At 30.5% G+C, this 461,373-nt stretch carries 334 protein-coding genes, 3 pseudogenes, 1 riboswitch and 1 other annotated feature (2 of these 339 cut by a window edge); of the genes and pseudogenes, 291 read left to right on the top strand and 46 right to left on the bottom strand.

All coding sequences use genetic code 11. The features are described from left to right. Nucleotides 1–637 carry the 3' portion of a tRNA1(Val) (adenine(37)-N6)-methyltransferase gene (locus D2A34_RS05110; RefSeq protein ID WP_079437935.1) on the top strand. The gene continues 113 nt to the left of window position 1, outside the view, so only the last 637 of its 750 coding nucleotides appear in the window; its start codon lies beyond the left edge, outside the window; its stop codon occupies nt 635–637. Nucleotide 638: 1 nt separating this feature from the next. After that, a complete protein-coding gene (gene rsmI, locus D2A34_RS05105; RefSeq protein WP_079437936.1) occupies nt 639–1,484 on the top strand; it encodes a 16S rRNA (cytidine(1402)-2'-O)-methyltransferase in 846 nt (281 codons plus the stop codon). A 183-nt stretch (nt 1,485–1,667) separates the two neighbouring features. Here the strand turns inward: rsmI and D2A34_RS05100 are convergent, their stop codons facing one another. Next, entirely contained in the window at nt 1,668–1,913 is a 246-nt protein-coding gene (locus D2A34_RS05100) for an AbrB/MazE/SpoVT family DNA-binding domain-containing protein (RefSeq protein ID WP_012061035.1), read from the bottom strand. 558 nt (nt 1,914–2,471) lie between these two features. Here D2A34_RS05100 and D2A34_RS05095 point away from each other — a divergent pair. The 40 genes from D2A34_RS05095 (at nt 2,472) to D2A34_RS04900 (ending at nt 53,476) form a co-directional block, all read left to right on the top strand. Then, complete coding sequence (locus D2A34_RS05095) at nt 2,472–3,062, top strand: DUF1836 domain-containing protein (RefSeq protein ID WP_079437937.1); 591 nt, start codon at nt 2,472–2,474, stop codon at nt 3,060–3,062. A gap of 155 nt (nt 3,063–3,217) precedes the next feature. Beyond that, a complete protein-coding gene (locus D2A34_RS05090; protein ID WP_079437938.1) occupies nt 3,218–5,500 on the top strand; it encodes an ATP-dependent DNA helicase in 2,283 nt (760 codons plus the stop codon). Nucleotides 5,501–5,918: 418 nt separating this feature from the next. Further along, nucleotides 5,919–7,100 carry a DegT/DnrJ/EryC1/StrS family aminotransferase gene (locus D2A34_RS05085; protein WP_079437939.1) on the top strand — a complete coding sequence of 394 codons (1,182 nt, stop codon included), beginning with the start codon at nt 5,919–5,921 and terminating at the stop codon, nt 7,098–7,100. A 28-nt stretch (nt 7,101–7,128) separates the two neighbouring features. Continuing rightward, nucleotides 7,129–7,701 (top strand): acyltransferase, encoded by a 573-nt coding sequence (locus D2A34_RS05080; protein ID WP_079437940.1) that lies wholly within the window; start codon nt 7,129–7,131, stop codon nt 7,699–7,701. Nucleotides 7,702–7,811: 110 nt separating this feature from the next. Beyond that, the gene (locus tag D2A34_RS05075) at nt 7,812–9,122 is read left to right on the top strand and encodes a nucleotide sugar dehydrogenase (protein ID WP_079437941.1); all 1,311 of its coding nucleotides are present in this window, start codon (nt 7,812–7,814) and stop codon (nt 9,120–9,122) included. 400 nt (nt 9,123–9,522) lie between these two features. Further along, a complete protein-coding gene (gene dltD, locus D2A34_RS05070; RefSeq protein ID WP_119365922.1) occupies nt 9,523–10,710 on the top strand; it encodes a D-alanyl-lipoteichoic acid biosynthesis protein DltD in 1,188 nt (395 codons plus the stop codon). 126 nt (nt 10,711–10,836) lie between these two features. After that, the gene (gene dltA / locus D2A34_RS05065; protein ID WP_119365921.1) at nt 10,837–12,351 is read left to right on the top strand and encodes a D-alanine--poly(phosphoribitol) ligase subunit DltA; all 1,515 of its coding nucleotides are present in this window, start codon (nt 10,837–10,839) and stop codon (nt 12,349–12,351) included. Further along, complete coding sequence (gene dltB / locus D2A34_RS05060) at nt 12,348–13,493, top strand: D-alanyl-lipoteichoic acid biosynthesis protein DltB (protein WP_079437944.1); 1,146 nt, start codon at nt 12,348–12,350, stop codon at nt 13,491–13,493. The genes dltA and dltB overlap by 4 nt, the downstream gene beginning before the upstream one ends. A 130-nt stretch (nt 13,494–13,623) precedes the next feature. Next, nucleotides 13,624–13,857, top strand: a complete 234-nt coding sequence (gene dltC / locus D2A34_RS05055) for a D-alanine--poly(phosphoribitol) ligase subunit 2 (RefSeq protein WP_079437945.1) — start codon at nt 13,624–13,626, stop codon at nt 13,855–13,857. A 437-nt stretch (nt 13,858–14,294) separates the two neighbouring features. After that, the gene (locus D2A34_RS05050) at nt 14,295–15,134 is read left to right on the top strand and encodes a YihY/virulence factor BrkB family protein (RefSeq protein ID WP_079437946.1); all 840 of its coding nucleotides are present in this window, start codon (nt 14,295–14,297) and stop codon (nt 15,132–15,134) included. Nucleotides 15,135–15,218: 84 nt separating this feature from the next. Beyond that, on the top strand, nt 15,219–15,566 hold the full coding sequence (locus D2A34_RS05045; protein WP_079437947.1) for a single-stranded DNA-binding protein: 348 nt from the start codon (nt 15,219–15,221) through the stop codon (nt 15,564–15,566). A gap of 557 nt (nt 15,567–16,123) precedes the next feature. Next, nucleotides 16,124–16,453 carry a DUF6514 family protein gene (locus D2A34_RS05040; RefSeq protein ID WP_119365920.1) on the top strand — a complete coding sequence of 110 codons (330 nt, stop codon included), beginning with the start codon at nt 16,124–16,126 and terminating at the stop codon, nt 16,451–16,453. A 73-nt stretch (nt 16,454–16,526) separates the two neighbouring features. Further along, complete coding sequence (gene acpS / locus D2A34_RS05035) at nt 16,527–16,901, top strand: holo-ACP synthase (RefSeq protein WP_079437949.1); 375 nt, start codon at nt 16,527–16,529, stop codon at nt 16,899–16,901. Further along, entirely contained in the window at nt 16,901–18,406 is a 1,506-nt protein-coding gene (locus tag D2A34_RS05030; protein ID WP_119365919.1) for an NAD(P)H-hydrate dehydratase, read from the top strand. Before acpS ends, D2A34_RS05030 begins: the two co-directional genes overlap by 1 nt. A gap of 65 nt (nt 18,407–18,471) precedes the next feature. Further along, a complete protein-coding gene (locus tag D2A34_RS05025) occupies nt 18,472–19,101 on the top strand; it encodes a germination lipoprotein GerS-related protein (RefSeq protein ID WP_079437953.1) in 630 nt (209 codons plus the stop codon). A 243-nt stretch (nt 19,102–19,344) separates the two neighbouring features. After that, nucleotides 19,345–19,593 carry a hypothetical protein gene (locus tag D2A34_RS05020; protein WP_079437954.1) on the top strand — a complete coding sequence of 83 codons (249 nt, stop codon included), beginning with the start codon at nt 19,345–19,347 and terminating at the stop codon, nt 19,591–19,593. Nucleotides 19,594–19,603: 10 nt separating this feature from the next. Next, nucleotides 19,604–19,957 carry a type II toxin-antitoxin system PemK/MazF family toxin gene (locus D2A34_RS05015; RefSeq protein ID WP_009172938.1) on the top strand — a complete coding sequence of 118 codons (354 nt, stop codon included), beginning with the start codon at nt 19,604–19,606 and terminating at the stop codon, nt 19,955–19,957. 276 nt (nt 19,958–20,233) lie between these two features. Continuing rightward, entirely contained in the window at nt 20,234–21,055 is an 822-nt protein-coding gene (locus D2A34_RS05010) for a transketolase (protein WP_079437955.1), read from the top strand. Further along, the gene (locus tag D2A34_RS05005; protein ID WP_079437957.1) at nt 21,055–21,999 is read left to right on the top strand and encodes a transketolase family protein; all 945 of its coding nucleotides are present in this window, start codon (nt 21,055–21,057) and stop codon (nt 21,997–21,999) included. The genes D2A34_RS05010 and D2A34_RS05005 overlap by 1 nt, the downstream gene beginning before the upstream one ends. Before the next feature lie 195 nt (nt 22,000–22,194). After that, complete coding sequence (locus D2A34_RS05000; RefSeq protein ID WP_079437959.1) at nt 22,195–23,043, top strand: YitT family protein; 849 nt, start codon at nt 22,195–22,197, stop codon at nt 23,041–23,043. Between the two features lie 131 nt (nt 23,044–23,174). Continuing rightward, complete coding sequence (ftsE, locus tag D2A34_RS04995) at nt 23,175–23,861, top strand: cell division ATP-binding protein FtsE (RefSeq protein WP_079437961.1); 687 nt, start codon at nt 23,175–23,177, stop codon at nt 23,859–23,861. Continuing rightward, the gene (gene ftsX / locus D2A34_RS04990) at nt 23,851–24,741 is read left to right on the top strand and encodes a permease-like cell division protein FtsX (RefSeq protein ID WP_079437962.1); all 891 of its coding nucleotides are present in this window, start codon (nt 23,851–23,853) and stop codon (nt 24,739–24,741) included. Before ftsE ends, ftsX begins: the two co-directional genes overlap by 11 nt. A 155-nt stretch (nt 24,742–24,896) precedes the next feature. Further along, on the top strand, nt 24,897–26,162 hold the full coding sequence (locus D2A34_RS04985) for a S41 family peptidase (RefSeq protein ID WP_079437963.1): 1,266 nt from the start codon (nt 24,897–24,899) through the stop codon (nt 26,160–26,162). A 10-nt stretch (nt 26,163–26,172) separates the two neighbouring features. Continuing rightward, nucleotides 26,173–27,498 carry a signal protein PDZ gene (locus D2A34_RS04980; protein ID WP_079437964.1) on the top strand — a complete coding sequence of 442 codons (1,326 nt, stop codon included), beginning with the start codon at nt 26,173–26,175 and terminating at the stop codon, nt 27,496–27,498. A gap of 205 nt (nt 27,499–27,703) precedes the next feature. Continuing rightward, nucleotides 27,704–29,677, top strand: coding sequence for an excinuclease ABC subunit UvrB (gene uvrB, locus D2A34_RS04975; protein ID WP_079437966.1), 1,974 nt, complete (start codon nt 27,704–27,706; stop codon nt 29,675–29,677). Between the two features lie 76 nt (nt 29,678–29,753). Next, nucleotides 29,754–32,579 carry an excinuclease ABC subunit UvrA gene (uvrA, locus tag D2A34_RS04970; RefSeq protein ID WP_119365918.1) on the top strand — a complete coding sequence of 942 codons (2,826 nt, stop codon included), beginning with the start codon at nt 29,754–29,756 and terminating at the stop codon, nt 32,577–32,579. A 318-nt stretch (nt 32,580–32,897) separates the two neighbouring features. After that, a complete protein-coding gene (locus D2A34_RS04965; RefSeq protein ID WP_079437968.1) occupies nt 32,898–33,341 on the top strand; it encodes an FHA domain-containing protein in 444 nt (147 codons plus the stop codon). Nucleotides 33,342–33,605: 264 nt separating this feature from the next. Further along, complete coding sequence (locus tag D2A34_RS04960) at nt 33,606–34,826, top strand: FtsW/RodA/SpoVE family cell cycle protein (RefSeq protein WP_119365917.1); 1,221 nt, start codon at nt 33,606–33,608, stop codon at nt 34,824–34,826. A gap of 3 nt (nt 34,827–34,829) precedes the next feature. Beyond that, nucleotides 34,830–36,308, top strand: coding sequence for a peptidoglycan D,D-transpeptidase FtsI family protein (locus D2A34_RS04955; RefSeq protein ID WP_079437970.1), 1,479 nt, complete (start codon nt 34,830–34,832; stop codon nt 36,306–36,308). A gap of 123 nt (nt 36,309–36,431) precedes the next feature. Then, complete coding sequence (gene uvrC / locus D2A34_RS04950; RefSeq protein ID WP_079437972.1) at nt 36,432–38,309, top strand: excinuclease ABC subunit UvrC; 1,878 nt, start codon at nt 36,432–36,434, stop codon at nt 38,307–38,309. A 598-nt stretch (nt 38,310–38,907) separates the two neighbouring features. Next, nucleotides 38,908–39,822, top strand: coding sequence for a UDP-N-acetylmuramate dehydrogenase (gene murB / locus D2A34_RS04945; protein ID WP_079437975.1), 915 nt, complete (start codon nt 38,908–38,910; stop codon nt 39,820–39,822). 155 nt (nt 39,823–39,977) lie between these two features. Then, nucleotides 39,978–40,862 carry an RNase adapter RapZ gene (gene rapZ / locus D2A34_RS04940; RefSeq protein ID WP_079437977.1) on the top strand — a complete coding sequence of 295 codons (885 nt, stop codon included), beginning with the start codon at nt 39,978–39,980 and terminating at the stop codon, nt 40,860–40,862. Beyond that, a complete protein-coding gene (locus D2A34_RS04935; RefSeq protein ID WP_079437978.1) occupies nt 40,859–42,211 on the top strand; it encodes a gluconeogenesis factor YvcK family protein in 1,353 nt (450 codons plus the stop codon). Before rapZ ends, D2A34_RS04935 begins: the two co-directional genes overlap by 4 nt. A gap of 41 nt (nt 42,212–42,252) precedes the next feature. Then, nucleotides 42,253–43,200 (top strand): DNA-binding protein WhiA, encoded by a 948-nt coding sequence (gene whiA, locus D2A34_RS04930; RefSeq protein ID WP_079437980.1) that lies wholly within the window; start codon nt 42,253–42,255, stop codon nt 43,198–43,200. 24 nt (nt 43,201–43,224) lie between these two features. Next, nucleotides 43,225–43,509, top strand: a complete 285-nt coding sequence (locus D2A34_RS04925) for a Dabb family protein (RefSeq protein ID WP_079437982.1) — start codon at nt 43,225–43,227, stop codon at nt 43,507–43,509. A 170-nt stretch (nt 43,510–43,679) separates the two neighbouring features. Next, the gene (locus tag D2A34_RS04920; protein WP_182629317.1) at nt 43,680–47,255 is read left to right on the top strand and encodes a DNA polymerase III subunit alpha; all 3,576 of its coding nucleotides are present in this window, start codon (nt 43,680–43,682) and stop codon (nt 47,253–47,255) included. A gap of 540 nt (nt 47,256–47,795) precedes the next feature. Then, nucleotides 47,796–48,752 carry a 6-phosphofructokinase gene (gene pfkA, locus D2A34_RS04915; RefSeq protein ID WP_079437985.1) on the top strand — a complete coding sequence of 319 codons (957 nt, stop codon included), beginning with the start codon at nt 47,796–47,798 and terminating at the stop codon, nt 48,750–48,752. Nucleotides 48,753–48,978: 226 nt separating this feature from the next. Continuing rightward, the gene (pyk, locus tag D2A34_RS04910; protein ID WP_079437986.1) at nt 48,979–50,400 is read left to right on the top strand and encodes a pyruvate kinase; all 1,422 of its coding nucleotides are present in this window, start codon (nt 48,979–48,981) and stop codon (nt 50,398–50,400) included. A 531-nt stretch (nt 50,401–50,931) separates the two neighbouring features. Further along, nucleotides 50,932–52,299, top strand: coding sequence for a 23S rRNA (uracil(1939)-C(5))-methyltransferase RlmD (gene rlmD, locus D2A34_RS04905; protein WP_079437987.1), 1,368 nt, complete (start codon nt 50,932–50,934; stop codon nt 52,297–52,299). Nucleotides 52,300–52,909: 610 nt separating this feature from the next. Continuing rightward, the gene (locus D2A34_RS04900) at nt 52,910–53,476 is read left to right on the top strand and encodes a hypothetical protein (RefSeq protein WP_079437988.1); all 567 of its coding nucleotides are present in this window, start codon (nt 52,910–52,912) and stop codon (nt 53,474–53,476) included. Between the two features lie 247 nt (nt 53,477–53,723). On the opposite strand, the pseudogene D2A34_RS04895 reads toward D2A34_RS04900, so the two are convergent. Next, nucleotides 53,724–54,398: pseudogene (locus D2A34_RS04895) on the bottom strand (transposase); the annotation flags it as partial. Nucleotides 54,399–54,502: 104 nt separating this feature from the next. On the opposite strand from D2A34_RS04895, the gene D2A34_RS04890 reads away from it, so the two are divergent. The 9 genes from D2A34_RS04890 (at nt 54,503) to D2A34_RS04845 (ending at nt 66,341) form a co-directional block, all read left to right on the top strand. Continuing rightward, nucleotides 54,503–55,021 carry a hypothetical protein gene (locus tag D2A34_RS04890; protein WP_243128230.1) on the top strand — a complete coding sequence of 173 codons (519 nt, stop codon included), beginning with the start codon at nt 54,503–54,505 and terminating at the stop codon, nt 55,019–55,021. A 696-nt stretch (nt 55,022–55,717) separates the two neighbouring features. After that, nucleotides 55,718–56,413, top strand: a complete 696-nt coding sequence (locus D2A34_RS04880) for a manganese catalase family protein (protein WP_079437992.1) — start codon at nt 55,718–55,720, stop codon at nt 56,411–56,413. Between the two features lie 298 nt (nt 56,414–56,711). Then, entirely contained in the window at nt 56,712–58,154 is a 1,443-nt protein-coding gene (locus tag D2A34_RS04875) for a glycoside hydrolase family 1 protein (protein ID WP_079437993.1), read from the top strand. A 504-nt stretch (nt 58,155–58,658) separates the two neighbouring features. Next, the gene (motA, locus tag D2A34_RS04870; protein ID WP_079437994.1) at nt 58,659–59,444 is read left to right on the top strand and encodes a flagellar motor stator protein MotA; all 786 of its coding nucleotides are present in this window, start codon (nt 58,659–58,661) and stop codon (nt 59,442–59,444) included. A gap of 17 nt (nt 59,445–59,461) precedes the next feature. Further along, nucleotides 59,462–60,205 carry a flagellar motor protein MotB gene (locus D2A34_RS04865; RefSeq protein WP_119365915.1) on the top strand — a complete coding sequence of 248 codons (744 nt, stop codon included), beginning with the start codon at nt 59,462–59,464 and terminating at the stop codon, nt 60,203–60,205. Nucleotides 60,206–60,594: 389 nt separating this feature from the next. Continuing rightward, nucleotides 60,595–62,661 carry a chemotaxis protein CheA gene (locus tag D2A34_RS04860; protein WP_119365914.1) on the top strand — a complete coding sequence of 689 codons (2,067 nt, stop codon included), beginning with the start codon at nt 60,595–60,597 and terminating at the stop codon, nt 62,659–62,661. Nucleotides 62,662–62,717: 56 nt separating this feature from the next. Next, nucleotides 62,718–64,451, top strand: a complete 1,734-nt coding sequence (locus tag D2A34_RS04855; protein WP_119365913.1) for a methyl-accepting chemotaxis protein — start codon at nt 62,718–62,720, stop codon at nt 64,449–64,451. Between the two features lie 15 nt (nt 64,452–64,466). Further along, nucleotides 64,467–65,282, top strand: coding sequence for a CheR family methyltransferase (locus tag D2A34_RS04850; RefSeq protein ID WP_119365912.1), 816 nt, complete (start codon nt 64,467–64,469; stop codon nt 65,280–65,282). Between the two features lie 27 nt (nt 65,283–65,309). Next, nucleotides 65,310–66,341: a protein-glutamate methylesterase/protein-glutamine glutaminase gene (locus tag D2A34_RS04845; protein ID WP_119365911.1), complete on the top strand. Its 1,032-nt coding sequence runs from the start codon at nt 65,310–65,312 to the stop codon at nt 66,339–66,341. 14 nt (nt 66,342–66,355) lie between these two features. Here the strand turns inward: D2A34_RS04845 and D2A34_RS04840 are convergent, their stop codons facing one another. Further along, a complete protein-coding gene (locus tag D2A34_RS04840) occupies nt 66,356–67,012 on the bottom strand; it encodes a response regulator (protein WP_119365910.1) in 657 nt (218 codons plus the stop codon). A 365-nt stretch (nt 67,013–67,377) separates the two neighbouring features. On the opposite strand from D2A34_RS04840, the gene D2A34_RS04835 reads away from it, so the two are divergent. From D2A34_RS04835 to D2A34_RS04815, 5 genes are all read left to right on the top strand, one after another. Beyond that, nucleotides 67,378–67,746, top strand: a complete 369-nt coding sequence (locus tag D2A34_RS04835) for a response regulator (protein ID WP_079438005.1) — start codon at nt 67,378–67,380, stop codon at nt 67,744–67,746. A gap of 150 nt (nt 67,747–67,896) precedes the next feature. Then, complete coding sequence (locus tag D2A34_RS04830; protein WP_079438007.1) at nt 67,897–68,391, top strand: chemotaxis protein CheW; 495 nt, start codon at nt 67,897–67,899, stop codon at nt 68,389–68,391. 24 nt (nt 68,392–68,415) lie between these two features. Further along, nucleotides 68,416–70,032: a methyl-accepting chemotaxis protein gene (locus tag D2A34_RS04825; RefSeq protein WP_119365909.1), complete on the top strand. Its 1,617-nt coding sequence runs from the start codon at nt 68,416–68,418 to the stop codon at nt 70,030–70,032. Nucleotides 70,033–70,092: 60 nt separating this feature from the next. Beyond that, nucleotides 70,093–71,559 carry an ATP-binding response regulator gene (locus D2A34_RS04820; RefSeq protein ID WP_119365908.1) on the top strand — a complete coding sequence of 489 codons (1,467 nt, stop codon included), beginning with the start codon at nt 70,093–70,095 and terminating at the stop codon, nt 71,557–71,559. A 34-nt stretch (nt 71,560–71,593) separates the two neighbouring features. Beyond that, the gene (locus tag D2A34_RS04815) at nt 71,594–71,992 is read left to right on the top strand and encodes a response regulator (protein WP_119365907.1); all 399 of its coding nucleotides are present in this window, start codon (nt 71,594–71,596) and stop codon (nt 71,990–71,992) included. Nucleotides 71,993–72,210: 218 nt separating this feature from the next. On the opposite strand, the gene D2A34_RS04810 is transcribed toward D2A34_RS04815, so the two are convergent. The 3 genes from D2A34_RS04810 to D2A34_RS04800 form a co-directional block, all read right to left on the bottom strand. After that, the gene (locus D2A34_RS04810; RefSeq protein ID WP_119365906.1) at nt 72,211–72,585 is read right to left on the bottom strand and encodes an Hpt domain-containing protein; all 375 of its coding nucleotides are present in this window, start codon (nt 72,583–72,585) and stop codon (nt 72,211–72,213) included. An 86-nt stretch (nt 72,586–72,671) separates the two neighbouring features. Then, the gene (locus D2A34_RS04805) at nt 72,672–75,614 is read right to left on the bottom strand and encodes a response regulator (protein WP_119365905.1); all 2,943 of its coding nucleotides are present in this window, start codon (nt 75,612–75,614) and stop codon (nt 72,672–72,674) included. A gap of 40 nt (nt 75,615–75,654) precedes the next feature. Beyond that, entirely contained in the window at nt 75,655–76,035 is a 381-nt protein-coding gene (locus tag D2A34_RS04800; protein ID WP_119365904.1) for a response regulator, read from the bottom strand. A gap of 377 nt (nt 76,036–76,412) precedes the next feature. Between D2A34_RS04800 and D2A34_RS04795 the strand changes: the two genes are divergently transcribed. The 12 genes from D2A34_RS04795 (at nt 76,413) to D2A34_RS04735 (ending at nt 89,474) form a co-directional block, all read left to right on the top strand. Beyond that, complete coding sequence (locus D2A34_RS04795) at nt 76,413–77,297, top strand: SPL family radical SAM protein (protein ID WP_119365903.1); 885 nt, start codon at nt 76,413–76,415, stop codon at nt 77,295–77,297. A 611-nt stretch (nt 77,298–77,908) separates the two neighbouring features. Then, nucleotides 77,909–78,814 (top strand): helix-turn-helix transcriptional regulator, encoded by a 906-nt coding sequence (locus D2A34_RS04785; protein WP_119365901.1) that lies wholly within the window; start codon nt 77,909–77,911, stop codon nt 78,812–78,814. Next, entirely contained in the window at nt 78,805–78,978 is a 174-nt protein-coding gene (locus D2A34_RS27630; protein WP_119365969.1) for a diguanylate cyclase domain-containing protein, read from the top strand. The genes D2A34_RS04785 and D2A34_RS27630 overlap by 10 nt, the downstream gene beginning before the upstream one ends. 28 nt (nt 78,979–79,006) lie before the next feature. Then, nucleotides 79,007–79,351 carry a phenylpyruvate tautomerase MIF-related protein gene (locus D2A34_RS04775; protein WP_119365900.1) on the top strand — a complete coding sequence of 115 codons (345 nt, stop codon included), beginning with the start codon at nt 79,007–79,009 and terminating at the stop codon, nt 79,349–79,351. Nucleotides 79,352–79,396: 45 nt separating this feature from the next. Further along, nucleotides 79,397–80,176 carry a nitrilase-related carbon-nitrogen hydrolase gene (locus D2A34_RS04770; RefSeq protein ID WP_119365899.1) on the top strand — a complete coding sequence of 260 codons (780 nt, stop codon included), beginning with the start codon at nt 79,397–79,399 and terminating at the stop codon, nt 80,174–80,176. Between the two features lie 131 nt (nt 80,177–80,307). Then, the gene (locus tag D2A34_RS04765) at nt 80,308–81,363 is read left to right on the top strand and encodes a CPBP family intramembrane glutamic endopeptidase (RefSeq protein ID WP_243128228.1); all 1,056 of its coding nucleotides are present in this window, start codon (nt 80,308–80,310) and stop codon (nt 81,361–81,363) included. A 244-nt stretch (nt 81,364–81,607) separates the two neighbouring features. Beyond that, nucleotides 81,608–82,789: an amidohydrolase gene (locus D2A34_RS04760; RefSeq protein ID WP_119365898.1), complete on the top strand. Its 1,182-nt coding sequence runs from the start codon at nt 81,608–81,610 to the stop codon at nt 82,787–82,789. A 110-nt stretch (nt 82,790–82,899) separates the two neighbouring features. Then, the gene (locus tag D2A34_RS04755; RefSeq protein ID WP_243128226.1) at nt 82,900–84,075 is read left to right on the top strand and encodes a metallophosphoesterase; all 1,176 of its coding nucleotides are present in this window, start codon (nt 82,900–82,902) and stop codon (nt 84,073–84,075) included. 186 nt (nt 84,076–84,261) lie between these two features. Then, nucleotides 84,262–86,025: a sensor domain-containing diguanylate cyclase/phosphohydrolase gene (locus D2A34_RS04750; RefSeq protein ID WP_119365966.1), complete on the top strand. Its 1,764-nt coding sequence runs from the start codon at nt 84,262–84,264 to the stop codon at nt 86,023–86,025. A gap of 344 nt (nt 86,026–86,369) precedes the next feature. Next, nucleotides 86,370–86,636: a metal-sensing transcriptional repressor gene (locus D2A34_RS04745; protein ID WP_079438021.1), complete on the top strand. Its 267-nt coding sequence runs from the start codon at nt 86,370–86,372 to the stop codon at nt 86,634–86,636. 77 nt (nt 86,637–86,713) lie between these two features. Next, the gene (locus D2A34_RS04740; protein ID WP_119365897.1) at nt 86,714–89,149 is read left to right on the top strand and encodes a heavy metal translocating P-type ATPase; all 2,436 of its coding nucleotides are present in this window, start codon (nt 86,714–86,716) and stop codon (nt 89,147–89,149) included. Between the two features lie 118 nt (nt 89,150–89,267). Further along, a complete protein-coding gene (locus tag D2A34_RS04735; RefSeq protein ID WP_119365896.1) occupies nt 89,268–89,474 on the top strand; it encodes a heavy-metal-associated domain-containing protein in 207 nt (68 codons plus the stop codon). A 673-nt stretch (nt 89,475–90,147) separates the two neighbouring features. Here the strand turns inward: D2A34_RS04735 and D2A34_RS04730 are convergent. Next, nucleotides 90,148–91,350: an alanyl-tRNA editing protein gene (locus D2A34_RS04730; RefSeq protein ID WP_079438026.1), complete on the bottom strand. Its 1,203-nt coding sequence runs from the start codon at nt 91,348–91,350 to the stop codon at nt 90,148–90,150. Between the two features lie 194 nt (nt 91,351–91,544). On the opposite strand from D2A34_RS04730, the gene D2A34_RS04725 reads away from it, so the two are divergent. After that, nucleotides 91,545–92,066 carry a putative ABC transporter permease gene (locus D2A34_RS04725; RefSeq protein WP_079438027.1) on the top strand — a complete coding sequence of 174 codons (522 nt, stop codon included), beginning with the start codon at nt 91,545–91,547 and terminating at the stop codon, nt 92,064–92,066. A gap of 183 nt (nt 92,067–92,249) precedes the next feature. On the opposite strand, the gene D2A34_RS04720 is transcribed toward D2A34_RS04725, so the two are convergent. Then, nucleotides 92,250–93,440, bottom strand: a complete 1,191-nt coding sequence (locus tag D2A34_RS04720; RefSeq protein ID WP_079438028.1) for a pyridoxal phosphate-dependent aminotransferase — start codon at nt 93,438–93,440, stop codon at nt 92,250–92,252. A gap of 556 nt (nt 93,441–93,996) precedes the next feature. On the opposite strand from D2A34_RS04720, the gene D2A34_RS04715 reads away from it, so the two are divergent. After that, on the top strand, nt 93,997–95,259 hold the full coding sequence (locus D2A34_RS04715) for a methyl-accepting chemotaxis protein (protein WP_079438029.1): 1,263 nt from the start codon (nt 93,997–93,999) through the stop codon (nt 95,257–95,259). A 238-nt stretch (nt 95,260–95,497) separates the two neighbouring features. On the opposite strand, the gene D2A34_RS04710 is transcribed toward D2A34_RS04715, so the two are convergent. Next, a complete protein-coding gene (locus tag D2A34_RS04710) occupies nt 95,498–96,424 on the bottom strand; it encodes a DUF4097 family beta strand repeat-containing protein (protein ID WP_119365895.1) in 927 nt (308 codons plus the stop codon). After that, nucleotides 96,424–97,389 carry a DUF1700 domain-containing protein gene (locus D2A34_RS04705; RefSeq protein ID WP_119365894.1) on the bottom strand — a complete coding sequence of 322 codons (966 nt, stop codon included), beginning with the start codon at nt 97,387–97,389 and terminating at the stop codon, nt 96,424–96,426. Before D2A34_RS04705 ends, D2A34_RS04710 begins: the two co-directional genes overlap by 1 nt. 975 nt (nt 97,390–98,364) lie before the next feature. Here D2A34_RS04705 and D2A34_RS04700 point away from each other — a divergent pair. The 10 genes from D2A34_RS04700 (at nt 98,365) to D2A34_RS04655 (ending at nt 111,014) form a co-directional block, all read left to right on the top strand. Beyond that, the gene (locus tag D2A34_RS04700) at nt 98,365–99,039 is read left to right on the top strand and encodes a beta/alpha barrel domain-containing protein (RefSeq protein WP_079438033.1); all 675 of its coding nucleotides are present in this window, start codon (nt 98,365–98,367) and stop codon (nt 99,037–99,039) included. A 174-nt stretch (nt 99,040–99,213) separates the two neighbouring features. Continuing rightward, nucleotides 99,214–99,382, top strand: a riboswitch (Lysine riboswitch). Between the two features lie 393 nt (nt 99,383–99,775). Continuing rightward, entirely contained in the window at nt 99,776–101,071 is a 1,296-nt protein-coding gene (lysA, locus tag D2A34_RS04695; RefSeq protein WP_079438034.1) for a diaminopimelate decarboxylase, read from the top strand. Nucleotides 101,072–101,501: 430 nt separating this feature from the next. Beyond that, a complete protein-coding gene (gene lepB, locus D2A34_RS04690) occupies nt 101,502–102,056 on the top strand; it encodes a signal peptidase I (RefSeq protein ID WP_119365893.1) in 555 nt (184 codons plus the stop codon). Between the two features lie 94 nt (nt 102,057–102,150). Then, nucleotides 102,151–102,807 (top strand): signal peptidase I, encoded by a 657-nt coding sequence (gene lepB / locus D2A34_RS04685; RefSeq protein ID WP_119365892.1) that lies wholly within the window; start codon nt 102,151–102,153, stop codon nt 102,805–102,807. A 110-nt stretch (nt 102,808–102,917) separates the two neighbouring features. Beyond that, a complete protein-coding gene (locus tag D2A34_RS04680; protein ID WP_079438040.1) occupies nt 102,918–103,139 on the top strand; it encodes a DUF3006 domain-containing protein in 222 nt (73 codons plus the stop codon). A gap of 63 nt (nt 103,140–103,202) precedes the next feature. Further along, complete coding sequence (gene ftsH, locus D2A34_RS04675) at nt 103,203–105,368, top strand: ATP-dependent zinc metalloprotease FtsH (protein WP_079438041.1); 2,166 nt, start codon at nt 103,203–103,205, stop codon at nt 105,366–105,368. A gap of 392 nt (nt 105,369–105,760) precedes the next feature. After that, the gene (gene helD / locus D2A34_RS04670) at nt 105,761–107,932 is read left to right on the top strand and encodes an RNA polymerase recycling motor HelD (RefSeq protein ID WP_079438042.1); all 2,172 of its coding nucleotides are present in this window, start codon (nt 105,761–105,763) and stop codon (nt 107,930–107,932) included. 590 nt (nt 107,933–108,522) lie between these two features. After that, complete coding sequence (locus tag D2A34_RS04665) at nt 108,523–109,341, top strand: ABC transporter substrate-binding protein (protein WP_079438043.1); 819 nt, start codon at nt 108,523–108,525, stop codon at nt 109,339–109,341. Nucleotides 109,342–109,645: 304 nt separating this feature from the next. After that, a complete protein-coding gene (locus D2A34_RS04660; protein ID WP_079438044.1) occupies nt 109,646–110,305 on the top strand; it encodes an amino acid ABC transporter permease in 660 nt (219 codons plus the stop codon). Beyond that, nucleotides 110,292–111,014, top strand: coding sequence for an amino acid ABC transporter ATP-binding protein (locus D2A34_RS04655; RefSeq protein WP_079438045.1), 723 nt, complete (start codon nt 110,292–110,294; stop codon nt 111,012–111,014). The genes D2A34_RS04660 and D2A34_RS04655 overlap by 14 nt, the downstream gene beginning before the upstream one ends. Nucleotides 111,015–111,233: 219 nt before the next feature. On the opposite strand, the gene D2A34_RS04650 is transcribed toward D2A34_RS04655, so the two are convergent. Continuing rightward, on the bottom strand, nt 111,234–112,409 hold the full coding sequence (locus D2A34_RS04650; RefSeq protein WP_119365891.1) for a cation diffusion facilitator family transporter: 1,176 nt from the start codon (nt 112,407–112,409) through the stop codon (nt 111,234–111,236). A gap of 374 nt (nt 112,410–112,783) precedes the next feature. Between D2A34_RS04650 and dapA the strand changes: the two genes are divergently transcribed. The 6 genes from dapA (at nt 112,784) to D2A34_RS04620 (ending at nt 129,477) form a co-directional block, all read left to right on the top strand. Then, nucleotides 112,784–113,656 carry a 4-hydroxy-tetrahydrodipicolinate synthase gene (dapA, locus tag D2A34_RS04645; protein ID WP_207669011.1) on the top strand — a complete coding sequence of 291 codons (873 nt, stop codon included), beginning with the start codon at nt 112,784–112,786 and terminating at the stop codon, nt 113,654–113,656. A 285-nt stretch (nt 113,657–113,941) separates the two neighbouring features. Beyond that, the gene (locus tag D2A34_RS04640) at nt 113,942–114,859 is read left to right on the top strand and encodes a phage replisome organizer N-terminal domain-containing protein (RefSeq protein ID WP_119365889.1); all 918 of its coding nucleotides are present in this window, start codon (nt 113,942–113,944) and stop codon (nt 114,857–114,859) included. 158 nt (nt 114,860–115,017) lie between these two features. After that, nucleotides 115,018–116,304, top strand: a complete 1,287-nt coding sequence (locus D2A34_RS04635; protein ID WP_079438049.1) for a M18 family aminopeptidase — start codon at nt 115,018–115,020, stop codon at nt 116,302–116,304. Between the two features lie 675 nt (nt 116,305–116,979). Continuing rightward, nucleotides 116,980–126,213, top strand: coding sequence for a glycoside hydrolase family 94 protein (locus D2A34_RS04630; protein WP_119365888.1), 9,234 nt, complete (start codon nt 116,980–116,982; stop codon nt 126,211–126,213). 429 nt (nt 126,214–126,642) lie between these two features. Next, nucleotides 126,643–127,506 carry a YitT family protein gene (locus tag D2A34_RS04625; RefSeq protein ID WP_119365887.1) on the top strand — a complete coding sequence of 288 codons (864 nt, stop codon included), beginning with the start codon at nt 126,643–126,645 and terminating at the stop codon, nt 127,504–127,506. 204 nt (nt 127,507–127,710) lie between these two features. Next, on the top strand, nt 127,711–129,477 hold the full coding sequence (locus D2A34_RS04620) for an MBL fold metallo-hydrolase (RefSeq protein WP_119365886.1): 1,767 nt from the start codon (nt 127,711–127,713) through the stop codon (nt 129,475–129,477). Nucleotides 129,478–129,825: 348 nt separating this feature from the next. Here the strand turns inward: D2A34_RS04620 and D2A34_RS04615 are convergent, their stop codons facing one another. The 4 genes from D2A34_RS04615 to D2A34_RS04600 all read right to left on the bottom strand — a co-directional run bounded on the left by D2A34_RS04615 (nt 129,826) and on the right by D2A34_RS04600 (nt 131,074). Next, nucleotides 129,826–130,086, bottom strand: a complete 261-nt coding sequence (locus D2A34_RS04615) for a hypothetical protein (RefSeq protein WP_119365885.1) — start codon at nt 130,084–130,086, stop codon at nt 129,826–129,828. Between the two features lie 169 nt (nt 130,087–130,255). Beyond that, nucleotides 130,256–130,498, bottom strand: a complete 243-nt coding sequence (locus tag D2A34_RS04610) for a hypothetical protein (RefSeq protein ID WP_119365884.1) — start codon at nt 130,496–130,498, stop codon at nt 130,256–130,258. 36 nt (nt 130,499–130,534) lie between these two features. Continuing rightward, entirely contained in the window at nt 130,535–130,747 is a 213-nt protein-coding gene (locus tag D2A34_RS04605; RefSeq protein WP_079441031.1) for a hypothetical protein, read from the bottom strand. 48 nt (nt 130,748–130,795) lie between these two features. After that, nucleotides 130,796–131,074: a hypothetical protein gene (locus D2A34_RS04600; protein ID WP_119365883.1), complete on the bottom strand. Its 279-nt coding sequence runs from the start codon at nt 131,072–131,074 to the stop codon at nt 130,796–130,798. Between the two features lie 212 nt (nt 131,075–131,286). Here D2A34_RS04600 and D2A34_RS04595 point away from each other — a divergent pair, with 212 nt between their 5' ends. The 7 genes from D2A34_RS04595 to D2A34_RS04565 all read left to right on the top strand — a co-directional run bounded on the left by D2A34_RS04595 (nt 131,287) and on the right by D2A34_RS04565 (nt 142,303). Beyond that, complete coding sequence (locus D2A34_RS04595; RefSeq protein WP_119365882.1) at nt 131,287–133,032, top strand: N-acetylmuramoyl-L-alanine amidase family protein; 1,746 nt, start codon at nt 131,287–131,289, stop codon at nt 133,030–133,032. 239 nt (nt 133,033–133,271) lie between these two features. Next, nucleotides 133,272–134,558, top strand: a complete 1,287-nt coding sequence (locus D2A34_RS04590) for an N-acetylmuramoyl-L-alanine amidase family protein (protein WP_119365881.1) — start codon at nt 133,272–133,274, stop codon at nt 134,556–134,558. A gap of 167 nt (nt 134,559–134,725) precedes the next feature. Continuing rightward, the gene (locus D2A34_RS04585) at nt 134,726–135,928 is read left to right on the top strand and encodes a cadherin-like beta sandwich domain-containing protein (protein WP_119365880.1); all 1,203 of its coding nucleotides are present in this window, start codon (nt 134,726–134,728) and stop codon (nt 135,926–135,928) included. 146 nt (nt 135,929–136,074) lie between these two features. Continuing rightward, a complete protein-coding gene (locus tag D2A34_RS04580) occupies nt 136,075–137,142 on the top strand; it encodes a cadherin-like beta sandwich domain-containing protein (RefSeq protein WP_119365879.1) in 1,068 nt (355 codons plus the stop codon). A 21-nt stretch (nt 137,143–137,163) separates the two neighbouring features. Further along, nucleotides 137,164–138,411 carry an N-acetylmuramoyl-L-alanine amidase family protein gene (locus D2A34_RS04575; RefSeq protein ID WP_119365878.1) on the top strand — a complete coding sequence of 416 codons (1,248 nt, stop codon included), beginning with the start codon at nt 137,164–137,166 and terminating at the stop codon, nt 138,409–138,411. A 698-nt stretch (nt 138,412–139,109) separates the two neighbouring features. Beyond that, the gene (locus D2A34_RS04570; protein ID WP_119365877.1) at nt 139,110–140,801 is read left to right on the top strand and encodes an N-acetylmuramoyl-L-alanine amidase family protein; all 1,692 of its coding nucleotides are present in this window, start codon (nt 139,110–139,112) and stop codon (nt 140,799–140,801) included. A gap of 131 nt (nt 140,802–140,932) precedes the next feature. Continuing rightward, entirely contained in the window at nt 140,933–142,303 is a 1,371-nt protein-coding gene (locus tag D2A34_RS04565; protein ID WP_119365876.1) for a cadherin-like beta sandwich domain-containing protein, read from the top strand. 191 nt (nt 142,304–142,494) lie between these two features. Here the strand turns inward: D2A34_RS04565 and D2A34_RS04560 are convergent, their stop codons facing one another. The 3 genes from D2A34_RS04560 to D2A34_RS04550 form a co-directional block, all read right to left on the bottom strand. Beyond that, nucleotides 142,495–144,309 carry an O-antigen ligase family protein gene (locus tag D2A34_RS04560; protein WP_119365875.1) on the bottom strand — a complete coding sequence of 605 codons (1,815 nt, stop codon included), beginning with the start codon at nt 144,307–144,309 and terminating at the stop codon, nt 142,495–142,497. 104 nt (nt 144,310–144,413) lie between these two features. After that, on the bottom strand, nt 144,414–145,550 hold the full coding sequence (locus D2A34_RS04555; protein ID WP_119365874.1) for a glycosyltransferase: 1,137 nt from the start codon (nt 145,548–145,550) through the stop codon (nt 144,414–144,416). Then, nucleotides 145,547–146,968, bottom strand: a complete 1,422-nt coding sequence (locus tag D2A34_RS04550; RefSeq protein WP_119365873.1) for an undecaprenyl-phosphate glucose phosphotransferase — start codon at nt 146,966–146,968, stop codon at nt 145,547–145,549. The genes D2A34_RS04555 and D2A34_RS04550 overlap by 4 nt, the downstream gene beginning before the upstream one ends. Nucleotides 146,969–147,364: 396 nt before the next feature. Here D2A34_RS04550 and rfbA point away from each other — a divergent pair, with 396 nt between their 5' ends. From rfbA to D2A34_RS04425, 25 genes are all read left to right on the top strand, one after another. Then, complete coding sequence (rfbA, locus tag D2A34_RS04545; protein WP_182629308.1) at nt 147,365–148,252, top strand: glucose-1-phosphate thymidylyltransferase RfbA; 888 nt, start codon at nt 147,365–147,367, stop codon at nt 148,250–148,252. 39 nt (nt 148,253–148,291) lie between these two features. Continuing rightward, a complete protein-coding gene (rfbC, locus tag D2A34_RS04540) occupies nt 148,292–148,843 on the top strand; it encodes a dTDP-4-dehydrorhamnose 3,5-epimerase (protein ID WP_119365871.1) in 552 nt (183 codons plus the stop codon). A gap of 77 nt (nt 148,844–148,920) precedes the next feature. Continuing rightward, nucleotides 148,921–149,940, top strand: coding sequence for a dTDP-glucose 4,6-dehydratase (rfbB, locus tag D2A34_RS04535; protein WP_119365870.1), 1,020 nt, complete (start codon nt 148,921–148,923; stop codon nt 149,938–149,940). Continuing rightward, the gene (locus D2A34_RS04530; protein ID WP_243128224.1) at nt 149,915–150,895 is read left to right on the top strand and encodes a glycosyltransferase; all 981 of its coding nucleotides are present in this window, start codon (nt 149,915–149,917) and stop codon (nt 150,893–150,895) included. The genes rfbB and D2A34_RS04530 overlap by 26 nt, the downstream gene beginning before the upstream one ends. Nucleotides 150,896–150,909: 14 nt before the next feature. Further along, entirely contained in the window at nt 150,910–151,773 is an 864-nt protein-coding gene (gene rfbD, locus D2A34_RS04525; protein ID WP_119365869.1) for a dTDP-4-dehydrorhamnose reductase, read from the top strand. Between the two features lies 1 nt (nt 151,774). Then, nucleotides 151,775–152,554 carry an ABC transporter permease gene (locus D2A34_RS04520; RefSeq protein WP_119365868.1) on the top strand — a complete coding sequence of 260 codons (780 nt, stop codon included), beginning with the start codon at nt 151,775–151,777 and terminating at the stop codon, nt 152,552–152,554. An 11-nt stretch (nt 152,555–152,565) separates the two neighbouring features. Beyond that, nucleotides 152,566–153,291, top strand: coding sequence for an ABC transporter ATP-binding protein (locus tag D2A34_RS04515; RefSeq protein WP_119365867.1), 726 nt, complete (start codon nt 152,566–152,568; stop codon nt 153,289–153,291). Nucleotides 153,292–153,304: 13 nt separating this feature from the next. Further along, nucleotides 153,305–154,135: an NAD-dependent epimerase/dehydratase family protein gene (locus tag D2A34_RS04510; protein WP_119365866.1), complete on the top strand. Its 831-nt coding sequence runs from the start codon at nt 153,305–153,307 to the stop codon at nt 154,133–154,135. Between the two features lie 12 nt (nt 154,136–154,147). After that, complete coding sequence (locus D2A34_RS04505; protein WP_182629307.1) at nt 154,148–155,473, top strand: class I SAM-dependent methyltransferase; 1,326 nt, start codon at nt 154,148–154,150, stop codon at nt 155,471–155,473. Between the two features lie 13 nt (nt 155,474–155,486). After that, complete coding sequence (locus D2A34_RS04500; protein WP_119365864.1) at nt 155,487–157,382, top strand: rhamnan synthesis F family protein; 1,896 nt, start codon at nt 155,487–155,489, stop codon at nt 157,380–157,382. A gap of 10 nt (nt 157,383–157,392) precedes the next feature. Beyond that, on the top strand, nt 157,393–158,808 hold the full coding sequence (locus D2A34_RS04495; RefSeq protein ID WP_119365863.1) for an MBOAT family O-acyltransferase: 1,416 nt from the start codon (nt 157,393–157,395) through the stop codon (nt 158,806–158,808). A 17-nt stretch (nt 158,809–158,825) separates the two neighbouring features. Beyond that, nucleotides 158,826–160,328: an alginate O-acetyltransferase AlgX-related protein gene (locus D2A34_RS04490; protein WP_119365862.1), complete on the top strand. Its 1,503-nt coding sequence runs from the start codon at nt 158,826–158,828 to the stop codon at nt 160,326–160,328. 297 nt (nt 160,329–160,625) lie between these two features. After that, the gene (locus D2A34_RS04485) at nt 160,626–162,152 is read left to right on the top strand and encodes an MBOAT family O-acyltransferase (protein ID WP_119365861.1); all 1,527 of its coding nucleotides are present in this window, start codon (nt 160,626–160,628) and stop codon (nt 162,150–162,152) included. 11 nt (nt 162,153–162,163) lie between these two features. Continuing rightward, the gene (locus tag D2A34_RS04480) at nt 162,164–163,099 is read left to right on the top strand and encodes a hypothetical protein (RefSeq protein WP_119365860.1); all 936 of its coding nucleotides are present in this window, start codon (nt 162,164–162,166) and stop codon (nt 163,097–163,099) included. 716 nt (nt 163,100–163,815) lie between these two features. Next, nucleotides 163,816–168,702, top strand: coding sequence for a starch-binding protein (locus D2A34_RS04475; RefSeq protein WP_119365859.1), 4,887 nt, complete (start codon nt 163,816–163,818; stop codon nt 168,700–168,702). 247 nt (nt 168,703–168,949) lie between these two features. Next, on the top strand, nt 168,950–169,621 hold the full coding sequence (locus tag D2A34_RS04470) for a DnaD domain protein (RefSeq protein WP_147357734.1): 672 nt from the start codon (nt 168,950–168,952) through the stop codon (nt 169,619–169,621). Nucleotides 169,622–170,600: 979 nt separating this feature from the next. Continuing rightward, a complete protein-coding gene (locus D2A34_RS04465) occupies nt 170,601–172,268 on the top strand; it encodes an N-acetylmuramoyl-L-alanine amidase family protein (RefSeq protein WP_119365857.1) in 1,668 nt (555 codons plus the stop codon). 345 nt (nt 172,269–172,613) lie between these two features. Further along, nucleotides 172,614–174,284: an N-acetylmuramoyl-L-alanine amidase family protein gene (locus D2A34_RS04460; protein WP_119365856.1), complete on the top strand. Its 1,671-nt coding sequence runs from the start codon at nt 172,614–172,616 to the stop codon at nt 174,282–174,284. Between the two features lie 599 nt (nt 174,285–174,883). Then, nucleotides 174,884–176,308, top strand: a complete 1,425-nt coding sequence (locus tag D2A34_RS04455; protein ID WP_119365855.1) for a cadherin-like beta sandwich domain-containing protein — start codon at nt 174,884–174,886, stop codon at nt 176,306–176,308. A 499-nt stretch (nt 176,309–176,807) separates the two neighbouring features. Next, nucleotides 176,808–179,045, top strand: a complete 2,238-nt coding sequence (locus tag D2A34_RS04450) for a cadherin-like beta sandwich domain-containing protein (protein WP_119365854.1) — start codon at nt 176,808–176,810, stop codon at nt 179,043–179,045. A 450-nt stretch (nt 179,046–179,495) separates the two neighbouring features. Further along, the gene (locus D2A34_RS04445; RefSeq protein WP_079441448.1) at nt 179,496–180,803 is read left to right on the top strand and encodes a methyl-accepting chemotaxis protein; all 1,308 of its coding nucleotides are present in this window, start codon (nt 179,496–179,498) and stop codon (nt 180,801–180,803) included. 295 nt (nt 180,804–181,098) lie between these two features. Beyond that, nucleotides 181,099–183,234 carry an N-acetylmuramoyl-L-alanine amidase family protein gene (locus D2A34_RS04440; RefSeq protein ID WP_119365853.1) on the top strand — a complete coding sequence of 712 codons (2,136 nt, stop codon included), beginning with the start codon at nt 181,099–181,101 and terminating at the stop codon, nt 183,232–183,234. A 660-nt stretch (nt 183,235–183,894) separates the two neighbouring features. Further along, nucleotides 183,895–186,807: an Ig-like domain-containing protein gene (locus tag D2A34_RS04435; protein WP_119365852.1), complete on the top strand. Its 2,913-nt coding sequence runs from the start codon at nt 183,895–183,897 to the stop codon at nt 186,805–186,807. A gap of 134 nt (nt 186,808–186,941) precedes the next feature. Continuing rightward, nucleotides 186,942–187,706, top strand: a complete 765-nt coding sequence (locus tag D2A34_RS04430; protein WP_119365851.1) for an InlB B-repeat-containing protein — start codon at nt 186,942–186,944, stop codon at nt 187,704–187,706. A gap of 593 nt (nt 187,707–188,299) precedes the next feature. Next, nucleotides 188,300–189,181, top strand: a complete 882-nt coding sequence (locus D2A34_RS04425; protein WP_119365850.1) for a glycerophosphodiester phosphodiesterase — start codon at nt 188,300–188,302, stop codon at nt 189,179–189,181. Between the two features lie 150 nt (nt 189,182–189,331). Here D2A34_RS04425 and D2A34_RS04420 read toward each other — a convergent pair whose 3' ends face one another. Continuing rightward, nucleotides 189,332–191,233 (bottom strand): PspC-like choline-binding domain-containing protein, encoded by a 1,902-nt coding sequence (locus D2A34_RS04420; protein ID WP_119365849.1) that lies wholly within the window; start codon nt 191,231–191,233, stop codon nt 189,332–189,334. A gap of 533 nt (nt 191,234–191,766) precedes the next feature. On the opposite strand from D2A34_RS04420, the gene D2A34_RS04415 reads away from it, so the two are divergent. Then, on the top strand, nt 191,767–193,362 hold the full coding sequence (locus tag D2A34_RS04415; protein WP_079442448.1) for a peptide chain release factor 3: 1,596 nt from the start codon (nt 191,767–191,769) through the stop codon (nt 193,360–193,362). A gap of 680 nt (nt 193,363–194,042) precedes the next feature. On the opposite strand, the gene D2A34_RS04410 is transcribed toward D2A34_RS04415, so the two are convergent. Further along, nucleotides 194,043–195,113 carry a GGDEF domain-containing protein gene (locus D2A34_RS04410; RefSeq protein WP_119365848.1) on the bottom strand — a complete coding sequence of 357 codons (1,071 nt, stop codon included), beginning with the start codon at nt 195,111–195,113 and terminating at the stop codon, nt 194,043–194,045. A 275-nt stretch (nt 195,114–195,388) separates the two neighbouring features. Between D2A34_RS04410 and D2A34_RS04405 the strand changes: the two genes are divergently transcribed. From D2A34_RS04405 to D2A34_RS04380, 6 genes are all read left to right on the top strand, one after another. Further along, complete coding sequence (locus tag D2A34_RS04405) at nt 195,389–195,694, top strand: hypothetical protein (RefSeq protein WP_079437735.1); 306 nt, start codon at nt 195,389–195,391, stop codon at nt 195,692–195,694. A 323-nt stretch (nt 195,695–196,017) separates the two neighbouring features. Next, the gene (locus tag D2A34_RS04400) at nt 196,018–196,293 is read left to right on the top strand and encodes an ATP cone domain-containing protein (RefSeq protein ID WP_119365847.1); all 276 of its coding nucleotides are present in this window, start codon (nt 196,018–196,020) and stop codon (nt 196,291–196,293) included. Nucleotides 196,294–196,609: 316 nt separating this feature from the next. Next, the gene (locus D2A34_RS04395; RefSeq protein ID WP_119365846.1) at nt 196,610–198,880 is read left to right on the top strand and encodes an N-acetylmuramoyl-L-alanine amidase; all 2,271 of its coding nucleotides are present in this window, start codon (nt 196,610–196,612) and stop codon (nt 198,878–198,880) included. Nucleotides 198,881–199,403: 523 nt separating this feature from the next. Then, entirely contained in the window at nt 199,404–201,404 is a 2,001-nt protein-coding gene (locus D2A34_RS04390; protein WP_119365845.1) for an N-acetylmuramoyl-L-alanine amidase, read from the top strand. A gap of 815 nt (nt 201,405–202,219) precedes the next feature. Continuing rightward, a complete protein-coding gene (locus tag D2A34_RS04385) occupies nt 202,220–202,618 on the top strand; it encodes a zinc ribbon domain-containing protein (RefSeq protein ID WP_079437739.1) in 399 nt (132 codons plus the stop codon). A 519-nt stretch (nt 202,619–203,137) separates the two neighbouring features. Continuing rightward, nucleotides 203,138–206,197: an N-acetylmuramoyl-L-alanine amidase family protein gene (locus D2A34_RS04380; RefSeq protein WP_119365844.1), complete on the top strand. Its 3,060-nt coding sequence runs from the start codon at nt 203,138–203,140 to the stop codon at nt 206,195–206,197. 170 nt (nt 206,198–206,367) lie between these two features. On the opposite strand, the gene D2A34_RS04375 is transcribed toward D2A34_RS04380, so the two are convergent. Beyond that, on the bottom strand, nt 206,368–207,564 hold the full coding sequence (locus D2A34_RS04375) for an IS110 family RNA-guided transposase (RefSeq protein WP_119365626.1): 1,197 nt from the start codon (nt 207,562–207,564) through the stop codon (nt 206,368–206,370). Between the two features lie 687 nt (nt 207,565–208,251). On the opposite strand from D2A34_RS04375, the gene D2A34_RS04370 reads away from it, so the two are divergent. Together D2A34_RS04370 and D2A34_RS04365 are read left to right on the top strand one after the other, a co-directional pair. Further along, a complete protein-coding gene (locus D2A34_RS04370) occupies nt 208,252–210,102 on the top strand; it encodes an NTP transferase domain-containing protein (protein ID WP_119365843.1) in 1,851 nt (616 codons plus the stop codon). A 451-nt stretch (nt 210,103–210,553) separates the two neighbouring features. Continuing rightward, nucleotides 210,554–211,249, top strand: a complete 696-nt coding sequence (locus tag D2A34_RS04365; protein WP_119365842.1) for a sugar phosphate nucleotidyltransferase — start codon at nt 210,554–210,556, stop codon at nt 211,247–211,249. A 523-nt stretch (nt 211,250–211,772) separates the two neighbouring features. Here D2A34_RS04365 and D2A34_RS04360 read toward each other — a convergent pair. Continuing rightward, nucleotides 211,773–212,474, bottom strand: coding sequence for an NAD(P)H-dependent oxidoreductase (locus D2A34_RS04360; protein WP_119365841.1), 702 nt, complete (start codon nt 212,472–212,474; stop codon nt 211,773–211,775). Between the two features lie 6 nt (nt 212,475–212,480). After that, nucleotides 212,481–213,086, bottom strand: coding sequence for a TetR/AcrR family transcriptional regulator (locus D2A34_RS04355; RefSeq protein ID WP_079437744.1), 606 nt, complete (start codon nt 213,084–213,086; stop codon nt 212,481–212,483). Between the two features lie 469 nt (nt 213,087–213,555). On the opposite strand from D2A34_RS04355, the gene D2A34_RS04350 reads away from it, so the two are divergent. The 3 genes from D2A34_RS04350 (at nt 213,556) to D2A34_RS04340 (ending at nt 216,758) form a co-directional block, all read left to right on the top strand. Beyond that, nucleotides 213,556–215,016 (top strand): oligosaccharide flippase family protein, encoded by a 1,461-nt coding sequence (locus D2A34_RS04350; protein WP_119365840.1) that lies wholly within the window; start codon nt 213,556–213,558, stop codon nt 215,014–215,016. Nucleotides 215,017–215,404: 388 nt separating this feature from the next. Then, nucleotides 215,405–216,490 (top strand): hypothetical protein, encoded by a 1,086-nt coding sequence (locus D2A34_RS04345; RefSeq protein WP_119365839.1) that lies wholly within the window; start codon nt 215,405–215,407, stop codon nt 216,488–216,490. A gap of 1 nt (nt 216,491) precedes the next feature. Beyond that, nucleotides 216,492–216,758: a hypothetical protein gene (locus D2A34_RS04340; protein WP_119365838.1), complete on the top strand. Its 267-nt coding sequence runs from the start codon at nt 216,492–216,494 to the stop codon at nt 216,756–216,758. A 634-nt stretch (nt 216,759–217,392) separates the two neighbouring features. On the opposite strand, the gene D2A34_RS04335 is transcribed toward D2A34_RS04340, so the two are convergent. Then, complete coding sequence (locus D2A34_RS04335; protein ID WP_079437748.1) at nt 217,393–218,325, bottom strand: 2-dehydropantoate 2-reductase; 933 nt, start codon at nt 218,323–218,325, stop codon at nt 217,393–217,395. A 211-nt stretch (nt 218,326–218,536) separates the two neighbouring features. Here D2A34_RS04335 and D2A34_RS04330 point away from each other — a divergent pair, with 211 nt between their 5' ends. The 37 genes from D2A34_RS04330 (at nt 218,537) to D2A34_RS04150 (ending at nt 284,481) form a co-directional block, all read left to right on the top strand. Further along, nucleotides 218,537–219,415, top strand: coding sequence for a LysR family transcriptional regulator (locus D2A34_RS04330; protein WP_119365837.1), 879 nt, complete (start codon nt 218,537–218,539; stop codon nt 219,413–219,415). A 328-nt stretch (nt 219,416–219,743) separates the two neighbouring features. Further along, nucleotides 219,744–222,143 carry a sensor domain-containing diguanylate cyclase gene (locus D2A34_RS04325; protein WP_119365836.1) on the top strand — a complete coding sequence of 800 codons (2,400 nt, stop codon included), beginning with the start codon at nt 219,744–219,746 and terminating at the stop codon, nt 222,141–222,143. Nucleotides 222,144–222,664: 521 nt separating this feature from the next. Next, nucleotides 222,665–224,425: a methyl-accepting chemotaxis protein gene (locus D2A34_RS04320; RefSeq protein WP_182629305.1), complete on the top strand. Its 1,761-nt coding sequence runs from the start codon at nt 222,665–222,667 to the stop codon at nt 224,423–224,425. A 116-nt stretch (nt 224,426–224,541) separates the two neighbouring features. Then, the gene (locus D2A34_RS04315; RefSeq protein ID WP_119365834.1) at nt 224,542–226,641 is read left to right on the top strand and encodes an alpha-glucuronidase family glycosyl hydrolase; all 2,100 of its coding nucleotides are present in this window, start codon (nt 224,542–224,544) and stop codon (nt 226,639–226,641) included. Nucleotides 226,642–226,798: 157 nt separating this feature from the next. Further along, entirely contained in the window at nt 226,799–228,313 is a 1,515-nt protein-coding gene (locus tag D2A34_RS04310) for a GH39 family glycosyl hydrolase (RefSeq protein WP_079437753.1), read from the top strand. A gap of 39 nt (nt 228,314–228,352) precedes the next feature. Then, the gene (locus tag D2A34_RS04305) at nt 228,353–229,435 is read left to right on the top strand and encodes an alpha/beta hydrolase (protein WP_079437754.1); all 1,083 of its coding nucleotides are present in this window, start codon (nt 228,353–228,355) and stop codon (nt 229,433–229,435) included. A gap of 53 nt (nt 229,436–229,488) precedes the next feature. Beyond that, the gene (locus tag D2A34_RS04300) at nt 229,489–231,021 is read left to right on the top strand and encodes a carboxylesterase/lipase family protein (RefSeq protein WP_119365833.1); all 1,533 of its coding nucleotides are present in this window, start codon (nt 229,489–229,491) and stop codon (nt 231,019–231,021) included. A gap of 155 nt (nt 231,022–231,176) precedes the next feature. After that, nucleotides 231,177–232,859: a type 2 periplasmic-binding domain-containing protein gene (locus D2A34_RS04295; RefSeq protein ID WP_119365832.1), complete on the top strand. Its 1,683-nt coding sequence runs from the start codon at nt 231,177–231,179 to the stop codon at nt 232,857–232,859. Between the two features lie 74 nt (nt 232,860–232,933). Further along, nucleotides 232,934–233,893: an ABC transporter permease gene (locus D2A34_RS04290; protein WP_079437757.1), complete on the top strand. Its 960-nt coding sequence runs from the start codon at nt 232,934–232,936 to the stop codon at nt 233,891–233,893. Nucleotides 233,894–233,906: 13 nt separating this feature from the next. Further along, nucleotides 233,907–234,806, top strand: a complete 900-nt coding sequence (locus tag D2A34_RS04285) for a carbohydrate ABC transporter permease (protein ID WP_119365831.1) — start codon at nt 233,907–233,909, stop codon at nt 234,804–234,806. A gap of 14 nt (nt 234,807–234,820) precedes the next feature. Continuing rightward, complete coding sequence (locus D2A34_RS04280; protein WP_119365830.1) at nt 234,821–235,957, top strand: family 8 glycosyl hydrolase; 1,137 nt, start codon at nt 234,821–234,823, stop codon at nt 235,955–235,957. A 13-nt stretch (nt 235,958–235,970) separates the two neighbouring features. Next, nucleotides 235,971–237,527, top strand: coding sequence for a glycoside hydrolase family 43 protein (locus tag D2A34_RS04275; RefSeq protein ID WP_119365829.1), 1,557 nt, complete (start codon nt 235,971–235,973; stop codon nt 237,525–237,527). 411 nt (nt 237,528–237,938) lie between these two features. Next, on the top strand, nt 237,939–241,679 hold the full coding sequence (locus D2A34_RS04270; protein WP_119365828.1) for an endo-1,4-beta-xylanase: 3,741 nt from the start codon (nt 237,939–237,941) through the stop codon (nt 241,677–241,679). A gap of 295 nt (nt 241,680–241,974) precedes the next feature. Beyond that, nucleotides 241,975–243,513, top strand: coding sequence for a glycoside hydrolase family 43 protein (locus tag D2A34_RS04265; protein WP_119365827.1), 1,539 nt, complete (start codon nt 241,975–241,977; stop codon nt 243,511–243,513). A 284-nt stretch (nt 243,514–243,797) separates the two neighbouring features. Then, the gene (locus D2A34_RS04260) at nt 243,798–245,612 is read left to right on the top strand and encodes a sensor histidine kinase (RefSeq protein ID WP_119365826.1); all 1,815 of its coding nucleotides are present in this window, start codon (nt 243,798–243,800) and stop codon (nt 245,610–245,612) included. A gap of 16 nt (nt 245,613–245,628) precedes the next feature. After that, nucleotides 245,629–247,224: a response regulator transcription factor gene (locus D2A34_RS04255; protein WP_119365825.1), complete on the top strand. Its 1,596-nt coding sequence runs from the start codon at nt 245,629–245,631 to the stop codon at nt 247,222–247,224. Between the two features lie 14 nt (nt 247,225–247,238). Beyond that, complete coding sequence (locus D2A34_RS04250; RefSeq protein WP_119365824.1) at nt 247,239–248,075, top strand: polysaccharide deacetylase family protein; 837 nt, start codon at nt 247,239–247,241, stop codon at nt 248,073–248,075. Nucleotides 248,076–248,331: 256 nt separating this feature from the next. Further along, on the top strand, nt 248,332–250,140 hold the full coding sequence (locus tag D2A34_RS04245; RefSeq protein ID WP_119365823.1) for a cache domain-containing sensor histidine kinase: 1,809 nt from the start codon (nt 248,332–248,334) through the stop codon (nt 250,138–250,140). A gap of 3 nt (nt 250,141–250,143) precedes the next feature. Continuing rightward, nucleotides 250,144–250,980 (top strand): response regulator transcription factor, encoded by an 837-nt coding sequence (locus tag D2A34_RS04240; protein WP_119365822.1) that lies wholly within the window; start codon nt 250,144–250,146, stop codon nt 250,978–250,980. A 105-nt stretch (nt 250,981–251,085) separates the two neighbouring features. Continuing rightward, the gene (locus D2A34_RS04235) at nt 251,086–252,387 is read left to right on the top strand and encodes an extracellular solute-binding protein (protein WP_119365821.1); all 1,302 of its coding nucleotides are present in this window, start codon (nt 251,086–251,088) and stop codon (nt 252,385–252,387) included. A 77-nt stretch (nt 252,388–252,464) separates the two neighbouring features. Beyond that, entirely contained in the window at nt 252,465–253,334 is an 870-nt protein-coding gene (locus D2A34_RS04230) for a carbohydrate ABC transporter permease (RefSeq protein WP_079437817.1), read from the top strand. A gap of 26 nt (nt 253,335–253,360) precedes the next feature. Continuing rightward, entirely contained in the window at nt 253,361–254,215 is an 855-nt protein-coding gene (locus tag D2A34_RS04225) for a carbohydrate ABC transporter permease (RefSeq protein ID WP_079437769.1), read from the top strand. A gap of 249 nt (nt 254,216–254,464) precedes the next feature. Further along, nucleotides 254,465–255,262 (top strand): polysaccharide deacetylase family protein, encoded by a 798-nt coding sequence (locus tag D2A34_RS04220; protein ID WP_079437770.1) that lies wholly within the window; start codon nt 254,465–254,467, stop codon nt 255,260–255,262. 408 nt (nt 255,263–255,670) lie between these two features. Continuing rightward, nucleotides 255,671–257,305, top strand: a complete 1,635-nt coding sequence (locus D2A34_RS04215) for an extracellular solute-binding protein (RefSeq protein WP_119365820.1) — start codon at nt 255,671–255,673, stop codon at nt 257,303–257,305. Between the two features lie 21 nt (nt 257,306–257,326). Further along, entirely contained in the window at nt 257,327–259,207 is a 1,881-nt protein-coding gene (locus D2A34_RS04210) for a sensor histidine kinase (RefSeq protein WP_119365819.1), read from the top strand. A gap of 27 nt (nt 259,208–259,234) precedes the next feature. Further along, nucleotides 259,235–260,842 carry a response regulator gene (locus D2A34_RS04205; protein ID WP_079437773.1) on the top strand — a complete coding sequence of 536 codons (1,608 nt, stop codon included), beginning with the start codon at nt 259,235–259,237 and terminating at the stop codon, nt 260,840–260,842. A gap of 279 nt (nt 260,843–261,121) precedes the next feature. Next, nucleotides 261,122–261,865 carry a beta-glucanase gene (gene bglS / locus D2A34_RS04200; protein WP_079437774.1) on the top strand — a complete coding sequence of 248 codons (744 nt, stop codon included), beginning with the start codon at nt 261,122–261,124 and terminating at the stop codon, nt 261,863–261,865. A gap of 241 nt (nt 261,866–262,106) precedes the next feature. Beyond that, complete coding sequence (locus D2A34_RS04195; protein WP_079437775.1) at nt 262,107–263,450, top strand: sugar ABC transporter substrate-binding protein; 1,344 nt, start codon at nt 262,107–262,109, stop codon at nt 263,448–263,450. 85 nt (nt 263,451–263,535) lie between these two features. Beyond that, nucleotides 263,536–264,510 (top strand): carbohydrate ABC transporter permease, encoded by a 975-nt coding sequence (locus tag D2A34_RS04190; protein ID WP_079437776.1) that lies wholly within the window; start codon nt 263,536–263,538, stop codon nt 264,508–264,510. Further along, nucleotides 264,510–265,376, top strand: coding sequence for a carbohydrate ABC transporter permease (locus tag D2A34_RS04185; RefSeq protein ID WP_079437777.1), 867 nt, complete (start codon nt 264,510–264,512; stop codon nt 265,374–265,376). The genes D2A34_RS04190 and D2A34_RS04185 overlap by 1 nt, the downstream gene beginning before the upstream one ends. A gap of 98 nt (nt 265,377–265,474) precedes the next feature. After that, on the top strand, nt 265,475–267,574 hold the full coding sequence (locus D2A34_RS04180) for a methyl-accepting chemotaxis protein (RefSeq protein WP_119365818.1): 2,100 nt from the start codon (nt 265,475–265,477) through the stop codon (nt 267,572–267,574). Between the two features lie 107 nt (nt 267,575–267,681). Beyond that, nucleotides 267,682–270,651, top strand: coding sequence for a GH36-type glycosyl hydrolase domain-containing protein (locus D2A34_RS04175; protein WP_119365964.1), 2,970 nt, complete (start codon nt 267,682–267,684; stop codon nt 270,649–270,651). Nucleotides 270,652–270,793: 142 nt separating this feature from the next. Then, the gene (locus D2A34_RS04170) at nt 270,794–273,952 is read left to right on the top strand and encodes a hypothetical protein (RefSeq protein ID WP_119365817.1); all 3,159 of its coding nucleotides are present in this window, start codon (nt 270,794–270,796) and stop codon (nt 273,950–273,952) included. 45 nt (nt 273,953–273,997) lie between these two features. Next, entirely contained in the window at nt 273,998–276,700 is a 2,703-nt protein-coding gene (locus tag D2A34_RS04165; protein WP_119365816.1) for a GH36-type glycosyl hydrolase domain-containing protein, read from the top strand. A gap of 244 nt (nt 276,701–276,944) precedes the next feature. Beyond that, nucleotides 276,945–280,331, top strand: a complete 3,387-nt coding sequence (locus tag D2A34_RS04160; RefSeq protein ID WP_079437782.1) for a carbohydrate binding domain-containing protein — start codon at nt 276,945–276,947, stop codon at nt 280,329–280,331. A 518-nt stretch (nt 280,332–280,849) separates the two neighbouring features. After that, a complete protein-coding gene (locus D2A34_RS04155; protein ID WP_243128222.1) occupies nt 280,850–282,679 on the top strand; it encodes an ABC transporter ATP-binding protein in 1,830 nt (609 codons plus the stop codon). After that, nucleotides 282,676–284,481, top strand: a complete 1,806-nt coding sequence (locus D2A34_RS04150) for an ABC transporter ATP-binding protein (protein WP_119365815.1) — start codon at nt 282,676–282,678, stop codon at nt 284,479–284,481. The genes D2A34_RS04155 and D2A34_RS04150 overlap by 4 nt, the downstream gene beginning before the upstream one ends. Before the next feature lie 289 nt (nt 284,482–284,770). Here the strand turns inward: D2A34_RS04150 and D2A34_RS04145 are convergent, their stop codons facing one another. Beyond that, entirely contained in the window at nt 284,771–286,066 is a 1,296-nt protein-coding gene (locus D2A34_RS04145; protein ID WP_119365814.1) for a glycoside hydrolase family 27 protein, read from the bottom strand. Nucleotides 286,067–286,261: 195 nt separating this feature from the next. Between D2A34_RS04145 and D2A34_RS04140 the strand changes: the two genes are divergently transcribed. The 12 genes and pseudogenes from D2A34_RS04140 to D2A34_RS04085 all read left to right on the top strand — a co-directional run bounded on the left by D2A34_RS04140 (nt 286,262) and on the right by D2A34_RS04085 (nt 303,109). Next, nucleotides 286,262–287,104 (top strand): AraC family transcriptional regulator, encoded by an 843-nt coding sequence (locus D2A34_RS04140; RefSeq protein WP_119365813.1) that lies wholly within the window; start codon nt 286,262–286,264, stop codon nt 287,102–287,104. Between the two features lie 292 nt (nt 287,105–287,396). After that, nucleotides 287,397–289,112, top strand: a complete 1,716-nt coding sequence (locus D2A34_RS04135) for an SGNH/GDSL hydrolase family protein (RefSeq protein WP_119365812.1) — start codon at nt 287,397–287,399, stop codon at nt 289,110–289,112. A gap of 359 nt (nt 289,113–289,471) precedes the next feature. Beyond that, nucleotides 289,472–289,981, top strand: a complete 510-nt coding sequence (locus D2A34_RS04130; protein WP_119365962.1) for a GNAT family N-acetyltransferase — start codon at nt 289,472–289,474, stop codon at nt 289,979–289,981. Between the two features lie 93 nt (nt 289,982–290,074). Beyond that, a complete protein-coding gene (locus D2A34_RS04125; RefSeq protein ID WP_119365811.1) occupies nt 290,075–291,901 on the top strand; it encodes an ABC transporter ATP-binding protein in 1,827 nt (608 codons plus the stop codon). 1 nt (nt 291,902) lies between these two features. Beyond that, nucleotides 291,903–293,666, top strand: a complete 1,764-nt coding sequence (locus D2A34_RS04120; protein WP_119365810.1) for an ABC transporter ATP-binding protein — start codon at nt 291,903–291,905, stop codon at nt 293,664–293,666. Between the two features lie 126 nt (nt 293,667–293,792). After that, the gene (locus D2A34_RS04115; protein ID WP_119365809.1) at nt 293,793–296,642 is read left to right on the top strand and encodes a glycosyl hydrolase 115 family protein; all 2,850 of its coding nucleotides are present in this window, start codon (nt 293,793–293,795) and stop codon (nt 296,640–296,642) included. A gap of 62 nt (nt 296,643–296,704) precedes the next feature. Continuing rightward, nucleotides 296,705–297,397, top strand: a complete 693-nt coding sequence (locus D2A34_RS04110) for a DUF624 domain-containing protein (protein WP_119365808.1) — start codon at nt 296,705–296,707, stop codon at nt 297,395–297,397. A gap of 315 nt (nt 297,398–297,712) precedes the next feature. Further along, nucleotides 297,713–299,071, top strand: coding sequence for a 6-phospho-beta-glucosidase (locus D2A34_RS04105; protein WP_119365807.1), 1,359 nt, complete (start codon nt 297,713–297,715; stop codon nt 299,069–299,071). A gap of 265 nt (nt 299,072–299,336) precedes the next feature. Continuing rightward, entirely contained in the window at nt 299,337–300,797 is a 1,461-nt protein-coding gene (locus tag D2A34_RS04100) for a glycoside hydrolase family 1 protein (protein ID WP_119365806.1), read from the top strand. A gap of 63 nt (nt 300,798–300,860) precedes the next feature. Next, nucleotides 300,861–301,088: pseudogene (locus D2A34_RS04095) on the top strand (HAD hydrolase family protein); the annotation flags it as partial. Between the two features lie 291 nt (nt 301,089–301,379). Continuing rightward, a complete protein-coding gene (locus tag D2A34_RS04090) occupies nt 301,380–302,246 on the top strand; it encodes a Cof-type HAD-IIB family hydrolase (RefSeq protein ID WP_119365805.1) in 867 nt (288 codons plus the stop codon). Nucleotides 302,247–302,383: 137 nt separating this feature from the next. Next, nucleotides 302,384–303,109, top strand: a complete 726-nt coding sequence (locus D2A34_RS04085) for a MurR/RpiR family transcriptional regulator (protein ID WP_079437794.1) — start codon at nt 302,384–302,386, stop codon at nt 303,107–303,109. 287 nt (nt 303,110–303,396) lie between these two features. On the opposite strand, the gene D2A34_RS04080 is transcribed toward D2A34_RS04085, so the two are convergent. Beyond that, complete coding sequence (locus D2A34_RS04080) at nt 303,397–306,084, bottom strand: sigma-54-dependent transcriptional regulator (RefSeq protein ID WP_079437795.1); 2,688 nt, start codon at nt 306,082–306,084, stop codon at nt 303,397–303,399. 442 nt (nt 306,085–306,526) lie between these two features. Here D2A34_RS04080 and D2A34_RS04075 point away from each other — a divergent pair, with 442 nt between their 5' ends. The 14 genes from D2A34_RS04075 (at nt 306,527) to D2A34_RS04010 (ending at nt 322,392) form a co-directional block, all read left to right on the top strand. Then, nucleotides 306,527–306,847, top strand: coding sequence for a PTS lactose/cellobiose transporter subunit IIA (locus D2A34_RS04075; RefSeq protein WP_079437796.1), 321 nt, complete (start codon nt 306,527–306,529; stop codon nt 306,845–306,847). A gap of 150 nt (nt 306,848–306,997) precedes the next feature. After that, nucleotides 306,998–307,306 carry a PTS sugar transporter subunit IIB gene (locus D2A34_RS04070; RefSeq protein WP_119365804.1) on the top strand — a complete coding sequence of 103 codons (309 nt, stop codon included), beginning with the start codon at nt 306,998–307,000 and terminating at the stop codon, nt 307,304–307,306. Nucleotides 307,307–307,574: 268 nt separating this feature from the next. Next, nucleotides 307,575–308,912, top strand: a complete 1,338-nt coding sequence (locus tag D2A34_RS04065) for a PTS sugar transporter subunit IIC (protein WP_079437798.1) — start codon at nt 307,575–307,577, stop codon at nt 308,910–308,912. A 336-nt stretch (nt 308,913–309,248) separates the two neighbouring features. Beyond that, complete coding sequence (locus D2A34_RS04060) at nt 309,249–310,568, top strand: ABC transporter substrate-binding protein (RefSeq protein WP_119365803.1); 1,320 nt, start codon at nt 309,249–309,251, stop codon at nt 310,566–310,568. A 190-nt stretch (nt 310,569–310,758) separates the two neighbouring features. Next, nucleotides 310,759–311,598 (top strand): carbohydrate ABC transporter permease, encoded by an 840-nt coding sequence (locus D2A34_RS04055; RefSeq protein ID WP_119365961.1) that lies wholly within the window; start codon nt 310,759–310,761, stop codon nt 311,596–311,598. A gap of 109 nt (nt 311,599–311,707) precedes the next feature. Then, the gene (locus tag D2A34_RS04050; protein ID WP_182629316.1) at nt 311,708–312,568 is read left to right on the top strand and encodes a carbohydrate ABC transporter permease; all 861 of its coding nucleotides are present in this window, start codon (nt 311,708–311,710) and stop codon (nt 312,566–312,568) included. 199 nt (nt 312,569–312,767) lie between these two features. Next, nucleotides 312,768–313,754: a glycosyltransferase family 2 protein gene (locus D2A34_RS04045; protein WP_079437800.1), complete on the top strand. Its 987-nt coding sequence runs from the start codon at nt 312,768–312,770 to the stop codon at nt 313,752–313,754. A 40-nt stretch (nt 313,755–313,794) separates the two neighbouring features. Beyond that, nucleotides 313,795–314,658: a LicD family protein gene (locus D2A34_RS04040; protein WP_119365802.1), complete on the top strand. Its 864-nt coding sequence runs from the start codon at nt 313,795–313,797 to the stop codon at nt 314,656–314,658. A gap of 274 nt (nt 314,659–314,932) precedes the next feature. Further along, nucleotides 314,933–315,916 (top strand): glycosyltransferase family 2 protein, encoded by a 984-nt coding sequence (locus D2A34_RS04035; protein ID WP_119365801.1) that lies wholly within the window; start codon nt 314,933–314,935, stop codon nt 315,914–315,916. 76 nt (nt 315,917–315,992) lie between these two features. Next, on the top strand, nt 315,993–317,855 hold the full coding sequence (locus tag D2A34_RS04030) for a polysaccharide biosynthesis protein (protein ID WP_119365800.1): 1,863 nt from the start codon (nt 315,993–315,995) through the stop codon (nt 317,853–317,855). A 2-nt stretch (nt 317,856–317,857) separates the two neighbouring features. Further along, nucleotides 317,858–319,357 (top strand): O-antigen ligase family protein, encoded by a 1,500-nt coding sequence (locus D2A34_RS04025; RefSeq protein WP_119365799.1) that lies wholly within the window; start codon nt 317,858–317,860, stop codon nt 319,355–319,357. A 239-nt stretch (nt 319,358–319,596) separates the two neighbouring features. Beyond that, nucleotides 319,597–320,880: an acyltransferase family protein gene (locus D2A34_RS04020; protein ID WP_207669010.1), complete on the top strand. Its 1,284-nt coding sequence runs from the start codon at nt 319,597–319,599 to the stop codon at nt 320,878–320,880. A 257-nt stretch (nt 320,881–321,137) separates the two neighbouring features. Further along, nucleotides 321,138–321,620 carry an RNA polymerase sigma factor gene (locus D2A34_RS04015; protein ID WP_119365798.1) on the top strand — a complete coding sequence of 161 codons (483 nt, stop codon included), beginning with the start codon at nt 321,138–321,140 and terminating at the stop codon, nt 321,618–321,620. Further along, nucleotides 321,613–322,392: a hypothetical protein gene (locus D2A34_RS04010; protein WP_119365797.1), complete on the top strand. Its 780-nt coding sequence runs from the start codon at nt 321,613–321,615 to the stop codon at nt 322,390–322,392. Before D2A34_RS04015 ends, D2A34_RS04010 begins: the two co-directional genes overlap by 8 nt. A 437-nt stretch (nt 322,393–322,829) precedes the next feature. Here D2A34_RS04010 and wecB read toward each other — a convergent pair whose 3' ends face one another. Continuing rightward, nucleotides 322,830–323,894 (bottom strand): non-hydrolyzing UDP-N-acetylglucosamine 2-epimerase, encoded by a 1,065-nt coding sequence (wecB, locus tag D2A34_RS04005; RefSeq protein ID WP_079437807.1) that lies wholly within the window; start codon nt 323,892–323,894, stop codon nt 322,830–322,832. Nucleotides 323,895–324,509: 615 nt separating this feature from the next. Here wecB and D2A34_RS04000 point away from each other — a divergent pair. The 10 genes from D2A34_RS04000 (at nt 324,510) to D2A34_RS03955 (ending at nt 336,752) form a co-directional block, all read left to right on the top strand. Continuing rightward, nucleotides 324,510–325,727 carry a glycosyltransferase family 4 protein gene (locus D2A34_RS04000; protein ID WP_119365796.1) on the top strand — a complete coding sequence of 406 codons (1,218 nt, stop codon included), beginning with the start codon at nt 324,510–324,512 and terminating at the stop codon, nt 325,725–325,727. 99 nt (nt 325,728–325,826) lie between these two features. Beyond that, nucleotides 325,827–326,432 (top strand): sugar transferase, encoded by a 606-nt coding sequence (locus D2A34_RS03995; protein WP_119365795.1) that lies wholly within the window; start codon nt 325,827–325,829, stop codon nt 326,430–326,432. A 79-nt stretch (nt 326,433–326,511) separates the two neighbouring features. Further along, nucleotides 326,512–327,615, top strand: a complete 1,104-nt coding sequence (locus tag D2A34_RS03990; RefSeq protein ID WP_079437810.1) for a Gfo/Idh/MocA family protein — start codon at nt 326,512–326,514, stop codon at nt 327,613–327,615. Nucleotides 327,616–327,808: 193 nt separating this feature from the next. After that, nucleotides 327,809–328,681, top strand: coding sequence for a UTP--glucose-1-phosphate uridylyltransferase GalU (gene galU, locus D2A34_RS03985; protein WP_079437811.1), 873 nt, complete (start codon nt 327,809–327,811; stop codon nt 328,679–328,681). A 58-nt stretch (nt 328,682–328,739) separates the two neighbouring features. Continuing rightward, the gene (locus D2A34_RS03980; protein WP_079437812.1) at nt 328,740–329,825 is read left to right on the top strand and encodes a glycosyltransferase family 4 protein; all 1,086 of its coding nucleotides are present in this window, start codon (nt 328,740–328,742) and stop codon (nt 329,823–329,825) included. A gap of 549 nt (nt 329,826–330,374) precedes the next feature. Further along, a complete protein-coding gene (locus D2A34_RS03975; protein ID WP_079437813.1) occupies nt 330,375–331,457 on the top strand; it encodes a sensor domain-containing diguanylate cyclase in 1,083 nt (360 codons plus the stop codon). A 76-nt stretch (nt 331,458–331,533) separates the two neighbouring features. Further along, a complete protein-coding gene (locus D2A34_RS03970) occupies nt 331,534–332,715 on the top strand; it encodes an AlbA family DNA-binding domain-containing protein (RefSeq protein WP_119365794.1) in 1,182 nt (393 codons plus the stop codon). Nucleotides 332,716–332,935: 220 nt separating this feature from the next. Further along, nucleotides 332,936–334,156 carry a tyrosine--tRNA ligase gene (tyrS, locus tag D2A34_RS03965; protein ID WP_119365793.1) on the top strand — a complete coding sequence of 407 codons (1,221 nt, stop codon included), beginning with the start codon at nt 332,936–332,938 and terminating at the stop codon, nt 334,154–334,156. A gap of 402 nt (nt 334,157–334,558) precedes the next feature. Beyond that, the gene (locus tag D2A34_RS03960) at nt 334,559–335,896 is read left to right on the top strand and encodes a glycoside hydrolase family 30 protein (RefSeq protein WP_119365792.1); all 1,338 of its coding nucleotides are present in this window, start codon (nt 334,559–334,561) and stop codon (nt 335,894–335,896) included. Between the two features lie 319 nt (nt 335,897–336,215). Further along, nucleotides 336,216–336,752, top strand: a complete 537-nt coding sequence (locus D2A34_RS03955; protein WP_119365791.1) for a glutathione peroxidase — start codon at nt 336,216–336,218, stop codon at nt 336,750–336,752. Nucleotides 336,753–337,021: 269 nt separating this feature from the next. On the opposite strand, the gene D2A34_RS03950 is transcribed toward D2A34_RS03955, so the two are convergent. Continuing rightward, a complete protein-coding gene (locus D2A34_RS03950; protein ID WP_119365790.1) occupies nt 337,022–337,876 on the bottom strand; it encodes an AraC family transcriptional regulator in 855 nt (284 codons plus the stop codon). Nucleotides 337,877–338,228: 352 nt separating this feature from the next. On the opposite strand from D2A34_RS03950, the gene D2A34_RS03945 reads away from it, so the two are divergent. The 22 genes from D2A34_RS03945 (at nt 338,229) to D2A34_RS03840 (ending at nt 359,101) form a co-directional block, all read left to right on the top strand. Continuing rightward, nucleotides 338,229–338,996 (top strand): IclR family transcriptional regulator, encoded by a 768-nt coding sequence (locus D2A34_RS03945; protein WP_119365789.1) that lies wholly within the window; start codon nt 338,229–338,231, stop codon nt 338,994–338,996. A gap of 89 nt (nt 338,997–339,085) precedes the next feature. After that, nucleotides 339,086–339,970 carry a dihydrodipicolinate synthase family protein gene (locus D2A34_RS03940; protein ID WP_079440443.1) on the top strand — a complete coding sequence of 295 codons (885 nt, stop codon included), beginning with the start codon at nt 339,086–339,088 and terminating at the stop codon, nt 339,968–339,970. 60 nt (nt 339,971–340,030) lie between these two features. Continuing rightward, nucleotides 340,031–341,767: a dihydroxy-acid dehydratase gene (gene ilvD, locus D2A34_RS03935; RefSeq protein ID WP_119365788.1), complete on the top strand. Its 1,737-nt coding sequence runs from the start codon at nt 340,031–340,033 to the stop codon at nt 341,765–341,767. 209 nt (nt 341,768–341,976) lie between these two features. Then, nucleotides 341,977–343,629, top strand: a complete 1,653-nt coding sequence (locus D2A34_RS03930; RefSeq protein WP_079440445.1) for a glycoside hydrolase family 43 protein — start codon at nt 341,977–341,979, stop codon at nt 343,627–343,629. Nucleotides 343,630–343,908: 279 nt separating this feature from the next. After that, nucleotides 343,909–345,282, top strand: coding sequence for a glycoside-pentoside-hexuronide (GPH):cation symporter (locus tag D2A34_RS03925; RefSeq protein ID WP_079440446.1), 1,374 nt, complete (start codon nt 343,909–343,911; stop codon nt 345,280–345,282). A gap of 348 nt (nt 345,283–345,630) precedes the next feature. Further along, complete coding sequence (locus tag D2A34_RS03920) at nt 345,631–345,849, top strand: hypothetical protein (RefSeq protein WP_119365787.1); 219 nt, start codon at nt 345,631–345,633, stop codon at nt 345,847–345,849. A 3-nt stretch (nt 345,850–345,852) separates the two neighbouring features. Further along, entirely contained in the window at nt 345,853–346,527 is a 675-nt protein-coding gene (gene hypB / locus D2A34_RS03915; RefSeq protein WP_119365786.1) for a hydrogenase nickel incorporation protein HypB, read from the top strand. Between the two features lie 5 nt (nt 346,528–346,532). Further along, the gene (gene tatA, locus D2A34_RS03910) at nt 346,533–346,724 is read left to right on the top strand and encodes a twin-arginine translocase TatA/TatE family subunit (protein WP_079440449.1); all 192 of its coding nucleotides are present in this window, start codon (nt 346,533–346,535) and stop codon (nt 346,722–346,724) included. A gap of 17 nt (nt 346,725–346,741) precedes the next feature. Continuing rightward, complete coding sequence (gene tatC, locus D2A34_RS03905) at nt 346,742–347,482, top strand: twin-arginine translocase subunit TatC (RefSeq protein WP_079440450.1); 741 nt, start codon at nt 346,742–346,744, stop codon at nt 347,480–347,482. A 16-nt stretch (nt 347,483–347,498) separates the two neighbouring features. Beyond that, nucleotides 347,499–348,233 carry a twin-arginine translocase subunit TatC gene (gene tatC / locus D2A34_RS03900; protein ID WP_182629304.1) on the top strand — a complete coding sequence of 245 codons (735 nt, stop codon included), beginning with the start codon at nt 347,499–347,501 and terminating at the stop codon, nt 348,231–348,233. Nucleotides 348,234–348,244: 11 nt separating this feature from the next. Then, nucleotides 348,245–348,469, top strand: a complete 225-nt coding sequence (locus D2A34_RS03895) for a HypC/HybG/HupF family hydrogenase formation chaperone (protein ID WP_079440452.1) — start codon at nt 348,245–348,247, stop codon at nt 348,467–348,469. Beyond that, the gene (gene hypD / locus D2A34_RS03890) at nt 348,456–349,541 is read left to right on the top strand and encodes a hydrogenase formation protein HypD (RefSeq protein ID WP_119365784.1); all 1,086 of its coding nucleotides are present in this window, start codon (nt 348,456–348,458) and stop codon (nt 349,539–349,541) included. The genes D2A34_RS03895 and hypD overlap by 14 nt, the downstream gene beginning before the upstream one ends. A gap of 46 nt (nt 349,542–349,587) precedes the next feature. Continuing rightward, nucleotides 349,588–350,598, top strand: a complete 1,011-nt coding sequence (gene hypE / locus D2A34_RS03885) for a hydrogenase expression/formation protein HypE (protein WP_079440454.1) — start codon at nt 349,588–349,590, stop codon at nt 350,596–350,598. Nucleotides 350,599–350,642: 44 nt separating this feature from the next. Next, nucleotides 350,643–351,698: an energy-coupling factor ABC transporter permease gene (locus D2A34_RS03880; RefSeq protein ID WP_119365783.1), complete on the top strand. Its 1,056-nt coding sequence runs from the start codon at nt 350,643–350,645 to the stop codon at nt 351,696–351,698. Between the two features lie 45 nt (nt 351,699–351,743). Further along, entirely contained in the window at nt 351,744–352,556 is an 813-nt protein-coding gene (gene cbiQ / locus D2A34_RS03875; protein ID WP_079440456.1) for a cobalt ECF transporter T component CbiQ, read from the top strand. After that, nucleotides 352,553–353,284 carry an energy-coupling factor ABC transporter ATP-binding protein gene (locus tag D2A34_RS03870; protein WP_119365782.1) on the top strand — a complete coding sequence of 244 codons (732 nt, stop codon included), beginning with the start codon at nt 352,553–352,555 and terminating at the stop codon, nt 353,282–353,284. Before cbiQ ends, D2A34_RS03870 begins: the two co-directional genes overlap by 4 nt. 88 nt (nt 353,285–353,372) lie before the next feature. Next, nucleotides 353,373–353,726, top strand: coding sequence for a hydrogenase maturation nickel metallochaperone HypA/HybF (locus tag D2A34_RS03865; protein WP_119365781.1), 354 nt, complete (start codon nt 353,373–353,375; stop codon nt 353,724–353,726). 139 nt (nt 353,727–353,865) lie between these two features. Next, on the top strand, nt 353,866–354,042 hold the full coding sequence (gene tatA, locus D2A34_RS03860) for a twin-arginine translocase TatA/TatE family subunit (protein WP_119365780.1): 177 nt from the start codon (nt 353,866–353,868) through the stop codon (nt 354,040–354,042). Between the two features lie 192 nt (nt 354,043–354,234). Further along, nucleotides 354,235–355,782, top strand: coding sequence for an immunoglobulin-like domain-containing protein (locus D2A34_RS27390; RefSeq protein WP_279221603.1), 1,548 nt, complete (start codon nt 354,235–354,237; stop codon nt 355,780–355,782). Nucleotides 355,783–356,051: 269 nt separating this feature from the next. Continuing rightward, complete coding sequence (locus D2A34_RS03850) at nt 356,052–357,059, top strand: NADH-quinone oxidoreductase subunit B family protein (RefSeq protein WP_119365779.1); 1,008 nt, start codon at nt 356,052–356,054, stop codon at nt 357,057–357,059. A gap of 51 nt (nt 357,060–357,110) precedes the next feature. Continuing rightward, nucleotides 357,111–358,649, top strand: a complete 1,539-nt coding sequence (locus D2A34_RS03845) for a nickel-dependent hydrogenase large subunit (RefSeq protein WP_119365778.1) — start codon at nt 357,111–357,113, stop codon at nt 358,647–358,649. Then, nucleotides 358,649–359,101, top strand: a complete 453-nt coding sequence (locus tag D2A34_RS03840; RefSeq protein WP_119365777.1) for a hydrogenase maturation protease — start codon at nt 358,649–358,651, stop codon at nt 359,099–359,101. Before D2A34_RS03845 ends, D2A34_RS03840 begins: the two co-directional genes overlap by 1 nt. 575 nt (nt 359,102–359,676) lie before the next feature. On the opposite strand, the gene hypF is transcribed toward D2A34_RS03840, so the two are convergent. After that, nucleotides 359,677–362,022, bottom strand: a complete 2,346-nt coding sequence (hypF, locus tag D2A34_RS03835; protein ID WP_119365776.1) for a carbamoyltransferase HypF — start codon at nt 362,020–362,022, stop codon at nt 359,677–359,679. A gap of 198 nt (nt 362,023–362,220) precedes the next feature. Further along, nucleotides 362,221–363,117: an AraC family transcriptional regulator gene (locus tag D2A34_RS03830; protein WP_119365775.1), complete on the bottom strand. Its 897-nt coding sequence runs from the start codon at nt 363,115–363,117 to the stop codon at nt 362,221–362,223. 128 nt (nt 363,118–363,245) lie between these two features. Between D2A34_RS03830 and D2A34_RS03825 the strand changes: the two genes are divergently transcribed. Then, entirely contained in the window at nt 363,246–365,534 is a 2,289-nt protein-coding gene (locus D2A34_RS03825) for a glycoside hydrolase family 127 protein (protein ID WP_207669009.1), read from the top strand. Nucleotides 365,535–365,707: 173 nt separating this feature from the next. Here the strand turns inward: D2A34_RS03825 and D2A34_RS03820 are convergent, their stop codons facing one another. Beyond that, a complete protein-coding gene (locus tag D2A34_RS03820) occupies nt 365,708–367,057 on the bottom strand; it encodes an aminotransferase-like domain-containing protein (RefSeq protein ID WP_119365773.1) in 1,350 nt (449 codons plus the stop codon). A gap of 111 nt (nt 367,058–367,168) precedes the next feature. On the opposite strand from D2A34_RS03820, the gene D2A34_RS03815 reads away from it, so the two are divergent. Then, on the top strand, nt 367,169–367,456 hold the full coding sequence (locus tag D2A34_RS03815) for a YciI family protein (protein WP_119365772.1): 288 nt from the start codon (nt 367,169–367,171) through the stop codon (nt 367,454–367,456). Between the two features lie 33 nt (nt 367,457–367,489). Continuing rightward, nucleotides 367,490–368,428 carry a GNAT family N-acetyltransferase gene (locus D2A34_RS03810; protein ID WP_119365771.1) on the top strand — a complete coding sequence of 313 codons (939 nt, stop codon included), beginning with the start codon at nt 367,490–367,492 and terminating at the stop codon, nt 368,426–368,428. A gap of 114 nt (nt 368,429–368,542) precedes the next feature. Here D2A34_RS03810 and D2A34_RS03805 read toward each other — a convergent pair whose 3' ends face one another. The 4 genes from D2A34_RS03805 to D2A34_RS03790 are packed head-to-tail and all read right to left on the bottom strand — an operon-like array spanning nt 368,543 to nt 369,647. Further along, nucleotides 368,543–368,836: a spore coat protein gene (locus tag D2A34_RS03805; protein ID WP_119365770.1), complete on the bottom strand. Its 294-nt coding sequence runs from the start codon at nt 368,834–368,836 to the stop codon at nt 368,543–368,545. An 18-nt stretch (nt 368,837–368,854) separates the two neighbouring features. Then, nucleotides 368,855–369,079 (bottom strand): hypothetical protein, encoded by a 225-nt coding sequence (locus D2A34_RS03800; protein ID WP_079440470.1) that lies wholly within the window; start codon nt 369,077–369,079, stop codon nt 368,855–368,857. A gap of 51 nt (nt 369,080–369,130) precedes the next feature. Beyond that, entirely contained in the window at nt 369,131–369,427 is a 297-nt protein-coding gene (locus D2A34_RS03795) for a spore coat protein (RefSeq protein ID WP_119365769.1), read from the bottom strand. A gap of 31 nt (nt 369,428–369,458) precedes the next feature. Further along, entirely contained in the window at nt 369,459–369,647 is a 189-nt protein-coding gene (locus D2A34_RS03790; RefSeq protein ID WP_119365768.1) for a hypothetical protein, read from the bottom strand. A gap of 303 nt (nt 369,648–369,950) precedes the next feature. Here D2A34_RS03790 and tlp point away from each other — a divergent pair, with 303 nt between their 5' ends. The 6 genes from tlp (at nt 369,951) to D2A34_RS03760 (ending at nt 376,123) form a co-directional block, all read left to right on the top strand. Further along, on the top strand, nt 369,951–370,178 hold the full coding sequence (gene tlp / locus D2A34_RS03785; RefSeq protein ID WP_119365767.1) for a small acid-soluble spore protein Tlp: 228 nt from the start codon (nt 369,951–369,953) through the stop codon (nt 370,176–370,178). Nucleotides 370,179–370,632: 454 nt separating this feature from the next. Beyond that, nucleotides 370,633–371,703 (top strand): butyrate kinase, encoded by a 1,071-nt coding sequence (buk, locus tag D2A34_RS03780; RefSeq protein ID WP_119365766.1) that lies wholly within the window; start codon nt 370,633–370,635, stop codon nt 371,701–371,703. A gap of 489 nt (nt 371,704–372,192) precedes the next feature. Further along, on the top strand, nt 372,193–374,067 hold the full coding sequence (locus D2A34_RS03775) for a flagellar hook-length control protein FliK (protein ID WP_079440475.1): 1,875 nt from the start codon (nt 372,193–372,195) through the stop codon (nt 374,065–374,067). Between the two features lie 155 nt (nt 374,068–374,222). Beyond that, nucleotides 374,223–374,480, top strand: coding sequence for an EscU/YscU/HrcU family type III secretion system export apparatus switch protein (locus D2A34_RS03770; protein ID WP_079440476.1), 258 nt, complete (start codon nt 374,223–374,225; stop codon nt 374,478–374,480). A 33-nt stretch (nt 374,481–374,513) separates the two neighbouring features. After that, nucleotides 374,514–375,203, top strand: a complete 690-nt coding sequence (locus D2A34_RS03765) for a metallophosphoesterase (RefSeq protein ID WP_079440477.1) — start codon at nt 374,514–374,516, stop codon at nt 375,201–375,203. A 41-nt stretch (nt 375,204–375,244) separates the two neighbouring features. Beyond that, nucleotides 375,245–376,123, top strand: coding sequence for an aldose 1-epimerase family protein (locus tag D2A34_RS03760; RefSeq protein WP_079440478.1), 879 nt, complete (start codon nt 375,245–375,247; stop codon nt 376,121–376,123). A 123-nt stretch (nt 376,124–376,246) separates the two neighbouring features. Here the strand turns inward: D2A34_RS03760 and D2A34_RS03755 are convergent, their stop codons facing one another. Next, nucleotides 376,247–377,191, bottom strand: coding sequence for a methyl-accepting chemotaxis protein (locus D2A34_RS03755; RefSeq protein ID WP_079440479.1), 945 nt, complete (start codon nt 377,189–377,191; stop codon nt 376,247–376,249). Nucleotides 377,192–377,226: 35 nt separating this feature from the next. Next, nucleotides 377,227–377,907: a DUF2225 domain-containing protein gene (locus D2A34_RS03750; protein WP_119365765.1), complete on the bottom strand. Its 681-nt coding sequence runs from the start codon at nt 377,905–377,907 to the stop codon at nt 377,227–377,229. A 204-nt stretch (nt 377,908–378,111) separates the two neighbouring features. Here D2A34_RS03750 and yjbM point away from each other — a divergent pair, with 204 nt between their 5' ends. The 5 genes from yjbM (at nt 378,112) to D2A34_RS03725 (ending at nt 383,333) form a co-directional block, all read left to right on the top strand. Further along, entirely contained in the window at nt 378,112–378,903 is a 792-nt protein-coding gene (yjbM, locus tag D2A34_RS03745) for a GTP diphosphokinase (protein WP_079440481.1), read from the top strand. A 172-nt stretch (nt 378,904–379,075) separates the two neighbouring features. Beyond that, nucleotides 379,076–379,855, top strand: a complete 780-nt coding sequence (locus D2A34_RS03740) for a hypothetical protein (RefSeq protein WP_119365764.1) — start codon at nt 379,076–379,078, stop codon at nt 379,853–379,855. Nucleotides 379,856–379,872: 17 nt separating this feature from the next. Continuing rightward, nucleotides 379,873–380,961, top strand: coding sequence for an AAA family ATPase (locus D2A34_RS03735; protein ID WP_119365763.1), 1,089 nt, complete (start codon nt 379,873–379,875; stop codon nt 380,959–380,961). Between the two features lie 198 nt (nt 380,962–381,159). Continuing rightward, complete coding sequence (locus D2A34_RS03730; protein ID WP_119365762.1) at nt 381,160–382,488, top strand: vWA domain-containing protein; 1,329 nt, start codon at nt 381,160–381,162, stop codon at nt 382,486–382,488. A gap of 173 nt (nt 382,489–382,661) precedes the next feature. Beyond that, complete coding sequence (locus tag D2A34_RS03725) at nt 382,662–383,333, top strand: hypothetical protein (RefSeq protein ID WP_079440485.1); 672 nt, start codon at nt 382,662–382,664, stop codon at nt 383,331–383,333. Nucleotides 383,334–383,445: 112 nt separating this feature from the next. Here D2A34_RS03725 and D2A34_RS03720 read toward each other — a convergent pair whose 3' ends face one another. After that, nucleotides 383,446–383,775 carry a HesB-like protein gene (locus D2A34_RS03720; RefSeq protein WP_079440486.1) on the bottom strand — a complete coding sequence of 110 codons (330 nt, stop codon included), beginning with the start codon at nt 383,773–383,775 and terminating at the stop codon, nt 383,446–383,448. A gap of 260 nt (nt 383,776–384,035) precedes the next feature. On the opposite strand from D2A34_RS03720, the gene D2A34_RS03715 reads away from it, so the two are divergent. Then, the gene (locus D2A34_RS03715; RefSeq protein ID WP_079440487.1) at nt 384,036–384,779 is read left to right on the top strand and encodes a polyamine aminopropyltransferase; all 744 of its coding nucleotides are present in this window, start codon (nt 384,036–384,038) and stop codon (nt 384,777–384,779) included. A gap of 125 nt (nt 384,780–384,904) precedes the next feature. After that, nucleotides 384,905–385,426, top strand: coding sequence for a dCTP deaminase (gene dcd / locus D2A34_RS03710; RefSeq protein WP_119365761.1), 522 nt, complete (start codon nt 384,905–384,907; stop codon nt 385,424–385,426). Nucleotides 385,427–386,111: 685 nt separating this feature from the next. Here dcd and D2A34_RS03705 read toward each other — a convergent pair. Together D2A34_RS03705 and D2A34_RS03700 are read right to left on the bottom strand one after the other, a co-directional pair. Then, the gene (locus tag D2A34_RS03705) at nt 386,112–387,590 is read right to left on the bottom strand and encodes a sensor histidine kinase (RefSeq protein WP_119365760.1); all 1,479 of its coding nucleotides are present in this window, start codon (nt 387,588–387,590) and stop codon (nt 386,112–386,114) included. Nucleotides 387,591–387,655: 65 nt separating this feature from the next. Further along, nucleotides 387,656–388,348 carry a response regulator transcription factor gene (locus tag D2A34_RS03700; RefSeq protein WP_079440490.1) on the bottom strand — a complete coding sequence of 231 codons (693 nt, stop codon included), beginning with the start codon at nt 388,346–388,348 and terminating at the stop codon, nt 387,656–387,658. Between the two features lie 198 nt (nt 388,349–388,546). Here D2A34_RS03700 and D2A34_RS03695 point away from each other — a divergent pair, with 198 nt between their 5' ends. From D2A34_RS03695 to D2A34_RS03655, 9 genes and pseudogenes are all read left to right on the top strand, one after another. Next, on the top strand, nt 388,547–389,476 hold the full coding sequence (locus D2A34_RS03695) for a hypothetical protein (RefSeq protein WP_182629302.1): 930 nt from the start codon (nt 388,547–388,549) through the stop codon (nt 389,474–389,476). 148 nt (nt 389,477–389,624) lie between these two features. Then, entirely contained in the window at nt 389,625–390,071 is a 447-nt protein-coding gene (locus tag D2A34_RS03690) for a FlxA-like family protein (RefSeq protein WP_119365759.1), read from the top strand. A 707-nt stretch (nt 390,072–390,778) separates the two neighbouring features. Then, nucleotides 390,779–391,720 carry a 2-hydroxyacid dehydrogenase gene (locus D2A34_RS03685; RefSeq protein ID WP_119365758.1) on the top strand — a complete coding sequence of 314 codons (942 nt, stop codon included), beginning with the start codon at nt 390,779–390,781 and terminating at the stop codon, nt 391,718–391,720. A gap of 298 nt (nt 391,721–392,018) precedes the next feature. Next, nucleotides 392,019–392,491, top strand: a pseudogene (gene tnpA / locus D2A34_RS03680) (IS200/IS605 family transposase). Between the two features lie 268 nt (nt 392,492–392,759). Further along, nucleotides 392,760–393,443 (top strand): hypothetical protein, encoded by a 684-nt coding sequence (locus D2A34_RS03675; RefSeq protein ID WP_119365757.1) that lies wholly within the window; start codon nt 392,760–392,762, stop codon nt 393,441–393,443. A 23-nt stretch (nt 393,444–393,466) separates the two neighbouring features. Beyond that, nucleotides 393,467–393,670, top strand: a complete 204-nt coding sequence (locus tag D2A34_RS03670; RefSeq protein ID WP_119365756.1) for a hypothetical protein — start codon at nt 393,467–393,469, stop codon at nt 393,668–393,670. A gap of 165 nt (nt 393,671–393,835) precedes the next feature. Beyond that, nucleotides 393,836–395,119, top strand: a complete 1,284-nt coding sequence (locus tag D2A34_RS03665; RefSeq protein ID WP_119365957.1) for a sensor histidine kinase — start codon at nt 393,836–393,838, stop codon at nt 395,117–395,119. Beyond that, nucleotides 395,097–395,783, top strand: coding sequence for a response regulator transcription factor (locus tag D2A34_RS03660; RefSeq protein WP_119365755.1), 687 nt, complete (start codon nt 395,097–395,099; stop codon nt 395,781–395,783). The genes D2A34_RS03665 and D2A34_RS03660 overlap by 23 nt, the downstream gene beginning before the upstream one ends. A gap of 242 nt (nt 395,784–396,025) precedes the next feature. After that, the gene (locus D2A34_RS03655; protein WP_119365754.1) at nt 396,026–397,534 is read left to right on the top strand and encodes a DEAD/DEAH box helicase family protein; all 1,509 of its coding nucleotides are present in this window, start codon (nt 396,026–396,028) and stop codon (nt 397,532–397,534) included. 72 nt (nt 397,535–397,606) lie between these two features. Here D2A34_RS03655 and leuS read toward each other — a convergent pair whose 3' ends face one another. Continuing rightward, the gene (gene leuS / locus D2A34_RS03650) at nt 397,607–400,057 is read right to left on the bottom strand and encodes a leucine--tRNA ligase (RefSeq protein ID WP_119365753.1); all 2,451 of its coding nucleotides are present in this window, start codon (nt 400,055–400,057) and stop codon (nt 397,607–397,609) included. 80 nt (nt 400,058–400,137) lie between these two features. Further along, nucleotides 400,138–400,352, bottom strand: a binding site (T-box leader). A 340-nt stretch (nt 400,353–400,692) separates the two neighbouring features. Between leuS and cls the strand changes: the two genes are divergently transcribed. The 12 genes from cls (at nt 400,693) to D2A34_RS03590 (ending at nt 414,226) form a co-directional block, all read left to right on the top strand. Next, the gene (gene cls / locus D2A34_RS03645; protein ID WP_119365752.1) at nt 400,693–402,126 is read left to right on the top strand and encodes a cardiolipin synthase; all 1,434 of its coding nucleotides are present in this window, start codon (nt 400,693–400,695) and stop codon (nt 402,124–402,126) included. A 28-nt stretch (nt 402,127–402,154) separates the two neighbouring features. After that, on the top strand, nt 402,155–403,321 hold the full coding sequence (locus D2A34_RS03640) for an MFS transporter (protein ID WP_119365751.1): 1,167 nt from the start codon (nt 402,155–402,157) through the stop codon (nt 403,319–403,321). A 741-nt stretch (nt 403,322–404,062) separates the two neighbouring features. Next, entirely contained in the window at nt 404,063–405,076 is a 1,014-nt protein-coding gene (aroF, locus tag D2A34_RS03635; protein WP_119365750.1) for a 3-deoxy-7-phosphoheptulonate synthase, read from the top strand. Nucleotides 405,077–405,193: 117 nt separating this feature from the next. After that, entirely contained in the window at nt 405,194–406,246 is a 1,053-nt protein-coding gene (aroB, locus tag D2A34_RS03630) for a 3-dehydroquinate synthase (RefSeq protein WP_079442178.1), read from the top strand. A gap of 90 nt (nt 406,247–406,336) precedes the next feature. Further along, nucleotides 406,337–407,644: a 3-phosphoshikimate 1-carboxyvinyltransferase gene (gene aroA / locus D2A34_RS03625; protein ID WP_079442177.1), complete on the top strand. Its 1,308-nt coding sequence runs from the start codon at nt 406,337–406,339 to the stop codon at nt 407,642–407,644. Then, on the top strand, nt 407,622–408,695 hold the full coding sequence (gene aroC / locus D2A34_RS03620) for a chorismate synthase (protein WP_119365749.1): 1,074 nt from the start codon (nt 407,622–407,624) through the stop codon (nt 408,693–408,695). The genes aroA and aroC overlap by 23 nt, the downstream gene beginning before the upstream one ends. A gap of 128 nt (nt 408,696–408,823) precedes the next feature. Further along, complete coding sequence (pheA, locus tag D2A34_RS03615) at nt 408,824–409,966, top strand: prephenate dehydratase (protein ID WP_119365748.1); 1,143 nt, start codon at nt 408,824–408,826, stop codon at nt 409,964–409,966. A gap of 272 nt (nt 409,967–410,238) precedes the next feature. After that, the gene (gene aroE / locus D2A34_RS03610; RefSeq protein ID WP_119365747.1) at nt 410,239–411,051 is read left to right on the top strand and encodes a shikimate dehydrogenase; all 813 of its coding nucleotides are present in this window, start codon (nt 410,239–410,241) and stop codon (nt 411,049–411,051) included. 9 nt (nt 411,052–411,060) lie between these two features. Further along, a complete protein-coding gene (locus tag D2A34_RS03605) occupies nt 411,061–411,570 on the top strand; it encodes a shikimate kinase (protein WP_119365746.1) in 510 nt (169 codons plus the stop codon). 127 nt (nt 411,571–411,697) lie between these two features. Continuing rightward, nucleotides 411,698–412,138 (top strand): type II 3-dehydroquinate dehydratase, encoded by a 441-nt coding sequence (aroQ, locus tag D2A34_RS03600; protein ID WP_079442172.1) that lies wholly within the window; start codon nt 411,698–411,700, stop codon nt 412,136–412,138. A gap of 216 nt (nt 412,139–412,354) precedes the next feature. Beyond that, nucleotides 412,355–413,368: a 3-deoxy-7-phosphoheptulonate synthase gene (aroF, locus tag D2A34_RS03595; protein WP_079442171.1), complete on the top strand. Its 1,014-nt coding sequence runs from the start codon at nt 412,355–412,357 to the stop codon at nt 413,366–413,368. Between the two features lie 24 nt (nt 413,369–413,392). Further along, on the top strand, nt 413,393–414,226 hold the full coding sequence (locus D2A34_RS03590; RefSeq protein ID WP_119365745.1) for a prephenate dehydrogenase: 834 nt from the start codon (nt 413,393–413,395) through the stop codon (nt 414,224–414,226). A gap of 124 nt (nt 414,227–414,350) precedes the next feature. On the opposite strand, the gene D2A34_RS03585 is transcribed toward D2A34_RS03590, so the two are convergent. Further along, nucleotides 414,351–415,241 (bottom strand): cellulase family glycosylhydrolase, encoded by an 891-nt coding sequence (locus D2A34_RS03585; protein ID WP_119365744.1) that lies wholly within the window; start codon nt 415,239–415,241, stop codon nt 414,351–414,353. Nucleotides 415,242–415,769: 528 nt separating this feature from the next. Here D2A34_RS03585 and D2A34_RS03580 point away from each other — a divergent pair. The 7 genes from D2A34_RS03580 (at nt 415,770) to D2A34_RS03550 (ending at nt 423,767) form a co-directional block, all read left to right on the top strand. Beyond that, the gene (locus D2A34_RS03580; protein ID WP_119365743.1) at nt 415,770–416,882 is read left to right on the top strand and encodes an ABC transporter ATP-binding protein; all 1,113 of its coding nucleotides are present in this window, start codon (nt 415,770–415,772) and stop codon (nt 416,880–416,882) included. 211 nt (nt 416,883–417,093) lie between these two features. After that, entirely contained in the window at nt 417,094–417,774 is a 681-nt protein-coding gene (locus tag D2A34_RS03575) for a DUF624 domain-containing protein (RefSeq protein WP_119365742.1), read from the top strand. Between the two features lie 169 nt (nt 417,775–417,943). Further along, entirely contained in the window at nt 417,944–419,230 is a 1,287-nt protein-coding gene (locus D2A34_RS03570; RefSeq protein ID WP_119365741.1) for an ABC transporter substrate-binding protein, read from the top strand. Nucleotides 419,231–419,320: 90 nt separating this feature from the next. Beyond that, nucleotides 419,321–420,274: a carbohydrate ABC transporter permease gene (locus tag D2A34_RS03565; RefSeq protein ID WP_119365740.1), complete on the top strand. Its 954-nt coding sequence runs from the start codon at nt 419,321–419,323 to the stop codon at nt 420,272–420,274. A gap of 7 nt (nt 420,275–420,281) precedes the next feature. Further along, a complete protein-coding gene (locus D2A34_RS03560; protein WP_119365739.1) occupies nt 420,282–421,130 on the top strand; it encodes a carbohydrate ABC transporter permease in 849 nt (282 codons plus the stop codon). 142 nt (nt 421,131–421,272) lie between these two features. Further along, the gene (locus D2A34_RS03555) at nt 421,273–422,289 is read left to right on the top strand and encodes a glycoside hydrolase family 130 protein (protein WP_119365738.1); all 1,017 of its coding nucleotides are present in this window, start codon (nt 421,273–421,275) and stop codon (nt 422,287–422,289) included. A gap of 317 nt (nt 422,290–422,606) precedes the next feature. Further along, the gene (locus tag D2A34_RS03550; protein WP_341467231.1) at nt 422,607–423,767 is read left to right on the top strand and encodes a LacI family DNA-binding transcriptional regulator; all 1,161 of its coding nucleotides are present in this window, start codon (nt 422,607–422,609) and stop codon (nt 423,765–423,767) included. Between the two features lie 128 nt (nt 423,768–423,895). On the opposite strand, the gene D2A34_RS03545 is transcribed toward D2A34_RS03550, so the two are convergent. Beyond that, nucleotides 423,896–425,674 carry a methyl-accepting chemotaxis protein gene (locus tag D2A34_RS03545; protein WP_119365736.1) on the bottom strand — a complete coding sequence of 593 codons (1,779 nt, stop codon included), beginning with the start codon at nt 425,672–425,674 and terminating at the stop codon, nt 423,896–423,898. Nucleotides 425,675–425,861: 187 nt separating this feature from the next. Continuing rightward, complete coding sequence (locus tag D2A34_RS03540) at nt 425,862–426,749, bottom strand: helix-turn-helix domain-containing protein (protein ID WP_119365735.1); 888 nt, start codon at nt 426,747–426,749, stop codon at nt 425,862–425,864. Between the two features lie 177 nt (nt 426,750–426,926). On the opposite strand from D2A34_RS03540, the gene D2A34_RS03535 reads away from it, so the two are divergent. Continuing rightward, on the top strand, nt 426,927–428,048 hold the full coding sequence (locus D2A34_RS03535) for an SGNH/GDSL hydrolase family protein (protein ID WP_119365734.1): 1,122 nt from the start codon (nt 426,927–426,929) through the stop codon (nt 428,046–428,048). 473 nt (nt 428,049–428,521) lie between these two features. Further along, nucleotides 428,522–430,687 (top strand): alpha-galactosidase, encoded by a 2,166-nt coding sequence (locus D2A34_RS03530; protein ID WP_119365733.1) that lies wholly within the window; start codon nt 428,522–428,524, stop codon nt 430,685–430,687. 204 nt (nt 430,688–430,891) lie between these two features. On the opposite strand, the gene D2A34_RS03525 is transcribed toward D2A34_RS03530, so the two are convergent. Next, the gene (locus D2A34_RS03525) at nt 430,892–431,770 is read right to left on the bottom strand and encodes an AraC family transcriptional regulator (RefSeq protein ID WP_119365732.1); all 879 of its coding nucleotides are present in this window, start codon (nt 431,768–431,770) and stop codon (nt 430,892–430,894) included. A gap of 350 nt (nt 431,771–432,120) precedes the next feature. Between D2A34_RS03525 and D2A34_RS03520 the strand changes: the two genes are divergently transcribed. The 14 genes from D2A34_RS03520 to D2A34_RS03460 all read left to right on the top strand — a co-directional run bounded on the left by D2A34_RS03520 (nt 432,121) and on the right by D2A34_RS03460 (nt 452,533). After that, nucleotides 432,121–433,059, top strand: a complete 939-nt coding sequence (locus D2A34_RS03520; RefSeq protein ID WP_119365731.1) for a glycoside hydrolase family 113 — start codon at nt 432,121–432,123, stop codon at nt 433,057–433,059. Beyond that, on the top strand, nt 433,056–434,858 hold the full coding sequence (locus tag D2A34_RS03515; protein ID WP_119365730.1) for an ABC transporter ATP-binding protein: 1,803 nt from the start codon (nt 433,056–433,058) through the stop codon (nt 434,856–434,858). The genes D2A34_RS03520 and D2A34_RS03515 overlap by 4 nt, the downstream gene beginning before the upstream one ends. Before the next feature lie 144 nt (nt 434,859–435,002). Beyond that, complete coding sequence (locus D2A34_RS03510; RefSeq protein WP_119365729.1) at nt 435,003–436,124, top strand: SGNH/GDSL hydrolase family protein; 1,122 nt, start codon at nt 435,003–435,005, stop codon at nt 436,122–436,124. Nucleotides 436,125–436,330: 206 nt separating this feature from the next. Next, entirely contained in the window at nt 436,331–436,498 is a 168-nt protein-coding gene (locus tag D2A34_RS26565; RefSeq protein ID WP_182629301.1) for a hypothetical protein, read from the top strand. Between the two features lie 233 nt (nt 436,499–436,731). Next, nucleotides 436,732–437,775, top strand: coding sequence for a sugar ABC transporter substrate-binding protein (locus tag D2A34_RS03505; RefSeq protein ID WP_243128220.1), 1,044 nt, complete (start codon nt 436,732–436,734; stop codon nt 437,773–437,775). Between the two features lie 747 nt (nt 437,776–438,522). Then, the gene (locus D2A34_RS03500) at nt 438,523–442,527 is read left to right on the top strand and encodes a glycosyl hydrolase (RefSeq protein ID WP_119365727.1); all 4,005 of its coding nucleotides are present in this window, start codon (nt 438,523–438,525) and stop codon (nt 442,525–442,527) included. 473 nt (nt 442,528–443,000) lie between these two features. Then, the gene (locus D2A34_RS03495; RefSeq protein WP_119365726.1) at nt 443,001–443,825 is read left to right on the top strand and encodes an MBL fold metallo-hydrolase; all 825 of its coding nucleotides are present in this window, start codon (nt 443,001–443,003) and stop codon (nt 443,823–443,825) included. Between the two features lie 664 nt (nt 443,826–444,489). Continuing rightward, nucleotides 444,490–444,810, top strand: a complete 321-nt coding sequence (locus D2A34_RS03490) for a PTS lactose/cellobiose transporter subunit IIA (protein ID WP_119365725.1) — start codon at nt 444,490–444,492, stop codon at nt 444,808–444,810. A gap of 124 nt (nt 444,811–444,934) precedes the next feature. After that, nucleotides 444,935–445,243 (top strand): PTS sugar transporter subunit IIB, encoded by a 309-nt coding sequence (locus D2A34_RS03485; protein ID WP_119365724.1) that lies wholly within the window; start codon nt 444,935–444,937, stop codon nt 445,241–445,243. Between the two features lie 204 nt (nt 445,244–445,447). Next, entirely contained in the window at nt 445,448–446,773 is a 1,326-nt protein-coding gene (locus tag D2A34_RS03480) for a PTS sugar transporter subunit IIC (RefSeq protein ID WP_119365723.1), read from the top strand. 491 nt (nt 446,774–447,264) lie between these two features. Beyond that, nucleotides 447,265–447,975, top strand: coding sequence for a GntR family transcriptional regulator (locus tag D2A34_RS03475; protein ID WP_119365956.1), 711 nt, complete (start codon nt 447,265–447,267; stop codon nt 447,973–447,975). A 221-nt stretch (nt 447,976–448,196) separates the two neighbouring features. Beyond that, complete coding sequence (locus D2A34_RS03470) at nt 448,197–449,132, top strand: type I phosphomannose isomerase catalytic subunit (RefSeq protein WP_119365722.1); 936 nt, start codon at nt 448,197–448,199, stop codon at nt 449,130–449,132. A 177-nt stretch (nt 449,133–449,309) separates the two neighbouring features. Further along, nucleotides 449,310–450,200: an alpha/beta fold hydrolase gene (locus tag D2A34_RS03465; protein WP_119365721.1), complete on the top strand. Its 891-nt coding sequence runs from the start codon at nt 449,310–449,312 to the stop codon at nt 450,198–450,200. 104 nt (nt 450,201–450,304) lie between these two features. After that, a complete protein-coding gene (locus tag D2A34_RS03460; protein ID WP_119365720.1) occupies nt 450,305–452,533 on the top strand; it encodes an alpha-galactosidase in 2,229 nt (742 codons plus the stop codon). A 198-nt stretch (nt 452,534–452,731) separates the two neighbouring features. Here D2A34_RS03460 and D2A34_RS03455 read toward each other — a convergent pair whose 3' ends face one another. Continuing rightward, nucleotides 452,732–454,501, bottom strand: a complete 1,770-nt coding sequence (locus D2A34_RS03455; RefSeq protein WP_119365719.1) for a sensor histidine kinase — start codon at nt 454,499–454,501, stop codon at nt 452,732–452,734. 233 nt (nt 454,502–454,734) lie between these two features. Between D2A34_RS03455 and D2A34_RS03450 the strand changes: the two genes are divergently transcribed. From D2A34_RS03450 to D2A34_RS03425, 6 genes are all read left to right on the top strand, one after another. Then, a complete protein-coding gene (locus D2A34_RS03450) occupies nt 454,735–455,979 on the top strand; it encodes a response regulator transcription factor (RefSeq protein ID WP_119365718.1) in 1,245 nt (414 codons plus the stop codon). A 49-nt stretch (nt 455,980–456,028) separates the two neighbouring features. Further along, the gene (locus tag D2A34_RS03445) at nt 456,029–457,324 is read left to right on the top strand and encodes an ABC transporter substrate-binding protein (RefSeq protein ID WP_119365717.1); all 1,296 of its coding nucleotides are present in this window, start codon (nt 456,029–456,031) and stop codon (nt 457,322–457,324) included. Between the two features lie 301 nt (nt 457,325–457,625). Further along, the gene (locus tag D2A34_RS03440) at nt 457,626–458,504 is read left to right on the top strand and encodes an ROK family protein (protein WP_119365716.1); all 879 of its coding nucleotides are present in this window, start codon (nt 457,626–457,628) and stop codon (nt 458,502–458,504) included. Nucleotides 458,505–458,604: 100 nt separating this feature from the next. After that, nucleotides 458,605–460,002, top strand: coding sequence for a glycoside hydrolase family 1 protein (locus tag D2A34_RS03435; RefSeq protein ID WP_119365715.1), 1,398 nt, complete (start codon nt 458,605–458,607; stop codon nt 460,000–460,002). 86 nt (nt 460,003–460,088) lie between these two features. Beyond that, a complete protein-coding gene (locus tag D2A34_RS03430) occupies nt 460,089–460,988 on the top strand; it encodes an ROK family protein (protein WP_119365714.1) in 900 nt (299 codons plus the stop codon). A 40-nt stretch (nt 460,989–461,028) separates the two neighbouring features. After that, nucleotides 461,029–461,373, top strand: the start of a protein-coding gene (locus tag D2A34_RS03425) for an ROK family protein (RefSeq protein WP_119365713.1). 561 nt of this gene lie beyond the right edge of the window; only the first 345 of its 906 coding nucleotides appear in the window; the start codon lies at nt 461,029–461,031; its stop codon lies beyond the right edge, outside the window.

The following is a 461,373-nucleotide window of genomic DNA, read 5'->3' as shown; positions in this document are numbered from 1 at the left end:
TTTGCTATCAGATTTCGCTAATGTAAAAAGTAAGCATAAAGTAATGGATCTATGCACGGGAACAGGGATCGTTCCATTTTTGTTATATGGAAAGTATGGGCCACAAAGCGTATATGGATTAGAAATTCAAGAAGAAATGGTTGACATGGCAAAGAGAAGTGCAAAATTAAACTTACTAGGAGAACAAATTAAATTTTTTCAAGGAGATTTAAAAAATATAGGCAAATTAAAGCAATTTGAAAAGTTTGATGTAGTCACTGTAAATCCTCCTTATAAATTGAATAGCGCTGGAATTATAAATACTAATGATAAGTTAGCGATTGCTAGGCACGAAATATTATGTAATTTAGAAGATGTAATTATTGCATCTAGGATTTTATTAAAGGATAATGGGAGGCTTTTTATGATACATAGGCCTGAAAGATTAGCTGATATTTTCACTTTGATGAGAAAATATAAAATAGAGCCTAAGAGAGTAAAAATGATCCATCCTAAAATAGGTAAAGCTCCTAATATAGTATTAGTTGAAGGACAAAGGGATGGAGGAGCATACTTGAAGTGGGATGCACCATTATATGTTTATGATGATAATGGGAAGTATACTAAGGAAATAGACTCAATATATTGGAGGATATAGTATGGAAAATGGAAAATTATATTTAGTACCAACTCCTATTGGTAATCTGAAAGATATAACACTAAGAGCATTGGAAACTTTGCGGGACGTAGAGATAATAGCGGCTGAAGATACTAGGCAGACGTTAAAATTATTAAATCATTTTGAAATAAAAAAGCCTTTATTGAGTTATCATAAATTCAATGAGCAAATCAAGAGTGATAAGATTATAGAAATGCTTACTGAAGGGAAAAATATTGCATTGGTATCTGATGCTGGAACGCCTGGGATATCAGATCCAGGAAGTGTAATAGTAAAAAGGTGTATAGAAGAAGGACTTGATTTTGAGGTGCTTCCAGGAGCAACTGCTATAACTACAGCTTTAGTTTATTCAGGATTAGATACTACGAAATTTTTATTTAGAGGATTTTTGCCCAGAGAGAATAAGGAACGCAGAGCAATAACGGATCAACTTATGTTAAGTCAAGAAACGATTATATTTTATGAGGCGCCGCACAGATTAATAGATACATTAACATTTTTAAAAGAAACTTTTGGCCATAGAAATATTGCAGTATGTAGAGAATTGACGAAGATATATGAAGAAATTTATAGAGGAACTATAGGGGAAGCCATAGAATATTTTTTGAAAAGTAAACCAAGAGGAGAGTTTGTACTTGTATTAGAGGGAAAAAGGATTGAAGAAATAAAGGAAGAACAAAAGGAAACTTGGATCAATTTATCTATTGAGGAGCATATAATAAAATATATAAATGATGGCATTCCAAAGAAAGAAGCTATAAAGCTTGTTGCTAAAGAAAGAGAATTGCCAAAGAGTGAAGTATATAAATTCTCGACTAATATATAAGTACACCAAATTGTAATCTATATTTTGGTAAGATAAAAACTTCAATATTAATTCAAGAAAGCAAAAAAATACTTAGTTCTATTTTGTTGAATTCCATAATGAAAAAATAGACTATCTCGATAAAGGAGATAGTCTATTAAAAATCATAAATCTATATGATAATGGAAATTAAGTGTGTAAAATTTATCTATTAGTTTTAATTTCATCTAAACATTTAGTACAGATATTTTTACCTTTATAGTTAATTACATCTCTTGCATCTCCACAGAAAATACAAGCTGGTTCATATTTCTTTAAGATTATTTGTTCGCCGTCTACATAAATTTCTAATGCGTCCTTTTCAGCGATATCTAAAGTCCTTCTAAGTTCTATAGGAATAACTATTCTTCCTAACTCGTCTACTCTTCTAACTACACCTGTTGATTTCATAAAAAACTCCTCCTAATTCCATGATTCGACATTCTACTATGATATATTACCAAGTATGTAATATAAAGTCAATGGATATTTCACTTTAATTTATTAAAAAATTACAAATTTCAACGTTAAAAAACATCTTACATAAAATATACTACCATATTTTAGAAAAGTCAAGAGCATTTATTTGTAAAATTATAATATTTATTTTAAAAAAGCAGATTAAGGAAGTTTAGAAGAAAATCATCAAATCACCTAGAATACTGCATTGAGGATAAAATTAAACTTTTGGTACTAAGAATTGTTTTACATATAAAAGCATAAATTGAATTTATAGGGTAAAACATGAAAATGAGGATAATGTAAATAATTATGTCGATTGGTTACATAAATTAGATATTTTTTATGTTTTCTATTTAAAAAGATGTATATCTGCCGTATAATAATAATAGCTTAAGGAGAGTTTAGAATCATAAAGAATAAGTTTGTTAATGATGTTTGAGGTACCTTGTAATCAGTTGATGACTACTATATAATATATTTAAAATTGGAAAGTATAGGTGTATAGGGATGGAAAAAAATTTTGACTCTAATTATATAAAAGATTTGGCAGAAGAAATGTCTAAAAGTAGTTCGATTTCATATGAAGATCTTCCGAAGTATGATCTGTTTTTATCTCAAGTCATAGATTATCTAAACGATAAATTTGCAAATGAAAAGTTTACAAATAATATAGTTCAAAATTATACCAAAAGTGAGGTTATAACTAAACCAGAAGACGGTAAGAAAAGAGGATATACTAAAGTACACTTAATACAATTGGTTTTATTAAGTCACATGAGACCTCTTTTAACTACAGAAGAAATAAAAAAAGTTTTTAGACTAGCGTTTAATGAAGTCAACGATAGAACAGATGACATATTGTCTTGGGAAGAGACCTATAAAACTTTTGTGCAAATTCAAAAAGAGAGTTTTGATGATTATTTAGTTGCATCATTAAATAATGAAGATAGATTAGAAGAGTTAATAAAGAATTTTGATTTAAAAGAAAAAGACGAAGAAAGAATAAAAATTTTCTTATTAGTATTATCATTAATAGCAAAAGCAAGTGTTATTAAGAAATTAGTTCAAAGAATAGTTAACGAATATGAAACAGAATAGACTGTATAAGGATAGATAAATATAAAAGTTAAAACACTTACTTAATAAGCGGTTGTATTATTCAAGCTTATTAAGTAAGTGTTTTATAGATATAGTAGAATTAAAAGTACTCGTGATTTTAAGATATTAAAATTGATTACAGAGGGGAATAGATTATGGAAAAGATTGTTATAAGAGAATCTGTAAGAAATTTAGTTGAGTTTTGCTTAAAGAAAGGTGATATAGACAATAGATTTTCGGGAAGTGCAAGAGCTACAGAAGGTATAAAAGCACACCAAAAAATTCAAGAGGATAATGGGAAGGTCTATGAGGAATATCAAAAAGAGGTGTATCTATCTCATGAGTTTGAAATGGATAGAAGCATAATAAATATTGAAGGGCGAGCAGATGGAATAATTCAAGATGATAGAGTTATCATTGAGGAAATAAAATCTACATATAAGAGTTTTGCATATATTGATGATTCTAATGAGGTGCATTGGGCACAGGCAAAAGTATATGCTCTTATTTATGGAAAACAAAATGGAATTCAAGAGATTTATATTAGGTTATCATATATGCAGCTTGAGACAAATGAAGTGAAAAGCTTTGAAAAGAAATTCACAATAAATGAGCTAAACATATTTGTTTTTAATATATTAAAAGAATACGAGGAATTTAGTATTTTAGTTCTGGAGAAAAAAAATGCTAGAGATAATTCTATAAGAAGTATAAGATTCCCGTTTGAAAGATATAGAGAGGGTCAAAGAAAATTAATTAATATATCCTATCAAACAATAAAGGCTCAATCAATGCTATTTACTCAGGCGCCTACAGGGATAGGTAAGACCATATCAACTATTTTTCCATCTATTAAAGCATTAGGGGAAGGGCTAGGAAACAGGATAATATATCTAACTGCTAAAACTATAAACAAAGAAGTGGCTGAAGATACTTTCGAAAAATTAAGGCAAGGTGGTCTGAAATTTAAAAGTATTGTAATTACTGCAAAAGAAAAAGTCTGCATAAACACTACTTTTGATTGTAATCCTGAAAAATGTATATATGCTAAAAATTACTATGAAAAAGTGAAAGATGCAATATTTTACATTATTGAGAGAGAAGAAAGAATTTCCTCGGAAATATTGAAGAAATATGCTGAAAAACATGAAGTATGCCCGTTTGAACTTTCTCTAGATCTAAGTCTTTATTGTGATGGGATTATAGGCGATTATAATTATGTCTTTGATCCAAGGGTGTCGTTAGGAAGAATATTAGATAGTAAAGGGAATATAATTTTAGTTGATGAAGCACATAACTTAACAGACAGGGCAAGAAATATGTATTCAGCATCGCTTTCAAAAAGTCAAATACTAAAATGCAAAAAGCTAGCTAAAGGTAAGTTGAGTAAATTGCATTCTGTGTTGGGTAAAATTAACAATTGCTTTATTGATTTAAGAAATGAATGCGATCATAAAGAGGTTGAATGGTTTTATGAAGAGGATGCTCCTAAAGAATTGAGTAAGTACTTACAACTCTATTTAAAAGAAAGTGAAGAGATATTAGTAAGAGGAAATAAATTCGATGGTTATGAAGATATATTACAGTTATACTTTGATATAAATGCATTCACTTCCACAATGCAATTATATGATGAAAATTATAGGACTTGTATAGAAAAAGAATCTCAAGAACTTAAAGTGACATTGTTTTGCGTAGATCCATCTAAAAACTTAAAAGAATATTTAGGAAGATGCTATTCTGCGATTTTCTTCTCAGCGACTATATCACCAATTAAATATTATATAAGTATGCTTGGAGGGCATGATGAAACATATAGATTAAAACTTCCATCACCATTTAAAAAAGAAAATCTAAAGGTCTATATTAGTGCAATTAATATTAGATATGCCTATAGGCAAAAAACGTTGCAACTAGTGAAAAGTAAAATTTACAATTTTGTAAATGAGAAAATTGGAAATTACATTGTATTTTCACCTTCATACGCGTACATGGAGATGTTGTATAATGAAGTCAATAATTCAAATATAGAAAAGTTCGAGATTTTAAAACAAAAACCTAATATGAGTGAGGAAGAAAAAAGTGAGTTTTTACGAAGTTTCAAGAACTGCAATAACCTAATAATGTTTTGTGTGCTTGGAGGTATGTTTTCAGAGGGAATCGATTTGCCAGGAGAACAATTAATAGGGAGTATAATAATTGGGGTTGGATATCCAATGATAGATATGAAGAATGAAATAATAAAAGATTTCTATAAGGAAAATGGATATGACTATGCTTATGTATTTCCGGGTATAAATAAAGTCCAGCAGGCTGTAGGACGAGTAATACGAACAGAAAGTGATATGGGGAGAGTTTTGCTTATTGATGATAGGTATATAACTAGTAAATATAATATGCTGCTACCTAGTGAGTGGTATCCTATAAATAAATATTGACAATATTATGCATATTAAAGAAAATAAAAAAGTCTATTGTGCGATGAAATGTTATTATATGCAGCGTAGCTGCTCTCTTTCAATGTATATATGTTTCTCAAGCAGAGAAACATATTTGCCCAATAGGCTATTAGTAAATATACTGATAAAATTTGAGGCAAAATAGATTAGAATGTAGAATTGTTATTTTTTGAATATGCCTTAAACTTAGTAAAACAAAAAGTTTATTTATCTATTTAAGTATGTTAAAATATTCATGTTGGTTTTGTGGAATAAAATGTACTATTATTAAATATATGATATTTAATAAGTTTAATTTAGTTATTAACACAACCAAGAATTTTTCAAAATGTGGAGAATTCTAATTATTATGAGTAAATAAGAATAATATTTGAAGTAGAATTAAGGAGCGAGGAAAATGAACATTCCATTAATTGATTTAAAAGCTCAATATAAGTCTATTGCTGAAGATTTAGATAGAGTAACTAAAGAGGTACTCTCTTCTGCAAATTATATTATGGGTAAGAATGTAATAGAATTTGAAAAAGAATTTGCGGAATATATAGGAGTTAAGCATGCCATATCGGTAGGAAATGGAACTGATGCGTTGGTTATTGCATTAAAATCTTTAGGAATAGGAAATGGAGATGAAGTAATAACTTCAACATTTACTTATTTTGCTTCAGCAGAAGCTATTTCAGCAGTGGGTGCAACACCTGTTTTTGTTGATGTTGAAAAGGAAACATTTAATATAGATCCGACTAAGATAGAAGAAAAGATCACAAAAAAGACAAAAGCTATTATACCAGTCCATATTTTTGGGCAAAGTGCTAGAATGGACGAAATAAATGAAATAGCAAAAAAATATAAACTAAAAGTAATAGAAGATGCAGCTCAAGCGGTAGGTTCCAAATATAAAGGAAGAATGGTAGGAACTTTAGGTGATGTGGCTTGTTTTTCGTTTTTCCCAACTAAGAATCTTTCGTGTGCCGGTGATGGTGGAATGATAGTTACAAATGACGATAGTATTGCTACTATAGCAACGGCACTAAGAACACATGGAAGTGGAGAAAATGGGCAAAGAGCATACAATTTACTAAATAACATAACAGAAGAAGTAGAAACTTTCAAAGGCGGAGATGACACTGTATATAATCCATTAAAATATTATAATTATTTGATTGGATTTAATTCAAGACTTGATGCTATTCAAGCGGCAATTTTAAGAGTTAAGCTTCCGCACTTAAATGTTTGGAATGAAAGAAGAAGAGAAATCGCTAAGATATTTGATAGAGAATTAAAGGACTCAAATGTAGTAGTACCTACTATTGATAAGGAAAATGAAACTGTATATCATCAATATGTGCTTCAAAGTGATGATAGAGAGTCTATGTTAAGTAGGCTTAAAGAAAAAGGAGTAGCTACAGGAGTGTATTATCCAATTCCATTACATTTACAAAAGGTATATAAAGACCTTGGTTACAAGGAAGGTGATATGCCTGTTGCAGAATACTTATCAAATAGAACATTTGCAATACCAGTTTATCCAGAGTTAACAGAAAATGAGATAAATTATATAGTTGAAAGTATAAAAGCATAGTATTAAGATTGAATGTGAGGATTAATTTATGGATAAGAATTATTTTGTACATGAGTCAAGTTATGTAGATAATAATGTTAAAATAGGTGATGGAACAAAGATATGGCATTTCTCTCATGTGATGAGTAATTGTGAAATAGGTGAAAAATGCAATATTGGACAGAATGTCGTAATATCACCCGGAGTGAAAATTGGAAATGGAGTAAAAATACAAAATAATGTATCTGTTTATACAGGCGTAATTTGTGAAGATGATGTATTTTTAGGACCATCATGTGTATTTACTAATGTTGTAAATCCAAGAAGCTTTATTGAAAGAAAAAATGAATATAAGGATACCATAATTGGAAAAGGTGCATCTATCGGTGCCAATGTAACGATTGTATGTGGTCATAACATAGGAAAGTATGCTTTAATAGGAGCTGGAGCTGTAGTTACAAAACATATACCTGATTATGCGTTGGTGGTAGGTAATCCAGCGAGCTTGCTGGGATATGTGTGTCAATGTGGAGAAAAGCTAAGGTTTAAGGATAATCAGGCAATATGTAGTGTTTGCGGAAAGAAATATAGCAAAGATAAAGAAAAAGTTGACTGTATATAGTGATAAAGGATTATTGTAATTATTAGCAACATAATATAATTATGCATGGATTAACTTTATAAGTTGTGTTGTTAATAAATATTGTAGCTGTGAATTACAGGAGGTATAAAATGTTAAAACAACAATTATTAGATAAAATAAATAATAAAACTGCAAAAGTTGGCGTAGTTGGACTTGGCTATGTTGGATTACCATTAGCAGTAGAAAAAGCTAATGCAGGTTATCAAACTATAGGGTTTGATGTTCAAGAAGAAAAAGTAAATATGGTTAATGAAGGTAAGAATTATATTGGTGATGTTGTAGATGAAAATTTAAAAAAAATAGTTAAGGATAAGATTTTAAGAGCTACTACAGATTTTAGCTTCGTGAAAGATGTTGATACTATTTGTATATGTGTACCTACTCCATTAGATTTATATAAGCAACCAGATTTATCATATGTTGTAGATTCAACAAAAAGTGTAGCGCAATATTTACACAAGGGGATGCTTGTTATACTTGAAAGTACTACATATCCAGGGACGACTGAAGAGGTCCTTAAACCAATTCTAGAAGAGAGTGGACTAAAATGTGGAGAAGACTTTTTCTTAGCATTTTCACCAGAAAGAGTTGATCCAGGTAATAAGGAATTTAATACCAAAAATACTCCAAAGGTTGTTGGAGGATGCACAGCTGACTGTACGGAAGTTGCAGCTGCACTATATAAAAATATATTAGAAGGTGATATTCATACAGTATCATCACCAGCTGTAGCTGAAATGGAAAAAATCTTAGAAAATACCTTTAGAAATATAAACATTGGTTTAGCTAATGAAATGGCTATTCTTTGTAACAGAATGGGAATAGATGTATGGGAAGTTATAGATGCAGCAAAGACTAAGCCTTATGGATTTATGCCGTTTTATCCAGGTCCAGGTTTAGGAGGACATTGTATTCCGCTTGACCCATTTTATTTGGAATGGAAAGCTAAAGAGTATGATTATCATACAAGATTAATTGAAACTTCGGGAGAAATAAACGATTCGATGCCTGAGTTTGTATTAGATAATGTAATGAAAATATTAAATAAGAATAAGAAGGCACTAAATGGAGCTAAAGTTCTATTATTAGGTGTTGCATACAAAAATGATATTGATGATTATAGAGAATCACCAGCATTTAAAGTTATAGAATTATTAGAAAAGAATGGTGCTGACCTTATGGTAAATGATCCTTATTGCCCAATATCGAAGTATAAAGGTAAAGTTTATCATTCAGTAGACTGGACAGAGGTTATAGACGATGCGGACATAGTTATTATAACAACAAATCATGGCTGCTATGATTATGAATCAATCGTAACTAGAGCTAAGGTTGTATATGATACAAGGAATGCAACTAAGAATGTTACGAATAACAGAGAAAAGATTTATAAATTATAGTTTGTGAAATACTCAAAGTGAAGAAATGAACAAGCGAAATAGAATACATATATGTTCTGCAGTACTGTGAAAAATTTCACTGCCTGCTTCACATATATGTATTCTATTTGTGTTTTGTTGCTACTTTAAGCATTTCGCAGACACCTACCTAAATATTATATATTTGATTTATTATTAAAAGTATATATACACATTAGTAAAGATAGTAAATATTCTTTAATAAAGATATTGGTATTTAGTTTCTTTCAAATATCTTAATTTAATATTAAATTTTTTATATTAATGAATGCTTTGTTGACACCACTATAAATGAATAATATTATAAGTATAGAATAAATTAACTTTAAATATTAAATATTATAATTTTGCCATAGTTTAACGACAAAGAGGTTACTATAAAATGAAAAAAGTACTTAGTATATTGATACCTATGATAATAGCTGTTTTTATAACAACTTTAATAAATTCAGTATTGGATGAAAAGATAAATGTGTTAATAAAAGAAAAAGATATTAATTTAATGGGAAAAAAATTTTCAGATAACATAAAAGATAAAAGCTCGTTAGATAAGAAACTGCTATCGGATGCAGGAGATTTATTTATGCTTGGCTCCTCTGAAATGGGAGTTGATGTACCTCAAAACCCATTGAAGTTATTTCCTTTTAAGGGAGCAGAATATAATTTCAGTTGCTTTGGAAGAGCGTATTCTCAAAATTTGCAGCAAGCTGCCTATTTGGGTGGAGGAGATATAAAAGATAAACAAAAGGTTGTGTATATTCTTTCAATTCAATGGTTTGAGGATAAGAATGCTGTGGAACCTTATAATTTTGCGGTTAATTTTTCGGAAACACAATTTTATGCATTTTTAAATAATTCTAAAATAAGCAAGGAAAACAAGGAATACTATGCTAAGAGAGTATATGATTTTTTAACAAAAGCTAAAAAGTACCCGGCAGAGGCCTATTATGCAAAACTTTATCTAGATTCGGGCGTATTTGCAAATATTCAGAAGGCTGCATTTGAACCATACTATATAGCCAAAAAATATTTATTAAATATTCAAGATAAAGCATTAATTTATAATGAGCTCAAAGATTTACCAAATAAAAAAGATGGACAAACATTAAGAGAAATTGACTGGAATAAAGAATATGCAAAAATTGATGAGGAAAATAATAAAATAATATCTACCAATCAATTTAATTTAAATGATGAATATTATAATAAAAATTTAAAAGAAGAAATTGATAAGCATAGAGGTGAGAGTAAGTCAGAAAACCTTATGGAATCCAAAGAAATGGATGATTATAAATTCTTCTTAAGTGTTTGTAAAGATCTTAACATAGCACCATATATCGTGTTGCCACCAGTTAATGGATGGTATTATGATTATGTAGAGCTTACTAAAGATAAAAGGGATGAGTATTACAAAACCGTTAAAAATATAGCTGGAGAAAATGGATTTGATGTTCTTGATTTGCATGAATATGATTATAAAAAACAATTCTTAACAGATGCAAAACATCTAGGAAAAGAAGGGTGGCTTAAGGTAAGTGAAGAAATTTATAAGCATTTTAATAAGCAATAAGGATTTAAATAGGGGAGTAATATTTACTACTGTATTGATTTCAGCATTATTGGTATACTTTTTCTATTCGGCATCAGATTTGCCATTTGTATATAGTCAATTTTAATAGGGTAGAGGGATGAAATTATGAAAGTATTAGAAAGTATTGAAAGATTCGCACTAACTAATAGAATAGCAGTTGAATGTTTAGATAAATGCTTAAGTTATAAAGAATTAAAAGAATACTCAGATAAAATATCAATGTATTTATTAAAAGAATTTGGCGAGGATAGAACTCCAATTATTATATATGGTAATAAGGATAATTATATATTACCTGTAATGATGGGAGCTTTAAAGTCAGGTAGAGCATATATACCTCTAGACATTACATTTCCAGAAAACAGAGTGAGAGAAATTATAGAGGAGGTAAAGCCTAAAGTTATATTTAACTTTACTAATATTTCTTTGGAAGAAGATTCAGCATTAGAAGTAAAGGGAGATCAGATAGAAGATATTCTAAATATTTATTTTAGCGAATTGGCATCTAAGGAAACTTGGGTTAAGGATGAGGATAATTGTTATATATTGTTTACTTCTGGAAGTACAGGAAAACCAAAAGGAGTACAAATTACTAAAAGAAATATTGATACATTTGTAAAATGGTTTGAAGAGTTTTTAGAGTTTGATGACAGCGAAGAAAAAGTTTTAAATCAAGTGTCGTATTCTTTTGATGTTTCAGTAATTCCTATTTTTATTGGTTTAGGTAATGGTAAAACATTATTTTCTCTAAATAAAGATACATTAGAAGACTTAAAATCACTATTTACGCAGCTAGCAAGTTCGAATATAAATCATTGGGTATCAACTCCTGCACTAGCGGAAATTTGCGTTACATTTGATGATTTCAATAGTATGAGAATAAGTGGATTATCAAAATTTGTTTTTGCAGGGGAAGTATTAACTAAAAAATTAGTTAAAGAGTTAATGAATAAATTTCCTAACGTTAAAATTATAAATGGTTATGGACCGACAGAGGCTACAGTGCTAATTTCAGCCATAGAAATAGATAATAATATGATAGAGTCAGAAAAAGGAATACCAATAGGATATCCGATTGATAGTTGTGAGCTAGGTATAATAGATGAGTCAGGGAATAGATTAAAACCAAAGGAAAAAGGCGAGCTTGTTGTAATTGGGAACAGTGTTAGTAAGGGATATTTAAATAATATAGAAATGACAGATAAGGCATTTTTCAAGGATAAAGCAGGAAATCAGGGATATAAAACTGGAGACTTAGCATATTATGAAGATGGGATAATATATTATTGTGGAAGAAAAGACTTTCAAATAAAATTAAATGGATTCCGAATTGAAATTGAAGATATAGAGAATAATTTAAGAAAAGTAACAAATATAAAAAATACAGTAGTCTTTCCAGTTTTTAACGAGGAACATAAAATCTCGCATTTAACAGCGTTTGTGGTTCTAAATGAAGATAATGAGTTATCGAATTTAAAAAACTCGACTCTTATAAAAAGCGAGTTGAAAAAGTTTATACCATCATATATGATACCTAGAAATATAAAGATTGTAAAAGAATTCCCATTAAATACAAATGGTAAGATAGACAGAAAGAAACTTATGGAGGATTTAAAATGACATTAGTTCAATACGGTGATTATTTTTATCTGTATGTGCTCGTGCTTGCTCTGATTCCAGCGGTTATTTTGGGAGTATTAGAAAAAAATATTAAATATTATGGAGTATTCATATCGATTTTAATGATTATAGCAGTTATGGGTATGGGTAAAATATTTCCGCTGTTTTTAATTGGAGAGATTGTATTAATTAAAGGCTATTCTGTTTTAAGAAAAAAAACAGATAACAAGTATTTATATTATATAGTTTTATTTTTGTCAATGTCGCCAGTAATTATTTTCAAAGTATCTGCTATTACAATTGAAAGAAGTATTGGGTTTATAGGTCTCTCATATCTAAATTTCAAGGCTATACAAATGATTATTGAGATATATGATGAAGCCATTAAAGAAGTTAGTATTATTAAAACATTATATTTCTTTTTGTTTTTTCCAACATTGATTTCGGGTCCGATTGATAGGTCAAGAAGATTTGAAGATGATCTAGAAAGAAAGATAAGTAGAAACGAATATATTAATGAATATTTATATCATGGAATAAAGCGCATAATTAGAGGTATTGTATATAAATTTATTTTAGCAAATTTAATTAATGCATTATGGATGAGTAAGATTTCAGAACATATAACGTTCAGCAGTTCCTTAAACTATATGTATGCATACAGCCTGTATCTTTTCTTTGATTTTGCAGGTTATACAGCTTTTGCAGTGGGAACAAGTTATATTTTGGGAATAAGGATGCCTGAGAACTTTAACAAACCATTTTTGAGCAAGGATATGAAAGAATTCTGGACTAGATGGCATATATCTTTATCTAAATGGTTTGGAGACTATATATATTCTAGATTTGTGCTAAACAGTATGAGAAAAAAGAGATTTAAAAATAGATTTGTAGCATCTCACATAGGACAGTTGCTTACTATGTTGATTATGGGAGCCTGGCATGATTTAAAGTGGTTCTATATTATATATGGACTTTATCAGGGGGCGGCTTTAGTAGGAACAGATATATATCAGAGGAAATCAAAGTTTTATAAAGCGCATAAAAAAGAAAAATGGTTTCAGTATATTGAAATAGTAGCTACATTTCATATAGCTTGCTTTGGGCTATTATTATTTTCAGGATATTTATTTGGCTCCTAGTTGAAATAATATGTCTGGTAATTCAGAAATTACTAATTAATATAGAGTGAAAATGTTTATCTTTATTAGAGTGATTATGCACATCAAATAAAATTGTATTTATGTACTATAGTAGGAGGGATTTGTAGTTATGGAAGAAAAAGTGTTAAATATATTAATAGAAGTAAGTGGTAATGATGATATTAGGGATGAAAAGGATGAGGATTTATTTGAAGCTGGTTTGCTTGATTCATTAGGAATTATAGAAGTTTTATTAAAAATTGAAGAAGTTTTTGGTTTGAGATTACAGCCTACAGATTTGGAGAAAAAGGATATGGCAACAGTAAATAATTTAGTAGAATTTCTAAATAATAAACTGAATTAGTATACATAATCAGTATATAACTTGGGTTTATAAATATAGTTTGCCGAAAGAAAAGTTATTCTGTCGCTTCGGTTGCTAGAAAATGGATATGAATTTCTACCAGTAAAAGTTTTAACCATTCCTGCATGCTCCTGAGATACAGCTCGGGAGCATGCAGGAATGGAACAACTTTTACTGAAGAAATCTCATATCCATTTTTTCAACGCAACACTGAGCAACAGAATAACTTTTTATTCTAGTATATTATATATTTCAAAATATAGAGACTAAACTCTTTGATTGTATACCTATATCATTTTTAAATGAGGATATTTTGATTTTAAAGAGAATTATTTTATATTTATAAAACTACATATAAATATAAAAATAGAATAAAATAAGTATTATATCTTAAATAAATTTTTAGCTATAGACAATAATTAGGAATTGGTGATTTTATGATAACTACAAAACATAAGTTAGATTTATTGATACATCTTATAGTAAAAGTAAAGAAGGATGATGTTTTTGCGTTGGCATCTCAATTAGCATATTATTTAGTATTATCATTTTTTCCATTCATGTTATTTTTAATGACGTTAATTGGATTTAGCAATTTGAGTTCTGGCGATATATTAGGACAATTAAGTGTTATGTTACCTAAAAGTGTAATAGAGTTAACTCAATCAACAATCATGGAAGTGTTTGATAATCAGTATACAGGACTATTAGGGATATCTATTGTATTAATGATATGGACATCTTCATCTGCTTTTAAGGCTATAATTAAAAGCATAAATAAAGCTTATAATTTCAAAGAAAATAGATCATTTATTAGGCTTTCTTTTATTTCTATGATGGGAATATTAGCGTTAGCTTTAACAATTATGCTAGCATTAACAATGTTGGTATTTGGTAATGTAATAGGTGAATATATAAGAAATATCAGGCCATTTTATAGAATAATGCTGATTATATGGAATATTTTTAGATATGCTTTTATATTTGTAATAATGATATTTATATTTGTAAGCATTTATAGATTAGCGCCAGCTAAAAAGCTTAGGTGGAAGGAAGTTTTTCCGGGTTCTATATTTAGTACATTAGGTTGGGTTTTGGTATCTTTTATTTTTTCGTTTTATATTGATAACTTTAGTAATTACTCTAGATTTTACGGGAGCCTTGGTGCGGTATTTATACTTATGTCTTGGCTGTTTCTAATATCGGTCATTTTTATTTTAGGAGTAGAAATAAATTTTGTTATAGCTGAAATTAAAAATAGAAACCGTTACTTATAGATTTTAGAAGTATTTTTTATTTTATTGAATATAAATCCTTTAAATGGGTATAACTTTAGAGGAAAAATATTCAGGAGGTAAAAAATGAATAAGATAATATTATTAGGAAGAGTAGTTAAGGACCCTGAACTTAGGCACACTGAGAATGGAGATAAAATCTATACTAAATTTACAATTGCTGTGCAAAGGAATTTTAGATTACCTGATGGAGTTAGAGAAGCGGATTTTATACCAATTAAGGTTTGGGGTAAAAAAGCTGAAGTGATAGTTAAATATGTTAAAAAAGGAAGTCTTATAACTTTAAGTGGAAGACTTAGAACAGGTAGTTATGAAGATAAGGAGGGAAATAGGAAGTATATAGCAGAAGTTGTTGCAGAAGATTTTAAATTCTTAGAAAATAAGAAAAATCAAGATCAAGTATTAGAGAATTAATAAATAATTTATGTGGATAATGGAATTTATCTAAGGTAATGGAAATTATAAAAAAAGTCCTTAGATAAAGTCCTCTAAATAGAAATATTATTCTATGTTTAATGATATTAAATGTAGAATAATAAAATATTTGATTAAAAAGTGTTGTAATTATATATGAATGTGTTATAATAAATATGTAAACGATATCTAGGAATTATTTTTCAATTATGGTGAGACAAAAAAAGAGATTATGAGGTAAAAAAAGAGCTAAAAGCTCTTTTTTTATTTGTAAAATGATAATAAATGATTGTTGTTAAAAAATGTTATATTATATCAGAGAAATAATATCTAAATTAAGGATTCTATATTCAATAATTATCATGTTTCGACAAAACATATTTTAATAAAGAGAGTATGGGAGATCTAAATGTTGTAAAAGCAAAAGCAAGAAGTTTTATTGTCAATAAAAAAAATATAATTTTTAAAAACATGGACAGGCTTTGACAATTTATTAATATATTATGTGATAGTATAGGTATGTAAATAGGATTTATGATTGAGGGAGTTGAAGAGTTATGAATTTGGTGGAGGAGTATACATCTATAAATAGTGATTCGGATGTGGAATTTAGATATGCTTATAGACTCACAAAAAGGGAATTTAGGGGAATAACTGCATATGGTATTGAAATCGAGAGAAAAGACTATGTTGGGTTGAAAAGTGTTAATTTAGAAAGAGAAAGTATAGATATAATTTCAATTCATAGGCATAAAGTAAAGCAATTACTTATGAAATTATATAGTAATCAAGTATCTCCAGTACATCTAATTGATATTGTTGGTAGTTATGCAGATGAACATGCTTATGAGTTTGATCTTGGAGTGGACGAAAAAGTTATAAATTAGAATAAAAGTATAGAAATAATTGAATATTTACGCTAGTATCATAGTATAAAATTACTAAGAGAGGCGATAAATTATGATTATTGGAATTGGGACAGATATAATAGAAATTGGTCGAATAGAAAAAGTGATAAAGAGAACAAGTAGTTTTATTGAAAGATCATTTACAAGTAATGAAGTAGAGTACTTTAAATTAAAAGGGTTAAAAGGGAATGTAATAGCTGGAAACTTTGCGGCTAAAGAAGCTATTAGCAAGGCGATGGGAACAGGGATTAGAGGGTTTGGATTGAAAGATATTGAGGTATTGAGAGATGATTTAGGAAAGCCGATTGTAAATTTGAGTGACAGGGTTTATACACTATTAGGTATAAAAGAAGAACTCAAAATACACGTTAGTATTTCACATAACAAAGAAAATGCAATAGCATATGCAGTTATGGAGGTAATATAATGTTTGAAATTTTTTCGGCTAATCAGTGTAGAGAAATGGATAAACAGAGTATTGATAGCGTGGGAATTCCAGGGATTATACTTATGGAAAATGCTGCAATAGGTCTATTTAGAGGGTTAATGGATAAAGGTGAGTCGTTTCTAATATTATGTGGTAAAGGCAATAATGGGGGTGATGCCCTAGCATTATGTAGACACTTAATAGAAGCAGGAAAGCGAGTACGGATTCATATTGTAAGTAGGGATGAAAATTACACAGAAGATTTTAAGACTAATTTTAATATCTTAAAACACATAATTAATGCTAAAGATATTTTATTTATTAAGTCAGAGGATGACATAAATGAGTATATTATTGATGATTTGAAGAGCTATGATGTGGTAGTTGATGGGATTTTTGGAGTTGGTCTTAATAAAGACCTAACTGGAATGTTTAAGGAAATTATACAGTATGTAAACCTATACGCTAAGTTTGTGGTGTCAATAGATATTCCGTCAGGGTTAGATTGTGATTTAGGAATTGAAAGAGGAATAGCTGTTAAAGCGAATATTACTTATACATTTGAAGTCATCAAACAGGGATTTTTAAATTATAAAGCGGTCCATTTTATTGGGGAAGTTATCGTGCTAAAGATAGGTATTCCTGAATTTATAAAAAACAATAATTCTAAAAAAGTCTGGATTTTAGAAGATCAGGAGTATAAAAAATTACTTCTTAAAAGGCAAGTCTATGGCCATAAAGGGAATTATGGAAGAGCATTAGTAGTAGCAGGGAGAATGGGATTTACAGGGGCTGCTTTCATTACTACAGAATGCACTATTAGATCAGGTGCAGGCCTAACTACGTTGTTATGCAATAAAGAAGTCCAGATGGCATTATCAAGTAAGCTCATAGAGGCTATGACGTTAACTTGGGACAATAACAATGTGGTGGAGATCATTAAAAGTGCGAATTCTATCGCTTTTGGGCCAGGGATTGGAACGGGAGAAGAAGAAGCTAGGCTATTAAAGCAAGTAATTAACAATAGTAAATGTCCTATTGTAATTGATGCAGACGGAATAACCTTAATAGGGAATAATAAAGCATTATTAAGAAATTTAAGGGGAAGAGCAGTTATTACTCCACATCCAGGTGAGATGGCCCGCTTTTTAGGAAAGACTATTGAAGAGGTGGAGTCAGACAGAGTTAACATAACAAAAGAAGTTGCCGAAAAATACGGAATAATTGTTTTGTTAAAAGGATATAATACTGTAATCTCAAATGGAAGAGATACTTATATTAATCCAACAGGAAACAGTAAAATGGCATCAGGCGGCATGGGTGATGCATTGACAGGAATAATAAATGCATTTCTTTCACAAGGAATTGATTTAGAGAAAGCTACTCTTTTTAGTGCGTATGTTCATGGTAACATAGCTGATAAATTAGGAAAAGAAGTTTACATAGTAAATGCAAGAGATATTATAAAAGAATTACCTAAAGAAATTAACAGTATTATTATTTAATTAAGAATAAATTCTCCAAACTTTTCATAAATAGTATTAATGTACTAATAATATTTGGAGGAATTATGAATTTAAAAAACAATATATTAAATAAGATATTAATAATAGGTGCTGTTTTGTTGATTCCGGTGTTTATAATACTGGTGGTGATTTTAGGAAGACATGTAGTTACGCCGTCAAATGAAGACATAATAAATGGGTTGAAGAATACAAAATATTATAGCAGTAAAGTAGATTATGTATTTAAGAACTCAAAGGCACAATTTGAGGAAAGCACAATGCAATACCATAGCGCAGATAAAGGATCCAGAATAGAATTTCAGGAAGGGTCAGGGAGAGTTAAAGTTTACAATGGTGGAGAAATTAGAGTTGAAGGAAATGAGGATAATGAATATACCATTGAAAAAGATATAGATGTTATTTATCCACTAGCATTTATGGAGAATATACTATCAAATTCACAAATCGATGAAATTAAAGAGGTTAAGGCAGAATGGGGTGATGGGGTATATTTACAAGTTAACATTCAATATCAAAGTCAAAATAAGCATTTAAGCAAAGCGGAATTTTATATTGATAAAAATAAAGAAGCTCCAGTATTGTTGAAAGTTTTAGATGATAGTGGAAAGGAAAGAATAATAATTAACTATAAAGATTTTAAAAAAGAAAAAAGCTTAAGTGATGATTTATTTTAATTAAAAGGAATTGTAAAAATTGAGTCAAGCCAACATTAACATTATACAATGATAAACAAAGCTGAAAAAGGATATAATCAAGCGTACATATATAAATTGAGGAAAATAAAATTGTAATAGAAAGTAAAAGGATGTAATTAGCCATAACATGGTAATTGAGTAATACAAATCCTTTGACAAATTGACATAATTTGCAATATAATCATAGTAATAAGAACTTTTTACTGCTATGGAGGAGAAAATATGTCAATAAACAATCTAAATATTATGAAAAACAAAAATATAAAAAGTAATAAAATTAAAAAAAGTAGTGGAATTATGGAGAAATCGTTAATACAATATATTAACGAAGGATTTTCAGCTGATTTTGAGATGTTAATGAAAAACGGGTATCAAGAAATGGCTGAAATCAACTTAGAATATTCTAAATTAGGTTTTGAATATATGTTAGATGATGTTAATGAGTATGAGGCATGGATTTGCGGAGTGTGATTATTTAAAAATGGCAAACATTGTAGTAAAAAGAGGGGAAATTTTCTACGCGGATTTAAGTCCAGTTATAGGATCCGAACAGGGCGGTATAAGACCTGTTATTATAATACAAAATGATATTGGAAATAGATATAGTCCTACTGTTATTGTGGCAGCAATAACATCTCAAATAAATAAAGCTAAGCTTCCTATTCATGTTGAAATTTCATCAGAGGAGTATGGATTAAATAGAGATTCTGTTGTCTTACTAGAGCAAATAAGAACACTAGATAAGAGAAGGTTGAAAGAAAAGATTGGACATATGACTGAAGCAGATATGAAAAAGGTTGATAAGGCTTTAGCGGTTAGCTTGAATTTGAGCTAAAGAATAGGAATAATTATATAGGTATCAAATAAGAGTAAATATAATCAAGATAATAAATATATTGTTATCTATATGATATTTCGAAGAGTAGCGTAATTGAATAAATATGCTACTCTTTTTGCGTTTGATAACATAATATATTGATATTTATAACGATAAAAGTATAACACATTTATTATTGATGTATACAAATAATATTTTCTATGTTAGAATAAATATGTTAAAAATAGAACATACTATGAATGAGCAAATGAATTAATAACAGGGGGTTGTACAATGAGTAATGAATATAAACTTGAAGAAGTTGCAAAGCTAATGAGAAAAGATATTGTCTCTATGCTTACAGAATCAGCATCAGGACATCCAGGAGGATCTTTATCTATAGCTGATATAATGGCAGTATTATTCTTTAAGGAAATGAATATAGATACATCTAGGGTGAATGACCCTGATAGAGATAGATTTGTTTTGTCAAAAGGGCATGCAGCGCCAGCTCTATACAGTGCTTTAGCTAGAAAAGGATATTTTGAAGTTGAAGAATTGAATACTTTAAGACAAACTGGCTCTAGATTGCAAGGTCATCCTAACATGAATGATTTACCGGGAATTGATATGTCAACAGGATCTTTAGGTCAAGGAATTTCTGCAGCGGTAGGAATGTCGTTAGCCGGAAAACTTGATAAGAAAGATTATAGAGTTTATGTAATTCTAGGGGATGGAGAGCTTGAAGAAGGTCAAGTTTGGGAAGCATCAATGTCAGCAGCTCACTATAAGTTAGATAATTTAACTGCGTTTATAGATAATAATGGACTTCAAATAGATGGAAATATAGAAGATGTAATGAATCCAGGTCCTATAGATAAAAAGTTTGAAGCTTTTGGTTGGAATGTTTTGGCTATTAATGGACATAACTATGATGAAATTATAGATGCTATTGAAAAAGCAAAAGAATGCAAAGGAAAACCAACTGCGATTATATGTAACACAATAAAAGGTAAAGGTGTTTCGTTTATGGAAAACAATGCAGGGTGGCATGGAACAGCTCCCAATAAAGAGCAATGTGAGCAAGCGTTAAAGGAAATTGGAGGGGAAAACTAATGGGGAATAAAATTGCAACAAGAGAGGCTTATGGTAAAGCGTTAGTAAAACTTTCAAATATGAATAAAAATGTTGTTGTATTAGACGCAGATTTATCAAAATCTACTAAGACAGCAGATTTTAAAGCTGTTTCTCCAGAAAGATTTATTAACATGGGGATAGCAGAGTCAAATATGATGGGAGTTGCAGCTGGTCTTTCAACTTGTGGAAAAATTCCATTTGCAAGTACTTTCGCAATGTTTGCAGCAGGAAGAGCATTTGAGCAAATAAGAAACTCAATATGTTATCCAAAATTAAATGTTAAGGTCTGTGCAACTCATGCAGGAATAACAGTTGGAGAAGATGGCGCTACTCATCAATCAATAGAAGATATATCACTAATGAGAAGTATCCCTAATATGACTGTAATAAATCCAGCTGATGCAATAGAAACAGAAGCAGCAATACTAGCAATAGCAGAATATAATGGACCTTGTTATGTGAGATTAGGGAGATTAGCTGTGAGTACTATAAATGATTCTGCAAATTATAAATTTGAGATTGGAAAAGGTGTAACATTAGCGCAAGGTGATGATGTTACTATAGTTGCTACTGGTATGATGGTTGAGTTAGCGCTAGAAGCTAAAGAAGAATTAGCTAAAGAAGGAATTAATGCTAGAGTAGTAAATATACATACAATAAAGCCAATTGATAAAGAATTATTAGTAAGTGCTGCTAAAGAAACAAAAGCAATAGTTACTGCGGAAGAACATAGTGTAATTGGAGGCTTGGGTTCAGCAGTTGCTGAAGTTATAGCAGAAGAATATCCGGTTCCAGTAGTAAGAGTAGGAATAAAAGATACCTTTGGTGAAAGTGGTAAACCAAATGAACTTTTAAAAGTTTATGGTTTAACAGTGGAAGCAATTGTAGAGCATACTAGAAAAGCTATTTCATTAAAGAAATAATTGATGCTTAAATTTTTAATATAGTCAAAATAATTTTAGGTTAAATATAATAAAATATAATATAGTAAAATACAGGATATAAGGCTCATGAAATAGCTAAGTATCCTGTATTTTTTATTTTTGAATAACGAAAAATAAACAGAGAAAACTATAAAAGATAATTTAATATAAATAAAAATTGAAGGGGAAGATGAAATGAAAATATCAAAATTCAAAGAATACATTGTAATAACATTAGGAATAGCTCTAGTCGCATTTGCAATAGAATATTTTCAAGCACCAAACAATATAGCGGCAGGTGGAGTTACAGGAATAGCAATAATTTTAAATGCTGTTATACCAAGCTTATCAATAGGTATAGTGAGTCTAGTACTAAATGTATTGTTGTTTATTGTTGCTATTATATTTATTGATGGAAAATTTGGAGTGAAGACAATTTATGCAAGTGTGGGCCTATCATTAATAATATGGGTAATTGAAGAATTTTTAAAACCAGTTGCAATTACAAATGACTTAATGATGGCAACTATTTTTGGGGCACTGATTTCAGCTTTTGGGATGGCGATTGTATTTAACGAAAATGCGTCAACAGGGGGAACTGATATATTAGCAAAAATGTTAAATATATTTTTTCATATAGATATAGGAAAAGCTATATTAGCAGTTGATTTTTTAATAACACTTGTAAGTGCTTTAGTATTTGGTGTAGATGTTGCTTTATATTCCATGCTAAGTATCATATTACTTGGGATAATAATTGATAGAGTTATAGAGGGATTTAATGTGTGTAAAAGTATATTCATTGTTAGTAAAAAAAGTGAAGAGATAAGTAGATATATAATAGATACGTTGGATCGTGGATGTACTTTTTTAAAAGGAGTGGGTGCATATACAGGAAAAGAAAGCGATATACTTTATGCAGTTCTAAGTAGGAATCAGTTCATAAAATTGAAAAAATATATAAAAGAAGTGGATCCAGAAGCTTTCATAACAGTAGGTGAAGTGCATGAAGTGTTAGGAGAAGGATTTAATGATATAAAATAACAGTAATTGTAATAAAAGCTATAATATTTAATAAATTTGTATAACATTAAAAAGAATTCTTATGTTATAATTAATTTTGTAGGTTTTGCAATTAATTTGCAAAATATACAATAAAGAAGGAGTGTTTGAGTATGATTGAATTTAGAGGAATATCTAAAATTTATGATAATAATGTGAAAGCTTTGTCGGATGTTAATGTTGAGATAGAATCAGGAGAATTTGTATTTTTAGTAGGACCAAGTGGATCTGGTAAATCTACTTTTATAAAAATGCTTTTAAAAGAAGTTGATCCTACCAATGGAAAGGTAATTGTCGGGGATAAGGACTTATCAGCAATAACTAGAAAACAAATACCATACTATAGAAGAAAAATAGGAATGGTATTTCAAGATTTTAGATTAATTCAAACCCTTAACGTATACGAAAATGTTGCATTTGCAATGAGAGTTGTAGAGGCTTCGCCAAAGGATATTAGAAGAAGAGTCCCAATGGTGTTATCATTAGTTGGGTTATCTCATAAATACAAAATGTTTCCAAATGAGTTGTCAGGGGGAGAACAGCAAAGAGTTTCCTTAGCAAGAGCATTGGTTAATAATCCATCTGTTTTGATTGCGGACGAGCCTACAGGTAATTTAGACCCAGATACAGCAAGAGAAATAATGTCATTACTTGAGGATATAAACAAGGCAGGAACCACTATTTTAATGGCTACTCATGCTAAAGAAATTGTTGACTATATGAAGAAAAGAGTTATAGCTATAGAAAAAGGAGAAATAGTTAGAGACGAGAAAAGAGGTAAGTACGAAGATGAAAATTAATACTATTACACATTTTATTAAAGATGCTTTTACAAGTTTAAAAAGAAATAAAACTATTAGTATTGCTTCAATAATTACTGTTCTTATAACCTTCTTTGTTTTGGGGATATTTATGTTAATCGCAAATAACATAAATAAAGGAATAAATAATGTTCAAAATAAGGTTGAACTTAAGGTTTTCCTTAAAGATGATATAAAATTAATTGATCAAAGGGAAATCGAAATTAAATTGAGGGAAATTGATGGAGTAAAAGACGTGATTTATCTATCAAAAGAAGACGAATATAAAAACTTCCAAAGTACTACCAATGATAACGAAGGTTTATTAAAAGGATACACGTTACAGAACAATCCATTTAATGCTTCATTCACAGTGAAATTGGAGTCTCCGGAATATGCATCTAAGGTGACAGAAGGATTAAAAGATTTAGAAGGAATAGAGACTGTAGGTGATCAACAGGAACTGGTTGATAGAATCATAGGAATTGTGAACGGTATTAAGGTCGTTGGTTTTGGATTGTTTGTAGTTCTTGTAGGGGTTTCAATTTTCTTAATAATGAATACAACAAAGTTAACGGTTTATTCAAGAAGAAGAGAAGTTGGAATTATGAAATTTGTAGGAGCTACTGATTGGTTTATTAGATGGCCATTCGTTATAGAGGGCATGGTAATAGGATTTGTCGGAGCAACTTTAGCTTGTGTCGCATTGTATTTTGCATATGACTTACTAGTTAAATGGATTGCTTCTCAATTAGTGTTTATTAGTCTTGTACCAACAACTTATGTTTTATCGACACTATCATGGGAATTTATGATTGGTGGAATTGTAGTTGGTGGAATTGCTAGTATAATTGCACTAAGAAAGTTTTTAGTGGTATAATTTTTGCAAATAAGTATAAATATAAATGCTATAGGGATAAAATAATAAGACACCATAAAATCTTGAAAATAAGCTACATAATAATCCGCCTTGCACTATAAAGATGTTAACTAAAGGATTATATGTATAACGCATATGAAAGGAAGTCTTTATAGGTGAAGGAATCAAGAAAATATATATTTGCAAATAAGAGAGAAAAAAGAAAAGTATTTTTAATATTGCCTATGTTTTGTCTTATGGTAGCTATTGCTTGTGCATGTTTTTTTGCAGGGAATTATATTGCTACAAAAGGTGTATTTTTAGTAAAAACATCGCCAGAAGTTGTAAGCACAGCAGGACAAATTAATGATCGGAGTAAATATTCTGCACTCTTTACAGTTAGAGATAAGTTAATAGAAAAGTTTGATGGAGATATAGATGATGATGTCCTCTTAGAAGGAGCTATCAAGGGAATGACAAAGTCATTAAATGATCAATATACTGTATTTATGAATAATAAGGAATTTGATGATTTGATGAAACAAAGTAGTGGTAATATTACTGGGATAGGTGTTACTGTGACGTTAAAGGATGATAAGGTTACAATTATAGAAACGACTAAAGGGGCACCTGCTGAAAGGGTTGGATTAAAAGAAAATGATATAATTGAAAAGATTAATGATACAGATGTATCTGGAAATGATCTTAGTAAAGCAACATCTATGATTGTTGGAGCTAATGGCTCTGAATTAAAACTAACTATTAAAAGAGCAGGTTCAGAAGATTTTGATGTTAGCGTGGTACCTGAAAAAGTGAAAATTGAGTCGGTGAAGAGCAATATGATTGATTCGTCCACAGGGTATATTCGCATAATGACTTTTATGAATGAAAATACTACGGAAGACTTTAAAACGGCTATTGAATCATTAAGGACTCAAGGAATGAAAGGTCTAATACTTGATTTAAGAGAAAACCCAGGAGGATTGCTAGTGGAAGCAGTAGGGGTAGCATCTCAATTCATTCCAAAGGATAAAATAATAACTTATACAATTGATAAATATAATAATAGAAATGATTCATTATCGGTTGGTGGTATTGCAGAAGGAATTCCATTAGTTATCTTAGTTAATGAGAATAGTGCAAGTGCTTCAGAAGTTGTTACGGGAGCTTTAAGAGACTATGGAGCAGCAACGATAGTAGGTAAAACCACATTCGGAAAAGGAATAGTTCAACAATCATTTAAGTTTAATGATGGAATTGGCGGTCTTAAAGTAACTGTTTCAAAGTATTATACCCCTAATGGTGAGAATATTCATAAGAAGGGAATAACTCCGGATGTAGAAGTCGCAACGCCTGTAGGAATAAATGAGAATGGATATGATAAGAATTCAGATGATCAACTGAAGGCGGCAATACTTAAAATACAGGAAAAGATGCAATAGGGGGGATGAAATGAGTTTATTTATATACACGTTAAGAAATATAGCAGGTGCTATAGTAACTCCCCCACTTGTATTTTTACTGGTTGCGCTAGGAACAACATTATATTTAAAAAATAAAAGAATAGTGACTATGCAGAAAATAATCTTAGGAGGTAGTGTGAATTCAACCATTGAACTTACACTATCTCAACTTGTTTTAGGGATTATAGGGGGATGCGTAGGAAGTTTGATATTAACTAGTTTAGGTGTAGTATTTAATGAAAGTTCGGGAATTGCCTATTTGTTGATATTGTCAATATTGTTAATGTTCATAAAACCGAGATTAATATGTTTTGCTTATTCTGGTGCTATAGTAGGGTTTATAAGTATAATCATAAAGGGCATGGGCCAATTTTATGAACAGTTTTGGAATAATGGTTTTTTAGTAGTTGATATACTTTATTTAGGTGTTTTTATAGGAGTTTTTCATATAGTTGAGGGAATATTGGTTATGTTTGATGGTGATAGAGGAGCAGTGCCGGTATTCACCAGCAAGAGTGGAAAAATTTTGGGGGGATATGCTTTAAAAAGATATTGGGTATTACCAATATCAATAATGATAGCGCTTGCATCTAATAATCCAGCTATTGATTATTCAACTTCACTTATACAAAATCCAGAATGGTGGCCGTTAATTAAAACAACATCAGGGTTGAGTTTAATAACAAGTGGTATTATTTCAATATTGCCTTTTTATACAGTTCTTGGTTATTCATCGATTACATTTACAAGAACTAAGAGAGAGAAGGCTATATCATCAGGATTATATGTATTATTTTATGGTATAGTTTTAATTATGGTAGCTCAGATTGCAAGATTTGGTATTATAGGTGAAATGTTAGTTATAATATTAATGCCTTTTGGACACGAGTTTATGCTAAGAATCCAAGCTGAGGATGAGGAAAAAAGAACACCAAAGTTTGTAAGTGATGAAGAGGGATTAATTATTTTAGAAATTTCATCTGATTCAAAAGTAAGAGAATTTAATGTATGTATAGAAGATAAGCTTGTATCCGTAAATGGTAAAGATGTTAATTCGGAAGCAGAAGTGTATTCGATTTTAAAAGAAAGCTTATATAATACTGTTTTAGAAATTAAGAATTTTGAAGGAAAGCTAAAAAAGGTTGAATTTAGACATAGCAACAATACTAGGCTAGGGGTATTAGTTGTGCCTAGAAATGTAAATGAAGAAGATGTAATACCAGTTGATGATAGCAACTTTAAAAGTGTCTTAAGTTCAATTATGGATTCGGATAACAATGAATGTGAAAAAAATAAAGTTGATAAGGATAGATAAAATTGAATATACTAATTTAAATATATTAAAGTGGCTTAGCCACTTTTTTCTTTAAACAGATTATAATACTTAGTGTTTTTGGATAATACTTAAAAAGTTATAGTTACTTAGAAAAATTTAATAGTATAATTTGTTGACTTAATACTTAATGAAAAGTAAAATATACATATATATACGAATGTCTGTTCGAAATGGAGGTAGTATAATGGGAGAATTTAAAATACATTCTAAATTTAAACCAACTGGGGATCAGCCTCAAGCTATAGATAAGCTGGTTAATTCAATAAACTGCAATAATAGAGGGCAAACATTGCTGGGAGTAACAGGTTCTGGAAAAACATTCACTATGGCAAATATTATTGAAAAATTACAAAGGCCTACTATAATCTTAGCCCACAATAAGACTCTAGCGGCTCAATTATGTTCAGAATTCAAGGAATTTTTTCCAAATAATATAGTTGAATATTTTGTATCATACTATGATTATTATCAACCTGAAGCATATGTACCTCAGACAGATACATTTATCGAAAAAGATGCTTCCATAAATGATGAAATTGATAAATTAAGGCATTCAGCTACTTCAGCTCTTTTTGAAAGAAGAGATGTAATAATTGTTGCATCTGTTTCATGTATATATGGACTTGGTAATCCTGATGAATATAAAAAGTTGACTATAAGTTTAAGAACTGGTATGGAAAAAGAACGAGATGAAATCATAAAGAAACTTATAGAAATTCAATATGAAAGAAATGATATAGATTTTTCAAGAGGAACCTTTAGAGTTAGGGGCGATTCTTTAGATATAATCCCAGCATCATATTCTAACAAAGGAATTAGAATTGAATTCTTTGGTGATGAAATAGACAGAATAAGAGAATTTGATGTATTAACAGGAACTATACTTGGGGAAAGAAATCATGTGGCAATCACTCCTGCATCCCACTTTGCAACTTCAAGAGAAACAGTTGATAAGGCAATTGGCATGATAGAAGGGGAATTAGAGGAAAGATTAAAAGAGCTTAATGCTCAAGATAAGCTTCTTGAAGCTCAGAGGTTAAGACAAAGAACTAATTTTGACATTGAGATGATAAAAGAGATGGGATATTGCAGTGGAATAGAAAATTATTCAAGGATATTAGATGGTAGAGATCCTGGAACACCACCTAAAACATTAATAGACTATTTTCCAGAAGATTTTCTTATGTTTATTGATGAAAGTCATGTAACACTACCACAAGTTAGAGCAATGTATGCTGGGGATAGGTCAAGAAAGAATACTTTAGTTGATTATGGCTTTAGATTACCATGCGCATACGATAATAGACCTTTAAAATTTGAAGAGTTTGAGAAAAAAATGAATCAAATAGTTTTTGTAAGTGCAACACCAGCTGCTTATGAAATAGATAATTCAGAGGAGATCGCGGAGCAGATTATAAGACCTACGGGATTACTAGATCCAGAGATTATTGTAAAGCCAATCAAAGGGCAAATAGATGATTTATATGGGGAAATTAATAAGACTATCGAACAAGGTTTTAGAACGCTGATAACAACTTTGACTAAGCGAATGGCAGAAGATTTAACTAAATATTTAACTGAGCTTGGTGTAAAAGTAACATATATGCATTCAGATATTGATACAATTGAAAGAATGAAGATTCTCAGAGATTTAAGACTTGGCGAGTATGATGTGTTAGTAGGAATAAACCTTTTGAGAGAGGGATTAGATATACCAGAAGTTGCTTTAGTTGCTATTCTTGATGCTGATAAAGAAGGCTTTTTAAGATCAGAAACATCATTAATACAGACGATTGGAAGAGCTGCTAGAAATTCAGAAAGTAAAGTTATAATGTATGCAGATAATATAACAAAATCAATGGATAAAGCAATGAAAGAAACAGAAAGAAGAAGGAAACTGCAAAAAGAGTATAATGAGAAAAATGGAATAACACCAACAACAATAATTAAGGATGTAAGGGATATTATAGAAGCGACAAGGGTTGCAGAAGAAGTAGAAGAATATAAGACAGTTGATAAGAAAAAACTTACGAAGAAGGAAAAGGATAAGTTAATTAAAGATCTTACAGAAGAAATGCTTTTAGCTGCAAAAAATCTACAATTTGAAAGAGCCGCAGAACTTAGAGATATTGTTAATGAAATTAAGAATGGGAAATAACAAGGGATATACAATTGCTAAAACATAATGCACAACTTAAGTTGTGCATTGTGTATTAAATTAGGAGGTTAATGTAATGAACGATAAAATAGTAATCAAAGGTGCGAAAGTTAATAATTTAAAAAATGTCAGTTTAGAAATACCAAGAGACAAATTAGTTATACTTACAGGTTTATCAGGCTCTGGTAAGTCATCTTTGGCCTTTGATACATTATATGCAGAAGGGCAAAGAAGATATGTGGAATCTTTATCCTCTTATGCACGACAATTTTTAGGACAAATGGATAAACCAAACGTTGAGTATATAGAAGGTTTATCACCGGCTATATCCATTGACCAAAAAACAACAAGTAAGAATCCAAGGTCTACAGTCGGCACAATAACTGAAATATATGATTATTTAAGATTATTGTATGCAAGAGTTGGAATTCCACATTGCCCAAAGTGTGGTAAAGAAATTACTCAACAATCTGTTGATCAAATTGTTGATAAAATTATGAGCAATGGGGATAAAACTAAAATTCAAATATTATCTCCTGTAGTTAAAGGGAGAAAAGGTACCCATGAAAAGATATTAGAGAATATAAAGAAAAATGGATATGTTAGGGCTAGAATTGATGGAGAAATTTATGATTTAACAGAAGAAGAAGTGAAATTAGATAAGAACAAAAAACATAATATAGAAGCTGTTATAGATAGAATTGTTTTAAAAGAAGGAATTGAAGGTAGACTTACTGAGTCTATAGAAGCGTCATTAAAGATGGGAGAAGGGCTAGCCATAGCAAGTATAATTGGAGGAGAGGAAACTCTTTTTAGTGAGAATTTTGCTTGTGCTGATTGTGGTATAAGTATTGATGAGTTATCACCAAGATTATTCTCATTTAATGCTCCATATGGAAAGTGTGATCATTGTGACGGACTTGGAAGTCTAATGGAAATTGATGAAAAACTAGTTATACCCAATAAAGAATTGAGTGTCATGGAAGGTGCAATAGCAAGCTGGGGAAGTGGGAGGCTTAAGGAGGATTCTTGGACGTATGCAATCCTTCAAGCATTAACAAGAGAATATGGCTTAGATTTGAATATACCTATAAAAGACTTAGATAGAAAACACATTGATTTAATACTATATGGAACAGAGGGCAAAAAACTTAAAGTTGAATATGTTAAAGAGGGAATCAAGGCCATATATAATTACGCATTTGAAGGGGAAATTAATGCACTAGGCAGAAGGTATAGGGAAAGTAACTCGGATCTTATTAAAGGTGAAATAGAACAGTATATGAGTAATGATTTCTGTCCTAAATGTAAAGGCGCTAGGTTGAAAAAAGAAGTATTAGGAGTTACTATTGCTGGAAAAAATATATATGAATTCACGAGCATGTCAATAAAAGAAGAATTTGAATTTATAAATGGAATAGAATTTTCTGAAAAGAATAGAATTATTAGTGAGCAAATTGTAAAGGAAATTAAAAATAGATTACAATTTTTATTGAATGTTGGTTTGGATTATTTAAGTTTATCAAGAAATTCTGGAACACTATCAGGAGGAGAATCTCAAAGAATAAGACTTGCCACTCAAATTGGTTCTGCTTTAATGGGTGTATTATATATTCTAGATGAACCTAGTATTGGGCTACATCAAAGAGATAATGATAGATTAATACATACTCTAAAAAATTTAAGGGATGTTGGAAATACTGTAGTTGTTGTAGAGCATGATGAAGATACTATGAAGGAAGCAGACTATATTGTTGATATCGGTCCAGGCGCAGGTGAACATGGTGGAGAAGTAGTTGTTGCGGGGACTCTTGATGAAGTTAAAGCCTGTGAAAAATCCATAACAGGACAATATTTAACTGGGAAAAAATCAATTCCTGTTCCAAGTATAAGAAGAAAAGGAAATGGACAAAATATAAAGATTATAGGTGCTAAAGAAAATAATTTAAAGAATGTAAGTGTGTCAATACCTCTTGGTACCTTAACTATGGTAACTGGGGTCTCAGGATCAGGTAAGAGTACATTAGTAAATGAAATACTTTATAAGGGATTAAATAGATTAGTAAATAGGAGTAAAAACCCCGTAGGAAATCACAAAGAAATAGTTGGTTATGAAAATGTTGATAAAATAATAGATATAAATCAGAGTCCAATAGGAAGAACTCCACGATCTAATCCAGCGACTTACACAGGTACATTTGACATAATAAGAGAACTCTTCTCACAAACTACAGAAGCGAAAATGAGAGGTTACAAGCAAGGACGTTTTAGTTTTAATGTTAAAGGTGGAAGATGTGAAGCTTGTGCTGGGGATGGAATAATTAAAATTGAGATGCAATTTTTATCAGATGTGTATGTACCATGTGAAGTTTGTAAAGGAAAGAGATACAATAGAGAAACTCTAGAAGTTAAGTATAAAGGAAAAAATATAGATGATATATTAAATATGACAGTTGAAGAAGCGTTAAAATTCTTTGAAAACATACCAAGAATCGAAAATAAATTAAGAACATTAAATGATGTTGGACTTGGATATATAAGATTAGGTCAGCCGTCAACTCAATTATCAGGAGGAGAAGCTCAAAGAATTAAATTGGCATATGAATTATCTAAGAGAAGTACAGGAAAAACACTATATATATTAGATGAACCAACAACTGGGCTACATGTAGATGATGTTAACAGATTAATAGAAATACTTCAAAGCTTAGTTGATGCAGGAAATACTGTTGTTGTAATTGAACATAATTTAGATATGATAAAGTGTGCAGATCATCTAATTGATTTAGGGCCAGAAGGTGGAGACAAGGGAGGAACTATTATTAAAATAGGAACTCCAGAGGAACTGTGTAAAGTTGATGCTTCATATACAGGGAAATATTTAAAGAATATTCTTAAATAATAGTATGAAAATAAGAGTAATATTTAAAGATTATATTATTAATACTACTAGATTAATGTTTGCTACTACCCAATTGTCAATAATTGAAAATTGACAATTGGGCTCTTATATAACAAAATATTAAAAGTAGACATTATAAAAACAATTGATTAATTATGAAAATAATCTTAATAAGTAGTGCTTTTATATGTCATACCTGTTTTTTTGTTGTATAATCATAGATAAGGTATATTGAGTGATTAAGCAATTATAAATATATCTTTTATAAAATTATTTTCCATATGATTATGATACAGAAATAAATATTGAGGTGAAAATATGAGTTTTTCGAAAATGATTGCTGGGATTTTTGGAGTAGTGTTTATTATTATTTTATATGTAATAATATACTATGCACTTAAGATAATGTATAGAGATGTTAAAAATGGTGGAAAGAAAAGAAGACCACCTATTGCCAAGGGGAATTTTGGGCTAGAAATTATAAATTCTGGAGAAGGTAAGGACTTAAAGGATGGATCAATTATTCCTATAAGATCAGATTTAACAATAGGCAGAAAAGATGATAATTCAATTGTATTGGGAGATCCACATGTTTCTGGGAATCACGCAAAGATTATTGTTAGGAATGATTTACTATTTATAGAGGATTTGAATAGTACTAATGGTACTTTTCTAAATGGAAGTAAGCTAAATGGTAAAGCAAAGTTATCTAATAAAGATGAGATAATGATTGGAACTGCAGTTTTTAAGATTTTAAAATAAAGACTATTATAAAGGAATTATAGTATAGATTAATAATTATGTTTTTATGAATGAATTATTCGAAGTTTAAAAAACAGTGAGGCTCAGCTGGAGATTATTGACAAATCTTCAGCTGAGCCTTACAAGAAATTTTGTGAAGTTATATTTAATAAATTAGTTTAAGGAAGTTCAAAATTCAAAATGATCTGTTTAGAACAAGAATGCCATTCTATAATGTTTAAGAGAGTATTTATTAAAGAAATGGAAACAATGAGGTGATAAAAATTGAAGATAAAAATGGATGAGGTAAAGTTATTGATTTTAACCTATCTTTTATGCATGGCACTTTTTGTAGATATAGCTATATTAAAGGAGCCTATGGATGTAGGGGCAATATATATGGGAGTGGTAGTATGTGTATTTTTAACAATTACACAAATTCTAATTAGAAAGTTTTATCCGCAGGGAGATAAGTTTCTAATTACTTTTGCATGTCTATTGTCTGTTATAGGAATGGCAGTATTATATAGATTAGATTCCAGTATTGCAGTGAAACAATTAATTTGGTTTACTGTAGGGATTATTATATTTATTGCACTGGTAGCGGTAATACCAGATTTAAGGGATTTCGCAAAATATAAAAAAGTTTATTTAATAACTACTATAGTTTTTATGCCAATGGCATTAGTACTTGGAACAGAAGTCTATGGAGCAACTAACTGGGTATTTATTGGCGGAATGGGATTTCAACCATCTGAGTTTGGTAAAATCAGTTTTGTAGTCTATTTGGCATCTGCATTAAAAGATTATGAGGATAAAAACAACATTATAGAGGATTTTAATCAACTTTGGCAGCCAGCGCTTGTAGTGATGTTTTCTTTAGGCTGTTTGGTTATGCAAAAGGATTTAGGATCTGCCTTAATATTTTTTGGAATTGCAATAACAATGCTTTATGTTGCAACTGGAAAGAAAAAGTATGTGGCAATTACATTCACTTTATTTGTAGTAGGCTCATTCCTTGCATATAAGATATTTCCACATGTGAGACAAAGAATTATGATTTGGCAGAATCCTTGGGGTTATAAAGATACAGGTGGATATCAAATAGTCCAAGGATTATATTCAATATCTTCAGGTGGGATGTTTGGATCTGGCCTAGGTGAGGGTTATCCAGGTTTTGTACCTGTTAATACTTCAGATTTGATTTTTGCAGTAATTTGTGAAGAATTTGGTATGGTATTTGGTATGGGAATTATGATAATATATTTTTTGTTTTTCTACAGAGGAATGAGAGCTGCTTTCAGAGTTCAAGATAAGTTTTCACAGTTGGGAACTATAGGAATGAGTGCGATGATAGCTTGTCAGGTGCTGGTTATTATTGGAGGTGTTTTTGCGGTGATACCTCTTACAGGAATAACATTACCTCTCATAAGTTATGGTGGATCTTCTATGATAAGCATGTTTTTTGCGTTGGCTGTACTTCAAAAGATATCGGAGGAGGGATAAAAATTGAAAAATATTTCTGATAGTATAAAACAAGTAATGGTAGTATTTTTATTTTTATTCGTAGCTCTTATTTCATATATTGCATATTTTCAGGTTTTTTCAGCGCCTAATATAGCTGATCAGCAAGGAAATCAGAGACTTTGGGCAAGAAGAAATGAGGTATTAAGAGGAACTATATATGATAAGAATAAGAATCCACTAACAACAAGTGCAAGAGTAGATGCTCTTACACAAAAGAGGACTTATGTTAATGGAGATTTATATGTTCATGCTTTGGGATACGTTGATCCTAGATATGGATTAACAGGATTAGAAGCAAGCTATGATACTGAACTAACAAGTTACAATAAGATTACGAATAATTTTATGAATTTGACTAAAGATTTTAGTATTGCTAAATTAAAAGAGATGTTTGAGAGTAGAAAAGAAGATGAAGTTAAGATTGGTAATGGTGTTATAACTACATTAGATCCAAACCTTCAAAAGGCAGCATATGATGCGCTCGGTGATAACAGAGGTGCTGTAGTTGCATTGAATCCTAAGACTGGAGAAGTACTTGCAATGATTTCGAAACCAACATATAATCCAAATGATTTAGAAAAATCTATGAAAGCAGCTAATGAAGGAACAGCAGATAACAGCCCTCTTATTAATAGGGCAACATCTGGATTATATCCTCCAGGATCAACATTTAAAACTGTTACATTAACAAGTGCATTAGATAATATACAAGGTGTTACTAATAGGACATTTCAGGATGATGGAAAGATAGTATTTAATTCTAAGCAGTCATTAAGTAATGCAAACGGTGCTGTTTATGGAACTTTAGATTTGAGGGAAGCACTAAAGGTATCAAGTAATGTGGTATTTGGTACTTTAGCAATGGAGCTTGGTAATGAAAAATTGAAAACCACAGCGGAAAGTTATGGGTTTAATAACAGTATAGAAGCAGAAGGTTTTAATATTGCCAAAAGCCAATTTCCAACATTAAAGGCAGCTGAAGTTGGAAGTATAGCACAAACAGGAATAGGTCAAAGTAGTATCTTAGCTACACCAATGGAGATGGCATTGATATCAAGTACTATAGCTAACAATGGGAAAATGATGCAGCCAACGCTAGTTAGCAAAATAGTAGATAAGGATGGAAATGTTGTAAAATCTATTGATTCAAAGGTGTATAAGCAAGTTCTTAGTCCAACTAATGCAGCTATTATAAAAGATTACATGAAGTATTTAGTTGATTCTAAGGTTAACAGCAGTTGGACTTACTTTCAAGGAACAGAAGCAGCTGGTAAAACTGGTACAGCAGATTATATTCTTCCAAATGGACAAAATGCAACTCCTCATTCATGGTTTATAGGATTTGCACCAGCAAGTAATCCGAAGATTGCAGTTGCAGTAATTGTTGAGAATGGTGGATATGGATCTATAGCAGCAGCCCAAGTTGCAGGTAGAGTCATAAAGACCGCTATTCCCCAATAAATATATAATTTACAATGCACAATAAACAATAAATAATTGAATGGACTGATAAGTCATAATAGCGTTTATGGCATTTTTTGATTATGAGTTGTGAATTGTGCATTATTAATGGAGGTGAATATTATGTTTGATTTCAAGGCTCAGTTGAAGATTCTACCTGATAAACCTGGTGTTTACTTGATGAAAAATGCTCTTGGCGAAATAATTTATGTTGGTAAGGCAAAGGTATTGAAGAACAGAGTGCGACAGTACTTCCAAAATTCAAAAAACCATTCAGAAAAAGTGAAAGCAATGGTGAAAAATATTTCTGAATTTGAATATATAGTTACAGATTCTGAAATGGAAGCTTTAATATTAGAATGTAATTTAATTAAAAAATATAGCCCCAAGTATAATATTTCACTAAAAGATGATAAATTTTATCCATTTATAAAAGTAACAACTAATGAAGATTTTCCTAAAATATTTATAACAAGAAATCATGCTAGGGATGGAAATAAATATTTTGGACCTTATCCTAATGCAGGGGCTGTCCATGAAACGATAAACTTAATTAGAAAAATATTTCCTTTAAGAAATTGTAAAAAGTTAATCGTAGAAGGTGGAAAGCCGACAAGGGCATGCTTGAATTATCATATAAAGAAATGTAATGCACCTTGTGAAGGACGCATTACAAAGGCTGAGTATGGAAAAATGATTAATGAGATAATGGATGTTCTAAGTGGTAGAGATAAGACTCTATTAAATAAATTAAAAAAGGAAATGCAGGAATGTTCAATCAACTTAGAATTTGAAGAAGCTGCTTCATTAAGAGATAAGATTTTAGCTATTGAAAATATAGCAGAAAAACAAAAGGTGTTCAAATCTCAAGAAAGTGATGAAGACTTTATCAATATTTATAAGGATGAAAAAGACTGCTGTATTCAAGTATTCTTTCTAAGGGATGGAAAAATAACAGGAAGAGAACACTTCATGATTGAAGATAGTGCTCATGAGGAAAATAAGACAATTATTTCACAATTTATGATTTCATTCTACAGAGGAACTCCAAAAGTTCCTAAAAATATTTATATTCCTGAAAGTGATGAAATAGAGGCACTAGAAGAGTTTTTAAGTATTAAACGTGGGGCGAAGGCATATGTCAAGATTCCGCTAAAAGGTGAGAAAAAAGATATGTTGGAACTTGTCAAAAATAATGCGAAAATTACTCTTGATCAATTTAAAGACAAAATTTTGAGAGATAAAGAAGTAAATAGACTTTCTTTAGAACATATAAAAGAATTGTTAGGGCTTGATACTTTACCGTTTAGGATGGAAGCCTATGATATATCCAATATACAAGGAGTGGATTCAGTTGGATCAATGATTGTATTTGAAGATGGAAAAGCTAAAAATAGTGACTATAGAAGGTTTCGTATAAAAACTGTAAAAAGTGCTAATGATTATGATAGTATGAGAGAAATACTGGAAAGAAGGTTTTCTCATGGATTAAAGGAAATACATGAAATTCAAGAAAAGAAGATTAATTTTTCTAATGGAAAGTTCTCGAATTTTCCGGATTTGATTATGATGGATGGCGGAAAGGGCCAAGTGAATGTAGCACTTGAGGTTTTGGCGAAATTAGGTATAAATATACCTGTATGTGGGTTAGTAAAAGACGATCATCATGCAACCCGTGGAATAATCTATAATAACAATGAATTGATAATAAATAGGAATTCTGATTTAATGCAGCTTATAAGAAGAATTCAAGATGAAGTTCACAGATTCGCAATTACATATCATAGGAGTCTAAGGGATAAGAGGACTTTACATTCAATACTTGATGATATTCCTAATATCGGGCAAAAGAGAAGAATGGCGCTTCTTATGAAATTCGGAAGTATTGATAACATTAAGAAGGCTACGCTTGATGAACTACTTGAAACCGAGTCAATTGATAATAAAGCTGCTAATAGCATTTTTACATATTTTAGAGATACGAAAGCTAGTGAGACTTAATTTAAGTGAAAACTAGTATAAAGTTATAGCTTATTTGAATCTATCTGAGGATAAGATAACAAGTTAAAGATACTATGTATATTCTGCACTAGATAAGAAGTGAAGTTTTTGTTATGAAAGGACCAAGCTAACATATCAACGTAGTATAGTGCAGAATACATTAATATACTAATTGTTATTTTTTTGAATGTGACTAAAAACATGAACAAAATAAATAAATTATGCTATAATAGTACGGAATAAAAATTTACGTGGTTAAATTTAAAATGAATAAAAAATTTACTTGTGTTAGATTAATATATGCATTATTCTATATCATGTAAATTGAAGCACAATCAAGAAAATAATAGACCAGTATGCTTGCATATTTCGCGTCATAGCGGAAGCTTGACTCGCATATGTTTGCTGAGTGCGCACAAATAAGCGACCATAATCAAATCATAGATTTAGGTTCTTTGCTTATCAGCAAATTCTACCAATAGCTAGCTATGAGCAGAATTTACTTCCTTGTCTGACACGAAATATGCATTTCATCTTGGTTTATTATTTTCTTTTATGTGCCTAATGTGATTAATATAAATGTTTGAGGAGTTTTAGCATGAAACATTATCAAGAATACAAGAATTTGTTCAGTAACATATATAACGAGGCACAAATTCAATTGGATGCGAAAATGAGTGAACATATATACTTTAAGGTTGGGGGACCAGTGGATATACTCTTAACTCCAAACAATATACAACAAGTCAGAGAAGCTATCGAGATTTGTAAAGGAAATGAAATTCCATTTTATGTTATAGGAAATGGATCAAATCTTTTAATTAAAGATGGTGGTATTAGAGGTGTTGTGATAAAGTTATGCGAACTTAACAAGATAGAACGAGTAGGAAATAGAATTACTGCGGAATGTGGTGCATTACTTAAGGACGTTTCAGCAGCAGCGACGGAAGGGGCCCTAGCAGGTTTTCAATTTGCATGTGGCATCCCGGGTAGTGTAGGCGGAGCCGTGTTTATGAATGCGGGAGCTTATGATGGAGAAATTTCCTTTGTCATTGAAAGTGCACAAGTATTAGATGATAATCAGGAAATTAAAATTCTTTCTAAGGAAGAATTGAACTTAGGGTATAGACAATCTGTTGTTATGCAAAAGGGATATATAGTTTTAAGTGCAACATTTGCCTTAACGCCTGGTGATAAAGAGAAAATTCAGGCTAGAGTTGATGAATTAACTAAAAGAAGAGAAGAAAGACAGCCATTAGAATATCCATCAGCAGGAAGTACATTCAAAAGACCGGAAGGTCATTTTGCAGGGAAATTAATTGAAGATGCAGGATTAAAAGGATTTACAATTGGTGGAGCTTGTGTTTCTGAAAGGCATGCGGGGTTTGTTATCAATAAAGATAATGGAACAGCGAAGGACGTATTAGGAGTAATAAATCATGTTAAAGAGGAAGTTAAGAGACAATTTGGCGTAGATTTATATCCTGAAGTTAGAATATTAGGTGAGGATTAATGTAAATATAAGAGCATATTAAACTCAAGAGTTTTGAGACTTTTGGGTTTTTTATGATTTAATATTAATAGTGTGATATAATTTTAATATTAATGCACATTAGACAAGAGGTTTATGTGCTTTGAAAGTATCTTTGGCAAAAGGGAGTGTTTAATATGAGATTTGTTATAGTTACAGGATTATCGGGAGCAGGAAAAACACAAGCAACAAGAACTCTAGAAGATTTGGGGTATTTTTGTGTAGATAACCTTCCACCAAAGTTAATATCAAAGTTTGCAGAGGTATGCACACAAAGTAGTGGAAATATTGAAAAAGTTGCTTTAGTTATAGATATTAGAGGTGGAATATTCTTTGATGATTTTTTTGAAGCTTTGAATTATTTGAAGCAGAATGAATTTAAATATGAGATATTATTCCTAGAGGCAACAGATGAAGTTCTTATAAAAAGATTTAAAGAAGCAAGAAGAAGTCACCCGTTATCACCTGATGGAAGAGTACTGACAGGAATTACTCAAGAGCGTGAGAAGCTAAGAGAAGTCAAAAATGTAGCGGATTTTATAATTGATACATCTAAATATGAAATAAGGCATTTAAGGGAAAAAATAAATGAAACATATGGAAATAATACTCATCCAGAAAAGCAACTATCAATTACGGTATTAAGCTTTGGTTTTAAATATGGAATACCTGTAGATTCGGATTTAGTTTTTGATGTTAGATTTATACCAAATCCGTTTTACATACCAGAATTGAAGCAGTATTCAGGTAATGATGAACCAGTCAAGGAATATGTATTAAAGCAGCAAGAAACTATTACATTTGTAGAGAAATTGGTGGATATGCTAAAGTATTTAATTCCTAATTATAATAAAGAGGGAAAAAGACAATTAATAATATCGATTGGTTGTACAGGTGGAAGACATCGTTCTGTCGCAATCGCTAATGAGGTTTATGAAAGATTAAATAAAGAAAACTACAATTCTAAAATAGAGCATAGAGATGTAGCAGAAGATCTTCATAAAGGGGAAAAGAAACTATGAGGATACGCGATTGGCTTAAGGCAGGTATCAAAGTAAAACGGTGGCTGGCATTTGGTGTATTTGGAATATTATTAATAGCATTTGGTTTTACAGAATTAGTTACTCATAGAGTTTATGACTTGTACTATCGAGTTTTTTATGTATGTTTAAATATTACAGGAATATTTGTTTTATATATTTCAGTTACAGAAACCATGAAGTCTATGATTGCATTAGTTAATAGGGGGTATATCAAAGTTTCTCTTGATAGTAGAAAGATAGAAAGTTTAATATACGAGAAAAGGTTGCTGGTAAAAGGACCTAAAATTGTTGTAATTGGTGGAGGCACTGGTCTTTCAACAATGCTTAGGGGATTAAAGTATTATACATCAAATATTACAGCAATAGTAACTGTTGGAGATGATGGTGGCGGATCAGGGGATTTGAGAGAAGATTTAGGTATGTTACCACCAGGAGATATAAGAAACTGTATTTTAGCATTGGCAGATACTGAGCCTATAATGGAAGATTTACTTCAATATAGATTTCCAGATGGAAGGTTAAAAAATCAAAGTTTTGGAAATTTGTTCTTAGCAGCTATGGCTGGAATATCAGATAATTTTGAGGAAGCAGTACAAAAAATGAGCTCAGTACTTGCCGTAACAGGGAAAGTTATACCAGTTACTTTAGATAATATGCAGTTAGTAGCGAAGCTTCAAAATGGTAATATAGTAAAGGGTGAATCTCAGATTCCAGAAGAAGCTATTGAGCAGAAATCAAGAATAGAAGAATTAAAGATAGTACCAGAAAATGCAAAAGCGTTACCAGAGTCGTTGCAAGCAATTAGGGAAGCAGATGCAATAGTTATGGGTCCAGGAAGTTTATACACAAGCATAACATCTAATTTACTAGTTAAAGAAATTGCAAAAGAGGTTAGAAAAAGTGATGCAATCAAAATCTATATATCAAATATAATGACTCAGCCTGGAGAGACTACAGGGTTTAAAGTGTCAGATCACTTAAAAGTATTGTTCAAATATGGTGGTAAAGATATCGTAGATTATGTGATTGCAAATACAGGTGAAATAACAGACGAGTTAAAAGAAAAATATCAAAAAGATGGAGCAGAGCTTGTTAAGTTAGACAGGGAAGATATAAACAGCTTGGGTGTAAAAATAGTTGGTGAAGATTTAGTTAAAATTAAAAATGGTTTAGTAAAGCATGATTCAGGTAAGTTAGCGGAAATATTAGCTGATACAATAATGGAAAAGAAATTATTATATGATAAGAAGAAAATTATAGAGTACATGTATTTATCTCAACGTATTAAAGAGAGAGTAAGGGAAGAAAAAGGCCAAATAATTGATTAATTTAGTCAATTAGGAAATCTACAGGTAAGGAAGGAAACAAAATGTCATTTTCATCTAAAGTTAAAGGAGAAATATGCAGATATATAGATATTTCAAAGGAAGAGGCATTGGCAGAAATATCGGCAATAATGAAAGTTAGTGGAACATTAGCTTTTAGTGGAAGTGGACTTAGTTTTAAAATGACCACAGAAAATCCAGCTAGTGCTAGATTAATTTTTACACTTCTAAAAGATCACTTTGATATCCATTCAAAGTTAATGGTAAAGAAGAGTAATTCATTAAAAAAGAATAATATTTATATGGTGGTCATTTCGGAAGAAATGGGTGTTAGAGGACTATTAAGCGAAACAGGTATACTTAGGGAAATTAATGGGATAATGAGTTTAGATTATAGAATAGAGGATTATATATTTGAAGGGGATAATATAAAAAAAGCTTATATAAGAGGTGCCTTCATAGGGGGAGGAAGTATAAGCAACCCTGAAAAGACTTATCACTTAGAATTTGTGACTCATAGTGAAGAGTATGCTAAAGACTTATGTAATCTTGTAAATACATTTAATCTAAACTCTAAAGTGATACAAAGAAAGAATAGTTTCATTGTATATATTAAAGAAGGAGAGCAAATTGTAGATTTGCTCAATGTAATTGGTGCTCATGCGTCTTTATTAGAAATTGAAAACATTAGAATAATGAAAGAGATGAGAAATAATGTTAACAGATTGGTTAACTGTGAAACTGCAAATCTTTCGAAAACAGTAAATGCAGCAGTGAGACAGGTCGAAAGCATAAAATTAATACAGTCACAAATTGGTCTTCAAAGATTGCCAGATAATTTAAGAGAGATTGCTGAATTAAGATTAAATTACCCAGATGAATCTCTTAAAGAACTAGGCGAAATGCTAGAACCGCCTGTAGGTAAATCGGGAATAAATCATAGATTAAGAAAAATAGAGAAAATAGCAGAAGAGCTAAGAACAAGCAAGTAGTCTAATTAAAAGGAGAGAGTGATTATGTTTACACACATTGTATTATTTAAGTTGAAAGAACCAACAAATGAAAATATAAGTTTTGTAGAAAAAACTTTATTATCTATGAATGGAAATATAAAAGAATTAAAGCTGCTAGAAGTAGGCGTAGACGTAATAAAAAGTGATAGAAGTTATGATATCGGAATCATAACTAGGTTTGATAAAGAGGAAGATTATCTTGCATATGATATAAATGAATTTCATGTAGAAAAAGTAAAAAAGGTTATAGGACCGTATATGGAAGCAAGTAAAACATTAGACTTTTAAGCAGGGAACACAAATCTATGATTTGAGTACATGAACTTAGTTAACTCATTCAGTAAGTAAATCTGTTAAAAAATAAGGGTTTGTATAGATTAGTTACTTAGGGAGTAAAATCAATTAAGTTTTTTAGTAAAATAATAAATTGACTAGGCAAAGAGGAGGTGGGGAACATGATGGAAGAAAAACAATTTTGTCACTTACATCTACATACGGAATATAGTTTGTTAGATGGCTCTGGGAAAGTTGGAAAGCTCATGAAAAGGGCAAAAGAACTTGGGATGAAGAGTATAGCGATAACTGATCATGGAGTTTTATATGGTCTTGTGGATTTTTTCAAAGCAGCAAAAGATAATGATATAAAACCAATCTTAGGATGTGAAGTATATGTAGTGCCAAAGTCTAGACATATAAAGCAGCCGGATAAAGAAAATTCAACGTATCACTTAGTTTTATTAGTAAAAGATAAAGTAGGATACGAAAATTTGATGAAGATAGTATCTGTGGCATCAATAGAAGGATTTTATTATAAACCGAGAGTTGACTATGACTATTTGAGAAAGCATAGTGAGGGGCTGATTGCTCTAAGTGCGTGCTTAGGAGGAGAAGTACAATCCTGTCATCTAAAAGGAAACTATGAAAAGGCGAAGGAAACTGCTTTAATATACAAGGAAATCTTTAATGGTGATTTTTATCTTGAAATACAAAATCATGGGATGGAAGAACAAAAAAAGGTAAATGAAGAGAATATAAAATTATCTAAGGAAACTGGAATACCATTAGTAGCAACTAATGATGTTCATTATATAAGCAAAGAAGACTCCAAATCTCATGATATCTTAATGTGCATACAAACAGCTAAAACCATAGATGATCCTCATAGAAGAAGATATCCCTCAGATCAATTTTACTTAAAATCGGCAGAAGAAATGTGGGATATGTTTTCTTATGTTCCAGAAGCTATAGAAAATACTATCAAGATTACTGAACAGTGTAATTATGAATATAAATTTCATGAGTCAAAATTGCCTAAATTTCCGTTAGAAGAAGGGCAAGACCCATTTGAATATCTTAGGGATACCTGTTATAAAGGACTTATAGAAAGGTATGATGTATTCGAACAATTGAGAGATTCAGATCTGGATTATAATAAGATTAATGAAATAATATTAAAAAGAGAAGAAGCTAAGGAATACATAGATAGATTAGAATATGAACTTGAAGTAATAGGGCAAATGGGTTATGTTGATTATTTCTTAATAGTTTGGGATTTCATTAGATTTTCATATGAAAGTGGAATACCTACGGGTCCAGGTAGAGGATCTGCTGCAGGATCTATAGTGGCCTATACATTAGGAATTACAAAGATAGATCCTATTAAGTATAGCTTAATCTTTGAGCGTTTTTTGAATCCTGAAAGAGTGTCTATGCCTGATATTGATAGTGACTTTTGTTACGAAAGAAGGCAAGAAGTTATTGATTACGTTGTTGATAAGTATGGGGCAGACAATGTTTCACAAATAATAACTTTTGGTACTATGGCTGCGAGACTGTGTATAAGAGATGTTGGAAGAGCTATGAATTATAGCTATGCTGAGGTTGATAGAATTGCTAAGATGATACCAACAATGTTAGGTATTACTATTGAAAAGGCGTTAGACTTAAATCCTGAGCTTAAATTAGCTTATGATAGTGATGAAAGGGTAAAAGCTCTAATAGATGTTTCAAAGGACTTAGAAGGGCTGCCAAGGCATTCATCGACCCATGCAGCTGGCGTTGTTATAGCATCAAGGCCATTAGTTGAATATGTCCCATTGCAGAAAAATGATGAGATGATTGTAACTCAATTTGGAATGAACACATTAGAAGAACTTGGGTTACTTAAAATGGACTTTTTAGGCCTTAGAACATTAACTGTTATGAATGATGCAGTTAAAATGATTAAAGAAAATAGAGGAATAGATGTAGATTTAGACAAGATAGATTTTGAAGATGAAGAAGTTTATAAGATGATTGGAGACGGCAATACAGCAGGAGTATTCCAATTAGAATCACCAGGAATGACTTCATTTATGAAAGAACTAAAGCCTGATTCTTTTGAAGACATAATTGCTGGAATCTCGTTATATAGACCTGGTCCAATGGCCGAGATACCAAGATATATAGAGGGAAAGAGGAATCCAGAAAAGGCTACTTATCTAACAAAAGAGTTAGAACCAATATTAAAGGTAACTTATGGCTGTTTAGTATATCAGGAACAAGTAATGCAGGCAGTTAGAGATCTGGCAGGATATTCCATGGGACGAAGTGATATGGTTAGAAGAGCTATGTCAAAGAAAAAGCATAAGGTAATGGAAGAAGAAAGAAAGAATTTCATTCATGGTATTGTTGAAAATGGTGAAGTGGTAGTGCCTGGTTGTGTTAGAAATGGAATTTCTGAAGAGGTGGCCAATAAAATATTTGACTCTATGATGGACTTTGCGTCTTATGCATTTAATAAATCGCATGCAGCGGCATATGCAGTCGTGGGATATCAAACAGCATATCTCATGAAGTATTATCCAGTGGAGATGATTGCAGCTATGCTTAATTCAATTATGGGAATAAGTGAAAAGGTAGCCTACTATATTGGAATAGCTGAAGATCTAGGGATACAAGTTTTACCACCAAATATAAATGAAAGTTTTTCAAGGTTTACTGTTAAAGGGAATAAAATTAGATTTGGATTAGCAGCTATAAAAAATGTAGGAGCTAATGTTGTTGATAGCATTGCAAAGGCGAGAGAAGAAAAAGGAAAGTTTGAATCTTTGGTGGATTTTATAAATAAGATGGATCCATCATCTATAAATAAACGTGCTGTTGAGTGTTTGATTAAGGCTGGAGCTCTGGATGATTTTAAAGTATTTAGGTCAAAAATGTTGGCAGTTCATGAAAAGTTAATTGATAATATTTCTAGTGATAAGAAAAGAAATATAGATGGACAAATAAGTCTATTCGCAAGTGAAGAATTAAAGAATCCAGAAGTTAATTATCCTAATATTAAAGAATTTAATAAAAGAAATTTATTAGCTATGGAAAAGGAAATGACTGGACTTTATATTACAGGGCATCCGCTAGATGATTATGCTCAAAGTTTAAAAATGCAGACGACAAATGAGATTTCTAAAATATTTTTAGTCCAAGAAACTCTAGATGATGCACTTGAAAGTGATATTGGAGAGGTTAATATTTTTAATAGACAAGATACTCTTCAAGATAATGATAGGGTAATTCTTGGAGGAATATTAGCTAGTGTTAATCAAAAGGTAACTAGAAATAATTCCATAATGGCATTTTTAAAACTTGAAGATTTGACAGGGACAATTGAAGTTATAGTTTTCCCTAAGACTTTAGATAAAGTCAAAGAATTATGTGTAACAGATAGTTTAGTAATAGTAAAAGGTAGATTAAGCCTTAAAGAAGATGAACCTCCTAAACTTATATGCGAAAGCATAGAACCTTTGGAAAAGATAAATTCATCAAAAGTATATTTAAGAGTTGAAGATACAATAGCAGCAAAAGAACTTAACAAAAAACTTAAAGAGTTGCTAGTAAAGGAATATATTGGAGATACTCCTATCTATATATTTGCCAATAAAGAAAAGCAAAAATTTAGAGTACCAAGAGATCGATGGATATCATTGGAAAGTGATGCTATAAGTTTATTAAAAGACAATCTAGGTGAAGAAAATATAAAAATACAAGATGCATAATCAAATTAGAAATTAATCACACATATAGATATACAATATACATCTTAAATTTATGTGATAACTTGTCGAAATAATAAATATTTAATTTGGATACCTATAATGCCTGATAATTTGACATATGTGTAAATAATAAATATTGCAAAAATAAATATGACAAATTTTATATAATTTTATATAAATTAATCGATTATTGGGTATAATGAAAATGGTGAATTAAATTTCTCTAACAGTAGTTAAGTAATATTATATTTAGATAAGTTAATGCTAGAATAAACTATATATTGATACCGTGCAAAAAAATAATAATTATGTAAGGCATAGATAAAGAATTAACTATATTTTTGGAAATGTATGTATGGAATAAAAGTTTTCATAAAATTGAAACATTTATTTTAGAATAATATCAGAAATTAGTCAAATATGATTGATAATTGATAGAAATTTATGTACAATAATTCTTGATTAATAAATTATGGTTATATTATGTACATAAGGGTCTTTAAGGGTCCCTTAACGGTATTTAAGGAGGAAATATATATTATGAAAAAGATAGCTGTGTTAACAAGTGGTGGAGATGCACCAGGAATGAATGCTGCAATTAGAGCAGTTGTAAGAACTGCACTTCATAACGGAATTGAAGTTATGGGTGTACAAAGAGGATATAGCGGATTAATCAATGGAGAGTTGTTCAGCATGGACAGAAATTCAGTATCTGATATAATCCAAAGAGGTGGAACAATTTTAAGAACTGCTAGATGTCCAGAATTCAAAAATGAAGAAGTAAGAAAAAAAGCTGCTAAGATTTTACAAGCTTATGGCGTAGAAGCTCTAGTAGTTATAGGTGGAGATGGATCATTTACAGGAGCAAAATTATTATCGAAACTTGGAATAAAAACAATAGGTATTCCAGGAACAATAGATAATGATTTAGCATACACAGACTTTACTTTAGGGTTTGATACAGCCTTAAATACTGTTGTAGATGCAATAAACAAAATCAGAGATACTTCAACTTCTCATGAAAGAGTTTCAATAGTAGAAGTTATGGGTAGAGATTGTGGAGACTTATCTTTATATGCAGGTATATGTAGTGGTGCTGAAGCAATATTAATACCAGAAATTGACTTTGATAGAGATTCACTTTGCAGAACTATTTTAGAAGGTAAAAATAAAGGAAAAATGCATAATCTAATAATGCTTGCAGAAGGAATTGGAGGAGCATTTGAACTTGCAAAATATGTAGAAGAAGTAACAGGTATAGAAACAAGAGCAACAATCCTAGGCCATATTCAAAGAGGTGGAAGTCCTAGTGCAACAGATAGAGTTTTAGCTTCAAGAATGGGTGCTAAAGCAATAGAAGTGTTACTAGAAGGGAAAACTTCAAAAGTAATAGGAATTAAAGATAATAAGATCATTGATCAAGATATAGATGAAGCTTTAGATGTTGAAAGCACTTTTGATAAAGAGTTGTATGATATTGCTAACGTATTATCATAGGAATTAGCTTATAGTTTATTTATATAAATTCTATAAATAAGGCACAATCGAAGAAGTAATAGACTAGTATGTTTGTTTATTTTACGCCATTCTATGTCAGTGATTTCTATTAATATGTTTGTTATGAGCAGGAATTATTTTCTTGTTTGACGCGAAATATACGTCGCATCTCTGGTATGTTATTGTCTTTTATGTGTCTAATCCAAGAAAGAGGAGTGTTAGTTTAATGAGAAAAACTAAAATGATTTGTACTATTGGCCCAGCAAGTGAGGATATGGAAATATTAGAAAAGGTTATGCTTGCAGGCATGAATGCATCAAGACATAATTTTTCACATGGTGATCACGAAGAACATAAAGGAAGAATCTTAAAGGTTAGAGAAATAGCTAAGAAACTTAACAGAGAAATAGCTGTTATTCTTGATACTAAAGGACCAGAAATAAGAACTGGTAAATTTGAACCAAATAAAGTTGAATTAACTAAAGGTACAGAATTTACAGTATATGCTGGTGACATGTCAGTAATTGGTGACACTACTAAGTGTGCAGTTACTTACGAAGGATTAGCAAACGACGTTAAACCAGGAAATACTATCTTGATAGATGATGGTTTAGTAGGATTAACTGTTAAATCAGTTGAAGGAAATGCTGTAAAGTGTGAAGTTCAAAATACTGGATTAGTTGGAACTCATAAAGGTGTTAATGTACCTGGAGTATCAATTAAATTACCAGCACTTACTGAAAAAGATAAATCAGATTTAATCTTTGGTTGTGAAATGGGCGTAAATATGATTGCTGCTTCATTCATAAGAAAAGCATCTGACGTAGAAACTATCAGAAACATACTTAACGAAAATGGTGGAGAAAGAATACTAATCTGTTCAAAGATCGAAAATCAAGAAGGTGTTGATAATATCGATTCAATCTTAGAAGTTTCTGATCTTATAATGGTAGCTAGAGGAGACCTTGGTGTTGAAATTCCAATAGAACAAGTTCCTGCAGTTCAAAAAATGATTATTCAAAAATGTAACGCTGTTGGAAAGCCAGTTGTAACTGCAACTCAAATGTTAGATTCTATGATGAGAAATCCAAGACCAACAAGAGCAGAAGTTTCAGACGTTGCTAATGCTATCTTAGATGGTACAGATGCAATCATGTTATCTGGTGAAAGTGCTAATGGAGATTACCCAATAGAAGCAGTTGCTACTATGGCTAAGATTGCTGAAGAGACTGAAAAGCAATTAACTTACAAAGTTGCAGTTTCTCAAGCTAAATCACATGTACCAGCAATTTCAGGGGTTATTTCAAGAGCAGCTAGTAACGCGGCTAATGAATTAGGTGCAGCAGCTGTAATATCTTCAACTCAAACAGGAGCTACTGCAAAGAGAATATCTCAATGTAGACCAGAATGTCCAATTATAGCTATTACTTCTGATGTAATTGTTGCTAGACAATTAGCATTCTCATGGGGTGTATATCCAATAGTTGCAGATAAAATGGCGTCAACTGATGAAATGTTAGAAAAATCAGTTGAAATTGCAAAGGAATATAAATATGTTCAATCAGGAGATACAGTTATATTAGCAGCTGGAGTACCTGTAGACCAAGTTGGAGCAACTAACCTTTTAAAGGTAAGTGTTGTTAAATAGTATTTAAAACATTAAGTGAATCTTGATTCAGTTTAACTGGATCAATTGAACATATCTAGTGAATGATTTTTTATACATAGAGGCTTTAGTAATTTTTACTAAAGCCTCTTTTTATATATATTAATAGTTAAGTATGAAAGAATAATTTATAACTTTAAATATAATTAGCAGGGTTAGATAAAAAAGTTTACAAAAAATTAACATTTGGTCATATAGTATTTAATATATAATGTATATTATTGCTCATAAAGAGAAATAATAATTTATGATTATGGAATTAAATGGCAACTGATTCTGTATTAGCACCGAAAGGTGCTCTTTTTTTGTTAAAAATGGTTAATCATGATGCAAGTATCAGAACGAGCATATATCTTTAGATTTAATAGTGTATATATTAAAGTCCGATGTGTTATAATTTTGTTGGTATGAGATGATTTAATACAAATTATTAATATCATAAAGTTCATTTGTGTAAAGAGAATTGCAAGTTTATTTTTATAGAAAATAGAAGATTAGTTAGGGTGTGTTTAAGTGTTAGAAAAGAATAAAGAATATATTGTTAAGATTGATTCTCTCGGATATGAAGGAGAGGGGGTTGCCAAAATAGATAGATACCCAATTTTTATACCAGGAGCATTAAAGGATGAAACAGTAAAGATAGAAATAATAAAGAGTAAGAAAAATTATGCTTTCGGAAGGCTTCTAGAAATAATAGAAAAGTCTAATGAGAGAACATCTGCCGAGTGTACTAATTATGAAAAGTGCGGAGGCTGTACATTAATGCATTCAAATTATGATGGACAATTAGAGTTTAAATATAATAGAGTAAAAGACTGCATTGAAAGAATAGGAGGATTAAGTGGAGAAATAGTTAAATATCCTATAGGTATGAAGATTCCATTTAGATACAGAAATAAAGGAATATATTCCATTGGTTTAATAGATAATGAACTTTCAATAGGTTTTTTTAGTGAGAAGACTCATGAGATAATTAATATGAATAGTTGTTTAATTCAAGATGAAGATAGTGATAAGATTATAGAAATAATAAGGAAATGGATGAGAAAATACTCAATTATTCCAGCTAAAAAGGATGGTTCATTATATGAGCAGGGTCTAATTAGAAATGTAATGATTAGAAAAGGTTTTAAAACTAATGAGGTTATGATTGTATTAGTCACTTTAAATAAAGAAATTCCTTATAAAGAAGAATTGATAAATGACTTAAGAAATAACTTTGAAAATTTAAAGAGTATAGTTCAAAATATAAACCCTAAGGATACTAGCTTAGTACTTGGAGATAAAAGTATTACATTATGGGGGCAAGATTATATATCTGATTATATTGGACAATATAAATTTAATATTTCACCGCTATCTTTTTTTCAAGTAAATCCAATTCAAACAGAAATTCTTTATAGTAAAGCGCTAGAATATGCAAATTTAAGTGGCAATGAAATTGTTTTTGATGCTTATTGCGGTACAGGTACAATAACACTATTTTTATCTCAGAAAGCGAAAAAAGTATTTGGTGTGGAAATAGTAGAGCAAGCTATAGAAAATGCAGTGATTAATGCTAAGATCAATGAAATAACTAATTCAGAATTTTATGTAGGGAAATCTGAGGAGGTAATTCCTCAATTAATAAAAGAAGGAATAAAGCCGCAGGTAGTTGTTGTGGATCCACCACGAAAGGGCTGTGATACAAGGCTGTTAGATGCAATAGGAGAAGCAAAGCCAGAAAGAGTTGTATATGTATCTTGTGATCCAGGAACATTGGCGAGAGATTTGAAGTATTTAGAAGGTGTTGGATATAAAACGGTGGAAGTTCAGCCAGTAGATATGTTCCCAATGACAAAGCATGTGGAGACAGTAGTATTGTTAGTTAAGCAATTGTAGCCACCCCATAAACCTTGCCGACTATGATAAACCTTGACGAAAACATGATAGGGATAAGGGATGAAAGGAATTGAAGGGAGTAAGGATATAAGGGAAAAGTTAGTGATTTTTAAGAGAAAAACCTTAACCCTAACCTCGTGCAGAATGGCGGAATGAAAGGGATTTAAAAGGATTAAGGAATGATAATATTAATGTAAAACTTAATATCTATTGTTCCTTTTTTCTTTTAAATATAATCCTTAACCCTAATAAAGTCGTCAGACTTTCGTGTCTTTCCGATTAAATATTGACCATGAAAGAGGTATTAAATACGACCGTCCTTGACGCTATTATCTCGGCAAGGTTTAAGGAAATGAAAGAAGGAATGCTGGTTTGAAGGGGATTTTTATAATTATTTTATGTGATGTTTTCGGAAAAATTTATTTGAATTCTAATAAAGTATAATGAAAAAATGGAGTCAAATATAAATTGAAAACTAAGTATTGGAAGATAAAATTATGCATTCGTGTATATTAAGTACAAATAATTGTAAATTGTGTTAAAATTTTAATTAATTATTTCAGAGAAATAGACAGAGTTAAAATGAAGAATTTTAAAAAGAGGAGATATTGTGAGAAAAAGATATTTAGTTATATTAGTGATTGTTCTAATACTAAGTTTTGCCGGTTGTAGTAAGTCAAGCACAAATATTAAGACGTATCTTAATAGCGGGGCTAAGATTGATACGTATGCGAAAGACTGTATGCCTGCTATTGATGATTTACCTAAATATCGGGATATATCATACAAATACAATTATGTATCAACAATAATGTTTGAGACAGAAACAATTACTCTTAATATTAGCTATGATGAAGAAACATATGAGAATGAAAAGAAGAAATTAACAGAAAAATATAAATTTTTAAATCAAAAATTTGTTTCTAACTTTGATGAAAGTAAATATTATATTCCTGAATATGAATTTTCAATGAATAGTTATAATTTTAAAGTTGTAGATCAAAATGGAGATTATAAAGCGGAGTATCCAAAATCATTTTGTATTATTGGAACATCTGATGAGAAAAAGAGTGTAGCATATTTATATTTCTATGATTTTGATTTAGATTATATAGAGGAATATGGAGATAACCCTATGGCTAACTTTGTGCAGAAGTATTTTAAATATGATTTTTAGAAATATGGATATTAACGTGAGAGATAATTGGCTATCATATTTTATATGTGCAGTAGTAAGAAAAAGTGTAATGAATAGTTTTAGTAAAATATAAAGGAATTGAGGGTGACTATGAATTATTTTATATCTTTTTTGGTTTTAATAGTAGTTTGTAGGGTATTTATATGGTTAACTGAAAAAACTAATTTTGATCTATAATAGTGCATTTTTACTTGAATAATTTTACAGTTGAATAAAAAACAGATTCTTAGGCTATTTTTAATGACGCAAAAATTTCTTCTATCGGCCTACCGCTCGCGGTAGCTTTGTAAATATATATTACTTTGGATTTTTCTAAATCTTTCTTAGCAGCTTTATATCCAGTATTAAAGTGATGAGAATCATTGCAATATATTTTGCAATAAGTATAGTTTGCTAACATTATTATTAGATACCTACTGATACTTTTCTCACTTCTTGCTTGATATCCATCTAATCCTAAGTAAGTTTTGCAATCTCTAAAAAATGGTTCAATTGCCCAGCGGTCGGTATATTTAGTTAGAAAATCTAACGGTGCTAATGATTTCTCTAAGGAAATAAAAGTTTTTAATGCTCCATCTTTTTGAAAAGCATCTTTAGGATAGCTTAAAACTATAGAAACATTCTTTCTATCTTTTAAGTTGCCAACATAATTGTAAATATAGTATTGCTTACTTTTGACGGTGACAAGGTCGAAGTCTTCAATATTTAATAATGTAGCAAACTTATGAAGTTTTATTCCTAGTCTTTCATGGCCTTGTGGAAAAATAACTCTATTAGTTTTTAAAGCACCAATATAACTATAGCCAGCTTTTTCAGAAGCATTAAAAATATCCTTACAGCTATACCAACTATCAGCTAACACATAACCTTTATTTTCAGGCTTTGGAAGTGTTGCAATTAATCAAGCATTTTTGCACTATTATAGATAATAAGAATAATTTTGATAAATGTGCTATAATTGGATTTATGTGGATGAATTATATAAATGAAAGTGAGAGGTACGAAATGAAAAATGTAAAATTAAAAAAAGTAATCACAAGTTTATTACTAGTAGTTTCAGTATTAGCACTAAATCCAATACGATCAAGTGCTGAATGGAAGCAGGATTCTAATGGCTGGCAGAATACAGAAGGTAATTCAAAGTTAGTAGGATGGAAGAGCATTGATGGAAAGTGGTATTATTTTGATAACAATGGATACATGAAAATAGGATGGATACAGTACAATAGTAAGTGGTATTATCTAGATTTACATGGAATAATGCAAACTGGGTGGATACAAGTTGGAGGTGAGTGGTATTACTTTAATATAGATGGAGATATGAAGTCACGTGAGTGGCTTTACAGTAATGGAAACTGGTACTATTTAAATCATACAGGGGACATGAGACATGGATGGCTTTATGTAGAAAGGGATAATAAGTACTATTATTTTAATGAAGATGGGACAATGAGGACAACTTCTATAACACTTGATGGCGATACATATAATTTTAATGAGGATGGTTCAGCCAATTTGAAGTAAAGTATTAATACTATTATATGTAACGTATATATAAAATAATAATTTTAATCCCCCCATATTTAAGGGGATTTTTTATTGAATTGATTGACACCACAGTCCACTATTTTAGACACAAATTCTTCCCTAAATGAAAAAACACATTATTCTAAATGAATGATGTGTTTTTTTATGCCCCAAATTATTAGCTAAGCTTTAAGAAAGGAGTGGGGAGAATTTGGCACGACCAAGTAAAAGCGTTGCCGTTATGAGTAAGAATGTTATAAAAGTAATTTCTAAAAATTCATTTTAAAGTTTAAATTATACAGCCTAAAAAGGTTTTATAGAAACTAGAACTAAAAATATACCAACGCTAATCGATAATATAGCCGAATTTTTCTTATGTAATTTAAAATAATTGAAAGCCATCAATAAATTCTGAGCACCTAAGAAAATAAACATAATAGGACTATAAATCTTATAACTGTCAGTTGTAATGCTAACTATTACAGTTAAGAGAACAATAATTGTTAATGATATATTAATAATTTTGATTTTACTATTATAATACATAATTTCACTTTTGAAGTTAATTGGAGTTAAGTGAGTATTGTCTCAAGTTATGGTATTTTTTACTTAATAAATATTGAATAATAACATTCAAATTAATCAAAACTACTTTTGTGAATAATTCAATTTAATTAAAATGGAGGTAGTGAAATGTTTAAGCATGAAAAACCCTTACTTAGAGAAGTTAAGGTAGAAAAACCTAACGCTCAATATGCTATATTAATGCAGGAACAACTTGGTGGTGCAAATGGTGAACTTAAAGCTGCACTTCAATATCTTTCACAAAGTTTTAGAGTAAAAGATCCTGCAATCAAAGATTTGTTCCTTGACATTGCGGCTGAAGAATTAAGCCACATGGAAATGGTTGCTCATACAATCAATTTATTAAATGGACATAAGGTAGACTATACACAAGCTGAAGTTGGAGAAATAGAAACCCATGTATTAACAGGGCTTGCGCCAGGTCTCATAAATTCTTCAGGATATTCTTGGACAGCTGATTATGTTACAGTTACGGGTGATATTGCAGCAGATTTATTGTCTAACATAGCTTCAGAACAAAGAGCAAAAGTTGTATATGAATATTTATACCGTCAAATTAATGATAAGTATGTAAAAGAAACTATTGATTTTCTATTAAATAGAGAAGAAGCTCACAATGCACTTTTTAGAGAGGCATTAAACAAGGTGCAGGATAGAGCATCGAATAAAGATTTTGGAGTAACAAAGGATTCTAAACTTTACTTTGATTTATCAACTCCAGGAAGATATTTTGCTAATCCTGAGCCAACACCACCTAGCTTTGAGAATCCACGTCAAAAGAGTAAAGAGACCACAAAGATTTAATAATAAATATAATAATCCTATGCTAAATTAATTATATATTATTTTAGCATAGGATTATTTTTTATAGGCAGTATTTCAAAATGGAAAAAACTATATATTTTTATACTAAGATTAAGTAACTATATTTTAAAAGATAAGATATATCATATTACAACAAAAGTTATAAATTATGTAGACAAGTATAATGATTTTATGATAGGCTATAGTTATAAATAGTTGTTAATAATAAGGGTTATAATTTGCAAAATATATTTTAACAAAAACATAATAGAAAGAATTATTGTTAGGAGGATAAGTTATGTATTTTAAAGATAAGCATGGTTTTCCAGATGATTTTTTATGGGGAAGTGCATCAGCTGCATATCAAGTAGAAGGCGCTGCAGAAGAGGAAGGAAAAGGGAGAAGTAACTGGGATGAATTTGTTAGAATTCCTGGAAAAACATTTAAAGGTACTAATGGTGATGTAGCAGTTGACCATTATCACCGCTATAAAGAAGATATTGCTTTAATGGCAGAAATGGGATTAAAGACATACAGATTCTCTATCTCTTGGCCAAGAATCTATCCAAAAGGAAAAGGCGAAGTTAATGAAAAAGGCCTGCAGTTCTATGATAATGTAATTGATGAATGTTTAAAATATGGAATTGAGCCGATGGTTACAATTTATCATTGGGACTTACCTATTGCGTTGCAAGAGGAATATAGCGGTTGGGAAAGTAGACAAATCATTGATGATTTTGAAAATTATGCTGTAACTTTATTTAAGCGTTATAAAGATAAAGTTAAGTATTGGATAACATTGAATGAACAAAACATATTTACAGCACATGGCTGGATGATGGCAACACATCCACCGGGCAAAAAGAACGATTCAAAAACATTCTATCAAGTAAACCATCATGCTAATTTAGCTCATGCTAAAGCTGTGCTTGCTTTTAGAGAAATAGTACCAAATGGTAAAATAGGAGCAAGTTTTGCATTCGGACCGAGTTATGCAATTGACTGCAATCCAATAAATAATATAGCAAAAGCAGATTATGATGATTTACAAACTTTCTGGTGGATGGATGTTTATGCATTTGGAAGATATCCAAAACCTGCATTTAAGTATTTACAATCTCAAGGAGTTGCACCTACTTTTGAAGAAGGTGATGAAGAACTTATGAAAGCAGCAGCACAAGTAGATTTTATGGGTGTAAATTATTATCAAACTGCAGTTGTTGAATATAATCCTATAGATGGTGTTGGAATGGCTGAAATGAATACAACAGGTAAAAAAGGAACAGCACAGGTTAGTGGTACACCAGGATTATATAAAAATCCGCCAAACCCATACTTAAAAACTACAGACTGGGATTGGACTATAGATCCTATTGGTATAAGAATAGCTTGTAGAACTATTACAAGTAGATATGACTTACCAATAGTTATATCTGAAAATGGTTTAGGAGCATTTGATAAGAAGACTGAAGATAATAAGATTCATGATGATTATCGTATAGCATATTTAAAAGCTCATGCGGAAGAATTAAAGGAAGCTATTAATGAAGGCTGTGAAGTACTTGCATATTGTACGTGGTCAATAACAGACTTATTAAGTTGGTTAAATGGATATCAAAAGCGTTATGGCTTCATTTACGTAGATCGTGAAGAAGAAGAAGGGGCTTCAATGAACCGTTATAAAAAGGATAGCTATTATTGGTATCAAAATGTAATAAAGACAAATGGTGAAGAATTATAAAATAAATTTAAAGGAGTCATTATTTTAATGACTCCTTTAAATTTGAGTTCCAATATCAGAAATGATCTCGATACTTACGCTAAGTACATAGTCAAAGAACGTTAACTTAAACTTATATTAAGAATTTAGAGTTACTTTTTGGAAAACTAAAAATTAGTTTTTGTGCATTATTAAGGTATATAATTATACGAGAGCGAGTTGAATTTCGACAAAATGCAAGAAAACGTTATCAAGGTATAGAGATTAATTTTAGTGATTCTAAGAAATGAGATAAATAAAAACAATTAAATCCATTATTAGTCAAAATGAATAGAATTTATGTTATATAATATGTCAAAATATAGTTTTAGATTTGTCCCGATTATGGTATTATATTTGTATATGCGAGAGATTTTAAAGGATTACGCAGAGGGATAAAAATAGTGTGATTGAAAGTTGAAGTATTAATTAAAAACTTGATTTTAAATTATATTATATGGCTAGATAAATAAAAGGGGGACAAATATGGATATATTTTTAGTTTTAGGTCTTATTGGAGGTTTAGTAATTGTAGTCGCGGCCATGCTAGAAAAAGGAGCAAGTCTTCAAGTACTTATGAGTCTTGAAGCATTAATGGTAATTATTGGTGGTACTGTAATAGCGTTACTGAATTCTTTTCCAAAAGGTGAGTTTGTTAAGCTTCCTAAGATTTTTGGTGTTCTTTTTAGTGGTAAGGGTCAACAAGATCCAGCTGAAATTATAGCACAACTTGTGGAAATGTCTCAAACCACTAGAAGAGATGGATTATTATCTCTTGAAAGCACCATACAAGGTCTAGAAAACAAATTTATGAAAAAAGGATTAGAGATGGTGGTTGATGGTTTAGAGCCAGACCTTATAAAAGAAGTATTGGAAATAGAAATTGAGAGTATGGAAGAGAGACACCGTCTTGGTGCCACAGCTTTTACGACAGCAGGTGGTACAGCTCCAACTCTTGGAGTTTTAGGTGCCGTTATTGGACTAATTGGTGCTCTTGGAAATCTTAATGATATTGAAAAACTTGGAGAAAGTATAAAGTCAGCCTTTGTTGCAACTGTTTATGGTATTTTTACTGGATATTTAATCTGGCATCCATTTGCAAATAGATTAAAAAGAAAATCCCAAGAAGAAATAAAGAACATGAATATTATGCTTGAAGGAATATTAGCTATTCAAGCAGGAAATAATCCTAAGAGTATTGAAAGAAAACTTGTAGGAATGTTAGAACCAAAGCAAAGAGTCAGATTTGAAGAAAATAATAATGATAAGTAATTTGAAGGAGAATAGTGATGAGTAGAAAAAAACAACATCATGAAGAGCATGTTGATGAAGCATGGCTTCTTCCGTATTCAGACATGTTAACACTCCTATTAGCACTATTTATAGTTATGTTTGCAATGGGACAAACTGATAAAGCAAAGATGCAGGCTATGGCTAAAGAATTTAATATAATCTTCGCTGGTGGTTCTGGTATGATGGAGAAAGACGGTAATTCTATGATACCTATGGAAGACGCAGGAGAATCTGATTCAATCTCAACTAATGATAGTCAAATAGAAGAAGATAAAATGACTGAAATTAAGAAAAAGTTAGAGCAAGAAATTAAGCAAGAAGGTTATGCAGATAAAATAAAGGTTGATCTTAATGGTGAGGGACTTGATATTGCAATACAAGATGTCGTTCTTTTTAATTCAGGGGAAGCGGACGTATTAAAAGAAGTGTCACCAGTATTATTGAAAATCTCAAAAATGCTTAATGGATTAGATAACCAAATTAGAGTAGCTGGATATACTGATAATGTTCCGATAAGTAATGGGAAATTCCGTTCTAATTGGGATCTAAGTGCAATGCGTGCAATTAATGTGATGAACTTTATGGTCTCTTCGGGGGGAATCAAGCAAGATAATGTTTCAATCCAAGCATATGGTGAATATAAACCTAAGACATCAAATAGCACTGAAGAAGGAAAAGCGCAAAATAGAAGAGTGGAAATTTATGTAGTTCGTAATTTCCCGGTAGACAAATCTAACTAATAACAAGAATTAAAAGTTAATTTACTTAATATTTAAGAGTGTGGAAATTGAAATTGAATATACATATTATTCAGTAAAACATTAAAAGTTTTATTAGTAATTATAATAAATGGTAGGTTGCGTACATTGCTGTTACTCATAAAATAAATTAGAGTAGCGGTAACGTGTGTATCCTGCCATTTAATCGTTCTATTATATACATATGTGCAATTTGCATATACATCTACAATAGTAGTGCAATCGGCACCTAAATCAATGCCTCGTGGTACTTAAAAGATATTGATAAAACTTTTAATATAGATATATAGGGAGATTTATCTAAATGCTAAATTCTGAATGAAAGATTTCATTTGGAGCTTTAAAGGTAATGCATATGGGAGGTAATTGAAATGTCTGAAAATATCATAAATGAATCTATGCTAGATATGTATATTTTTGAAACAACTCAGCTTATAGAACAATTAGAACAGCTAGTAATTAATGGAGAGAAGGAAAATGGATTTACCGATTCCATAAACGAAATATTTAGAATAATGCATACAGTAAAAGGCTCATCAGCAATGATGCTTTTTAATAATATAGCAGAGATTTCACATTCTGTAGAAGATTTGTTCTACTATCTTAGAGAAAATAGGCCTACAGGGGTAGATAATAACATTTTAAGCGATATTGTATTAGATGCAATCGATTTTATTAAAAATGAAGTATCAAAAATTCAAGAGGGAAAGACATCAGATGGTGATGCTGCAAATAGAATTAATGAAATTAAAGAATTTTTAAATGAACTCAAAAAGGAAAATGAAATTTCCACAGTAGTAGAGATGAACAATGCAGAGCCGCAGAAGTTTTTCATAACCAGTGGTAAGGTTAGGGAAGAGAACCATAAAAATAAATATAAAGCAAATATATCGTTTGTTGATGGTTGTGGGATGGAGAATATAAGGTGCTTTGGGATTCTTCACAAGCTATCAGAAATAGCAGAAGTAATTAGTAACACACCTGAAAATATAATTGATGATGATGAAAAAGCTAGCGAAGAAATAAGACAAAATGGATTTGAAGTGAAATTTTCCTCAAATTTAGATGTTGATATGATCAAATCAATAATAAATGAAACAGTGTTTCTAAGTAGATTAGATATTTCTGTATTAGATGAAGAAAATGATTGCATTGAAAATAAGAATATCATAGAGAAAGTAGAGATAAATGAAGTATTCAAATCGAATGAAAAAGAAAAAGATACAATAGTTAAAGAAAATAAAGGTGAAAGAACAGCTTCTCATCAGGGACAAGGGTTTATAAGCTTGAGCGTATCTAAAGCAGATAGGCTTATGGATCTTATTGGTGAGTTAGTTATTGCAGAATCAATGGTTACACAAAATCCAGACCTGGCTGGATTAGAATTAGACAATTTTCAAAAATCAGCAAGGCAGCTACGTAAAATAATAACAGAGATGCAAGATACAGTAATGTCTGTAAGAATGGTGCCGCTTTCAGCTACTTTTCAAAAGATGAACAGAATTGTCAGAGATATGAGCAAGAAAATGAATAAGGAAGTTAAATTGACGATTATAGGGGAAGAGACTGAAGTTGATAAAAATATAATTGAGCATATATCAGATCCATTAATGCACCTAGTTAGAAATTCTATTGATCATGGGATAGAGACTTCGCTAGAGAGAGTAGATAAGGGAAAGCAGCCAATAGGGAATCTGATTTTAGAGGCAAAAAATGCAGGAAGTGATGTACTTGTTGTAGTAAAAGATGATGGGAAGGGACTTGACGAGAGAAAAATTTTGGAAAGGGCTAGAGAAAATGGTTTGCTTAATAAGCATGAAAATGAGATGACCAAGAGAGAAATTTTTAATTTGATATTTTCACCAGGCTTTTCAACAAAAGATGCTGTATCAGAATATAGTGGAAGAGGCGTTGGTATGGATGTAGTCATGAAAAACATTGAAAAAATAGGAGGAGCAATTAGTATTGACAGTGTCGAAGATTTTGGATCTACTATGACAATTAAAATACCATTAACTCTAGCTATTATAGATGGAATGAATGTAAGAGTAGGTGACTCGAGATACACGCTTCCCACAAGTTCTATAAAAGAATTTTTTAGACCAAAAGAAAGTGATATCATAAGGGACCCAGATAATAATGAAATAATTATGGTTCGAGGCCATTGTTACCCAATACTTAGACTTAATGAACATTTTGGTGTTCGCACGAGTGTAACTAATCTTTCAGATGGAATTTTAATAATGGTTGAACAAGATGAACGAAAGCTATGTATTTTAATTGATGAATTATTAGGCCAGCAACAGGTTGTTGTAAAGGCGCTTCCAAGTTTCATAAGGGATATTAGAAATTCAAAGGACTTAGCAGGATGTACACTTCTAGGAGATGGCAACATAAGTTTGATAATTGATATTACTGGATTAATAGCAAAACTTTAGAGGTCATTATGTAAGATTAAGTATTTTTTTAATAAAAGATAAATGAGGTAGTAAGTATGAACTGGATTAATAATATTAAAATCAGAATGAAGTTAATGGTGGGATTTGCTATAGTCGCTTTTATTGCAGGAATGGTAGGAACTATTGGTATAGTAAATATTAAAGAAATAGATAGGAATTATTCGGATTTATATGAGAATTATGGAATATCTATCAGTGATATTGCTGAAGTTTCTATTTCATACCAACGACTTAAAATAAATTTAAATAATATTATGTTATATAAAGATAATATTAAAACAAATGAGTATGTAAGTGAAATAAAAAATTATGATACTAAAATTCAAGAAGATATGCTCAAGTTCGAAAAGTCGATTCAGACAGAAGCTGGGAGAAATGAATTATCAAATCTTAGAATGCTACTAGAAAAATATGGTGCTATAAAGGATAAGATTATGGAATTGGCCCTTTCAGGAAAAGAAAATGAAGCTCTTACGTTGATGAATAGTAATGAGACTCAATCAATATCAGATCAAATAAATAATTCTGTTGATAATCTTTTTGAATTGAAAACGTCAGGAGGTCTTAGTAAATCGCAAGAATATTCGGCTAAAGTAAACTATTCAGTTATAACAATGATAACAGTAATAGTAATAGCTATGATTTCAGCCATAATTCTTGGAATAATAATTTCTAGAGTAATAAGTAAATCTATATCAGAACTTATGAATGTAACAAATGAGATAAGTAGAGGAAATTTAGATTTTGAAATTTCTAATGATTCAAAAGATGAAGTTGGAATTCTTTCAAAATCAATGAAAAGAATGCAACATAGGTTAAGTGAGGTCGTTGAAAATATTAGTTTTGCTGCTGAGCAGGTCACAGTTGGATCAAGACAAATATCAGATTCAACAGTAGCTTTATCTCAAGGAGCCACAGAACAAGCAAGTGCAGTTGAGGAACTGACAGCATCTATTGAACAAATATCTGCACAGGTAAAAATTAATGCAGAAAATGCAAAAGAAGCTAATGCTATAGCAGTAAAAGCGAAAACAAATGCAATAAAGAGAAATGGCGAAATGAAATTAATGCTTACTGCAATGGATGAAATAAATAGTTGTTCAAATAATATCTCAAAAATAATTAAGGTAATTGATGAAATTGCATTTCAAACTAATATACTTGCATTAAATGCTGCTGTAGAGGCAGCAAGAGCAGGGCAATATGGGAAGGGATTTACAGTTGTTGCAGATGAAGTAAGGAATTTAGCTGCAAGATCTGCAAATGCAGCAAAAGAAACTACAAAAATTATAGAAGAATCAATTTTAAAAATTGAAGACGGAACAAATATTGCAAACCAAACTGCTGAAGCCCTTGAAAGTATAGTGAGAGATATAGAAAATGTTTCAGGGAGAATCAATAATATATCAGAAGCATCAGATGAACAAGCTACAGGAATTTCACAGATATCTCAAGGAGTAATACAAATATCTCAAGTTGTTCAAGGTAATTCTGCTACAGCAGAAGAAAGTGCAGCTGCAAGTGAAGAATTAGCAGGACAAGCAGAAGTCTTGAAAGAACAAGTTCAAATGTTTAATTTAAAAAATAAAGCTTATAATGTAAGTTCAAATTATAACATAGAATCAAGTTACGAAAGCGATGATAACTATTTTGAAAAAAGAGATAAAAAGAAAGATAGAAAATTCTTAAATAATGAGTCTTCTGAAATTAAAAAGGAAGGTAATGTTAAAAGGATAATACTTAGCGATAGTGAGTTTGGAAAATATTAAAGATAAGGTGATATTATGATTACAATTACAGAAAAAGAATTTGGTAAGTTATCGAAGTATATTAAAGATAATTATGGTATTAATCTAAAAGAGGAAAAGAAGATGCTTGTTATCGGAAGACTGCACAATGTATTAGCAGAGTTAAAATTTGAAAGTTTTTCAGAGTACTATGACTATATAATTTTAGACAAAAGTGGTAAAGCAGTTAATACATTAATAAATAAAATTACGACTAATCATACGTACTTTATGCGTGAAAAAAATCACTTTATCTACCTAAAAGAAAAAGTACTTCCATACTTGATGAAATCTGTAAAGGATAGGGATTTGAGAATTTGGTCTGCAGGGTGCTCATCAGGAGAAGAAGCATATACTCTTGCTATTATATTAGATGAATTTTTTAAGGAAGAGAAGCTGTGGTGGGATAAGAAGATATTAGCTACGGATATTTCAGAAAAAGTCTTAAGTATTGCTAGAACTGGAATATATAATAAACAGCAAGTATCTCAACTGCCTGAAACTTGGAAGAGAGATTATTTGAGAAATTGTAATGAGGAAAAATATGAGTTTACTGATAAGATAAAAAATGAAATTATATATAGAAAATTTAATTTAATGGATAGTGTATTTCCGTTTAAGAAAAAGTTTCATGTTATTTTTTGTAGAAACGTAATGATTTATTTTGACAACAATACAAAAAATGAATTAGTTAGAAAATTTTATAATAGCATGGAGGATGGAGGATATCTATTTATAGGGCATTCAGAATCATTAAATGGAGGAACTATGGGATTCAATTACGTAATGCCATCTGTATATAGAAAAGGGTAAGTTTAATTAGTTGAGAAGGTGAAATTTATGAGAAAAATTAGAGTGTTAGTGGTCGACGATAGTTTAGTATTTAGAGAAGCAATATCTATAGGAATATCCAGAGATCCTAATATTGAAGTGGTAGGAAAAGCAGTGGATCCTTATGATGCTAGAGACAAACTTCTTGAGTTAAATCCAGATGTAATGACATGCGATGTACAAATGCCTAAGTTAAATGGAGTAGAATTTATTAAGAGACTTCTGCCACAATATAAGATTCCTATAGTTGTTGTAAGTTCTATAAGTGATATTGTATTTGATGCCATGGATGCAGGGGCAGTAGATTTCCTTAGCAAGCCTGATGCTAGAATTCCTAATGCATTTGAAATATTTACGAATGAGTTAATACAAAAGATTAAAGGAGCAGTAAGCGCAAATTTATCAGCAAGTTTAATTCAGCAGCAACGAACAAATGTGAAGAATGTACAAGAAAAGAATAGTATAAACGTTGTTAACAATAAAGTTATAGCAATAGGTGCTTCAACTGGTGGTACAGAAGCAATTCATACATTATTAAAAATGATGCCTCCAACAATGCCTGGAATAGTAATAGTTCAGCATATACCCCCGGTGTTTTCCAAAATGTTCGCCGATAGACTTAATCTACAAACACATTTTCATGTGAAGGAAGCGCAGAGTGGAGATATTATTGAACCAGGGAAGGTTTTGATAGCACCAGGTGATAAACATATGAAAGTTAAGAGGGCTATAGATAAATATATAGTAGATACTTCACCTGGAATTAAGGTTAATGGGCATTGCCCATCAGTCGATGTACTTTTTGAATCTGTGGCAAAGGTGGCTGGGAGAAATGCAGTAGGAGTAATACTTACTGGAATGGGGTATGATGGGGCAAAGGGACTTATGTCTATGAAAAGAGCAGGGGCAAGAACTGTTGGTCAGGATGAGCAATCTTCTGTTGTTTATGGAATGCCTAAAGTGGCCTTTGATATAGGAGCCGTTGAAAAACAAATTCATATATCAAAGATTCCAGGAATTTTGATTGATATGTTTAAATAGAAAAAAATGGACTACTATACTAGTCCATTTTTAACAGCGTATACGGCTAACTGAGTGCGGTCCTTTAACTGGAGCTTAGAAATGATTTCAGTAATTATATTTTTGACGGTTCCTTCAGCAATAAACAAAGAAGCTCCAATTTCTTTATTATCTTTTCCATCGACAATCATAGATACAATTTGTATTTCTCTTTCTGTTAAGGAAATATCTATACCATGAATATCAACAGTTTTCTTTTTAGATTTTTTGCTATCCTTACGCAGATTTAATAACATAGGGCTTAAAATATCTTTTGTAATTATTCCTAACCCTAAAGAAGCGCTCTTAATTGATAGTATCAGTTCTTCAGTACTTATATCTTTTAAAATATATCCATCTGCGCCGTTACGTATTGCATCTGTAACATCAGTTTTGTCATTAGATGCCGTAAGGATTAATACTTTAATTGAAGGAAAATCTGATTTTATTAATTTTGTGGCTTCAGTACCAGTGCATATGGGCATAGACAAATCCATTAATACTACATCAGGATTTTGTTCTTTACATAAGTCATAAGCTTCCTTTCCATTAGTAGCACATGCTATGACTTGTATATCACTATTATTCTCAATTATATTTTTAAAACTCTCTCTCAAAAGCCTTTGATCTTCGGCAATAATAACCCTTGTCATATAAAAACCTCTCTTTACTCAAATGGATTAATATATATTAAATTTTTGCGTAAAAATAGATGAATTTCAAAAAATAGAAAACGTATTTGGTGTGAAAACCAACTCACATAATATGAATTATACCATTTTGTATATATTTCAACAATGGATAAAGCGAAACTAAATTTATATAGAAAAGAGTCTTAAGTAAATACAAATCAATTATAAAATAGTGCTATTTGCATCTTGAATTAAATTTGTTGTGCAATTTGCATATTACTGCATGACTTGCGGTACTACAAATGTATTATAGAAACATTTAAAATATAATTATTAAGAGAAGAAAGTAGAAATTAAAACAATATATTTAGGAGGTAAGGGGTAATATGAAAAGAGTATTAGTTGTGGATGATGCAGCATTTATGAGAATGGCTTTAAGATCAATTCTAGAAAAGTGTGGATTTGAAGTTGTTGGTGATGCGGATACAGGAATAAAAGCTGTGCAGCAATATAAGTTATTACAACCAGACATAGTGACCATGGATCTAACTATGCCAGAACTTAATGGAATAGAAGCAATAAAATTGATAAGGGCAATTGATAAGAATGCGAGAATAATAGTCATATCGTCAATGGGGCATGAAATACAAGTTAGGGAAGCAATAGCTGCTGGCGCAGTATCATTTATAGTAAAACCTTTTAAAGAAGAGATTGTTAAACAACAATTATTAACTATTAGTCAAGCTAATAAATAAGTAATATCTTAGTATTGTATAAGCCAATAAAAAATTATTGAGTTTACTAAATATATAGCAAGTGGAGATTATTATAAAGAATGAAGACGAATTCAGTGGCGTTGTGAATGATTTAAATTGTATTCAAGATAAAAGAGAGGAAGCGTTCAAATGAATGAAAATGCAGCTAATGATATTGTTGATATGGAGGAGGATACTCAAAGAGGAAAGTATCTAACTTTTGTGCTTGATAATGAGTCCTATGGTATAGGCATAAATAATGTTACAGAAATCATTGGAATACAACCGATAACCTTAGTCCCAGAATTGCCGGATTATATAAGAGGAATTATAAATTTAAGAGGAAAGATAATTCCAGTGATGGATGTCAGGTTGAGGTTTAGAAAGATATTTAGAGAATATAATGATAGAACTTGTATAATTGTAATTGATATAAATGAGCTAGCAATTGGTCTTATTGTGGATAGTGTTTCAGAAGTTCTGATAATACCAGACCAAGACATTATACCACCACCAAATTTAAGTAAAGTTAACAATAAGTACATAAAGGGCATTGGGAAAACTGGGAGTGAAGTTAAGTTAATTTTAGATTGCGATAAATTAATCAGTGATGATGAAACTGACGTTCTAAGTAATATTGAATAAGAAGTGACAGAGAGGAGTATTTAAATGAGATGGTTTTATAATATGAAAATACGCGCAAGGATACTTTCAAGTTTTTTAATTGTAGCTTTTATTGCAGGGGTTATAGGAGTTCAAGGGGTTTTTAATATAAACAAAATTAGCAAATTAGATACCGAGTTATACGAAAAAATGACAGAACCTCTAGGTGAATTAATTAATGTTTCTAATGCATTTAGTACTATAAGAGTATATGTAAGGGATATATTGCTTGAAGATGATCCCCAGAATATACCTGAAATTGCGAATAAAATAAAGGATAAGAGTAACGAATTCGATTCAAGCATCGATAAAGTATCTAAAACAGTATTAACTACTGAGGGCCAGGAAGTTATTAAGGATATAAAAGCTTCAAAAGTTAAATGCATGGATGTTATAAATGAAGCGGTACAATTGAAACTTCAAAATGAAAGAGAAAAAGCTAAACAGCTCTTAAGTAGCGATGGGAAAATAGTCTTAAATGAATTAAATTCTAATATTGATAAGTTTACTAAGTTGAAACTTAATATTGCAAAGGAAACATCTGATAATAATAGCAAGATTGCAACAAATACAACAACAATGACGATAATTATTTTAATTATAGGTATAATTATGGCTGTGTTGATTGGATTATTCATTTCTTCATCAATAAGCAAACCTGTTCGAAAAATAATCGGAATAGCTGATAAAGTAGCAGATGGAGATTTTGATATCAATATTGACATTAATAGTAAGGATGAAATTGGACTATTAGCTACATCATTTAGAAAAATGACTGATAGGTTGAACAGTACTATGTGTACAATAAATGCTGCGTCTGAACAAGTTGCAGCGGGGTCAAAACAAGTATCTGATTCCAGTATAGCTTTATCTCAAGGTGCAATGGAACAAGCTAGTTCAATAGAGGAATTAACTGCATCTATTGAAGAAATATCGGCTCAAACAAAGATGAATGCAGAAAATGCTGCAAATGCAAATGAAATTGCGACAAGTGCTAAAGTGAATGCAGAAGATGGTTATGAACAAATGAAAGAAATGCAAAGAGCGGTGGATGAAATAAACAATGCATCAACAAGTATATATAAGATAATAAAAGTTATTGATGAAATTGCATTCCAAACTAATATTTTGGCATTAAATGCAGCTGTTGAAGCGGCTAGGGCAGGACAACAAGGCAAGGGGTTTGCAGTTGTAGCTGAAGAAGTTAGGAATCTAGCGGCAAGATCTGCAAAAGCGGCTAAAGAAACTGCTGATATGATTGAAGGTTCAATTAAGAAAGCAGAAGCAGGAACAAAAATGGCGAACAGAACTTCAGAGGCTTTAAATAGAATTGTTGAAGATACTATAAAAGTTGCTGACTTTATAAATCAAATAGCAATAGCATCAAATGAGCAAGCTGAAGGAATTGATCAAATTAATCAAGGCGTTATGCAAGTTTCAACTGTAGTGCAAACTAATTCAGCAACAGCAGAAGAAAGCGCAGCAGCTAGTGAAGAATTGGCATCTCAAGCAGAAATGCTAAAAGAACAAGTTATGCAATTTAACTTAAAGATTAATAATAATTCGTCAAAATATAATTCCATTAACAATATTGATTTAGATGCTATACATCAATACCTATAATATATGTAAATCATTAAGGAATTAAAAGGAAGATTAAATCTTTTCTACGGGGTGAAACTTATGACAAGGGATATAAAAGTTCTCATAATAGAGGATTCAAAAGCTTCTTTAAATTACGAAGTGGCTCAGCTTAAAGCGAGTGGATTTAATGTGGAATATGAACAAGTTGAGAGTGCAGAGTCATTAAGAAATGCACTAAGTAGTGGTAGGTGGGATATTATTTTATCCGATCATGTCATGCCAAGTTTTAGCTCGATTGAAGCACTGCAAATACTGAATGAAACAGGATTTGATATTCCTTTTATAATAGTATCAGGAGAGATAGGGGAAGAAGTTGCTGTAGAAGCCATGCGTGCTGGTTGTAAGGATTACATTATGAAAGACAAATTAGCACGGCTTGGCCCTGTCGTGAAACGTGAACTTAATGAATTCAGTGAAAGAATCAACAGAAAAAGAATTGAGGAAGAAATGAAAAATCTTCTTATAAAGGCTAAAGAGGAAGCAGAAGCAGCAAATGAGGCAAAAAGCAATTTTTTGGCAAATATGAGTCATGAAATACGCACGCCTCTTAATGGCATCATAGGAATGATTGAGTTGACTTTAATAGGTGAAACATTAAGTGATGAACAAAGAGAAAATTTAATCATTGCGAAGAACAGCGCATATTCTCTAATAAATATTGTTAATGCGATTTTAGATTTTTCTAAATCAGAAGCTGGTAAGATGGAGTTAAAGCAAAATAACTTTAGCCTTAGAGACCTTGTTAATAAAACAATAAAAATCCATAGCTATGATGCAAAAATAAAGGGAATTACTCTAGAGTGCAATGATTTTAAGGAAATTCCTGATCTGCTATATGGAGATTATGGAAAGCTTCAACAAATACTTAGTAATTTAATAAGCAATGCAATAAAATTTACTCAAGAGGGAAAAGTTACGCTTATAGTTGAAAAGAATTATGAATATAAAGAAGAAATTGGCATGAAGTTTTCTGTGCAAGATACAGGAATAGGTATTAATGAAAATGATACAACTTTACTTTTCAAGAGCTTTAGTCAACTAAATAATTCATATTCTCGTGAATATAGGGGGACAGGATTAGGACTTGCATTATCAAAGCAATTAGTTGAAATGTTAAATGGAGATATTTGGCTTGAGAGTGAAGAACGAGTTGGAAGTACTTTTAAATTTACTACAAAATTTAAGTTAGCCAAAGTGGAGGACGTAAATAAATATTATAGGGGTATTAAAAAAGTAAATGATATAGAAGAGGTTATTAACATAAAGAATAACATGGCTTTTAATAATGAACTGCATAAACTCTTAGAAAATATGAACGATGCAAAAGGTGATATGAGAAAAATTGAGAAGTTAGCAGATTTTATAAATAATTCCTTACTTCTTTCTAAATTTGATGATTTAGTAATGATGGGTTTTAAATTAAAAGTAAATGCAGGAAGAAGCAATATAGACAAGGTAAAAGATGCATTTGAACGATTAGAAAGTGATGTAATGAAGTTAATGTAAATTATGATAGTATAAATAAGGGAGGGATTAATTAATGAGGATCCTTATTGCGGAAGATGATTATGTTAATAGAAGATTCTTGTTTAAGTTTTTTTCACAATATGGTGATTGCGATATGGTGGTTAATGGTGAGGAGGCGGTTCAAGCGTTTATGTTTTCGCTTGAAGAAAGTGATCCATACGGTCTTATATGCCTAGATATAATGATGCCGAAGTTAGATGGGTTAAAAGCCTTGAAAGTGATTACTTCTATTGAAAAAGAGAAGGAAATTAGTGATAAGGAAATTTCTAAAAAATTTGTTATAACAGCTTTAGATAATGCAAAGGATGTTCAAAATGCTTTTGAAATGGGATGCGAAGTCTATGTAACTAAGCCAATAAACACAGAAAAACTTATTGAAGTAATGAAAAAATTAAACCTTAATACGGAGTAATAACATAGTGTTTAGATTTATGTGTAATTTACCGAAATTAGATACGTGTTTATTACATACTACTATGAAAATAAGCTTAAAGGTTCTAAATGGGTGGTTGCCCCATTTCTGCATACTCCTACTAAAAGTTGTGGCAAGCAGTAAATGGAGTAACCACCCATTTTTCAAATGCCTATTTCATAAACATGTATCCACTTTCTATGGGTTATCACATAAGTCTAAGTCATATGTTGTTTATTTACGGGCCTTTGGCTAAAGTAATTTTGTATTTCTTTCACAGCCAAATAACAAATATTAATTAAATTATTTAAGTCTGATTTAAGACTGTTATAGTTATTAGATTTTAATGCATCATTAATTTTAGTAGTTTCTTCATAAATATCAATCAGTCTATAGTTACCCGTAACTCCTTTAACGTTATGAATTATCTTGGAGATATTTGTTATATCATTTTTAGCTATAAATATTTTTAATTCTGCAAGGGCGAAATTAATTTCATTAATTAATTCATTGTATAGATTATGCACGTCTTCTAAATTAAGGCCCAAATCTTTAGTAAAACCAAGTATATCATACCTGCAACTATGATTCATAAAGTATATACCTCCATTCATCCTTTCGGTTGGTTATAGCGTAAGTCTAGTTTTAAAGCTATTTCTAAAAATAAAGCATAATAATTTTAATCCTTTGGTTCAATATTTATTAATATGTTTGATATTTTATCAATAAAGTTTCGAATATCGATTGGCTTAGTAATATAGTCTGTAAAGCCAAGTCGCATGCCTCTTTCTATATCGCTAGGCATAGCATGAGCGCTTATGGCAATAACAGGTATTTCACTAGTATCTTTACACATTTTAAGGTTTTTAAAGACCTCATAGCCATCTATGCCAGGTAGATTAATGTCCAACAAAATAAGATCAGGTTTATGAGCTATAGCTAAATCTATGCATAGTTCTCCAGAAGTTGCAGAAAGCATTTTTAATTTACAAATTTGGCTCAGAATACGTTCCACAAGTCTTAAATTTGCAGGATTATCTTCTACATATAGTATCTTATAAACTTTATCTTCAGAAAAAGAATTTTTGTTTTCTATTGATAAACCACTTTCAGAATTGTGCATAAAATCAGATTCTACATAAGGAAACTCAACCCAAAAGTGACTACCTACATTTTTTTCACTAACGACATGTATTTCGCCATTCATTAATCCAGCAAGTTGTTTTGCTACTGCGAGTCCAATTCCAGTACCTTCAATCGTATTATTTATCTTATTTAAACGCTGAAATGGTTTGAATATCAATTTTAAGTCAGAACTTGATAAGCCGATACCAGTATCAATTACGTGAAATCTACATTTATCATTAACACAATCTTGATAATAAACAACTTGGCCATGTTTTTTATTATATTTAATCGCATTAGAGAGTAAATTAATCAATATTTGTTTTAATCTTGTATGGTCTGCGGAAACAAATTCATTGGAGTTAGCTTCTGGATAAGTAATGATATCTATTTCATGTTGATCAGCAAAAGGTTTTATTATAGCAAGAGTTTCATCCATTACTGCTTTAATTGGTACTGATTCAATTGATATACTTAATTTTCCGGATTCGATTTTAGCTAAATCTAGTATTTCATTTATTAATTCAAGCAAATGTTTTCCTGCCTTTAGTATCTCGTCAACGCTTTGACTTTGAGAACTAGTCAAAGGTGATTCGGGATCTAATTGTAATATTTGGGAAAAACCTAAAATAGCATTAAGTGGTGTTCTAAGTTCGTGGCTCATGCTAGATAAAAATTCAGATTTTGCTCTACTTGCTTTTTCAGCTTCCTCTTTTGCGGAAATAATAGAACGCGCCATCTTTTTTTGATCTGTAATATCACGGGCTGATATTACCACTTTGCTTGAATCATTCAATTTTGGAGATATGCACGCTTGAAACCATCTTAACCCAGAATTAGATTCAATATTAATGTCAAGATAAGCAGTTTCGTTCAACCGAATTACATGCTGAATTTTCTCGAGGGCGGCTTTAGATGTCTTTTTGTCCAAAAGGTCATAAATAGAGCTAAAGTCTCCTTGTTCGTATAATTTATATAAATCTCGATATCTTTTAGACCAAAATGTTGTTATGTACCCATTAGAATTCACTTCTAAAATTAGATCATTAATGGAATTAACAAGGCATTTTAAGTCTATTTCCTTTTTTTTAAGTTTAGTTTGAGTTTCTAATAAGTTCTTATTTGCTTCATCTAAGTTTTGTCCCAGTTTAAGCAGTTGAACTGATATATCTGTTAATTCAGCTATATTTAATATAGGAGCTTTTGAAATATAATCACCATTATCAATTCTCTGAATTATATTTTTAATTTCTAATAATGAATTAGAAAAAGTATAACTCATCTTTCGGGCTTTTTTAGAAAGAATAATAAAGAATATAATATAAGATAAAATTAATGTTGCGATAATAATCATGCCTATTTGAGTTAAAGCATTATGTAATTTATTTGAATCAGAATAAATATTTTTCTCTGGAACAATTACAAGTAACTTCCAATTTGTTCCTGAAATCGTATTCCAAGATGCAACCATAGATTCATCTTTATGCATAAAACTTGTGAAACCGGATAAATCATTATTTATTTTATCTCTTAAAATAAATAAATCCTCAGACTTATATAAATTATAATTATCTTTAGACATAGGATTATCATTGTTGTAGGATAATTCTTCTAGATCCAAGTGATTTTTAAAATTATCAGTAAGTGTAATAATAGTACCGTTTTTTTCAATTAATAAACCATATCCATTCCAAGGAATATCCAAAGTTAAAATCTGATTTTTTATTGTATCCATAGATACATCAATACCGGCAAAACCTTCTAGAAAATCTTTGTTATAAACTGGACATATTGCAGAGCTTATTAAACCATTACCACTTGGATCATGGTAAACATTTGTCCACTTTACTTTTTTTTCAGGATTATGTTCATTATGAGCCCCATAATAAAAATTAGAGGAACGTACATCTGCTTGATGACCGTATTTTGAAATAATATTCGTGTAAGGATATGTAACATTCAAAGAATCAAATGAGTTAAAATATATAGAAGTAGAAAGTTGTTGAGTATTTTTTATGTCTATCATAAAATTTTTTAAGGTTAAAATTTTAGCAATTTTATCTTTTTTCAGTTTCATTTCTTTTGTAGACGATATGTTACTATAAAAAATTGATACATCGTCATCCTTAGAATTTTCTTTTGTATAATAAGTCCCATCTTCTGAGTAACTTAGGCTATCGTTATCCTCTTGACTTAATGAAGCTGATGTTGATAAAGCATGTTCAAGTTTATTACTAAAATATGATGTAGAATTTTCAATGCAAGACAGCTCATGGTTAATCAAATCGGTTTTTTGTTTTGCGATTTGTCCAAGTTCATTTTGTGCCTGTTCTTTGAAATAGCCTACTGTTTTTTTTTGTGACAAAAAATCTGAAGTTAAATATATAGATATAAAAATTAATTCAACAACTATTAATGGTATAAAGGCAGTACGAATATAAGATTGCCAAATCCATTTATAAAGTGAAATATTTTCATGATTTTTTATTTTATTCATGGAACCACCTCATGATTTTGCTTTTGTTTCAGAGAAACAATCAGAGTATACTTTTTACCTTTGAAATTATGTCATTGTAATTAAAGGGTTTAGTAATGAAATCCACAGCACCTTTAACTAATGCTTTTTTATGATATTCTTTTTCGTTTTCAGCAGAAAGCATAATTATAGGGGTATTTTTGTAACCATTTGATAAATTTAAGGAATCAATTATTTCAAGCCCATCCATAAAAGGCATTCTAAAGTCAAGTAGAATCAAGTCAGGTTCATATGCAGAGTATAAATCTAATACCTGCCTAGAATCTGTTAAAGTTTTTATATTGCTATAACCATATATTTTTAACATTTTTTCTAGAAGTAAAATGTTAGCGTTATTATCGTCAACAATCAGAATTTTTGACATTAATTTATTTTTATCCATAATAAAAAACCTCCCCTAAATTTCTGGAAAAATCATCATAATACCCTAATATTTATAAATAATCAAACCCATCTGATATTAATATAACATATTTCGGGTGGATTTTTAACTAAATATTAACTTTTTTTAAAAGGTATTTTAATAAATTATGTATATAAAATTATAATATGACATGCTGTTGTCTAATTATCATTGCTATAGTGAATTAAGTGATTAAAATTTAGATTAGTGAAAAGGGGAATTAAATGTGAAGTATGAAATTGTGCATTTAAAAAAAAATATAGTCTTGATTTCGAAGAATATAAAGGTGGCACCGAAATGAAAAAATCAGAAATAGATATCTATATTTCAATAAATTAGATTAAAGAGGGGATAGAATGGAATTTATAGATGCGAAAACTATTATATCAGGATATAGTGAGAGCAGCACTTGGTTTGGAAATAATTATAACATGAATATTTATAAAGGATGTTGTCATGGCTGTATTTATTGTGATAGTCGTAGTGAATGTTACAGAATAGATAATTTTGACATGGTTAGAGCTAAGAAAGATGCTCTTGCTTTGATAAACAAAGAACTTAGATCAAAGAAGAGAACTGGCGTAATAGGAACAGGGGCCATGAGTGATCCCTATAATCCCTTTGAAAAAGAGTATAAGTTGACAAGAGGTGCACTAGAACTTATAAATGCTCATGGCTTTGGGGTTTCTTTAATTACTAAAAGCGATTTAATTACAAGAGATATAGATATTTTAAAAGAGATATCAAGTCACTCACCAGTTCTTGTAAAGATAACGATAACTACATCTAGTGACGAGCTTTCCAAAAAAATAGAATCTAACGTTTCAGCTTCTTCTAAAAGATTTTCTGCAATAAAACAGCTTTCCGAAAGTGGAATTTTTTCGGGAATTTTACTTATGCCGGTTTTGCCGTTTTTGGAGGATAATGAAGAAAACATAGAAGGTATTGTTAAATTAGCCTATGAAAATGGCGCTAAATTTATATATCCAGCTTTTGGAGTTACTTTAAGACAAAACCAGAGAGATTGGTACTATAAAAAATTAGATGAAAGATTTCCGGGAATTAAACAGAAATATATTGAAGAATTCGGAAATAATTATGAGTGCAGGTCACCAAAGGCAAATGCTTTATGGAAACTATTTAAAATGGAATGTGATAGATTTGGAATATTATACAGGATGAATGATATTATTGAGGCATATAAAAAAGGATATGATAATGATCAACTTTCATTATTTTAGAAATATAGGGCTACGCAGTGATAATCGAACTTATGTGTATGCTCACCGAAATTGAATACATGTTTATTCCATAGGACTATGAAAATAAGATGAAAGGTTCTAAATGGCTGGTTGTACCATTACTGCATGCTCCCAACTTCATTGTGACAATCAGTAAATGGAACAACCAGCCATTAAAAACCTAACCGGCCTATTTTCAAATGTCTATTTCATAAACATGTATCCAATTTCTGGTTTGAGCATACTTTAAATTCTCATTATGGAACCCTATAAAGATAAACAAATCATAAACTAGATATATACTTTGAAATATAGCCCAACTAGAAATTAGTAATATACTTTTATGGAATGTTTCATTGGGAATTTTGATGGTTGTGAATCTTGGGCATATGTTGTTCCAAATGTGCTTGTTTAAAGCTTGTTCTTTGAGGCTAGCACTTTGGGCACAACTTATGGCCTTAGAGTCACCCATCAAAATTCCTAGAAACTGGAACAAAAGTATATTACTTATTTCGGTGGATTGTATGCATAAGTCTAAGTTATAGTTGGGTTATCTATAATAAAGTTTAAATCTTATGTATATGTAGTTATAATAAAGTTAGGTGATAGAAATGCAAATAAATAGATTATTTGAGATAGTATACATTTTATTAGATAAAAAAATAGTAACGGCAAAAGAACTTTCAAAGCACTTTGAAGTATCTGTCAGAACAATTTATAGAGATATTGATATTTTATCAGGCGCTGGAATACCAATATACACAAATAAGGGTAAAGGAGGAGGTATTAGCCTTATTGAAGATTTTGTTCTTAATAAATCAGTATTATCTGAGAAAGAGCAAAAAGAAATATTAATGAGCCTTCAAAGCCTAAATGCTATGAAATATCTAGAAGTGGAACCTATTTTGAAGAAACTTAGTACGGTTTTCAATAAGAAAAGCACTAACTGGATTGATGTAGATTTTTCGCATTGGGGTAGCAATGATACTGAAAAGGAGAAGTTTAAAATTATAAAAACAGCTATTCTTAATAGTGAGGTTTTAAGCTTTGATTACTTTAGTTCTTATGGAGAAAAAACTTCTCGCATTGCAGAACCACTTAAGTTAGTATTTAAGGGGCAAGGATGGTATTTATATGCTTATTGTCGTCTTAAGAATGAATTCAGGATATTCAAGCTTAGAAGAATACATACCTTAGTTTTATTGAATGAAAACTTTAAAAGAGAAGTTCCAGCCAATATTTGGGGAGAGGCTGGTAAATCTTATGACATTGAAATGGTAACTTTAGTGTTAAGAATAGATGAGAAAATGGCATACAGAATTTTTGATGAATTTGAACAAGAAAACATTATTAGAAATAAAGATGGAAGCTATACGACAACTATTACATTTCCATCAGGAGAATGGATTTTTGGATATATAATGTCATATGGGGAGTATGCTGAAGTAATAGAACCTAAGAATATCAGAAAAGAAATAAAAAGAAAATTTGAAGAGTCTGTAAAGAAATACTCTTAATATTTATAAAAAGAATAATTCACGTAACAGTAAGTATAGGCATTGTATGTGCTATAATTAAAGATGATACAATTGGTGTTGAAAAAATTATAAGCGAGGCTGATAAGCTTCTATATTGTGCAAAGAATCATGGGAGAAACAAAGTATTCTCCTGTGAATTATAAATTTAATTTTTGGAAGGAGATATGAAAAATGCCGTTTATAGGATCAAAAGTTAGCATGAAGATATCAGAAGAAAAGGAAGAAATTATAAAGAGAAAATTAGGTGAAGCAATACAATTAATTCCTGGAAAGAGTGAAACATTTTTGATGGTTGGGTTTGAAGATGAATATTCATTATATTTTGCTGGAGAAAAGCTTGAAAAGGGTGCATTCATAGAAGTAAAAATATTTGGAAAAGCAAGTAAAGAGTCATATGCTGACTTAACTGCTGCAATCTGTAACATATATGAAGAAGAATTAGAAATTCCTCAAAATAAAATATATATTAAATATGAAGAAATTCAAGACTGGGGTTGGAACGGAAGAAATTTTTAGTAATAAATAAGTAGTATTTATACTAAATAAAAGGGGGAGTTTAATTTGATTATAGGAATTGCTCAAGTAGATATGGCGTGGGAAGATATCATCAGTAATATGACTAAATTTGAAAAACTAATAAAAAAGGCCGCTGGAAATGGTGTAGAGTTAATTTTATTTCCTGAAATGGCTTTGACAGGTTTTACCATGGATATCAACAAGCTCTCATTATCGGAAAGTGATATAGTAAGTTGGATTAGAAAGTTATCTTTGGACAATAACATAAGTATTGGATTTGGATATGCAATAAAGGTAGATGAAAAAGGCAAGAATAAATATATTATTGTTTCAAATGAAGGAAATACTTTAGCTAGCTATACTAAAATACATCCATTTTCCCATGGTGGAGAAGATAAAAAATATTATAGTGGCAATAATATAAGCAGTTGTGTAATAAATGAATTTAAAATAACTCCTTTTATTTGTTATGATTTAAGATTTCCAGAAATATTTCAAATAGCATCTAAGGAATCTCATATAATAACCGTAGCAGCAAGTTGGCCCAAAGAAAGAGAAGAACATTGGCTGGCATTATTAAGAGCAAGGGCTATAGAAAATCAATGTTATATTATTGGAATAAATAGAGTGGGGATTGGCGGAGGCTTAGATTATAATGGAGCATCAATTTTTGTAAACCCTAATGGGGAGATATTAAATGAACTTAGCTCAGAAGAGATGTTAATCATAAGAGAAGTTAATATAAATGATATTATAAAGTCTAGACAGGAATTTGATATAAGGAAAGATAGAAGAGAAGCGATATACCAAATTATGAACAAATAAGCTCGATGGTCTTAATAGTTGTAAAAAATAATGAAATTAGAAAAGCAGTGTAGGATTATGATATAATGTGATAAAAAAATCTTTTATAAATATCATAAAAAGGTAGGTATTTTAATAGATAATTATTATGATTGAGTAATGAAATGGTAGGTAAAATGATGCTAGATGATTTTGAACAAGAAGTTGATGAGAAGAAAATAATATTAAAAAAGAATATAAAGAGCATGGGAAGTAATTGTGCAAAAATAATCTTGATATTAGCAATATCGACATATGGAATAGCTTTTACAATTACATTTTTTATGAAGATGTTAGATGTGCTTTTAAGCTCCATTGCAAACGGTGGAGTTAATAGCAGTTTTATTCCGAAATTTTCGCTAGATACATATAATTTCTTTGCGGGATATCTTCCATGCATATTAGGAGATATTATAGCAATTATTATAGCAGTGAGCACTACAGGAATAAGAATAAAACAACATATATTTACAAAGATAAAAGCAACTAAAAAGTTCATTTTTCTAGGAACTATATCTTGTATAGGAACAGGAATGGTTTCAAGTATATTGTACCTAATATATGCAACAATCCTTAAAGGTGCTGGAATAACTATTCCTCAGCCAGATTTTAGTTTTCCAAAGCAGAATATTTATCTTGTTTTATTTTTGATGTACGTTTGTTTAATAGGACCTATTTTAGAAGAAATTATATTTAGAGGATTTATTCTTAACAGTCTAAAGAGATATGGAAATTTGACGGCAATTATCGTATCTTCAATTCTATTTTCTATGTTTCATCTAAATTTAGTTCAATTTGTTAATCCAATATTAATGGGAATTGTCTTAGCATTTATTGCTATAAAATCGGAATCTATAATTCCGTCCATAATAGCGCATGTATTTAATAATACAATAACTTTTATAATGTCAGGGATAACAATTATGAATTCGCCGCTAGTAGAAGGTGCAATTGAAGGAATCTATCTTTTTGTTGGAGTAATTGCACTTATATTATTTATTTACAATTTTAGAGAAGACTTTATGGAAGTTATAAGAGAAGATACTGCAATACTTAGTACACAAGAGAAAGTAAGAGTTTCTTTTAGTGGAGGTTGGGCTGTAGCATATATTATTTTTTATGTTGCATTCATTGTTATTACTATGATAAGTAAGAATTTAATAAAATAATATTTATGTAAAGATTTGTAAGAAGGGGAGATAAGTTTAATATATTGACTTATATCCTCCTTTATTTATACACAACTTATGATAATTGGTTATTATATAAATATTCGAAGATTTTATTTGTGAAAAATTATATGTAACTAATTACATTAGAGGAATTATAGATTAATGTTAAATTATTTTAGATATATTGACATGATAAAATTGGATGCCTATAATTTAAGCATCGATTTAGAGGGGGATTAATATGGCGAATAAAGTATTATTATCAATAATAGAGAATTTAAATGAAGAACTTATTGGAGTGTTTCATAAATTACATGAAAATCCTGAATTACCTAATGAAGAATTTCAGACTACAAAACTAATAAAAGATTTATTGAAAAGAGTGGACATAGAAGTTCTTGATTTACCATTGGAAACAGGTATTGTGGCACAAATTAAAGGAAATCCAAAGGGTCCAGTTGTTGCTATTAGGTGTGACATAGATGCATTGCCAATTCATGAGGAGACAGACTTATGCTATAAATCTAAAATAGACGGGATGATGCATGCTTGTGGTCATGATTTCCACATGGCCACAATTTTGGGAGCTGCTTATTTAGTAAAAAGACATCAGTCCTCATTAATTGGAACAGTGAAATTTATATTCCAGCCAGGTGAAGAAAGTGCAGATGGAGCTAAGAAAATTATATCCACAGGGGTTTTAGATGATGTAGATGCAATTTTCGGTATACACAACGTTTCAGATGCAGACGTAGGTGTTATGGGGATAAAAACTGGAGCAATGACTGCTGCTGTTGATAGATTCGAAATCAAAATCACAGGAGTTGGAAGCCATGCAGCTAAGCCTGAGAAAAGTATAGATCCTATAATAATTGCAAGTAATATAGTTACATCATTACAAACAATCATAAGCCGCAATGTGGGACCTACAGAAAAAGCGCTTTTGAGTATAACTCATATTCAAGGCGGAAATACGTGGAATGTTATCCCTGAATCAGCTTATCTTGAAGGAACAGTTAGGACATTAGATGAAAATATACGTGAATTAATATCTAAAAGAATGAATGAAATGGTAACAGGAATAGCACAATCTTTTGGTGGTAGTGCAGAGCTTATATGGCACTTTGGCTCACCGGCAACTAATAATAGTGAAGAGTGGGTAGATTTTAGTACTAAACTTGGAAAGAGATTGGGATATAATGTTAAGCAGGCATCTATGGGACTAGAAGGCGAAGATTTTGCATATTATCAAAAGAAGATACCAGGTGCGTTTATTACGGTTGGAACAGGAAAATCTTATGCACATCATCATCCGCAATATAAGGTAGATGAAAATGCGATCTTGAATTGCTCGAAATATTTCGATCAGCTGGCTGAAGGTGCATTGAAAGAAATTATAGATAAAAATTATAAACATAAATAGGAGTTTAGGAAACTAATATTTTGTTTTAGTACTATCAGAAAAGGGATGTAAAAATTATAGCTTAAGAAGAAAGTTTTATATTTTAGAATTATTTCAAGGAAAGGAGTAATATGAATATAAGAATGATAGCACCAATTACTATAGCATTAGGATTATACATAATTCTTTGCTATTATATAGGAGCAAAAGGTAAAAAAGCGCTTGTGCATATGAATGTAAGATTCAGACAAAAAAAGTATTTCATAGGGTACTGGGTAATATATTGGGCCATGGGATTGTCATTTTTTATAAGTAATATATTGAGAGGGGCTATCACCACCGAAAATTGGATTACATCAACAATTACACTAGTTGGATTTATTTATATTGGAATTTTTTTATATTCAATATTGATATTCTTTATTATGGATATTTTGAGATTTATTTTAAGAAGAATCAACTTTAATCAACTAGTAAAAGAACGGTTGAAGAAAATATATTTTGGTGGAGTATCTGTATTCTTATCAATATTTATATTAGTTGCATTTGGATTTTTAAACGCTCAGCGTAAAGTCATAACAAACTATGAAGTTAATGTAAATAAAGATGCAAAAGGAATTACTTCGTTAAATGTAGTTATGGTTTCAGATGTTCATATGGGAGTTGCACTAAAAGAAAATGGTGTTACTAAAATGGTAAATTCAATAAATGAATTAAATCCAGACATAGTTTTATTTTGTGGAGATATATTTGATGAGAATACGCCTAGAAGTTTAAAGGAATATTCTAGAGAAGCTTTTAAGAATATAAAGTCAAAGTATGGAGTGTATGATATTACAGGAAATCACGAATATGGTGCAGGCGACTTATCAGAGACTATTTCATATTTTCAAGATGCGAATATTAAGTTTTTACAAGATGAAGCAATTAAGGTAGAAAATAGTTTTTATATAATTGGAAGAAATGATCCAGCGCAGACAAGATCTACGGGAGAAAAGGTAAAGCCATTAGATGAAATTTTGAAAGACGTTGATAAATCACTTCCGATAATAGTTTTGAATCATAGACCAGAAGACTTAGAAGAAGCTGAGATGGAGGGTGTGGATTTACAACTTTCAGGGCATACACATAGAGGACAAGTTTTTCCGGGTAATCTCATAACAAAACAAATATATGAGAAAGATTATGGATATTTAAATAAAGGTAATTTCAACTTAATTGTAAGTTCAGGATATGGAACATGGGGGCCACCAATAAGAGTTGGAACCCAAAGTGAAATAGTAAATATAAAAGTTAAGTTTAATTGATAGAATTTAGAAAGCAGTTGTAATTGTTAGAAGAAGAGAAATAACAAACTGATTAATTGTAAAAAAGAGGAGCAGTTAAATTTAAAAAATATATTCCCTAATAATCAGATAACATTATACAAAATTTATTCGTTACACATATGATAATGACATTAATTATAGAGGCAAGGAGGGGAAATGAGGATAATGGAGTACAGATTGTTTAAATTGCTAGCTGATTATATACCACAACCTATATGGGTAAAAGATATTGACTTAAGATTTATATATATTAATAAAGAATATAAATCCATATATAAAGATATACATAAAGAATTTATTGGATATAATGATGAAGAAATATTCGATGGAGTAGAGCATGAAGAATGTCATAAATATTGCAAAATTGTTTTAAACACGTTAGAACCTTTAACAGAAGAAGGATATCTTGGTGGTATACGTAGAAAAGTTACTATTGTTCCATTGATTGATAATGGAAATGTAATTGCTCTAGCTGGTATATATGCGAATCTTGATATTATAAGAGAAAAGGATAAGATTATTGAAGAACAGGAAAACTTATTAAAAGTAGTAATGGATACTTTACCAGGAATGGTTTTTTATAAGGATAAATACGGGAGATATGTTTACGTAAATAAAGAGTTTAATAGATTCTATAATAGAGATGGACTAGGTGAATTAATCGGAAAAACAAATAGCGACATACATCCGTCAGAAGAATTAGTGCTAAAGTACACAAGGGAAGATAATCACGTTATACAAAACAAAGAAAGTATACGTGCGCAGACAGTAATTAGAACAAATGAAGGAAGTGAGCTGCATACAGAAGCTATAAAGGTTCCTGTAATTGATAAGAATAATGAGGTTGTTGGAATAGTTGGATTAATTCTTGACACTACTGAAAAAAAAGAAGCAGAAGAAAAATTAAAGAGGTTAAGTTTCACAGATTCTTTAACGGGTTTGTATAATAGAGCCTATTTTGAAGAGAAAGCGCGAGAATTTTTGTCAGAGAAATATCTTCCAGTGGGAGTTATAATGGGAGATGCAAATGGATTAAAATTAGTAAATGATACTTTGGGGCATAGTCAAGGAGATGAATTATTAAAGCTTATAGCAAATGTTCTTAGAGATGTATGTGATGAAGAACAATTGATATTTAGAACCGGTGGAGATGAATTTGTAATTTTAGCACCAAATGCTACTGAATATGAATGTGAATCCATTATAAAGAGAATATTTAAGCAATGTAAAACTTATAAGCATGATTTAATAGATGTTAGCATAGCTTTAGGAGCATCTGTAACTAATAGCTTAAAGAAAAGTGTATATGATGCGCTAAAGGAAGCTGATGATAAGGTATATCGCCAAAAGTTATTGCAAAAGAATAGTCTTAGCAGTTCGATAATGTACTCCCTACAGGTGGGACTCCAAACTAAGAGTATAGAAACAGAAGAACATACAGAGAGAGTACTATGCAATTCTTTAATAATTGGACAAAGATTATCCCTCCCGATGTCTGTGATGGATGAATTGACCATAGTGGCTAAGCTCCATGATATAGGTAAAATAGCAATAAGTGAAGAGATATTACTTAAGTCTGGAAAGCTAAAAGAAGAGGAATTTGAAATAGTTAAAACTCATGCTGAGAAGGGATATAGGATAATAAAAGCGTCTAATCAATTAGATAATGTAGCAAAAGGGGTTTTGGCCCATCATGAAAGATGGGATGGAACTGGCTATCCGCTTAAACTAAGGGGAGAGGGAATACCACTGATAGCTAGAATCGTTAGTATAGCAGATTCCTACGATTCTATGAGAAATAATAGTGTTTACAAGAAAACATTGAGTAAAGAAGATGCAATCAACGAATTAAAAAAGTGCGCTGGAAAACAATTTGATCCGCATATAGTCAAAGTATTTATAGATTATCTTGAAGAATCCGAAATATAAAAAAACTTGTATTGTGACGACTTTAAAGTTACTACTAAGCAATCGAAAGGGAATATATGTGTTTGCTTCTTATGGACACTGTGCAAAAACATATATTCCCTTTCTTTGTTTAGTAGTAGATTTAAAATAAGAATTAATGCAAGTATTTTTTATTTCTTGAGCTAGCAACATCTTAAATTAAGTATATTTACGCTCTTTAATTCGGTTATTCATTGCTTTGCCTTAAGTTTTTTACAATATTGTTATATAAAGAAAATCTTTATTTAAAGTAGCCTTGACAAAATGAATTCGTGGTATATAATTATATCATAAACACACCCCCTGGGAGGGGGAGGAGGAAAAGTATGAGTGAAGAAAGAAAAAAAGCATTGCAATCATTAAAAACGGCAAAAGGTCAAATAGAAGGTATAATAAAAATGATTGAAGATGATAGATATTGTATAGATATTGCAAATCAGTTATTAGCGGTACAATCATTAATAAAGAAAGCAGATTTAATTATCTTGCAAGGCCACTTACGTCATTGTGTAAAAGAGGCTTGTCTTAACAATAATCCAGATGAAAAAATTGAAGAGTTAAATAAAGTCTTAGAAAAATTACTTTCTAAATAATAATTTTGAAAAGTTTAGCGGAAATAATAATCAGATTACATATTTTAGAAGAAACGTAAAGAGGTGAAGGCGAAAGTATGAAGAAAAAGGCAATCAGAATAGAAGGAATGACATGTTCTGCATGCTCAAATAGAGTTGAAAGATTTGTAAAAAAATTAGATGGAATAAATAGTGCTAATGTTAATTTTGCTACAGAGACTTTAAATGTAGAGTTTGATGAAAGTAAATTAAGTAATGAAACTATAGAAGCTACTGTTGTAAAAGCAGGATATGGGGTAAGGAAGAATATAAAGACTTACACTTTTAAGGTTGAAGGAATGACATGTTCGGCATGTTCGAGCAGGGTTGAGAGAGTTACTAAAAAGCTAAATGGAGTTCAAAGTTCAATTGTTAACTTAGCTACTGAAAAACTTACTATTAGTATAGATGAGGATCAAATTGGTTATGCCGAAATAAAAGCTGCTGTAGATAAAGCAGGATATAAGCTAGTAAAAGAGGAGGAAATTGTTGAAGAGATAAGAGTAGATGAGAGCCAATTACTATTAACAAGATTTATTGTATCTTTAGTTTTTTCGGTACCGCTTTTAGTAATAACTATGGGACATATGTTAGGTATGCCACTTCCACATATAATTGATTCAATGATGAATCCTTTGAATTTCGCGACGTTTCAATTAATTTTAACAGCTCCTGTAATGATAGTTGGGTATAAATTTTACTATATCGGAATAAAAAATCTACTTAAATTAAGTCCAAATATGGATTCATTAATTGCTATAGGAACTTCAGCTGCATTTATATATGGGATATTTGGTATTTATAAGATACAAATGGGCGAAACTAATTACGCAATGCACTTATATTTTGAATCTGCAGCTGTTATATTAACATTAATAACACTTGGAAAGTACTTGGAGGCAATTTCAAAGGGAAGAACTTCTCAGGCAATCAAAGCATTAATGGGATTAGCACCGAAGACAGCAACAATCATTAGAAATGATATCGAAATGACTATGCCTATAGAAGAAGTAATAGTTGGAGATATAATACTAGTTAAACCAGGAGAAAAGCTTCCTGTAGACGGAGAGATTATTGAAGGAAATACATCAGTTGATGAATCGATGCTTACAGGAGAAAGTATTCCAGTTGAGAAGACAATAGGAAGCAGTGTAATAGGAGCAAGTATTAATAAAACTGGTTTTATTAAATATAAAGCAACTAAGGTTGGAAAAGACACAGCGCTTGCTCAAATAGTTAAATTAGTAGAAGAAGCTCAGGGATCAAAAGCTCCAATAGCAAAACTTGCTGATGTTATATCAGCATACTTTGTTCCAACAGTAATTGGTTTAGCATTAATTTCTTCTATAGCTTGGATGATCGCAGGAGAAACAACTATATTTTCTTTAACAATATTCATTGCAGTACTTGTAATTGCCTGTCCTTGTGCATTAGGTCTTGCAACACCAACAGCCATAATGGTTGGAACAGGTAAGGGTGCTGAGAATGGAGTATTAATTAAAGGTGGAGAAGCTTTAGAGACAACTCATAGAATACAAACTATTGTATTTGATAAGACAGGCACAATAACAGAAGGAAAACCTGTAGTTACAGATATAATAACAAATGGGATGTCAGAAGATGAAATCTTGACTTTAGCTGCAAGTAGTGAAAAAGGATCAGAACATCCACTGGGAGAAGCAATAGTTAAGGGCGCACAAGACAAAGGGCTAGAGCTTAAGGAAATTGAAGAATTTAATGCAATTCCTGGACACGGAATAGAAGTTAAAATAGAAGGAAAGCATATTTTACTTGGAAATAAAAAGTTAATGTTAGATAAAGACATAAACCTTGATGTTCTAGCTCAATATAGTGATAAGTTGGCCAGTGAAGGAAAAACCCCTATGTATATAGCCATTGATGGAATTTTAAGGGGAATAGTTGCTGTTGCAGATACAGTTAAACCAAGTAGTAAAAAAGCAATAGAGGCTCTCCATAATATGGGGATAAAGGTAGCTATGATTACTGGGGATAATAAGAAAACAGCTGATGCTATAGCAGTTCAAGTTGGAATTGATATAGTTTTAGCAGAAGTATTGCCAGAAGATAAGGCTAATGAAGTTAAAAAACTTCAAGTAGAAAACAAAAAAGTTGCAATGGTTGGAGACGGGATAAACGATGCACCAGCATTAGCACAAGCAGATGTAGGAATAGCAATTGGATCAGGAACTGATGTTGCAATCGAATCTGCGGATATAGTTCTTATGAAAAGCGATTTAATGGATGTTATAACTGCAATTAAATTAAGTAAGGCAACTATTAAAAATATAAAACAAAACTTATTCTGGGCATTTGGATACAATGTACTGGGAATTCCGGTTGCTATGGGAATACTCCATATCTTTGGAGGACCATTATTAAATCCTATGATAGCAGCTGCAGCAATGAGTTTGAGTTCAGTATCAGTACTTACAAATGCATTAAGACTTAGAAAATTTAACGCAGCAAATAGTTAATAATTAGCAATGTTAATGAGGAAAATCTTTTGATTTATAAAAAGCAAGTAGAAAAACTCAGGGATTCTCAATTTGAATTGTTAATAGTTATCTTTAATAAAAAACAGGAGGTAGAATCATGAAAAAGAAAATATTAATTGAAGGAATGAGTTGTGAGCACTGTGTAGGTCACGTAAAGGAAGCATTAGAAAATTTAGATAAGGTAACTTCAGTAGAAGTTAGTTTAGAAAATAACTGGGCAATAGTTGAAACTGAAAATAGTAATGAAGAATTAAAAGAAGCAATCGAAGAAGAAGGCTACGACGTAACTAACATTGAAGAATAATTAAGGTATTGAGAATAACCCGAAATATAAAAATACTTGCAGTATGAGGAAAACTTAAGTTTACTGCCAAACAATCGAACGGGAATATATGTGTTTACTCCGGTTCCTAGAAGATTTTGCTGGGTTATTGTAAGATTATAAGTTGCACCCAAAGTGCTTGCTTCAAAGACTACGCTTTTGAACAAGCACATTTGGAACAACTTATAATCTAGAATAACAGCCAGCAAAATCTTCTTATGAACACTCCGTAAAAACATTTATTCCCGTTCTTTGTTTAGTAGTAAGTTTAAAATACAGCATACTTAAGCAAGTATTTTTATATTTTGACCGTTAGCAAGAGCGGTATCTTTTTTGAAAGGTATTTGCCATAGCATATATATCCTTTACAATACAAAAAAATATATAACATTTAGGTAAGCATATGTGAAATACTTAAAGTAACAGCAAAACAAAGAAAGAGAATACATATATGTGAAGCAGGCATTGAAAAATAAGCTGCTGGTATATCTTAATGGGAAGTTGTTCCACTTTTGCTTGTCATGCGCTTGCCGCAGGAACATGCAGAAGTGGGTACAACTTTCCGTTTAGATATACCCTGCGAAATTTTGCACAGCCCTGCGGAACATATATGTATTCTCTTTCGGTTGTTCATCGCTTCACTTTAAGTATATACCTATCTTAGTAAATGTTCTATTTTGTTAAAGGCGTAATCTAGTGTGCTTTCAAGGTTTGCGTTGTTTTTACCTGCACCTTGAGCTTGGAATGGACTTCCGCCACCTTTACCGTCAATTAGAGATATAGCATCTTTTAAAAGATCGTTCATTTTCACTTCTTTAATATCTTTAGAACAAGCAAATAATAGATTTACTTTATCATCAGATTTCACTGCCATTAGAGCTATTGTGTTTTCAGTTTCAATAAGCTTAGCAGTAAGGTTATTTACATACTTCAGGTTTTCGCCATCAAATATCTGTTTAATTACTTTAATATCATTTATTTTAGCAGCATTTTCGAGGATTTCTTTAACTTGATATTTAGCTAATAAAATATTAAGACTTTTATTTGCTTCGTTAGCTTCATAAAGACTTTGATTTAAGTTCTTTATTCCGTTAACAGCTTCATTTTCATTGCAGCTTAAATATCTGCATATTGAGTTTTGAAATTCATCTTTCTTAAAAGAATCGGAAATAGCACGTTCGCCAGCTAAAAATTCTATTCTTGTTCCTTCTTTGTGCTTTACGAATTTTTTAATTTTAATAAGTCTCAAATCCAAAGTTGATGAAGGATGAAGCCCACAACAAGCATTTACATCGAAATCACCAATTTTAACAACTCTAATGTCTTCATCAGTGTTTGGAAGAGCACGTCTAAGAGTTAATTTTTTTAATTCAGCTTTTGTTGGAACAAAAGATTGAACGGTTAGTGCCTCACCAATGGTTTTATTAGCAAGTCTTTCAGCTTCTCTTACTTGATCCTCAGTTAACACTCCATAGATATCAACTGTACTTATGTCAGAACCTAAGTGTATTGCAAAAGTATTAGCATTAAAAAGGTTGAAGAAAGCGCCAGATAAAACGTGTTGACCTAAATGTTGATGCATTCCATCACGTCTTCTATCCCAATCAATTGAGCATTTTACTTTATGTATCTTAATAGGTTTCTTTTCAACAACGTGATAAACAATTTCATCTTTTTCATAGATATCAATAATTTGTTGATCATCTAAAGTTCCAAGGTCGCAATTTTGTCCACCACCGCCTGGGAAAAAAGCAGTTTTGTCTAATATAACGTGAGATCTACCATCTATTTCTTTTATATCAACAATTTCAGCTGTGAATTCCTTAAGGTATTGATTATCGTAATAAATTTTTTCCATATGTGAATTAGCCTCCTAAAATATATTTGTATCTAAGGCTCAGTGAATATATAGCATTAATTGAAGTTCGCAGTATCTGAGTCTAAGAATAATTCAATACTAGTATTATAACAGATAGAACCTCGATGTGGATAAAAGATTATTATTCGACAAATACTAACATTGATTATTTTGTAGAATGAGGTGATTATACAATGAATTCAATATTTTATATTATATTCAACTTAATATTTTATTCTTTCATAGGTTGGATAATAGAAGAAGTATACTGTTATACAACTACAAAGGAATTTCAAAAAGATGGGTTTTTAATAGGTCCATTTAAACCTATGTATGGAATAGGTTTTACTCTTTTAATTCTATGTAAAGAAATATTAATAATTGATGGAATTCCATTAATACTGCTATGTTTTTTAATTCCAACAACAGTTGAATACATAAGTGGTTATGTACTTAAGTATACTTTCAATAAAGTTTATTGGGATTATTCGAATTTTAGATACAATATACATGGATTTGTTACTCTTAAATTCTCAACTTATTGGATGATTCTAAGCTTGGTAGGTCTACATTATTTACAACCTATCGTATATAGTCTATACATACAAGAACAGGATTTTTTTAATATATTAGTAATTGCAGGGGTTATTATTTTAATAATAGATTGCTATTTTACTATAAAAAGATTAGCGTATGAAAAATTTAAAGTAGTTTAGCATAATTGCCTTAGTGGTATAGCACATAAGGTAATGTGAGATTATAAATAATAATATTTAGAGAATATTTATATGTGCAAAAAATGCATATATTGAAATATATACATTCAATATAAAAATGCATATATTGAAATATATGCATATATTGAATGTATAATAATTTAAAGAAAACTATACACTATCTTATTTTAAATTATATAAAGCCGCTAACTTATCAAAAGCTTGTAATGATTTTTCGATCTTTTCGTATGAAGTACAGTAAGCCAATCGTACATGCCCTGGGCATCCAAAAGTGGAGCCAGGTACAAGTAATAAATTAAATTGCTTTGCATCTTCACAGAATTTTTTATCATCTTCAATAGGTGATTTAGGGAAAAGATAAAAAGCTCCTTGGGGTTTGAAACATGTGAAACCTAAGCTTACTAAATGGTTGTATAAAAGATCGCGGTTTTTCTTATATATATTAACATCAACTTCAGAACCTATAGTTTTTGCAATAACTCTTTGAAATAAAGAAGGTGCATTTACAAAGCCTAAAACACGATTTGAAATATTTAGTGCTGCCATCATTTCATCAAAATCATTCATTAATGAATTTGTAACTACATATCCAATACGTTCCCCAGGTAAAGATAATGATTTACTGTATGAGTAAGCTATAAAGCTATTATTATAGTATTTTAATATGCAAGGTACTTCAACATCATCATAAACTATTTCTCTATAAGGTTCATCAGATATTAAGTAAATACTTGTATTTAATTCTTTTTCCTTTACATTAAGTACATGAGTCAAGCCTCTAAGTACTTCCTTTGAGTAAATAGCTCCTGTAGGATTATTTGGAGTATTTATTAATATAGCCTTTGTCTTTGATGTGATAGCATTAGCTAAAGCCTCCAAATCAGGCTCAAAGTTTTCAGTATTAGTAGGAACAGTTGTAAGTATTCCGTGAAAAGTTTCAACATAATTTTTATATTCCCCAAAGTATGGTGAGAAGGTAATAATCTCATCACCAGGATTTAAAATTGACTCAAAAATTATATTTAATCCACCAGCAGCCCCGCAAGTCATAACAAGATTTTTTCCAGTAAGAGATAAATCATATTTTTTGTTTAAGAAAGTGCTTATGGTATCTCTGACATCTTCATAACCAGAGTTATGCATATAGCCATGAACAAAGTTTGGTGATTCTTCATTTAGAATATCGATTATAACTTCTTTAATATTTTCAGGAGGTTCAACATTCGGATTACCTATGCTGAAATCAAAAACATTTTCTTCTCCATGAATTTTTGATAATCTCTTACCTTCTTCAAACATGGCTCTTATGGTAGTACTATTTGAGATAAGAGATTTAAGTCTATTTGATATCATATTTAAGCCCCCAATACATAATTTTAATAGTATAATTTTATCATATTTTAAAAAGTAATGGGCAATTCTTGTAAAAAAATTATGATTAATTGAAAATCAAGTTATAATACCTATTTGAGATTTGATTTTTTATTTTGATGAATTATTGTAAGAAATAACAAACTTTTGCTGTAACAAGAGTATGATGACTAAATGGCGTATTTAACTGCATTTCATCAAAAGATTGTAAACTAGAATTTTCATTATTATGGTTGAAAAAGAAAAATATACATGATATTCTATTAAAGAATATATATAAATATATACTTTTTTGAATTTTATTGTAAATAAAAAGGGCTTTTTATGAATTATGCCATATGAGTATATTTATATTTCTATAAACAACATTTCTTAAAATCTTTTCTAGCTAAAATCCAGAGATTAAATAATTATAAATTAATAGTGAGATTATTGATTCATGATAAATCAACTGAATTGAAGTCTACTATGATGACCAATGATAAAATAGAAAAAAGCTTTAAATAAATTGAATTAAAGAAAAAGGAGAGCATAAATTATGAATAAAAATAATAAGATAAGTTTTTTACATTCTACTGCAACAAGAATTTTTTCGGTTTATATTGTAATGATATTAATGGGGATTGGTATTGGGATAGGATTAAAAACAAGCTTAATGCTAACGATTATATCTGTAGCTGTAGTCGTTGTAATAGGCGGAACATTAATTTTTACAACAATAGGATTCATAATAGCACCACTGCATAAAATAAGGCATTTGGCTGAGAGAATGAGTAAATTAGATATATCAACCAATATTACTATTTCTAGAAAAGACGAATTTGCATATATTGGACTAGCTTTAAATAAGGCTCAAGATAATTTAAGAGAAATGATTCAGTTATGTGCAGATAATGCGACTAACGTGTCTGCATTAAGTGAAGAGGCATCTGCTACAGTTCAAGAAATATCAGCAAGCCTTGAGCATATTAATTTAGAATTTGAAAGGATTGATTCTAGCACTCAGGAAAATAGTAGCAATGTTGAAGAAATATATGCATCAATTCAACAGGTGACTGCCAATATGGAAGTGTTAGCATCAAAGGCTGAAACGGGGAATGAAAATTCAAATAATATAAAAGAAAGAGCTAAGAATATAGAAGAAAATAGTCAGAAGGCAATTGAAAATACAAGGATCGTATATCACAATAAAGAAGAATACATAAAGAAAGCAATTGAAGAATCAAAAGTAGTTGAAGAAATAAAGGTGATGGCAGATTCAATAGCAAGTATTTCAGAACAGACAAATCTTCTAGCATTAAATGCAGCAATTGAGGCGGCAAGAGCAGGAGAATCAGGAAAAGGGTTCGCGGTAGTCGCAGAGGAAGTAAGAAAGCTTGCAGAAGAATCATCTTCATCAGTAGTTACAATTCAGAATACAATAGAAAGAGTAGAAAAGGCATTTAGAAATCTTTCTGAGAATAGCAAGGAAATGCTAACATTTATTAAAACGAATGTTAAAGATGATTTGGAAGGGTATGGAGGTGTTGCAGTCCAATATACTGAAGATGGGGAGTTTATAAGCCAAATGTCAAAGCAAATTGCCGAAATGTCTGAACATGTAAATGCATCAATCGAACAAGTAAGTGCGGCTATATCAAACACAGCTAAGAATTCAGAAACAGTTTCAAGCAGCACTCACAGCATACAACAAGGCATAGATGATACGTCTATAGCTATGAAACAAGTAGTAGAAACAATATCAAGAGAAGCTATAAAGGCTGAAGAATTAAGTAGCATCATTTCAAAATTCAAATTATAGTATAGAGATCCAATACATAACTTGCCGAAATAAGTAACATATTGTGTTGCATCGAATAAAGAACTGAAGGTATTTCTTCAATAAAAGTTGTTCCATTTGTGCTAGTCCTTAGCTTGCCTAAGGAACAAGCATAGATGGTGCAACTTTTATTGGTAGAAATACTCAGTTCTTTTTTCTAGCAACCGAGTAACAGAGTAACTTCTCTTTCGGCTGGTATACGTATATTTTAGAACAAGATTTAGTTTATATTTAAATCTCCACTTACGGTATTGACGTTAATAAGAGAGCTCTCGTCACCAGATGAAAGGCTATTGCTATGTGAATTTAGATCCCCAGAAACTGTTTCGTAATTAACTTTATAACCTGAAATCTTTGGGAGTAACAAATTTACGGAGCCTGATTGAGTACTTAGTGATACATTATTTAGAGAATTCACAAACCTTAAATCAATATCTCCAGAGGAAGTAGAACCATTTAAAATTCCAAGTGTACCTTCGCCGTGTATATCTCCGGAAGATGAAGTTAATTTTGTTTCTGCTAAAGCTGTCATACCATTAAAATTAATACTTCCACTAGAGTTATTTAGGCTTAAATAATTTAAGTTGGAATTTACAGTATTTATTTCACCACTAGCTGTAGTAAGATTCAAAGTATCTATAGATAAATTAGAAACATCTATATCTCCACTGCTTGTAATAATTTTTAAAGTTGATTTATCCTTAAGTTTGTTAGGAATGCTTACTGAAATACTAGCATTGCTTGGGGTATCGTATCTCGTGCCTAAGGTTATTTTATTTTCGATTTCTGTTTCAGATAAATCATTAGATATAGTGTTATAACTTTTTATTTGAACTTTTAAGCTGTCACCATCATAACTTATTACCTTGATATCTTGAGAATTTAAGTTGAAATTAATCTCGTTAATATTATCATTGATTGTGTAATCTTTTGAAACATAAGAAGCATTAAAATCAAAGTTAAAGCCTGATAAATTTATATCATATTTAAAAGAATTAGGATTTACATGAAGTTCATCAGCATAATCAGAAAGTTTATATCCACTTTGGACCAAAACAATGCATCCTGAGGTATAAAAAGTAATGGATAAAATAAATAATACAAGTATAAATATCTTCATATTAGTAGAAATAAACTTTTTTTTCATTAAAGTGCACCTCCTTTTCCTTTGATTACATTATAGATTTTAATAAATATTTGTATAAAAAATTTACCAAGATAATAAAATAAAAGTGCTAAAAGCATTGACAGACAAATTGAGCCTAACGAGAAGAGAACTATAACAGGATATGGAAAATTAGCAACAAAAGCAGGTATATTAGGCAACCCAATAAAGCTTGTAAAGGTACCACCTACCAATACCCCAATGCTGGCGATAAAAATACTTATAGCTGCTCCCAAAATTCCAATAACAAAACCAATGGCTCCAGTTATAACTGGGAAGAAAATTATTAAAGTTAGAATTGCAATACAAAACTTTAATAGTGCATTTACATTGGAGTGTGGTGATCTATTATTAAAAACATTATTAGTAAAATTATTGGAATTATTTTTGCTATTATAATCATAGTTTGAGTTATTGCAATTATTATAACTCAAATCATTGTCAACACTAAAATTCTTATCTGCCTTATATGAAGCAGCAGATTGAGAATTGAATTCTTTATTATCAGATGATATAGTAGAACTATGAAGTCTATAAAAATCGTCATCTAAATTAGCATTTTCATGAGAATCATTTATATTTAAGTCTTTTAGTTCAACATTATTTTTCAAATCATTTTCATTATTAGTAGCGTTATTATTGAAATTATCGCTTGTAATATTATTATTAACAGTTATAGAATTATAAGAAGTTTCAGTGGTTGCTTGATTAGTGTAATCATTAATAGAGCATTCTAAATTAGAATATATATTTAAATTATCATTTCTATATTTATTGACAATAGAATTAGGGTCACCTAATTCATGTACTATTTCTTCTTCAGTTTTTCTAGCAGCTAGTCCAAGCGTAAAATTATGATCATAATAGGATATAATTTCCTGTAATTTTATTTCAGGAATTTCTTTTAGTCCATCCATTAGTATGTTAAAAAATTCATTTTGCGTCATTAAATAAACCTCCTTTATTAAAATCTTTTTCTTGATTAAAAGTATATGATAGGAATGAATAGACTACAATACAGTACACCATTGTTTAATGTTTTATTAAGGTATTATATTAGAAGTTAACAAACTATTAAGGAATTATTAAGGTTTAATAAAAAGATTTACACAAAAGTTTAAAATTAGTTTCAATAATACTAAAATCTGTGAATAAGATTGTGGACAAACTGTATAAATATTAGAGAAAAATATGTGGTAAAGCCTGTAAAATAAAGGGTTTGTTTATAGTGTTGATAAGCCTATGTTATCTGTGGATAAGTCGAGTGGAAAAAAATAAGACAAATGGTAAGTTCTTTAAATAATTATTGAATTCCAATAGTATCATAAAGTAAATAATTATGTTATTTAAACTCATTTAATAGCAAAATTACACAAAATTTCTGTTGAGAATGTTGAAAAATAGGCTTATTTAGCTATATCGAGAGGATTTTGCAGAAAAGTTTTACTAGCATTTTTGCCTTAAAAGAATTTATAATATATTGTTATAAACAATATACACACATCTGTGGATAAAAAGTGTGGATAATGTGGACAAACAGTAAATATAAATTTAACTTTAAGGAAAATGATAAAATAGTATAATAATAGTATAGAATTAAAAGAATATAGTCTATAAGTAGAGAGACTTTAGGATACTATTCTTATTAGGATACACTAATACATTTTCATAGGATGCTTAAATGAAGGATAAGTTATCTGCCATGGCCTATAAAACGCTATTAAAAATAGGATTACTTTAAGGTTAATGAATATGGTGAATACATATAAGATTATGTTTTGCTGATAAAGAGATTTTATGAGAGAGATATGAGTTACTGTAAAAATATTAAATTTAAATTATATAAGAGTGTATGATTTAAAATTATTATAAGTTGAATTGTAATTATTAAGTTTAATGATTATGGGGAGGGGATAGGATCTATGACAAGTAAAGAAGCTAAGTTTGTTCCGCAAATAAAAGGTACACTTAGAAATCATGTGATTGAAGTTCCAACGGTTATAAGAAATTGTGGTGGAATTAAGATTTTTGGAAAGAGAATAAAATCATTGTTATTTAGTACTGATGTTGCATTAATAAGGAATAGTAACGCTGATGCTATTATTGCGGTTTATCCATTTACACCACAGCCAGTGATTACACAAGCACTTGTGATGGCAGCAGATGTTCCTGTATTTTGTGGCGTAGGAGGAGGAATAACTCAAGGGAAGAGAGTAGTAAATTTAGCAATGGATGCAGAATTTAAGGGGGCCATGGGGGTAGTTGTAAATGCTCCAACAAGTAATGAAGTAGTAAGAAAAATTAGGGCCACCATAGATATACCGGTAATAGTAACTGTTATTTCGGAAGATGAAGATATTTCTAAGAGAATTGAAGCCGGTGCGACTATATTGAATGTTTCTGGTGGTAAAAAAACAGCTGAAATAGTTCGAAACATCAGAAAAATTTTTCCAGAGTTTCCGATAATAGCGACTGGAGGACCAACTGATGAATCAATTATTGAGACTATTCAGGCTGGGGCTAATGCTATAACATTTACTCCACCATCTTCAGCAAGCATTATGTGCAATCTTATGGATAATTATAGAAAAGAATAGAAAATATAATCCTACACTTGATGTATGAATAATAAAAAAAATGTTGATTTAAGTAAAATTTATGGTATCATATTTGTAACAGTTTAATAATATGATATTATAGTCATTAGAAGTCTAAAGAACCTATGGGTAGATAAGAAGTCTACTATTTAGATAGAATATAAATATAATATGACCTGGGGTAGAGGTGCTTTAATAAAGAGTAGGTATAAGTAGTTGGCAAACGATGATTTATGCTGAAAGGTATTACGGCCGAAGGAATAACTTATTATGCGGTAATTTATTTCTGGGGATTCATAAAATATGTGAATAACTGTCACGAAAGTGTTGAGCTACAAGGTGCATTTTAATTAACAATTTAAAATAATAATTTTGATTGTTCTATATTTGGAAAAATATTTAATAATTTAATTTTATAAATTGATAATTAATGAAATTAATATGCATACAAATTTAGCGTAATCTACCACTCGTCACAGACATATTCTGTGGCGTTTGTTTTTTGGGCAAAAATCATAATAAAACCAAAGAAGTAGGTAATTTCTTTTCGTGGAAAACATAAAAACTATCGTATAGATTTTTTTTATAATATTATTAAAGGGAGCTTAATGGCTTTCGATAACTGTTGCTTTTTAATCGCAGGATGAATAGAGGATACATGCCTTTATTATCACGGCTAGATTATTTAAAGATAAATAACTTGATAATAAGTATAATTAATTTGGGGGTTAGGCAAATGAAATTGTTTGGAACAATGAAAGAACAGGACAATCAATTAGTAATTGGGGGAGTTAGTTCTAAAGATTTAGTAAAAGAATATGGAAGTCCTTTATATGTATTCGATGAAGATTTGATAAGAGAATATTGTAGAGATTATAGAAATCATTTTAAATGCGAAGAAAACAATAATAGAGTAGCGTTTGCCGGAAAGGCATTTTTGACACTGCAAATGTGCAAGTTGCTAAAAGAAGAAAAAATGCATTTAGATGTTGTTTCAGGAGGAGAGTTATACACAGCTCATAAAGCAGGATTTCCACTTGAAAAAGTAATGTTTCACGGAAATAATAAGACATTAGATGAAATTCAGTTAGGTGTTAAATTAGGTGTAGGTAATTTTGTAGTAGATAATTGCTATGAAATGGAAATGCTAAATAATATAGCTAAGGAATATAATAAAGTACAGGATATTTATTTGAGAATAACACCAGGAATTGAGGCTCATACTCATGAGTATATAAAAACTGGACAAATAGATTCCAAATTTGGATTTGCACCAGTAGGTACAGTTATAGAAGATGCTATTAAGAAGGCTATAAGTCTGGAAAGTATAAATCTTGCAGGAATACATTGTCATATAGGTTCACAAATCTTTGATTTAGAACCATATGCAGATGCTGTGGAAATAATGCTAGAGCTTGTAAGAAACACCAAAGACAACCTTGGTTACTTAATAAAAGAAGTAGATTTTGGAGGCGGTTTTGGTGTATACTATACTAAGGATGATGAACCTAAGACTACTGAGGAATATTGCAAAACGATAATTAATAAAGTTGATGAAGTTTGTGCTAGAACTGGTCAAGAAAGACCAATTCTTACAATAGAACCTGGAAGAAGTATCGTAGCTAATGCAGGACTTACATTATATACTGTGGGATCAATCAAAGAGATTCCAGGTATTAGAACGTATGTATCAGTAGATGGAGGAATGACAGATAATATACGACCAGCCCTATATAATGCAGAGTATGAATGTATTCTTGCTAATAAGGTTTCTGAGGTTTCAGAAGAAACTGTGACCATATCAGGGAAGTGCTGTGAATCAGGAGATATATTATTAGAAAATGTTAAACTTCCACAAGTTGAAAGCGGCGATATTTTAGCAATAATGACTACGGGTGCCTATGGATATTCAATGTCAAGCAATTACAATAAGATACCGAAGCCATCAGTAGTAATGGTTAAGGATAATGAAGCAAGGCTAATTTGCAAGAGAGAATCCTATGAAGATCTATTAAAAAATGATATAGAGTAAATAAGTCTTTTACAAACTTATTTTTAAAAGGTTCCACATTGAATTATTATTCAATGTTGGTTTAAGGCATACTTTTAATGAATGCGCTTTTATTGATATTCTTTCCCAAGATTATAAATAGATAGAAGAGATATGCACTAATTTTTTGGATTAGTGCATATTTTTATTACAAAGTTATTTAAGAAAACTGAGTCTTGACACTAAAGTGTTTTTTTAATAAGGCAAAGTAAGACAAAGTAAAAATAAATATTAATGATAGTAAATCGTATAAAAGTTAACAACTTATAAATATTTTATTGAGAAAATTATGGTATACTAAAATGGTGTTGAAAAATAAAGCATAAAAATTACTAATAACACAGATAAGGTGAAATATTAATCATAGGAAAGTATATAATTATTATTAATTATATGATATGGAGGCAATACTGTGGCAGAAAATAATGAAGATGAAGATTTGAAGCGCAAAAAACTTAGAAAAAAGTCAATAATAAAGGAATGGATAATCGATATAGCTGTTATTGCTTGTATAGGATTTTTAGTTTATCGTTTTGTAGGTTATGGTGTTTGGATTACAAGTGGATCCATGATACCAACATTGGAAGTTAAAGATAGGCTTATTGTAACTAGGGTTTATAGTCCAGAGAGTTTAAAAGAAGGAGATATAGTATTATTTAAAAATGATGAATTTAAAGGAGATATATTAATAAAAAGATTAATAGGACTTCCAGGTGATAAGATAGAAATCAAAGAAGGTGTTGTTTTTAGAAATGGCGAAAGGCTTCAAGAAGACTATGTAATAAATAATAATATATCTAATGGAGTTTTTGAGGTGCCAAAGAACAAGTACTTTTTTCTAGGTGATAATAGAGCACACTCTGATGATTCAAGATATTGGAATAATCCGTATGTAGATGAATCATATATAGTAGGAAAGGCTAGAATGAAATATTATCCAATAAAAGACTTTGAGATCTATAAATAATATATTAGTTATAAAATTTAAAATAAAATCGTAAATAATATTAACCTAATATGTAATTTTAGATAAAGCAATCTTGATAAAAGGGAGAGTATTGATGAAAGAAAATGATAATGCAATGGATTCAAATGATACTAGTAATAGTTATGATGATGTTGCTAGTACAACAGATGTTGATAAGTCTGAAGATAACAATAAGAATGATAGTCCATTAGAAAAAGGGTTCCTGGTATTTTTTACAGCAAAAGGCGGTTTCTTTAGAGAATGGGTAATTCCAATATTAGCAGCCATAGGAATAGCATTATTAATAAATAAGTTTTTAGTTTATAATGTTTATATACCTAGTGAATCAATGGTACCGACTCTAAATGTTGGTGATAAGTTAATGGTAACTAGAGTTTATGATACGAGTAAAATCCAAAGAGGAGATATCATTGTATTTTATTCGGAAGAGCTCGATGAGATACTTATAAAAAGAGCAATAGGACTTCCAGGAGATCATATTGTAATACATAATGGTATAGTTAATATAAATGGGGAGGATATTAAAGAAGATTATGTAAAAAATAATGAAAAGCTCAATAAGGTACTCGAATTTGACGTACCTGAAAATAAATTTTTCTTTTTAGGTGATAATAGGAGTCGTTCAAATGATGCTAGAAGATGGATTAATCCATATATAGATGCATCTAACATCCAAGGGAAAGCTAGAATTAAATTTTATCCATTTAAAGATTTTGGAAGGTTAACTTAATAGATATTTCTAGGAGTCTTAATATAATTTATTTAGGTGCTTAATTAAGGAAACTCGGTTCACATTCCCTAAGCTTGGAATTAATTTATAAAGTGAAAAGAGGATGTTAAATGGATGAAAAGTATATAATAGATAGAGTAGAGGGTAATTATGCAATAGTCGAAAAAGAAAATGGAGATATGCATAAAATATCTCTAAGCAGCATTAAAGGCGGCTTTAAAGAAGGAGATATTTTAATTAATAAAAATGAATATTTTGAAGTAGATGAAAATTTCACATTAACTCGAAAAAAGCAGATAGATGAAAGTATGAAAGATATGTGGGAAGAGTGATCTAATCTATGAATATTATTAATAACAAAGAATATTAAATGAAAATTAAGGGAAGGTGATTAGATGCAGAATAATAATAACGGAAATAACAAAAAGAATAATAAAAATAAGAATTCTATTACTGTAGCAATTACTTATTTTCTAATAGCTTTTGCATTTTTAATGGCATTCAATTATGCCAGGGATACAGCTACGACAAAGGAAATCAATTATAATGAATTCATAAAATTATTAGATGAAAAACAAATTTCAAAAGTCACCATAACTAGTGATAATTTATTAATAACACCAAGTGAAAATAACACTGAATATAAAGGAAAGACTTTATACACAGCAAATGTAAATGATGAGACGTTAATAACAAAGTTAAATGCGGCTGGAGTAGATTTTACAGGAAAAAATCCTAAAGAAACTCCTATCATGAATTTTGTGCTTACTTGGATACTGCCTATGGTACTTATTTTCTTCATGTGGAGATTCCTATTTTCTAAAATGGGAGGCGGCGGAGGCGGTGTCATGGGCATCGGTAAGAATAACGCCAAAGTTTATATGGAAAGTGAGATAAAAGTAACATTTGATGACGTTGCAGGTCAAGAAGAAGCTAAGGAATCTTTAAAAGAAGTAATAGATTTCTTAAATGGCCCTGGTAAATACACAGAGATTGGTGCTAAATTACCTAAAGGTGTTTTACTTGTAGGACCTCCAGGAACAGGAAAAACGTTAATCGCGAAGGCTGTAGCAGGAGAAGCTAAAGTGCCATTCTTCTCACTCTCGGGTTCAAGCTTTGTTGAAATGTTTGTTGGAGTTGGAGCTTCAAGGGTAAGAGAATTATTTAAAGATGCAGTTGCAAAGTCGCCATGTATTATATTTATAGATGAAATTGATGCAATTGGTAAAAGCAGAGATAATCAAATGCAAAGTAATGATGAAAGAGAACAAACTTTAAATCAATTACTTTCTGAAATGGATGGATTTGATTCATCTAAAGGTATAGTTATACTTGGAGCTACAAATAGACCAGAGATACTTGATAAAGCATTACTTAGACCAGGTAGATTTGACAGAAGAGTTATAGTTGATAGACCAGACTTTAAGGGAAGAGAAGCTATACTTCATGTCCATGCTAAAAACGTAATGTTAGGTCCTGATGTAGACTTATCTGAGATAGCTAAAAGCACTCCAGGTGCTGTTGGAGCTGACCTTGCAAATATTATTAATGAAGGTGCTTTAAGAGCCGTAAGAAGAAGAAGAAAAACTGTTCTTCAAGAAGATTTAAGAGAAGCAGTTGAGGTAATAATTGCTGGAAAAGAAAAGAAAGATAGAATCTTATCACCAAAGGAAAGAGAAGTTGTTGCTTTCCATGAAGTAGGTCATGCACTTGTGGCTGCTTTACTTAAAGGTGCAGATCCAGTACATAAAATAACAATAGTTCCTAGAACTATGGGAGCATTAGGTTATACTATGCAGCTGCCAGAGGAAGAAAAATACTTAACCTCTAGAGAGGATATGATAAATCAAATAACTGTAATGTTAGGTGGTAGATCAGCTGAAGAAGAAGTATTTGATTTAGTTTCCACAGGAGCTTCAAATGATATAGAGAGAGCTACTGGGCAAGCTAGAAGTATGGTTTCAGTCTACGGTATGAGTGAAAGATTTGACATGATGGCTTTAGAATCAATACAAAATAGATATTTAGATGGTAGAGCTGTTAGAAACTGTAGTGAAGAAACATCAACTCTTTTAGATGAGGAAACATTAAGAATCATAAAAACTGCTCATCAGAATGCAAGAAAAATCTTGAGAGAAAATAGAGACTTATTAGATAAGATTTCAGAAGTTCTTTTAGAAAAAGAAACAATCTTTGGAGAAGAATTCCTTGACATGATATATGAAAAATATCCAGAGATGAAAGAAGAAAGAGAAAAAGAAAAGTCAGAGAATGAAAAGAAAGTAAAAGAACTAGCGGAAAGAAGAGCTAAGAAAAATTCTTTAGATGTTGTTATAGATGATAAAGCTGGTACAAAGTCAGAAATTTCAGTTGATGTAGTAAATAAAAAAGATGAGACCGCATCTGAGAATAAAATTGCATCTGGTGGGCAAACTGAAGATATGAGTAAAATAGATGAGGATTCTAATAAAAAGAATGAGAATCAGGTTAAAGCTGAGGATAAAAGTGAAACTAAATACCAAAGCAATATGGCTGATACCGAATCTAATAATAATCTATAAACAAAGATTTATAAATAATAATATTCCATAAAATTGTATATTATTATAAGTTAAGATATATTATTAAAGAAATGCACAATGGGGATATAGGCTAAAGAAAGTTTTAGCTATACATTGTGCATTTTATAATTCTTAGGATATAATTAGTTAATACTTTGTCAAGGGAAGGGAGAACGCGTCTTGTACCTTTTTACTCAATCAATATTCCTTAAGATGGTGAATAGATGAAAAAGCTCTTATAAATAAATGAATTTATAAGAGGATTATAATAGACTATCTAGGAAAAATCATTAAGGTGAATAAGTTATATAAAACCAATAAATGAGTCTCTTGATTTGATGTTTTATTACTGGCAAGAGGACTCATGTTAACTATATTTGGAGGTCGTAATTATGGGTAATCAAATAGATTTTTTAAGAGAAGAAGAAAAACTAAAAGAAATCTTAGAAATATTAAATAATGAAATTTTAAAGTACTTAGAGAAAAGAAAGAATGTTACAAACTATATTCTTGATGCAAGAAAAAAGTATGTAGAAGAGTATAAAGATGATGAAGATCAAATCATCGACTACTTTGATCATGAAAATTACGTTAAAGAAGAAGCTTATAGAACGATTGATAAGAGACTTATGGAATTTACAAAGCTTAAAGAAATACCTTACTTTGGAAAGGTTACATTTAAAGAAGATGATAATATTCCAGAGGATATATATATAGGTAGATATGGACTAACTGTAGAGGACAGTTTTGAGCCTCTAATTGTAGATTGGAGAGCACCAATTGCATCACTTTTTTATAAAGGAACTCTTGGAAAAGCAAGCTTTAATCCACCATCAGGTGAAATAGAGGTTGATATATTATCAAGAAAGCAGCTTATCATAAAAAGAAGTCAGTTAAAAGGCATATTTGACTCAGCAATAGATGTTAAAGATGAAATACTGCAAATGGTTTTAACTGAAAATTCATCAGATAAGCTAAAAGACATAGTCATGACCATACAAAAAGAACAGGATGAGATAATAAGAGAAGATAGAAATAAAATAATTGTTGTAAATGGAGTTGCGGGATCAGGAAAAACTACGATTGCGCTTCATAGAATTTCTTATCTACTTTATAACTTCAGAAAACAATTTGGAGACAAAGTATTAATTTTTGGACCTAACGATATCTTTATGGATTATATAGCTCAAGTGCTTCCTTCACTTGGCGAAAGCAATATAAAACAAACTACTTTTGAAAATTTTGCAATCAAGCAAATAGGGTTAAGATACGAAAAATTTAAAAGTTTGGGAAGTTATATTGAAGATGCCATGAATGAAAATGAAGACGCTTTGGCAGAATATAAGTATAAGAGTTCTAGGGAATTTGTTGAACTATTAAATTCAAATATAGAAAAGCTAGACAGGGAATACTTTAAAATACAAGCAATTAAATTTAATAATGAGGAAATTGTTTCAGTCAAAGAGGTAGAAGAATTATTTAATAAATATTATAAAGATATGCCTCTATTTAGAAGAAGTGAAAAAATTAAGAGAGTATTGACCTCTAAAATTAAGGATAAAAGAGATGAAGAATTATATAAAATAAATGCTGAGTTTAAAGAAAAAATAAATAGTTTATCAGCAGAAGATTTAGAAATAGAAAAAACTCATTTAGAATATTTAAGAAAAATGGAAATAAGAAAAATTATAAGAGCTGTTATGAACTCTCGTGATGAATTAGATTCTTGGGTTAAAGTTAAACCAATTATAGATATTTATAAAAAGATTATTAATCCAAATGCGTTTTCAGAAAATGCTGAAAAAGTTAATGAGATTACTGAAGGAATTAATAAAAATTATGAAGATGATTTAGGATACATGGATTTAGCAGGAATTCTTTATTTGATGGTTAAATTAACAGGATTAAAATCAAAAGAAGAGATAAAGCATATTGTAATTGATGAAGCACAAGACTATAGCTTTATGCAATTTGAAATAATCAAAGAAATAACTGGATGCAATAGCTATACAATAGTTGGAGACTCAAATCAAAGATTAATTGAAACTAACGAAGAACCAGCAATGCTTCACTTAGATCAAGTATTCAAAGATTCTAACGTTGAAATTAAGAAGTATGAATTAAACAAGAGTTATAGATCAACTCAAGAGATAATGCAGTATTCAAATAAATTCTTAGACAAAGATAGAATAGTTCCTTTAGTCAGAAAAGGTGAGCCTGTTATTGAGGAAGAAGTTTCAAACAATGAAGAACTTATAGATACGCTTATTTCTATAATTGAGGATTATGAGGAAGATGGTTATGAAAATGTCGCTGTAATATTTAAAGGGAAGAAAGAGCTTAGTGAATTTGCGCCTCTTATTAAGGAAAAAATCAACATACAAAACTTAGATAATGACGATATACTTTATAAGGGCGGAAAAGTGCTTATGCCAGCATATTTAGCTAAGGGATTAGAGTTTGACGGAGTAATAATAGTTGAAAATGAGCGGATTCAGCCTTTAGTTAAATATATTATGTGCACTAGAGCATTACACCGATTATCTGTAGTAAAATGCTTATAGAAATCAATGAATATTAGGTTTAAGATATAACTTATCGAAAGTGAGTAGACTCTGTTATTTCGGTTGCTGTAGAATAATGCTGAATATTTTATCGGGATTTATGCAAAATGAAAAAATATTCAGCATAAATATAAGTATATCGCAATAAATTAATATATAAATAAAAAATATTGAGATATACTAATTTATACATAGAAATATAGCAATTAATACATTTATGATTATCATTGATCATAAATATTGTAAATAAGCCACAGTTTTTAATTTTATCATATAAAAACTTATCATGTAGGGTGTGAGTGTAATATAGGAAAATATACTTAGAGTACAAAAAATTTAATATTAATTCATAAAAGTTAAAAAAAATACTATATTTCTATTGAGTAAATATAAAATAATGTGTATAATTATGCTATCGACATTGAGGGAATCAAGTGAAACTTGATTCGGGTGGGGTTTGATCCCCATCTGAATCCTAGTTGAACTCATCCAGGAGCGTGCAGCCGTTATCTCCCACTTAAAGAAGTGGGAGTGTTACGGATGCTAGCTATCGGATAAATTTAAATGAAAAAAATTGGAGGTATATATAAATGAAAGCTGGAATAGTAAAAAAAATAATGGCATTTGCAGCAGCAACAACTATAGCAATAAGTATGGTTGGATGTGGAAGTGGTGCTGCTGATAAAAAACAAAATTCATTAGAAGCAATTAAAGCAAAAGGGAAACTTGTGATTGGAACAAGTGCTGATTATCCACCATATGAATTCCATAAAGAAATAGATGGAAAAGATCAAATAGTTGGATTTGATATTGAAATTGCAAAACAATTTGCAAAAGATTTAGGGGTAGAACTTGAAATAAAGGACATGGCTTTTGATGGGTTACTTGTAGCGCTTCAATCAGACAAGATAGACATGGTATTCTCAGGTATGACTCCAACAGATGAAAGAAAACAAAATGCAGATTTCTCAGATCTATACTATACTGCAACACATAGATTTGTACTTAGATCAGGAGACGAAGCTTCAATAACTAAAATGGAAGATTTAAAAGGAAAGAAAATTGGAGTTCAAAAGGGTTCAATTCAAGAACGTATAGCTCAAGAAAACTTTGATAAAGACAGCATTAAGTCATTAGATAAAGTTACTGATTTAATATTAGATCTAAAGAACAATAAAGTAGATGCTGTTTTAATTGAATTACCAGTAGCTGAAATAAATGTTCAAAAGAATGAAGGTATTGCAATCGCAAAGAATTTAGAAGTTAAAGATCCAGACGGCGGAACAGCAATAGCTATGAAAAAGAATTCACCAGAATTATTAGCAGAAGTTAATAAGACAATCAAGAAATTAAAGGATGAAGATAAAATTAAACAACTTGTAACGGATGCAAATAAGTTAGTAGATTAGTATTATTAAATATAAAGTAATATGATAAAAAATAACGAGTTAAAGATGTGACGTATATTTTGTGTTAGACAATGAGATATGTTTTATGTATGGTACTGCTGTGCGACATAAAGATAAGGTATGATGCAAAATATACTAACATAATAACTTGTTATTTTTTTGAGTAAACATTAAAGCAGTAAATACTTATAATTGGAAATTAACAACAGTTGATAAAAATTAGTTCATAACGTATAATTAAAAATTGGTATAATCGCTATTAGCAAAATTATTGATAAAGAATTTAGGATTAGGAGGGAAAATATTGAATTTTTCATTTTTGGGAAAATACTCTGAATATTATTTAAAGGGTGCAGAGATAACAATCGTATTAGCATTTTTTGCAGTGTTATTTGGGACAATTTTGGGGCTTGGATTAACACTTTTAAGACGTTCAAAAATTAAGCCAATTAGTTATATAGCAACAGCTTATGTAGAATTTGTAAGAGGTACTCCGCTTCTGGTTCAAATATATATAATATATATAGGTTTGCCTAAGTTAATTGGTATAGACATGCCTGACATGACTGTAGGTGCAGTGGCCTTATCATTAAATTCAGCAGCCTATATATCTGAGATAATAAGAGCCGGTATTGAAGCAGTTGATAAGGGTCAAATGGAAGCTGCTAGAAGTCTAGGAATGAATCAAAGTTTAGCAATGTTTCATGTTGTAATACCTCAAGCATTTAAGAATATCTTACCTGCCCTTGGTAATGAGTTTATTTCAGTTATAAAAGAATCTTCAATGGTTTCTGTAATTGGAGTTGCAGAGCTTATGTATAATGCCGGCATAGTAAGAGGAAATACAGCTTTAGGTTTAGAACCAGTAATAGTTGCGGCAGTAATTTACTTTATTTTAACTTTCACTTTGACAAGAGGATTGGGTTATGTTGAGAGGAGGCTTAAAGCAAGTGATATACGTTAAAGATTTACATAAAAGTTTCGGAAAGAATGAAGTTTTAAGAGGAATAGATGAGCATTTAAAGAAAGGTGAAGTTGTTGTTGTAATTGGACCATCTGGTTCAGGAAAGAGTACATTTCTAAGATGCCTTAATTTATTAGAAACTCCTACATCAGGACAAATTACTTTTGAAGGTAAAGATATAACATCAAAAGCAACTAATATAGATAAAATGAGAGAAAAAATGGGGATGGTATTCCAACATTTTAATTTATTTCCTCATAAAACTGTATGTGAAAATATATGCTTAGCTCCTATGAAAGTAAAAGGAATGTCAAAAGATGAAGCTAAGAAGATTACAGTATCTTTATTAGAAAAAGTAGGATTAGTAGATAAAATAGATGCTTATCCAGCTTCGTTATCAGGTGGGCAAAAGCAAAGAATTGCGATAGCTAGAGCATTAGCTATGCAGCCAGATGTTATGTTATTTGATGAGCCAACATCGGCATTAGACCCTGAAATGGTTGGAGAAGTTTTAACTGTTATGAAAGATCTTGCAAAAGAAGGAATGACGATGGTCGTTGTAACTCACGAAATGGGCTTTGCAAGAGAAGTTGGAGATAGAATACTATTTATGGATGGTGGAAAAATCGTAGAACAAGGAACACCAGACGAAGTATTCAAAAATCCAAAAAACCCACGTACAATAGACTTTTTATCTAAGGTTCTATAGATACTTTAGAATTATTCATATATCAACCGAAATTGGATACATGTTTATTCCATAGGACTAGTGAAAATTTCGATGGAAAACACTAAATGGCAGGATGCACCCGCTTCTGCTTGCTCCTGATTTTATCAGGACAAGCAAAAAACGGAACAACCTGCCATTAAGTGTTTTTTCAGCTTATTTTCACATGCCTATTCCATTTCGGTTGTTTATCACTTCACTTTAAGTGTAATGCTTATCTACAGTAATTACGCAGTTATAGGATGGATGATATTTTTTTACGCCATCAGATATTAACTTTGCAAGTTCATCATCGGATATAGGGGATACCTTTGATGGTTCTATAACCACATCAAAAATTAAATTTTTAACCTCACCTTCACCTACTACTCTAAAGTCATGTATTGAATCGATGTAATCATATTTCTTTATTATAGATAGAATTTCGTCGTATGCTGATTTAACTTCGCCTTCAATAACGCATATAGGGTCAATATGTATTACTAAATAGATTCTAAGGGCTTTTGAAATTTCTCTTTCAGCTTTATCTATAATTTCATGAATAGCTACAACGCTGATGTCACTTGGTATTTCAGCATGAATTGACGCCATGCATTTACCAGGGCCATAATTGTGAATAATTAGATCGTGCGTACCAAGTATGTTATCATAAGAGGTTACCATTTCTGTAATAGAATTAACGAGTTCATCATCTGGTGCCTCACCTAAAAGAGGGTTTATAGTATCTTTGACTAGATTAAAACCAGAGTAAACTATAAATAGTGCTACAATCATTCCGATATAAGCGTCAATTGGAAAGGTAGTGAACTTGGCTGCTAAAAATGATATTACAACACAAGTGGAAGTAAATACATCACCTAAGGCATCTGTAGATGATGCTTTTAATGCAGCAGAATTAATTTTTTCACCCATAAACTTATTAAACCTTGAAAGCCAAACTTTAAAAAAGATTGATACAAAAAGTAATAAAAAAGGAACTAGTTCAAAAGTAACAGGAGTTGGATTTACAATTCTTTCGAAGGATGATTTAATAAATTGAATTCCAACTAACATTACCATGAAAGCTACAATTAGAGCAGAAAGATACTCAATTCTTCCATGACCGAAGGGATGCTCTCTATCTGCTGGCTTATTTGAAAGTTTAAAACCTAAAATAGTAATTAAAGAAGAGGCGGCATCAGAAAGGTTATTAAAAGCATCAGCCATAATAGCTATACTTGAAACAATAATTCCAACAGAAAGTTTTATAATAAATAAAATTACATTCAGTAATATTCCAACTATTCCTCCAATTACACCATAGGCATTTCTAACTTTATCATCTTTAACGTTAGAATTATCCTTTATAAATCTGTGAACAATAAAATTAAAAAACATTTAAGACACTCCAATCTTCTATATCAATAATTACCAAAAAGGAATATAATCATTATATTAAGGCATATTAGAAAAAATAACAAGTTACGTGAATCTATTTTATGCTGTACTATATTTCTATATTCATTTAATATTTTAATTTTGATGAAGTATGTATATTTATTATATATAAATGCATATTTAATAATTTTGATATTGTAATTATATGTTGAAAAAACTTTAGAGTAGGAGCATTTTTTTATGTAATAGAGTATTTCTGGAGTTTATTAATATATATTTTATTCATTTTATGTATATTCTAAGTTTATAGTCTTAGCTGACTGTGTTATAATTATATAGAAAATATTCAAGGGGGCAGTTTTATGAAGGATATTATATTTACTGGTGCGGCAGTCGCAATTGTTACACCTTTTACAGAAGATGGAATTAATTTCTCTGAATTAAAAAAGTTAATTGACTTTAATATAGAGAATGGAAGCGATGCAATCGTAATTGCAGGAACTACAGGTGAATCTTCAACTATGACTGATGAAGAGCATAAGGAAGTTATTAAATTTACAGTTGAGTATGTAAATAAAAGAGTTCCTGTTATTGCAGGTACAGGTTCTAATGATACTATTTATGCAGTAGAATTATCAAAGTATGCTGAGAATGTTGGTGCTGATGCACTTTTACTAGTTACACCATACTATAACAAAGCTACTCAGAGTGGTTTAATCAAACACTATAATTATATTGCAGACAGAGTTAATATTCCGATTATTTTATATAATGTACCATCAAGAACAGGAGTTAATATATCACCTGAAACATATGCTGAATTGGCTAAGCATCCGCGCATAGTTGCTACCAAAGAAGCAAGTGGAGATCTTTCAGCTATTGCAAAAATAAAAGCTCTTTGCGGCGATGAACTTAATATTTATTCTGGAAATGATGACCAAATACTTCCTATCTTATCTCTTGGAGGAAAAGGTGTTATTTCAGTTTTATCAAATATTATGCCTAAGGAAGCTCATGATATTTGTAGCTTATATTTTGAAGGTAAAGTTGAAGAAAGCTGTGAACTTCAAACAAAATACTTAGATCTTATTAACACATTATTTATAGAAGTGAATCCAATTCCAGTAAAAACAGCGTTGGGGCTTATGGGATATAATGTTGGACCGCTTAGAATGCCATTATTCCCTATGGAAGGTAAGAATTTAGAAATATTAAAAGAACAACTTTCTAAAAATGAGCTTATATAGATTTATTGCATAGATAAATAAGTTGAAAATTATGTTTTAGAACAATAGAATTAATATTTATTAAAAAAGGACGCTTTGATGTTATAAAATTAAGCGTTCTTTTTTGAACTAAAATATTTTGTATATTGTATCTGAACTAAAATTTAGATGTATTCACACTTTAAAATAAGAACGAATAAAATATTTCTTTAAAAATATAAAAAGTTTTAGAAAAACTATGTAAATATTAAATTTAAATCATATATCCTATATAGAATATTAATTTATATGGGAGTGTGTTGAAAAATGAAAGAAAGAAAAATTGTTAAATTAAGAGTTGATATGTATGAAGATACTAAATCTAAAATAATAGATAGAATGAATGAAAGGGATCTTATTCACTATATTTGGATTAGGCTTATTGCTTTAGCTGGAAAGGTAAATTTAAAAGGGGAGTTATTTTTATCTAGAAATATTCCATATACACTAGAGACTTTAGCTATAGAATTTAATAGAGAGGCTATACAAGTAAAATTAGTTTTAGAAGTATTAATAGACTTAGAAATGCTTGAATTTACTGAAGATAATATTTATAAAGTAAAAAACTTTGCAAAACATCAAAATATTAAAGTAAATGAGAAAGTTAAAGAAAAAGATATTGTGGAAAAAGAAAAGGGCTCTGATGAGAATGAAGAGAATCTTAAAGAAAATCTAATGATCATTGATTCAAAGACTAGTAAGTATAAAAGTATTGATGAAATTATTAAGAATAAAACTTCTGAAATCGAAGAAAAGAATATAGTAATTTCTAGAGAAGCAATAAATAATGACGATGATGAGAATAATAGTAATAATTTTAATGAATATAGAGAAAATCCTGTTGGCATAAATTCTGAGTTTATAGTTACAAATAGTATGCTGAATGAAGCACACATAAATAATGATAATATGATAAGAACTGAGAAAATCAGTGATAATGAAATTATAAACATTAACATGAATACTCTAAATAATAAAAACATCAATGAAAATAATGTACATTCAAGCATTCCAACATCCTTACAAAAGAGAAAGAAGAAGAATAAAAGCAGAGGAAAATCTAAGGATAAAGGTAATGTCAATGAGATTAATTTCAATCAAGATGAGGAAGAAATAGTGGAATTTCATTCAGGAGATATACCTTTAGGTGAAGGCGAAAAGGTAGTTATGGCATTTAGTATGTAATCATTAGCTTAATTAAAATAATATAAAATTTTTTAGAGAAGCAAACATAGAAAGTATGCATTATTTTCTAAAAAGGTATATAATATTAAAAGTGAATTCAATATTGTTTAATATTTTATATGAAAAATTTAATTTATGTAGGGAGAGATAATAACTATATGAATAACGCGCAAGAATTATTAGATTTTATAAATAAGGGTAAGACTGCTTTTCAAAGTACTTATGAAATTAAAGATATCTTAGATAAGCAAGGTTATACAGAGATTAAAGAAGAAGATAAATGGGAGTTAAAGAAGGGTGGAAAACACTATATTATAAAAAACGACTCTGCATTAATTGCCTTTGAAATAGGAAATGGTGATATTGAAAAAGATGGATTCAGATTAATAGGAGCACATACTGACTCGCCTGGATTTAGAATAAAGCCAAATCCAGAAATGAAGGTTGAAGGACATTACGTTAAGTTAAATACTGAGGTCTATGGTGGTCCAATACTAAGTACTTGGTTTGACAGACCTTTAAGCATAGCGGGAAGAGTAACCTTAAAGGGGGAAAATCCATTCAATCCAAAGGTTGAATTATTAGATGTAAACAAGCCAATTTTAATTATTCCTAATTTAGCAATACATATGAATAGAAGCGTAAATGAGGGATATGAATATAATAAGCAAAAAGACACCTTACCAATGCTTGCATTAGTTGAAGATAAGTTAGAAAAGGATAATTATTTAATTAACTTAATAGCAGAAACTTTAAAGGTAGATTCTAGCGATATATTAGACTTTGATTTATTTTTGTACGAGTATGCAGAAGGTATGCTAATTGGTCTGAATGATGAATTTATATCATGCGGAAGACTGGATGACTTATGGATGGTATTTGCAGGATTAAAAGCTTTAATAAGCAGCAATCAAATTAAAGCAACTAAAGTGTTAGTAGCTTTAGATAACGAGGAAATAGGAAGTTTAACATCTCAAGGTGCCAATTCATCAATTTTAGAAAATATTTTAGAGAGAATAACTTTAGGCCTTGAAAAAGATAGAGAAGATTTTAAAAGAGCATTAAGTAATTCAATAATGATTTCAGCAGATTTAGCCCATGCAATACACCCAAATTATACAGAAAAATGTGATCCTACAAATAAACCGATGTTAGGAATGGGTCCTGTTCTTAAAATAGCAGCAGGAGGAAGTTATTCAACAGATAGTTATGCAAGTGCAGTCTTTAAAGGAATCTGTGAAAAAGCTGAAGTTCCATGTCAAGTGTTTGTAAATAGATCTGATTTAAGGGGAGGAACAACTATTGGTCCTATTACAGCATCAAAGTTGAATATACCAGTAATAGATATGGGTGCCCCATTATTAAGTATGCATTCAATAAGAGAATTAGCGACTGTAAAGGATAATGAATATACAATTAAAGCATTTACTGAATTCTTTAACTAAATTTATTCTTGAATTTGAATAATAACTTACCGAAAGAGAATATACTCTGTTACTCGATTGCCAGAAAATATAACTACGGATTTCTAACAGTACAAAAGTTGCACTATTCCTGCTTGTTCCTTAGGCAAGCTAATAACAAGCAGGAATGGAACAACTCTTACTGAAGAAATACTTGTAGTTTTATTTTAAATGCAACACTGCGTAAAAGAGTATATTCTCTTTCTGATTAAATATATATCAAAATATGAATATTATTTAAAACTAGTAATGATAGTTGAAATTTAGTAAGAAATGGATTTACCTTTTTATTTTAGGTTTTATAAAATTGTTAAGTTTCTTGAAATTGTCTGTATGGTATTCGAACAACTCAAATATAAAAATATTGCTAGAATATACATCACTTGAAGTTTACTGCTAATCTAGAAAGAGACTATATGTTTTTGAGCAGTGTTCATTAGAAGATTTTGCTGGCTGTGATTCTTAGAATCACCCAGCAAAATCTTCAAAGAACCGAAGCAAACACATATAGTCTCTTTCGGTTATCTATCAGTAAACTTAAAGTATTATAAGATAGCAAGTATTTTTATATTATATAGAATAGTTTTTAAAGTTTTGGTAAAAATATCTTCATTGAGCAATTGTTTTTTATGTTGTATGGAGAAGGGAGTTTTTTACTTGAAAGGAAATAATTCTTATGGAGTGAGAAAGAATGTTTTAAAAGAGCTTGCAGAGGGATTTTCTTGCATCCATGATAACTTTAAGTATTTTAGTAAGTTATCTAAAGATGGTTACAAAGTACTTGGAGCGTCTGAATGGCTTCTTGATAATATATATTTAATTGAAAAAGAGTATAAAGCAATAAAAGTTGAGATGCCTATAGATTATTTTAAAGGACTATCTTCTGTAGGTGAAAGTAATTATAATAGATCCGGTAATGAAAGAAATGATGATGAAGAGCAGGTTCCGCGTATATTTGCTATAGCTAAGGATTATATAAATGATAAGAATACAATAAATTGCGATAAGTTGATATCTTATATAAACGGGCTTCAGGGAGATGAGTTAAATTCAGATAATAAGGAAGCCGCGTTTACTATGGGCGAATTATGGGCATTTCCGTTAATGCTTAAAATATCAATCATAATAAATTTATCTAAATATACAGATGAACTCGTTAGTATTCAAAAAGAAATCATAAAAGGAAAAGATGTAGCTGAAAATATTATAGATGCTATTAATAATAATGAATATGACAATGTAATTGACGATATAGTTGCTGAATGTGGAAATGTTAGTGATTTGTTTTTGAGGGAGTTCTTTAGTGTTTTAAGAGACAATTCAATAGATGATGAAAGAGTAAATAATCTAATAGAGACAAAATGGAAAATAGATTTAGATAATAATAAAATCAAAAGTGATTTAAGGGAAGAAGTACTAGAACGGAATATAGGAGATTATATAACTTCAATAAGAAAAATTGAGGGAATAAGCTGGCGTAAATTTTTTGAAAGCACATCTTTAGTTGAACAGATATTAAAAAAGGATCCTGAGGATGTATATAATAGTATGGATTTTGCAACTAAGGATTATTATAGGCATAAACTTGAGGAGTTGGCTAAGACCAGTGGAATTAACGAAATTGGCCTAGCAAACAATATTCTGAGCATTGCACAAAACTGTAAAAATAATAAGGAAGAAAGATTTAAGTGTCATATAGGATATTACCTAATAGATAATGGTATAAATAAGTTAAAAGAATACGGTGTAAATATAAAATCTACAATCTCTGAAAATACATATGTAGCCTTAAATATATTTGGAACACTATTGTTAAGTTTTCTTATTTTGTTTGTTGGAAGTTTATTAGGCGTGCGATATACTAGAGCTCAATACATAATTTCATTCTTAGTTATGCTAATTCCTATAAACGAAATTATAATAGGTTTGACTAACTATACCGTAAGTAAAGTTGTGGATATTAAAGTGGTTCCTAAATTAAATTTTAGTCAGGGGCTTCCTAGTAAGCAAAAAACAGTAGTTGTAATTCCAGCCATAGTGAATTCTAAAGAAAAAGTAAAAGATCTTATGAAGAAACTAGAAGTGGCCTACTGTGGAAATAAAGATAGAAATTTATATTTTGCATTGCTAAGTGATTTTTGCGATAGTAAGTATGAAACCGAAAAAGGTGATGCTGAAATAATTCGATGTGGAATTGAATGTGCTAGGGCATTAAATGAAAAGTACTCAAAGGATTTTACAAATGAAGTCAATAGCAGCACAGATGGTGAAAGTTCTAATAGATTTTTCTTTTTCAGTAGAAAAAGACTTTATAATAAAAAGCAAAACATATTTATGGCTAAAGAGAGAAAACGTGGAAAGCTCATGGAATTCATGGCTCTTATTAGAAATAGTAATGATCATACATATAATGTATTCAGTTCAGATTTTAAAGTACTTAATGATGTTAAATATCTGGTAACTTTAGATGAAGATACCTTTATGCCTAAAGAAAGTGTATTTAAGCTTGTAGGTGCTATGAGTCATGTACTCAATACTCCTTATATTAAAGGAAGCAGAGTTACTAGAGGTTATGGAGTAATGCAGCCTAAAGTAAGCATAAGCCTGGAAGCTAAAAATCAAACCTTCTTTTCGAGAATTTTTGGCGGTGAAGGAGGAGTTGACGGTTATTCAGTAGCTTACTCAGATACTTATCAAGATTTATTTGGAGAAGGAACATTTACTGGTAAAGGAATAGTTAGCATAGATGAGTTTTATAAAGTTTTACATACTTCAATAGAAGATGATAAAATATTAAGCCATGACCTTCTTGAGGGTGGTCTTGCAAGGTGCGGTTTACTAACTGATGTGGAATTTATTGATGGATATCCAGGATTTTACGAGTCAAGCTGCAAAAGACTACATAGATGGGTTAGGGGAGATTGGCAGTTAATTGGGTGGCTATTTAGTAATAAATTAAGTTCGCTATACAAGTGGAAGATATTTGATAATTTAAGAAGAAGTTTATTAGCACCTAATATACTTTTAGCACTCATTTTATCATTGACCATTTTAACTGGAAGAAATCAAATTGCACTTCTTGCATTTTTAGCTCTAGTAATTCCATTAGTATTTACGGTTACAGATTTTGTTGTAACACCTAAAAATAGATTAATGGGAACATTTAAGAATTTTGAACAAATAGTATTGATAATAAGTTTTATACCTTATCAAGCTTTTTTAATGCTTGATGCTATAGCTATCACTTTATTTAGAGTAATTTTTTCTAAAAGAAATCTTTTGGAATGGCAATCAGCTGAATCAGTAGAAAAGAACTCTAAAAATGACTTTAGGGCTTATCTAAAAAGAATGTGGATTTCTCCAATAATGGGGATTCTAGTACTTTTTTTGTCTTTTTATAGCAATATTGGGGTTATCACTTATAATTTAGTAGTGGCCGCACTTTGGATAGTAAGTCCTTATATGGCTTACTGTATAAGTATAAAGCTTCCAGAAGGTAACCAGATTACTTTGAAAAATGAAGAAAAGAATTATTTAAGAAAGATATCTAGACGTATATATGCTTATTACGAAGATTTTGTTAATGAAGAAAATAATTATCTAGCTCCAGATAATTATCAAGAAAAGCCTTTTAAAGGAGTTGCATATAGAACTTCTCCAACTAATATAGGAATGGGGATAACTTCAAGTATTGTTGCATATGACTTGGGTTATATAACAATGACAGAATTTATAGATAGAAGTGAGCTTATATTAAATAATATGAAGACCTTAGAAAAAGTGAATGGTCATTTTTTAAATTGGTATGATACAAGAACCAAGGAACCTCTCTGGCCTAGATATGTATCAGCTGTCGATAGTGGAAATCTTTTGGGGAATTTATGGATATTGAAACAGGCTATGGAGGAACTTAAAACTAGCAAGGTAATAAGAACAAAAGAGGTCATATCGCTTAATGATATTTATAAAATAATTGAAGATGAAGATCCTGCGGTTAGACTTAAATACTCTTCGCATATTGGTATTGGAGAATATTTAAAAGTTTTAAATGAAGTATTATTTAAATTTGAGTCATTAAAAGATAATGAACAAATAGGTAAGTTGTTAGAATTATCTGAGTTGAAGGATAATAATTCAGTAAATAATAATTTAATAGACTTAAATAATCCAGAGACCAAATATTGGGTTGATAAGCTTGTAAATGAAATTAAGAAAAAGATTAATTATTATAATTTCGTTTTTGGTGGCATAGATAAGTTATATAGTGCGGAATTTTTTGAAGGGGTCCCTAATTTAAAAGAAATAATCCACAAGTGTGAAGATTACAAAAGAAAAAATGGGGATAATTTCGAAAATACTTTAGGACAAAAAATCAAAGAGTTTAAAACCTATCTAGGTAAAATAGATAATATAATTAATGAAATTAATTCAATTTCAGAAGAGATGGATTTTAATTTTCTTTATGATAAGAATAGAGGATTATTTTCAATCGGATATAATGTAGAAGAAAAATCCCTTGGGGAGTCTTACTATGATTTACTAGCATCAGAATCAAGGATAGCATCCTTTGTTTCAATTGCTAAAAATGATGTACCATCTTCTCACTGGTTTAAACTGGGAAGGGCAATGACTAATGCATTCCGTACTCATTCACTAGTATCTTGGAGTGGAACTATGTTTGAGTACTTTATGCCGGCGCTAATGATGAGAAATTATCCTAAAACCCTATTAAGTCAAACTTATAAGTCTGTTATAAAAGCACAAATGGCTTTTGCTAAGCAGAAGAAAACTCCTTGGGGAATATCAGAATCTGCTTTTTATGAATTTGATGCATCGGAAAATTATCAATATAAAGCATTTGGTGTACCAGGCCTTGGACTTAAAAGAGGACTTGAAAATGATCTTGTAATATCACCGTATTCAACGTTAATGACACTTCAATTTGCTAAGAATACAGGTATAAAGAATCTAAAAAGGCTTGAAGAATTAGGAGCAATAGGAAGGTATGGATTTATTGAATCTGTCGATTATACCAAGGCGAGACGTGACAGATATATAATGAAGCTGCCGAAAAATGGAACTACAGATGAAACAGAGATATATGAAAATGGATATAATGAAAGTGATTTTTCAACAACTGAGAAAACTTATACACAAAATGTGGATAATTACGATGATTTTGTGGATAACTCTAAAAAAAGCGTGGATAACACAAGGAATAAAAATAGATATTTCGCTAACAAGTATAATGTGGATGATGTTGAAATTGTGGATAACTCTGAGAATAATGAGGAAACGTACATAAATAGCGCTAATAATAGGAATTCTGCAAGTAAGAGTTATCCACAGAAGCCTAACATGGTAAGAAATTACATGGTTCACCACTTAGGAATGTCACTTATGGCTTTAGATAATGTGCTATTAAATAATATTTTAGTTAATAGATTTCATGAATTGCCTGAAGTTAAAGCAACAGAACTTTTGCTAAAGGAGAAAATACCACAGAATGTAGTCTTTGAAAGAAATGAAGATTTTTCTATAAAGAGCAGAACATTTGAAGGAGAAACATTAATTCCAAGAATCTTTGAAGATGTTAAACAAGATAATCCACAGCTGTTATTACTATCTAACGGCAGTTACTCATCTATGATTACAGTGAACGGAAGTGGATATTCTAAGATGAATGATACTACGCTCTATAGATGGAAGGGAAGTTCTACAAGTGATGATAGTGGAATGTTCTTTTATATAAAAAATCTTAATTCTAATGATTATTGGAGTTCAACTTTTGAGCCGTGTAAAAGTACAGGAGATAAGTATCAAGTAGAATTCAACTTAGATAAAGCTAAATTTACTAGAAGAGATGGTAATGTTGAAACTAAAATGGAAGTTGTAATTTCTTCTCAGGATAATTTTGAAGTTAGAAAGCTGACTCTAAAGAATTTAGGGGATAAAGGCAGAAGTGTTGAAGTAACAAGTTATATGGAAATAACTCTAGCTGCTTTTAGTGCTGATGCAGTTCACCCTACTTTTTCTAATTTGTTCGTTCAAACTGAATATGATGAAAAAGAAGATATATTAATAGGCAGCAGAAGAGGAAGAGTTAAAAATGCTAAAGTTCCTTATATATTCCATAAAGCTGTTGTTGATGGTGAATTAGAAGGAAATATTACTTATGAAACCTCTAGAATTAATTTTATAGGCAGAAATAGAGACTTAAAGAATCCATTAGCTATGGATAATGATAAGGCTCTAGACAATACAGTAGGAACTGTTCTAGATCCGATAATGAGTATAAGAACAAGGATAAGGCTAGAACCAGATTCAAAAAGAGAAATATACTACATAACAGGAATGTGTGATTCGAAAGAACAGGCTTTAGAAATATGTAGAGAAAATGATGATAACAGCAAGCTTGGCAGGATATTTAGAAATTATAGCATAAGTACACAGCTCGAACTTAAAAATGTAGGGATAAGAAGCGCTATTGCTAATACATTTCAAAGTGCTGCAAGTTCAATATTCTTCTTAAGCAGCAATAGAAGGAATAGAGAGGAATATATAAAGAATATTTCAAAGCATCAAAAAGATTTGTGGTCTTATGGAATTTCAGGGGATTTACCTATCATTATGCTTGTTATTGAAAATGAAAAAGAAATTAATTTGGCATATAATATGATTAAATTTCATCATTACTTAAAGCTTAAAGGCGTTAAATTAGATTTAATTATATATAATGATGAGGAAGTCTCTTATGATGAGCCACTACAAAAGAATATAATGGATGCTGTAAGAGCTTCTAATGAAAGCAACTCACTAAATAAGCCAGGTGGAATCTTTATTCACAATAAAGCGACCATGAATCTTGAAATTGTTAAATTATTAATAGGTATTTCAAGATTATATGTTGATAAAAATAATAGTTTGAGCTCATATGTTTATTCTGAGAAAAAATTAAATTCATATATTGATTTAGATGAAGAAGGATTAAATTCACATATAGCATTAAGAAATAGTTCAAGGTTTAAAGATATGTTCAAAGAGGATGAAGAACCAGGAGAAGAGGATCAATTTGTTAGCAAAGATCAATCCACAGATTCTATTGATGTACCTTATAAATTTTATGATCATGATGAAGAAGTAATAAATGATGATGATTTACTTAAAAATATAAGTCAATCTGAAGAACAAGCTGATAATAAAGATGCAGAGAAGAAATATAATCACAGTAAAAAAGAAAGAGAGTTAATTTATAATTCAGAAATTTCTAGCTTAGTTGACTTAGATTTAGATATATCTGAAAAATTTAATCCATCCAATAAAGAACAAGATAGCAATATGGATGAAAACTTTAATGTGGATAACTTAGATTTCTTCAATGGATATGGTGGTTTTAATAAGGTAGATAATAGTTACGTAATTAAGTTATCTAATTATAAAAATACTCCAGCACCGTGGATCAACGTTATTTCTAATGAAGACTTTGGATTTCATATATCAGAAGTAGGTTCAGGATATACTTGGTGTGGAAACTCTAGAGAAAATAAAATAACCCCTTGGAGCAATGATTACATAAGAGATCCTATGAGTGAGGCACTTTATATTAAAGATAACATCAGCAAAGATTATTTTTCAATAACACCAAAACCTGTTAGGGATAGTGGAGATTATTTAATAAAGCATAGCTTTGGTTATTCTGAATACAGGCATACTGCTTATAATATAAAAGGAAAACTTGAGATATTTGCACCTAAAGATGAAAAATTAAAAATTCAGAGAGTTACTTTAGAAAACTTAAGTGATGAAGATAGAGATATTTCATTATTCTATTATGCAAAACTTGTATTAGGTGTTTATGAATATGAGAGCTCAAGATATATATCCACATATATAAGCGGAGAAACATCTAAAGATAAGCTATCATTAAACAATAAGAGCATTAATTCGAAGATAAATTCATTTAGTGATAATAAGTTTATAGGAGCTCATAACCCCTATAGTGAGTATTTTGGTAGGTTGAATGCTTACTTAACTATCTTAGGTGGAGAAAATATAAGTTTTACCGGGGATAATAAAGAATTTATAGGTATTGGTGGGGAAGCTTCTAGCCCAGAGGCATTAAAACATAGTAGTTTAAGTAATAATAATGGAGGGGTTTATGATCCTTGCTTAGCAGCTGCTACTAAAATTAAATTAAAAAAAGGTGAGAAGAAAGAACTAATTATACTATTTGGACAGGAAGAAAGAGAAAAAATAGAGAATGTAGTAGATAAATACAGTAATTTTGAAAATGTTCAAAAAGAATTTGATAATGTAAAACAATATTGGAAACATTTCCTCGGAAATATACAAGTTAAGACACCGGATAAATCATTAGATTATCTATTAAATGGATGGTTGTTATATCAAACCTTAAGTTGTAGATATTTAAGCAGAAGTGCATTTTATCAGAGTGGAGGCGCTTATGGATTTAGAGATCAGCTTCAAGATTCAATGTCTCTTGGTGTAGCAGATCCTGAGATACCAAAAGCTCAAATATTGAGAAGTGCATCAAGACAATATGTAGAAGGGGATGTACAACATTGGTGGCATCCAGTTGTAAATTCAGGTATAAGAACTAGATTCAGTGATGATTTATTATGGTTACCTTATGTAACTGCTGAATATATTAATGCTACTGGAGATTATGAGATTCTAAATGCAACAGCTCCTTATCTTGAAGACGAACCATTAAGAGAAGGCGAAGATGAAAGATATACAATAGTAAATCAATCTTCAAAACAAGGAACTATATATGAACATTGTTTAAAAGCTATAGAAAGAGGCTTGAAATTTGGTATTCACAATATTCCTTTAATGGGTAGTGGAGATTGGAACGACGGTATGAGCACTGTCGGTAACGAAGGAAAAGGAGAAAGCGTATGGCTTGGATGGTTCTTATATTCAATTCTAGAAAGCTTTATTGAAATAGCAGAAAAGCAAAAGGACCAAACAACAAAAAATCATTATGAAGAAAGAAAAGAATTCATAAGAGAAAATCTAGAAAAGAATGCCTGGGACGGCGGCTGGTATAGAAGAGCATACTTTGATGATGGTACACCACTAGGTTCAAGAGAAAATCCAGAATGTCAAATAGACTCTTTATCTCAAAGCTGGGCTATAATCTCGGGAGCCGCCCAAAAAGAACGTGCAGTTGAAGCTATGGAGGCAGTAGACAGAAACCTTGTTAAAAAAGATAAGGGTATGATACTATTGCTTGCACCACCATTTGATAACTCTAAGCTAGAACCAGGATATATAAAAGGCTATGTACCTGGAGTAAGAGAAAATGGAGGACAGTATACTCATGCAGCAGTTTGGGTAATCTTAGCTTTAACTAAACTTAATCTTGGAGACAAAGCCCTAGAGTACTATAATATGATAAATCCAATTAATCATGCTAAGACGGAATTAGAATGTATGATGTATAAAGTAGAGCCGTATGTCATGGCGGCAGATGTTTATATAAAAGAACCTCATTCAGGAAGAGGAGGCTGGAGCTGGTATACAGGAGCTTCAGGATGGATGTATAGGGTTGGAATAGAAAATATCTTAGGACTTAAGAGGGTTAAAGATAAAGGATACAGCATAAATCCTTGTGTACCAAATGATTGGAATGAATTTGAAATAAGAATTGCAAATGAAAAAGAAGACTACACTATAAAGGTCTTGAGATTGAAAGAACAAAATAATCAAACTAATAACGAAGCACAAGCTGCACCAACCATACCGAATATGGCAAAGAATAATATCAATAATAACATAGAGGTTATTATTGATGGAAAAACAGTTAAGGATAATTTGATTCCAAGAGATAAAGGCAAATTAAATGTTCAAGTATATATTAAATAATAATATATATAAAGATAAATTAATATTTAAAAAATAATTTTTTAAATATTAAGATTGAATTTTAATACAATATATTGGTATTTCATTTGGAAATTAACCAGTATATTGTATTTTTTATTTTTCTAAAGAACTATAATTTTATTCCAGACACAACACTGCACAAAAGAATCCAATTCCTTTCGGGTATGAGATATATTTTGAAATGTAAATAAAGTTGATAATTTTAGTAAATATGAACAGAAATCCTTTAATAATTAATATTTATTTATACAAGTATTCAACGCTTTAATATATAGATAAAATTATTAATAATTGTTTGAGAAATCACAAACACTAATTGTAGAAAGAAAAGAAGTTTTGTTGAAAATACGGCTGATTGAATATAGAATTATATTTGGTAATTATATTCAAATTATAAGGAGTATTTAAATGGGAGCGTATTATTATAAGTACAGAGGTAACATAGTTGATGTATTTTTTATTTTTTTAGGATGTATGATAGCGTCCATGGGAGTAAATCTATTTTTGGCACATGCAAGACTTCTAAGTGGTGGTGCTACAGGCATAGCTTTGATTTTAGAGTATACACTTAAGGTTCCTGCTGGTATTGGTATACTAATAATTAATATACCATTAATTATATTGAGCTATAAAAAACTTGATAGGTGCTTTACTGTTTATACAACGATAGGTATGCTTTGTCTTTCGACATCACTTATAATAACAAAATCATTAGTATATTTGATTAATATTGAACGAGATTTACTAATTTTTTGTATATATGGTGGAGTTTTATGTGGTATTGGTTACGGAATGGTTTTTTTAAGGCATGGTTCTACAGGAGGTACTGATATTATAACTATGTTAATTAGGAAAAAGTATTCGAATTTTAACATAGGTACATTAGGATTTTCTCTTAACTTACTCATAGTTATTATAGGAGCAGTGATATTTGGACTACAACAAGCGTTGTATACAATTATTTCTCTGTTTATTCAGAGTATGGTTCTTGATAGAGTATTAAAAGGCTTCAATAGTAGAAAGTTGCTTCTTATTTTAACTAGAAAGGAAGAGGAGATTATTGAGTATGTGATAAGAGACTTAAATAGAGGAATTACTTCTCTATTTGCTGAAGGTGAGTATACTCATGATAAGAAAAAGATGCTTTATTGCATTGTGAGTTCACATCAAATGGTTGAGCTAAAATCAGCTGTGCATCATATTGATCCAAATGCATTTATAACAATAATAGATACTTCTGAGGTTAGAGGAAAGGGATTCCTAAATATTTAATTTAAATAGGTTAAAAAACTGACAAAACCTATAAATTACAATTAATTAGACCAACTTGATTAAGAAAGATAGAAAAAATGCTTAAAATAGATTCTAGACAACTTAAATGTAGAAAAGTGGAAGTATATAAATTGTGTAGAAATTGAAAGAGTATTCTTTATGAGGTACAATATTCCTTATGAGTATTAAGGAGGCAGCAGGGTTATGCGAAATAATTTTAAAAAGATATTAATCGTAGTTCCAATCATCTTGTTTTTATGTATGTCTTATATGGGAACTATAGTAAGAGCAGAGGATAAAGTAAATCAGACAAGTACGGATATAAGTAATAATGAAAATCAAACTAATACTAATATAGCTAATACACAAAATGATAATAAAACAAATACCACAAATAATAAAAGTGCAAACTCAACTTCAAATAATTCAGAGCAAAGTCAAAGCAGTGGGAATGTGAGTAAAACTGAAAATTCATCAGCAGTTAAAAAAGAAGAGAATCCATTAACAGAAAATATTTCAGGGTGGAAGAATATTAATGGAAAATTATATTATGTAACTAAAGATGGAATAGTAAAAGAAAAAGGCTGGTTTAAGGAAAAAGATGAAAATCCGAATGAAAAGAATGATAATGAGTACTATTTAGATGAAGATCATTCTGCAGTAACAGGCTGGAAAGAAATTCATAAATCATGGTATTACTTTGATGAAGCAGGAGTTAAACAAACAGGTTGGAAATACATAAAATACAGCTGGTATTATTTTGATAAAGACGGAATAATGCAAACTGGATGGATTAAAGGTGATGGAAATAGATATTACTTTAATGATGAGGGTGTAATGTCTATAGGAAAAAAATACATAGATGATAAATGGTACTTTTTTGGAGCTACGGGTATTCTCCAAACAGGTTTTTATATCAATCAAGGAAAGCTCTATTATTCAGAAAATGATGGAACAATGTCAGTAAATGAATGGGTAAAAACTAGAAGTAGTAAGTATTATATTAAAGCAGACAGTAGCGCTACAACTGGAAATGCAATCATAGATAATGTAGCAGAAAGATTTGATGATAATGGTAAATACATAGGACCTGGAGATGTCAAAGAACATTTATTTATAAAATACCTAAGTGTTGGAAATGCAGATTGTGCTTTTATCAAACTTCCAAGTGGAGAAACAGCATTAATCGATACTGGAACTCCGGAAAGTTCACAAGATGTAATTAATTTCTTAAAAGAGCAAAACTTAAAAAAAGATGATGGTAAAGGAGTAGTTGATTATATAATAATTACTCATGCACATTCAGATCATATTGGTGGACTAGCGTCAATTTTGGAAAACTTTAATGTAAAAAAAGTTTATATGCCTGAAATCGCAAAGATGAAAGATTGGTATTCAAATATAGAAGTTACAGAAGAAAATAGAGCCAATGTAGAGATGATGAAAATAGATTATAACGTTTATAATGATGCGGTAAAAGCGATGAAAGATAAAAATCTAGAATTCACTAATACAAAAAAAGGTGAATTTATTGATAAAGATAATGTTTTACAATTTGTGGAATCGGATAAGAATTTTGGTCCAATAGGAACTCCTCAAATTGTAGCAGATTATTGGGGAGTTAATGAAAATTCAGCAATAGTATTTTTAAATTATGGAGATTTGAAAGCATTATTTGCTGCTGATATGGAATGGAATTCAGAAAAGGACTTCTGGAAAAGTGATTTACTACAAGGAAAACAAATTGATGTACTAAAGGTATCTCACCATGGTTATGATACATCATCTACACCAGATTTCGTAAGATATTTAAAACCAATAATGGGAGTTATAAGCAGAGATAAAGATGGTAGCACAAAAGGTATTGCTTATAAGAACTTAGTTTCAAATGGAGTAACTATATACGAAACAAGTGCAAAAGATGGAGTTTCAATATATGCGACCCCAGAAAATTGGACTGTCGGAAAATAAATATCTAAATTCTAATGCAACATACAATAAAAACATGTCCTTATTTCTAGTTATATATAAATTAATTATGGAGTAGGATTACCTATTAATATGAAGTTAAAATAAAAGCATATTTTAAACAACTTCTATAAAAGAAATGGTTATAAATAAATTGAAAACAAAAGCTCCCAATAAACATCTTGCGTCTATTGGGAGCTTTCTTTGGAAATAAGCACTAAATTAAAATGATAAACTTTAGTGCTTGAGTATTATGGGGTACGAATATTATTCTAACCATTGTTAGAAGATATATTCATAATTTTAAAAAAGTTTCTATATTATTATAAATTTTTTACTAAGTATAGATAATTAATCTTTATCTATATCATTATTTTCATCAGAAAGCATATCCTGTGTATAATCAAATTCTTGGTTAGATATATTGTTAACAACGATTGAGTCAGTAGCTGGATTTGGCATATTTATTGGGAAATCTACACCTGTTCCGCTTTCTACATCTTTATCACTTGGGCTATAGTTAGTTCTCATCTTTGGTAGATAAGGGTTAACGAAAGCATCCTTCTTATCATCTCTTACATCAGAAGTAAGAGATACTTTTTCTTTATCCATTATAATCACTCCTAACTTAATAATAATGTATGTGTTAAATTTCTAAGAAGAAACTTGTGATTTATAGTATGAATCAACTATAAATCATATTAATAATTTGAAATATATATCCTATACCAGAAATAACAATGTTTCTCCTTTCGGTTGGTTATATATTTTTAAGATAGAGTTACATTATATCGTCATATTTAGATTCATCAGAATCTCCATCAGCGTTAAGGTCAATAAGCTCTGTATCTACATTTGTTCTTGATATATTTGCGTTGCTCTTACTCTTAGCATTTCTTTCATTTAAATTAGTAGTAAAATCTACGGTTGCATTTTCAGAAGATTCTAATCTAGCTGCTTTATAATCAGCTATGCTTTCATAATCCTTTATACCTCGTTCTGCGGGGATATTATCTTTACTCATAAGAATCACTCCAATCTCTATTAAGTATTTGGTTAATTATAGTAATGTATCTGGTTTGGAGGAATTTAAGTCGTTGGCTTTTTCGATGCTTTCTTCACTTGGACGATTATCAGCTTTTGAGCTTGGTAAATAAAGTTTCTTTAATTTCTCTATATCAGAATCACTAGGTTCCTTTGAGTGGACCTCTGGTATTTGTTCGTGAGGAGAAAGGTTTTGTGCTTGACCATATGGGTTTTTATCTTTACTCATTATAATCACTCCTTAATTAATTTTTAGCTTGAAAATGATTTTGTAATTTTAGTATTCTCCTTGATATTCATGTTCATCACTATCGTGGTTCACAACATTAGAATATTTTATTATTGTAGGAATTCTTTCAGTAATGTCTGATTTTTGTTCTTTTTTAATACTTCTATCGCTGGAATTATAACTGCTCTTTGAGCGCGGTCCATTAGCACCGCCTCCTATATTTCTAGCATAAGAAGAAGGTTCAGATTCTGATGAATGAATATCAGTTAACTTGTTAGTATCATAATCACCAGGTGTTGGAGCATAAGGCGCTTTATCTTTACTCATAGTAATCACTCCTAACATAATAGTTTAAATTTAGCTATTAATGGGCATTATTAAAAGCTTGAACATAATTCAAATAAAAAATAGCTACGTTTTATTATTTGAAAAAATAATAATATTAATTCATGGAATATTCAGATTTAATTAATGAAATATTTAGATTTTAGACAAAAATCATGGTAGAATTATATTATATTGGGACAAGGGGGAATTTTATGAATAAAAATATCAAACGTATAATTGCACTTACTCTTACTATTAATGGATTTTCAACAGTATCGTCTATGACATTAGGTGAGAATTTTGATATTATGACTAAACCTGTTTATGCAGCATCATATTCTCCAAGCACTGGAGAATTGAAAACATTAAAAATAAAATCATTAGATGGAGACACTCTTGATTTAAGAGAGAGCTATAACGGAGATACAGTAAAATTAAGTGAAGATAAAGAGTACTATACAAAGCTTACTGATGATAGTGATGGAATTAAAATAGATGCAGATGTAAAAGGTGGAGATTACATTGTTAAAATATTTACATCTGATAATGCTGATGCAACAGCGTATAAACCAGGAGATGAAATTTTACTTGGAAAAGGTAATTCAACTATTTATATAAGAACCTATGAATCTTTATCGGCATACAGGGATGCTAAAGATAAGAAAAAAGATGTAAGAATCTGTGAAGAGGAATATACAATAAACTTGAAGAAAACTACAGAAAGTTCTTATGAGGACAGCAATCAGGATTCTATTTATTTAAGCAGCCTTAATCTTAATAAAGGTGACATAAGTTTTATAAAGCAAAAAACTGCTTATGATGTTAAGGTAGATTCATCTATTGATGAAATAAAGATTACAGCTAAACCAGAAAACGAGGATGATAGAGTAAGAATAGATGGAGATCTAGTAGATGACAGTGATAACTACAGAAAAACTATATCTTTAGATAAAGGTAAAAACGAAATTAAAATAAAAATTACGGATAATAAAGATAATCAAAGAACATACACTTTAAATATAACAAGAGGCGATGTTTCAGATAATGAGGATGATATATACCTAGATGATCTTACTATAAGTGAAGGAGACCTCGATTTTTCAGAGGATGATAATACTTATGAAGTTAATCTTAATGAAGATGTAAGTAAGATAACAGTAACTGCGCCGCCAGAAGATGAAGAATATTTGGTTACAATTAATGGAGACGAAGTTAAGTCTAATGATGACTATGAAAAGAATGTGTCTTTAACTAAAGGTGAAAATATTATAAAGATAGTAGTTGAAGACGAAGTAAATGATAAGAAGAGGACTTATACATTAACAGTAAACAGGGGTAAAGCTGAGAACAACCAAGGTAATCAAAATACCGATACAGATACAACAGGTAAAAAATCACAATGGGTTCAAACCAGTGAAGGTTGGAAATATTACGATGAAAATGGAAGTATATTAAAGAATTCATGGTTGTTTGATAAGGAACAAAAAGTATATTGTTACTTAGATAAAAATGGACTTAGATTAAGTGGTTGGTTTAAAGATAATGAAAAGTGGTATCTAATGGATAATAAGGGAGCAATGCTTACGGGGTGGCAATATACAGACGGAAAGTGGTATATGCTAGGCACGGATGGAGCAATGAAGACAGGTTGGTATAAAGAAGAAGTTACAAATCAAAGTAGTGCCAATACTTCAACAGAAACAAATGCAAATCCACAAAATACCACAAAAATTGAAGAGGCATATTATCTAAATGCAGACGGATCAATGAAGACAGGTTGGTTATCTGATAATAGTAAGTGGTACTTCTTTAATGCAAACGGAACAATGCAAAAAGGATGGTTAATTGACTATAATTCAAAATATTATTTAAATGAAGATGGAACAATGGCAACAGGAACTAAAACAATTGGTGAAAAAACTTATAAATTCAACAATAATGGAGCTTTAATAATTTAAAATCTTCCAGGATGCAAAGATTTATAAAATGTTAATAATTATATAACAAAAAGTTTAGAAGTATATAGTATTATTAGATTTATATAGTAATATAGTTATATATTTATAATTAATTTAAATTGTGATATCATGATTATATAAATAATGAATATACAATTATATGAAAACTATCCATATATTAAAACTTGTATAAATAAAAGATGTTATATAATTTAGAACAATATGCTAGGAGGAAGATTATGCATAAAAAGATTAAACATATAATTGCTGTAAGTCTTGTGATTGGAGCAATTTCATGTGTTTTGCCAAGTAATAACTTTATATTTGGAAGTGTTGAAGCTCATGCATCAACCTATAAAGGCGCTGGTAATGGGGAGTTAAGTTCATTAACAATAACCAGAAGTACAGGAAGTGAGCTTGAATTACGTGATAGTTACTATGGTGATGAGAAATCATTAACAACACAAAAAGATTATTATGTAGAACTTACAGGTGCTGATGGTTTTGAAATATCAGCAGAGGTAAAGGGAAGTGGATACGTAGTTAAGCAATTTACCTCAGAAGGTAAAACTGAAAAAGGTGAAAATGTTGGTGAATACATTGATGTTGATTCTAGTTATGAAACTGTTTATTTAAGAACTTATAAAACTGAAGATGCATATAAAAAGGCATATGATAATGGTGATGTAACTAATTGTGAAAAAACTTATGTGATACATGTGAAAAAGCCAGTTGTAAATTCTGATGTAGAAGAAGATACTGATCATGCATATTTAGCTAATATTCATTTAAGTAATGGAAGTATTGGTTTTTCAAAGAAACAAACTGACTATAATTTAAGTGTAGATGAAGATGTTGATGAAGTAGTTGTTAAAGCAACTCCAGAAAATGATGATGATTTAGTTGAAATTAACGATAACTCCGTAGATGAAGATGATGACTATGAAAAAACAGTAAGCTTAGATAAGGGAAATAACATTATAAAAATATATATTGAAAATGATGATGATGATGCAACTTATACATTAAATATATATAGAGGAAAAAGTTCAACATCAGCTGCTGAAACAAGTACAAGTTCATCAAATGGCCAAAGTTTTACAATCCAAACTGACACTAACAAATTTAATGCATGGCAAAGAGTCAATGGAAAGTGGAAGTATATAGATGGAACCGGAGAAGCTTTAAAAAATAAGTGGTGGTTTGACAAAAATACAGGAAAAAACTATTACTTAAAAGAAGATGGATATATGGCTACAGGATGGCTATCTAACAATAATAATTGGTATTATTTCAATGAAAATGGAGAAATGCAAATAGGCTGGATAAGCTTAGATAAAAATTGGTATTACTTAAATAAAAGTGGAGTAATGCAAATGGGTTGGTTAGAAGATTCGTCTGGTAATTGGTATTACCTTGATAGCAGTGGAGCAATGAAAACTGGATGGATTGAAGGCGCAGATGGAAAGTCTTATTACTTAGATTCAACAGGAAAAATGGCTAATGGCACAGTAGTGAATAGATAAAAAATAGTATTTAAATTATTATGAAATAATTGAATATGATATATAAACAAAAAGATCTAATATTCGTTTATGGATTAAGAAAGAATTAATAAAGTTTAAGTGGACAAGTTGCATTAAAATGGTAAAATTAAGTATATTAAGACAATAGATAAAATGGAGGAATAAAAATGAATAAAAATATAAAAAGAGTTATTGCTATAGCATTAGCTATTGGAACTGTTTCAGCCTTTACACCAGTTTCAAAGGTTAATTTATTAACTACAAAGGCATATGCATCAGATGATGATGAAAATGATGACACAACTATAGATAGTCTGGAATTAAAAACATCAAGTGGAAGTATCATAAAGCTTTATGATAGTGATGATTATGAAGATAAAGTAGATGAAGATGAGATAGATGATGGTGAGACTTATTTTGCCAAAACTTCTTCTAAAACTATTCATATTTATATAGATGGTCCAAGTTCAAAATATGTTAAAGTATTTAAGGGAACATCAGATTCTGTTAAGGGAAAAAGCTTAACTAATGATATTGATTTATCATCAGGAACAACGACTCTTACTGTAAGAGTATATGACTCGAAGCCTGATTCTGATATAAAATTTGAAGAAGATGATGATGTAGAAAGTGAATATACCTTGAAAATCAAGTATACTGGAGACTCTTCAACTTCAGATGATGATAATGCAGACGATTATGATAATATTTATTTAGATAAACTTAGTATAAATAGTGAAAGTGTTTCTTTATCAGAATCAAAGGTTACATATACTTATAATGTTGCTAGTGATATAGATGAAGCAACGATAAAGGCTGTACCAGAAGATGAAGATTATACAGTTACTATTGATGGTGATGAAGTAGATGATGGTGATAAGTATAAAAAAACAGTTGACTTAGATAAAGGTGAAAATGAGATTGAAGTAAAAATTGAAGATGACGATAGTAATGAGAGAGTATATACATTAAAGATAAATAGAGGAGGTACTTCTACAACTACTTCAGGCAATACTGCAACTTCAACGCCCAATAATGCTTCTGATGTATCTACAGTTAAAGCTAGTCAATGGGTGCTTGTAAATGGAAGATGGCAATATAATGATGCAACAGGAAATCCAGTAAAAAATAATTGGTTCTATGATAGAAATTATAATCAAAACTATTTCCTACAAGCTGATGGAAGTATGGCTACGGGTTGGTTAAGTAATAATGGAAAATGGTATTACTTGGGTGCTGATGGAGGTATGAAAACAGGTTGGATAATAGATGGTAGTAAATATTATTACCTATATGCTGATGGATCAATGGCTTTTAATACTACAATTAATGGATACAAATTAGGTTCTAGTGGAGCTTGGATTGGATAAATTTATTATAGGAGAACACTTTATTAAGTGTTCTCCTTATTTAATTAAACAAGTTTATAATATTTAAAAATTTCTAAAATATAATAGTAACAAAGGTATGATACTATGGTAAAATATACATAAAAAGCAATAAATGGGGGAAAGAAATGAATAAAAAAGTTAAACGTATAACTGCAATCATTCTTACTATTAATGTATTTTCAGTAATAGAGCCTTCGAAATATATAGGCTTTATGTCGACCAAAGCCTATGCAAGAATTACAGGGGCGGACTTAGAAAAGATTTCATTAGGGATAGGAGATATAAAGTTTAAGGAAAAACAAACTGAATATACATTACAATTAGCTTCATCAGTAGATGAATTGAAAATCGGAGCAGTCCCGAAAGAAACAAGTAGCAAAGTTGAAATAAATGATGAAGAGGTATATGAAAGTAATAAATACAAAACAGTTGTAAAATTAGATAAAGGAAAGAACAAGATTACTATAAAAGTTGAAAATGGATCTAAAAAGAAAACGTACACAATAACTGTTATTAGGGGACAGGAAGAGGAGATTAAACCAATATATTTAAGCAATATAAGTTTAAGTGAAGGGGATATAACTTTTTCTAAAGATCAGATGTCATATGATATACGTGTTCCGTATAGTACTGATGAGGTAAGTGTCAAGGCAATACCAGAAGACGATAATTATGATTTGGATATAAACGGAGTACCTATAAATGAAGATAATAAGTATAGAAGAACATTATCTCTAGAAAAAGGAGACAATAAAATAGATATCAGGGTACAGAGTGATGATGATCGTCAAAAAATATATACATTACATATAAATAGAGAAGAAACAGAAATTAAGAATCAAAATTCATCTACAACACCTTTTAATGATAATAATAACAATACCGTCATTAAGAAAGGCTGGGTATTAAACAAGGGACAATGGTTCTATATAAATGAAAGAGGGAATAATGAAAAAGGGTGGCTGCAAGTCAATGGGTTGTGGTATTATTTGGATATTAATGGATCAATGAAGACTAATTGGCAAAATATAGGTGAAGAGTGGTATTATTTTAATTCTGATGGAACTATGAAAGTAGGATGGTTAAAAAATACAGATGGTAAATGGTACTATCTTTATACTTCTGGAATTATGGCAAAAAATACAATCATCAATGGCTATAAATTAGATTCAAATGGAGCCTGGATAAAATAAGATGCAAGGAGGAAAAATACGATGAATAAAAAAGCTAAATTTATAATATCAACTACAACATTGGTTATGTTTTTTTCTGTACTCCAATTACTTAATAATTCAATAATGCCAAACATGGTATATGGAGCAGTATCTACGTATTTACTTGCAGATAGAGGGGAATTAAAGTCGTTAGAAGTACAATCAACAGAAGGAAAAAGCCTCGATATTTGTGATGATTATGATGGATATAAGAAAGATTTAACGGATGAAAAAACATATTATGTAACTCTTGATTCAAATATTGATGGAGTAAGAATAGTGGCGCAATCGGCAGGTGATGGTTATGTAACAAAGATATTTGAATCTGATAATAAATATGCTACACCTCATAATATCGGAGAAAATATATCTGTTAGAGAAGGGTCGAGTACACTTTATATAAGGACATTTACAAGTGAAGAGGCCTTTAAGAGAGCAGTAAAGGATGAAGAGGTTACTGATTGTGAAAAAACTTATAAAATAAATATAAACAAAGCATCAACAAATGAAGAGGACAAGATTTATATAGATAAATTGACTGTAGACAGTGATTATAGTCAAATACCTATTGGTTATAACAAAGATATTCTTTTATATAACATTAATGTTGATAAAAATGTAGATGAAATTACAATTAAAGCAGAACCTGAAGATGAGGATTATACCGTGAAAATTGATAGTCTTAAAACAGGGGAAGATAGAAATTATGAACGTACGGTGCAATTAAAGCTGGGGCAAAATCAAATTAAGGTTAATATAACAGATGATGGAGATAAAACAAGAACATATACTTTAAATATAAATAGAGGAAGCACATTAAATAGTTCTAAAAATACATTAGATTCCAGCATAAAAAATGATGCTAATAGTATTAAAATAAATCAATGGGTAAAAGTGAATGATAGATGGCAGTATAATGATTCTGTAGGAATTCCACTAAAAAATGTGTGGTTTTATGATAAAAATAGCGGAAAAAATTATTATCTTCAAGCAGATAGTAATATGGCAACAGGTTGGCTCTTGAATAATGGAAATTGGTATTATTTAGATCAAAGTGGAGCAAGGCAAAGTGGATGGTACTTAATCAATAATCAATGGTATTACTTTGATACTCAAGGAGTAATGAAGACAGGTTGGATCAGAGATATGGATGGAAAATACTATTATCTTCAAGAAAATGGAGTAATGGCAAGAGATTCAATGATTAATGGATATAAATTAGGCGTGGATGGAGCTATGATTAAATAAGGTACTATATTTTGATGAAATATAAAAGTGCAAATATATAAAAGGAAAAGTTAAACTATTAGATATTCTCAATAGTTTAGCTTTTCCTTTTATAAATTTATTGAATAAAGGACTTAAAACATATTTAATTAATAAACATACGAGAAATTATGTAAGAGATACAAGTACAGTAGAATGAAATTAATTTAAGTTAGATAAATATAGTGAATATATTTAGAATATATCTTCAAATATAAAAATAAAATAGGAAAGCAAGTAAAATAAAAAATAAAATTAAATTTAGGTAATAAAAAAGTACCTAAAATAAACTGGATATTTGTATTATATAATGACAATAGAGGGTACTAAAGGTAATTTAGGAATATAAATAGTTAATTTCTAAAATATCTAAAAAATATAAAAAAATTTTTAAAAAGGTACCCAAAATAAAATTTAAACTTGTATTATTTAATGACAACTCAGGAAAGTTTAGACAATATAGTAAATTAAGAAATATAATAGCAGTTTGTGTACAACATGGATCTAATATGATATACTGTCATAACGAGTGTCATTTAATATAAATTACATATGAAACAAATTGTTTAATATGAATATTATAACAAAATATGCACTTTGAGGCATTATATAACTTTACACGGTTGTACAATAATGCTATAATTTATCTGAATTTAAAAATTTAGGAGGGAATAACAATTATGTTTAAAAGAGCAAACAAAATTACAGCTTTACTAGTAGCTGCTGCATCAATCATGTCAGTAGTACCAGCTATGGCTTCTGAAAGATTAGGAACTAAAGACGGAACTATCGAAAATGCTATCGCATTTAAAGATGGTAAATATATCTATGAAGGATATAAATCAGACGATGAGGATAAATCAATCTATTACAATAATGGATCGAAAGATAAGCAATTAGAAGATATCGAAGATTCAGATATCCAAGGTATTTATGGAGATAAGTATGCTTTCTTAAATGACAACGGAGATGAGTATTTAGTAGATTTATCTAGCGGATCAGTATCTGATGATGAAACTCCAACAGATAAACAAGAAAATCTTGAAACAAAATTAGAATCTAAATTAAAGAAAACAGACAGATATGATACTGGTACTACAATAGCAGCTAATACTATCGGTGGAGCTAAATTTGCTGGTCAATGGTATGAGTATGCAGCTACAGGAATGACTGGTGATGCAGTTGCTGATGGAGATCTTGTTGGCGGTAAATTATTTGGATACTCTGATGAAGCTGGAAACTACATTGATGCTACTAGAGTAGCTAATATATACACATACAGCTATGCAAAGAAAAAAGTTGTTAAAGTTGAAAACTTTAACGATAAAAATGATGATGCTGGATTAAAAGTTACTTTAAACAATCAACCAGAAGTTTTAACTCAAGATAAAGATTATATCTATTCACTTGTAGATGTAACAGTTACAACTGATGCTAGTGCTGCTGGTGTTGGTGGAACTCACACTGAAAAATATTTACAAAAAATTTCTAAAGCTCAAGGGGATAAGAAAGACGGCGCTTATATACCAAAGAGTGTAGATTCTTACATGCTTGATAACAAAACATTATATGATAATGGTGATGCAAGTGATGCATACAAAGCTATGTTAACTGCTGATGATGGTTATGCTGTAGCTGATAACATCTATAGAGTTGTAGATGGCGTGTTATATGTAACAAGAGTTAAAGGCGATAAAGTTAAAATCTTTAAAATAAAAATGACAAAGATTAAAGAAAATGCTGTAGATGCAGATATTAAAGCAGCAGCTGGTAAATTAGATGGTTATGTTCTTAAGAAAGATGGAGACACTGACCAAGATCTTCCAAACGCAAGTGCTGTTTCAATCGATGTAGATGGAAACACTTGGGCTATAAATGAAGGAAAAATCTACAAGTTTACAGGAACAGATAAGAAAGAAGTTTATACTTGTGACAGATCTCTTGATAGATTAAGCGTATACGATGAAAAGAGCTTAATCGCTTGGGAAGATGGAGAAGATGTTTACACAACTGTTGGTGAAGGAAAAGCTGTAACAGAAACAGAAGCTCCAGCTGCTACTCCTGCTAAAGTTGGCTGGGATAAATTAGCTGATGGAACTTGGAACTTCTACGATGCAACTGGTGCTAAAGTTGTTAACAACTGGGCAAACGTTGGTGGAGTTTGGTACTTCTTAAAAGCTGACGGAGCTATGGCTACTGGTTGGTTAAACCAAAACGGTACTTGGTACTACTTAAATGCATCAGGAGCTATGGCTACTGGTTGGTTAAATGACAATGGAACTTGGTACTACTTAAATGCATCAGGAGCTATGTTAGCTAACACAACTGTTGATGGATATGTATTAGGTGCATCAGGAGCTTGGGTTAAATAATTGAAATTTTTATAGTTTCGTATAAATCCATTACTCTATGAGTAACTGATTAAGTTGACAAGTTAAAATTGGACGAGGTTATACCTCGTCCTTTTTTTACAATGTTTAATATATGAAATAGGAGGAATGTTATGAATAAAAAATTAAAAAAAATACTTGCAATATCATTTATGACAACTGTTTTCTCAACAGTTGTGTCTGCAAATCATTTAAGTTTATTTACTATGACAGCTTATGCAGCAGATAGTGATATTTATTTAAGAAGCTTGACTGTGGATGGAGAAAGCATTGATTTATCTAAAAGCAAAACGAGCTATTCTGTAGATGTAACTAAATCAACAGATGAAGTATCAGTTAAAGTCGCAACTGAAGATCAAGATGATGTGGTTACAATAGACGGAGATAGTGTAGATGATTTTGATGAATATAGCAGCAAAAGATATAAGGCAACAGCTAATTTAGATGAAGGTAACAACACTTTTAAAATAAAGGTTACGGATAAAGATGGAGATAATGAAAGAACATATACATTAAAGATTGACAGAGGTGGGAAGAGCCCAGAAGATGATATATATCTAGAGAAAATCTCCTTAAGCGAAGGTAATATTTCTTTTTCGCCAGATAAAACTTCGTATGATATAAATGTTGTTAGTTCTGTTAGTAAATTAATAGTACAGGCCAAGCCGGAAGATGAAGATTATACAGTTGAAATTGATGGTGATGAGGTAGATGAAGACGATAATTATAAGAGAACCATTTCTCTAGCAAACGGAGAAAATGAAATTTCAATAATAGTTACAGATGACGAAGATAACGAAAGAGAATATACTTTAAAGATAAACAGGGGAGGTGCAACATCTTCAACTGTTACAGGAAAAATAGATGATAAACAAGATCCTATATATTTAGATGATATAAGTATAAATGATGAGTATATTAAAAATTTTAATGAGCAAGTAACATCATATGAATTAAATGTAAAAGAAGATGTTGACAATATAATTGTTAAAGCACCGCCTGAAGATGATGATAATGTTGTTAGAATTAATGGGGATAGAGGAGATTCTAAAAATAGAAAAAGAGTAAATTTAGATCAAGGAAAAAATATAATTGAGATTAGAGTTTCAAATGAAGATACCTATGATGATGACAATTACGAAGAAAGAACATATAAATTAATAGTATATAGAGGAACAAGTGAAGGTAGCGCTACCACGATACCAAGCTCCAATACGAATGTCACAGCTAAAACTAGCCAATGGATAATCAATAATGGAAAATGGCAATATAATGATGCTCTAGGAAATCCTTTAAAGAATATGTGGTTCCATGATAAGAGTACAGGGTATTGGTATTATCTAGATGCTAATGGTGATATGAAAACTGGATGGTTCCAAGATGGAAGTGGGAATTGGTATTATCTATATCAATCTGGTGCTATGGCTTATAACACTATGATTGATGGTTATAGATTAGGTGCTAATGGTGCTTGGGTTAGGTAAGAATTCTTATAATTGAATAATGATAAGAAAATAGAATTAACAAATTGCAGTAGATGGTTTATGTGATATAAGACTATCTGCTGTTTTTATATATGTTAGAATTTAATAAAAGAAAAAAATATTACTGGAAACGAAATTTCCAGTAATATTTAAATGATAAATATGATATTAACATAAGGCTATATAGGGAACTAGTACTTAGCAAGTTTATTTCTATTTATATAGTTAAGGGCAACGCCAACACCTAAAACTATCCAAAATATTGGAGCTACGCTTACAACCGAATCATTGAAGATTCCAGCAAATAAATATCCTATAACACCTAAGCAAGTCAAAGAACCCAATATTTGTGGTTTATTATAATCATTTTTCAAAGCATATAATTTTATACTATCAATGATATAGATTATCATAATACCTAAGAAGGCTATCAAAGCGATAATGCCTTCATTTAGTGCTATTTGTAAGTAAAGGTTATGTGGCTTGTCTACAATTGTATTAGGAGTTCCATAAGCATAATATAAACCTATTAAATCATTTTGAGGGAATCTAAAAACAAAAGTATCTGGACCGCTGCCTAATATTAAATTATTTTTAAGCATAGGAATTGATCTAGACCAAATATATCCTCTCATGGAACCAAGTTTTTCTTTACCTTTAAAACCAAAGGTTTCAGGATATACAATGTCAACATCCTTTTTACTGTTTGCATTTACTAAATGCAGAGTATCATCACTTTTTAAAAGAAACATAAATACTGGGGAACCGTCAATATTTAAAAGAAGTCCATCATTTCTAGTTGATCCAGGAGCAAATTTTCCGTATCTAAGCGTAATGTTTTTAAATAAATCATCAGTTGTTGCATATAGCTTATCTCCCTTAACGAAGTTAATAATTTCATCTTTGGAATTTCTAAATACATAATTACTATTTTCGTAAGATATTTTTAAGGTTTCATTTTGCAATATAACCTGTACATCTTTGTCTGTATATTTTAAATCTCTAACAGGAGTGTGATCTCTGTAATCAAAGTCACTTGTATCTTTAAAAACACTAAAAGTATCATTTATTAAACCTGGAATTCTTTCGAAAATAGCGCCTTTTGTTGCAAAATTAAGCCCTACGGAAATAACTAATATGGCGATAAAAAATATTAAAAGAGGTTTCCATTTTGTTAGAATTAATTTCCAGAAAATAATAACAGCAAAAAAGGTAGCTACAGAAATACCAATAATCCCAGCACGAGAAGTACTTCCGAATAATAGCCATACAGAAAGAAGAGAAGCAATTCCAAGCATCATTTTATACATAATATCTTCATCTTCAAATAATGTTAATCCGAAAAGTATAGGGAGTACAATGGCGGCAAAACTACCTACATAGTTGTAGTGGAATAATGTTCCATATAATTTGCCTTTTTCATATAATAGATTTAATTTATCAGCGCCTACAATTAAAGAACCAAATTCACTTTTAATAAGATCTTGTCCAATGTATTGAAAAAGTCCTAAAAATGCATTAATGCCTACTAATATAAACATAGGAATAACTATACACTTATAATCATTTGTGGTTCTAAATGTATAAATTGAGTAAATAAATAGAGCGAAATAGCAAGCAATAGTAATAAAACCTTCAGCTCTATCATATATACCCCAAAAAGCTACTTGTCTATGAGTTGAAAATACTGAGGATAGAAGAGTAAAGATCAAAAATATGCTTCCTAAAATTACAATTGAATTAACAATTTTATCTGTTTTCTTAAAGATTTTTTTAAAAAATACTATAGAAATAGCAATCAGTATAATAGAAAAAATCATTAATAAAAAAGCTTTCTTTTGTGAGAATAATTCAAATTTAGCAGCTTGACCAAATATAATTAAGGTGTCTTGATCAGCATTTGTAGGAGACATACGAACAATTAAGGGGACAATTCCTAGTATAAATGCAACTGGAAAGAAAAAATCGAAATTTTTTTTCTTAAAAAAGTTTTTAATATTTTCCAAATTTCACACATCCTAATATAGTTATTTTTGTAGTTTATCGTTATAAATATGTAATATTATAACACTCTAAATAATCTATTGCAATTAACAAAGAAAGCCACATTCTACAAATGTGACTTATACTCATTACAAATGATGTTAATAACATTAGGTAAAACAGCCTCTAAGGAATAATTTTTAGATATCTGTCTACTTTTATTACTCATGTTATGTTGCAGATTTTTATCGTTATAGATGATTTTTATGTAATTACAAAATTCATCTATATTATCATATTCAAATAAAAAACCATTTTCCTTTGGAACAATTAAGTCAGTATGACCTTTTACTTTTGACGCAACAATAGGAAGACCGATAGACATAGCTTCCATTATATTAAAAGGAAGCCCTTCACTTCTACTTGAAGACACACACACATCTGCTATATGGTAATAGTCTTTAGTATTCCGTGTGTAACCAGTAAAAATTACGTTCTCGCTAATATCTAAATTATCAGAATAAATTTTTAGTTCGTTTAAAAATTGTCCGTCGCCCAATAAAAGTAATTTGATATTTTTTAAGTCATCATTAACTAATTTGTTAATTGAATCTAATAAGAATTTTTGATTTTTTCTATTTGAGAATTCAGCTACATAAACCAAAATAAAATCACCTTCTGAAAAATTGAACTTTTTTCTAAGGTTAATTTTATTTTCGTAAGAAATTGAAGGGAAGCGAGATAAATCAATACCCATTCCGTTTATCAAATATAAATTATCTTTATATAACTTATGTTTTTTTGCAATATCATAATCTATAGAATTCATCACCATTATTACATCAGTAACACATTTAGTAAGCTTTTCAGCTAAAAGCATAATGGATCTCTTTAGAAAAGAGGTTTTATCATCAAATAAATAGCCATGAACTGTATTTACAACCAATTTAGGTTTTTTATAACACAACATTATTCCAAGCCTTGTAAAAAAAGCTGCAAGAGAAGTGTGAATACTTATAATATCATAGTTTTCTGATTTGATTGTTTTTGCTATTTTAAAGGCTATAGCAAAATTTTTAACTGAAAACATATTTTTTTCAAAGGCAATGGGTATTATTTTATCAGCATATAAAATTTCTGCTTTGTTATTTGGTTTGCCCATAACATGTACAGCATACTCTTGCTTATTAAATTCATTTAAGTATGGAGTATGAAAGTTTTCTATATGAGATAAGGTTGAGGCTACAAAAAGTATTTTTTTCATAATTGTACTCCATTATCGTTAATAGTTTCAGTGTTGCTTTTCATAATCTGCTCATTGTTCTTAAGTCCCTTGAAAACAGTTTTGAATAATATACTTACATCCATTAGTATATTCCAATTTTCAATATAATGTATATCAAATTCGATTCTCTTAGTAATTGATGTATCACCTCTATAACCATTAACTTGAGCAAGCCCGGTTATACCTGGCTTAACTTGGTGCTTTACCATGTAAAGCGGAATTTCGTTTTTAAAGTTCTCAACAAAATGAGGAAGTTCAGGTCTAGGACCTACTAAACTCATATCACCTTTTAGCACATTAAAAAATTGAGGCAATTCGTCGATGGAAAACTTACGAATAAATGAACCGAATTTAGTTTTTCTAGGGTCAGTATTTGTACTCCAGCCTGTATTTTCTTCACTGTTCACTTTCATTGATCTAAACTTATACATTGTAAATAATTGTTTGTTTAAGCCTACGCGGTTTTGTTTAAATATAACAGGTCCCTTAGAAGTTAATTTAATAGTTATAGCAGTAAGTATCATAATAGGACTTGTACATATTATTAAAATTAGAGAAGCAATAACATCTATAGATCTTTTTATAAAAGCATTTCCTAAATTATCTAAAGGTATCCTTCTGAGGTTAATAAGCGGAATGTTTCCAATCTGATCTATATATGGCTGACTTGGAATGTACTTATAACAAAAAGGAATTATAGAAATTTTTGTACCACTTTTCTCACAATCAGAAACTACATTTTCAATATATTTTGCATCGGATATATCAAGGGCACAAACAACTTCATCAGGTTTATATTTATCTAGAACCTCATATAAGTCATCATAATTACCAAGTTTTTCACCTATAAAATTTGCATTATTTGCAACATATCCAGAATAGCTATATCCAAAAGCTTTGTTACTTTTAATAACTTGCAAATACTCATTTGCAACTTCACCTGCACCAACAATAATTACATGCTTTAAGTTCAAACCTTTAGCTCTAATATTTGATAAAACTTTTCTTAATGCAAATCTTTTAAGAGTAATTAAAGTGATATTTACAAAGTAAAAATTAACAATAACCCATCTAGAGATATCTACTAATCTAAAAATAAAATACAAAGATAATAAAATCACTGTAAGGATTGTATTAGCTTTTATTATTTGGCTGCATTCCTTAATAAAAGCTGTTGTTCTAAAAGAGTGATATAAGTTGAAAAAATTAAAAACAATTAAATTTATTGGAATTATTAGAATAGAAAACTGAATATATGTAATTAACTTAATGTAATCTGTATCAGGTGAAAAAATATAAAAACGAATTAAATACGCAAAAGTCATTGATATAAACAAAATGATAATATCTGAAATGGCATTAATTCTATTTAATAGATTCTGATTTTCTTTAATCATCTATATCATCCTTTATATTTAAATTGTGAATTAGCAAGTTAAAATTAATTCGTATTAAAACATACTTTTAAAATGCTTGATTAATGGTCTTCAAAATAATGAATCATATCAGATGTATAATATCATTTTATATATGAATTTGCAATAAAGCATAGATTATCATGAGAAGATCAGCTGTATAAAAATTATACACTAACTGAAATAACTACCAGCATTTAATATTGTAAATTTATTTATTTATCTGCCATAATATGATAAAATTGAGGTTGGAATGTGAAAATAATGTATAGTTTTAATTTATAAGATAAATTGTGAAATGTTTTTTATAAGATATTTAGAGGTATTCTAGAGATTATTCTTATAGGTTTTAAAAATTAAAGTATATAGAAAGAAGTGATGAATTTGACAAAGGGTATAATACTAGCAGGTGGAAGCGGGACAAGACTCTATCCTTTAACTATGGTGACTTCAAAACAGCTTTTACCTGTATATGACAAGCCGATGATTTATTATCCATTATCAACATTAATGTTAGCTGGAATTAAGGATATATTAATAATTTCAACACCTAAGGATTTACCTAATTTTGAAAAGTTATTAGGTGACGGTTCAAGATATGGAATAAATTTATCATATAAGGAGCAGCCAGCTCCAGATGGATTAGCTCAAGCTTTTTTATTAGGTGAAGAATTTATAGGAAAAGATAATTGTGCGATGATACTTGGAGATAACATATTCCATGGAAATGGATTAACTAAACATTTAAAAAAGGCAGTAGAAAATGAAGGTCGAGGAACTGTTTTTGGTTATTATGTAGATGATCCAGAACGTTTTGGAGTAGTTGAATTTGATGAGAATGGAAAGGCTGTTTCTTTAGAAGAAAAGCCACTAGTTCCAAAATCCAATTATGCAGTTACAGGACTTTATTTTTATGATAATAAAGTATGTGAATATGCAAAATCATTAAAACCATCACCAAGAGGAGAACTAGAAATTACAGATTTAAATAAAATTTATCTTGAAAATGATAGGCTAGATGTAATAACCCTTGGACGTGGATACGGATGGCTTGATACAGGAACTGTAGATAGTTTAACTGAGGCTTCAGAGTATGTAAAAGTAATTGAAACTAGACAAGGTCTTAAAATAGCGTGCTTGGAAGAAATTTCTTACAAAAATGGTTGGATTGACAAAGATACTTTATTGGAAAGTGCAGAACAATATGGAAAAAGTCCATATGGACAACATTTAAAAAATGTTGCTATGGGTAAAATTGTATATTAACTGATTGTGATTCAGTTTGAGTAAAAGAGGAGAATAAATATGAAATTAATAGAAACAAAATTAGAAGGGGTATATATAATAGAGCCCCAAGTTTTTGGGGATGAAAGAGGATGGTTCATGGAAACTTATTCTAGAATTAAATCTCCAGAAATAGCTTGTGATTTTGTACAGGATAATCAATCATATTCGAAGGAAAAAGGAATACTTAGAGGAATTCATTTTCAAAATGGAGAACATGCTCAAGCAAAATTAGTGCGTTGTGTTAGAGGTGCAGTGCTTGATGTGGCAGTAGATTTGAGAAAAGGATCACCTACATATAAAGAATGGGTTGCAGTAGAACTTTCTGCAGAAAATAAAAAGCAATTATTCATTCCGAGGGGATTTGGACATGGTTTTTTAACTTTAACAAATGATGTGGAGTTTGTATATAAAACTGATAATTACTATAATTACGAAAGTGATAGAAGCATAAGCTATTGCGATCCGGAAATAGGCGTTGAATGGGGAATAGAAAATCCAATTCTTTCGGAAAAAGATAAAAAAGCACCATTACTTAAAGATTGTGATTGTACTTTTATATATACTGAATAATTTAGTGTTTGTTTTTGATTATGTAGGAGAATATAAATAATTTATTAATATGATATGAATATTAAGGAGAGTATACTATGAAGATAGTTGTAACAGGTGGTGCAGGGTTTATAGGCGGAAACTTTGTACACTATATGCTTAAGAAATATAATGATTATAAAATAATATGTGTAGATGCTTTAACTTATGCTGGAAATATGGAAACCTTAGCGTCGGTACAAAATAATCCTAATTTTAGTTTTTATAAAATTGATATTGCTGATAGAGATGCAGTATATGATATGTTTGAAAAAGAACATCCAGATATGGTAGTTAATTTTGCAGCAGAAAGCCACGTAGATCGTTCAATTGAAAATCCAGAAATATTTTTAAAGACAAACATTATAGGTACAGCTGTACTTATGGATGCATGTAGAAAATATGGGATAAAGAGATATCATCAAGTATCTACTGATGAGGTATATGGAGACTTGCCAATTGATAGACCAGATCTTTTCTTTACAGAAGAGACTCCTATTCATACGTCTAGTCCATATTCATCGAGTAAAGCATCAGCGGATCTTTTAGTTGGAGCATACCATAGAACATATGGATTATCAGTAACAATTTCAAGGTGCTCTAATAACTATGGACCATATCATTTTCCGGAAAAATTAATTCCATTAATGATATCAAATGCATTAAATGATAAAGATCTACCTGTCTATGGAACAGGAGAAAATGTACGTGATTGGTTATATGTTGAAGACCATTGTATAGCAATTGATTTAATTATTCATAATGGCAGAGTTGGGGAAGTTTATAATATTGGTGGGCATAATGAAAGAACAAATTTAGAAGTCGTAAAAACAATTATTCATGAACTAGGAAAATCAGAAGATTTAATTAAATATGTTGGGGATAGAAAAGGGCATGATATGAGATATGCTATAGATCCAACAAAGATTCACAATGAACTTGGGTGGCTTCCTACAACGACTTTTGATGAAGGCATTAAAAAGACTATTAAGTGGTATTTAGATAATAAGGTTTGGTGGGAAAATATAATTAGTGGAGAATATCAAAGTTATTATGAAACAATGTATGGAAACAGATAAGCCGCTAGTATCTATTTTATTAGCTGTCTATAAGCCAAATGAGACTTGGCTTATAGAGCAGCTGATTTCATTAAACAACCAAATTTATGAAAATCTAGAACTATTGATTTATGATGATTGTCCAGAGTGCCCAACTAGTGAAGAATATTTTCAAAAATATATTACTAATTTTTCATATAAGCTAATAAGAGGAAAAGAAAACGGAGGCTCTAATAAAGCTTTTGAAGAACTCACCCAAGTAGCTGAAGGGAATCTATTTGCATATTGTGATCAAGATGATATTTGGGAAGAGGAGAAAATAACATTAATGGCAGAAAAGTTTCTAGATAAAGATGTTACTCTTGTGTGTAGTGATCTTTCTATAATTAATGAAGATAGTGAGAAAATAGCTGACAGTATAACTCAAATAAGAAAAAGGCATAATTTTAAATCAGGCTATAACTTAGCAAAGGGATTACTTATGAGCAATTTCGTTACAGGTTGTGCTATGATGGTTAGAAAGGATATAGCAAAAAAAGCTATACCTTTTGAAAACACATTAGTTCACGATCAATGGATTTCTATTATAGCGGCTATTCATGGAAGTATAAGCTTTATAAATAGACCTTTAGTAAGGTATAGGCAACATAGTTTTAATCAAACTGGGATTCTAACTGGAATATATGATAAACAAACATATTTTAAGGTAAGAATACATGACATTCTTGAACGTTACATCACTTTAAAACAAAGATTAAGCTTCAATTATGAAATAAGTCAACATATTAATGAATGCCTCATATGGATAGAGGCAAGAGAAAATTACTTTTTTAGGCCTTCGATTACAGATTTAAAACTAATGATTAAATATAAAAAATTTCATAAGATTTCTATTTTAATAGAAATTTTTTTACCTTTTTTGTCTAATACTATATTTAAATATATTATTAATCTAACTAAAAAAGGTATATTATAAAGGAGTAGAATAATATGGTTTTAGTTACTGGAGTTAATGGACAGTTAGGCTATGATATTGTGAAGGAATTGGATAAAAGAGGAATAGATAGTAAAGGGATAGATATTCAAGACCTTGATTTAACAAACAAAACAGATGTGATAAATTTTATAACAGATTTAAAACCCACTTGTGTAATACATTGTGCGGGATATACTCAAGTTGATAAAGCTGAAATAGAAGATGGTGAAACAAAAAAGTGTTTTGATATTAATTATAGAGGAACAGAATATATAGCAATAGCTTGTAAAGATCTAGATATAAAGATGGTTTACATATCAACTGATTATGTTTTTGATGGAACAAAAACAGGGGAGTATGAGATTTCTGATAATGTAAACCCGTTATCAAAGTATGGAATGTCAAAGATGCAGGGAGAAAGAGCAATTTTAGAGCATTTAAATAAATATTTTATAATACGTACATCTTGGCTATTTGGATTAAATGGTAATAACTTTATTAATACAATGATTAATTTAGGAAAAGAAAAAGAAGTTATAGATGTTGTGTTTGACCAATTGGGTAGCCCTACATATACTGTTGATTTAGCATGCCTAATTTGTGATGTAGTTGAAACGAATAAGTATGGTATTTATCATGCAACAAATGAGGGATTTTGCTCGTGGGCAGATTTAGCAAAGAAAGTGTTAGAGATAAAAAATATAAGTTGCAAAATTAATCCTATATCATCTAAGGAATACAAAAGTGTGACTATAAGACCACTTAATTCTAGGCTATCAAAAAGAAGTCTTGAAAGTGGTGGATTTAGTCTATTACCTAATTGGGAAGACGCTGTAAAAAGGTATTTATTATCTAAAGATCAAAGAAAGGAAGTATAACGTGAATTTAGTAAAAAAAATCATATCACTTAGTAAATTTAAGTTTTTATTATCTCAGCTTGTAAAAAGAGATTTTAAGATAAAATATCGTGGAAGTATGTTAGGAGTTTTATGGAGCGTGTTAAACCCATTACTTAATATGATAGTATTAAGTATTGTATTTAGCCAAGTATTTAGATCAGTAGATAATTATAAGATGTATTTATTATCAGGATTAACAGTTTTTAATTTTTATTCTGAAGCATCAAATACTGCTATTAATTCCATAGTTGGGAACTTTGGATTAATTACGAAAGTTTATTTCCCTAAATTTATTCTACCATTTTCTAAAGTTATATCTGCCGGTATTAATTTAGGAATATCGGTAGTAGTATTCTTTATATTAGGGTCATTTATGGGGATTAAAATATGGTGGGGAATAATTCTGGTACCATTTATGCTAATATTCTTAATACTATTTTCTTCAGGGATGTCATTCATATTATCAGCATTGCAAGTATTTTTCAGAGATACTCAACATTTATATGGAGTATTCTTAACTATATGGATGTATGCTACACCAATATTATATCCTATTGATATTATTCCAACGGCAGTTCAGCCGATTTTTAAGGCAAACCCCTTATATATATTTATAGATTTTTTAAGGCAAATTACATTAAATGGTATTGTGCCTAGCATAAGTAGTTTTATTTATTGTGCATTATGGGGTATAGGAACATTTATAGTAGGTGCATTTGTATTTGTAAAGTCGCAAGATAAGTTTATTTATTATAGTTAAGGGAGGAAATTATGATTAAAGCTAGCAATATAACAATGAAATTTGACCTTAATCGTGGTAAAGTAAAAAGTTTAAAGGAAAGATTATTCGCAAAGATTGATGATGATGTTTTAGATAAAAAACCTTTTTTAGCGCTAAATAATGTATCTTTAGAAGTAAAAAAGGGTGAGATATTAGGTATTATTGGAGGAAATGGTGCGGGAAAATCAACTTTACTAAAAATTTTAGCGGGAATAATGAAACCTAGTAGTGGAAGTGTTGTAGTTAATGGTACAATTGCACCAATGATAGAACTTGGCACAGGATTTGATTTTGAATTATCAGCACTGGAGAATATCTATTTAAGTGGTGCTGTTTTAGGATACAGTAAAAACTTTATAACTTCAAAAGTAGTTGAGATATTTGATTTTGCAGAACTTTGGGATTTTAAAGACGTGCCAGTAAAATATTTTTCATCAGGTATGGTAGCTAGGCTTGCATTTTCAGTATCTACAATAGTTGTGCCAGATATTTTAATTGTAGATGAAATTTTATCAGTTGGAGATATGTCTTTTCAAAAGAAAAGTTATAAGCGCATGGTAGAACTTATGAATGGTGGTAGCACAGTTATTTATGTATCCCATGATGTTGAAAGTTTAGGTAAGATGTGTGATAGGGTAGTTTGGCTTGATAAGGGAAAAATTAAAATGATTGGAGAAGCAAGCAAGGTTTGTGAAGCTTTTATAGAAGTAGTATAGGAGGTTTGAGTTTATGAAAAAAATATTAGTTACAGGTGCGGGTGGATATATAGGCAAGCATATAGTAACATCACTTTTAGATATGGGTGCACATGTAATTGCAACAGATTTATATGTAAATAATATTGATAGTAGAGCAACTATTGTTGAAGCAGATATTTTTTCTGGAGCTACTGATATATATAAAGAATTAGATTGTCCAGATGTTCTTCTTCATATGGCATGGAAAGACGGTTTTATTCATAATTCTAATGCTCATATGGAATATCTATCCAAACACTTCGAGTTTATTAAAAATATGATAGATGGTGGGCTTAAGCATCTAGCAGTGATGGGAACTATGCATGAGATAGGATACCATGAAGGGGCAATAGATGAAAATACACCAACTAATCCAATTAGTATGTATGGAATAGCTAAAGATGCACTTAGAAAAAGTACTCAACTATTAATTAAGGATAAAAATGTAGTATTTCAATGGTTAAGGGCTTATTATATTTATGGTGATGATAAAAGAAATAATTCCATTTTTGCTAAAATAATACTTGCAGAAGAAGAAGATAAAGAATTTTTCCCATTTACAACTGGAAAAAATAAATATGATTTTATTAGAGTAGAAGATTTAGCAAAACAAATTTCAGCTTGTGTGATGCAAGATGAAATAGGTGGAATAATTAATTGTTGTAGTGGAGTTCCAATGAGTTTGGCAGAAAAAGTTGAAAGTTTTATCAAAGAAAATAACTTTAGAATTAAGTTAAAATATGGTGCTTTTCCTGATAGAGAATATGACTCACCAGCTGTATGGGGAGATAATTCTAAGATAAAAACTATTCTTGAGAAGTAAGGAGGAATTAACTTGGAGTTAGCAAATGGCAAGAAAAATAAATTTTTTACTTTAGAAACTGAAGGTGAAAATAGATATTATATAGAAGATTTTAATGCGGAAGAAACGAAAGGATTAAATAACGTATATTTATTGGCTAAAGAGGTCCCTGAAAATAGTGTTGTTTTAGATGTTGGATGTGCACAAGGTAATTTTGGAAAAACATTAAAACAGAAAAATTGTACTATTTATGGAATAGATTTAGATGAAAAAGCTATCCAATATGCAGAGAAAAGTGGAAAATATAATAAGGTTTTCCTTTTAGATGTAACTAATAAGACATCATCTACATATAAGGAATTTGAAAATACAGTTAAGGAAGTTGACGTTATTATTATATCAGATGTATTTGAACACATAGTTAACCCTACTAAAATACTATTAGAGTTCGCGGGTTTATTAAAGGAAAATGGAATATTTTTAATAAGTGTTCCGAATGTATCTCATATAGATATACTATTAAATCTTATGAATGACAAGTTTAATTATCAGGATATGGGAATATTAGATAATACACATCTTAAATTTTTTACTAAAACTTCATTTATTGATTGGATTGAACAAATTAATGAAACATTTGATGATATTAAATTTGATTGTGAGTATTTAGGGGCTACTTTTTATAATAATGATTTTTTAAATGTAATAAAAAATAATTACTATGAATTGTTTAAAATATTAGAAAATTCAACTAACTATAATGGTTTACAAATACTGTTTAAGCTTACTAAGTTGCCAAAAAGCTCGATACCGCAACAATTGAAAAGGTTACAAGATGAACCTAAAACAGATGTTGTTGAAATATTAGGAAATGCTCTAAAAGGTAAAGCAAATAATGTTCAAAATCATAATATTGTCGAAGGAGAACGTCTCTGGTATGAACAGCAACTAAAATGGCATAAGGAAAATCTTAAAAATGCCGAAGAATTAATAGGACAAAAGGATAAGTATATAAAGGAACTGGAAGATAGTGTTAATTGGCATGTTGAAAAAATACATGAACTTAACACGGCAGTAGAATGGTACCGTGAAAACGAAAAAAATGTTCAAACTAGTATAGGAGAAAAGGATAATTATATAAAAGAACTGGAAGATAGCGTTAATTGGCATGTTGAAAAAGTTGGGGAGCTTAATAGAGCTGTAGAATGGTATCGTGAGAATGAAATAAATATGAAAGAGTTAATTGAAGAAAAAGAAAATAAATTTAAACAAGAGATATTTGAATTAAGAAAAAAAATATTTAACATGGAAAATTCACGGTCATGGAGATGGACTAAATTTTTAAGAAAGAATAAATAATAGGAGAATAGAAATGATATTATCTGAAAAAAAAGAAATTAATAGATTAGCTATATATTTTTTTTACGATAAAGATGGAATAGTAGATGATTATATTCCATATATGCTTGAAGATTTAAATAAAAATATAACAGAGCTTTTGGTAGTATGTAATGGTAAACTGTTACCTGAAGGCGAGGAAAAAATAAAAAAATATACTTCTAATATATTGGTAAGAGAAAACATTGGATTTGATGTTTGGGCTTATAAAGAAGGGCTTGAAAGATATGGTTGGGAAAAGTTGTCTGAATTTGATGAAGTGATTTTAATGAATTATACTATGTATGGTCCACTTTATCCATTTAAAGATATGTTTCATGAGATGAACAAAAAGGAATTGGATTTTTGGGGGATAACTAAACATCATAGTGTAAGTTGGGATTCATTTGGTACTTGCAAATATGGATATATACCTGAACATATTCAATCTAGTTTTCTTGTTATAAGACAAAGTATGATTAAAAGCACTGAGTATCAAGTTTTCTGGGAAAATATGCCCCAGATAAACTCTTATGCTGATTCAGTAGGATATTATGAAGCTATTTTTACTAAAGATTTTAATGATCTAGGATTTAAATCAGAAGTATATATTAATACAGATGACCTACAAGGATATACAAGATATCCTTTGATGATGATGTCATATGAACTTATAAAAAATAGAAGATGTCCAGTAATGAAAAGAAAATCTTTTACACAAAATTATATGGATATTATAACGGACACTGTTGGAAATACAACGGTCGATACTTTTGAATATATAGAGAATAGTTTAGATTATGATGTTAATTTAATTTGGGATAATCTCTTAAGAACTGAGAATATGGGAAATATTAAAAGATTAATGCATTTGAACTATATTTTGCCTAAGAAACATTTGATTGCAAAAGAATCAACTGAAGAAAAAAAGATAGCTTTAATGATGCATATATATTATTCAGATTTGATTGATTATTGCTTAAATTATGCTAAGTCTATGCCTCAAACTTCTGATTTAATAATAACAACACCAGTAGATGAAACATATGAATTGCTAAAAAAGAAGATTACAGATCTTCCATTTAACGATGTTAAACTTATTAAAATTGAAAATAGAGGTAGAGATGTTTCATCACTATTAGTTGGATGTGCACCATATGTAAATGATTATGATTATATATGCTTTGTTCATGATAAAAAAACTACTCAAATGGAACCATACTGCAATGGCGAATCTTTTTCATATAAATGTTTTGAAAATAATTTAGCGAGTAAAGAATATGTGGAGAATATTATAGAAACGTTTGAGCGAAATCCTAGACTAGGGTTATTGACACCACCACCACCAAATCATGGTAATTTTTATCAAATAGTAGGTATGGAATGGGCTAATAATTATTTCAATACATTATCATTGGCTGAAAAGTTAGGATTAAAATGTAATGTTTATTGGGAGCAAGAGCCAATTGCGCCGCTAGGAACAATGTTTTGGTTTAGACCAAAGGCAATGAAAACACTATTTGATTATGGATGGAAATACGAAGATTTTCCTAAGGAGCCAAATGGTTTTGACGGGACTATATTACATGCGATAGAAAGAATATACGCTTTTATACCTCAACATGAAGGATACTATCCAGCTTGGGTTATGTCAGATGATTTTGCTAGAATTGAAATAACAAATCTAAATTATATGTTAAGAGAAATTAATGGAGAATTATTTCATAAATATCAAACTACTAGTTTACTTGATATGAGAGAGAAAATAAAAAATAATTTTCATTTTATATGGTCACGAGAAGTAGGCCTAAAAGGATTAATAAAGAAATATACACCAAAGCCTTTGTGGAATCTTATGAAAAAAGTATATTATTTATTTAAGAGAAAGTAGGAATGATTAAATGGTTTTTTCATCAACGATATTTCTATTTGTATTTTTACCAATAGTTTTACTTGGCTATTTCTTGTTGAAAGAAGAATATAGAAATGTTTTTTTAATTATTGCATCATTAGGATTTTATGCGGTAGATAAGCCGAAGTTTATTATTGTACTTATGGCGTCAATAATAATAAATTATTTAATGGGATTATGCATATATTATGCAAAAACAAATTTTGATAAGTTAGGAAACAAATTTATATTAATAATAACAGTGCTATTGAATTTAAGCTTGTTATTCTATTTTAAATATATGGATTTCTTTATTTCATCAGCCAATGGAATATTTGGGACTAGCATTTCATTAATGAATATAGCCTTACCACTGGGTATTTCATTTTTTACATTTCAAGGAATGTCATATACACTGGATTTATATATGGGAAAAGTTGAAGTTCAAAAGAGTCCTGTTAACTTTACATTATATATGACATTATTTCCTAAAATTATTCAAGGTCCTATTGCAAGATATAAAGATGTATATCAACAAATAGAAAATAGAGAATGTTCTGTAGAAAAGTTTTCTTATGGGGTAAGGAGATTTATTATTGGATTGGCAAAGAAAGTAATTATAGCTGATCAGTTAGGAATAATTGTAGATCAGATTTTTGCAAAAGCTCCTATTGAAAATAGTATAGCAATAGCTTGGGTAGGGGCAATTTGTTATACGATACAAATTTATTTTGATTTTAGTGGATATAGTGATATGGCAATAGGATTAGGTAAGATGTTCGGATTTGATTTCATGGAAAACTTTAATTATCCATATATATCTACAAGCATAACAGAATTTTGGCGTAGATGGCATATCTCTTTATCTACGTGGTTTAGAGATTATGTATATATACCATTAGGTGGAAATCGCAGAGGTAATGTATATTTTAATTCACTAGTAGTATTTTTTGTTACAGGTATGTGGCATGGCGCAGCATGGAACTTTATTATTTGGGGATTGTGGCATGGATTATTCTTAATCATAGAGAAATTTTTAAATCGAAACAATATTAACATAAAATTACCAAAAATTATAAAGTGGATATATGCGATGTTAATAGTAATGTTAGGCTGGGTATTATTTAGAGCTCCAGATATTAATTATGCATTAAATTATATTGGTGTTATGTTCGGTGTGGTAAGCACTAAAAATCTAGGATTTACAATATTTTGGTATTTAACACTTAAAATTATTACCATAATATCGATAGCTCTAGTTGCAAGTATTCCATTAAAGGAAACACTTGGTGGGATATTTAAAGTGATAGATGGTACATATTTAAAAGAAATAGTTATAAATAGTTATTTAATTATAATATTTTTAATTTCAATAATGGGTGTTATGACTTCAACTTATAATGCTTTTATATACTTTAAATTTTAGAAAGTGTGGTGTAGATTATGAAAAAAATTATGAAAATAAATGTTATATTTGTATTATGCTTTATAATAATGATTACGGCACCACTATTATGTATAAATAGAACAAAAAATAAACTGTCTGTTACGGAGAATAGGTATTTAGCAAGTTTTCCTAAAATATTAGATGAAGTAGGGAGAATTAGCAAGGATTTTCCAGCAAGTTTTAATGCGTGGATAAAGGATAATATTGGATTTAGAGAATTTTTTGTTAAAATGAATACCAGCATTAATTATGATATATTTAAAACTTCGCCCAATCCTTTGGTTAAAATAGGAAAAGATGATTGGTATTTCTATAATAATGATTACAATCTTGAGATAGCATATGGAAAATATCCACTGACTGAAGAAATGTTAGTTGCTATAAAAAATGAACAGGAATCTATACAAAAAGCCTTGGCTAAAAGAGGAATAGAATATGTATTGGTATTAACACCAAGTAAAGTAAGTATTTATCCTGAAGAAATTGCTGAAGCAAATTTTGAAATTAGAGAGACTCCAATGGATATTGTAGCAAGATATTTGAAAGAAAATACTACAATAAAAGTTATCAACACTAAAGGTGAAGTGTTGAAAGCTAAAGAAAATGGTCAACAAGTATTTTTTAAAACAGATACTCATTGGAATGATGAGGGAGCTTATATAGGATATAAGTATACTGTTAATGAACTAAATAGGTTTGGTATAATTAATTCTTTACCAGCTAGTATTGAACAGGTACAAGCAACATATAGAGGAGAGTTCTCTGCTATTATGGGAGATGCTACATTACTTCCAGAGGAAAATTATAATGCAACAAAAATAGTATCACCTAGTGCAAGTGAAATACAAAATAAGCAGTTATTAGATTTAATATATAGGGAACAGAAGAATGATAATTATCTTTCAAATGGTAACTATACATATATTAATCCATCACTAAAAGGACCGAAAATATTAATGTATGGAGATTCTTTTTTTGGGCGTTGGAAAATTCCTGAATTATTTGCTGAAAACAGTTCTGAGTTTACATATGTTTGGTCAGATAGAATTAAAAATTCAATAGTTGATGAAGTAAGACCAAATGTAGTAGTTTTCGAAAGAACAGAAAGATATATTACAACACTATTGAAACAAGCAGATCCTTTGTTGATATATGGCAAATTGAAGGATCCAAGTGCAGAGATAATTTCTCACAATACGCCGGTAGAAGTTAAGCATGGTGAAAAATATAATATTGATATTACAGTGAAAAATACAACTAACGAAGTATTGAGTAAAAAAAGAAATATAGGACTTTGTATTTGGCAAGATGGACAGGATCGTGGTTATAGAGTGAATTTTCCAGATGACTTTGAACTTAAGCCTAATGAAGAATATACATTTACATTGCATGATTTTCAAGCTCCATCAGGTAATGCTACATATCTTGAATATCAAATGGTAGAAGAAGGAATAACTTATTTTGGAGAAAAGGAACGCGTTGATATTAATGTTCAATAGTAAGGATATTTTGGACATTCTATGAATATTGTGTGATAGCATTAGTTATGATTGAATTTAAATAATAGTGAATAAAATATTTTAATTTAATTATAAAGCAGATGAGCTAGTTCTTGTCTGTTTTATTATTGTAAAGTACTTGTTAGCTATTTAATAATTAACTTCAATGTAATCACAAAACCGAAAAGTGTTTCTGTGATAAGGAGATATTGTTAAGTTAAAAATAAATTAGTGTTAAATGATTTTTGGTAGTAAAGTATTCCATAATTCTATTGTGCAATTAATTAGGAGGTATATATGATTTTTAATTCGATTAATTTTATAATTTTTTTCTTAATTATTTCATTCTTATATTATTTAGTCCCAAAAAAAATTCAATGGATATTTCTTTTGGTAGTAAGTTTAATTTTTTACATGTATGCAGGACCTAAATTTATTATATTCATAGTTATTACCACGATAACTACGTACTATTGTGCTATTTTTATAGAAAAAAAAAGTGAAAATCAGCAGATTTTGAATAGTAATGTTGATGAAACAGATAAAAATATCAATATTGTTAGAAGACATAAAAGTTTTATTTTAATTATCGCTCTGATTATAAATATAGGTATACTATTTTTCTTGAAGTACTATAATTATTTCATTAATTTGGGAAATTCAATATTTGAAATATGGGATATTTCAACAAGATTTCCAACTCTTACACTTATATTACCTCTAGGAATTTCATTTTATACTCTACAAGCGATCGGATATTGTATTGATGTATATAGAAATAAATATGAGCCGGAGAAAAATATTTTTAAATATGCCTTGTTTTTACTATTCTTTCCTCAAATTTTGCAAGGGCCAATTGGAAGGTACGATTCACTTGCAGCTCAGATTTATAAAGAGAAGAATTTCAATTATGATAATGTGAAATTTGGATTTCAATTAATGGTTTTTGGTTTTTTTAAGAAACTAGTAATAGCTGATAGAGCTAATATTTTAGTAAATCAAGTTTTTGACAATTATCAATCTTATAGTGGATATCACATTTTTCTAGCAAGTCTATTTTATACTTTGCAGATTTATGCAGATTTTTCGGGATGTACAGATATAGCGAGAGGTGCAGCTCAAGTACTAGATATAAATATTATGAAGAATTTTGATAGACCATATTTTGCTAAGTCAATTCAAGACTTTTGGAGAAGATGGCACATATCATTGAGTAGTTGGTTCAGAGATTATTTATACTTTCCTCTAGGTGGAAACAGAAAGGGTATTTGTGGAAAATGTGTAAATATTCTGATTGTGTTTTTTGTTAGTGGAGTATGGCATGGTGTTGGTTTACATTATATAGCTTGGGGACTTTTACATGGAATTTATCAAATAATAGGTATTATTTTAATGCCTTTTAGAAACTTAATTGTAAAAACATTCGGGATAAATCGCCAATCGTTTGGTCATAAGCTATACAAGATAATGGTGACATTCTCACTTGTTAATTTCGCGTGGATTTTTTTTAGGGCTGATGGTTTAAGGAATGCTTTACATATGATAAAATCAATAGTTTTATCTATTATTAACAGAGATCCTGTATACAATGTGTTTTATTCAATGGGGCTTGATGCAACTAATTTTAGAATAATAGTGATATCTATATTTGTTATGATTATAGTAAGTTCTTTACAAAGAAAAATTAATATACGAGAGACTATTGCTCAACAATCCTTTTCATTCCGTTGGACTCTTTATTTTATAAGCGTTTGTTCTATTATAATACTTGGGATATACGGTGAAACGGGAACATCAAGCGCATTTATATATTATAAATTTTAGAGGTGGAAAAGATGAAAAAATTTATTGTAAAAGCAGTGACTTTTGTATTACTCACAATTATATCATTATTTTTTATTATAACAGAGATTATTCCTCCACAATTTAATGATACATACCAATACGCTATTAATGGTAAATACAAACGTCTAGTTGAAACTCAATCGCCAAAGATAATTTTTTTATCTGGTTCAAGTGGCGCTTTTGGTATAAATGAAGAAGTCATTTCAAAAAAGACAAATATGCCTGTTGTAAATTTAGCTTTACATGCAGGCATGGGAATAGAATTTGAATGTGAACTGTCTAAGGCAAATATTCAAAAAAATGATATTGTAATCCTTGGTTGTGAATATGAACACTGGATTAAAGATCCAAGCACTCAAGCGGATTTGATAGTAACAGGTATTGATAATAATATTAAATTGTATAAATATATTCCACGTGATAATATGGTTGATGTTGTTAAATACTTTCCTAAGTTTGCTCTAACCAAGATAGAATACTTTTTATTTAATAAAAAATTAGAAAGTGGTGGAGTTTATCAAAGTTCATCGTTTAAAGATGGAAACATGATCTATGATCGCCCGCAAAGTAATTTTCCTAATCCTAGTACAGTTGGGAAATTGGTTCTGAAGAACAGTGATATTAGCCTAAAAACGGTTGGATATATAAATGAATTTAATACATATGTTAATAATAAAGGGGCTAAACTATTAATCACTTTTCCACCAATAGAGAATGAGGTTTTAGAACCGAATACAAGTTATACACAGGAATTTGAAAAAGGCATTATTGAGAATATAGAGGCACCTGTCATATCAAAAATAGATGATTACATTTTTTCGCGTGAATATATATATGATACCTATTATCATTGTACAAATCAAGGTGAAATTCGAAGATCAGAATTGCTAGCTAATGATATAGTCCAATATTTAAATAACAAGTAAGTTATTGTTCATTATGGGAGAGTTCGTATTAATTTACGAACTTTTTATCGTTCTATTAATTCAAAATTTTTAGTTACATGCTTAAATTAAATATGGAAAAATAAAAATATGTTAATATCAATTATTCTCTAACACGCAATTAATATATTCCAAAAGAATTGTTAAGAAAAATAATTTAATTATGAACTGACTTAGTAGTACTTGAATTTTTATAAATTATAATTAAAAGTTACATTCTAGTATGTAGCAATTAAACCAGATATTTTATAGGAAAATAAGAGTTAGTATAAAAAATATTAGCACACAGATTTGACTTTTAGAAAAATGTCTTTAATGGTACCATAAATAATAAAATAAATGAGGAAATTAAATAAATATGAATTTTCAATATGTATAAAATAACAATATTATAGGTAAATGCATAAATGCTAAAAATAAATTAAAGTTTTGGAATTTTATACAGTAATATAAAAATATATTGATAAAGTTATAGATAAATACTAGAATAGAATTAAAATGAAATTCTAATAAGTATTTCATTTAATGAAAACGTATTATAAAAATATATAATACTAATAATTTTTTTATAGGAGGTGTTCAAGAATAATTGGAATCGATACCAATATAAAGTGAGGGGATTTATATTATAGAGATTTTATTTTCACTTAACTTGGAAACGGTACCAAAAATAAATATACACTTATGGGGGGAAAAGAATGAAGAAAAAACATATGAGTTTGAAAAGTTTAATTGCATCAGTCTTAGCATTTAGTATGCTTATTTCTTTCGCACCAAGTACTATTATAGCTAAAGCAGCGACTTCGAGCTCTACAACAATTACTAAATTAACCAGCGAAGATGAGCAGGGGACGATACTTCATGCTTGGGATTGGTCCTTTAATAATGTTAAAGATAATGTTACAAAGATCAAGGAGGCAGGTTATTCAGCAGTGCAAGTATCACCTGTTGAGCCAAGTAAAGATGACTCGGCTAGAACTAATTCTAAATGGTATTTATTGTACCAGCCAATTGCTTTTAAGGTTGGGAACGTTCAGCTTGGAACTAAGGAAGAGTTTAAGGCAATGTGTGATGCAGCACATGATGAAGGATTAAAAATTATTGTTGATGTAGTTACAAATCATACCGGTAATAATGAAGGTGATGGCAGCACTACAATAGCTCCGCAGGTAACCTTTCAAGGTGCTGAATATGAAAATTATTGGCATTTGCCACTTCATGGTGTTAAAGATTGGAATGACAGATATGAAGTAACTCATGGAGGTCTAGGTCTCCCGGATTTAAACACATCAAATGCTGATGTGCAGGGCATGATAAGAACATTCTTGGAAGAATGCTTAACAGATGGAGCTGATGGCTTCAGATTTGACACGGCTAAGCATATAGAACTTCCAAGTCCTCTTGACGATGATAAGACAAGTAGTAATTACTGGCCTAATGTTTTAGGAGGATTAAAAACTTATAACGATAAAACTCCTTTTGTTTATGGAGAAGTACTTCAAGGTGGAGCAGATAATTTTGCAAATTATACAAAGCTTATAGATGTTACAGCAAGTAATTTTGGTGGAGCTATACGAAGCATCGTAGGGGTTGGCAGTAATGTAAGTCCAAACTTGAGTGATTCAAATTTTAGTAATTACAAAAGCTATAATATTCCAAGCGGTGTTGATCCATCGGACTTAGTAACTTGGGTAGAATCTCATGATACTTATGCAAATGATTCAGAAGAGTCGACAGCTCTGACTGCTGAGCAAATTAGAAATGGATGGGCACTTACTGCTTCTCGTTCAGCTTCAACACCACTATTCTTTAACAGAACAGCAGGTAGAACAAAGCTTCAAGGTAATATTGGAGATGAAGGTGATAGCAATTGGAAGAATCCAGATGTAGTTGCTATAAATAAATTTCATAATGCTATGATCGGAGAAAATGAAAACGTAGTTAAATTATCTAGTAAGATTATGATGATAGAACGTGGAGATAAAGGTGTTGTATTTGTAAACTTTGGAGATGAGATTGCGGATTTTAGCACAGCTACTAAATTGGTAGCTAAAACTTATGAAAACTGTGCAACCCCTGGAGGAACATTTACTTCTGATGGATCACAATTAACAGGAACTCTTCCAAAAGGAATTACTGTACTTTATGATGGTGGATTTAAGGAAACACCAATTAATTTACCAGAGGTGTCTATTGATAAGGAAAATTGCACATTTTCCAATACGTTAGAATTATCTCTGCATGCTAAAAATTCTGATAATGCTGTATATTCAATAAATGGAGGTACAGAAACAGCTTATACTGATGGACAGAAAATAACTATTGGAGATAATGAGGCTGCAGGAGCAAAAATAAAAGTTGTTGTAAAGGCAAGTAATTTAGATGGTGAAGCTAACGAAGAATATGATTATATTAAAAAAGATCCAAATTCTGTTGCTACAGTTTTCTTTAAAAAACCAGCAGACTGGACTGTACCTTATGTTTATATTAATAATGATTATAATGAAAATAATGCTTCTTTCCCAGGAGTGAAAATGACCAAAGTTGGAAACGGTTTTTATAAATATGAACTTAAAGGATGGGCTGACGCTAAAGTACAATTTAATGATAATTATGATGGTCATAAGTCAAGTACCTTAGACTTGGCAACAAACGGAAACATGGTATACGATGAGGGGCAATGGAAAGCCTATGACAGTTCTTATGATTCGCTAATTGATCCAAACGTAACACCAGATGAAGAAGTCCAAGGAACTTCCAAGGTTTACTTTAAAAATACTCAAGGGTGGTCAGATGTAAATGTATACTTCTATACAAATTCTGGCGGATTTAAGGAAGTCAATGGTGGATGGCCAGGGGTAGCAATGACTAATGAGGGTAACGGATTGTTTAGTTATACCTTACCTAAAGCCTTTGAAGGTGCCCAAATTTTATTTAATACTAGTAGCGGTAAGCAAATTCCAGCATCAGGAGGATTTTTAGCACCAGCTAATAGTACAATGATATGTGAACCAATTGGAGATGGGCAAGATGGAACTTGGAAGGAATATGTTGAAGCAGGAACTTCTAAAATATATTTCAGGAAACCAAGTGATTGGGTAGAACCAAATGTATATGCGTATAAAATAGATGGAAACAGTGATAGTAAAGTCACTACAGATCTAAGTACATGGCCTGGAACTAAAATGACAAAGGTAGATGGTACTGAGACCTTATATACTTACACTTTCTCAAGTAATTGCCAAAACATTAATGTAATATTTAATGATGGAAACAATAAATTTCCAAGCAGTGGCGGATATGAATTATTTGCAGGAGAATCAAAGATTTATGATGATGGAAGTTTAAGAGATTTCACTACAGATGATCTAGAAGAACCTGAAGCACCAGCAGTAGCAGGCCAAGGTGTAACTAAAGTTCTTTTTGAGAATACAGAAAACTGGAGCAATGTAAAAATCTATTATTGGCAAGATGGAAGTCCAAGTATTGAGTGGCCAGGCGTAAGTATGGTCAGCGAAGGGATTAACGTATATAGTTATAATCTTCCTAAGGGATATGAAAAAGCAAAGGTAATTTTCAATAATGGCAATGGTAAGCAAACAGTAGATTTATCTGCAAAAGTTGGAAGCACTATGGAATTTGTTTCAAGTGGAGAAAGCGATGGTAAGCTTACAGGCGAATTAGTAAGTAAATCAAAGGTATATTTCAAAAATACAAAAGGCTGGAAGAGTGTTAAAATTCATTACTGGCAAGATGGCGGATCAGGTACTGATTGGCCTGGAGTGAGCATGGTAGATGAAGGAGATAACTTATATAGCTATACAATGCCAGATGGTTTTGAAAATGCTAATGTTATATTTAATAGCGGTAAAGGGGAACAGGCAGAAACTTTTAAAGCTGAAGGTGGGAAAACTTTAATATTATCTGGAGATACTTGGAGAGAATTTACTGAAGATGATATACCAGGGGCTGATAGTGGAACCAATCCAGGGGGACCAACAAATCCAACTGATAATATAGAAGCTGGCTCAACTGTTTATGTTAAAGTTCCTGACACATGGACTGGCATTCCTAATATCCATTATTGGAATACAACTGGAGGTACAACAACATGGCCAGGAAAGCAAATGAAAGAAGAAGGTAATGAAATATATAGTATTATAATTCCAAAATCTTTTGGTGATGTATCAATAATTATTAATGATGGAAATAATAAACTTGCCGATAAAAATGGGAAAACAGAGTTTGAGGTTAAACTTGGAAGCTCTATAATGTTTGAAGATGGCACTTGGAAAGATTATGTGAAGGAAACTCCAAATCCTAATGAACCAGGTAACTCAGGAGGAACAGGTGGCACAGGTGGCACAGGTAATGGATCAAGTAACCAGGAAGTGTCAAAAACTCCAACGTTAGATAAGGACATTTATACAACAACTGATAAAGTGAGTGGAACATCTGGAGCTAAAGCTGATATAGTGTTAAGTGTAGAGGAAGAAGTTAAATATACTACTTCGGCAGGAGCACAAGTTGTAACTGAAACAAAAGTTGAAGAAAAGGAAATAGGTAAGACTAAAGCTGATGAAAATGGAAAATGGGTAGTGAATATTTCTACACAAAGTAGAGAAACTGTTATAAAGATTACTGCGAAAGAGGAAGGAAAATTAGAAGCATCAATCACTGAGACAGTTAGGAAGAAATCTTCTTCAAGTTCATCTAGTTCAAGCTCTAGCAGCAATCAGGAAACAGTTACTACAAGTGGTGATACTGTAACCATTAAATCTTCAGATGGAGCAATTATAAAAACTCAAATTATGAATTCAACTAGACCTATTATAAAAGTTAATTTATCAAGCCAATCAACAGTTGGAAAGGATATATTCGAAGTTTTAGCAGGAAATCAAAATAAGAAGCTAACATTAGTTGGAAACAATGCTTCGTGGACATTTGATGGAGAAGATGTGTCAGTAAATAATGCTTTAGATTTAGATACTGCAATAAGTTCAACTTCATCTAATGTATCAATGATAAACAATTTAATTGGTGGAATCAAGGTTGTAACTTTATCATTTGCTCATAAAGGTTTGCTCCCAGGTAAAGCAACAATTCAGGCTAGTATAGATTCTAAGTATAATAATAAGACCATGAATTTATATTCTTACAACTTGATTAACAATAGATTAAGTTTGGTATCTGTGAATGTACCTGTTGTAAATGGAATAGCAATCTTTGAGATTACCAAAGGATCTGACTACATCTTAAGTGAAACACCAATACAAGGAGCTGTTAGTGGAGGATGGAATAAAACTTCTAATGGCAACTGGATATTCGTTAAAGATGAAAATAATGTTACTGGATGGATTAAAGATGGAGCTAATTGGTATCTAACTGATAATTCAGGAGTAATGAAAACAGGATGGGCAAGTAGCAATGGAAAATGGTATTATTTAAATAGTGAAGGAGCTATGCAAACTGGTTGGATAAATGATAACGAAACATGGTATTACTTAAGTCTATCAGGGGATATGCTGTCTAACACAAGTATTGATGGGTATGCTTTAGGAGATAACGGAGCATTAGTTAAATAAATAAGAATGACTGCTTAGATATGGAAATCAGATTTCTAGTGATATTTAAAATGACTAGATTTATTAAAGGATTAGCTTCGTGATTATAAATATAAAAGCCACGCATATGTATTTTACACATGTGTGGCTTTTTAATTTATGAAGATCATATGAGTTTATAATTGTAGTACGTTATCATCAAAATTACCTTTTGTGACAACGTATATAAAAAGGGGATGAAGAGGTGAATTTATTGGCGGAAAATTATATGAAGAAATGGAAGACAGGAATTGATGGTTTAGATATATGTATCATAATGGGAGTTAATAAGAAGAAAAATTTAAAAGACCTATATCTAGAGAAAATTTCAGTGGAAGATTCCATAAAGAGAAAAAATGAAATGAGTGAAGCTGGTTATTGGGATTTAACTATTAATGATATGATTGCAAAGATAGTTGAAATAGAAAGTGAGTCAGAGTGTAAAAATAGCATGAAAATTAATCAGATAACTACGGAGGAGAATGATATAAAAGAGTATGAATCAGAAGAGAAAAGGTCCTTTATTAAACATGAAGGCATTATCGGTAAAGATGTGGTAGGTGAGGGAGAGATAATTGAGTATATTAAAAGTCTCAATGTGAAGATTAGGGGAAGTAACTTAGATTTGATTAAATTAGCTGTAAATGATCATGGAGGAGAAAATGTTAAGGCTGCCATTGATAAGGCACTGGAAGTCGATAGGCTTAGAATGAATTATATAAACGGTATATTAAACAATTGGAAAATAGAAGGGTATCCAGAAAGCAGCACAGATTCAAGGAAAAAAGGATCAATCCATAAGCAGGATAAATATAAGACATTGAGATTTAATAACTTTGAACCTCGAAACTATGATTATGAAAAACTAGAAAAAGAATTGCTAGGGTGGGAAAGAGCGTAGTAACATTTTTGCTGGTAGCTGGTGTGGTATCTTAAAACAAAAGTTATAATAGCTTGAAATAATATATAAACGCTTATAACTATAAATAAAGGTAATGCATGTGTATAAATGAGTTGTTAAGATTGTACAAATATATTACCTTTATTTTATTTGTTACATACGTACCTGTAAAATTAAAAATATTTTATAGAAAATATCTAATAAAGGAGTACTCAAGTTTCAGTAGTATTTAAAAATAATTTATCTAAAATTTGAATATGATACCCAAAATTAAAAGTAAGGGTGTATATATAAGTGTGATATATAAAAGCGAAAATTGTAAGTTAAGAAAGAAAATCATAATAAATTAGGTTTATTTAGACATAGAAATAGACTAGACCTATATTTAATATATTTCTATGTCGAAAAATCAAAATAAGTCGAAAGATTCAGCTAGCATTAAGGTTGAAATAATAAAATAATTGTGAGATTAAGAAAAAAGATACCAAAAATCGACTTGAAGTTTGTATATTATAGTGACAATAGAGAATTAAACTAAATTATAAAATACTTAGAAATGTATTTATTACAAGGAATTGCTTCCATTGCTTTTATATTTTTGTGCAAAAAGGCAGTATTTTTTCAATAATGTAGAATTATTGGTAATTTAAAAGTATCATTAAACCTTTTTAAACACAATTATAAGAAAGTAACATAGAATACAGGTTATTTTTACAATACGAAATGGATAAAAATTACATAAAAGTATTTCTGTTCAAATTAAAGAATGTTTTTGAGAAAATAACAATAGTTTAATTTAAAAAAAGATATAAAAAACACCAAATTAATACAAAAAACTCGAAAAAGGTATAGACAAAAAAATATTAAGTTGCTATAATAATACTCGTAAACCAAAATGATATTTAAAAACCAAAACTTATTAAACAAACTAAATTATTACTAATAAACCAAAAGATAAAACTTTAGGAGGAATATACAAATGATAAAAAGAATGACAAAAGCTACTTCAATGTTAGTAGCAGCAGCAGCAGTAGTTTCATTAATACCAGTAACTGGTGTTAGTGCAGCTGAAAAATTAGAAACAAAAGAAGGAACTATAAATCAAGCAATAGTATTTGATGGTGGAAAATATCTTTATGATGGATATAAAACATCAGATGATGAAACTGGTATTTATTACAACGCAGGTAGCGATAAAGCATTAACAGATATCGAAGATGCTGATAAAATCGAAGCATACGGAACAAAATATGCTAAAGTTACTGAAAATGATGGAGATGAGTATTTAGTTGACTTATCAACTGGAAAAATCGCAGAAGATTTAACTACAGATGAAATTCAAGATAACGTAAGAACTAAATTAAAAACAAGCTTAGGTAAAACTGATAGATATGGTAAGATTGCTAGTACAGATAATATCAAATTAGATGAAATTACATTAGGTCAATTTGGTGAAACTTGGTATGAATATACAGCAACTACAAGTGGAGCAGCAGATTTACACGGATATGTAAATGACGCTGGAAAATATATAGATACAGATGTTACTGCAAACATTTATGTATTAAATAGTAATAAAATAACTAAAATTGATGAATTCGGTAAAGTAGATTCTACAAGCAAGATAAAAGTAGATTTAGCTAGTGCTACTACAATTGCTGAAGACAGCGATTATATATACAGAGTAGCAAAAGTTAAAGTTACAGTAAACGGTGTTGAAGAAGGAACTCAAAGAGTATATCTTCAAAAAATAGCTAAAGCTCAAGGAGATACAAAAGACGGAGCTTACCTTCCAAAATCTGTAGCGTCATATGAAATAACAACTGCTTTTGATTCAGGAGACGCTGATGATGCTAGCGCATCTTTAGCTGACCTTAGCCAATATGACTTTAGAGTAATAAACGGAGTTGTTTATGCAACTAACAATAACGGAAGCAAAGTAACTGTAAAGACTTTCAAATTAAAGAAAGATAAAGTTGCAGTAGATGGACAAACTACTAAATTAGATGCTTACTTAGTAGAACAAGACGTTAATGAAGATCAAGATATAATGGGAACAAAATCTGTATCTATAGACGTTGATGGAAACACTTGGGCATTAAATAAAGGTGTAATTTACAAATTCAATGGAACTGACTTTGTAGCTACTTACAATGTTGATAGAGCATTTAATGTTTTAGATGTATACAACGCAACAAGCTTATTAGCTTATGAAGATGGAGAAGATGCTTACGCTACAGCTACTAAGGCTACTACAACTCCAGTTGATGAAACTCCAGTTGTAAATAAAGGATGGGTTAATACTGCTTCAGGTTGGACATTCTATACTTCAGCAGGAGCTCAAGTTAAAGGACAATGGGTTAACGATGGTGGAGTTTGGTACTACATCAAAGCTGACGGAGTAATGGCTACAGGTTGGGTTAAAGATGGAGCTAACTGGTACTTCTTAAATGCATCAGGAGCTATGAAAACAGGTTGGGTTAAAGATGGAGCTAACTGGTACTTCTTAAACGCATCAGGAGCAATGGCAACTGGTTGGGTTCAAGACGGTGGTAACTGGTACTTCTTAAATGCATCAGGAGCTATGTTATCTAACACAACTGTTAATGGATACAAATTAGGAGCATCAGGAGCTTGGGTTAAGTAAGACTCCAAATTCTATGATTTGGTAAGTCGAACTTACTCAGCGAGCGAATGCGAGTCGAGTTTCCTTAGAAAAAGAAACTTTATTTATACGAAGAAGTTTAAAATAAAGAATTCAAAATAAATCTGGTTCTAGAATTCAATATGGAATTCTAAAGCATAGATTCAATTAATTAAGTTATTAGTATTAATTTAGAGTAGTAGAGTGTGAGTCGATTGCGTGTTTACACTACATCGAACTCGCTCTATACTACTTCAAAGTTAATTTTAAATTATATTAAGTTAAAAATTACAAATGATGAATAAATTTTTATAACATTTTAGATAAAACTTTAGGAGGAATATACAAATGATAAAAAGAATGACAAAAGCGACTTCTATGTTAGTAGCTGCAGCAGCAGTAGTTTCATTAATACCAGCAACTGGTGCTAGTGCAGCAACAAAAACATTAGAAACAAAGGAAGGAACAATCGAACAAGCTATAGCTTTCGATGGTGGAAATTATATCTTCGACGGATATAAATCTTCAGATGATGAAACTGGTGTTTATTTTAACAATGGTGACAAAGATAAGTTAGTAGAAGATATCGATAATGCTGATTCAGTTGAAGCATATGGAACAAAATATGCTAAAGTTGTTGATGGAAATGATGAATACTTAGTTGATTTATCAACTGGAAAAATTGTAGAAGATGAAACTTCAGAGGATATAAAAGATACTTTAACAAGCAAGTTAAGATCTACTTTAAATAAAACAGACAGATATGGACAAATAGCAAGCACAAGTGATCTTGATTTGACTGAAATCACTGAAAAACAATTTGGACAGACTTGGTATGAATATGCAGCTACTACAAGTGGTGGAGCAGTATTAAACGGATATGTAAATGATGCTGGAAAATATATCGATACTGATTATGTAGCAAATGTATCTGTATTAAAAGACAATAAATTAGTTAAAATTGATAACTTTGGTGAAGTAGATTCTACAAGCAAAATAAAGGTAGATTTAGCTAGCGCTAAAACAATTGCTGAAGATGCTGATTACATCTACAGAGTAGCAACAGTTAATATTACATTTGACGGTGTTGCACAACCACAAAAAACTTATCTTCAAAAAATATCAAAAGCTCAAGGTGAAACAGAAGATGAAGCTTACCTTCCAAAATCTGTAGCATCATATGAAATAACAGCTGCTTTTGATTCAGAAGACGCTGATGATGCTGCTACATCTTTAGCTGATCTTAGCCAATATGACTTCAGAGTAATAAATGGAGTTGTTTATGCGACTAATAACGATGGAAGCAAAGTTACTGTAAAAACTTTCAAATTAAAGAAAGATAAAGTTGCAGTAGACGGTGGAACAACTGCTAAATTAGATGCTTATTTAGTAGAACAAGACGTTAACGAAGACCAAGACGTTATGGGAACAAATGCTGTATCTATAGATGTTGACGGTAATACTTGGGCGTTAAACAAAGGAACAATCTATAAATTTGATGGATCTGATTTCGTTGCAGTTTACAGTGTTGATAGAGCATTCGATACTTTAGAAGTATACAATGCAGATAGTTTATTAGCTTGGGAAGATGGAGAAGATGCTTATGCTACAGTTGCCAAAGCTACTACAACTCCAGTAGATCAAACTCCAGTAGTAAATAAAGGATGGGTTAATACAGCTTCAGGTTGGACATTCTATACTTCAGCAGGAGCTCAAGTTAAAGGACAATGGGTTAACGATGGTGGAGTTTGGTACTACATTAAAGCTGATGGCGTAATGGCTACAGGCTGGGTTAAAGATGGAGCTAACTGGTACTTCTTAAATGCATCAGGAGCTATGAAAACAGGTTGGGTTAAAGATGGAGCTAACTGGTACTTCTTAAACACATCAGGAGCAATGGCAACTGGTTGGGTTCAAGACGGTGGTAACTGGTACTTCTTAAATGCATCAGGAGCTATGTTATCTAACACAACTGTTAATGGATACAAATTAGGAGCATCAGGAGCTTGGGTTAAGTAAGACTCCAAATTCTATGATTTGGTAAGTCGAACTTACTCCGTGAGCAAGTAGAGAACCAAAATCTACGATTTTGTGTGAATCACTTACTCAGCGAGCGAATGCGAGTCGAGTTTCCTTAGAAAAAGAAATTTTAGTTATATAAAGAAGTTCAAAATAAGGAATTCAAAATAAATCTGGTTCTAGAATTCAGTATCGAATTCTAGAGAATAGATTCAATTATTTAAGTTATTAGTATTAATTTAGAGTGGTGAATTGTGAGTCGAGTCTGTTTGCTCTTTCTTGAACTCACCCCTCTACCACACTAAAGATAAAATTTGCTTTTGGCGCTATCAATGTAGCGCTCTAAGAGCAAATATAGATAACTAAAGATAAAAGTGTTAAGATTTTATATCTTAACACCAAAGAAAAAAATGAGAAACTGTTACTTATAGTGATTTCCTAAAATCATTAAAGTAACAGTTTTTTGTTTTTATAAGCATTTAATTAATAAAAAATTAATATAAAATTAAGATTTTTCCAGTAAAACCTAAGTTTACAGTAAAGTATTATAATGGTAACATTATTAATATGGATAAAAGTAGGGATGAAAGGGACGGAATATGAGTAAAACTCTTAGAAGCGTGGCCATAGCAATCATTATTAGTATATTTACTATTATAGGACCGGAATACTTTAACTTTATAGTTGTCTCACATGTGTATGCAGATGAGCTTCCTCATTTAAAGAATATATATTTTAGTGAAGGTAAGGATATTGAATTTTTAGAAGATGTATATTCATACATTGTGGATGTGGACAAAGATACCGATGAAGCATTTATAAAAGCCAAACCAGATGATTCATTGGATACAGTTAGAATTGACGGTAAAGTAGTAACTAAAGATGATAATTATAAGGAGAATATAGCACTAAAAAAAGGTAAGAATACCATTAAGATAGAAGTGGAAGATGAAAAAACTGGGATATCATCTGAATATAAAGTTTATGTATATAGAGGGGGGCAAGAGGCTGTATATTTACAGGACATAAATATTAATAGTACAACTATAGGGTTTGTTGAGGAAACTAATTTTTATAACATAGAGTTAGATGATGGAACTAATAGTGTAGAACTTGAGACAAGGCCAATTGAAGGAAAATATTCTATTGCTGTTAATGGTAAATTATTAGATAAGACAAATTCAATTACATTGAAATTTAAAGGAATAGGAAAATATACGTTGAATATAGGAGTTAAAGATGAAGATACTCAAAGATTAGGAGCATATACTCTCAATATATATTTAGGTATTCCAGTAACTCCGAATATCGCAGATTCAATTAATGCAGCTTTAAAACCTAACCAGTGGATAATAGTAAATGGCAGATGGAAGTATAATGATGTGCTCGGAAATTATTTGAAAAACACCTGGTTTTATGATGATAAATTAAAAGCATATTTCCACTTTAATAATAGAGGAAATATGCAAACTGATTGGATGGAAGATGGAGGCAACTGGTATTATCTTGGAACCAATGGTATGATGCAGACAGGCTGGGTATATTATGAAGGTGAGTGGTATTATTTAGATTCCCAAGGAGTCATGAGAACAGGATGGATTGAAGATAATAATAATTGGTACTATTTAAGAAGAGACGGAAGCATGGCAACTGGATGGATAGTTAATAAAGATAATTGGTACTATATAGATTCGCATGGAGTAATGCAGACTGGTTGGTTATATTATGGAAGGAAATGGTACCTGATAGATTCTTCTGGAGTAATGAATACTAGATGGATTAAAGTAGACAATGAATGGTACTATTTTAATGATGATGGTAGCATGAAATCTGGGGAATGGCTGTATGATAATGGTAACTGGTATTACATAAATTATGCAGGTACCATGAGACGTGGTTGGCTATATAAAGATGATAAATACTATTACCTTAATGAAGATGGTTCTATGAGAACAAGTTCAAGAACTATTGACGGGTATACCTATTATTTTAATGAAGATGGTTCAGTAAATTTTAATTATTAATATTAATTAAGTCGCAAATGCGGCTTAATTTTATTTAAAGAAGAAAAATATTTAAATATGACCTTTGTACTAATAAATATATATGGAATATAAGGTGAAAAAGAACCAATATTTCCAGGGAAATTTGTATATTATAGTAGAAACTGCTTTAGCTACAAGGTGTGAAATAAATTAATTTCTATATAATTGTATTATAATGGAAAAATTTCTGGGAATGTGAGGTATGCAGTAAAGAGTATTGGAAATATGACAATAATAATGGTATTATATACATATAAGTAATATTTATATAAATATATCATTTAAAATGTCGAAAGATATTATAAAATAAAGTGAAACTTTTCAGGTGGAGTTTTATACTCCAGCTGAATTTAGTTGAACTTATCCAGGAGAGTGCAGCCGTTATCTCCCACGTTAAGATAAGTGAGAGTATTACGGATGCTAGCTATCGAATAAATCATCATACATTCAAGAAGGACAAACAAGGGGGACATATTTAATGAGATTAAAAAACATTAATTGGAAAAGAATTATTTCTTATCTATTGATTTTTAGTGTACTTTTTACAACTGCACAGTTCGGATCTATAAAAAAAGCTAGTGCGGAAGCAACAAACCAAGTACCAGGATTAACATTGTATGTAGGAGATAAATCTGATAATACTACAAGAATTATTGATAGGAATTCCAGTGGGAATTACACATGTGAATATCTTCCAATAGGTAAATCTTTTTACTTGGCAGCGGCGACGGGGTATAGTATTACAGATGTTAAAACTAGTAATACTGGAAACATGACATTACAAAAAATAGGGAATCAATCTGGAGGATATGATTGGACAATTTCGTCAATAAAAGATTATAGCCCATTTACTCTTACAGTAACTATAAAGGAGACTAGTACTGGAACTACAACTACAACTTCTTATCCAATAAAGATGAGTTTTGAATCAGATTCGTCTCTTGAATTTAATGAAATGAGAGTTAACTTTGATAACGGAGATTCACAAACATTAAATTTTAGCAGCACCAATATAGATGGAAATTATGAACTTCCAGATGTAGATTCATCTATAAAAACTGCAACAATAGAATTATTTGATTCTACCAGTACACCAATGAGTTTTAATGTAAATGGATCAAGCAGTCATGTTGTAAATTTGACTGGTGGTGAAAATGATATAATTGTAACTGTAACTCACCTTAGCATTTCTAAAAAGTATAAGTTAATTATAACTAAAAAGGGTGAAGCAAAGTTAAAGACTCTAGTTCCATCTACTGGAGCTTTATCACCTGCATTTAACTCGAGTACTTACGATTACACAATTACAGTACCAACTACTCAAACGATAATTGCATTTACTCCAACGGCAGCCGATAATGCATCTACTATTAAGGTTGGTGGAGCTACTGTTAAGAGTGGGTATAAAAGTCAGAATATACAACTAAATGAAGGCGATAATGAAATTGATGTTGTTTTAACAACGAAGGATGGAGATACAAGTACATACACTGTTACTGTAACTCGTACTGAATTATTTAGAAGTGCACAATTGACAGGATTGACTTTAACATCAGGAGCGCTTTCTCCTACTTTCAATAAAGGTGTATTTGAATATACTGCAACTGTTGAAAATAATGTAACTTCAGTAGGTGTTAAACCAATTGCTGAAGATGTTAATGCAACTATAACAGTTAACAGCAAAAAGGTTCCAAGTGGTGCAACTTCGCCTAATATTAGTTTAGATGAAGGTGCCAATGTTATAAATGTTAAGGTCACTGATACTAAGGGAAATAGTAATACATATGTATTAATTGTTACTAGAAAATACTCTAAAGCTAATGTTAATTTAGCAAGTCTTTCTGTGACTGATGCAACTATGTCTCCAAAATTTGATCCAGAAACATATGTATATAGTGCTAAAGTAGAGAGAAACATAGAAAAAGTAAGAGTATTATATACTTCACAAAACGATAAGTCAAAAATTAAAATTAATGGAAAAGAATATACAAATGGACAATCTGATCTAATTAAACTTGATATAGGAGCAAATCTTGTGGTTGTAGAAGTCACTGCTGAAGATGGTAAGACCACTACTACTTATAAATTAAGTGTAATTAGAGGGGATATAGAAGGTATCAATCAATGGGTACTTGTATCTGGAAATTGGACATTTTATAATGCAGCTGGAGTTCAGGCAAAGAATCAATGGATAAAGTATGACAATCAGTGGTATTTCATGGATGTAAATGGATATATGCAAACTGGATGGATAAATGAAAGTGGTAACTGGTATTACTTGAATAAAGACGGAATTATGCAAACAGGGTGGTTCTACGATAAGGGATACTGGTATTATCTTCAAGGCGATGGTTCTATGAGAACAAATATGTGGGCTAGTTATGATGGAAAATGGTATTTCTTTAATAATTTTGGACAACTTCAAACAGGTTGGACATTATATTTGGGGAAATGGTATTTCATGGATGATCATGGTGTAATGCAAAAAGGTTGGGTTACTTATGATAAGAATAAGTATTACATAAATGATGATGGAACTATGAGAAATGGATGGCTATATAGTGGAACGGTTTGGTATTATTTAGACGAGACAGGAAAGATGGTTAGAGGATGGCAAAATATAAATGGTAAAAAATACTATTTTGATGCTGGTGGAGTCATGAAGACAGGTATGATGTTTCTTGATGGGCAATGGATTAATCTAAATAATGCTTAGTGGCGGCTAGATTTCTAGTTGTGGGAGAGTACTTCCTCAAAGAGTATGCTTATATTAAACTTAATTATAAAAGAGGTGTTGATTGTACTGAAATCAGCACTTCTTTTTGTTAAATAATAACTTATATATTTATCTATACTATGACTTATTAATTGCACTTCATTGGATATAAATGAATTAACTTGGGGAATTTTTGGATTTACATAGATGTAAATATTTGATTGAATATAGAAAAAAATAGTGATATTATTAATAATGTGTTTAGGTATTAAGTATATTGAATTTATGGTATATGGTGTAAAATATAAATATAGAAATAGATTTTTGATTCTAAAAGTTAGAATTTTGAATTATTGTGGTTTTATGTTAAAGTGTAGGATCTCATTACACAATGATATTTATATTAGCAATAATTACAGATATTAAAAGTACAATTGAGGGGGAAAAACAATGGATGATAACAAAAGAAATGTATCATTAAAGTCCAAGCTTATAGTTTCGTATGCTACTATGTGCATATTAACATTTGTATCAGGGATTATTAATTTCAAGCAGCTTTATGACATTAAAAATGGATTGAATGCTGCTGATAAAATAGGAAAAGATATTGTAACAACGTCAGTTATATGTGTAGTAAGTATGATAGTTGCAATAGTTGCAGCTATGTACATGCATAAAAATATAATTTCAAGGTTAAATAATCTTAAAAATTTTGCTATGAAATTAGCAAGATATGATTTTGCAGAAGATATCAAAATAGTGAGAAATGATGAAATTGGAGATACTGCCAGAGAACTAAATACTGCTCAAAAGAATATTAAAGAACTTATTTCTACAATACTTAATGAGGCATGTAATATAAGTGCATTAAGTGAAGAATTGTCTGCTAGTGTGGAACAAGTATCCGCTAAACTTGTTGAGGTTGATAATTCTTCAAAGGAAATTAATTCAACTATGACTGAAACAAGTGCTACTGCTGAAGAAATCGCGGCATCTATTCAAGAAGTAAATTCAAGTATGGAAAGTCTGGCGAATAAAGCAACAGATGGAAGTTCTAATGCAGAAAAGATTAAGAGAAGAGCAGAAAAAGTGAAAGAGGATAGTAAAATTGCAATGGCAAATACAGCTCAAGTACGTGAACAGAAAGAAAAGAACATTATAAAAGCGATAGAAGACGCAAAAGTTGTTGAGGAAGTGAAAGTTATGGCTGGTGCAATAGCTGATATAGCTGAGCAAACTAATTTACTTGCCTTAAATGCTGCAATAGAGGCTGCAAGAGCAGGAGAATCAGGAAAAGGTTTTGCAGTTGTTGCGGAAGAAATTAGAAAGCTCGCAGAGCAATCTTCAGAAACTGTAATAACTATTCAAAATACAATAGCTAAGATACAGGATGCAGTTAAGAATCTTTCTGAAAATAGTAATGATATACTTAATTTTATGTCTACTGAAGTTGATGAGCAATTACAAGCTTATGCTAAAATAGGTGAAAAATACAGTAATGATGGTGAGTTCATAAGCTCAATGTCAGAAGAATTAGTTTCAATGGCGCAAGAAGTTGAAGCTACAATTGAACAAATAAATCAAGCGCTTCAAGATACAGCAGCAGATGTTCAAAAATCTTCAGTAAGTAGTGAAAAAATACAAAGTGAAATTGAAGTGAGTTCGGCGTCTATAGATCAAGTAGCAAATGCTGCAACAGAACAAGCTCAGATAGCAATGAATTTGACTGAATTGGTACAAAGATTTAAGCTGCAATAAACATGATACATAGTATAAATGGGTATGAACTTTTATTAAGAGTTAATTACATATTGAAAATATTACATTTTATAGCCATCAATCTAATTTATATGTAAATTAGATTGGTGGCTATTGTAAACTATAAAACAATTTTAATATGTATTCTTTTCTTCAAGATAAAAAATAATATTATTACAAAAAAATTATTAATTTTAGATTTTTTATTCCATCGCTTAAAGTTTTCTCAATAATACATATTTGAACTGGTCAGTATAAATGTTATAATGTTAATAGATATTTTGGAGGCGATGGTATGATAAGAAAAATTAGAAAAATAATGTCATTAGTGTTGGTGGCAATGAGTGTTAGCGCTTTAGCGCCTAGAAATGTAGTTAGTTTGGATGCAATAGCAGCAGTTAATGATAATTTAAATAATGGTGGAAGTAAAATTACAATGGGGACACAAATGAATAGTGTAACTTTATCTGGAACAGATATATCATCAATGGTACCAGATGGAAGTACTCTTATTACAATGGCAGAGACCGCTACTATAAATCCTCAGTTAGAAGATGGAATAAAATCTATGTTTAATTACCAGGGGGCAAGCTCAATTTCAAGTGAAGAATGCGGAAATCTATCTTACACTCTTTCAGATACATTAGTTGAGCAGATATCAGAGGAAGTACTTGATGCTCTTGTAGAACCAGTTACAAATGCTGTTGTTTTAAAGGCAAAGTCAGCGACAGGTGGTGCAATTCCAGAAGCAACACTTAAGAGTTTGATTGAACCTGTGGTTAGAAAAAATCTAGAAGATGCATTACCAAATTCTATTAAGGGTAGATTTGAAAATATTACGTTATATCAGTATACGGGAAAGAATTCATCAGGAGATATTAAGGCTCAAGCTTTTGTGATTAAGGGTTTAGTTGGATCAATAGTTAATACTGCGGTTGGAAGTGGAGCATATTGTGTAAATACTTATAATGCAAAAGTTAGAAATGCAACTTATAATAGTCTTGCTCCAGTTCCTGCACTAGCTTTCAACCCAACAACAGGTGAAGATACATATGGAAAAGAAATTGATTTAAGTAGTGGTGCTAATGTTATTGGAGATGGAATGAGCATTAATATTATAGATACTTCGAGTAATAAAGTATATGTGATTAATAATCCAATTTATAATATGTTGAAAGCACAAAAGGGAGCATCAGGTTATATAAATAAAGATTTAAATATTATTGATTTTAATGGTATAAGCAATTTAAAAGGAAGCTTAAGTAACACTTTAGATGTAGATGGAACAAAATTTTCACTTTTGTCTTTATCTCTAACTAAAAGCAATGAGGCAGATAAGAACAAAAAAGTTTATCAGTATGATCTTATAGTTGGCCCATTTGAAAAACAGTTATTATTTGAACAAATTTCTGGGCTAAATTTACCAAGTGTTACAACTGATGCTGTAAACAGTATGATAAAAAATAGCACTTACTTAATGGTACCTGATGTAAAGGCTGAAGTTGGAGGTATAGTAGATAATGTTATAGATAAAAGCGGAGTTAAGGGCATAGTTGCTGGAATAACTGATGCAATAGATAACTTGAGTGATTCAGTAGATGATTTGACTGATTCATTAAAGAAAAAAAATGAAGATTTAGATGACGCTTGGGATAAGGTCTTTGACAGATTTGATAATGATCCTGGCTGGGTTAAAAAGGATGGATATAGATACTATTATGATAAAGATGGAGTAAGTCTAAAAGGGGTTCAAAAAATCAAGGGGAAAACCTACTATTTCAATAGAATAGATGGAGCTATGGAAACAGGATGGCAAATAGTTGATGGTAAGAGATGCTATTTTGATAAGAAAAAAGGTTATGAGTTATTCAACCAATGGGTGCAGGATGGAGAAGACTGGTATTTTGTTGGAGAAGATGGCTCTGCTAAAAAGATGGAATGGGTAAATGATGGTGGAAAATATTACTACTTAAAAGCTGATGGGAAGATGACAAAAGATTGGCTTAAAATAGAAGATTACTGGTATTATTTCAGTAAGAGTGGAGCGAAGGTGACTTCAGATTGGAAGTGGTCAGATGGAAAATGGTATTATTTAAAAGATGATGGACAAGCTGCCCATGATTGGCTTGAGATCGGAGATAAGTTGTATTGTTTTAAAGACCCAACGGGAGAAATGCAAACGGGTTGGTTTAGAAAAGATGGAAGCTGGTATTGTGCAAATGATGATGGATCAATGAAAACAGGATGGACATATTCTAAAGATGGCTGGTGTTATTTAGATGAAGAAACTGGCAAGATGAAGAAAAACGAATGGGTTACTGTTGAGGGAAAAACTTATTATTTCAATATAAATGGAGTTATGGTAACAGGCTCAAGATATATTGATGGAACCAAATATATCTTCAATTCAGATGGGACTTTAAGTTCATAGTTAAAGGTATTGTGTAGAACCCAAAATATAAAAATACTTGCATTGTGATGACTTTTAGTTACTGCTAAGCAACCGAAATGTAATAGATGTGTTTGCTTCGGTTCTCAGAAAGTTTTACTGGGTGATTCTAAGAATATAAGTTGCATCCAAAGTGCTTGCTTCAAAGACTACGCTTTTGAACAAGCACATTTGGAACAACTTATATTCTAAGAATCACGGCCAGTAAAATCTTCTTATGAACACTGCGCAAACACATTTATTACATTTCTTTGTTTAGTGTAGATTTAAAGTTAATCATATTTAAATAAGTATTTATATATTTCTCTAGTTATAAATACCCTAATGAATGATATTTATAGTCTTAAAAACAATTTATATCTTTCTAATGCAAGAAACATATGGAATCGGAAATGGGCACAACTTTCCGTTTAGATATACCAGCAAGATTTTTCACAGTCCTGAGGAACATATATGTATTCTATTTCGGTTGTTCATTGCTTCACAATACCTTTAATATTGGTGATGAATTTTGGATAATATGGTATTATAAATGTATAGTTATATAAAAATGTATCGATAATAAAGCATATTAGGTAAAGGAAGAAAAATTTTACACGGAATGTGTTAGAAATAGTAGTAATATAGGGGGGACCAGTTTTAATGAAACGTAAATTTATAAATAAGATAGTTGCCGGAGCAATTATTTCAACTACATTATGTACGTTAGTTCCAATTAAAGCTTCAGCCGAATGGGTAAAAGATTATCAAGGTAGCTGGTATTATATGCAGGATAATGAAAGAATGACAGGTTGGAAAAGAATTGATGGACAGTTGTATTACTTTGATGATAATGGGAAGATGCTAACTGGATGGATAAAAGCGGGAGACTATTGGTATTTTCTACAAAATAATGGAGCGTTAAGAATAGGTTGGATTAAATACAATAAAAACTGGTATTATGCAGATTCAAGTGGATCAATCCAAACAGGGATTATTAATATAGCAGGAAAAGTATATATTTTTGATGATAACGGTATTTTAAAGACTAATAATACAGTGATTAACGGAGAATTTTATACCATTGGGTCAGATGGAGAAGTTGTTGGGGCCAAAGTACCAACACCAAATAAGGAACTTGATGAATCAGGAAATTGTATCCAAGTATTAAAAAATACAGATAATAAATTAACTGGTTCACCAACAGATTCGAGATTTAATGAAGTTGTTTCTGATCAAAGTGAATCTGATAAGGATCCAAATGAAGGAAGAATCTTTAAGGTTATACTTAAAGATTCAAATGGAGCAGATCTAAAAACTAAAAGTTTTAAATATGGAAAAACAGTTGAGTTATATGAACCAACTAAGGTTAAATATAATTTTGTTGGCTGGAATACTAAGAGTGATGGTTCTGGAAAGAGTTATTCAGCAGATGATGATATAAAGGTAAAAGGAGACATAATTTTATATGCTCAATGGACAGCTGATACTTCTATATTTGTTGATGGAATTACAATAAAGGGAAGTTCATATGTTACTGTCAACAAGACTATTCAGATGACAGCAGAAGTATCTCCAAATGATGCGGCAAATAAAGGAATAAATTGGTCAGTTATAGATGGTACAGGTAAGGCGACTATTGATAGCAGTGGAGTATTAACGGGAGTTTCAAGTGGAACAGTCACAGTAAAAGCAACATCAAAGGATGGTTCAAATATAAGTTCTACAAAACAAGTAAATATAACTTCAGTAGATGCTGTAGTGTCAGTAGCAAAGATCACAGTAAATAGTAAAACAGGTTCTTATTTAATTAATACGAATCTTGGAACGCTTCAAATGACTACAAGCGTATTACCAAATGATGCAACTGATCCTAGTGTAGAATGGACAGTTGAAAATGGTACAGGAAGTGCAGATATAGATAGTACGGGACTTGTAAAAGCAAAATCAAATGGAACAGTTACAGTAAAAGCAACTGCAAAGGATGGTTCAAAAGTTGTTGGAAGTAGAACTATTACAATAACAGGACAATCTATGCAGGTACTACCAACAGGTATTACTGTAAGTGGAAGTAGCGGAAGCGCAATAAACGCTGATGGAGGAACGCTTCAAATGGTTGCAACTGTATCCCCAAGTAGTGCAACAAATAAATCGGTTAATTGGATCGTGGAAAGTAAAGATGGAAATGGAAAAGCTACAATCAGCAATAGTGGAGTTTTAACAGCAGTAGCAAATGGAAAAGTTATGGTAACAGCGATTTCGTTAGCTAATAGTTCAGTTGTTGGAAGTACAGTTATTGATATAAATAACCAAAGTAATAAAGTTACAAGTATAAGTGTATTAAGCGACTCAGATAAGATAGATATAGATGGTCAAAAAATGCAGATGAAAGCAGAAGTATCACCAATTGATAATACAGTCGATACAACAATAATATGGTCAGTTGATCAATATGGAGATGCGGGCACTAAGATGACTGGAAAAGCAAGTGTCGATTCAAATGGTCTTTTAACTCCACTTGCAGATGGAACTGTTAAAGTTAAGGCGACTTCTAAGAAGGTACCAACAATCTTTGGAAGTAAAGAGATAACAATTAAAAATCAAAGTATTAAAGCAACAGGTCTTGCAATAACGCCTGATGAGATTAAAGAATTAGACACAAAAGAAGGATCGTCACCAGAAATTCAATTAGGAGCTGTTATAACACCAAGCAACGCATCAAACACAACATCAGGTGCAGTTCAGTGGAAAGTTACAGATGTAACAGGGCATGCTGAATTTGTATCTGGAAAACCAGGACTTTTAAGAGTTTTAAAAAATGGTACAATTCTGGTAACAGCTTCAACAACAGACGGTTCTAATATTTCTGTAAGTAAAGCTATAATTATAAGTGGATTGATTACAAAGGCTTATAGTGCTTCAATAGTTGCTAAGGAGACAACAACAGGCGGTTCTGACCATGTTTCTACAATAACCCAAAAGGGTGGAAGTCTTCAAATGAGAGTAGTTTTAGATCCAGCTGATGCAGCTAGCAATAGAACAGTAGAGTGGTCAGTTGAACCACTATTAGATTCTTTTGGAAATGCTACAATAAAAGCGATGGCAACAATTTCCGAAACGGGAGTTTTAACGGCTTCGGATAATGGTACAGTTAAAGTAAAGGCAAAAATAACTTATAGAATTGTTGAGCTTAATGCCGATGGAAGTGTTCCACTAAATACTAATGGAACTGTTAAGTATACAATAGAAGAAATTCCTGCTGAAAAAATAATAACAATAACAGGACAACCAATTTATGTATCAGATATTAGCATAAATAATACTACTAACTTGTCAATTGTTGAAGGGTCAACTCTTCAGATGGCTGCAACTGTGAATCCAAGCGATGCAACTAACAAGCTGATAAATTGGTCAGTTACAAGTGCTGCTAATAGCAGTGGTTCTGCATCCATTGATCCGGATGGGTTGCTACGTGCAAAAACTGCAGGAGATATAGTTGTAAGAGCAACAGCAACTGATGGATCTGGGAAGTTTGGAGAAAGAACGATAACTATAACTCCAAAATCAACAACATAAACAAATTCTTAAAGATTATAGCAAGAAGCTATAGTATATATGATTTAAAAAATACTAAAGAAAAAAGGTCAAGTTATAAAATTGCATGATAATATAGCTTGACCAATAGATTAAAAAGTGGGGGGAGACTTAAAATGAAGCATAAATTTTTGAAGAGGTTAGCTATTTCAGGGGTTGCTACATTAATCTTAATTTCAATGGCGCCAGTAGGAGTTTCAGCTGCCTGGGTTAAAAATGAATACGGCGCTTGGAGCTATACAGAAGGATATGGTTATGCTACAGGTTGGAAAGAAATAAGTGGTACATGGTATTTTTTTGATTCACTTGGTCAAATGAGAACTGGATGGATTTATACTGGTGGTGAGTGGTATTATATAGATTTAAGCGGTGCAATGCAAACCGGTATAATTCAAATTGAGGGGAAAATATATTTATTTTCATCAAGTGGTGCAATGCAAAATGGAAGCGCCATGATAAATGCGAAACTCTATAATTTTGATGATAATGGAGTTTGTGTTGGACCTGACTATCCAACACCAAGTAAGGGGTTTGATTATTACGGAAATAATACAACGCCTTATGTTCCAAGCCAAATAATAAATGAAAATGAAAGTATGACAAGTGAAATACCATTTAATGGAACTGATCAAGTAAAAGAATATAAAATAAAATTCAAAGATCCTGATGTAGAAGATGACGATCAAGAAGTACTTAAGACTAGAACAGTGCCTGAAGATACAATGATGCCTTTGTATAAGCCAACAAAGAGCGGATATACTTTTGTTGAGTGGAATACTGATTCTAATGGAGATGGAACAGGCTACAATTATGATGACAAAATAAAAATAAATAAAAATATCACTTTATATGCACAATGGAAAGAAGTTAAAGAAAATTAAGATACAGATGGAATAAAATAGAGGTATTGTGAAGCACTTAAAGTGAAGCAATGAACAACCGAAATAGAATACATATATGTTCCGCAGGACTGTGAAAAATTTCACTGGGAATATCTAAATGGAAAGTTGCACCACTTCTGCGTGTTCCTGTGACAAGCACAGGACAAGCAAAAGTGGAACAACTTCCCATTAAGATATTTCAGCAGCTTATTTTTCAATGCCTGACCCCACATATATGTATTCTATTTCTTTGTTTTGCTATCACCTTAATTATTTCACATATACATACCAAAGAATATATGAGTATTGTATTATAAATATATAAACTGAATGAAAAGACTTGAATATTCATTGAAGGTATTGTAATCAGAAAAATATAAAAACACTTGTATAAATATATCGCTATTTAAGCTTACGGCAAGTATTTTTATATTTCGGTGATACACAATACCTTTATATTTCGTATAAAAGATAAAATATAAGGTGTAGTAATATTATTCAAGTAAGTGTAAAATATGTATATATAGAGTTTTTGTTATTAAACATAATTTGTAAACGGTTGAGTTGAATGAAAGAAATTAGGAGGTGCTAAATTGGGGATTTTAAATATAGCTCATAGAGGTTATAGTGGGAAATTTGATGAAAATACAATGTTAGCTTTTAAAAAAGCAATTGAATATAATGCAGATGGGATTGAAACAGATATTCAATTATCTAAGGATGGAATACCAATCATAATTCATGATGAAACCTTAGATAGGACAACCAACGGACATGGTTTTGTTAATGATTATACCATCGATGAACTTAAAATATTTAGAACTAAGAGTGTGCCTAAAATTCAAGCTATAAAAGACATTGCACTAGAAAAAAAGGAACTTTTAAAATCAATTAATTCAGGCGAAATTGCAAATATAGAAAATAGAAGAAATGGTGATTTTAAAATTGGAAAATACACGTTAAAAGAAGTTGAGTACTTTGAAAGCACAATAGGAGAAGAAATACCAACTTTAAGAGAACTGTTAGAACTTTTTTCAAATTCAAATTTAAAGATATTAAATTTAGAATTAAAGAACAGCATTATTGAATACAAAGGGTTGGAAGAAAAGGTGCTGAGGATGGTTGATGAATTTAACCTAAGAGATAGAGTTATAATTTCTAGCTTTAACCATCTAAGTTTATTAAAAATAAGAGAACTTGAGGGGAATAAAAAAACAGTACTAGGTGCTTTGACAGAAACTACTCTTGCTAATGTACCACAATATTTAAAATCTATATCTGTGGAATGTTACCATCCATATTTCCTAAGCATTTTAAATAAAGAATATATTAAGGAAATAAAAAACGCTGGAATAATTGTAAATCCTTATACAGTCAATAATATAGAAGATATGAAAAAAGTAATAAACGCTGGAGTGAATGGCATAATTACAAATGAAGTTGAGATATTAAATGCTTTAATAGGTAACTTATGAACAACATGCTTATAATAATATAAAGTATTACTGAAAATATTTCATTTCAGTAATACTTCTAAAAAAATTTAGGAAATATTTAAAAGAGCTAGTTTAAAAATTTGTTCTAAAATAATGATAATATATAAACCACTGTCTCGTATGTGGGTGTTAAGCTAAGGCACCGCTTGAAGATAATCTATATCCATTAATGATTGTATTAGCAGCCATAGCACCATTTGGATATAAGAAATACCAAGTACCACCATCATTAATCCAGCCAGTCTTCATAGCACCAGAAGAACTTAGGAAATACCAAGTACCCTTGTCATTTAACCAACCAGTCTTCATAGCGCCAGAGGAGCTTAGATAATACCAAGTGCCGTTGTCATTGATCCAGCCAGTTTTCATTGCGCCTTTATTTCCGTCGGAAAATGGATTCAAATAATACCAAGCACCATTAATTTGCTGCCAGCCAGTCGCCATAGCTCCACTAGAATTTAAGTAATACCAAATGCCACCGACATTAATCCAATTATTAACCACTTTAGTACCAGTTGAATCATAGAAATTCCAAGAACCGTCTGCTAATTGATCCCAACCAGTTTTTGATGGTTTAGGTATAACAACAGTTGAAGCATTATCTACGGCTTGTTTTTTTCCCTCTTGAACAGTTGTATATGCGCCTCCATCATCCTCCCAAGCAATTAAGTTATTTTCATCATATACATCTAATTTATCTAAAGACCTATCACAGGTATAAATTGTTTTAAAATCTCCTAATTTTGTTGATTTTTTAATTGAACCATTATATATGGCCCAAACATTTCCGTCGACATCTATTGACCAAGCTTTGGCATCAGTGTCTTCATCATCATCTTTTTTTGCAACATGTCCATCTATTTTTGTATCTAACTTTATATTATTGTTATACGTATTTAATTTTTCACTGGATTTTAAAACTATTTTCTCTGTTGTAACTTTATCACCACCATCAGAGTCATATGAGATGTAAATTGCTCCATCAACTATTGTAGCTACAGCGTTATCAGAGTTTGATATGATTTTTTGAATAACAATATAAGCATTTTTTACATCATCATTGCCTGTGGCTCCTGAAATCTCATAGGAATCTGTAGTTTTTGGCAAATAGGCGTCCTTCTCCTTGTCTCCTTGAGTTTTAGAGATTCTTTGAATATAGTATAAGGTATTTCCAGCTGGATTATAATCAAGTCCGTTATAAGTAGTACTGTCAGGTCCGCTTGTTTTTAATATTTTGTGAACAGCTCCGCTTATATTGGCTTTAACTACTCTATATATATATTTATCATCTTGCCCTAGAGTCGCCATAGGGATCACACTATTTAATGTTAATCCTTCTTCAGTATCACCAACATTCTTTAACTTTACCATTTTAGTGCCGTTATAGGCATAAATATTAGCATTATAGGAAGCATCAAGATAAGTTCCTGAATTATTTGTATATCCGTAATAAACAGCCTGTGGCGTAGTAACTTGGCTATTCATATAATTTTCTGCAACAGTTATTGCTTGTGATGTTGTTGCTGAGTATTCAAACCATACATCGCCAAACTTGTTACTATTGACTTTATTTCCGAGTTTAACCTCACCGAAAGAACCGCCTTTACCAAAATCTGAACGAGAATTTTGCGCATATCTATCAGTTTTCTTTAATTTTGTTATTAATTTAGTTTCAGCAGTATCTGTTAAATCTTTTACAGTATCTTCGTCTGATATTTTACCAGTTGATAAATCAACTATATATTCATCACTACCATCAAATGCTTGTACATATTTATCTCCATACTTAATCCCGAGAGTACTGGCATCATCTAAATGCTTATCCTTAGTTCCTGAATTATAATATAGACCGCTCTCATCATCATCGGTTCTATAGCCTTCATAAATGTATTTTCCATCTTTAAATGCTACGGCATTTTCAATTGTGCCCTCCTTTGTTCCTAACCTTTCTGCAGCCATTGCGGGTACTATCGACATGATAGAGGCCGTGGCTACTAGTAGGGAAATGACTTTGTTTGCTCTCTTTAACATAATAATCCTCCTTTTTCGAAGTATAGATTATTTTATTATATTTAATAATAAAATTAAGGAAAAGTTTAACTTTATAGTATAATATACAACTATATTTTAAAAATATTGGTACTTTTTCTCGAAAAATATATTTTAAGAATTATATGGGTTTAATGATGTTGTATTCCTATAATATAATATACACTTCTTAAAGAGGTACTTAGTACTTTTTATCTAAAATAAATCTTAAGATTGCATGAAGAGATGTTAAGATAATCTTAAGGATATATTTATAAATAAAAAGGGAACTCGTTAATTTTGAAAAGGCAGTCAATTGAAGCTGATAAATAAAAGATATAAAGTATACATAATATAATCCATATGATATAATAATTTAGTTAATTAAGAAAATATAATATAAATAATATGCAGTTTGTAAATAGTAATATATAAATAGGAGTAAGTTGTACTGAAAATTTACAATTTATTAATGATATGCCGATTTATATCTTAAATATAAATTTATAAGGATAGTTTAATAGGAGGGCTTAGATTTGGCTGATTATATAAAAGAAATTGAAAAAAGAAGAACATTTGCGATTATTTCTCACCCTGATGCAGGTAAAACCACACTTACAGAAAAGTTCTTATTATATGGTGGAGCTATTAGACTTGCAGGTTCTGTTAAGGCTAGAAAAGCATCTAAACATGCAGTTTCTGACTGGATGGAAATTGAAAAACAAAGAGGTATCTCAGTTACTTCTTCTGTTATGCAATTTAACTATAATAATCACTGTATTAACATATTAGATACGCCAGGTCACCAAGACTTCTCAGAAGATACATATAGAACTCTTATGGCGGCAGATTCAGCAGTTATGGTTGTGGATGCGGCTAAGGGTATAGAAGATCAAACAAGAAAGTTATTCCATGTTGCTTCTTTAAGGGAAATGCCTATTTTCACATTTATAAATAAAATGGATAGGGAAGCTAAGGATCCATTTCAATTACTTGAGGACATTGAAAGTGAACTTGGAATTAAAACTTACCCAATGAATTGGCCAATTGGTTCAGGTAAGGAATTTAAAGGTGTATATGAAAGAGATAATAATAGAATAATAGCTTTTAATGGTGGAAATCATGGTCAAAATGAAGTTGAATCCATAGAAGGTTCAGCAGATGATCCTAAATTTAGAGAAATATTAGGAGAAGTATTACACGACAAATTGATGGAAGACATTGAACTTTTAGATATTGCTGGTGATGATTTAGATTTAGAGGCTGTAAGAAAAGGAGAACTAACTCCAGTATTTTTTGGATCAGCGTTAACAAATTTTGGTGTAGAACCATTCTTAGAACATTTCTTGGAAATGACTACAGCACCACTTGCAAGAAACTCTACAGTTGGAACTATTGACCCATTTGAAGATAAATTTTCTGCTTTCGTATTTAAGATACAAGCAAATATGAATAAGGCTCATAGAGATAGAATTGCATTTATGAGAATTTGTTCAGGTAAGTTTAATAAAGGTGAAGATGTATATCATGTTCAAGGCGAAAAGAAGATTAAATTAGCTCAACCACAACAATTTATGGCTCAAGATAGAGAAATAGTTGAAGAGGCATATGCAGGAGATATAATTGGTGTATTTGATCCAGGTATATTCTCAATTGGTGATACTTTATGTACAGCATCAAAGAAATTTAAATTTGAAGGAATTCCGACTTTTGCGCCAGAACATTTCGCAAGAGTAAGACCAGTAGATACTATGAAGAGAAAACAATTCATAAAAGGTGTTACTCAAATAGCGCAAGAAGGAGCAATCCAAGTATTTAAAGAAACTCACATAGGTATGGAAGAAATAATAGTTGGAGTTGTTGGTGTACTTCAATTTGAAGTTCTAGAATATAGATTAAACAGTGAATATAATGTTGATATAAAAATGGATAGACTATCTTATAGATATGTAAGATGGATAGAAAATAAAGATATTGATATGGATTCATTAAACTTAACTTCAGATACTAAGAAAGTTAAAGACTTTAAAGATAGAAACTTACTTATATTCCAAAATGATTGGGGTATAAGCTGGGCACTAGATCATAATAAAGGATTAATTTTATCTGGTGTAGGAAAGAGTGAAGAATAATATAAATGTATTGTGTAGCGCTTAAAGTGAAGCAATGAACAACCGAAATAGAATACATATATGTTCCGCAGGACTGTGAAAAATTTCACTGGGAATATCTAACTGGAAAGTTGCACCACTTCTGCGTGTTCCTGTGACAAGCACAGGACAAGCAAAAGTGGAACAACTTCCCACTAAGATATTCCAACAGCTTATTTTTCAATGCCTGACTCCACATATATGTATTCTATTTCTTTGTTTTGCTATCATTATAAGAGTTTCACAGATCCTATTCCAACTTTATATGTTTCTTGTATATAGATGATATAAATTGTTTTGAAGACTATAAATCTTATTAATTAATGGTATTGATAACTATAGAAATATAAAAATACTTGCTTAAATATGATTCACTTTATGTTTACACTAAACTAGAAATGGAATAAATGTTTTTGCGCAGTGTTCATTAGAAGATTTTGCAGGCTGTGATTCTAGATTATAAGTTGTTCCAAAGGTGCTTGTTCAAGGCATAGTCCTTGAAGCAAGCACTTTGGGTACAACTTATAATATTAGAATCATCCAGCAAAATCTTCAAAGAACCGAAGCAAACACATCTATTCCATTTCGTTTTTTTATCAATAAACTTAAAGTAGCATCACACAGCAAGTATTTTTATATTTCGGTACTACGCAATACTTTTATTAACAAACTTTATTTCTTCCTGTTCGTTTAGCTGAATATAAAGAATTATCAGCCTGATTTAACAAGGTGTTTATATCCTTTGTTATATCAGGGTAAGAACTTACACCAATTGAAACAGTTATTTTAACAGTAACGTAGCCATTAATTAGAAAAATATTATTTTGTACATTTCGTCTTATTTTTTCGGCAATTTCCATAGCGTGACTATAATTGCAATCAAGAAGAATTGCAGTGAATTCTTCGCCGCCATTTCTTGAAACTATATCAAAGGTTCTACAGGAATCAACTAGAATTCTACTTAGTTGTTTCAAGACTAAATCTCCAGCCGGATGGCCATAAGTATCGTTAATATGTTTAAAATAATCAATGTCTATCATGAGCATTGACAAATTTTCTTTTCTTTCCAAGGCATTATCAATAACTCTATTTAGAATACTATCAAATTCCCTGGCATTATTAAGTCCTGTCAGAAAATCCTTTTTTGACTCAAACTTTAGCTTACGATATGTTTCATTAGTTTTGGTCATATGATCCAAGATGTAATAAACTATAACAGATAATACTACTATGGAAAATATAAAACTTCCAAGGACAGATAAAACAAGGTGGAAGTCTCTCAATACTAAGGAAATCCATATTATTGAAGATACTATGCTGAGGATAGTCATATAAGTATATTTTTTGAAAAAGGTCATATCATATTTCGACAAAAGGCTAAAGCATACTAATAGCACTATCATATTAATAGATGCGACTAAGGAAGAATAATTAATTCCTAAAATAGCAAGTCTAAATAATATTATAATAAAAACGCTTATGAAAGCTGATACAAAACCTCCATATAGGGAGGCGATCATCACAGATATAACTCTGAAATCTATTATAGTATTATTCGATAAGTTAATACCATAAAATATAAGAGCGCACCCAGATAAGCCAGTTAATAAACCAAGAGAGAGTTTGACTTTGATTTTAGTATTTGTATTAAGCTCTTCTTCTCTTAATAGTTGACTTACTAAATATATGAAAGATATAAGCATTGTAGCATTAACAAATAATGATCTAAGCATAAGTCTTCCTCCTAATTAAAGAATTTGAGCATTATATAGTTTAAAATTAAATATATATTTATTATTATATATTATCTAATTATTAATACTCGAATTTAAGCATAATCGAAAAATAGATTATTATTTCTAATTCTTATTGATATAGTTTAGCAGTAACAACAAACTATATATAGAATTTTGTATTATTTTCTTTCACGTTCTTTAGAAAGTAACAAAAAGAAAAGATTATTCATATTATTATATATATAATATTGTTGTACATGGAGAGGAAGAAAATGAGCAACGGTAACTGTTATGATACTGATTTCAATACTCTTGGAGCAAATAATGAACCTATTAGTGATTTGACGCTATCTACAATGGTTGTAGGAAATCAAGAGGCAGTATTAAACCGATTAGTAACTGTGCTATTATTCTTATATGCATTCACTAATCAAAATTTTATTTGTTATCTGATAAATATGAATGAAAAACTATTATGCAACCAATTGTGTCTTACAGATAAGTTAGTAGATAATCTAATGGATAGTCTTGCTAATTGTCAAAGTGACCTTGATAATTGTAGAAGAAAGCATCACTAAAAGAGAGCTATTAAATAGGCTCTCTTTTAGTGATTATAAACTGAAATTATTAAAGGAGTAGAATTAGTGTATGAAAGAGAGTATGTTTTGATTGAAGATTAAAAAACGCTTTTTAGGGCAAAATATCTACATCGTATAAATAATATATAATGATTGTGTATTTAAAATAATTTTATCTGATGTCTAGCCACTGTAACACTCCCATCCTATATAAAGGTGGGGGATAACAGTGGCACGACCCTAGATAAGTTCAAATAAGATTCAGATGGAGATCAAAACTCCACCTGAATAAAGTTTCACTTGATAGAAAGGTGGCAAAGCATATGAATATAATAAAAAAGGATGGCAGATTAGAAGAGTTCAGTATTTCAAAGATAAAGAGATCTATCTTAAATGCGTCACAAGAAGCTTTAGAGCCATTAACAGATTCAGATCTTAAAGTGATTGAAAGTGAAATAATGAACATATTAAAGATTATTAATAGAGAAAAAACTTCATCATATGAAATCTTTGCAATTATTTTAAATGTACTAAAAACATTGGAGTTTAATAACGTAGGAAAAGCATATTTAAATGCATCTATAAGTTTTTATATATAACCAACCGAAAGAGAAGTTACTTTGACTCGGCTGCTAGAAAAAAGTAACTTCTCTTTTTGCTGTAGTATATATTTTAAATCATAAATCAAATTTATGATTGTGTACCTATAAAAAAGGCACACCTATAAGTACAATTACAAATAAGCATACCTTTTATATAATTTATTCTATTCTAAATTCCAAATGTTGTGCTAATCATATCCATAAAAAACAATTTTATATGAATATATGATAAAAAAACTACATTTTTTTAAATTTACCTTTAATGCCATGACTTTTTTTGTTAAAATCAAATATAAGGAGGTGGCGGACTGTTTTGAATATTAAAAAGAAACTTATTACTTTTGTCTTAGCTTTTGCAATGGTACTAAGTTTTATTCCGACGTTAAGTGTACAAGCGGCAACTACTGATTTTAAAATAATATCAGACAGTAAGGTTACTGCGAAACAAGCTAAAAAATGGGCCAAATCAAAGGGAGCAACGGACACTTTTGCAGATTTAGCGGATCTTTATTTTGAGTATTCATCAGATCATGGTGATGTGAATCCAGCTATTGCGTATGTCCAAGCGGCAAAAGAAACTGGGTTTGGAAAATTTGGCGGAGTCTTAGATGAAAGTTATCACAATCCATGTGGACTTAAAAACCCATCGGGTGGTGGTGATACTGACCCAAATGCTCATCAAAAATTTGATAGCTGGGATGAAGGTGTACAAGCACATTTAGATCATTTAGCTTTATATGCAGGAGCTAGTGGATATCCAAGAGAGGATACTTATGATCCTAGACATTTTGTAACTATTAAAGGTAAGGCAACTACGGTAAACTCTTTAGGTGGAAAATGGGCTCCAAGTGCTACATACGGTGAAGAAGTAAATAAATTATACAAAAATTTATTAGATTATGCTGGAGTAGATTATCCAAAAGATAGTGTTGACAATTCTACAAGTAATGGAAACACTAATAACAACAATACTGGTAGCGGTGGATCATCTAATGCAGCTCCAAATCCAGGAAAGCCTGAAAGCAAACCGGGTCCAGTAAATGCATCTGATGTTATTGCAGAAAACAAGCCTCAAAATGAAAATAAGCCACAAGAGGATAAGCCTAATATAACATCTAATATTGGTTGGAAGAATGAAAATGGAGCTTGGTATTATTACAAATCAGACAATACAAAAGCAATTGGATGGATTAATCCTGATGGTAATTGGTATTACTTAAGAGATGATGGAAAAATGGCAACTGGATGGGTAAATTACAATAGTAAATGGTACTATTTTGATAAATCAGGGATCATGGTTAAAGGGTGGAAGCAATTAAATAATGATTGGTACTTTTTAACGTCTTCAGGTGCTATGGCAACTGGAATTCAATATGACGGTTCAAATTGGTATTACTTAAAAGATTCAGGAGTCATGGCTACTAATAGTGGATGGACTAAAATAAATAATAAATGGTATTACTTTGACAAAGGTGGAATATTAAAGACCGGTTGGATTAAGGATAACAAAAACTGGTATTACCTTCAAGGCGATGGTATTATGGTAACAGGTCTTTCTAAAATAAATAATAAAATCTATATGCTAAACAGCAGTGGTGCCATGGAAATAGGTTGGATTAAAATAAATAACAATTGGTATTATTTCAATACTGATGGTAGTATGGCAACAGGCTGGATTGTAGATAATGGAGTTTATTATTATTTATATGACACTGGAGCTATGGCTAAAGGATGGATTAATATTGATGGAGTATGGTACTATATAAAGGATAGTGGTGCTATGGCAACAGGCTGGGTTACATCAAATGGAGATTCATACTATCTAGATACAACAACAGGAAGAATGCTTACTAATACTACAGTAGGTGGTTATAAGATTGGTTCAGATGGAAAGAAACAAAATTCAACTAACCAAGATACAGGAAATTCGGGAATGCAGCCACCACCAGTAGGTAGTGGAACTAATACGCCTTCAACTGGTAAGAAAACAATAGTAATTGATCCAGGACATGATTATGGTAATGATTATGGAGCTGAAAGTACTATTGATGGAGTAACTTATAGTGAAACAGTATTAAATATGCAGGTTGCAGATAAATTAAAGACAGAGCTTCAAAATAGAGGGTATAATGTAATAATGACAAGAAATCTTGGAGAACGGCCTTCTTATGGTTCTTTAATTGACAGTCTCTCACATAGAGTTAATGTTGCTAATAATGCAAATGCAGATTTCTTTATAAGTATTCACCATAATTCAGCAGGTGAATCAGCTTATGGAGTGCTTAGTCTTTTCAGTACACAAGCTCAAGATGATACTTTTGGCGGAAGATTAGATAATGCTAGAATAGAAAAGAGTAAGAAAATGGCGACCCTTATAAATAATAACATAGCAAGCAAGCTTAATCTATATAATAGAGGTGGTCAGTCACAAAATCTATATGTATGTAGAAATACAAACATTCCGGCAGTATTAGTTGAAGTTGGATTTATAACTAACAAAGAAGAAGCAATAAGATGTGCAGATCCAGCAAGTCAGCAAAAAGTGGCAGAAGCAATAGCAGAAACTATTGCTGCAAATATATAATGAACTTAGATATACAGAATTGAAGATATGTACTTATAAAGTGCAAAATAAACTATAGAAAGAGAAGGTGCTCTATTACGCGGTTGCTGGAAATAACTACAGTTATTTCTTGAATGAAATACTGCGTAAAAGGGTACCTTCTCTTATTTTATTGAACTATTTCTTTCATATGATCTATTCCAATAATTATATCATTATCAGAAGTTGGCATAAAATTATCAGTATCCTGATGATTATAATCAAGGCCTACTACAAAATTACCCTGATTAGATGAGTATACGATATAAGTTTTAGTTGTAGAGTTGTCATATTTTTAAATGTAAGGCGTCCAAGAATTATAGTTATAGACATTAAAAATATTTATGGTAGAAATTGCATAAGAGAAAAAGCGATTTGTCTGTTTTATTAGCCCCCAAAACAATATGTTAAGTTGTATTATATATTGGACAATCATCGTTAAATTCCAAGGATTTGGATTATGAAATTTTGTCCTTAAACCAAAGATGAACGGAGGAACGCTGTTTTGAAAGCTATTAAGAAATTGACGACAATTTTCTTTGCATTTGTAATAGTTTTAGTACTAATTCCAATTACTAATGTAAAAGCAGCTGTTGCAGACAATAACATAATATCGAGTACAAAGGTAACAGTAAAACAAGCAGAAGAATGGGCTAAAGCTAATGGTGCAACTGATACATTTGTAGGATTAGCACAGTTATACTGGAAATATGCACCGACTCACGGCAATGTTAATCCAGCGATTGCATATGTTCAAGCGGCTAAAGAAACAGGGTATGGAAAATTTGGAGGAGTTCTGGATGAGAGTTATAAAAACCCATGTGGAATGAAGACGAGTGTAGGGGGATCTGATACTGATCCTATTGCTCACCAAAGATTTAATACTTGGGATGAAGGTGTACAAGCTCATGTAGATCACTTAGCACTTTATGCAGGGGCTTCTGGTTATCCAAGAAGCAATACATATGATCCAAGACATTTTGCAACTATTAAGGGTAAAGCTGTAACAGTAAATGCCTTGGGTGGAAAATGGGCTCCAAGTCTTACATATGGGGAAGAAGTTAATAAATTATATAATAATTTATTAATATCAGCAGGGCTAGTATCTCAGCCTACTAATGATGCCGATAGCACGAGTACTGGAACAAATTCAAGTACAGGGTCCACTTCGGGATCAAATACTACAACAAGTAAACCTCAAACAGCTTCGCCAGGGCCAACGGGAGCACAAGTGACTGAACCAATTAAAATTTCGACTGATAATAGTATAAATATTGCTTCTCCAATTGGATGGCAGCTAGAAGGTGGGAATTGGTATTTTTACAGATCAAATGGTAGTAAGGCGACTGGATGGATTAATCCTGATAATAACTGGTATTACTTATATAGTAACGGAGTTATGGCAAAAGGATGGATCTATTTAGGTGGGAAATGGTATTATCTTAAACCAAGTGGAGCAATGCAGCTTGGATGGGCGAAAGATAATAATAAGTGGTATTATCTCCAAGGTGATGGAAGTATGACTACCGGCTTAAAACTAATCGATGGTAGAAAATATTTCTTAGATTCCAATGGTGCTATGAGAACAAGCTGGGTTTCGATTAGCGGTTATTGGTATTATTTTAATTCTGGTGGAGACATGCTAACAGGTTGGATTAAACCAGATGGAAATTGGTATTACCTATATTCTACTGGAATAATGGCAACAGGATGGATACAGCAAAATGGAAATTGGTACTATTTAGGAAACGGTGGTGCAAGAGCATCAGGCTGGGCTGTAGATGGAGGTAGTTACTATTATCTAGATCCAGCTACAGGTATTATGCTTAAAGGTGTAATTATAAATGGCTGGCAAATAGGGCCGGATGGAAAAAGAGGAAACAGGGTGCCTGGAAGCACTTCGGGAAAAGTAATAGTATTGGATCCAGGACATAACTTTGGCGGAGATGATGGTGCATATGCTACTCATAATGGAGTAACATATGTTGAACGGGATCTAAATATGCAGGTTGCAGAAAAGTTGAAAGTAAAACTTGAGGCATTAGGTTATACAGTAATAATGACAAGAAATTCATCAGATAGAGAAACTATTGCAGTTACTCAAAGTCTTACCAACAGAGTTAATATTGCTAATAATTCTGGTGCAGATTTATTCATAAGTCTACATCATAACGCTGCAGCTACAGCATCAGTAAATGGTGTGGAAGTTTATTATAGTTCTAGGGCTCAAGATTCAAGTTTTGGTGGGGCTTATAGTGATTATAAGCTATCAACAAGTATGAATTTAGCATCATCAGTAGCATCAGCTATTTCAAGCAGTACTGGTGCAACAAACAGAGGTCCTAGAGATAGTGGCTTATTTGTATGTAGAAATACAGCTATGCCTTCAATATTAATTGAATTTGGATATTTAACAAATGCGAGTGAGGCTCAAAAAGTTTCAACTTGGTCTTATCAAGATAAAGAAGCAACGGCAGTTGCAAATGCAATTGCTGCAGCAATTTAGAGTCTATAATAAGGGTATTGTGAAGCAATGAACAACCGAAATAGAATACATATATGTTCCGCAGGGCTGTGAAAAATTTCACTGGGAATATCTAAATGGAAAGTTGCACCACATCTGCGTGTTCCTGTGACAAGCAAAAGTGGAACAACTTCCCATTAAGATATTCTAGCAGCTTATTTTTCAATGCCTGACTCCACATATATGTATTCTATTTCTTTGTTTTGCTACCACATTAATTATTTCACATATACAGACCAAAGAATATATGAGTATTGTATTATAAATATAAAAACTGTATGAAAAGACTTGAATATTCATTAAAGGTATTGTAATCAGAAAAATATAAAAATACTTGCATAAATATATCGCTATTTATGCTTACTATTAAACAAAGAAAGTGGATGTATGTTTTTACGCAGTGTTCATCAGAAGATTTTACTGGCTATGATTCTTAGAATATAAGTTGTCCCAAATGTGCTTGTTCAAGGCGTAGTCCTTGAAGCAAGCACATTTGGGACAACTTGTATTCTTAGAATCATCCAGCAAAATCTTCAAGGAACCGGAGTAAACACATATATCCACTTTCGGTTGTTCAGCAGTAAACTTAAATTAATCTCTTACTGCAAGTATTTTTATATTTCGGTGATACACAATACCTTTATAGGATACATGAACTTAATAAAAAATTAATAGATTATTTAGAGTATATGTATTGATAGTTTTCGCTTATTACACTATATTTGAAAGTAATAATATTTAGATAAATTAGATTTATCCTACAAGTTATAATAACTAAAATTTAAAGAGGTGAAAAAATGGAGTGGTTAAGAAGATTTATGTACGGGAGATACGGGGGTGACAATTTATCAAAAGCATTGCTTGTCTTATCTTTTATATTATTAATGATAACAAATCTATTACCAAGAGCTTTAATTGGGCTTGAACTGATAGCATACATTCCAACATTAGTGTGTGTTTATAGAATTTTTTCAAGGAATATATATAAGCGTCAGCAAGAGAATTATAAATATTTGAGAATAAGAAATTCTGCAATAGTTTGGTTTAGACGTAAGATGAATATAACAAAGGATTTAAAGACTCATAAATATTTTACATGTCCAAATTGTAGGCAAAAATTGCGTGTCCCAAGAAAGCAGGGGAAAATTTCTGTAACATGCCCTAAATGTAAAAATTCATTTAAAGGTAAATCATAATATGAGAATATTACTTTTTGGAAAGATAATACTGACTGGGGACTATAGGTAGAAAAAAGAAAAATATGATAGAAATATAATAAAAGGACCTTCCATGATATATGCGTATTGTATTATATTATGGAAGGTTATTGGTTTATGGTTCCGCGTAAAGGAAAAAGAGGTATTTTATCTAATAAGTGAGATAAACAAAGATTTTTATTGAGATATAATTAGTCCATTTATGTATTTATATGTCTAATGAGAAAAGTATATGGCTCTATAATTAAAATATGGTATAATTAAGTTAATTATTAATTTAGAGTAATTTATTACAGCATATTAATTTAAATGGTATGAATGCTCAGTTTAAAGATATTAATTTATATAAATTAATATCTAACTAATAAAGAAAGATATATTGCCTTGGATAATTTGCCAGTTTGGTAAATCCGTAAATTAATATGATAATATAAATAACAATATGATGACCGGTTTTTATTTAATTCTCAATTTTTACAATTTAGGAGGGCGACATTAATGGAAAAAATGAAAAAAAGGTTTATAGCATTGTTAGTGATATTTACAAGTATAATATCATTTTTGCCAGAAGGATTTATTGAACAAGCTGTTAGTGCGGCAACAATAGGTACGGATGCAACTGCTATAACAGTAACGGCTGATGGTGCAAAACTTACACCTAGAACAGATACAACAACTTCTGAAAAGATATACTCTACTACAAGTGTGACAGGGGCATTTACAATTTCACTTAGTGCTGATGATATAACGGACAGAGCCACTCTTGAGAGTCAGGCAAAATCAGGCAAAAAATCAACAAGTGGTATTGTTGCTAAACGAATTGATATAATGACTATAAATGGGACTAGTTGGCAGACCGTTGATGGAAATGCCATATTAGTTGATCAAGGAATAAGCATTGGAGATGCTGGAAATTCAAGTGGCTCAACATCTAAAATAGTTGGAAAGGTGATAAATGGGTTACCGTTAGGTGTTAATAGAATTGAATATAAAATAACTATAACTACACAAGACGTAATATATACGCCTGCAGATTCAGCTAACAACACAATCGAAAAGATAGAGACACAGAATCCTGTTCCAACAACCTATGCTAATGATAAAATAACAGTAGAGCATGGAACTCAATATGTTGTAGGTAAGATAAATCCTATGATGTTTAACGCTTATGTAGGTGAATCAACATATTTTGATACAAATACAGGGGAAGTTTTAGATACTAAGTTAAGCCAAAATAACACAGTACCATTTTTATATTCAACTGTAGCGACCCCAGACAAAAGTATGCCTCTTAGATATACTTTTGATGTACCCGATTCAACTTCAACATTAAAATATAACATGACTTTTGATTCTACTATGTCATTAACAGGTGCAAAGGTATATAAGAACGGAAAACCTGCAACAGAAGGCACTGAGTATAAGATTGATGGTCACATGCTAATTGGTAATTTAGAAAGATTAGGACAATCAGATTTGATTGTTGTTAGATTGAGTTCATCAAACAATTCAAATAATATTCAAAAGGTATATTCTATAGAAATTAAATACAACAATTTAAATGCAGATTCAGACTATAGCTTAAAAGAATCAGGAATAACAAAAGCAGATTATAATGATGATTCTAGCGTGTTAGCATATGTAGGAAAGAAATTTGACGTTACTACGAATACTAATGGTTTTAAAGAATATTCAGGTAAGATATATGTGGATCCAAGAGCTAGATTAATAAGCATTGATCCTACTTTAATAAAAAGTAAAGATACAGTGGCCTACGTTGTGACGAATAGGTATACAGATTCAACGGGAACGACCAAAGTCGCCAAATCTGAACTTAAGAATGGTGAACAGTATATTGATTTTATGGCTAGTTCAACATCTAATATAATTCAAATAGATGTGTATGCTGGAAAAGATGGAAGTGTAACTAATTCATCAAAAATATTAGCTAGATATCTTTTAACAGTATACAAATTAGCAGGAAGTTCGTTTAGTATGAATTTAGCTTTTGATAATAATGATAGTAATGATAATACTTATTTAACTCAACCGGGTGTTAAAGACAATATCATAGATAATTTTATTACGTCTAGACGTACTTATGATTTATATACAAAAAATTCAGACATGGTAAATGTATCTTTTACGGGAGCAAGAAGTAACAAAAATGAATACATTAGAGTTTGGCTTTCAGATAGTGTAGATGGAAATAATTTAGTGGAAGCAACTGCTTCTGTTAACAATGGATTAGATAGCAGTAATAAAAGAAGTGCTAGTCTTGACGTATCGCTAAATAAGGCTAAGAAGATTGTGATTCAGGCGTATTATGATAACTTCTATACCACACAATCAACAGCAGGAACGCCTAATTATGAGAGTAAGCCACTAGGAGATAAGTATGTATTTTATCTGCCTAATAACTATGATAATGGCAATCCAGGCTCAGGAGAAGATTCAAATGAAGCTTCGCTTAATTCTTTAAAGATTAATGGATATACTTTAACTAATAGTGATGGAAATCAAGGTTTTTCAAGTGATAAGTACAGCTATACCACAACAGTAGCTAAAGAAGATACTACTGAAAAGATAACGGTAGTACCTCAAGATACTAGTGTTAAATCTATTGTTGGAACTATTGATGGAAGTAATGAATCATATAATTTTGTTTCAGGTGAAGCTGAACAAATTGCTTTGAACAGCAGTGGAAAAACTACTCTTAGAATAGTAGTAACAGCACAGGATGGAACAACTAGTAAAACATATACAGTTGTAATTAAAAACAATACGAAAGGCAGTGATGCTACACTAAAGAATGTTATACTTAGCACTGGCGATTATAACTTTGATCCTACAGAGAATGTCACTAAAGTGCGTGTTGATCAAAATATAACAAGTGTTAAAGTAACGCCTGTTCCGCAAGACTCTAAATCAACAACTACTGTTAACGGAGAAGATTATACAGCTACTCCGATATCCGTAAGTATTAGAGGAGCACAAAAAACTGAAATTCAAATAGTAGTAACATCAGAGGATGGTACTGAAAGTAACACTTATACACTTGAAGTTTATAGAGTTGATAGCTCTAATTGGAATGACGATAGTGATGGTGGAGATCAATATGATGATGATCAATTCTATGATGAATATAATGATTGTTGGGTAGACTTAACAAAGTATGAAGAATGGGGTACTGTAAATGGCAAGCCAGCTTACTTTGATAAGAAAAATAGGCAAGTTAAAGATGCGTGGATATCTACAGGTGGAAAATATTATTACTTGAATAATTTGGGATATAGAGCATCAGGTTGGAAAGTTGATAATAAAACTGGACAAACTTATTACTTAGATCCAGCTACTGGGGAAATGAGAAAAGGATGGATGAATTTAAATAATAGCTGGTATTACTTGGGTCAAAATGGTTTGATGCAAAAAGGCTGGGTGTACTTAAATGGTAAATGGTACTACTTTACACCAAATGGACAAATGGCTGTGAATCAAACTATGTATGTAGATGGTAAAGTATATAATTTCGGACAAGATGGAGCTGTTAGAGCTTAAAATATGTAGAACCGAAAGAAATGGTGTTCTATTGCTCGGTTGCTAGAGAAACCTGCTAATGAAAGTCAATACTTTTTATAGCAGGTTTTTTAATTATTTTTTATATTTTATTGCATACTAATTAGACCAGCTATTTTTCTGGTCCAAGCTTCCGATTATTAAATTAGATTCTATTTATATACTTCTTTTATTCTAGCATAATATATTCTTAAAAATTTATTTAATCCAGCAATTTTTGCTACTTTTGAAGCTTTTCCTTCCGCCTCTTTTTTTAGTATAAATAAATATACTGAATTACTCTCAGGTTTATTAATTTTTAAATATTTCATTATTTCAAATCCAGTTTTTCTTAATGTAGCAGAACCTCTCTTAGATATTCTCCTTCGCGTTCCGTTAAATTGCCCTGATTGATATGGTGGCGCATCAATGCCTGCATATGCTATTAAAGCTTTTCCGCTATGAAATCTTCTGATATCGCCTATTTCTGCTATTAGTCTTGGTGCAATAATGTCACCTACTCCACCCATTTCACGAACAACAGCATACTCCTTTAGAGACTTTGCTAATTCTTGCATTTGTGATAAAATCAATGCAAGAGTTTTATCTACTTCACGAAGAACTCTAACAGCTTCCAATACTAACATTTTGGTCGATGGGGCATTGGAAGATAGAGTAGGGATTCCTTGTTGAGCCAAGTCATATATCTTTATGGCTTTCGCTTCGCTTTGTTGGTATCCCTTCTTTTTTGCCCAATTTTTATAACTATTAATAAACTGTTCCTTACTTTTTACTGCAATGTTATCATAGTGCCAGTATTCTTCAACGAAATCATTTAATTTATCTTTTTCGGGTTTATCAGATCGATTTTGTAGCATTTTTTTAATTCCTGGCATTGTATGGTCAAGCATTGAAGTTAATGATAATTTACTTTCTACCCTGAGTTTTATGTAGTGACTGTATTGTCTTCCAAGAAGACGTAGTTCATTATAAACATCTTCACTTGATTCATAGTTAACTAAATGAAACCAGTTATCTATTCCATAGCTAGCAATCTTTATAGCATCTAACTTATCTGTTTTTCCTTTTCTAAGAACTATACTTGCATATTTTTTCATTACTAGTGGATTAATAATAGTTACAAAAATACCATGCTCTTTAAGAAAACTAAGTACTGGCAAATGATAAGTTCCTGTCGCTTCCATTACGACTCTTACTTCTTCATTAAAACATTTTATCAATGATGTTAATTCCAATAGATGATTTTCTGTATGAGTAACCTCATATGGAGATTTAACAATCTCGCCGCATGGTTTCAATATACATACTGTACTTTTTTCTTTTGATACATCAATTCCTACACTTATCATAAGTGACCTCCAGATATATTTTTTTCGTAATTGTACCCATCTACACTTATTAGAATTCATTTTGGTTAGTTACACGAAAGCCTCTAAGGTTTCAACCTGCTTAATCGAATTTTTATAATAAAGGATGGCTGACAGTTTCTCAAACGGATGTTATTAATCCAAAATAGCTGTCGTCAGACCAATTACTCCCTTAATTATAAATAAAATAAGTGCAAATACTAACCTTATTTCTTGGGTAGTATTTACACTATATACAGTACCAAATGGCTGAGGATGTGTGAAACTCGACTCACTTGCGTTCGCTGAGTAAGTTCGATAACCAAATCAAAGATTTGGATTCTCACTTAACAGTAAAAGTTGCACCCATTTATGCTTGTTCCTGAGGTAAGACTCAGGACAAGCATAAATGGAACAACTTTTAATGAAGAAATATCTTCAGCCATTTTCTGAATGCAACGCTGCGCAAAAGAATACCATTTCTTTTTGGTTATACAGATATTTTAAGGTACTTTTGTTTAATTTCATGTGATTGTATCCATAAGTTAATAACTGTCTATAATTGAATATATTTAATTTCATGTGTCTTATTGTTATTGACATCCATAATTTTCAGGAATATAATTAATTATAGTTCAAAATTCGAACAATGAATAAATTATATAACTTAAAAGGGGAGTTAAGTGTAGTATGTTAGAGGATAGAATAGAAATTTTGAAAACTTTAAATGATAACTTTAATATTAACCAAAGGGAATTAGCTAAAAGAACAAATATATCTCTTGGAAAGGTTAATGCTGTTTTAAAAGAGTTTACGATAGATGGATTTATAGATAGAATAACAAATAATAGAGGGACTTTATATAAAGTGACTGAAAAAGGCATGAAGTTTTTAGAAGAAAATATAGCTTCAGCTAAAAATACGAGATTAAAGCTTCATGAAGGGGAAAGAAAGATAGTAAAACAAGCAGTAATACTTGCAGCTGGTAGAGCAGAAGAGTTTGGAAAACCTGTGGGTATGCTTGAAATTGAGGACTTAAAATTAATTGATAGAACTTTAAGTATATTAAAGGAAAATGGGATAACTAAAACTGTTATAGTAACAGGATATGAAAGTAAGTACTATGAAGAGTGTTTTGGAAATAGCAAAAATATTATTTTAGTAAAAAGTGATACATACAAATGGACAGGTACTATGCACTCATTATCTTTAGCTAAAGATTATATTGATGATGATTTCTTACTTATAGAAAATGATTTGATTTTTGAAAAGAGAGCTATAAAAGAATTAGTGGAAAGTCAAAATAGAGACTGTATACTATTTACCAATGAAAGTGGGTCAGGTGATGAGGCCTTTGTTGAAATAAGAGATAATCACTTATTTAAAATGTCTAAGGATATTCATCAATTTAACAGAATTGATGGAGAAATGATTGGACTTACTAAGATTTCTTATAAGTTATATACAATGATGCTTGAAGAATTCAAGGGGAATGTTAATCCTTATTTAAATTATGAATATGTATTATTAGATGTCGCTAGAAATTACAACATAGGTTTCGTTAAGATAGACGACCTTGCTTGGGGAGATGCAGATAGCGCGAAGGAATATGAAAAGATAAAAAATTATCTTTATCCAACAATAAGAAGAAGAGAACTTAGCTATGAAATTAATAGTATTAAGGCTATTGTCAAAGATTCATTAAAAGTAAATGATGAAGATATTACTGAAGTTGTTCCAGCAGGTGGTATGACGAATAAAAACTATAAAATATCTGTTAAAGAGAATAAATATATTTTAAGAGTTGCAGGGGTTGGAACAGAACAAATGATTAATAGAAGCACAGAAATGTTCAATTCTGCAATTGCTTCTGAGAAAGGTTATAATGTAGAAGTACCTTATTTTAATCTTGAAACTGGAGTTAAAATATCTAAGTTTATAGAAAATGCAGAAACTTTAACTCATAGAAGTATCAAGAAAGAAGAAAACTTAAAGCAAGTTACATCTATTTTGAGAGATCTACATGAATGTATAGATTTTCATATGGATAATGAATTTAACATGTTCAGAGAACTTGAAAAGTATGAAAATATATTAAGAAAAGATGATGGAAATTTCTTTGATGATTACGATGAAGTAAGAGAAAAGGTAATGGCTCTTGAAGAAGAATTAAAAGTTTGTAATAGGGTATTTGTACCATCGCATAATGACTTAGTTTCTGAGAATCTAGTTAAAGATACTGAAGGTAGAATTTATTTAATTGACTGGGAGTATAGTGGGATTAATGATGATATGTGGGATTTGGCAGCCCTTTCTCTAGAGAATGAATTTTCAGAAGATGACATTGAGTTAATGTTTAGATTATACTTTAAAGGAAAAGAAGCTGATAATGATTCGAGAAGAAGACTTCTAATTCATCAAATATGCCAAGACTTTTTGTGGGCAGTGTGGACTTTAATAAAGGAAGCTGAAGGCGATGATTTTGGTACTTACGGAATAGATAGATACAATAGAGCTAAGGAATATTTAAAGAAACTTTAAGTATAGATAGTCAAAGCATAACTTTGATTTATGCGTGTAACTTACCGAAAGAAAGGGTATTCTGTTGCTCGGTTGCGAGAGAAACCAGCTATGGATTTCTAACAGCAGAAGTTGTACCCATTCTTGCATGCTCCTGAGCTAAAGCTCATGACAAGCAAGAATGGAACAACTTTTACTTAAGAAATCCTATAGCTGGTTTCTCAATGCAACACTGCGCAAAAGAATACCCTTTCTTTCTGGTGAGAGATATATTTTAAAGTATAAATCAAGTTTATGTATGTTTATCTATATAGCATTCAGTAATGATAAGGGCAACTATACTTGGGATTTGTTGCAATATTCCATAAATTTAAATAATATGCTATAGTATCATTATGTAACCATATATAATAAGATTGAGATTGTTTATGTTTAATAAATAGTTTAAATTAGCTGTGAGGAGAAGGTAAATATGAGAGCGATTTTAATGGCGGCAGGAATGGGAACTAGGCTTAGACCGTTGACTGAAACTACGCCAAAGTCTTTAATAGAAGTTAATGGTATGTCCCTGCTTGAGAGACAAATTATAAACTTAAAAGAAGTTGGAATTAATGAAATTATAGTGTTAACAGGTTACTTACATGAGAAGTTTGATGAGATAGTTAATAAATATAATTTAATAAAAGTGATTAATGATAAATATGATGTTTATAATAACATTTACACTATGTACTTAGTTAGGCAATACCTTGAAGATGCATTTGTTATAGATGCAGATAATTATATTACAAGAAACTTTTTACCAAAAGATAAACCAGCCACATCAGTGTACTATTCAGCCTGCAAAGAAAATATAATAGGGGAATGGATATTAAAATATGATGATAGTGGAAGAATATTTGGTGTCGATATCGGAAAAGAAGGCGATGAACCAAGTTACATAATGTCAGGAGCATCTTTCTGGACATCAAAAGATGGTGCGTTTATATCGCAAAAAGTAGAAGAAGCAATAGACAAAGGGGATTTCAGGGATCTATACTGGGATAGTATCGCTGTAGATAATTTGGATAAAATGGATGTATATATTGAAAAAATAAATTCAAATGATATATTCGAAATAGATTCACTAGAGGATTTAGAATACTTAAAAAAGACACTTAAACTGTAGATTACAATATCACCAGCCGAAAGAGAAGGTACACTGTTACTCGGTTGCTAGAAAATAAAACTGTGGATTTCTATCAGTAAGAGTTGCACCAATCCTGCTTGTTCCCTAGGCAAGCTAGTGACAAGCAGGATTGGAACAACTTTTACAGAAGAAATACCTACAGCTTTATTTTCAATGCAACACTACGTAAAAGTGTACCTTCTCTTTCTGGTATAGATCATATTTTAAGAGCAGAATAATTAAACGAGTAACTCTCCGTTTAGTACTTTTAGCAGTCTATTTCTAGGTGTCTATTCTGTAAATATGCATGTAATTTCTTGGCTTGAATTATGTTTTGTTGAGTGTTTCATTAGGAATTTTAATGGTTATGATTCTTGATTAGAAGTTGTCCAACAGTGCTAGTTCGAAGCTTGTCTTTGAAGCCAGCGCAGTGGGACAAATTCTAATATTAGAATCACCTATTAAAATTCCTTAGAAACCGGAACAAAACATACTCCTTATTTCAGTAAGTTATATATTGTTTTTAAATATGCTTGCTGTGATAATAGGTTTCTTTCTTTCGGTAGTTGAGGTCTATCACTTTGTAGTCGTTATTTTTGCTTAGCATATTTACTTTTGGTGAAGTGAGTTTTTTGAAAAAAGATGCTTTGGGATTATGGGATTTATTGTATAGGGTTAAAATTTTATAAGAGAGTTTAAGAAATTTTTTATGTAGTTGTTTCTTAGTTCTAAGGCTTATGTTTTTCCAATTGACTTCATATAGCGTTTTAGAAAATGTAAATGTTTTATTTATACCTAAATAATTTAAGTTTTTCTTTAAGATTTTTGTGGTATAAGATAGACCAGCGCCAGGAGTGGTTGAAATAGCTAATCCGATTTTATTATGCATTGAAGAATCATGAGCATTTATCAAGTGATGAGAAGAGAGGCTTCTTAAGAGCAGTTTCATTTCGTCGCTAATATCACATGTAAATGAGGGAGAAGCAAAAATAATTAAATCTGAAGCATTAAGTGATTTTGCAATAGAATTAACAATAGTTGTATTAGAGTAGACATTAAGATAATTTTCAGGGTAAAGATAATAATCATGATCATAATAGTTTTGTGATAAAAAAAATTCGTTAACTTTTATATTGATATTGAGTTTAAGGTTATTTAGCAGCAATTGAACGCAGTTATATGTACTAGTTTTCCCCATGCTTCCATAAATTACAGTTACATTCACAAATAATCACCCTTTCATTATATAAATATCTTTGAATTCAGATATATGGTTTTCTAAAGAGGCACGTTCTTTATCAGTTATATTTTCAAATTTATAAAACAATAGAAAAACTGGGGAATAAAATTGAAGAGCCAAGGTGTAGGGATCTTTTTTTATAAAAATATTATCATTCATAAGGAGTTTGAAAGTTCTTACTTGAAAATCTAAAATATCATCAATAAATATCTTATTATATAAATGCGCAATTTTTGAATTATTGTATTGCTCAATAGTAAGTAGTCTCCTAAATTTAATCATATGCTCATCTTCTAAATAAAATTTAAATATAGATGTGCTTTTTCTAAAAAAGTTTTCTATAGATATTTGTTTTATTTTATCTGTTAAAATCTCATCATTTTCAGCAAACTGAACATTATTAAAAAAGTTTGATACACGTTCAGAATATTTCTTTATTATAGTATCCAAAATATCCTGTTTGTTTTTGAAATGATTATAAATAGAACTAGCCTTTATTCCAACAGCTTTTGCAATATCTCTAACAGAAATGGCATCAAACCCTTTGATAGAAAAAAGGTTAAGTGATTCATAAACTATTCTTTCCTTCGTATTCATAAAACTCCTTATAAAAAATGGTATTATCATGCATAATTTTAAGATTTTAAAATTATGCATGATAATATATTTCAAACACAATCAACTGAAAATACTTCATAGAGTTTGAAAACACCAATTTTATTGTCCATATTATTCTTTTATTCTCAAACTAACAATCGTTAGTTTAATTATATTCTATTTTAAGGAAAAAGTCCATTAAATTTCAATATTTTACATGAATTTTATATGTAAATTGACAATAAATTCTGTAGAATGTACAATTGAAAAAGTGCGAAGGACAATAAGGAATTAATTGAGTACAGTTGAGATTATTCCAATTACATGTTTACAAGCAACGAATTTAATAAGAAATAGGTTCTAATTGGAACTGTAGATTTTAATAAAAGAATTTTTAATTGCAAACATATTGCCTTAGGGGTTATGAAATATGCAGTGTTAATTAGAATATATTTATGGAGGCTAAATAATGGCTAAATCAATTTCAAAAAATGCAATTTTTAAAGCAATGCTCAATTTATTTAATATAATTTTACCTATACTAGTTATACCGTTGGTAACTAGATCTGTTGGAAAAGAATTATATGGATATATGGGATATGGAGATTCCTTAACAGCGTATTTTTTAATATTTGCGAGTTTTGGAATCTATCAATATGGGTTAAGAGAAGTGAGCAAAGTTCGTGATAACAAAGTTAAACTAAGGCAGACATTCACCAGTTTATTTATTTTTACAAGTATTACCAATATTGTAGCTTCAGCTGCTTACATGGCGTTTGTAGCAATTTATTATAAGGATGAACCTTATTTATACACATGTATAATTATGGGGTTTAATTTAGTGTTTAACCTTTTTTATGTTGAGTGGGTTAATGAAGCTCTTGAAAACTATGATTTTATTGCCATTAAAACTATGGTGGTTAGAATTGTATATTCAGCACTTATTTTGCTATTCGTAAGAGATCAGGAAGACTATTTATTCTATTTGTATTTAGTGATAGGATTTAATTTCATAAATAACATAATAAGCTTTGTGTATGTAAAGAAGAAATTGAGTTTTGATTTTTCTAATTTAGAATTTCTTAGACACATAAGACCTATGCTTTATGTTGTAATCCTTTCTAACACAGGTGTTTTATATACTCAGCTTGATAAGATAATGTTGAAGGATAGCATAGGAGGAACTACAGCAGTTGGATATTATTATATGGCTCAGAGAATAATGACCATAATAAATACACTTCTCCTTACGGTTATTCAAGTAACTATGCCGAGATTATCTAACTACCTAGGAAATGAATCAAAAGGAGAATACCTAATACTACTAAAGAGAGTAATAAAGATATATTTCCTATTTTTATTCCCAGCTTCAGTAGGGCTTCTATGTCTTTCTAAAGAAGCAATATACATATTTGGAGGAGCAGAATTCTTAGCGGCGGTTCCAGTAATGATAGTATTTTCTATATATATGTTAAGTATTGGTGTTGAAGGAGTAATAGCCAACCAGATGATATACTTACATGGAAAAGAAAAAGATGATGCAATATTGGTACTTATTGGTGGAGTAATTAACCTAATATTTAATATGATTTTATTCTATACGGGTACCTTCGACATGGTAACGGCAATAACAACAACACTTATAGCAAATTTAATAGTAATAGGATTAGAGTATAGATTGGTTAAGAAAGTAATTAAATTAGATATTCATTTATTTGCGTTCGAGAACATGAAGTATTTTTACTACTCACTTGTATTCATTCCAATAACTCTAGGAATAAAATATGTTATATCAAATATAATGATTGCATGCTTACTAGAAGTGACAGCATGTGGAATTGTATATTTAGGTATACTTATACTTACAAAAGATCAAGTATTTTTTGAATTAGCTGATAAGATATTTATAAAATTAAAGTTGAAAAGATAACTTAAGAATATTAATGAAAAATAAAAATGATGAACCTATATAATTGAGAAAGATATTAACACTACTAATATTTCTGGAAGATAAAAATATTAGTAGTGTTAATTTGTTATAAGGAAAAAGTAGTTTATTTATACAAAATATTATTTTTTTATATGAACGCATTGTAATGAACGCTGAACAATGATAATATAAATGTGTTCACAAAATGAACTTAGAAATTTGAACACAATTATGTTTAATCTACTGCATAGTAATTTTACTTATGAGTAATATAAAAACAATAGCTTATTTAATCAAAATAGTGATTCAGTTAAAGTGAATTAATAGAAGTTATTGAAATTATTGAAATTATAAAAATAAGGAATTATATTTAAGGGGGAATTTTTCAATGGTAAATACTATAGCTAATGAAGCCGCAGTTGTTGCGAAAAAGAAATTATCAGCACAATTTTATAAAAAAGGTATCACAATTGCTTTATTTTCAGGTCTTATGTATGGATTTTATTCAGCGTTCTTAACTTTGGGTATGACTAAAGGAGTTTGGAGTGATTGGTATGGAGTTAATTCAGCTGGCTTATCAGCTTTTGCTATTACATATTTACTAGGTGCACTAGGCAGCGCAGTAAATGATACTTGCAGTGCCGTTTGGGCAATTATTTATGCTAGCGTTAAAGGTAAGTTTGGAGATTTCTTAAGATGTATTAATACTACTCCAGGTCGTATGATGATTTTAGCAGCTCTTATAGGAGGACCTATTTCTAGTACAGCTTATGTTGTTGGTCTTCAGATGGCAGGTTCAATAGTTATTCCAATAACTGCTCTTTGTCCAGCTATTGGCGCTATTTTAGGTAGAATTCTATTCAAACAAGAATTAAATAAACGTATGATGCTAGGTATTGCCATCTGTGTTGGTGCTAGTTTTATGATAGGAAGTACAAGCGTTGGCGGTGATGCACCAAAAGGTATGTTATTAGGTATTATTATTGCTTTTATAGCCGCTCTTGGGTGGGGATTTGAAGGATGTGTAGCCGGTTATGGTACGTCTATGATTGACTCAGAGATTGGTATTACTATTCGTCAGGCGATAGCAGGTCTTTCAAACTTAATTATTTTACTTCCTGTTTTAGGAATGATGGCAGGTAACGTTAATCTTTCAACAAATCTTACTATTCAAGCATTTACAAGCGGTCCTGCCATGATTTGGTTAGCTATAAGTGGTCTTTGTGCATTCGTTTCATATATGATGTGGTATAAAGGAAATAGCATGTGTGGTGCCGCACTTGGTATGGCTTGCAACGGTACATACTCATTTTGGGGACCGTTCTGTTGCTGGATAGTACTTGGTGTGTTCTCCGGTATAGAAGGTTGGTCATTACCTCCAATAGCTTGGGGCGCTGCTGTATTAATGATAGTAGGTATATTAGTAATTGCAATGAATCCATTGGATTTATTCAGAAAAAAGGAGGAAAAATAGTATGAAACCACTTAATTATGCTATTTTGAAATATTTTACAAAAGTTGGAGAGGCTTGCGCAGAAGACGTTATTGAAGCTTTAAAAGGAGACTATAGTAAGTACAAAGCGCTTAAGAGGGATGCTGTAATTTCGGCGTTAATGACTGCCGAAGCCAATGGTCTTCTTGAAGAAACAAGATTCGAAATGGATGATATGGGTAATCTAAGAGTTTATTATCATGCAAATGAAGAAGGTGCAGCTACAATCAACAAATACATTAAAGACTAATTATTATATGCTCCTAATTCAAAGGTATTGCGAAACATCTGAAATATAAAAATACTTGCATTAAGAGGTTATTTAAAGTTTACTTCTAAGCAACCGAAATGGAATATATGTGTTTGCTTCGGTTCCTTGAAGATTTTACTGGGTGATTCTAAGAACATAAGTTGCATCCAAAGAGCTTGCTTCAAAGACTACGCTTTTGAACAACTTATATTCCATTTCTTTGTTTAGTGTAACTTAAAGTATAGCATATTTTAGCAAGTATTTTTATATTTCTATGTTGACAATACTTTTAAAGTGCATTATTTCTAACTTTTCATAAAACATATTACCTTTTTTATAGATTAGGAATTGCTGAAATAATTAAAGTGACAATAAAACAAAGAAATAGAATACATATATGTGGAGTCAGGCATTGAAAAATAAGCTGTTGGAATATCTTAGTGGGAAGTTGTTCCACTTTTGCTTGTCCTGTGCTTGTCACAGGAACACGCAGAAGTGGTGCAACTTTCCAGTTAGATATTCCTAGTGAAATTTTTCACAGTCCTGCGGAACATATATGTATTCTATTTCGGTTGTTCATTGCTTCACTTTAAGTGCCACACAATACTTTAGAAGGAGTATTATTAGAATGTGTTTAACATGCTCCGGTCCCATACATGCCTTCTATGGCATGTACTAAATGCACAATAAATTCGTTATATGGTGTTTGGATATTATATTCTTTAGCTGCTCTCACTACAGCACCGTTAATATGATCTATTTCGGTAAGTCTTTTATTTTTTACATCTTGATTCATTGAAGTTATTACTTCATGAAAATCTTCTTTAATATGTTTTTCTACTTTTTCTATTACTTCATCTTTATTGAAATAAGTCCCATCTGCAATGGCAACATCTACTGCTTCTGATAGAATATTTCTTACAATTTTGCTTGCATCGTTATTCTCGTGTAGATATCCAACTTTACACTGCAAGATTGCAGTAACAGAATTAAGAGACATATTAATAAATAGTTTATTCCAAATTATTTCTTGAATATTTTCATAAATTCGTGTATCTATATTACAGTTTATAAAAAGATTGCATATTTTTTGTAAGATTTCGATATTATAAGTTAACATACCGATATTGGTTACTCCGCTCGAGTTGTGGGAAATGCGTCCAGGCTCTAAATTTGCACAATTATGTTCTGTAGTGCCTATTAGAATATTATTTTTGTTAACAAATTGCTGCAAATCTCTATCATTACCAGCACCATTTTGTAAGGTTAGAACAAGTGTATTTTCGCCTATAATATTTTGGTTATTTTCCATAGCAGAGATAGTGTATATATTTTTTACAAAAACAATAACGAGATCCATTATTCCTAAACCTTCTGAATCAGTTACAGAAGAAACAGGAAATATAATATCTTTATTGGCTTCTTTCTCATAGATAACTATACCTTTTTGATTAATTGAATCTACAATTTTGTTATTTACATCAATCATATATACCTCATTGCAACGAGATAAATATGCACCATAAAGATTACCCATTGCCCCAGCACCTAGAATTGCAATCTTCATAAAATCCCCTCCATATATGTGCTTTATTGACTGTTTTAACCTATTATATTATCATTACTTACATAAGTAAAATTCATTATTTTCATGATTAAGTTGAAAATAATTCATCTAGATTTCTTTAAATATCATTAAAGTATTAAAGTTTCATACCATGTTTATAAAATAACTACTTAATAGTGAATTTATTAAAGTCGAAAGGATATGGTTAACTATGTCGATGTCATCATATCAAATATTTATGACTGTTGTAGAACAAAGTAATTTTCAGCGCGCAGCAGAAATTTTACATTTAACGCCATCTGCTATAAGTCACTCTGTTTCGGGTTTAGAAAAAGAATTAGGATTTCCTTTGTTTATAAGAAATAAAACAGGAGTTCAATTAACTGGATATGGTGAAAGTATTCTACCTCATATTCAAAAAGTTCTTAATAGTGAGGAACATCTAAAGCAAGAAATTTCACTTTTAAATGGATTAGAAAAAGGAACTATAAAACTTGGTACATTCAATAGCGTATGTACAAATTGGATACCCAATATTGTAAAGTCATTCTATAAATTATACCCTAACATTTCAATAGAGCTATATCAGGGAAATTACAATGACGTGGCAGAGTGGATAAAAAACGGACTAGTAGATATAGGATTTTTATCTACATCAAGTGCTGGAAATTTAGAGATTACACCAATGTATAAAGATCCTCTTGTATGTGTAGTTCCTAAAAAATTTACTCCTAACAATAGAGATTATATTACTATAGATGATATAAGAGGACAAAATTTTGTATATCAAAGGGAAGGTTGTGATGCTGATATCAATAATTTTTTTCATAAGTATGAATTAAATGCTATATCAACATGCCATGTAGTCGATGATCAATCAACCATTGCAATGGTTGAAAGTGGGTTTGGAATTTGTATTATGCCAGAACTTGTAATGTTGAATCAAAATAATCATGTCGATATATATAGAATAGAGCCCCTTGAATATAGAATTATTGGAATAACTGTTTTAAACCCAAGATTCATGGCTCCAGCTGTTAAGAAAATGTTCACTCATATTGTAAATACCTATAAAAATATTGATATCTAACATGTGTTCTTAATTTATTTATGCTCTTTGTATAAGTACATAAGTTTATATTTATAAAATATTCTAGTAGCTTATTCTTAAATGCCTGCTCCACATATATTTCCATTGGGTTGTTTGGATTAAATTTAAATTATCCACATATTGCAATGATGTTTCTATTTTGGTTGATTATCACTCAATTCAGAGTTGAAATTCAAGTATCTATATAGTTTAAAGTATTTATTGAAATTTCGCCATATACTGATATACTTATTTATGTAAATAAATATAAAATGACTATAATTACTTATAAAATCATAAATAATTTGTCTGTTAACGAGGTGAGGAAATGAATATAAGAAAAAAATTCATTATTTTCTCTATTTTATGGGGAATAATCCCTGTTATTATTTCGACAAGCATATGTATTTCAAACTTTAATGATAAAAGTATAGAAATGATTAAGCAAAATGTAGCGATACTTGCAAGTGATCAATCAACACATTTAAAATCCTTTTTTGATGAAAACATCAGTAATCTTAAAACGGATGCAAACATTCCGATGGTTATGGATTTGCTAGTTGATTCAAATAGTGGAGCGAGCAAAGAAAATCATAATGATAATGAAAAAGCATTAGGTGATATTTTTAGTCGTAGAAAAAAAGAACGATTTTATATAAGTGCAGAGTTACTTATTAATAAAAATGAGACAATAATTACATCATCAGATGGGGGCCATATTAATGAAAAGCTGATTTTTTCAGATGAAGAAATAAAAAAGTTGCGAAATGATGAAGCGGTTGTTACTGATATCATAGAAAGAAAAGAATTCAATAGTGGGGTTAAAAGTGCAATAATTGCAAGTCCTATATTTTTTAAAAATGAATATCAAGGAGCAATAGCTAGTGTAATAAACATGAATTATTTTGAGAAGCTTGTAAACGAAATACATTTTTTTAAGACTGGAAAAATGCTTGTTATGGATACAAAAGGCGTAATTGCAGCAAGTAATAGTGTATATATAGGAGGGAGTATAGATAAAATTGATGTATCTGGTAATTTATATGAGAAGTTTTCAAGTATAGATTTAGATAAAAACCCAGATGGAATTATCGAGTATAACATAGATAGAATTGAAAAAATAGGCTATTACTCTAGTATTAAGAGTAGTGGATGGGTAGTACTTAGTGGAGTTGAATGGAATGAATTTAAGACACCTATAAACAAAAGCATAGAGAGCATAACTGTAGCATTATTTTTTATCGTATTACTTATAATAACATCTTGTACATTCATAGTTAATTATTTTTCTAAACCTATATATAAATTATTAGGGGTAATAAGAAAGATAAAACAGGGTGATTTTACAGATAGGTTTGTATACAATGAAGATAATGAATTTGGAGAAATAGCTACTGCTTTTAATGATTTGATAGACACAATAGAGAAAAACAAAAAGAATATAGAAGAGAAAAATAGAGATTTACAGTCCTTAACTTCTAATATTCCAGGAGGAGTTTATCGTTTTAGAATAGAAAATGGAGAATATTTATTAGATTTTGCAAGCAGTGGTTGTTTGAGTCTTTTAGGATATAAGAAAAATGAATTTAAGGAAATCTCAAGTAGAAAACTCGTTGAATTTATTCATGAAGATGATATTGAAAGAATTAAAAAAGAGATGCAGAATCAATTAATGAAAAGTAGCAGATATAATATAGAATATAGAATAAAAAGAAGAGATGGAAGAGTTATATGGATACTTGATAATGGACAAATAGTAAGGGATAGAGAAGGAAAATTATTTAGTTACAGTGTTGTAATAAATATAACTGAATCTAAAGTTGTGCAAGAGAAACTTAGGTTAAGTGAAGAGCGTTATAGGATAATTATGTCTCAAACAGAGGATATAATTTTTGAATGGAACATTACTGAAGACACAGTATATTTTTCGGAAAACTGGAATGAAAAATTTGGATATAAGTCGGTTATCATTAACATAAGTAAAAATATATATAAAACTAATTTTATTCATAAAAATGATATAAGGAAATTAGGAAAAATGTTAAATGATATTATATATGGCGATTCTTATACAGAAACTGAGATTAGAGTTAGAAAAAATGAAAATGAATATATTTGGTGCAAAATGAGGATAACTGCAATGTTTGATGAAGACGGAAATATCTTTAAAGCCATAGGGATAATAATCGATATTGATAAAGAAAAAAAGGAAGCAGAAGAATTATTATATAAAGCTCAAAGAGATAGTTTGACAGGTTTATACAATAAAGGAACGTCACAAAGCATAGTAGAAGATTATTTAATGAATGAAGGTAAAGATATTAATGGAGCACTATTTGTTATGGACCTTGATAACTTTAAAGCTGTTAATGATAACTTGGGTCATTTAGCTGGAGATATTGTATTGACTGAAATTTCAACAATTATTTCAAACGTATTCCAAGAAAATTCTATTATAGGAAGAGTAGGTGGAGATGAATTTATTATATTCTTAAAAAATGTAAATTCAGAAGAAGATATTCGAAAAAAAGCAGAGGAATTAATTAGTGGTTTTAGAAATACTTCAAATACAGAGATATTAGATCATAATGTGTCGGGAAGCATAGGAATAGCCAAGTATCCAGAGCACGGTAAGTCATACAAAGAGCTTTTCATAAGTGCAGATAAAGCATCATATTCTGCTAAAAATAATGGAAAAGGAAGATACTGTATCTTCAATGAAAATTGAACAAATTTAGAGATTATAGAACAATAAGGGAGTATTTATATAATATTTTGGCTGTTTATTCACTCAATATCATATGTAAGACACATTAGACATTATAAGTTTTAGTTATTCAAGATTAAGAGAGACCATGCTAGATAGAATTATTTTATCTAACATGGTCTTTTATATATTATAAAAAGAATTAGCGTATTGCTAGTTTTTTCTCTCACTCGAAAGGATGAATTTTGTCTATAATCTCATAAGTAATTTCTTGTTAATTAAACACAGTATTGGATATTATTAAGTTCATGTGCATTATAATTAAGATTTGCTTAGCAAATCCTAATTTAATGTAAAATATAGAGAAAGATATAGTTTTTAACGGAAAGCTTCATATCTATTTGCCATAATTATTTGTATAAATACTATAATTATGTATGTTTCAATTTTTTTTGTAAAGCTTTAATATTGTAGTGAAAACGTTATGTATCAACATAGCCGATACTACAGACAAATTAAATTATTGAGGAATGGGTGATTTTATGAGGAAATTAAAAAGTACAATTATACTAATGAATGTACTAATTGTAGGAGTTGTTACATTATTAGTTGGTTTAATATCCATCAATCAGCTAAGGAAAAGTAATTTAGAAGCAGTTTATCAGTATGAAAGTACTCTCAGAGACGGATATGATAAGAATATTAAGAATCAGGTTGATAATGTGATTGGGCTATTAAATGGTATAAATAAAATGCAATTGGATGGTAAGCTAACAGATGATGAAGCAAAGAAACAAGCAAGAAATCTAGTGAAATCCTTGAGATACGATGAAACAGGCTACTTTTGGATAGACAATATAAGCACTTCAGCAACTGATAATTCAGCAGCAGATACAGCTTCAAAAAGCAGTAGTGATGGAGATGGGACTCAAACCAATTTTAAAGAGAAGATAATGAGTCTTGTGCTTAAAGATGGAAGTGGTTTTACAGATTTTGATTATACCAAGCCAAATGGAGATGTAGCGCCTAAAAGAGCATATTCAGCATTATTTAAGCCCTATAACTGGGTAATAAGCACTGGAAATTATGTAGATAATATAGATTCAGAAATTAAAGCAAAAACGTCTGAACTTAATGGAATGTTAATAAAGACAATTATCGTATTAGTGGCATCTCTTGCAATACTCATAGCATTATCAATATTTGCAGCAATTAAGATTTCATCTAATTTAACAAAACCACTAATTCAGATAAAAGAACTGGCAGAGAGACTAGCCAGATATGATTTTACTGAAAATGTTAATATACATAGTAAAAATGAATTTGGACAAACTGCTGTTGCCTTAAATAAGGCTCAAGATAATGTTAAGAAATTAATAAAGAGTATAAACGGACAAACTCTTGAGCTAACTGCTTCTGCGGAAGAATTATCAGCTGTAGCTCAAGAGGTAACTAACAAGGTATTAGATATAAGTAAGTCTACAGAAAATATTACTACTAATATGAGCGAATCTATGAAGTCTGCTAATCTGGTAAATCAGTCAATGAAAGAAATAAGTGAAAGTATTTCAGAGTTATCTAAAAAGTCATCAGATGGAAGCGAAATTTCTACTGGCTTTAAAGAGAAGTCTTCAAAGCTTAAAAGTCAGACAGATGAGGCGTTAACCAATACCAGAAATATATATGAAGACAGAGAGAAAATGATAATAAGTGCTATAAATGATGGGGCAGTGGTGAAAGAAGTTTCAAAGATGGTAGAAGCTATATCGTCTATAGCTGAAGAAACAAATCTGTTAGCATTAAATGCTGCGATAGAAGCAGCTAGAGCAGGTGAACATGGTAAAGGTTTTGCTGTAGTATCGGAGGAAGTCAGAAAGCTTGCTGAGCAGTCAGCGAGTTCGGCATCGTCTATTCAAAGCACTGTTACAAAAGTTCAAGGAGCTTTTAAGAAACTTTCTGATAACAGTAATGAGGTCCTAAATTTTATTAACAAAGATGTTACAAAACAATTTAATGAATTTATGGTATCTAGTGAGTTTTATTATGACAATGCTAAGGAAATTAGTAGAATATCAGAAGATATTGCAACAATGTCAGAGCAATTAAATGCATTATCCCAAGAGATAAATGCAATGGTTAATGTTATGGCATCTAATTCAGAAAAAGCAACAGAGGATTCTGCTACAATATTTGAGGGCATAACAGAGGCAACTGAAAGTATGTCAGAAATTGCTGTTACGGTTGATAAACAAGTACAACTTGCACAAAATCTTAATGAATTGCTTGAGGAATTTAAAATATAAATTTTAATGCTAGTAGCTAGTGATTTTAAGTGAAAAACTTGATGGGGTTATTGCTGATTCAATTTTCAGTTTAAATATAAGTCACAAAATAAACATATAAAAGGAGAAAATTTAACATGGTAAATAAGAAAAGTGAAATGTATTCTTGTTGGCTTAGCCACAGAGAGATTAAAAACAGCAATCACAAAGAGTATATTGAAAATATTGTGATTCCTTATAAAAGTCAGATTATAGACTCTGCACTATGGGAATTAAAGAAAGCGTTTGAACAAATTTATGATACAAAAGTAGAACAGAAGGTATACGAGAAAGAAGAAGAAATTAAGTATGGAAAATATATAAAATTAGAGAAATCAAATGATGAAAATTTAGCTAGTGAAGGATATAAAATAAAACATAAAATTTTCCTGGGAAAAAAACAAGTAATTACTATTTCAGCTAAAGATGATAGTGGAATTCTTTATGGAGTATTTACTCTATTGCGTTTGCTTGAGCAAAATAAACAGATTGATGGTATAGAAATTATTGATAATCCAAAGAAAAATATAAGGCTGGTAAATCATTGGGATAACATTGATGGAACTGTAGAGCGTGGTTTTGCGGGAAGTTCTATCTTATTCGAAAGCTGCCGAAATAAAGATATCATGAAAGAGGTTATGGATTCAATAGGAGGTATAGCGGCAACTAATAATGCGCTAAGAAAAGCCTTTAATGATGATTATGATGTAGCATCTGATTTAGATAGGATTAATGATTATGCAAGAATGCTCTCGTCTGTCGGAATTAATGGAGTAATTATAAATAACACTAATGTTCATGCAGCAGAAACATATTTAATAGATAACAAAATTAATATTCTAAAAACTATTAGTAAAATATTTGATAAATGGGGAATTAAAACTTATTTAAGTATCAATTTTGCAGCACCAATTACACTTGGAGATTTACAAACTTCTGATCCATTAGATGAAAATGTAATACAATGGTGGAAGAGAAAAACAGAGCATGTATATAGTGTAATTCCGAACCTAGGTGGTTTTATGGTAAAAGCTGACTCAGAGGGAAGACCAGGACCTTTCACTTATGGACGCAATCATGCAGAGGGTGCCAATATGCTTGCAAGTGCTTTATCACCGTATGGAGGAATATTAATATGGAGATGTTTTGTATATAACTGCAGACAGGATTGGAGAGATCATACAATTGATAGAGCCAAGGCAGCGTATGATTGCTTTACGCCATTAGATGGACAATTTTTAGATAATGTATATTTGCAAATTAAAAACGGCCCAATGGATTTCCAAGTCAAAGAACCGATATCACCACTATTTGGAGCATTGGATAACACTAATAAATTAATGGAGTTTCAGATTACTCAGGAATATACAGGTCAGCAAAAGCACGTTTGTTTTTTAATACCATGGTGGAAGGAAATCTTAAGTGCTCAAACATATGCTAATGACACAGATAGTTTAGTTGCGGAAAGAATTACAGGAATCGCAGCAATAGTTAATGTAGGAAATGATGAAAATTGGACAGGGCATTTTTTAGCACAAGCTAATCTTTATGGTTATGGACGCCTTGCTTGGAATTCAGATATTACTAGTGAACAAATAGTAGAAGAGTGGATCAACCTTACCTTTGGGGAAAATTCATTGGTTATTAAGAATGTACAAGAAATTTTAATGAATTCATGGAAAACTTATGAGAAGTATACCTCACCACTTGGAATAGGCTGGATGGTAGCACCTGGACATCATTATGGACCAGATGTAGATGGTTATGAATTTTCTCCTTGGGGAACATATCATAGGGCAGATTGTAAAGGTATTGGCATAGATAGAACTTTGGAAACTGGAACAGGTTATTCAGGACAATATAATGAGCCGTTAAAAAGTTTATATAATAATTTAGAAACTTGTCCGGATGAATTGTTGTTATTTTTCCACCATGCTTCCTATAAGCATGTGCTGAAATCCGGAAAAAGTGTAATTCAACATATTTATGATACTCATTTTGAAGGATATGAAGAGGTAAAAGAATTTATTTCAAAATGGGAAGAATTAGAGGGGAAAATAGATATATATATATATGAACAAACTCTTGAACGATTAAAAATACAGCTTGATAGTGCTGAAAATTGGAAGGATCAGATAAATACTTATTTTCATAGAATGTCAGGAATTGAAGATGAAAAGAAAAGACGGATATACTAAATTATCAATAATCTTACTTTCAATGCAAAGATTTTAAAAAATTCTTATATTTTTTATTTGGCAGACAGAGGATAAGGATTTGAATAAGGAGATAGCAGAGCTAACTATAGATATTATTATAAAGTAAACAGAATTCAATATTCAAGGAGGGTTTATTATGTCAAAAGAAATTAAAGAGATTAAGATACCTGTTTCAGGCAAGCCTTTTAAAAATAATGTTTCGTATTGTGTTGGTACAGGAAGAATGGGACTAGCGCTTCAAAAGGAATATATTGATCATTTGAAAATAGCTCAGCAATCAATACATTTCCAATATATCCGCGGTCATGGATTGTTTTGCGATGATGTAGGAATATATAGAGAATGTGAAATGGATGGAGAAACATATCCTTTTTATAATTTTACTTATTTAGATAGAATTATGGATACCTATCTTGAAAATGGAATTAAACCATTTCTTGAATTGGGATTTATGCCGGAAAAGCTTAAAACTGGCGATAATACAGTGTTTTATTGGAAAGGGAATGTAACCCCGCCTATATCCTACGAGAAATGGGCAGAGCTCATTACAGTTACTTTAAATCATTTAATAGATAGATATGGTAGAGAAGAAGTGATCACATGGCCAATTGAAGTGTGGAATGAACCTAATATAGCATTTTGGGCAGGTACTATGGAAGAATATTTCATGCTTTATGATTGTTCTGCAGAAGCTGTTAAGAAAGTTGATCCACGAATTCAAGTTGGTGGACCAGCAATTTGTGGTGTAGAAACAGAAAAGTGGCTGAGGTCGTTCTTTGAGCACTGCATTGAGAATGATTCACCTTTGGATTTTATAACTCGTCATTGTTATACTGCTGACCAGCAAACTAATCGAGGACATTATATATACCATACTTTGAACGATCCAAGTTATATGATTAAGGAACTTAAAGAGACTAGAATGATTATGGCGGATTATCCACGTGTAGCTAATATGCCGCTTCATATAACAGAATTTAATAGTTCTTATGTCCCAATCTGCCCAGTTCATGATATGGATTTCCATGCAGGATATATAGCTCGTATTCTTAGTGAGGCTGGAGAATATGCCGATTCTTATTCCTATTGGACATTTAGTGATGTATTTGAAGAAATGGATGTTCCTAAATCAGTATTCCATGGAGGATTTGGTCTAATTTCTTTAAACTCAATAAAAAAACCGACATTTTATGCTTTTGAGTTTTTCTCAAAGGCCGGTAAAGAGCTGCTTTACCGTGATGAACATTTGGTTGTTACTAAAAATGAGGATAGGTATGTGATTATCGGATGGAACTATCATGATATGAAGGATTGTAAACAATCTTCTGATGAAACATATGTATTATTAATACCAGCCATAGAGAAACAAGCAATTGCACTGAAAAAAGAAGTGGGAGGACAGCATGCAAATCCAATGCAGACTTGGAGCAATCTTGGAAAACCGCGCAGTCTAAATAAAGAGCAACTAGACATATTGAAGGCTTCAGCAGAGCCACTTCAAACTGATGCTAAATTGCTTGAACAAGATGGCATCTACAGAATAGAATTACAAATTCCATGCAATCACTTATGCATGTTGGAAATTTTGCCAGTAAGTGATAAGACAGATACTTATCTTGGATATAAGCAAGAAGAATTTTATGGAATGTAGTGGTATTTATTAATATTAAATTAATTGAGGGGATAAAGTATGAAGAATATTGATGTGACAGCTGTGCCTAACGAATATAAAAAAGCAGCCCATAAGGAAGTTCAGGGGACTATTACTGAAGTTTCATACAGTGTAAAAAATTATATCAATAAGTCACGGCAACTCGTAACAGATCAAAATATCAGTTTTCAGGAAGTAGGAAGAGAAACAGTTGATGGGCCAGATATTATAAAGAAATTTAACGTATATTTGCCAGCAGGGTACAACAAAGATGATAAGGATACTAAGTATAATGTATTGTATTTACTTCATGGGGTTGGCGGAAGTCGTTACGAATGGTTAGAGGGAAGCGGTAATTCTGAAGGGAATTTTGTTATATGCAATATACTTGATAATCTTATTGTAAATAATGATATTGATCCTTTGATTGTCGTATTTCCAGATGGCAGAAGTTCATATGACTGGACAGACGATTCATTTAATGTAGAAGGAACTAACATGCTCGGATTTTATTATTTCGATTATGAACTAAGATATGATCTGATTCCCTTCATCGAATCCAATTATAATGTATATGCAAATATGAAGGATACGTCATCTGAAGGAATTGAATATAATCGAATGCATAGAGCCATAGCTGGTTTATCCATGGGTGGAATGCAAACTTTAAACTTGATTGTTGGAGGTTATAGATGTGATTCAAAGATGTATACAGGGACGAATGGAGGCTGGAGCAACGGATTTGATAAGACTATTCTAGCACAAGGAATGGAAGATCTGTTCGCTTATGTAGGTGCTTTTTCCAATGCACCTACATCCAGCGATGGCAAGGTACTGGGTTCAAGTATAACATCATGTGGCTATAGGTTGGACTTACTTTATATTACCTGTGGTGATGCAGACGAAATAGCAAGTCAGGACGGCTATGCAAAAGCGATTAACGGAATAATAGAGGCTGTGGGAGATAATCTGGATAATTATTATGAAATAGTTATAGAAGGTGGTGTGCATGATTTTAATGTATGGAACAATGGTGCATATAATTTTATCCGTTTATCTTTTGGAAGAAATGAAGAACATTTAAAGTCAGGTGTTATTAGAATGGCACTTAATTCATATTGATAATTTATGTTTTCATAATATTAAATTTATATTAATTAAAGAGGTAATCAAGTATGTTAAGGACAGTAAAAGTTGAAAATGGTATTATACAGGGATTGCCAGCAGCTGATCCACGTATAACAAGTTTTAAAGGTATACCATTTGCCGCACCGCCACTAGGTGAAAACCGCTGGCGTGCTCCTAAGCCTGCAAAAAGTTGGAATGGTACTTTAAAAGCATTTGAATTTGCGCCAATATCAATGCAAGCAAAGACAGTTATAGATGAGAAGAATATATATACAAGAGAATGGAATGTGGATCCAGACATACCTATGGATGAGGATTGCCTATACCTAAATGTATGGACGCCAGCATGTAGTACTAATGAGAAATTACCTGTATTTGTATGGTACTTTGGTGGAGTACTTCAGTTTGGAAATACAGCTGAGATGGAATTTGACGGTGAGCGTATTGCTCGTAGAGGCATTATTGTTGTAACGGTTAACTACCGTTTAAATGTTTTTGGTTTCTTATGTCATCCTGAGATAACAGCAGAAGCGCCAGAAGCTCCTGCAAATTTCGGAAACCTCGACCAGCAAGCGGGTACACAATGGGTTAAACGTAATATTGAGGCTTTCGGCGGTGATCCTAATAATATTACAATTGGAGGACAGTCTGCCGGAGGGGGAAGTGTCTTGAGTCAACTAACTTCACCTCAAAATGAAGGTCTTTGTCAGAAGGCAATTATCCAGAGCGGTATCATTACAATGCTTTATAAAGGAAATCCGCTGCCTTTAGAAAAGTCTAATTTATCTCAAGCTGAACAGGAAGGAATAAAATTTTTTGAATTTTTAGGAGTTTCATCACTTGGTGAGGCACGTAAGCTTGATGCTGAATATATTCGTGATAAATCACTTGAATATAAGAAATTCTGGGGAACTGTTGAGGACAATGTATTCTGTGTAGGGGATCCATTTAATCTTTTTCTTCAAAATAAACGTTTAATGGTGCCAATGCTTTTGGGGCATACCTCTTCTGAATTTTTTAATATCCCAAATGTTAAAAATATTGATGAATTTAGAGAGTTGGCAATTGAAATGTTCGGAGATGATGCTGATGAGTATCTGAAACTTTGTGAGGTTCAGTTGGGAGACGTTGATGAGGTACGAAAAAAAGCTTCAGTTAGTAGTATTGAGTATGCTATTCGTATTATTGGGCAGGTAAATGCTGATACGAACGCGAACATACCTTTGTATTATTATAATTTTGATGCAGAAATACCAGGATGGGATAACCCAGGGACATTCCATTCTGTAGATCTTTGGTTCTTTTTTGAAACACTCGCTAAGTGTTGGAGGCCGTTTATTGGTAAACATTATGATCTTGCTCGTCAGATGTGCAATTATTGGGCTTATTTTATACGATCTGGAAATCCAAATGGCAAAGATTCCACTGGAAAGGATATGCCATATTGGGAAAGCTACACTCCTAAGGCACCGTATGGAATGGTATTCAGAGATAAAGTAGAGTTCGTGAAGGAACAGCCAAGTAATTTAATGAAGTTTTTAGTCAAGGAATATTTCAAAAAAGATAAAAATCCATATTAAATTCTAGAATCTATAATTTTTGGTATTTTTCATATAGTTTGTTAGGTTGTTGATATTACCCTAGGATGATAAACTGTATTTGTAAATGAAAAACGTTTACAAATAATAATATAACACAAAATATATAATGTAAAAGAAAGTAGGGGGAAATGTAAATGAGAAAAAGAAAAATAATAGTAAGTATCCTTTTATCAGGAACATTAGTATTAGGTCTTCTTGCAGGCTGTGGAAGTAAAACTGCTGAAACAGCAAGTACATCAAGTGATGGTAAAGTTAAAGAATTCACAGCATTTTTTGCAACAGCAGGAAAGGAACTTCCAGATAATAATAGACTTAAAGAGGTTATCGCTCAAAAATTTGGAGTAAAGATAAATGAGTCATGGCTTACAGGGCAAACTCCTAAAGAAAGAATCGGAGTAATGATTGCAGGTGGCGAATATCCAGATATGATAGATGGAACAGAAGGAACACAAGCATTAGTAGATGCAGGAGCATTTGTTCCATTAGAAGATAAAATTGATAAATACCCTAATATTAAAAATTTCTGGACGCCTGCTCAATGGGAAGCATTAAGAAAAGCAGATGGACATATTTACTATATACCACAGTTTGGAAATGTAAAGAATGAAGATACATCAACATTCTTTAATGATGAGGCTTTCTGGATTCAAAAAGAAGTTTTAGCATGGGCTAATTTCCCAAAGATCACAACAGTTGATGAATATTTTGATTTAATTGAAAAATATAAAGCTGCAAATCCACAAATAGATGGACAACCAACTATAGGGTTTGAAATCTTAAGCGATGACTGGAGATATTTCTGTTTAGAAAATCCGCCTCAATTCGTAGCAGGATATCCTAACGACGGTAGAGCAATTATAGATAAAGCTACATTAACAGCTAAAAACTATAATACAACTCCAGAAGCACAAAAATACTTCAAGAAAATAAATGAAGAATACAATAAAGGAATTGTAGATCCTGAAACATTTACAGCAAAATATGATCAATATATTGCAAAAATTTCTTCAGGTGCAGTACTTGGAATGGTTGATCAATATTGGGAGTTCAGAGATGCTGAATTAGCATTAAAGACAAGAAACTTAGACAACAGAACTTATATTCCACTACCTTTAACTCTTGACAAGAGCATAAAGCCAAATTATAGAATGAAACCAGCATTTAATTCAGCTGGTGGTCTAGGAATTTCAGTTAGTTGTAAAGATGTAGATGGTGCATTAAAAGCTATTAATGATTTATTATCTGACGATGCATTAAAATTAAGATACTGGGGAGAAAAAGATAAAGACTATTCAGTAGATGATAAAGGTTTAATGGTCAGAAATGAAGAGCAAAGAAATAATTCTAGAAACAAAGATTGGCAAAATGCTAATTTATGCATGTACACATATTTGCCTCAATATACTTCAGGCTACCTTGAAGATAAAATTAATACTATATTACCAGAGCAACAACTAAGTGAGTTTGAAGGAACATTAAAAGATATAGATAAAAAAGTTCTTAATGCATATGGCCATAAGAAATGGTCAGATTTCTTAGATGAAATGCCTGAAGAAAATGACCCTTGGTACCCAATTTATTCAGCAACAAATTCGTGGTCAGTAGATGAACCTGCGATGATGGCAATGACAAAAATGGATGATATTAAAAGACAATGGTTACCTAAAGTTATAATGAGTACTCCAGATAAATTTGATTCAACTTGGGCTGAATATCAAAATACACTTACAACTGGAGCTGACATAAAGGTATATGAAGATACACTTACTAAAGAAGTTAAGAAGAGAGTAGAAGTAGCTAATAAGGCAAAAAAATAGATATATAAGTAGGAATTAGGGATCTTTTCAGATCCCTATTCTTTAAAATTTGTATGATAAAAGGGAGGAAAAAAATGGAATTAGGAGTAAAGAATGCTGAAGGAAATGTAGAAATAAAAGCAAAAAAGAATATGCTCGAAAGAATGAAAAAACAAAAAGCCTTAATTATAATGTCTATTCCGTTTGTTATATATACATTAATATTTAGCTATGCACCTCTTTTAGGATGGGTCATGGCATTTCAAAAATATAAGCCAGGAAAAGCTCTATTTGATCAAACCTGGGTTGGTCTTACGCAATTTAAGACACTATTTGCTGATCCGGTCTTTTTAGGTGTTATAAGAAACACTCTATGTATGAGTATAATTAATTTAACATTGGGTACTATTTGTTCTATTGGTTTCGCTTTACTATTAAATGAAGTAAGGCGGTTGTTAGCTAAAAAATTTATACAAACAATCTCTTATTTACCTCATTTCCTTTCATGGATAATTGTAACAGGAATTGTTGTAGATGTGCTTGCAACAGATACAGGTGTTATTAATCAAGTGTTAGTTGCACTACATATAATAAGTGAACCTATAAATTTTTTTGCTGAAACTAAATATTTTTGGGGAATTGTTGGGCTTACAAATGTTTGGAAAGAAGTTGGTTGGGGTAGTATTATTTACCTTGCTGCCATTACTGGTATTAATCCAGATTTATATGAAGCGGCAGAAATTGATGGAGCAGGAAGAATAAAGAAAATTTTATATGTTACTTTACCTGGAATTAAATCAACAATATTTATATTGTTAATAATGAACATTGGAAATATTGTTAACGCAGGTTTTGAATTACAATACTTACTTGGAAATGGCCTTATTCAAAGTGTATCTCAAACAATAGATATTTTTGTATTAAGATATGGAATCAGTTTAAGTAATTATTCATTAGCTACAGCGGCAGGTATATTTAAGAGCGTAGTTAGTATAGCTTTGATATTTATTGCAAATGAATTTGCAAAAAGAGCTGGTGAAGAAAGGTTATTCTAAAGGAGGAGTATTAATGGCAGGATTAAAAAAGAGAAGTAAAAGTGATATTATTTTTGACAGTATTATAGGGATATTTATGGTGATATTTGTAATTGTTACATTATACCCTATTTTAAATACATTAGCTGTTTCGTTTAATGATGGTATTGATACAGTACGTGGTGGAATTTATCTATGGCCAAGAGTATTTTCCATGAAAAATTATCAAACAGTATTTAACAATCAGAACTTAATGCAGGGTGCATTTATATCAGTTTCAAGAACTGTAATTGCTACTGTGCTTAATGTATTCTTATCAGCAATGCTTGCATATATACTAAGCAGAAAAGAGTTTATATTCAGGAAACAAATGTCAATATTTTATGTAATAACAATGTATGTTAGTGGTGGAATGATTCCAATTTATGTTTTAATGAAAACCTTACATCTAACTAATAACTACCTAGTGTATATATTACCTGGCTTAGTTTATGTATTTAACATGATTGTAATCAGAACTTTTATAAATGGATTACCTGATAGTTTAGTTGAATCAGCTAAAATTGATGGTGCAGGAGAATTTAGAATTTTTGTTCAAATTATATTACCTTTGTGTAAACCTGTACTTGCAACTGTTGCATTATTTGTAGCAGTAGATCAATGGAATTCATGGTTTGATGCAATGATTTATAACTCGCAAAGTATAAAGTTGACAACATTGCAGTATGAACTTATGAAGTTATTATCATCTGCAATGCAGCAAGGAAGTGGAGCAGGAGCAATAGATGCAGCTAAAAATGCAGGAACTATGGTTACACCAAAATCAATTCGAGCAGCTGCTACAATCGTAACTGCGTTGCCAATAGTTTGTCTATATCCATTCTTACAAAGATATTTTGTAACAGGGCTTACTATTGGAGGCGTAAAAGAATAAAGGAGAATATACGTATGAGTGCTTATGAAACAAATTCTTATCATAATATCTTTAAAGAATATGGATATTCTGACGAAGAAATCGAAAAAAGATTAAATGGTATTTTTAGTACTATTTTTTATGGAAATGAATCAGAAAGGTTATATCATCCCGTTGGGGATGATATGGCTTACTTTGTCGATACAGGTAATAACGATGCTAGGACAGAAGGTATGTCTTATGCAATGATGATGTGTGTTCAAAGAAATATGAAAGAAGAATTCGATCGATTATGGAAATGGGCAAAAACATATATGTATATGGACGAAGGTCTAAATAAAGGATATTTTGCATGGTCCGTTAAGCTAAATGGAGAGAAAAATGCCTATGGGCCTGCACCTGATGGAGAAGAATATTTTGCAATGGCATTATTTTTCGCGGCAAATAGATGGGGTAATGGAGAAGGGATTTTTAATTATTCAAAAGAAGCAAGAGAACTTCTTCATGAATGTGTCCATAAAGGAGAAAAGGAACCAGGGGCTCCAATGTGGGAACCAAGTAATAAATTAATAAAGTTTGTTCCAAATCTTGATTTTACTGATCCTTCATATCATTTACCACATTTTTATGAATTATTTTCTCTTTGGTGTAAAGAAGAAGATCGTAAATTTTGGAAAGATGCAGCTAATTGCAGCAGAGAATATCTAAAAAAAGCTTGCCATCCTATTACAGGACTCGCACCAGAGTATTCGAAGTATGATGGAGTACCATGTAATTCACCTTGGGATAAAGGCCATCATGAAAGATACTATAGTGATGCATATAGAGTACCAGCTAATCTAGGTATATCTTATGAATGGTTTGAAAATTCAGAGTGGGAATGTGAGTGTACAGATAAGATTCAAACTTTTTTTTGTGAAACAGTTAAAGGTAAGGCGGATTTAGTTTATGAGATAGATGGCACAATTATTGAAGAAAAAGCCCTGCACCCGGTGGCAATTATAGCGACTAATGCAATGGCTTCTTTAGCTAGTAAAGGAAAATACAGAAAAGAATGTGTTGATTTATTTTGGAATACACCACTTAGAACAGGTGAAAGAAGATATTACGATAATTGTTTATATTTATTTGCATTCTTAGCACTAAGCGGAAATTATAGAATTTGGAAGTAGAGGGGGAGTAGAAATGAATAAAATAAAAAATCCAATTTTATCAGGATTCTATCCAGATCCATCAATATGTGCGGTAGGAGAAGACTTTTATTTAGTCACATCTACATTTGCTTATTTTCCAGGAGTCCCAATCTTTCATAGTAAGGATTTAGTTAACTGGGAGCAGATTGGGAATGTACTTACTAGAGAGTCACAATTAAATTTGGAGGGGGCAGGTCATTCGCAGGGAATATTTGCACCTACCTTGCGCTATAATAATGGAACATTTTATTTAATTACTACAAATGTTACTCATGGTGGGAACTTTATTGTAACAGCCGAAAAGCCAGAGGGACCATGGTCTGATCCGTATTGGTTAGAAGGAGCAATAGGTATTGATCCAAGCCTATTTTTTGATGATGATGGAAAAGCATATTATGTGGGTACAAGACCAAATCCAGAGGGAGTACGTTATAACGGAGATTGGGAAGATTGGGTTCAAGAATTAGATTTAAATACTATGAGCCTTGTAGGTGAGAGTCATAAAATCTGGAAAGGTGCACTCCGAGATGCAATATGGCCTGAAGGTCCTCATCTTTATAAGATAGATGGCTATTATTATTTGATGATTGCAGAAGGCGGAACAGGACCTGAACATGCTGTTACTATTGCAAGAAGTAAATCTATATTTGGCAAGTATGAAGGATGTCCACGTAACCCTATTATTACTCATAGACATTTAGGAAAAAGTTATCCAATAAAGCATGTTGGACATGGAGACTTAGTTAAAACTCATGATGATAAGTGGTTTATGGTAATGTTAGCTAGCAGAACCTGTGAAGGATATTGTAATACTGGAAGAGAAACCTTTTTAGCAAAAGTAATATGGGAAGAAGGATGGCCAGTAGTAAATCCAGGCATTGGAATTTTAGAATTAGAGCAAGATCATGAACTCCCAAAATATGAAGTAGAACCAAAGGAATCTTGTTATCATTTCCATGGAAAAGAGTTAGATAATACTTGGATGTTTTTAAGAAATCCAAGTGAAAATTTATATTCACTAACAGAAAAAGAAGGTTGTCTTCGCCTACACTTGAAAGAGCAGTCTATAAAAGATTTAGATAACCCGGCTTATGTAGGAATTAGGCAAAAAGAGTATCATTATATTGTATCTACTATGATGGAGTTTAAGCCGAATAATGAAAATGAAAGTGCAGGAATAGCTATAGTTCAGAGCAATGAATATCATATTAGATATGAATGCACGCAGAGAAATGGAAGAGAAGTATTACAAATTATAGAGTGTAATAATGGTAAAGATATTTTAATTAATGAAGTTGAAATAAATTCAAATAAACTTTGTTTGAAAATGGTAAGCAAGGGCCAGAAGTTAGATTTATATTATGGAATAGATGGTACTAGCTATAAATTATTACAAAAGGAGGTTAATACTAAAAATTTAAGTACAGAGATAGCTGGTGGATTCGTAGGATGCACAATTGGTATGTTCGGAACCAGTAACGGTCAACCTACCAATAATTATGCAGATTTCTACTGGTTTGAGTATAAAAGTACTACACAACATAACTAGAAATTACGGTATATTAGCAATTAAACATATCACTTATTTAGTAATATTATTTAGAAATATTCAGCAGAAATAGAAAGGATATATTATTTTAGTTTTATTTTTGACTGAGTATTTCTATTTTAGATGCTTTTGTAAATGATATCACTTGAAATAAAGGACATATTCGTAGCTACTTCTTAAAATATAAAGCCTAATACTATGTTAGTGAAAATAATAAAGATAATATCCAGGAGCATGCAGCCGTTATCTCCCACTTAAGCGGAGAACCTAAATCTATGATTTAGTATGAATCGCTTAATTACCAGACTTTAGGAGGAGTTTCATATAAATTGGGAGTGTTACGGATGCTAGCTATCGGATAAATGTTATTTTTATTTATATATATATTATAATTAAGGGGGAGATATTAAATTGTTTACTAAGAAAAAAAAGTTGAAATTAATGAGTTTAGTTATTACAGGTTCTTTGCTTGGTGGAATGTATACGTCTACTAATAGTATACCGGTGCAAGCTGCGACTGAAGATACATCATCGGTTGTAGTAGTTAACAGTACATTTGAAGCTGATGATACCACTATTTGGGATGGTTCAGGAGCAATTCTTGAAAGAGTAACTACTGGTGCTGGAGTTTGTTTGAAAGCAACTGGAAGAACTCAAGGTTATATGGGGCCTAAAATAGATTTAACGGGCAAAATACAAGGTGGAAAAACATATGAAACTTCTGTTTGGGTAAAATTTGATGGAGCAGGAACAAAAAAGTTTAAGGTTACTTTAGACAATATGATAGGTGGCACACAAGGTTATAATCAAATGACAAATCAAGTAGATGTACAAGCAAACACATGGACACAAATTACTGGTACATTTAATTGTCCAGCGGGAGAAGTAACTAAAGCCAAACCTTATGTTGAGTGTGATGATGCTACTACTGATTTTTATATTGATGATTTCAAAATTACAACAGAAGCAGGCAACGATGCACCTGAAGTTACAGATACAGTTTATACTCAAAGTTTTGAAGAAGGATTAGGTGGCTGGGCTGCTAGAGGTGGTGAAATTTCACAAGATCCATCACAAAAACAAGAAGGAAGTAATTCTTTAAAAATATCAGGAAGAACAAAAACTTGGGAAGGTCCTATAAAGGATTTAACAAGTGTACTTGAAAAAGGAGAATCTTATCATTTTTCTGCATATGTTATGTATAATGATGAAAATGGACTAGATAGCCAAGAATTCCATTTACAAACTCAAATCAAGAATGGTGATAGTTCAGATTATCAAACTATAGGAAAAGGTACAGCAAAAAAAGGTGAGTGGACAAAAATAGAAGGTGACTACACAGTTCCTTCAGGTGCAACTGGATTCTCAATATATATAGAATTACCTTATAAAGATGATGCGACCACTACAATACCTGCATCTGATAAAATTAACTTTTATTTAGATAATGTGGTTGTAACAAAAACTGTAGTAGTTAAAAAAGAGTACCAAAAGGATATTCCACAATTAAAAGATGTACTTAGTCAATATTTCCCATTTGGAACATCGGTTAATCCTAGTGAAATTGATGAGAATAATGTGCATTCAGATTTCATCAAATATCAATATGGAGCTATAGTGCCAGACAATTGCATGAAACCTGAATCAGTGCAACCAACTGAGGGGAATTTTACATTTGATGATGCAGATAAAATTGTAAATTTTGCTAATGATAATAACATGATATTAAGAGGACATACTTTAGTTTGGCATAGTCAAGTACCTGCGTGGTTTTTCCAAGATAAAGATGATTCAAGTAAGCCAGCTTCAAGGGAATTATTATTACAAAGAATGAAAACACATATACAAACTGTAATGGGAAGATATAAAGGAAGAGTAAATTACTGGGATGTTGTAAATGAAGTTATATCTGATAAGAGTGGCTTAAGAGGACAAGATGAAAATTCAAAATGGAAATCTATAATAGGAGACGTTGATGGTGATGGTTATGATGATGACTATATTAGATTAGCTTTTGAATATGCTCATGAAGCTGATCCAGATGCAAAGTTAATTATAAATGATTATGGAACAGAAGGTAGTTCTAGAAAAAGAGATGATTTGTATAATCTAGTTGATAGATTGCTTGCTAAAGGAACTCCAATAGACGGTATAGGTATTCAATCGCATATTTCCATGTATAGTCCTTCAGCAGAACAAATTAAAGAGACAATTGAAAAGTTTGCAAGCTTAAAGAAATATAATCCAGACTTTACTGTTCAAGTTACAGAATTAGATATGTCTATTTATAGTGGAGATAATGAAGGTACGAAAACACCAACAGAAGATATTTTAGCACAACAAGCAGCTCAGTATAAGAAAATATTTGATGTTTATAAAGAGCAAGCTGAAAAAGGAAACTTAAGTTTGGTTATGATGTGGGGTAATTCAGATGATAATACATGGTTAGATGATTTTCCTGTAAAAGGCAGAAAAGATGCTCCATTACTTTTTGATAGAAACTTAAAAGCTAAACCTGGTTATTGGGGAATTGTTGACCCTTCAAAGATTGCCGTGTTTAAACAAAAAGTAAATATAGCAAATGGAACGCCTGTAATTGGAAGTTCTGTGGATAAAAAGTGGATGACAGTTAAACCATTTGACGTTAATTCATTTGTAAAAGGATCAAGCGGAGCTACAGCTAAAGTAAAAACTATGTGGGATGAAAATAATTTATATGTTCTTGCAGATGTAAGCGATACAACAGTTGGAGATAAGGATACTGTAGATGTATTTGTAAATAATGGCGCAGGAGAATATGTAAAGTATTCAATTAATCGTAGCACTAATACTGATGCAATTAAAGTTACTTCCACATCTACTGGGTATCAAATACAAGCTAAAATACCATTAGGCGATATTAAAGCAGCAGTAGGAACTAAAATTGTATTTGATATGAAAATTAATGATAATGCTTCTAATGGTGAAATAACTTCATCAGTAGTTTGGAATGATTATGCAAGTGTAGATACATTAAGTCCAGAAAATGGCGGAATATTAGCATTTGCTAAAGAATCAAAATTATCAGAAACTAAAAAGGGAACTCCAAATATTGACGGTAAAATAGATGAGATATGGAATACTGCTAATGTTATAAACACAGATGTAAGTGTACAAGGAACAGATGCAGCTAAAGCTAAAGTTAGAACTTTATGGGACAAAGATTATATTTATGCATTATATGAAGTTGCAGATAGTAATTTAGATAAAAGTAGTGTTAATGCATATGAGCAAGACTCAGTTGAGACATTTATAGATGAAAATAACGCAAGAGCTTCATCTTATGATAATGATGATGCTCAATATAGAGTAAATTATGATAATGAACAAAGTGGCGGCGGAAACAGAATTACTGATAAATTCAAATCAGCAACTACAAAAACTGATAATGGATATATAGTAGAAATAGCTATTCCTTTAAAAAATGAAGCTGTGGCTAACCAAATTATAGGATTTGATGCTCAAGTAAATGATGCTGCCGACGGTGTAAGAAATGGAGTAAATATTTGGTGTGATGCAAGTGGACAAACTTGGTCTACTACGAGTAATATAGGCAATATAATGCTTGTTGATTCAACAGATGGCGGAAATACAGGTAATTCTGGTTCAAATTCAGGAAATACAGGCACTGGTAATTCAAGTACAGGATCTTCTAATCATCATTCAAGTAATTCAAGCTCAAGCAGTTCATCAAATGAAAGTGAAAGTCAAAACACAAGCACATCTAATAATAACGGAGTGGCGAAAGAAGGATGGAGTCTTGATGTAAATAATAATTGGACACTTATTGAAAATGGAAAACCAGTTACTGGATGGAAGCTTGTTGATAATAAGTGGTATTTAATGAATCAAGATGGAAAGATGCAAACAGGATGGGCACAGGATACAAATGGAAAATGGTATTTCTTAAAAAATAGCGGAGAAATGCAAATAGGATGGATTCAGGATACGAATGGAAAATGGTATTTACTGAAAAATAGCGGGGAAATGGCAATAGGATGGACACAGGACGCAGATGGAAAGTGGTATTTCTTAAATAGCAGTGGAGAAATGTTATACAATGCAACTGTTGATGGATATACTTTAGGTTCTGATGGAGTATGGATTCAATAATTAGATTTATATTACAACTTACTGAAATTATAAATATTTTTATACCAATAAAGGGTACAATGTAACCGTAAGGCTGCAATGTTCCAAAAGTTTTTAAAAATTGGCAGGAGGTTCTAAGTACTAGGTTGCATCAACTTTAGAGTGTTTTCACTTTCAGTGCGACAGGCTAAAGTTGAACAACTAACGACTAAGAACCTTTAACTGCTTATTTTCTCAAGAATTAAATTTTATAATAACTATTATATATAATACGGCTGTGATTGAAAAATTATTAAATAAGGAAGGAGACTGTATTATGAGAAATAATCCTATTATTTGGGCTGACTATCCAGATCCAGATATAATACGAGTAGATGATACTTATTATATGATTACTACAACAATGCATTTTATGCCAGGAGGCGTAATATTGCGTTCCTATGACCTTATAAATTGGGAAGTGGCAACCTATGTATATGAAGTTTTAGATGATACACCAGATCAAAAACTAGAAGGTGAAAAACACATCTATGGAAAGGGAATGTGGGCAGCCTCCCTTCGTTATCATAAGGGCAGATTTTATGTATGCTTTGTAGCAAATGATACGCAAAAAACATATCTGTTTACAGCTACGGATATAGATGGACCTTGGGAAAGACAAATAATAGAAGGGTTCTATCATGATTGTTCATTGCTATTTGATGATGATGATAGAATTTATATTATTTACGGTAACACTGAAATTCACCTCACAGAATTGAATGATGATCTTTCAGGTCCTAAACCAGGTGGAATAAATAGAATAATTGTGAGAGAGACTCGAGAGTTTTACCTTGGGTATGAAGGAGCTCATTTCTATAAAATTAATGGTAAGTATTACGCATTTTTTATTCATATATTAAAATCTGGAAATCATCGAAGAACTCAAGCGTGCTTCGTAGCAGATTCTCTAGAGGGAGAATTTGTTGGAGGAGAGGTTTTTGATGATGATATGGGATGTTTTAATTCAGGTATAGCACAAGGAGGAATCGTAGATACTCAAGATGGCAAATGGTATGCAATGTTATTTCAAGATCATGGAGCTGTTGGCCGTATACCTGTTCTTGTACCACTTCACTTTGAAAATGACTTTCCGGTATTCGATAAAAAGGCTCCTGAATATATTGAGATTCCGAGTACGCGACCAAATTATGAATATAAGCCTCTTGTTGGAGATGATGATTTTATTTATAAACCGAATGAAAACCATAAGGTTCATCTAAAAGATATCTGGCAGTGGAATCATATATCATCAAATGATTTATGGTCAGTAACAGAAAATTCAGGAACGTATCGCATCCATTCAGGAAAAATAAGTTCAAATTTAAATTATGCCGTAAACACACTTACACAACGTGCCATGGGACCTGCGTGTGAGGTGACTGTAAATTTAGATGGTAGCGAGCTTAAAAATGGTGATTATGCTGGTTTATGCTTCTTGATCAGTTCATACGGATTGATCGCACTTACCAAAGAAGAGGATAAATATTACCTGGTAATGTTAGCAAGAGAGAGCGACGACAAATCTATCTTCGGAAATTTAATAGACAATGAGTCTGGAGTTGAATATGCGAGGATTCCTATAAGGGGAAATAAAGTTATCTTGAAGGCATATGGCTGTTTCGTAGATAATAAAGACGAGTGTGAGTTTTATTATCAAGATGGAGAAGAATGGATTAAATTAGGTATCACACACAATATGGTATGGAAAATGGATCAGTTTGTAGGGTGTAGAGTTGGCCTATTCCTATTTTCCACAAAGGAGATTGGTGGAATTGCTGAGTTTTCTAAGTTTAAGTATAGAATTCTAAAGTAAAATATAATAAATAGACAATGCTATTTGTGAATTATAAATTAAGAAGATGAAATAAATAAGAATTCTATCACAAATATTACAAATTTAGAGGATACTTCAATGTTAGAAAAAGCAGAAACTTTTGTGATAGATACTAGAAGGAATAATACCACGTATAGGACTTTTAACTGCTGAAAAAGATGCAATATATGTTCTGGAAAGAAACCAAGTATTTGCTTATAGCAGTTTAATGTTATATCATAGAATGTAAGAGTGTGATAAATTTTTGAAGAAGAGGTAATAGAATGAAGAACTTTAAGATATTGAATAATTATAGTATTAGATCAAAATTATTACTAATATATCTTGTTTGTGTTTTAGTTCCTATGACTGTTACTAACTCTATATTCTATATTACTATAAGAAATAGTGAAGAAAAAGAACAGAGAATAAATATGGAGCATTCTATTGATAGAGTTAAGTATAATTTAGATGCAGTATTTGATGATTGTGTGTTAGTATCAGATCATTTGTATAAAGACATAACTTTAAATGATTTCATTAATAAAAGATATGATAATCTTCTTTCCTACTATGACAGATATATTTTTTTACTACAAAACAATGTAATAAAGTATTACTATGGACCGCAACATGTATATCAAGTTACAATTTTTACAGACAATAACACAATAAGTGATAGTGATAATTTTGTAAAGTTAACGCCCAAAATACGGGGAAGTGAGTGGTACAAGCGATTTAGAAATAATAAAGAGGCTATGACCATATCTGTCTTTTATGATGAGGATAAAAAGTTATCTATAAATAATATGGCTAGGACAATTAGCATTATTCGAAAATTGGATAACTTTGATAAAACCCATGAGAATATTTTAAGAATAGATGTTGATTACAACGTAATATTAAATAATATCCTAAATGAAAAAATGGAAGATAATATATATATATGTAACAACGAGTTTGTATTATTTTCCAATCGAAAATCCGGTGTAGGTCCAGATAAATTTGATTCTGTGGACTCCATACAAGGTGAGAATGTCAAATTAAACGATTTCTATAAGTTTAAGATGTCAAAGGAAAAGTGGAATATAATTATTACTGAAAAAGGAATGAGCCCATTTTTAAAAATAATTGAAAAAAAAGAATTATTTATTGAATTAATAATATTAAACCTAATACTGCCTACAATAATTATAGCTTTAATTTCCCATTCAATTGGTAATAGGATTGCTTTACTTAATATATATTTAAGAAAAGTGGAGAATGAAGAATTTTCTATAATAGAAGAATATAGTTATGAAAAAGATGAAATAGGTAAATTAATTCGAAGTTATAACATGATGGTTTTAAGAATTAAAGAATTAATAGAAGTAGTATTTAAGAGAGATGTAGAAAAACAGCGTCTTGAACTAGCAAAAAAACAGGCAGAATTAAAAGCACTCCAAAGCCAGGTGAATCCTCATTTTATGTTTAATACCCTTGAAAGTATTCGTATGAGAAGTTTAATTAAAGGGGAAGTTGAGACTGCTGAAATAATTGAAAATTTATCAGCATTGCTTAGAAAAACAATAAATTGGGGAGAAGATAATATCACCATTGAAGACGAAATGCGTTTTGTAGAAAATTATCTCCAAATTCAAAAATACCGTTTTGGTGATAAATTATCATATAGTTTTTATGTTATGGAAAAGTGTAAGAATATAAAGATTCCAAAGCTGTCTATTTTAAGTTTTGTTGAAAATGCTTGCGTTCATGGAATTGAAGAGGTTTCGCATGATGCAAGTATTAATGTAGCTATATTTAAATATGATAATAATTTAATTATTGAAATTTCAGATACAGGAATTGGAATAGATGAAGTGAAGCTAAATTCAATTAGGGAGAAACTTAATAATGCAAAAATAGAAACTCTAAACAATAGTAAAAGTACAGGAGTTCTTAACACTTATATGCGTTTACAAATGTACTGTAATAACGGTATGCAGTTTGAAATTGAAAGCAAAATAGGAGAAGGTACAGAAGTAACCATACAAATTTGTCTTGATGAAATAAAGTTAATCAATCATGCAGTTAAAGAAAATGAAAATATTAACTACTAATATTAGGGGGATATTTATGATTAAAGTTTTAATAGTAGATGATGAGCCATTTATTAGACAAGGCTTAAAGATTTTAATTGATTGGGAACAATATGGATACGAAGTTGTTGGAGAGGCCGCGAATGGTATTGAAGCAATTAAAGAGTTAGAAGTGAAAGATATTGATTTAATAATTGTAGATATAAAAATGCCTGAAATGAATGGGCTTGAATTAATTGAATATGTACGTGGTAATATGTTAAACGAAGTGAAATTTATTGTATTAAGCGGTTATTACGAATTTGAATATGCTAAAAAGGCAATAAAATGTAATGTAACTGATTATATCTTAAAACCAATTAATAAAGAAGAACTAATTAAGGTTTTAAGTGCATTTAAGGAAGAATATATTAAACAGGAACAACAGCATATAATGCAAAAAATAAACGATAAAGTCATATATGATAGATACTTAAATGAAATTATGCATGGTAAATGCAATGATTCTAACTTAGCATATATTAAAAGATACCAGAATTTTTCTTCTGAATTGCGATATATGATTATTGAAATTAATTATTCCAATGATAACGAAATAAATGTATCAGATGGTAAAAAAAGGGATAAGCAGTTAATTTTTTATCAGAACGTGATCGAATGGTTAGGGGAAGATTTTTACAATGTAATTATTGATATGGGACAATCTAAGGGTTGTTATGATATTGGTTTTATTTATGATAAAAGGTTAGCTAAGGAAAATGGAATGAGTGAAAATGAATATATATTGAGCTTTAAAACTCATATGAAGCAAATTCAGAAGTACGATTTCTTCATTTATATAGGCCAGAAGGTCAATAGTTTAGAAGAATTAGCATTATCATATAAATCCGCAACCGTAGCTAGATTATTTTCAGATTTTTCAATTGAAAATAATATCACATATTATGATGAAATGGCTAAGAAAAAAGAACTTAGCTGCAATGCTGGAAAGCGGTATATGGATTATTTAATTCATGAAATCGAGGATAACAATCAGGAAGAAATTATAAATTGTGTTGATAAAATTTATGCAAGTTTTAGAGAACATAAGATAAATTTAGATATCATAAAGATTAATATAAATTATTTGTTATGTAATTTAATTAATATTGCAAAGGAATTAGATTCAGAAGTTGATCAAGAGGAAGTAATGCAATATATTAGTTCTATTTCTTTTGAACAAATGATAAGCAGGGGAAGTGCAAATCATTTAAAGGATTTTTCTTTAGTGTTTGCAGAATATTTAAATCAATTAAGACAAAATTCATTTCAGGGTATTCTGAATCAAATTGATAAAGAAATTTCAGAGCATTATATGGAGAAGTTAAGTTTAAAATATTTGAGTGAAAAGTACTATATTAATAGTGCATACTTGGGGCAAATTTTTAAAAAGCAATATAATGTATCATTTAAAGACTATTTAAATGCATATAGAATTGAAAAAGCAGCAGAATTGCTTAAACGAAGTGATGATAAAATTTATAAAATTGCAGAAAAGGTTGGATATAATAATACCGATTACTTCATAAATAAATTTGTTCAAGTAAAAGAAAAGACACCACTGCAATACAGAAAGCAATTTTGCTGCAGATGATTAGGAGTGATATTATGGCAAGTATTTTTTTGAGATTTCCTGAGGGAAGGGCTAAGGCTCTTACTTTGAGTTATGATGATGGTGTGGAACAGGATGTTCGTTTAATTGAAATTATGAATAAATATGGATTAAAAGGGACTTTTAATTTGAATAGTGGAGTGTATGCAGAAGATGGGACAGTTTATCCTGAAGGGCAGATTCACCGCAGAATGACGGAGAAACAGGTTACGGAAATTTACAAAAGTTCTGGTCAGGAAGTGGCGGTTCACTCATTAACTCATCCATTTCTTGAACAATTACCATCTAACCTTGTTGTCAAAGAAATAATGGAGGATAGAGAGAATCTTGAAAAACAATTTAATACAATTGTGCGTGGAATGGCATACCCTTATGGTACTTTTGATGATAAAGTTATTGCAGCACTTGAAGCATGCGGAATAGTATATGCAAGAACTGTGATTTCAACAAATGATTTTAGAATTCCGAGGGATTGGATGAGATTAACAGCAACTTGCCACCATAGGTCACCAGAATTTGAAAACTTAACAAAAAAGTTTGTTGAAGATGAGGTAACTCATGCACCTTATTTATTTTATCTGTGGGGACACAGCTATGAATTTGAAGCAGACGATAATTGGAGCATTATTGAGGACTTTGGTAAATATGTAGGTGGAAGAGAAGATATTTGGTATGCAACAAACATAGAAATTTATGAGTATATTGATGCTTATAACAGATTAATATTCAGCGCTGATGGCAAAAAAGTAAAGAATCCATCAAGCATGAAAATATGGTTTGAATATAATGAAAAGATTATTGAAATAGATGCAGGAAAAATAATAGAAATCTAGTATAAAACATAATTATAATAAATTAAAAAAATGTTAATGGAATATATAAAAAACTTTTCTATTTTATTTATAGAAGTCACAATCCCCTTTAGGGGATTTTTTAATGTGGGGGAAAATATAAAATATTTGAACTTTGAAGTCAAGTGATATGAGTAATTTAAAAAGCACTAAATGGTAAATATATTACAATGAAGGAACATGGAGGCGCAAATTTTAAAATAAGTGTAGAATTTGAATTCATGGGAGGAATCTAATAATGTGGCTAAAAAGATTAAATAAAAAATTATCTAATAGCAAAATTGGGTTGATAATAGCTTTGTTTTATTTTGTTCTTATTGTAGCTTCGACTGTTGTAAGTAGTTTGTTCTATGAAAAAATATATTTGAATATTACACAGAGAAAGGTTAGTGAAGTGTCTGTTCAAACCTTAAATTCCATACAGACAAATATTAACTTGATGATTAATAATGCAGATAGTCTGTCTAAAATGGTTTTATCAAATAGTGATTTACAGAAGCTTTTAAGGCAAGGGAGCATGTATGAGGATTTAAATACACAGGCTAAAGTAAGTTCATATTTATACAAGTTTATTCAATCAGTACCTTATGCCAGTTCAGTTTATATTTTAGATAATTCAAATAATGTTTATTCAGTAGGGGCGGATATATTGCCAACCCTTCCATCTGATAAGATTGTTAATGCGAAATGGTACAAGCATGTAATAGAAAAAAAGGGAGCTTTTATACTGGAGTTAAATGGGGGTGGAGTGACCTTTGAAAAGGGTCAAGAGAATTATGTTTCTTTGATACGCTTAGTGAGAGATATGGATAACATGAATAAGTTAGGCATTCTAGTAATAAATATTCCACAAAAATCTTTTAAACAGGTTTTTGACAATATCTCTAATGATGCAGAGACCAACATAGTAATTTTAGATAAGGAAAATCAAAAAATTACATCACTAAAAAGTTTAAAAGATGAAAAGGAAAATGTAGAAGTAAATATAAACATAGATAATGAAATAGTACGAATTGGAGATGAATTTTCAGGCAATGATACTGGATATAAAATGAAGAAACTTGGTACAACAGAATATCTTATTTCTTATAGTTCTAAAAATAATTACAATTGGAAGTTTGTCAGCATCATACCTTTTGCTCAGCTGTCTAAAGAAAGCATGACTATGATTTTCATTGGTTTTATAATCATTTTATTCAATGGCATTATTTTGTTCATTTGTTCAATCAGTATATCTCGAATTATTACCCTACCTATTAAATCTCTCTTGACTTCAATGAAAGACATAGAAAAAGGTGTATTTAATGAGGTAAGAATTAAAACCTATGGCTATGAATTCAAAAAACTTTGCAGCGGTTACAATATAATGATAACAGAAATAAAAAAATTAATCGCTCGTGTTATAGAGGAGCAAAAGACAATCAGAAAAGCAGAATTGTATACCTTTCAAGCACAAATTAAACCTCATTTTTTATACAATACATTAGATTCAATTAATTCGCTGGCGCTTTCTGGATGTAATAAGGAAGTAAGTTATTTAGTAGAAGCTTTGGGGAATTATTATAGGACAAGTGTTAGCAAAGGTAAAGAAATTATAACAATTAGAGAAGAAGTAGAAATGGTTAAAAACTATCTTAAAATTCAAAAGGTAAGATATCCAGATTTATTTGAAATGGAATATACTATTGAATCAAACTGCTTTGAGTACAAAATTCCTAAGCTTATTTTGCAGCCCCTTGCTGAAAATGCGTTATATCATGGAATTAGAGCAAAAGGGAAAAATGGAACTATAAAAATTAGTGCTCATAAGGGGGAGGGAATTGTTATACTCTCAGTAGAAGATGACGGTGCTGGAATGAGTGAAGAACAAATAGAGGATATATTGATCAGTAAGGATAGGGGTATCGAGGAAAGTTTTGGATTAAGAGGAACCTTCGAAAGAATTAGGATTTTTTATGGAAATGATAACGCTTATAAAATTGAGAGCAAACTGGGAGAGGGAACAAAAATTGTATTATTCATAGAAGCGGAGGAAAAGGAGGAATAAAAAGTGGATGAAATATTAAAGGTTATTATTGTAGATGATGAATATTTGATTAGAAATCTTATCAAAATGAAGATTGATTGGAAAGAAGCAAGTATGGAAGCTGTAGGAGAAGCAGGAAATGCTGAACAAGCATTAGAACTGGTTGACAAACTGAATCCAGATATTATATTTACTGATATATGTATGCCTTCTATGGATGGGATTGAATTTAGTAAGCGTGTATTAGCAAAATATCCACACATTAAAATCATTATTGTTACAGGTTATGATGACTTTGAATATGCAAGAAGCAGCGTTAGGCTTGGAATAGCTGATTTTATTCTAAAACCAATAAATTCAGCTGAGCTCATGCAGACCTTAAGTAAGTTAAGAAGTATAATAAGTTCAGAAAGAAACCATGAAAAAGAATACAATCAATTGAAAAAGCAGGTTGAGGAAAATCTACCTAAAATCAAGGCATATGCAGAAAATATCAATGGTTTAATGGAAAAATCAAATGACGTAAAAGTTAATACATTCATTGAAGATGTAAAGAAATATTTAAATAATAATATTGCAAATCAAAATTTATCACTCTCTAGTGTTGCAAAAGAATTTTTTATAAGTCCAGGGCATTTAGGGCGTTTATTTAAGCAGCAGACTTCAAAAACTTTTGTTGAATATCTTACTTATATAAGGATTAGAAAGGTTCAAAAATTCTTATTAGAAACAGATTTAAATGGAACTCAGATTAGTGAAAGAGTAGGAATAAGTGATTCTCATTACTTGAGTATTTTGTTTAAAAAGCAGACGGGACTTTGCATTAATGAGTTTAAAAAATACAATAAGACTAAGATATAGCATGTTGTTTTTTTGAATGTTTATGTGCAGATATTGAATTGTAAACAATATCATATCCTTTTAAAATATAAGAGATATCAAAAAAATATATTAAGGGGGATATTTATGATAAAACGCGTTAAAAAAATAATGACTGCTGCGCTTGTTACAGCGATGACCTTTTCGTTAGCTGCATGTTCATCTAATAAAAGTGCAGACAATTCTTCAGGAGAGAGTGGACCAATTAAATTGACTATGTGGCATCAATCTGTTGGAGATACTGATCCAACTGCAAAATTGCTAGTAGAGGCTGTAGATCAGTGGAACAAAGATCATCCTAATATCATTGTAGAACAAGATGGAGTTACAGGTGAGCAGTATAAAACAAAGATTAAGACAGCACTAGCTGCAGATGAAGCTCCAGATATAGAATATATGTGGGGAGGAAGTTTTGTTGGCCCTTATATAGAAGCAGGAAATATGCTGCCAATTGATCAATATATTACTCCAGAAATTAAAGATAAATTAATTAAAGGTACGATAGATGGTTGTGTAGTTAAGGGGAAGACTTATAGTTTACCTATGTATACGTTCATAGCAAGCTTATATTGTAATAAAGAGCTATTTGATAAGGCTGGAGCTAAAATACCAACAACATATGATGAATTGCTTGATGCTGTAAAAAAATTACGTGCAGCAAATATCACTCCAATAGCTTTAGGAGAGAAGGATAGATGGCCAGGAATGTATTGGTTTGACATTATGGCTATGCGTCAAGCGGGAAATTCTGCAGTTATGGCGGCAATGAAAGATCCTTCAAAATTCAAATCCCCTGAGTTTGTTGCAGCTGCGAAAAAAATGCAAGAGCTCGCTGATGCTGGAGCTTTTAATGATAGTATGTTTAGCATGAGTTATGATGAAATGCTAGGAGCCTTTACTGGAGGTAATTCTGCAATGATGTTTCAAGCAAATTGGGTAACATCACCAATAGATGATCCTTCAGCAGCTACCAGTGGAAAAGTTGTTGCAGTACCTTTCCCTTTATTTAAAGATGGTGCTGGTAAAATAACAGAATTCTATGGAGGTGGTGTAGATGGCTTTTATGTTAATGCAAATACAAAACATCCTAAGGAAGCTGTTGAATTCTTAAGTTATCTAAGCGAAAAAATAGGTAAAGAAGGTTATTTAGCAAATGCAGGACTAGCATGTTGGGATACCAAAGATTTAGATACTTCTAAGCTTTCACCTCTAACAAAACAAGCAGCAGATTTAATGGCAACAGGTACATCATATGTTACTTGGTGGGATAATATCCTTCCTGCTACTTCTGCAGAGACTCATAAAAATGCTATTGCAGAACTTTTAGGAAAGAAGATTACTCCAGAGCAATTCTGTGATGAAATGTCTAAGGTAGAATCAGCAAAATAGCAAAAGTTTAGTATACTACAGAGCATGTGGTAAAACAAAAAGGTTTTACTGCATGCTTTATTGAAAGGGTGATAATCATAAATTCTATTTTATCAAATAAGAAAATAATATGTATATTTGTACTACCAACACTAATCATAATGTCTGCAATTATATTTGTTCCTATCATCTTATCAGTAAGATACAGTACATTTGACTGGAGTGGTATAGGAAAAGGTACATTTATTGGATTAGATAATTATAAACAAATGTTTTCAGATACAAGATTCTTGCATTCAGCCAAGAACTCACTATTATTTGCAGTGGTTTCCATTGTAATTCAATTGCCAATATCGTTACTCTTAGCACTAATTTTAGCCTCAGGGGTTAAATTTGAAAAATTCTATCGTACGGTATATTTTATACCTGTAATTATTTCTACTGTTGTAATTGGGCAATTGTGGATTAAAATATACAATGCTGATTATGGCTTACTTAATACATTGCTTAAAGCTATTGGACAAGGAAAATTAGTCCATGACTGGCTGGGAAAAGAGAATACAGCTCTTATAAGTACTTTCATCCCTATATTATGGCAATATGTAGGTTATCATATGTTGATTATGTATGCAGGAGCGAAGTCAATTTCTTCAGATATTTACGAAGCAGCTAAAATAGATGGTGCTTCTCCAGTAAAAACTGCGTTTCATATTACTATTCCTCTTTTAAAACCTATTTTAAAGGTTTGTATAACTTTCTCACTTATTGGTGCATTAAAAGTATTTGATTTAATTTATGTGTTAACTAATGGAGGCCCTTTTTTCTCAACAGAAGTACCAAGTACATTAATGTACACTACTATTTTTGATAATTATAAATACGGTTATGGCAGCGCAATATCAGTATTTATTATATTAGAATGTTTAGTACTAACAGTGCTTCTTGATAGGCTTATTAAAACAGAATAGAAGATAATGGAAGGAAGTGATTTAAGATGAACATAATCAAGAGTTCTTTAATAAGTAAGAAGGGTGTAAGAAAATTACCTATACAAATATTTCTTATTATTGTTGCTGTAATACAGTTATATCCACTTATATGGCTAATATTATTCTCTTTTAAGGACAATAATGAGATATTTGGTGGCAATGTCGCTGGTATTCCACAAGTGTGGCGTATTGAAAACTATGAAAGCGCAATTTCTCAAGCTCAAGTTATGAAATATTTCTTTAATAGTGTTATTGTTACAGTGGCCACTATAGCGTTAGTGCTTATCCTGTCCTCTATGACAGGATATGCAATTAGCCGTATGAAGTGGAAATTGAGCAAGGTTACTATGATAATAATATTAACAGGAATGATGGTTCCAATACACGCAGCATTATTGCCATTATTTATGGTACTTAAAGATTTGAAATTACTGAATTCATATTGGGCTTTAATTATACCTTATACTGCTTTTGGAATTCCTATGGGAGTATTAATACTAACAGGATTTTTAAAAGGTATTCCAAGGGAGCTTGAAGAAGCAGCAGTTATAGATGGATGCGGAATTTTTAGAATATTTTTTTCTATAATTCTTCCTATTATAAGACCAGCTATGGCTACTGTAGCCATATTCACATATCTTTCTTCCTGGAATGAGTTAATGTTTGCAGTAACATTTATAAATAAAGCTCAATATAAAACACTTACAGTAGGCATTATGTCTATGGTAGGTAATTACGTAACAAAATGGGGAGATATAGGTGCAGGACTTGTTATTGCAACAATACCAACAATATTAATATATATACTTTTAAGTGATCAGGTGCAGAAGAGCCTTACAGCAGGTGCGGTAAAGGAATAATGTAAAGTTCTTAATAAAAAAATAAATAGATTGGCTGGTAAGATAAATGAGAATATTTATGGTAATGCTTCCTATTATGTCGTTAGTTACATTGGAAGTAGAATAAGTAAATGTATATATAGATAATTGCAAGTGTGTCAACAAGTGTTAGGGTTGCGTCAGAGGACATGAAAATAATGATCATACACGTAACTTCTTTGATTTATTATTTTTTACTGTATTAAACATATAAAATTTGAGGTGAAAGTTATGAATGTTAATTTTGATTTATTTCCAGAAGGAAAAACAAAAGCACTAACCATGAGTTATGATGATGGACAAATTTTTGATAGAAGATTAATAAGCATATTTAATAAGTATGGAATAAAAGGTACATTTCATTTAAACTCAGGAATTCTAGACAAGGAGAATTTTATTACTAAAGCTGAAGTTGCAGAACTTTATAAAGGTCATGAGGTTTCTGTGCATGCAAAAACTCATCCATTTTTAGACTGCATACCTGTTGAAGCTATTATAGAAGAAATAGTTGAAGACAGAAAATGCTTAGAGTCTTTGGTTGGTTACCCTATAAAAGGAATGTCCTACCCATACGGAGCTTTTAATGGAGATTTAATAAAAACTCTTGAGAGCCTTGGAATTCAGTATTCAAGAACTGTAATTTCACATCATGATTTCTATATTCCAGAAAATTTTTTGGCATGGAATGCAACTTGTCATCATGATGATAATCTTATGAAGATTGGACAAAAATTCTCCGATTATGAGTTTAAAGGAAAGCTAAAGCTGATGTATGTTTGGGGACATAGCTTTGAGTTTGAAAGAAATAATAACTGGAACTTAATTGAGAATTTTTGTGAGCTAGTTTCTAAGAATAAAGAAATATGGTTTGCAACTAATATTGAAGTAATGAGATATATTAAGGCGTTAAAGAGACTTGAATTCTCGGCAAAAGGAGATATTGTATATAATCCGACTGCAATAACAGTATGGATTAGTGTAGATAACAAAGCCGTAAAAGTTATTGGTGGAGAAACAATAAGATTATAAGATATCTATAAATAAGCACTTTTAACAGCTCATTTTCATAGCTCTATGAAATAAATATGTATTTAATTTTGGTGAGTATGCACATAAGCTCGATTCTCATTGTGGACCCATTTTATAGATTTAAATATTTTCCTTGTTGCAATGTATTATTTTAAAGTATTTAGCTTAAATTAGTATAAATTTTATAAAGTCGTTTTTATTTCCATTAGATTGTGTTATAGTATTCGTATAAATAAACCCTCCTAATTTTTGATGTTTTTGTATTTGTTGTTATTTACATTATATCATTTTGGGAGGATTTTATTATAATAGGGGCACTTTAAATATGAACTTTTAACATGCATTACTATGTTAGGTATTCAAGATATAATATATATAATTAGATTTTAATTTTAAGGGGGACTAATTATGAGAAGGGGAAATGTAAAGTTTTGTGAAGGTATTATAATTTTAATTGTGGTTTCCGTATTATTCACCGCATGTAATTTATCTGATAAAAAAATAGATAATAAAATAAATAATAAGTATAGTAAAGAAGATTGGAAGGCGGATATAACACCAATAACATTTGATTGGTATATTGATTTTTCATGGTTTCAAACTAAGTGGGGTACTAATCCTGTTTCAAAATATGTTACAGATAAAACTGGTGTTAGTTTAAACTTAATAACTCCAAGCGGTGATGAAACAGAAAAATTAAATGCTATGATTGAAGCGGGTAAATTACCAGACTTTATTACGTTAAGTTCTCAGAGCGATGGATATAAGAGGGTTATACAAAATGGTTTAGCTCTGCCTCTTGATAAACTATCAGAACAATATGATACATATTTTATGAAAGTTGCAGATAAACAAAAATTGGAGTGGTATAGGGAAATTGATGGACATGTTTATTGCTATCCCAATTTTTCAAGCCCGGTGAGAGACTTTAACGATTACAAGGAAGAAAAACCATCTAATCAAGCATTTCTAGTGAGGAAAGATATTTATGAAGCTTTAGGAAAACCTGATATGAGAACGCCTGAGGGCTTTTTAATTGCACTTGAAAGGGCTAAAAAAGAATTCCCTATGGTTGATGGTCAAGAGCTGATACCTCTAGGATTCCATGAGTTTAATGACTCTGGAAATCTTTCTCTAGACAGCATTTTACCAAATTTTTTAGCAGTTCCTAGGGAAGAAAATGGTAGAGTATATGATAAAAATATAGATAACGAATACATTAGATGGTTAAAGACATTAAGAATGGCTAACGAGAAAGGATTGTTATCAAAGGATACTTTTATAGATAAAAGAGCTCAGATAGAAGAAAAGATAACTGAAGGAAGATATTTTGCAATGCTTTACCAAAGTTCTGATATGTCTACCCAACAGCTGGAATTATATTCTAGAGATAAAAATAAGGCATATATGGCTATTGCTGGGCCTTCAAATTCTAAGCTCGATCCACCTAAATTAGCAGGAGACAGTATCTCGGGGTGGACAGTTACACTAATTTCAAAATCATGCAAGGATCCAAAGAGAGCTATGAGGTTTTTAAGTTATTTAATTAGCGAAGAGGGAAATCGGGATCTGTATTTGGGGATAAAAGGTTCAACTTGGGATGTAATTGATGGAAAGGAACAGTTTAAACCAGAAGTTATTGATTTGTTAAATAAGGACAGAATAGCTTTTGACAATAAATATGGTGCAGCAAGCACTTATTGGATGCTAGAGGATGGAGATTTAATACAGAAATGGACACCTGATAGTGAGGAAGCAATAAGAATGATAAGTGATTGGGCAAAGGGAAAAACCTATAATTATTCTTTGTTTGATAACGTTTATACATATGATGATAGCGAAGAAGGAGTAGCTTTTTCTAGAATAAGCACAAAATGGGGGAGTACTTTGAAAAAATTACTTATAGCTAAGAATGAAGAGGAGTTTAATAGTATATTAAATGAATTTATTATATATAGAAAAGATCAAGGGTGGGATAAATTGCAAAAATATGCTCAGCAAAAATATGAAGAAAATAAGAAAAAACTTAATGTATTAAGATGAGTTAAAATAGGAGTTGCTTAAATGAAAAATAATATTGTAATTTTTTGGGGAAAAGTTAAGCAAATATTTATTAGTGGAAGTTTAATGAAAAAATTAATTACTATGTACATATTTATTATTGGTATACCAATAGTAATATTTTCTCTATATATATTTAGTTCTCTTTCAGCTAAAGCTAAACATGATGCAATTAGCAGGGGGGAATACGATCTTAGTACGGAATATGATAGTATTGAAAAGAATGTGTATATAATGCGGAATATAGTTAATTCTATAAAATCTGATAGTGGGGTAATAGGATATTTACAAGGTGATAATAATCAAGAAGCAAAAACATTAATTGATTTTAGAGAAACAACATATAAACAATTAATTAATCTGCAAAATAATAATCCAACAATTAAGCAAATAAATATATTTACTAGTAATTCACAAGTGAGTGAAATCTGGCCTACATTTTACAAAGAGAATAGAGTTGCTATAGATGGATGGTATGAAAAAACTATTGAAAAAAATGGCGCCGAATATTGGAATGTTAATCATTATGATAATGATATATTAGTTAATTCCACTCTTAATGAGGAATCGAAAGATTTGGTTGTTTCTATTAATAAGAAAATTAATTATCCCAATGATAAATATTTAGGAATCAGCAGAGTTACAATGCGATCTAAAGACTTTTTTCCCAAAATGTTTGAAAAAGATGAGTTAAAAAGTGGACAAATACTGTTAATTGATAATGAAAATATGAATATAAGAACAGATGAGAATAGCTCGCTACTTAGAAATTTTGACTTTGATAAAAGTAAGTTTCGAGAGTTTATTGATGGTAAATTAGAACATGAAAAAGGAGAACTGACTTATAATCAAGGAAATGAAGATTATATAATAATATACGAAGAGTCACCAATTCCAAATAATTATTTATTAAATATTATACCATTAAATAACATTTCGCAGGAAATAAAAAATTCTAAGTATGTAGTTATTTGGGGGTCTACTTTTTTATTACTCTTCCTATCTATATTGATATATTATGCAACTAAAACCATTCTCAAAAGATTGTATAAAATAATTTCTGCAGTCAAGCAGGTGAGGACTGGAGATCTAATGCCGAGCATAGATGTATACGGTAATGATGAAGTGGGAGTACTTGCTCATAACTTCAGACAAATGATGAAAACGATAGACGTACTGATTAAGGATAGCGTAAATAAAGAAATAATAACCAAGGAAGCAGAGTTAAAAGCATTGAAAACTCAAATAGATTCCCACTTTTTATATAATACTCTGGAGAATATTAGGATGATGGCACTAGTTGAAGAGAATTATATAGTATCTGATTGCTTGGCTTCTTTAGGTGATATGATGAGGTATAATATGAAGTGGAATAACGAGTTTGTACCATTAAGTGAAGAAGTAAGTCATATTAGAAATTATATAACATTAATGACTCTTAGATATGATTTTGAAATAATTTTAAAGGTTGATATTGATGAAGAATTTTTAAATAGGAAAATATTAAAATTATCAATTCAGCCGTTAGTAGAAAATGCGGTGAAACATGGTCTTTCAAAAAAATTAATGGATGAAAATGGATATATATATATATCCGTTAATATAGACAAAGAATATTTGTACCTAAATGTAAAGGACGATGGAAACGGAATGAACATAGGCAAAGTTCAGGAAATTCAGAATCATATAAACGGAAATGCAGACAAAAGATATGGTCTTGGACTTAAAAACGTAAGCGATAGAATAAAACTTTTTTACGGAAAAGAATATGGTGTTATGATTGATTCTAAAGAGGATCATTACACTAAAATAACGCTTAAGCTTCCTAATATAGATGGGGATGTACAATTTAAAAACGTTGACAAAACAGAGTGGAATAAATAAAAGAAAGGTTTTATGGGGGGAATAAATTTGTATTCAGTAATGATTGTAGATGATGAACCAATTATTAGAAAGGGATTAAAAAAGATAATCAATTGGGAGGAATATGGCTTTAAGATAGTTTGTGAAGCCCGTGATGGGGAAGAAGCGCTTGAACTGATTAAGGAGCATAGTATAGATTTCATTGTATCAGATATTAAGATGCACAAAATAACAGGAATTGAACTATTAAGGGAAATCAGAGAAAAGGGATTGGATACTTTAGTATTGTTGTTAAGTGGATATGATGAATTTTCATACGCACAGGAAGGTATAAGACTAGGTGCATTTGACTATATATTGAAGCCAATAGACTCTCAAAAACTAAAGAATATTTTAATTAATGCTAATAACAAATTAACAACTAAGGAAAAAAAGGATCGTGAATATAATGTGAATAAAGTTATATCTGGAGAAAAAATATTATATGACCTTTTAAGAGGAAAAAATTTGATGATGATGGATGAGCATATTTCTCAGTATAACCTTCCGCTTATAAAAGGCAAGGTTCAAGTTGCAATTGTTGAAATTAATGAAATTATCATTAGTAGTGAGGATTTAACTGAAAATGATGAATGGAACCATTTAAATAATATGGTTAATGATTTAATAGAAAAAGGATTTAAAAAAAGCGATATAAAACATTTTTCTTTATTAGATTCGGATTTTGGTAAAAAAATTATTATTGTACAAGCTGATAAAGAAGTTGAAATATCAGAATTAAATCAAAGCTTTATCAAGGTATTAAATAGTATACTTCAATTTGGAAGTGAAGAATTGCAAACAAAATTAAATATAGGAGTTGGAAATGCATATAATCAAATATATAGCATTTACAAAAGTTATTTAAATGCTAAGGAAGCGCTTAAATATAAATATGTATTAGGTACAAATAGGTTAATTCACGCAAGCGAATTAGCTGAATGTAGGCAGAAGAGTTTTGTTTATCCAATTGAGAAAGAAAAGGCGCTTATAAGTGCAATAATTGTTGGGAAAGATGATTCATTAAATATGCTTCGGGAGCTATTAAAAGAAATAGCAAACCTTTTGAATTTTGATATTTTCAAGATCAATATTACATTTACACAAATTGTATATAATATTTACAATAATGTGCTTAAAAAATATAGTTTTTTAGAAGATGTATATGACTTGAGTAAAATAGTTAAAATCGGCTTTTTAGGTGTTGAAACTCTAGAGGATATCGAAAATCAACTGATGGATAATATAGCTAAACTTATAGATATTATAAAGGAATATAGTCTAAATCAGAGTGATAATATAGTTCAAAGAGCTTGTGAATATGTGCTTAATCATATAGATGAGGATATAACGCTGACATCTATAGCTAGTAATTTAAATATAAGTAAGAATTATTTATGTTCAATATTTAAGCAGCAAACTGGAGAAAACTTCTTAGAATATGCAACAAAAGCAAAGATGGAAAGAGCAAAAATATTATTAAAGAGGCACGACTATAAGGTTTATGAGGTCAGTGATATGTTAGGTTATAAGGAGACAGCGTATTTTAGTAAACTCTTCAAAAAGCATACCGGTTATACTCCGGCCGAATATAAAAAATCCAATATATTAAAATAAAAGAGATTCTTTGATGAATCCCTTTTTATTTTTTTATGTAAATGTTTAAATTGAGTAATTTTTTAATACTTTATCGTAATTTTATACCATTTCAGCAACCTTTATTCTAATATATCATAAAGTTAAAAAAGTAAATGAATATGGGAAACAAATGTGAAAAAGAATACTATCCAAGCCTTCAAAATGAGCTTTATCACATATAAGTACAAGTGGAAATATTAGGTATATAAAATCAATTATGATTTTTATAAATTATTTGATTATTAGGAGGAAATAGGTATGAAAAAAAAATATTTAAAAATTGCAACATTAGGATTGTTAGTAGGTACTTTTTTAGTGGGAACTTTAATACCGACACCAGCTTCCGCATCATTAATTACAACGCACATGGGTGAGAGTTTTGATTCTGCTAATACATCATCTTGGTCAAAATCAGATGGATGGACAAATGACGGTATGTTTAATTGTACTTGGAGATCTAGTAACGTTAATTTTAGCAATGGAGCTATGGCTCTTACTATCAATAAAGATACTAAAGGAGGCACTAAGCCATATGCAGGTGGAGAATATCGTTCAAATAATACTTATAGTTATGGACTATATCAAGTAAATATGAAACCAGCAAAAAATACTGGAATAGTTTCTTCATTTTTCACTTATACAGGGCCATCAGATGGTACTCCTTGGGATGAAATCGATATCGAATTTTTAGGTAAAGATACTACAAAAGTACAATTCAATTATTATACAAATGGTGTAGGTAATCATGAGCACATTTATAATCTAGGATTTGATGCTTCGACAAGTTACCATACTTATGCTTTTAATTGGCAACCAACTTATATTGCATGGTTGGTAGATGGAAAGGAAGTTTATAGGGCAACTAATAATATTCCATCACATCCAGGCAAAATTATGATGAATTTATGGCCTGGAACAGGTGTAGACTCATGGTTAGGTTCTTATAATGGTGTAACTCCACTTAATGCATATTATGACTGGGTATCTTACGATCCAAAGTAAATAAATATAGGCATTGGATTATGTAAATAAGGATAAGGTATAAGTGATCAGACTAGAGCTAGAATACAAAAAATGTAGTATAAAAATAAAAGAGATTCTGTAAAGAGTCTCTTTTTCTTTTGCGTGTAAATGTTTAAAGTGAGTAATTTTTTAATACTTTATCGTAATTTTATACCATTTTAGCAACCTCTATTTTAATATATCATAAAGGTGTAAAAGGAAATTAAGAGGGGGAACAAAAGTGAAGAAGAGAATATTATCAGCAGTAATTGCAAGTATGTTAGCACTAGGTTTAATTGGATGTGGATCTAGTTCGAGCGATGCTTCGAAAACGAGTACAAAAAGTAATGAAATCAATTTAAAGGTTTGGATAATGCCTAATAGCGGAACTCCAGAAGATGATTTTATGGAGGTTATCAAGCCGTTCTTAGATCAAAATCCTAACATAAAGGTTACACCTACAGTACTTGACTGGGGATCAGCTTGGACTAAAATCACTGCAGCAGGAACAAGTGGGGAAGCACCTGATATTACACAGTTGGGTAATACATGGGTTCCAGCTGTAGGTGCAATGGGAGCGTTGGAGGATCTTTCTCAATATTATAAAGATTTTGGAGGAGATGACTCTTTCGTTAAAGCTACGTTATCAACAACTGGAATAGAAGGAAAGAGTGAAAGATATGGAGTTCCTTGGTTTATTGATACAAGAGCTTTATTTTACAGAAAGGATGCTTGCGAAAAAGCTGGGGTAGATCCAGCTAAGGATTTCAATACTTGGGATAGTTATAAAGCTGCCTTAAAGAAATTAAATGGTGTGGAAGTTGATGGTAAGAAATTAGCTGGTCTTGGAATGCCCGGAAAGAATGACTGGAATGTAGTTCATAATTTCTCATGGTGGATATGGGGAGCAGGTGGAGATTATATTAAAGATGGTAAGGCTGTAATAAATTCTCCTGAAGCGTTAGATGGAATTAATTATTATGCTAGTTTAGCAGATGAAGGTTTAATGCCAAAGGCTGCTCTAGAAAAGAATTCATCAGAAGTTGAAGCTTTATTTAATAATGGTGAATATGCAACAATTTTCTCAGGTGCATATTTTGCACAAACTATAAAAACTGAATATGCAAAAGATAGTTCAAAAGCTTTAGATCCTAAAAAAGTTGGAGTTGCTATAATTCCAGAAGGTCCAAAAGGCAGATATGCATTTTTTGGTGGAAGTGATTTAGCAATTTTTAAATCTTCAAAGAACAAACCTGAAGCGGTTAAACTACTATCGTACCTTTCATCTTCAGATGCACAAATTGCATATGCTAAGAAACATGGTAACCTACCAGCTAATGCTAAGTCATTCGATGACAAGTTTGTAACTGATGATTCTATGTTATCAGTATTCAAACAACAGCTTCAATATGGTAGATCATACCCTTCAATCCCTGGCTGGGCTCCTTCAGAATCATTATTCCAAAAAGGATTATCAAATGTATGGGATAATGTAATGGGTGTTAATGGAAAATATGATCCTAATAAAAATAAGACTGAATTAGATGGAGCAGTTAATGATGTTAATGCTGTTTTAAATCAGTAATAATAGCTCAATTTAGATTATACAGGGGAATATCCCCTGTATAATTCTTATAGGATACTTATAGAAGGTTATAGGAGGAGCATAAATGGAAACAGAGAAAAATATTATAACACAAGCAGAGCACAAATATAGTATTATTGACAATATTCGTAAAAATAAATTTGCATATGCGCTTATACTACCTGCAGTAATTGCTATGATAATTGTTCAACTTATACCAATGGCAGAAGGGTTATTTTTTTCAGTACTTAAACTTAACCAATTTACATTAAAACAATTTTTAGATGCACCATTTGCTGGATTTGAAAATTTTAATAAGGTTTTATTTGATCCAACAAGTAATATGCGTTCGGGATTTTTGGAGGCACTTAGAAACACAGGTATATATGGAATGATTTGTAGTGTACTAGTTATAGCTATAGGTCTAGCATCAGCAATGGTAGTTAACCGAGAATTTAAGTTTAGAGGAATTGCAAGAACTTTATTATTAACACCTTGGGTTGTACCATCATATGTAGTTGGAATGCTATGGGGATTTATGTTGCAACAAGATACGGGGATAATTAATAGGATTTTAGTAGATTGGCTACATATTTTGCCAAGTAAACCGTTTTGGCTCACAGGGAGCAATGTACTTGCGGCAATAATAATACCTACTATATGGAGAAATGTGCCACTTGTAATGATAATGCTTTTAGCTGGACTTCAGAATATATCTGATGATTATTATGAAGCAGCAGAAATAGATGGAGCTAGTGGAATTCAAAAGTTTTTCAATATAACATTACCATTGCTTAAACCAGTAATTGGTATCCAAATGCTTTTTGGAATGATTAATTATATATATTCTTATAATATCGTTTCAATGATGTTTGGACATGGATCAGGATATCCAGGTAAATGGGGAGATTTATTAATGACAAATATCCAAAGAAATTCTTTTCAAACTTGGAACTTTGGGACAGGTGCAGCAGCTACAATTATTGTAATGATATGTATGCTAATACTTGTTGGAATATGGTATAGAGTATTTAGAGATAGTTTGGTGGTGGATGAATAATGGCAAAGAGTTACACGGAAAGTATTAAAATAAAAAAGAGAAGAAAACGTATAGCGGCTAATATAATTTTAACAATAATGGTTATAAGTAGTATATTTCCAATAGCTTGGATGTTCTTAAGTTCATTAATGACTCAAGGAGATCTAGCAACTGGTACTTTAGGTAAGCCAATTAATTGGCAGAATTATATTGAAATGTGGAAGAATATAAATTTCTTTGCATATCTTAAAAATAGTTTAATTATTTGTGGAGTAACGACATTAGTTACATTAAGTCTAGCTGTTTTTGCTGGGTATGCAGTAGCAAAATATAAGTTTCCTGGGTCAGGTATATTTGGAAGCACAGTTCTAGCTACGCAAATGATTCCAGGAATGATGTTTTTGTTACCATTGTATATGATGTTTATAAATGTTCAAGAAAAATTTGGGATAAAGATAGTGAATACATATCCTGGATTAATAATCACTTACTCTGCATTCTTTATTCCATTCAGTATATGGATATTAAGAGGATTTTTTGCAACCATTCCTAAAGAATTAGAAGAAGCGGCTCGTATAGACGGGTGTTCAAAATTTGGAGCACTTATAAGAGTTATATTACCAATTTCAACAACTGGAATAATTGCTACTGGTATATATATATTCTTAATGGCTTGGGATGAACTGCTTTTTGCTTGGGTATTAACTACAGATATTTCTACTCAAACAATTCCGGTTGGAATAAGACTTTATGTTGGTAATTTTCAAAATAGATATGATTTAATGATGGCAGCAAGTGTTGTAACTACGATTCCGGTTCTAATAATGTTCTTTGCACTTCAAAAGAAGTTTATTAGCGGTATGACGGCAGGGGCTGTTAAAGGATAAGAATTACTTAGATACAAGAGATAGAGATTTACGTAGAATCTCTATTTTTTACCAATGAAGAGCTCTTTAATTATTTTGGACTATAGGATGTGATTAGAATGCTAAAGAAAAAAGTCTTAGTTAAGAAGTTACCAATAAGGGTTAATTCATATTATCAATTATTATCTATAAAAAATTTGAGAATACGGGTAAAACTGAATTTAGGATTCTTAATTTTAATTTCTTTGTCTCTTTTTATAGTTTCGCTTATTTCGTATAAACAGTTTTCTAACACAATCATTAGTCAAAATAAAGATAACCTGATTGAGCTTATGAAGCAAAAAGGAGAGAACATAGACAGATCCTTGCAAGATATTGATAAAACGTTTCAAGTCATAACCAATAATGACAGCCTAGGAGAGAAAGTTTCAAAATATAAGGATATGGATTCTCAGAAAAAGGCACAGGTATCAAATGAAATACGTAGTTACTTGGGCGATGCATTAAAGACAAGAATGGATGTTGCTGATGTCTTTGTTGTCTCAAATAATAAAGATATTTTTTATTATGGTGGAAGTGGATATGATTCAACTTATGATATTTTTACTGAGCCAAACTATTCAGAATTTGTTAGCAGCAATGAAAGTTCGAATAAGACTATACCATATATAAGTGGTCATAGCTTTACAAAACAGATATCAAATAAAGTTATAACTGCTTTTTATAAGATGAGAGTATCTACCAATTTAGCTAGCATTGGAAATTTAGTTGTTAATTTAAAGGAAGATTATATTTATAGTTTAATCAAAGATATGAAAGTTAACTATGATACGAAAATAATTATTATTGATAAAAATAATAATGTAGTAATGGATCCATTAGATAGAAATAGCGACGGAAAAAAATATGCCATAGATATTGCAGAGAATACCGAAGATAATGACAATAATTGGTTTGATAAAGAAATAAATAATGAAAATAATCTAGTGACTTTTTATAAATTCACTAATACAGATTGGATATTGGTAGGGATCACTCCAATTAACAATATGACAAGAGCCGCTTCAGCAATAAGATTGCAAATACTTGTAGTCGGAATAATTAGTATGGCATTGATTTTTTTCTTTTCAACATTTATCACCAGAGATATAACTAATGGAATAAATGAGCTAATAAGAGGTATGGATAAAGTAAAGGGTGGAATTTTAACTGGAGTATCAGTGCCAGGTAGAAAGGATGAAGTAGGTTTATTAGGCAATAGATTTCTGGAAATGCTTGAAAGCTTTAGGGATTCAATAAATGATATAAAAAGCATGTCTGGTATAACTTCTAAGGCGGCGGATGAAATTTCCTCAAATGCAATGAAAAATTATGAGGAATTTGAAAGTATGAGAGTAAAAATATCAGATATTTATACAAAAAGTAAAAATCAAAATAATGATATTTGCAGCATAAATGAATTAACAACTGAGCTATCAAATAAAATAGAAGCTATAATTAACTATTTTAGAAATATTGATAGTAGTATAAGTGATACAAAACAATTAACTTACCATGGGAAAAAAAATCTAGATTTATTAAAAGTAAAATCAGATAAAGTAGCCGATATTACTGTAAATGTTTTGTCTACTTCTGAAGCTTTAAAAAGTGAATTCAAAGAGATAAGAAAGATAACAGATGCAGTAAACGCTATAGCAAAGCAAACTGATTTACTAGCTCTAAATGCTGAAATAGAGGCGGCTCGATTAGGAGAACAGGGAAAAGGCTTTAGTGTAATTGCAAAGTCAGTAAAAGAATTATCAGGATCAACTAGTAGCTCAACTAAATACATAGATTCAATAATTAATAAATTAGATGATAAAATAAATGAACTCAACAATGAAGTGCATAAATCAGAAGAATATATGATGGAACAGATTGAGTCAGTGGTTGATAGTACGAATAGCTTTGATTCAATTTCAAGTGAAATGGAGTTTCTTGTAAGCCAAATCCTAAGTGTTAAGGATGAGGTAACAGCTATAGATATTACTAGAGAAAAGATAAATGAAACAATGAGTATGTTAAATATTAGCTCTAACGAGAACTTATTAATAAGTGACGAGATAGCAGCATCTGCAGAAGAAAAAATACACCTAAATGAGGAACTTGTTGAATTATCTAGTTCCCTTAAAGAATTGGCTATAAAAGTGGAAGGAAAGGTACAAAAATTTGAACTTTAAAATTCTGCTGTTGAAGATATTGAATAATATAAATTAATGTATACAAGCAAGAATGAAAGAAATATTTTTACTGCATTTTTTGCATAAGGAAAGGAATGGTTATAATAATGAAAGAAGTTGTAGCTAGAAAAGTTAAACAGTCTGCAGAGCAGAGCTTAAGAGAAATATTTAATGAAAGGATTGAAAAGCAAGCTGTTATAGATGGTATATTCTATGATAGTACATATAAGAAGGCAGTGGGCGTTGCTAATTTACCAATTAAAATTCCTGTTACCTTAGAAATGTTTAAGAGTCGAGAAATAGCTGTACTGTTAGATAGAATTTTAGAAGAAAATGAATTTGTAATCATTAGACTTACTAAAAATATAGATGATACTACTTTATTAGCATGTAACAAGGGATTAATTACTGAAATGACCTTAGACCTTGAGGTTAGCAATAAGATAAACAGTATATTACAAAAGATAACCTATGGTGTGGGAACTATAAATGAAGATGGAGAGCACGAAATAGATTTATTAGCTCCAGCTCCAGGACCACATTTTTACACAAATTTATTGTTAGGAAATAGAATTAAGTTTTCTCATCCATTACAAACTACTCCAAAGAGCGTAGTAGATAAGCTAGGAAGAGGAAGCTTTAGATCTCATGCCGCTACTCAAGTATTAGCTACAAGATGGGATATGCTTCAAGAGGAAAATGGTTTTCCTGCAAGCCGTCAGTTTTATTTGGTGGAAGATGGAAAGCAAATATTTTATTCAGCAAATGTCACTGATGAAAATATAGAATCTGGTAAATGTATTCATTCTCAAAATCACACTAAGATTATTTATAAGACTAAGTGCGGATTAGAGGTTGAAAGATTAATATTCTTACTTCCTCAAGAAGAGAACATGCCTATAGCTGTTGAGGCGCAACAAATTAAAATAAAGAATAATACAAATAGAATAAGGAATATTAAAATCGTTTATACAGGTATGTTTGGAAGTGCTGCTCCGGGTGCATTGATGGAAGATGTTTTATACAGTAATGTAATTATGCAGGCAAAGGTATTGGTTGATGATGAAGGATCTGTAATGGCTATATCTTCAGATTATTATCCAATGTATACAAGTGGCGACTACAGATTTCATACTATGATTACCCATACTGAAAAAGGATCTATACTTCCTAAGGAGTTTTGTACAAGTTATAGTGAATTCGTGGGAAGTGGTTCGTTGGAAAGACCGGAAGGGTTATACAAACTTAGCAGCAATTTAAATAGAAAAGGACCAGGTTTCTTTGCTGTTAGCAGTCAGATTACAATACAACCGTTAGCTGAAATTTCTATTGATAATTTAACTGGATTAGTTTCAACTAAGACAAATGATAATTTTGATGAAAATACCTTTAAAACTGAGGTACAAAATCTAATTATTAAGTATAGCAATGAAAAAGAGATTCAAAATGCGTTTAATAAAAGTATTAACCTTATTAATGAATACAGCAGTTATCTGCAAGTTATTTCAGGGGACAAGCAATTTGATACTTATGTTAACAAGAATCTACCTTTTCAAGTGCTGTATCAAACCTTTGTATCACGTTCTTTTGACCAAACACAAAAGGGTTACAGAGAAATTGGATTTAGAGAAATTCAAGACATTTATGCATCTATGTACTATTTTATAGGAATGGGTGAAAAAGAGCTTGCAAAAAATTTGATAAAGGAATGGGCTGAAAAGGTATTTGAATTTGGTTATGCTTACCATAACTTTTTCTGGGTTGGTAAAGAACCAGGAAAATGGTCTGATGATGGATTGTGGTTAATTCAGGCTGTATATAGATATATAAATATTACTGGTGATACTGCATTCCTAGATGAAGAGTTAAGTATAGGAGGAAGCAATCCAATAAAGAAAAGAAGCTTATATGATACCATTAAAGCTATTTTAAGATATTCAGGAGAGATTTCAATAGGAAAACATGGAATACCTCTACTTGATTTTGCAGATTGGAATGACTGTCTAAAGCTTGACACTGATTTTATTAATGGTGTTGAAAAAGAGAGAAGATACAAGGAACAGATAGCTAGAACCGGAAGAGATGGAGAGCCATTTGAAAGTGATTATTCTGAAAGTGTTATGAATGGATTCCTATTAAAGGTTGCTATGGACGAAATGATTGAAATTGGAAAGCAGAAAGAAGATACATTATATTTAAGTAACCTTGAGAAGGCTTCTAATAAACTTTATGATAATCTGCAACAATATGCTTGGAAGGATGATTTCTTTGCAAGGGTTTTATTTAATAGATACAAAAATGGAGAGTTCACTTATCTTGGTGCTAAAGGAGATAAACTTTCAGCAGATCCAAATAAAGATGGCACATATTTCTTAAATTCGTTTAGTTGGGCAATTTTATCTAATTCTGCGACAGAAGAACAAATTAAAATAATGCTTGAATCTATAGAGACTCATTTAAAAACTCCTTATGGATTAAAGCTTATTAGTCCAACAGATTTAGAGAAGGTTGCAACTGGAACTGCAACAGGAGAATATTTCCCAGGGGATAGAGAAAATGGGGGAATATTTAAGCATGCTACAATGATGGCTACTAGTGCTATGCTAAAAGCTGCTAAGATGGTTGAAAGTGATGAATTAGCAAGAAAGCTAACTAGTACAGCATATTGGATGATAAATCTAGTTTTACCTTACAACACAATGAAACATCCATATGAAACATGTGGAAATCCAAGATTCTGTACTCAATATAACAATAGTGATACAGGTGAAAATATAGGACCTACACTTAGTGGTACTTCTACTTGGCTTACACTATCATTATTTGATGCATTTGGTGTTGAATACACAGCAAGAGGTATTGAGATAAATCCAATACTTGCGGAAGAACAAGAATCACTAAACTTGATTCTTAAAACTGGTAAGGCTAGCTATAATATTATGATTTCAAAACCTGAAGGTTTTTATAGAATGAAAGATTCTTTATATTCTATAAAAGTTGATGGTGAAAAAATTGAAGGTAATATTCTAAAGAATTTTGAAGATGGTAAAGAGCATAATGTAGAGATAATCTTCTAAATATAAGCAGTGCTAAGGTGTGAAAAGTAAAAGTTTTTTGTGGACTTAAATACTACTAATTACCACCTTAGCAGTAACTATTGGAACTAAATTGATTATCAAAGAAAGATGGAAGTATGACCTGTAGATAAGAGGTGTTTTTATGAAGGAAAAAAATGAAATTAAGAAGGATTATATAGATGAACTAGGATTTTATGTTATAGAAGATTATGATAAAAAAGCTCCTTTTGCTAGTTTTTTATCAGGTATTGCGGGTGTAGAAGGAATACCTATGTGGTCATTTTACGTTAATAGAGGACAAGCGATAAGCAGCATTGGAATAAGGGATAAAAGTAATTGTATAATGGAGTTTTTTCCAGCTAATGAAGCTTATAAAATGGTGTACAGTAACGGATTTAGAACTTTTATAAAGCTTAGAAATAATGAAGAGGAATTTATTTTTGAACCATTTTCTATGACTATAAATGAGAATATAAAAAGAATAATAAAAATAAAGAATAATGAATTAAGATTAGTTGAAATAAATAGCGAATTAAATTTAAATATTGAAATAACCTACTTTACAATTCCGAACGAAGATTTTTCAGCACTCGGAAGAAAAGTAGAAGTTGTAAATACATCTAATGTGAAAATAGAAATAGAAATATTAGATGGATTATCTGCTATATTACCATATGGATCTGATAATGCAACATACAAAGGAATCGGAAATACGTTAAGAAGTTACATGCAGGGAGAAATTAAAGAAGATGGGACTGCTATGTATAAGTTAAGATCTTCTACTGAAGACACAGCTCAAATGGGCACAGTAGAAAATAGTTATTTTTATGTAGCCTTTGATGAAAATGAAGATATATTAAATCCAATAGTTGATTCGGAGAATATATTTGGATATGATACATCTTTAAAAGAACCATTAGAATTTAAAAATAATACTATTGGAGAATTACTGAAGGCTAATAATATTTCTTATAATAAAGTTCCTTGTGCATTTACAGGAAAAGCAATGCGCTTAGAAGGAAATAATACAACCTGCATATATAGTTATATAGGATATATGAATAATAGTGATGATGTTAAGAAATCATTGAAGAAAATATGCAATAAAAGTTATTTCGATATGAAAATAATTGAAAGTAATGGACTAATAGATAATATTAGGAACCATGTGGATACTAAAACTGCATATCCACTATTTGATGATTATATCAAACAATGTTATATAGATAATGTTTTAAGAGGCGGATATCCATTAGAGTTTGGGAATAGAGATAAAAAGATATATTATGTATATTCTAGAAAACATGGAGATTTAGAAAGAGACTATAACTTCTTTAGTATAGAACCTAATTTCTATTCTCAAGGAAATGGAAACTTTAGAGATGTAAATCAAAATAGAAGAATGGATGTATATATTCACTCATTTACAGGAGCAGAAAATATTAAATTATTTAGTGATTTGATACAGCTCGATGGTTATAATCCTTTAGTCATTAAAGGAAAGAAATTCTATGTAGAGGAAAACAAAAAAGAAAATATATCTAATTTAGTTAGTGTATATGAAAATGAAGAATTGGTAAAAACTTTAGTTAATAAATTCACTATAGGGGAATTGTATTCTTCATTAAGAAATATAAACGGAATCGAAAGTAAAAAAATCAATGAAATCATGAACGATATTATAGAAATGTGTAGTGAAACTGTAGAGATAGACTTTGGTGAAGGCTTCTGGAGTGACCACTGGACTTACAATCTTGATTTAATAGAAGAGTATTTAGACGTTTATCCGGACAAGATAAAAGAATTACTAATTAAGGATGAAAGTTATAAATTCTATAATTCGCCAGAGTACGTTTTACCTAGAAAAGATAAATATACCATTGAAAATGGAAAAGTTAGACAATATTTAGCTTTAGCAAAAAAGGAGAATATATGTCATAACTGGATCGTTGATAGCAATGGCAATTTATATAAAACAAATTTATTTGCAAAGTTATTAGTTCTTGCAGGAATAAAATTTATGACTTTAGATCCTATGGGATTTGGAATAGAGATGGAAGCTGGAAAACCAGGTTGGAATGATGCTATGAATGGACTTCCAGGATTGCTAGGATCAAATTTTTCAGAAACAGCAGAGTTAAAAAGATTATTGCTATTTATAAAGGAAAATTTAGATGTTGTAGAAGATTCAATAAAATTGCCAGAAGAATTTTATAAAGTCATATGTGAAGTAGAAGAAATTCTTTCGTTAAATTTAAATGAGGAATTAAGTCAATTAGAATATTGGGACAAAGTTTCAACAATAAGAGAAGAGTACAGGGAAAAAATACAATATTCAATAAGTGGAAATAATTCGGATTTAGAAGTAACAGTTATTGAAAGTACAATTAATAAAATGCTTTCTAAGATTGATTTAGGAATTGAGAAAGCAAAGAAAATGAATGACGGTAAGATTCCTACATTTATGTATTATGACGTAAGTAAATATGAAATAGACAATGACAAAGTAATAAAACTATTAGAGTTTAAAATTAATTTCTTACCATTATTTTTAGAAGGACCTACCAGATATTTTAAGACAAAATTAGATTATGTTGAAAAGCATGAATTATATAAATCTATTAAGGAAAGTAATGTTTATGATAAAAAATTAAACATGTACAAAACTTCAGAATCCTTAGAAGATATATCGTTTGAAATAGGAAGAGCAAGAAGTTTTACAGCTGGTTGGCTTGAAAGAGAATCAATATTTATGCACATGGAATTTAAATATATTTTAGAATTAATAAAAAATGGATTATATGAAGAATTCTTTGAGGATATAAAAACTGCAATGCCACCATTTATGGATCCAGAAGTATATGGCAGAAGTATACTAGAAAATTCATCATTTATTGCAAGTAGCAGTAATCCGGATGAAAGAACTCATGGAAGAGGTTTTGTAGCAAGATTAAGTGGGACGACTGTAGAAATGTTAAATATTTGGAAAATGATGATGGTCGGAGAAAAGCTATTTGTATATGAAGATGAAATTCTAAAATTTAGATTAAATCCTATTTTAACAAAAGATTTCTTTAAAGATAGTAAGTTGATTACTACAATTTTAGGTAATATAAAACTTGTCTATATAAATACAAATAACAAAAATACTTTTGGGCATGAAAAAGGAATAATAGGAGAAATTACTTTAGTTGATGCAAACAATAATATAAGTAAATTTGAAGGAAATGAAATATGTGGAGAATTTGCTGAAAAAATTAGAAATGGTGAAATAGCAGAAATTCAAGTTACTATTTTATAATCAAGTAGCAAAATAATTAATATAATATAAAGGCGGTTTTACAATATGGCAAATTGTGAATTTTTAAATAATAAGGGAACTTTTAAACTAAAAAATCCGGAGAATAATAGCTATATGTATTTTCCACTTGCAAATGAGGCAGGAGTTATGTCTAGTATAACTCCAACTTTAAATGGCGATTGCAAAATGAATCAAAACACATTTTTACTTGCTCCAGTAAGTAGTGAAGAGCTTCATAATAATAAATCTTCAAGAAATTTTTGGGTATATATAGATGGATTAGGAGCATGGTCAGCAACAGGAGTTTCAGCAGCTCAACAAGCAGAAGCTTTTAGTGAGGATAAAGAAGAAACTGAATTAGAAGCTGGAATCATGTGGCATAAAATAACTAGAGAATCAAAGAAATACAACATAAAAAGTGAGATAGTATCATTTGTACCTTCTACTGATGACAAAATAGAATTGATGAAAGTAACAATTACTAACACAAGTAATGAAGCTAAAAAAGTAACTGCAACTGCAGCGATACCATTATATTGTCGTTCAGCAGATAATATTAGGGATCATAGACATGTAACTTCTCTTTTAAATAGGATAGAAACTATAGATGATGGAATTATAGTGAATCCTACATTGACATTTGATGAAAGAGGACATAAGAAAAATACTGTTGTTTATGGAGTTGTTGCAGCAACAGGTGATGGAGAAAAGCCAGTAAGTTTCTGTCCAATAGTAGAAGAATATATTGGAGAAGGTGGATCTTTTGAAATTCCAAAGAGCATTTTATTAAATGAAGAATTTAAGATTAAGGCTAATGCTAAGCTAGAAGGCTATGAAGCAATTGGCGCTATACGTTTTGAAGATGCAATAATTGAAGCAAATGAATCTAAAACATTTATTGTAGCAATAGGATTTGGAGATTCTATATCTGATTTTAATAGTATTGCTGAAAGCCATTTAAAAGAAATCGCTTTTGATAAGCTTCTTGAGGAAACTAAAGCATATTGGGATAAAAAAATTAATATTTCATATGAAACAGAGGATAAACAATTTGATAATTGGATGTATTGGGTTAATTTCCAACCAATGCTTAGAAGGATTTATGGCTGTTCATTCTTACCACATCATGATTACGGTAAGGGCGGAAGAGGCTGGAGAGATTTATGGCAAGATTGCTTAGCCTTATTAGCAATGGATCCAAGCGGAGTTCGTGGCATGCTTTTAGATAATTTTGGTGGAGTTCGTTTTGATGGAACTAATGCTACAATTATTGGAACAAAACAGGGTGAGTTTATTGCAGATAGAAATAATATAACACGTGTTTGGATGGATCATGGAGCATGGCCATTCTTAACTACTAAACTTTATATAGAACAAACTGGAGATATAGAATTTCTTTTAGAGAAACAAAGTTATTTTAAAGATCTACAAGTTGAAAGAGGAACAGAAAAAGATACTTTATGGGACTTAAGCCAAGGAAATAAAATTCTTGCAGAAAATTTAGAAGAATACAAAGGAACAATTTTAGAACATCTTTTAGTGCAACATTTAACAGCATTTTATGATGTTGGTGAGCACAATAATTTAAAGTTACATGGTGCTGACTGGAATGATGCTCTTGATATGGCAGACGAAAAAGGTGAAAGTGTTGCATTTAGTTCACTTTACGGAGGAAATCTTGCAGATATTGCAGAGTTATTAAAGTATTTAAGAGATGTAAAAAATGTAAAAAATATAGATTTAGCTGAAGAATTACAAGTGCTTTTAACTGGTAATAATGAAGTTTATGATAACGTAGAAGAAAAACAAAATATATTAAAAGATTATTGCAATAAGTGTAGACATAATATCAAAGGAAAAGTTGTTAATGTAGATTGTGATAAGCTAATCGCAAATGTTGAAGGAAAAGCAAATTGGCTTAAAGAACACATTCAAAAGAATGAGTGGATTACGAACAAAGAAGGATACAGTTGGTATAATGGCTACTATGATAATAATGCAAGACGCGTTGAAGGAGATGGAGAGTCAGGAACTCGTATGATGCTTACCGGACAAGTATTTACTATTATGAGTAAAACTGCAACAGTAGAGCAAGTTGAAAGTATTATTAAAGCATCAGATAATTATCTTTATGATAACGCTGTTGGTGGTTATAGACTAAATACTAATTTTAATGAAATAAAAACCGATTTAGGAAGAATGTTTGGTTTTGCTTATGGACACAAAGAAAATGGAGCTGTATTTAGTCATATGGCTATTATGTATGCTAATGCACTTTATCAAAGAGGTTTTGCATTCGAAGGATTTAAAGTTATTGATACTCTTTATAATCACTGTAATAACTTTGATATTAGTAGAATATACCCAGGTGTGCCTGAGTATATAAATGAAAAAGGAAGAGGAATGTATAACTATTTAACTGGTTCAGCAAGCTGGTTAATACTTACTGTATTAACTGAGATGTTTGGTGTAAAAGGTGAAATGGGTAACTTAGCATTTGAACCTAAAATTTTATTAAAGCAATTTGATGTTGAAAATAAAGCTGCTATTGAAATGAACTTTGCAGAAAGAAAGCTTAAGATTGAATATATAAATGAAGGTAAAAAAGAATATGGTGATTATAGAGTAAAGGAAATTTATATAAATGGTGAAGAATATAAATTTAGCGAACAACCTGTTATTGATAGAAATGTAATAACTTCACTTGATGAAAATATTAAACATACAATAAAAGTTGTTCTTAAATAAGATAAAGATGGTGAAAAGTGAATAATTAATGATGAATGATTAAGGAAGAAAAGCCTGTGGCTTTTCAAAATAATAATCGATTTAAAGATATTCCGAAGGAATATCCTCCTTAATCATTCATTATTCATCATTAATTAAACGTGTCGCAGACATTTGTGTTCATTTAAAACTAGCACAACGCGTATGAATAATAGCTAAAAGTAAAAATTTGTAAACGGTTGATTAACAAGGAGGATGTTTATTAATGAAAAGTGTAAAATTAAAGAAAATTATAGCTGGAGCAATTGCAGCTAGTATGATACCAGTAATGCTTCAAAGTGGAGTAAATGCGGAATGGAAACAATCGTCAGATAATGGCAGTTGGAGTTATGTAGATGATAGTGGAGTAGCTACAAATTGGAAGTTAATAGATGGAATTTGGTATAATTTTGATTCGTCAGGAGCAATGAGAACTGGTTGGATAAATGATAATGGAACATGGTACTTTGCAGATACATCAGGAGCAATGAAAACAGGCTGGGTAAATGACAAAGGTACTTGGTATTTTACAGATGCATCAGGAGCAATGAAAACGGGTTGGGTAAATGATAAAGGTACTTGGTATTTTACAGATACATCAGGAGCAATGCAAACGGGAGTAGTTGAAGTTAATGGAAAAGTATATTCACTTGCATCGTCAGGAGCAATGCAAACTGGTAAAGTCATAATAGACAATAAGGAATATAACTTTAGTAATAGTGGAGAGGCTTTGGGAGAAATACCACAGGCTGTTAAAGCTTTTGATAACAAAGGTGTTGGTGTTACGAAACAAGCCGATAAGCCGGCAACGACTGAGACTTTGCCAAGTAGTACACCATCTAAAAATTCATCATCAAGTAACTCATCATCAGGAAATTCGTCGTCTGGAAATTCGGGGTCAAATTCCGGGAATTCTGGAAATAATGGAAATGAAAATCCAGAACAAAACAAATGGAAGCTTGCATGGCAAGAAGATTTTAATGGAAATGAATTAAATCAAAATAATTGGAGTTCCGAAAAACATGATCCAGGTTGGGTTAATAATGAATTACAAGAATATACTGACTCTAAGGAAAATATTTTTGTTAAGGATGGAAATTTAGTTCTTAAGGCTATAAAAACTCAAAAGGACGGTAAGGATTACTATACTTCTGGAAAGATAAATACCAAAGATAAAAAAACATTTAAATATGGAAAATTTGAAGTAAGAGCAAAAGCTCCAAAGGGACAAGGGTTATGGCCTGCATTATGGATGATGCCTAATGATGAAAGTTTATATGGGCAATGGCCAAAATGTGGTGAAATTGACATGATGGAAGTATTGGGAAATGAACCTAATAAAGTATATGGAACAATACATTATGGAGATCCACATGAACAAAAACAAGGTACGTATGTACTAGATAAGGGTACATTTGCAGATGATTATCACACATATGGAATTGAATGGGTCCCAGGAGAAATTAGATGGTATATTGATGGAAAATTATATTATACAGCTAATGACTGGTTTACAGCGGTTGAAGGTGGAGATGAAGTAACTTTTCCAGCACCATTTGATCAAGAATTTTATATGCAATTTAACTTAGCTGTAGGCGGAAGCTGGCCAGGAAATCCTGATGAAACTACAGATTTTGATAATGCAGAGTTTAAAGTTGATTATATAAAGGCATATCAATTAGATAGTTATGATGAAAATGTTAAAAAGCCTGAAGCAGAAAAAGTTATCCTAAGAGATCCTGATAAAAATGGGAACTATATAATAAATGGAGATTTTTCGAAAGATGATGGAAGCTGGAAATTTCTTACGGCTCTTAATGGTACAGGAAATAGTAATATTGCCAATAATAAAATGACAATTAGCACTGAAAATGCAGGAACAGCAGAATATTCAATACAATTAGTACAACCAGGAGTACCATTAAAAGAAGGCGGTAAATATAGAGTTACATTTGATGCTAAAGCAAATGAAGATAGAACTATGATTGCGGATGTTTCAGGACCAGATAGATCATATGTAAGATATTTTAACGATACTAAGGTGGATTTAACAACTAATGTTAAGACTTACTCATATGAATTTACTATGGAGAAAAAAGATGATGCCAATGGTAGATTAGAGTTTAACTTAGGTAATCAAGGATCTTTAGCAGATGTTGAATTAAGTAATGTTAAGATTGAAAAAATTGGACAAATTGAAAAAGATGAAAATGAATCAAAGAAAATTATGCCTGATGGAAACTATGTAAATAATGGTACTTTTGATGTTGGTGAAGATCGTATGAAGTACTGGGAAGTTAAATCAAAATCTACGAATACACAAATTAATGTAGCAAACATTAATAATTCAAGAGAATTAAAAGTAGATGTAAAAGATAATAATTCATTATTAGAAGATGTAGTAGTTAAACAAACTAATCTTGCATTAACAAAAAATGATAATTATGCACTTTATTTTGATGCATATGCAGATAAAGATAAGACTATAAAAGCTTATATTAATGGTGAAGAGTTTAGTGCTGATCTTACTAATAATAAGAAAACTTTCAAATTTGAATTTGCAACAGGAGAAGAATTAAGTAGCAAGGATTTAGAATTATTATTAGGTGGACAAGGCATAACATACATTGATAATGTAAGAATTGAAGAAAATTCACTTATAAGAAATGGTGCTTTTGATACTGGTTTAATGGGATGGGATGTATTTGTAGATGGAAATATGAAGAGTGCAGTTTCATATGGAGTTGATAGTTTAAAGGAAAAAAATGCAGTTCAATTAGAAATCGCTGATACTGGAGATGCTGATTGGAAGATTCAATTAAAACAAAATAATGTTAAATTAGAAGAAGGTCAAAAGTATAGATTAAGCTTTGATGCTAAGAGTACAATTGATAGAGATATTATGTATGCAATCCAAAGAGATGGAAGTAAAGATAATAATTGGGATCCTTATTCAGGATCAAAAGTTATAGAAGTAGGTAACGATCTTGAAACATATACTAATGAATTTGAAATGAAGAAGCCTACTGATGAAAATGCAATATTTACAATATCAATGGGAGCTGTAAATGGAACACAAATTAAAGATAAGCATACTGTTACAGTAGATAATGTTAAATTAGAAAAAATCAATGAATTCACTATTTCGCCAGAAAATAATGATAATCTTATTATCAATGGAGATTTTAGTTCAGAATTTAGCAATTGGGGATTTAATATTCCAGTTACAACTCCAGCTGCAGCAACATTTAGTATAACGAATGATGCAGATAAAGCAGCAGCTATCGATGTTAGAGACGTAGGATCAAACCCTTGGGATGTAATGTTGTTTGGTAATGATCTTGTAGATTTGTCGAAAGACGTTAATTATGTTTTAGAATTTGATGCTTGGGCAGAAGAAGCTAGAGATATAGAGGCTAAAATTGAAGAAAATGTAGCTTATCATGCATATGCATCAGAAACAGTAGCACTTGATGGTACTAAGAAACATGTAACTATAAGATTCACAATGCCTAAAGATGATGCTGCTCAACTAAAATTCTGTCTTGGTAACACAAGCAATCCTAAACCAACAAAAGTATATATTGATAATGTTTCACTTAAAGCAGAATAAGTTTTAATGTAAAGTAACATGAAAAGCATGCAGCTATTAATTTAGCTGCATCTTTTATTTTTGATGATAATTTAATAAATAAAACTAGACAAAGATAAAGTTACAAATTCTATTAGAAACGAATAAAATTTTATATATAGATTAGAACAAAAACTCACCATAATTTGAAATAATATGGTGAGTTTTTTTATACATTATTTTGTAATATATATAACTATAAAATTATTTAAAAAATTTAGCAGACACTTTTTCTAGAGCAATAATTCTAAAGGAAAACATCCATTATACAGTGGGTTTGTTATTTCATTTGGTATTTATTAGCAAACATATATAAAAATTTGTATAAAATCTATAATTCATACGTTTTTTATAATTACAGTTTTTAGTAGAATTATCTTGTGGTTTCTTTTACCTTTTATTATAGGTTATAAAAAATATTAACCGAATATGAGGGAAAATGGATAAAGCTTTAGAAGTTTATAATTAATTTTAATTTATAGAAGTTAGGGGGTAACAATTTGAAAAGAGAGATAGATACATTAAGAATGTCTACAATTAAAAACAATATTTTTGCAATGAAAATGGGATGGAAGTTAAGTAAAAGCACTATAATACATGCGTGTATATCATCTGCTCTTGATTATTTTGAATGGATATTCTTCAGCGCAGTTTTTATGAGGTACATAATTAATGGAATTGAAGAGAAGAAAAGTTTTCAATACATACTTAATTTCATAATAATTACGTGTATCTTATTTGTTAGTATAGCCTTATATAGGAGTTATATAAATAATGTCACAATGCAGCTAAATTCTACAACGATATATAAAGGGTTATATGAAAAGCTTTATAAAAAAGCAAGAAATGTTGAGCTTAGCTGCTTTGAAAACCCTGAATTCTATAATAAATATACTATGGCTATTGATGGGGCAGGAGATAAAATTACAAGTGTTATTAAGAATGTCTGGGGAGTGGTTACGGGTGCTATTGCGACCCTCATAGTTTTTTATACAATGTTTTCTATCGATAATATGGCTGTATTATTTGTTATCTTTCCTATCATAGGTAACTTTGTTTTTGGGGGAATAATGAATAAGCTTGAGTTAAAAAGGTACGAAGATAATATACCAAACGAGAGAGTATCACAATATGTAAACAGGGTTATGTACCTTGCTGAGTATGCAAAGGAAATAAGATTATCAAAGATTTATAAACTGATAATAAGAAAATATAATAAAGCTGTGGAAGGAACTGTATCTATCGCAGGGAATTATGCACCAAAGATTGTACCAGTAAATATTTTAAAGAATATCTTTACATTTACTATAATTTTTGAAGGCGTTTTATTATATGGAGCATACAAAGCAATGATAGTTAAAAGTATATCTCTTTCGCAAATGGCCGTTCTTTCAAGTATTATGGTTTCTTCTACTTGGATTTTAATTGGACTTTTCAATTCAATTTTGGAAACTATGAAAAATGGATTATTTGTTAAAAACCTTAGAGTTTTTATGGAGTATAAGGAAGCAATTCCAGAAGATTGGGAAGGAATTATACCTAAACCCTTTATTTCATCAATAGAATTTCGTAATGTGAGTTTTGCTTATAAAGATAATGAGTACATTGTGAAAAATCTAAATTTCAAAATAGAGGGTAACAGTATAGCTGCTTTAGTAGGGCATAATGGTGCCGGAAAATCTACTATTATTAAACTGTTATTTAGACTATATGATCCTACTAATGGAGATATTTTTGTAAATGGAAAAAATATTAAAGAGTATAATTTGAGAGCTTATCGAAAGTTATTTACAGCGGCATTTCAGGATTATAAGGTTCTTGCGCTTTCTATTAAAGAAAATGTTTTAATGGAACATGAATGTGAAAATGAAGATGAAGCAGTTATAGAAGCATTAAAAAAAGCTGGTATTTATGAAAAAGTAGATACTCTTCCAAAAGGAATTGATACCATTTTAACAAAGGAATTCGATGAAAGTGGTGCTGTACTTTCTGGCGGACAATACCAGAAGATTGCTGTTGCAAGGACCTTTGTCCAAGATGCACCAATTAAAGTTTATGATGAACCTTCTTCAGCATTAGATCCTATTGCAGAGTATGAACTATATAAGAGTATTATGAAAGAGAGTAAGAATAAAACAATGATATTTATATCCCATCGTCTTTCTTCTGTACGTAATGCAGATAAAGTATTCATGCTTGAAAATGGAGAAATTATAGAACAGGGTACTCATGAGGAATTAATGGAAATGAAGGGTTCTTATGCAGATATGTATACAAAACAAGCCATGAACTATCTGGCATTAAACAGCATAGAGGGGGTAGAGTTATGAAGCAGAAACAAACTTTTAAGCAGGTAATTGATAACAATTTATTCGTATTAAAAATATGCTTTTCTGCTGCACCTTTATATATTATCACCTATATTCTTGAGATGGTCAGAAATGAAGTTTTTATATTTATCGAACACATTTATGGAATAGGATTTGTACTAGAATCTATTGAATTTGGAAGGCCATTTCGAGATGTAGCTATATTTCTGATTGTTTTATTTATACTAATATGTTTAGGCATGGTTTTCAATGCCTGGATGTATCAGTCTATTGCCCAAAAAGGACTACCAAAGATGAAACAAAAATTCAAGAGTATGCTTTATGAAAAGGCACAGGAACTCGACTTGGAATGTTATGATAATCCGGAATATTATAATGAATTTGTTTTAGCGGTTTCGGAAGCAGATAAGCAGGTTGATAGAATGATGGATTTCTTAAGCAAGCTGTTTGGTGGAATTACTGTATTTGTTACTACAGGGGCTTTTTTCTTAATAAAAGATTCCGTTTCGGTAATTTTTGTAGTATTTTCTTTTATATGTTCTTTTGTATTCATTCAAATAATTAATAAAATCAACTATGGTATTCGATTAGAAAAAAATCCTTATGAAAGAAAAAGATCATATATTAATAGAGTCTTTTATCTAAATGATTATGCAAAGGAATTACGATTAAATCCTGATGTTTCTAATAAGCTTTTTGAACAGTTCAATGAGGCAAATGATGAAATTTATAAAATTGATAAGGCAAATGCAAAAAGAAAATTTATAATTACTTTTATTAAAGACTACCTATGCAATGATTTTATTAGTGATGTACTTTATATCATATATTTAGTATATAAAGCAGTAGTAATACGTGCTGTTTCTTACAGTAGTGTTGTAATTTTATTTAATTCCTTTGGAAATCTAAAAAGAAGCCTTCGCATTGTCACAGAAGTTTATCCATATGCTAGTGAGACTAGTCTATATGTTGATAAAATCCGCAATTTCTTAAATTACAAGCCAGAAATATTCAGTAAAAAGAAGCTTCAAGTACCAAAGGAACCAAAGAAAATAGAATTTAGAAATGTATGTTTTGCCTATAAAGAAGAAGAAGGAAATATTACTAATAACCTAAGTGTTATAATTAATCCTTGTGAAAAAATTGCATTAGTAGGTTACAATGGTGCAGGGAAAACAACATTAATAAAGCTTCTTATGCGTTTATATGATACAAAAAGTGGGACAATCTTATTAGATGGCATAGATATTAAAGAATATGATGTAGAGCAGTATCGTAATTATATAGGAACTGTTTTTCAAGATTATAATATGTATGCTGCTACAGTAAAAGAGAATGTATTAATGAATAATGCAGATGAAGCAGCAGAAGATAAAATAATGGAATCCTTAGTGAAAAGCGGATTTGGAGAGAGGTTATTAAGTTTGAAGAGTGGAATTAATACCCCTGTTACAGCAGAGTTTGAAGATAATGGGGTAAATTTATCTGGCGGAGAAGCTCAGAAAGTTGCCATTTCAAGAGCATTTTATAAAGATTCAGGTCTAATTATATTAGACGAACCATCTTCAGCTCTTGATCCAATCGCTGAGTACGAATTAAATCATTCAATGCTAGAAGCCACTGAAAATAAAACAGTTATTTTTATTTCTCACAGACTTTCTACTACACGTTTAGCTGACAAAATATTTATGCTAGAAGATGGAAATATAATTGAGGCAGGAAGCCATGATGAGCTTTTAAAGCTAAATGGAAAATATGCTGAAATGTGGCGTGTGCAGGCAGGACAATATTTGGCAGTATAATAGAAGCTAATAATTTAAGAAATTTTAAGTATAATTCACTTATGAATTTTAAAAATATAATGTAACTATGCTAAGGTTTCGAATATAAACATTAGGCACAATAAAAAATTAATAGACCATTAAGTTGCATATTTTACATCATCCTGTGTCGGTAAAGTACCATAATAGGCTTGCTATTATGATACTTTACCTTCTTATTTGATGGAGAATATTCAGGTTAGTTTTGGAATTGTTATTTTATATGCCTAAAGTTGAAATAATTGTAGTTTTTTTGGCTACAGTTGTTTTATTATAATTTATATAGTGATGCACCATGTGAGGGAATGTTAGCAATAAGTACATCTTCAACTGGAGGTAAATTTTCATGTTTCCATAGATCACGAGGAGAAACTTTAAAATTAATTCCAATATCTTTCAAAGAGATCTCTAAAATTTGACTTTCTTCTGATAAATTGAATAGAGCTAAATAACAACTATTATCATTAATATCTCTACTAAACCATATTGCATGTTTATTATCACGTTCTACTTGAATTGCTCCATGTGAATTTGATATTAAGTGAAGGACTTCATCATTTGTCAAAAGTTCTAAAGTTTGTGAATCTAATTTGGTCAATTCAGCTCCAATCATTAGAGGAGAACGGAATATGCACCAAAGGGTCATTAATGTAATCTGTTCATCGATTGTAAAATTAGTATAGCGTTCCTGACCAAAACCTTTACCTAACCACCCAACTGGAATCATATCGCAGTCGGGATAACAGCCAGTTGATACATGGTTTTGCCAAATCTCACAACGTTTAAACATATCTTTTAGTGAGTCCCAATTATCCCAAAAGTCATCAGTAATACGCCACATATTTGCATACTTTTCTAAATGCCAAGCTTTTTCTATGACAGCTGGTCCCGGTGAAAGACTTAAAACCATATCTCTTTCAGAATTTAAAATAGCCTTATGAATCATTTCGATTTCCTTTTCAGCTGAATATGGATTATCTATATAGAAATTAGTGTTACATATATCATCGACCTTTACGAAATCAACACCCCACTGCGCATATAGTTCAAAAATGGAATTATAGTATTTCTGAGCACCAGGCTTTTGATAATCAACTCCATACATATCAGGATTCCATTTAGAAATAGAATAAGGATTTGCAATTTTATCAGCAGTTATATCAGTACCTTTAATTTTCGCATGTGTATGAGCAGCATATCTAGGAATACCTCTCATAATATGAATACCGAATTTTAAACCTAAGCTATGAATATAATCTGCAAGAGGACGGAAACCAGCACCATTTTTAGAAGATGGAAATCGATTTTCAGCTGGAAGCTGTCTAGAATATTCATCTATATTAAAGTGGCTAAAATTTATATATTGGTAGTTTGTTCTGTCAGTGCCTGCGTAAGAATCAGACCATTGAATATCAACAACAACATATTCATAACCATGAGATTTTAAATGTTTTGCCATATATTCAGCATTAGATTTTACTTCAGCTTCATTTACTGTAGTATCATAATAATCATAACTATTCCAACCCAGTGGTGGAGTTTTAGCAAACGTGTTTTTTAATAGCATAATAAAAATCCTTTCTATAATAAATTTTTTATGAATTAACCTAAGTATCACATTAAACTGTTATATGAAATAAAGTATTTTTTTGATGTGATAATACTATACAAAATTATATTGATATGATACTTTATATTAAGTATATTACAGTACTTTTTAGAGAAACAAGAGTGATAAAATGATAAAAGAGGTGAATTTTTGATGTCATATAAATTTGGATCTTATGGTTTTATATTTTTTGACGAAATTCCAAATCCACCATTTGAATTGAAGGATATGGGAGTTGAAAAGAGGAATACTTCTGATTATTATTTTGATAATAATCTTAGAGATATAAAAGGATATCTGTTTCAATACACTTTAAAAGGTTATGGAGTTTTTGAATCAGGAAATCAAAAATATCGCATTGAGGCAGGGAAGGCATTTTTTGTTGAAATTCCAGATAATGAAAAATATTATTGCCCAGATGATTTAGATGAGGATGGATGGCAGATATTATATATTCATTTTGAAGGGACTGCTGTAAAGTCATATTATGATAAGATAGTGAACAAAACAGGAAAGATTATAACCCTTTCTGAAAATAGCAGTGTTATACAGTACTTATTAAAGTTTCATGAAAATTTAAGCAATGGAATGCATATTCAGCCTTTTGTAGGAAGTGAAACAGTTTTTCATTTTCTATGTCTGTTATGTAGTAAAATTGCTTATAATCAAGATGATTATTCCATGAGGACAAGAATAGCCATAGAAAGAATGGAAAATGAGTTTTCAAAGCTTGAAGGAATTAACGCATTAGCTGAGGTGTTTGGAATTTCTCTTAGTCATTTTACTAGAGAATTTACTAAGGAAACAGGAGTAAATCCATTGAAATATCTCACAAACATCAGGATGCAGTATGCAATGGAACTGCTTCATAACACAGAGCTTTCTGTAAATGAAATAGCTTTAAAATGTGGTTTTTCTTGTGGTAATTATTTTAGTAAGTGTTTTAAGAAAAATACGAAGCTTACACCATATCAATTCCGTAATGAAAGAAATTAATTTAGAAGTGATAAAAGGGTGAGGGTTAGCATGAAAAATCAATTATATATAAAAACTGGGATAAAATCTATAGTTTTATAGGTTTTAAATTAATAACAATTTTAGTAAGATGATTTTAGAATTAATTCAGTGAATATACCTATTCAGTGTGACCACATGATTTTAGCTTATTTTTAGTATTGTTGATGTGTTATGTACTTTCTATTGTAAACGTAAACTAGAACACAGTGACACACTACTGGGAAAATTGTCAGCCTATTTTCCATTATCTCAAGAGGAGGGATAGAAAGATATGATTAATAATTCACAATTAGGGCCTAAAGCACCTAAGGATCCGCAAAAAAAACGCAGCGGTTTCTATATAATGATAGATAAGATTATAGAGGCTACTGCACGATTAGGGGAAAAACCTGCACAGGAAATTTATTTAGATGAAGGGCGTTTGGCGACTAATGCTCAATTTGTAGGAGGTGTTAATGATGAAAAAATCATTGAACTTCTGAAGGACTGTGAAGGTGTTCATAAACTTGTTCATAGTATCGGAGTATCAGTAACGACATCAGATGATGTAGGAACTATTGATTTTGTATTTCAAAATTATGGGAAAGTAGACAGATATGGAGGAGGAACATGTATTAAGGTTCCATGTACCAGAAATGGAGAAGAGGTAATCCTTAAGCTGGAGGATTATGAGTGGCTAGCAGATGATGATGTTGTGGGCAAGATGGCATTTGAGTTTGAGAAGCCAGGTTTGACAGCAAAGGTAACGGTGAAGATTTATTTGAAGAATGGATATGAAGTGCCTGAAATTACTGTGGATCCGCCCGTGGAATTTGGAAGTGCCAAGTATAATTCTATGATTTCAAAATCTCTTTTAAATCTGGGTAATAACAGAAGGCTAAAAGCTGCAATAGATAAGGCAAGAGAAGGAGAAGATGTAACCATTGCTTATATTGGTGGTTCTATTACTCAGGGAGCTGGGGCAAAACCTATTCATACAGAATGTTATGCCTATAGATCTTTTGTTAAATTTAAAGAGATGTATGGAAAAAATAGTGGAGATAATGTCCGTTTTGTAAAGGCAGGAGTAGGTGGAACACCTTCTGAATTAGGTATGATACGATACGACAGAGATGTTCTCAGAGATGGAAAGGTAAAACCAGATATTGTAGTTGTTGAGTTTGCTGTGAATGATGAAGGGGACGAGACAAAAGGCATATGTTATGAAAGTTTAATCCTGAATATACTTTCGTGCGAAAATAAACCAGCAGTAGTTTTATTGTTCAGTGTATTCGCTAATGATTGGAACTTGCAGGAAAGACTTTCACAGGTAGGAAAGCTTTATGACTTGCCTATGGTAAGTATATCTGATGCTGTGGTTGAACAATTTAAGTTTACCAAAGAGGAAGGAAACATTATAACTAAGAGACAGTTTTTTTATGATATTTACCACCCTACCAATGACGGACATGCTATAATGACAGACTGTCTTGCATACTTATTTGAACAAACTGCAAATAGTTCTTTGGATGAGAAGGATGTTTCATTAGATAAAGAACCAGTTATAGGTAATTCATTTGTAGGCATACATCTTATCGATAAGAAGGACAATGAATGTGGTGCAGTAATAGAACAGGGAAGTTTTAAAGAAACAGATGAAGAACTTCAATTTGTAGAAATGGATGACAATCCTCTTGGTATACCACAATTTCCATATAATTGGATGCATACGCCGGGTTCCGGAGATGACAGTTTTCATTTGGCTATTAACAGTAGAAGCTTGCTGTTAGTCTTTAAGGATTCAGGAAGAATGGATTTTGGTAAGGCAGATGTTTATGTGGATGGTACTTTTGTGCTAACAGCAGATCCAAAAGCAGTAGGTTGGACACACTGTAATGCAGTTATTTTATATCAGGAGGAAAGTAGCAGGGAACATAATGTAGAAATAAAGATAGCAGAAGACAGCAAGGATAAGTATTTTACTATACTGGGATTCGGATATAATTAGAAGGTTTTAAATTCAAGATTAAATAATATTGATAGAAAAGAAGCTGTTACACTAAAAAATATTGGTGTTCAGCTCTTTTTGTATAAAAATTTATGATTTGGGAGTAAATTAAAGATTTAAAAATATAATTTTTAATATTTTTAATATAATTTTTTATGTTTTTAATATAATTTGTTAGTTTTTTTAATTTCTAATTAGTGTTAAATTTTAAAGGGACATGTTTTTAATAAAAATCATAATTTAACACGAATTAATAAAATTTATTGATATTGTATTAATTTTAGCAGGGCAGGTAGTTGCAAAGCCTGATGTTAGATTTTAGGAAGGAAGGTTACTTATTGTTAAGAGGTGAAAATAAAATGAATTTAAAAAATTTGCATACAAATAGACTAATATTAATACCTATGACATTGGAGATAACACAATCATTAATAAAGGGAAGTAGTATGGAAGTTGAGAAGCTTGGAATTAAATGTGATAAAAAATGGCCTACAGAAGATACAATGGATATTTTGCCTATTATAAATAGTTCATTAGAAAAGACTAAAATACCAACTGGATTTGAAACTTGGATGATAGTAGACAAAAATAATAAGAAAATAATTGGAGATATAGGTTTCCATGGAGAGCCAAATAAAAATGGTGAAGTTGAAGTTGGATTTGGATTAGTAGAACATGAAAGAGGAAAAGGTTTTGGTTCAGAAGCATTAGAGGCTATTATGAATTGGTTAAAGTTTCAAGAAGGAGCTAAAGTCATTAAGGCTGAATGTTTGATTAGCAACAAGTCTTCTGCTCGAATACTAGAAAGGGCTGGATTAAAAGAAGTTAATAGAGATGAGGAGTTAATTTACTGGGAACTTATTAAATAAATCTGAGATAAAGATGAATTTCATTTGGGATTTATCTTTAATTTAAGCATTACAGTAAAGCACGGGTATATTCATAAAGAAAGGAGTGATTTTATGGAAGTGCTACAGTTTGGTTTTAAGTATTGGAAAAGGAACTTGCCAGGGGCTGTTATTATACAGCTTGTTAGTTATATAGCTATAGTTGCAGATTTAATGATTCCTATATTTTCAGAAATGTTTATTGATTATGTTATATGTGATAATAAGCCTGCAAATAATGGGTTATTTTCATTTGTGTTTAATGGAAAATATGGTGAAGTTCATTCAATGAAGCTTTTTTTCAGTTTAGCAACTGTGTTTATAGTCTTTCTTATTGCAAGGATAATTCTTATTTATATTAAAAATACCACTAATCAACGCCTTGGTCTTAACTTAGAAAGGGACTTAAGAGCGATTACTTTTCGTAAACTCATGGAGCTGGACAGTGGAGCTATTTCGCAATACAACACTGGGGAATTATTAACAACTATGAATTTTGATACAATCATGTATAAGGAGCTTTTTTGCAGAATGATCCCTAATATATTAGATAGTATATTTGTACTGATTACTTGTACATTTTTATTATCAAGTATTAACATGAGTCTTATTGCCATTCCGCTAATTATGATGCCAATTTTTATTATCGCATTGCAGAATTTTAAAAAGGCGGCGAAGGCTAATTACAGCAATATAAGAAAGAGTAATAGTGAGATGAGTTTAAATGTTCAAGAGAATATTGAGGCAGTACGCCTGGTTCGTTCTTTTACTAATGAGGAGCTTGAAAAAAGAAAGTTTGATAAGTCCAATGAGAAAATGAAAAATTCCTATATCAGTCAAATCAATCTATCAGCTAAGTTTGAAGTTATATTTAGTTCAATTAAGCAGATATCCTATATCGGAACCATTACAGTTAGCACAATTCTTGTTATAAAAGGGTATATGATGGTAGGATACCTAGTTGCATGTTCTAACTATGTACTTAAAATAATGGATCATATATCGCAGATCAATAGCACTTTGTTCCAAATGCAACAACAGTTTGTTTCAGGACAAAAAATGATGAATTTCATTAACTGCGAATCTAAAATAACCGATGGCAAGGCAAATTTTAAAATAAGTAGCGTACCTAACATCCGCATTAAGAATGCATATCTTACAATGGAGGAGAATGAGGTACTTAAGGGTGTCAGCCTCGATATTCCATATGGGAAAAAGGTTGGTATTGTAGGAGGAACAGGAAGTGGTAAAAGTGTGCTTTTAGAGTCCTTAGTGCGTATCCATGACCTAACAAGTGGAACCATCGAGATAAATGGAAACGATATAAGAGATTATTCCCTTAAATCTATTAGAAATAATTTTTCGTATGTATTTCAAGAAGTATTTCTTTTCTCTAATACTATTGATTCTAATATAGCATATGCTGAACCTGAAATTGAAAAAGAACAGGTAATAAAAGCAGCAAAACACGCTCAAGCACACAGTTTTGTTAAAAAGCTTCCAGTAGGCTATGAAACAATTGTTGGAGAGAAGGGAATGGGTATATCAGGAGGACAAAAGCAGAGAGTTTCTATAGCTAGAGCACTTCTCAAAGATTCTCCTGTACTTATACTTGATGATTCAACAAGTGCATTGGATGTCGATACAGAGAAGAGACTTCTTGCAGATATTAAAAAGCATTATCCCAATAAAACTATTCTTATTTCTGCCCACAGGATGTCCTCAGTGATTGATTGTGATGAAATAATTTATATGCAGGACGGTATAATTTCAGAGAGAGGAACCTTTGATGAGCTTATGAAGCTTGGAGGTCATTTTGCAAAGGTATATAAAATTCAAGAAGCTCAGAGAAAATCAGTTATCGACTTTGATGCTCTAGCAACAGGTGAGGTGGGAAGATAAGATGGCACAGAGAAATACGTATTTTCAGGATGAAATCATAGAAAAGAAATTGGATATTAAGCAGTTCGGGAGAATTATACGTTATATCTTTCCGTATAAAAATACTTTTATACTAGTAGGTTTTTTAATGCTTATTTCAGCGGCAGTATCAATGATGGCGCCATTATTACTCAGATATATTATTAATCATACAGTTATAGATAAGGATTATGGAGAACTAGTACTCATAGTTTCCGGTTTTTTGGTACTCGCAGCTATTGAAATAGGAATTACGTTTGCTCATCAAAGACTTATGGGTAAGACGGGGCATAACATAATTGCGAAAATAAGGAAAGACATATTTTATAAACTTCAACAGCTGTCATTTGATTACTTTGATTCAAGACCTGATGGTAAGATAGTTGTACGTGTTACTGATTATATTAATGATCTAGCCAACTTTTTTACTAACAATTTGCTATTATTTCTTATTTATATAGTAAAAATAATAGTTGTTACTATATTTATGCTTGCAATAAGTCCTCAGCTTACAATTATAGTTTTTGGAGCAGTTATACCTATGATGATATGTGTCTTTGGACTCAGGTATTCAATAAGGAAGCTGTTTGCATATCACAGAGCAAGGCTTTCAAACAGAACAGCGTTTCTTGTGGAATCAATTATGGGTGAAAAAATAGTTAAGAACTATAATAGAATTGATATGAATGAAAAAATATATATGGAAGTTCACGATATTAGCGCTAGAACATGGATGCAGATAGTTATGAGAAACGAACTTAATACACCAACTGTTGAAATATTTTGGAATCTTGGTACTCTCTGTTTGTATGGAACAGCATTATATTTGATACTTCAAGGAAATAGCAATATTGATGCTGGTACAATAGTCGCTTTCATAAGCTATATGAGCCTTTTCAGTGGTCCTCTTACACAGGTTGCTATCATTATACAACAATTGGCTCAGGTAAGTTCTAACTTAGAGCAGGTATTTGATACAATTGATTATTCTGTTGAGATTGAAAGTAGGTATAGCGGAATTGAACTTAAAAATGTAAAAGGTCAGGTTGATTTTGATAATGTAACTTTTGCATATGAAGATGGAGTAGATGTCCTGAAGGACTTTAATCTCCATGTGAAACCAGGAGAAAGTATCGCGTTAGTAGGACCTACAGGTGCGGGTAAGACAACAGTAATTAATACTATTACAAGATTTTACGATGTAAATAAAGGTAGTGTTAAGATAGATGGCATTGATGTAAGAGAGGTTACGCTTGATTCACTTCGTAGAGAAGTTGGAGTATTGATGCAAGATCCTTTTATATTCAAAGGAACTGTAATAGATAATATACGATATGGAAGACCAGATGCAACAGATGTAGAATGTATTAAAGCTGCTAAAACTATCTTTGCAGACAGATGTATAGATAAAATGAAAGATGGTTTTTATCAAGAGCTTGAGGAACGTGGTTCAGGACTTTCAGCAGGAGAAAAGCAGCTAATAAGCTTTGCTCGTATTATTCTTAAAAATCCTTCAGTTATTATATTAGATGAAGCAACAAGTTCTATAGATACAGAGACAGAGAATTTAATTAAAGAGGCAATGGACGTAATTCTTAAAGACAAAACAGCGTTTATAGTAGCACATAGGTTATCCACCATAAGAAATGCTGATAGGATTCTATATATTGACAATAATACAATTGCTGAAGAAGGAACTCATGAGGAACTTATGAAGCTCAAAGGACTATACTATAGTTTAAATTAGGTCATATTAATAAAGGTTTATGGAAATTGCATAGTAAGAATGATATTAAGTCATATTGTTATTCATTTAGCGTGTAGGTCATAGAAGATAATTATATAGGAATCATGAAGGGGTAAGATAAGAAGTATGAAAAACGTAACAATTGTGGCATCAGGAAAAGCAGCTGCCATATATATAGATTCAAAAGGAAATGACTATAAAGGTTTAAAGCTTGTTGCTAATTCCTTTGCAGAAGATGTTAATTTAGTTACTGGGGTAACTCCAACGGTAGTAACAGATGTCAGAGAATTAAAGGAAACAGTAGTTATTGCGGGCTCAATAGGAAATAACAAAATAATTGATTCGTTAATTACTAAAGGAATACTAGATGTATCTTTAATAAAGGACAAGCGCGAATGCTATAATACACAGCTTGTTGAAAAGCCAATTGAAGGTGTGGACAAAGCTCTTGTTATTGTAGGAAGCGATAAGAGAGGGACAATTTACGGTATTTATCGTATTTCAGAACTAATTGGAGTAAGTCCATGGGTTTATTTTGCAGATGTTATGCCAGCAAAGAAATCTGAATTGATTTTTTCAGATAAAGAGTTAAACATCACTTCAAAAGAACCATCTGTAAAATATAGAGGCTTTTTCTTAAATGATGAATGGCCATCTTTAGGATCATGGGTAACTAATGCATTTGAAGATTTTAATGAAGAATTTTATGATAAGGTCTTCCAGTTGATTTTGAGATTAAAAGGAAATTTTATGTGGCCAGCTATGTGGAGTGCTGTATTTAGCGAAAATGGTAAAAGCTATCCTTTAGCTAATGCAGAGCTTGCTGATGCATATGGTATTGTAATGGGTACATCTCATCATGAACCAATGTTCAGAGCAGGTGAAGAATGGAAGAATATTAATGGCCAGTATGGTACAAACCCACTATGGGATTTTTCCAGCAATACAGCTGCTATAACAAAGTTTTGGGAAGATGGGCTCAAGCGTAACAAGGGTCTTGAAAGTCTAATTACCATAGGTATGAGAGGAGAGCAAGACTCTGCATTAAAAGGTTCTGAAGAAGAAAACATAGAACTTTTAAAGGATATTATTAGAACACAAAAGCGTTTATTAAAAGAACAAGGTCTTGAAGATGCACCTCAGGTTCTTACTATATATAAGGAAGTAGAAAAATATTGGTATGGAACAGATAAGGCAGAGGGATTAAGAACTTGGGATGTGCTAGATGATGTTACAATTATGCTTGCAGATGATAATTTTGCTAATGTACGTACCCTTCCAGAAGAAGCAGAACGAAATCGTAAGGCTGGCTGGGGAATGTACTACCATTTTGATTATCATGGAGGTCCACGTTCTTATGAATGGGTAAATACAACTCCCCTTGAAAAAGTATGGGAACAGATGACTATGGCTTATGATTACGGTGTACGTGATATATGGATTGTTAACACTGGAGATTTAAAACCAAACGAATTTCCTGTTTCCTACTTCTTAGATTTGGCCTATGACTTTGAAACTTGGGGTGTTAATGGAAGAAATAAGACCAAGGAATATACAAAGAAGTGGACGATGCAGCAATTTGGAAATGCTGTAGACGATGATGTATTAGATGGGATCGAGAGTATACTAATAGGCTACACTAAAATGAGCGGATGTAGAAAACCTGAGGTCACTTTTGCTCATACATATAGTTATATAAATTATAATGAGGCACAAAGAGTGATGGAAAAAGCAATTGATCTAGAGAATAAATCCAAGAAATATTACGATGAGATGCCAGAAGTTTATAAGGACGCATATTACCAGTTGGTTTATTATCCTGCAGCAGCATCTGCAAATATTGTTAAAATGCAGATATATGCAGGATTAAATAATCTGTATTATAAACGAAATAGTGCCCTTGCAAATTTATATGCTGAATTGGTAGAAGAATGTAAAGTAAAAGATATTGAAATGCAGGCTTATTATAATGACAATATGTCTAATGGCAAGTGGAAGGGAATGATGAGTTCTCCTCATATAGGATATATGGAATGGAGTCCTGATAGCTGGACGTATCCGGAAGTTTTCAAAATTTCGCTAAAAGATGGAAGTTCTATGATTGTAGATGTACAAGGAACTGAAGAAGCATACTGTTCTGGTACAGTGGTTCTGCCAGTCTTTACAAACTTGGGTAAAGAGAGTTATTCTATTGTTATAAGCAATGGAGGAAACACAGAATTTGATTATAAAATTGAAACAAGTGCAGATTGGATAAAGTTAAATAGTAAACGAGGAACTATATCTGATGGAATAAAAATTAATGTTTTAATAGATTGGAATAAAGTATCCAAAACATCAAGTGGTTTCATAATTATTTCGGGCGCAGGAGAAAAAGTAAGGGTAAACGTTACTGCTGAAGTCATTGATATCACTGGTTTACTAGATATGACCTTTGCTGAGGCACATGATGTGGTTTCTATTGAAGCAGAGCATGTAGTAGATAAAGTCCAAAAATCCAATGTGGAATGGAAAGTAATTGAAAATTACGGGCGTACTTTATCTTCAATGAAGATGTTCCCTACAACTGTGTCCTTTAAAAAAGTAGAAGATGCACCATATTTAGAATATAGATTAAGGGTGAATGAGGACGCAGAATATACGTTAGCAACCTACGTTGCACCAACCAATAATTTAACTAAAAAGAGCAGATTAAAATATGCAGTAGCCTTTGATGATGAGAAACCAACTATAGCAGATGCTCTGCCAAAGGATTTTATTGCGGGAGATTACGATAATGACATTTGGTGCAATGCAGTTTTGGAAAATATCCATATAACTACGACTATTCATAAATTAGATAAAGGAATCCATAGACTTAGATTCTATGGATTGGATGCAGGATTAGTATTGCAAAAGCTGGTATTATCAAAAGGAAAACTTCCAAATTCGTTTTTTGGACCAGAAGAGAGTTTTAGTATAGAAAAAACATATTGAAATCGATTTTGCAATCAAATCTTCATAGAATCAGAACGATTAATAGCACAGGAGGAAATATAATGAAAGAATTTTATGATAAACCAATTTATGCGATCACAAATTATATGATTGGGTTTTGTTTAAGTAGTATCTACGTAGCAATTTGCAATATACTTCTCATATTACTTTTAATTTTAACTGTAATATCTCCTGAGAATTTTAATTTCTTTCTTTTATTTATCTGTCTAATTCCTTTGGGCCCATCTTTAGGCGCGTTATATAGCACTATAGGGAAGATAATCCGTGAGAAAGATATTTATTTTTCTTCAGTCTTTTGGAATTCCTATAAGAAGAATTTTTTATCTAATCTTAAGCTTTGGCTTACTGAGCTTATCCTAATAACAATATTTTTTATTGATTTTAGATATTTCTATGTGAATATGCCTCAGACGGGTATACATATAATTATTGCTTTACTTATGATAATATTACTGGTTGCAGGGTTATATGCTTTCTCTATAAATTCTAGGTTTGAGATTAAATTAAAGGATTTATTAATGTTATCCTTATATTTTATGATTAAAAAGTTTCCTACAACTATTTTAAAGATTATTGTTTTGGCTTTGGCATATTATTTACTAAAATCTACTTCTATTGTATTTCTAATTTTCGTACCTAGCATAGTTTGTACTATCTTTACCTACTATGATAAAAATATCTTTTTAGAAATAGAAAATAAGTTTATATCATCTGCTCAAAATCCTTTAAGCTAAGGAAATATAATTCCAGATATTCTCTTGTGAACTGAGCACTGGAGAGTATCTGGAATATTTTTTATGAGCTTATATAAAACAACTTGTTTTATAAAAAAACAAATAACTAAAAAGTAGCATGTGTAACTAAAATCCCTAAACTCAGATATTTTACCTTGATTTATGATATCTTTAAGTAAAGGGTTACTTAAACCATATCCATGTGTGGATAGCTCCGAATTCCCCTCACTTAGAATTAATTTTAAGGTGTTTTCACTTTATTAAAATGTGATTGGAAAATAAAATTTATATATAAATCAAGGGAGGAAATATACTATGAGAAAAGAAAAAATCAAAATAGTTACTATTGGTGGAGGATCAAGTTATACTCCTGAGTTAATTGAAGGATTTATTAAAAGAAAAGCTGAACTTCCAATAAAAGAAATATGGCTTGTCGATATTGAAGATGGAAAAGAAAAATTAGAAATCGTTGGAGCTATGGCTCAAAGAATGGTTAAAGCAGCAGGTTTGGACTGGGAAGTAAATTTAACTTTAGATAGGAGAAAAGCACTTAAAGATGCAGACTTTGTATCAACTCAATTTAGAGTAGGTCTTTTAGATGCAAGAATAAAAGATGAAAGAATTCCTTTAAGTCATGGAATGATTGGACAAGAAACTAATGGTGCTGGTGGGATGTTTAAAGCCTTTAGAACAATTCCAGTAATCTTAGACATAATAGATGATATGAGAGAATTATGCCCAGATGCATGGCTTGTTAATTTCACTAATCCATCTGGTATGGTAACAGAAGCATCTATTAAATATGGTGGATGGGATAAAACGGTTGGATTATGCAATGTTCCAATTAATTGTATAGAAGACGATGCCAAAAAGCTTGGTGTTTCTTCAAGTGAGTTATTCTTTGAGTTTGCAGGGCTAAACCATTTTCACTGGCATAGGGTATGGGATAAAGAAGGAAATGAAAGAACAGCAGAAGTAATCGAAAAAATGTACAACCCAGAACTAGCAGAAGAAAATAAGGATGCGGGAGTTGCAAACATAAAAGATATTAAATTTAACTATGAACAAATTAAAGATCTAGGAATTTTACCTTGTCCATACCATAGATATTACTATGTTACAGATGATATGCTACAAGAGGAACTTGAAAGTTTCTCAAAAGGAGAAACTAGAGCAGAAGTTGTAAAAAGAACGGAAGCAGAATTATTTGAATTATATAAAGATCCAAAACTTGATTATAAACCAGAACAATTAACTAAGAGAGGCGGAACTCACTACAGTGATGCAGCATGCGAATTAATTGCTTCAATCTATAATGATAAGAGAACAACAATGGTAGTTTGCACAAAGAATAATGGGGCACTAGAAGATCTTCCATATGACTCTATAGTAGAAGTTTCAAGTATAATCACATCCCATGGACCAGAACCAATTAACTTTGGAAAATTTGATCCAGCTCCAAGAGGTATGGTTCAAATAATGAAGGGAATGGAAGAAACAACAATTTCAGCAGCGGTTACAGGTAATTATGATAAGGCACTTCACGCATTTACAATAAATCCACTAGTTCCAAGTGGAAAAGTTTCTAAAATTGTATTAGATGAATTGTTAGTAGCGCATAAAAAGCATTTACCTCAATTTAAAGATGTAATAGAAAAATTAGAAGATAGATAGGAAAGATTAATAATATAGGATATTCTGGGTATCTTATAAAGGAAATATAAATTATTCCTTTCAAGATATTCTATGATTAGATTTGATTTAAGTGGGGGCAATCCCCACTTGAATTTTAATAAAGTTTATGATAAAGATGTTTATAATTTTTAGGAATAGAAATAATATCATATATTTTGATATATGTTTCACTATTAGCAGTTGCAAACCAGATAAAAATAAAGACTAATAGTATAGAAGTAGTACAAGTTATAGGAGGAATAGAATGTTAAACAATAAATTTCAAGGTTTACCAAAGGATTTCTTATGGGGAGGAGCAACAGCTGCAAACCAATTTGAAGGTGGATATAGAGAAGGCGGAAAGGGTCTTAGTACCGCAGATGTTATGACTGGTGGTACCCATACTACTCCAAGAAGAATAACACCAGAATTAGAAGAAGGAACATATTATCCAAGTCATGAAGCGATAGATTTTTATCATCATTATAAAGAAGATATTAAATTATTTGGAGAAATGGGATTTAAGACTTTTAGATTATCAATAAATTGGAGCAGAATTTTCCCGAATGGTGATGATGCGACTCCAAATGAAGAAGGTTTAAAATTCTATGATGATGTTTTTGCAGAATTAAAAAAATACAATATTGAACCATTAGTTACAATCTCTCATTATGAAACTCCGTTTGGATTAACTAAAAAATACAACGGATGGGCTGGGAGAGAAGTTATTGAGTGCTATGTTAGATATTGCGAAACTATATTTAAAAGATATAAGGACGTTGTAAAATACTGGCTTACATTTAATGAAATTAACTGCTTAACAATGCCATTTGGTGCATTCATGGGTGGTGGAATATTATTAAATGATGGCGGTGAACTTGCCTTTGATAAAGAAACTGATGATAGCAAACAAATAAGATTCCAAGCACTTCATCATCAATTTATTGCTAGTGCAAAGGCTGTTAAATTAGGACATGAAATCAATAAAGATTTTAAAATAGGATGTATGATTGCATATATGACAACATATCCATATACATGTAATCCAGAAGATGTATTCTTAGCTCAAGAAAGAGATAATTTAAATAATTTTTTATGTTCCGATGTTCAAGTAAGAGGAGCATATCCAGGTTTTGCAAAGAGATTTTTTAGAGAGAATAATATTGAAATAAAAATGCAAGAAGAAGATGAGAAAATTCTAAAGGAAGGCTGTGTAGATTTTTATACATTTAGCTACTACATGTCAAACTGTTCAAGCACAGATTCAAATTTAGAAAAGACTTCTGGAAATATACTTGGAGGTGTAAAGAATCCTTATCTTAAAGCGAGTGATTGGGGATGGCAGATTGACCCTAAGGGATTAAGATGGACATTAAATAATATCCACAATAGATATCAAATTCCACTAATGGTTGTGGAAAATGGATTAGGTGCTGTGGATGAAGCTCTCGCAGACGGTTCAATTAACGATGATTATAGAATTGACTACTTAAGAGACCATATAAAAGAAATGAAAGAAGCAGTTAATGATGGAGTTGAGTTAATGGGATACACTCCATGGGGATGTATAGATTTAGTAAGTGCATCAACAGGTGAAATGAAAAAGAGATATGGCTTTATTTATGTAAATAAAGATAATGATGGAAATGGAGATTTGAGTAGATCAAGAAAGAAGAGCTTCTATTGGTATAAAAAAGTAATAGAAACTAATGGAGAAGAACTTTAATGTAAACTAGATCTAAATATGTAACTTGCCGAAATGAGTAGCATACTTTTATTACAGTTTCTTAAGGTAGTAGAAAATATGGGAATACAAAAAGAAGAAGTTGCTGTAATTGGAGATGGTTTAAATGATTATTCCATGTTTGCTGAATTTCCTATATCTTTTGCCATGGAAAATGCAGTACCTGAAATAAAAGAGACAGCAAAGCATATAACTGACACAAATTATAATTCAGGAGTTGCAAAAGCTATAAATAAAATATTACAGGAATATAAGGTTGATTATAAAGGCTAGAAATAATAAAATTCTAGCCTTATTTTATTTGTCTAACATATTTGCTGTGCTGAGAGGCTGAAAAATAATATCGTAATTGAGATAAATTAAAAGTAAAATTAAATAAAAGTGTTTATTTAATTTTGGATTTAGAATTTATAAACAACTAATATACTGGTTATAATATAAAATCTAAGAGTAAAATACTTTTGTGAAAAAATAATTGATTTTATTATATAATAAAATTACATATATTTTTATTAAGGAGATGTATTTTAAAACAAGTTAGCGTAAATATGGAGGAATTAATATATGATAAAGCTTATTGCATCAGATATGGATGGGACATTACTTAATAGTAATCATGAGATACCTAAGGAAAATTTGGAGGCTATAAAAAAAGCGCAAGAAATGGGGGTTAAATTCGCAATTTCAACTGGTAGAATGTATGACGATGTTAAACCACTACTTGATGAATGCAATTTAAGATGTCAATGTATAGTTCTAAATGGTGGAGAATATATAGATGAAGATGGAAATGTCTTAGAAGGTATTTACATAGGGAAAGAGGAAGCAAGAGAAATTATAAATATGATAATTAAAGAAAAAATTGTGGCTGAAATTTATACTGATAAAGGATTATACACAGTTAATGATAAAGAAGAAGCATTAACAGAAGTTGCATATAGAATAATAGCATTTGATCCCGGAACAAGCTATGATGAGGCATTAAAAATTGCTAGAAATCATCCGCATTTTGTTAACTTAAATTATATTGAGAATATAGAGGGATTTTTAAACAGCGATGTGAAAATTGGAAAGTTTGTAGCCTTTTATAATGATGAAGAAACAACTCTTAAAGTAAAAGAAAAGCTGGAATCAATTGAGGGACTTGCTATTTCCTCAACTTTTACTAAAAACATAGAAATAAATAATAAAGAGGCGCAAAAAGGGCTTATACTGGCAAAAGTTGCGGAAAAAATGGGGATAAAAAGAGAAGAAGTTATAGTTCTTGGGGATAGTTTTAATGATTATTCTATGTTTACGGAGTTTACGGAATCATTTGCGATGAAAAATGCAATTCCACAAATAAGAGAAGCAGCTAAATATATAACTGATACGAATGATAATGCTGGAGTGGCTAAAGCCATTTATAGAGCTTTAAATATAGATAAATAACTAACTTGAATTTATGAAGCATCTCAAAATAACATTAAATTTTATTTTGGAATGCTTTTTATATACTCTTAAAAACTATGTGTAAATAAGGTATACTTAAAATAAGCAGATGTGATGAAAGAAGAGGTTTATTATTTATGTTTAGTTATGAAATTATCCAAAGTTTTAATGATATAGAATTATCACTATATAGATACATAATGAAAAATATTGGAAAGGTATCTTACATGAGGATTAGAGAGTTAGCAGACGAGGCACACGTATCAACTACAACTATTTTAAGATTTTGCAAAAAAGTTAATTGTGAAGGATACTCAGAATTTAAGATAAAGCTAAAAATGCATGTTGAGAGAAATGAATTTGAAAAAGTAAATAATGATACTTCTGTGATAGTAGATTTTTTTAAAAAATTAGATAACAGTGAATTAGATAGGAAATTAAACATACTTTGTGACAATATAAAGCAAGCTAGTAACATCATATTTATAGGAGCTGGAACTTCTGGAATCTTATGTAAATATGCGGCAAGATACTTTTCATCAATAGGTAAATTTGCCATGTATATTGATGACCCTTATTTCCCAAGAAACTCTAAGTTTTATGAAGATTCAATTATTATAGCAATATCAGTTTCGGGAGAAACTCATTCAGTTATTGATCATATAAGCAACCTAAAAAGAGAGAATAGCACAGTTGTTAGTATAACTAATACTGAGAATTGTACTATAGCAAAAATATCTGATTTAAATATTTCATATTACATACAGCAAGAAAAACTAGGAATCAGCGATATAACTACTCAAATACCTGTGTTATATATAATAGAAAGTATTGGAAAAAGGCTACATAATAAATTTATATGATAAATAAGGTAAAGGTATTGCACAATTTTCATGTGGTTCCTACATTAAAACGATATAAATTGTTTTGAAGACCATAAATTTTCGTCATTAAGGGTATTGATAAACAGAGAAATATACAAATACTTGCCTAAATATGATTCACTTTAAATTTACACTAAACAAAGAAATGGAATAGATGTTTTTGTGCAGTCTTCAAAGAACCGAAGCAAAAACATCTATTCCATTTCGTTTTTTTGTGAGTAAACTTAAAGTATCATAACACAGAAAGTATTTTTATATTTCGATTGTTATTCACCTTCATTCAATGAAGGTTCAGTATTAAGTAATAGATTCATTAAATAGCAAACTTCATCATCGGATATATCTATTTTATATTTAGCACTTATAAAAGATAAATTCTCTCTAATTATATTATATAAATTGATGTTTTCAGCTATATAACTATCTTTTTCAGGATAATTCGCTTGATTATCTTCATTTCTTAATTTACCTACAACAAATGATAAGTGAAGTACAAAACCAACAGTGTTTTCATCTGGTAGCTTAATTGAAAGTGTATCTTGTAGTGTATTTAAGAAATAGGTTACATCACGATACAGTTCAACACTATCTATATTATATATATTCTCCTTTATGATTCTTGGAATATTAATCATAGTTGTTTTAGAATCTATTGCAGCTTGTAATTCTTTTAGTACATCCATATTAAACACTTCATACATTGTATATTGTTTTAATGGCGAGTCTACAGGGAAAGATGATACAATAAATAATATCTCATTTTGCTTCTGAAGATTAATTATCTTTTGCTTAAAATATTTTTTATCTAAACAATTTAAACACACAATTTCAAAGTAATCCTTATTAATCCTAAGGTTACTAAGTAAGAAGTTCTTAATTGCAATTGCAGCACCTTCACCAGTCAGGCAAGCTGTTACTATTAAAACCTTATCTGAGTCTTCAGAAGTAGTGTTTATATTTTTATGCATTTCCACATAAGAATTTACCATTAATACATCATTATAAATTTCATCTAAAGACGACCCAATAAGTGCTTTTCTAGCAGCCTCTAATACATGAAGGGTTGAAACAAGAGAAATTACTTTAATATCAACTTGGAATTCTTTTTTTATGACATCTGCAAATGTTGTTAAAGATCCCATATCAACTAGCAATAAATAGCCAGATGAAGTTGGATTTTCTTGAATACCAATTTTTAGTTTTTCTAATACTTTTGATGGAGCAACATCTATTGGAGCATTTATTGGGATTATATAATTCTCTCCAAGCAGTTTGTTAGAAACATCAGCCATGGAAGTTGCAGTAGATTCTCCATGAGCAATTAGAATAACTTTCACCTTATCTTGAGATGTATCATTAAAGGTATTGTCTGGTATTAGAAATAGTGTTAAATATCCAGCTTCATCTATTGGAATTGATTTATTAATAGTATTTTCTATAATTTCTTTAACTTCAAGTGCAACATTAAACTCTGCAGGATAAAGATCTTTTATTTTATTCAAATTAGTGTTTATTATTATTTTGTCATTGTTTATTCTGTTAATTAGTGTGTTAATATGCAAGGCAAAAGCGGTGTATAAATTACTGTCAAACTCTACAGGGAGTTTTCGAGTTAAATGACTTACTATGCTGTCAATGCACTTTAATATATCTTCGTCAATAATAGTTAACAAGTTTTGTTTGCTTGTTTCCTCGGATACTTCTGAATTATTTTTGTTAAAATGCTTTGCTATATCCTTTTCAAGAATATTTTCAATATCAATATCTGAGATTTCTAAAGATTTTAGCTTTTCAAGTTTACTTTCTATAAAGTTATAGATTGTATTATCTCCATTATTAAATATAGTGTTTGTGTCTTCAGTGGAGCCATTGAATCTAAAATATTCAATTTCTTCGCTCATAAGTTTATTCCATAAAACTCTATGTTCTTTCTCTTTATAAAGACCTTCTTTAATATAATGAGGTAGAGCCTTACTATGGATTCTTACATCACGTCTTATATTTGTTAGAAATTCCGAATATGCTTTTGCACAAAGCAACTGAACATCACTCTTCAATTGACCTATATTATTAGGACAATCATAAGAAAGTAGTGCTCTAAGAGAGTTCAATGATACATATATTTCTTTATTTAAACGAATACTCTCATATTTAAAGAAGCTTTTAATTAAGAATAACCTTTCATCCAAAGTTCTTTCTTTTAGAGAGGGAATATTAATAACAAGAGGAATTCTTCTGGTAAAAGTGTTCAACAAAGCAGAGTTTGGATCTTCAGTTGTAGCTGAGATTATTAATACATCGGATTTTCTGGTTTCGGAATCACCGATACGTCTGAAAGTACCTGTATCTAAAAATATAAAGAGAGCTTCCTGACCTTCAGGAGGCAATCTATGAATTTCGTCTAAAAATAAAATCCCACCATTAGCTTCTTCTATTAATCCAACCTTATCTGACTCGGCTCCAGTATAAGCACCTTTTTTTACTCCAAAAAGCTGAGAAGTCAAAAGCTGAGGATTATTAGTATAATCTGCACAGTTAAACACTATAAAAGGAGAATTTTCTGTTTTTACTTTCATTTCTAAAGCATAATTGTGCATAAGAGAAGCAAACATAGACTTACCTACACCTGTCCCACCTAATATCAAACAGTTCATGCCTTTAGGTGGATATAGTATAGCAGCTTTAGCTTGTTCAACAGAATCCTTAAGTGAAACATTATTTTTAGCTAATAAATCTAATTGAGACTCATTATTTTGTATTTTGTTTTCTGAAAGAAAAAACAGTACGGGCCTGCCAATTGATTTATATAATTTACCTTCTTTGCAGAGCTCGTTTAACTCATGACTTAAATTTGCTCTAGTCATATTAACTAGCGGCGCTAGTGTTTTAGTATCTATACCTTCTGAAGAATTTAATTGTAGAAGTTTTTGATAAACTAAATCTTTTTTAGTCATTATATATCCTCCTATATAAAATTTAATTTGTAGATAACATGATAGATTAAACATTTTCATACACTATAATGAAAATTATGGAATGGGTTCATAATTATAGTAAAAAAATATAATTATAAACAAACATTATTTCTATAGTGTTTTCATACAGTTTGAAAAATATTCAAACACTATATATAATTATAAAACACTAACTGGATTAAGTAAACACATATCTTAAAATAAACAAAATATATATTTTGAGATAAATAAAAGTTATGTCTTTTTAAAAGTATTATGGTATCTATTTCGCTTGCAAGTGTTGAAATACCTAGATTTATAGAAAATAGATAAGTTTTAAACAGTAAAAAAATAAAAAAAATAAAATAATTAATAGTGTTTGGCACGGGTATTGCTATATATAATAGCATAAGGCAATAAAGCATGAATTGGAGGAGTAGAAATGGATCAATTAGAAATGGCAATAATGAATATCATAATTAATGCGGGAGATTGCAAAAATCACGCTTACATGGCACTTGGCATGGTAAACGAAGGAAAATATGAAGAGGCTGAAGAGGAAATGCAATTAGCTAATGATGCATTAGCAAAAGCACATGATTCACAAACAGAAATGCTTCAAAAAGAAGCTGCGGGAGAAAAAGTAGAATTATCAATATTGTTTGTTCATGCACAAGATCATTTAATGACATCAATAACAGAAAAGAATTTAATCGAACAAATTATTGAGTTAAGAAAAGTTGTAAACACTTTAGTTAAATAATACTTAAAAAACTATAAGAATTATTCAAGACAAACTACACCAGTAAATGTTATGAAAACACTAATACGATAAATATATTTTTAAAATAAACACAAAATTATAAATATATATTCAAATTATGTAATTAAAATTAATAAGGAGGACAAAGATATGGTTACAATCAAATTATTCTGCGCATCAGGAATGTCAACAAGCGTTTTAGTTAATAAGATGAAGGAAGCAGCTAAAGCTAAGGGGGTAGATGCAGAAATTATAGCATTTCCAGAAGCTCAAATGGATAAACATTTAGATAGTATGGATGTTGCCTTACTTGGACCACAAGTTGGATATACTTTAGGAAAGGCAAAGAAACTTTGTGATCCAAAAGGAATTCCAGTAGAAGTAATTCCAATGGTTGATTATGGAATGATGAATGGAGCTAAGGTTTTAGATTTGGCATTAAACTTAATTAAAAAGTAGAAACACTTGTTGTTTTATATACTATAGAATCAACATGATAATCCTAAAGCTTTTATAATAACAGATGTTTAATAAAATTTTTTGATGATAAGAAAAACATTAAATTATAGTAATAGAACATGTGTTATATAAAAGTAGATCAGAAGAAAAGGATTACTTTATTAAAATTATAATTAATAACTAAACTTAAAGCGGTAATAATAGCAAATTTTTATTTGTAATTATTCATATTATAATCAGATTTTAATTTTTAAGGGGGAATTTTATTATGTCAATGAGTCAAACGTTGAACGAAAAAGTAATACCAGTAGTTATGAAATTCGTTAATCTTAAAGGGATTCAAGCATTAAAAGATGGTGTTTTATACACAATGCCATTACAAATAATAGGATCTTTGTTCCTATTAATAGCTTGCTTTCCAGTAAAAGCATTTACTGATTTTATGACTGCTACATTTGGAGCGGGATGGACTGATCCATTATTTAAAATTCAAGGTAATACAATGAATATTATGGCACTTGTTTCTGTTATTTCGATTGCTTATGTTTATGCAAAGAATGAGGGCTTTGAGCCTTTATCAGCTGGAGTAATGTCATTATCTGTATTCTTAATTACAACTTCTGATAGCGTTGCATTTACTCCAGAAGGAACAAAAGACGTATTCCAAGTTGGTGGCGTTATTCCAAAAGGTTGGACTGGCGGTCAAGGTATGGTTACTGCAATTATAATTGGTTTAGTTGTTGGTGCTACTTATTCATGGTTCATGAGTAAAGACATCAGAATTAAGATGCCTGAAGGTGTTCCAGCTGGTGTAGTTTCAGCATTCTCAGCCTTGATTCCAGCAGCAGTGATGTTTACAGCAGCAGGAATTATTTATGCGGCACTAAAATGGGGATTAAATACAACATTTGTTGAATTAATTTACAAAGTTATTCAAACACCACTACAAGGTGTATCAGATTCACTAGGCGGAGTTATAGTTATAGCATTCTGTATTCCATTCTTATGGTGGTTTGGTGTTCACGGTGCAACTATTATGTCTGGTATAGTTGGAAGCTTATTAGGAGCAAATATGTTAGCTAATGCAGAACTTCAAAAAGCAGGAACTTTAGATCTTGCACATGGAGCTCATATAGTAACTTCTCAATTCTATGATAACTTTATCAATATGGCAGGTTCTGGACATACTCTTGGTTTTGTTCTTTGTATGTTATTGTTTGCAAAATCAGCACAATTTAGACAATTAGGTAAATTAGCAGTAACACCAAACTTATTCAATATAAATGAACCAGTTTTATTTGGTACTCCAGTAGTAATGAATCCAATCATGGCTGTACCATTCATAGCTTGTCCAATAATAACAGCAGTATTAATGTATCTTGCAATTGCAAGTGGATTACTTGCACCAATGGGAGGAGTAACTCCACCTTGGACAGTTCCACCAATTATCTCAGGTCTATTAATAGGTGGTATTCCATATGCATTAGCACAATTGGTTATATTAGCAATAGATACAGCTATATATCTTCCATTCTTTAAGAAAGCAGATGCTATGGCTTATGCTGATGAATTAGCTGCTCAACAATCACATGGTGTTGAAGCTTAATAAAATTAATTAGCCCTTTTATTAACAATTTAAAAATATATAAACTGAATATTTCGATGAATTAGAAAAAGACTTGGCATTTATATAGATGCTAAGTCTTTTTCCTTTTTTGGGATTTTTATCATTATTTTTAATGAACATATTGAGTTGAACATAGAACAGTGTTAAACTAAAATTGTTCATAAAATGAACTTAATGAAATTCCAATGAAAGGAAAAGTAAAAATAAGTACATAAAGAATATTTTTAATTAAGTGTATAACTAATTTGATAAAGAGTTTGATTTTGCTACTTATAGTATATTTCAAATTGAATAATAAATTATGGGGGTAATTTAATGAATAATATTATTAAAAAGATTTTTTCCGTTGGTTTAGTTTTAATGATATCAGGAAGCCTAATATCTTGTGGAGGAGTGAGTAAAAGAGAAGTAAAGAAAACTGCTAATGGAAAGGTTGAAGTTGAATATTGGTATGGTCTTGGGGGGAAACTTGATGAAAATATGCAAAAAATAATTGCTGATTTTAATAAATCTCAAGATAAGTATGAAGTTAAGGGAGTAGCACAAGAAGATTACAAGACTACATTTAAGAATTTACAAGCTGGAATAGTAGCTAAGAAAAGTCCAGCACTTGCTTTATTAGAAGGCGATAAAGTTTATATGCTTGCTAATAAAGGGTTATTAACAAATATAAATGATTATACAAGTAAAGATACAGATTTTAAAGAAGAAAACTATTTAGAATCATTTTTAGAAACTGGGAAAAAAGACGGTAAGCTATATGCATTCCCTATATATGGTACAACACAACTTTTATACTATAATAAGCAGGCCTTTAAAGATGCAGGAATTACTGAAGAATCATTGAAAACATGGACAGGAGTCGCAGAAGCAGCTAAGAAACTTACTAAAAAAGATGGAACAGAAGTTTCATACTATGGATGGGAACCTATGTGGGGTGAAGATAATTTAATTGATGCTGCCTTAAGCAATGGTGGAAAAATATTAAGTGATGACGGAAAACAAGTACTAATTAATTCAGAGGAATGGGTTGAGTCTTGGGATAGCTTTAGAAAGTGGATTCATGAAGATAAAATTATGAGAATTCATTCAGGTGGACAAGGTTGGGAATATTGGTATGCAACAGTTGATGATGCTATGAAGGATAAGGCAGCTGGATATACTGGGTCATCAGGAGATCAAGGGGATCTTGATTTTAATAAATTAGGTGCATATGAGCAGCCAGCGTTTAAAGAAGGTAAGCAAGCAAAACCAATTGCAGAAGCAAGACTTTTAGCTATTCCAAGTGGAGTTAGTGATGAAGAAAAACAAGGTGCATATGAATTTATTAAATATTTTACATCAGTAAAGGTTAGTGCTGAATGGGCAATAGATTCTGGATATATTTCAGTAAATAAAGGTAGTGCATCTACACCAGAATTTATAGATTATGTAAAGAAAAATCCTCAAGCAGCAGTTCCAGCCACTCAAGCAACTCATGCTACAAAAGTATTTATAGATCCTACAGATGGAAAAATTATTGATGCACTTAAAAATGCAGCTGATAAAGTGGAAATAGAAAATGTACCTGCTAAAGAAGCTTTAGATGAAGCTCAAAAAATTGCACAAGAAGCACTTAACTCAGTTAACAAGTAACGCTTAGAAGTTAACAGTTAAGGAACAAAACCCAAAGGGATTTTGAAGAGAATTTTAGAATTCTTATTATGAAAAGCCTTTAAGGCTTTTCATACACAATTGTTAACTGTTAATTGAATAAGGGGGTGTGACATCGGTGGAGATTAAGAGTAGTATTAAGAGAAAAATTAATAAAAACTTATGTGTATTAATGTTTATTTTACCAGCTGTAATTCCACTTGGAGTATTTTGGATATGGCCAATGATAAAAGCTATTTTTATGAGTTTTACTGACTGGGATTATATGAGTTCAACTTATAATATGGTTGGTTCTAATAATTATATAGCTTTGTTTGCAGATAAAGCATTTTATAGTGCATTAAAAAATACATTTGTATTTACTATGGGAACCTTAGTGCCAACAATAGTTGGAGGGCTGGTTATTGCCATGGTATTGAAAAATAATATTAAAGGGTCTGCTTTATATAAAGCTATAATATTTTCTCCATGGATTACGCCAACAGTAGCTATATCTATAGTGTGGAGTTGGATTTTTGAACCTAAATATGGTTTTGCTAATTATATATTACAATTCTTAAATTTGCCGGAATTACAATGGTTGCAGAGTTCAGATACAGCAATGATATCTGTTATAATTGTTACGGTTTGGAAAGGCTTTGGCTGGGCTATGGTATTTTATTTAACAGCTTTAGAAAAGGTACCAAGCCATTTATATGAAGCGGCAGCGATTGATGGAGCTAATAATTGGAATAAGTTTGTAAGTATAACTCTACCACTTATATCACCAACTACATTTTTCTTAAGTATAATAACAACAATTAATTCACTTCAAGCCTATGATCAAATTCAGGTTTTGACGCAAGGGGGGCCAGCAGGAAGTACAAGAACTATACTATATATGTACTATCAAACTGCTTTTGAAAATTTTAATATGGGTCAGGCAACTGCTATGGCAACTGTGATATTAATTATAATAGCTATGCTTGCAGGAATTCAATTTATTGCTTCAAAGAAATGGGTTCATTATTAAATTTAATAGAATAATAAGTAGAAAATATTTATTTAGATTTAAAGAGAGGGAATATAAAGTAGTGGATATAAATGTTAAAAAGAATCTTGAAGAAATAGAAGATTTAGAGATGAATTTAGAAATTATAAATAAACCAAGTGCATCAGAGATTATAGCAAATGGTATAAGACATTGTATATTAATTGGTATAAGTATTATTACATTTTTCCCTTTTCTATGGATGATAAGCAGTGCACTAAAAACAAAGGATGAAGTATTTAATTTTCCTCCAGTATTAATTCCAGCAGTACCGCAATGGAATAATTTTATACAGGTATTTAAAGAAGCACCTTTTGCAGTATATCTTGGAAATAGCTTTTTTGTTGCATCTATAGAGGTTATATTTCAGATTATAAGTGCAGCTATGATTGCATATGCTTTAACTCAATTCAAATTTAAAGGCAAGAAAATTTTATTTGCAGTAGTAATGGGGACATATATGCTGCCTTCAGCAGTAACATATGTTCCATGTTACATGATACTTGCAGATATAAATTTAATTGATACATTAACTGGACTTATAATAAGCAATTTAGCAAATGTATTTGGAATATTCTTAATAAGACAGGCATTTATGCAAATAGATAGAAGTTTAGTAGAAGCAGCAAGAATGGATGGTGCCTCTCACTTGAAAATATTATTAAAGATTATGTTCCCATTAACGAAACCAACTTTTATAACATTTGGATTGATTAGTTTTGTAACATATTATAATGAATATATGTATCCATCTCTAATAACTAAAAGTCCAGAAAAGTTTTTAGTTTCAGCGGGGCTTAGGCAGTTTTTTATACAAGGAGGAGCCTATGGAATAAAGTGGCCAGAGATAATGGCTGCAAGCACACTTACTGTATTGCCTCTATTAATTTTATTTTTAATTGCCCAGAAGTGGTTTATGCAAGGTGTGAATGATAGTGGTGTAAAAGGATAGATAAATAGAAAATAATTTGAATAATATATAAACTGTCTTAAATTTAGATGAATTTCTAAGGAGAGACAGTTTTTTTGTGGTATAATTAAACAAGGATTTATTGTATTAATATGTATTATAAAATAATAAGCCAATATGTTTAATTATTTGGTATATTATTTTATTTGATGTGCGCATAATTTGAAAGGAATGACTAAATATGGATTTTAAGGTTAGTGTTATTGTTCCGGTTTATAAGGTTAGAGACAGAATTTTAAGAACATTAGATTGTTTAAAAGCACAAACCCTTAAAGAATTTGAAGTTTTATTTATTGATGATGGATCTCCAGATGATAGTAGTGAGTTCGCTAATAATTATTTGAAAGACTCACATGTTATCTATAAGATAATAAAAAAGGAAAATGGTGGGGTCAGTTCAGCTCGAAATTTAGGAATTGAGAAGGCAAAAGGTGAATATATTCAATTCTTAGATTCAGATGATTATATAGATAAAGATATGCTTAAGGATTTGTATAATGCAGCAGATAAGACAAATAGTGATGTCGTTTATTCTGGGTATGTGTTTGAAGAAAGTAACAGAAAAGAAATTTCTAATAATATAGATAGCTTAAAAAATGGTGAATTTACTGGAAAAGAATCTGCTCTTGGGCTCATATATGGGATTTCACATACTCATATAATGGCTAATTTATTTAAACGTTCACTTTTGATGGAGAAAAATATAAGGTTTGATGAAAATAGAAAATTTGCAGAAGATATAGCTTTTGAGATTAAAGCTTATGCTCATGCTAGAAAAGTATGCTGTGTAAAAAAAATATATTCACATTATGTTAAATGGGGAGAATCTGTTACAAATAATGTGTCTCTAAATTTTTTAGATATCTACTATTCTAACATTGAAACTTTAGATTACCTAAAGGTTCGGATTAAGGATAAAGATTTAGAAAAAGCAATGATTCAAAGCAGAATACCAGCGGCGATAGTTAATATAGTTGCTGCATTTGCAAGTAAAAAAGAATTACGTGAAGAAATGTATAGATTTATTAAAGATCAAAATGTGAGAAATGATTTGAGTAAATATAAAATGTATAGATTAGAAAAGGATAGATTAAAGTACTTTATTTTAAGTAAAATGATTTTATTTAAACCAAGTATGATTGAAAAGTATTATGGAAAGAGATCTTAACCTAATTTAAAGGTATTGATAAATGAAAGGAATTTAGGTAATGAATAAAGATAATTGTACATATAAAAGAGAAGATTATGAAGATTTATCTTTGAGAGATGCTCAAATGATTATGGTTGATATTTTAGAAGAAGTTCATAAATTATGTGAAAAGCATGAACTCAAATATTTCCTTGATGCGGGAACGTTGATAGGAGCCGTTAGGCATAAAGGATTTATTCCTTGGGATGATGATGTTGATATTGGTATGCTAAGGGAAGATTTTAATAAGTTTTTAGAAATAGCTAAAAAGGAACTTCCAAAACATTTATTTCTGCAGACTTTTGAAACTGATGAGTATTATGATGTTTATCCTGTGCCATGTAAGATTAGGTATAATGATACAATGTTTCTAGAAGAAGGCGCAAAAGAAAACTATGAAATGCATAATGGTGTTTACATAGATATATTTCCTTATGACAGCTTGCCTAAACATAATTTTATATACAAGATTCAGAGAGCACTTAGCTTTAATATCTTAAAGAGTTATAAAAGACTTAGAGATATACCAGAGAAACTAAGCTTTAAAAATAAGATAACTTTCTCTTTTTATAAATTAGTTGTTAAGATGTTTCCTAATAAAAGAAGGTTGAAATTTTTTGAGTTTTTAGTTAAGTGGAATGATTCAAAGTCAGAATACATGGGATATGGTGTGGATACTTACTGGAGCGAATATGTATATAAAAAGTCTGATTACTTTGATCTGGCTAAGTTAGAGTTTGAAGGAAAGTTTTTTTATGCGCCAAAAAATTATCATGCCATTTTAACTCAGTTATATGGTGATTATATGACAATGCCAAAAGAGGAAGAGAGAGTATGGCATGCAAAAGAAATTAAAAAGCTAAAGGTGAAAAAAGTTATATAATCAAATAATTATTTCCTGAAAATTATTTAAAGGACTTGTAAGAAAACATAAAGTAATTCAATCAATGGTTATAAATATGAATTTTTGCTTAAGAAAAATGACTAATTATTGCATATAGCAAGCAATGTTAGTATAATTCAAAGAGAATATATATTTTAATTATTAGCAAATGAAATAGTGTTTAGAATTTGTTTAGATATTATTTTTTTAAGTGTGTTATCATTAAGTGTAAATGGCTAGACATCAGATAAAATTAGTAAAGGTAGTGAAAGAATTGGTAAATGTATCTATAATTACTCCTGTTTATAATGTGGAAAGATGCATTGAGAAGACAATAAGTTCAATTATAAATCAGAGTTCTAAAGATTTTGAATTTTTACTTATAGACGATGGTTCTGAAGATCTAAGTATTCAAATAGCAGAAAACTTACTTATAAACTCAGATGTAAATTATAGAATTATAAAACAAATAAATGGTGGAGTCAGTGTTGCAAGAAATAAGGGAATAGATGAAGCAAGGGGAGAATATATTTGCTTTTTAGATTCTGATGATTATATTCATGAAGATTATATTAAGCTTATGTATGAGAAAGCATCATCTTGCAATTGTGATTTGGTTTTTTGCGATTATGTTCAAGTTGATTCTAAAGATAAGATACTGGTTGAAAGTACCACTAGATTTTTAGAAAGCTACGTAAGTGGAAAAGAAGGTGCATTAAAACAGTTAAATTGTGATATTACTATTGGAATGGGAAGTGCATTATATAGAACTTCCATAATAAAAGAAAATAAATTATATTTTGACAGCAGTAGAAAATATGCTGAAGATGTTGTGTTTACAGTTAAAGCATTACTTAAGATGAATAAAATTATGTCTCTTAATGAAGCTTTAATGTTTTATGTAAGATGGGATTCGTCAGTCACTAATTCAGTTTCTTTGAGACATCTTGATTGCTATTACTCATATGTCGATTTATTGAAGTATTTAGATTCACAGGGTGAAGTTAAAGAAATAAAGAAATTTTTAGTTGAATATAAAATTCCATATGCAATTTCTCATGTTTTTTCTGTTTTATCAAAAGATAAGAGTTTTCATGAGCAGCTTTTTAATTTTTTAGGTAAGAATGATGTTAAAAATTATTTGAGGGCTTATAAAATTCAAAAAATTAATAAAAATTACATTAGATATCTAGTTCAATGTAAGGGAATACTATATTTTCCAAATATTTTATTTAGGATTTTTAGTAACAGAGTTTAAGATTTTAGTAAGGCACATTAGACTTGTTATTTTCTTTCATGTGCCTAAAATCTTTCCAGATTGGAGGAAAGTTATATTGAGAAGTTGGAAGACATTAATGATTATGTTAATTGATTTATTTATGGTTAATATGGCATACCTTTTTTCCATAAATATAACGCAAAGCGGTGCATTCACAGAAATAGCAAAGATATATACTCATGATTGTATAGCTTTGAGTTTAATTTATTTAATATGTTTCTATTTATTTAAAATGTATGAAAGTCTATGGCATCTAACAGGTACAGATGAATTCTTGTTAGGTGTGGGAGGAAATATTTTAGCAGGTGTATTATCGATTGGATATACTAGAATACTAGGAAATACTATTCCTTTAAACGTTTCTGTAGTAGGAATACTTTTAAGCATTTTCTTTGTATTAGGATATAGAATTCTTTATAGAGTTTATAGAAGAACGCTTTTGTACATACCATTTAAGTATTCATCAGATCAAAGGAGAGTAATGATAGTTGGGGCAGGTTCTGCTGGAACTATGATTATTAATGAGATGATGGCTAGAAGAGAACTAAAATACAATCCTATAGTTCTTATAGATGATGATAAGAATAAGCTTGGAAAGAGGATATCAGGTGTTAAGATTGAAGGTAACAGACATGATATACCATTTATTGCAGGGGAGCAGGAAATTGATTTAATTGTAATTGCTATTCCATCTCTTGATGCAAAAAACAAGGCTGAAATAATTGAAATCTGTAAAAATACTAACTGTAAACTGCAAATAATACCTGGAATGTATGAAATATTAAGTGGAGATGCAACTGTTAGTAGAATTAAGGATGTAGATTTAGAAGATTTACTTGGAAGAGATCCTATTCAATTAGATAATAAGGGGATTTCAGATTACATAGAAGGAAAAATTATATTAGTTACTGGGGGAGGAGGCTCTATTGGTTCTGAACTTTGCAGGCAGATAGCAGTATACAATCCTAAAAGGCTGATAATATTCGATATTTATGAGAATAATGTATATGATATTCAAAATGAACTTAGGGAAGAGTTTCCAGACATTAACCTTACTGTATTAATAGGATCAGTTAGAGATAGAAAAAGACTACATGAGATATTTACTAGATATAAGGTTAATGTAGTATTCCATGCTGCAGCGCATAAACATGTACCTTTAATGGAAGATAGTCCTAAGGAAGCTATTAAAAATAATGTATTTGGAACACTGAATTTAGCACTAGAGGCTAGTGAAGCCGGAGTTGAGAGATTTGTTATGATCTCAACAGATAAAGCTGTCAATCCAACCAATATTATGGGAGCAACAAAGAGATTGTGCGAAATGATAATCCAGGCTATGGATAAGCAATCTAAAACAGAGTTTGTTGCAGTTAGATTTGGTAACGTACTTGGTAGTAATGGTTCAGTAATACCACTATTTAAGAGACAAATTGCTAATGGTGGGCCTGTAACTGTAACGCATAAGAAAATTATTAGATATTTTATGCTGATTCCAGAAGCAGCTCAATTAGTGCTTCAAGCAGGTGAATTTGCAAAAGGTGGAGAAATATTCGTTTTAGATATGGGAAAACCAGTTAAGATTTATGACTTGGCATGTGATTTAATAAAGCTTTCAGGTCTTGAACCAAATAAAGATATAAAGATTGTATTTACTGGACTTAGACCAGGAGAAAAATTATTTGAAGAACTTTTAATGAGTGAAGAAGGTTTAGAAAACACAGTTCATAATAAGATATATGTAGGAAAACCTACTTTTGAAGATATGCACAGCTTAACAACTAAACTTGAACAACTACAAAATTTATTAGAGCTTAATGATATAGGGGAAATTAAGCACCAAATGCAAAAAATTGTGCCAACATATCATTATAAGAATCAAGATGAAGTGGCGGCAGAGAATGCAGATAAGGAGTAGTCATGACGAAAGAAGACATAATTAGAAACAGTGTTTTGGCAATAGTATTTGCTATCAGCGGATTTATAGGGATAGCAAGTGGAAATTATTTAATAACTGCGATGTATATATTGACGGTGGCAGGAGCAGTAATTTTTGTACTTAGAGAAAAAGATTTATACAGCATACTCTATGCTGTACTTCTTGTATCTGCATTTTATGACTATTCTTTATACGTTCCCGGGATTGAGAATGTATATATGTTTCATATAGTTTTAGGTGTTTTTTCACTTTTGTCATTATACAAAGCATTTAAGGATAGAGATGTCTTAATGACATTAGATAAAAAGGTTTTGGCAATATATGTGATTTGGTTTGTTTATGCATGTGCTAGTATCACATGGGCTTTAAACAGGAGTTTATCTATTAAATATATAGCAATATATTTAATGATGTTTGCATTTATTGTTGATATGATGATTTATAACATAAATGGCGAGAGAATCAAGAAGACGATTAATCTATTACTATTTTTAATTTCCCTGGTAATTATTATTGGAATAGTAGAGGTTCTTTTAGGGCAACAGTTACCTATAAAGCACTACTATGACAGTTTCAGAGAGAGTTTGCCACAATGGCAGATTAACACTGTTGAAGCAAGACCAATAGCATTTTCCTTTAATACGAATAACTTGACAGCTACATTAGCAATAATGGCACCAATTTCTTTATTTGCAATTTACAAGTTCGAGAATATATTTGCAAAATTGTGGTTTACATTGGTCTCGTGTATTGCGTTCTCATTAGTTGTTGTAACTACATCAAGGACAGGTTTTTTTGCATTTTTATTTGGATTTGCAGTGTTTATAATTTACTCAATATTAAGTGTAAAAAAACTGGGGATAAGGCAAATGATTTTTCCAATTATATTAGTGGCAGGATTTGCATTAGCGTATAATTATAGTACTTTACTATTACATATAAAGCCAGTAGAGGGCAATGAAAATCTATCAACTAGTTTATCAGGTAAACTACAATCGTTAGAAGGATTTACTGAAGGAGAAATAACTTCAGAAGGGTCTACATTGCATAGAATGGAAATTATAAAGACTGTAGTAAATGGTGTAATAAAAGATAAGAAATATCAAGGTTATAGTGTTGGTAATGTGGAGCAGCTTTTAAAAGAGAGAGGAAATACTGGATCAATATATAGTCCACATGCTTATCCAATTGAAATACTAGGTGATTTTGGATTGCCTGGTATAGCGTTATACGGAATATACTATTTGTATCTTCTTATAGGAAATTTAATTACAGGAATAAAGAAAAAGAGCGTTATGTGTTTTGCAGCAGTTGCCGGATTAATAGCATTTGCACCTGCAAGTTTTGGTCCTAGTTCGATTACATATGTCTTCTCGCATTGGATATTGATGGGATTTGCAGTGTCTTGTATGCAGGCATATAGAAAAGAAGGTAACGGATTTAAACCAACATCATCAATGAAAGAATATAGAATGATATAGATGCATAGTATTAGTTTTTAATAGTTAGAATGACAAAATACCGTATTATCCACGAGGATGTGATTTTCCTTAAAGTAAGACTTTAAAGGGATTCATATTATAAATGGATTTGCGGTATTTTTTATATTAATTTCGATTCAATTTATGTAATCTCATTTAGGATAATGTGGTATAATTACAAATGATTAGTGAATTTTAATAAGAGGGGAATTCAATAAAGAAGGGTGAAGAAATTTACTATGAAAAATTATATTAAAGTTAAGAATACTAAAGAATCGAAAATGAAAGTGGAATCAGGAGAAAGATTAATTGGCGCTGATGGATTGCGTGCTATTGCATGCTTATCAGTAATCATTCACCATTTATCTCAACAGTTAATTCCAAATAATCAGCCAAAAATAATTCAAGAACTTCAGAAATTTGGAATCATGGGGAATACAGGTGTAAGTATTTTCTTTATCTTAAGTGGCTTTTTACTTTCTTATCCTTTTTGGAGAAGTTATCTCAATAATTCCAATTACCCAAGCCTTAAAGCGTACTCATTGAGACGTGCAGCACGTATAATTCCTGGATATTATATTGCCATAGCCGTATCAGCATATATTATTATCGCGAATAATGTGACTGCTCAATATTTTTGGATGCGTGTAATTGCCGGAGTGACCTTTACATCCTGCTTTAATTATAAAACTTTCTTTCCATCAGAAATAAATGGTCCTTTATGGTCCATTAGTTTTGAAGTTTTTTGCTATTTTTTAATGCCTATATTTATGTATGGATTATTTAGGATTTATGGGAAAAAGAGAACGTTTTTCAAGGCATTTTCTTATTGGATGGGAGCTTTAGCCATTATTGTAGTTTTAAATAGATTTGTTCACTTACTATTTACTCCAGATAATGTAGAACGTGGATGGCAATATGGAATTGTTGGAGGAGCAAAATACTGGATGCCGAATTATAATCCAATAGCTCTATTTGGACATTTTTACTTTGGAATAATGGCTGCTGGTATCACAAATGCTTTATATAAATATTCTAATAAAATAGAAAAATATAAACAATCATATATATTTGACATAATTGGAATCATGGCTTTAGTAGTTGCGTTTATATTTCTTTGGGTCATGAGGGATAAACCTGAGTTTTCTTTCAGTATTCAGAATCAACCATACTTTTACCCTTTCTATCAAATACTAATAGCTGGAGCTTTAGCAATATTACCTCACACTAAATTTGTGGGAGGAATTGTTGATAATATATTTTTCCGCTATACAGCGAAGGTATCTTTCGGACTTTATCTTTGGCACTATATCTATATTACAATAGTCAAGAGTGTATTTATGAATACAAATGGTATGCCAATTACTAGTTTGGAGAAATGGGGCACTATGTCAATAATGGTACTTCTTATGTCTTATATCACGGCAACTATATCTTATAAATTTATTGAAATGCCAGTTGTAAATTTTGCCAATAGAAGAATATTGATGGCTAGAAGCCAAAATAATAATATGTCTGCTTAATTCTTAGATGGAATTCTCATTATAAGCGAATCATAAAGCGGCTTATGTCAATAATATATTAGTGAGTTAGGAATTTTTATTTTCAATTATTAAAGTAGGTATGCGCTATTATAGGTGCATACCATTTTATTTTTAGATTGTATATATATTCATAGAGATATTGGTTTTACTATAATTAGAATAAAAAAATAAAATTTGTATTTGCAATGCAGTATTTTATTATTATATAGGGTATTAGTTATGAAGGGAGTTTGGGTATGTGCAATGAATTATTATTAACAGATGATGAAGTCTTAACTAAATATTCGGATATGGTATATAAACTTGCATTGTCACGAACTAGGAATATAGCTAATGCAGAGGATGTATTTCAAGAAGTTTTCTTAAGATATGTAAAAGTTAAAAACACATTTAGAAGTAACGAACATATTAAAGCTTGGCTTATAAGAGTGACTATTAATTGTAGTAAAAAAATTTGGAGTTCTGCTTGGTTTCGCCATACAGTTTCATTAGAAGAAAATATACAGTTCACAAGTGAAGAAAAAAGTTATGTATATTATGCTGTAATAAAATTACCTTTAAAATATAGGACAGTAATTCACTTATATTATTATGAAGACATGTCTATTAGAGAGATTAGTAAGGTATTGAATAAAAAAGAATCTACAATTACTTCGCAATTGTGCAGAGCGAGAAAGAATTTAAAGGAGCTTTTAAAAGGAGAATATTGCTATGATTAAAAAAATATATACTGAAAGTTGTGATGAAATACCAATAAAATCTGAACTTATAAAAGAGACCTTAATTAAAATGCAAAAAGATCAAGTATTATTATTTAGCTATACAAAATATTTACAATATGTAGGAGTTATTTCTGTAATAGGATTATTAATATTAGCAATATTAATATCGCCTAATTTATTTGGAAATAAGAATACATTTACTGTAACTGCGTATGCCAATGAAAGTGCCGAGTCAGAATATCAAAGTGTTAATATAACAAAAAGGGAAAGCCCAAAAATAAAATTAAAGAATGAATTTGATATGGCAGAGACTAGCAACGTTGATGAATATTGGAATGTATATACTGATTTAAGATTTAAGTGTGAAGGGGAAAATATAGAGACTATAACTCTTTCTACAGATAAGGGTGAGTTTATTAATAAAATAGCATTATCAAAAGATGATAATATAGATGGAACAGGCACTAAACAAGCAATGTGGCCTATTGACAAAGATGGTAGTGTTGGGGAGGGAACTGGATATATTCCACTAGGAAAAAGCTATACAGTTTCATATTCAGAGCAAAATAACAAACAGTATGGATTTGAATTTAAGATTAAGAAATCGAAACAACAGTTAGATAACAGTAAGGGAGAGGATATATATAATATGGCGCAGAAATCAAAAAATACTATTAGTATTATAGCAACATTCTCTGATGGGACTAAGCTGTCAAAGAAGGTAGAACTTACAATAGATGGGCAGAACCTATATTTTATTGAAAAATAATTATATGTGAAATACTTAAAGTGAAGCTATGAAGAACCTTACATTAAGATATTCCAGCAGCCTATTTTTCAATGTTAGCTTCACATATATGTATTCTATTTTTTGCCTTGGTATCACTTTAGGCATTTTACAATAGTTGGTATAGATAAGCAAGAAGATATATCTGTATCAAAAATTGCAAATATACTTGATTAAGCGTAATGTTACCACATAAATATAGCCTTACTTTAGGTTTACAGTTAAACAAAGAAATGGAATATATGTTTTTACGAAGCGTTCATTTAGAAGAATTTGCTGTCTATGATTCTTAGAATCATCCAGCAAGTTCTTCAAGGAACCGGAGTAAACACATATATTCCATTTCGATTATTTAGCTGTAAACTTAAAACATCCTCTCAACGCAAGTATTTTTATTTTTTAAGTTCTAGGAAATATCTTTATTTTAAGTACGCTTCAATGATGTCTGTGATTATTGAAGAAGAATCTCCATTTCCGAAAGCAGAAGCTGGAGTACCAGTTGGATTGAAGTTTTCTATGGCATGCATAATCTTATTTGAATCACTTCCTACTATAACATTCCATCCATTATTGACAGTTTCAACCCATTCAGTTTCATCTCTCATAGTTATACATGGTTTCTTCAAGAAGTAAGCTTCTTTTTGAACTCCGCCGCTATCTGTAACTATTTTTAGAGAATTTTCTTGTAGTGAAAGCATATCTAAATACCCGACAGGATCTATGATATTAATATTTTCTCCAACGTGTAAGTTATATTCTTCAATAAATTTTTTTGTTCTTGGGTGAAGAGGAAGTAAAATTCTTTTTCCAGAATTACTTAGAGCGTTTATTATTGAAGTTAATCGTTCTATGCTATTTGTATTTTCAGCACGATGTATTGTTGAAAGTATATAGCTGTTAGGAGCCATATCTAGTTTTTCGAGAATAGTCGATACTTGTTTAGCTCTCTTCTTGAAAAGATTAACAGCATCATACATAACATCCCCAACATTGTGAACACCTTTGGTGATATTTTCATTTTTTAAGTTATTGACAGCAGTTAATGTTGGTGTAAATAATAAATCAGAAATATGATCGGTTAATATTCTATTTTGTTCTTCAGGCATAGCCTTGTTGAAGCTTCTAAGTCCTGCTTCTACGTGAGCAACAGGAATAAGCAACTTACTAGCACAAAGACTTCCAGCAAGAGTTGAATTTGTATCTCCATAAACTAAAACTATATCTGGTTTTTCTTTTAAATATATTTCTTCAAGAGCTATCAACATACTGCCAGTTTGATGGCCATGATTTGATGAACCAGTGCTTAGGTTATAGTCAGGCTTTGGAATCCCAAGCTCTTCAAAAAATATATCAGACATGTTATTGTCATAATGTTGTCCTGTATGTACTAAAATTTCACTATTTTCATTTCTTCTAATCTTGTTTGATACTGTTGCAGCTTTAATAAACTGTGGTCTAGCTCCTATAACAGTTAGTACCTTCATGTACTATTCCTCCTTAAATTTGAAAAAGTTATTAAACTAATTATATTACTTATTTTGTATACCTTTAAGCATTTGGCTAGGATACAGTATTATTTTAGCATATTATATGTATTAATCATACACCTGTAATTTATATGTAATAATCAATCTAGCAGCTATAAAATTTGAAGAACGTCTCTTTCCTGCTTTGTACTAACTGACAAGGTAAACAAGGGTCAAAATAATAGATAAATATTGAACTTGAGGAAGTATGAAAAAACAAACTTAGAGGAAACTTCAATTTTATCTTTTAAAAAGAAATCCGACTCACTACGTTCGCTGGATAAGTGATTCACACCAAATCAGAGATTTGGGTTCTCAACTTAAGGAAACTCGACTCACGTTCGTTCGCTGAGTAAGTTCGGTTACCAAAATCATAGAGAAATTTATACTGAAATTTAGTAATTATGAAAAAAAATATATAAGGAATACCTATAGTTCTTTTTTAAAAGGAAACTCGACTCGCATGCGCTCGCTGAGTAAGTTCGACTAGCAAAATCGTAGATTTTGAGTCTCACTTATGTTATAATCTATAAAGTTAATTAGCATTATAATGTAAAAAAGGAGTAAATTAAGATGAATATCTTACTTATAAATCACTATGCAGGGTCTGATTATCATGGGATGGAATTTAGGCCTTATTATATGGCTAGGGAATGGGTTAATATGGGGCACAATGTAACTATACTTGCTGCTGACTTTTCTCATTTAAGAAAAAAGAACCCAGAGATAAAAGAGAATATTCAAGAAGAAATAATAGATGGAATTACATATGTGTGGGTTAAAACTCCTGAATATCATGGAAATGGTGTTGGAAGAATTAAAAATATATCAACATTTATGTACAAATTAAGAATGAATTATAAAAGAATTGCAGATAAGTATAAACCTAATGCAGTTATAGCGTCTTCTACTTATCCTTTGGATATTTATCCAGCTCATAGGATAGCAAAGAGATCTAAAGCTAAGCTATTTTTTGAAATACATGATCTGTGGCCGCTTACACCAATGGAAATAGGCGGATACTCTAAGAATAATCCGGCTATAGTAATACTTCAGAGAGCTGAAGACTTTGCATTTAAATATAGTGACAAGATTATTTCAATTTTACCAAATGCAGATAGGCATATGAAGAATAGGGGATTTAACACACATAATTACGTTCACGTTCCTAATGGAATAATTGTCGGAGAAAAGAAAAAGGCTCCTATGGAAAAGACAATTGAAAGGCTGCAGGAACTAAAAGAGCAAGGATATTTTTTAGTAGGATATACAGGAAATCATTCACCTGCTAATGTGTTGGACACTATGATTGATGCAGCTAAAATAACAAATGATGAAAAGATAAAGTATGTAATGGTGGGCAATGGTAATGTAAAGAACCAACTAATGGAGTATGCCAAAACAAATAATGTAAATAATGTGGAGTTTTTAGATCCAGTATTAAAAGATAATATGGATAATGTACTTGAATTATTGGATATATGTTATATAGGTCTCAAAAAGCAAAATTTATTTAATTATGGAGTAAGTCCTAATAAGCTATTTGATTATATGATGGCAGGAAGACCTGTAATATATGCAGTAGAGGCTTCAAATGATCCAGTCAAAGATTCAAATTGTGGTATTACAGTCCCAGCAGAGGATCCGGAAGCTGTGGTTAATGCTGTTATGGAGATTAAAGGTTTGAGTGAGGAAGAAAAAAATAGAATGGGGCAAAACGGTAAGGACTATGTATTAGAAAATCATACTTATCATGGATTAGCAGTAAAGTTTTTAGATGCATTGAAATAATAGGCACAAACTTATACTTTTATGGGTTAAATTGATTAAAAAGCTTTAAAAAAGTTAATATAATAAGTATGTTTTTAAATAATTTTTAGGAGTAGATATATGAATAAATTTAACAAGGTAGTTAAAAGAATATTTGATTTAGTTTGTTCTACTTTAGGGCTTATAGTCTTAAGTCCAGTATTTATTTTTATTTCAATAAGGATAAAATCCGGATCTGATGGCCCAATATTTTTTAAACAAATTAGAGTTGGTGAAAAAAGTAAAGAATTTGAGATTCTTAAATTTAGAACTATGGTTGTAGATGCAGAAAAATTAGGAAGGCAGATTACTGTCGGAAATGATAGCAGAATCACTAAAATTGGAGCATTTTTGAGAAAATATAAGCTAGATGAGCTGCCACAACTAATAAATGTCTTTAAAGGAGATATGAGCCTAGTGGGACCAAGGCCAGAAGTGCCAAGATATGTTAAACTATATGATGAGAAACAAATAAAAGTTTTGGAAGTTAAGCCAGGAATAACTGATTTGGCATCTATTAGATATAGAGATGAGAATGAGTTACTTGGGGAAGCAGAGAATCCAGATGAATTTTACATAAATACAATTATGCCGGATAAATTGGCATTAAACTTAGAGTATATAAGTCGAAATAATATATTTTTAGATATTTATATAATACTTCAAACAATAATAAAATGTCTTTAATTAAGGTGAAATGGCAATTTAGATTTTTATTCTAGAGTATAGGATTATAAAATATAAGAAAAGAAGGTTGAAGAACGTTATGAAAAAATTAAAATTTGCTATTATAGGTTGTGGAAGAATTTCTTATAAGCATGTTGAAGCTTTAGCAAAAAATACTGGAGAATCAGAATTAGTTGCAACTTGTGATGTGATTTTAGAAAAGGCTGAAGCGAAGAAATTAGAGTATATTGAAAAAACTGGAGCTTCTGAGGACTCGATTCACGCATATTCTGATTATAAAGAAATGTTGGAAAAAGAAGATATTGATGTAGTAACCATAGCTACAGAAAGTGGATATCATGCTGAAATTGCTATTTATTCTATGAAAAAGGGAGCAAGTGCATTAGTTGAGAAACCAATGGCTATGTCTATTGACGATGCTAACGAAATGATTAAAGTGGCCGAAGAAAATAAGGTGAAACTTGCAGTGTGTCATCAAAATAGGTTTAATAAGCCTATACAAAAACTAAGAGAAGCTATTGAAGATAATAAGTTTGGAAAGTTAGTTAATGGTACAGCGAGAATACTTTGGAATAGAAACATGGGCTATTATGAACAAGCTCCTTGGAGAGGAACATGGGCACTTGATGGTGGTACGCTTATGAATCAATGTATACACAATATTGATTTACTTCAATGGATGATGGGTGGAGAAGTTGAACGAGTGTATGCAGAATGTGATACATATTTAAGAGATATTGAAGCTGAAGATTTTGGCGCAGTAATAATAAGATTTAAAAACGGTGCTATTGGAATCGTTGAAGGATCAGCTTGCGTTTATCCTAAAAATTTAGAAGAAACTTTAAGTATTTTTGGTGAAAGTGGAGCAGTATCTATAGGTGGTCTTGCCGTAAATGAGCTTGAAACATGGAGATTTAATGGCGAGAATGAGGAAGATGTTAAACAATCAGTAAATGTTAAAATAGATAATGTTTACGGGGAAGGACATACACCTTTATTTAAAGATGTGATTGATGCTATAAATGATAATAGAGAACCTTTAATATCAGGTGAAGAGGGGAAAAAAGCGATATCTATAATACTTGCGGCTTATAAATCAAGAAAGACAGGAATACCTGTAAAATTTCCACTAACAGATTTTAAGACACTAGATATGAAAGATGAGTTCAGTGGAAGAAAATAATCTTTAAATGAGGATGTTTAAGATCCAGTAAAGATAAATTTATATATTATTGTAAATTCACATATAATATATAAGGATTTAAGGTATTTAGCACAATCAAAAAAATAATATAACAGTATGCTCGCCTATTTTTTTATATTATTTTTTCATGTGCCTTAGATAAGTAATATATAAGTTGAGAGGATGATATGAGATGAAAGTAAAGAAGGCTATTATACCTGCAGCAGGACTTGGAACAAGATTCTTGCCAGCAACTAAAGCTCAGCCAAAGGAAATGCTTCCGGTAGTTGACAAACCAACAATTCAATATATTGTTGAAGAGGCAATCGCATCAGGAATAGAAGAAATTTTAATTATTACTGGTAGAAATAAAAAGTCTATAGAGGATCACTTTGACAAATCAATAGAATTAGAGCTTGAATTGGAGAAGTCAGGAAAATCAGAGCTGCTTGAGTTAGTTAGAGATATTTCTGATATGGTTGATATACACTATATAAGGCAAAAGGAACCAAGAGGGTTAGGTCATGCAATTCATTGTGCTAAAACATTTGTTGGGAATGAACCTTTCGCTGTCTTATTAGGTGATGATATAGTGGATAGTGAGACCCCAACATTAAAACAGCTAATAGATTGTTATAGTGAGTATAAAACCACTATTTTAGGAGTTCAAACTGTAGCACAGGAGAATGTTTCTAAGTATGGTATTGTAGATGGAATTCACATAGAAGATAGGGTCTATAAAGTTAAAGATTTAGTAGAAAAGCCTAGTATTGAGGAAGCACCAAGCAATGTGGCAATACTGGGAAGATATATTATAACACCAGAAATATTTAATATATTAGAAAATACTAAGCCAGGAAAAGGTGGAGAAATTCAATTAACTGATGCATTAAAGACTTTAATTAGTAAAGAAGCTATGTATGCATATAATTTTGAAGGTAAAAGATATGATGTTGGAGATAAATTAGGATTCCTACAAGCAACTATAGAATTTGCTTTGAAGAAGGATGAATTAAGAAACGAATTTGTAAATTACTTAAATACAAAGCCTTGGGAGCAAATATAGGAAAAATTTGAAATTATTTTGATATAAGGCACAATGAAAATATGGAGGCCAAAGTTTTATGAAAATATGCTATTTAGCAGATATTAATAGTGCTCATACTCATAAATGGTTAAATTATTTTGTTCATAAAGGGTATGATATTCATGTTATATCCCTAGGAAAGGGCGAATATGAAGGGGTTACTGTATACTCTTTAGACGTACACGATAATGTAATGAAGAAAAATTCAGATAAGGGCAAGTTAGCGTATTTAAAAAAAATAAGAAGAGTAAGAGCGTTGATAAGAGAAATTAATCCCGATATAGTTCATGCGCACTATGCAAGTAGTTATGGATTATTAGGAGCTATTGCAAATTATCATCCTTATATTATTTCAGTATGGGGTAGTGATGTTTATGATTTTCCAGTTAAATCGCCTGTACATAAATTTATAATAAAATATAACTTGAAAAAAGCAGATTATATTTTATCGACAAGTAAGGTTATGAAGATGGAAACTCAAAAATATACAAATAAACCTATACAGGTGACCCCTTTTGGCGTTGACATTAATAAATTTACTCCTAATAAAGTTGAAAAAGAAGAAATCGTTATAGGAACGATTAAGACTTTAGAAGAAAAGTATGGAATAAAGTATTTAATTAAGGCATTTAAGGAGATTAAGGAACGAAACAAAGATTTGAAACTTAAGCTCAGGATAGGTGGGAAAGGCAGTCAGGAAGATTATTTAAAAGAATTAGCGAAAGAGCTTTCTATAGATAAGGATGTTGATTTCCTAGGATTTGTGAAACCAAATGATGTAATAGAAGAATTCCAGAACTTTGATGTAGCAGTTTTCCCTTCAATCCTTGACAGTGAAAGTTTCGGAGTGGCAGCAGTTGAGGCGGAAGCCTGTGGAACTCCAGTAGTTGTGACAGATGTAGGTGGACTTATGGAATCAACTAAACCTAACGTAACAAGTTTAGTTGTTAAAAAGAACTCAGTAGAGGATTTAGCAGAAAAAATAGAAACTTTAGTTAAAGATTCAAATCTAAGAATAAAAATGGGTATAAATGCAAGAAAATTTGTTGAAGAAAATTATAGTCTGGAAGACAATTTTAAGAATGTAGATGAGATTTATAGAAATATAGTCAAGAATATTTAGCATATATTTAAAAAATAACAAGTCAACCGTATTTGTGACTTGTTATTTTATTTCATATATTTGTGTTTAATTTAATAAGTTTTTAATTATTATTCATAGGGAGTTACACAAAATCTGCAAAGCAGATTTTGTTTCAATGTTAATAATGATTTGTATACTTTTGAATTAGAAATTTTATACCAAAGGTAACTAGTGAAATTAGTAAAATTACGTTTAATATCGAATTACCAAATTGTATAAACAGTACACATATGAATAAAAATATGAATAGGCTTAATAGCCATTGTATATATCTCATTATTTTATCTCCTTGTAAAATTTTGATTTATCATTGTTTATTGTAACCTAAATTATAAAATCAAATTCATAAAATATGAGTATGATTTTATACATATATTTGAATAATTAAGAAAAGATTCATATAATAATATAGTTAACATTAATAAATACCATATCAAATTGTATTCAATTATTTTATTAGTTGTAGTATAATTGATATAAGCATAAAATAATTACTAGGTGTTTATGGTTAGAGGATGGTGGGAGTAGATGCAGGATTATGAGAAACTATATAATTCTTTAAGAACAGAGTATGAAACCTATCAAAAATTTTCAGAACAACATATACAAGAACTAAATGAAAAAAACGTTAAATTAGAGAAAAGCATAGATTCTTTATCTAATATAATAGAAGTAAGTAAATATATAAACACTTTTTTTAGCAGTGATAACTTAATATCAATGATTAACGATATGATTCTGGGGATATTAGGAGTCACATATTCAACTATATTTCTAATTGAAAATGGAGAACTAACTATAAAAGCAAGTAATATTGAAGAGATGAATATAAACTTAACTTCTAAAGAGTTTACGTATATAAATCAGGGTGAAGAATTTCTAATAAATTCAAAAGAGCCGCTAAAACAAACTGGAGAGCATAAGGTAGATATACATTCTATTATGGGATCACCGATCAAAGTTAGAGAGAAATTTATTGGATACATAATAGTAGAACATAATTTATATAAATTTATGACCACAGAATTAAAGCTTTTCCTTAGATCTATAGCAAATCAGATTGCAATTGCCATAGAGAATTCTTTATTGTATAAGGAGTTAGAACAATTAAATCAAAAAGATTCACTTCTTGGAATATATAATAGAAAATACTTTTATGAACGCATAGAAAGAAAAGAAATTAATAACGAAAACGATAAATTCGCTATAGTGATGATAGATATCGATAATTTTAAAAAGATTAATGATACATATGGTCATCAATTTGGAGATAAAGTTTTGATTAATACTGCAAATATTGTTAAGAATGGTATAGATAAAAATGACATATTTGCTAGATATGGAGGAGAAGAATTTATTTTATATATTTCAGACTTTACGAATGAGGATGTTGTATATAATAAAATAGAGTCAATAAGACGTACGCTTGAAAAGAGTCAAGTGTATTTTAATGGTGAATCTAAATATGTAACTGCTAGTTTTGGAGTTTCATTCTTCCCTCTAAATGGTACAGATTTAAATGAACTGATAAATAAAGCGGATGATTTACTATATAAAGCTAAGAAAACAGGAAAAAATAGAGTATTGAGCGGAAACATATTTAAAATTTAATAATAATATATAAAGCAAGCTTATTTAATTTAATAAGAGTGCTTTTTTATTCTTTAATAAACAAGGAGGATTATATATGGATAGTAAAAAATTACTATCTTTGATAAAGAGAGAAGAAGGTACTAAGTTAGATTTTAAGTTACGACTAGAACTTTTTTATGAGACGGGAAAAAAGGAATTGACCAAAGATATATGTGCTATAGCTAATTCAGGTGGTGGAAGAGGCTATATAGTAGTTGGAGTTGAGGATAAAACAAAAAAAATAGTAGGACTTGAAGATGAAGATTTATTTAAAGAAGAGCAGATACAACAAATTATTTCTACAAGATGTGAGCCCCCTATCCCAATAGAAGTAGATTTAATTGAAATTAAAAATAAAAGGATAGGTGTAATATCAATATACGATGGAGGGCAAAAACCTTACCAAGTTAGAGAAAATGGAGCTTTTTATATAAGGCGAGGATCCACAACAGATGTAATGAGAAAGCAGGAGTTAATAACATTATTTGAGGAAAATTTGAGTTTAACTATAGAAACTTGCCCATTAATAAAGAGTAGTGTTGATATATTAAATATGGAATTGGTTAATAAGTATTTTGATAAGAAAGGAATAAAAATCAATAACGAAAATAAAAGGTTTTTATTATTGAGCGCAGGAATTGCGTTTGAACATAAAGAAGGAGCCTCTTTAAAGTGTACCTATGGAGGATTGCTTGTATTTTCTGATGATAATTATATATATATACCTAATAACATGATAAAGATCGTTAATAAGTTAACTGATGATAATGGTGAATTACACATAATTCAGGGTAATCTTTTATCAATGGTTGATAAAGCAGAAGAGAAAGTTAGAGAAATTTTACCAAAGAGCTATCCAATTCAGGCAGTTGTTGAAGCTATAAAAAATGCGGTTCTTTACAGAGAGTATTTTGATTTAAACAAAATAATTGAAATAGTTATAGATAAAAATAAAATTATAATATCAAGTCCAGGTGAATTAATAGATGAGAACATAAAAGGGCAGAGAACAAATTATAATAAAAGAAATATTTGGCTCTATGAAAAGTTGATTTCTATAGATGAAGAAAAGAGATTCTTAAACAGTGGAATAGGTTTTACAATAATTAAGAATGCTTTTAAGGGAAAAGGTAAAGTGAAATTTATTAACTCCAGAGCAGAACACTGTTTTAAAGTAATCTTACCAGGACCATCAGCACTTAATAATGAAGACAATAATCTGCAGAACCTAAATTAAGGCAATGAACAACCGAAATATAAAATTTCGGTTGTTTACCACGTCACTTTAAGTTCTTTATAATACCTTGATATGAACTGTTGCCAAAATTTAATGTTGAGGATATACTATAATAAGTGATTTGAAAAACATAATGTTTTAAATAAATTGATTTACAAACATACTTATTTTATTGGAATAAGTTATTTTAAATAAGAAAATTTTTAGGAGGTACTATATAATGGCAAGTGTATTAGATGAGCTATTAGAAAGAGGATACATAAAACAGTTTACTCATGAAGATGAAACAAGAAAGTTATTAGAAAATGAGAAGATAACTTTTTATATAGGCTTTGATCCAACAGCTGATAGTTTACACGTTGGTCACTTCATAGCTATGATGTTTATGGCGCATATGCAAAGAGCTGGACATAGACCAATAGCTTTAATTGGTGGTGGAACTGCTATGGTTGGAGATCCAAGTGGTAAGACTGATATGAGAAAAATGCTTACAAAAGAAGATATTCAGCACAATGTTGACTCTATCAAGAAGCAAATGGAGAAATTTATAGATTTCACAGATGGTAAGGCGATATTAGCAAATAATGCTGATTGGTTATTAAATCTTAACTATGTTGATTTCTTAAGAGAAGTTGGAGTTCATTTTTCAGTAAACAGAATGTTAAGTGCTGAATGTTTTAAGCAGAGATTAGAAAAAGGTTTATCATTCTTAGAATTTAACTATATGTTAATGCAAGGATATGATTTCTATGAATTAAATCAAAAATATAATTGTAAAATGCAGCTTGGTGGAGATGACCAATGGTCTAATATGATAGCTGGAGTTGAACTAGTAAGAAGAAAAGCTCAAGGTGAAGCAATGGCTATGACTTGCACACTACTTACAAACAGCCAAGGGCAAAAGATGGGTAAAACTGTAGGAGGAGCATTATGGCTTAATCCAGAGAAAACTTCCCCATATGATTTCTATCAATATTGGAGAAATGTAGATGATGCAGACGTTGAAAAATGTTTAGCGTTACTAACATTCTTACCAATTGATGAAGTGAGAAAACTTGGAAGCTTAGAAGGTGCTGAAATAAATAATGCAAAGAAAGTACTTGCATATGAAATAACTAAACTTGTTCATGGTGAAGAAGAAGCTAAAAAAGCTGAAGAAGCAGCAACTGCATTATTTGCAGGCGGAGCTGATATGTCAAATGTACCAACAGTGACGATCACTAAAGAAGAAATTGGTCTTCCAATCTTAGATATCATGGCAAGCACTAAAATTGTTCCATCTAAAAAAGAAGGCAGAAGATTAATTGAACAAGGTGGATTATCTATTAACGGAGTTAAAGTTGAAGATATGACTAGAACTCTAAATGAAGATGATTTTCAAGATGGCGCTGTTTTAATCAAAAGAGGTAAGAAAAATTATAACAAAATAGAAGTTAAATAATAGAAAATATATAATTAAATCCATAATAATGCTTATTGTGAGTATTATTGTGGATTTTTTATATTTATAAACTTTAACTGTGGATTAAAATTTATGAAATTAAAGGTACTAAACACTCAAGTTGTGATGCTTAGCGCTATTTTTATTACCATATTAGAATTATAACTGAAGCTGAGACGTAAACAATTGATTTAGGTTTTAGGTGTATTTTTAAATCAATTATGTATCTACTAGTAATTAAGAGTATATATTAAGTCAAAAACATACCATATTTATGTCAATATACATACTTAAGAGAAAACGTTGGATTTGTTAAGATTAGTATTGTAAATGATATTAAAAGTAAACTTTTATATTAAGGGTATATAAAAATATAAGTCAGAAACTTCAGGAGGGATTAGAGTGAGCACAGTTAAACATATTTATAGCGCTGATAAAACTTATTGGCAAGAGGGACAGATACAGAATGCAGAATATGAAGATACTTTAGAGATAACAAATGAAATCAAGCAGACGGTAAAAGGCTTTGGTGGCTGTTTTAACGAAATTAGTTGGGATATCTTAAAGAGAGTAGATGAAAATGAGAGAAGAGAAATTATAGATAATTTATTTACACAGAAAGGTTTGAATTTTAATATTGGACGTTTACCAATAGGGGCTAGTGATTATGCATTAGCATGGCATAGCTATGATGAGACAGATGGAGATTACGAATTAAAAGATTTTTCAATAAAAAGAGATGAAGAATATTTACTACCATATTTAAGAGAAGCATTAAATCGTAAGCCTGATTTATCATTATTTGCTTCACCTTGGAGTCCGCCAACATGGATGAAAACCAAGAAAGTATATAATTTTGGAACATTACTTTGGGAAGATAAGAATTTACAAGCTTATGCAGATTACTTTGTAAAATATGTAGAGGAATATAAAAAAGCTGGGGTAAAAATCGAACAGATCCATATTCAAAATGAACCTCATGCTGATCAAAAATTCCCATCATGTATGTGGACAGGCAAAGAAATGAGGGATTTTATAAAAAACTATCTTGGGCCAGTGTTTGATGAGAAAGGAATAGATGCAGAAATTTGGCTTGGAACGATTAACGGTCCATTTGTAGATTTTCAGCTTCCGGGTTATGGCGCACCATTTTCTGAGTTTTATGATCAATGTGTAAATACTGTGTTATCTGATAAAGAAGCAAGAAAATATATAACAGGAGCAGGTTTCCAATGGGGAGGAAAACATGTAATTGAGCAAGTTGCATTAAGCTATCCTGAAATAAGACTTATGCAGACTGAAAATGAATGTGGAGATGGTAAAAATACCTGGACACATGCAGAATATGTTTTTGGACTTTTTTGGCATTACTTCACTCACAATGTTGAAAGTTATGTTTACTGGAATATGGTTCTTCCTAAAGGAGGAGTAAGTACTTGGGGATGGGAGCAAAATACAATGATAACAATTGATTCAGAAACAAAGGAAGTTATATATGAACCAGAATTTTATATCATGAAACATTTTTCGCATTTTGTAAAACCAGGCGCAAAGAGAATAGTAACTAAGGGGCACTGGACCTCAAATTCTATCGTATTTAAAAATCCTAATGGTGAAATTATAGTTGTTGTTGGCAATGCAATGGATAATGATAGGGAATTTACATTCAAGTATAGTGGAAGAAGTTTCTCTACAGTAATAAAAGCACACTCTGTTAATACTTTTTGTGTAGAAGATTAACTAAAAGTAGGTATAAAATAAGGCATCTAAAATAAATTTGAAATTATTTTGGATGTCTTATTTTATATGGAATTTTAGGTTTAAATTAAATTTGAGTATACATAAATTTAATGTATTGACAAAATAAAAAAATGTAAATATAATAAAGAGGTAAATTAAATTTAAAACAATTAAATTTGCTAAAATAATATTTGTAAAAATATAAAATAACAAGTATAAATAACTACAAAAAATTAAACTTGTAATCTATAGAATGAATTAAAAAATTAAGTAAATATACAAAGTACAAGAAATTTATAATATAAGAGGAGAAATGAAAATGATGTATGATTTTAAGGCAAAAGAAGTAAACGGTACTGAAGTGTCAATGGAAAATTACAAAGGAAAAGTATTATTAATAGTTAATACTGCAACTGGATGCGGTTATACACCACAATATGAAGGATTGCAAAAAATATATGAAAAATACAAAGATAAAGGATTCGAAATATTAGATTTTCCATGCAATCAGTTTTTTGAACAGGCACCAGGAAGTGATGAAGAAATAGTAAGTTTCTGTCAGTTAAGGTATAATACTACATTTAAGACATTTTCAAAAATTGATGTAAATGGAGAGAGCGCTAGCGAACTATATAAATATTTAAGAAAACAAGCACCAAAGGCTGCAGAAGATGAAGCATCAGAAGGTCTTTATAATCTACTTAAAGGACATGGATTTACTACAGATGGTGATGAAATTAAATGGAACTTTACTAAATTTCTTATAGATAAAGAAGGTAACGTTGTTGAAAGATTTGCCCCAACATATGAACCAGAAAGAATAGGAGAAAAAATTGAAGAACTACTTGAAGAATAGCATTCAAAGAAAAGGATCTAATTAATGCACGAGTAGTATTTTCGATAGGTGAACTTTATATAATTTGAGTCTTATTATTATTTATGAACTAATGATTAAGTTAGAGGCTAAAAGCAGATATATCTAGCTTTTGGCCTTTAACCATTAGAAATATAATATATTGAAAAGTATAACGAACTTTATGATGAATTCCCTTTTTATAGCATAAAGTTATCATGATAAAACTGATACTAATTTAAAGGTAATTTTAATCTATTTGTTGAAATACTTTAGTTTTTTATATTAAATCCCAATAACCGCCTGCGCATTTCACTTGGTGTACATCCATAAGTATCCTTAAATAACTTCATAAACATTTTATAATTAGTAAAGCCATTTTTTTCAATAAGTTCAGTGACACTATAATCAGTGTTCACTAAATCAGTATAAAAGTGCTCCAATCGAATACTATTTAAATACTTTAAAAAGGTTGTGCCCATATATTTTTTGAAAAACCTTGAAAAATATTCTGGGTTTAATCTGACTTGGGCAGATATATCATCTAAGCTTATACACTCAGTATAATGCTTTTTAACATATTTTGTTATTAATTCTAATCTATTTAAATAACGAACTATTTTTTTTATATGTAATTTTGTTAAAGATGTGCTAAAGTTATTTACTAAAATAAATAATAAATCATAAATTAAACTATTAACTTTAAGTTTATAACCAAGGGATTTAGTTTTATAAATTTCTGCAAAAGATTTTAATAATGTTTTTATATCGTTTTGATAAGAAATCTTTTGTATATCTTTCGTATAAGGGTTGCATTCAAAGTAAATATTTTGAACATCCTCTATATTGTCTTCCAAAAGTTCATAGGGGATCTGTAACAAGATTGATGTATTGAAGTTTTTATTAGCTGTTGAGTGAATATCTCTTGGATTAATGACTATTAACTGGTCTTTTCCTATTAGATACTCAGAATTATTTATAGCTACTTCAAGATAACCATCTAAAATATAAATAATCTCCAGATGACTATGCCAATGCTTGGGAACAATTCTAGTGTCATCAGTTATATTAGCAAACATAACGCTAATGTCTTCATTTAGTTTAACTAATTCATGTTTAAATTTCATAAAAGCACCTACAATTTTTTTTATTTGAATGTTTATCTTATAACATACTGATAAATTCCATTAATTTCAGGATGAAAGTCAATTGCTTATTTAATTTATTATAGGTTGTGGGTAAACAAAGTTTTTAAAAAATAAATAAGACATTCTTTTGTGATATAATAATTTCGCTAAAAACATAAACACATCACATAAGGAATGACTCAAATATGATTATATCACCAAAGATTAAAAACGAAAATAATAATTATATATTTATTCAAATTATATAATTGACAAAATAAAAAGTGAGATATATAATAGGTACAAATATTGAAACGGCATTCCATATGTGGAATAATAAGGAGGAGATTGCTTGAATACAGCAATTTTAAGAGGAATAGAAATTCTAAAGTTTGTTGGACAAAGTGAGGAACCTGTAACAATAGCTGAAATAAGCAAATATCTTGATATACCTAAAACAAGTGTATTTAATATAGTTAATGCATTAGTAAGTGAAAAGTTTTTGTCAATAAGTAACATGAAATTAAAGAACTACGAATTAGGAGTAGGAGCTTTTGAGCTCGGAAGTTTATATTTAAATAAAATGGAATTAACTAAGATAGCTAGTACTACATTAGAACAATTATCTGATCAGGTAGGAGAAACAGTGTTTCTAGCAGTTGTAAACGATGATGAACTTGTATATTTGGATAAACGAGAGTCAAAAGGCACTTTAAGAACAACTGGTAATTTAGGATCTAGGACATCAATGTATTCAACAAGTTTAGGCAAGGCTATTTTAGCAACATATAATAATGTGCAGTTAAACAAATATTTTGAGCAAGTTACATTTGTTCCTAAAACTAAAAATACAATAATAGATAAAGAATGTTTGATAAAAAATTTAGATTTGATTAGAGAAAGAGGATATTCTATTTCTAATGAGGAAAATGAAGAAGGGTTATTTTGTATAGCTGTACCTATATATAATAGAGTTGGACATGCAATAGCAGCTGTATCTATTTCAACATTAAAGATAAAAATTAATGATGAACGAATTCGTATGTATGAGGAGTATATAACTAAGGCTGCTTTAGATATTTCTAAAAAATTAGGTTACGTAAAAGAGAGTCTGTTTTAATTTTTAAGATGATTTTATAGATCATCTTAAAAAAATGATTCAAATATAGAACGCTGTTTCAAATATGGAATGAATAAAGGAGGATTTTTATGTTTAAAGGAATTTATACACCATTAGTTACCATTTTTGATGAAAATGGAGGTATTGATAAAGAAAATTCAAAGGTATTAATTGAAAAATTAATCAATAATGGAGTTGATGGAATTGTTGTGCTTGGATCTGTTGGAGAATTTTTTAATTTTTCTTTAGAAGAAAAGAAAGATTATATTAAATTTGTGTCTGAAGTTATGAATGGAAGAACAAAATTAATAATCGGTACAGGAAGCAATAATATAGAAGAAGTTATAGAATTAAATAAATGTTCTAAAGAAGTAAATGCTAATGGTGTTTTGATTATAACTCCATACTTCTTTGGTCTAGATGAAAATTATATATATGAATACTATTCAACAGTAGCTAAAAATACGGAATTACCTATTATAATTTATAATTTTCCAGCTAGAACATCTATAAACGTATCGTATGAATTAGTACTTAGGTTAGCTAGTGAATTTAAAAATATTGTTGGTATAAAGGACACAACAGATTCTATAAGCAATGTTAGAAAATTTGTTCAAAAAATAAAGAAAGTTCACAAAGAGTTCTGTGTAATTTCCGGATTTGATGAATACTTAGTACCTAACTTATTATCAGGTGGTGACGGTATTATAGGTGGGTTAACAAATATAGATGCAAAGCTATTTATAGATACATATAAAGCTTTTTTAGATAAAGATTTTGAAAAATTATTAATTCTTCAAGATAAAATAAATAAATTAACTGAATTATATGACTTAACTAATCCATTTATAGTAGGACTTAAAGAAGCCGTTAAGATATCTTTAAAATTAGATATAAACACATCCCTTAGAAATTATGGCATCAAAGTTAATGAAGAGAGTAAAGAAAAAATAAAAGAACTTGTGCAAGGTTAAATAAATAATCACGAATAGATTTTAATTTTGAAATAATAACTATTTGAAAGGAGTTTTATAATGTTAGACGATTTTATGACACCTAAAAGTGCTTCTGAACGTAAGTTGTGGTCACAATTTGATTCCCTTCAAATGGGAATGGATTGGGATGAAGAAGACATAAAAAAACCTCAAATACTTATTGATGATGTATTTGGTGATAGTCACCCAGGAAGTTCTCATCTTATGGGATTAACACATCAAGTAAGTATTGGTGTGTATGAAAAAGGAGGGCGTCCAGGAGAATTTCATGTTACAGATGTTTGTGATGGATGCGCTCAAGGGCATAATGGAATGAATTTTGTATTAGCTTCAAGGGAAGTTATTGCAGATATGGTAGAAATTCATGGATCATTTGTTTCATGGGATGGAATGGTATTGATTTCTTCATGCGATAAATCAATTCCAGCTCATCTTAAAGCAGCCGCACGTATGGATATGCCAGCTATATTTGTTCCAGGTGGGAGTATGAGACCAGCGCCAGATATGTCTACATCTATTAAAGCTGGAGATATTTCATTAAGGGAAAAGAAAAAAGATGCCATAACTGCTCAAGAAGTTCGTGATTTTAAGTTGACTGGATGTCCGTCTGTGGGAGCTTGCCAATTTCTTGGTACTGCAAGCACTATGCAGTGTATGGCTGAAGCGTTGGGGTTAGCGTTACCAGGAAGTGCACTTGCTCCTGCAACAATGCGAGATATAACAGCTATGGCTAGAAAAGCCGGAAAGCAAATCATGAATTTAGTTAAAGCTAATATTACTACAAAGGATATACTTACTCCAGAAGCATTTTATAATGCAATTGTTATCCATGCGGCTATAGGTGGATCAACTAATGCAATGTTGCACCTCCCAGCTATAGCTCATGAACTTGACATAGAATTAAAGCCAGAACTATTTGATGAGATTAATCATAAAATCCCACATATAGGAAACATATATCCTAGTGGAGAGTATCCAACTGAAGCCTTTTGGTTTGCTGGAGGTATTCCTATGGTGCAGTGGTTGTTAAAGGATTATTTGAATTTAGATGTGCTAACAGTAACAGGTAAGACCCTAAGAGAAAATCTTGAGGATATAAAAAATGATGGTTTCTTTGACAGAATAGAAGGATATCTTCATAATTATGGATTAAATCGTGAGCAGTTAATAAAACCAGTTGAAACAACAAAGGAAATGGGATCTATTGCAGTTCTGAAAGGAAATTTAGCGCCAGAAGGTGCAGTGATCAAATATGCAGCAGTATCAGAAAATATGATGTATCATGTTGGAGCTGCAAGAGTATTCGATTGTGAAGAAGATTGTCATAATGCTGTAATTGAAGACAAGATTAATCCAGGAGAAGTCTTAATTATACGCTATGAGGGGCCAAGGGGATCTGGAATGCCAGAGATGCTTATGACAACAGAGGCTATAGTATGTGATAGTAGATTAAATGGATCAACAGTTTTATTAACAGATGGGCGGTTTTCAGGAGCCACAAGAGGACCATGTGTTGGACATATATCGCCTGAAGCAGCAACAGGAGGGCCAATTGCGTTAGTAAAAGATGGAGATTTAATTGAGCTTGATATAAAGGAACGAAAGTTAAATATTGTTGGAGTCAAGGAAAAATTATATGAATTGGAAGAGATAGATAAAATATTAGAAGAACGAAAAGCAAATTGGAGTATTCCTAAAGTAGAACCAAGAAAAGGGATATTTGGACGCTATACAAGGGGAGCAGTATCAGCAATGAAGGGTGCTTATTTAGAGTAATTTATACAATAATAAGTACTTTGTAAACGATTATTGATAAACGGCTAATTTAGTAAAAATATCTAAATTTTATAGGGAAAAATTAAAAATCAAAGTTCGCTTAAAGGATATTTATGACAAATGCAATTATATCAGGAGTTTATTAATTTTTATGATTTAGATAAAAATTATAAATAAATATTTAATCAGTTAAAGGAGAGAAGTTTACGATGAAAATTAAAAATCCAATATTAAGAGGATTTAATCCAGACCCGAGTATTTGTAGGGTAGGTGAGGACTATTATATTGCAGTATCCACTTTTGAATGGTTTCCTGGAGTGCAAATTTATCATTCTAAAGATTTAATTAATTGGAATTTAGTTGCTCGCCCTCTAAATAGAATTTCACAACTTGATATGAAAGGAAATGCTGATTCGGGTGGTATATGGGCTCCTTGTTTGAGCTATAGTGACAATAAATTTTGGCTGATATATACAGATGTAAAAGTTACAAAAGGAATTTGGAAAGATTGCTACAATTATTTAGTTACTTGTGAAACTATTGATGGAGATTGGAGTGAGCCAGTTAAGTTAAATGGTTCAGGTTTTGATCCTTCTTTATTCCATGATAACAATGGAAAAAAATATTTATTGAATATGCTGTTTGATAATAGGGTATATAACCATAGATTTGCAGGTATTGTAATGCAAGAATATTCTCCAGAAGAAGAAAAATTAATTGGGGAATCTAAACTGATTTTTAAGGGTACAGATCTTAAATTAACAGAAGGACCTCACTTATATCAGATTGGTGATTATTATTATCTTTTAACAGCTGAAGGTGGAACAAAATATGAGCATGCTGCTACACTAGCACGTTCTAAAAATATAGAAGGACCTTACGAAATACATCCAGATAATCCTATTCTTACTGCGTGGGACAAGCCTAGAAATGAATTACAAAAATGTGGTCATGCATCTATTGTACACACACATACTGATGAATGGTACTTAGTTCATTTAACAGGAAGGCCGCTTCCATCAGATGAAGTTCCTGGCACTGAAGTGAGAGGATATGATAAAGAAACTGGGAAACCACTTCCACATACAGCACCAAGAGGATATTGTCCACTTGGAAGAGAAACAGCTATCCAAAAACTTGAGTGGATTGATGGATGGCCATATGTAGTAGGTGGGAAGGAAGGTTCAATAGAAATTGATGCTCCTAACATGAAAGAAGTAAAATGGGAACCTAGTTTTAAGGAATTAGATCATTTTGACAATGATAAATTGAACATTAATTTTCAATCACTACGTATCCCATTAACTGAGGATATTATGTCTTTAACAGAAAACCCAGGAAACCTGAGATTATACGGAAAAGAATCATTAATATCTAAATTTACACAGGCTTTAGTAGCTAGAAGGTGGCAATCTTTTAATTTTGATGCGGGAACAAGTGTGTCATTCGATCCAGATACTTTTCAGCAATCAGCGGGTCTTGTATGCTACTACAACACAGAAAATTGGACAACAATTGATGTAACTTGGGATGAAGAAAAAGGAAGAGTAATTGATATTATTTCTTGTGATAACTTTGAATTTTCACAACCGCTAGCTCAAAATATGATACCTGTGCCAGAAAATGTTGAATATGTGCACTTAAAAGTAGAAGTAAGAGTTGAGGAGTATAAGTTCTTTTATTCATTTGATGGATCAGAATGGAATGAAATACCTATAAGTTTTGAATCTAAAAAATTATCAGATGATTATGTAGGTGGAGGAGCATGCTTTACAGGAGCATTTGTAGGTATGCACTGTAACGACGCTAGTGGAAACAGCAAACCAGCTGATTTTGATTACTTCATGTATAAAGAATTCTAATAGAAATCAAAAATTATATATTAAATATTAATAAGTAAACGATATTACTTATTAATATTTGCCTTGTGCTTCAAGTTTTTATCAATATTTAAATATATTGGATGAAAATATGAACACTTGACTTGAAAAGATTAGAAGACCAATGCTTGCGAAATTCCGCAAGCAACTATATAAACACTATTTATAATGGGGACAACTATGTCAAGAATATTAACGCTTACGCGGATATATGAAGCAGAGCATCAGTATTGTAAATTAAGAATCGAGGAGGAATTTTAAATGAACATTAGTCAAGCAAAAACTAAGATCTCAGAAAAAATTGGCATTAAAGAAAAGGTGGGATATGCTACAGGTGATTTAGCATGTAACTTTATTTATCAAACAGTAAGCAGTTACTTGCTATTCTTCTATACAGACGTTTTTGGAATTTCAGCTGCAGCAGCTGGATTCATGTTTCTAATTGTGAGAATGTTTGATGCTGTAATGGATCCACTTATTGGAACAGCAATTGATAAAACAAATACAAAATACGGAAGATTTCGTCCATACATTTTATATGGTGCCTTTCCGTTTGCGGGGGTAGCGATTCTTTGTTTCACAACTCCAGCATTCTCAGATCCTATGAAATTAGTATATGCCTATGTTACTTATATCTTATTATCAATAACCTATTCAGTAGTTAACATTCCTTATGCAGCACTTACTTCAGCAATTACTCAAGATAACAAGGAAGTTGTAAGCCTAACTTCAATTAGAATGCTATTTTCAAATACCGGGGGATTAATTGTTTCTTTTGGCGTACCGCTTTTAGCTGGAATATTTACAAATATGACTGGAAAAACAAGCACAGGATGGCAAATTACTATGTCAATAATGGGAGTTTTAGGTGCACTTTTACTAATATTTTGCTTCTTGAATACTCAAGAGCGTGTTGAAATCGATCACTCCGAAGATGCAAAAATCAATGTTAAAGATATTTTTATTCAGTTAAAGTCAAATCGTCCACTAGTTATCATATGTATGTTCTTCATTCTTAATTTTGGCGTTAACTCAATAGTTAATTCTGTTGGAATTTATTATGTTACTTATAATGTTGCAAGACCAGATTTAGTAAAATGGTATGGTTTAATGGGAACCCTACCCGCACTAATACTTATGCCGTTAATGCCATCAATGTATAAATGGATGGGTAAGAAAAAATTATTATTTACTGCTTTATCTTTGAAGGCAATTGGATTAATAGCTTTATTTGTTATTCCTGCAACAATGGTTCCACTTGTATTTACAGGACGATTAATCGCAGCATTGGGTACCATCACTGCGGGTGCATTCACATGGGCGCTAATTCCTGAAACTATCGATTATGGCCAATATAAGACAGGTAAACGTGCAAGTGGTGTTATTTATGCGTTAGTTGGATTCTTCTTCAAATTCGGTATGGCAATTGGAGGAATTGTTCCAGGGTTAATTTTAGCAAAATTCGGTTATGTTGCAAATCATGCTCAAACTGCGACAGCATTACATGGTATTTTAATTACAATGACTGCAATTCCAGTAGTATTTGTAATCATTGAGCTTGTTGCAATATTCTTCTATAACTTGGATGAAAAAGAACATAAAAGAGTACTTAATGAATTAAGTGCAAGAATGTAATTTTATATAATCCATGGTATTATAATGCTCAGTAATTGAGTCAAAACATTTATATAAAAGTCTCGGCGTTAATAGCCGAGGCTTTTTATGATGGTGTGTCGAGCACTTGGAGATAAGTAATGGTGAGCTTTTCAATGTGCCTAAGGAGCTTAAGTGTATCAGCAAATAAGCATCTACAGCAGACTAAATAGTTAATCAATTTCCATAATTTCATTAATTACTCATGATAGTTTTGAAACTGTCACTCTAGTTCATATGCTTAAGTGGAACTAGATGGAAAATTAACTATATGAAATCAATCAATAAAAAGATTGACATAAGAGGTAAATCTCAATATAATAATTGATAATGAGTATCAATACTAAGAGAAAAGAAAATTCAATAAGTTGTAATGATTTTAGAGTTAATGCAATATCATTACAAAAATATACTACAACACTTAGAGGGCAAATAATTAAGCAAATAGCCATATTAAAGCATCGGGGGCCTCAATTCAAATCTAAAAATTTCCTAATAATATTTTTAAAAGAAAATAAATTTTATACTAACAAGATAAAAGGAGAATAAGAAATGAGCGAAATTAAAGTTGTAACAAACATACTTCAAACAAATGAGGAGATAACTGCAAAAAATAAAAAAATGCTAGATGAAAAGGGGATTTTTGTAGTCAATCTTATGAGCTCACCAGGTTCTGGAAAGACTTCAATTTTAGAAAAGATGATCTCAAAATTAAAGGATGAAATTAATATTGCGGTTATAGAAGGTGATATATACACTACAAAAGATGCAGAAAGAATTGAGGCTCAAGGAGTTCCAGTTGTACAAATAAATACTGGCGGGGCTTGTCATCTTGATGGAGAAATGATTAAGGGAGCACTAAATTCATTAGATTTAGAAGCTATAGACTTATTAGTCATCGAAAATGTTGGGAATTTAGTTTGCCCAGCAGAGTTTGAAATTGGAGAAGATATAAAGGTATCTGTATTAAGTACTACAGAAGGTAATGATAAGCCTTTAAAATACCCATTAATGTTTGAAAAAAGTGGAGTAGTAATTTTAAATAAAACTGATCTTATAGAATTTACAAACTTTAATAAAGAAGAGTTTTATGAAGATATAAAATCTTTAAATGCAAATGCTCTAATATTTGAAACTTCTTGTACAAAGGATGAGGGAGTAAATGAAATATGCAACTGGGTTAAAGAAAAAGTAGAAAATAAAAGAAATTCATATATTAAGGAGTGAATAATATGCCAAGTTTAGGTTTTCCAGAATTAATATTAATTTTAGTTATTGCTTTGATTATATTTGGTCCAGGTAAGTTGCCTTCTGTTGGGGCATCTATTGGGAAAGCATTAAATGAATTTAAAAAAGCTTCAAGAGAACTGACTAAGGATGATGTGGATGAGAAGATAAGCCAAGAAGAAAAAGCAGTTAAATAGTGTTTTGAGGTATTGAAATGATTAATAGTGAACAAATTGTTGGTGCTGTACAAGTACTTAATAAATACAGAACGGAGATAGTAAGACAGGTTATTTTGTTAATACTTATAATGATAGTGGTTTATTTTAGTTCAGGGTATGTAATAAATATTCTGACTAAGCCATTAAATGATCTTCCACTATTTTTTCTAACACCAATGGAAGGTGTTATGGTAAAAATGAAAATAGCCATTGTAGGTGGAATAATATTATTTCTGCCTTTGGTCACATATAGAATTATATTTCTTGCTTCAGCTAAAATATCTGCGAAAAATAGGAGAATGCTTTACTTCTTAATAATCCCTTTTGCAATTATAGCTTTTATTGGGGGAGTAGTATTTACATATACCTTAGTTCTTCCTGCTGCCATTGATTTTTTACTTAGCAGTGGAAATGAATTTATGAGTGCTACAATAAGCGGTGGCAGCTATTTTTCATTTGTCACTATATTTCTTGTGGCCATAGGTGCAGTATTTGAATTACCACTGGTATTTGTAGTACTTGCGAAATTTGGAATAGTTACATATAAATTTCTTTCAGAAAAAAGGAAAATGTCTATTTTACTTATTTCTATAGTAGCTGCAATAATTACCCCAACACCAGATATATTTTCTATGATAATTGTAGCTTTACCTATGATGGTATTGTATGAAATTAGTATATGGTGGATTTTTATTCTTGAAAAAAGTAATAAAAACAAAACTTATTTAGTAAATTAAACTGGAGAGTGTAAGTTTGAACGAAAAGGAAATAGCAGTAACTGAGCATTTAGAAGAATTGAGAAAAAGAATAATAATATCATTAGTTTCAATAACAGTTGCTTCAGCAATTGCCTATAGCAAAATTATACTTTTAATTGAATTTATGATGAAGCCTTTAAGAGGTTTGAATCTAGAACTAGTATTTTTTTCGCTGACAGAAGGCTTTATAACTCGATTTAAATTAGCCGTACTTGTAGGTATAGTTTGTATGAGCCCTATAATATTTTATGAAATTATAGCGTTCATAATACCAGGTTTGAAGAAGAAGGAAAAAGTGCTTCTATATTGTAGTATATTTTTTTTATGCGTATTTTTCATTTCGGGAATATTATTTGGGTACATTATTCTTTTGCCTTATGTATTAAATTTTTTAATGAATTATAGTCAAAGTTATTTGAATCCAATTTTATCAGGAAGCATGTATTTAGGTTTTATCGGTGCTTTTTGCTTAGTGATGGGTTTTATATTTATAATTCCTTTACTCCTGTTAATCTTAGGTTTGGTTGGAGTTATAAATTCTAAGATTTTGAGGAAAAGCAGAAGATATATGATATTAGGACTAGCAGCAATTGAACTTAGCTTTATTCCAGCGACGGATATGCTTACTTTTTTTGTTGTTATTTTACCTGTTTTAGTAATTTATGAAATAGCCATATGGATTATATATTTTATTGAAAAAAGAAAAATGAAAAAGATTGATTTAGAATAGGAGGTAAAGAAATGTGTCTTGCAGTTCCAGGAAAGGTTATAGAAATAAACGATACAAAGGCTTCTATTGAGGTTGGAAATGTTAAAAGAGAAGTTTATGTTCAGCTCGTACCAGAAGTTAAGTTAGGAGATTATGTTCTTGTACATGCTGGCTGTGCTATTGAAATTGTAGATGAAGAAGAGGCTTTGAAGACTCTTGAGATACTAAAGGAGTTTGCAGAAGATGAAATTTGTTGAGGAATTTAGAAATGAGGAATTAGCCAAGAGTCTTGTGAAGAAATTGCAAGAGTTTACTGATGTAAATGTAAATATAATGGAGGTATGTGGAACCCATACAATGTCTATATTCAGATATGGCATTAGAAGTATATTGCCAAAGAATATAAATCTAATATCTGGGCCTGGATGTCCTGTATGTGTTACTCCTCAAAGTTACATGGATGCAGCAATTGAATTAGCTTCTAGGAAAGATGTAATAATAACTACTTTTGGAGATATGATGAGAGTTCCAGGTAAAAAAGGTTCTTTGCTTAAGAAAAAAGCTGAAGGAGCAGATGTAAGAATCGTTTATTCACCAATGGATTCCATAACAATTGCACAAAATAATCCTAGTAAAAAAGTTATTTTCTTATCTGTAGGTTTTGAGACTACAACACCAATGACAGCACTTACTGCTATGGAAGCAAAGAAGAAAAATGTGGGGAATTTATTATTTTTAACGGCTCATAAAATAGTGCCTCCAGCAATGGAAGCTCTTGTTCAAGATAAAGAGTTAAAACTTGATGGATTTTTGTTACCTGGACATGTAAGCGCAATAATAGGCACTAAGCCCTATGAATTTTTAAGTGAAAAGCATGGAATTCCAGCTGTAGTTACAGGGTTTGAACCGACTGATATACTGCAAGGAATAAATACTTTGATTACAATGATTCATAAAAAGGAGCATAAAATAACAAACGAATATAAGAGGATTGTTAGAGCTGATGGAAATGCTGTTGCAATGCAATATTTAGATCAAGTGTTTGATGTGGTTGATTCTAGATGGAGAGGGATTGGCCTAATACCCGGCAGTGGATATATATTTAACAAGAACTTTGAGGAATTTGATGCTTTAAAACATTTTAAAATTGAGTATGAAGAGTATGATGGAAGCCCAGGATGTAGATGTGGAGAAATACTTAAAGGAAAAATAACGCCACTTCAATGTCCTTTATTTAAAAAAGCATGTACACCAGAAAACCCTATTGGTTCTTGTATGGTTTCTTCAGAAGGTACTTGTGCGGCTTTCTATAGATATCACAGTGTATAAGATACAATGAATAAAATATAAATCAAGCGTGGAGGTAAATTTGTAGATGAGTGATAATCAGATATTATTAAGTCATGGAAGTGGTGGCAAACAAACTAATAGCTTAATTAGTGATTTGTTTCTTAAATATTTTAATAATTCTATAATTAGCGAAATGAACGATGCAGCGCAGCTTACCCTAGAAGGTAATAAGATTGCCTTTACTACAGATTCATTCGTTGTAAATCCAATCTTCTTTAATGGAGGAAACATAGGGAAACTTGCAGTTTGTGGAACTGTTAATGATATAGCGGTAAGTGGAGCTAAACCTTTATTTCTAAGCAGTGCTTTTATCATAGAAGAAGGATTTGAAAAGGACAAGCTCGAAGAAATTGTAAAAGCAATGGCAGAAGAGGCGGAAAAGGCAGGAATTAAGATTGTAGCTGGTGATACAAAAGTAGTTGAAAAGGGAAGTGCAGATGGGATATTCATAAATACCACTGGCATTGGAACTATTAGAGATAATGTAAATATTAAGGCATGTAATGCAATGCCTGGAGATGTAGTAATAGTTAATGGAACTCTTGGTGACCATGGAATAACAATTATGTGTGAAAGAAATGGACTCGGTTTTGATGGAGATATTAAGAGTGATTGTGCATCATTAAATGGATTAATAGAATCAATGCTGGAAGTTTGTCCTAGTATACATGTATTAAGAGATGCTACAAGGGGAGGCGTAGCAGCAGTTTTAAATGAAATAGCAGAAGCGAGCAATGTTTCAATTAGACTGAGGGAAAAAAGTATACCTGTAAAAAATGAAATTTTAGGAGTATGCGAATTTTTAGGATTAGATCCTCTGTACATCGCTAATGAAGGAAAGCTTTGTGTATTTGTGCCTGAAGAATATGCAGATGAGGTTCTAGAGATAATGAAAAAGCATCCATTAGGTACTGATTCTTCTATAATAGGCAAAGTGGTTGAAAGCGGCAATAGCAAAGTCTATATTGATACAGTAGTAGGGGGGCAGCGAATTGTTGATATGCCTTCAGGGCAGCAGCTTCCTAGAATCTGTTAATTAGAAAAACATAAGATATTTTTTAGTAGAGGAGAATGAAGAAAATGCATATGGCAGATGCCTTAATTTCCCCAGCAGTTGGAGGAGCAATGTTTGCAGCAACAGCTGGAGTTTATACATATTCTGTAAGGAAAATAAAAACTGAATTAGATAATAAAAAAATACCTTTAATGGGGGTCATGGGGGCCTTCGTATTTGCAGCTCAAATGATTAATTTCTCCATTCCTGGTACTGGTTCAAGTGGTCATATTGGAGGAGGATTATTGCTTTCAATTATACTTGGGCCTTATGCTGCATTTTTAACAATGGCTTCAATACTTTTAATTCAAGCACTTTTCTTTGCAGATGGAGGATTGTTAGCTTACGGGGCTAATGTTTTTAACCTCGGATTCTATACATGTTTTATTGCATACCCTTTAATTTATAAGTTTCTTACTAGGAGTAACGATTCAACTAAAAGAATTTTTATTGCATCTACAGCTGCAGCGTTATTTGGATTGCAGGCGGGAGCTTTTAGCATTGTAATTGAAACTCTTCTTTCTGGAAGAAGTGAGCTACCTTTTACTACATTCCTTCTTTTAATGCAACCAATTCATCTTGTAATTGGAATTGTGGAAGGTCTTTTGACAGGAGCAGTTATTTCCTTTGTACTCAAGGCGAGTCCAGAAGTTATAGAAAAAGCTGAAAAGGGTGAGGCATTAGGAAGTATTTCGGTTAAAAAGGTTTTTGTGAGCACTATAATAGCCATTTTCTTAATAGGAGGAATTTTTTCTTGGTTTGCGTCTAGTAATCCAGATGGGCTAGAGTGGTCAATATTTAAGGTAACTGGCCAAACTGAGTTGAAAACAGAAGATAGTATTTACTCAGAATTGTCGCAATTACAGAGCAAGGTTGCTGTTTTTCCTGATTATAGTTTTAAGGAGTCAAAAGAAACGCAAAAAGAAGATAAAAATTTAACAGAAATAACACCAAGCATAGTTAATGTTGGAACAAGCATCTCAGGAATTCTAGGTGGAATTGTTACGTTGATAATAGCCGGAGGAACGGGAGTTATTATAAGTATATTTAAAAATAAAAAAGAAAAGATGCCTACAAGTTAAAATGGGAAATATATCTAATATTTATTATAAGGATTGATTTAATATATGGAGAGTATAAACAATTCGATTTATAACTTACGTTTTCTTGATGAAACAGCTTATAAAAAGTCATTAGTTCATAGCATAAACCCTGTTGCAAAATTGTTTGTTACTTTATTATATTCAATGATTGTAATATCTTTTGATAAATATGATATTTCAGGAGTAGTACCATTTGTTTTTTATCCTATTATCATTTTTGTATTATCAGGTGTACCTTACTCACCTGTACTCAAGAGAATGTTTGTTGCAATGCCATTTGTTCTTGGAGTAGGTATACTTAATCCGATTTTTGATACAAGAATACACATAGAAATATTAGGTATTGGTATCTTTGGTGGATGGATTTCTTTTGTTTCATTAATAATAAAATCTAGCTTGACTATTTTAGCAGGATTATTATTAATTTCTACTACTAAGGCTCATGAAATAGCATGGGCACTTAGAAAAATCGGAGTACCAAAAATATTTGTTATTCAATTTCTTTTAACATACAGGTATATTTTTATACTTTCAGAAGAGGTATTAAAAATAATAAAAGCTTATAATTTAAGGTCTCCTTTTAAAAATACAGTGACTCTTAAAGTATCAGGATCTCTTTTAGGACAAATGCTTATGAGATCAATTGATAGGGCAAATAGGGTATATAATGCAATGATATTAAGAGGCTTTGATGGTGAATACTTTTATAATCACAAAAATAAATTATTAATTGCTTCTTTGACATATTTTTTTCTATGGACAATATTTATTATAACTTTAAGGTTTGTTAATATTTCTGAATTATTAGGTAATCTTTTAATGGGGGTGCTTAGATGAGTCATCATTTTGTAGAATGTAAAGACATATATTACTCATATCCAGATGGGAAAAAAGCTATTAATGGAATTAATTTTAGGATAAATCATGGTGAATCAGTTGGTATAGTTGGAGCAAATGGAGCAGGTAAATCAACTCTTTTAAATTTGCTATTTGGAATAGTGAGTCCTATGAAAGGTTCAATAAACATCGGAGATATCCCAATGACTAAAAAAACACTGCCAATTATTCGTCAAAGGATGGGGCTTGTATTTCAAGATGTAGATAATCAACTGTTCATGCCATCGGTTTATGATGATGTAGCTTTTGGTGCTAGAAATTACAAATTTGATGAAGATGAAGTAAAAAGAAGAGTTTTAAAAGCTCTTGAGACTGTTGGATGCCTGCATCTTAAAGATAAGCCACCTTATAGACTTTCTGGAGGAGAAAAAAGATCAGTAGCAATAGCGACAGTATTATCCATGGAACCAGATATTCTTGTTATGGATGAGCCTACTGCAGAGCTAGATCCCAAATCAAGAAGAAATTTAATGAAACTTCTAAAGGAGCTTAATCACACAAGGATTATTACTACCCACGATATGGATATGGTTTGGGAAACTTGTGAGAGAACAATCATAATTAAGGATGGCACTATTATTGCTGACGGATTAACAAAGGAAATTTTATGCAACAAAGAATTGCTAGAGAGTAGTTGCTTGGAGATGCCTTTATGTATCCAAAATTAAGAAGCTTTTCAAGCAATGATAGAAGAATGAGAATTATATAAATAATAGATGATTTACAAATTATTTTTAGTAAGTGAGTTGAAGTTAAGTGCATGAAGTTTCAATTATAAATGGGGTTATTGATATAGTATTAGAAAAAGCCCGTGAAAATAAATTAAAAAATATTAATAAAATAACTTTAAAAATAGGAGATTTCTCTGGAGTTATGAAAGATTCTCTTATGTTTGCCTTTCAGAGTGCTTCAAAGGAAACTGCATTAGATAATACAGAATTAATAATTGAAAGAGTTAAAGCCACAGGAGAGTGCAGCAATTGTAATATTATATTCGAAATTGAGCATTTTAATAAGTTATGCCCAAAATGCAATGAATTTTGCTGCAATATATTAACAGGATATGAATTATATATAGATACAATCGATGGAGATGAATACGACTCTTGAATAAAGGTTTAACTATTAAATTCATATTAAAACTTAAATAATATGAATAAACATAAGGTTATTGAATTTAAAGAGATTTAACTAGAGAGAGTAAATAAAAAATTGTATTAACAGTACATAAATTAGGGGGAAGAAAAGTATGCCAAGTTTAGGATTTCCTGAATTGATTTTAATTTTAGTAATTGCCTTAATTATATTTGGACCTGGTAAATTACCTTCAGTAGGTTCAGCCATAGGAAAGGCATTAAGTGAGTTTAAAAAATCATCTAGAGATTTGATGAATGATGAACCAAATAGTAAAGACACAAAAATATAAAGCAAATAATAATATAGTGAACTCAGAGGTGAAATTATACATACTTCTTGGTGGCTCAATAAATATATGGATAAGAAAGTTTTTGAAAATACGCTAAATTATATATTTGTATTGATGATCAATATGAATATATTTTTTAAATATACTAAGCTGATAATGAATATCAGTATTAAGAAAAAAGGAGGAAACAAGTTGATTTTTAAAAAGAAAGTCAAAAAACTTTCAACATCTTTTATCGCATTTATTTGCGTTATAACATTTTTGTTTCCAAGCAAAATGGCGCTGGCAGAGAACTCAACAATACCAGTAATTACTTTGCTTGGAGATAAGACAGTATATGTAGCAACTGGAGCTATTTATGATGATCCAGGAGTAACCATTACTGATGATAAAGATACTAATTTGACCGCGACAATAACTGTAACAAACGTGGCAATAACGACTGGATCTGCAGTTACATATGAAGAAGGAGCTTATATGGTGTTCAATAAAGAGGGAACCTATGAATTACAATATAATGTTACTGATTCAGATAAGAATGTAGCAGCTAAAGCCACAAGAACCGTAGAAGTAAATACCATGGATGATGAAATCATCGATGATGATTACAATGTTGATGGTTACAATACTGATTTAAGCTTCCAACTTTTAAGTGATTCAGAAATTGAGAATCTATTAGTAGGAGCAATAACCACACCAGCAGCAGTAGAGGTCACAAGAAAAGATGACACTCTAATAGCTGAAATAGTGAAATCTAATGGAAAGGAATTTACTACAAGTGCAGCTATAACATATGAGTGGTACAGAAATGATGAATTAGTCAAAAAGGGAAAAAATGATACTTATTCAATATCAAATGATGATAAAGGTAATAGTATTAAAGTAAAAGTAGAAGATTATAATTTAGAATCTGTACCTTTCTATATTTCTGAAGATGAATTACCAGTAACAACACCAGCATCAGTTTCAATAGCAATTAAAGGAACTGAAAAAGTTGGTTATACATTAACTGGTGAACTTATAGTAGAAGATGAGAGTGAAGTTACTACAGATTCAGCAGTAACCTATGAGTGGTATAGATTACCTAGCAAGGATTCTGAAAGTGGCACATTAGTAGGAGAAAACAAGACTTATAAGCTAGTTAGCAGTGATAATGGTATGTATATTAAATTGCTAATTACTTATGCAGGTGATGTTTATGAAGCTATCACTTCAAAGATTACTAAAAAGTCATCAAGTAGCAGTTCTAGCTCATCATCAAGTAGTGGTTCAAGTAATTCAAAAGATAATGAATCTACTACTAGCAATACTCAAGCTGATGCAACAAACAATAATCAAACTGGTACAACTAATAATACCTCTGCGGTACTAGTTAGGAGTTGGAGTCAAGTAGATGGTTATTGGTACTTAAAGGATGCAAGTGGTACTCCTTTAACAGGCTGGCAGCAAATAAGCGGAACTTGGTATTTATTAAACAGTAATGGAGCAATGGCAACAGGCTGGCAGCAAGTAAATGGAACTTGGTATTTATTAAATAGTGATGGAGCAATGGCAACAGGCTGGAAACAAGTAAATGGAGCTTGGTACCTATTAAACAGTAATGGAGCGATGGCGACAGGCTGGAAACAAGTAAATGGAACTTGGTATTTATTAAATAGTGATGGAGCAATGGCAACAGGCTGGAAACAAGTAAATGGAACTTGGTACTTCTTAAACAGTGATGGGTCACTTGCAGAATAGTCATACTAAATAATCAATAAAAACAGCTTGTCTGAATTATTATCAGACAAGCTGAAATATAATAAGGATTTATTCGATAGCTAGCATCCGTAGAACTTCCACTTCTTTGATATGGAAGTTAACGGCTACAAGCTCCTGGACTAGGTACCCCTTGAGGGTATAAGTTCAACTAAAATTCAGATGGGGATTAAACCCTACCTGAATCAAGTTTCACTTGATTAGTTCTATTAAGAATTCATTAAAATTTTAATGAGGAGGTAAATATACACATGAAAATGACAAGAAGAGATTTTCTAAAATGGATGGTAGCATCTGGTGTAGCTTTAGGAATGGGAAAGATGGATATTGCTAAGGCAGAAGAAATTATAAATTCAGCAACCTCTACACCTGTAATTTGGCTTCAGGCAGCAGGTTGTTCAGGCTGTACTTTATCATTTTTAGATATGGTTGAAAATGAGACATATGATAAGACAGTTGCATGTTATAACGCAGAAGATGTTTTAATGAATACAATAGATTTAAAATATCACAGCACCCTAATGGCTTCAGCTGCCAGCGAGTGTATGGAGGTACTTAACTCTGAATATAAGGAAAGTGGTTATATCCTTGTTGTTGAAGGAGGAATACCAACAGGGGAAAGCGGTAATTACTGTATAGTAGGAGAAAGAGATGGTAAGCCATTAACAGCAATGCAGGCACTAAAAGACTTTGCAGTAAATGCTAAATATATAATTGCAGCAGGAACTTGCTCTGCATTTAGAGGGGTTTCAGGAGCTGGAGATAATCTTACAGAAGTTAAAGCTGTAGATCAAATTCTTACTGAGTATGATAAGAAGATAATAAACTTACCAGGATGCCCAGTACACCCTTATATTCTTGGGGGGACTATAGTTAAGCTGTTATTAGGTGAAACTTTAGAAATGTTTACGGATACAGCAAGGACAAGTGGGGGTGATTCAACTCTTATGAATACAAAGAGACCAAAATATTTTTATCCAGCAGTTCTACATGGAAGTACTACTTGTCCGCTGTTAAAGTTTAACAAGAGCACGACCCTTGGAACTTGCAGGCAATGCTTCGAGAGAATGGGATGCAGAGGACATGATGCGAATACAATTGTCAGCTGCTATACAAAACTATGGGGCGTAGATTGGATGAATAAAAAAGGCTGTTTAGGAGCAGGAAGCATGTGTATAGGGTGTTCGAATCCTAGTTTCCCATTTACTACCAAAACAAATGGTGTTGCTACATCTAGCAGTATATATAACTTTAAGTAATAAAAAAATGTATTAGTGTATAATTAAAACTATAAAAAAGGATGGGATATTATGGCGACTATTAAACTTGATCCTATTACAAGACTAGAAGGACATATGAAAGTTGAAGTTGAAATAGATGATGATAACAAAGTTATTGAAGCAAGAAGCTCAGGGAATATGTTTAGAGGCTTTGAATCAATGCTAAAAAATAGAGATCCAAGGGATGCAGTACATATTACTCAAAGAATATGTGGACTATGTCCTATATCTCACGGAATAGCAGCAGTTAAAGCAATAGAGGCATCTAAAGGATTTACTCCTTCAAGCCAAGCTACATTAATTAGAAATTTAATCGAAGGTGGTAACTTTCTTTCAGATCATATACTACATTTTTATCATCTGTCACTTTTAGATTATGTTAAGGGTCCAGATAAATCACCTTGGAAGACCAATTTCAATACAGATATGAGATTCTCTGAGGCAGAAAGTAAGAAAATTTTTGAACATTATGTTAAAGCGTTAGATATAAGACGTAAAGGACACCAAATGGTTGCATTATTTGGGGGAAGAATGCCTCATGTAAGATCTATAATGCCAGGTGGAGTAACAAAAGTACCAAGCGCAAATGAAATTAATCAATATAAAGCTCTTCTTTCAGAAGTTAGTGATTTTATAAATAATGAATATTATGAAGATGTACAAAAAGTTGCATCAGTTTATAATGATTATTTTAATATTGGTAAAGGTTATGGAAACTTAATTTCCTTTGGAGCCTTTGAAGTAGAAGCCGGTGGCAGCAAGCAAGACTTATTTAGAAGTGGAAGATATACTGATGGAGAATTATTAAGTGTAGATTTTACAAAAATTAAGGAATCTACAAGATATTCTTGGTATAAAGGAAGTTCAGCCCAAGGTATAACGTCGAATAGTTCAACTCCTGATATTAATAAATCTGGTGCATACTCATGGATAAAATCAACGAGATATGAAGATACCCCTCATGAAGCAGGTCCTATTGCTAGAATGTGGATAAATGGAGATTATAGAAACGGTATTTCTGTTATGGATAGACATATAGCTAAAATGCTCGAAGCTAAAAAATTAGCAAATGCATTATCTATTTGGGTTGATAACTTAAAGTCTTATGAAATAGACCCACTAGGATATGGAAGTAGCACTAGCAAATTAGGATACGCGAACAATACGGATTTATACGATTCTAAAATGCATAGTTTTAGTTATATAAATAATGGAGAAGGTGTTGGAGTTACTGAGGCTCCTAGAGGTGCACTGCTTCATTATGTTAAATACGGTATAGATACTACTAATACAAGTACTACAAGTACTCGGAGCATAATTAGTAACTATCAAGTTATAACTCCAACTTGTTGGAATGCTTCACCTAAAGATACTAAAGGAAAAAGAGGTCCGCTTGAACAAGCTTTAATTGGTGTGAAAATTAGTGATGTAAATAATCCAGTTGAATTAATGAGAATTGTGCATTCCTTTGATCCATGTACTGCTTGTGCTGTTCACATAATGACACCAGATAAATCTGTGGATAAGAGCTTTATTGTTTCTACACCTAATCCTAATGGTATAATTTGATGGATAAAGTTACTATATTAGGTATTGGAAACTTATTACTAAAGGATGATGGTATAGGAGTTCATTTAATAGAGCATCTTAAAGAACTGGAATTTGAGAACACTCACAATGTAGAATTAATAGATGGAGGTACTTGTATTCCAAATCTGTTAGATGTATTTATGAAAAATGGGAGAATTATAGTTTTAGATAGTCTAAAAGGTGGATATGCACCTGGCACAATCTATAAACTTACTCCAGAAGAACTAGGAAATTGTATAAAAGAAACAACTTCTCTTCATGATGTACAAGTACTTGATATCATGAGAGATGCTGAGCTTTTAGGATTTAATCCAAAAGTAACTATAATAGGAGTAGAACCAGAAGAAATTATTTTTGATTTAGAATTATCTCCTATAATAAAAGAAACGATTCCTCAGATTACCAATATTATTGAAGAGGAATTAAAATAACACTATAAAGGTATTGCGAAGAACCGCAATATAAAAATACTTGCTATGTGATGATACCTTAAGTTTACTGACAAAAAACGAAATGACATAGATGTGTTTGCTTCTAATGAACACTGCGCAAAAGCATCTATTCAATTTCTTTGTTTAGTGTAAATTTAAAGCGAGTCATATTTAAGCAAGTATTTTTATATTTCTTAAGAATACCTTTAATGAAGAATGTTCAAGACTTTTCATGAGGTTTACATCTTTATAATACAATATTCATATATTCCTTAGCAGGTATCTGGGAAATACTTGAAGCAGCAGCAAAACAAAGGAATAGAATACATATATGTTCCTCAGGACTATGAAAAATTTCGCTGAGCATATCTAAACTGAAAGTTGTACCCACGTCTGCATGCTCCTGCGACAAGCGCATGACAAGCAGACGTGGAACAAGTTCCAGTTTAGATATGCAGCAGCTTATTTTTCAATGCCTGTTTCACATATATGTATTCTATTTCGGTTGTTCTCGCTTCACTTTAAGTTCTTTGCAATACCTTTATTTGAAGAAGCTAAGATGATGTATGTTGCTATTATCTTATTTTTGACTTTATTGTTTCATTTGCAATTACTATTTGACCTAAAGCTATTCCTCCATCATTTGTAGGAATTTTGCTATGACTAAAGACATTAAAACCTTCGTTTTTCAAGGCAGTTACAATGCCTATGAAAAGATAGTTGTTCTGAAATACACCACCACTTAACGCCACATCATTTATATTATAATATGTTCTTAACCTTTTACAGATATCAACTGAAAAAGAAATAACAGTATTATGAAAACGCTCAGAGATTTTACTTTTTGAAGTGCCTGTTTTTAAGTCATTAATTATACCATTGATGATTGGAGCTGTATTAATAATTAATTCATTATTTTGACTAAATATTTTATAGTCATAACAAGTATAGTCATTGGTATTTGAGTTAGTACTAATTAGTGCTTCTAGTTCCATAGAGGCTTGGCCTTCAAAAGTTACTTTTTGGCAAATATCAAGTATTGATGATACAGCATCAAAAAATCTTCCCATACTGGAGGCTTCAGTACAGTTTATATTTTTATCTATTATTTTAAGAAGCTTTTCTGCATTATTGCCATAAAACTCCTTGATATAAGTATTATCTTTAGAGAGGCTATGGTGTAGATATGATACACCCATCTTCCAAGGCTCTGATATTGCAGTGTCACCTCCTGGCATAATGACATAATCTAAATGAGCTGCACGATTGAAATTTTCATAATCACATATAAGGAATTCACTTCCCCATATTTTTCCATCAGTGCCATAGCCAGTTCCGTCAAATGATATGCCAATTACTTTGCTCGAAAGTCCATTTTCAACCATACAGCTAACTATATGAGCATGGTGATGCTGAACTTGTATTAACTCAGTATCACAGGACTGTGCATATTGAGTTGAATAATAGCCAGGATGCATATCTGAGACAATGTATCTAGGGTTAAAGGCAAAAATACTTTTAAAGTGCTCAATGTTAGATTTATAATGTTCATAGGTTTCTATATTTTCAAGATCTCCATTATGGGGACTAAGAAATAGAAAGCTATCTTTAGAAATACAAGTAGTATTTTTCATATTAGAGCCACAGGCAAGTATAGGAGTTGCAGTTTTAAAAGTAATAGGTTCAGGAGCATAGCCTCTAGCCCTTCTTATTATTCTTTCGCTACCTAGAACTACTTTTGAGACAGAATCATCTACAGGAATAAAGATATCTCTATCATGCATAAGGAAGTAGTCTACAATGCCGGCTAAATTTTCTACAGCAGTATCATTTATATGTTCTAAAGGAAGACCGTGAACATTAGCACTTGTCATTACGAGTATATTTAGATCCTTTAAAAATAAAAGTTCATGCAGTGGAGTAAATGGTAACATAACTCCAAGAGTGTTTTGATTCGGAGCTAAGGCTTCTGGCAAGCTATAATTATCTAACTTATTCAAAAGAACTATGGGTTTTCGTACTCCTGATAAAAGTTCTTCTTCCCTATTGCTAACAGAGCAATATTTTTTTACCATATTAATATCCTTCATCATAACCGCGAATGGTTTATCTGGACGATGCTTTCTTTTTCTTAAAAGGTCTAAAGCATTTGGATTTTCACCATCGCATACTAAATGAAAACCTGTTAGACCTTTGATTGCAAATATAAAGCCTTCTTTTAATTTTTTCTGAGTCCAATTTATTATTCTCTCATTAATATTAAATTTATTGCTTGCTAAATCAAAACTATCAGGTAACTCTTGGTTGTAAATAACATCTGTTAAAGGGATGTCAACACCTTTGCTATCAGTTAAATAAATATGAGGACCACAATTATGACAGGCATTTGGCTGCGCATGAAATCTTCTATTTAATGGATTATTATATTCTTCCGTACATTCTGGACACATTTCAAAATTTTCCATAGTAGTTTTGTTCCTGTCATATGGAATTTGCCTTATAATGGAGTATCTTGGACCACAATTAGTGCAGTTTGTAAAAGGATAAAAATATCTCCTATTATTAGGGTCTAAAATATCTTCACGGCAATCCTTACAGATAGAAATATCAGGGGAGATGAGAGTTATCTTATCTAAATGTTCTAGGCTTTCTTTTATTTCAAAATTATGAAAGTTAAAAGGATTTTTTTCAACTATGTTTATTTTTTCAACCCGAGAAAGAGGAGGCGGATTAAGCCGTAATTCATTTAAAAAATTATCTAAATTGTCATCATAACCTTCTATGTCAATGAACACTCCCTCAGAAGTATTATTAACCCACCCTTTCAAATTATTTAAAACAGCTGTATTATATACAAAAGGCCTAAAGCCAACACCTTGAACTATCCCTTCAACTTTTATAAATAATCTTTTTATCTTCATGTAAAAACTCCTATTACTATGTTATTTAGCTATCTATACATCATGATTTTTATGAACAATTAACTAGAAATTAGGCGATAAAAAAGTAGCTTTCTAATAATTTTTCATATTGTAATATATTTTAGGATTTTATGGTTTATAATATCTTTATTATAAACCATATTTATGTTGAACAGTACACTCAATAAAAGATAATAGTCACACATTATTTAAAAAGGTCATGTTATATGCATTTCTGAATTGGTTTGGAGTTAAATTCTCGTATTTTTTGAATAATTTAAGAAAATATTTTTCGTCGACGAATCCGAGTTTATGGGCGATTTCTTTTATGTTTAAATTTGAATTGCATAAAAGTTGTTTAGCATTAGACACTCTTAAATAATTTATATATTCCTGCATGCTCATTCCCATTCTTTTCTTAAAATAACGTGCTAAATATTCCTTTGTAAAATTAAACTCATAAGCCACATTTCGTAAGGATATATTTTGGGTTATGTGAATCTTTATCCACTGTAAAATTTGAGAAAGAATATCTTCTTTCTGAGTGGCTTCACCAATGGAAGTGTTGAAGTTTAGTATGACCTGTTCAGTAATTTCTATTAAAAGAGAAGTAAGAATATAGTTTACACTCTGACTAGTGTAGTAGGTTGATTGCGATAAGTGAAGTAATTGACGAAATAATACATTTATCCTGTCTAGATTTAAATTTTTAGATAGAGTAGGTATTAATATGCTTGAACTCAAGCCGTTAAAGTAAGGATTATTTTGAGCCATTGACAGTTCGGCCATAGCATCGGTGTGGTCATACATTACATTAAGATCATTGCAATAAAAATGAGCCCAATAAAAAGAAGTCCCTTTATCAGAGTAATCATAGCCTTTATGCTTACGTCCAGGCTCTAGTAAGAGAAGGTCTCCTTCTCCTATCTCATACTTTTCATCATCCTGCTGAATATGCATAGTTCCTTTATTCATTATAATAATTTCAAAATTATCTATAATCCTTTCCATATGTAGCCATTTACTATCAGCAGTAAAGTTTCCACAAATGGAAAATTGTAAGGGGAAATCAATATTAGCTTTAAGATATCTCATTGGTTAATATTCGCCACCTTTTGTTAATATAGTCTACCGACAAAGAAATTGTTTTGTGACATACTTATATTGTACAAAGTAATAATAAATAAGTAAATGCAATATATTACACTTTTATAATGGAAGGAATGGATAAGTTTATGGAAAAAGTGAAATTAATAGATGGTTTATTCAATGAATCACAAAAAAAGGGAAAAGAATATCTTGAATACTTGGATGCTGATAGACTTTTAGCACCTTGCTATGAAGCAATAGGTAAAACACCTAAAAAACCACGTTATGGTGGGTGGGAGTCAATGAAGATAAGTGGACATTCTTTAGGCCATTTTTTATCAGCTTTAGCTGCTATGTATGTTGCTGAAAAAGATGAAAAATTAAAGGAAAAGCTTGATTACGCAGTATCAGAGCTTGCATATCTTCAAAGTTTAGACGGCAGGGGGTATGTAAGTGGATTTCCCAGGGAATGTTTTGATAAAGTTTTTAGTGGAGATTTTAATGTTACTAGATTTGAGCTAGGAGACAGCTGGGTTCCATGGTATAGCATTCACAAAATTTTTGCAGGACTTATTGATGCATATGTTCTTACTGGAAATGAAGAAGCATTCGAAGTTGTTAAAAAACTTTCTGATTGGGCTAAAAAGGGAACAGATAATTTAACGGAAGAACAATTTGATAAAATGCTTTATTGTGAACATGGCGGTATGTGTGAAGCTATGGCAAATCTTTATGAAATCACTAAGAATAATGATTACTTAGAGTTATCAAAAAGATTTTATCATAAAGAAACATTAGCACCATTAACAAAACATGAGGATGAACTTGAAGGTAAACATGCAAATACTCAAATACCAAAGGTGATTGGGGCTGCAAGGCTTTATGAAGTTTTAGGTATCGAAGAATATAAAGAAGCAGCTAAATTTTTCTGGAACATGGTTACTAAGAGACGTTCATATGCTATAGGAGGAAATAGCAGAGATGAACATTTTGGAAAAATAAATACTGAAAAGTTAGGAGTTACTACAGCAGAAACCTGTAATACTTACAATATGTTAAAACTTACAGAACATTTATATAAGTGGGATCATAATTCAGACTATATGGATTACTATGAGAATGCACTATATAACCATATACTTGCGTCACAGGATCCAGAGTCTGGAATGAAAACTTATTTTGTTTCAACACAGCCTGGACATTTCAAGATTTACTGTTCACCTGATAATTCTTTCTGGTGCTGCACAGGTACTGGAATGGAGAATCCAGGAAGGTATATAAGAAACATTTATTACAGGGATGAAGATAACCTATTTGTTAATCTTTTCATAGATTCAGAAATTCAATTAGATGATAAAGGTATAATCTTAAGGCAAGAAACAAAATTCCCAGAAACAGATAAGACAAAACTTATCTTTGAACAAGCAGAAGAAAAATTTATGACCATAAATATAAGAATACCATATTGGGTAAATGGAGAAGTTAAGGTGGTTGTAAATGGAAAAGAAGAATATTCAAAAGCAGACAGAGGATATATAGTGCTAGAAGACAGTTGGAGAAAAGGCGATGTTATAGATGTAACTCTTCCAATGAATATACATGTTTATAAATCTAAAGAAGATTCACATAAAATTGCATTTATGTATGGACCATTAGTTCTTGCGGGAGCTCTTGGAAGGGAAAACTTCCCACAAACTGATATTCTAGAAGATCAGTTAAAATTAAATCACTATCCAGGAATTGTAGTTCCAACCTTAGTAACAGATAATTCGAAACTTGAAGAGTGCATTAAACCAGTTGAAGATTCTATATTAACTTTCGAAACACAAGCAATAGGGGAGCCAGGGAAGGTAAAATGCACATTAATCCCGTTTTATAAACTACATCATCAAAGATATACAATTTATTGGACAAAGATGACTAGTGAAGAATATAAGCAAAACGAATTAACTAGTATTGATTATCAAGAAAAGTTAGACAAAATAACTATAGATTTAGTTAATCCAAATGAACAGCAGCCAGAAATAGAACATAAGATGAAGTCTGGAAATTCACATTCTGACTACTCAGGTGAAGCTGGAAAGGGTTGGCGTGAAGTTATAGGCGAAGGATATTTTAGTTATGAAATCAATGTAGATCCTGATAATGAAGCGTATCTAGCTGTAACTTATTGGGGAAGTGATAAAGAGTGTTTTATTGAAGGTCAAAGATGTGTAAGAGAATTTAATATTTATGTTGATGATAATTTAATTTCAGAAGAATTATTAAACGAGAATAAACCTTATGCATTATTTGATAAGTTCTATAAAATACCTAAGGAATTAACTAGTGGTAAATCAAAAGTTGTGGTGAAATTTACTTCAATTAAAGACAAAATTGCAGGAAGGGTATTTGGAGTAAGAATTACAACAGAATGCTTGTAATTATAATAACTAACCGAAAATAGAAACGTGAAGTGTATATTTTCGGTTAAGGAATATATTTCATGCAACTTTTCTAATAGTTTATGAGACTTTATTACTCTTGTAATTAAAACGTATCCCATAAAGATACAAACATCTATGTAATCTGGTTAATTATCATTTAAGTAGAATAATTACAATGTTTGTCGGTGATAATATTTTTTCACTATTTTAAGAAGTTCGTTAATCCCGTTTTCTATTTCTGATATTCTAGAGCTTCCAACACTTATCTTCAAAAAGTCATTATTAAAGTAGTCTTTTAAATAATTCTCATGCATCTCTTTGATAATAATATCTTTTTTACCACATTCTTTAACTAACCAATCAAGATTAAGTTTATCTAAAAATTCAATACATCCATAAAATCCAGTGTCAGGAATGTGCCATTTTATATTTGGAATATCAAATTTATGCGATGCACTTTTCAAAGAAGACATTCTTTTACTATATATTGTTTTTATGCGATTTCTATTTGCCTTAAACATTCCACTCTTGATATAGATATCTAAAGCACCTTGTGATAATACAGATGTATTTAAATCCATCCATTTCTTATATTCTTCAAAGGTATTCCTTAATACTTTAGGAAGAACTACAGCAGCAACTCTGAGACCGGGAAGCAAAACCTTTGAGAAACTTTTTATATAAGCAACTTTAGAGGAGATATCATAATAATACATTGGAAATTCATTGTTTTTGATTTCTAACTCACCAAGATAATCATCTTCTATTATATAAACATCGTATTTTTCAGCTAATTTTACGATTTGCTTTTTTTCCTCAACTGCATAACTTATTCCAAGAGGATTACTAAAACGCGGGATTGTATAAAAACATTTTATATTGCCATAAGCAAACTTTTTTTCAAGCTCCTCCAAATTCAATCCATTAAAGTTCCTTTCAATTCCAATAACAGAAGTTTTTGTAGTTTCTAGAGCTTTCAATGTACCATGATAAGTTGGCTGTTCTACAAGAACAGTGCTCTTTCCATTTGGAAATGGCATACTGCAAAGTATATTAATTGCTTGCTGAGAACCAGAAGTTATAAATATATCATTTGTTGAACAGAATATTTGATAATCCTCAAAATAGTTTTTTAAAGTACTAATTAACTCGGAAAGCCCTTTTGGATCAGAATAATTAAAAAGAGTGGCTTTATGTATATCTATGGCTTGATTTAAGCAATGTTGAAATTCCTCATAGGCTAATATACTTTCATCAGGAGAGCCAGTTGAAAAATCTATAATTTTTTTTGTCTTATCTATATGAAGATCTTTTTTATCAACTAAATAATATCCACTTTGCGGTATTGAATAGACAATATGATCTTTTTGAAGTTTATCATAAGCATGCACAACAGTTTGTTTGCTACAGCTAAATTTATGGGATAACTCTCTAATGGTAGGCATTTTCTCACCATGTTTTATACTACCGTTATCAATTTCGGTACTAATGAAATCAACTATATCACTATATTTACTCATATATCTCCCTTTGTACTAGTACAATATGATTTTTTACAAATTGAACAAGTAGGTTTTATAATTTACAATTTAATTGTACCATAACCATATTATACGAGGGAGAGAAATGTTATGTTTATAATTGTTTTAGAATATGAGAAACCAATGGAGGATGTCATAAATCATTTGGATGGACACAATATTTTTCTAAAGAAATATTATGACTTAAATAAATTCATATGTTCAGGAAGACAAGAACCAAGAGTAGGTGGAGTAATACTATGTAATGGTAGCGACAAGGTGGAAATAAACTCAATAATTAAAGAAGATCCTTTCTACAAAAATGGGGTTGCTAAATACAAAATTATAGAGTTTATACCAACTAAATACATAGATAGTTTTAGAGAATTTATTATATAAAGTAAAAAATGCTAATGTATTAGGAGGTTCAAAATGATAAGAAAGATGGAACTTAGAGATATTGAAGAAATAAAAGAAATAGATAGGCTATGTTTTAAAATTGATACTAAAAGAACAACAGAGGGAATACGTGGATATATGGAAGCAAGTAATAATTCAAGCATTGTGTATGAAATAAATGATAAAGTCGTAGGATTTAATTTTATACATATTTGGGGAGAATTTGGTTGGTTTGGTCCTTTTGGGGTTCATCCCGAATATCAGGGAAGAGGTATCGGAAGAGCGTTAATAAATGAAACAATAAGAATTTTAAAAGAAGAGTATAAGGTATCTACAATAGGCCTTAATACTATGCCTGAATCTCAATATAACGTAGGGTTCTATATGGGATTAGATTTTGCACCACTTAAACTCTCATTAGGTCTAAAAAAGGAAATTACTTCTTTAGAAGTGAAGCGATATGTTTCTTTGAATAATATTAATGTTAATGAGATAGATATAAGTAATGAAAAAAGCTATTTAATTATAGAAGAATATTTAAAATCTCTATCAGATTATATATGTAGAAACTTTGATCTGACTTCTGAACTGCACTTAATAAGGGAAGAAGCCTTTGGAACTATTTTCACATTAGAAAGTGATGAGAAAATCTATGGAATTATAATATGTTATACGAAAGCAGTAAGAGAAGTTTTATCTGAAAATTTACAGATAAAACTAGCAGTTATAGATGGGAATGTAAATTATAAAGAGGCATTAGATATCACTATAGATTTCTGTACCAAGTATGCTCAAAAGAACAATTATAAAAGCATATCGATAGATTGTAATACTTATAACTCGGTAATTTGCAATTATCTAATGGCAGAACATAAATTCAAAATAGAAAAAACTCAGGTTATGATGCTCATGGGAGAAATTAATCCATTTGAAAGTGAAAAAGTATTATTATTGACACGTTTAGCCGGATAGAGGTTGGAAGAGTATTTCTTACTGAAGAAAATTATATAATCAAATGGCTTCAGATACTTTTGCATTGTAATAAAAAGCTAGAGTATACTCTATACTCTAACTTTTGCATGCATTTTAGGAATTTAAACTTTGAGAATTCTCGTACTCATTTCGTAATTGTTCCATTGGATCATCTTGTGCTGGATACCAGCCTTTATTTACCGCTATATCTGATAATTCAAAGTGCTCAGTTACAGCTTTATCTAATTGTCCTCTTAACATTTCTCTTAACTCTGGGTTAACAGCTTCTGCTGCTGAAGCGGATAAAGAAGTTACAGCAAATTTAGAATCTTTAAGCATATCTATAACTATATCCTTATCAGCTAGGGCCGTATCATCATTTCCTAATAACTTATCTAAAAAAGACATAAGAAATACCTCCTATTTTTATTGCATATTTATTTTATTTTCTATAAAAGTTTGCATTGAATTTATGTTATCCTTTTTGCTATCTAAGCATCTTTCCATAAAAGATTTTAATTCATCATCTTCTACCATAGGCATGCTAGCTTGTATTTTTTTAACACCTATAACATTAGTATCTAGTAATTCTCTTAGTTCAAGCATTTCGTGTGGAGCTAAGCCAACATTATTAGAATTATTATTGTTCATAATTTCACCTCCGAATTTAAAGTACAAATTTATTTAATGCAAAATAATGTCTTAAGAATTAGATTGATTCATAGAGGTCATGGAGTTAATAGAGTTTATACTTGATAATTCTTGTTGAAGCTGCTGTTGAGGATCTTGTTGTGCATTGTACCAGCCCTTATTCATTGCTATATCAGATAATCTATAGTGAGAGTTAACGCAAGCGCTTAATTGACCTTTAAGCGTATCTCTTATTTGTGCATTTGTTGTTTCAGTTAATACTTTTGCTAGAGTTGTTATTGTTGCTTTTGAACTTGTAATTAAGTCTAGAGCAATATCTTTTTCTGATAATTGGTTATTTTGTTCCATAGAAACTCGCTCCTTTCTATAAAGTAATTTTTTATGATAATGCAGATTGGATGTTTTGTAGGGAAGCTTTTTTAGCATTTAGAGAATCTTGCATAAAGCTTTTTAATTCACTATCTTGAACCAAACTCATACTTGCATTGATTTTTTTAATTCCTAACATTTCTTGACTTATGAGTGCTCTAATTTCAATTGCTTCATGTGGCGCTAATTGAGTATTCATAATAATCACCTCCTGACTATTATAGTATTGCTCTCATAATTACATTAATGTGTGGAAAATAAAGCTATTAATGAAAATTAACTAGCATAATATTTAAAAAGAAAATTAAAAATTATTATATGTATTGTATAGTATTTTTTACATCTTTTATTCCTTCTATTTCCCATTAAAGTATATAGTCTCTTATTTTCAATTTTATATATAAGATGTTTGTACATAATAATTATAGTTTTGCAAATAATAAACAGGAAAAGTGCTTATGGTAAGTACACTTAAAATATAAAACAAAGGAGAGATGCAATTATGAAAAACAAACAGGATGATAGAACAGATAATATAGATAGAATTCAATATAACATTGATAGAACTATTTTAAACTGTGAACTTGCAGATGAAATGATAGCAAAAACAGATGATTCTAAGATGAAACAAGCGCTAGAAGATAAGAATGAAAGAAGATTAGAATCACTTCAAGCTATGAGATGTGAGATAAGGGACGAAGCATTAGACAAGGAAAAAGGATATAAATAAAAATAGTTCAACTAAGATTTAGGTGGAGCTTACGCACTCAGCCTAAGTCAAGTTTCACTTGATATAGCATTTAACATATTAAATAAATTTGTGACATTGCACATTGAATTATGATATGAAAAATTAAAATATAAAATCACTTGTGAAATATAAGTAATATCACAAGTGATTTTATATTTTAATAATTAAATGAATATGACATCTTAAAAATAATCATACTAGATAATGGGAAAAAGCATAATATTCTATAAGTAAAAAATAATTTGACTTATTTGAGAAATTATTTCTTGTAACTATTCCGTAAGTATCATATAATATTATCGCCAGTATATCCCTAAATTCTACAAAATTTTTGAATTTTGTAGTAAAAAAAGTATTGATTTTTTAATTGTTTTATGGTTTAATTTTACAATCATAGGGAATAGTGAAAATAAAAATTTAAGGAGGAAAAAGTGTGAGTTATAAATTATTAATAATAAATCCAGGCTCTACATCAACAAAAATTTCTGTATTCGAGGATGAAAAAGAGATATTCGGAGAAACTTTAAGACATTCTTCAGAAGAAATAGGAAAGTTTAAGCATATTTCTGATCAACAGAACTTTAGAACAGAAGTCATATTGAAGATACTTAAAGATAATAACATAGATATAAAAGAGTTAGATGCAGTAGTTGGAAGAGGTGGACTTTTAAAACCAATCCTTAGTGGAACTTACAAAGTAAACGATACAATGCTAAAAGATTTAAAGGAAAGTGTTCAGGGAGAACATGCATCTAATCTTGGAGCTATAATAGCGAATGAAATTGCAAATTCTATTGGTAAATCAGCATTCATAGTAGATCCAGTAGTAGTAGACGAATTAGAAGAAATAGCAAGATTATCAGGTATTCCAGAACTTCCTAGAAAAAGTATTTTTCATGCATTAAATCAAAAAGCAGTGGCAAAGAGATATGCAAAAGAAAATTCGAAAAATTATGAAGATATAAATGTTATCGTAGCACATATGGGTGGCGGAGTTTCTGTAGGTGCACATAGGAATGGAAAGATAGTTGATGTAAATAATGCACTTGATGGTGAAGGAGCTTTTTCACCGGAAAGAAGTGGAGGAGTTCCATCAGGTGATTTAGCTAGAATGTGTTTTAGTGGAAAGTATACTCTTGAAGAAATTTTAAAGAAGATAACTGGAAAAGGTGGTTTTGTAGCTTACCTTGATACAAATGATGCAAGAGTAGTAGAAAATGCAGCACTTGAAGGAGATCCAAAAGCTAAATTAATACACGATGCAATGGGATATCAAGTGTCAAAAGATATTGGTGCGGCAGCAGCGGTACTTAATGGTCAAGTAGATGCAATAATATTAACTGGTGGTATGGCTTACGGAAAACCAATGGTTAATCTAATAAGTGAAAAAGTGTCATTTATAGCACCTATAGTGGTTTATCCAGGCGAAGATGAAATGCTTGCCTTAGCTCAAGGGGTTATTAGGGTATTAAAAGGAGAAGAAGAATCTAAGGAATATAAATAATTTTCTTCAGTATATTGTCACCTATATAGGTGACAATATACTATATAAATTAATATGAATAATTCAAAAGAATTTTACTTATCAAATCTTTATATAGAAATCGTCCAACACATCTAGAAATCTATTCTGTGAAGAAAATACATATACTATTTTTATTAATATTTTTAGTTTAAATTAACAGAGTTAGTATTTGTACGTACCCTTATCATACTACAAATCATTGGAAGCAATGAATCTCCTATTCATGATAGAAAACCATTTATTACAATCATTGTTAATATATTGTTGTTATTCGTGTACTTGTTGAGGTACTTTGAGACATAAGTATTTATTTCATTTAATTTAGTTGTTATTTATAGTACACTAAGAATATATAAAGCAGAGAATTACATGAAATTAGATATTAATAATAGTTAACTTAAACTCTTCTTATACGATAAATATATTAAGAGTATGCTTAAGTAATAGTTTAGTAGGGGAGAAGATGATATGCCAGGAATTTGGAATGTAAACAATGGATATAATGTAAATACGAAGAAAATTTCTAGCAAGTTAACTTTTGAGGTAGGGGAACGCTTTACAGGAAGAGTGGTCGCAAAAGGGGACGGAAAAGATGTTTCAATAAGGCTAGCGGATGGATGGCAATTTATTGCTGAAATTGAGGAGAAGGTTAATTTAGATGATATTAAATTGCTTAAGTTTCAAGTAGATGGATTCGAAAATGGAAAATTGAAACTTAAGCTAGTTAAAGGAGCTGGAAGTGAAGAAACCACTGAAGATGATAATTTTAGAGAAATTATTGAAAAAGAAGGTCTCTCTAAAGAAGATATTGATCTTTTGAAGAAAATGGTAAGGCGTAATATTCCTCTTACTAGAGAAAATATAAATCAAATAAGAGGATTGCTTCAATTTAATGGAAAGATGAGTGATAATCCTAAGGAAATGGAGTCTTTTATTCAAACGTATCTTCAAAGTAAGAATATATCATCTGGTAGCGCTGAAGGCCAAGCTATAAAGGAAATGTTAACAAAATTTTTAAATGAATTTAAGAATATGGGATCTGATGATATACTCACATTTATAGAGAATAACTTAGATTTTTCTGAAGAAAATATAAATAGTTTCAATAAACTATTTAAAGGAGATTCTTCAATAGAGGAAATTCTTAAAAAAATAAGTAATTCTTTAAGCTCTCTAGAGAATTTCACAAATTCATTAGAGAATGATATTGAAACTATATTTAGAAATAAAATAGTAAACAAGGAAGCGGAATTAACTAAAAATCCTATAGATTCAACTACAGCTTTAGCATCCAAAAGATATAATGAAAATGATCCAACGACTAAGAAGATAAATGTATTAGACGTACTAAAAACATTAGCAGGAAGTGAAGATAGTGAATTAGATATTGTCCAAAAAAATGCTGTAAGGGAAAGTATAAGTACTAATAATGAAAAGGTAGAACTTCGTGAATCTTTAGTTAAAAAGTTAGAGGATAAAGAAATAGTAAAATTAATAAAAGATACTATAGGAGAGAGTATTGCAACAAATGATGGACCTAAAACTCAAGCTGAACGACTTGTTGAGTCAACAGCTAAGCATAAATTAGAGTTATTGCTTAGCAATATAGATGGTGAGAAAGTTGAAATTACAGATAATGAATTTAGAGATTTCACTAAATTATTAAATGATAAAAGTACTATCCATCCTAAAGAAGCATCTATAGGTACAATTAAGGATGAAGTTGTAACTAAAGATAATTTTAATTTAGGAAAACTAAATTCTGGTGATTTATTTGAAAGAAGTAATATAGATAATAAAGAAGCCATAAAAACGGAAATGAAGGAAAGAATTGATAATGTAAGAGATATAGTTAAAAATATATTAGCACAAACAGATTTAAAAGATTCTGGATATGAGAAGATTATGAATCTAGTTAAAGCTAATATTAATGATATAAAGATGTTTAATTCTATTAGCAATGAATATTATTATTTAAATGTTCCTATAACTGCAAACAACCAAGAATATCCTTGTAAGCTTATAATTAAGGATAATAGAAAAGATGGAAAAAAAATCGATACAACCAATGCTAAAATGGTTGTTAGTGTTAGAACAGTAAACTTAGGCGAGATAGACGGATATTTAACTTTAAGGGAAAATAGAATTGATGTAAATTTGAAATGTGATAATAAATTTACATCTACCCTAAATAATAATAAGTCAAAGCTAGCGGATGGATTATCAACTCTTGGATTATTTGTTAATATAAGTGTAGCGACTAAAGATAAACCTGTAGATCTGGCTAGTTGTAGAAATTTCTTTAACGATTTAACTATTTCTACTATCGATATTAAGGTATAATTAGTATTGATATCTTAATATATTTAATTTGACGAATTAGCTATTATGTGCAATGAAAGATTTTGAAATTATAATATTTTTTTAAGTCGTAAGAGATTTCATCTTAAATTGTACATTTTAATATATGTGAAATATTGATTAGGAGTGTACAAAATATGAATCACAGGAAAAGAGCAGCAGCATTAAAATACGAATTTAATAGCGACGCTCCAATTGTTACAGCAGCTGGAATGGGGCATATTGCAGATAAAATAATAGAAAAAGCAGCAGAAAATGAAGTACCAATAGTCTATAATAAGGAATTAACTGATTTATTATGCAATGTAGATGTTGGAGATGAAATTCCTGCGGAATTATATGAATCGGTAGCACATGTAATAGCTTTTCTTACGGATTTAGATAAGAAGAGATGACTTACATACGGATAATAGAAAGGTGATAAACAAATGGCACTTTATACAATTTCAGATTTGCACTTAGGTTTTAATGTTGAGAAACCAATGGATATTTTTGGAGATAAATGGAAAGATCATTGTGATAAAATAAAAGTAAATTGGGTTAGCAAAATAACTGAAGAAGATATGGTGCTTATAGCTGGAGATATATCTTGGTCTTTAAAAGAACAAGATAGTAAGTACGACTTAGATTGGATTAATGAATTGCCAGGGAAAAAGATTATAAGTAAGGGTAATCATGATTACTGGTGGGTAAGTATTTCAAAGCTAAATAGAAAATACGAAAATACTAAATTTCTTCAAAATAATTTTTATAGTTATGAAGACTATGCTATATGTGGAACACGAGGATGGATGTGTCCAAGTGGAGAAAAGTATAGCGATAAGGATAAAAAAATATATGATAGAGAGCAGATACGATTAAGACTTTCTCTAGATGCAGCGAAGAAAAACGGTTTTGAGAAGATAATTGTCATGCTTCATTATCCTCCAACAAATGAGAAATTTGAGGAGTCTGAATTTACTAAAATAATAAAAGAATATAATGTAGAAAAGGTTGTATATGGGCATTTACACGGACCAGTATTATTGGGGAAGGTGTTAGATGGGTATCTTGACGGCATTGAATACATATTAACCTCAGCAGATTATCTTGATTTTAATCCTAAAAGAATTCTTTAAGCTGATATAATTATATAATTAATCTTTGGAGGGAAAGTTTTATGATTTATTCTTTAGAAAATGAAAAAATAAAAATTGCTGCCGGTACTCATGGGGGAGAATTGCATTCTATAACTGGTAAAAAAGAAGGAACAGAATATCTTTGGAGTGGAGATCCAGAGTACTGGAGATATCATTCACCACACTTATTTCCAATAGTGGGGAACCTTAAGGATTCTAAGTACAGGATTGATGGCAAAGAATACGAACTTCAATCTCATGGGTTTGCTAGGATATCAGAGTTTACATTGTTATCTCAAAGTAAAGATAGTATTACTTTTGAATTAAGATATTCCGATAAAACTCTAGAGATCTATCCTTATAAATTTTCTTTACAAGTTACATACACGCTTGACGAAAGTTGTGTAGTAGTAAGCTATAAAGTAATTAATTTAGATAATAAAGTAATCTATTTTTCGTTGGGTGCTCATCCTGCATTTATGTGCCCAATTGAAAAAGACGAAGTTTTAGAGGACTATTATCTCAAATTTAACCAAATTGAAAATAGCTCAATTATGTGTTTTGATGAGAATGTACGTTTTACTCATGATAAGAAGGCATATTTAATCAATAGTAATATAATTGAACTTAATAAAGAAGTTTTTAAAAATGATGCATTAGTGTTTAATGATTTAAAATCAGATAAGATTACAATTAAATCAAGAAATCACAATAAATCTATAAGTGTGGAATTTAAAGGCTTTCCATACATGGGTATATGGGCGCCATCAAAAGGTGCACCGTTCGTATGTATCGAACCTTGGTTTGGTCATGCAGATTATGGAGATTTCACCGGAGAATTCAAAGAAAAGGAAGGCGTACTTCCATTAGAAATAGGGAAAGAATTTAACTGTAGCTATAAGATATTTATTGAGCAATAGTGATTTTATTTTGAACGCTAAATAATGAATGTTAGTTAATATAAAGCTTACTTATAAAAAAAGAGGATATCTAATTATAGAAGTTAGATATCCTTTATTTTTATGTAACAAACAATAAAATTTTTAGAGTAGATTATCTATTGATTTGTTAATTTTTCCTATAGCATTTTCTTGAGTATTGAGATCCACGGCAATTTCCTTAGATAAAGCTTCGTGTTCTTCAAATGCAACACTGATGTTGTCAATTGTTGAAATAACATTATCTTTTGTTTCAGAAGCAGTAGTCAAATTTTCTATACAAGTATTGATTTCATCAGTAGCTTCCTCAATAGAAGATTTTATATTAGAGAAACTATCTTTAGCTTCTTCCAATGAATTGTGTTGAGTAACTAAAGCTGAATTACCAGAATTCATTGCATTGGATGCTTTTAAAATATCAACTTTGATTTCTTCCAATATGCTTGTTATACTTTGAACAGCAAGCTTTGAATTTTCAGCAAGTTTTCTAACTTCACCAGCAACAACTGAAAATCCTTTACCAGCTTCACCGGCTCTAGCAGCCTCTATAGCTGCATTTAGAGATAGTAGGTTAGTTTGACTTGCTATTTGACTTATAGAATCAGTTATACTATTTACAGATTCAAGCTTTGATACTAGGGCATTAACAGTCGAAGTTGAAACAGTAAATGCATCTTCAAGGTCAGTTAACGATGTATCTAAATGGTCAATTGTATTTAAACCATTATCGGCTAATTTATCTGTATCTAATACTTTAATATGGACATTAGTTATATTAATTGCTAAATCTTCCATATTCGATCTAAAATTAGATAACATATTTTTAGCATTTCGTATTTCTTTTGTTTGAGTTTCAGCAGAAGATACTAATGACGAAACAGATGATGTAATATCCTTAATAGAATTATCCATAGTCTCAACATTACCTTTTATGTCATTAATTTTACTTAAATCCTTTTCAATTATATTACTGCTATTTTCTGCAACTTGAGTAACTTGTGAAGTTTTGTTATCAGAAGCAGCTTTATTATTATTTTTGAAAAATCCCATGTTATATCCCCCTTAGTAATAAATTAAAAATATTTCTAATTGTTTGTATTTTTAATTAAATCTTTACCGATTCTAGCCATTTCTTTAACCTTAGCAGAAGAGTTCGTACTAACAATCGTTCTAGAGAACCATAATAATGCATCTTGAGAATTATCTAACTTTCTGTTTAATTCACCAAGTAAATACATTAAAGAATCTCTTTGTAATCCGTAAATAGGAAAAATTTCATTGGTATATGCAGAGTTAAAACCATCAAGAGCTTGCTTCAAGAAAAGGTTCTCTTGCTCATCATTATTAAGTAATCTATACATCCAAGCAATTTTTAGCGAAATCATACCTTTTGTACTTTCTGGAAGGCCAATAAGTACAGCATTTAATAAAGATAATTTATAGCGCTCAATTGCTGATTTTTCGTCCAAAATAATAGGGTATTCCCTTGGTTTCCATTTTGGAGTTACATTACTTAAAACAAGTTCTTTTTTATGAGATTTAATCTTTTCAAAGTCTGATTTCATTGCAGCATAACCACAAGAATTACATATTATAACATCATAAAAATATGGATTTATTACTGAGTACCTAATAAAAAAATCTGAATCCTTGGAAGTAACTCTCGGTGACTTAGATTTTACAGTTTTGACCTTGAAATGCGAATCACAAACAGGACAAACTGTTTGTTTATCAAATAAATGGTTTAGAATATTAGTATCGTTCATTTTAGTCACCCCATTAAAAGTACATAACTTAAAAAATATTTTTTTGTATCCTCAATATAAATTATATCATATTAAATAAATTCATAAATAGATTATGAAAATTTTTTAGGTACTTTATATATTATTATTTACACTAATTTTAAAGTTTTTGATATAATAGATAAGGACGATATTGAGGAATGAAGTTATTAAAGGGTGGTAGCAATGGCAATAAGTGATTGGAAGGTTTTTTTAATGCCTTACGAGCAAGCGGTAGATGAGCTTAAAGTTAAATTAAAATCAATTAGAAAAGAATATAGAAGAAAAAATGAATACTCACCTATAGAATTTGTAACTGGAAGAGTGAAGGAAGTTTCGAGCATGTTAGAAAAAGCTAACAAGTTTGAAATTCCAATAGATAGAATTAGGTATGAACTTGAAGATATTGCAGGCATAAGAATCATGTGTCAGTTTGTTGATGATATAGATACTGTGGTGGAAATATTAAGGGGCCGTAAGGATATGCAGATTCTTTATGAGAAGGATTATGTAAGAAATGTTAAGGAAAGCGGCTATAGAAGTTACCACATGATAATAAAGTATCCAGTTAATATGGCAGAAGGTTTAGTAGAAATTTTGGCAGAATTTCAAATAAGAACACTGGCAATGAATTTTTGGGCAACAATCGAACATTCCTTAAATTATAAATATAAACAGCACATACCAGAACAATTAAAAGCAAAACTTAAGAGATCTGCGGATGCAGCATTTAGATTAGATGAAGAAATGCTTGAGATTAAAGATGAAATAAAGGATGCTCAAAAGCTATTTGAAGTTAAATCCCACTTAATCTCGAATATAATGAATTCACTGTTGACCCTTATTTCATTAGGTAAAGAGGTAGAAGCATCTAGATATCAAAAAACTTTAAACAAGTTAATTGAAGACGGTGAAGTGTGGGAATTAAATAGTTTATTATTTTCTGTTAAGAAGGAAATTGAAAGATATAAAGATTAATTAAAGCTATGTTTGATAGTTACAATCAAACATAGCTTTATGGTGTTTCTCAATGATAATTAAACTTAAACAATTAAGCTCTATATATTATCTGTTTTATATAAGCCTTTTATAGTATATAATAATTAATATTAGGTAAATAAAATTATAAATAGAAAGTAAAGGAGAAATTATGAATAAGGAAGAATTATTATTAAAATTAAAAAATCATCCTGAGTATATTCGTGAATTAGATGAAGTAAGTGAAGAATTACAATTATTTGTTGTGAAAAATAATGGAAACAACATAAAATATATAGAGAATCCTAGTAAAGAAGTTCAAAAACAGGCTATTAAGAGCACTCCTTTGAACGTTAAATATATTAAAGATCTTGATGAGGAAATTGGTATAATATGTGTTAAAAGCTTGTGGAATTCATTGGAGCTAATCGATAATCCTGGTGAGAAAATTATTGAGGAAGCTATCAAAGCTAAGGGATGGGCAATACAATTTGTAAAAAATCCTAGTGAAGAATTACAGCTTTTAGCAGTAAGTAAAGATTATGATGCAATCAAGTATATAGAAAGTCCTTCAGAAGAAGTTCAGCTTGCAGCTATAGAAAATTATTATGGAGCTATTAGATTTATAAAAAATCCTAGTTTGAGGGCTAAGGTCAGAGCGGTGAAACTAAACGGTGAAGCCATTAATTATATTTCTAACTATGATTTAGACGATATAAAAGTATTCATTCATGAAAATATAAACGTAGTTAAATATATTTATGAGAGTGTTGATGTGGAGTTAGTAGTTGAGATTCTTCAAGAGAAAATTAAGGATGAAAATATCGAGAAAAAATACATCGAAGATTTCATAGAATTAGAGATTTTAGAAATGGATAAAATTAATTTCGTTAGAGAATTTGGAAGTAACAATGCAAAAAAATTACTTGTAGATTATAAATTATCAATATAAGACAGGAGGTGAAAATTTTGAATTATTCAGAATGTTTAAAAACAGTAGATTTAATAGTAGCGGCAAATGATGTTCCTTTGATTATAGGTGAAAGTGGAATTGGAAAGACTTCTTTAGTTAAGCGTATAGCAAGAGATAATGGACATTATTTAGTTACAATTGATGCTAATTTATTAAAAGAAGGGGAAATAGGAGGCTTACCAGTAGTTGAAAATAGAGTTACAATGTACGCTACCCATAGCAAATTAATTGAAATTGAAAAAGCCATAAAAGAAGATCAAAATAGAGATGTTATTCTATTTATAGATGAGTTAAATAGGTGTGATCATGCAGTTGCTCAAGAGCTTATGAACTTAATTTTGAATAGAGAAATTAATGGATATATATTGAGTGAAAGAGTAAAGGTAATAGCAGCAATGAATCCTTCCAATAGAAATGATGGATTTCATAATAGTAAATATGATGTTGTAGATATGGATCCAGCTCAGGAAGATAGGTTTGTTTGGGTAAAGCTCGATTCAGATATCAAGGAATGGATTAAATGGGGAATGAGCGAAAACGGAAACATAGACGAGCATATTATAGAATTTTTATCTACGTTTCCGGAATATCTACATATGTCTGAATCAGATGAAACTATAAAGGCTACGCCAAGAAGCTGGGAAAGGATATCAAAAGCATATAAAATATATTTAAATAACAAAGATAAATATCCATTAGATATATTTTTGAATGCTGTAAGAGGAAACGTTGGAGTTAATATAGCTAATGACTTTGCTAATTTTCTCGTCAATCTAAAAAAGCCTTTAATAAGAACAGAAGATGTATTTAATAATGATATCTTAAGCTTTGATTTAAAAGAAAAGGTACAAGATGAAAATCACTCAAGGTTATATATATTAGCAAAAAATTCATTAAGATATTTGGAAAGTGTTCCTATTGAAAAGAATTTTAGATTATTCTCAGAACTCTTAAATTTATATCCAAGAGATTTAAGACTCGGAATAATGAAAGAAATTAAGAGAGATTATAAAGGTGGAATATATGAAAGACTGCTTGAAAATGATGAATTCATTGAAGCATTTTTCAATATTTTTAGCCGATAAGAAGATACAAAATCTTATAGATATATAGATATTCAATTTAAGTATATTATCTATAGATAAAGACATTTCCATTCTTACTAAACCTTAAGTGTACAACTTTACTAGAAACCGAAACACAATATGTTACTTATTTCGGCAAGTTAACACATAAGTTTAAGTCACATGATGTTTATTTATGGTAAAAGAGGTGAATAGTTTTTGGATTTTGAAGATAGAAGACAGCAGCTTCTAAAAGAGGCATATTTACTAGAGGAAAAAGTTAAATTTAATGATGATTATAGAAGAAATTTTTTCGAATTAGTTGAAAGTGTTATTTTATATTTATTGCAAACTCAGGATGTTTTTTTTGGACAATTTATGCTCAGAGTGAGAAGAGATATAAGTGTTAATTTAACAGTTCCAATTGCTACTATTCCTAGACGTGACGGCTTTAATATGTACTTTAATCCATTTTTATTTTTGGAATGTAATAGGAAAGAAATGGCAGCGTTATTTAAACACGAAATATATCATATAATGAACTCCCATTTTGAAAGGGAAAAAAGATTAAAGAATAGATTTAGCAAAGAGGCAATAAATGTTGCGTTAGATATTTCAATTAATCAGTATATAAAAGATTTACCAGGTTCAAGTAAAAGGCTTAGTGCTGTAAATATGGAGTATAATTTATTACTTGGAGAAAATAGAAGTATTGAGGAATACGCCGAAGAAATATATAAGTCCATTAAATCTAGAATAAAAAAGGATAAAATAAGTAAGGATTTAGGACGTGAGATCGATATAACTAAAGCTCACGATTTATGGGAAGAAATTGAAATAAGTGAAGAAGATATAAAAAGCTTAACAAAGAAAACAGCTATAAGTGCTTATACAAAGAATACACCTAAAGGATTAGAGAATATAATTTTAGCATATAGTGAAACTGCTGAAATACCTTGGCAGGTGGTTTTGAAGAATATATTACCAACAGTAAAATCAGGATATAAGAAAACTATAACAAGAAGAGATAGAAGACAATCAGAAAGGCTGGATCTACGAGGAAGATTACCTAAAAATGAATCCGAATTAATTGTTGCAATTGATATAAGTGCTAGTATGAAAGATGATGATATGCATAAAATTTTAGTCGAAATACTATCAATAACTGCTAATGCAAAAAATAGCATTACAATTATTGAATGTGATAATGAAATTAGAAGTGTATATAAGCTTACCAGTGAGAAGGATATTCGCAAAAGAGCTAGGAATAACGGCTCAACAAAATTTACTCCAGTATTTCAATATATTTTAGATAATAATTTGAGAAATTCAGTACTAATATATTTTACTGATGGGGTGGGGGAAAATGAACTAGGCGTGAAACCAATTAATAAAAAAATAATATGGGTTGTGTCTGGAAATGAAGAGCTATCTCTAAAAACTCCATATGGAGAGGTAAAAAGAATAAATACAGAAGTAAAAGAAATTATCGAAGGTAATATAGGCTTGAAAATGGTTAATGAAGCTATACATGATTGGGCTAGATGATAAATTTTAGAAGAACAATATAGATATCTAACATGTACCTTAGAACTAAAAATATAAAAAAATGGAATAAGTAGTATACTTTCAGAGTTGGTCTATTATTTTCGTGAAATAACTTTAAATATGCAAATATAAGCTTCTATGTTAGAATAGATTATAACAAAGGAGGTGTATTCTTGGTTAAAGGAATAAAAAATATAGATTATTTAATGTTATTATCTGTACTTCTTGTAATAAGCATAATATTTAATTTATATACATTTTTTAAATTAAATAATTATAAATATAAAATTGAACAGCAATCATATACTAAGATAGAAGATTTTAAACAAAGAAATGAAAGTAATATGGATATTTTATCTAAGAGTGTAGAAGAAAAAAGTATAAAAAATGAAGATTTGTTAAAACTATATAAAAACTACGATGTTATGTCTAGTGACACAATGGAGCTTTGGCAACAATATGGCTCTTATATGCAAAATGCAATACCTCTGTTTTCTAAGAATATAAAAACTAAAAAAATAATGGAAAATGATATACACGGAAGAATAAAGGAATACATGTTATCTGTATTAAATAAAGAAATGAAAAATGAAAGAGACAAATTTATATTAGAAAGCGAAGATTTGGAATCCTTTAAATCTATGCATGAAATTTCTTCTAAATTATATGAGTATTTTAATGATTTTAATGAAAAAACATTAAATGGAGTAACAGGAGAAGCTAAAGAAAAGAAAGTTATAAAGGAACATTATTGGATAGATATGCTTGAAGGTATCTATGATATAAGCGATAGTTATGTAAATTTACAGTGGAAGATAGAAGAAACAAAAAATACGAATTCATAAGGGGCATATTTAAATGCTATAAGGGCAAAAATTAAATTAAGTCTTATAAGAGATGTTTATAAATAAAAAATGTAGAATAAATATGTATATATTTATTCTACATCTTATTATTTTAGTGGCATCCAGCACAAGAGCCGCCACATCCACCTTCAGGTGCGATAACAGGCTTAAGACTTAATCCATTGCCTTCATTTTCTTCAGAAGAAAGAATTATGAATCCACCGAATTGTTCTGCTAAAGTTTTTTCGAACATAAATGTAATATCATTTATTTTTTCCACTTCATCATCATCAGTAGCTTCTGAAAGAGATATATTGAAAACTGGGCCACTACATGAATTACCAGCGAAATTTATTCTAATATTGAAGTCGGTTATTTTATTTTCTTCTAAAAAGCCTTTAAATTCATTATATGCTTCTTCACTTATAGTAACATTTTTCATATAAACACCTACCTTAATAAAATATTGATTTAATGATATTCAATCATTAAAGATAGTATAGCACATATATATTCAAATAAAAAGTTTATAATAACAGTTATATTATGTCTAATAATGTGATATTATATTATGGTTTATTAAATATATTAATTTAATAAAAAGTATGGTAAAATTATACATGTAATTTAAAAGTGCTAATGGAATATATGAAATCTTGGCTATAGATTTCAAGCCAAATATTAGAAGAAAGGGAATTAACTATGAAACCATATAATAAAAAGTTTGTGTTCCAAGAGATAAAAAAATATGCTGAAATAATTAATCAAGGAACTTGTGGTGACTATAGAATAGTTAAAAATACCATGCTAGAACAAGGTCTAGAAGGATATATGTATGAGAATAAAGAAAAAGTTGATATAGATATAGTTCAATTATATAAGAATGATACTAATTTGATGAAACTTACTCCTAAAGAGGTAGAAAGTTCATATGGGCCTATTTCTTTTGCATATGGAAGAGTTGGGATAGTTGGGCTTGGAATTGGATATATAGTTCAAGAGATAGCGAAGAAATCAAAAGTAAAAGAAGTTATCGTATATGAGATAAGTGAAGAAGTCATAAGTTTATATAAGCAAAATTTTAAAGAAAATAAAAAGATTAAAATAATAAATGGTGATGCTTTTAAGGCTGAAAAAGAGGTATTTGATTTTTTTTATGTAGATATATATAGATACCAATTAACCTCTCAAGTTGTAACAGATTATAAGCGTTTTAATGAATTACACGAGATTGAAGAATATGCATTTTGGGGGTTAGAGCATTTTCTATTAAGTTGCAAATATGAAGATATAGTATGGGTATATATACCAGAAAATTGGATTTCGATGAGTAAGAAAGCTTATGAAGCGCTTGACGCGTCTGGATATATAAAAAGTTATAAACCTTTAGATGAAGAAAAAGTTAGGACTATATTGTTAGAATTTAAAGAGATTTTAAATGAATAAGAATATATGAATAAATATTAAATAAAATGATATTTGGTAAGTATCTTTTATATATTGATGTAGTGATTGATTATTTACAACAGAGATTATTTGTTATGAATTGAAAGAACGAGGGGGATAAATTAATGATATTATCAGGAAAAGAGATATTAAAAGATATCGGTAATGATATAATAATTGAACCATTCGATGAAAAAAGAATAAATCCTAATAGTTATAATTTATCTTTACATAATGAATTATTGATATATGAAAATGATGTCTTGGATATGAAAGTTCCAAATAAAACAAAGAAAATAATTATTCCAGAGGAAGGTTTGCTATTAGAACCAGGAAAATTATACTTAGGCAGGACAAATGAGTTTACTAGTACAAGTAAATATGTTCCAATGCTTGAAGGACGATCTTCTACAGGGAGACTTGGGCTATTTATTCATGTAACAGCAGGCTTTGGTGATATTGGATTTTCAGGATATTGGACATTAGAAATTTTCTGCGTTCAACCTATACGAATTTACCCTAATGTAGAAATATGCCAAATCTATTATCACGACATACACGGAGAATATGATTTATACGATAGCGGAAAATATCAAAATAATACGGGAATTCAGCCAAGTTTGATGTATAAGGATTTTGAAAAATAATTACGAGTAAAGGTAATGAACAACCGAAAGAGAATACATATATGTTCCGCAGGACTATGAAAATTTTCGCTGAGCATATCTAAAGGTCAAGTTGTACCCACATCTGCATGCTCTTGCGGTCAAGCGGACATGGAACAATTTCTCAGTAAGATATGCAGCAGCTTATTTTTCAATGCCTGCTCCACATATATGTATTCTTTTTATTTGTTTTGTTATCACTTTAAGAGTTTCACGGATACCCTTTCCAATTTCATATGTTTCGTGTATTAAAAGTATGTAAATTTCTTTTAAAGACTATAAATACCCTTCATTAAAGATACTACTAACCCAAAATACTTGCATTAATATAGAACTTATTTTAAGCTTACTGCTAGACTAGAAAGGGAATATATGTTTTTGCGCAGTGTTCATAAGAAGATTTTGCTGGTTATGATTCTAGATTATAAGTTGTTCCGAATGTGCTTGTTCAATGCGCAGCCATTGAAGCAAGCACTTTGGGTACAACTTGTAATCTTAGAATAATCCAGTAAAATCTTCAAGGAACCGAAGCAAACACATATATTCCCTTTCGGTTGTTTAGCAGTAAACTTAAAATAACCTCTTAAAGCAAGTGTTTTTATATTTTGAGTTCTTAGCAATACATTTATATTCTGTAATTTATAGCAATGCATATGTTAGTTTATAGTTAAGAAATTTTATATATAGGCAACTCAATTATAAATAATGCACCCAGATATGAATTCTCGGCAGTGATTTTTCCATTTAATTTTTCAATTATGTTTTTACTTATAGATAGTCCAAGTCCGAAATTGCCTTTGGTTCCTTTATAGAATCTTTCAAATATATTAGGAAGTTCATTATTTTTGAAACCTGGTCCATCGTCTGAAATTATTAGTTTTACTATTGAGCCATCTACAATTTGTAATTTTACTGAAACAATATTGTCTGCATATCTTATACAATTACTAATAATATTTGTAATTGCTCGGGAAAGTTTTTCTTCATCTCCATATATTTTCGATATTTCTTTTGGAAGATCGATCTTTAGTGCTATATTATTTTTTTCGGCCAATAGATCCAATCGTTGAACACACTCATATATTAATTCATTTAAATTTAAATCTTCATAATTATAATTCTCTTCAATTGAATCAAGTCGAGACAGGTATAACAAATCCGCCACTAAATTCGTCATTCGGTTTATTTCCGAAAGTATAATTGGGACAGCACTATCTATGTCGACAACACCGTATTTTATACCTTCAGCATAGCTTTGAATCGACATGAGCGGAGTTCTAAACTCGTGCGATGCATTTTGTAAAAAGGTTTTTTGAGCCTTATCATGTATTTCAAGTTTCTCAGACATAGTATTAATATTGTGTACGAAATCACGCAACTCATCATATACAGGTACTTCAATCTTTCTACCAAAGTTTCTCTCTGAAATATAACTTATATATTCATTAAGATGAGAAAAAGGTTCGGTTATTTTTTTCGATACACGTGAGGAAAAGACAACTGTTATTAATGCAGAAAAAATAAGTATGAAAAAAAGAATGCAGTTTATCACTAATTGAAGTTGATTTATTTTTTCAACATTTGAATATATAATTATCCACCCTAAACCAAAAGAATTTTTATCAGATACTGGTTTTATAATAGCGATGTATTCAGTATCGTGTACATTAAGATTTACTTCTAATTGTGTATCAATATCTTTAGCACCGTTAATTTTATCTATAATCAGTTTTGTAAGATCAATGTGGGTAGAAGTAGATCTGTCTGGAAAAGGATTAATCCTACTTTTATCTTTATCTAGCAAGATAAAATCTGAATTTAATAAAGAAAAGGGCTCTTTAAGTGAATGATCTAACAAAAAATAATATCTGTAGGGATCAGTAACATCTTTTGCATCGATATGTGGCCCATTATCATATAAATCTTCAGGAAGATGAGGTTGTGGTTTCTTTGGGAAAAAATCGGGACCATGCTGAAGTGCAGTTTGTTCAGCGTTTGATGCAATTCTCTCTAATTGTTCTATGGTATTATTTTCCATGTACATTCGGACAGTAACATTAAATATTACTGTAGTTAATATTGCCAGCATAAAAATTACAATAATATTATATTTAAATATTCTCCATTTTATTGTCTCTCTTTTCATAATATCATCCAGTCTATAGGTATTTAGAATAAAGTTATAAATTTATGTATTGGTTATTTAAGAATTTATTTATCGTATACTGTAAAGCCAAATCCCCATACTGTATGAATTTTCAACTCTGAATTTAAATCGGAAAGCTTTTTACGTATTCTTTTTATCATATCATCAGTAGCTCTAGTTTCTACTCTATTTTCAAATCCCCAAACTTTATCTAAGAGTTCACTTCGGCTGACAGCTCTGTTTTTATTTTCTATGAGGTAGTTAAGGAGTGATAATTCCATTACAGTAAGACCTAGGGGGGATCCATTCACCTGGGCTTGTTTGGTATCAAGGTTTATTAATACATCTGATATTTTAATAATTTTAGTATCAGCCGCTGGGGTTTTGTCTAAATCTATTCTTCTAAAAATACTATGAATTCTTGCAATGAGTTCTAAAGGACTAAAAGGCTTTGTAAGATAATCGTCACTACCTAACTTAAGACCTGTTATTTTATCAAATTCTGTATCCTTTGCTGAAACAATTATAATAGGGACACAACTTTTATGTCTTATTAAAGAGCAAAGCGCATATCCATCTATTTCAGGCATCATAATATCTAATATAAGCATATCAGCCTGCCTTTCCTTAAAAGCTTTAAGAATGGCATGTCCATCGACAAAAGTTTCTACATCAAAACCCTCTCTTACGAGAAAAGATTTTATGATGCTGCTTATATTTACTTCATCGTCAGCAATATATATAAGTTTCCTATTCATGAAATTAGTTCACCTCAAGATATATTCTACCATATAGTTATCTTAAATATTATTGTAAATTTGTAGATGTATTTATTTGCCACAAATTTGCCACAAAGCTGCCACAGCATTACGTTAGATTTTTAATGATTTATTTCGATGAAATATGTATAGGAGAAAATAATTGCAGGGAAGCAGGTCGAAGGAGAGAATTATAGCATGAATACGATAAGTAGTAATCAAAACAATATGGAGGTGTATCTTCAAAAAAGGTTACAGGAAGCAAGGGTTTTACAGCAGACTAAATTAGAACAGAAAAAAAATCAAGAAGATAATAATTTTGTTTCAATAAGTCAGCAAGGTCTTCAAGCATTAGAAAATTCTGCTCAAAATATATCTAGTAATAATCCTTTAGCTAGTTTAGTGGAAGCTGGAACCATCACTCAAGACCAAGCAGATGCTGTTCAAAGCGTATTTCAATCTAGAGGAAAAGAAATTCAATCTTCTGGAATATATAGTAATAACGCTAAACCTCAAAACCCTTTACAAAGCTTAATAACTGCAGGAACTATTACTCAGGATCAAGCAGATGCTGTTAAAAGTACATTAGAAGAAACTATGAAAGCAAATAGAACAAGTGCATCAGCGACAAGTAATAATGTAAGATCAAATCCACTAGATAGTTTGGTATCAGCAGGAACAATAACTCAAGAGCAGGAAGATTCAATTAAGAGCGCATTTGAAGCAAATAGACCAAGCAGAGGTGCATCATCAACTAATACCCAAACAGACCCGTTAGACAGCTTGGTGTCAGCAGGCACAATAACTCAGGAGCAAGAAGATGCAATTAAGGGCGCACTTGAAGCGAATAGACCCAATAGAGGTGTATCATCAACTAGTACACCAGAAGATCCATTAGATAGCTTAGTATCATCTGGGACAATAACAGAGGATCAAGAGAATGCTATTAAAACTGCATTTGAAGAGGCAATGAAAGCAAATGGACCAAGCAGAAATGCTTCATCAACTAGTACACAAGTAGATCCATTAGACAGCCTAGTATCAGCAGGGACTATAACTCAAGAGCAAGAAGATGTTATTGAAAGTGCGTTCGAAGAAGCCATGAACTTAAATAAATTAAGTATGTAATAAATAAATATGACTCAAATAAATCCATTAGATGGCTTGGTATCGGCTGGAACAATAACATAAAATCAGGAAGATAAGATTCAAGATAGTCTCCAAGTTAAACTATAGGAGACTATTTTAAATAAGAAATATTTTGGAGGTATATATAATGACAACTAATACTAATTCCACAATGGCTAGTGCACTTACTCAATCAGCTAATGCGCTTAAGCAGTCAGGCACTTCGAGTAAGACTTCAAGTACATCCAGTAGTTCGAGTAGCTCAAGTAGTTCGGGGGGGACAGATGTTAGTTCACTTGAAGCACAATTATCAAGTCTTCAATCAGAATTGGCGAAAGTTAATTCTGATTCTAGCTTAGACACAAAAACAAAACAAGCTAAAGCGGCAGAGATACAATCTCAGATTCAAGCAGTTCAAGCAGAAATACAAACAGCAAGAGCTCAAGAAAACCAGAAGGCTCAGGAAGTTCAAAACGCTAAGAGTGCCGATAAGGCATCTAGTTCAACAAAAGATTCCGATAATAGCAGCACTAGTGCTACAAATTACAATTCTAATGCAGTAGTCTCAAGCACAAAAATTGATGTTTATGCATAAATTAAAAGTTAGACTTATGTGTAACTTACGGAAATAAGTAACATATTGTGTTTCGGTTTCTAGGAATTTTGACGGATGATTCTACGACTAGAAGTTGTACCCACTCTACTTGCTTCAACGGTAAGCGTCGAACAAGCAGAGTGGAACAACTTCTAGTCAAGAATCGTTATCGTTAAAATTCCAATTAAACACTACAAACAATATGTTACTGATTTCTAGTATAGTGATACTCTCAAATTTAACAAGTATAGACAGTTATTCTAACTAGAAGTCTAATTTTTAAATTGGGTATCTATAGAATGAATCAAAGACAGTGGAAAGTTTTGAATTAAAAACTCTACTGTCTTTTATTAATTTATAAAACTAAGATATGCTAGTATGCATTCGATTTCATATGTATAAATAGTAAATTTGAGTTTTACTTAGCTACTAAATTAAAATATAATCTCTATAATCACAATTACTTTTACTATAATCTTATCTGTAAGGTTTTTGTGGTTTTATTTTTTAGATAATAACAGGTATAATAAAAAGTGCTAGATATATTAATTGTAAAGTAAATATATTTAATAAAATAGGCATAAAATTGCAATCATAGAAGTGAAAAATTGTTAGAGCGCTTCTATTTGTAATAATGTTAGTGAATTATAAGTTGGCAAAATGAGATAAAGTATTATAAATATAAAAGATAAAGGAGAACAAAGAAAATGAAATTAGTAATTTTAGAACCATTAGGTATCGATAAAGATAAATTATTAGGTATGGCAAAAGACACTTTAGGAAATGAAATAGAAATAATATATTATGACACCAGAGTAGAAGAGACTGAAACTTTAATAGAAAGAAGTAAAGATGCTGATGTTGTAGTACTTTCTAATTTACCATACAAGAAAGAAGTAATAGAAAACTGTCCTAATTTAAAAATGATATGTGTTGCATTTACTGGAGTAGATCATGTTGCTATGGATTACTGCAAAGAAAAAGATATTATGGTATGTAATTGTGCTGGGTATTCAACTGTTGCAGTTGCAGACTTAGTATTTGGTATGGTTATTTCTCTTTATAGAAATATTATATCTTGTGATAAGGTAACAAGAGAAGGTGGAACTAAAAATGGGCTTGTTGGGTTCGAACTTGAAGGTAAGAAATTTGGAGTAGTGGGCGCAGGAGCAATAGGGATGAGAACTGCAAGGATTGCTAAAGCATTTGGCTGCGAAGTATATGCTTATAGCAGAACTAAAAAAGAAGTTGAAGGAATTCAATTTGTAGATTTAGATACTTTAATGTCAACTTGCGATATTATATCACTTCATGTCCCACTAAATGAAAATACAAAAGGATTAATAAACAGTGAAAAGTTATTATTAATGAAAGAAAGTGCAATTTTAATTAACACAGCAAGAGGTCCTGTTGTAGATAGTGCTGCACTTGCAGAAGCGCTGAACAGTGGAAAAATAGCAGGCGCTGGTGTAGATGTATTTGAAGTTGAACCACCAATACCAGTTAATCATGTATTGTTTGGAGCAAAGAATTTATTAGTAACACCTCATGTTGCATTTGCAACAGCGGAAGCTTTTGAAAAGAGAGCTGTTATTGTTTTTGATAATATTGAAAAATGGTTAAAAGGAACTCCACAAAATGTAATGTAACATAGGGCACATTCAAATAAATAACAAGTTCATTTGCTGCAAATTAGAATTGTTATTTAATTTCATGCGACTAAGTTTATAAAAGGTAAAAACAAAATATTGAAATTTATAAATGATATCTATAGATTTAGCACTTTTTGTGCTAAAACATAGGTATCATTTTTGTATTTAGAATACCACCGGTTAGACCGGTGGTTCCGGAAAGCTTTTAGCTATGAGTAGAAAAAACAATACCTCCAATGTAAGATAGTAGTAGGTTTGCCGACCACAACTAAAATACATAGGAGGTGTGTCCGAAATGGACAATAGTAGTTTAGCACATACCAAATGGAATTGTAAATATCACATAGTTTTTGCACCAAAGTTTAGAAGACAAATAATATATGGGAAGATAAAGCAGATATTGGAGTAATACTTAGGAAATTGTGTGATCACAAAGGAGTAGAAATTATAGAAGCAAATGCATGTAAAGATCATATACACATGCTTGTAAGTATACCACCTAAATTAAGTGTTTCAGCATTCGTGGGATATCTCAAAGGTAAGAGTTCATTGATGATTTTTGATAGACATGCAAATCTAAAATACAAGTATGGCAATAGACAGTTTTGGTGCAGAGGATATTATGTTGATACTGTAGGAAGAAATAAAAAGATTATAGAAGAGTATATAAAGAATCAAATTCAAGAGGATATAGCATATGAACAAATGAGTCTGAAAGAATATATTGACCCGTTTACGGGTGAGCCAGTAAATAAAGGCAAAAAATAGAGCACCTTTTAGGTGCAGCCAGTAAAAATATGCGGTTGGCAAACCGTTCAACGTGCGAGTAGCACTGCCAGTAACAAAGCCTTATAGGCGCAGAGCAAGCCACCCGTTTTACGGGTGGTCCTGACTATATACTCTCGTCTTTTGTATTATTTTAAAATTGTTTATAAAATTTTTAAAATTGCTTTAAAGGATTTTTAAAATTGGATTTTATAATGAATTCATAACAAGCAAGGAAATAAATCCTTGAAAATATTAGGAGGCGTTATAAATGAATAAAATTAAAGTACTATATGATGTTTTTAAAACTATGAAGGACAAAGAAGTGTTTAAAGGAAATATAAAATTGGAAGCAGCTAAAGGGGATGTGAAAGTATTATCATTTTCTAATGAATTTGAAACTAATACTAAAAGTGGAGAAACAAAAGCTAATATAAATGTTGATTTAGATGCTGAAGGTAAAAAAGTAAAACATGAAAGCAATTCAGAATTTAATATAAAAGATTGCTCACATCATGGGTTCCATAGAGGAATGCATATGCATAATCATGGGATGAATATGCACGGAATGCGTGGTCATGGTGGAATAAAGGGAGGTCTTTCAAAAGTTACATTTATGTTAAATTTATTAAATAATGTACAAGTAGAAGAGAAGGATGAAAAAGCTATTATTTCATTGGAATTGAAAGAAGTATTTAAAGAAATCAAGGACATGCATAAAGAATTCCATAAAGGAATAGATGAAGAAAAGATAATGGAGCATATAAAACAAATGAAGGAAAGTGATGATAGAGGTTTTCATAAACATCATAAGTTTATAAAAGAATTATTAAGTTCTGAAAATAGCGATGCTGTATTAAAAATATATGCAAATAAAAACAATGAAGTTGAAAAAGTAGAAATTTCCTCTAAGGGTGAAAATACTGTAAATGGATCATTAGATTTAGTTTGGTAAATTAATTGAGTTAGGAGTTAGTAATGCCAAAGTATATTATTTGCAATAACACTAGAAAATATAATGAATTAACCGAAGCTTTAAAAAATAAAGGGATTGAATTTGAGACAACACATTGTGATAATAAATGTTTTAAATGTTGCACCAGAGTAATGATTAGAGAAGATGATAAATATATATATGCAACTGATGTTAAAAATCTGCTAAGAAAAATAAATATTGGTTAATATTAAATAGACTTTTAAATTTGGAAATCTCTAAATATATTGATGTAAAAAGTCAATTATTTAGAGATTTCTATTTCTAAATTAAAAGGAGCATTGATCTTGATTTAAAATTAGTAATATGTGAGTTTATTTTATAAAAAGTTAATTTGTAATGTTATAATCATTATGATAGTCAAAATTAATTTTAAGGTGGTGGAAAGCATTAGAAGGTTTAGAGGAAAAATTCATTCTCATTTTCATAATAAATTCGAAAAAGAACATCAGGAGTATTTTGAAAAACTCAAAGAATTAAATAAAATGCGTTATGAATTAGTTTATGAGCATCAAAAATTGCATCATAAATCTCATCATAAACAATTTAATGAATTTAATAGGATACATAGATATTTAAGATGGATGCGTCCAACTGGAATTTTAATAAGCATACTGCTTGTTTTTTCTATATTTAAATTTGTAGATGTAAAGGCAGTTACTATATTTTTTGCTATGATTTTTGTTATTTATCAAAGTTCTCATATATATATCACCATGAGGATGGAGAAAAGAATTATGAAACCTATAGAGAAATTAAAAGACGGTGTTGAACAGATAGCCAGAGGTAATTATGATGTAAATATTGATAATGACGTATATAATGAAATTGGAATTTTAATATATGATTTTAATAAAATGGCTGAAACTCTAAAAAAATCTGAAAAGATGAAACTGGAGTATGAAGAAAATAGAAAAGCTCTCATAGCAAATATCTCTCATGATTTAAAAACACCTATTACTTCAATTAACGGGTATATTGAAGCATTAGTAGATGGGGTTGTTACTTCACCAGATAAGGTAAACAATTATTTAAGTATAATTCATAATAATACTATCTATATAAATAATCTTATTGATGATTTGTTTTTATTTTCAAAATTAGATATGCAGAAATTAGATTTTAACTTCGAGACGATTAAATTTGGACCATTTATGAGTGATCTTATGGAAGAATTCAATTTTGTTCTTAAAGAAAAAAATATTAAATTTAAATTTGAAGATGGGTTGTTAGAAGAATTAGAGGTTAATATAGATGGAAAAAGAATATATCAAGTGATTAGAAATGTTATAGGAAATGCTATAAAATATGGAAGGCAAGAAGATGCAATAATAGAAGTAGAATTAAGTAATAATAATGAATGGATTAAGATAGAAATTAAAGATAATGGGCCTGGAATTCCAGAAGATAAGCTTTCAAATATATTTAATAGATTTTACCGCATAGATACAGAACGTACAAAAGATTTTATGAGTACAGGTTTAGGACTCGCAATTGCAAAGGAAATGGTAGAAGCTCATGGAGGAAAAATTTATGCATCTAGCATCATGGGAAAAGGAAGTAAGTTTACTATAGAGATCCCAATAAATAATAATGAGGAGGAAACACAAGCGCATGAAACAAATATTAATTATTGAAGATGATATAAATATTGCAGAATTAGAAAAAGAATATCTTCAATTAAATGGTTATAAAGTAGAAATAGTTCAAGATGGAAGCCAAGGCTTAAAAAGAGCCCTTATGGGGATATTTGATCTTATTATTGTTGATTTAATGCTTCCAGGTAAAGATGGATATTCAATAGTAGAAGAGATTAGAAAAAAATATGAAATACCTGTAATAATTGTGTCAGCAAGAAGTGATGATATTGATAAGATAAAAGGCTTAGGATTTGGAGCCGATGATTATCTAACCAAACCCTTTAGTCCGGCAGAATTAGTAGCCAGAATAAAATCTCATATAATCAGATATGAAAGGTTATCTGGAAATAAAACTCAAGTTAGTGTTATTATTCATAAGGCGTTAGAGATAATGACAGATTCTCATAAGGTTTTCGTAAATGGAAAAGAAGTTATTCTAACAACAAAAGAATATGAACTTTTAGTTTTCTTAGCTTCTAATCCTAATATAGTTTTTACTAAAGATCAGTTATTTGATAACATATGGGGTGAAGAATATTATGGAGATACAGCCACTGTTGCAGTTCATATACAGAAGCTAAGAAAGAAGATTGAGAAAGACCCTGGAAATCCCGATTATATTGAGACTCTTTGGGGTACGGGATATAGGTTTAATTCCTAGCATTTTTTAGGAGTAGCAATGATGTCCATTTGAAGCAAGGTGATTCTAAAATTATTCCAAAGCAGGTAAAGTATCTTGTGACCGTAGTTAAGTGCAATAGTTCTACAGAGGCAACAGCAAAATGTTATATTAAAAATTGTTAAAGCAATACTATTGGCAGAAGGTTGGATTTGGTATAAAATAGATAATATATGTAGTATATGTATATTAATAATTTAAACGAGATATGAGGTATAATTACTTTGGATATAAAAAACGACATTCCTCAAGAAGAGAATAAAGATAGAGATGAAACTGAAGAAGTATTAATAAGCGGTGAAAAAGAAGATAATGAAAACTTTAATGATAATATAGCTTTTAAATATTTGAAAGAACTATCAAGTCATATGGAGTTAGAAAATGAAGATGGCGAAGTAAAAAGTTCGTTTCAATTTATAGAAGAGGTAGATCATAATAGTGTTTTAGCAAATTACTTAAATAAAAAGCCAGCAGAAAAAGATGAAGATCATAACTTTAAAATAATTCCTTTCGGATTTAATCTTAGTCAAAAAGAAGCAGTACAGACTGCTTTTGACAATAAAATCAGTATTATTGAGGGATCGTCCGTATCTAGTAGTACAGATGCCATATTAAATATTGTTTTAAATGCAGTAATAAATGATAAAACAGTTGCAATTATATCTGAGAGCGATTTTTTTGCTTTAAAATTTGTTGAAATTCTTAATAAAGTTGATATGGATTTTATTATAGATAATATAATTGATAATGAAAGTGATTATAGTAAAGATAAAATAGAGCAGTGGCTTTCTTTAAAAAGAAGCCAATTTGAAAAAAGAAATTTGCATAAGGAAAGAGGAGAACTTAAAGATATCCAAAATACTTTGAGAGAAATGTTAGAAAATGAGGATAAGCTGTCCTTAATACAAATGGAAAAAGCAAATTTACTTAATGAGATTTCAATTCCTGATAATGGAAAAAAGATGACTCTTCCGGCCTCAATATTAGTCCAAAGCGCAGATAAAATCATGTTACTGTTGGAAGAATACACGATGCTCATTAAAAAGGATAAATACATAAAATTTTTGAATAAGATTAGATTTTTGTTTAAATATGGTATTTCTGAATTTGGATTCTATAACAACAAATTTGAAAATGTAAAAAAGTTGCTTATTAATAGATATAATCAGTTGAAAATATCGGAATTAGATGTAGAAATTGAAAGCTTAAAAAATAAGCTGGATCGATATATTATTGAAGATGAAATAATATATCATAAAGAAAATTCTTTAAGTATATTAAAAGGAATTCTATATGAAAGATATAGTAAGAAAACAGATGCTGAAATATTAGAAAATGAGGAAGGTAATAATTCAGAGGATACAATTAAAAAAAATAAAGCTGTGATAACGTCAATTAATTCCTTTAAAAAGAGTATGAATGGTTGGAAATTATTTGATTACGTAATTATAGATGAAGCTGAAAAAATAGATATTTTTTCAGGGGCTCTAATTTTGGCATGCGCTCGGAATATTGTACTTATGAGTGACCCTAATCAAGTTTTTGATGGACCATATGATAAAACAAATAATGTGTGGAATGAAATTTATAAGGAATATTCGCCAGATGAATATTATGATTATTTAAATAATAGTCTGTTGTCTTCAATAACTAAGATATTTCCAGATACTCCTAAAACAGTACTTGTGAAAAAGTATAGAGGTTCTAGGAATCCAGTAAATTTATATAATTAAAAGTAAATATAAAATATTTTAAAGAGAAACTTAAGTTATAAAAAATGATAGAGTGGCCAATTGGCCACTCTATTATTTTACAACTATATTAACAAGTCTTCCTTTAATTACGATAACTTTAACTATAGTTTTACCTTCAGTATTTTCTTTAATAGTTTCATTTTCTAATGAAGCAGCTTTTATTCCTTCTTCATCTAAATTAGAAGCTACCATAATTTTAGCTTTTATTTTACCATTGATTTGAATTGCGATTTCAACTTCATCTTTAACTAAAGCTGAAGGATCAAATTCAGGCCATTTTTCATTAAAGATTGTTGAATTATTTCCAAGTAAGCTCCATTGTTCTTCAGCAAAGTGAGGCGCAAATGGTGCAAGTAGTTTTACAAAATCAGTTATAGTTTCTTTCAAGAAGTTTGTATTTTTAACATTCTCCTGATTATATTTATTAAGAGCATTTGTAAGCTCCATAAGCCTTGCTATTGCAGTGTTAAATTGCATTTTATCGCCATCTTCAGTAACACCTTTTATTGCTGTATGCTTCCAGAAGTTTAGTTCTTTTTCAGCTGAATCAATAGAATCTTTAGTATTTTCATTTGAATTTATTATATTTCGGCATGTTTCTAGAATTCTTTCAATTCTATCTACGAATTTACCAACAGATTTTATTCCATCATCACTCCATGCTCCACCTTCAGTATACCCAAATCCAAACATTAAGTACATTCTAAATACGTCAGCGCCATATTCTTTGATGTAGTCATCAGGAGAAATTGTATTTCCCTTTGATTTACTCATCTTAAGTCCATCTGGTCCTAAGATCAATCCTTGGTGAGTTAAGCTTAAGAATGGTTCATCAAAGTTTAAGTATCCCATGTCTCTTAAAGCTTTTGTTACAAATCTTGCATATAGTAAATGCATACAGGCATGCTCTGGTCCACCAACATATTTATCTACAGGAAGTATTTTATTGATCTTTTCAGGATCAAAAGGTGCATCTTCATTTTTATTATCTGCATATCTTAAATAGTAGAAAGATGAACATACAAAAGTGTCTAAAGTATCAGCTTCTCTCTTTGCATGACCTCCACAAACAGGACAAGTAGTGTTTATAAAATCTTCAGATTTACTTAATGGTGATTTACCATCTGGAGTAAATTCAACATCATAAGGAAGTTTTACTGGAAGATCCTTTTCTGGTACTGGAACTATTCCGCAATCATCACAGTATATAACTGGAATTGGAGCACCCCAATATCTTTGTCTTGAAACTAACCAGTCTCTTAGTCTAAAGTTTACCTTCATTGAACCTAATTTATCTTTTTCTAATTCTTCAACAATCTTTTTCTTAGCGTCATCAGTTGTTAATCCATCAAATTTTCCTGAGTTAACAAGTATTCCATATTCACAGTATGGAAGCTCTGGATCAGTATTATCTTTATTTGTTATAACTCTTTCAATTGGTAAATTAAATTTAGTTGCAAAAGCAAAATCTCTTTCATCATGAGCAGGAACAGCCATAACGCATCCTGTACCATAAGTAGCCAACACGTAATCAGAAATCCAAATAGGAACTTCTCTTCCATTGATAGGATTTATAGCATAAGATCCAGTGAATACACCTGTTTTTTCTCTTGAAACTGATTGTCTTTCAATGTCAGATTGTTTAGCAGCAGCTTCTTTATAGCTTTCCACAGCTTCTTTATATTCTGGAAGTGTTAGTTGATCAACTAACTGATTTTCAGGGGCTAAAACTACATAAGTTACACCATTTAAAGTATCAACTCTTGTAGTGAATACATCAAAATCTAAAATTGAATCTTTAACCTTAAAAGTAACTTGTGCACCATAAGATCTTCCAATCCAATGCTTTTGCATAGATTTAGTTTTTTCAGGCCAATCTAAACCATCTAATTTATCAAGTAATTCATCAGCGTAATCAGTTATTTTAAAGAACCATTGAGTAAGGTCTTTTTTCATAACTTCAGTGCTGCATCTTTCGCAGGTTCCTTCAACAACTTGCTCATTAGCTAAAACTGTATTACAAGATGGACACCAATTTACAGGAGCTTTTTTTCTGTAAGCTAAACCTTTTTCATAAAGTTTTAGGAATAACCATTGAGTCCATTTATAATAATCAGGAAGACAAGTAACTACTTCATTTTCCCAGTTAAACATAGCCCCCATAGATTTTAATTGTTTCTCCATAGTTTCTATGTTTTTTAAAGTAGAATCTTGTGGGTGTATTCCAGTTTTTATTGCATAGTTTTCAGCTGGCAATCCGAATGCATCAAAGCCCATTGGTTGGAATACATTATAGCCTTGCATTCTTTTAAGTCTTGCCCATGAATCAGTTGGACCATAGTTAAACCAGTGCCCTGCGTGAAGTTGAGCTCCTGATGGATAAGAGAACATTTCTAAAGTATAGAGCTTTTTATCTAAATTTTCAGGATTAAATTTATAAACCTCATTTTCTTCCCAAAACTTTTGCCATTTTTCATCAATCTTAGTTCCGTAATTTGCCATTGTTATCCTCCTTAAATTTAACATTATAAGTTAGCTGTTATATATTAACTGTTAACTAAAAAAAGCCTCCGTCTCTAAACTAAAGAGACGAAAGCGCAATTTCCGTGGTACCACTCTTAATTAGAAGAAATAGAATAAATCAAATCTTCTCACTTAATATTTTAACGGTATTACCGTACTTGCTTTAACAAGTAAGCTCCTAGGCAAGTTCATAATAATATAACACTGTTTTACAGCTACCAACAGCTCTCTTATAGATATAACTATTACTAATACTCCTATTCATCGCATGATATAAAATTTTAATAATATTATATATTAAAAAATCTAAAAAAGTCAAGAAGTTGACTTTTTAGGTAGTGATTTGATAAGTTAGATATCAAGCAAGGTTATGGGAGGATTAGTGATGTTTTTTATTAAATATTGGAATAATATTATTATAATATGTTAAAAGTTAAAGTGATTTAAAGATATTAAGTTCGATGAAAAGTAAATATTATCTTCCTAGAATCAGTTATTATGATAAAATACTTATAGTAGATATATGTGTGTAATAAATTTTATTGTAGATAGGAATTTAATTAATACGATACCATATATAGATAAGAGTTTAATATAGAGGGAAGTGAATCTATATGAATATACTGTTAGGCTTGACAGTCATAATATTAGTACTGAATATTCTTTTTTCGTTATCACTAATTTTTATAGAGAGAAAAGACCCAACTACAACATGGGCGTGGCTTCTAATATTAATGATTTTACCAGGTCTTGGATTTATTATTTATATTTTGTTTGGGCAGAACTTAAGTAGGCAAAAGATCTTTAAAGAGAAAATAAAGTTTGATGAGAAGAAGAGAAAAAAATTAAATGATAAATATAATTTAAGTAATCATTGCCACGATGGTGGAGAAAAATTTGCGGACTTGAGAAGATTAAACTTTAACCATTCAGGTGCAAAATATACAACTAATAATAAAGTTAATGTTTATGTAAACGGAAAAGAAAAATTTAAACAATTAATTGAAGATATAAAAAATGCAAAGAAGTTCATTCATGTAGAATATTATATTTTTAGAGGAGACACCTTAGGTAAAAAGATAATTGATGAATTAACTAAAAAAGTTAAAAGCGGTTTAGAAGTCAGATTATTGGTAGATAGCATGGGGTCACGCATGTTAACCAAAAAAGTACTTAAAGAATATATAGAGGCTGGCGGAAAATTTTCATTATTCTTTCCGGGAATTTTACCACATATAAATACCCGTATAAACTATAGAAATCACAGAAAGATAGTAGTGATTGATGGGAGATACGGATATGTTGGAGGATTTAATGTTGGTAAAGAATACATAAATGAGGATCCAGAGTTTGGGTTTTGGAGAGATACACATGTGAGAATTGAGGGAGATGCAGTTAATGCTTTGAATGAAAGGTTTTTGCTTGATTGGGGGCATGCATCTGGTGAAGAAATAAATGACTACAATAGGTATTCAGAAGGGTTTAATAAAAATTTAGGAGATGTGGGGATACAAATTGTAACTAGTGGTCCAGACCATAAAGAAGAGTATATTAGAAATTCCTATTTGAAGCTAATAAATAATGCAAAGAAGAATTTATATATAGAAACTCCTTATTTAGTACCTGATTCTCCTATATTAGAAGCTCTAAAAATATCTGCTTTATCAGGAATAGATGTTCAAATAATAATACCTGGAAAACCAGATCATTTCTTTATGCAATGGGCAGCGAGTTCTTATGTGGGCGAATTACTCGAAGCGGGTGTAAAATTATATAGTTATCAAAATGGATTTATTCATGCGAAGACAATAGTTGCGGATGGGACGGTGATGAGCATTGGGACTGCTAATTTAGATATCAGAAGTTTTAAACTTAATTTTGAAGTAAATGCATTCATTTATGATGATAGAATTGCGAAAGCTGGCGAATTACAATTTATGGAGGATATTAGCGTTTCGGAGGAAATAACAAAGGAAATTTATGACGGGAGAAGTTTTTCTCTTAGAATTAAGGAATCTTTAATTAGATTGGTATCACCAATACTATAAAACTAATCATAAACGAATGGAGTATCATATGAAAAGCAAGGATAAATTTTATTACTCACTAACTACGTATATGAATTACGGAGTGATGAGTATAGTGACAACATTTTATGTGCCTTATTTAAATCAAATAATTGGATTATCATTAAGCGAAGTTGGGAATGTAGTATCCATAGGAGCACTGTTTGCAATTATTTCTCAACAATTCTTAGTAAATAAATTGTCTTTAAGAAAAAATAAGAAACTACATATAATTACGCACTTGTGCGCATTAGTTGGAATGATAATATTTCTAATGTTCGTTAACAAATCTATTATATATTTTTATGCTGTCCTTTATGGGATTATAGTGCAAACAGTTGGAACTGTATATGAAATATATGTTGAAGAAATATCAGTAAATCATAATATTGAGTATTCTGAAATAAGGAAGTGGGGATCAATTGGATTTGGGTGCGTAGTTTTACTAAGTGGCACTATAATTTTAAGATATGGTTTTAGGACTATTCATGTAATTGGAATTTTAATGACAGGCATAGTTATAAGTTTAATAGCTATAAAGTTTAAGAATAATAAATCGGATACAAATAAGAAAAAAGCAAGGCTAAGTGCTGTATTTAAAAATAAAAACTCAATAATTCTTGGAGTGATTAACATCTTGATTATTGGAACTTATACAGCAATAGAATTTGCATATTCAACTTATTTAATAAAGATAACTGGAAATGCAGATTTGGCTAACTCTATATATAGTAAATCTATATTTTCAAGAGTTTTTGTTGAATTTATATCATTTATTCTTGTTGGAAAGTATTTAAAAGATAAAGATCCTAAAAAATATTTAATAATAGCTTTTCTTATAGGAACCATTAGAATATTGATGTTTTCAACATCATCTTTAATTTTAGTTGTTTTAGGAGATCAATTGCACGGATTAATGTATGGATGTTATTTAACATTTTTATTTAAATATATTAGAGAAGTCGTTGATGAAGAATTAGTTGCAGGTACATTTTCTTTTGTAAGCGTACTAGGATCTGCAGGAGCTAATTTTATATATCCACGAATGTTTAGTACAATTCAAGAAAACTTTGGATATACACCTATGTATTTGGTTGCATTCTCAATAATGTTGATTTCAGCCTTAATTGCCATTAAGATTCTTCCGGGAAAAAAGCAATCTATTGGCGTTTTATAAATTGATAGCCAGTCCATAAATGAGACGTTTGTAAATATATAGGCTTTTGCATGAGAAAAACTGTATGAATAGGGAAATATCTTGAATTCATACAGTTTTTTATAAACATTATTAATATAAGTTTTATATAACCATTTGTGTACCTACCTTGTTCGTTAGAGTATATATTTATTATTTGTATTTAAATTTTTTTTATTAATATAATTTGAATTAAGCAATGAGATTTAAATTTGTATATTTTAGTAATAATTATGTGGGGCGTTTTTTGATAAAATATCAAAAAAAGTTAGATATATTTGTTTTGTTGATAAAAAAGCATTTGTGTTATTATTTTATCATCATTAAATAAATGTAAAAAATGAAAAGGCGTCAATTTGTATTGACAATTAAATATAGTTTGCTATAATGATTAAAAGATAAATTTTAAAAGAAAATTTTATATTAATATTCGTAAAAAATAATTATTAATTTAGAAATGGAGAAAATCATGGAAAAGGATATTGTAAAATCAGTTATGCAAAAATTTTATAGCTTTTTTTATTTTACATTCTGGGGCTTTTATTTTAGCGCTGGCTATTTATTTTGCAGAAAACTGAATAATTCCTTTTTAATGAGTGTTTAATATTTATATAAATTTTTTTAGGCTTAGGTAAATAATTATTGATATTTTATGGAACTCATTATACATGAGTTCCATTTTTTTACGCAAATAATCAAATATATGCAAGGGGGCAATATAAAATGGTGGTAATATTAAAGCAAAAAGCTAAACAGGAAGAAATTGAAATATTAACAAAGCAAATTGAAGCAAAGGGCGTTTCAGTAAGTTTAGTGGTTGGATCAGATGTAAATATCTTAGGATTAGTTGGAGATACAAGTACAATAGATCCTTCGGTTATTGAAGCCAACAGAATAGTTGAACGAGTTATGAAGGTACAGGAACCTTTCAAGAAGGCAAATAGAATGTTTCATCCAGAAGACACAATAGTAGATATTAATGGGGCCAAAATCGGCGGAAAGAAAATAGCAATGATTGCAGGACCGTGTTCGGTTGAAAGTGAAGAGCAAATCACTGAAATAGCTAAAGAAGTTAAAAAAATCGGGGCAAACTTTTTAAGAGGCGGTGCATTTAAGCCAAGAACTTCACCATATGCGTTCCAAGGAATGAAATATGAAGGGTTAGAACTTTTAAAGAAGGCAAGAGAAAATACAGGATTACCAATAGTTACAGAGCTTATGTCTCCTTATGATATAGAAACATTTGTTGAAAATGTAGATGTAATTCAAGTTGGTGCTAGAAATATGCAGAACTTTGATTTACTTAAGGAACTTGGGAAAACAAATAAACCAATATTATTAAAGAGAGGTTTATCAGCGACTATAGAGGAATGGTTAATGTCAGCAGAATACATTATGGCTGGAGGAAATGAAAATGTAATTCTTTGTGAAAGAGGAATAAGAACCTTTGAAAATTACACAAGAAATACCTTAGACTTAAGTGCAGTGCCTGCTGTTAAGAAATTAAGTCACTTACCCATAGTTATTGATCCAAGTCATTCTGCTGGAAAGTACTGGATGGTTGAACCATTAGCAAAGGCTGCAGTTGCAGTTGGAGCAGACGGACTTATTATTGAAGTTCATAATGATCCAGCAAATGCATTATGCGATGGACCACAATCAATTAAACCAAGTAAGTTCGCAAAACTTATGGAAGAATTAAGAGTTATTGCAGCCGCTGTTGGAAGAGAAATATAAATTTATTTAATAAAGGGCAGTTAGCACTGACAATCATTTCTTATATAAAATAAAAAGAGTTATAACGTAGTCTTAGTCATGATGCTAACTGTTTAATGAAAAGAGGAGTGTTGATAAATGGAAGATTTAGTTGTTGAACTTGGTGAAAGAAGTTATCCGATCGTAATTAAAAAAGGATTAATTGACGAAGTGAATCTGGAAATTAAAAAAATCTTTAAAGGTAAAAAGATATTTATATTAACTGATAAAAATGTAGGTTCCCATTATGGAGATAGGATAAAATCATGTTTAATTAACTCAGGATATGATGTTAAGCTAATGGAATTAGAACCAGGCGAAGAAACTAAAGCGTTTAGTACCCTTCCTTCAATATATAATGAACTATTAGATTTTAAAATTACAAGAAGTGACTTAATTATAACTTTAGGGGGAGGAGTAATTGGAGATCTTGGAGGTTTTGTTGCATCAACGTTCTTAAGAGGTGTTGATTTCGTTCAAATGCCGACTTCATTACTTGCTCAAGTTGATAGCAGCGTTGGTGGAAAGGTTGCAGTAGATTTAGAAAGAGGTAAAAATTTAGTAGGAAGTTTTTATCATCCTAAATTAGTTTTAATAGATCCAAAGGTACTTGAAACTTTAAGTGAAAGATTTTTCAGAGATGGAATGGCTGAAGTTATTAAGTATGGATGCATAAAGGATAAGGAATTCTTTTATTTCTTAAAAACCATGAAAAACAAAGAAGAGGTTATGCACAATATAGAAAATATTATCCACAGATGTTGCTTTATAAAAAAATGTGTTGTGGAAAATGATGAGAAAGATACTGGAGAAAGAATGTTGTTAAACTTTGGACATACGTTAGGCCATGCCATAGAAACATACTATAACTTTAAAAAGTTTACACACGGGGAAGCAGTAGCTATAGGAATGTATGAAATAAGTAAGATTGCAGAAAATAAAGGTTTAACTGATCAAGGCGTAAGTGAAGAGATAAAAGATATATTGATGCAATATAATCTTCCTTATGAAGTTGAAATAGAAGAAAGCTCAGAAATTTTAGATACTATAGCTTTAGATAAGAAAAATATTGATAATGTTCTGAAGGTTGTATTACTAAAAGGCATTGGAGAATCATACTTAGAAAAGACTAATGTAGAATTTTTTAGTTAATGACGGATATGAAAGAAAATAGACTGGAATGCTGATGTGTTATTTATTAGTATATGTTAAGCAATGAATAAAGAAAAGTGAGGTAAAATCATGGGGAACTTGAAAATTTATCCTAGAAAATTAAGTGGAGAAGTTAAGATACCACCATCTAAAAGTATGGCACATAGAGCAGTAATTTGTGCAGCTCTTGGAGATGGTATTAGCAAGGTTACTAATATAGATTATTCTGATGATATTATTGCTACAATTGAAGCAATGTCATCATTGGGGGCTAAAATAACAAAAAAGGAAGATTATCTTGAGGTTTATGGAATTAACAGCCCAGAAAATATTGAAGCTATTTCAGTTAAAGATGAAAGAACTATAGATTGTAATGAATCAGGATCAACTCTTAGATTTTTAGTACCTATAGCAGCGTTATTTGAAGGCGTTAACAGATTTGTTGGAAGAGGAAATTTAGGAAAGAGACCACTGGACACTTATTATAAAATTTTTGACGAACAAGGAATTAAATATTCTTATAAAGAGGGAATACTAGATTTAAAGACTGAAGGGAAATTAAAAGCTGGAGAATTCAAGATGGAAGGGAATATTAGCTCACAGTTTATAACAGGATTATTATTTACGCTTCCTCTTTTAGATGGAGATTCCAAGATTATAATTACTACAGAAATGGAATCAAAAGGATACATTGATTTAACTTTAAGTGCTATTAAAGATTTTGGTGTAGAAATTATAAACAATAATTATGAAGAATTTATAATAAAGGGAAATCAAATTTATAAGAGTATAGATTACAGAGTTGAGGGAGACTACTCACAAGCAGCGTTCTTCTTCTGTGCTGATGCACTTTCAAATGATGTTGTTCTTAATGATTTAAAATTAGATTCTCTTCAAGGCGATAAAGAAGTAATTGATATATTAGAGAGAATGGGATTAAAATTAAATAGTAAAAATGATGGTTTAATTGGAAATGTCAGTGACGGTCTAAAAGCAACTGTAATTGATGGTTCTCAATGTCCAGATATAATCCCTGTAGTATCTTTGGTTGCTGCATTAAGTCAAGGTACTACAGAAATAATAAATGCAGGAAGACTTAGAATTAAAGAATGTGATAGATTAGCGGCAGTAACTTCTGAACTTAATAAATTAGGCGCTAAGATTACAGAAAAAGAAGACGGGTTGATAATTGAAGGAGTAAAGGAACTTAAAGGCAACGTCGAAGTTTGGAGTCATAAGGATCATAGAATAGCAATGACTATAGCTATAGCATCAACTATGTGCAGCGAACCAATAGTACTTAAAGATTATGAGTGTGTTTCAAAATCTTATCCAGAGTTTTGGAATGATTTTAAGAATGTAGGAGGTGTATTTGATGAGTGGAATGTGGGGAAATAAATTAAAAGTTTCTATTTTTGGTGAATCTCATGGAGTTGGGATAGGTATTACAATTGATGGACTTCCCTCAGGAGTTGAGATTGATCTTGAAGAAGTCATGAAAGAAATGGCAAGACGTGCGCCAGGAAAAAGTAATTTATCAACAGCGAGAAAAGAAGCAGATGCTCCAGAAATTTTAAGTGGATTTTTTGAAGGAAAGACTACAGGTACTCCTCTTTGTGCAGTAATTAGAAATGCAGATATGCGCTCTAAGGATTATGGAAAGCTTAAAGATTTAATGAGGCCGGGTCATGCGGATTATCCAGGTTTTGTTAGGTATAATGGATTTAATGATTATAGAGGTGGTGGCTCGTTCTCAGGAAGAATTACTGCACCATTGGTATTTGCAGGAGCTGTATGTAAGCAAGTATTAGAAAGTAAAGGGATTAATATAGGCGCTCATGTTAAGAGTATTGAAAATATTCAAGATAAGAGTTTTTACGATGTAGAATTAAGCAAAGAACTTTTAGCGGAATTAAAAACAAAGGAATTACCACTTTTAATTTCAGAAAAAGAAGAAGAAATGAGAAATACAATTCTGAAAGCAAAAAAGGAACAAGATTCTGTAGGTGGAACTATTGAATGCACTGTTCTTGGAATAAATCCGGGAATCGGTAATCCGTTTTTTGATTCAGTTGAATCAACTCTAGCTCATCTGATGTTTTCTGTCCCAGCAGTTAAGGGAATAGAATTTGGAAAAGGCTTTGATATGAGCAGACTTAGAGGTTCTGATTGTAATGATGAATACTATTATGATGGAGAAAATGTTAAGACATATACCAATAATAATGGTGGGATTACAGGTGGAATAACTAATGGAATGCCAATACTATTTAAGGTTGGAATAAAGCCTACACCATCAATATCAAAGACTCAAAGAACAATAGACATTGTAGAAAAGAAAGAAGCAGATCTTGTTATTGAAGGACGTCATGATCCTTGCATAGTGCAAAGAGCTGTTCCAGTAATTGAAGCTGTAACAGCGATTGGAATACTTGATTTAGTACTTTAACAGCAAATAATTCACAATGCTAAGTGTGGACACTTGGAACCTTCATTATAAATGTTGTGTTAGTAATTATGAAATTTATATTAAAAAGCAAAGAGTGAATTTGAACTAGTTGAGTAAGGAGAGTTAAAATGGCGGAAATAGATGATTATAGAAAGAAGATTGATGAAATAGATAAAGAGATAACCAGGCTTTTTGAAGAAAGAATGGATGTAGTTATTAAGGTCGGAGAATATAAAAAACAAAATAATTTACCTGTTTTTAATAAAGCTAGGGAAGATGAAGTTATTGCAAAGAATATAGAGTATCTTAATAATAAAGATTATGCTGAAGGATTAAAAGACTTTTTTATTAATATTATGAATATTGCCAAGGATTTTGAAGATAAAAAATTAGTGGAAGATGCAAGAACTAAAACTGAATGCAGATCAGAATCAGGGAATGAGAAAAGCAATATCAAAGTTGGATTTTATGGTGTTTCAGGATCGTTTTCTGAAGAAGCAATGATTAAGCATTTTGGAAAAAAAGATGATGCTAAGGCATATGATGAATTTGAAGATGTATTCTTAGCAGTGAAAAATGGAGAAATTGATTATGGAGTTTTACCAATAGAGAATTCCTCAACAGGTGCTATTTCACAGGTTTACGACCTTTTATATAAGTATGGGTTCTATATAGTTGGAGAAGAATGTATTAAGATAGACCAAAATTTAATTGGAATTCAAGGAACAAAATTAGATAATGTTAAGGAAGTATATTCACATCCACAGGGATTTGAACAAAGTACTGATTTCTTGAAGGGATATAACTATTGGAAAAGGATTCCGTTTCATAGCACTGCAGACAGCGTTAAACTTGTTAGCGATTTGCAAGATATGTCAAAGGTAGCTATTGCAAGTAAAAGAGCAGCTGATATATATAATTTAAGTATAATAAAAGAAAATATAAATAATAGAAGTGAAAATTCTACAAGATTTATAGTTATATCAAAAGAATTAGAATTAAACGAAGATTGCGATAAAGTAAGTGTTGTATTTTCTCTTGAACATAAGGCAGGTACTTTGTATAAATTATTAAGACATTTTGCAGAAAATAATATAAACATGATGAAAATAGAATCGAGACCTATGGAAAAAGGAGCTTGGAAGTATTTCTTATACGTAGATTTTGAGGGGAATCTAGAAGATGAACAAGTTAAAAAAGCATTAAATTTAATTGAACAAAGCAGTGCATACTTTAAACTTATTGGTGGATACAGAAAGTACACACCTTAGAAAAAGTGCGAAGCACAACTGAGATCATCTCACCTTAGAAAAAGTGCGAAGCACAATTAAGAACAGTTTGCCTTAGAATAAAGTGCGCACATATAAAAAGGGCACGAAGTGCAATTAAGAACTTATTAAGCACAACTAAGTACAGTTCACTTTAGAAAATGTGCGATGTAAAATCAGGAACCACTATTAAGTGCAGTTAAGAAATTGGCAATTAAAACTAGTAACTTTTAACCTTATAGAAATTGAGATAAGAGTAAAAAGGGGGCATTAATTTGGAATTTTACGGATTAATAGGAGAGAAATTATCACATAGTCTTTCACCTAAAATTCATAATACGCTTTTCAAAGCTTTAGAAATAGAAGGAGCGTATAAGCTCTTTGAAGTTGAAAAAGAAAATTTAGGTAAACTTATAGAATCAATAAAACTTCTTAGAATAAAAGGAGTTAATGTAACTATTCCCTATAAGCAAGATGTAATGGAATATTTAGATTTTATATCAGACGAAGCCCAAAAAATAGGGGCAGTAAATACTATTTATTTAAAAGATAATAAGTTATATGGGCACAATACAGATTACTATGGCTTTGGAACTATTTTAAATAATAATGATATTGTTATAAGAGATAAGATTGCCATGGTTCTCGGAAATGGTGGAGCGGCTAAAGCTGTTATTACCTATCTTTTAGATCGAGGTATTAAAAAGATTTATTTGGTTTCAAGAAAAATCAAAGGTAATTCTGGATATGAAGATGAAAGAATAGAATGCAAAACGTATGAAGAAATAGCAGACATAAATGGAGATGTTTTAATTAATACGACTCCGCTTGGTATGTATCCACATATGGATGAAACACCTGTTGATGAAGGGATAATAAGAAATTTTGAAGCGTTAGTTGATATAATTTATAATCCCAAGGAAACAAAGTTTTTAAAGATAGGAAAGATTCTAAATAAAAAAGTATGTGGTGGTATTGAAATGCTAGTAGGGCAAGCTATAAAGGCAGAAGAAATATGGCAAGGACGTATATTAGATAAAGAAGTGACTCAAAGTTTATATTCAATGTTTGAAGATGAATTTAAGTAGGGGGCATGTATGAAAAATAAAGTAGTGTTCATTGGAATGCCTGGATGCGGTAAAAGCACAATTGGTAGATTGATAAGCAAGGAATTAAATATTAAATTTGTTGATATGGATAAGTATATTGAGGACATGACATCTAAAACCATACCTGAACTTTTTGAAGTTGGAGAAGAGAATTTTAGAAATTTTGAATCTTTAGCCTGTAAGAAATTAGCAGAGGAGAGTAACATTATAATTTCTTCTGGCGGTGGAGTAGTAAAAAGAAAAGAAAATATAGATGTATTAAAAGAAGAATCGTTTATTATTTTTATTGATAGACCATTAGAAGATCTTTTAGGAGATATTGATATTTCGAAAAGACCTTTGCTTAAAGATGGCAGGGATAAGCTAGTTAGATTATATGAAGAACGTTATGAATTATATAGAACATCCGCAGATGAAATAATTAAAAACGATAGAGAGCTAAAGAATACAATTAACATAGTAAAAGAAGTTATCATAGCTAATTTGAATATAGATTAATAAAGAAATGAAAAATTTAAAGTAAAGCTAATTATATGATAATAAAATTTTAACCTACAAGGTTAACTGTATACTGTATTTAATATAGTAATTATATACACATGAAGCTTGAAAGGAGTGATTATTGATGAAGATTATGGTTATTAATGGACCAAACCTAAATATGGTTGGTGTAAGGGAAAAAGGCATATATGGCACAAAATCTTTTGGAGATATATGTGAATATATTAAAGAAGAGGGGAAAAAAAGGTGTCATGAGATAACTCTATTTCAAAGCAATTGTGAAGGTGAAATAATTGATGAACTTCAAAAGGCGTATTTCGAGAATTATGATGGAATAATTATAAATCCTGGAGCCTATACTCATTATAGTTATGCAATTCACGATGCGATAAAAGGAATTAATATAGATACAGTTGAAGTACATTTATCAAATGTACATGCAAGAGAAGAATTTAGAGCAAAATCCGTGACTGCACCAGCATGTATAGGGCAAATGTGTGGTTTTGGAGAACATGGTTATGTATTAGCTATGAAGGCATTAGAATTGAAAAAGATGTCGGAATAGTTTATATTATATATAGATAAACAAAATTAAAATATACTTTTGTGGTAATATATTTCAAAAGTACAATTTAGTCTATAAATTGTTTATCTAAAATAGAAAATTCGATTCACTGTATAGTTATTTGTACTAAATCGTAGATTCGAGTTATCTATATGTAGGACAGAAGTACAGTAGTAAAAAGAAAAAAATAAAGTAGTAGTACAGGAGGAAATTAAAATGATAATTATTATGAACCCAAAAGCAAGTGAAGAAGATGTAAGAAAAGTAAAGGCGGTAGTTGAGGCAAAAGGATTAGAAACTCATCTTTCTAAAGGAGACACATACTACATAGTAGGTGCAGTAGGAGATACTTCTATATTGGACCCTAAAAAATTGCAAGTACTTAAAGGTGTAGATAGAGTTATGAAGGTTCAAGAACCTTTTAAAAAAGCTAATAGAATATTCAAACCAGAAGATACAGTAGTTAATGTTGAGGGATCAGTAGTTGGTGGTGGAAGACTTGGAATAATGGCTGGACCATGTTCAGTAGAAAGTGAAGAACAAATTATTGAAGTTGCTAAGAGAGTAAAAGCAGCTGGAGCTAACTTCTTAAGAGGGGGAGCATTTAAGCCAAGGACGTCACCTTATAGTTTCCAAGGATTAGAACTTGAAGGATTAAAACTTCTAAAGGCGGCAAAACAAGAAACAGGGCTTCCAATAGTAACAGAGCTTATGTCTACAGATTATTTAGATGCTTTTGTTGAAGAAGTAGATATGATTCAAATCGGTGCTAGAAATATGCAAAACTTTGACTTATTAAAACAAATTGGTAGAACTAAAACTCCAATTTTATTAAAGAGAGGTTTATCTGCAACTATAGAGGAATGGCTTATGTCAGCGGAATACATTATGGCAGGTGGGAATGAGAATGTAATTCTCTGCGAAAGAGGAGTAAGAACTTTCGAAACAATTACAAGAAATACATTAGACTTACAAGCAGTTCCAGTTATTAAGAGATTATCACATTTACCTATAATTGTTGATCCAAGTCATGCAGGAGGTTATGCTTACTTGGTAGAACCAATGGCTAAAGCAGCAATTATGTCAGGTGCTGATGGACTTATGATAGAAGTTCATAATGATCCTGAAAATGCATTAAGTGACGGACAACAATCACTTACTCCAGATCAATTTGATGTGTTAATGAGCAAAGTTAAAGCCGTGGCAAAAATAGAAGATAAAGAAATTTAATCTTAAAATAAGGGAGCTATAAATATGAGAATAGTAGTTGTAGGTCTTGGAGTAATTGGAGGATCATTTACTATGGCTTTGAAAGAAGCAGGGTATAATGATGTTTATGGTATAGATATTAACGAAGAATCTTTAGAAAAGGCTAAGAAACTTGGATTGATAAAAGATGGATGCACAAATGGACAAGAAATAATTAAAAATGCAGATTTTATAATTATCTCCTTATATCCAAGACTCGTTAAACAGTTCATAATAGATAATAAGGATAATTTCAAAGATGGTGCAGTAATAACAGATGCAACTGGAATTAAAAAGATGTTTATTGAGGACATAGTAAATATATTACCTGAAAATATAGATTTTGTTTTTGGGCATCCAATGGCAGGAAGAGAAAAGAAGGGAATTGATTTTGCTAGCAGCTCTGTTTTTAAAGGTGCAAATTATATTTTAACGCCAGTAGCCAGAAATAAGGAAGAAAACTTAAAAATGATAGAGGATTTAGTTCACAAGATTGGATTTAAAAGAGTTAAGAGAATAACTCCTGAATATCATGATGAAATGATTGGATATACAAGCCAGCTTCCGCATTCTTTAGCTGTAGCATTAGTTAACAGTGATGTGGAAGGAAGAGAAACTGGAAGTTTCATCGGTGATAGTTACAGAGATTTAACAAGAATAGCTAATATAAATGAAGACCTTTGGAGTGAACTTTTCCTGGGAAATAAAGAAAATTTGCTTGCAAGCATAGAAAATTTTGAAATTGAACTTGATAAGATAAAACATGCTATAGAAAATGATGATAAAGATGCGTTGAAAGAAATCTTTATAAAGTCTACTAAGAGGCGTGAAAAATTATAATCTTAAGTTTAAATTAGAAACAGTAAATAATTTTGTATAAAAACAAAGTTATCTACTGTTTTTATATTTACTAGATTTAATGTTGAAGAATTTGCCACTTAGTAGACTTTTTTAAAGCTTAACTTTACCACATATTATCTTTTACATATTGTCCCCACCAAGTGTAACTTGTCCAAGAATTAGTCATATCTAACCATGAATTTGCAGAATCGTTTCCTGACCAAGACCAAGCGATAAATCCAATTTTATTTTGTTTGCAATAACTTATTAAATGAGCAACATCTACTTTGCAACCTAGATTATTATTGCCATTGCTGTAGTTGTAACCAAATTCACCTACTATAATAGGGATGCCTTTATTCTTACAGTTGCTTAAAAATGAATCTATGTCTGAATTACTATTCCAAGAACCATACATGTGTATGCTAAAAATAACGTTTTTATTAGTATTAGAATTATAAACATCATTAGCATAATTTAGGATATCGCTGCTATCTTGTCCCCAACCACCTGAATCGATTACAATAGTACCCGTATAACCTGCTGCACGTATTTTACTTATTGCATTTTTATATCCGTCTCTCCAAACAGTACTGTTAGCTGGGCCCCATTCGTTAGCGATATTTAACCAAGCTTTAGGATGATTGTGCATTATGGATGATATACTGCTTTGAGTCCAATAACTCACACAAGTATCCAAAGAACTTGTAGTAGATCCACCAGTAGCATCGTGGAGTTCGACGATTGCTTTAAGACCTAAGTTATCACATTTAGTAAGAAAATCATTTAATCTGGAAGATGAACCACTTGTTTGCCAAACTAAACGAACAGTATTGAAGCCGTCACTTTTAATTTTGTCAAGAGCAGAATATGATTGGCTATCATACCAAATTGCAGGAACATTTACGCCTCTTATCCATGAAGAGTCTTCTGCTGCATTGGCGCGTTGTGGTGATAAAATGGAAAAGAACAATAGAAGTAATAAAATAGATTTGTTTTTAAAGAATTTGGACATAACTTTACCTCCTTAAATGTATATTGTTTACAGATTAAGTATAATAAGTTGTATTAAGGAAGTCAATATAAGAAACTAAAAAAAATATAACGATAAGCTAAAATTATATTCTAAATCATTAGTGATCTAGGTACTATAAAAAACTTCTTATTAGGAGATAAGGTAAATAAATATCATATATTATTTTGATCTAGGAAAAATCAGCGAGAATCATAGTAGAATTATAAAATTAACTTAAAAAATATACAAAAATACCGAAAAATAAACTATTATTACTATAACATTGACGTAGGTTAATAGAAGAAATAAACTTATAATAAGAAAACGTTTAATAAAAGCGATAGCTCAAAATAATATAGTAAATAATAAAAATTTATAATTAAAATACAACTAAAAACTTCAAAAAAATAGTATTTTAAATCTTGTAAGTATCAAAAAACAATGATATATTATATATATTCTTAAGATTAACGTTAACCTAAATAATAACTAAAAATATAACTGTATGAATAAACAAGGAGGCGTAATATGGCTGGTATTTCACTTAAAAATATAGAAAAAATTTATCCTGGCAATGTAACCGTTGTGGAGGGATTGAATTTAGAAATTAATGATGGTGAATTTATTGTTCTTGTAGGACCATCTGGATGTGGTAAATCTACTACATTAAGAATGATAGCGGGATTAGAAGATATAAGCGGAGGAGAATTATATATTGGAGACAATTTAGTTAACGATGTTTCGCCTAAGGATAGAGATATTTCAATGGTATTTCAAAATTATGCATTATATCCTCATATGACTGTATATAAAAACATTGGATTTGGGCTAAATTTGCGGAAAGAAGATAAAAAATTAATAGATAAAAAGACTAGAGAAGTAGCTAAAATATTAGATATAGAGTATTTGCTTAATCGTAAGCCTAAGGAGCTTTCAGGAGGGCAAAGACAGCGTGTAGCTTTAGGACGAGCTATGGTTAGAGAACCAGCCGTTTTTCTTTTGGATGAACCACTTTCGAATTTAGACGCAAAGCTTCGTGCTGAAATGAGAGGTGAGATAACTAAACTTCATAGACGACTAGGTATTACGTTTGTATATGTTACTCATGATCAAATTGAAGCAATGACAATGGGAGATAGGATTGTAGTCATGAAAGATGGGTACATACAACAAGTAGATAAGCCAATGGCATTGTATGATTCACCAGCAAATTTATTTGTTGCTGGATTTATCGGATCACCACAAATGAACTTTATAGATTCTACAATTGAAAAGAAAAATGACCAGTACTATGTTAAATTCAATGATTATAGTATTCCAATCCCTAAAAGTAAGGGGGGAGAGAAAATTTTTGAATCATATATTGGGAAAAATGTTGTTCTTGGAATTAGACCGGAGCATATCTGCATAGAAAAAGATTTCTTAGAAAAACATGAAGAAAGTACAATATATACTCAAGTATCTCTTCAAGAGTTGATGGGAGCAGAGGTATACCTATATGTCAATTGTAATGATAAAAAGTTAACTGTTCGTGCATCAGCAGATACTATGGTAGAATCTGGAGATATGATTAAGATAGGAATTGATGAAGACAAAATGCATTTGTTTGATAAAGAAACGGGAAAAACAATTTGTAATTGATTTAGTTAAAAAGAGTTATAGAGTACTTTAGCAAATCTAAAAATATACAGATTAGTTAATGTAAAATTTTCGTTACTGCTAATAATTTTGTTTTAGAAAGTATCTTAGAAAGTTAATAAAGAATCTTTGATAGTGTTAAATTTGTGGAAGGAAATGCTGTTTTAACTATAACCAATACTTTAAGGTGAGGAATTTAACTTGGAGGTGTACTATGAGATTATTTTTCTTTGATTATAATAAAGAAGGGGCGGGGGTTTCTAAAGACGCACCACCAAAAGAAGGGATAGCCTTATTTGGGGATATATTTGCACGTGAGTTTACAACACTGATTAAACTAAATTTGCTGTTTATAGTTGGCTGTATTCCTATTATTACTATTGGTCCTGCAATTGGTGCAATGACATCTGTGACGGTTAAAATGGTACAGGATAAACCTTCAGATTTGCTTTATGATTTTAAAGAGGCTTTTAAGAAAAATTGGAAAACGGCATTTCTTATTTGGCTTTTTGCAATTATATTCATGGTGCTTTTGGGAAAGTTGTTGGCTTTTTGTATTACAACAGAAGGAGTAACTTATAATATAGCAACTTCAATTATAATTATTATAGGTATATTATTCTGCATTATATTAATGTACATATATCCAATGAGTGCAAGTATTAATTTATCGTTAAGGATGATTATTAAAAATTCTCTCTTGCTAAGTATTCTATATATAAAATATTCGTTTATAACATTCATATTATGTATTGCTCTAATAGAAGCAAGTATTTTATTCTTCCCATTCACTATACCTGTTATTTTATTTTTTACATTTTCTTTTTGTAGTTTTTTGAGCAGTTTTTGTGCCTGGAGCGGAATAAAGAAATATATATTAAAAAGTGAAGAGTGAATATACAGTAGCAATCTAGAGTTGCAAAATAAACTGAGTAAAAAATTAAGTAAACTTAGCTAAAAAATAAGTAAAATTATAATTAATATTATTGACAACGATTTGATTAAAGTATATACTAAAATTGGTTAAACGTTAACTTAAAATTTAAAAAAGAGGGGTATGAAAAATGAAAATTCGTAAACAATTAGCAGTATTAATTGCTGGAGCATTAGCTGTTGGAACTCTAACTGGATGTGGAAGTAGTAGTACAAGCACATCAGAAAAAAGCGATGGAAAATCAGGTGGAACTCTTACAGTATTAACGCATAGAACTGATATGGATGCAGTTTTCGCAAAATATAAAGAAGAATTTGAATCAAAACATTCTGGAGTTACAGTTAATTTTGAATCATTAAATGATTATCAAAATACAATGAATACTAGAATGGGAACAGAAGATTATGGTGACGTTTTAATGATGCCAGCTAATATCACTAAGAATCAATATAAAGATTTCTATGAACCAATGGGAACTGAGTCTGAACTTAAAGATAAATATGGGTTCCTTGATAATGCGAATGTAGATGGAACAATTTATGGGTTATCAACTGGAGCTAATGCTAACGGTTTTGTATACAATGAAAAGGTTTTGAAAGATGCTGGAATCACACAAGTTCCAACAACTCCGGAGGAATTCCAAGCAGCATTAAAAGCTATAAAAGAAAAGACATCTGCAGTTCCGTTATATACTAACTATGTAGCAGACTGGTCTTTAACTAACTGGACTAATGCACAATTTGTTAATATGTCAGGTGATGTAGATTACCCAAATAAAGTGATTTATGATAAAAATGCATTTGGAAAAGGATCTCCGCTTTATACATCATTAAAATTATTGAATGATGCAGTAGCTAGTAAATATGTTGAAGAAGATCCGATGACATCAGATTGGGAAAAATCAAAACAAGATATGGCAGATAATAAAATTGGTATAATGGCTTTAGGTTCTTGGGCAATAGGTCAAATTCAAGCTAAATCTCAAACTCCTGAAAGCATTAAGTTTATGAGTGCACCTGTAAATAATAATGGTAAGCAAGTTATTCAAATTGCTTCAGATTACATGATGGGTGTAAATATTCACAGTAAAAACAAAGATCTTGCAAAAGAATTTGTTAGATTCTTCGTAGAAAAGTATCCAAATGATTCTAACATGATATCTTCTATTGTTGGTGCAAAATTACCAGATTACTTATCGGGATCTAAGGCAGAATTAGTTCAACAAAAGATGGGTACTACACAAAGCACAGTTGATTTAGATAAAGTTCAAAAAGAATCATTAATTAATCTTAACGACAGCAAATGGGTTAAAACTGTAATAGAAATTGGATTAGGTAATGGTAAACAAAATTTTGATGAATATATGGCTTCATTAAATAAAAGCTGGAATACTGGAATAGACTCTATCGGTAAATAGTATTTTAATGTAGTTGTTTGATTGCAAGAAGGCGATATCAACTAAAATATAGATATCGCCTTTTTAATTTAAGAGTAAAGGAGTGTTATTATGATAACAAATGCTGAAAATGCTGCAGCAAATACTAAAAAGGTAACAACCAGCACTAGCAATGTAAAGAAAAGATTGAGTTTCTCTTCCTTGCCTTACAAGAAACAAAAAATTATAATTTCTGCATTATTTTTAATGGTTCCAGTAGTATTATTAGCAGTGTTCACATATTTGCCAGCAATAGCGATGGCAGGATATAGTTTTACGGATTGGGATGGTGTAAGTAAAACTAAGAATTTTGTGGGACTTAAAAATTATAAGACTATAGTTAGTGATATTAAATACTTTGAACCTTTATTTGTAAGTTTATATTATTTTGTTGCATCATTTGTTCAAATTGGATTAGGAATTGTAATTGCTTATCTAGTTTCTTTTGGGTGCAAATTTTCTAATTTATTTAAGGGCGTATACTTTTTCCCATCACTAATAAATAGTGTGGCTATAAGTTTCGTATTTATATTCTTTTTCCAACCTGGCAGCACATTAGATACTATTTTAAATGCTCTAGGTTTAGGTGGACTTATAAAGTATTGGCTACAAGATCCGGGCATGGTTAACATATCGTTAGCATCTGTATCTGTATGGAGATTCATTGGATATAATATTGTAATGTTTTCTGCTGCAATGGCTTCAATTTCATCCGATGTTTTAGAAGCAGCAAGAGTAGATGGAGCTAATAAATTTCAACAACTTAGATATATAATAATACCAGGTATTTCAACGATTTTAGGATTACAATTGTTCTTAGCCCTAACAGGTGCGTTATCTGCATTTGAAACACCATACATTATGACAGCAGGTGGAAATGGAAGTATGACTTTCATAATTCAAACTGTACAATATGCATTCCAAAATCATAGAGTTGGACTTGCGTCGGCAATGGCAATGGTATTATTGGCTATGTGCATTATTATTACTAGCATACAAAATATAGTTATGAAGAGGAAAGGATGATTAGAGCATGAGTAAAAGAAAGTTAAGCGGAAAAGAGATTGTTTATGAAACAATTAAATATGCAGTATTAATCTTTTTTGTACTAGTATTCATTATTCCTATCATAAGTGTATTTTTTACAGCCTTTAAAACAGGTGCTGAATATACTACAACCAATCCATTACAATTACCAAAGTCTTTTCTAAACTTTGAAAATTTCAAAACTGTATTTGATCAAGGTAATATGATTAATGGTTTTAAAAATACGTTAATTGTCTTAGTATTCTCACTATTAGGTTCTGTGCTTACTGGATCTATGGCAGCGTATATTTTTAGCAGATTTAAAACAAAGTTTAGTAAATTCGTAAATGGAATGTTTTTGGTTGCAGTTATGATTCCAGGTATCGCAACACAAGTTGCCACATTCCAAATAGTATCTGGATTAGGTTTATTTAATACTAGGCTAGCACCCATTATATTGTATTGTGGTACAGACATAATGACGATTTATATATTCTTGCAATTCCTAGAGAATATTTCTGTGTCATTAGATGAATCTGCAATAATTGATGGAGCGAATTATTTTCAAATATTTTACAAGATTATTCTTCCATTACTTTCACCTGCGATTGTAACTGTGTTAATTACAAAAGGTGTTGGTGTTTATAATGACTTCTATACTCCGTATTTATATACTCCAAAGGCAGAGTTGTTAACATTATCAACAACGCTATTTAAGTTTAGAGGGCCATATGGTGCTCATTGGGAAATAATAGCTGCAGGTATAGTTCTAATTATGATTCCAACATTCCTTGTATTCGTTACATTACAAAAGTATATTTATAGCGGATTAGTATCAGGATCGGTAAAAGAATAATTGAATAATATTTATAACGAAGTTAACCAAATTAATAAAAGTAATAAAATATGTAGCAAGAAATACTTTTAAATTATGTATTTTCAAAATTTATAAAATTCGATGCATAAAATTAGTTATTTCTTAAGAAAGGTGAATTAATATGAGTAAAATTTTAGGCGAAAATCTAGCGAACATTCCATGGCAAGAAAAACCAGATAATTTTAATGGACCAATTTGGAGACATACTGAGAATCCGATTATTGGAAGAAATCCCGTAGAAGGCGTAGCAAGAATATTTAATAGTGCAGTTATGCCTTATGGAGATGAGTTTATTGGGGTATTCCGTGGTGAAACTATAAATGGAAGACCACATATATATTTAGGCTATAGTAAAGATGCTATTCATTGGGAATTTGAGAAAGAAAAAATAAGGTTTGTAGATGAAGAAGGGAATGATTATCAACCACTTTATGCATATGATCCAAGATTATTAAAAATCGAAGATACATACTATATCATTTGGTGTGGAGATTTTGATGGAGCTGCGATTGGACTAGCTAAAACAACTGATTTTAAAACATTCACAAGATTAGAAAATCCATTTTTACCATTTAACCGTAACGGAGTTTTATTCCCTAAGAAAATTGATGGAAAATTCCTTATGTTATCTAGACCAAGTGATAACGGACATACACCATTTGGAGATGTTTTCTTAAGCAAAAGTCCTGATTTAAAGTATTGGGGTGAACATAGAATAGTAATGCAAAAAGGCGGATCAGGATGGTGGCAGTCAATTAAAATTGGATGTGGGCCTGCGCCAATTGAAACAGATGAAGGATGGTTAATGTTCTATCATGGTGTAACTGGAACATGCAACGGTTTGGTTTACTCTATGAGTGCAGCAATCTTAGATAAGGATTGTCCATCTAAAGTGTTATATAGAGCGGGAAGTATAATGTTAACACCAGAAGAATGGTATGAAGAACGTGGATTTGTAGCAAATGTTGTATTCCCATGTGCGGCATTAACTGATGCTGAAACAGGAAGAATTGCTATTTATTATGGTGCTGCAGATACTTATGTAGGGTTAGCATACACTACCATTGATGAAACTGTTAAATTTATTAAAGAACATAATGAACTTGGAGCTATAGATGGACAAGAAGGAAAATTATAATATCTTTATATATTTTAACTAATCGTTAACTTTAGAAAATAAAGTAAAAACATAAAAAAATACAATTATTGAGCTGTATTTTAGCTAAAATTTAAAACTCTTTTGGAGTATATACTAATAGCGAAATACAGCTTTTTATTGTATAATATTAAGGAATAATCAGAACTAACCGTTTATTATACATAATTAAGTATACGTAAAATTTTTTAAAATAAAATAAAATTTTAATTATCAATATAATTATTTTTTAAAAATATTTTTGTTATATGAAATTATTAAATGGTATAAACCATTTAGTGGTTATACTTTAAACATATATGTGTAATGTCACAAAATTTATTAAAAGGATTAGTTTAACAGAAGTATTGAGATTTCTGATAATTTGGTATGTTATCATAGTTAATAAACAAGCATCTATGATGGTTAGTTTTACGTATAATAAGAAGGGAATGAATGATATGGCAAAAGCAATTAAACTTGCTGATATTGCTGAAGCTTTAAATGTAAGTAAAGTAACAGTTTCTAAAGCTCTATCTGATAAGGAAGGAGTTAGTGATGAATTAAGAGAAAAGATTAAAAAAGTTGCAGCTGAAATGGGATATCGTCAAAATTCTATTGCACGATCTCTAAGAGATGGTTATACCTATAACATAGGGGTTTTAATTCCTGAAGGATTTGTTGAAATGTATCATTCTTTCTATTGGGAATTATATCAAAATGTATTGAATGCATTAACTAGAAAATCCTATTATGGGATTATGGAAATAATAAATAAGGATGATGAAAATAACAAGGTTGTTCCTAGAATGATACAAGACAGCAAGGTAGATGGGATCATTGTTATGGGAGAATTAAAAAAAGAATATATAGAGTACCTAAATACTCTTAATGATGTTCCTTTAGTAATGTTAGATACATATGATAAAAATAGTAGTTACGATACTGTAACTTCTGATAACTATTATGGAATGTATTTATTAACTGACTACTTGATTGAAATGGGGCATAGAAATATTGCTTTTGTGGGAAATCCTCGTGCTACTAGCAGCATTCAAGATCGTTTTTTAGGTTTTACTAAAGCTCTGCTTGAAAATGGGATTGATTATTCTTCTAATAGCTACATTTCTGATAGAGAGATTGGTAAAAAAGAAATAAATTTTGAATTACCAGAGAAAATACCGACTGCTTTTGCGTGTAATTGTGATTCGGTAGCATATATTCTAATTAAGAAGCTACAAGATAAAGGATATAAAGTACCGGAGGATATTTCAGTAGTTGGATTTGATAACTATTTAATTACAGAATTATCAGAACTAGGAATTACAACATTTGAAGTAGATATGAAAGCAATGGCGGAAACAGCTGTTGATGCTATAATAAAGAAAGTTCATAAAAGTGATTATAAACCAGCAAGAAGAGTTATAAGTGGAAAAATAGTTATAAAAGATACTGTTAAAAAAATAGAAGAAAACTCATAAGGAAATTATTATGTTATTATTAATTTCCTTATGAGTAAATATGAGATAAATGAATGTTAATTTTGTTATATTTATTCAGTAGATAGTTTTATGGTTAATTAAGACTATCTACTGTCTTTATATTTTATTTAGGATTTAAGCTTAAATTGATCTATCATTATGTTTAAAGTTTCAGCTTGGGCTGTTAGCTCCTGGCTAGAAGCTGCACTTTCTTCAGCTATTGCTGAGTTTGATTGAACAACATCGGATATTTTTAAAATACCATGATGTATTTGACTGATTGAATCAGCCTGATCCTTTGATACGGCTGTAATATTTGATATTATGCCAGAAACATTATTCACACTAGTAACTAATTCTAGTAATGTTTGTGCAGTATTATTAGCTAAAGTTTTACCCTGATTTACAGCATTAATAGAGTCATTTATAAGTAATGATGTTTGTTTCGCTGCATCTGAGCTTTGGAAAGATAATTTTCTTACTTCATCAGCTACTACTGAGAATCCTTTACCTGCTTCTCCTGCCCTTGCAGCTTCTATTGCTGCATTTAATGCAAGTAGATTAGTTTCTGTGGCTATATCAGTAATGGCTTTAATTATATTGTTTATATCTTTAGATGATTTTTCTATATAATTCATGGCAGAAAGCATTTCGTTCATTTTGGTATTACTGTTTTGTATGTCTTTAACTAAATTCATAGTAATTAAATTCGTATTATCCGCATTGGTAACAGTAAGTTGAAGTTGTTCATGAAATTTTTCTATAGACGTAGATAATTCTTCAATAGAATTAGCCTGATCAGTTGCTCCTTCAGATATAATCTGCGAAGTGCTAGCTACTTGACTAGCTCCATTATTAACTTGTGTGGTTGCATCTTTAATTTCTAAGAATACATTACTTAGAGAATGAACTATATTATCTAGTGAACTTTTTATTTGCACAAAATTTCCTTTATAATCCTCTACAATATGAATATTAAAATTTCCATTAGAAATACTGCCTAAAACAGTAGATATTTCATTAATATAATTTTTTAGGGTTGTAATCATTTGAGAAAAAGATGAAGCTAATGCACCTATTTCGTCATTTGAAGATATATCTATTGAAACTTCAAGATTGCCATTAGCCATTTCGCTTGCGACGTTTTTCATATGGTCAATAGGGTTACTTATTGATTTTGTAATATTTTTAGCTAAGAAAATACCAAGAATTAAAGAACCTATCATGCTTGCAATAACAATTGTTATACTAACAAATTTTAAAATATTTAGCTTTGTGGAGAGTAAATTACATGTATCTATTTTAGTTTGTAATAATAGTGAAATATCAGAGCTAATTTTATTCATCAAAACTGTCCCATCAGATTTGAAGATTTTTAGTCCGGATTCTTTATCATTTGCTAAACCTTTTACAACGACGGTAGTTCTAATTTGTTTATATGCTGCTAGATTAATTTTGATTCTGTTTAAGATTTCCTTTTCCTCATTTGAAGTTATGGATTTTGTAACAGTATTTAATAACCCTTCAATTTCATCTAAAGATTTATTAAGAGAATTCTTAGCATCCTTTTGTTCATTAGCATCAGTTAAAAATAAAGTATCTCTAACTAAAGAATTAGACTTTTCTATTTCAATTCCAAGCTTTCCTATATCTCCTTGAGAAAAGCCGTAATTTATTAAGGCAGAATTATAATCACTGGTTGTTTTTTGTATAAATGTTAAACCTATTAACCCAGAAAAGATTCCGATAAATGATATTAACATAAAAGAGTAGAATAATTTTTTACGTATAGGTAAATTTTCAAATTGCTCTTTTATAAACTTTAACTTAAAAGAGTTAATTTTTATTCGCTTAAATTTAGATAGATTTACTTTCCTTTCTTGTAGTTTTGTGCTTTTTACTATCATTTGTTTTGTCCCCCTTTATATTCACAGTAAGATACTATACTCAAGTGTTATGAAAGTTTAATGCCTTTCTTATTATAAATATATTATTAAGTTAGTTAATTAAAATAATAGTTAACGTTTAGTTTATATAATAAATAATAACATAATTGTGTAAATAATTACAATATATCTTTAAAAAAAGTTATAGTTAATTATTTATTCTTTTTCTAAATTCAGAGGGTGTAAAACCAGTATTTTTTTTAAAAATATTTATAAAATAGCTAAGACTATTGAAGCCAACATCCATGCTGATTTCTAAGATTTTTTTATCACTATTTATTAGAAATTCTTGTGCTTTTGTTGTTCTATAGTAGTTAAGGTAATCAATAGGAGTTTTAAAAGTAAAAGCTTTAAAGGTACGGCAGAAATGTCCTTCGCTCATGTTAAGTTGCAGAGATAGCTCATTTATTGTAAGGGGCTTATTATAATTAATGTGAATGTAGTTAAGAATATGTTTAAAGTTATCTATCTTATTTGAACTATTAACATTTAATAACTCATTAGTATTTTTATAAGTAACCATAAGCATGATTTTTGAAAAAATCATGTATAAATAAGATTTCGCTGCTAATTCAAAGTTACTTTCTTTATAATTTAGTGTAGATATTAATTCCAGTAAAAAGGATCTTATCGTTATTTCATTTTCGCTACTACATTTTAGATGATGAGGCAGGTTTAGTTGATTATTTATTAATGGATTAATAAATTTAATTTGAATCGCATCACTACTTTTACTGCTTAACATATCGCAATTAAAAGCCAAGGACTTACATGTGCACAAATCACTAGAACTTTGACTATAAGCAGAATGAAGTTCTCCAGATCCAATGATAATGATATCACCTTTATTTACTTCGTAAGAGGAATTTTCTATTTGAAATATCGCTTTTCCTGAAGTTATTAAAATAAACTCAATTTCATCATGCCAGTGGCAATTCAGCAGGTTTGTTTTATTTCCAATTTTAATATCAGAACTATACAAGGGGAACATAAAATCACTAGAAGGGATAGTCTCTTTTAAAATATTTTTATTCATAAATAATACCTCTTTATTATAAATTTAATTTAATATCAAAATAGTGTTACTATCTGCTGAAATAATGCAAGTTTAAGTTTGTAAAAATCATTATACTTATATTAACTAAATTATTCAATTGTTATTTAAACGATTAGGTTAAAGTATAATTAAATATCTTGATTGGGAGGAAGATGGATGGAATTTAAAATAACAGAAGAAATGTTAAAAAGTTCATTAGTTAATAAAGGGGATATAAGTAGAATATTAAAGTTAATTAAAAAAGCTCAAAGGGGAGAAGATTTAACAGTAGCATTTTTAGGTGGGTCTATAACTCAAGGCTGCAACTCAACAGTTCCGGAAAAATGTTATGTTGAATTAACTTATGCTTGGTTAAAAGAAAAATTCAATAAGGTAAATGTTAGGCATATAAATGCAGGGGTCGGGGCAACGGGATCTGTAATAGGAGTTCACAGAGTAGAAAAGCAGGTAATAAGTCAAAGTCCAGATATAGTTTTTGTTGATGCTGCCGTTAATGATGATGAAGATTATTCGTGTAAGGTTGCTTACGAAAGTTTAATTAGAAAATTATTAGCTAGTGAAAGTAAACCGGCAGTAGTAGAAGTGTTTATGACAATGGATACAGGGCTTAATGTTCAAGAACAACAAATTGAAATAGGTAAGAGATATAATGTGCCAATGATAAGCTTTAGAGATGCTCTTAAGTGTGAGGTTGTGGAAAATAAAATGAAATTTGCTGACGTATTGACTGATGAAGTTCATCCAAATGATGATGGTCATTATATAATATCTCAATTACTTGTTAATTTTATTAATAATATCTATGAAAATGACTATAAGGGAGGAGATGATATAAAAATCATAGATAATGTTTCAAATACTCCTTGTGTGTTTGAAGAAAGATATGCAAATGGAACAATAGTTAATAATATTAATATTCAACCAAAAGAAATATTAGGATTCAGTAACTATGATGAAGGATTTCAAGTGTTTCAAAATGGGTGGAAATATAATGGGGAAGAAAATAAAGACGGAAAACTAGTTTTTGAGTTAGAGGCGAGAAATATTATTTTACTATATAAAAAGAGTATTTCTATAAACTCGGGAAAAATCAATATAAGCGTAAATGGTAAGAAGAAGGTATTTTTAGACACTTATTTTAAAGGTGGATGGGGAGATTATTCAGCAACAGAAATATTAGAATTGAATGATGAAGTTAGGAAATATAAGATTGAAATTGATGTAGTTAAAGAAAATATTGCTAAAGAAATAACTATTTTAGGAATTTTAGTATCATAAAGATAGAATATAAGGTATTACAGTTACGTATGAAGGTGGCTGTAATGCCTTATTTTAGTTAAAGTAAAATAATTACTAATCTATAGGTAAACAATGCCCCACTTAAAATTGTGAAATGATTTATCAAAGCTATAAATTTTTTGTTATGAAAGCTATTAAAATATTATATGGGAATATTTGCAGAATAGATTTGTTCTATTTTTAGTAAGTTGTGTTATATCGTGTTGATAGTTAAATTGATATAGTATATGTACATAAAAGTATAACTGAAAAAATAACAAGGCATTATTTTTCGAGGATTACAAGATTATATTGAGATAGTATTGCCAGAAAGATGTAAAGAAATATATTGTGAGACAATTTTTAATATCGTAATTTAAGACAGAATATTAAAGTATAAAACAACAGATACCATGAAAGCAGTGACTATTCTGGTCAAGTAGTAAAATAAATAAAATTTAAGGAGAGATTTTATGCCTATTAATTTTAATGAAGAAAGTAAAATATTACATTTATACAATGATAAAACAAGTTATGTAATGCAGATAATTGATGATGGATATTTAGCTCATAGATACTATGGAAAAAGAGTTAATAGCTATGAATTAATTAATTCATCTAGTGTTGAAGAAACTAATTTGGATGTAATACCACAGGAATTTTCGGCATTTGGTTCAGGAGATTTTAGAACACCGAGTTATGAAATAGTTCTTGAGAATGGAGCTAGTACCAGCGAATTAAAATACGTAAAACATGAGATTATACCTGGTAAACCTAAAATGAATTCTTTACCTGCAACTTATGTTAATAGTGAAGAGGAAGCTAAAACACTGGAAGTAACATTAAGTGATGATACAGCAGGTCTTACTATTATCTTATCTTATACTATTTACAATAATTATAATGTGATAACTAGGTATGCTAAGTTTATAAATAATAACTCTAATGGAGAGAAAGTAAATTTACGAAAAGCTTTAAGTTTTAGCATTGATTTAGAACATTCCAATTTTGATTTGTTACAATTATCAGGTGCATGGTGCCGTGAGAAGCATATTTATAAGAGAGCATTGGTACCAGGTATGCAGTCTATAGATAGTAAGAAGGGTATAAGCAGTCACCAGCAGAATCCGTTCTTGGCTCTTTTAACAAAGAATGCACATGAAGATAACGGTGAAGTATATGGTTTTAGCTTAGTATATAGTGGAAACTTTTTGGCAGAAGTAGAGGTTGATCAATTTAGCTGTACAAGAGTACAAATGGGAATAAATCCATTTGATTTCAATTGGGAATTAAATGCTGGGGAAATTTTAGAAACACCAGAAGTTGTTATGGTATATACCGATTTGGGATTAGGTGATATGTCAAGAACATATCATAAATTATATAGAGAAAGATTATGCCGAGGCAGATATCAATTTAAAGAAAGACCAATACTTATTAATAATTGGGAAGCTACCTATTTTGATTTTACAGCTGAAAAAATTGAAGAAATCGCTATGGCAGGGAAAGAACTTGGGATGGAGCTGTTTGTATTAGATGATGGCTGGTTTGGAAAAAGAGATTCAGATAACTGTTCTTTAGGTGATTGGGTAGTAGATAAGAGAAAATTGCCAGATGGGTTAGATACTCTTGTAAATAAGATCACTGATAAAGGTATCCGTTTTGGATTATGGTTTGAACCAGAAATGGTATCTCCTGATAGTGATTTATATCGCGCGCATCCGGATTGGTGTATTCATGTACCAAATAGAGAACCAAAACAATCAAGAGCTCAAAGGTCTCAACTTGTTCTTGATTTAAGTAGAGAAGATGTATGTAATGAAATTATAAAAATGCTTTCTAATATATTAGAAAGTGCACCTATATCTTATGTTAAGTGGGATATGAATAGGGGGATATCTGATTTAGGGTCAGCCAAACTTCCTAGTAACAAGCAAAGGGAAATATCTCATAGATATGTACTAGGGCTTTATTATATTCTTGAGACCATAACAAGTAAGTTCTCTGAAGTATTATTTGAAAGCTGTGCTTCTGGAGGTGGAAGATTTGATCCAGGAATGCTATATTATATGCCGCAAACTTGGGCTAGTGATGACACAGATGCGATAGAAAGATTGAAAATTCAATACGGGACAAGTTTAGTATACCCAGCAAGTTCAATGGGATCCCATATATCAGCATGTCCTAATCACCAAGTTGGAAGAACAACAAGTTTGGAAACTAGAGGTAATGTGGCTATGTCGGGAAATTTTGGGTACGAGCTTGATTTAACAAAGTTTTCAGACGAGGAAAAAGAAAACGTTAAAGCTCAAGTAGCTCGCTATAAAGAAATACGTCATATTATTCAATACGGAGAATTTTATAGAATTCTAAGCCCGTTTGAGGGGAATGAAACGGCTTGGATTTATGTTACAGAAGATAAGACTGAAGCGGTTGCATTCTATTTTAAAGACTTGGAAGTACCTAATAGATTTCCGAAAAAAATAAGATTTAAGGGACTGAATCCAGAATATACTTATACAATTGAAGGCGCTGATATTGTGGCAGGTGGAGATGAGTTGATGTACTCTGGACTTGATACTATAGGAATTACAGGAGATTTTTCATCTAGGTCATGGACGCTTAAGGCAATAATATAGAGTGATGCAGAAAATGTTAATATACGAAATTTAAAGGCATTGTGAAGAAACTGAAATATAAAAATACTTGCATTGTGGTGACTTAAAAGTTGTTGCTTTAAAGTAAACATATTTAAGCAAGCATCTTTATATTTCTTCTGTTAGCAATCCCTTTAATTATGTATATTTATAATTTCGGTTAATCATTGGTTCGCATTAAGTTTTTCATAATACCTTTGCATTGTGCCGGATTCTAAACTGTTTTGGTGTTATACCTGTCTTTTTTTTGAAGGTTCTAATTAAATGACTGCAATCCGCAAATCCCGTCTCTTGACTGATATAATTTAAATCAAAATTAGTAAATAATAATAAATCTTTAACTTTACTTAATCTTATAAATTCAATATAGTCCTTACAGGATTGACCGTATAATTCATGAAATTTTTTTGCAAAATACGAATAACTCATATGGCATTTTTCGGCAAGGTCTTCTACTTTGATTGATTCATGTGAATGCTCATCTATATATTGTAATATAGTATGTAACGAATCAGTATCGTAGGGCATTAAAGTAATGTTATTTGTATCAAATCCATTTTTTCTCCATATTCTAAGAATTTCTATCAATAGAGATGAAACTAAAGACTGAAAATGAATGTCATAACCATAATCTTTAATTATTACTTCTTCAATACAGCTATTAAATAAACTTTCTAGTGAATTTTTAAATAATCTTGATGGAAGTAATATAGGTGCACAAGGATCATCTATTGCACATTTAAAGATTGAACCTAATTTTGGAGTATAGTTACTATTTATATGAAGGTTGTTTATATCAAATTTAAGTACCCCATATTTTAAAGGTTCGCTTGAGGCTGAAAAAATTGAATGTACTGCTTGTGGATGGAATAAAATTAAATCTCCAGGTTCGAGAATATATTCTCTATTATTACAATTTATAAGTGAAGTTCCTTTAAGAATAAAAATAATTTCCATATAATAATGCCAGTGAGCCTTTATTGGGAAACCGCCATGCTTAGTGCCAGCTAAAAAGGCTTCATAGGGTGAAGTTAAAACATTGATTTCTTCAAATAAATAATTCATAATAACCTCCATAAAATAGATTTGTTCTATTTTTAAACAATTGTATTATATCAGATAAAAAATGAAATTGGTATAGTATATGTAAACAGGGGCGCAATGAAAAAAATAATAGATCAGCATGTTTTTGTTTATTTAATATCATACTACGTCAGTTATTTCTTATATTAAATCTGCTGCAAACTAAATTTACCTTATCCTGCTTGGCGTATAGTAAAACTTCCTACAAGAGTTTAACAAAGATTTTAACTAAATAATGAGAAAAAGGTTAGCTTGTTTTAGGTTAAAATATGCATCACATTTTGGTCTGTTATTTTCTTCATTGCGCTTAACTAAAGAAAGGAATGGAATTTATGAAATTTATTAAAGGATTTACTTTTGCACCCTTTGCGAGAAATGGAAGCTATTTAAAAAAAGAAACGTATAGGAGTTTGGATAATCTAAAAGAAAGGGTTGGAATTAATTTTATAATACTTGTACCAAATGGACTGCAGGATACTCCTCAATCAGAAGAGATTTGTTATACTTCTAATTCTACTATTTCAGATACAGAATTAGAAGATATCATAAATTATGCAAAGAATATTGGTCTTAGAGTGGCAATTAAGCCGACTGTAAATTGTAAAAACGGAACTTGGAGAGCGCATATCAACTTTTTCGATGAAGACGTTCACTGTGAGCCAAAATGGAGTAAATGGTTTGCTTCCTACACAGATTTTCAACTTCATTATGCTAGCATAGCTGAAAGAACAGGTTGTGAAATGTTTATTGCAGGTTGTGAAATGGTTATGGCAGAGCGTAGAGAAAATGAATGGCGCAAGCTTATTTCCGACATCAGGAGTGTTTATCGTGGGGTTGTATCTTATAATACTGATAAATATCAAGAGCATAATATAAAATGGTGGGACTGCGTAGATGTTATATCTTCAAGTGGTTATTATCCAATTAAGGATTGGGAAAAAGAACTAGACCGTATTGAAAAAGTCGTTAAGCACTTTGATAAGCCATTTTTCTTTGCAGAAGCTGGCTGTATGTCTACTAAAGGCTCGTCAGCAGTTCCGAATGATTGGAGTCTTGAGGGCGGCATAGATTTGAATGAACAAGCGGAGTGGTACAGGGTTATGTTTGAATCTTCGCTAAAACGTGAATGGGTATCTGGTTTTGCTATGTGGGATTGGGCGTGGAATCAATATTCTCTAAATAGAGCTGAAAATGATAAAGGTTATGATGTATATGGAAAACCAGCAGAAAAAGTTATAAAGAAGTATTATGATATGGTGGTGGAAAAGTGATAGGTGAAGAAAATAAAACAAATGACAAATTAGAACCAGACGAAGAAGATCTTTTGAAAATTTTTAAACAGAATGAAAATAGTACTTTAAAAACTCTTGTTGGCATATATAAAGGACATTACTTAAAGTTATTTCTTTCAATAATATTTTTCCTATTAAAAAGTTCTCCTGTATGGGTTCTGCCAGTTGTATCCGCGAATATTATCAATGCAGCAACTGATAAAGGTGATAATGCAGTTCATATTATTGTAATTAATATTATAATAATTCTTGTTATGGTACTGCAAAATATACCGACAAATTATGTACATACAGTGCTATATGCAAAAACTATTCGAAGTGTAGAAAGAGAACTTAGAAGTACTCTTGTAAAAAAACTTCAGCAGCTTTCTATTGCATATCATAATCAAATGCAATCAGGAAGATTACAGTCGAAGATTATGCGTGATGTTGAGCAGATTGAGAATCTATCATCTCAAGTTTTTATAACAATATTAGGTATTGTATTAAATATTGTAGCAGCTTTAGGAGTTGTTATTTTTAAGAGTTTTACAGTGTTTGTATTTTTTCTTGCAACCATACCTGTAGCAGTACTTATTATAGTTGCTTTTGGAGGAAAGATAAAAAGGTATAACACAGACTACAGGAAAGAAATGGAAGAGACTTCGGTTCGTGTAATGGAAATGGTGGAATTAATTCCTGTTACAAGGGCTCATGCGTTAGAAAAGCAAGAAACAAAGAAAATAGATAGTCAGTTGGTGAATGTTGCTAAAAAAGGTTTGAAGTTAGATCTTATTCAGGCATACTTCTCATCTATAAGCTGGGTTTCATTTCAGGTGTTTCAAATAATTTGTCTTGGTTTTACAGGTTATATAGCATTAAAAGGAAATATTACAATTGGTGAAGTTGTATTATATCAAACTTATTTTGGATCTATAGTAGCACAAATCTCGGGTATTATTACACTATTGCCGACTATTGCAAAAGGATTGGAATCTGTGGCTTCAGTTGGAGATATACTACTTTCTGATGATGTGGAAAATAACCGTAAGAAAAAGAAGATTAAGGATGTAGAAGGGAAAATTACATTTAGGGATGTTGAATTTCAGTACAAAGATAGTACTGCTCCAATTTTAAAAAATCTAAATTTTTCTATAAATCCAGGAGAAACAGTAGCATTTGTAGGCGCTTCAGGAGCCGGAAAATCGACAATTCTGAATCTAGTAATAGGATTTTTCCAAGCCACAGGTGGACAAGTGCTGATTGATAATCAAGATATTAAAAGTATTAATCTTCAAAGTTATCGTTCCCATATTGCGGTTGTACCACAAAATTCAATATTATTTTCTGATACTATTCGGGAAAATATCCTTTATGGAATAAAAAACATTTCTGATGAAGAGCTAAGTAAAATAATTAAAGCGGCAAATTTGGAGGAGTTAATTGAATCGCTTCCAGATGGGTTAGATACGAGAATTACTGAACATGGAAGCAATCTCTCTGGGGGACAACGTCAGAGGATATCAATTGCAAGGGCTTTTGTGAGAAACCCTAAAATATTGGTCCTTGATGAGGCAACATCTGCTTTAGATAGCGTTTCAGAAAAAAAGATACAAGAATCAATTGAAAGCTTAGTGAAAGATAGAACCACCTTAGTAGTTGCACATAGATTATCTACAATTAGAAATGCAGATAAGATTGCAGTTATAGGAAATGGTGGATTAGAAGAGTTTGGTACTTATGATGAACTGATGGAGAAAAAAGGTGAGTTCTATAAATTAAAGAAATTACAAATGTAATATAAAAGTAATGAAGATGGATTACTAGAAATAAAAAGTGATTAGTAGCCAGGGAGAGTAAGTAAAAAATAAATTTATTTTAAATTAGAATGAGGGTTAATAAAAATATAGTTTAAATATTGAAAACTTGTGGGAGGAAAAATAATGAGAGAAAATGAAAAACAAAAAATATACCCGTTAGCAGATATTGAGAATTTAAAAGTTCATGGGAGAACGACTGGATGTCTTTCGCCACTAACAGTATTTTGGACAGGAAGTGGTATTGAGTTAAATTCCAAAGGTTCTGAACTTTGGGTTGAGGTAGAAGTAGATTATGATATGTATGAACCTTGGATTAGTGTAGTTATTAATTCTGCTACTGTAAGCAGACAAATGTTAACTGCAGGAAGGTATTGGGTCTGTATATTTAGAGGCATGACTGAGCATGAAGTGAAAAATGTCAAAATTATAAGAGATGTTCAGGCTATGAATGGAGATCCTGAAAGTTATATGCAGGTACATGCGGTGAAATTTGATGGAGAATTTTTACCTATCGAAGAAAAACCATACAAGATTGAATTTATTGGAGACAGCATTACATCAGGAGAAGGAGTAATAGGTGCTAAAAAAGAAGAAGATTGGATTTCTATGTGGTTTAGCGCGATAGATAATTATAGTACAATGACTGCGGAAGCCTTGAATGCAGAACATAGAATTATTTCTCAAAGTGGATGGGGAGTGCTTACAAGTTGGGATAACAATCCTCATTATAATATTCCACAGTATTATGAAAAGGTATGTGGGCTTCTTACTGGAGATAAAAATGAATCTCTAGGAGCATTTAAAGAGAATGACTTTGAATCTTGGCAACCAGATGTTGTAGTAGTTAACCTTGGAACGAATGATGGAGGAGCTTTTACTTCACCTGAATGGAAAGATGAAGTTACAGGAGAGACTCATAAACAGAGATTAAATGAGGATGGTACGTTTAATGTAGAAGATTTAGAAGCTTTTGAAAAGGCGGTTTATAATTTTCTTGTTAAACTTAGAAAATGCAATAAAAATGCTAATATAGTATGGGTATATGGAATGTTAGGTATTCCGATGCTTCCATATATTTATCGTGCTGTGGATTCGTATATTAAAGAGACTGGTGATAAAAAGGTTTCTGTATTCCAGCTTCCCAATACGACAGAAGAAACGGTTGGATCAAGGCAGCATCCTGGAATTTTATCTCACAAAAGAGCAGCAAAAGAATTGACTGAGTATTTAAAAGGAATTTTATAAAATAATCGGTAGTTACATTAGAGGTTCAAATTGAGTGCGAGCGTTCTTTAGGTCTAGTGAAACAATAATTATTTAAGTCATTTCGTATTTTATGCGGATTTAGAAAGAATCTTCATAATGAGGGAATGGCTTATTTTACATTTTATCATTATCTTAAGTTATAAATAATTAGCTATTGGCTCATCTAATTAAAAAAAATCTATTGAGTGTTTCTAATATGTTTTCTATGCTGGAATAATAGATATTTTGATGAAAAGGTTAGCTTTGCAATTATTATATGTGCTTGTGCGCTTGACGGAGTATTGCAAGATGGTATATCTGGAAGAGTAGGAGGAGATGAATTTGTGGCAATTATAGTTTATGATAAGGGCTGAAAGAACAAGATTTTGTGGAAAAAGTAAACCAGTATATGAATCATATTAAATTATGCAATAGAAGTTTTGAATGTTCTATACGAAGAAAAGAAAAATATGCCAAATTTCTTATCTAATGCTTAGACACTGCAGTACTATTAACATATCTAATATAATAATGGAATTATATATTCTTGAGTAGAATAAATTAATATTGAGTGAATAATAAAAAGGTGTAAAATATGTATTTATCTATGCCACGTAGTTTTTTAGTTCGAGTTTCCTATGCAGAAGATGTTTTAAATATAGAAAAAACAGTTGAATTACAAAAATTTATAAATAATAGTTATTCTACAAATAAACTGGTAAGTAGAAAGGATCTAGTAATAGGTATATCTTTACCTAACCAGAGAGAGGAGAGGTGGATAAGGGATAGGGAAGCTATGGAAGCATATGCTAAAGAGAAAAAGGTTACTTTAAAGATAGAAAATGCTGAGTATGATGTAAATAAACAGATTTCACAAGTAGATAATCTAATATCTCAGGGTATAGATGTATTGATTTTAGTAGCTATAGATGTATATACAGCAGGAAGTATGGTTGAGAAAGCTAAGCAAGCAGGAGTTAAGGTGGTAGCCTATGAGGCACGGATACTAAATACTGATTTAGAGATATTTGTTACATTCAATCACTTAATGGCTGGAGAGCTTCAAGGACGATTCCTTATTACTAGGGTTCCAATAGGAAACTACATTATTATGTATGCAGATCTTCCGTATGATTCTTCGTTAAGAGATGGGGCGATGGAATATATAGACCCTTTAGTTATTATAGGAAATATAAGAATTATTGCAGAAAAAGCAATTGAAAATTGGGATCCAAAGATTGCTTTTGAGGCGATGAGAGAGGTTTTAGCTGCTAATAATAAAATTGATGCTATATTAGCGCCAAATGATTCAACGGCTGGAGCCGCAATCGAAGTATTAAAATCACAAGGTTTAGCAGGCAAGGTAGTCGTGACTGGGCAGGATGCAGAATTGGCTGCCATTCACAGAATAATCCAAGGGACTCAATCAATGACACTATTTAAAGATACTAGAGAATCTGCAAAGAAGACTATAGATGTTGCAATACAACTAGCGAATGAGGAAACTGTGTTAACTGATACAGCATTATTTAATGGTAAAATGTATGTTCCAACAGTACTTATTTCACCAATTCTTGTAGATAAGAGTAATATAGATGAGGTTCTTATAAAGAGTGGATACTATAAGAAAGAGGATGTATATAGAAGTTAATACTGAATAAGGTGACTTCACAAGGAATTTTTAATTCCCTGCAACAGGATATGTTGTGGGGAATTGAATATGTTGGAATCTAAGAGAGATAGAAGAACAAAAATGCCTAAATATAAAGAAGTGTTAAGATTGGTTTTTTAAGTATTCATGGGAGAGATGAATGTTGTAGTCAAATGATGAAGGGAGTGGTTGAGGCCGCAAAAGCATGCAATGCCAGCGTGATTAGATTGGCTTACAATACTAACGAGGGAGATATGAGAAAAGTACCATGTAACTATTATTATTTTTAAGGAGTTATTCACTTAACATATATTACAGTTGGATAAAGTAGAGAAGGATTGAAAATAGTTTGTATTTGTATATATATTGGTAAATATTTAAGTTAAATAAAGGGGAAGATTGTGACCTATTTAACTTAGTAATAAATAAATTCAAAAATTATATATTAATGAAAATAATGTGGGAGATTGTGAAGTGAATAAAAAAGGTATGAAATATATTGAAAAAAATAATAATATGAGATACAATGTAAATGTTTTAAATAATCGTTAAGGTAAAATTAATTAACTTTTAGTTTATTTCTTTAAAATAATTTGTAAAATTATATATTTAATGCTAACGTTTAACCGACTGTTACGCATAAATGCTGAACAGTTTTATTATTAAAGATATCTAAAAGTTTATGATTTACCTGTATAAAGGTACAATAATTTAAGTAAACGTTAAATAAATTTGGGAGGAAGATTAATGAGAACAAAGAAACTTAAAAAACTATTAGCGACAGCTATAGTAATTTCAACGTCAACTACTATTTTACCTGTTTCAACCATAGCGATGGCTGCAGATATAGCTACTACTAGTACTAATAATTCAATTTCTGATATCGATTCAGTATCACTAGAAACTCCTGTAGAGTCAGCTGGCATTACTAGTACAACCTCTTCGGCTGTTTATTATAATGATTTTGAAAATGATGAATTACCAGATAAAGTTAATTGGAACACAAATTTATCAAGTGTTGCTATAGAAGACATAAATGGGAATAAAGCGTTAGGATTTAATGCAAGCTTTGATCCAGCAGGCACATGGAGTAACGAAACTTCTGTATGTTTTTTTACTAATAGTACAGAAATAATTAAAGCAAACTCTGTGATTAAATTTGATATTTTAATTCCAAAAGCAAGTGCTAACAACTTCACGGGCGAAATTAAATTTGGAGGTTTATTACAAGGTAATTGGAGTGATAAAGGTCAGGGTTATGGATCAGTATCTTTGAATGATTTTGAAGATGACGGCGATTATTTAAGAAAACCTGTATCTGTAAAAACTGACATTGATACTGAGGAATTGTCTGATTTAGTTATTAAAATAGCAGGATACCAATGTAATTATGCAGGGAAAATATATTTAGATAATATCAAACTTGTTGCAGCTAGAGCTCAAGATGGTACTACACCACTTCCAACTGTTTCAGACATGGAATGGAATTTTGATACAGATGCTCAAGGATGGGGGTATGGAGGAAACTGGACTTATAACGGACCAACTGATAACGTTGTAAATTATGATTCTTCAGCAATTGGTAGTGGAGCGTTAAAGCTTTCTGTTGATTATTCTAATAATTCTAGCGATTCATGGAGCGAGTTTAAAATTAACAAAGATTTAGGTACAACAACTTCATTTAATGGATACAATATATTAACATATGATTTTATTTATGATCCAAGTAAAATGGCTGCTGGGGGATTCCAAACTAAGTTATTTGTTACAGATAGCTTAAATACTTATGGTGCTATTGACTTAACTAATGAAGTGGATATTGGTGGTGGATTAAAGAAAGCACATGTAACACTTAAATTTACTTCTAAAGATGTAAGCGCAAATTCAATCATTCTTGGGATCATAGGTTCAAATACTGACTATAAAGGTGATATATATATAGATAATATCAAACTTAGTCAGGAACAAGTAGCAGATAAGTATGTGGAGAAGACTTCTACTACTACACAACAAAATAAAATTGATGTAAGCAATTTAATGCCTTCACAAGTTAAATTAGTTGACTCAAGCGCCACTTCGCAAGTAGCAGACCTATATGCGTATCTAAAGGGAGTAGGTAAATCAAATTATGTTTTATATGGACATCAAAATGATACTCATCATAAAGCATTTTTGCAAGATAGCGGAACTGATTCGGATACAAAGGATGTAACAGGATCTATTGCAGCAATTTGCGGAATTGATGCTCTTTCCTTAACAGGTTCTGAATTATCATTAACTGCTGCTGAAAAAGCTAATGGTGAAGATTTAATTTCAAAAGCAGCTAAATTAAGTATAGATACTTCAAATGAAGGTGGAATAGTAACCTTATCTGCCCATATGCCAAATTTTGAATTAGTTAAAGAAAAAGGAAAAGATGCTAATGGACATTATGATTATTCAGGATATACGCCAGGAACTACTACAGGCAATATAGTTTCAAGAATCATGCCTGGTGGTGATTTAAATGATGCATATGATGGGTATTTAGATATGATTTCAGATTATGCACATCAATTAGAGGCAGCTGGAGTTCCGGTATTATTTAGACCTTTTCATGAAAATAATGGAAGCTGGTTCTGGTGGGGAAAAGCATATTGTGATGCAGCTGCTTATAAAAATATGTATCGTTATACTGTTCAATATTTAAAAGATACTAAGAATGTTCACAATTTCTTATATGTATATTCGCCAAATGGTCCTTTTGAAGATGAAACTGATTATTTATCACGTTATCCAGGAGATGAGTTTATTGATATTTTAGCATTTGATTATTACGATGATAATCCTACAGCAGATGCGGCTACAGATCCATGGATGAAGAGTTTTAAGGATACAATTGGTTTAGTTCAAGGAATTGCGAACTCAAGAGAAAAACTTTCAGCAGTTTCTGAAGTGGGAACACGTGTTGGAAATGGAGGGTTAGCTGTATCAGGAAATCTAGATAAGGATTGGTTTAGTCACGTATCTAATATAGTAAAAGACTCAGATATGCCATATTATATGGTTTGGGCAAATTTTGATGAAACGAACTTCTTTGCTCCATATATGGTAAGTGATACTAAGGGTCATGAAATAATTAACCAATTTATAAATTATTATAATGAGGAAGAATCAGTATTTGCTGATGGCGTAGAAGATTACGCTAGCGCAGCTACAGGTATAGATTCTGAATATTCTTATGGATTTATAACAGGACCAACTTCAGGGGGCCGTATTCTTTCACCAATTACAATAACAGCAAGTGTAAAAGGATACAATGGACAAGTTAAATTTGTTTTGAAGAATAAAAATGGAGAAAGCGTTGAAACTCTGAATTCGGTTTCAAACAATGGTGAATATTCTGCTGATATCACACAATCTATTCTTGACAAAATAGGCCAGACAGTAGGAACAATTGAATTATATTCGGATGATACTAAACTGGATACTATAAAAGAAATCTTTAATATAAAGGAAGCGATAAAAGATCCAAAGGCAGTAGATGATTTTGAATCATATTCTGGGGAAGACGCAATATTGCAAAATGCTTGGGCTACTAATTATGGAGCAGGTTGTAGTGTTACACCAAAGCTAGATATAACTAATAAAAACAGTGGGGATTATGGACTAGCATTTAATTATAAAATTGAGCCAAACGGATGGGCTGGTATTACACAAGCATTAAATGCAAATTGGTCCGGTTGTGATGCGCTACAAATTTGGGTTAAGCCAGATGGTAAAGGACAAAAACTTGTTATTCAGCTTGTATCAAATGGTAAAAGATTTGAAGTTTGGATGAACGATTTTGCAGCAACAACTGAAGCTAAGCTTCTTACTATACCTTTTAGCGAATTTAAAAATATAGATAATGGAACATTTGACCTAGCGTATATAGACAAGATGGGAATATGGTGCAATACAATTGGGTCGGATACTGTTAATTCAGTACTGTATTTTGATGATATTAAGGCTATAAACACTAAAACTCCTGAAATAGCAATGCCATCAACAGTTGTAATTAATGGAACTCAAAAAGCTGGTAGTATTTTAACAGCTGAATTATTAAAAGCAGATTCAACAGAGTTTATTCCATCTGAAAATGTAACATACGCATGGTATAGATTATCTAATAAAGATGATAGCATCGCCAATGGTACGTTAGTGGGAGCTGATAAAACTTATAAGTTGATCGGCAGCGATAAAGGCTATTATATTAAGTTAGTAGTTACCTATAATGATAAAGCGTTTGAAAGTATTTCGTCTTTTATTGCAAGAAATTCATCAAGCAGCTCTTCAGGTAGTAGTTCAAGCTCATCATTAGGTAGTAGTTCATCAAATAATGTTTTAGCTCCAACAGCTACAACAACCTCAGTATCCGTAGTAACTAATGCAGATGGTATTGTAAAATTAGTTGATAACAACGGAAAAGCTTTAACAGGCTGGCAACAAGTAAATGATGCTTGGTATCTAGCTGATACAATAGGTGTAGCACAAAAAGGATGGCAGCAAGTGAATGGTACTTGGTATTTGCTTGCTCAAAATGGGGCTATGCAAACAGGGTGGCAGCAAGTAAACGGGAAATGGTACTTATTGGCTTCATCTGGCGAAATGCAAACAGGGTGGCAAAAAGTAGATGATAAATGGTACTATTTATATAGTGATGGATCTATGGCTAGTGATACATTTATTGATGGTTATAGAGTAGATACAAGCGGGGCTTGGGTTAAATAAAATATAAAGATTAAAAGAAGGAGTTTAGAACCTGTTTTCAAGAGAAAGTTTAAATTAAGAAAATATTTGACTTTCTCTTTTTTTGTACGAAATTATAGACTCTTCGGTGTATTAAGATATAACTATAAAATTAAGAGATTTAAAGATGAAAAACGGAAAATGAAGAAAATACTAGAAGATTATTGGCATAGCTTTATGAAAAAGTATGGAAAAGCAAATATCTATAGTTTTGATTTATATTTTATAGTATATTTCTCCTAAGGAGCGTGACAAAGCCACTTTTTTTATAAGGACACTGTTATGAGCACAGGTCATGTAATTATCTGAGAGCGAACAATATAAATAACGATTTAAGCATATGAGGGTGGGATCGATTAATAATTTATATTTAGACAACTGTTAATATATAGATGTTTAAAGAAACAGGATTGAATGTAAAAGTATTTAAAATTATAAGAAAGAGGTTAGCAATTATGAATTCAACGCATTTTTTTGTAAAGGAAATAGGTAAGAAAACGTATTTAATTGATGATAAAGGAAATGCTACAGCATATTTAGTAATCGGAAGAACAAAGGCTCTGTTGATTGACACAGGGACAGGAGTTAATGATTTATTATCATTCGTAAAAACTTTTACTAAGTTACCACTAATTGTTGTAAATACTCATGGACATAGTGATCATGTATGGGGAAATTATCAATTTGAAGAGGCATATATATCAATGGCTGATAAAGATTTGTATTATGAAGCTTATTCAGTAGACGAAAGAAGAAACTTTATAGATATGTTCAAATATATGATTCCTCAAGAGGTTACTTCAGAGGAAATTGAAAATTGGATTCATATAAATCCATGTGAAGTATTATCTATAAATCATGGAGATAGAGTAGATATAGGTGAAAGAGTGTTAGAAGTTATTGAATTGCCTGGTCATACAAAAGGAAGTATTGTATTGTTAGATGAAAAGGAAAAAATATTATTTTCTGGTGATAGTATAATCGGAAGGTTATGGATGCATTTATCTGAATCTACATCATTAGAAGTTTATTTAAACAGTATGAAAAGACTGAGACGATATTGTAATAAATTTGAAAAGATATATTGTGGACATACTAAATATAATGAGGAGGGTTTTGAAGTAAAATTTATAAATGAAATTATCACTGATGTTTCAAAAATTATTGATGGAGAACTAACAGGGACTTATTTAAAAGATAAGTCAGGAGAATGTTTGGTGTGTGATTTTGATTATTGGAGTATTTGGTACAAAATTCATAAAGAAGATGTAAGTTGTTAAATAAATATTAAGGTATTTATTTAATTAAAGGTATAATAATATTATTACTACGAAGTAAGAAAAATACATTATTTTGAACAGCTCCTTTTCAAGTTAACAGGGGAAATAATAAAAAATTATACTGATAAGGTGTGGCTTGGATATTCGATTGGAGCCATGCCTTTTAATTTTTATGGAATGTTAAACTAAAGAATATATTCAGGGGGGTGTAGAATATTTTGATGAAATGGCTTACTAAAATTTAATCAGAAGATTATTGGCTAGTGAAAAATAAGTCGGCGTAATAGGTGCATATATGATAATGGATAAAGGGTTTAATATTAAATGTTGTTTTATAATAAAAGATTAGTGTTTAAAGAAAATAAAACTCTGAATAATATTACTTAAACACTATATATATTGGTTTAAACACTGTATGTTTTAATCAAACACTATATGTATATGTTAAAAGAATCATTCTTGTTGAAAAAATGTATATTTGCATTTTGATTAAAAGTATATACTTATGTTATTGTATGTATATATATTTTATTTTATTGTATATACAATAAAACAAAACTTTAAAAATAAAAATTATAAAATCTTAAATAATTAACAGTGTTTGGCACGTTTATTGCTATATATAATTCCATAAAGAAATAATACACAAATTGGAGGAGTAGAAATGGATCAACTAGAAATGGCAATAATGAATATTATAATTAACGCAGGAGATTGTAAAAATCATGCTTATATGGCACTTGGAATGGTAAACGAAGGTAAGTATGAAGAAGCTGAAGAAGAAATGAAGTTAGCTAATGATGCTTTAGCAAAGGCACATGATGCACAAACAGAAATGCTTCAAAAGGAAGCTGCTGGAGAAAAAATAGAATTATCAGTTTTGTTTGTTCACGCGCAAGACCATTTAATGACAGCTATATCAGAAAAAACTTTAATAACACAAATTATAGAGTTAAGAAAAGTGGTAAATACTTTACTTAAATAGTAATTTGAAGATTACCGATACATATGTTATTTATTAATTAACATAATAATAACATGACAATATAAATACGATTTAGTATTTAATACAGTTTTAGTCTATAGAAAGATTTTAAGGAGGAAAAAATATGATTACAATTAAATTATTTTGTGCATCAGGAATGTCAACAAGTGTTTTAGTTAATAAAATGAAAGAGGCCGCTAAAGCTAAAGGTGTAGATGCAGAAATTATTGCATACCCAGAATCTCAAATGGATAGACACCTAGATAGCATGGATGTTGCACTTTTAGGACCACAAGTTGGATATACTTTAGGAAAAGCAAAGAGCCTTTGTGAACCCAAAGGAGTCCCAGTAGAAGTAATACCTATGGTTGATTATGGAATGATGAATGGAGCTAAAGTATTAGAATTAGCATTAAGCTTAATTAAGAGATAATACTTAAATTTGTTTGATTTACCTAAATTAGTATTAACATTATTTGTTAATACTACAAGTAATGAAAAGGATAACAGACTATAGATTACTTAAATAATATTAAGTTAAAAACCACGAATATAGTAAAGAATTAGACAAGGTAATAATAGCAAATTTATATTTGTAATTATTTATATTATATTTTAATTTTAAGGAGGAATAATTATGTCATTTAATCAAACACTTAACGAAAAAGTAGTTCCAGTAATTATGAAATTCGTTAATCTTAAAGGTGTCCAAGCGTTAAAAGATGGTATGATGTTTACTTTACCATTAAACATTATTGGATCAATATTCTTATTAATAGCAGCTTTCCCAGTAAAAGCATTTACAGATTTTATGGCTGCAACTTTTGGAGCAGGTTGGAATGATCCGTTATACAAAGTACAAGGTTCAACAATGGGTATTATGGCATTGGTAGGAGTTATGGGTATGACTTACTCTTACTGTAAAAATGAAGGCATAGAGGCATTTTCACCATCAGTAATTGCCTTAAGTGTATTCGTTATAGTTACTAATAATTTTGTTACTTATCAACCAACACCAGATGCTGCTCCTATTCAAGTAGGTGGAGCTATTCCTACAACTTGGATTGGTGGAGCTGGTATGATTACTGCAATAGTAGTAAGTTTAATTGTTTCGTTTGTTTATAGTGGAATGGTTAAGAGAAATATTACAATCAAAATGCCAGAAGGTGTTCCTCAAGGTGTTGTAAACGCATTCTCAGCTTTAATTCCAGCTGCTATTATATTTACAGGAGCAGCGGCTATATACGCAATATGTAAATTTGGATTCCAAACTTCTTTTGTAGAAATTATTTATAAAGTTGTTCAAACACCATTACAAGCTGCATCAGATTCATTACCAGGAGCTATACTTATTGCTTTTGCAGTACCATTCTTATGGTTCTTCGGTATTCATGGAGGTCTTACAGTTGGAGGTATGGTAGGTCCATTATTAACTGCTAACACTGCATTCAATGCAGAGTTACAAAAAGCAGGAACTTTAGACCTTGCTCATGGTGCACATATTGTAACTCAACAATTCTACGATAACTTCATTAATTTAACAGGTAGTGGTCAAACTCTTGGACTTACATTATTGCTATTATTCCTTGCAAAATCTGCTCAATATAAACAATTAGGTAAATTAGCACTTACTCCTAACTTATTTAATATTAATGAGCCAATATTGTTTGGTATTCCAGTAGTAATGAATCCAATCATGGGTGTACCATTTATACTTGGACCAGTACTAAATGCAATATTACTTTACTTTGCAATTGCATCAGGATTACTTGCGCCAATGGGGGCACAATTACCACCTTGGACAGTTCCAACTGTAATTTCAGGATTTATTATTGGTGGACCTAGTTATGCTTTAGCACAATTTGTATTCTTAATAGTTTCTACTGTAATTTACTTCCCATTCTTTAAGAAAGCAGATGCTATGGCTTATGCTGACGAGTTGGCAGCTCAACAAAATCAGTAAGAAGATTTGTAACATAAATTAAAGTATCCCCTATAAAATAGATTTAATATAAATCTATTTTATAGGGGATTTAACATAGTTTTAAAAGATTTTTGTTAAATAGCTAAAAAATAGAAGTGACAAAGAATAGGATGGTATTAATCAATCTATTCTTTATTTATTGGTGAGATAAACAAGTCTTAAATAAAAGTATAGACAGGGATGCGTGAAAGACATATATTATATATTAAGGGTACAGTATATATGTGCGCAGGTTATATAAGAATTATATAGAATATAATATAAGGGGAATTTTCAGTAAAATGGTCAATAATCACTGATAAAGAAAGTTGTATAGGAAATAATAATTTATAATTGCAAATACAATGAAAAATAAATATAAGAATTACATAATTTCTTTCAAGTTACGATAGTATCAGATATTGAAACATTTAAGAAAATTGAATTATAGGTTTGTATAATAATGAAAATTAGACATGAAAGGAATAGGTATGATAAAGTATCAGCAAATAGCATCCCATATTAAAGAACATATATTAAGTGGCGAGTACAAGCCCAATGAGCAATTACCGTTTGAAAAAGAACTATGCGAAAGATTTAGTGCTAGTAGAATGACGGTTAAAAAAGCGTTAGACTTGTTAGTGGCAGAAGGATTAGTTGTAAAGAGAAGAGGATCAGGAAGTTTTATAAAGGATATAACTGAGGGGGAGATTCAAGAGATTATTCGAAAAAAACAGTTTTCGGGATTAACTAATACTAGTTTAGGACATGAGGTAACAAGCAAAGTCTTAGAATTTAAAATTATTAATGCCGATGAGAAAATTGCAAGAACATTCAAGATAGATAACGGTGATTTTGTATATTTTATACATAGAGTAAGATATGTAGATAAGGAACCTATTGTAATAGAGAAAACTTATATGCCTCTATCAATTGCAGAGGGAATAAAAAAGGAAGACGTTAATGGATCTATATATAATTTTTTACAGAAAAAATTAGGATTAAAAATTCAAAGTGCTCATTCCACTGTTAGAGTTAGTAAGGCAGATGAATTCGATAAAGAATATTTATTGCTAATGGATGGAGATCCAATAGCAGAAGTAGAAAAAGTTGTATATTTAGAAAATGGAAGAGCATTCGAATACTCGTTTTCTAGACATAGATATGATAACTTTGAATTTAAAGCTATAACAGTTATATAAATAAATTAAAGGTGTTGCAGAAATATAAAAAATTATTGCAGCAGCTTTTTTTGTTGAATGGGGTTTTGAGGAAAGAATAACTAATTCATATGAGTGCATAAGTTGACTTATCTTATGGAAATAAAACATATTTTTGAATTTAAAAGTATAGACAAGTTATTGAAAAGAATATATATTTAAAGTATAGTTTTTAATATATCGAGTAAGGGAGTAGAGGAAATATGTATCCAATAAGATTTGAAAATTTATACTACGAAAGAATATGGGGAGGAAGAGATTTAATAGATTTTAGGGATAATCTTCCAGATGGTAATATAGGGGAGAGCTGGGATATAGCTTGTCATCCTAATGGTACAGGAATTGTAGCAAATGGTGAATTTAAAGGAATCAGATTTGATAAACTGATAAAAGAATACGGAACTAGCGTCGTTGGTACTAAGGTAAGCCTAGAAAAGTTACCTTTACTAGTGAAATTAATTAATTCAAGAGAAAAACTTTCAGTACAAGTTCATCCTGGAGATGAATATGCTGCTAAATATGAAGGTGATTATGGTAAGACAGAAGCATGGTATGTTGTAGATGCAAAACCAGATGCCACTTTGATAGTTGGTACTAAGGATTGCACAAAGGAAGAATTTGAAGAAGCAATAAAATTAGGAGAAGTTGAAAAATATTTAAATAAGATAGAGGTAAAAAAAGGTGATTGTTTTTTAATAAATAGTGGACTTATTCATGCTATTTGTGAAGGGGTTATTATAGCTGAAATACAACAAAATAGCGATGTAACCTATAGAGTATATGATTACGGCAGACCAAGAGAAATACATGTAGAAAAAGCATTAGCTGTAACAAATTTTGAACTTCAATGTGAAAATCTTAAAGGAGAAGAAATTGCATTTGATGGATATAAAAAGAGTTTACTATGCAAAAATGAATATTTCGGAATAGAAAAATTAACTATAGCAGAAACGTTAGAAGACAGCAGTGATTCAGATAAATTTGCCATCTTAACTTGCGTAGAGGGAGAAGGAATTATAGAAGGAAATGGATATTCAGAAAAGATAAAAATTGGAGACAGCTATTTAATACCTGCAGCACTTGGAACTTATGAAATAAAAGGAAAACTTACAGTTTTGAAAAGCTATCCTGTAGTTTAAATTAAAAATAAATATTCTGAAGAATATTAAAATATATATTCTTCAGAATATGCACATTTAAAAAAGTGCGTCAGCACAATTATGTTAAATTTCAATTTGTATAGTTGAGTAAAATGAGCATAGCTTAAAGTTATATTATAATCTTTCTACTAAATAGCAGTTATAAGGAGCGTATTAATGGAAGAAATATTTATTCCAATGCAAGATGGTAAAAGAATCTATACAAGAATTTATAATAATAATTATAAGCAAACAGTATTGTATTTACATGGAGGGCCAGGAGCAAGTTGTTCAACATTCCAATATGCAGCATACAAACTATCAAAGTATATAAATGTAGTATTGATAGATCAGAGAGGTGTTTTGCGTTCTGATAAATTGGAAAAAGAGGATAAATGTAATATAAATATGTTAATTGATGATTGTGAAAGCATTAGGAAGTTTTTGGATATACAGAAGTTTATAGTGATTGGGCACTCATTTGGTGGATTTCTCGCTTTATTATATTCAATTAGATATCCTAATTCAGTAGAAAAAGTCATATTTGAAAATCCAAGCTTTGATTTTATTGATTCAATAAAGTTAATTCAGTCAAAAGCAATTAATATTTTGGAAAAGGATTGCGATCATAAACTTTTAGAAAATATTAAAGATATAGATGATGTCAAACAATTTATTTATAAGTGGTTAGAAACTCCAGAAGAAATTAGAAATCAAGTGTATTACTTAAAGCCGTATGAAGAGTATTCCCAAGAGAAAAAGAATATTATGAAAGTTGATGTTGATTCTGACGAGCGGTGGCAGTATTCATTTATACATTTTGACAAAATAATAAAAGATAAAAATACTTACAAAAATATAATTAAACTAATCCCAGATTTGAGTTGTAAGTCTTTGTTAATTTGTGGTGAGTACGATCCAGTACTTAGTAAGAAATATATAAATTATTATAAATGTAATTCAGCTAGTGGCGAAGTATTTATCGTAAAAGATTGTGGTCATTTTATTCATACAGAAAAAGTGGGAGAATATTTGAAAAAAATATTGGGGTTTGTTAGGCACAAATGATATGATTTACTGAATAATATTACCCAATAACATTATTACAGGAATTTATACTAAATACATAAGATTAAAGTTATTTCGTGAATAGGGAAGGAGAATAATAAAAAATGGGAATTAAGTTTAATGAAAGCACAAGGGAGTTTCATCTTTATAATAATAATATGAGTTATATTCTTAGAGTAATTGATGGAATAGAACAGATGGAAAATGTTTATTATGGTAAACGATTAAGGCATAGAGATTCATTTAAACACATAATGGAAAGAGAACTTAAGCCTTCATGTAATATGTTTGAGGGAAATCATACTTCATCATTAGAACATATAAAGCAAGAATATCCAAGCTACGGAACTACAGACTACAGATATCCTGCTCATACTATTACAAGTAAGAATGGAAGTAGAATTAGCAACTATAAATATGCTGGATATAAAATATTTGATGGAAAGAATAAGTTAAATGGATTACCATCGACTTATATTGAAGCAGCTTCAGAAGCTCAAACATTAGAAATTACATTATTTGATGAGATATTAAATAGCAAATTAATATTAAGTTATACAATATATAAAGATCTTGATGCAATATGCAGAAATGCAAAAATAACTAATGAAGGAGAAGAGGCGTTTTATATAGATAATGCTATGAGTTGTAGTGTTGATTTAGCAGATTCAGATTTTGAAATGATTCATACCTCAGGTGCTTGGGCTAGAGAGTGTCACCTTAAAAAGAGAAAGTTAACAGAAGGTGTGCAATCTATACACAGTTTAAGAGGTGCAAGCAGTCATGTTCATAATCCGTTTATGATATTAAAGCGTCCTGATGCAACTGAGCATGTAGGAGAAGTTTATGGTTTTAGTTTAGTATACAGTGGGAATTTTTTAGGACAAGTTGAAGTTGATTCGTATGGAGTTTCAAGAGTTATGATGGGTATTAATCCTTATGAGTTCAAATGGAAACTTGATTCAAAAGAAGAGTTTCAAACACCAGAATGTGTAATGGTCTACACTAATGATGGCTTAAATGCAATGAGCCAAACTTACCATAAACTCTATAGAACAAGACTTGCAAGAGGAAAATGGAGAGATAAAGAACGCCCTATTCTTGTAAACAATTGGGAAGCAACATATTTTGACTTTGATGAAGAAAAGATACTTTCTATAGTAAGGGCTGCAAAGGACCTAGGAATAGAGTTATTTGTGCTTGATGATGGTTGGTTCGGGAAAAGAAACGATGATACAAGCTCTCTTGGAGATTGGTTCGAAAACAAAGAAAAGCTTCCTAATGGAATAGCTGGTTTATCTAAAAAAGTAGAAGAAATAGGACTTAAATTTGGATTGTGGTTTGAGCCAGAAATGGTATGTAAGGATACTAAATTATTTAAAGAACATCCAGAATGGGCTATTCAAACACCTAATAGAAACATGTCTCATGGAAGAAACCAATTTATATTAGATTTTTCTAGGGATGAAGTTGTTGAACATGTATTTAGTTTGATGGATAACATAATAGGGAATTCTAAGATTTCATATATTAAGTGGGATATGAACAGATATATAACAGAACCTTATTCATTAGCACTAGAAGAAGATAGGCAAGGTGAAGTATTCCATAGATATATTCTTGGAGTATATAAGTTGGCTGAAAAGATAATAACTAAATACCCAGAGCTTTTAATTGAATCATGCGCAGGCGGCGGGGCTAGATTTGATCCTGGAATGCTATACTATGCGCCACAAACTTGGGCAAGTGATGATACCGATGCTATAGAAAGATTAAAGATACAATATGGTACTTCAATGATTTATCCATTAAGTGCAATAGGAAGCCATGTATCAGCAGTCCCAAATCATCAAGTAGGAAGACTTACTCCGCTTAACACAAGAGCCAATGTGGCGTATTTTGGAACTTTTGGGTATGAGCTTAATGTTAATACTATGAGTGATGAGGAAAAAGAAATAGTTAAGGAACAAGTTAAATTCTTTAAAAAAAATAAATCATTGGTTCAAAAAGGTGATTTTTACAGAATGCTAAATCCTTTTGAAAGCAATGAAACTTCATGGATGGTAGTGTCTGAGGATAAGTCACAAGCCATTGTGGGCTATTATCAAGCTTTATGCAGACCAAATGAAAAATATAATCGTATAAAATTACAGGGACTAGACTCGGATAAACTATACTCAATAGAAGGTAGAGAAGGAAATTACTACGGTGATGAACTTATGAATTTAGGGATAATTTTATCAAAGGATTATACAGAAAACGCTAGTGAATATTGGTCGAGGAAACGTGAAGATTTTATGTCACAATTATTTGTAATAAATGAAGTAAAATAAGAATTTGCTGACTATGCCCATACTTAAGTAAAAGGTTATATAAAGTTTATTTATATCCTAGGAATACTTATTTTGTTATCAGATTCTTATAAGTTAGAAGAATTTTTATATTATTTTTGACATGGGTGCATAAATAGGAAATTATTAGCAAATAAAGTAAAACTAAATCCATAGAGTTTTATCTCTATGGATTTAGTTTTACTTCACAATGTATGGTAGAGTCAGCACCATAGATGTTCCTTCACCGAGAATACTATGAATCTCCAATCCGTAATGATCACCGTAATTTAGCTTTAATCTTTTATTTATATTTCTCAAAGCAGTACTATTAAAATCATTATTTCTATCATTGACAAAGTCATTCAATTTTTTTAATTTTATACTATCAATGCCTATACCGTTATCAGAGATAGTTAGTGTTAAATTGTCATTTATATGTTCACCTTGAATTATTATCTTTCCATCGCTACTACATTCACTTAAGCCGTGATAGATAGAGTTTTCAATTAATGGCTGAATTATCATTTTAATTATTTCACAGTCTAGAACCTCAGGGTTAATCAAGTTTTCGATTGTAAATAGTTGGTCGAATCTAATTTTTTGAAGGTAAATATAATTTTCAATAATGCTTATTTCTTCATTTAATAAGACTGTGTTTATTTTTCTATTCATACTGTACCTTATAATAGAGCCAAAATACTCAGACATGGTTGAAGTTTCTAGATCATCATTTATTTCTGCCATCATACGAATAGACTCCAAGGTATTATATATAAAATGAGGATTAATTTGATTTTGTAGCTGTCTAAGTTCTAATTCTTTTTGTTCAATTTGGCTTTTATAGTTAATATTAATTAAATCGCTTATTCTGCTTTTCATCTCATTATAGGACTTTACTAATATTCCAATCTCATCATTTTTATTATAAGAAACTTTATAATCTAAATTGCTTTCAACATTGCTCTCCATATTCTTGATTAAAAACTTTAAAGGATTAAATATTCTTTTAATAAAAAACATATATAAAACTATAAATAAAATTAAAAAGAAAGTTATATTAATAATAAACGAAAAAATGTATAAGCTGTCTATATGATATGCATTTGATTTAGGGATTGAATTTACAATTATCCAGTTTGTTGAAGGTATAGTGTTATAGGAAACTATATATTCAGTATTATTAAAGATATACTGTATGTTAGGATCAGGGGTTGCGTTATGTAACTGGTCATAAGAAGGAATAAATGAATGAGATTCCTCACTTGTAGTTAAAATTAATTTTCCATTAATATCATAGATGGAAACTATCTGATTGCTAAATGGAAGATGATCTTTTACTAGTAAATTACGTATCTCATCTATTGATATAGTAATCAATAATATTCCAGTTACTTTCTTTGTTTTAATATCTATTATTTTTCTAGTAAGAGCTATTAATTGTTTAGAGTTCTGAGAAGTGAATTCAAAAATATCGCTTGCATTTATATTAGGAAAAATTGATGTAAAATCATTAGAGCTTAATGAATCTATAAACCATTTTTCTGATTTTGGATTTTTAAGTTTATCATTAGAACTATTACGTGTGCTTGATGCACCTCTTCCGCTTAAATCATATATATAAGCACCATTTATTGAAGTATTTTGAATCAGCATCATATCGCAAAGATATTTTAAATAATTGTAATTACTTATATCATAAGGTTTATCAGCGGAAAGAATAGAATATAAGGTTTCTACTTCAGGAATAAGTAATGGATATTTTGATACATCAGAGATATTGTTTAATTTTTCCACAACTTGCTGACTCAAACTGACATTGAAATTTTCTATAAGTCTTTCTGTTTTATTAAATTCGTATTCTGAGTACGAGTATAAATTTAAGCTTGTTATTATAAAAAATATAATATACATAATTGTAAAAATAAGCAGTGTTAATTTTTTTATTGATATATTATTATTAAAATTCATAAAGCCACCTAACTATAAATTCAATTATTAAATTTAAGAAAAATAGTAAAAGGATTTATCAAAATACTAAAGTAGTTTGAATAGTGAGATATAGTAAATTTGAGCAATTAAATCTTTAGTATTAGACAAATCAAGAAAATTAACTCTATTAAAAAGTACATTTCGAATATAAGCAAACTAATGTATAATTTAAATATATAGTAACTTAAATGAATATTCAATATGGAGGAAAAATGAAAATAATAGTAGTTGATGACGATAAAATCATAAGAATAGGATTAAGCAAAATAATAAAAAGATTATTTAGTGAATATGAAGTTATTAACGAATTTCAAAATGGATTAATGGCATTACAATATCTTAAAGAAAATGAGGAAAATGTTGATTTAGTAATAACGGATATAAAGATGCCAGTAATGACAGGGATAGAATTAATAGAAAGAGCTAAAAAAGAATTGAGTAAACCTCCTTTATTTGTAGTTTTGAGCGGATATGATGAGTTTAATTACGTTAGAGATACCATGAAAGCTGGGGCCCTAAATTATTTATTAAAGCCAATTAAACAAGATGATTTGAAGAATGTTATGAAAGAAGCAGAAATTAAAATAAAAGATAACGAAAAAAATCATAGGCTGCTAAATAAATCAATTGAGGTACTAAAAAAAGACTTTTTTAAGTATATTTTATTTACCAATAAAGATATTAAACTTAAAACAAATGAATTGCTATTAGAAAATATGCAGTTAAATGAGGAATATATCTATAAAATGATTATTGTTCAAAGAAAAGAAGATAATACCAATACTCTAAGAGGATTTATAAATTCTATACAAACCGAATATAACAAAATAGAATATGCAGTTTTTAATTTAGAAGATAATATTTACATAATTTTTTATTTTGATAAAAACCAATATAAGAGTATAGATTTAATAAATGAAAAAATAGAAAGTGAAACGGGGGTCTTTGTAAATAATAGCAGAAATGTTTATATATTAAGATATACAGATAAGGTGTGGAAATTAAGAGAGTACTATAAACTTGTAAAAAAACTTAAGGAAAATATGAATTATGATATTAGTTCTAAAAAATATTTCGTAAAAGAATCAGATAAATTATTTGAAACATTAAATAATGAAGATAACAATCCAAATGCCGTAGCAATAAATTTAGCTAAACAATATATAATCAATAATTTTAATAAAAATATAACATTAAAAGATGTAGCAAATGAGGTACTTCTAAGTCAAAATTATTTATCGGAATTATTTAAGAAAGAAATAGGGGAAGGTTTCTATGAATTTTTATCAAGTTATAGGATTAAAAAAGCAAAAGAATTGTTGTTAACTACAAATTTGAAAATTTATGAGATAGGACAAAAGGTTGGATATAATGATGCAATAACATTTGGGAGAGCATTTAAAAAGATAACTGGAACTACTCCTAATAATTTTAGAAACAATAAAGAAGAGGATTAATAGAGCAATGGTCTTTCATTTTTAAGTTACAAGAGAGAAGGGAAGTTTTGTGAGGAAGTATAATAAACTTATTAAAATTGTGACTTTATTTTTATTAGTAATTTTGGCGAGTATATTTGGATTTAATTCTTTTAAAAAATATATAGTGGGTTCCCGTCAGAATAATGAAAATAGTAGAGAGCTTGAAGGTTCTATTACTTTTGTAAGTAATAGAACAGATAAGAGTGAAGAGTTAAACTCGATGATAAAAGAGTTTGGGCAAATACATCCTAAGGTTAAAATAAATTTAGAATTAATAGGTGATGTTGAAGAGATATTAGAAAGAAGGGCAGCAGCTGGAGAGCTGCCAGACGTAACCTTAGTACCTGGAGCTATAGATACAATAGAATATAGTAAATATTTTTTGCCAATAGATGATCTAGGATTTAATGATGAAAATATATACAATTACACATTAGGAACAGATAATAAGTTATATACACTTTCTACATCTATGTTATGGGAAGGAGTAATTTATAACGAAGAAATATTTAAGGCTGCAAATATAAAAGAGATTCCTAGAACAAAAAAAGAATTTTTTGAAGCCTGTCAAAAAATTAAGGGAATAGGGGTTACGCCAATTGCTTTGAATTACAAACAGCAATGGGTAATGAGCATGTGGTCTGATAGCATTCCGTATTTATTTGATACAAACCTTGAAGATAATACAATAACAAATTCAAAAGATATATTAAATGATTCAAGTGGAGTACATAAATCTTTAGAATTAATACGAGAAATTGTTAAGAATAAATATTGTGAAGCGGATTTGTTTAACTATGATTGGCAGCAATGCAAAAATGATCTTAAGGATAAAAAAGTTGCAATGATTATATGGAATTCTGATTTTAAGTATCAGTTAGAAGACATGGGGGCATCTAAAGAAGAGTTTGGAATGTTTCCAATTCCAGAAAGTAAAATGATTAATATTGTTGGAGATTATAAGTTTGCAATTAGCAAAAATACTAAATATCCAGACATATCCAAAGAGTTTTTAAAGTTCATGTTTAGTGATGATAGGTACGCTAAAGCGGTAAATATAATGTCTTCATTAAAAAACAGTGAGAAAAATATTCAAATGCTCAGGGAACTAGAAGAGTTTAATTTACCTATACAAATGCAAGCCAATGTTGTAAAAAATCAAACTAACGAGGAATTAGAAATTCACAATAAGTATTCTAATACTAAGAATGAAATTGGATTGAATAGTAGTTTTGTGCAAAGATATGTAATAGCATCTGATACTAAGCCGATTATAGAAGAAGTTAATAAAAAGTGGAGAGAAAGCCGAGCTAAAATCCAGTAATAATTAGTTAGAATTACCTATGGATAATAAACATAATTTATGTGTTTATTATCTATTTTTTATATATTGATTTAATTAATAAAACTAAAAATATATTTTTATTAATAAAAATATAGACATTTAATTAATAAAGATATATATTTATTATATGGAAGTAATATAAAGATTTAAAAATGTAGTTTGCATTTGATAAATCTTTATAGAAAATGTTGAAATATGGTATAGTCACATAAATTGATAACTTTAAGAATTAGGTTTAAAAAATTTTGAAATTACTTTGTATATGTCAGGAGGTTATTAAATAATGTATTTAGTCGGAATTGATATTGGTGGGACAAACTTAAGGGCTGCAGTAATATCTAAAGAAGGAAATATGGTAGAAATATTCAAAGTTGAAAACGAAGTACAAAAAGGTGCTGCTTACAACTTAGATAAATTAGTTAGTCAAATAAAGGAACAATGGAGTAATTATCAAATAGATAAGGTTGGAGTGGGAGCACCTGGTCCTTTAGATTTGAAAGTAGGTAAACTATTAAATCCAGTTAACTTGAAAGGATGGGAAAACTTTAATATAAAAGAATACTTAAAAGAAAAGTTAGGTGTCCCAGTTAAAGTTAATAACGATGCCAATGTAGCAGGGCTTGCAGAAAGTTTAGTTGGAAGTGCAAAGGACTGTGAATCAGTATTTTATATAACCGTTTCCACTGGAGTGGGAGGTGCTTTAATTCTTGATAAGAAGATTATCAATGGAGCACACAGTCAAGCAGCAGAAATTTACAATATGATAATTAATGAAGATAAATATAGTCACGCAGGTACAAATAAGGGTGGCCTTGAAGGGCAATGCAGCGGTGTAAATATAGCTAGAATAGCATCAGAAGTCTATGGAAAAGCATTAAGAACAAAAGAAGTGTTTGATTTATATGAAAATAACGATGAAAAAGCGGTTCAAGTAATAGAAAAGTGGATTGATAATATTTCAATTGGAATAGCAAACATAATATCTGTGATAGATCCAGAAACTGTAGTTATTGGTGGAGCAGTACTAATATATAATACTTACTTATTACCTAAGATTATTGAATGTACTAAAACTAAGGTTGCAGATCCATCTATGGTAGACATAAGAATAGCACAAATTGGTGATAATGCCGGCCTTATTGGAGCAGCGATGTTATAGTAAAAATTTGAAATGAAAATATATATTCATTTTATTTTAAATATATACAATAGTTTATAAAAACAACATAATTAAAATAAAGAAATCTAGGAGGCATAATATGAGTATACAATTTAAATTTCCAGAAAATTTTTGGTGGGGGTCAGCAACATCAGGTCCTCAAAGTGAAGGAAGATTTAATAAAAAACATGATAGCGTATTTGATCATTGGTTTGACATAGAGCCAGAAGCATTTTTTGACGGAGTTGGTCCTAATGTAGCTTCAAATTTCTATAATAGCCATAAAGATGACTTAGCATTAGTTAAAGAAACAGGATTAAATAGTTTTAGAACATCAATTCAATGGACAAGACTTATAAAAGATTTTGAAACTGGAGAAGTTGATGAAGATGGAGTTAGATTCTACAATGAGGTAATTGATGAATGTATTGAAAATGGACTTCTTCCAGTTATGAATTTACATCATTTTGATTTACCGGTTGAGTTATATGATCAATATGGTGGATGGGAATCTAAACATGTAGTAGATTTATTTGTAGTATTTGCAAAAAAGTGCTTTGAGCTGTTTGGTGATAGAGTTAAGTATTGGACTACATTTAATGAACCTATAGTTGTAGTTGAAGGAGAATATTTATATCAATTTCACTATCCAAAATTAGTTGATGGTAAAAAAGCTGTACAAGTATTATATAATTTAAATTTAGCATCAGCAAAAGTTATAGAAGAATTTAGAGCTATGGGATGTGATAAAGATGGTGGAAAAATAGGAATAGTTCTTAATTTAACACCTGCATATCCAAGATCAAACAGTGAAGAAGATGTAAGAGCAGCTCAAATAGGGGATAGTTTCTTTAATACTTCATTCTTAGACCCTGCAATTAAAGGACATTTTCCAGAAATACTTCTTGAAATATTAGAGAAAGATAATGTAATGTGGGAATCAACAGAAGAAGAATTAGAAATAATTAAAAACAATACAGTTGATTTCTTAGGAGTAAACTACTACCAACCTAGAAGAGTTAAAGCTAAAGAATCACTATTAGATGAATCAAAAGGCTGGATGCCAGACAAATACTTCGATAATTACGAAATGCCAGGAAGAAGAATGAATCCATACAGAGGATGGGAGATATATCCAGAGTGTATGTATGACATTGCGATAAATATAAGAGATAATTATAACAATATTCCTTGGTATATCTCTGAAAATGGCATGGGTGTTGAAGGCGAAGAAAAATATATAAATGCTGACGGTATAATAGAAGATGATTACAGAATAGATTTCTATAAAGAACATTTAGAGTATCTTCATAAAGGCATAAGCGAAGGATCTAACTGTTTTGGATATCATACATGGACTCCTATTGATTGCTGGTCATGGAGTAATGCATATAAAAACAGATACGGGTTTATTGCTGTAGATTTAGCAACTCAAAAGAAAACTATTAAGAAATCAGGAAGATGGATTAAAGAAGTTGTAGAAAACAACGGATTCTAGTTGAAAATCAGTAATTAATAAATAATAAGCTGTCTCAAAAGTTAAAATTTGAGACGGCTATTTGAATTATATAAGGAGGATCATAAATGAGAAATTTTATGGTTTTTGATGTAGGTGGAACTTCTACTAAGTGGTCTGTAATAGATGAAGCAGGTGATTTTAAAGAAAGTGATAAGTTTACCTGCCCTGAAACAGCAGAAGAGTTTTTTGATGAAATAACAAATATAACAGATAAAATGAAATTAAAGTATGATGTTAAAGGTGTTGCAATAAGTGCGCCAGGGGCTGTAGATAGTGATACAGGATTAATTGGCGGAATAACTGCTATACCTTACATACACGGACCAAATTTTAAAGAAATAATAGGTAAGGCTACAAATTTGAATGTAGAACTTGAAAATGATGCTAATTGCGCAGCACTTGGAGAGTGCTGGCTTGGAGCAGGTAAAGATAATAATGATTTAGCATTTGTAGTTTGTGGAACAGGAATAGGCGGGGCTATAGTTAAGGATAAAAAAGTCCATGTTGGAGTGCATAAGCATGGTGGAGAATTTGGTTATTGCTCAATAAATTTCGATTTAGATAAAACTAAAGCAACAAATTGGAGTCATTCAGGATCTACTATAGCATTAGCAAGAAATGTTGCTCAGCTAAAAGGTTTAGATGAAGATAGCATTAATGGAATTGAAGTCTTTGAAATGTGCAGTAAAGGCGATGAAATTGCGATTCAGGAAGTAAATAAATATTATTTTACAATGGCAGTGGGCATATACAATATTCAGTATATCTTTGATCCGGAGGTTATTATATTGGGTGGAGCAATAAGTGAAAGAACAGAATACTTAGAAGAAATAAATAGAAGACTTGATATTATGATGAATAGCGACTTAGAAGGAACAATAAGACCAGTTATTAAAAGGTGCAAATTTGGAAACGATGCGAATAAGCTTGGAGCATTATATAACTATTTGCAAAGAGAGAAATAGAAAGATTATATAAGTAAATTTTGATATAGAGGTGATTTAGATGAGAAAATTCATGGTTTTTGATATCGGTGGAAGTGCTGTTAAGTGGTCTGTAATTAATGAAGATGGTAGTTTTGTAGAAAGTGGTAAATTCAATGTTTCAAGTAATAGAGAAGAGTTTTTTTCAGAATTAGCAAAAACAACTAACGAAATGAAAGATAAATATGATGTTAAAGGAATTGCAATAAGTGCTCCAGGGGCGGTGGACAGTGAAACTGGAGTAATTGGAGGTATAAGTGCTATTCCATATATACACGGACCTAATTTTAAAGAAATTTTAAAAGAAGCTACAGGTTTGGATGCAGAGCTTGAAAATGATGCGAATTGTGCAGCTCTTGGAGAGTGC

The organism is Clostridium chromiireducens (assembly GCF_003575225.1).
Taxonomy (GTDB): Bacteria; Bacillota; Clostridia; order Clostridiales; family Clostridiaceae; genus Clostridium; species Clostridium chromiireducens.
The sequence above is the reverse complement of the archived record's forward strand: the minus strand, read 5'-3'. Positions and strand labels throughout refer to the sequence as shown.

What these genes read in the sequence shown, in the direction of transcription:
- D2A34_RS04265 (WP_119365827.1), top strand. Translation starts at nt 241,975, where the DNA reads ATGAGAAATAATCCTATTATTTGGGCTGACTATCCAGATCCAGATATA.
- D2A34_RS03760 (WP_079440478.1), top strand. Translation starts at nt 375,245, where the DNA reads ATGATTTATTCTTTAGAAAATGAAAAAATAAAAATTGCTGCCGGTACT.
- D2A34_RS04845 (WP_119365911.1), top strand. Translation starts at nt 65,310, where the DNA reads ATGAGAAAAATTAGAGTGTTAGTGGTCGACGATAGTTTAGTATTTAGA.
- D2A34_RS04575 (WP_119365878.1), top strand. Translation starts at nt 137,164, where the DNA reads ATGAATAAAAAAGCTAAATTTATAATATCAACTACAACATTGGTTATG.
- D2A34_RS04305 (WP_079437754.1), top strand. Translation starts at nt 228,353, where the DNA reads ATGAAGAATATTGATGTGACAGCTGTGCCTAACGAATATAAAAAAGCA.
- D2A34_RS03955 (WP_119365791.1), top strand. Translation starts at nt 336,216, where the DNA reads ATGATGTATGATTTTAAGGCAAAAGAAGTAAACGGTACTGAAGTGTCA.
- D2A34_RS04700 (WP_079438033.1), top strand. Translation starts at nt 98,365, where the DNA reads ATGACAAGTAAAGAAGCTAAGTTTGTTCCGCAAATAAAAGGTACACTT.
- rapZ (WP_079437977.1), top strand. Translation starts at nt 39,978, where the DNA reads ATGAGATTTGTTATAGTTACAGGATTATCGGGAGCAGGAAAAACACAA.
- D2A34_RS03950 (WP_119365790.1), bottom strand. Translation starts at nt 337,876, where the DNA reads ATGAAATTTAAACATGAATTAGTTAAACTAAATGAAGACATTAGCGTT.
- D2A34_RS04330 (WP_119365837.1), top strand. Translation starts at nt 218,537, where the DNA reads ATGTCGATGTCATCATATCAAATATTTATGACTGTTGTAGAACAAAGT.
- uvrC (WP_079437972.1), top strand. Translation starts at nt 36,432, where the DNA reads ATGTTTGATTTCAAGGCTCAGTTGAAGATTCTACCTGATAAACCTGGT.
- D2A34_RS05000 (WP_079437959.1), top strand. Translation starts at nt 22,195, where the DNA reads ATGAAAATATCAAAATTCAAAGAATACATTGTAATAACATTAGGAATA.
- D2A34_RS03770 (WP_079440476.1), top strand. Translation starts at nt 374,223, where the DNA reads ATGAATCACAGGAAAAGAGCAGCAGCATTAAAATACGAATTTAATAGC.
- D2A34_RS05100 (WP_012061035.1), bottom strand. Translation starts at nt 1,913, where the DNA reads ATGAAATCAACAGGTGTAGTTAGAAGAGTAGACGAGTTAGGAAGAATA.
- D2A34_RS03800 (WP_079440470.1), bottom strand. Translation starts at nt 369,079, where the DNA reads ATGAACAATAATAATTCTAATAATGTTGGCTTAGCTCCACACGAAATG.
- D2A34_RS04620 (WP_119365886.1), top strand. Translation starts at nt 127,711, where the DNA reads ATGCGAAATAATTTTAAAAAGATATTAATCGTAGTTCCAATCATCTTG.
- D2A34_RS04715 (WP_079438029.1), top strand. Translation starts at nt 93,997, where the DNA reads ATGAATAAAAATAATAAGATAAGTTTTTTACATTCTACTGCAACAAGA.
- D2A34_RS04510 (WP_119365866.1), top strand. Translation starts at nt 153,305, where the DNA reads ATGAAAAAAATATTAGTTACAGGTGCGGGTGGATATATAGGCAAGCAT.
- D2A34_RS04665 (WP_079438043.1), top strand. Translation starts at nt 108,523, where the DNA reads ATGAAAGCTGGAATAGTAAAAAAAATAATGGCATTTGCAGCAGCAACA.
- D2A34_RS04515 (WP_119365867.1), top strand. Translation starts at nt 152,566, where the DNA reads ATGATTAAAGCTAGCAATATAACAATGAAATTTGACCTTAATCGTGGT.
- wecB (WP_079437807.1), bottom strand. Translation starts at nt 323,894, where the DNA reads ATGAAGGTACTAACTGTTATAGGAGCTAGACCACAGTTTATTAAAGCT.
- ilvD (WP_119365788.1), top strand. Translation starts at nt 340,031, where the DNA reads ATGTTAGACGATTTTATGACACCTAAAAGTGCTTCTGAACGTAAGTTG.
- D2A34_RS04860 (WP_119365914.1), top strand. Translation starts at nt 60,595, where the DNA reads ATGTCTGAAAATATCATAAATGAATCTATGCTAGATATGTATATTTTT.
- D2A34_RS04175 (WP_119365964.1), top strand. Translation starts at nt 267,682, where the DNA reads ATGAAAGAAGTTGTAGCTAGAAAAGTTAAACAGTCTGCAGAGCAGAGC.
- D2A34_RS03490 (WP_119365725.1), top strand. Translation starts at nt 444,490, where the DNA reads ATGGATCAACTAGAAATGGCAATAATGAATATTATAATTAACGCAGGA.
- D2A34_RS04340 (WP_119365838.1), top strand. Translation starts at nt 216,492, where the DNA reads ATGAAACCACTTAATTATGCTATTTTGAAATATTTTACAAAAGTTGGA.
- D2A34_RS03485 (WP_119365724.1), top strand. Translation starts at nt 444,935, where the DNA reads ATGATTACAATTAAATTATTTTGTGCATCAGGAATGTCAACAAGTGTT.
- D2A34_RS03555 (WP_119365738.1), top strand. Translation starts at nt 421,273, where the DNA reads ATGAGTAAAATTTTAGGCGAAAATCTAGCGAACATTCCATGGCAAGAA.
- D2A34_RS03930 (WP_079440445.1), top strand. Translation starts at nt 341,977, where the DNA reads ATGAAAATTAAAAATCCAATATTAAGAGGATTTAATCCAGACCCGAGT.
- D2A34_RS04610 (WP_119365884.1), bottom strand. Translation starts at nt 130,498, where the DNA reads ATGAGTAAAGATAATATCCCCGCAGAACGAGGTATAAAGGATTATGAA.
- D2A34_RS04045 (WP_079437800.1), top strand. Translation starts at nt 312,768, where the DNA reads ATGGATTTTAAGGTTAGTGTTATTGTTCCGGTTTATAAGGTTAGAGAC.
- D2A34_RS03920 (WP_119365787.1), top strand. Translation starts at nt 345,631, where the DNA reads ATGAGTATCAATACTAAGAGAAAAGAAAATTCAATAAGTTGTAATGAT.
- D2A34_RS04350 (WP_119365840.1), top strand. Translation starts at nt 213,556, where the DNA reads ATGGCTAAATCAATTTCAAAAAATGCAATTTTTAAAGCAATGCTCAAT.
- D2A34_RS05020 (WP_079437954.1), top strand. Translation starts at nt 19,345, where the DNA reads ATGTCAATAAACAATCTAAATATTATGAAAAACAAAAATATAAAAAGT.
- rfbB (WP_119365870.1), top strand. Translation starts at nt 148,921, where the DNA reads ATGAAGATAGTTGTAACAGGTGGTGCAGGGTTTATAGGCGGAAACTTT.
- dcd (WP_119365761.1), top strand. Translation starts at nt 384,905, where the DNA reads ATGATATTATCAGGAAAAGAGATATTAAAAGATATCGGTAATGATATA.
- D2A34_RS03500 (WP_119365727.1), top strand. Translation starts at nt 438,523, where the DNA reads ATGAGAACAAAGAAACTTAAAAAACTATTAGCGACAGCTATAGTAATT.
- D2A34_RS05005 (WP_079437957.1), top strand. Translation starts at nt 21,055, where the DNA reads ATGGGGAATAAAATTGCAACAAGAGAGGCTTATGGTAAAGCGTTAGTA.
- D2A34_RS03550 (WP_341467231.1), top strand. Translation starts at nt 422,607, where the DNA reads ATGTGTAATGTCACAAAATTTATTAAAAGGATTAGTTTAACAGAAGTA.
- D2A34_RS03715 (WP_079440487.1), top strand. Translation starts at nt 384,036, where the DNA reads ATGAAACCATATAATAAAAAGTTTGTGTTCCAAGAGATAAAAAAATAT.
- hypF (WP_119365776.1), bottom strand. Translation starts at nt 362,022, where the DNA reads ATGAAGATAAAAAGATTATTTATAAAAGTTGAAGGGATAGTTCAAGGT.
- D2A34_RS03690 (WP_119365759.1), top strand. Translation starts at nt 389,625, where the DNA reads ATGACAACTAATACTAATTCCACAATGGCTAGTGCACTTACTCAATCA.
- D2A34_RS04550 (WP_119365873.1), bottom strand. Translation starts at nt 146,968, where the DNA reads ATGATTAAAGAAAATCAGAATCTATTAAATAGAATTAATGCCATTTCA.
- D2A34_RS04460 (WP_119365856.1), top strand. Translation starts at nt 172,614, where the DNA reads ATGATAAAAAGAATGACAAAAGCGACTTCTATGTTAGTAGCTGCAGCA.
- tyrS (WP_119365793.1), top strand. Translation starts at nt 332,936, where the DNA reads ATGGCAAGTGTATTAGATGAGCTATTAGAAAGAGGATACATAAAACAG.
- D2A34_RS04060 (WP_119365803.1), top strand. Translation starts at nt 309,249, where the DNA reads ATGAATAATATTATTAAAAAGATTTTTTCCGTTGGTTTAGTTTTAATG.
- D2A34_RS04225 (WP_079437769.1), top strand. Translation starts at nt 253,361, where the DNA reads ATGAACATAATCAAGAGTTCTTTAATAAGTAAGAAGGGTGTAAGAAAA.
- D2A34_RS03475 (WP_119365956.1), top strand. Translation starts at nt 447,265, where the DNA reads ATGATAAAGTATCAGCAAATAGCATCCCATATTAAAGAACATATATTA.
- D2A34_RS04065 (WP_079437798.1), top strand. Translation starts at nt 307,575, where the DNA reads ATGTCAATGAGTCAAACGTTGAACGAAAAAGTAATACCAGTAGTTATG.
- D2A34_RS04455 (WP_119365855.1), top strand. Translation starts at nt 174,884, where the DNA reads ATGAGTAAAACTCTTAGAAGCGTGGCCATAGCAATCATTATTAGTATA.
- D2A34_RS03895 (WP_079440452.1), top strand. Translation starts at nt 348,245, where the DNA reads ATGTGTCTTGCAGTTCCAGGAAAGGTTATAGAAATAAACGATACAAAG.
- D2A34_RS04745 (WP_079438021.1), top strand. Translation starts at nt 86,370, where the DNA reads ATGAGTGAAGAAAGAAAAAAAGCATTGCAATCATTAAAAACGGCAAAA.
- D2A34_RS03820 (WP_119365773.1), bottom strand. Translation starts at nt 367,057, where the DNA reads ATGAGTAAATATAGTGATATAGTTGATTTCATTAGTACCGAAATTGAT.
- D2A34_RS04935 (WP_079437978.1), top strand. Translation starts at nt 40,859, where the DNA reads ATGAGGATACGCGATTGGCTTAAGGCAGGTATCAAAGTAAAACGGTGG.
- D2A34_RS04710 (WP_119365895.1), bottom strand. Translation starts at nt 96,424, where the DNA reads ATGAAAAAAAAGTTTATTTCTACTAATATGAAGATATTTATACTTGTA.
- aroF (WP_079442171.1), top strand. Translation starts at nt 412,355, where the DNA reads ATGATAATTATTATGAACCCAAAAGCAAGTGAAGAAGATGTAAGAAAA.
- D2A34_RS04370 (WP_119365843.1), top strand. Translation starts at nt 208,252, where the DNA reads ATGTTAGAGGATAGAATAGAAATTTTGAAAACTTTAAATGATAACTTT.
- D2A34_RS04530 (WP_243128224.1), top strand. Translation starts at nt 149,915, where the DNA reads ATGAAACAATGTATGGAAACAGATAAGCCGCTAGTATCTATTTTATTA.
- D2A34_RS04500 (WP_119365864.1), top strand. Translation starts at nt 155,487, where the DNA reads ATGATATTATCTGAAAAAAAAGAAATTAATAGATTAGCTATATATTTT.
- rsmI (WP_079437936.1), top strand. Translation starts at nt 639, where the DNA reads ATGGAAAATGGAAAATTATATTTAGTACCAACTCCTATTGGTAATCTG.
- D2A34_RS04730 (WP_079438026.1), bottom strand. Translation starts at nt 91,350, where the DNA reads ATGGAAAAAATTTATTACGATAATCAATACCTTAAGGAATTCACAGCT.
- D2A34_RS03980 (WP_079437812.1), top strand. Translation starts at nt 328,740, where the DNA reads ATGAAAATATGCTATTTAGCAGATATTAATAGTGCTCATACTCATAAA.
- D2A34_RS04740 (WP_119365897.1), top strand. Translation starts at nt 86,714, where the DNA reads ATGAAGAAAAAGGCAATCAGAATAGAAGGAATGACATGTTCTGCATGC.
- D2A34_RS04070 (WP_119365804.1), top strand. Translation starts at nt 306,998, where the DNA reads ATGGTTACAATCAAATTATTCTGCGCATCAGGAATGTCAACAAGCGTT.
- D2A34_RS05010 (WP_079437955.1), top strand. Translation starts at nt 20,234, where the DNA reads ATGAGTAATGAATATAAACTTGAAGAAGTTGCAAAGCTAATGAGAAAA.
- D2A34_RS04890 (WP_243128230.1), top strand. Translation starts at nt 54,503, where the DNA reads ATGAAAAATGTAAAATTAAAAAAAGTAATCACAAGTTTATTACTAGTA.
- D2A34_RS04435 (WP_119365852.1), top strand. Translation starts at nt 183,895, where the DNA reads ATGAAACGTAAATTTATAAATAAGATAGTTGCCGGAGCAATTATTTCA.
- D2A34_RS03810 (WP_119365771.1), top strand. Translation starts at nt 367,490, where the DNA reads ATGATAAGAAAGATGGAACTTAGAGATATTGAAGAAATAAAAGAAATA.
- D2A34_RS05075 (WP_079437941.1), top strand. Translation starts at nt 7,812, where the DNA reads ATGTTAAAACAACAATTATTAGATAAAATAAATAATAAAACTGCAAAA.
- D2A34_RS04020 (WP_207669010.1), top strand. Translation starts at nt 319,597, where the DNA reads ATGAAAAATTATATTAAAGTTAAGAATACTAAAGAATCGAAAATGAAA.
- D2A34_RS03705 (WP_119365760.1), bottom strand. Translation starts at nt 387,590, where the DNA reads ATGAAAAGAGAGACAATAAAATGGAGAATATTTAAATATAATATTATT.
- rfbA (WP_182629308.1), top strand. Translation starts at nt 147,365, where the DNA reads ATGAATTTGACAAAGGGTATAATACTAGCAGGTGGAAGCGGGACAAGA.
- D2A34_RS04635 (WP_079438049.1), top strand. Translation starts at nt 115,018, where the DNA reads ATGAATAACGCGCAAGAATTATTAGATTTTATAAATAAGGGTAAGACT.
- cbiQ (WP_079440456.1), top strand. Translation starts at nt 351,744, where the DNA reads ATGGAGAGTATAAACAATTCGATTTATAACTTACGTTTTCTTGATGAA.
- D2A34_RS03795 (WP_119365769.1), bottom strand. Translation starts at nt 369,427, where the DNA reads ATGGAACAAAATAACCAATTATCAGAAAAAGATATTGCTCTAGACTTA.
- D2A34_RS03580 (WP_119365743.1), top strand. Translation starts at nt 415,770, where the DNA reads ATGGCTGGTATTTCACTTAAAAATATAGAAAAAATTTATCCTGGCAAT.
- bglS (WP_079437774.1), top strand. Translation starts at nt 261,122, where the DNA reads ATGAAAAAAAAATATTTAAAAATTGCAACATTAGGATTGTTAGTAGGT.
- D2A34_RS04310 (WP_079437753.1), top strand. Translation starts at nt 226,799, where the DNA reads ATGTCAAAAGAAATTAAAGAGATTAAGATACCTGTTTCAGGCAAGCCT.
- D2A34_RS03765 (WP_079440477.1), top strand. Translation starts at nt 374,514, where the DNA reads ATGGCACTTTATACAATTTCAGATTTGCACTTAGGTTTTAATGTTGAG.
- D2A34_RS04315 (WP_119365834.1), top strand. Translation starts at nt 224,542, where the DNA reads ATGGTAAATAAGAAAAGTGAAATGTATTCTTGTTGGCTTAGCCACAGA.
- D2A34_RS04440 (WP_119365853.1), top strand. Translation starts at nt 181,099, where the DNA reads ATGATAAGAAAAATTAGAAAAATAATGTCATTAGTGTTGGTGGCAATG.
- aroF (WP_119365750.1), top strand. Translation starts at nt 404,063, where the DNA reads ATGGTGGTAATATTAAAGCAAAAAGCTAAACAGGAAGAAATTGAAATA.
- D2A34_RS04245 (WP_119365823.1), top strand. Translation starts at nt 248,332, where the DNA reads ATGTGGCTAAAAAGATTAAATAAAAAATTATCTAATAGCAAAATTGGG.
- rfbC (WP_119365871.1), top strand. Translation starts at nt 148,292, where the DNA reads ATGAAATTAATAGAAACAAAATTAGAAGGGGTATATATAATAGAGCCC.
- D2A34_RS03975 (WP_079437813.1), top strand. Translation starts at nt 330,375, where the DNA reads ATGCAGGATTATGAGAAACTATATAATTCTTTAAGAACAGAGTATGAA.
- D2A34_RS04680 (WP_079438040.1), top strand. Translation starts at nt 102,918, where the DNA reads ATGGATGAAAAGTATATAATAGATAGAGTAGAGGGTAATTATGCAATA.
- D2A34_RS03830 (WP_119365775.1), bottom strand. Translation starts at nt 363,117, where the DNA reads ATGAGATATCTTAAAGCTAATATTGATTTCCCCTTACAATTTTCCATT.
- D2A34_RS04490 (WP_119365862.1), top strand. Translation starts at nt 158,826, where the DNA reads ATGAAAAAAATTATGAAAATAAATGTTATATTTGTATTATGCTTTATA.
- D2A34_RS05080 (WP_079437940.1), top strand. Translation starts at nt 7,129, where the DNA reads ATGGATAAGAATTATTTTGTACATGAGTCAAGTTATGTAGATAATAAT.
- D2A34_RS04600 (WP_119365883.1), bottom strand. Translation starts at nt 131,074, where the DNA reads ATGAGTAAAGATAAAGCGCCTTATGCTCCAACACCTGGTGATTATGAT.
- D2A34_RS03570 (WP_119365741.1), top strand. Translation starts at nt 417,944, where the DNA reads ATGAAAATTCGTAAACAATTAGCAGTATTAATTGCTGGAGCATTAGCT.
- D2A34_RS04080 (WP_079437795.1), bottom strand. Translation starts at nt 306,084, where the DNA reads ATGACTAAAAAAGATTTAGTTTATCAAAAACTTCTACAATTAAATTCT.
- D2A34_RS04365 (WP_119365842.1), top strand. Translation starts at nt 210,554, where the DNA reads ATGAGAGCGATTTTAATGGCGGCAGGAATGGGAACTAGGCTTAGACCG.
- D2A34_RS04735 (WP_119365896.1), top strand. Translation starts at nt 89,268, where the DNA reads ATGAAAAAGAAAATATTAATTGAAGGAATGAGTTGTGAGCACTGTGTA.
- D2A34_RS04335 (WP_079437748.1), bottom strand. Translation starts at nt 218,325, where the DNA reads ATGAAGATTGCAATTCTAGGTGCTGGGGCAATGGGTAATCTTTATGGT.
- D2A34_RS05050 (WP_079437946.1), top strand. Translation starts at nt 14,295, where the DNA reads ATGATAACTACAAAACATAAGTTAGATTTATTGATACATCTTATAGTA.
- D2A34_RS04835 (WP_079438005.1), top strand. Translation starts at nt 67,378, where the DNA reads ATGAAAAGAGTATTAGTTGTGGATGATGCAGCATTTATGAGAATGGCT.
- D2A34_RS03675 (WP_119365757.1), top strand. Translation starts at nt 392,760, where the DNA reads ATGAATAAAATTAAAGTACTATATGATGTTTTTAAAACTATGAAGGAC.
- D2A34_RS03870 (WP_119365782.1), top strand. Translation starts at nt 352,553, where the DNA reads ATGAGTCATCATTTTGTAGAATGTAAAGACATATATTACTCATATCCA.
- D2A34_RS04015 (WP_119365798.1), top strand. Translation starts at nt 321,138, where the DNA reads ATGTGCAATGAATTATTATTAACAGATGATGAAGTCTTAACTAAATAT.
- D2A34_RS04145 (WP_119365814.1), bottom strand. Translation starts at nt 286,066, where the DNA reads ATGCTATTAAAAAACACGTTTGCTAAAACTCCACCACTGGGTTGGAAT.
- D2A34_RS03530 (WP_119365733.1), top strand. Translation starts at nt 428,522, where the DNA reads ATGCCTATTAATTTTAATGAAGAAAGTAAAATATTACATTTATACAAT.
- D2A34_RS03435 (WP_119365715.1), top strand. Translation starts at nt 458,605, where the DNA reads ATGAGTATACAATTTAAATTTCCAGAAAATTTTTGGTGGGGGTCAGCA.
- D2A34_RS03970 (WP_119365794.1), top strand. Translation starts at nt 331,534, where the DNA reads ATGGATAGTAAAAAATTACTATCTTTGATAAAGAGAGAAGAAGGTACT.
- D2A34_RS05045 (WP_079437947.1), top strand. Translation starts at nt 15,219, where the DNA reads ATGAATAAGATAATATTATTAGGAAGAGTAGTTAAGGACCCTGAACTT.
- D2A34_RS03535 (WP_119365734.1), top strand. Translation starts at nt 426,927, where the DNA reads ATGGAATTTAAAATAACAGAAGAAATGTTAAAAAGTTCATTAGTTAAT.
- D2A34_RS03585 (WP_119365744.1), bottom strand. Translation starts at nt 415,241, where the DNA reads ATGTCCAAATTCTTTAAAAACAAATCTATTTTATTACTTCTATTGTTC.
- D2A34_RS04355 (WP_079437744.1), bottom strand. Translation starts at nt 213,086, where the DNA reads ATGAATACGAAGGAAAGAATAGTTTATGAATCACTTAACCTTTTTTCT.
- D2A34_RS04295 (WP_119365832.1), top strand. Translation starts at nt 231,177, where the DNA reads ATGAGAAAAAGAAAAATAATAGTAAGTATCCTTTTATCAGGAACATTA.
- D2A34_RS04235 (WP_119365821.1), top strand. Translation starts at nt 251,086, where the DNA reads ATGATAAAACGCGTTAAAAAAATAATGACTGCTGCGCTTGTTACAGCG.
- D2A34_RS05085 (WP_079437939.1), top strand. Translation starts at nt 5,919, where the DNA reads ATGAACATTCCATTAATTGATTTAAAAGCTCAATATAAGTCTATTGCT.
- D2A34_RS04805 (WP_119365905.1), bottom strand. Translation starts at nt 75,614, where the DNA reads ATGAATAAAATAAAAAATCATGAAAATATTTCACTTTATAAATGGATT.
- D2A34_RS04320 (WP_182629305.1), top strand. Translation starts at nt 222,665, where the DNA reads ATGAGGAAATTAAAAAGTACAATTATACTAATGAATGTACTAATTGTA.
- D2A34_RS03925 (WP_079440446.1), top strand. Translation starts at nt 343,909, where the DNA reads ATGAACATTAGTCAAGCAAAAACTAAGATCTCAGAAAAAATTGGCATT.
- D2A34_RS04085 (WP_079437794.1), top strand. Translation starts at nt 302,384, where the DNA reads ATGTTTAGTTATGAAATTATCCAAAGTTTTAATGATATAGAATTATCA.
- D2A34_RS04965 (WP_079437968.1), top strand. Translation starts at nt 32,898, where the DNA reads ATGAGTTTTTCGAAAATGATTGCTGGGATTTTTGGAGTAGTGTTTATT.
- D2A34_RS03990 (WP_079437810.1), top strand. Translation starts at nt 326,512, where the DNA reads ATGAAAAAATTAAAATTTGCTATTATAGGTTGTGGAAGAATTTCTTAT.
- D2A34_RS03565 (WP_119365740.1), top strand. Translation starts at nt 419,321, where the DNA reads ATGATAACAAATGCTGAAAATGCTGCAGCAAATACTAAAAAGGTAACA.
- D2A34_RS03560 (WP_119365739.1), top strand. Translation starts at nt 420,282, where the DNA reads ATGAGTAAAAGAAAGTTAAGCGGAAAAGAGATTGTTTATGAAACAATT.
- D2A34_RS04220 (WP_079437770.1), top strand. Translation starts at nt 254,465, where the DNA reads ATGAATGTTAATTTTGATTTATTTCCAGAAGGAAAAACAAAAGCACTA.
- cls (WP_119365752.1), top strand. Translation starts at nt 400,693, where the DNA reads ATGAATATACTGTTAGGCTTGACAGTCATAATATTAGTACTGAATATT.
- D2A34_RS04495 (WP_119365863.1), top strand. Translation starts at nt 157,393, where the DNA reads ATGGTTTTTTCATCAACGATATTTCTATTTGTATTTTTACCAATAGTT.
- D2A34_RS04180 (WP_119365818.1), top strand. Translation starts at nt 265,475, where the DNA reads ATGCTAAAGAAAAAAGTCTTAGTTAAGAAGTTACCAATAAGGGTTAAT.
- D2A34_RS04010 (WP_119365797.1), top strand. Translation starts at nt 321,613, where the DNA reads ATGATTAAAAAAATATATACTGAAAGTTGTGATGAAATACCAATAAAA.
- D2A34_RS03845 (WP_119365778.1), top strand. Translation starts at nt 357,111, where the DNA reads ATGGCGACTATTAAACTTGATCCTATTACAAGACTAGAAGGACATATG.
- D2A34_RS03525 (WP_119365732.1), bottom strand. Translation starts at nt 431,770, where the DNA reads ATGAATTATTTATTTGAAGAAATCAATGTTTTAACTTCACCCTATGAA.
- D2A34_RS04215 (WP_119365820.1), top strand. Translation starts at nt 255,671, where the DNA reads ATGAGAAGGGGAAATGTAAAGTTTTGTGAAGGTATTATAATTTTAATT.
- pfkA (WP_079437985.1), top strand. Translation starts at nt 47,796, where the DNA reads ATGAAAAAGATAGCTGTGTTAACAAGTGGTGGAGATGCACCAGGAATG.
- D2A34_RS04210 (WP_119365819.1), top strand. Translation starts at nt 257,327, where the DNA reads ATGAAAAATAATATTGTAATTTTTTGGGGAAAAGTTAAGCAAATATTT.
- D2A34_RS04105 (WP_119365807.1), top strand. Translation starts at nt 297,713, where the DNA reads ATGAGAAAAGAAAAAATCAAAATAGTTACTATTGGTGGAGGATCAAGT.
- D2A34_RS03825 (WP_207669009.1), top strand. Translation starts at nt 363,246, where the DNA reads ATGGATAAGTTTATGGAAAAAGTGAAATTAATAGATGGTTTATTCAAT.
- aroB (WP_079442178.1), top strand. Translation starts at nt 405,194, where the DNA reads ATGGAAGATTTAGTTGTTGAACTTGGTGAAAGAAGTTATCCGATCGTA.
- D2A34_RS04275 (WP_119365829.1), top strand. Translation starts at nt 235,971, where the DNA reads ATGAATAAAATAAAAAATCCAATTTTATCAGGATTCTATCCAGATCCA.
- D2A34_RS03605 (WP_119365746.1), top strand. Translation starts at nt 411,061, where the DNA reads ATGAAAAATAAAGTAGTGTTCATTGGAATGCCTGGATGCGGTAAAAGC.
- D2A34_RS04290 (WP_079437757.1), top strand. Translation starts at nt 232,934, where the DNA reads ATGGAATTAGGAGTAAAGAATGCTGAAGGAAATGTAGAAATAAAAGCA.
- D2A34_RS04130 (WP_119365962.1), top strand. Translation starts at nt 289,472, where the DNA reads ATGAATTTAAAAAATTTGCATACAAATAGACTAATATTAATACCTATG.
- tlp (WP_119365767.1), top strand. Translation starts at nt 369,951, where the DNA reads ATGAAAAACAAACAGGATGATAGAACAGATAATATAGATAGAATTCAA.
- D2A34_RS04555 (WP_119365874.1), bottom strand. Translation starts at nt 145,550, where the DNA reads ATGAAAAAAATACTTTTTGTAGCCTCAACCTTATCTCATATAGAAAAC.
- D2A34_RS04640 (WP_119365889.1), top strand. Translation starts at nt 113,942, where the DNA reads ATGAAAGAAAGAAAAATTGTTAAATTAAGAGTTGATATGTATGAAGAT.
- D2A34_RS04470 (WP_147357734.1), top strand. Translation starts at nt 168,950, where the DNA reads ATGAAGAAATGGAAGACAGGAATTGATGGTTTAGATATATGTATCATA.
- hypD (WP_119365784.1), top strand. Translation starts at nt 348,456, where the DNA reads ATGAAATTTGTTGAGGAATTTAGAAATGAGGAATTAGCCAAGAGTCTT.
- D2A34_RS04140 (WP_119365813.1), top strand. Translation starts at nt 286,262, where the DNA reads ATGTCATATAAATTTGGATCTTATGGTTTTATATTTTTTGACGAAATT.
- D2A34_RS04025 (WP_119365799.1), top strand. Translation starts at nt 317,858, where the DNA reads ATGACGAAAGAAGACATAATTAGAAACAGTGTTTTGGCAATAGTATTT.
- dltD (WP_119365922.1), top strand. Translation starts at nt 9,523, where the DNA reads ATGAAAAAAGTACTTAGTATATTGATACCTATGATAATAGCTGTTTTT.
- D2A34_RS03450 (WP_119365718.1), top strand. Translation starts at nt 454,735, where the DNA reads ATGAAAATAATAGTAGTTGATGACGATAAAATCATAAGAATAGGATTA.
- helD (WP_079438042.1), top strand. Translation starts at nt 105,761, where the DNA reads ATGGGTAATCAAATAGATTTTTTAAGAGAAGAAGAAAAACTAAAAGAA.
- aroA (WP_079442177.1), top strand. Translation starts at nt 406,337, where the DNA reads ATGGGGAACTTGAAAATTTATCCTAGAAAATTAAGTGGAGAAGTTAAG.
- dltB (WP_079437944.1), top strand. Translation starts at nt 12,348, where the DNA reads ATGACATTAGTTCAATACGGTGATTATTTTTATCTGTATGTGCTCGTG.
- D2A34_RS03805 (WP_119365770.1), bottom strand. Translation starts at nt 368,836, where the DNA reads ATGTCTTTTTTAGATAAGTTATTAGGAAATGATGATACGGCCCTAGCT.
- yjbM (WP_079440481.1), top strand. Translation starts at nt 378,112, where the DNA reads ATGGCAATAAGTGATTGGAAGGTTTTTTTAATGCCTTACGAGCAAGCG.
- D2A34_RS04815 (WP_119365907.1), top strand. Translation starts at nt 71,594, where the DNA reads ATGAGGATCCTTATTGCGGAAGATGATTATGTTAATAGAAGATTCTTG.
- D2A34_RS04595 (WP_119365882.1), top strand. Translation starts at nt 131,287, where the DNA reads ATGAATAAAAATATCAAACGTATAATTGCACTTACTCTTACTATTAAT.
- D2A34_RS04920 (WP_182629317.1), top strand. Translation starts at nt 43,680, where the DNA reads ATGGAAGAAAAACAATTTTGTCACTTACATCTACATACGGAATATAGT.
- D2A34_RS04565 (WP_119365876.1), top strand. Translation starts at nt 140,933, where the DNA reads ATGAATAAAAAATTAAAAAAAATACTTGCAATATCATTTATGACAACT.
- D2A34_RS04420 (WP_119365849.1), bottom strand. Translation starts at nt 191,233, where the DNA reads ATGTTAAAGAGAGCAAACAAAGTCATTTCCCTACTAGTAGCCACGGCC.
- D2A34_RS04380 (WP_119365844.1), top strand. Translation starts at nt 203,138, where the DNA reads ATGGAAAAAATGAAAAAAAGGTTTATAGCATTGTTAGTGATATTTACA.
- D2A34_RS04170 (WP_119365817.1), top strand. Translation starts at nt 270,794, where the DNA reads ATGAAGGAAAAAAATGAAATTAAGAAGGATTATATAGATGAACTAGGA.
- motA (WP_079437994.1), top strand. Translation starts at nt 58,659, where the DNA reads ATGGATATATTTTTAGTTTTAGGTCTTATTGGAGGTTTAGTAATTGTA.
- D2A34_RS03700 (WP_079440490.1), bottom strand. Translation starts at nt 388,348, where the DNA reads ATGAATAGGAAACTTATATATATTGCTGACGATGAAGTAAATATAAGC.
- D2A34_RS03590 (WP_119365745.1), top strand. Translation starts at nt 413,393, where the DNA reads ATGAGAATAGTAGTTGTAGGTCTTGGAGTAATTGGAGGATCATTTACT.
- D2A34_RS03430 (WP_119365714.1), top strand. Translation starts at nt 460,089, where the DNA reads ATGAGAAATTTTATGGTTTTTGATGTAGGTGGAACTTCTACTAAGTGG.
- D2A34_RS04800 (WP_119365904.1), bottom strand. Translation starts at nt 76,035, where the DNA reads ATGGATAAAAATAAATTAATGTCAAAAATTCTGATTGTTGACGATAAT.
- rfbD (WP_119365869.1), top strand. Translation starts at nt 150,910, where the DNA reads ATGGTTTTAGTTACTGGAGTTAATGGACAGTTAGGCTATGATATTGTG.
- whiA (WP_079437980.1), top strand. Translation starts at nt 42,253, where the DNA reads ATGTCATTTTCATCTAAAGTTAAAGGAGAAATATGCAGATATATAGAT.
- D2A34_RS03755 (WP_079440479.1), bottom strand. Translation starts at nt 377,191, where the DNA reads ATGGGATTTTTCAAAAATAATAATAAAGCTGCTTCTGATAACAAAACT.
- aroQ (WP_079442172.1), top strand. Translation starts at nt 411,698, where the DNA reads ATGAAGATTATGGTTATTAATGGACCAAACCTAAATATGGTTGGTGTA.
- D2A34_RS04430 (WP_119365851.1), top strand. Translation starts at nt 186,942, where the DNA reads ATGAAGCATAAATTTTTGAAGAGGTTAGCTATTTCAGGGGTTGCTACA.
- D2A34_RS04255 (WP_119365825.1), top strand. Translation starts at nt 245,629, where the DNA reads ATGATTAAAGTTTTAATAGTAGATGATGAGCCATTTATTAGACAAGGC.
- D2A34_RS04160 (WP_079437782.1), top strand. Translation starts at nt 276,945, where the DNA reads ATGAAAAGTGTAAAATTAAAGAAAATTATAGCTGGAGCAATTGCAGCT.
- D2A34_RS04285 (WP_119365831.1), top strand. Translation starts at nt 233,907, where the DNA reads ATGGCAGGATTAAAAAAGAGAAGTAAAAGTGATATTATTTTTGACAGT.
- D2A34_RS04050 (WP_182629316.1), top strand. Translation starts at nt 311,708, where the DNA reads ATGAATTTAGAAATTATAAATAAACCAAGTGCATCAGAGATTATAGCA.
- D2A34_RS04405 (WP_079437735.1), top strand. Translation starts at nt 195,389, where the DNA reads ATGAGCAACGGTAACTGTTATGATACTGATTTCAATACTCTTGGAGCA.
- D2A34_RS04090 (WP_119365805.1), top strand. Translation starts at nt 301,380, where the DNA reads ATGATAAAGCTTATTGCATCAGATATGGATGGGACATTACTTAATAGT.
- D2A34_RS04190 (WP_079437776.1), top strand. Translation starts at nt 263,536, where the DNA reads ATGGAAACAGAGAAAAATATTATAACACAAGCAGAGCACAAATATAGT.
- D2A34_RS04875 (WP_079437993.1), top strand. Translation starts at nt 56,712, where the DNA reads ATGTATTTTAAAGATAAGCATGGTTTTCCAGATGATTTTTTATGGGGA.
- D2A34_RS03495 (WP_119365726.1), top strand. Translation starts at nt 443,001, where the DNA reads ATGAATTCAACGCATTTTTTTGTAAAGGAAATAGGTAAGAAAACGTAT.
- D2A34_RS04880 (WP_079437992.1), top strand. Translation starts at nt 55,718, where the DNA reads ATGTTTAAGCATGAAAAACCCTTACTTAGAGAAGTTAAGGTAGAAAAA.
- D2A34_RS04280 (WP_119365830.1), top strand. Translation starts at nt 234,821, where the DNA reads ATGAGTGCTTATGAAACAAATTCTTATCATAATATCTTTAAAGAATAT.
- D2A34_RS03940 (WP_079440443.1), top strand. Translation starts at nt 339,086, where the DNA reads ATGTTTAAAGGAATTTATACACCATTAGTTACCATTTTTGATGAAAAT.
- pheA (WP_119365748.1), top strand. Translation starts at nt 408,824, where the DNA reads ATGGCGGAAATAGATGATTATAGAAAGAAGATTGATGAAATAGATAAA.
- D2A34_RS03775 (WP_079440475.1), top strand. Translation starts at nt 372,193, where the DNA reads ATGCCAGGAATTTGGAATGTAAACAATGGATATAATGTAAATACGAAG.
- D2A34_RS04450 (WP_119365854.1), top strand. Translation starts at nt 176,808, where the DNA reads ATGAGATTAAAAAACATTAATTGGAAAAGAATTATTTCTTATCTATTG.
- D2A34_RS04040 (WP_119365802.1), top strand. Translation starts at nt 313,795, where the DNA reads ATGAATAAAGATAATTGTACATATAAAAGAGAAGATTATGAAGATTTA.
- D2A34_RS03740 (WP_119365764.1), top strand. Translation starts at nt 379,076, where the DNA reads ATGAATAAGGAAGAATTATTATTAAAATTAAAAAATCATCCTGAGTAT.
- D2A34_RS04375 (WP_119365626.1), bottom strand. Translation starts at nt 207,564, where the DNA reads ATGATAAGTGTAGGAATTGATGTATCAAAAGAAAAAAGTACAGTATGT.
- D2A34_RS04100 (WP_119365806.1), top strand. Translation starts at nt 299,337, where the DNA reads ATGTTAAACAATAAATTTCAAGGTTTACCAAAGGATTTCTTATGGGGA.
- uvrB (WP_079437966.1), top strand. Translation starts at nt 27,704, where the DNA reads ATGGGAGAATTTAAAATACATTCTAAATTTAAACCAACTGGGGATCAG.
- ftsX (WP_079437962.1), top strand. Translation starts at nt 23,851, where the DNA reads ATGAAAATTAATACTATTACACATTTTATTAAAGATGCTTTTACAAGT.
- D2A34_RS04150 (WP_119365815.1), top strand. Translation starts at nt 282,676, where the DNA reads ATGAAGCAGAAACAAACTTTTAAGCAGGTAATTGATAACAATTTATTC.
- D2A34_RS03460 (WP_119365720.1), top strand. Translation starts at nt 450,305, where the DNA reads ATGGGAATTAAGTTTAATGAAAGCACAAGGGAGTTTCATCTTTATAAT.
- D2A34_RS04830 (WP_079438007.1), top strand. Translation starts at nt 67,897, where the DNA reads ATGAATGAAAATGCAGCTAATGATATTGTTGATATGGAGGAGGATACT.
- D2A34_RS04570 (WP_119365877.1), top strand. Translation starts at nt 139,110, where the DNA reads ATGTTTAAAAGAGCAAACAAAATTACAGCTTTACTAGTAGCTGCTGCA.
- D2A34_RS03505 (WP_243128220.1), top strand. Translation starts at nt 436,732, where the DNA reads ATGCCACGTAGTTTTTTAGTTCGAGTTTCCTATGCAGAAGATGTTTTA.
- D2A34_RS04135 (WP_119365812.1), top strand. Translation starts at nt 287,397, where the DNA reads ATGATTAATAATTCACAATTAGGGCCTAAAGCACCTAAGGATCCGCAA.
- galU (WP_079437811.1), top strand. Translation starts at nt 327,809, where the DNA reads ATGAAAGTAAAGAAGGCTATTATACCTGCAGCAGGACTTGGAACAAGA.
- D2A34_RS03840 (WP_119365777.1), top strand. Translation starts at nt 358,649, where the DNA reads ATGGATAAAGTTACTATATTAGGTATTGGAAACTTATTACTAAAGGAT.
- D2A34_RS04825 (WP_119365909.1), top strand. Translation starts at nt 68,416, where the DNA reads ATGAGATGGTTTTATAATATGAAAATACGCGCAAGGATACTTTCAAGT.
- D2A34_RS04775 (WP_119365900.1), top strand. Translation starts at nt 79,007, where the DNA reads ATGCCGTTTATAGGATCAAAAGTTAGCATGAAGATATCAGAAGAAAAG.
- D2A34_RS04300 (WP_119365833.1), top strand. Translation starts at nt 229,489, where the DNA reads ATGTTAAGGACAGTAAAAGTTGAAAATGGTATTATACAGGGATTGCCA.
- D2A34_RS03660 (WP_119365755.1), top strand. Translation starts at nt 395,097, where the DNA reads ATGAAACAAATATTAATTATTGAAGATGATATAAATATTGCAGAATTA.
- D2A34_RS04785 (WP_119365901.1), top strand. Translation starts at nt 77,909, where the DNA reads ATGCAAATAAATAGATTATTTGAGATAGTATACATTTTATTAGATAAA.
- lysA (WP_079438034.1), top strand. Translation starts at nt 99,776, where the DNA reads ATGAAATTGTTTGGAACAATGAAAGAACAGGACAATCAATTAGTAATT.
- D2A34_RS04750 (WP_119365966.1), top strand. Translation starts at nt 84,262, where the DNA reads ATGGAGTACAGATTGTTTAAATTGCTAGCTGATTATATACCACAACCT.
- D2A34_RS04585 (WP_119365880.1), top strand. Translation starts at nt 134,726, where the DNA reads ATGAATAAAAATATAAAAAGAGTTATTGCTATAGCATTAGCTATTGGA.
- D2A34_RS04385 (WP_079437739.1), top strand. Translation starts at nt 202,220, where the DNA reads ATGGAGTGGTTAAGAAGATTTATGTACGGGAGATACGGGGGTGACAAT.
- D2A34_RS05030 (WP_119365919.1), top strand. Translation starts at nt 16,901, where the DNA reads ATGTTTGAAATTTTTTCGGCTAATCAGTGTAGAGAAATGGATAAACAG.
- D2A34_RS04165 (WP_119365816.1), top strand. Translation starts at nt 273,998, where the DNA reads ATGGCAAATTGTGAATTTTTAAATAATAAGGGAACTTTTAAACTAAAA.
- D2A34_RS03520 (WP_119365731.1), top strand. Translation starts at nt 432,121, where the DNA reads ATGAAATTTATTAAAGGATTTACTTTTGCACCCTTTGCGAGAAATGGA.
- D2A34_RS04980 (WP_079437964.1), top strand. Translation starts at nt 26,173, where the DNA reads ATGAGTTTATTTATATACACGTTAAGAAATATAGCAGGTGCTATAGTA.
- D2A34_RS05090 (WP_079437938.1), top strand. Translation starts at nt 3,218, where the DNA reads ATGGAAAAGATTGTTATAAGAGAATCTGTAAGAAATTTAGTTGAGTTT.
- D2A34_RS04590 (WP_119365881.1), top strand. Translation starts at nt 133,272, where the DNA reads ATGCATAAAAAGATTAAACATATAATTGCTGTAAGTCTTGTGATTGGA.
- D2A34_RS04720 (WP_079438028.1), bottom strand. Translation starts at nt 93,440, where the DNA reads ATGATATCAAATAGACTTAAATCTCTTATCTCAAATAGTACTACCATA.
- D2A34_RS03540 (WP_119365735.1), bottom strand. Translation starts at nt 426,749, where the DNA reads ATGAATAAAAATATTTTAAAAGAGACTATCCCTTCTAGTGATTTTATG.
- D2A34_RS03510 (WP_119365729.1), top strand. Translation starts at nt 435,003, where the DNA reads ATGAGAGAAAATGAAAAACAAAAAATATACCCGTTAGCAGATATTGAG.
- acpS (WP_079437949.1), top strand. Translation starts at nt 16,527, where the DNA reads ATGATTATTGGAATTGGGACAGATATAATAGAAATTGGTCGAATAGAA.
- D2A34_RS04475 (WP_119365859.1), top strand. Translation starts at nt 163,816, where the DNA reads ATGAAGAAAAAACATATGAGTTTGAAAAGTTTAATTGCATCAGTCTTA.
- D2A34_RS04185 (WP_079437777.1), top strand. Translation starts at nt 264,510, where the DNA reads ATGGCAAAGAGTTACACGGAAAGTATTAAAATAAAAAAGAGAAGAAAA.
- D2A34_RS03750 (WP_119365765.1), bottom strand. Translation starts at nt 377,907, where the DNA reads ATGAACGATACTAATATTCTAAACCATTTATTTGATAAACAAACAGTT.
- D2A34_RS03670 (WP_119365756.1), top strand. Translation starts at nt 393,467, where the DNA reads ATGCCAAAGTATATTATTTGCAATAACACTAGAAAATATAATGAATTA.
- D2A34_RS05040 (WP_119365920.1), top strand. Translation starts at nt 16,124, where the DNA reads ATGAATTTGGTGGAGGAGTATACATCTATAAATAGTGATTCGGATGTG.
- D2A34_RS03720 (WP_079440486.1), bottom strand. Translation starts at nt 383,775, where the DNA reads ATGAAAAATGTTACTATAAGTGAAGAAGCATATAATGAATTTAAAGGC.
- D2A34_RS04820 (WP_119365908.1), top strand. Translation starts at nt 70,093, where the DNA reads ATGACAAGGGATATAAAAGTTCTCATAATAGAGGATTCAAAAGCTTCT.
- D2A34_RS04705 (WP_119365894.1), bottom strand. Translation starts at nt 97,389, where the DNA reads ATGACGCAAAATGAATTTTTTAACATACTAATGGATGGACTAAAAGAA.
- D2A34_RS03575 (WP_119365742.1), top strand. Translation starts at nt 417,094, where the DNA reads ATGAGATTATTTTTCTTTGATTATAATAAAGAAGGGGCGGGGGTTTCT.
- D2A34_RS04410 (WP_119365848.1), bottom strand. Translation starts at nt 195,113, where the DNA reads ATGCTTAGATCATTATTTGTTAATGCTACAATGCTTATATCTTTCATA.
- D2A34_RS04855 (WP_119365913.1), top strand. Translation starts at nt 62,718, where the DNA reads ATGAACTGGATTAATAATATTAAAATCAGAATGAAGTTAATGGTGGGA.
- D2A34_RS04125 (WP_119365811.1), top strand. Translation starts at nt 290,075, where the DNA reads ATGGAAGTGCTACAGTTTGGTTTTAAGTATTGGAAAAGGAACTTGCCA.
- D2A34_RS03455 (WP_119365719.1), bottom strand. Translation starts at nt 454,501, where the DNA reads ATGAATTTTAATAATAATATATCAATAAAAAAATTAACACTGCTTATT.
- murB (WP_079437975.1), top strand. Translation starts at nt 38,908, where the DNA reads ATGAAACATTATCAAGAATACAAGAATTTGTTCAGTAACATATATAAC.
- D2A34_RS03480 (WP_119365723.1), top strand. Translation starts at nt 445,448, where the DNA reads ATGTCATTTAATCAAACACTTAACGAAAAAGTAGTTCCAGTAATTATG.
- uvrA (WP_119365918.1), top strand. Translation starts at nt 29,754, where the DNA reads ATGAACGATAAAATAGTAATCAAAGGTGCGAAAGTTAATAATTTAAAA.
- D2A34_RS04110 (WP_119365808.1), top strand. Translation starts at nt 296,705, where the DNA reads ATGAAAGAATTTTATGATAAACCAATTTATGCGATCACAAATTATATG.
- pyk (WP_079437986.1), top strand. Translation starts at nt 48,979, where the DNA reads ATGAGAAAAACTAAAATGATTTGTACTATTGGCCCAGCAAGTGAGGAT.
- D2A34_RS04850 (WP_119365912.1), top strand. Translation starts at nt 64,467, where the DNA reads ATGATTACAATTACAGAAAAAGAATTTGGTAAGTTATCGAAGTATATT.
- D2A34_RS03815 (WP_119365772.1), top strand. Translation starts at nt 367,169, where the DNA reads ATGTTTATAATTGTTTTAGAATATGAGAAACCAATGGAGGATGTCATA.
- hypB (WP_119365786.1), top strand. Translation starts at nt 345,853, where the DNA reads ATGAGCGAAATTAAAGTTGTAACAAACATACTTCAAACAAATGAGGAG.
- D2A34_RS04260 (WP_119365826.1), top strand. Translation starts at nt 243,798, where the DNA reads ATGAAGAACTTTAAGATATTGAATAATTATAGTATTAGATCAAAATTA.
- dltC (WP_079437945.1), top strand. Translation starts at nt 13,624, where the DNA reads ATGGAAGAAAAAGTGTTAAATATATTAATAGAAGTAAGTGGTAATGAT.
- D2A34_RS04605 (WP_079441031.1), bottom strand. Translation starts at nt 130,747, where the DNA reads ATGAGTAAAGATAAAAACCCATATGGTCAAGCACAAAACCTTTCTCCT.
- tatA (WP_119365780.1), top strand. Translation starts at nt 353,866, where the DNA reads ATGCCAAGTTTAGGATTTCCTGAATTGATTTTAATTTTAGTAATTGCC.
- lepB (WP_119365892.1), top strand. Translation starts at nt 102,151, where the DNA reads ATGAAAGAAAATGATAATGCAATGGATTCAAATGATACTAGTAATAGT.
- D2A34_RS03790 (WP_119365768.1), bottom strand. Translation starts at nt 369,647, where the DNA reads ATGAATACTCAATTAGCGCCACATGAAGCAATTGAAATTAGAGCACTC.
- D2A34_RS04400 (WP_119365847.1), top strand. Translation starts at nt 196,018, where the DNA reads ATGAATATAATAAAAAAGGATGGCAGATTAGAAGAGTTCAGTATTTCA.
- D2A34_RS03545 (WP_119365736.1), bottom strand. Translation starts at nt 425,674, where the DNA reads ATGATAGTAAAAAGCACAAAACTACAAGAAAGGAAAGTAAATCTATCT.
- D2A34_RS04865 (WP_119365915.1), top strand. Translation starts at nt 59,462, where the DNA reads ATGAGTAGAAAAAAACAACATCATGAAGAGCATGTTGATGAAGCATGG.
- D2A34_RS04625 (WP_119365887.1), top strand. Translation starts at nt 126,643, where the DNA reads ATGGGAGCGTATTATTATAAGTACAGAGGTAACATAGTTGATGTATTT.
- D2A34_RS04000 (WP_119365796.1), top strand. Translation starts at nt 324,510, where the DNA reads ATGAATATCTTACTTATAAATCACTATGCAGGGTCTGATTATCATGGG.
- D2A34_RS04115 (WP_119365809.1), top strand. Translation starts at nt 293,793, where the DNA reads ATGAAAAACGTAACAATTGTGGCATCAGGAAAAGCAGCTGCCATATAT.
- hypE (WP_079440454.1), top strand. Translation starts at nt 349,588, where the DNA reads ATGAGTGATAATCAGATATTATTAAGTCATGGAAGTGGTGGCAAACAA.
- D2A34_RS04445 (WP_079441448.1), top strand. Translation starts at nt 179,496, where the DNA reads ATGGATGATAACAAAAGAAATGTATCATTAAAGTCCAAGCTTATAGTT.
- D2A34_RS04755 (WP_243128226.1), top strand. Translation starts at nt 82,900, where the DNA reads ATGAATATAAGAATGATAGCACCAATTACTATAGCATTAGGATTATAC.
- ftsE (WP_079437961.1), top strand. Translation starts at nt 23,175, where the DNA reads ATGATTGAATTTAGAGGAATATCTAAAATTTATGATAATAATGTGAAA.
- D2A34_RS04345 (WP_119365839.1), top strand. Translation starts at nt 215,405, where the DNA reads ATGGTAAATACTATAGCTAATGAAGCCGCAGTTGTTGCGAAAAAGAAA.
- D2A34_RS04075 (WP_079437796.1), top strand. Translation starts at nt 306,527, where the DNA reads ATGGATCAATTAGAAATGGCAATAATGAATATCATAATTAATGCGGGA.
- D2A34_RS03470 (WP_119365722.1), top strand. Translation starts at nt 448,197, where the DNA reads ATGTATCCAATAAGATTTGAAAATTTATACTACGAAAGAATATGGGGA.
- D2A34_RS03850 (WP_119365779.1), top strand. Translation starts at nt 356,052, where the DNA reads ATGAAAATGACAAGAAGAGATTTTCTAAAATGGATGGTAGCATCTGGT.
- D2A34_RS03665 (WP_119365957.1), top strand. Translation starts at nt 393,836, where the DNA reads ATGATAGTCAAAATTAATTTTAAGGTGGTGGAAAGCATTAGAAGGTTT.
- D2A34_RS04840 (WP_119365910.1), bottom strand. Translation starts at nt 67,012, where the DNA reads ATGACAAGGGTTATTATTGCCGAAGATCAAAGGCTTTTGAGAGAGAGT.
- tatA (WP_079440449.1), top strand. Translation starts at nt 346,533, where the DNA reads ATGCCAAGTTTAGGTTTTCCAGAATTAATATTAATTTTAGTTATTGCT.
- D2A34_RS03685 (WP_119365758.1), top strand. Translation starts at nt 390,779, where the DNA reads ATGAAATTAGTAATTTTAGAACCATTAGGTATCGATAAAGATAAATTA.
- dltA (WP_119365921.1), top strand. Translation starts at nt 10,837, where the DNA reads ATGAAAGTATTAGAAAGTATTGAAAGATTCGCACTAACTAATAGAATA.
- D2A34_RS03695 (WP_182629302.1), top strand. Translation starts at nt 388,547, where the DNA reads ATGAATACGATAAGTAGTAATCAAAACAATATGGAGGTGTATCTTCAA.
- D2A34_RS04055 (WP_119365961.1), top strand. Translation starts at nt 310,759, where the DNA reads ATGTTTATTTTACCAGCTGTAATTCCACTTGGAGTATTTTGGATATGG.
- D2A34_RS04760 (WP_119365898.1), top strand. Translation starts at nt 81,608, where the DNA reads ATGGCGAATAAAGTATTATTATCAATAATAGAGAATTTAAATGAAGAA.
- D2A34_RS04795 (WP_119365903.1), top strand. Translation starts at nt 76,413, where the DNA reads ATGGAATTTATAGATGCGAAAACTATTATATCAGGATATAGTGAGAGC.
- D2A34_RS03995 (WP_119365795.1), top strand. Translation starts at nt 325,827, where the DNA reads ATGAATAAATTTAACAAGGTAGTTAAAAGAATATTTGATTTAGTTTGT.
- D2A34_RS04615 (WP_119365885.1), bottom strand. Translation starts at nt 130,086, where the DNA reads ATGGATAAAGAAAAAGTATCTCTTACTTCTGATGTAAGAGATGATAAG.
- D2A34_RS04810 (WP_119365906.1), bottom strand. Translation starts at nt 72,585, where the DNA reads ATGAATCATAGTTGCAGGTATGATATACTTGGTTTTACTAAAGATTTG.
- D2A34_RS05015 (WP_009172938.1), top strand. Translation starts at nt 19,604, where the DNA reads ATGGCAAACATTGTAGTAAAAAGAGGGGAAATTTTCTACGCGGATTTA.
- D2A34_RS04465 (WP_119365857.1), top strand. Translation starts at nt 170,601, where the DNA reads ATGATAAAAAGAATGACAAAAGCTACTTCAATGTTAGTAGCAGCAGCA.
- D2A34_RS04485 (WP_119365861.1), top strand. Translation starts at nt 160,626, where the DNA reads ATGATTTTTAATTCGATTAATTTTATAATTTTTTTCTTAATTATTTCA.
- D2A34_RS04480 (WP_119365860.1), top strand. Translation starts at nt 162,164, where the DNA reads ATGAAAAAATTTATTGTAAAAGCAGTGACTTTTGTATTACTCACAATT.
- D2A34_RS04325 (WP_119365836.1), top strand. Translation starts at nt 219,744, where the DNA reads ATGAATATAAGAAAAAAATTCATTATTTTCTCTATTTTATGGGGAATA.
- D2A34_RS05025 (WP_079437953.1), top strand. Translation starts at nt 18,472, where the DNA reads ATGAATTTAAAAAACAATATATTAAATAAGATATTAATAATAGGTGCT.
- D2A34_RS04580 (WP_119365879.1), top strand. Translation starts at nt 136,075, where the DNA reads ATGAATAAAAAAGTTAAACGTATAACTGCAATCATTCTTACTATTAAT.
- D2A34_RS03640 (WP_119365751.1), top strand. Translation starts at nt 402,155, where the DNA reads ATGAAAAGCAAGGATAAATTTTATTACTCACTAACTACGTATATGAAT.
- D2A34_RS04250 (WP_119365824.1), top strand. Translation starts at nt 247,239, where the DNA reads ATGGCAAGTATTTTTTTGAGATTTCCTGAGGGAAGGGCTAAGGCTCTT.
- D2A34_RS03465 (WP_119365721.1), top strand. Translation starts at nt 449,310, where the DNA reads ATGGAAGAAATATTTATTCCAATGCAAGATGGTAAAAGAATCTATACA.
- D2A34_RS04725 (WP_079438027.1), top strand. Translation starts at nt 91,545, where the DNA reads ATGAATTCAATATTTTATATTATATTCAACTTAATATTTTATTCTTTC.
- D2A34_RS04120 (WP_119365810.1), top strand. Translation starts at nt 291,903, where the DNA reads ATGGCACAGAGAAATACGTATTTTCAGGATGAAATCATAGAAAAGAAA.
- tatC (WP_079440450.1), top strand. Translation starts at nt 346,742, where the DNA reads ATGATTAATAGTGAACAAATTGTTGGTGCTGTACAAGTACTTAATAAA.
- leuS (WP_119365753.1), bottom strand. Translation starts at nt 400,057, where the DNA reads ATGGCAAATTACGGAACTAAGATTGATGAAAAATGGCAAAAGTTTTGG.
- D2A34_RS05095 (WP_079437937.1), top strand. Translation starts at nt 2,472, where the DNA reads ATGGAAAAAAATTTTGACTCTAATTATATAAAAGATTTGGCAGAAGAA.
- aroC (WP_119365749.1), top strand. Translation starts at nt 407,622, where the DNA reads ATGAGTGGAATGTGGGGAAATAAATTAAAAGTTTCTATTTTTGGTGAA.
- D2A34_RS04650 (WP_119365891.1), bottom strand. Translation starts at nt 112,409, where the DNA reads ATGTTTTTTAATTTTATTGTTCACAGATTTATAAAGGATAATTCTAAC.
- D2A34_RS04925 (WP_079437982.1), top strand. Translation starts at nt 43,225, where the DNA reads ATGTTTACACACATTGTATTATTTAAGTTGAAAGAACCAACAAATGAA.
- D2A34_RS03880 (WP_119365783.1), top strand. Translation starts at nt 350,643, where the DNA reads ATGCATATGGCAGATGCCTTAATTTCCCCAGCAGTTGGAGGAGCAATG.
- ftsH (WP_079438041.1), top strand. Translation starts at nt 103,203, where the DNA reads ATGCAGAATAATAATAACGGAAATAACAAAAAGAATAATAAAAATAAG.